Source organism: Sulfuricurvum kujiense DSM 16994, from assembly GCF_000183725.1.
Taxonomy (GTDB): domain Bacteria; phylum Campylobacterota; class Campylobacteria; order Campylobacterales; family Sulfurimonadaceae; genus Sulfuricurvum; species Sulfuricurvum kujiense.
The window spans coordinates 2,243,907-2,574,824 of sequence record NC_014762.1 but is presented as its reverse complement, the minus strand read 5'-3'; the positions used below and the strand labels follow the sequence as shown (position 1 = coordinate 2,574,824).

General features: G+C 45.5%; 325 protein-coding genes, 11 tRNA genes and 3 rRNA genes (1 of these 339 cut by a window edge). 184 read left to right on the top strand and 155 right to left on the bottom strand.

The genetic code is table 11. The annotated features are described in order from the left end of the window. Positions 1-41 precede the first annotated feature (41 nt). Entirely contained in the window at positions 42-539 is a 498-nt protein-coding gene (gene ruvC / locus SULKU_RS12860; protein WP_013461403.1) for a crossover junction endodeoxyribonuclease RuvC, read from the top strand. 538 nt (positions 540-1,077) lie between these two features. Then, positions 1,078-2,802 (top strand): bifunctional ornithine lipid synthase OlsF, encoded by a 1,725-nt coding sequence (olsF, locus tag SULKU_RS12855; protein ID WP_041667199.1) that lies wholly within the window; start codon positions 1,078-1,080, stop codon positions 2,800-2,802. 67 nt (positions 2,803-2,869) lie between these two features. On the opposite strand, the gene SULKU_RS15045 is transcribed toward olsF, so the two are convergent. The 3 genes from SULKU_RS15045 to SULKU_RS12840 are packed head-to-tail and all read right to left on the bottom strand — an operon-like array spanning position 2,870 to position 4,904. Then, positions 2,870-3,010 carry a hypothetical protein gene (locus tag SULKU_RS15045; RefSeq protein WP_172633612.1) on the bottom strand — a complete coding sequence of 47 codons (141 nt, stop codon included), beginning with the start codon at positions 3,008-3,010 and terminating at the stop codon, positions 2,870-2,872. A gap of 52 nt (positions 3,011-3,062) precedes the next feature. Beyond that, positions 3,063-3,980 carry an RluA family pseudouridine synthase gene (locus SULKU_RS12845; RefSeq protein WP_013461401.1) on the bottom strand — a complete coding sequence of 306 codons (918 nt, stop codon included), beginning with the start codon at positions 3,978-3,980 and terminating at the stop codon, positions 3,063-3,065. A 6-nt stretch (positions 3,981-3,986) separates the two neighbouring features. After that, a complete protein-coding gene (locus SULKU_RS12840; RefSeq protein WP_013461400.1) occupies positions 3,987-4,904 on the bottom strand; it encodes an RluA family pseudouridine synthase in 918 nt (305 codons plus the stop codon). 116 nt (positions 4,905-5,020) lie between these two features. Between SULKU_RS12840 and purB the strand changes: the two genes are divergently transcribed. The 3 genes from purB (at position 5,021) to SULKU_RS12825 (ending at position 9,166) form a co-directional block, all read left to right on the top strand. Next, entirely contained in the window at positions 5,021-6,349 is a 1,329-nt protein-coding gene (purB, locus tag SULKU_RS12835) for an adenylosuccinate lyase (RefSeq protein WP_013461399.1), read from the top strand. A gap of 88 nt (positions 6,350-6,437) precedes the next feature. Next, positions 6,438-8,804 carry a ribonucleoside-diphosphate reductase subunit alpha gene (locus SULKU_RS12830; protein WP_013461398.1) on the top strand — a complete coding sequence of 789 codons (2,367 nt, stop codon included), beginning with the start codon at positions 6,438-6,440 and terminating at the stop codon, positions 8,802-8,804. Further along, positions 8,795-9,166, top strand: coding sequence for a hypothetical protein (locus SULKU_RS12825; RefSeq protein WP_013461397.1), 372 nt, complete (start codon positions 8,795-8,797; stop codon positions 9,164-9,166). The genes SULKU_RS12830 and SULKU_RS12825 overlap by 10 nt, the downstream gene beginning before the upstream one ends. Here the strand turns inward: SULKU_RS12825 and SULKU_RS12820 are convergent. The 6 genes from SULKU_RS12820 to SULKU_RS12795 all read right to left on the bottom strand — a co-directional run bounded on the left by SULKU_RS12820 (position 9,156) and on the right by SULKU_RS12795 (position 13,646). Next, complete coding sequence (locus SULKU_RS12820; RefSeq protein ID WP_013461396.1) at positions 9,156-9,590, bottom strand: low molecular weight protein-tyrosine-phosphatase; 435 nt, start codon at positions 9,588-9,590, stop codon at positions 9,156-9,158. The genes SULKU_RS12825 and SULKU_RS12820 overlap by 11 nt on opposite strands. A 6-nt stretch (positions 9,591-9,596) precedes the next feature. Then, the gene (locus tag SULKU_RS14615; RefSeq protein WP_013461395.1) at positions 9,597-10,247 is read right to left on the bottom strand and encodes a tetratricopeptide repeat protein; all 651 of its coding nucleotides are present in this window, start codon (positions 10,245-10,247) and stop codon (positions 9,597-9,599) included. Positions 10,248-10,320: 73 nt separating this feature from the next. Then, complete coding sequence (locus SULKU_RS12810) at positions 10,321-11,268, bottom strand: RsmB/NOP family class I SAM-dependent RNA methyltransferase (protein ID WP_013461394.1); 948 nt, start codon at positions 11,266-11,268, stop codon at positions 10,321-10,323. Continuing rightward, positions 11,265-11,909, bottom strand: a complete 645-nt coding sequence (locus tag SULKU_RS12805) for a protein-L-isoaspartate(D-aspartate) O-methyltransferase (protein ID WP_013461393.1) — start codon at positions 11,907-11,909, stop codon at positions 11,265-11,267. Before SULKU_RS12805 ends, SULKU_RS12810 begins: the two co-directional genes overlap by 4 nt. Continuing rightward, the gene (locus tag SULKU_RS12800; RefSeq protein ID WP_013461392.1) at positions 11,906-12,640 is read right to left on the bottom strand and encodes a carbon-nitrogen hydrolase family protein; all 735 of its coding nucleotides are present in this window, start codon (positions 12,638-12,640) and stop codon (positions 11,906-11,908) included. Before SULKU_RS12800 ends, SULKU_RS12805 begins: the two co-directional genes overlap by 4 nt. Further along, positions 12,627-13,646: a ribonucleotide-diphosphate reductase subunit beta gene (locus SULKU_RS12795; RefSeq protein ID WP_013461391.1), complete on the bottom strand. Its 1,020-nt coding sequence runs from the start codon at positions 13,644-13,646 to the stop codon at positions 12,627-12,629. The genes SULKU_RS12800 and SULKU_RS12795 overlap by 14 nt, the downstream gene beginning before the upstream one ends. A gap of 98 nt (positions 13,647-13,744) precedes the next feature. On the opposite strand from SULKU_RS12795, the gene SULKU_RS12790 reads away from it, so the two are divergent. After that, positions 13,745-16,987: a DUF748 domain-containing protein gene (locus SULKU_RS12790; RefSeq protein ID WP_013461390.1), complete on the top strand. Its 3,243-nt coding sequence runs from the start codon at positions 13,745-13,747 to the stop codon at positions 16,985-16,987. 18 nt (positions 16,988-17,005) lie between these two features. Here SULKU_RS12790 and SULKU_RS12785 read toward each other — a convergent pair whose 3' ends face one another. Beyond that, on the bottom strand, positions 17,006-18,643 hold the full coding sequence (locus SULKU_RS12785) for a methyl-accepting chemotaxis protein (protein ID WP_013461389.1): 1,638 nt from the start codon (positions 18,641-18,643) through the stop codon (positions 17,006-17,008). Positions 18,644-18,963: 320 nt separating this feature from the next. Between SULKU_RS12785 and SULKU_RS12780 the strand changes: the two genes are divergently transcribed. Next, on the top strand, positions 18,964-20,043 hold the full coding sequence (locus tag SULKU_RS12780; protein ID WP_013461388.1) for a YeiH family protein: 1,080 nt from the start codon (positions 18,964-18,966) through the stop codon (positions 20,041-20,043). A 56-nt stretch (positions 20,044-20,099) separates the two neighbouring features. Here SULKU_RS12780 and SULKU_RS12775 read toward each other — a convergent pair whose 3' ends face one another. The 7 genes from SULKU_RS12775 to tig all read right to left on the bottom strand — a co-directional run bounded on the left by SULKU_RS12775 (position 20,100) and on the right by tig (position 26,224). Beyond that, complete coding sequence (locus tag SULKU_RS12775) at positions 20,100-20,735, bottom strand: GDSL-type esterase/lipase family protein (protein WP_013461387.1); 636 nt, start codon at positions 20,733-20,735, stop codon at positions 20,100-20,102. Between the two features lie 2 nt (positions 20,736-20,737). Then, positions 20,738-22,246 carry a YifB family Mg chelatase-like AAA ATPase gene (locus SULKU_RS12770; RefSeq protein ID WP_013461386.1) on the bottom strand — a complete coding sequence of 503 codons (1,509 nt, stop codon included), beginning with the start codon at positions 22,244-22,246 and terminating at the stop codon, positions 20,738-20,740. Positions 22,247-22,301: 55 nt separating this feature from the next. Then, complete coding sequence (locus SULKU_RS12765; RefSeq protein ID WP_013461385.1) at positions 22,302-22,547, bottom strand: hypothetical protein; 246 nt, start codon at positions 22,545-22,547, stop codon at positions 22,302-22,304. Between the two features lie 190 nt (positions 22,548-22,737). After that, a complete protein-coding gene (gene def, locus SULKU_RS12760; RefSeq protein ID WP_013461384.1) occupies positions 22,738-23,253 on the bottom strand; it encodes a peptide deformylase in 516 nt (171 codons plus the stop codon). A gap of 7 nt (positions 23,254-23,260) precedes the next feature. Next, positions 23,261-24,316, bottom strand: a complete 1,056-nt coding sequence (locus SULKU_RS12755; RefSeq protein ID WP_013461383.1) for a diguanylate cyclase — start codon at positions 24,314-24,316, stop codon at positions 23,261-23,263. Between the two features lie 10 nt (positions 24,317-24,326). Beyond that, complete coding sequence (gene clpP, locus SULKU_RS12750) at positions 24,327-24,923, bottom strand: ATP-dependent Clp endopeptidase proteolytic subunit ClpP (RefSeq protein WP_013461382.1); 597 nt, start codon at positions 24,921-24,923, stop codon at positions 24,327-24,329. After that, the gene (tig, locus tag SULKU_RS12745) at positions 24,923-26,224 is read right to left on the bottom strand and encodes a trigger factor (RefSeq protein WP_013461381.1); all 1,302 of its coding nucleotides are present in this window, start codon (positions 26,222-26,224) and stop codon (positions 24,923-24,925) included. The genes clpP and tig overlap by 1 nt, the downstream gene beginning before the upstream one ends. A gap of 139 nt (positions 26,225-26,363) precedes the next feature. Between tig and folE the strand changes: the two genes are divergently transcribed. The 4 genes from folE to SULKU_RS12725 all read left to right on the top strand — a co-directional run bounded on the left by folE (position 26,364) and on the right by SULKU_RS12725 (position 30,584). Further along, a complete protein-coding gene (gene folE, locus SULKU_RS12740; RefSeq protein ID WP_013461380.1) occupies positions 26,364-26,942 on the top strand; it encodes a GTP cyclohydrolase I FolE in 579 nt (192 codons plus the stop codon). Between the two features lie 3 nt (positions 26,943-26,945). Beyond that, the gene (gene fliI / locus SULKU_RS12735) at positions 26,946-28,250 is read left to right on the top strand and encodes a flagellar protein export ATPase FliI (RefSeq protein ID WP_013461379.1); all 1,305 of its coding nucleotides are present in this window, start codon (positions 26,946-26,948) and stop codon (positions 28,248-28,250) included. Positions 28,251-28,381: 131 nt separating this feature from the next. Further along, positions 28,382-29,596 carry a NifS family cysteine desulfurase gene (locus SULKU_RS12730; RefSeq protein ID WP_013461378.1) on the top strand — a complete coding sequence of 405 codons (1,215 nt, stop codon included), beginning with the start codon at positions 28,382-28,384 and terminating at the stop codon, positions 29,594-29,596. A gap of 13 nt (positions 29,597-29,609) precedes the next feature. Continuing rightward, positions 29,610-30,584, top strand: coding sequence for an iron-sulfur cluster assembly scaffold protein NifU (locus SULKU_RS12725; protein WP_013461377.1), 975 nt, complete (start codon positions 29,610-29,612; stop codon positions 30,582-30,584). Between the two features lie 258 nt (positions 30,585-30,842). Here SULKU_RS12725 and SULKU_RS12720 read toward each other — a convergent pair whose 3' ends face one another. From SULKU_RS12720 to SULKU_RS12685, 8 genes are read right to left on the bottom strand one after another with little or no spacing between them, the layout of a single operon-like run. Further along, positions 30,843-32,309, bottom strand: a complete 1,467-nt coding sequence (locus tag SULKU_RS12720) for a PhoH family protein (protein ID WP_013461376.1) — start codon at positions 32,307-32,309, stop codon at positions 30,843-30,845. A 60-nt stretch (positions 32,310-32,369) separates the two neighbouring features. After that, on the bottom strand, positions 32,370-33,443 hold the full coding sequence (gene aroC, locus SULKU_RS12715) for a chorismate synthase (protein ID WP_013461375.1): 1,074 nt from the start codon (positions 33,441-33,443) through the stop codon (positions 32,370-32,372). Further along, positions 33,440-34,120: a ribonuclease III gene (gene rnc, locus SULKU_RS12710; protein ID WP_013461374.1), complete on the bottom strand. Its 681-nt coding sequence runs from the start codon at positions 34,118-34,120 to the stop codon at positions 33,440-33,442. The genes aroC and rnc overlap by 4 nt, the downstream gene beginning before the upstream one ends. Beyond that, positions 34,120-34,554: a ribonuclease HI gene (rnhA, locus tag SULKU_RS12705; RefSeq protein WP_013461373.1), complete on the bottom strand. Its 435-nt coding sequence runs from the start codon at positions 34,552-34,554 to the stop codon at positions 34,120-34,122. Before rnhA ends, rnc begins: the two co-directional genes overlap by 1 nt. Beyond that, a complete protein-coding gene (locus tag SULKU_RS12700) occupies positions 34,529-35,572 on the bottom strand; it encodes a tetratricopeptide repeat protein (protein WP_013461372.1) in 1,044 nt (347 codons plus the stop codon). The genes rnhA and SULKU_RS12700 overlap by 26 nt, the downstream gene beginning before the upstream one ends. Before the next feature lie 6 nt (positions 35,573-35,578). Then, a complete protein-coding gene (locus SULKU_RS12695; protein WP_013461371.1) occupies positions 35,579-36,043 on the bottom strand; it encodes a hypothetical protein in 465 nt (154 codons plus the stop codon). Beyond that, positions 36,043-37,644, bottom strand: coding sequence for a single-stranded-DNA-specific exonuclease RecJ (gene recJ / locus SULKU_RS12690; RefSeq protein ID WP_013461370.1), 1,602 nt, complete (start codon positions 37,642-37,644; stop codon positions 36,043-36,045). Before recJ ends, SULKU_RS12695 begins: the two co-directional genes overlap by 1 nt. Continuing rightward, a complete protein-coding gene (locus tag SULKU_RS12685) occupies positions 37,622-39,256 on the bottom strand; it encodes a CTP synthase (RefSeq protein ID WP_013461369.1) in 1,635 nt (544 codons plus the stop codon). Before SULKU_RS12685 ends, recJ begins: the two co-directional genes overlap by 23 nt. 143 nt (positions 39,257-39,399) lie before the next feature. Between SULKU_RS12685 and SULKU_RS12680 the strand changes: the two genes are divergently transcribed. After that, a complete protein-coding gene (locus SULKU_RS12680) occupies positions 39,400-41,010 on the top strand; it encodes a cation:proton antiporter domain-containing protein (RefSeq protein WP_013461368.1) in 1,611 nt (536 codons plus the stop codon). On the opposite strand, the gene SULKU_RS12675 is transcribed toward SULKU_RS12680, so the two are convergent. The 5 genes from SULKU_RS12675 to SULKU_RS12655 all read right to left on the bottom strand — a co-directional run bounded on the left by SULKU_RS12675 (position 41,005) and on the right by SULKU_RS12655 (position 43,535). Further along, positions 41,005-41,400, bottom strand: coding sequence for a hypothetical protein (locus tag SULKU_RS12675; RefSeq protein WP_013461367.1), 396 nt, complete (start codon positions 41,398-41,400; stop codon positions 41,005-41,007). The two genes, SULKU_RS12680 and SULKU_RS12675, sit on opposite strands and share 6 nt — an antisense overlap. Before the next feature lie 30 nt (positions 41,401-41,430). Further along, positions 41,431-42,039 carry an orotate phosphoribosyltransferase gene (gene pyrE / locus SULKU_RS12670; protein ID WP_013461366.1) on the bottom strand — a complete coding sequence of 203 codons (609 nt, stop codon included), beginning with the start codon at positions 42,037-42,039 and terminating at the stop codon, positions 41,431-41,433. A 2-nt stretch (positions 42,040-42,041) separates the two neighbouring features. Beyond that, the gene (gene frr / locus SULKU_RS12665; RefSeq protein WP_013461365.1) at positions 42,042-42,599 is read right to left on the bottom strand and encodes a ribosome recycling factor; all 558 of its coding nucleotides are present in this window, start codon (positions 42,597-42,599) and stop codon (positions 42,042-42,044) included. Positions 42,600-42,617: 18 nt separating this feature from the next. After that, positions 42,618-42,935 (bottom strand): preprotein translocase subunit SecG, encoded by a 318-nt coding sequence (gene secG / locus SULKU_RS12660; protein ID WP_013461364.1) that lies wholly within the window; start codon positions 42,933-42,935, stop codon positions 42,618-42,620. A gap of 228 nt (positions 42,936-43,163) precedes the next feature. Then, the gene (locus tag SULKU_RS12655; RefSeq protein WP_013461363.1) at positions 43,164-43,535 is read right to left on the bottom strand and encodes a Fur family transcriptional regulator; all 372 of its coding nucleotides are present in this window, start codon (positions 43,533-43,535) and stop codon (positions 43,164-43,166) included. A gap of 87 nt (positions 43,536-43,622) precedes the next feature. On the opposite strand from SULKU_RS12655, the gene SULKU_RS12650 reads away from it, so the two are divergent. From SULKU_RS12650 to SULKU_RS12635, 4 genes are read left to right on the top strand one after another with little or no spacing between them, the layout of a single operon-like run. After that, positions 43,623-44,579 (top strand): metal ABC transporter solute-binding protein, Zn/Mn family, encoded by a 957-nt coding sequence (locus SULKU_RS12650; protein WP_013461362.1) that lies wholly within the window; start codon positions 43,623-43,625, stop codon positions 44,577-44,579. Further along, positions 44,570-45,331: a metal ABC transporter ATP-binding protein gene (locus SULKU_RS12645; RefSeq protein ID WP_245535150.1), complete on the top strand. Its 762-nt coding sequence runs from the start codon at positions 44,570-44,572 to the stop codon at positions 45,329-45,331. The genes SULKU_RS12650 and SULKU_RS12645 overlap by 10 nt, the downstream gene beginning before the upstream one ends. Positions 45,332-45,343: 12 nt before the next feature. Next, positions 45,344-46,141: a metal ABC transporter permease gene (locus SULKU_RS12640; protein ID WP_013461360.1), complete on the top strand. Its 798-nt coding sequence runs from the start codon at positions 45,344-45,346 to the stop codon at positions 46,139-46,141. Then, positions 46,138-46,833, top strand: a complete 696-nt coding sequence (locus tag SULKU_RS12635; RefSeq protein ID WP_013461359.1) for a methyltransferase domain-containing protein — start codon at positions 46,138-46,140, stop codon at positions 46,831-46,833. Before SULKU_RS12640 ends, SULKU_RS12635 begins: the two co-directional genes overlap by 4 nt. On the opposite strand, the gene SULKU_RS12630 is transcribed toward SULKU_RS12635, so the two are convergent. Beyond that, the gene (locus tag SULKU_RS12630) at positions 46,814-48,067 is read right to left on the bottom strand and encodes a leucine-rich repeat-containing protein kinase family protein (RefSeq protein WP_013461358.1); all 1,254 of its coding nucleotides are present in this window, start codon (positions 48,065-48,067) and stop codon (positions 46,814-46,816) included. The genes SULKU_RS12635 and SULKU_RS12630 overlap by 20 nt on opposite strands. A 100-nt stretch (positions 48,068-48,167) precedes the next feature. On the opposite strand from SULKU_RS12630, the gene SULKU_RS12625 reads away from it, so the two are divergent. Next, positions 48,168-48,542 carry a hypothetical protein gene (locus SULKU_RS12625; protein WP_013461357.1) on the top strand — a complete coding sequence of 125 codons (375 nt, stop codon included), beginning with the start codon at positions 48,168-48,170 and terminating at the stop codon, positions 48,540-48,542. A 34-nt stretch (positions 48,543-48,576) separates the two neighbouring features. Here SULKU_RS12625 and SULKU_RS12620 read toward each other — a convergent pair whose 3' ends face one another. Together SULKU_RS12620 and SULKU_RS12615 are read right to left on the bottom strand one after the other, a co-directional pair. Beyond that, positions 48,577-48,990, bottom strand: a complete 414-nt coding sequence (locus SULKU_RS12620) for a hypothetical protein (protein WP_013461356.1) — start codon at positions 48,988-48,990, stop codon at positions 48,577-48,579. Next, the gene (locus tag SULKU_RS12615) at positions 48,983-49,690 is read right to left on the bottom strand and encodes a Bax inhibitor-1/YccA family protein (RefSeq protein WP_013461355.1); all 708 of its coding nucleotides are present in this window, start codon (positions 49,688-49,690) and stop codon (positions 48,983-48,985) included. The genes SULKU_RS12620 and SULKU_RS12615 overlap by 8 nt, the downstream gene beginning before the upstream one ends. A 455-nt stretch (positions 49,691-50,145) precedes the next feature. On the opposite strand from SULKU_RS12615, the gene SULKU_RS12610 reads away from it, so the two are divergent. From SULKU_RS12610 to SULKU_RS12575, 8 genes are all read left to right on the top strand, one after another. Continuing rightward, a 16S ribosomal RNA gene (locus SULKU_RS12610) occupies positions 50,146-51,657 on the top strand. Positions 51,658-51,773: 116 nt separating this feature from the next. Next, positions 51,774-51,850: transfer RNA gene (locus SULKU_RS12605), tRNA-Ile, on the top strand. Positions 51,851-51,866: 16 nt separating this feature from the next. Next, positions 51,867-51,942, top strand: a tRNA-Ala gene (locus tag SULKU_RS12600). A gap of 223 nt (positions 51,943-52,165) precedes the next feature. Beyond that, positions 52,166-55,085, top strand: a 23S ribosomal RNA gene (locus SULKU_RS12595). A gap of 131 nt (positions 55,086-55,216) precedes the next feature. After that, positions 55,217-55,332 (top strand): 5S ribosomal RNA (gene rrf / locus SULKU_RS12590). The 16S, 23S and 5S rRNA genes sit together here with 2 tRNA genes alongside, the layout of an rRNA operon. Positions 55,333-55,846: 514 nt before the next feature. Then, complete coding sequence (locus tag SULKU_RS12585) at positions 55,847-57,145, top strand: OmpP1/FadL family transporter (protein ID WP_013461354.1); 1,299 nt, start codon at positions 55,847-55,849, stop codon at positions 57,143-57,145. A gap of 225 nt (positions 57,146-57,370) precedes the next feature. Then, positions 57,371-58,321 carry a DUF302 domain-containing protein gene (locus tag SULKU_RS12580; RefSeq protein WP_013461353.1) on the top strand — a complete coding sequence of 317 codons (951 nt, stop codon included), beginning with the start codon at positions 57,371-57,373 and terminating at the stop codon, positions 58,319-58,321. Further along, complete coding sequence (locus SULKU_RS12575; RefSeq protein ID WP_013461352.1) at positions 58,318-59,151, top strand: hypothetical protein; 834 nt, start codon at positions 58,318-58,320, stop codon at positions 59,149-59,151. Before SULKU_RS12580 ends, SULKU_RS12575 begins: the two co-directional genes overlap by 4 nt. A gap of 40 nt (positions 59,152-59,191) precedes the next feature. Here SULKU_RS12575 and SULKU_RS12570 read toward each other — a convergent pair whose 3' ends face one another. Genes SULKU_RS12570 through SULKU_RS12560 form a run of 3 tightly spaced genes read right to left on the bottom strand, consistent with a single transcriptional unit; the run spans position 59,192 to position 61,198 of the window. Next, a complete protein-coding gene (locus SULKU_RS12570; protein ID WP_013461351.1) occupies positions 59,192-60,232 on the bottom strand; it encodes an Mrp/NBP35 family ATP-binding protein in 1,041 nt (346 codons plus the stop codon). Continuing rightward, positions 60,222-60,596, bottom strand: coding sequence for a hypothetical protein (locus tag SULKU_RS12565; RefSeq protein WP_013461350.1), 375 nt, complete (start codon positions 60,594-60,596; stop codon positions 60,222-60,224). The genes SULKU_RS12570 and SULKU_RS12565 overlap by 11 nt, the downstream gene beginning before the upstream one ends. Further along, on the bottom strand, positions 60,593-61,198 hold the full coding sequence (locus SULKU_RS12560; RefSeq protein WP_013461349.1) for a hypothetical protein: 606 nt from the start codon (positions 61,196-61,198) through the stop codon (positions 60,593-60,595). Before SULKU_RS12560 ends, SULKU_RS12565 begins: the two co-directional genes overlap by 4 nt. Positions 61,199-61,504: 306 nt before the next feature. Between SULKU_RS12560 and SULKU_RS12555 the strand changes: the two genes are divergently transcribed. The 7 genes from SULKU_RS12555 to SULKU_RS12525 all read left to right on the top strand — a co-directional run bounded on the left by SULKU_RS12555 (position 61,505) and on the right by SULKU_RS12525 (position 70,011). Further along, positions 61,505-62,626: a sulfurtransferase gene (locus SULKU_RS12555; protein ID WP_013461348.1), complete on the top strand. Its 1,122-nt coding sequence runs from the start codon at positions 61,505-61,507 to the stop codon at positions 62,624-62,626. Positions 62,627-62,636: 10 nt separating this feature from the next. After that, positions 62,637-65,549 carry a molybdopterin-dependent oxidoreductase gene (locus SULKU_RS12550; RefSeq protein ID WP_013461347.1) on the top strand — a complete coding sequence of 971 codons (2,913 nt, stop codon included), beginning with the start codon at positions 62,637-62,639 and terminating at the stop codon, positions 65,547-65,549. A 9-nt stretch (positions 65,550-65,558) separates the two neighbouring features. Further along, positions 65,559-66,656 (top strand): 4Fe-4S dicluster domain-containing protein, encoded by a 1,098-nt coding sequence (locus SULKU_RS12545; protein WP_013461346.1) that lies wholly within the window; start codon positions 65,559-65,561, stop codon positions 66,654-66,656. Further along, a complete protein-coding gene (locus tag SULKU_RS12540) occupies positions 66,656-67,858 on the top strand; it encodes an ethylbenzene dehydrogenase-related protein (RefSeq protein WP_013461345.1) in 1,203 nt (400 codons plus the stop codon). Before SULKU_RS12545 ends, SULKU_RS12540 begins: the two co-directional genes overlap by 1 nt. Next, the gene (locus SULKU_RS12535) at positions 67,858-68,262 is read left to right on the top strand and encodes a hypothetical protein (RefSeq protein WP_013461344.1); all 405 of its coding nucleotides are present in this window, start codon (positions 67,858-67,860) and stop codon (positions 68,260-68,262) included. Before SULKU_RS12540 ends, SULKU_RS12535 begins: the two co-directional genes overlap by 1 nt. 101 nt (positions 68,263-68,363) lie before the next feature. Then, positions 68,364-68,933, top strand: coding sequence for a TorD/DmsD family molecular chaperone (locus SULKU_RS12530; RefSeq protein ID WP_013461343.1), 570 nt, complete (start codon positions 68,364-68,366; stop codon positions 68,931-68,933). Further along, the gene (locus tag SULKU_RS12525) at positions 68,926-70,011 is read left to right on the top strand and encodes a 4Fe-4S binding protein (RefSeq protein WP_013461342.1); all 1,086 of its coding nucleotides are present in this window, start codon (positions 68,926-68,928) and stop codon (positions 70,009-70,011) included. Before SULKU_RS12530 ends, SULKU_RS12525 begins: the two co-directional genes overlap by 8 nt. Before the next feature lie 9 nt (positions 70,012-70,020). Here SULKU_RS12525 and SULKU_RS12520 read toward each other — a convergent pair whose 3' ends face one another. From SULKU_RS12520 to moaC, 3 genes are read right to left on the bottom strand one after another with little or no spacing between them, the layout of a single operon-like run. Continuing rightward, positions 70,021-71,070 (bottom strand): DUF6781 family protein, encoded by a 1,050-nt coding sequence (locus tag SULKU_RS12520; protein ID WP_013461341.1) that lies wholly within the window; start codon positions 71,068-71,070, stop codon positions 70,021-70,023. 9 nt (positions 71,071-71,079) lie between these two features. Then, the gene (locus SULKU_RS12515) at positions 71,080-71,346 is read right to left on the bottom strand and encodes an HP0495 family protein (RefSeq protein ID WP_245535149.1); all 267 of its coding nucleotides are present in this window, start codon (positions 71,344-71,346) and stop codon (positions 71,080-71,082) included. After that, positions 71,315-71,800 carry a cyclic pyranopterin monophosphate synthase MoaC gene (gene moaC / locus SULKU_RS12510; RefSeq protein WP_013461339.1) on the bottom strand — a complete coding sequence of 162 codons (486 nt, stop codon included), beginning with the start codon at positions 71,798-71,800 and terminating at the stop codon, positions 71,315-71,317. The genes SULKU_RS12515 and moaC overlap by 32 nt, the downstream gene beginning before the upstream one ends. Positions 71,801-71,986: 186 nt before the next feature. Here moaC and SULKU_RS12505 point away from each other — a divergent pair, with 186 nt between their 5' ends. Beyond that, positions 71,987-72,868, top strand: a complete 882-nt coding sequence (locus SULKU_RS12505; RefSeq protein ID WP_013461338.1) for a hypothetical protein — start codon at positions 71,987-71,989, stop codon at positions 72,866-72,868. Here SULKU_RS12505 and mobA read toward each other — a convergent pair. From mobA to SULKU_RS12485, 4 genes are all read right to left on the bottom strand, one after another. After that, positions 72,810-73,385, bottom strand: coding sequence for a molybdenum cofactor guanylyltransferase MobA (gene mobA, locus SULKU_RS12500; RefSeq protein WP_041667188.1), 576 nt, complete (start codon positions 73,383-73,385; stop codon positions 72,810-72,812). The genes SULKU_RS12505 and mobA overlap by 59 nt on opposite strands. A gap of 39 nt (positions 73,386-73,424) precedes the next feature. Beyond that, positions 73,425-74,540, bottom strand: a complete 1,116-nt coding sequence (locus tag SULKU_RS12495) for a metallophosphoesterase (RefSeq protein ID WP_041667187.1) — start codon at positions 74,538-74,540, stop codon at positions 73,425-73,427. Positions 74,541-74,635: 95 nt separating this feature from the next. After that, positions 74,636-75,097, bottom strand: coding sequence for a DUF2780 domain-containing protein (locus tag SULKU_RS12490; protein ID WP_013461335.1), 462 nt, complete (start codon positions 75,095-75,097; stop codon positions 74,636-74,638). A gap of 71 nt (positions 75,098-75,168) precedes the next feature. Next, a complete protein-coding gene (locus tag SULKU_RS12485) occupies positions 75,169-76,437 on the bottom strand; it encodes a 3-isopropylmalate dehydratase large subunit (protein WP_013461334.1) in 1,269 nt (422 codons plus the stop codon). A gap of 157 nt (positions 76,438-76,594) precedes the next feature. Between SULKU_RS12485 and SULKU_RS12480 the strand changes: the two genes are divergently transcribed. Further along, entirely contained in the window at positions 76,595-77,140 is a 546-nt protein-coding gene (locus SULKU_RS12480) for a cytochrome b/b6 domain-containing protein (protein ID WP_013461333.1), read from the top strand. 4 nt (positions 77,141-77,144) lie between these two features. On the opposite strand, the gene SULKU_RS14910 is transcribed toward SULKU_RS12480, so the two are convergent. The 8 genes from SULKU_RS14910 to SULKU_RS12440 all read right to left on the bottom strand — a co-directional run bounded on the left by SULKU_RS14910 (position 77,145) and on the right by SULKU_RS12440 (position 85,548). Beyond that, entirely contained in the window at positions 77,145-78,659 is a 1,515-nt protein-coding gene (locus tag SULKU_RS14910; protein ID WP_013461332.1) for an HD domain-containing phosphohydrolase, read from the bottom strand. Beyond that, complete coding sequence (locus SULKU_RS12470; protein WP_013461331.1) at positions 78,649-79,050, bottom strand: type 2 periplasmic-binding domain-containing protein; 402 nt, start codon at positions 79,048-79,050, stop codon at positions 78,649-78,651. The genes SULKU_RS14910 and SULKU_RS12470 overlap by 11 nt, the downstream gene beginning before the upstream one ends. Then, a complete protein-coding gene (locus tag SULKU_RS12465; RefSeq protein WP_013461330.1) occupies positions 79,050-80,039 on the bottom strand; it encodes an outer membrane beta-barrel protein in 990 nt (329 codons plus the stop codon). The genes SULKU_RS12470 and SULKU_RS12465 overlap by 1 nt, the downstream gene beginning before the upstream one ends. A gap of 76 nt (positions 80,040-80,115) precedes the next feature. Beyond that, positions 80,116-80,817: a TonB family protein gene (locus SULKU_RS12460; RefSeq protein ID WP_013461329.1), complete on the bottom strand. Its 702-nt coding sequence runs from the start codon at positions 80,815-80,817 to the stop codon at positions 80,116-80,118. Next, entirely contained in the window at positions 80,814-81,455 is a 642-nt protein-coding gene (locus SULKU_RS12455) for a sulfite exporter TauE/SafE family protein (RefSeq protein ID WP_245535181.1), read from the bottom strand. The genes SULKU_RS12460 and SULKU_RS12455 overlap by 4 nt, the downstream gene beginning before the upstream one ends. Before the next feature lie 12 nt (positions 81,456-81,467). Next, positions 81,468-82,469 (bottom strand): 4Fe-4S binding protein, encoded by a 1,002-nt coding sequence (locus SULKU_RS12450; protein ID WP_013461327.1) that lies wholly within the window; start codon positions 82,467-82,469, stop codon positions 81,468-81,470. Continuing rightward, positions 82,462-83,280: a hypothetical protein gene (locus SULKU_RS12445; RefSeq protein WP_013461326.1), complete on the bottom strand. Its 819-nt coding sequence runs from the start codon at positions 83,278-83,280 to the stop codon at positions 82,462-82,464. The genes SULKU_RS12450 and SULKU_RS12445 overlap by 8 nt, the downstream gene beginning before the upstream one ends. Before the next feature lie 9 nt (positions 83,281-83,289). Then, positions 83,290-85,548, bottom strand: a complete 2,259-nt coding sequence (locus SULKU_RS12440; protein ID WP_013461325.1) for a TonB-dependent receptor — start codon at positions 85,546-85,548, stop codon at positions 83,290-83,292. Between the two features lie 139 nt (positions 85,549-85,687). On the opposite strand from SULKU_RS12440, the gene SULKU_RS12435 reads away from it, so the two are divergent. From SULKU_RS12435 to SULKU_RS12410, 6 genes are read left to right on the top strand one after another with little or no spacing between them, the layout of a single operon-like run. Next, positions 85,688-87,892, top strand: a complete 2,205-nt coding sequence (locus tag SULKU_RS12435) for a TonB-dependent receptor (protein ID WP_013461324.1) — start codon at positions 85,688-85,690, stop codon at positions 87,890-87,892. Positions 87,893-87,903: 11 nt separating this feature from the next. Next, a complete protein-coding gene (locus SULKU_RS12430; RefSeq protein ID WP_013461323.1) occupies positions 87,904-88,842 on the top strand; it encodes a hypothetical protein in 939 nt (312 codons plus the stop codon). Beyond that, positions 88,832-89,842 carry a 4Fe-4S binding protein gene (locus tag SULKU_RS12425; RefSeq protein WP_013461322.1) on the top strand — a complete coding sequence of 337 codons (1,011 nt, stop codon included), beginning with the start codon at positions 88,832-88,834 and terminating at the stop codon, positions 89,840-89,842. The genes SULKU_RS12430 and SULKU_RS12425 overlap by 11 nt, the downstream gene beginning before the upstream one ends. After that, the gene (locus tag SULKU_RS12420; RefSeq protein WP_013461321.1) at positions 89,832-91,103 is read left to right on the top strand and encodes a 2-hydroxyacyl-CoA dehydratase family protein; all 1,272 of its coding nucleotides are present in this window, start codon (positions 89,832-89,834) and stop codon (positions 91,101-91,103) included. The genes SULKU_RS12425 and SULKU_RS12420 overlap by 11 nt, the downstream gene beginning before the upstream one ends. Next, positions 91,100-91,909, top strand: coding sequence for an acyl-CoA dehydratase activase (locus tag SULKU_RS12415; protein WP_013461320.1), 810 nt, complete (start codon positions 91,100-91,102; stop codon positions 91,907-91,909). Before SULKU_RS12420 ends, SULKU_RS12415 begins: the two co-directional genes overlap by 4 nt. 10 nt (positions 91,910-91,919) lie before the next feature. Beyond that, complete coding sequence (locus SULKU_RS12410; RefSeq protein ID WP_013461319.1) at positions 91,920-93,995, top strand: TonB-dependent receptor plug domain-containing protein; 2,076 nt, start codon at positions 91,920-91,922, stop codon at positions 93,993-93,995. Positions 93,996-94,134: 139 nt separating this feature from the next. On the opposite strand, the gene SULKU_RS12405 is transcribed toward SULKU_RS12410, so the two are convergent. The 5 genes from SULKU_RS12405 to SULKU_RS12385 form a co-directional block, all read right to left on the bottom strand. Then, on the bottom strand, positions 94,135-96,477 hold the full coding sequence (locus tag SULKU_RS12405; RefSeq protein WP_013461318.1) for a TonB-dependent receptor: 2,343 nt from the start codon (positions 96,475-96,477) through the stop codon (positions 94,135-94,137). A gap of 183 nt (positions 96,478-96,660) precedes the next feature. Further along, on the bottom strand, positions 96,661-97,575 hold the full coding sequence (locus SULKU_RS12400) for a 4Fe-4S binding protein (RefSeq protein WP_013461317.1): 915 nt from the start codon (positions 97,573-97,575) through the stop codon (positions 96,661-96,663). Beyond that, complete coding sequence (locus SULKU_RS12395) at positions 97,575-98,060, bottom strand: TlpA family protein disulfide reductase (protein ID WP_013461316.1); 486 nt, start codon at positions 98,058-98,060, stop codon at positions 97,575-97,577. Before SULKU_RS12395 ends, SULKU_RS12400 begins: the two co-directional genes overlap by 1 nt. A 179-nt stretch (positions 98,061-98,239) precedes the next feature. After that, positions 98,240-99,562, bottom strand: a complete 1,323-nt coding sequence (locus SULKU_RS12390) for a c-type cytochrome (RefSeq protein WP_013461315.1) — start codon at positions 99,560-99,562, stop codon at positions 98,240-98,242. Beyond that, positions 99,562-100,956, bottom strand: coding sequence for a cytochrome c (locus tag SULKU_RS12385; protein WP_013461314.1), 1,395 nt, complete (start codon positions 100,954-100,956; stop codon positions 99,562-99,564). Before SULKU_RS12385 ends, SULKU_RS12390 begins: the two co-directional genes overlap by 1 nt. 307 nt (positions 100,957-101,263) lie before the next feature. Here SULKU_RS12385 and arsC point away from each other — a divergent pair, with 307 nt between their 5' ends. Then, positions 101,264-101,608, top strand: coding sequence for an arsenate reductase (glutaredoxin) (gene arsC / locus SULKU_RS12380; protein WP_013461313.1), 345 nt, complete (start codon positions 101,264-101,266; stop codon positions 101,606-101,608). On the opposite strand, the gene SULKU_RS12375 is transcribed toward arsC, so the two are convergent. From SULKU_RS12375 to SULKU_RS12365, 3 genes are all read right to left on the bottom strand, one after another. Beyond that, positions 101,605-103,239, bottom strand: coding sequence for a methyl-accepting chemotaxis protein (locus tag SULKU_RS12375; RefSeq protein WP_013461312.1), 1,635 nt, complete (start codon positions 103,237-103,239; stop codon positions 101,605-101,607). The two genes, arsC and SULKU_RS12375, sit on opposite strands and share 4 nt — an antisense overlap. 64 nt (positions 103,240-103,303) lie before the next feature. Then, the gene (locus SULKU_RS12370; RefSeq protein WP_013461311.1) at positions 103,304-103,762 is read right to left on the bottom strand and encodes a nucleoside deaminase; all 459 of its coding nucleotides are present in this window, start codon (positions 103,760-103,762) and stop codon (positions 103,304-103,306) included. Positions 103,763-103,765: 3 nt separating this feature from the next. Beyond that, positions 103,766-104,533 (bottom strand): M15 family metallopeptidase, encoded by a 768-nt coding sequence (locus SULKU_RS12365; protein ID WP_013461310.1) that lies wholly within the window; start codon positions 104,531-104,533, stop codon positions 103,766-103,768. 104 nt (positions 104,534-104,637) lie between these two features. Between SULKU_RS12365 and SULKU_RS14905 the strand changes: the two genes are divergently transcribed. After that, on the top strand, positions 104,638-104,967 hold the full coding sequence (locus tag SULKU_RS14905; protein WP_013461309.1) for a hypothetical protein: 330 nt from the start codon (positions 104,638-104,640) through the stop codon (positions 104,965-104,967). Here the strand turns inward: SULKU_RS14905 and SULKU_RS12360 are convergent. Next, positions 104,921-106,252: a sensor domain-containing protein gene (locus SULKU_RS12360; RefSeq protein ID WP_013461308.1), complete on the bottom strand. Its 1,332-nt coding sequence runs from the start codon at positions 106,250-106,252 to the stop codon at positions 104,921-104,923. The genes SULKU_RS14905 and SULKU_RS12360 overlap by 47 nt on opposite strands. A gap of 231 nt (positions 106,253-106,483) precedes the next feature. On the opposite strand from SULKU_RS12360, the gene SULKU_RS14610 reads away from it, so the two are divergent. Beyond that, entirely contained in the window at positions 106,484-107,821 is a 1,338-nt protein-coding gene (locus SULKU_RS14610) for a diguanylate cyclase (RefSeq protein ID WP_013461307.1), read from the top strand. Continuing rightward, on the top strand, positions 107,818-110,742 hold the full coding sequence (locus SULKU_RS12350) for an EAL domain-containing protein (RefSeq protein ID WP_013461306.1): 2,925 nt from the start codon (positions 107,818-107,820) through the stop codon (positions 110,740-110,742). The genes SULKU_RS14610 and SULKU_RS12350 overlap by 4 nt, the downstream gene beginning before the upstream one ends. Here the strand turns inward: SULKU_RS12350 and SULKU_RS12345 are convergent, their stop codons facing one another. Further along, positions 110,743-111,033: a c-type cytochrome gene (locus tag SULKU_RS12345; protein ID WP_013461305.1), complete on the bottom strand. Its 291-nt coding sequence runs from the start codon at positions 111,031-111,033 to the stop codon at positions 110,743-110,745. Between the two features lie 55 nt (positions 111,034-111,088). Further along, positions 111,089-111,856, bottom strand: a complete 768-nt coding sequence (locus tag SULKU_RS12340) for an RMD1 family protein (protein ID WP_013461304.1) — start codon at positions 111,854-111,856, stop codon at positions 111,089-111,091. Between the two features lie 66 nt (positions 111,857-111,922). Between SULKU_RS12340 and SULKU_RS12335 the strand changes: the two genes are divergently transcribed. After that, a complete protein-coding gene (locus tag SULKU_RS12335; protein WP_013461303.1) occupies positions 111,923-113,161 on the top strand; it encodes an OmpA family protein in 1,239 nt (412 codons plus the stop codon). Between the two features lie 105 nt (positions 113,162-113,266). Here the strand turns inward: SULKU_RS12335 and SULKU_RS15065 are convergent, their stop codons facing one another. Both SULKU_RS15065 and SULKU_RS12325 read right to left on the bottom strand, forming a co-directional pair. Next, entirely contained in the window at positions 113,267-114,148 is an 882-nt protein-coding gene (locus SULKU_RS15065) for a hypothetical protein (RefSeq protein ID WP_013461302.1), read from the bottom strand. After that, entirely contained in the window at positions 114,145-114,750 is a 606-nt protein-coding gene (locus SULKU_RS12325; protein WP_013461301.1) for a hypothetical protein, read from the bottom strand. Before SULKU_RS12325 ends, SULKU_RS15065 begins: the two co-directional genes overlap by 4 nt. A gap of 223 nt (positions 114,751-114,973) precedes the next feature. On the opposite strand from SULKU_RS12325, the gene SULKU_RS12320 reads away from it, so the two are divergent. The 7 genes from SULKU_RS12320 to SULKU_RS12290 all read left to right on the top strand — a co-directional run bounded on the left by SULKU_RS12320 (position 114,974) and on the right by SULKU_RS12290 (position 121,272). Continuing rightward, positions 114,974-115,969 carry a hypothetical protein gene (locus SULKU_RS12320; protein ID WP_049766987.1) on the top strand — a complete coding sequence of 332 codons (996 nt, stop codon included), beginning with the start codon at positions 114,974-114,976 and terminating at the stop codon, positions 115,967-115,969. A gap of 140 nt (positions 115,970-116,109) precedes the next feature. After that, positions 116,110-116,568, top strand: coding sequence for a hypothetical protein (locus tag SULKU_RS14605; RefSeq protein WP_013461299.1), 459 nt, complete (start codon positions 116,110-116,112; stop codon positions 116,566-116,568). After that, a complete protein-coding gene (locus SULKU_RS12310) occupies positions 116,565-117,644 on the top strand; it encodes an ABC transporter permease (protein ID WP_013461298.1) in 1,080 nt (359 codons plus the stop codon). The genes SULKU_RS14605 and SULKU_RS12310 overlap by 4 nt, the downstream gene beginning before the upstream one ends. Beyond that, positions 117,641-118,273 carry an ABC transporter ATP-binding protein gene (locus tag SULKU_RS12305; RefSeq protein WP_013461297.1) on the top strand — a complete coding sequence of 211 codons (633 nt, stop codon included), beginning with the start codon at positions 117,641-117,643 and terminating at the stop codon, positions 118,271-118,273. Before SULKU_RS12310 ends, SULKU_RS12305 begins: the two co-directional genes overlap by 4 nt. After that, complete coding sequence (locus SULKU_RS12300; protein WP_013461296.1) at positions 118,251-119,795, top strand: cbb3-type cytochrome c oxidase subunit I; 1,545 nt, start codon at positions 118,251-118,253, stop codon at positions 119,793-119,795. The genes SULKU_RS12305 and SULKU_RS12300 overlap by 23 nt, the downstream gene beginning before the upstream one ends. Further along, on the top strand, positions 119,792-120,745 hold the full coding sequence (locus SULKU_RS12295) for a hypothetical protein (protein WP_013461295.1): 954 nt from the start codon (positions 119,792-119,794) through the stop codon (positions 120,743-120,745). Before SULKU_RS12300 ends, SULKU_RS12295 begins: the two co-directional genes overlap by 4 nt. Then, a complete protein-coding gene (locus tag SULKU_RS12290) occupies positions 120,742-121,272 on the top strand; it encodes a YceI family protein (RefSeq protein ID WP_013461294.1) in 531 nt (176 codons plus the stop codon). Before SULKU_RS12295 ends, SULKU_RS12290 begins: the two co-directional genes overlap by 4 nt. Here SULKU_RS12290 and SULKU_RS12285 read toward each other — a convergent pair. Together SULKU_RS12285 and SULKU_RS12280 are read right to left on the bottom strand one after the other, a co-directional pair. Further along, positions 121,233-122,144 carry an MBL fold metallo-hydrolase gene (locus tag SULKU_RS12285; RefSeq protein WP_013461293.1) on the bottom strand — a complete coding sequence of 304 codons (912 nt, stop codon included), beginning with the start codon at positions 122,142-122,144 and terminating at the stop codon, positions 121,233-121,235. The genes SULKU_RS12290 and SULKU_RS12285 overlap by 40 nt on opposite strands. Before the next feature lie 26 nt (positions 122,145-122,170). After that, on the bottom strand, positions 122,171-123,211 hold the full coding sequence (locus SULKU_RS12280; RefSeq protein ID WP_013461292.1) for an AraC family transcriptional regulator: 1,041 nt from the start codon (positions 123,209-123,211) through the stop codon (positions 122,171-122,173). A gap of 84 nt (positions 123,212-123,295) precedes the next feature. Between SULKU_RS12280 and cowN the strand changes: the two genes are divergently transcribed. The 4 genes from cowN (at position 123,296) to SULKU_RS12260 (ending at position 127,688) form a co-directional block, all read left to right on the top strand. Next, positions 123,296-123,598 carry a N(2)-fixation sustaining protein CowN gene (gene cowN, locus SULKU_RS12275; protein WP_013461291.1) on the top strand — a complete coding sequence of 101 codons (303 nt, stop codon included), beginning with the start codon at positions 123,296-123,298 and terminating at the stop codon, positions 123,596-123,598. Positions 123,599-123,663: 65 nt separating this feature from the next. After that, entirely contained in the window at positions 123,664-124,551 is an 888-nt protein-coding gene (locus SULKU_RS12270; protein WP_013461290.1) for an AEC family transporter, read from the top strand. 72 nt (positions 124,552-124,623) lie between these two features. Beyond that, positions 124,624-125,610 carry a substrate-binding domain-containing protein gene (locus SULKU_RS12265; protein ID WP_013461289.1) on the top strand — a complete coding sequence of 329 codons (987 nt, stop codon included), beginning with the start codon at positions 124,624-124,626 and terminating at the stop codon, positions 125,608-125,610. Beyond that, positions 125,607-127,688: an EAL domain-containing protein gene (locus tag SULKU_RS12260; protein ID WP_013461288.1), complete on the top strand. Its 2,082-nt coding sequence runs from the start codon at positions 125,607-125,609 to the stop codon at positions 127,686-127,688. Before SULKU_RS12265 ends, SULKU_RS12260 begins: the two co-directional genes overlap by 4 nt. A 7-nt stretch (positions 127,689-127,695) precedes the next feature. Here the strand turns inward: SULKU_RS12260 and SULKU_RS12255 are convergent, their stop codons facing one another. After that, the gene (locus SULKU_RS12255; RefSeq protein WP_013461287.1) at positions 127,696-127,932 is read right to left on the bottom strand and encodes a CDGSH iron-sulfur domain-containing protein; all 237 of its coding nucleotides are present in this window, start codon (positions 127,930-127,932) and stop codon (positions 127,696-127,698) included. Between the two features lie 80 nt (positions 127,933-128,012). Continuing rightward, positions 128,013-128,444, bottom strand: a complete 432-nt coding sequence (locus tag SULKU_RS12250; protein WP_013461286.1) for a MarR family winged helix-turn-helix transcriptional regulator — start codon at positions 128,442-128,444, stop codon at positions 128,013-128,015. Positions 128,445-128,799: 355 nt separating this feature from the next. On the opposite strand from SULKU_RS12250, the gene SULKU_RS14600 reads away from it, so the two are divergent. The 5 genes from SULKU_RS14600 to SULKU_RS12225 all read left to right on the top strand — a co-directional run bounded on the left by SULKU_RS14600 (position 128,800) and on the right by SULKU_RS12225 (position 136,789). Continuing rightward, positions 128,800-131,364: a diguanylate cyclase gene (locus SULKU_RS14600; protein WP_013461285.1), complete on the top strand. Its 2,565-nt coding sequence runs from the start codon at positions 128,800-128,802 to the stop codon at positions 131,362-131,364. Between the two features lie 486 nt (positions 131,365-131,850). Next, on the top strand, positions 131,851-132,204 hold the full coding sequence (locus tag SULKU_RS12240) for a hypothetical protein (protein WP_013461284.1): 354 nt from the start codon (positions 131,851-131,853) through the stop codon (positions 132,202-132,204). Between the two features lie 351 nt (positions 132,205-132,555). After that, positions 132,556-133,746, top strand: coding sequence for a tyrosine-type recombinase/integrase (locus SULKU_RS12235; protein ID WP_172633611.1), 1,191 nt, complete (start codon positions 132,556-132,558; stop codon positions 133,744-133,746). 297 nt (positions 133,747-134,043) lie between these two features. Beyond that, entirely contained in the window at positions 134,044-135,435 is a 1,392-nt protein-coding gene (locus SULKU_RS12230; protein ID WP_013461282.1) for a DNA primase family protein, read from the top strand. Between the two features lie 355 nt (positions 135,436-135,790). Continuing rightward, complete coding sequence (locus tag SULKU_RS12225) at positions 135,791-136,789, top strand: DNA cytosine methyltransferase (protein ID WP_013461281.1); 999 nt, start codon at positions 135,791-135,793, stop codon at positions 136,787-136,789. Here SULKU_RS12225 and SULKU_RS12220 read toward each other — a convergent pair whose 3' ends face one another. Next, the gene (locus SULKU_RS12220; RefSeq protein ID WP_013461280.1) at positions 136,790-137,455 is read right to left on the bottom strand and encodes an HNH endonuclease; all 666 of its coding nucleotides are present in this window, start codon (positions 137,453-137,455) and stop codon (positions 136,790-136,792) included. Between the two features lie 463 nt (positions 137,456-137,918). Between SULKU_RS12220 and SULKU_RS12215 the strand changes: the two genes are divergently transcribed. Next, positions 137,919-138,410, top strand: coding sequence for a M50 family metallopeptidase (locus SULKU_RS12215; protein ID WP_041666815.1), 492 nt, complete (start codon positions 137,919-137,921; stop codon positions 138,408-138,410). A gap of 75 nt (positions 138,411-138,485) precedes the next feature. Continuing rightward, positions 138,486-139,271 (top strand): hypothetical protein, encoded by a 786-nt coding sequence (locus tag SULKU_RS12210; protein WP_013461279.1) that lies wholly within the window; start codon positions 138,486-138,488, stop codon positions 139,269-139,271. 40 nt (positions 139,272-139,311) lie between these two features. Here the strand turns inward: SULKU_RS12210 and SULKU_RS12205 are convergent, their stop codons facing one another. Beyond that, the gene (locus SULKU_RS12205) at positions 139,312-140,028 is read right to left on the bottom strand and encodes a DUF4116 domain-containing protein (RefSeq protein WP_013461278.1); all 717 of its coding nucleotides are present in this window, start codon (positions 140,026-140,028) and stop codon (positions 139,312-139,314) included. Between the two features lie 236 nt (positions 140,029-140,264). Between SULKU_RS12205 and SULKU_RS12200 the strand changes: the two genes are divergently transcribed. The 3 genes from SULKU_RS12200 (at position 140,265) to SULKU_RS12185 (ending at position 142,354) form a co-directional block, all read left to right on the top strand. Further along, a complete protein-coding gene (locus SULKU_RS12200; RefSeq protein ID WP_013461277.1) occupies positions 140,265-141,143 on the top strand; it encodes a helix-turn-helix transcriptional regulator in 879 nt (292 codons plus the stop codon). 1 nt (position 141,144) lies between these two features. Further along, positions 141,145-142,029 carry a lecithin retinol acyltransferase family protein gene (locus SULKU_RS14595; RefSeq protein WP_013461276.1) on the top strand — a complete coding sequence of 295 codons (885 nt, stop codon included), beginning with the start codon at positions 141,145-141,147 and terminating at the stop codon, positions 142,027-142,029. A 115-nt stretch (positions 142,030-142,144) separates the two neighbouring features. Beyond that, entirely contained in the window at positions 142,145-142,354 is a 210-nt protein-coding gene (locus tag SULKU_RS12185; protein ID WP_013461275.1) for a hypothetical protein, read from the top strand. A 189-nt stretch (positions 142,355-142,543) separates the two neighbouring features. Here the strand turns inward: SULKU_RS12185 and SULKU_RS12180 are convergent. From SULKU_RS12180 to SULKU_RS12165, 4 genes are all read right to left on the bottom strand, one after another. Next, positions 142,544-142,631: transfer RNA gene (locus tag SULKU_RS12180), tRNA-Ser, on the bottom strand. A 31-nt stretch (positions 142,632-142,662) separates the two neighbouring features. Then, positions 142,663-142,736 (bottom strand) — tRNA-Cys (locus SULKU_RS12175). Between the two features lie 9 nt (positions 142,737-142,745). Next, positions 142,746-142,832: transfer RNA gene (locus SULKU_RS12170), tRNA-Leu, on the bottom strand. Positions 142,833-142,894: 62 nt separating this feature from the next. Further along, positions 142,895-142,969: transfer RNA gene (locus SULKU_RS12165), tRNA-Gly, on the bottom strand. A gap of 152 nt (positions 142,970-143,121) precedes the next feature. Here SULKU_RS12165 and ilvD point away from each other — a divergent pair. Genes ilvD through SULKU_RS12150 form a run of 3 tightly spaced genes read left to right on the top strand, consistent with a single transcriptional unit; the run spans position 143,122 to position 146,104 of the window. Then, positions 143,122-144,810: a dihydroxy-acid dehydratase gene (gene ilvD, locus SULKU_RS12160; RefSeq protein ID WP_013461274.1), complete on the top strand. Its 1,689-nt coding sequence runs from the start codon at positions 143,122-143,124 to the stop codon at positions 144,808-144,810. A 45-nt stretch (positions 144,811-144,855) separates the two neighbouring features. Further along, positions 144,856-145,611 carry a UDP-2,3-diacylglucosamine diphosphatase gene (locus SULKU_RS12155; protein WP_013461273.1) on the top strand — a complete coding sequence of 252 codons (756 nt, stop codon included), beginning with the start codon at positions 144,856-144,858 and terminating at the stop codon, positions 145,609-145,611. Beyond that, the gene (locus SULKU_RS12150; RefSeq protein WP_013461272.1) at positions 145,589-146,104 is read left to right on the top strand and encodes a hypothetical protein; all 516 of its coding nucleotides are present in this window, start codon (positions 145,589-145,591) and stop codon (positions 146,102-146,104) included. The genes SULKU_RS12155 and SULKU_RS12150 overlap by 23 nt, the downstream gene beginning before the upstream one ends. Here SULKU_RS12150 and SULKU_RS12145 read toward each other — a convergent pair. The 37 genes from SULKU_RS12145 to metK are packed head-to-tail and all read right to left on the bottom strand — an operon-like array spanning position 146,101 to position 183,575. Further along, complete coding sequence (locus tag SULKU_RS12145) at positions 146,101-147,906, bottom strand: UDP-N-acetylglucosamine 4,6-dehydratase family protein (protein WP_013461271.1); 1,806 nt, start codon at positions 147,904-147,906, stop codon at positions 146,101-146,103. The two genes, SULKU_RS12150 and SULKU_RS12145, sit on opposite strands and share 4 nt — an antisense overlap. Positions 147,907-147,909: 3 nt before the next feature. Further along, the gene (locus SULKU_RS12140; RefSeq protein WP_013461270.1) at positions 147,910-150,021 is read right to left on the bottom strand and encodes an STT3 domain-containing protein; all 2,112 of its coding nucleotides are present in this window, start codon (positions 150,019-150,021) and stop codon (positions 147,910-147,912) included. A 60-nt stretch (positions 150,022-150,081) separates the two neighbouring features. Next, a complete protein-coding gene (gene pglE / locus SULKU_RS12135; protein WP_013461269.1) occupies positions 150,082-151,209 on the bottom strand; it encodes a UDP-N-acetylbacillosamine transaminase in 1,128 nt (375 codons plus the stop codon). After that, entirely contained in the window at positions 151,209-151,802 is a 594-nt protein-coding gene (gene pglD, locus SULKU_RS12130; protein ID WP_013461268.1) for a UDP-N-acetylbacillosamine N-acetyltransferase, read from the bottom strand. The genes pglE and pglD overlap by 1 nt, the downstream gene beginning before the upstream one ends. Continuing rightward, the gene (pglC, locus tag SULKU_RS12125; RefSeq protein WP_013461267.1) at positions 151,799-152,404 is read right to left on the bottom strand and encodes an undecaprenyl phosphate N,N'-diacetylbacillosamine 1-phosphate transferase; all 606 of its coding nucleotides are present in this window, start codon (positions 152,402-152,404) and stop codon (positions 151,799-151,801) included. The genes pglD and pglC overlap by 4 nt, the downstream gene beginning before the upstream one ends. Next, the gene (locus tag SULKU_RS12120) at positions 152,397-153,569 is read right to left on the bottom strand and encodes a glycosyltransferase family 4 protein (RefSeq protein ID WP_013461266.1); all 1,173 of its coding nucleotides are present in this window, start codon (positions 153,567-153,569) and stop codon (positions 152,397-152,399) included. Before SULKU_RS12120 ends, pglC begins: the two co-directional genes overlap by 8 nt. Beyond that, positions 153,566-154,384, bottom strand: a complete 819-nt coding sequence (locus SULKU_RS12115; protein WP_013461265.1) for an NAD-dependent epimerase/dehydratase family protein — start codon at positions 154,382-154,384, stop codon at positions 153,566-153,568. Before SULKU_RS12115 ends, SULKU_RS12120 begins: the two co-directional genes overlap by 4 nt. After that, positions 154,381-155,202 (bottom strand): glycosyltransferase family 2 protein, encoded by an 822-nt coding sequence (locus tag SULKU_RS12110; protein ID WP_013461264.1) that lies wholly within the window; start codon positions 155,200-155,202, stop codon positions 154,381-154,383. Before SULKU_RS12110 ends, SULKU_RS12115 begins: the two co-directional genes overlap by 4 nt. Next, positions 155,189-156,109: an NAD-dependent epimerase/dehydratase family protein gene (locus SULKU_RS12105; RefSeq protein WP_013461263.1), complete on the bottom strand. Its 921-nt coding sequence runs from the start codon at positions 156,107-156,109 to the stop codon at positions 155,189-155,191. The genes SULKU_RS12110 and SULKU_RS12105 overlap by 14 nt, the downstream gene beginning before the upstream one ends. Continuing rightward, positions 156,099-156,521, bottom strand: coding sequence for a dTDP-4-dehydrorhamnose 3,5-epimerase family protein (locus tag SULKU_RS12100; RefSeq protein WP_013461262.1), 423 nt, complete (start codon positions 156,519-156,521; stop codon positions 156,099-156,101). Before SULKU_RS12100 ends, SULKU_RS12105 begins: the two co-directional genes overlap by 11 nt. Beyond that, positions 156,509-157,609 carry a CDP-glucose 4,6-dehydratase gene (gene rfbG, locus SULKU_RS12095; protein WP_013461261.1) on the bottom strand — a complete coding sequence of 367 codons (1,101 nt, stop codon included), beginning with the start codon at positions 157,607-157,609 and terminating at the stop codon, positions 156,509-156,511. The genes SULKU_RS12100 and rfbG overlap by 13 nt, the downstream gene beginning before the upstream one ends. A gap of 2 nt (positions 157,610-157,611) precedes the next feature. Next, entirely contained in the window at positions 157,612-158,388 is a 777-nt protein-coding gene (rfbF, locus tag SULKU_RS12090; RefSeq protein WP_013461260.1) for a glucose-1-phosphate cytidylyltransferase, read from the bottom strand. Continuing rightward, the gene (locus SULKU_RS12085; RefSeq protein WP_013461259.1) at positions 158,385-159,902 is read right to left on the bottom strand and encodes a hypothetical protein; all 1,518 of its coding nucleotides are present in this window, start codon (positions 159,900-159,902) and stop codon (positions 158,385-158,387) included. Before SULKU_RS12085 ends, rfbF begins: the two co-directional genes overlap by 4 nt. Beyond that, the gene (locus tag SULKU_RS12080; RefSeq protein WP_013461258.1) at positions 159,899-160,516 is read right to left on the bottom strand and encodes an HAD family hydrolase; all 618 of its coding nucleotides are present in this window, start codon (positions 160,514-160,516) and stop codon (positions 159,899-159,901) included. The genes SULKU_RS12085 and SULKU_RS12080 overlap by 4 nt, the downstream gene beginning before the upstream one ends. Beyond that, positions 160,513-161,172 (bottom strand): cyclase family protein, encoded by a 660-nt coding sequence (locus tag SULKU_RS12075; RefSeq protein WP_013461257.1) that lies wholly within the window; start codon positions 161,170-161,172, stop codon positions 160,513-160,515. Before SULKU_RS12075 ends, SULKU_RS12080 begins: the two co-directional genes overlap by 4 nt. After that, the gene (locus SULKU_RS12070) at positions 161,169-162,053 is read right to left on the bottom strand and encodes an NAD-dependent epimerase/dehydratase family protein (RefSeq protein ID WP_013461256.1); all 885 of its coding nucleotides are present in this window, start codon (positions 162,051-162,053) and stop codon (positions 161,169-161,171) included. The genes SULKU_RS12075 and SULKU_RS12070 overlap by 4 nt, the downstream gene beginning before the upstream one ends. Next, positions 162,050-162,970: a phosphoglycerate dehydrogenase gene (locus SULKU_RS12065; RefSeq protein ID WP_013461255.1), complete on the bottom strand. Its 921-nt coding sequence runs from the start codon at positions 162,968-162,970 to the stop codon at positions 162,050-162,052. Before SULKU_RS12065 ends, SULKU_RS12070 begins: the two co-directional genes overlap by 4 nt. Continuing rightward, the gene (locus SULKU_RS12060) at positions 162,967-163,875 is read right to left on the bottom strand and encodes a class I SAM-dependent methyltransferase (RefSeq protein ID WP_013461254.1); all 909 of its coding nucleotides are present in this window, start codon (positions 163,873-163,875) and stop codon (positions 162,967-162,969) included. The genes SULKU_RS12065 and SULKU_RS12060 overlap by 4 nt, the downstream gene beginning before the upstream one ends. Continuing rightward, the gene (locus SULKU_RS12055; protein WP_013461253.1) at positions 163,862-164,800 is read right to left on the bottom strand and encodes an NAD-dependent epimerase/dehydratase family protein; all 939 of its coding nucleotides are present in this window, start codon (positions 164,798-164,800) and stop codon (positions 163,862-163,864) included. The genes SULKU_RS12060 and SULKU_RS12055 overlap by 14 nt, the downstream gene beginning before the upstream one ends. After that, positions 164,801-165,373, bottom strand: coding sequence for an acyltransferase (locus SULKU_RS12050; RefSeq protein ID WP_013461252.1), 573 nt, complete (start codon positions 165,371-165,373; stop codon positions 164,801-164,803). Between the two features lie 3 nt (positions 165,374-165,376). After that, positions 165,377-166,102 carry a TylF/MycF/NovP-related O-methyltransferase gene (locus tag SULKU_RS12045; protein ID WP_013461251.1) on the bottom strand — a complete coding sequence of 242 codons (726 nt, stop codon included), beginning with the start codon at positions 166,100-166,102 and terminating at the stop codon, positions 165,377-165,379. Then, positions 166,095-166,871: a 3-deoxy-manno-octulosonate cytidylyltransferase gene (kdsB, locus tag SULKU_RS12040; protein WP_013461250.1), complete on the bottom strand. Its 777-nt coding sequence runs from the start codon at positions 166,869-166,871 to the stop codon at positions 166,095-166,097. Before kdsB ends, SULKU_RS12045 begins: the two co-directional genes overlap by 8 nt. After that, positions 166,868-167,635 carry an HpcH/HpaI aldolase family protein gene (locus SULKU_RS12035; protein ID WP_013461249.1) on the bottom strand — a complete coding sequence of 256 codons (768 nt, stop codon included), beginning with the start codon at positions 167,633-167,635 and terminating at the stop codon, positions 166,868-166,870. Before SULKU_RS12035 ends, kdsB begins: the two co-directional genes overlap by 4 nt. Beyond that, positions 167,619-169,115, bottom strand: a complete 1,497-nt coding sequence (locus tag SULKU_RS12030) for a lipopolysaccharide biosynthesis protein (protein ID WP_013461248.1) — start codon at positions 169,113-169,115, stop codon at positions 167,619-167,621. Before SULKU_RS12030 ends, SULKU_RS12035 begins: the two co-directional genes overlap by 17 nt. A 24-nt stretch (positions 169,116-169,139) precedes the next feature. Further along, complete coding sequence (locus tag SULKU_RS12025; protein ID WP_013461247.1) at positions 169,140-169,925, bottom strand: GNAT family N-acetyltransferase; 786 nt, start codon at positions 169,923-169,925, stop codon at positions 169,140-169,142. Then, positions 169,922-170,908 (bottom strand): hypothetical protein, encoded by a 987-nt coding sequence (locus SULKU_RS12020; RefSeq protein ID WP_013461246.1) that lies wholly within the window; start codon positions 170,906-170,908, stop codon positions 169,922-169,924. The genes SULKU_RS12025 and SULKU_RS12020 overlap by 4 nt, the downstream gene beginning before the upstream one ends. Continuing rightward, complete coding sequence (locus SULKU_RS12015) at positions 170,905-171,969, bottom strand: N-acetylneuraminate synthase family protein (protein ID WP_013461245.1); 1,065 nt, start codon at positions 171,967-171,969, stop codon at positions 170,905-170,907. Before SULKU_RS12015 ends, SULKU_RS12020 begins: the two co-directional genes overlap by 4 nt. Beyond that, positions 171,966-173,738, bottom strand: coding sequence for a Clp protease/crotonase-like domain-containing protein (locus SULKU_RS12010; protein WP_013461244.1), 1,773 nt, complete (start codon positions 173,736-173,738; stop codon positions 171,966-171,968). Before SULKU_RS12010 ends, SULKU_RS12015 begins: the two co-directional genes overlap by 4 nt. Then, complete coding sequence (locus tag SULKU_RS12005) at positions 173,735-174,832, bottom strand: hypothetical protein (RefSeq protein WP_013461243.1); 1,098 nt, start codon at positions 174,830-174,832, stop codon at positions 173,735-173,737. Before SULKU_RS12005 ends, SULKU_RS12010 begins: the two co-directional genes overlap by 4 nt. After that, positions 174,829-175,455 carry an acyltransferase gene (locus tag SULKU_RS12000; protein ID WP_013461242.1) on the bottom strand — a complete coding sequence of 209 codons (627 nt, stop codon included), beginning with the start codon at positions 175,453-175,455 and terminating at the stop codon, positions 174,829-174,831. Before SULKU_RS12000 ends, SULKU_RS12005 begins: the two co-directional genes overlap by 4 nt. After that, entirely contained in the window at positions 175,455-177,113 is a 1,659-nt protein-coding gene (asnB, locus tag SULKU_RS11995; RefSeq protein ID WP_013461241.1) for an asparagine synthase (glutamine-hydrolyzing), read from the bottom strand. The genes SULKU_RS12000 and asnB (SULKU_RS11995) overlap by 1 nt, the downstream gene beginning before the upstream one ends. Beyond that, positions 177,113-178,429, bottom strand: coding sequence for a UDP binding domain-containing protein (locus SULKU_RS11990; RefSeq protein ID WP_013461240.1), 1,317 nt, complete (start codon positions 178,427-178,429; stop codon positions 177,113-177,115). The genes asnB (SULKU_RS11995) and SULKU_RS11990 overlap by 1 nt, the downstream gene beginning before the upstream one ends. 2 nt (positions 178,430-178,431) lie before the next feature. Next, on the bottom strand, positions 178,432-179,574 hold the full coding sequence (locus SULKU_RS11985) for a DegT/DnrJ/EryC1/StrS family aminotransferase (RefSeq protein WP_013461239.1): 1,143 nt from the start codon (positions 179,572-179,574) through the stop codon (positions 178,432-178,434). Beyond that, a complete protein-coding gene (locus tag SULKU_RS11980; protein WP_013461238.1) occupies positions 179,561-180,439 on the bottom strand; it encodes a radical SAM/SPASM domain-containing protein in 879 nt (292 codons plus the stop codon). The genes SULKU_RS11985 and SULKU_RS11980 overlap by 14 nt, the downstream gene beginning before the upstream one ends. Before the next feature lie 4 nt (positions 180,440-180,443). Further along, on the bottom strand, positions 180,444-181,127 hold the full coding sequence (locus tag SULKU_RS11975; protein WP_172633610.1) for a cytidylyltransferase domain-containing protein: 684 nt from the start codon (positions 181,125-181,127) through the stop codon (positions 180,444-180,446). A gap of 1 nt (position 181,128) precedes the next feature. Then, on the bottom strand, positions 181,129-182,376 hold the full coding sequence (locus SULKU_RS11970) for a nucleotide sugar dehydrogenase (RefSeq protein ID WP_013461236.1): 1,248 nt from the start codon (positions 182,374-182,376) through the stop codon (positions 181,129-181,131). Next, positions 182,373-183,575, bottom strand: a complete 1,203-nt coding sequence (gene metK, locus SULKU_RS11965; RefSeq protein WP_013461235.1) for a methionine adenosyltransferase — start codon at positions 183,573-183,575, stop codon at positions 182,373-182,375. Before metK ends, SULKU_RS11970 begins: the two co-directional genes overlap by 4 nt. A gap of 131 nt (positions 183,576-183,706) precedes the next feature. Between metK and asnB (SULKU_RS11960) the strand changes: the two genes are divergently transcribed. Then, positions 183,707-185,512 (top strand): asparagine synthase (glutamine-hydrolyzing), encoded by a 1,806-nt coding sequence (gene asnB, locus SULKU_RS11960; RefSeq protein WP_013461234.1) that lies wholly within the window; start codon positions 183,707-183,709, stop codon positions 185,510-185,512. A gap of 2 nt (positions 185,513-185,514) precedes the next feature. On the opposite strand, the gene SULKU_RS11955 is transcribed toward asnB (SULKU_RS11960), so the two are convergent. The 4 genes from SULKU_RS11955 to dcd all read right to left on the bottom strand — a co-directional run bounded on the left by SULKU_RS11955 (position 185,515) and on the right by dcd (position 187,519). Next, on the bottom strand, positions 185,515-186,009 hold the full coding sequence (locus SULKU_RS11955) for a GAF domain-containing protein (protein ID WP_013461233.1): 495 nt from the start codon (positions 186,007-186,009) through the stop codon (positions 185,515-185,517). Beyond that, entirely contained in the window at positions 186,006-186,521 is a 516-nt protein-coding gene (locus SULKU_RS11950; RefSeq protein ID WP_013461232.1) for a GAF domain-containing protein, read from the bottom strand. Before SULKU_RS11950 ends, SULKU_RS11955 begins: the two co-directional genes overlap by 4 nt. A gap of 157 nt (positions 186,522-186,678) precedes the next feature. Then, positions 186,679-186,915, bottom strand: coding sequence for an HP1242/YdcH family protein (locus SULKU_RS11945; protein WP_013461231.1), 237 nt, complete (start codon positions 186,913-186,915; stop codon positions 186,679-186,681). Between the two features lie 43 nt (positions 186,916-186,958). Then, positions 186,959-187,519 carry a dCTP deaminase gene (dcd, locus tag SULKU_RS11940; protein WP_013461230.1) on the bottom strand — a complete coding sequence of 187 codons (561 nt, stop codon included), beginning with the start codon at positions 187,517-187,519 and terminating at the stop codon, positions 186,959-186,961. Between the two features lie 73 nt (positions 187,520-187,592). Here dcd and accB point away from each other — a divergent pair, with 73 nt between their 5' ends. The 3 genes from accB to SULKU_RS11925 all read left to right on the top strand — a co-directional run bounded on the left by accB (position 187,593) and on the right by SULKU_RS11925 (position 191,676). Beyond that, a complete protein-coding gene (gene accB / locus SULKU_RS11935) occupies positions 187,593-188,039 on the top strand; it encodes an acetyl-CoA carboxylase biotin carboxyl carrier protein (RefSeq protein WP_013461229.1) in 447 nt (148 codons plus the stop codon). A 2-nt stretch (positions 188,040-188,041) separates the two neighbouring features. Then, positions 188,042-189,382 (top strand): acetyl-CoA carboxylase biotin carboxylase subunit, encoded by a 1,341-nt coding sequence (locus SULKU_RS11930; RefSeq protein WP_013461228.1) that lies wholly within the window; start codon positions 188,042-188,044, stop codon positions 189,380-189,382. Positions 189,383-189,546: 164 nt separating this feature from the next. Next, complete coding sequence (locus SULKU_RS11925; protein WP_013461227.1) at positions 189,547-191,676, top strand: methyl-accepting chemotaxis protein; 2,130 nt, start codon at positions 189,547-189,549, stop codon at positions 191,674-191,676. Positions 191,677-191,782: 106 nt separating this feature from the next. Here SULKU_RS11925 and SULKU_RS11920 read toward each other — a convergent pair whose 3' ends face one another. After that, entirely contained in the window at positions 191,783-192,616 is an 834-nt protein-coding gene (locus SULKU_RS11920; protein ID WP_013461226.1) for a peptidylprolyl isomerase, read from the bottom strand. A 91-nt stretch (positions 192,617-192,707) separates the two neighbouring features. Here SULKU_RS11920 and gltX point away from each other — a divergent pair, with 91 nt between their 5' ends. Next, complete coding sequence (gene gltX, locus SULKU_RS11915) at positions 192,708-194,093, top strand: glutamate--tRNA ligase (protein WP_013461225.1); 1,386 nt, start codon at positions 192,708-192,710, stop codon at positions 194,091-194,093. On the opposite strand, the gene SULKU_RS11910 is transcribed toward gltX, so the two are convergent. Next, complete coding sequence (locus SULKU_RS11910; RefSeq protein ID WP_013461224.1) at positions 194,087-194,767, bottom strand: MqnA/MqnD/SBP family protein; 681 nt, start codon at positions 194,765-194,767, stop codon at positions 194,087-194,089. The genes gltX and SULKU_RS11910 overlap by 7 nt on opposite strands. Before the next feature lie 186 nt (positions 194,768-194,953). Here SULKU_RS11910 and SULKU_RS11905 point away from each other — a divergent pair, with 186 nt between their 5' ends. Genes SULKU_RS11905 through SULKU_RS11895 form a run of 3 tightly spaced genes read left to right on the top strand, consistent with a single transcriptional unit; the run spans position 194,954 to position 196,820 of the window. Next, positions 194,954-195,175, top strand: coding sequence for a MoaD/ThiS family protein (locus tag SULKU_RS11905; RefSeq protein ID WP_013461223.1), 222 nt, complete (start codon positions 194,954-194,956; stop codon positions 195,173-195,175). 2 nt (positions 195,176-195,177) lie between these two features. Beyond that, complete coding sequence (locus tag SULKU_RS11900; RefSeq protein WP_041666813.1) at positions 195,178-195,624, top strand: molybdopterin synthase catalytic subunit; 447 nt, start codon at positions 195,178-195,180, stop codon at positions 195,622-195,624. Further along, positions 195,621-196,820 carry a molybdopterin molybdotransferase MoeA gene (locus tag SULKU_RS11895; RefSeq protein WP_013461221.1) on the top strand — a complete coding sequence of 400 codons (1,200 nt, stop codon included), beginning with the start codon at positions 195,621-195,623 and terminating at the stop codon, positions 196,818-196,820. Before SULKU_RS11900 ends, SULKU_RS11895 begins: the two co-directional genes overlap by 4 nt. Before the next feature lie 34 nt (positions 196,821-196,854). On the opposite strand, the gene SULKU_RS11890 is transcribed toward SULKU_RS11895, so the two are convergent. The 4 genes from SULKU_RS11890 to SULKU_RS11875 form a co-directional block, all read right to left on the bottom strand. Continuing rightward, a complete protein-coding gene (locus SULKU_RS11890; protein ID WP_013461220.1) occupies positions 196,855-197,373 on the bottom strand; it encodes a hypothetical protein in 519 nt (172 codons plus the stop codon). Beyond that, positions 197,373-198,089: an OmpA/MotB family protein gene (locus tag SULKU_RS11885; protein WP_013461219.1), complete on the bottom strand. Its 717-nt coding sequence runs from the start codon at positions 198,087-198,089 to the stop codon at positions 197,373-197,375. The genes SULKU_RS11890 and SULKU_RS11885 overlap by 1 nt, the downstream gene beginning before the upstream one ends. A 13-nt stretch (positions 198,090-198,102) precedes the next feature. Then, entirely contained in the window at positions 198,103-199,239 is a 1,137-nt protein-coding gene (locus SULKU_RS11880) for a hypothetical protein (RefSeq protein ID WP_013461218.1), read from the bottom strand. Positions 199,240-199,333: 94 nt separating this feature from the next. Continuing rightward, positions 199,334-200,656: an MFS transporter gene (locus tag SULKU_RS11875; RefSeq protein ID WP_013461217.1), complete on the bottom strand. Its 1,323-nt coding sequence runs from the start codon at positions 200,654-200,656 to the stop codon at positions 199,334-199,336. Positions 200,657-200,756: 100 nt separating this feature from the next. Here SULKU_RS11875 and rdgB point away from each other — a divergent pair, with 100 nt between their 5' ends. Beyond that, positions 200,757-201,383 carry an RdgB/HAM1 family non-canonical purine NTP pyrophosphatase gene (rdgB, locus tag SULKU_RS11870; RefSeq protein ID WP_013461216.1) on the top strand — a complete coding sequence of 209 codons (627 nt, stop codon included), beginning with the start codon at positions 200,757-200,759 and terminating at the stop codon, positions 201,381-201,383. Here the strand turns inward: rdgB and SULKU_RS11865 are convergent. Next, complete coding sequence (locus SULKU_RS11865) at positions 201,356-202,135, bottom strand: undecaprenyl-diphosphate phosphatase (RefSeq protein ID WP_013461215.1); 780 nt, start codon at positions 202,133-202,135, stop codon at positions 201,356-201,358. The genes rdgB and SULKU_RS11865 overlap by 28 nt on opposite strands. Before the next feature lie 120 nt (positions 202,136-202,255). Between SULKU_RS11865 and SULKU_RS11860 the strand changes: the two genes are divergently transcribed. The 18 genes from SULKU_RS11860 to rpsI all read left to right on the top strand — a co-directional run bounded on the left by SULKU_RS11860 (position 202,256) and on the right by rpsI (position 219,478). Then, positions 202,256-203,359, top strand: a complete 1,104-nt coding sequence (locus SULKU_RS11860) for a pyridoxal-phosphate-dependent aminotransferase family protein (protein WP_013461214.1) — start codon at positions 202,256-202,258, stop codon at positions 203,357-203,359. A 4-nt stretch (positions 203,360-203,363) separates the two neighbouring features. Further along, entirely contained in the window at positions 203,364-204,209 is an 846-nt protein-coding gene (locus SULKU_RS11855) for an ATP phosphoribosyltransferase regulatory subunit (protein ID WP_013461213.1), read from the top strand. 18 nt (positions 204,210-204,227) lie between these two features. Next, positions 204,228-205,475, top strand: a complete 1,248-nt coding sequence (locus tag SULKU_RS11850) for an adenylosuccinate synthase (protein ID WP_013461212.1) — start codon at positions 204,228-204,230, stop codon at positions 205,473-205,475. Between the two features lie 88 nt (positions 205,476-205,563). Continuing rightward, the gene (locus tag SULKU_RS11845; protein WP_013461211.1) at positions 205,564-205,986 is read left to right on the top strand and encodes a flagellar export protein FliJ; all 423 of its coding nucleotides are present in this window, start codon (positions 205,564-205,566) and stop codon (positions 205,984-205,986) included. Next, a complete protein-coding gene (locus SULKU_RS11840; RefSeq protein WP_013461210.1) occupies positions 205,983-206,510 on the top strand; it encodes a MotE family protein in 528 nt (175 codons plus the stop codon). Before SULKU_RS11845 ends, SULKU_RS11840 begins: the two co-directional genes overlap by 4 nt. Before the next feature lie 72 nt (positions 206,511-206,582). Continuing rightward, positions 206,583-207,134, top strand: coding sequence for a DUF507 family protein (locus SULKU_RS11835; RefSeq protein WP_013461209.1), 552 nt, complete (start codon positions 206,583-206,585; stop codon positions 207,132-207,134). Continuing rightward, positions 207,134-208,261 carry a glutamine-hydrolyzing carbamoyl-phosphate synthase small subunit gene (gene carA, locus SULKU_RS11830; protein ID WP_013461208.1) on the top strand — a complete coding sequence of 376 codons (1,128 nt, stop codon included), beginning with the start codon at positions 207,134-207,136 and terminating at the stop codon, positions 208,259-208,261. The genes SULKU_RS11835 and carA overlap by 1 nt, the downstream gene beginning before the upstream one ends. A gap of 289 nt (positions 208,262-208,550) precedes the next feature. Continuing rightward, positions 208,551-210,032, top strand: a complete 1,482-nt coding sequence (gene ccoN / locus SULKU_RS11825) for a cytochrome-c oxidase, cbb3-type subunit I (protein WP_013461207.1) — start codon at positions 208,551-208,553, stop codon at positions 210,030-210,032. Between the two features lie 14 nt (positions 210,033-210,046). Then, entirely contained in the window at positions 210,047-210,739 is a 693-nt protein-coding gene (gene ccoO / locus SULKU_RS11820) for a cytochrome-c oxidase, cbb3-type subunit II (protein WP_013461206.1), read from the top strand. A 10-nt stretch (positions 210,740-210,749) separates the two neighbouring features. Continuing rightward, the gene (locus tag SULKU_RS11815; protein ID WP_013461205.1) at positions 210,750-210,953 is read left to right on the top strand and encodes a cytochrome c oxidase, cbb3-type, CcoQ subunit; all 204 of its coding nucleotides are present in this window, start codon (positions 210,750-210,752) and stop codon (positions 210,951-210,953) included. A 9-nt stretch (positions 210,954-210,962) separates the two neighbouring features. Then, complete coding sequence (locus SULKU_RS11810) at positions 210,963-211,892, top strand: c-type cytochrome (protein ID WP_013461204.1); 930 nt, start codon at positions 210,963-210,965, stop codon at positions 211,890-211,892. 11 nt (positions 211,893-211,903) lie between these two features. Further along, on the top strand, positions 211,904-212,110 hold the full coding sequence (locus tag SULKU_RS11805) for a DUF4006 family protein (protein ID WP_013461203.1): 207 nt from the start codon (positions 211,904-211,906) through the stop codon (positions 212,108-212,110). A gap of 121 nt (positions 212,111-212,231) precedes the next feature. Continuing rightward, a complete protein-coding gene (locus SULKU_RS11800) occupies positions 212,232-212,936 on the top strand; it encodes a hypothetical protein (RefSeq protein ID WP_013461201.1) in 705 nt (234 codons plus the stop codon). After that, the gene (locus tag SULKU_RS11795) at positions 212,929-213,435 is read left to right on the top strand and encodes a FixH family protein (RefSeq protein WP_013461200.1); all 507 of its coding nucleotides are present in this window, start codon (positions 212,929-212,931) and stop codon (positions 213,433-213,435) included. The genes SULKU_RS11800 and SULKU_RS11795 overlap by 8 nt, the downstream gene beginning before the upstream one ends. A gap of 105 nt (positions 213,436-213,540) precedes the next feature. Then, positions 213,541-215,883, top strand: a complete 2,343-nt coding sequence (locus SULKU_RS11790; protein ID WP_013461199.1) for a PD-(D/E)XK nuclease family protein — start codon at positions 213,541-213,543, stop codon at positions 215,881-215,883. After that, a complete protein-coding gene (locus SULKU_RS11785) occupies positions 215,873-218,575 on the top strand; it encodes a RecB-like helicase (RefSeq protein WP_013461198.1) in 2,703 nt (900 codons plus the stop codon). The genes SULKU_RS11790 and SULKU_RS11785 overlap by 11 nt, the downstream gene beginning before the upstream one ends. Before the next feature lie 81 nt (positions 218,576-218,656). Further along, complete coding sequence (rplM, locus tag SULKU_RS11780) at positions 218,657-219,079, top strand: 50S ribosomal protein L13 (protein ID WP_013461197.1); 423 nt, start codon at positions 218,657-218,659, stop codon at positions 219,077-219,079. A gap of 9 nt (positions 219,080-219,088) precedes the next feature. Next, a complete protein-coding gene (rpsI, locus tag SULKU_RS11775; RefSeq protein ID WP_013461196.1) occupies positions 219,089-219,478 on the top strand; it encodes a 30S ribosomal protein S9 in 390 nt (129 codons plus the stop codon). A 55-nt stretch (positions 219,479-219,533) separates the two neighbouring features. Here rpsI and SULKU_RS11770 read toward each other — a convergent pair whose 3' ends face one another. Further along, complete coding sequence (locus tag SULKU_RS11770) at positions 219,534-219,965, bottom strand: heme-binding domain-containing protein (RefSeq protein WP_013461195.1); 432 nt, start codon at positions 219,963-219,965, stop codon at positions 219,534-219,536. A gap of 15 nt (positions 219,966-219,980) precedes the next feature. After that, positions 219,981-221,882 (bottom strand): LTA synthase family protein, encoded by a 1,902-nt coding sequence (locus tag SULKU_RS11765; RefSeq protein ID WP_013461194.1) that lies wholly within the window; start codon positions 221,880-221,882, stop codon positions 219,981-219,983. Positions 221,883-222,002: 120 nt separating this feature from the next. Here SULKU_RS11765 and SULKU_RS11760 point away from each other — a divergent pair, with 120 nt between their 5' ends. From SULKU_RS11760 to lsrK, 10 genes are all read left to right on the top strand, one after another. Beyond that, complete coding sequence (locus SULKU_RS11760; RefSeq protein WP_013461193.1) at positions 222,003-223,601, top strand: phosphoethanolamine transferase; 1,599 nt, start codon at positions 222,003-222,005, stop codon at positions 223,599-223,601. Then, complete coding sequence (locus SULKU_RS11755; protein ID WP_013461192.1) at positions 223,588-224,280, top strand: phosphatase PAP2 family protein; 693 nt, start codon at positions 223,588-223,590, stop codon at positions 224,278-224,280. The genes SULKU_RS11760 and SULKU_RS11755 overlap by 14 nt, the downstream gene beginning before the upstream one ends. Positions 224,281-224,330: 50 nt before the next feature. Then, positions 224,331-225,830 carry a peptide-binding protein gene (locus tag SULKU_RS11750; RefSeq protein ID WP_013461191.1) on the top strand — a complete coding sequence of 500 codons (1,500 nt, stop codon included), beginning with the start codon at positions 224,331-224,333 and terminating at the stop codon, positions 225,828-225,830. After that, positions 225,830-226,474 (top strand): HAD family hydrolase, encoded by a 645-nt coding sequence (locus SULKU_RS11745; RefSeq protein WP_013461190.1) that lies wholly within the window; start codon positions 225,830-225,832, stop codon positions 226,472-226,474. The genes SULKU_RS11750 and SULKU_RS11745 overlap by 1 nt, the downstream gene beginning before the upstream one ends. A 122-nt stretch (positions 226,475-226,596) precedes the next feature. Next, on the top strand, positions 226,597-227,154 hold the full coding sequence (locus SULKU_RS11740) for a pyruvate flavodoxin oxidoreductase subunit gamma (protein ID WP_013461189.1): 558 nt from the start codon (positions 226,597-226,599) through the stop codon (positions 227,152-227,154). Between the two features lie 10 nt (positions 227,155-227,164). After that, positions 227,165-227,584 (top strand): 4Fe-4S dicluster-binding protein, encoded by a 420-nt coding sequence (locus SULKU_RS11735; RefSeq protein ID WP_013461188.1) that lies wholly within the window; start codon positions 227,165-227,167, stop codon positions 227,582-227,584. Further along, entirely contained in the window at positions 227,584-228,804 is a 1,221-nt protein-coding gene (locus tag SULKU_RS11730; protein WP_013461187.1) for a 2-oxoacid:ferredoxin oxidoreductase subunit alpha, read from the top strand. Before SULKU_RS11735 ends, SULKU_RS11730 begins: the two co-directional genes overlap by 1 nt. A 9-nt stretch (positions 228,805-228,813) precedes the next feature. After that, positions 228,814-229,770 carry a thiamine pyrophosphate-dependent enzyme gene (locus SULKU_RS11725; protein WP_013461186.1) on the top strand — a complete coding sequence of 319 codons (957 nt, stop codon included), beginning with the start codon at positions 228,814-228,816 and terminating at the stop codon, positions 229,768-229,770. Between the two features lie 103 nt (positions 229,771-229,873). Further along, on the top strand, positions 229,874-230,089 hold the full coding sequence (locus SULKU_RS11720; protein ID WP_151174310.1) for a hypothetical protein: 216 nt from the start codon (positions 229,874-229,876) through the stop codon (positions 230,087-230,089). Beyond that, positions 230,086-231,618, top strand: coding sequence for an autoinducer-2 kinase (lsrK, locus tag SULKU_RS11715; protein WP_013461184.1), 1,533 nt, complete (start codon positions 230,086-230,088; stop codon positions 231,616-231,618). The genes SULKU_RS11720 and lsrK overlap by 4 nt, the downstream gene beginning before the upstream one ends. On the opposite strand, the gene SULKU_RS11710 is transcribed toward lsrK, so the two are convergent. Both SULKU_RS11710 and SULKU_RS11705 read right to left on the bottom strand, forming a co-directional pair. Then, entirely contained in the window at positions 231,615-231,920 is a 306-nt protein-coding gene (locus tag SULKU_RS11710; RefSeq protein WP_013461183.1) for a putative quinol monooxygenase, read from the bottom strand. The genes lsrK and SULKU_RS11710 overlap by 4 nt on opposite strands. Positions 231,921-231,943: 23 nt before the next feature. Further along, complete coding sequence (locus SULKU_RS11705) at positions 231,944-233,116, bottom strand: class II aldolase/adducin family protein (RefSeq protein ID WP_013461182.1); 1,173 nt, start codon at positions 233,114-233,116, stop codon at positions 231,944-231,946. 96 nt (positions 233,117-233,212) lie between these two features. Between SULKU_RS11705 and luxS the strand changes: the two genes are divergently transcribed. The 4 genes from luxS to SULKU_RS11685 all read left to right on the top strand — a co-directional run bounded on the left by luxS (position 233,213) and on the right by SULKU_RS11685 (position 235,355). Then, the gene (luxS, locus tag SULKU_RS11700; protein ID WP_013461181.1) at positions 233,213-233,719 is read left to right on the top strand and encodes an S-ribosylhomocysteine lyase; all 507 of its coding nucleotides are present in this window, start codon (positions 233,213-233,215) and stop codon (positions 233,717-233,719) included. Beyond that, positions 233,719-234,021 carry a hypothetical protein gene (locus SULKU_RS11695; RefSeq protein WP_013461180.1) on the top strand — a complete coding sequence of 101 codons (303 nt, stop codon included), beginning with the start codon at positions 233,719-233,721 and terminating at the stop codon, positions 234,019-234,021. Before luxS ends, SULKU_RS11695 begins: the two co-directional genes overlap by 1 nt. 105 nt (positions 234,022-234,126) lie before the next feature. After that, entirely contained in the window at positions 234,127-234,612 is a 486-nt protein-coding gene (locus tag SULKU_RS14590) for a hypothetical protein (protein WP_049766983.1), read from the top strand. Further along, positions 234,609-235,355 carry a tRNA (5-methylaminomethyl-2-thiouridine)(34)-methyltransferase MnmD gene (locus SULKU_RS11685; RefSeq protein WP_013461178.1) on the top strand — a complete coding sequence of 249 codons (747 nt, stop codon included), beginning with the start codon at positions 234,609-234,611 and terminating at the stop codon, positions 235,353-235,355. The genes SULKU_RS14590 and SULKU_RS11685 overlap by 4 nt, the downstream gene beginning before the upstream one ends. Here SULKU_RS11685 and SULKU_RS11680 read toward each other — a convergent pair. From SULKU_RS11680 to SULKU_RS11665, 4 genes are all read right to left on the bottom strand, one after another. Continuing rightward, positions 235,330-235,641: a hypothetical protein gene (locus tag SULKU_RS11680; RefSeq protein ID WP_013461177.1), complete on the bottom strand. Its 312-nt coding sequence runs from the start codon at positions 235,639-235,641 to the stop codon at positions 235,330-235,332. The genes SULKU_RS11685 and SULKU_RS11680 overlap by 26 nt on opposite strands. Before the next feature lie 2 nt (positions 235,642-235,643). After that, on the bottom strand, positions 235,644-236,258 hold the full coding sequence (locus SULKU_RS11675; RefSeq protein WP_013461176.1) for a riboflavin synthase: 615 nt from the start codon (positions 236,256-236,258) through the stop codon (positions 235,644-235,646). 112 nt (positions 236,259-236,370) lie between these two features. Beyond that, on the bottom strand, positions 236,371-237,054 hold the full coding sequence (locus tag SULKU_RS11670; RefSeq protein ID WP_013461175.1) for a tetratricopeptide repeat protein: 684 nt from the start codon (positions 237,052-237,054) through the stop codon (positions 236,371-236,373). Positions 237,055-237,100: 46 nt separating this feature from the next. Next, on the bottom strand, positions 237,101-237,298 hold the full coding sequence (locus SULKU_RS11665; protein WP_013461174.1) for a hypothetical protein: 198 nt from the start codon (positions 237,296-237,298) through the stop codon (positions 237,101-237,103). A gap of 117 nt (positions 237,299-237,415) precedes the next feature. Here SULKU_RS11665 and mnmG point away from each other — a divergent pair, with 117 nt between their 5' ends. From mnmG to SULKU_RS11620, 9 genes are all read left to right on the top strand, one after another. After that, complete coding sequence (gene mnmG / locus SULKU_RS11660; protein WP_013461173.1) at positions 237,416-239,290, top strand: tRNA uridine-5-carboxymethylaminomethyl(34) synthesis enzyme MnmG; 1,875 nt, start codon at positions 237,416-237,418, stop codon at positions 239,288-239,290. After that, on the top strand, positions 239,290-240,159 hold the full coding sequence (locus SULKU_RS11655) for a hypothetical protein (protein ID WP_013461172.1): 870 nt from the start codon (positions 239,290-239,292) through the stop codon (positions 240,157-240,159). Before mnmG ends, SULKU_RS11655 begins: the two co-directional genes overlap by 1 nt. A 57-nt stretch (positions 240,160-240,216) precedes the next feature. Further along, positions 240,217-240,720: a ubiquinol-cytochrome c reductase iron-sulfur subunit gene (gene petA / locus SULKU_RS11650; RefSeq protein WP_041667162.1), complete on the top strand. Its 504-nt coding sequence runs from the start codon at positions 240,217-240,219 to the stop codon at positions 240,718-240,720. 10 nt (positions 240,721-240,730) lie between these two features. Then, positions 240,731-241,984, top strand: a complete 1,254-nt coding sequence (locus SULKU_RS11645) for a cytochrome b (RefSeq protein ID WP_013461170.1) — start codon at positions 240,731-240,733, stop codon at positions 241,982-241,984. Beyond that, a complete protein-coding gene (locus tag SULKU_RS11640; RefSeq protein WP_013461169.1) occupies positions 241,981-242,859 on the top strand; it encodes a c-type cytochrome in 879 nt (292 codons plus the stop codon). The genes SULKU_RS11645 and SULKU_RS11640 overlap by 4 nt, the downstream gene beginning before the upstream one ends. Before the next feature lie 10 nt (positions 242,860-242,869). Beyond that, positions 242,870-243,265, top strand: a complete 396-nt coding sequence (locus SULKU_RS11635) for a hypothetical protein (RefSeq protein ID WP_013461168.1) — start codon at positions 242,870-242,872, stop codon at positions 243,263-243,265. 117 nt (positions 243,266-243,382) lie between these two features. Beyond that, positions 243,383-244,348, top strand: coding sequence for a GTP 3',8-cyclase MoaA (gene moaA, locus SULKU_RS11630; RefSeq protein ID WP_013461167.1), 966 nt, complete (start codon positions 243,383-243,385; stop codon positions 244,346-244,348). A 2-nt stretch (positions 244,349-244,350) separates the two neighbouring features. Next, positions 244,351-245,109 carry a 7-carboxy-7-deazaguanine synthase QueE gene (locus SULKU_RS11625; protein ID WP_013461166.1) on the top strand — a complete coding sequence of 253 codons (759 nt, stop codon included), beginning with the start codon at positions 244,351-244,353 and terminating at the stop codon, positions 245,107-245,109. A gap of 54 nt (positions 245,110-245,163) precedes the next feature. Next, positions 245,164-245,745 carry a 6-pyruvoyl trahydropterin synthase family protein gene (locus SULKU_RS11620; protein WP_013461165.1) on the top strand — a complete coding sequence of 194 codons (582 nt, stop codon included), beginning with the start codon at positions 245,164-245,166 and terminating at the stop codon, positions 245,743-245,745. Here SULKU_RS11620 and SULKU_RS11615 read toward each other — a convergent pair. Further along, complete coding sequence (locus SULKU_RS11615) at positions 245,742-246,959, bottom strand: molybdopterin molybdotransferase MoeA (RefSeq protein WP_013461164.1); 1,218 nt, start codon at positions 246,957-246,959, stop codon at positions 245,742-245,744. The two genes, SULKU_RS11620 and SULKU_RS11615, sit on opposite strands and share 4 nt — an antisense overlap. Before the next feature lie 99 nt (positions 246,960-247,058). Here SULKU_RS11615 and SULKU_RS11610 point away from each other — a divergent pair, with 99 nt between their 5' ends. The 23 genes from SULKU_RS11610 to SULKU_RS11505 all read left to right on the top strand — a co-directional run bounded on the left by SULKU_RS11610 (position 247,059) and on the right by SULKU_RS11505 (position 263,943). Next, positions 247,059-247,472, top strand: a complete 414-nt coding sequence (locus tag SULKU_RS11610) for a hypothetical protein (protein WP_013461163.1) — start codon at positions 247,059-247,061, stop codon at positions 247,470-247,472. After that, positions 247,469-248,137: a 16S rRNA (uracil(1498)-N(3))-methyltransferase gene (locus tag SULKU_RS11605; protein ID WP_013461162.1), complete on the top strand. Its 669-nt coding sequence runs from the start codon at positions 247,469-247,471 to the stop codon at positions 248,135-248,137. Before SULKU_RS11610 ends, SULKU_RS11605 begins: the two co-directional genes overlap by 4 nt. A gap of 103 nt (positions 248,138-248,240) precedes the next feature. Then, entirely contained in the window at positions 248,241-248,444 is a 204-nt protein-coding gene (gene rpmE, locus SULKU_RS11600; RefSeq protein ID WP_013461161.1) for a 50S ribosomal protein L31, read from the top strand. Between the two features lie 87 nt (positions 248,445-248,531). After that, positions 248,532-249,341: a 16S rRNA (cytidine(1402)-2'-O)-methyltransferase gene (gene rsmI / locus SULKU_RS11595; RefSeq protein WP_013461160.1), complete on the top strand. Its 810-nt coding sequence runs from the start codon at positions 248,532-248,534 to the stop codon at positions 249,339-249,341. A 13-nt stretch (positions 249,342-249,354) separates the two neighbouring features. After that, positions 249,355-250,032 carry a 23S rRNA (guanosine(2251)-2'-O)-methyltransferase RlmB gene (gene rlmB, locus SULKU_RS11590; protein WP_013461159.1) on the top strand — a complete coding sequence of 226 codons (678 nt, stop codon included), beginning with the start codon at positions 249,355-249,357 and terminating at the stop codon, positions 250,030-250,032. Further along, positions 250,029-250,868: a hypothetical protein gene (locus SULKU_RS11585; protein ID WP_013461158.1), complete on the top strand. Its 840-nt coding sequence runs from the start codon at positions 250,029-250,031 to the stop codon at positions 250,866-250,868. Before rlmB ends, SULKU_RS11585 begins: the two co-directional genes overlap by 4 nt. Positions 250,869-250,878: 10 nt before the next feature. Continuing rightward, positions 250,879-251,505 (top strand): hypothetical protein, encoded by a 627-nt coding sequence (locus SULKU_RS11580; RefSeq protein WP_013461157.1) that lies wholly within the window; start codon positions 250,879-250,881, stop codon positions 251,503-251,505. Positions 251,506-251,576: 71 nt separating this feature from the next. Continuing rightward, positions 251,577-252,803 carry an LL-diaminopimelate aminotransferase gene (locus SULKU_RS11575; protein ID WP_013461156.1) on the top strand — a complete coding sequence of 409 codons (1,227 nt, stop codon included), beginning with the start codon at positions 251,577-251,579 and terminating at the stop codon, positions 252,801-252,803. Continuing rightward, the gene (locus SULKU_RS11570; RefSeq protein ID WP_013461155.1) at positions 252,800-254,059 is read left to right on the top strand and encodes a homoserine dehydrogenase; all 1,260 of its coding nucleotides are present in this window, start codon (positions 252,800-252,802) and stop codon (positions 254,057-254,059) included. The genes SULKU_RS11575 and SULKU_RS11570 overlap by 4 nt, the downstream gene beginning before the upstream one ends. 197 nt (positions 254,060-254,256) lie before the next feature. Continuing rightward, a complete protein-coding gene (gene rpmJ, locus SULKU_RS14825) occupies positions 254,257-254,370 on the top strand; it encodes a 50S ribosomal protein L36 (RefSeq protein WP_013461154.1) in 114 nt (37 codons plus the stop codon). Between the two features lie 2 nt (positions 254,371-254,372). Then, a complete protein-coding gene (rpsM, locus tag SULKU_RS11565; RefSeq protein WP_013461153.1) occupies positions 254,373-254,744 on the top strand; it encodes a 30S ribosomal protein S13 in 372 nt (123 codons plus the stop codon). Between the two features lie 11 nt (positions 254,745-254,755). Then, on the top strand, positions 254,756-255,148 hold the full coding sequence (gene rpsK, locus SULKU_RS11560; RefSeq protein WP_013461152.1) for a 30S ribosomal protein S11: 393 nt from the start codon (positions 254,756-254,758) through the stop codon (positions 255,146-255,148). Between the two features lie 11 nt (positions 255,149-255,159). Further along, the gene (gene rpsD, locus SULKU_RS11555) at positions 255,160-255,786 is read left to right on the top strand and encodes a 30S ribosomal protein S4 (RefSeq protein WP_013461151.1); all 627 of its coding nucleotides are present in this window, start codon (positions 255,160-255,162) and stop codon (positions 255,784-255,786) included. A 23-nt stretch (positions 255,787-255,809) separates the two neighbouring features. Then, entirely contained in the window at positions 255,810-256,802 is a 993-nt protein-coding gene (locus SULKU_RS11550) for a DNA-directed RNA polymerase subunit alpha (RefSeq protein ID WP_013461150.1), read from the top strand. Between the two features lie 27 nt (positions 256,803-256,829). Then, entirely contained in the window at positions 256,830-257,180 is a 351-nt protein-coding gene (rplQ, locus tag SULKU_RS11545; protein ID WP_013461149.1) for a 50S ribosomal protein L17, read from the top strand. A gap of 124 nt (positions 257,181-257,304) precedes the next feature. After that, positions 257,305-257,580: a NifU family protein gene (locus tag SULKU_RS11540; protein WP_013461148.1), complete on the top strand. Its 276-nt coding sequence runs from the start codon at positions 257,305-257,307 to the stop codon at positions 257,578-257,580. 50 nt (positions 257,581-257,630) lie between these two features. Next, positions 257,631-258,224 carry a hypothetical protein gene (locus SULKU_RS11535; RefSeq protein ID WP_013461147.1) on the top strand — a complete coding sequence of 198 codons (594 nt, stop codon included), beginning with the start codon at positions 257,631-257,633 and terminating at the stop codon, positions 258,222-258,224. Beyond that, positions 258,214-259,509 carry a UDP-N-acetylmuramoyl-L-alanyl-D-glutamate--2,6-diaminopimelate ligase gene (locus tag SULKU_RS11530; RefSeq protein ID WP_013461146.1) on the top strand — a complete coding sequence of 432 codons (1,296 nt, stop codon included), beginning with the start codon at positions 258,214-258,216 and terminating at the stop codon, positions 259,507-259,509. The genes SULKU_RS11535 and SULKU_RS11530 overlap by 11 nt, the downstream gene beginning before the upstream one ends. A 126-nt stretch (positions 259,510-259,635) precedes the next feature. Then, positions 259,636-260,010, top strand: a complete 375-nt coding sequence (locus tag SULKU_RS11525; protein WP_013461145.1) for a (2Fe-2S) ferredoxin domain-containing protein — start codon at positions 259,636-259,638, stop codon at positions 260,008-260,010. A gap of 3 nt (positions 260,011-260,013) precedes the next feature. Then, positions 260,014-260,379, top strand: a complete 366-nt coding sequence (gene panD / locus SULKU_RS11520; protein ID WP_013461144.1) for an aspartate 1-decarboxylase — start codon at positions 260,014-260,016, stop codon at positions 260,377-260,379. A 43-nt stretch (positions 260,380-260,422) separates the two neighbouring features. Continuing rightward, positions 260,423-261,271, top strand: coding sequence for a polyprenyl synthetase family protein (locus SULKU_RS11515; protein WP_013461143.1), 849 nt, complete (start codon positions 260,423-260,425; stop codon positions 261,269-261,271). Between the two features lie 3 nt (positions 261,272-261,274). Then, positions 261,275-263,191: a transketolase gene (tkt, locus tag SULKU_RS11510; protein WP_013461142.1), complete on the top strand. Its 1,917-nt coding sequence runs from the start codon at positions 261,275-261,277 to the stop codon at positions 263,189-263,191. Next, a complete protein-coding gene (locus tag SULKU_RS11505; protein ID WP_013461141.1) occupies positions 263,191-263,943 on the top strand; it encodes a TrmH family RNA methyltransferase in 753 nt (250 codons plus the stop codon). The genes tkt and SULKU_RS11505 overlap by 1 nt, the downstream gene beginning before the upstream one ends. Before the next feature lie 5 nt (positions 263,944-263,948). Here the strand turns inward: SULKU_RS11505 and SULKU_RS11500 are convergent, their stop codons facing one another. Next, the gene (locus tag SULKU_RS11500; RefSeq protein WP_013461140.1) at positions 263,949-264,269 is read right to left on the bottom strand and encodes a thioredoxin family protein; all 321 of its coding nucleotides are present in this window, start codon (positions 264,267-264,269) and stop codon (positions 263,949-263,951) included. Between the two features lie 12 nt (positions 264,270-264,281). Between SULKU_RS11500 and SULKU_RS11495 the strand changes: the two genes are divergently transcribed. The 23 genes from SULKU_RS11495 (at position 264,282) to SULKU_RS14585 (ending at position 288,072) form a co-directional block, all read left to right on the top strand. Continuing rightward, positions 264,282-265,169, top strand: a complete 888-nt coding sequence (locus tag SULKU_RS11495; RefSeq protein WP_013461139.1) for a radical SAM/SPASM domain-containing protein — start codon at positions 264,282-264,284, stop codon at positions 265,167-265,169. Then, the gene (corA, locus tag SULKU_RS11490; RefSeq protein ID WP_013461138.1) at positions 265,162-266,115 is read left to right on the top strand and encodes a magnesium/cobalt transporter CorA; all 954 of its coding nucleotides are present in this window, start codon (positions 265,162-265,164) and stop codon (positions 266,113-266,115) included. The genes SULKU_RS11495 and corA overlap by 8 nt, the downstream gene beginning before the upstream one ends. A 57-nt stretch (positions 266,116-266,172) precedes the next feature. Beyond that, positions 266,173-267,324 carry a calcium:cation antiporter gene (locus SULKU_RS11485; protein ID WP_013461137.1) on the top strand — a complete coding sequence of 384 codons (1,152 nt, stop codon included), beginning with the start codon at positions 266,173-266,175 and terminating at the stop codon, positions 267,322-267,324. Next, positions 267,324-268,061, top strand: coding sequence for a YaaA family protein (locus tag SULKU_RS11480; RefSeq protein WP_013461136.1), 738 nt, complete (start codon positions 267,324-267,326; stop codon positions 268,059-268,061). The genes SULKU_RS11485 and SULKU_RS11480 overlap by 1 nt, the downstream gene beginning before the upstream one ends. A gap of 66 nt (positions 268,062-268,127) precedes the next feature. Continuing rightward, positions 268,128-268,204: transfer RNA gene (locus tag SULKU_RS11475), tRNA-Thr, on the top strand. A 55-nt stretch (positions 268,205-268,259) separates the two neighbouring features. Further along, positions 268,260-268,345: transfer RNA gene (locus SULKU_RS11470), tRNA-Tyr, on the top strand. Positions 268,346-268,348: 3 nt separating this feature from the next. After that, a tRNA-Gly gene (locus tag SULKU_RS11465) sits at positions 268,349-268,425 on the top strand. Between the two features lie 101 nt (positions 268,426-268,526). Beyond that, a tRNA-Thr gene (locus SULKU_RS11460) sits at positions 268,527-268,601 on the top strand. Positions 268,602-268,699: 98 nt separating this feature from the next. Beyond that, positions 268,700-269,899, top strand: a complete 1,200-nt coding sequence (gene tuf / locus SULKU_RS11455; RefSeq protein ID WP_013461135.1) for an elongation factor Tu — start codon at positions 268,700-268,702, stop codon at positions 269,897-269,899. A 38-nt stretch (positions 269,900-269,937) separates the two neighbouring features. Beyond that, complete coding sequence (gene rpmG / locus SULKU_RS14820; protein ID WP_013461134.1) at positions 269,938-270,090, top strand: 50S ribosomal protein L33; 153 nt, start codon at positions 269,938-269,940, stop codon at positions 270,088-270,090. A gap of 29 nt (positions 270,091-270,119) precedes the next feature. Continuing rightward, a tRNA-Trp gene (locus tag SULKU_RS11450) sits at positions 270,120-270,195 on the top strand. 63 nt (positions 270,196-270,258) lie between these two features. Then, positions 270,259-270,444 carry a preprotein translocase subunit SecE gene (gene secE / locus SULKU_RS11445; protein ID WP_013461133.1) on the top strand — a complete coding sequence of 62 codons (186 nt, stop codon included), beginning with the start codon at positions 270,259-270,261 and terminating at the stop codon, positions 270,442-270,444. 9 nt (positions 270,445-270,453) lie between these two features. Next, positions 270,454-270,984 (top strand): transcription termination/antitermination protein NusG, encoded by a 531-nt coding sequence (gene nusG, locus SULKU_RS11440; protein ID WP_013461132.1) that lies wholly within the window; start codon positions 270,454-270,456, stop codon positions 270,982-270,984. 21 nt (positions 270,985-271,005) lie between these two features. Continuing rightward, a complete protein-coding gene (gene rplK / locus SULKU_RS11435) occupies positions 271,006-271,431 on the top strand; it encodes a 50S ribosomal protein L11 (RefSeq protein ID WP_013461131.1) in 426 nt (141 codons plus the stop codon). 67 nt (positions 271,432-271,498) lie between these two features. Beyond that, positions 271,499-272,194 carry a 50S ribosomal protein L1 gene (gene rplA / locus SULKU_RS11430; RefSeq protein WP_013461130.1) on the top strand — a complete coding sequence of 232 codons (696 nt, stop codon included), beginning with the start codon at positions 271,499-271,501 and terminating at the stop codon, positions 272,192-272,194. Between the two features lie 106 nt (positions 272,195-272,300). Continuing rightward, the gene (rplJ, locus tag SULKU_RS11425; RefSeq protein ID WP_013461129.1) at positions 272,301-272,786 is read left to right on the top strand and encodes a 50S ribosomal protein L10; all 486 of its coding nucleotides are present in this window, start codon (positions 272,301-272,303) and stop codon (positions 272,784-272,786) included. A gap of 68 nt (positions 272,787-272,854) precedes the next feature. Then, positions 272,855-273,229, top strand: a complete 375-nt coding sequence (rplL, locus tag SULKU_RS11420) for a 50S ribosomal protein L7/L12 (RefSeq protein WP_013461128.1) — start codon at positions 272,855-272,857, stop codon at positions 273,227-273,229. Positions 273,230-273,396: 167 nt separating this feature from the next. Further along, a complete protein-coding gene (gene rpoB / locus SULKU_RS11415; protein ID WP_013461127.1) occupies positions 273,397-277,542 on the top strand; it encodes a DNA-directed RNA polymerase subunit beta in 4,146 nt (1,381 codons plus the stop codon). Beyond that, complete coding sequence (rpoC, locus tag SULKU_RS11410; protein ID WP_013461126.1) at positions 277,535-282,043, top strand: DNA-directed RNA polymerase subunit beta'; 4,509 nt, start codon at positions 277,535-277,537, stop codon at positions 282,041-282,043. The genes rpoB and rpoC overlap by 8 nt, the downstream gene beginning before the upstream one ends. 173 nt (positions 282,044-282,216) lie before the next feature. Next, positions 282,217-282,597, top strand: coding sequence for a 30S ribosomal protein S12 (gene rpsL / locus SULKU_RS11405; protein WP_013461125.1), 381 nt, complete (start codon positions 282,217-282,219; stop codon positions 282,595-282,597). Between the two features lie 73 nt (positions 282,598-282,670). Further along, positions 282,671-283,138 (top strand): 30S ribosomal protein S7, encoded by a 468-nt coding sequence (gene rpsG, locus SULKU_RS11400; protein WP_013461124.1) that lies wholly within the window; start codon positions 282,671-282,673, stop codon positions 283,136-283,138. 75 nt (positions 283,139-283,213) lie between these two features. Then, a complete protein-coding gene (gene fusA, locus SULKU_RS11395; RefSeq protein ID WP_013461123.1) occupies positions 283,214-285,298 on the top strand; it encodes an elongation factor G in 2,085 nt (694 codons plus the stop codon). Positions 285,299-285,435: 137 nt separating this feature from the next. Beyond that, the gene (locus SULKU_RS14585) at positions 285,436-288,072 is read left to right on the top strand and encodes a PhnD/SsuA/transferrin family substrate-binding protein (protein WP_013461122.1); all 2,637 of its coding nucleotides are present in this window, start codon (positions 285,436-285,438) and stop codon (positions 288,070-288,072) included. An 18-nt stretch (positions 288,073-288,090) separates the two neighbouring features. Here the strand turns inward: SULKU_RS14585 and SULKU_RS11385 are convergent, their stop codons facing one another. Further along, complete coding sequence (locus tag SULKU_RS11385; RefSeq protein WP_013461121.1) at positions 288,091-288,846, bottom strand: transporter; 756 nt, start codon at positions 288,844-288,846, stop codon at positions 288,091-288,093. A 147-nt stretch (positions 288,847-288,993) separates the two neighbouring features. Here SULKU_RS11385 and SULKU_RS11380 point away from each other — a divergent pair, with 147 nt between their 5' ends. Genes SULKU_RS11380 through SULKU_RS11350 form a run of 7 tightly spaced genes read left to right on the top strand, consistent with a single transcriptional unit; the run spans position 288,994 to position 296,775 of the window. After that, complete coding sequence (locus SULKU_RS11380; RefSeq protein ID WP_013461120.1) at positions 288,994-289,353, top strand: PepSY domain-containing protein; 360 nt, start codon at positions 288,994-288,996, stop codon at positions 289,351-289,353. After that, positions 289,350-290,534, top strand: a complete 1,185-nt coding sequence (locus SULKU_RS11375) for a TolC family protein (protein ID WP_013461119.1) — start codon at positions 289,350-289,352, stop codon at positions 290,532-290,534. The genes SULKU_RS11380 and SULKU_RS11375 overlap by 4 nt, the downstream gene beginning before the upstream one ends. Then, complete coding sequence (locus tag SULKU_RS11370) at positions 290,534-291,583, top strand: efflux RND transporter periplasmic adaptor subunit (protein ID WP_013461118.1); 1,050 nt, start codon at positions 290,534-290,536, stop codon at positions 291,581-291,583. The genes SULKU_RS11375 and SULKU_RS11370 overlap by 1 nt, the downstream gene beginning before the upstream one ends. After that, entirely contained in the window at positions 291,583-294,639 is a 3,057-nt protein-coding gene (locus SULKU_RS11365) for an efflux RND transporter permease subunit (protein ID WP_013461117.1), read from the top strand. The genes SULKU_RS11370 and SULKU_RS11365 overlap by 1 nt, the downstream gene beginning before the upstream one ends. Then, a complete protein-coding gene (locus SULKU_RS11360; protein WP_151174309.1) occupies positions 294,636-294,926 on the top strand; it encodes a DUF3240 family protein in 291 nt (96 codons plus the stop codon). The genes SULKU_RS11365 and SULKU_RS11360 overlap by 4 nt, the downstream gene beginning before the upstream one ends. Next, positions 294,927-295,574 (top strand): response regulator transcription factor, encoded by a 648-nt coding sequence (locus tag SULKU_RS11355; RefSeq protein ID WP_013461115.1) that lies wholly within the window; start codon positions 294,927-294,929, stop codon positions 295,572-295,574. Then, a complete protein-coding gene (locus tag SULKU_RS11350; protein ID WP_013461114.1) occupies positions 295,564-296,775 on the top strand; it encodes a sensor histidine kinase in 1,212 nt (403 codons plus the stop codon). Before SULKU_RS11355 ends, SULKU_RS11350 begins: the two co-directional genes overlap by 11 nt. 1 nt (position 296,776) lies before the next feature. On the opposite strand, the gene SULKU_RS11345 is transcribed toward SULKU_RS11350, so the two are convergent. From SULKU_RS11345 to prfB, 3 genes are read right to left on the bottom strand one after another with little or no spacing between them, the layout of a single operon-like run. Further along, complete coding sequence (locus SULKU_RS11345) at positions 296,777-297,388, bottom strand: fumarylacetoacetate hydrolase family protein (RefSeq protein ID WP_013461113.1); 612 nt, start codon at positions 297,386-297,388, stop codon at positions 296,777-296,779. Further along, positions 297,369-298,127 carry an arginyltransferase gene (locus SULKU_RS11340; protein ID WP_013461112.1) on the bottom strand — a complete coding sequence of 253 codons (759 nt, stop codon included), beginning with the start codon at positions 298,125-298,127 and terminating at the stop codon, positions 297,369-297,371. The genes SULKU_RS11345 and SULKU_RS11340 overlap by 20 nt, the downstream gene beginning before the upstream one ends. Beyond that, positions 298,114-299,223 carry a peptide chain release factor 2 gene (prfB, locus tag SULKU_RS11335; RefSeq protein WP_013461111.1) on the bottom strand — a complete coding sequence of 370 codons (1,110 nt, stop codon included), beginning with the start codon at positions 299,221-299,223 and terminating at the stop codon, positions 298,114-298,116. Before prfB ends, SULKU_RS11340 begins: the two co-directional genes overlap by 14 nt. A 60-nt stretch (positions 299,224-299,283) precedes the next feature. On the opposite strand from prfB, the gene panC reads away from it, so the two are divergent. Further along, positions 299,284-300,105 carry a pantoate--beta-alanine ligase gene (panC, locus tag SULKU_RS11330; RefSeq protein WP_013461110.1) on the top strand — a complete coding sequence of 274 codons (822 nt, stop codon included), beginning with the start codon at positions 299,284-299,286 and terminating at the stop codon, positions 300,103-300,105. 1 nt (position 300,106) lies between these two features. Beyond that, a complete protein-coding gene (locus tag SULKU_RS11325) occupies positions 300,107-300,631 on the top strand; it encodes a putative periplasmic lipoprotein (RefSeq protein WP_013461109.1) in 525 nt (174 codons plus the stop codon). Here the strand turns inward: SULKU_RS11325 and SULKU_RS11320 are convergent. From SULKU_RS11320 to flgB, 4 genes are read right to left on the bottom strand one after another with little or no spacing between them, the layout of a single operon-like run. Next, positions 300,618-302,420, bottom strand: coding sequence for a peptidoglycan D,D-transpeptidase FtsI family protein (locus SULKU_RS11320; protein ID WP_013461108.1), 1,803 nt, complete (start codon positions 302,418-302,420; stop codon positions 300,618-300,620). The genes SULKU_RS11325 and SULKU_RS11320 overlap by 14 nt on opposite strands. A gap of 14 nt (positions 302,421-302,434) precedes the next feature. Beyond that, positions 302,435-302,737, bottom strand: coding sequence for a flagellar hook-basal body complex protein FliE (gene fliE / locus SULKU_RS11315; RefSeq protein ID WP_013461107.1), 303 nt, complete (start codon positions 302,735-302,737; stop codon positions 302,435-302,437). Between the two features lie 16 nt (positions 302,738-302,753). Next, complete coding sequence (gene flgC, locus SULKU_RS11310) at positions 302,754-303,248, bottom strand: flagellar basal body rod protein FlgC (protein WP_013461106.1); 495 nt, start codon at positions 303,246-303,248, stop codon at positions 302,754-302,756. Between the two features lie 10 nt (positions 303,249-303,258). Next, a complete protein-coding gene (gene flgB / locus SULKU_RS11305) occupies positions 303,259-303,687 on the bottom strand; it encodes a flagellar basal body rod protein FlgB (RefSeq protein ID WP_013461105.1) in 429 nt (142 codons plus the stop codon). Between the two features lie 256 nt (positions 303,688-303,943). Here flgB and SULKU_RS11300 point away from each other — a divergent pair, with 256 nt between their 5' ends. Both SULKU_RS11300 and murG read left to right on the top strand, forming a co-directional pair. Then, positions 303,944-305,233, top strand: a complete 1,290-nt coding sequence (locus SULKU_RS11300; protein WP_013461104.1) for an FtsW/RodA/SpoVE family cell cycle protein — start codon at positions 303,944-303,946, stop codon at positions 305,231-305,233. After that, the gene (gene murG, locus SULKU_RS11295) at positions 305,230-306,246 is read left to right on the top strand and encodes an undecaprenyldiphospho-muramoylpentapeptide beta-N-acetylglucosaminyltransferase (RefSeq protein ID WP_013461103.1); all 1,017 of its coding nucleotides are present in this window, start codon (positions 305,230-305,232) and stop codon (positions 306,244-306,246) included. The genes SULKU_RS11300 and murG overlap by 4 nt, the downstream gene beginning before the upstream one ends. A 108-nt stretch (positions 306,247-306,354) precedes the next feature. Here murG and SULKU_RS11290 read toward each other — a convergent pair whose 3' ends face one another. The 15 genes from SULKU_RS11290 to SULKU_RS14580 are packed head-to-tail and all read right to left on the bottom strand — an operon-like array spanning position 306,355 to position 321,261. Beyond that, positions 306,355-307,593, bottom strand: coding sequence for a type II secretion system F family protein (locus tag SULKU_RS11290; protein WP_013461101.1), 1,239 nt, complete (start codon positions 307,591-307,593; stop codon positions 306,355-306,357). After that, the gene (locus SULKU_RS11285; protein WP_013461100.1) at positions 307,594-309,270 is read right to left on the bottom strand and encodes a GspE/PulE family protein; all 1,677 of its coding nucleotides are present in this window, start codon (positions 309,268-309,270) and stop codon (positions 307,594-307,596) included. It abuts the gene before it with no gap. A 1-nt stretch (position 309,271) separates the two neighbouring features. Next, the gene (locus SULKU_RS11280) at positions 309,272-310,216 is read right to left on the bottom strand and encodes a hypothetical protein (protein WP_013461099.1); all 945 of its coding nucleotides are present in this window, start codon (positions 310,214-310,216) and stop codon (positions 309,272-309,274) included. Continuing rightward, entirely contained in the window at positions 310,209-311,003 is a 795-nt protein-coding gene (locus SULKU_RS11275) for an ATP-binding protein (protein ID WP_013461098.1), read from the bottom strand. Before SULKU_RS11275 ends, SULKU_RS11280 begins: the two co-directional genes overlap by 8 nt. Before the next feature lies 1 nt (position 311,004). Beyond that, positions 311,005-312,489, bottom strand: coding sequence for a secretin N-terminal domain-containing protein (locus SULKU_RS11270; protein ID WP_013461097.1), 1,485 nt, complete (start codon positions 312,487-312,489; stop codon positions 311,005-311,007). Then, positions 312,486-312,845 (bottom strand): hypothetical protein, encoded by a 360-nt coding sequence (locus tag SULKU_RS11265; RefSeq protein WP_013461096.1) that lies wholly within the window; start codon positions 312,843-312,845, stop codon positions 312,486-312,488. Before SULKU_RS11265 ends, SULKU_RS11270 begins: the two co-directional genes overlap by 4 nt. Continuing rightward, positions 312,842-313,471: a hypothetical protein gene (locus tag SULKU_RS11260; RefSeq protein ID WP_013461095.1), complete on the bottom strand. Its 630-nt coding sequence runs from the start codon at positions 313,469-313,471 to the stop codon at positions 312,842-312,844. Before SULKU_RS11260 ends, SULKU_RS11265 begins: the two co-directional genes overlap by 4 nt. After that, positions 313,468-314,934 (bottom strand): hypothetical protein, encoded by a 1,467-nt coding sequence (locus SULKU_RS11255; protein WP_013461094.1) that lies wholly within the window; start codon positions 314,932-314,934, stop codon positions 313,468-313,470. Before SULKU_RS11255 ends, SULKU_RS11260 begins: the two co-directional genes overlap by 4 nt. A 29-nt stretch (positions 314,935-314,963) precedes the next feature. Next, positions 314,964-315,416: a type II secretion system protein gene (locus SULKU_RS11250; RefSeq protein WP_013461093.1), complete on the bottom strand. Its 453-nt coding sequence runs from the start codon at positions 315,414-315,416 to the stop codon at positions 314,964-314,966. Beyond that, positions 315,413-315,850, bottom strand: coding sequence for a hypothetical protein (locus tag SULKU_RS11245; protein WP_013461092.1), 438 nt, complete (start codon positions 315,848-315,850; stop codon positions 315,413-315,415). Before SULKU_RS11245 ends, SULKU_RS11250 begins: the two co-directional genes overlap by 4 nt. Next, on the bottom strand, positions 315,850-316,686 hold the full coding sequence (locus SULKU_RS11240) for a type II secretion system protein (protein ID WP_013461091.1): 837 nt from the start codon (positions 316,684-316,686) through the stop codon (positions 315,850-315,852). The genes SULKU_RS11245 and SULKU_RS11240 overlap by 1 nt, the downstream gene beginning before the upstream one ends. A 2-nt stretch (positions 316,687-316,688) precedes the next feature. Further along, positions 316,689-317,339: a type II secretion system protein gene (locus SULKU_RS11235; protein WP_013461090.1), complete on the bottom strand. Its 651-nt coding sequence runs from the start codon at positions 317,337-317,339 to the stop codon at positions 316,689-316,691. Continuing rightward, positions 317,336-320,329: an L-type lectin family protein gene (locus SULKU_RS11230; RefSeq protein ID WP_013461089.1), complete on the bottom strand. Its 2,994-nt coding sequence runs from the start codon at positions 320,327-320,329 to the stop codon at positions 317,336-317,338. Before SULKU_RS11230 ends, SULKU_RS11235 begins: the two co-directional genes overlap by 4 nt. Before the next feature lies 1 nt (position 320,330). Then, positions 320,331-320,804, bottom strand: coding sequence for a prepilin-type N-terminal cleavage/methylation domain-containing protein (locus SULKU_RS11225; protein ID WP_013461088.1), 474 nt, complete (start codon positions 320,802-320,804; stop codon positions 320,331-320,333). Between the two features lies 1 nt (position 320,805). After that, positions 320,806-321,261, bottom strand: a complete 456-nt coding sequence (locus tag SULKU_RS14580; RefSeq protein ID WP_013461087.1) for a type II secretion system protein — start codon at positions 321,259-321,261, stop codon at positions 320,806-320,808. A gap of 173 nt (positions 321,262-321,434) precedes the next feature. On the opposite strand from SULKU_RS14580, the gene leuA reads away from it, so the two are divergent. From leuA to SULKU_RS11180, 8 genes are all read left to right on the top strand, one after another. Continuing rightward, on the top strand, positions 321,435-323,102 hold the full coding sequence (leuA, locus tag SULKU_RS11215) for a 2-isopropylmalate synthase (protein ID WP_013461086.1): 1,668 nt from the start codon (positions 321,435-321,437) through the stop codon (positions 323,100-323,102). Between the two features lie 347 nt (positions 323,103-323,449). Beyond that, positions 323,450-326,002: an alanine--tRNA ligase gene (gene alaS / locus SULKU_RS11210; protein WP_041666811.1), complete on the top strand. Its 2,553-nt coding sequence runs from the start codon at positions 323,450-323,452 to the stop codon at positions 326,000-326,002. After that, positions 325,999-326,535 carry a hypothetical protein gene (locus tag SULKU_RS11205; protein WP_013461084.1) on the top strand — a complete coding sequence of 179 codons (537 nt, stop codon included), beginning with the start codon at positions 325,999-326,001 and terminating at the stop codon, positions 326,533-326,535. The genes alaS and SULKU_RS11205 overlap by 4 nt, the downstream gene beginning before the upstream one ends. A gap of 3 nt (positions 326,536-326,538) precedes the next feature. After that, positions 326,539-327,084, top strand: coding sequence for a septum formation inhibitor Maf (gene maf, locus SULKU_RS11200; protein ID WP_013461083.1), 546 nt, complete (start codon positions 326,539-326,541; stop codon positions 327,082-327,084). An 11-nt stretch (positions 327,085-327,095) separates the two neighbouring features. Beyond that, entirely contained in the window at positions 327,096-327,848 is a 753-nt protein-coding gene (locus tag SULKU_RS11195; RefSeq protein ID WP_013461082.1) for a M48 family metallopeptidase, read from the top strand. Continuing rightward, on the top strand, positions 327,845-328,951 hold the full coding sequence (locus SULKU_RS11190) for an aminotransferase class I/II-fold pyridoxal phosphate-dependent enzyme (RefSeq protein ID WP_013461081.1): 1,107 nt from the start codon (positions 327,845-327,847) through the stop codon (positions 328,949-328,951). Before SULKU_RS11195 ends, SULKU_RS11190 begins: the two co-directional genes overlap by 4 nt. A 4-nt stretch (positions 328,952-328,955) precedes the next feature. Beyond that, the gene (locus tag SULKU_RS11185) at positions 328,956-329,654 is read left to right on the top strand and encodes an ATP-binding cassette domain-containing protein (RefSeq protein ID WP_013461080.1); all 699 of its coding nucleotides are present in this window, start codon (positions 328,956-328,958) and stop codon (positions 329,652-329,654) included. Between the two features lie 35 nt (positions 329,655-329,689). Then, positions 329,690-330,918 carry the 5' portion of a penicillin-binding protein 1A gene (locus SULKU_RS11180; RefSeq protein ID WP_013461079.1) on the top strand. Its footprint extends 736 nt past the window's final position, so 1,229 of the gene's 1,965 nt are visible here — the first part of the coding sequence; the start codon lies at positions 329,690-329,692; the stop codon falls past the right edge of the window.

Sequence of the window (330,918 nt, the reverse complement as noted above, 5' to 3'; positions counted from 1 at the left end):
AAGGTGAATAGCAGATATTCACCTATGTGAATAGGAAAAAAATGAATATTTTAGGGATCGATCCGGGAACACGAAACTGTGGGTACGCGATCGTAACGATCGACGGTCAAAAAATACGTCTTATTGAGGCCGGATTAATCAAAATAAAAGCAGAATCTCTTCAATATCAAATTCCCCAGGTTGCAGAAGCAATCGAACAGTTGTTCCGTATTCATACGATCGATGAAGTGGCAATGGAAGATATTTTTTATGCCCATAACCCTAAAACGGTTTTAAAATTGGCACAGTTCCGCGGAGCGATTACGTTAAAGCTTTTGCAAGAACACGGTATGTTTGCCGAATATACACCGTTACAAGTTAAAAAAGCGTTGACCGGAAAAGCGAAAGCGGCAAAAGAACAGGTAGCTTTTATGGTAAAGCAGATACTGGGAATAACAAAAGAGATAAAACCTATGGATATTACCGATGCGATGGCGGTAGCAATTACGCATGCCCAAAGGGTAAAGCTGGAAAAAAATCAAAAAAGTAGAGAAAAGTAGAGAAAAGGAATATATTCGGATTTAAAAGCGACCGACACACCAGGAAGGTCGCTAAGAGAGAAGTGTATCAAAAGAGTCTTAGATATCCTTAATAATTTTTTCTTGACACAAGAGTTAAGTGTTACTCTTTGTTATCCCCCTAAAAGATTTCTGAATTACAAAAAATCTGCTAAATTTTTTTCTATGTGTGTAATATTCACACTGTGAGTGCATTGTGAATAAGTCTACCCCCTATTTATGGGAAATAGAGAAGAAATCTTTTCAAATTCAGAAAAAATTAATATAAATGTACCCTGAAAACATCATGCTTTAATGAGACTTAACCCCCTATTTTAGGGAGTTTCAAGGAATTTTGTCTATTTAATAATTGATTAAGCCGATGTTATAAAAAGTTATTCACATTATATGCTCCATATTTATTTCTGCAGTGGGTAATCATCCGGTAATCAAAACGTAATCACTCTGAAATTAACATGATTTACCGTATAGAAAATAAAGTACATTATTAATGAATGTGCTCAATAAAAAAGGGTTCCTCATGGTTAGTGCAGAATATATATTGCGCAAAGAACATCCGAAAGTATTTCAGTATCCGACATTGATCAATAAGACAATCGTAGGGTTGACCCGTTTGCTCCTTCATGAAAAATCGATAAATCGATTTATGGAAAATCATCAAGAAAAAAACGGATTGGAATTTATTGATGCGGCATTGGAACATTTGAATGTTTCGTATAAAACCGTTCATAAACAAATTGAAAATATTCCTACTATGGGAAAAGTGATTATCGTTGCAAATCATCCGTTAGGGGCTTTAGATGCACTTTGTTTGATCCAGATGGTTTGCTCTGTCCGACAAGATAAAAAGGTGAAAATCATTGCAAATCGTATGCTCGGTGAAATCACTCAGCTTAAAGAGTTTATGATCGGTGTGGATAATTTTAACGATCGGGTTTCCAAACATGCGCTCCAACAGATCGATAAGGCGTTACAGGCTGAAGAAGCCGTCATCTTTTTCCCATCCGGCGAAGTATCGCGGGCAGGATTGTTCGGAGTAAAAGAAGGATTGTGGAAAGGTGGATTTATTAAATTTGCCAAACGAAATTCGGCTCCGATTCTCCCTATCTATATAAAAGGGAAAAACAGCCCTCTTTTTTACGCTCTCTCATGGGTCTACAAACCATTAGGGGCCTTGTTGCTAAGCCATGAAATATTTGCGGCCCGAAACCGTGTATTCGACTTTACAATCGGTCAAATGGTAAGTGAAAAAGCGTTAAGCGATTTTAATCTTACCGAAAAACGGCATGCAAAATTATTCCGTAAGCACCTTCTTCGCATTGCACACGGCAAAAAAGGGATATACCCGACAGAGTGTTCGATTGCTCATCCCGTATCACGTCAGGAATTGCGTCTAGAGCTTCGTAAAGGGGAATTGCTGGGGTTAACGAGCGATAATAAGCAAATTTACCTTATTGAGCATGAAAATGCCCCTAATATCATCAATGAAATAGGACGGCTTCGAGAATACTCATTTCGCAAAGTGGGTGAAGGGAGCGGAAACGCACGCGATATTGATGCATACGACCGTTATTACCATCATCTTGTCTTATGGGATGATGAGGCTTTGGAAATCGCTGGAGCGTACCGTATCGGCGAATGTGAATGGATTCTTTCATGGCTGGGCAAAGACGGTCTCTATATGTCCGACTTATGTATGATGAATGAACAGTTTGATCCTGTATTGGAAGATGCCATTGAATTGGGACGCAGTTTTGTACAGCCGAAATATTGGGGAAGTCGCGCACTTGATTATTTGTGGCAAGGTATCGGAGCTTATCTGAGCCATAATCCTCATATAAAATACATGCTAGGTCCGGTAAGTATTTCGGGAAGTTTTCCCAAACACGCTCAAGAGGTTCTGGTCTATTTTTATACCCTCTATTTCGGTTCGGATCATACGATGGTGAGAGCAAAATCCCCCTATCGATTGTCTGAATACGTTCAAAACGACTTTAAAACATTGTTCAGCGGTGATAACTATACCGAAGATTTCAGGATACTAAAGGACTATCTAAAAGCACTGGACGTATCGGTTCCTACCCTTTATAAGCAATACAGCGAACTGTGTGAAGAGGGTGGTGTGCAGTTTATGGATTTTGGGATCGATACCGATTTTAATAACTGTATTGACGGCTATATATTGGTTGATATTCGGAAAATCAAAGAGGCGAAACGGCAGCGGTACATAAACAACGCTGCGTAATATTCTATGTCCTTTTCTTTTTAGAAAAGAAAAGGACGCAAAAGAAAAGCGCCGCTCAAACAGAACGCTACCAGCCGTTTTGGCACTGCTGCCAACGGCTGGGCTCTAGGTGTGTTTTCGCGGCATTATTTATAAAATTCCCGTGATCCAATACATAGAGCTGCTCCGAAGGCAGTAGTGCCGAGAGGAGCGAGCGTTCTTGGATCACGGTATGCTCTTTTGTTTCTTTTCTTGCTAAAAAGAAAAGAAAGAGAAAAATATTATTGCGAAATTCCCATCGCTTCAAAACATTCTTTGACAAAATCTTTTTCTGATTCTACTTTATAGACTTCATTTTCATATTCAAATTCAAGTGAATGAGCGTGAAGCAACAGCCGTGTCGACCCCCCTATTTCCATTCTCTCAATTGGCGATAACTCTTTTTTAATAAACCGAATGACATTCTCTTCTGTGGGACCGTACACCGGATCACCGATGATCGGATGTTTCACGTGGAACAAATGAACCCGTATCTGATGGGTACGACCCGTTAACGGAGATGCTTCTACGAGGGTCATATCATGCTCGGGAAAGTAGCGCAAAGGATTAATGACCGTATGGGCAGGTTTCCCTTTGGGATCAACTTTAACCACCATACTGATTAAAAGATTGGGATGATCTTTTCGATAGAGAGGTTCTTGAATGTCGATAGGATGTTCAACACATCCTTTTACCATGGCAAGATAACGTTTGGTAATTGCACGCTCAGAGAATAACCGTTTTAAAACAGACTCGCTCTTTTTATGACGGGAAACCAAAACAAGTCCGCTCGTTTCTTGATCGATACGGTGGGTCGCGTTAGCCTCGTCCCCAAACTGATGTTTGATCTCATCATTGAGGGTATAGGGCGACTGTCGGCTGTGAGGGTGAACACTCAAACCGCTCGGTTTGTCATATATTACAAAGTCGTTAGCGACAAACATCGGTTTGAATCCGCGGGTGTCCGGTTCAAAACAGATAAACTCACAATCTCCTTCAATAAAACCGAATTGATCGTCCATAACCGAACCGTTTTGCGATAAACGGCCTCTGGCAATCAGACGCTGACCTTCGCTTCGTGAGAGGCCCAGTTCATTCATTAAAAAGCTAAGAGCCATTTGACGAACAGGTGAGAAGAGCTTTTTCGTAATAAACGGCATAGGAGATTATTTCACTTTCATCGCATCGAAACACTGTGCAATAAAATCTTCTTTGGAAACGACATGGTAGACTATATCATTATAAATGAATTCAAGTGAATGGGCATGCAGCAATAATCGAGATGCACCGGTATTATTGAGACGTTCCTCGACACTCATCTCGCGATCTAAAAAACGGACGGCATTCTCTTCGTCTTGTCCGTAAATAGGATCCCCGATGATCGGATGTTCCACGTGGAACAAATGAACCCGTATCTGATGCTGGCGTCCGGTATAAGGAGAAGCTTCGACGAGAGTGGTGTCGGTATCGGGGAAATACTCCAGAGGCTTGATAAATGTGCGGGAAGGTTTTCCCTCAGGATGAACTCGAACGATCATACGGACGATAGAGCTGGCATCCTCTCTGCGCAATAGAGGCTCTTGGATATCGAGCGGTTCTTTCAGATGCCCTTTTACCATCGCTATATATTTCTTAGTGATTTGACGTTCTTCGAACATCATTTTTAAAGTACGTTCAGATAGTTTATTGCGCGCCGCTAAAACCAGGCCACTCGTCTCCTGATCGATACGATGGGTAATATTGGCTTCATGACCGAAACGGTGTTTAATTTCATCATTGAGTGAATAAGGGGTATGACGGTTTTGAGGATGAACAAGAAGACCGCTGGGCTTATCATATACGGCGAACTCCTCTTCGACAAATGTCGGAACCAATCCGAGGGTTACCGGCTCAAAGCAAATAAAATCGAAATCCCCCTCCTCTATATATCCGGCGTTGTTTGACATGACGATTCCGTTTTGGGAAAGTCTCCCTTTTGCGATTAAACGCTGCGCCTCGCTCTGAGTAATTCCCAACTCTTGCATTAAAAAGCGGAATGCTTTTTGACGCTCAGGAGCATGAAGCTTTTTGGTGATGAAGGGCAATTTAATTCCTTTTTAGGGAGGGTTGGATAGACTATAACTTATAGTAAGAGTCAATATACAATAAATATTTCGGCTCATTTCATTAAGCGCATTTTAGCATACTAAGGAGTTAAGAGATGGTAGATCGTTACGCCAGAGAAGAGATGAAATCCAAATGGAGTATCCAAGCAAAATATCAAGCATGGCTCGATGTTGAAAAAGCGGTTGTCGTTGCGTGGAATAAATTGGGTCTTATTCCTGATGAGGATGCAGAGAAGATTGTTAAGAATGCAGGATTCAGTGTTGAGCGTATTGATGAGATCGAAGCAATCACTCGTCATGATTTGATCGCGTTTACAACATCGGTTTCTGAAACGCTCGGAGAAGAGAGCCGCTGGTTCCATTATGGAATGACCAGTTCGGATACGGTTGATACGGCTGTCGCTCTTCAGATGCGTGATTCACTGGCATTGATCATTGAAGATGTAAAAATGGTTATGGAGTCGATCAAAACGCGTGCGATGGAACACAAGATGACATTGCTCGTCGGACGCTCACATGGTATTCACGGTGAGCCGATTACGTTTGGATTGGTGTTAGCGGTTTGGTATGATGAGATGGCTCGCCATTTGGAAAACCTGCAGCAAACGATGGAAGTTATTTCTGTCGGTCAAGTATCAGGGGCAATGGGTAATTTTGCTCACGCACCGTTAGAGCTTGAAGAGTATGCGTGTGAAGCGTTAGGACTCAAACCGGCTCCGGCTTCTAACCAGGTTATTCAACGTGACCGTTACGCACGTCTTGCTTCGGCGTTGGCATTGATGGCAAGTTCAATCGAAAAATTTGCGGTACAGGTTCGTCATTGGCAGCGTACCGAAGTGTATGAGTGTGAAGAGTTTTTTGCCAAAGGGCAAAAAGGCTCATCGGCAATGCCTCACAAACGCAATCCGATTTTGACGGAGAACATCACAGGGTTAGCCCGTATGGTTCGTGCCTATGTTATCCCTGCGATGGAAAACGTCGCGTTATGGCATGAGCGTGATATCTCTCACAGTTCTACCGAGCGCTTCTGGTTGCCGGACAGTTTTGTAACGGCTGATTTTATGCTTCACCGTTTTAACAGTGTTATTGCCAACCTCGTTGTCTATCCGGAAAACATGATGCGTAATCTGAACCTCACCGGAGGACTGGTTTTTTCTCAACGTGTTTTATTGGAGCTTCCACTTAAAGGGGTAAGCCGTGAAGATGCGTACCGTATCGTTCAGCGCAATGCGATGAAAGTATGGGAAGGGTTGCAGCAAGGTAGAAGTGCTATCAATGAAAAAGGGGAGAGTCTTTATCTGCAATATCTATTGGATGATGAAGAGCTGCGTCAGAGCTTGAGCGAAGAAGCTATTCGTGAATGTTTCAATTATGATTATTACACTAAAAATGTCGATAAAATTTTCGCGCGGGTGTTCAAATAATTATCATAAAAATAGTTTCTTTCGGTATAAGAAACAATACAATATTCAGTGATTATAATACAGCTTCTATAGAGTTTGAGGGAGAGAGATGCTAACCATAGTTAAACGTAACGGGCGCCGTGAACCGTTAGATATTACAAAAATTCAAAAATATACGTCAGCCGCTGTAAAAGGGCTAAGTAATGTATCGCAAAGTGAATTGGAAGTCGATGCTCAGATCCAGTTTCGTGACGGTATCCACAGCAATGAGATACAGCAGACTCTTATCAAAACAGCCGTTGATAAAATCGATATTGATTCGCCGAATTGGACATTTGTAGCATCTCGTCTTTTCTTGTATGATCTTTATCACCGCGTAAACGGTTTTACCGGGTACGGTTCATTGCAGAGCTATTTTGAACGTGGAGAGGGTGAAGGGCGTATTCTTCTCGGATTGAAAGAGAAATATAATTTAGCAGATTTAGATGCCTATATCGTCCCTGAACGTGACTTGGAATTTAACTATCTCGGCGTAAAAACATTATATGACCGATATCTGATCAAAGATCGCAAAGGCGATCCGATCGAACTGCCTCAGCATATGTTTATGGCGGTAGCAATGTTCTTGGCGCAAAACGAAAGCGATCGTCAGGGATGGGCGAAAAAGTTCTATGACATGATGTCAAAATTTGAAGTGATGATGGCAACCCCTACCCTCTCTAATGCCCGTACTACCCGTCATCAGCTCAGCTCATGCTACATCGGTTCAAGCCCGGATAATATCGAGGGGATTTTTGATGCCTACAAAGAGATGGCACTCCTCTCTAAATTCGGCGGCGGTATCGGCTGGGACTGGACGCAGGTTCGCGCGATGGGTTCATTTATCGACGGGCATAAAAATGCGGCCGGCGGAACCGTGCCGTTTTTGAAAATTACCAACGATATCGCGATTGCGGTCGATCAGCTCGGAACGCGTAAAGGGGCTATCGCCGTTTATCTCGAGCCGTGGCACATGGATGTCAAAGACTTCCTCGATGTGAAGAAAAATTCCGGAGAAGAGCGCCGACGTGCCCATGACCTGTTCCCTGCCCTTTGGATCAACGATATGTTTATGAAACGTGTCGTCGAAGACGGAATCTGGACGATGTTCGATCCGTTTGATGTGAAAGAGCTCAGCGAACTGTACGGCGATGCGTTTGAAAAACGTTATCTCGAGCTTGAACAAGACCCGAGCATTCCTAAAGAGCACTCGAAAGCAAAAGATCTGTGGAAGAAGATTTTGACCTCGTATTTTGAGACGGGAAGCCCGTTCCTGTGCTTTAAAGACAGCGCAAACCGTTCAAATCCGAACGACCATTTCGGCATCATCCGCAGTTCGAACTTGTGTACGGAGATTTTTCAGAATACTCAGCCGAACCATTATCTGATCAAAATCAAATTTGAGGACGGATCGTTCGTCACATACGAAGAAGATGAGATCGTTAAAGTCGACAGCGGAATCGAAAAGCCGGCAAACAAAATCACGGCGCTTGATTCACTGGGCGGACGTCCGATCTATATCGTCGAAAAAGAGAAAGTCGACGGTGCGACGGCGGTATGTAACCTTGCCTCGGTGAATCTTTCACGTGTGCATACGAAAGAGGATATCGACCGTATCGTTCCTGTGGCGATCCGTGCGCTCGATAATGTTATCGACCTAAATTTCTATCCGTTGGAAAAAGTCAAACGGACTAACATGCGCAGCCGTGCTATCGGACTGGGCGTTATGGGTGAAGCTCAAATGTTGGCTGAAAACCGTATCGTTTGGGGAAGCCAAGAACATTTCGACAAAGTGGACGAAGTGATGGAAGCGGTGAGCTATAACGCGATCAAAGCCTCTTCGGACTTAGCAGTCGAAAAAGGGTCATACGCCGAGTATCAAGGGTCAAAATGGAGCCGCGGTATCCTTCCGATGGATCATGCGACGGCAGAGGTGCAAAATCTCGTCGATCGCGGCGGATTGTTCGCTCCGAACTACGAGTGGGATGAACTTCGTGAAACGATCAAACGTCAGGGGATGCGTAACGGCTATTTGATGGCGATTGCACCGACCAGCTCGATTTCGATCCTCACCGGTACGACGCAGACGATTGAGCCGATCTATAAACGTAAATGGTTTGAAGAGAACCTCTCAGGGCTTATTCCGGTCGTCGCTCCGAAACTCAGCCCCGATACGTGGAGCTATTATACCCCTGCGTACGATCTCGATCAAACGATCCTTGTCAAAGCGGCGGCAATCCGTCAAAAATGGATTGATCAGGGGCAAAGTCTCAATATCTTTATTACCCTCGACAAAGCGAGCGGAAAATATCTCAACGACATCTATATGCTCGCGTGGAAACTGGGTCTCAAATCGACCTACTATCTCCGCTCACAATCACCGGAGCAAAAACAAGATACCGCAGATCGCTCGATGGAGTGTGAAGGGTGCCAGTAAAGCCCCTGAGTGCTTCGACACTCAAAAACCTGCTAGAGCGTATTGATTACGCCCGTCAGGGCGAAATCCGCTCTCTTGCCCCTCTATCCCCTACTTCCATCTGTGTCCGTTTCAGTGTTCAGGACATCGCACGCGGTTATGATTGGATCGATGTGCTGTTTCGCATAGAGGGTGTGAATGACGCCAAACTCATGAGTGACAATGTTTTACGTTCTTTGGATATGAGAGAGGGGATAACGGTCGAAATAAACGATAAAAACTGTGCGTTAGCTATCGGAAGCTACAGCGGACGGGCAAATGAAGCACCCTTTTACATCCTCGGTACATCGATCGGATACGAAGAACTCCCATTCAGCGCTTAAGAAGCTCTTTTACACACGATTCGATCATCGTATAGACATGCTCAAACCCCTCAAAACCGTCAAAAAAGTACGGATCAGGGACATCGGCGCCGTTATAGCCGTAATCGCCGAGTTTGACCAGATTTTGGCATCCCAGCGCTTTTAAATCGCGGTAATTGTTCTGATCAAGCGCAACGATCAGGTCAAATGATTTAAAGTCCTCTTTTTTAACCTGACGGGCGCGCAGAGGAGCGATATCGATATCGTGATTGCGGGCTACGGCTACGGAGTGTTTGCATGGAGGTTCTCCGACATGCCAGCTCCCCGTTCCCGCAGAATCTACCGTAATTGTATGCCCACCCTCCTTTATCAGCTTTTTGGCGACGCCTTCTGCTATCGGAGAGCGGCAGATGTTACCCAGACAAACGAACAGGATCGATTTCATATCTGCTTAGCGCCGTTTTTTTCGGAGAATTTTGGAAATCTTTTTATGTTCGAGGGAAATGGCATTCCATAATTTGGGAAGGTTGGCGGAGAGTTCCTGTCCCCGATAGAGTTCGGTTTCATCCAGCTCATAGAACATGGCATCTCTATTGTATCTGGCCCAATCGTTTCCCTGTGCGGCAACATAATTCCAAAGGGCGTAAGCAATCGTGTTATTGGCTTTTACGCCGATTCCGTTTTTGAAAATCCACCCGAGGATCAATTGCGCATCGGGATTTCCGCTCTTAGCCGCTTTGATAAATAAAGCAGAGGCTTCAATAAAGTCTTGCGGAATTCCTATCCCCTCGATCATCAAGACGCCGAGGGCAACTTGAGACTCCGGATGACCTTTTTGGGCCCCTGCTTTAAATATACGGATGGCCTCTTTATAATTTGCGGGAGTCCCGAGTCCACGCAGCGACATAATCCCAAGATAGTACGACGATTGCAAACTCCCCTGCTCCGATGCGGGCTGGAGTGCTTTGCGTGCTTCAAGGTAGTTTTGGTGGTAGAAAGCGACCTCTCCGTCGTATGCCAATTGCTCTGTGGTTGAGGCGTGAAGTGAAGCGAGGGTAAAGAAAAGGGACAAAACAGCCATAACCATGCGTTGTCGTAACATTTTGGACATACCACTCTATTCGAGATTATTAGCTTATTTTATCATAAAAGTATTTAGGGGAAAATTCATTATTTTAGGTAATATTTGTTTTTTTCTCCAGCATGCACAGAAAAAATCCGTCGATGGTATCGGTCGGCAGAATCCGGACACCGTTTTGTATCCGTTTGTCGAAAACCTCTTTTCCCCAGCGTTCCAGAGGCTTTTGAATGTTATCGAAGGGCAGAGTCAGGGGTAGGGTATTTAAATGCTCTCCATGGCGCTCTAAAAGATGCTGAAGGGGGCTTTCGTTCTCTTCGGGCGAAAACGAACAGGTGCAGTAGAGCAGTTTTCCGCCCGGCTTGAGGGCATCATAGGCCGAGAGGAGGAGACGGCGCTGCAGTTTGGAGGTCTCTTTCACTTTATGGATCGACCAAAACGACATTGATTTGGGATCATGGGTTTTAAACCGCGCTTCGGAGGAACAGGGAGCGTCGAGGAGGATACGGTCGAACATTTCGGGGCATTTTTTTCCAACACTGCGACCGTCCGTCATATAGGTATGGGCGTTGGTCACCCCTTGGGATTTGAGGTTATCGCAGAGACGGAAAAAACGCTCCCGCGAAGGTTCAACGGCAGAGAGCCAGCCGGTGTTTTGCATCATCCCCGCCAGCATCAGCGTTTTTCCGCCCGGGGCGGCGGCAAGATCGAGTACCGTCTCTTCAGGCTGTGGAGAGAGCAAAAGAGGTGCAATCATCGATGCGAGGTTTTGGATGTAAAGGCGGCCGCCGTAGAAAGCGTCCGTCTGCGTCAAGGCCAGTTTATGTTCGGGGGCAATGCGGTAAACCCCTTCCAGCCATCCTATGCTCTCATACGGTATGTGGGCGGCTTTTAGTTCGGCTTCGAGCTCTTGCGTCGTCGATTTGAGGGTGTTGACCCGAAACGTAACATTTTTGGGTGAATCAAACGTGCGCACGATCGCCTCATAGCGCTCATGCGGAACAATTTTCTCCAAACGTTCCGTAAATGCCTCGGGAAGACTCATCGCACTACACCATCAAGTACAGGGACGAAATCGCACACTTCCAATGGGTCTTCATGTATTTTGCCGCCTTGCTTCGTAAAACGGGTGATGATCTGTTCGCGTCCTTTTTCGACGGGAGCTAATAATATTCCCCCCTCTCGGAGCTGATCGAAAAGCTTTTGGGGAATAGAACGTGCCGATGCCGAAAACAAAATACGATCATACGGGGCATATTGTTCCCATCCGTTTTGACCGTCATCGGTACGGGTATGGATATTCATCAAGTGAAGATGGCGAAAGCGCTCTTTAGCCTCTAAAAGGAGCGATTCGATCCGCTCAATGGTAAAGACGCGGCGGAAAACTTTGGAGAGAACCGCGGCTTGATAACCACTTCCGCAGCCAATTTCCAATACGTTATCACACCCCTCCGGGCTGAGGTACTGCGTCATTTTGGCTACCGTCAGGGGTGAGGAGATGTATTGCTGGGCACCGATCGGGAGAGCATCGAGGCGATAGGCGTTATGCCGCATAGCAAGGGGGACAAAGGCTTCGCGATTGGTATGGATGATCGCGTTTTTGACGATAGGACGGAGAGGAAATTTTTTGGCGATTTCATCGGCCATCCGTGTGGTTTTAATAATGGTAATTCTATCGATGCTCATTTTATTCCTACGTTGAGGTATCGGCGCATGGAATCAACGGTGCGCGCTTCATAATGGGAGGTTAACGCTTCCGCGCCGCTGTTGCGGATTTCTCCGCCGAAAGGGGTGATGATGCCGCTCATTGCCGTTGTATCGTCATTGGCGGCATCGGAAGCGATAACGTAGCATTGGTTCATTACCGCTAATGCGGTGGTAAGGGTGATATAGTGATCGGTACGTAATTTTCCCCATTGCGCCGGGACGGCGATAATATCGCACCCCTCCAGCTGCTGCCACAGCGTCTTGAAGCGAAGTTCAAAACAGATCAGAATACCGATTTTTATCCCCTCAAAGATAAAAGGGGCAATAGTGCCCTCTTCGCCCGGAGTAAAATATTCATGTTCGCTGCCGAGGGCGAAAAGCTTGGCCTTGGCCTGACGGTGGAGAATCTTGCCCTGATGAAGCGCGTAGGCGATATTGTAAAAATCCTCCCCCTCTTTGGCAATTGCTGTAAAGATTAGGAGGCGATTTTGTACATGCTGAGCGAGTTTTTCAAGTGCATGCGGGGTAAATGCCGCCGCTTCATCAAAGTGTTCGTACGAAAAACCGCTTAAAGCTACTTCAGGGGCGACGATAATAGCATCTTCGCTTGATTGGCCGATAAGGGTGATGAGACGGTCTAGATTTGTGTTGAAATCCGCATTGGTCTCAAAACAGAGCGATACGATGGAACGGGTTTTAGAAGTCGTCAAAGCTGAGGCTTCCTTTGGAATAGTTGGTAACGGTTCCTTCAAAGAAATTCGTTTTTTGATCGTTGAATTTGGAGAAATCGTCGACCCATTTGATCGGATGAGAAACGTTATAGAGCGGTTTAAGCCCGACGGCAGTGAGACGCTGGTCGGCGAGATACTGAATGTATTGTTCCACGATTTCGTTGGTGAGACCCAGAATCTGCCCCTGAGTGATGTATTTCCCCCATGCCGTCTCAAGTTCGACCGCTTTTCGGAACATATCGTAGACCTCTTCGATCAGCTCTTCGGTGAAGAGATCGCTTCGTTCGCGGCGAAGGGTATTGATTATGTTTTGGAAGAGTACGAGGTGGGTTACCTCGTCACGCTGGATAAAGCGGATCATCTGCGCACTTCCCAGCATTTTTCCCGAACGGGCGAGGGTATAGATATAGGTAAATCCGCTGTAAAAGTAGATCCCCTCCAAAATCTGGTTCGCAAAACACGCTTTGACGAATGCGCTCTCGCTAGGGTCGTTTGCCAACTCGTCGTAGCGTGCGGCAATGGAGTCATTTTTGGTTTTAAGCATCATGTCTTTGCGCCAAAGATCGTAAATCTCTTCGCTGTTTTGGCTGATGGAGTCGACCATGACGGCATAACTTTGGGAGTGAAGTGCCTCTTCGAAGCTTTGGCGCACCAAGATGAGGTTGATTTCAGGAGCGGTGACGTACGGATTGACATTGTCCATCAGATTGTTCGTTTGGAGAGAATCCATAAAAATAAGCTGGGAGAGGGCTTTGTCGTACGCTGTTTTTTCCATCTCGGTGAGGTATTTATAGTCGACAGCATCGCGGGTCATGTCGACCTCTTTAGGGAACCATGTGTTGTTAAGCATCATTTCCCAGAGGTTGTATGCCCATTGGTATTTGATATTGTTGAGTTCGAAAATCCCGGTCGGATTGCCGCCGAAAATCTGGCGGTCGTTTACATGTTCAGTAGAGGTTGGATTGTAAATTTGTTTACGCTTCATTTCGGCTATCCCTGTGTGCAGATAAAGTAAATGATTATGTCGAAAACTAGATTTAACTATGATAAAATGAAAATAGTTTTTGTCGCGGGGGTATGATAATGAATAAAAGGGCAATCCTCAAGTCTTTAGCGGCGGCTGCAGCACTCTATTCAGTAGCGGGGTTTTTCGGCGTTCCCTACCTTTTGAAAAATAGTGTTCCCGAAAAAGTGAATGAAGCGACAAAAGGGGGGAGGCTTTCAATAGAATCGGCCTCGTTCAACCCTTTTACATTCCATATGAAACTCAAAAACGTATCGTTTAAGACTCCCCAAAACAGCGATCTTTTTGCACTCAAAGCCTTTTCGATCAATGTCGATCCGCTAGATTATTTATGGCGCGGAGGTCTGGTCGTCCGCGATCTTTCTCTGCGGGAACCCACAGTAACCGTACGACGCGATGAGAAGGGAGATTTTAATTTTAAATGGCTGACGGAATTGGGAGGCGATTCGGAAGAAGACAAATCGTTAGAGCCTCCGAAACTTATTATCCGTCATTTGGCCATTAAAAACGGAACAATCAATTACAGCGATTACTCTGAGGGGAAAGCGTATACGCTTGATATCGGGCCTGTCGGATTTAATCTTGATCATGTCGATTTGCGAAACCTCTCAAACAAGAATGGGAAAATGCGTCTGTACGCGACGATCAACGAGGGGGGATTTATCGATTTCAGCGGAAAACTTGATGCCCTTTCTCCTCTGAACATAAGAGGAAACGTGGCATTTAATTCGGGGAAACTGTATACGCCGTGGCGCTATTTCAAAGACAAATTTCCGATTGAGGTGGCAGACGGGACGGCCGCGTTCGGATTTGACTACCGTTTTAACAGTAACGATCTCAATGCGACCGAACTCTCGAATCTGTATTTCGGAATCGACAAACTCCGCATTATCCCAAAAGGGGAAAATCGAAATCTTTTTACCCTCTCAGCGCTTCGGCTGAAAAAAGGGGACGTTTTCCCGATGAAGAAGGTATTTAATGCCGAAACACTCAGTGTGAACGGAGTTGATGTTTCGGTATACCGCTCGCAGGAGGGGAAAATTGATTGGCTGACGTATATCGACGAGATCCAAAAAGCATTTCCGAGCGATGAAAACAAGACGTCCGAACCGTGGAATTTTTCGTTGGGAAGTACGGCGGTCGAGAACATCGGCATTGCGTGGCGGGATGACGCTCCGCGAGAACCGTATAGCGTAAACGTGAAAAATATCTCTTTGCATAGCGGGGTGATCAGCAGCGATAGTCGGTCGCTTTTAAATTTCAATCTCACATCCGGTGCTTTAAGCGTTATACGTAAACGCGATCAAAGTCTGAGTGCAGGATTGGACGGGATCGCCGTTGATGGGATCACAATCGATCGTGCACGAAAATTTGCACAGGTTCAAAAAATCTCCGTTTTACAGCCTAGTATTGCTTTCAAGCGGCTATCGGACGGTTCTATTGATCTATCGTACCACGCGTACGCGGCCCCTTCCCGATCCTCTTCGTCATCCGAGACTCCGTGGGGATACCGCATCGATGAGCTGAATGTGAGCAACGGATCGGTCGGATTTGTAGATGAGGTTCCGCACAAAAAAGTGACGGCGAATTTGGATCGGCTTAATATGAGCGTAAGAGGATTTGAAAGCGATCCGGGGGTGAAATCGTCCCTTTCTTTCTCTTCGCGCCTTAATGAAAAAAGCACGATTGATCTTAAAAGCGATATTGTCCGCTCTTCTCAACGTGCCAAAGGGACGGTTGAACTAAAAGGGATGGACGTTTCGCTCGCCGACCCGTATATCGAACCGAGTACCTATGCGTCATTGCGTCGGGGGAGTCTGTCGCTCTTGGGCACGTATGATTATAGACCTTCGCGCACCTCTATAAACGGGAAAATTTCTTTGAGCGACTGGGTAGTCAATGATACACGCGATAACTCTGTGCTCTTGGGATGGGATAAAATCGGTGCGACACCGTTTGTATATGCTTATCCCGATAATCGGCTGAAAATTAATCAGCTCTCCATTGACGGGTTTTACACCAACGCGCTTATCGATTCGAAAAAAGTATTGAACTATTCGACATTGAGCAAAAACCCCAAAGGGGATGCGAATACGACCAAAAAATCAGGCGGCAATCCGTTTGGCCTTGAGATCGTCAAACTCCTTTTGCATAACAGTAGCGCAAACTTCAGCGATCTCTCTCTTCCTTTGCCGTTTAAAAGTTATATCCACGATATGGAAGGCTCCGTTCTGGGGATTTCGACGACCAAAAATGTGACCACATTCGTGAATCTTCGAGGGGGGGTCGATCAGTACGGATTGGCAAAAATCAACGGGCAGCTCAATACCAAAGATCCTAAACAATTCACCGATATGAAAGTAGCGTTCGACAATCTCGAACTTAAAAACTATACCCCGTACTCTCTTCAGTTTTTGGGCTACAAGATCGAGGGGGGGAAACTCTTTTTGAATCTGGGGTACAAGATTGACGGGGGGAAATTGGACGCTTCCAATCAAGTCGTTATCAAGAAAATTGAACTGGGTGCCGAAAAAGAGGGGGGATCGCCGTGGCCGATGCGTTTCATCGTGGCACTGCTCGAAGACAGCGACGGGATTATCGATATCGATCTTCCGATCGAAGGGGATGTGAATAATCCCGATTTCAAATACGGCAAAGTGGTATGGCAGGTAATCGGGAATCTCTTTACCAAAGCGGTTACCTCCCCGTTTAGATTGCTTGGATCGCTGATGGGGATTGAGAGTGATAAACTCTCCTCAATCGACTTTGATGCCGGTTCCGCAACGCTTCTTCCGCCGGAGATCGAAAAACTTGATCACATTACGACGATGCTTTCCAAGCGGCCAAAACTTGCTTTGAACATTTACGGCGGATACGATGAGGTCGGCGATGTTCGTGCATTGAAAGGGCGTAAACTTGTTCAAGAAGCATTAAAAAGAAACAAAAATCTAAAAATCGATTCGCCTCAGGCGATCAGCGTTGAATTATTGGAAGATATGGCGGAAGATGCTTTGGAGCGACAAGATCGAAAAGAGTTAAAAAACAAACTTTTGAAACAGTATCCCGAAGAGGCGGCATTCGTCCGGTACTATTCCGCGGCTCTCATCGACAAACTGATACCTCTTCAGCCGCTGGCTCCGCAGGAGCTTCAGGCATTGGCGCAACAACGCGCCGAGACGATTCGAAAGTATCTAATGAAAACACCGGATTTTGAAAAACGGGTTACGATACGCGCAAATGAATCGGCAAAAGCCCTCAAAGAAGGGGAGATTCCGGTTCGTTTAGAAATAGTAATCCCTTAAAGGGTTACTGTTTTTTGACTAAACTTTGAACCCTCTCATTTCATTCAGGATATTCGCGTTTATACTGTTCAAATGATTGATCGCCGTTACCACTTCTTCTACGCTTCGGGCATTTAAGAGAGAGACCTCTTCGACTCTATGTATCTTTTGGGATACTTCGCCGATTTGAGATGAGATAAACTGGGCTTTTTCCGCGGCAATTTTGGACGTTTGGACGCTAAGCGCAATGGCTGTTCCGACATCATTGATCGCTTTTTCGGTAATAGGCGATTGTTTGAGTACCTCTTGTTCGGCTTCAGAATTGTTTTGCATCTCTTCACACAATTCGTTGATGGATTGGGTGATGATATTGATCGTCGTATTTGTTTCGGTAAGGCTTGTTTGTGTTCTTTCCGCAAGCTTTCGTACTTCATCGGCGACGACGGCAAAGCCGCGCCCGTGTTCTCCTGCCCGTGCCGCTTCGATAGCCGCATTAAGGGCAAGAAGATTGGTTTGATTGGCAATATCGTTGATTGTCCCTAAAATGTTTTTCACTTGAGATGCCTCTTCGTTGAGTCTGATGAGTTTGGAGGTAAATTCCAATTCGGCCTGTGAATTCTGCTGCACCTTTTCAAGTGTTTTGGATATGGAGACTTGCGCCGTATTTAACGTATCTGCCGCTTTTTGAATTTCGTTGCAGGCATGTTTTAATTCGGCTGCACTCTCATCCGCAGTCTGTTTTATAGGGGCGATATCGCCGGAAGTTTTGATGATTGCCTGAGATGTTTCTTCAACCCTGATCCCTATTGCATGGCTTGTCGCAAGCAATTTTTCCGAGGTAGATGCCCCGTCGATGGCTAAAGATTGAGCTTTAGAGATGATGGTTCTCGTTTTATCGATAAATTTATCGATCAAGTCGCCAACGCTTTTGATTTCATCTTTGCCGTCGATATTGAGCCGTTTTGTCAGATCGCCCTCACCGCTTTCGAGTTCATATACCGAGGTTTCAATACGTTTTAATTTCCCGACTATTCCTTGTGATACCATCAATAAAAGGATGATGGTCAAACTCAATCCGCCCATTCCGACGATCGTCATCGTAGCGGTACCGCTTTGCAACATTGAGTTGGCCTCGTTTTCATCCGCTACAACATAGTCACTGGCTAGCGCTACAAGTTCATCTATGGCTTTTCGATGCGCTTCATACAGAGGTTTTAATTTATTAATGGAAATTTCCGTCGCCTTTTCCTTATCGCCGGCATTTATCGCATCCAAAAACTCGCCGTTCGCGACTTCAAAGAACTCTTTAGCCGGTTTCATGGATTTTTGTAGTATTAACTGTTTGGCTTCTTCTTTCAAAGTGCTTTTTTGCCAATAATCCTGTCTGTCGTCATACTCTTTTTGCAATGCAGTCAATTTCTCTTTCAGTGCCGGAAGTTCAGCGGGGGTTGCTTCGATCATCAAATGCGTTACGAGCTTCGTTTCAATGATATATTCGGGAGGGGGCAAAATATCGGCAATCAAATCTTTTGAGAGGATGATTTCATCGTAATGGTTCCCTTTTATTTTGATGCTGTTGGTTACAAAATAGGAGGTGGCAAGAATAGCGGACATAATAATGGCAACAAACAAAGAGCTAAATAGTAATTTAGTCTTTATAGACGTATCGTTCAACATGTAAAATTCTCCTGTACGGCATCATTCAAACTGTGATATCTATAATTATATCTTGCCGTATAATATTGGTGCATTAAATTGTTTAGTTTATAGCGTATATGATTGTTCTATTATTGTACAGCTCTAAAAAATTGGGATGGACTTTTTATTTAAACTACCCCATTTTTATCTTCTAATGCTTGCCGGTTGACGCCATTTTCTTGCTATTTTCATATGTTGTTTCCGCGGTAAATTAGTATTAAATGCGCTTCGTAGGAAGTCTGTTGTCCAAAACAACCTATAATTACACTTTTATTTTTCATTGAATAGGGGATGAGCATATGCCATTTTCACCCGCAAAACGTAAAGATACCCTCAGCGGTATCCTTTTTGTAGCCATATTTGCCGCTGCCGCAACGATGATCGCCGATCTTTCCGCGGTAAAAAATCTTGGAATCTCCCCGCTTGTCGTGGGGATTGTACTGGGGATATTTTTTGCTAATACGATGCATAACCGTATCCCTTCTGTTTGGGAGGGGGGGATTACCTTTTCGGGTAAGAAAATCCTCCGTTTTGCCATTGTTTTTTACGGTTTTCGGATTACCTTTCAACAAATTGCCGAAGTAGGGATGGAGGGATTTATGGTCTCTTTGATCATGCTCTCTACCACATTTATTTTGGGAACCTATCTAGGGCAAAAGTTTTTTAAATTGGACCGTGATACCTCAATGTTGACCGCAGCGGGGGCTTCAGTATGCGGAGCGGCGGCTGTTTTGGCAACCGAGCCGGTACTTAAAAGCGAAGAACACAAAGCGGCGATTGCCGTTTCCATGGTCGTATTGTTCGGAACGATTGCAATGTTTTTATATCCTGCGCTTTACAGTGCGGGAGTTTTTGCGGGAATGGACGACAAAACATTCGGTATTTTTGTGGGTGGGACGATTCATGAAGTCGCCCAAGTCGTTGCGGTCGGGGGTGCATACGGCAAAGATGCCGCAGATGCGGCCGTTATTGTTAAAATGACCCGTGTAATCATGATCGCGCCGATGTTGATTGTACTGGGTATCTATCTCTCGTATGCCGCTAAAAAGAGCGGAAGCGCAGCGGGCGGTGTCAAACTGGTTATCCCGTGGTTTGCGGTGTATTTCATCGGCATGGCGGGTATTAACTCATTGCTGCAACAGTATAGTTTACAGCATGCAGGGGAGAGTATCGCAACGCTAATCTCTACATCGGTAGCCAATATTAATATCATCGATACCTTCTTGCTTACAATGGCTATGACGGCTTTGGGTATGGGGACACGCTTTGCGAAGTTCAAAGGACTCGGGCTGGCGCCGCTTTACACGGCAGGCGCGATGTTTGCATGGCTTATAATCGGCGGATATTTTATCACTACGTGGGTAGTGGCCGCATTTTAATCTTCGGGGCTTGTGCCCCGTTTCTTCTCTTTGTCTTCTATAAATAGCGAGCTCTGCTAATTTTCCAATATGTAATTATCTTTAATGATTTCGCCCACAGCCTCGGCCATCTTTTGATACCCAAGCGCATTTGGGTGGATGTAGTCACTTTTGTAGCGGTTGTCGTGCAGGAGATTTGAGAGGATATCGGATTCAATCGCCAGATGGTATTGCTCCGCCAATTCTCCGTAAAGGGGTAGTGGAGAGAGATACAAGAGCCCGAATTCCGGAACGGCGATCAGTATTACCTCTGATCCTTCCTCCCGTGCAAGTCGAATCATTTGTGCAAGATTATTCCGCAATAAATCGGTACTTTTTTTCTGAAGAATATCATTTCCCCCGTGGCAGAGGATCAGGAGCTTAGGATGATACTTTTTCAAAAGAGAGGGAAGGCGTTTGAGCCCCTCATCAGACACCTCTCCGGGAATCCCTGCATTGATTACGTTACGTCCTAACATTTTTTCCAAGCGGGTGGGATAGCTCTCCTGGGGTGCAGCTCCGTATCCATAGGTCAGACTGTCGCCGAATGCGAGAATAACCCCTTCTTTATCGATAGGTTTTTTCGCCTGGTTTGAAGAAAGATAATAGCGGTTGATTAGAAAGCTCCCAACGAGTAATACAGCTAAAATCCCGTAGGTTCTGTTTAATGTCATGCTTACCGTTTCCTGTAACTCAATGCTTCGAGCAGATGAGCTTTACCTATATCGACATCCCCTTCTATATCGGCAATTGTTCGAGCAACTTTGAGGACTCGGCTTACCGCCCGAAACGAAAGACCGAATCTCCCGATCGCTTGATCGATAATGCTTTGAACATCTTCGTTCAGAGGGCAATAACGGGCGATTTCAGCATCGCTGAGTGCACCGTTCAAAGCACTTTGCCCGCGCTTTTTTTGACGTAAAAATGCTTGTCGAACTTTGGAATGGAGTTCACGTGAACTGACACTCGGTTTGTCTTCCGAATTTACGGCGTGCATTTGCACATAAAGATCGATCCGATCCAAAAAAGGATCCGACAGACGTGATTTGTAGCGATTGATCTCCAAATCGCTGCACCGGCAGGCTCTCACCGTACTAAACAGGTTGCCGCAAGGGCAGGGATTCATGGCCCCGACAAAAAGAAAATTGGCATCATAGGTTACCTTCGTGTTAACACGTGAAATACGGATATGGCGATCTTCAAGAGGTTCCCTGAGTGCTTCGAGCACCGTTTTAGAAAAATGGGGAAGCTCATCAAAAAATAATATTCCTCCGTGCGCCAATCCCACTTCCCCGATTTGTGCTTTATGCGCCCCTCCGCCGAAAATGCTGGCTCCGGTACTGGAGTGGTGCGGAGAACGAAACGGCCGTGATGGGGTAAAAGTCGGTTCCTTTCCTTCCAATATCTCCAGCTTTGCGCATTCGAGAATCTCATTATTATGAAGTGGAGGCATAATGTGTACCATTCTCTTGGCAATCATCGATTTTCCGCTCCCCGGAGAGCCTTCGAGCAGCAGATTATGCATTCCTGCCGCGGCAATCAGTGCAGAACGCTTTGCGTGTTCCTGTCCTTTGATGTCGAGAAAGTCGAGCGGATACTCCTCGTGAAAATAGTAGCTTTTTTCATTATGGACGATATGCTCGAAATTAAAGGTACTGGTGTGCGTTTTTGTTTCGGGAAGCGTGTCAGATTTTAAGAGGTTCAGAGTATCGGAGAGGGTATCAACGCCATAGAACGTTATGCTCGGAATCTTCGAGAGTTTAGAAAGGCTTACATTGGGGACGATGGCGCGTGTAATGATGCCCTGATTCGCTAAAGACAAGATAATAGGGTAGAGGAGGGTATTTTCGGTCACGCTTCCGTCCAGCCCCAATTCGCCGAAAAGGTACCAGTTTCCTATGTCCCCTTCATAATTTCCCAAAGCGATCAATGCGGCTATACTGAGATCGAAGTGAGAACCTTCTTTGCGAAGATCACTTGGGGCGAGATTAATAGTAAGGCGCTTTGGAGGAAAGGTGAAGCCGTTGCTAAGCAAAGCCGATTTTACCCGTTCCTTTGACTCGGTAATGGCGGTATTGGCCATCCCGACAATCGTAAAAGCCGGAAGGCCTTTGGTTGCGGTAAACTGCACCTCGACGCCTTTGGCATCGATTCCCTCAAACGTTGCGCATAACAGCTGTTTCATACTCCTCGCCCCTTCTTTCGCTTGAACTATGATGACGACTGCAGAAGAAATAGGTTTATTTTCCTGTTTCACCGACAACGCATTTAGTATCAAGCGGGTTATTTTTATTTATTTGAACCAATTCACCTTTATTCGTCGTACAAGCTTTTTGAGCTTTTTCCAGTGCCAGATCGGCACTTGTTTTTCCGCTTCCGACGGATTCAAAAACTGCAAACGTACTTACTCCCATAAATATGAAACATCCGGCTATAATTGCCGATACTAAATAGATACTGTAGTATCGTTTATCCAACCATTGCATAGTACACCTCCGTGCTTACTCTTGACTCTATTGTAGTTCCGAAATAATAAAGAGCCATGAAAATATTTATGACGGTATAATTTTTAAAGTTGTATTAATACAAACGGTATTAAACACTCTGGGTTGTAAAAACGTAATAGATTTTAGTGTAGAGGTGTAGAGGAAGGCAATAATATTGCAATTTGCAATATTATTTTTTTTCTTTTTGAGCTTTTTTGTACTCTTTTTCGAATTTTTTACGACGGTTGTAAGTGAGTTTTTCGATGAAGAGTTTCCCCTCCAAATGATCGATTTCGTGTTGAATTGCAATCGCGAGAAGATCGCTGGCATGAAGTTCGCATGCTTCTCCATGGCGGTTTTGATACTTAAGGCTTAATGTTTCGTAGCGTTCGACGTCTTCATAAAAACCGGGGACGCTGAGACATCCTTCCTGATACAGGACGTTGCCCTTCGGATTGTGAATGACGGGGTTGATGATCTCCAAAAGATTCTCTTTGTGTTGGTTCCCTTCTTCATCGGGTATGCAGAGGATCAATACTCGAATAGGATTGGCGACTTGGATGGCCGCTAGCCCTATGCCGTTTGAAGCTATCATCGTCTCATACATATCGTCTAAAAAGCGATGAAGTAGTTCATCGAAGTTTACAACGGTTTGAGAACGTGCCTTGAGCTGTTTGTTCGGATAAGTGATAATGGGTAGAAGCATAAGGACCTTATTCGGTATCGTTACAGACCATATACCGAAGTTTTGAGTTATTATCAGCCGCATCCATAGCTGTAAGGGTGCAATCAAGAGTTTGATCTACCCCTTTTGTAGAGGTTAATTCGGCAATACCGATTGCAATGCGAAGCTGAATTTCCTGCTCTGCTAGGAAAAAATTGCTTGAGGAAACGAGATCAAAGAGACGTTCAGAAGCCCGTTTTGCACTTTCAATATCGGTATGTTTAAGAACCATAGCGAAAATACCTTCGCCGTAGTGAGCGACGATATCGCTGCGGCGGGATGTTTTTAGAAGAAGTCTCGCAACCGTACGGGTCATAAGTTGCTGCGCTTTTTCACTCTGAATGGTCTCTCCTGTCGATTTAGAAAGGCGCACGGTAATCAGAGAGCTTTTATGTTTGAACTCATCGATAAGATGGCGTTCCTGCTCCAGTTTGGTAATGAGGAATCGTTTGTTGTACACGCCGTATTGGTTATCGAAAATGGTTTCATTTTCGACTTGTTTGACGATGCTGGCTGTTTCATCGTAAATGGTTTTCATATGAGTGACTTGTTTTTTCAGGATCGAACTGAGTTTTCCTACATCACTCCCCAGAGATGAAATTAAATCATTTGCGCCGTTTAAAGAGGGGACGTTTTTCATCTCCTCTTTTTTATTTTCTAAAATTTTCTCCATTAAAGAGATATTTTTATACAGAGTCGCACTGAGTTGCAGGATGCTTTTAACGGATGAGAACCCTTGTTTCAATGTTTTTTCAAGCTCGATACTTTTTTCTTCGTGATTGTCTTCTTCAAGCTCCAGAATTGAACCGATTTGGCGGCGTAGACTCTCGCTTTTGTCTTCCAATATACGATCGAAATAGAGTCCGAAATTATTCGGGGTAGGGGGGAGGTTGTCAGATATGAGGGCATTAAGCACCTCTTTGGCAAAGATTTCAAGATCACTGGTAGGATTGTTCAGCGATCCGGCACTGATATAAGCATTCTCATCGCTGCCCTTTTGGGTAGCCTGCCGTTGGGAACGTTTGAGATCGCTGAGTGCTGCCATGGTCTACCTCTTACTTCTCTTCTTTTTCTTTTTGAACCAATACTTCGTCAATGATACCATAAGTTACCGCTTCTGCGGCTGACATAAAGTTATCTCTGTCTGTATCTTTTTCGAGTTTTTTGACGCTCTGGCCGCAATTTTTAGCCAAAATTTCATTCAATTCGGCTTTCATGCGTAAAATCTCTTTGGCTTGGATCTCGATATCGGTTGCCTGACCCTGCGCTCCGCCGAGAGGTTGATGGATCATAATGCGTGCATGCGGGAGGGCATAACGTTTGCCCTTAGTCCCCGAACTGAGCAAAAATGCCCCCATCGATGCCGCTTGGCCGATACAGATAGTACATACATCGGGACGGATGTAGTTCATGGTATCAAAAATCGCCATCCCCGAAGTGATGACACCGCCGGGAGAGTTGATGTAAAAATAGATATCTTTCGCAGGATCTTCCGCTTCCAAAAAAAGAAGCTGGGCTACGATAGATGAGGCTACCGGGTCATTAACTTCGCCGCTGAGCATAATGATACGGTCTTTGAGAAGACGTGAATAGATATCATATGAGCGCTCACCGCGCCCCGTTTTTTCAATGACGTAAGGGATATAGCTCATTATGCCTCTTTAATTTTATCGTTAAGCAATTTGCTCAACACGCGATCTTCGATCATCGCCATTTGAATCGCCGGAAGGTATCCTGATTCTTGGTAGTGTTTGTAAACGGCTGCAGGATCTTGACCCATTTGCATCGCTTCGAAGTAAATGGTTTGCATCAACTCTTGCTCATTAACGACAACGTTTTCCGCTTTTGCCAATGCATCGACGATAAACGTTGCTTTTACCGCGCGGCATGCGTCGTCACGGAATGTTTCGCGCATCGCTTTTACTTTTTCGGCATCGTTACGGAGCTCTTCAAGTTCCGCTTCGCTCATTTCGCGAGCTTTTTTGTTCAACGCCATATCCATCTCTTGTTCCACGATGAATTCAGGAAGATCGATGGCAAATGCACTTACGAATGTTTCCATCAAGGCCGGTTTGAGCTCGTCGTTATATTTAACGCTCATTGCTTCGGATTCTAGTTGTTCTTTTACTTTCTCTTTGAGCATTGCAACATTCGCATCGTCGTATCCAGGAAGCATTTTTTTCGCCAATTCGTCATTGATAACAACCGCTTCTTTCATTTGGATAGCGTTTACTTTAACTTTGAATTGTGCCGGTTTTCCCGCAAGTTTGGCTCCGCCGTAGTTTTCAGGGAAAGTAACGTCGATCGTTTTTTCGTCCCCTTTTTTCATTCCGATCACTTGATCTTCAAATCCCGGGATGAACTGGCCGCTTCCGAGGCGAAGAGAGAACCCTTCCGCTTTTCCCCCTTCGAACGCTTCGCCGTCCACAAACCCTTCGAAGTCGATCAACGCGGTATCTCCGCTTACCAGTGCACGATCTTCGTCAACATTGACTAACGGTGCCTGAGCCGATGCAAGCTCTTCGATACGTGCCGTAACTGCAGCATCGTCGATTGCCGGTTTGCTTACTTCAGGAACCATTGCCGCATAATCACCGAGTGTGATAGCCGGACGTGTCGCGATAACGACTTCTACGTTGATTCCGTTATCGTCTTTTTCAAACTTAGTGATATTCGGCTCACCAATCAATGAATCGGCTGCGATTGCCATCTCTTTAAGACCTGCGGTTAAAAGATCGCGTAATGCTTGTGCTTCGGCATCCTGAACCAGACGCTCACCGTATTGTTTTTTCACGGCACTGATCGGTGTTTTTCCTTTACGGAAACCGGCTACTTTAGCTTCTCTCGCGATTTGTTTCGCGATGCTTTCGATGTTGGCATCGATGGTTCCGCGTGTAATGGCCGCATTGATTTTAGCGTTAGCTGAGTCGATTTTATTGGTTGTAATTTGCATTGAATCCCTTTTGTTGACGTCTCTTATTTAGACTAAATGGTGGCAATATTATCCAAAAAGGATTAATAATACGCTGAATTAAAATAAAAGCAAAGAGATGATAAAGTAATAGTATTATTTAAAATGAGCGGGTACGGGATTGGATAACAACGAATTATTTATAAAAGCGGTTAAAACGATGATTGCCCATGTCGGTGAAGATGTCGAACGGGAGGGGCTTTTGAAAACTCCTGAGAGGGTTTTAAAAGCGTATGAATTCATGTTCGGCGGCTACAAAGAAGACCCGCAGTCGATTTTGAATTCGGCAATGTTCGAGTCGTCAAATGATGAGATGGTTCTGATCAAAGATATCGAGTTTTATTCGACGTGCGAACATCATTTGCTCCCGATTATCGGTCGTGCCCATGTCGCTTATATTCCCGATGGCAAAGTGGTGGGGCTTTCCAAAATCCCCCGTGTTGTGGATGTTTTTGCCCGTCGAATGCAGATTCAAGAACAGCTCACCGAACAGATCGCCGATGCGCTGATGCATGCGATCGCCCCTAAAGGGGTAGCGGTAGTCGTTCAGGCCCGCCATATGTGCATGGAGATGCGCGGAGTGGAGAAAATCAGTTCGACAACGACGTCGAGTGCCCTTCGCGGGTTGTTTAAACGTGATGAGAAAACACGGATGGAATTTTTCAGCCTCATCAACTCTTCCAGCGGGAACCGATACTAAACGATGCCGCTTAAAGCATTACGCAGTCGCCTGGGCTCTGAAAAACTCACCACCGTATTCGGTACTGTCAGTAAAATCAGCCCTACCGTCATTGTCGCCGAAGGGCTCCATGTCAGTATCGGCGATACAGTACTGATGGTTTCGGAGACAAGCGGTGCGGAAGCGCTCGGGATGGTGAGTGAAGTAGAACGCAACCGTTTTTTTATCACCCCGTTTCGGTTTGTCGAGGGGTTTCGTGCCGGAGACAAAGTTTATCCGAATCAAAGCGGCATGATGATCGAAGTGGGTGAAGCGCTTCTCGGTCGTGTCGTCGATCCCTTTATGAATCCGATTGACGGAAAAGGGCCCATCGCGGGATCCCATTTTGAATCGATCATTAAAGCTCCTATCGCGGCGATGAAGAGGGGGATGATCGATGAGCCGTTCAGTGTCGGGGTAAAAACGATAGATGGATTGCTCACATGCGGAAAGGGGCAGAAACTGGGTATTTTTGCCGGGAGCGGCGTGGGGAAATCGACGCTGATGGGGATGATCGTTCGAGGTGCGGATGCCCCCATCAAAGTCGTTGCCCTGATCGGTGAGCGGGGGCGTGAGGTTCCCGAGTTTATCGAAAAAAGCCTCGGCGGCAATCTGGAAAATACGGTTCTGGTCGTAGCGACGAGCGATGACTCCCCTTTGATGCGTAAATACGGAGCCTTCAGTGCGATGAGTGTTGCGGAGTATTTCAAAGGAAAAGGGCAAGATGTTCTGTTTATGATGGATTCGGTGACCCGTTTTGCGATGGCACAGCGGGAGATCGGATTGGCGCTGGGCGAACCGCCGACCTCAAAAGGGTATCCCCCTTCGTCTTTGACGCTATTGCCGCAGCTTATGGAGCGTGCGGGAAAAGAGGAGGGGAGCGGCTCTATCACCGCTTTTTTTACCGTATTGGTCGAGGGGGACGATATGTCCGATCCGATCGCCGATCAGTCGCGCTCGATTTTGGACGGGCACATCGTCCTCTCTCGCGAACTGACCGATTTCGGGATCTATCCCCCTATCCATATTCTCAATTCAGCCTCACGGGTTATGAACGATATTATTACACCGGAACATCTCGCGGCGGTGAGACGGTTTCGCCGACTCTATACACTGTTAAAAGAGAATGAGATGCTGATACGTATCGGTGCGTACGTGCGTGGGACGGATAGGGAGTTAGACGAAGCAATCAGTAAAAAAGAGAAGATGGAAGCGTTTCTTTCCCAAGAGGCGATGAGTATTTCGGGATATCAAGAATCGATTGATCAATTGATTGCGTTGATGGGATAGTTGATCTAATCCTTAAACCGTGCTAAACATAAAAAACCCTTAAGGTTGCTATAACGTCGTTTGCACTATCATCCCAAAAGTTAAACAAGACTAAATTAGTCTTTTATTAGAAACCCGATGAGGAGCATGAGATGCACGTCTACCTAGACAACAATGCGACAACGATGGTCGATCCTGCCGTCACTGAAGCGATGATCCCGTTTTTTAGCGAGATTTACGGAAACCCAAATTCGCTTCACCGATACGGAACTGCGTCACATCCCGCAATTACCAAAGCGATTAATCAGATGTATAAAGCGATTAACGCAAGCGATAACGACGATATTATTTTTACATCCTGCGCGACCGAGTCGAATAACTGGGTACTTAAATCGGTATGGGTGGACAAAATCCTTAACGGAGACAAAAACCATATCGTAACGACCGAAGTGGAACATCCTTCGGTTCTTTCTACCTGTAGATTCCTCGAAGAGCAGGGGGTGAAAGTAACCTATCTTCCTGTCAACGATCAGGGGATTGTCGAAGCACATACGCTTCGCAGTTTTATCACCGACAAAACGGCGCTGGTCTCGGTCATGTGGGCCAACAACGAGACGGGAATGATTTTCCCGATCAAAGAGATGGGTCAAATTTGTAAAGAGCGCGGCGTATTGTTTCACACCGATGCGGTACAGGCCGTCGGTAAAATCCCTGTCGATTTGCAGAATGTCCATGTCGATTTTATGTCGATGTCGGCTCATAAATTTCACGGTCCTAAAGGGATCGGAGCGCTGTATATCCGCAACTCTGAAGCACTTACCCCTCTCTTGCACGGCGGAGAACACATGGGGGGACGCCGCTCAGGCACCCTGAATGTTCCCTACATTGTCGGAATGGGGAAAGCGATTGAACTTGCGACACAGAATATCGAAGAGAAAATGGCGCTCATCCGTGCCAAGCGCGATCGCCTTGAAGATGCCCTTTTGGCGCAGTTGGAGGATGTATTTACCGTAGGAAGCCGCGAAAACCGTACTCCGAATACGATTTTGATCTCGATTCGCGGTGTAGAGGGCGAGGGGATGCTGTGGGATCTTAACAATGCCCTCATCGGTGCGTCGACAGGATCAGCCTGTGCAAGTGAAGATTTGGAAGCCAATACCGTTATGCTCGCAATCGGTGCAGACCACGAACTGGCCCATACGGGGATACGTCTCAGTCTTAGTCGATTTACGACGGATGCCGAGGTCGATTATGTTATCGAGAGCTTTACGAAAGCGGTTGCACGTCTGCGAGCGATTTCCAGTTCATATGCAAAAGTTCAACCTACCCCCGGCGGCAAAGCTGCTGAGTGCAATATTCACCATTAATAAGGAATAAATTATGGCTAAAAATGATCTATTGGGCGGATCTCTTTGGGATCAGTACTCAAATAAAGTAACGACATTGATGAACAACCCGCATAATCAAGGGGAGATTACCCAAGAAGAGTGCGATGCGGATGGTTATAAGCTGATCGTCGCCGATTTCGGAGCGGAGAGCTGCGGTGATGCGGTGCGTCTGTATTGGGCGGTTGATCCAAAAACGGATACGATCGTCAAATCAAAGTTTAAAAGTTTCGGATGCGGTACGGCGATTGCCAGCTCGGATATGATGGCGGAGCTTTGTATCGGTAAAACGGTACAAGATGCCGTAAAAATCACCAATATCGATGTCGAAAAAGCACTTCGCGACGATCCCGAAACTCCGGCCGTTCCGCCGCAGAAGATGCACTGTTCGGTTATGGCGTATGACGTTATCAAAAAAGCGGCCGGGCTTTATCTCGGTGTTGATGAGTCAAGTTTTGAAGATGAGATCATTGTGTGCGAATGTGCCCGCGTCAGTTTGGGGACGCTTCGCGAAGTGATTAAACTGAATGACCTTAAAACCATCGAGCAGGTAACCGACTATACCAAAGCGGGCGGGTTCTGTAAATCGTGTATCAAACCGGGCGGTCATGAAGCACGTGAATACTATCTTGTCGATATTTTGGCTGATGTACGTGCCGAAATGGATCAGGAGAAAATGCGTGCGGCAGCCGATGCAGGATCGCACGGTGATTTCGAAGCGATGACGCTGGTGCAAAAAATCAAAGCGATTGACAGTGTTATCGATGAGTCGATTCGTCAGTTCTTGATCATGGACGGCGGAAATATGGAAGTTATCGATATTAAAGATTCGCCGGATTATATCGATGTGTATATCCGCTATTTGGGTGCTTGTAACGGGTGTGCGAGTTCAAGTACAGGAACATTGTATGCGATCGAAGCGACACTCAAAGAAAAACTCTCTCAGAAAATCCGCGTTCTTCCAATCTAATATTTCTCTCTGTACTTTTCTTTTTCATAAGAAAAGTACCAAAAGAAAATCGCCCCCTCAATAGAACGCTTTCAACCGCTTTGGCACTGCTGCCAGCGGTTGGGCTCTAGGTAAATTTCGGGGGCATTATCAATTAGATATTCATCTCTCCGGCATCCTTAAAAGCCACGCGCGATGGCAGAAGTGCCAAGAGTCGCGTGAGCGATTTGCCGGAGAGATGCGCTTCTTTTGTTTCTTTTCTTGGCGACAAGAAAAGAATTAAAAGTTTTTATCAAACCAGTCGGCAACCGTACTACGGATCGTATGGCGCAACTGAATCCCTGCGATAAAATTGTTATGCTGCGCTTTGTTGAGCAAACTGACAAGGGCATTGCGGCGTTTGGAGAGAAACGGATGGTCGATTTGTCCGGGGTCCCCCATCACGACGAGACGTGTTTCATCCCCCATACGGGTTCCGATAAGCTTTAACGTGGCATTAGTCATATTTTGAGCCTCGTCGATAATGACGAATTTGCGCGAAATCGTCGTACCGCGCAAGTGGGCAATATCCATCACTTCAATGTTGTATTTTTTCATAAACACTTCGGTCGCATTTTCCCGTTTGACCGAATTGGTGTTGCCGGTATATTCGACACGTGCGTCGATCGAACGCTTGCTTTGGTGCTCAATGGTGAAATTGACCGCTGCATAAAGAGGGTACATAAAGTATCCGAGTTTTTGTTCCTCATCCCCTTTACGAAATCCAAGTTCCGCCGCCTGATCGTTAGAGGTGACGGTGTTACGGGCATAGACGATCCCCTCGACGATCCCCTCTTCAACCAACTCCAATCCCGCTTGCAGGGCAACGAGCGTTTTCCCCGATCCGGTAGAGCCGGAAACGACGGTGACGTAGTTTTGCGGATGGGTCATCATCGCATAATAGAACTTTTGTTCCAAGTTGAGCGGACGGACAAGCTCTTCATTGAAATATTCCCCGAAACGTCGATCGAAATCGCACCATTCTATCTGGTTGTTGAATGCAAAAGCGTGACGTTGAATTCCCGTTTCGTACATCTCTGACGTGGTACTTTGCGCTTTTTGGATAAACGTGATTTGATCAAAATTGTGGTGTTCTGCATCGGTCGGGAGAGCGGGGACATCTTCATACTCATAAGTATAGGTAAAATCGATTTGTTCGGGAGCCTCGACGCTGCTGTTTCGGATACTTTGGGTACGGATACCGCGAATCTCGGCTGCAATCCGAAACGACATGTCGTTAGAGAGAAGGATAAGGTCATAATCATCGGCAATTTCACCGATTTTGGCGTCGTTGATCCCTTTGGGCTCGGAAAAATTATGGGCTACGCGGTATTGTTCACGGTGGACGATAAAGAGGTCAATAAGGTTTGCCTCCCCTCCATGCAATGATCGGTCAAAATTGAGCGATAAACGGTAGTATCTGTCGTTTTTACACTCTTCGACATCGACATGGCTGCGGACGCATTCGGGAAGCTCAATAAAACTGATCGGCTCTCCCCATGCCGCATCGGCGAGACGGAAAAATTCTCTAGCCTGAAAACCGGCTTCGGAACGCATATCGTCTTTTTTACTGTTAAGTTCGGCCAAAACGATATTAGTGATAACGATGCCGTTTTGGTTTTCGTCACTGATTCGTAAAATGTTGGTTGGATCATCTAAGATAACAGAGGTATCGAGAAGGTAGCAGTTTTGAGTTGGACTCGTCACAAAGAACCCTTTTTATAGGAATCCTTTATGGTAGTGAAACAAAGCTTAAATATATTGAAATTAGAGGTAATACCCTTTGATTCCGTTCATGGTAGAACCCATATTGAGCAAAACCATATCGGCACATACCAGTGCCGCCATCGATTCGGCGACGACCGAACCGCGTACGGCGACACACGGATCATGCCGCCCTTTTAAAGAGACATTAACACTCTCATTCTCGGTATTAACGCTTTCCTGATCGATAAAGATCGACGGGGTCGGCTTAAAATGGACACGGACGAGAACGTCATCACCGTTGCTCATTCCACCCAAAATTCCTCCCGCATGATTAGTTTTAAAACCCTTTGGGGTGATAGCATCGTTGTTTTGCGATGCCAGAAGCTCGCCGCTTCGGATACCTTCTCCTATTTCAACCGCTTTGACGGCATTGATCCCCATCATTGCCTCTGCCAGTACGGCATCGAGTTTGTAATAAAGCCCTTCACCCAGACCGATCGGAAGGCCGCTGATTTTGACCGTGCACACGCCGCCGACGGAGTCATGGGAATTTTTAGCCTCTAGAATGGCCGCTTTTTGTGCCTCTTCTACGCTTGCATCGAGCGCATAGATCGGGCTATTTTGGGGGTAGGTAAAATCGAGAGACTGTGCTTCGATACCGTGTATAGCGCTGATACCGCTTTGAAATGTAATGCCGAGTTGTGAAAGCATCAGTTTTGCCACCGCACCGCCTGCAACGCGAGCGGCGGTTTCACGTGCGCTAGAGCGTCCGCCGCCTCGGTAATCGCGCAGACCGTATTTGTGAAAATAGGTAAAGTCGGCATGACCGGGGCGGAAAATATCTTTGACGTTTGAGTAGTCTCCGCTTTTTTGATCGGTGTTATAGATCACCATCATAATCGGTGTACCCGTGCTGAGCCCTTCGAATACGCCGCTGAGAATTTCGACACAATCTGCCTCTTTACGGGCGGTGGCAAATTCGTTTTGACCCGGTTTGCGGCGATCCAACTCACTTTGGATGTAATCTTCGTCAATCAAAAGCCCTGCCGGGACACCGTCGAGAACACAGCCGATCGCTTTGCCGTGCGATTCACCGAAGGTGGTGATCGTAAAACGTTCTCCGAACCGATTCATTTGAGCTCCTTGGACAGCATTTCAAGAGCGATCTGTGCCGCTTCCTGCTGAGCTTGTTTTTTGCTTTTCCCCTGAGCGGAGGCGTAGCGTTTGCCATCGATAATGACAGCAACTTCAAACTCTTTTTTATGATCCGGCCCGTGTGCGGCGATAAGCTGATATTCGGGAGTCGTTCCGTAGTGTGCCTGCGTCAGCTCTTGTAAAGAGGTTTTGTAGTCTTTAAAGAGCGAATCGAGTGAAATATCGGGATGGACGTGTTCGAGAAGAGAAACGGTGATCTCCTGCACTTTTCCCAATCCGGTTTCAAGGTACATCGCCCCCATGACGGCCTCAAAAGCATTTGATAACAAAGAGCTTTTGGTCCGGCCGCTGTTGTTTTCTTCGGCATTGGAGAGAAAAATATGCTCTCCGAGGTTAAGATGATTGGCCAGTGAGGTAAATCCCCCCTCGTTGACGAGAGATGCACGCATTTTGGAGAGTTTCCCCTCATCATAGCCGCGGAATTTTTTGTAAAGATATTCTCCGACGATCAAATCGAGTACCGCGTCTCCCAAAAACTCCAGCCGCTCATTATTGTAGGGCTGTTTGTAGCTTTTATGCGTCAGCGCTTCAATAAGGAGCTCTTTGTTTTGAAATGTGTACCCTAAGCGTTCTTGCAGGGCTTGTAAATTGTCCATTAGTTGTTCAATCCTTTTTTGAATTTTTCCGCCTCTTCTTTGGCGATTACGTCGCATTGTTCGTTTTCGATATGGCCGTTATGGCCGCGAACCCAGACACCCTCAATGCGGTGGGGAGCAGAAACCCGGATATACTCCTGCCAGAGGTCGGGGTTTTTGACTTTGGCGAAGTTGCGTTTGATCCACCCTTCCAGCCACTCGTTGATCCCTTTGATGACATAGCTCGAATCGGAGATGATAGTGACGTCGCACGGCTCTTTAAGCGCCCGCAATCCCTCTATCACTCCGAGCAGCTCCATGCGGTTATTGGTCGTATGGGCTTCTCCGCCTCGGATGATGCGCTCTTTGTCTCCGTAGCGCAAGATGGCCCCATAGCCTCCCGGCCCCGGATTCCCGAGTGCCGATCCGTCACTGAAGAGAGTTATTTTCTTCAAATCGTTCCTTTGAGAGATTCATAATGCTTTGCAGAGAATCAATCGCATGACAGTGCGGACAGCGGTGAAACGGCAAAAATGATATCGTATTACATTCGTCACACGAATATTCAAACTGCAATGCCGCTTTGGCAACGCCGCAGCGGCGAAGGGCGATTAGGACGTCGAGTTCGAAAACCGAGCTTCCCAAGCAAAGATCGACTGATCCTTTTGCCGTGAACAGTTCGCGCAAGAAAGTATTGCTTGCAATTATATCCAAATCGAGATTTTCATCTCTGAGCCGCCATAAAACATCACTCAGCCGCTGGCTCAGCGATTGGTCGTAGTGCCGCCATGCCAATGCCGGGCGGTAGGTAAAGAGCCACTCAAAAATCATGTACCCCAGTTGGCGGTGCGTGCTGTAGAGTTCGAGCAGTTTTTGGGCTTTTTCATCGATGTCGATTCGGTGGTCATTGAGCAGAATCCGGCATTCAATATAGAGTTTCTCATTCGAGGTTCCGGGAGAGAGCTCCTGCAGCGATTCCATTACCTCCAGGGCTTTGTCGTATTGCTGTAGCTGCTCATAAATGAGAATCAGATAATGCAATGCCTGCGGTGTACGGGGAGAATTGTGAAGAATCTGCATAAACGTTTGACGCGCACGCTCTAAAAACCCTGCCTTGAAAAAGCTTTTTCCCAGTAGTAAAAGGGCGTCTTTTTGGAAAATGGGATCACGGTTTTTGGAGAGGAGCGCATGATAGATCTCGACGCTTTTCTCGTAATTCCCCTGATGTTCAAAACTTTGTGCCAGCAGAAGCCACGATTCGCTCGTTAGAGAGTTGGTTTGCACCTGCTCGGCCAGTTTGTCCCCTTCGCCGAGAGACTCGAATTTTCCTAGAAAAGATTTAAGATCGGTATGCTCTTTAGCCGCTTTATAGCGCCCCCACCAATAGCTCAAAAAGGAGAGGATAAAAAGGAGGATAAAAAAGACGACGATACCGAAAAGAGGGTCGCGAAATTCAATAAAAAATGTGTCCATGTCGTATTATAGCCGTGAAAAGGTTATTTCTTTAATGATTCGTGTTTTTTGATCGATTCGATAATGTACGGAAGGCTCATTCTCATTTTGGCAGATGTCACCTTTGCAGTGCAGTGTTTTACCGGTGGGAAGCGGATCCCCAAGTCCCTGATTGTATCTGTTTTTGATCAGTTCGGAGGTGATCTGAATTTCGGCAATTTTTTTGCCGGAGGGATCGGAAACAATTTGGGCGAGTATTTTCTCCCCCCGTTTCATCAGGAAAATCATTTCGTTTTGGCCCGGGGTGATTTGGCTCAATTTTTCGAATTCAAAGCCGCTCAGGGAGGTGTTTACCTGGCTAAACGGGGTATCGGGGTGCAAAGAACCAAGCCCCTCTTCGGTAATGCTCAGGGCGTAGGGCAAAGATCTATTCGGCGTATCGCAGCCGTTTATCAAGAGGGCAAAAAGCACTAAAGAGGATAACCGGAACATTAAAATACCCTCTCTACCATAAGCTGAATCGAGACCCGCCCGTTCCACTCGTTCTTATTGACGGTATAGCTGCACGACATTTTTTTATTTTCGGGACACTCCAGTGTCCGCCGAAACGCGATCAGCTCCAGTGTTTTCGGACTGAGCCGGGAAGGGCGCAGCTCCAAACGGCTGTGGGACTGGTCGCTTCCGAAGAGTTTGACCGTTACGACGTCGGCCTCCCGGATTAAAAATCTCGGACGGGGATTCCCCTCACCGTAAGGTTCAAATCGCTCCAGAAGCTCCAACAGCTGAAAATTGATCATTTCGTGTTCGAGTTCGCCGATGATATCGCTATGGGGGATGAAGTCGGCCGGATTGATCTGTTTTGCGGCTTCGTTGATTCCCAGACGAAACGCTTCGATCGCATCACTGCTCATAGACAGCCCCGCCGCCATTTTGTGACCGCCGAATTTTTGCAGATGTTTCTCTTGCGATTTGATCAGGGAGTAGAGATCGACATTTCCGATGCTTCGCCCGCTTCCTTTGGCAATGCCGTTATGGACGCTGAGGACGATGGCCGGTTTTTGAAAATGGTTTACCAGCCGTGAAGCGACGATTCCTACGACTCCTTCGTTCCAATGCTCCCCCGCAACGACGATGATCTGTTCTTTCGGGTTGACGTGCAGCATGGCTTCGGCAGTTGTCTGAGCTTCGGTCTCTTTACGCAGCGTATTGAGCGCGGTGAGGAGTTCAAACTGGTGATAGGCTTTTTCTGTCGTATCGGCCATGAGAAACTCAAGGGCGATGGATGCATCTTCGAGCCGTCCAGCCGAATTGATGCGCGGAGCGATCTGAAAAGCGATATCCTCCGAAGAGACGGCGGATCGGTTGAGGAAATCACGGATCATGACAAACGGTGAGAGAGACGAGGTTTGCATCATATCAAGCCCCGTTTTGACGATAGCGCGGTTAATTCCCACAAGGGGCATAACGTCAGCGATGATCGCAAGGGCCAAGAACGGAAAAAACTGACGCATGTCGATGGAGAGATTCAGTTCTTGTTTGAGAAGCCCCATAAAAAGCCATCCCACCTGTGCACCGCATATCTCTTTAAACGGATAGGGGCAGTCGCTTTGTTTCGGATTGATGATTGCATAGGCATTGGGGAGAGTGTCTCCGGGAGTGTGGTGGTCGGTGATGATCAGATCGATCCCCCGTGTTTTGCATACTTCTGCGGCTTCGATGGCATTGATCCCGTTGTCAACGGTAAAGATCACATCGGCATCGAGCCGTTCCAAAACGTTTTTAGAGACGCCGTATCCGTCGCTGAATCGGTTCGGTATCGTCGTGATAAGGGGATAAGAGATGAGGTCGAAAAAACGCTTGACGATAGCGGTAGAGGTGACGCCGTCAACATCATAATCACCGACGAGAGCGATACGTTCATGGTTGCGGATGGCGCGAGCGAGCCGATCGGCCCCCTTTTGCGCATCTTTTAGATTGGAAGGATGGGGAATATCGGAGAGTTTTTCACTTTGCGATTCAAATCGGCTCGCTAAAAAACTCCCGAGTGCTGTGTGATCGAGAAGGGGAACCTCAGGCAGGATTCGGGTTGGCATGATCGAATGTCGCTTTTACGAACCCTAGGATAGAGGCATTCGGGCTTTGGAGGCGAGAGGTGAACTCCGGATGGAACTGTACCCCTAAAAACCACGGATGCTTTGGAATTTCGACGGCTTCGATAAGTCCGTGAGATTCGCCCGTTACGATCATTCCCGCATTTTCAAGTGCTTCACGGTAGGTCGGATTGGCTTCGTAGCGGTGACGGTGGCGCTCGTAAATGAGCGGTTCGTTGTTATACGCGGCGCGAAGTTTTGATCCCGCTTTGGTTTCGCACGGATATTCGCCCAAACGGAGTGTTCCGCCCATCGGCGAGTGGTGGGTTCTCAGCTGCGTTTCGCCCGATTGGTCGATAAAGTTATCGATGAGGTAGATCATCGGATGGGTCGTTGTCGGGTTAAACTCGATCGAGTTGGCATCTTCGTAGCCTAAAACGTTACGGGCATACTCGACGATCGAGAGCTGCATTCCCAGACAGATTCCCAAATACGGCATATTGTTTTCGCGGGCATATCGAATCGCTTCGATTTTCCCCTCAACCCCGCGATTTCCGAATCCGCCGGCTACGAGAACCGAATCGCAGTCGCGAAGAAGCGCTTCCGCCCCTTGGGTTTCGATTTTTTCACTGTCAACCCAGTGGATCGCAACGCGGGTATCGAGATGGGCACCCGAGTGGATCAGCGCTTCGATAAGTGATTTATACGACTCTTTGAGCTCCAGATATTTTCCGACGAAGCCGATGGTAACGTGGTATTTCGGAGAGACGATTTTTTTGACCAAAGAGTCCCATTGTTCCATATCGGGTTTGAGTTCGCCTAGCTCCAGCTCTTTGCTGATCGGAGCGAGGATGTTTTGTTGCAGGAAGCTGAGCGGAACGGCATAGATGGTCTGTTCGTCCATCGCTTCGATGATACTGTCGTTGCTGACATCACACGCAAGGGCCAGTTTTTTCTTAAACGTTTTCGGCAGGCGCTCTTCGCTGCGGGCGATAATCATTTGCGGGGTAATACCGATACGGCGAAGCTCCTGAACCGAGTGCTGGGTTGGTTTGCTTTTGTGCTCGCCTGCCGCTTTGATAAACGGGATCAGGGTGACGTGGATAAAAAACGTCCCCTCAACCTCGTCGTCATGTTTCATCATTCGGATCGCTTCCATATACGGCAACCCTTCGATATCACCGACGGTACCGCCGAGCTCGACAACGAGAATTTCATGCCCCTCGCCCGCTTTTTTGATCCGATCGACGATTTCACCGACGATGTGGGGGACGACTTGGATCGTTTGACCCAAGTATCCGCCGCTGCGTTCGCGTTCGATGACCGAGCTGTAGACCTGACCCGTTGTGAAGTTGCTGGTACGTAAAAAAGAGGCATCGAGAAAGCGCTCGTAGTTTCCGATATCCAAATCGGTCTCTGCCCCGTCTTTGGTAACAAATACTTCACCGTGCTCCAACGGACTCATGGTTCCTGGATCGACGTTGATGTACGGATCGATTTTGAGCATGCCGACCTGTTTGCCGGAGTGTTTGAGGAGTGCGCCGATACTGGCTGCCGTAATCCCTTTTCCAAGTGAACTCAGAACTCCGCCGGTGACAAAAATATATTTGGTCATTGAATCATTCCTTAGCTGTTTGCGTATTTTACGATGGGGTTAAATGGGTCGTGATGATCCAAAACGTCGACTATTGCCGCTCTTCTTAAGGAACGTATTATATACTTTTAACACTTATAAAAACGTTTGAAAAATGGAAATTTATGGAATCGGCTCTTTATTACGTCACGATAGCATTGGGATTTTCTATCGTCGTGAATCTTATTTTAAAACGATTCGGCATTTCCCAGATTATCGGTTACATTTTAACCGGGGTGACGGTTGCGTATGGATTTGATCTGCGGCATATGGCGGATTCGCATACCTTGGAGATAATTGCCGAGTTCGGCGTCGTCTTTTTGATGTTTACGATCGGGCTTGAGGTTTCATTGCAGCGTCTTTCCACGATGAAAACCGATGTGTTTTTTAACGGATCGTTTCAGGTTATCCTCTCCGCCGTCATCTTTTTTGCAATTGCGTACGGAATCCTCTCTGTTTCGTTGGCGACGGCAATCATCATCTCTATGGCACTTTCGCTCTCTTCGACCGCCGTGGTATTGAGCTATCTTAAATCGACGAAAGAGATTGCCCGTCCTTACGGTCAAAAAGCGACCGGGATTTTAATTTTTCAAGATCTTGCCGTCATCCCGATTTTGATTTTGATCGGTTTTTTGAGTTCTGACGGTAAAGATATCGGCGATGTTTTGATCCAAACGGCGATTAGTGCGGTCGTGATTGTCGGATCACTGTTTATAGTCGGCAAACGTGTGATGACATGGCTTCTTCATTTTTCTTCCACCAGTGAAGTCGATGAGCTCTTCATGGGATCGGTCTTGGTCATCGTCGTCGCCTCGTCGCTGCTTGCATCCTATGCCGGATTTACCTATTCGCTGGGGGCGTTTGTCGCGGGGATGATCATAGCCGAAACCCGCTACCACCATAAAGTCGAATCGGATATTGCTCCGTTTAAAGATTTGCTGCTGGGGACCTTTTTCGTTACGGTCGGGATGAAGATTGACTTGGGATTGTTTGTGCAACATATGGACGATGTTATTGCAATCTTGTTCGCGGTATTGGCAGTTAAAGCGATCGTCATTTTTGGTGTTGTGCGGATGAAATCACAATCCAAAGTCGCCTTTAAAACGGCGATAGCCCTCTCTCAGGTCGGGGAATTCTCATTTGCAATTTTTGCTTTAGCGGGGAATCAGGAACTCATCCCTTCCGAGCTCTCTCAGATTTTGGTTCTGGTTGTCGTCCTTTCTATCATCGCAACCCCTTTTATTCTGGCGAATCTATCACGTATCAGCGGCTATTTTTTCAAAGACGTCAGCGTTACGGAGACGTTTGCGATGCTCCCGGGGCGGAATCACCACATTATTGTCTGCGGGTACGGCGTCGTCGGGAAATTCGTCGCTAAAGAGCTCCGTGCTTCGGGAGTCGATTACGTTGTAGCCGATAACAGCTATAAACATGTTCAAGAGGCGCTGCGGGATGGACAAGAGGTCTATTTCGGAGATATGTCCAAAACGGCTATTTTGGATAAGCTGTGTACCAAGGATTCAGTCAGCGTCATCATTACCTTGGACAATCTTGAGAAGAAAAGACTGATCTGCGAAGCGATTATCCGCTATGCGCCTGAAGTGAAGTTGGTAGTAAAAGTAGTGAGTCTGGAAGAGAAACGGGCGTTAAGAGGACTCCCCATCTCGATAACGATTGACGGGAAGAAAGAGGTAGCTTCACGTCTGGTGAGCGAAGCCGTTACGTGTGAGTTATGACTCTTTTGGCTGTTCGGAAACCAGCCACTGAAGATAGCGGATAGACCAGCTGAGATCTTCAAGCGCAATATCAATCTCTTCCACCGGTTTCGGGAGATTCGTTTTGAGTTCGCGAACACGCTGCTTGAGATATTGTGCCATAGAGTAATAGGTATTGAGTGCCGTATCGTCCTGTGCTTTGATGATTAAATCTTCGAGCGTATTGACCAGTTCGGTTTCATTTGGGAAGATATTCCCCGCTTTGCGAATCGTCCGCTGCACCTTTTGCAGATGCGCCATATCGACTTTAAAGTTTTCTGGATTGTTCATTTTACAGCTTTGATTGGATTGATAAGCACGCAGGCGTGCGTGGGCTTCGCGCCGAGCGAAACTCAGCGTTAGCGTAGCCAATCGGGGCTTTGCTCCGATGGCGTATTAAAACTAGTTTCCTCGTGACCCCGGCTTAATTGCTTCGCTTCCATCGGCACACAACGGACAGTTATCCGGTGCGTACATTTCAAAATCGAAATCGGCGAGGGCAAAAAGCGGTTTGTCGGATGGCAATGCACAGTTGGCTTTACGCTCCAGCGCACTTCCGTCGCGTTTGCAAAAACCGCGGTTGGCAAGAGCGGCAAATCCGACGACGACGCCGCCGAGCGCTTCGATCGCTTTGGCCGCTTCCATCGCCGAGCCGCCTGTGGTGATGATGTCTTCACAGATGAGGACTTTTTCGCCCGGAGTGATCTCGAATCCGCGGCGGATCTGCATCTCACCGTTGACACGCTCCGCAAAGATAGAACGTTTGTCCAGTGCGGTCGCGAGGGCGAATCCTGCGATCAAACCGCCCAAAGCGGGTGCACATACGGTATCGATGACAATGCCGTTTGCTTTGATTTTATCGCTCAATGCATCGGCAAGAAGCTTTGCCGTTTTAGGGTCTTCGAGTACTTTCGCCGATTGGAGATAATACTGCGAATGATTGCCTGAGCTGAGTTTGAAATGCCCCTCAAGCATGGCATTGGCGTTCATGTAAATAGCTTTGATATCCATGATTATACCGTCAAGATGTCTTGCTCTTTAGCTTTGAGCAGGTCTTCGATTTTAGAGATGTATTTATCGGTGATCTTTTGGACTTTGTCCTGAGCCCCTTTAGATTCATCCGCAGTGATCAGTTTGTCTTTTTCGAGCACTTTGATTTTGTCATTTGCTTTTTTGCGGTCGTTACGGACGCCGACTTTGGCATCTTCCGCCATCCCTTTGGCTTTTTTCGCCGTCTCTTGGCGCTGTTCTACCGTCATCGGAGGGAAGAAGAGTTTGATGTCGGTTCCGTTGTTGTTCGGATTGACCCCGATATCGGCTTTTTGGATCGCTTTTTCGATGACGGAAAGCATCGATTTATCCCACGGAGAGATGGTGATGGTCGTCGCATCGGTTGCCAATACGCTGGCTGCCTGATCAAGCGGCACCATTGACCCGTAGTTTTCTACACGGACGTTGTCCAAAATTTTGGTCGTTACTCTACCGGTACGGAGAGTTCGGAAGTTGTGGATCATATGATCACAGCTTCCTTGCATTTTTTCTTCGCAAAATTGATACACTTCGTCTAACATAGGTTTTTTCTCCGGCAATTATTTTGTAGTGTTGGCATCGTTGACGATATTAATCGTCGGAGCGGCAACATCAGTTTTTTCAACCATTGCATCTACAACGGATTCATTTTTCTGCTGAGCATAGAAATAGCCCAAAGCAACCGTATTAACGATAAATACAAACCCTAGAAAAAAGGTTACTTTAGCTAAAAAGCTTCCCGGTCCTTTAGCTCCGAAGACCGATTCGTTAGAGCCGCTGTAAGCTCCTAAACCGATGCTTGAGCTTTTTTGGAGCAGTACCGCGATGGTGATCATAACGACCAAAACGATCTGCACGATGAGCAGTATACCTGTCATGTTAATCCTTGATATTAGTAAAAAAGTTCGCGATTATAGCATAGTGTTTATAAGAGGCCGATGAAGCTTTAGTTTAATGAGAGAGTGATTAAGATGCTTCTTTTAGATAGGAGACAACGTTGTGTGTTCAAAATGTACATTGAAGAAAAAACTCGGGTTGGCTGTCGGTATTGCCATAACCTCTTTTGCTTATTGGGTTTATTATACGCAGTAAAAGAGACGCTGAATTTACGAAGCGGAGCATAGAGGGCATTGCCCTTTGTAGATGACTGAATCGATGGTATATCCGCTGGGGGAAATGATCGGCTGGGGATGCAGGCAGGTGATAGCATGACAGTTTTGGCATATAAAATGGGGATGGATAGTATCGGAGAGTTCAAAATACCGTTTTCCGGCATCTGATTCGATCCCGCTAATGATTTGGGCTGATTCAAAGGCTTGCATGGTTCTATAAAAGGTACTTTTGTCGATCATCGGATCCAGGGCGCTGTACTCCTCGAAACTGATCGGCTGTTTTTGATCGGAGAGGATTGTGAGGATTTTTTTGCGCGGAGCGGTGAGTCGAAATCCGTTGGCGCTGATTTTTTCATCGAGTGTCATTTTGATAAGACTTCTTAAAATTTAAGGTTTATTGCAACTGAGTTGCATTAGAATGGTATCCGAATTTTATTATAAGGAAACTGAAGTATGGATACCAAACGACTGATAATTTTTGGCGGTATTATCGCCGTAATCGTGATCGGGGTCAGTTTCTTTTCGCCAAAGCCTCAAAGTAAAGAGGTATCGTCTCAAACGAAGCCGATTATTTCCGTCAGTACGTTTGCATTGTATGAAATTGCCAAGACGGTTGCGGGAGATTCGGTAGAAGTACACCCGATCATTCCGCTGGGTACGGATGCCCACATGTTCACGCCGAACCCTTCCCAAGTTGCCGATATTTCTAAATCTTCACTGTTCGTCTACAACGGTGCGGGATTTGAAAGCTGGGCGGAAAATCTTAAAAATACCCTCCCTAAAACGACCCAGGTGATCGATATGAGCGGGCATGTTGTTTTGTTGAAAGGCGAAGCCGACCATCATGGCGAAGAGACGGACGGAGAACATCATCATGAAGGTGCGTTTGACCCCCATTACTGGCTCGATATCGACAATATGATCAAAATGACCCAAATTTTTGATGCGGAGTTTTCTAAACTTCTCCCCGCCGAAGCGGAGGTGTTTCACGGTAACGCCGCCACCTATATCGGAGAGCTTCAACGACTGAAAGCCGAATACGCATCAGGTCTAACCGAGTGTAAAAACCGCACTCTCGTCTCCAACCATGACGCGTTCGGCTATCTTGCTTCGGCAAACAAGCTCGAAAACGTATCGGTCATCGGACTCTCTTCGGATGAACAGCCGAGCGCCAAAAATATCGCCGATATTATTGCAACGATCAATAAGCACGGCGTGAAAACGATCTTTTTCGAGGAATTTATAAACGACAACGTCTCCCAAACGATTGCCAAAGAGACGGGAGCCAAAGCGGTAGCATTGCAGCCGCTGGAAAATATTAGCCAAGATGAGTTAAAATCCCATCAAACCTATCTCACGATCATGCGTGAGAATCTGAAAAAATTGCGTGAAGCGATGGAGTGCCGTTGAAATTCTCCCCCAGCCTTTTTGACGTAAACAACCTTAACTTTGAGCGGCACGGAAATCTTGTCCTCAAGGGGGCGACGTTTCAAATCTTGCCGGGGGAATATTGCGCTATTATCGGACCTAACGGCGGAGGAAAAACGACTCTTATCCGTCTTTTGCTGGGGCTGGAAAAACCGACTTCAGGCGAGATAAAACTTTTCGGAACATCCCAAAAGCGGTTTCGCGATTGGAACCGTATCGGGTACGTTCCCCAACGTTCTGCCCTTGTTGACGGTTCGTTTCCGGCAACCGTTCGTGAAGTGGTCGGAATGGGGCGCTACGCCAGACGGGGTATTTTTGGATTTGAATCTTCCGAAGATAAATCGGCTATCGTTGAAGCGATGGAGCTGATGGGGGTAGCCGATTTATCCGACCGCCTCATCGGAAACCTCTCAGGGGGACAGCGTCAGCGGGTGATGATCGCCCGTGCATTAGCCTCCAATCCCGATGTCTTGATTGTTGATGAACCCAACACGGGGATTGATGTCGAATCGCAGCACCGTTTTTATGAGCTTCTGCGTACCCTCAACCGTACCAAAAAGCTTTCCATCCTCTTTATCACCCACGATATCGGGGTGATTGCCGAGGATATTACCCGCGTATTGTTTGTCAACCAAACGCTATTGGTTTCCCAGAACCCGGCGGAAGTCGTCCGATGCGACGAGATGAGCCGACTCTACGGCACACCGGCGCACGTCGTGTGCCATAATCATTGAAGGAGGTAAGAGATGTTAGAAATGCTTGATTACCCCTTTATGCAGCGGGCTTTTATCGCCGGGCTTATGATCGCGGTTCTCGCCTCGCTGGGGGGATCGTTTATCGTCCTTCGGCGCTATTCACTGCTGAGCGAAACATTGGCACATGTCTCACTCGTCGGGGTATCGGTTGGGCTATTGTTCGGTCTCAGCCCGCTATGGATGGCTGTTGCTGCGTCACTCGTCGCCTCATGGCTTATCGAGTATCTGCGGAGCGTCCACGGGATGTATTCGGATTCGGTACTTGCTATTTTTCTCTCGGGTTCACTCGCCCTTGCCATTGTCATCGTCTCACTGGCGGGATCGTTTAACGCTTCGCTCTTTAGCTATCTTTTCGGTTCGATCCTCTCGGTCAGTGTTGAAGATTTGTGGGTGATGGGGATATTCGGCTCTTTGGCGATGGCGCTCCTTTTGGCTTTTTTCAAAGAGCTTTACTTTATCGCTTTTGATGAGGATGTCGCCCGGGCGGGAGGTATCCGCGTCACGATGCTCAACTTCATGCTTGTCAGCGTGATTGCGATTATTATTGCCCTCTCTATTCGGGTGGTCGGGACGCTTTTGATCGGTGCGCTGATGGTGATCCCTCCCGTTGCGGCGATCCGATTCGGGATGGGGTTTTATCCTACCGCGCTTCTCTCGGTTGTAATCGCTCTTATCTCGGTGGTTATCGGACTAATCGCCTCGTATTTCTTTGCACTCCCCAGCGGCGCGGCGATCGTCCTTGTACTTTTGGGATTGTTTATTGTGGCATTGGCGGTTAATCGCCGATGAGCAGCGCCTGCCATGAATTCTCACGCTACGCCGCCGAATACGGCAGCCGCAATGTTATCCAGCGCCATGTTGCCGAAAAGCTGATCGCCTCTACCTCAGATAAACCAAAGTCTATTGTGGATTTGGGATGCGGGAACGGCACTCTCTATTCTCTGATCGATTGGGAGATTGAGCGGTTTGTCGGCGTTGATTTCTCCGCGTCAATGCTGGAACATCACCCTTCGTCATCGAATGTCGAATTAGTGTTGGGTGACTTTAACGATCCGCTATTGTTTGAGAGATTGAAAGAGGAACAGTATGATCGGATCTATTCCGCCTCGGCATTGCAGTGGGCGGATGATTTAGATAGCGTTATATGTTCTCTCGCTTCACTCAACACCCCGATGTCATTGGCAATCTTCACCGCAGGAACTTTTAAAACCCTTCACGAATCTGCGGGGGTCACCCCTCTATTGCGTTCGAGCGACGAGGTGATGGCTATTGCCGAGAAATATCTGGACGCACGGTTCGAAGTGCTCCACACGACGTTAGAATTTGATTCGGTCAGAGAGATGTTTCGCTATATCAAGCGCAGCGGGGTGAGCGGAGGACGCAGAGTTCTTGATTTTACGCAGACGAAAAAACTGATGGAAACGTATCCGCTGAACTATCTCGAATTTGAGGTTGTGTTTATTACAACCCCATCTCACTAAATAGCGGTCTCTCTTCTACTGCTTCATTCATACATTTCTCTCTTAGCTCTTCTAACATAGTATAGATAGCTCCCTCTTTGGCAGGGCAGAGCGAGAGCATATCTTCGATAAGGCATCCGAATGCCCGCACTTCGATTTTCTCAAATGCTTTTTCGCACGGTTCGTAAAAGCTCGCCGCGCCGAAATCCCCAAGATAGCAGTGGTCATCGTCGTTGATGAGGATGTTGTGGGCGTAGAGATCGCCGTGCATCAGCCCTCGTGCGTGCAGGTGTGCCGCTGCAGAGGCAATAGCTTTTGCGACGGCGTAGACGGTTTCGATAGAAAATGAGGTCTCTTCGGTGAACGTATCGCGGGTGCAGGTCTCAAAATCGGGGGGAAGTCCGAGATTGCGGTATACATCGGGGATGTATTCGAGTACCAGCCCCAGACGCTCATCCCCCGCTACTTTCGAGAGGACTTTGATGAGGTTCGGATGCTCCCCGGTACTCATGGTGGCGTTCATCTCATCGTGGGCATAGCCGTCGCTCGTGATGGCACCTTTGAAGAGTTTCAGGGCAACGGACTGTTCATCCGCGTTTGAGTAGGCTTTGTAAATATCCCCCGAAGCCCCCGAACCCAATTTTTCTTTCACCTCTAACGATTCGTAGGCAATCTCTTGAAGTTCAAACTGAGCCTTCGGACTGCACGGATTCCCCGAAAAGGCGAGCCATGAGAGTTTCGGCAGATTCCATAGCCATGAGGGGATCTCATGGAGGTTATTCGCCGAGAGGCGGAGAAGCTCTAAGTTCCGGCATGAGGCCATCTCGTCGGGGAGTGATTCGAGTTGGTTCCCTGCCAGTGCACATTTTTGCAGTTTGCACAAGTTTCCGATAGAGCGGGGAAGGTTTACGAGGCGGTTGTCGGTCAGAATGAGCCAGCTGATAGACTCAGGAAGAACTTCTTCGTCAAAGGTTTCGATCTGATTGCTTTTAAATCCTACCATATAAAGGTGTTCGCACCCTTTGAACGAGGGGAGGGAGGTAAAGCGGTTATTGGAGAAGAAGGCTATTTTCAGTTTTTTCAGTCTGTTTATATCATTTGGAAGCGAAGAGAGGCGGTTGTTGCTCAGATCCAGAATCTCTAAAGTATCGGCCAGATCGAATATCTCTTCGGGGAAAGAGGTGAGGTTCTCACGGAGAGTTAGCCGTGTTGCCCCTTTGAGTTCACCGGAGCGCAATTGTGCCAATGTGTGCATAAAGCCCTTTTCCAAATCAGTTAGTGTCGGAATTTTACCGTTATTTGAACTAAAGCGATATACTATCCCTATTATATAGAATACCAATGAGGAGTGTATTATGAAGGGGATCGAAAAATACGATAACCTAAAAGATGTCATCCCTAATCTCATGCCGGTTCTTCGGGACGCAATTCAATCCGAATTTCTGGAAATCAAAAAGATTAACAGGGAATGTGAAAAATACATCGCTTCGTGCAGCCACTTTCCCGAACTCGTAAAAGCTGAATATGTTATTTTTTCTCACCATATTAAAAAGAATGAGCATAAGTACGAGACGTTTGTCTTTATTGACGGAGAGGGAAATATTGTCCGTCATGTCAGCGGAGCGGAGATGGAGCTTTACGGGCTTCTTGATTCCTGCACCAATCTTCATATTTCTGATGAGTATGTCGAGAAGCAAATGCATTGCCACGACGGCGAGTGCCGCCACTAAAAGTTCTGCCTCTCAAGAGGCAAGCTTTTATCTCTTAGGCATTCAAATCAGATAATAGGTTTTTCTTCTCTAATGTATAGAGTTCATAGCGGATGTTTTTAAACCGTTCGCTCAAAGCAGGTTCCACTATCTTATAGAGCTCTTCCAAAACACGTGAAGATTCTTGTCCCCGTTTATAGTTTGCTATTAATATAGAACGCAGATCGGTACGGTTCATTTCGCTTTTCATCGTAGGGCGAAGTACGTCATTAACACTGTCACGCGAAGCGAGGAGCTCTTCGAGGGGTTCGATACGGCATTGGTGGCGGAGATTTTTAAGAGAAGTGGAGAGTTCCTTGTCATTGTGAACATAGCGCGCTATATCCTCAATCACACGGATACCCTCTTTGAGGCGGTTGAGATTGGCATCGACCACCCGGAGAAGCTCCGGGGGAAGAGGGTTACTCATCACTGCTTCCGAAGATTCCGAAGAGTTGGAGCAACGTAACGAATAGGTTAAAGAAATCAAGATAGAGCGCAACTGCACCGTCCATCGGCGTTTCATACGCACCGCGGATAACGTTTTGAGTGTCGATCAATACCATGATGCTGATAACAAGCAAGAAAATTGCCTGAATCGCAACGTAGATCATCGGGCTTTTCAAGAAAAAGACGTTGATCAACGATACCGCTAATATAATAAAGAAAGCAATCATGATCGGTTTGGTCCATGTTGTGAAATCCTTTGCGCTTTTAATGGCAAAGAAACTAAGACCTCCGAACAAGGCCGCCGTCATAAAAAACGCATTACCGACGATTGTCGCTCCTCCGGCCATTCCGAGGATATGGCTGAGAAGCGGAGTGATGATAACACCGCTCGCAAAAGTAAAGGTAAACAATCCGATCATGTTGACACCCGGTTTGTTTTTGATCATTTGAAGACCGAACATACCGAATAACATCCATGGGATAGCGATCCACCAGTAATTTGCCGCAACGATACCCGCGAACGGCATTCCGACATAAGCACCTACACCGCCTGCCAGCATTGAAGCAGCAAACAATTTATAGGTTTCCTTGACAAACGATACGATCTGCGCTTCATCTCGATTTGCGCTCTCGTAACCAAAAGCACCTTGACGTGCGTATTCTCGATCATATAAAGCCATAGCTTTTTCCTTAATAGGGATTTTACAAAAAGGATTATACATGAGTTTCATTAATCGTTTATTTGTTCGTCGGAGTAAAAAAAGAGTTTTAGAGGAGCAAAATGAGTATATTCGTTACATAATGTAAGGCTCAAAATAAAAAATGAAATTTTTTTGCCATATTTTCGATTTTCTTTCGAAAACCTCTTGACATCTATTCTATTTTCCCCTATAATTCCCGTCCACAAACGCTGATAGGCCTTGAGTTAAGGTTTAGAGTTTGAGTTTGCGATCATTGAAAACTAAGTAGGTTTAGCGGTTTCGAGACAATCTCGAAGACGTTGACCTTTAATGTCAACACAATACAACAACCGTCTATTTACTTTGGTTGGGTTAACCAATCACCAAAAAGTAAAATAGATAACAATTTATGAAGCCAATGATTTTAACATCTTGGGTCATAGGATTGAACACCAATTATGGAGAGTTTGATCCTGGCTCAGAGTGAACGCTGGCGGCGTGCCTAACACATGCAAGTCGAACGATGATTGGAGAGCTTGCTCTTCATGATTAGTGGCGCACGGGTGAGTATACCATAGATAATGTACCCCTTAGTTTGGGATAGCCACTGGAAACGGTGATTAATACCAGATACTCCTTCTTGTCCTAAGGCAAGTCGGGAAAGTTTTTTCGCTAAGGGATCAGTCTATGTCCTATCAGCTAGTTGGTGAGGTAATGGCTCACCAAGGCTATGACGGGTATCTGGTTTGAGAGGATGATCAGACACACTGGAACTGAGACACGGTCCAGACTCCTACGGGAGGCAGCAGTGAGGAATATTGCACAATGGAGGAAACTCTGATGCAGCAACGCCGCGTGGAGGATGACGCATTTCGGTGTGTAAACTCCTTTTAAGAGGGAAGATAATGACGGTACCTCTTGAATAAGCACCGGCTAACTCCGTGCCAGCAGCCGCGGTAATACGGAGGGTGCAAGCGTTACTCGGAATCACTGGGCGTAAAGGGTGCGTAGGCTGACTTTTAAGTCAGGCGTGAAATCCAATGGCTTAACCATTGAACTGCGCTTGAAACTGGGAGTCTAGAGTTCAGAAGGGGCAGATGGAATTAGTGGTGTAGGGGTAAAATCCGTAGATATCACTAGGAATATCAAAAGCGAAGGCGATCTGCTGGGATGATACTGACGCTGAGGCACGAAAGCGTGGGGAGCAAACAGGATTAGATACCCTGGTAGTCCACGCCCTAAACGATGAATGCTAGTCGTCGGGGAGCTCGTCTCTTCGGTGATGCACTTAACAGATTAAGCATTCCGCCTGGGGAGTACGGTCGCAAGATTAAAACTCAAAGGAATAGACGGGGACCCGCACAAGTGGTGGAGCATGTGGTTTAATTCGAAGATACACGAAGAACCTTACCTGGCCTTGACATGGTAGGAACCCTTAAGAGATTAGGGGGTGCTAGCTTGCTAGAACCTACACACAGGTGCTGCACGGCCGTCGTCAGCTCGTGTCGTGAGATGTTGGGTTAAGTCCCGCAACGAGCGCAACCCTCGTCCTTAGTTGCTAACAGTTCGGCTGAGCACTCTAAGGAGACTGCCTTCGCAAGGAGGAGGAAGGTGAGGACGACGTCAAGTCATCATGGCCCTTACGGCCAGGGCTACACACGTGCTACAATGGGGCGTACAAAGAGCTGCAATACCGCGAGGTGGAGCCAATCTCTTAAAGCGTCTCTCAGTTCGGATTGTTCTCTGCAACTCGAGAACATGAAGCTGGAATCACTAGTAATCGTAGATCAGCTATGCTACGGTGAATACGTTCCCGGGTCTTGTACTCACCGCCCGTCACACCATGGGAGTTGATTTCACCCGAAATCGGGATGCCAAACTGGCTACCGCTTACGGTGGAATTAGCGACTGGGGTGAAGTCGTAACAAGGTAACCGTAGGAGAACCTGCGGTTGGATCACCTCCTTTCTAAGAGTAACGACGAGTCATTCATTTGACTGCGTCATCTTAAAATCTCACAGAGTATTGTCTTGACCGTTAACCTACTTAGTTTTCAGTGATCCATGTTATTTGATTTAACAATTGGGTTTGTAGCTCAGCTGGTTAGAGCACACCCCTGATAAGGGTGAGGTCGATGGTTCGAGTCCATTCAAACCCACCATATGTATCACTTATCTGGGGAATTAGCTCAGCTGGGAGAGCGCCTGCTTTGCACGCAGGAGGTCAGCGGTTCGATCCCGCTATTCTCCACCAGAGATCAGAATAAAAAGTCTGATTCAAGTACAAGTTTGTTGTATTTGAATTAGACTTTTAAAGTCTAACGTTATTTGAATTATTATTGTTAAGTCGTCAACTAAATATGTTTGACATAGAGAAATCTATGACGAATACATTTACAGTATAGTGAATAACTATACAACGTAACTACAAACACATTTCACCGCTTTATTCTTAATAAGGCGGTGAGCGCAAATTAGAAAAAGATATTAAGGGCCATAGGTGGATGCCTTGGCTGGTAGAGGCGATGAAAGACGTACTAGGCTGCGATAAGCCTCGGGGAGCTGCCAAGAAGCTTTGATCCGGGGATTTCTGAATGGGGCAACCCACTGTATCGAGAGGTACAGTACCCTTCGGGGGGCGAACCTAGGGAAGTGAAACATCTCAGTACCTAGAGGAAAATAAATCAAACGAGATTCCCAAAGTAGCGGCGAGCGAAATGGGATATAGGACAAACCGATGGCTTGCCATCGGGGTTGCGGACTGCATACGGCATTGCGAGTCGATAGAAGAATGAGTTGGAAAGCTCGACCATAGAGGGTGATAGTCCCGTACTTGAAATTGACAGACAGCTAGCAGGATCCAGAGTAGGTCGGGACACGTGTTATCTTGACTGAAGCCGGGGGGACCACCCTCCAATCCTAAATACTACTACCAGACCGATAGCGAACCAGTACCGTAAGGGAAAGGTGAAAAGAACTGCGGTGAGCAGAGTGAAATAGAACCTGAAACCTATGGCTTACAATCATTCAGAGCCCCATTCTTTATGAGGGGTGATGGACTGCCTTTTGCATAATGAGCCTGCGAGTTGTGGTGTCTGGCAAGGTTAACCTAACGGGAAGCCGTAGCGAAAGCGAGTCTTAATAGGGCGAATTAGTCAGATGCTGCAGACCCGAAACTAAGTGATCTATCCATGAGCAGGTTGAAGCTGGTGTAAGAGCCAGTGGAGGACCGAACCGGTGGGTGTTGAAAAACCCTCGGATGACTTGTGGATAGGGGTGAAAGGCCAATCAAACTTAGTGATAGCTGGTTCTCTCCGAAATATATTTAGGTATAGCCTCGAGTCGTAACATGAAGGGGTAGAGCACTGACAGGGCTAGGGCTGCTTACCGCGGTACCAAACCCTTTCAAACTCCGAATACTTCATGCGTAATCTCGGGAGTCAGGCGGTGGGTGATAAAATCAATCGTCAAGAGGGGAACAACCCAGACTAACAGCTAAGGTCCCAAAGTCGTATCTGAGTGGAAAAAGATGTGGAGTTGCTGAGACAATCAGGAAGTTGGCTTAGAAGCAGCCATCCTTTAAAGAAAGCGTAACAGCTCACTGATCTAGCGATTCTGCGCTGAAAATATAACGGGGCTAAGATACGCACCGAAGCTTTAGATTCGTATTTATACGAGTGGTAGGAGAGCGTTCCAAACAGCGTTGAAGGTATACCGGTGAGGAGTGCTGGAGCGTTTGGAAGTGAGCATGCAGGCATGAGTAGCGATAAAAGCAGTGAGAATCTGCTTCGCCGTAAACCCAAGGTTTCCTACGCGATGCTCGTCATCGTAGGGTTAGTCGGGACCTAAGTCGAGTCCGAAAGGGGTAGACGATGGCAAGTTGGTTAATATTCCAACACCGACAATTGTTCGTTTGAGTGATGGGGGGACGCATAGAGTTAATCGAGCTCACTGATGGAATAGTGGGTCGAAGGACGTAGGAGGTAACACAGGCAAATCCGTGTTGCAATACTCCGAGATCTTACAGGCTCTTCAAGGACTTCGGTCTGCGAGGAGAATCGATGATACTGTCGTGCCAAGAAAAGCCTCTAAGCGAGAACAATTGTCGCCCGTACCGTAAACCGACACAGGTGGGTGAGATGAGTATTCTAAGGCGCGTGGAAGAACCCTGGTTAAGGAACTCTGCAAACTAGCACCGTATCTTCGGTATAAGGTGTGCCCTAAGTATGTGAAGGAGCTTGCCTCTGGAGCAGAACTGGGTCGCAGCAAAGTGTCCCTCCCGACTGTTTACCAAAAACACAGCACTCTGCTAACTCGTAAGAGGATGTATAGGGTGTGACGCCTGCCCGGTGCTCGAATGTTAAAAGGATGTGTCAGCGCAAGCGAAGCATTGAATTGAAGCACGAGTAAACGGCGGCCGTAACTATAACGGTCCTAAGGTAGCGAAATTCCTTGTCGGTTAAATACCGACCTGCATGAATGGCGTAACGAGATGGGAGCTGTCTCAACCAGGGATCCAGTGAAATTGTAGTGGAGGTGAAAATTCCTCCTACCCGCGGAAAGACGGAAAGACCCCGTGCACCTTTACTATAGCTTGACATTGCTATTGGGATACTCATGTGCAGGATAGGTGGGAGCTGTTGATATTGTCACGCCAGTGGCAATGGAGGCATCCTTGAGATACCACCCTTGAGTATTCTGATAGCTAACTCGCATCAGTTATCCTGATGGAGGACACTGTCTGGTGGGTAGTTTGACTGGGGCGGTCGCCTCCTAAAAAGTAACGGAGGCTTACAAAGTTCGGCTCAGAAGGGTTGGAAATCCTTCGTAGAGTATAATGGCATAAGCCGGACTGACTGTAAGACAGACAAGTCGAGCAGAGTCGAAAGACGGTCATAGTGATCCGGTGGTTCTGTGTGGAAGGGCCATCGCTCAAAGGATAAAAGGTACGCCGGGGATAACAGGCTGATCTCCCCCAAGAGCTCACATCGACGGGGAGGTTTGGCACCTCGATGTCGGCTCATCGCATCCTGGGGCTGGAGCAGGTCCCAAGGGTATGGCTGTTCGCCATTTAAAGCGGTACGCGAGCTGGGTTCAGAACGTCGTGAGACAGTTCGGTCCCTATCTTCCGTGGGCGCAGGAGAGTTGAGGAGAGCTGACCCTAGTACGAGAGGACCGGGTTGGACGTGCCACTGGTGTACCAGTTGTTCTGCCAAGAGCATCGCTGGGTAGCTACGCACGGATGTGATAACCGCTGAAAGCATCTAAGCGGGAAGCCAACTCCAAGATGAACTCTCCCTGAAGTTCCCTTGAAGACTACAAGGTTAATAGGCCAGGTGTGTAAGAGCAGTAATGCTTTCAGCTGACTGGTACTAATAGAACGTTCGTCTTTATCTATGCTCACCGCCTTATTAAGCATAAGTGTGGAATGTGCATGAAGTTACGAAAAGTTGACGACTTAACAATGAAAATACATCTAACAAAACTCTCAGAATAGAGTCTATCTCGATAGATCCTCTTCTGAGTGTTCAGGTGGCTATAGAGAGGGGGAAACGCCCGGTCCCATTCCGAACCCGGAAGCTAAGACCCTCATCGCTCATAATACTGCATCTTTCAGGTGTGGAAACGTAGGTCGCCGCCTGGCTCTCAGATTTTTCTTCTTTTACTTTTAATCCCCTTTTTTACCAATCACAGCAAAACTTTTACTTTACAACCCTTATTGACTTTTTTACGAATGCACTTTTTTGTACGGCAGGATCCAACGGCTTGCAGGTGAGCACATTTGCCGCCAGTATCTCTTTACCCTTCCACATAAACTACAATTTTACACCCTCTTATGGGCAACCTATCACAAAATTGTCACGCATAGTGTTACTATTTGATACAATGTGACAATTTCGTTATTCATTCATTAACTTAGGTAAAAGATTGTTTTTAAGACTAATAGCGGATAAAACGTCTTTTATTGCTCCTTTTGACGCTTTATTGACCATAACTAAATGAAATAAATCGTCATATTACAGATGTGATCTCTATTATAAGAAAATGCAATAGTTTGATCGTTTTGTGTTAAGTTTCGATTAATTTTAACAGACCTATAATGATGTTGTAAGCGAGCCACTCAGTGGTTCAATCTATAAACTTATCGAGGAGAATTAATGAAACGTTCAATCAAAATCGCGGTCGCTGCTGCTATCGCTCTTAGTGCTACATCAGCATTCGCAACAAACGGGGATCATATGATAGGGCTGAGTGCTGAGTCTAGAGCTTTGGGTGGAACTGGTATCGCTCACAATATGGGTTCTGCAAATGCATTAACGAATCCCGCGCTTTTAGCTAAGTTGAAAGGTAAAGATGAATTTATTTTTGCTGGAACTATATTTGATTCAGATGTACAAGTTAGTACAAATGCTGGGAGTGTCAATGACCCAACTAAGGGTGTAGATATGACTAGTGCTGAAGATGCAAGTGTAATTCCGGCTATTTCTTTAGCACATAGAATCAACGATGATCTTGTATTTGGACTTGGTATGTATGGTACTGCTGGTATGGGCACTGATTGGAGAGGTACAGATAAATCATTAATCCAGAATTATAACGGTAAAGTTGATTTATATAATATGAGATCCTCATTAATGTTGATGCAATTTACTCCATCTTTAGCATATGGGAATGATATTTATGGTTTAGGTCTTACAGGAATTGTTCAATATGGTGCTCTAAGTGTAGATTATGATACAAATGATGCAGCAACAAATGCTAAACATATTGGTAGTGGTGTCTCAAATGATATTGGATTTGGTTTTCAACTTGGAGGTTACTATAATCCGACGAAATCTTTAACAATTGGTGCTGTATATAAATCAGCAATTGATATGGAATATAAAAATCAAATATCTGATGCGGCTGAAGCATACGGCTATGGTTCGAATCCTCTTGCATTGCCGGCAAAATCTGACCATTTAGAGCAACCTGAAGAATATGGAATAGGTGTATCATATGAGTTGGATAAGTTTACGGCTACAATGGATGTTAAAGAGATTAAATGGTCTGATGCAAAAGGGTATAAAGATTTTGGTTGGGATGATCAAACAGTTTATGCTCTTGGTTTAAAATATTCAGCAGATTCTTATTGGCTAGGTCTCGGTTATAACTATGGGAAAAATCCTGTTCCTAATAATAAAAGCAATGTACCTGTAAATGGTAACCCAGCTTATAATACAGATGGTGATACCATGAACTTATTTAATTATGCAATGTTCCCTGCAACTGTTGAAGAAGCTTATACTATTGGTGGAGGATATTCTATAAATGAAACTTTAGCATTAGATATGGCATACACATATAGTCCTGAAGTGAGTGATACTGTTGAAACCACTACTGTTGCAACTGGTAGTGCCACTAATACAAAACATTCACAACAAGCACTTACACTAGCTGTAAAATTTAACTTCTAGTATGTTTTACGTTATCCTGAAAGGGTAGATTCAGTATCTTAAAATTGCGGATCTAGTCCGCAATGACGGTATATATAATTCACAATCCGTCCACTTTTTTCAACAATAATAAGAGTTCAAAAATCTTATGCTGTTATTATCGTTTATTTGATGTCTTTGTGATAGAATATCCCCTGAACAAAAAAGGGCACACAGCTCATAAGCGATTACTTAGAGGAGAATCAAATGTTTAATAGACTATTAATGGGTGCAGCTGCACTTTCACTAGCCGCTTCAATGGCTTTTGGTGCCCAAGGGGCAAAATTCTATATCGGTGAAGGCGATAAAGAAAAAGAATTTATGGGCCTCGTGAATGAAAAGATCCAGACGATCGGTTTTGTCCTCTCCGATCCGCATGAGCGTATTAACGATGGGTATAAAACAAAATACGGCGGGACAAATCTCGATAATCTCGGGTTTTTCTCAGTTACCAAAGATGCAGCAGTCGGGCCATTGCTTTTGAAAGAGCCGTCATTGGGTGGATTCAGTCCGTTTAACCTCCATGTATGGAAAAAGCAATCTGAAGATAAAACCTACGTAGGGCACATCACTCCTGAAACCATGCTTGATATTACAGGGGTAAAAGATGCAGACGTACGTGCTAAATTTATCGCGACATTTCCTGAACTCGATGCAATGATCGAAAAAGAGATCGGGAACAAAGTTCAAATCGTAGAGTACAGTGCATTACCGGCAAAACCGATGATGACGTTTGAACTTCCGTTTGAGCGAGGGGCTAGTTTGGATGCTTTTATCAGTGATTTCCAAGGGAAATTCGAAGAAGCGTTTGAAGCAAACCAATATATCATTGCAGGATATAAAGATATTAAAGGGTCTATGACTGATAATAATATCGAGTTTGGCCGTTTTGATGCGTATTGGGTTTATTCTCTCTGTCATTTTAAATTCTCAGAAGGGATTTTCAATCAAGGTCGTCCGGATGCAGGAGCATTCGCACCGTGTTCAATGTACATGTATGTTGAAAAAGGATCAAACAAGCTTATGATCGGTATGCCTCGTCTTGCAACATGGACAGCGGTTATGGGAATCAACGATCAGAAAATGAACGATTCAATCGTTGCTTTGGATAAAGAAATTATTGAAATCATGACCGGATTGGGAGCAAAAGAGCTATGAAAAAATTCTATACACTGATCATGAGTGCACTCGTTATCGGATTTTGCGGGTGTGCCGGTACGACTCCGTCAGCTGAAGCAGGCGTTAAAGTAGAAAAAGTTGTTTCTGCCTATAAAATCGGAGCATACAATGATGTAGAGAGTACAAAATCTAAACTCTCTGCTGCGGGATTCGAAGTAGTCGGTACGTATAAAGGCGATGCAGGAACAACAGTGCTTTATACAAACGCTAAAATGAAAGATACGGCGAATAAACCTACACGTGGGCTTGCTGCTGTAGGACGTATTTTGGTTGATGATGAGAACAAGCAAATCAGTATTGCAAACCCGGTTTATTTCGGAAAAGCGTTCATGCAAAAAGAGTATAACCATGCTACAGCTGCAGCAACGCTTGCATCACTAGAAAAAGCATTCGGTCCATTAAAAGATTCAGCCGATAAATGGGAATTTGACGGTTTGGCAGGATATCATTTTATGGTCGGTATGCCGTATTATGAAGACATGAGCGTTGTCGGTGAAGGCACGACCGCAGATTTGGTTGCGAAAGCGCAAAAAGCCAAAGGGACAACGGCTGTTGTTAAACTCGGAGATGACCGCTATGTAGCGTTTGTAAGTCTAGATCGCCGTACAAACGGATTTGTTAAAAAGATCGGAACTCAAAACAGTGAATTATTGCCATGGGCCGTATTGATTGAAAACGGCCAAGCGAAAGCGCTGAGTGCGAAGTATTTTATTGCGATCAGTTATCCGCTGCTCACGATGAGTGAATTTATGACGATTGCAACCGTACCGGGTGCAGTTGAAGTAGATTTGAAGAAAATTTTCAAATAAATAAGTAAAGTTTCCACATTATGTGGAAACTTACCATCTTCTAAACTTTAAACTTCACCGCTTTTAGCATATTTTCTACGATCTCTTTATAATAGCTTTTTAACGTATTATTGCCCAAAACAACCGGAGGCTCACCGTTATCGCTCCCTTCGCGAATATCCATATTTAAAGGGATTTGACCCAGTAACGGGATGTTATAACGCTCCGCCAATCGCTCTCCGCCGCCGCTGCCGAAAATATTATAACGGGTTCCGGTGTCGGGGGCGACGAAATAGCTCATATTCTCTACCAATCCTGCCATCGGGACATGAATATCCTGAAACATCCGAATGGCTCGGCTGACGTCATCACTGGCGACCAGTTGAGGTGTTGTCACGATGACGCCCGCACTGATCGGGAGCTCTTGCGCCATAGTGAGCTGGATGTCGCCGGTTCCCGGAGGCATATCGATGACGAGGAAATCAAGTTCTCCCCATGCCACGTCTTCCAAAAATTGGATCAATGCCGACACGGCAACCGACGAGCGCCACACGAGTGGGGTATCGGAAGTAGGTGTAGTGAGTGCGACGCTCATGATTTTAATACCGTAATTCTCACTCGGTACGATTTGGTTGTCATCATTCCATTTGATTTTTTCCAAGTCGGTATTGGTCAGACGCGGTACATTGGGGCCGTAAACATCGGCATCCAAAATTCCTACACGATACCCTTTCTGTGCGAGAGCGATGGCCAGATTGACGCTGACTGTACTTTTACCGACTCCCCCTTTACCGCTGGTAACGGCGATAACGTTTGCGGCATAGGGTGCACGGTTATTCGGTGCGGCACTGTTGCCGTAGTTGGTATCTTTTTGGACGAGCGCTTTTTTGGTGATATTAAGTGCAGTAAACTCTTTTTCAAAAGCGGTTTCAATGGCAGATTTTACCGTCAAATAGGAATCGTCACTGACAGTAAGAAGTTCGATAGATGCACTATTATCTACGACTTTTACGGTTGAAATGAGTTTAAGTTCTCCCAATGTACGACTGAGGCCGGGGTAGGGGAGTGCATTTAGAGCTTCAAGCAATTTTTTAGTGTTCATACGGATTTCCTCTGGCTTCACGGGCTAAAAGAGCTTTGCTCCCGGTTGCTTTTTGCGCCAGTTTTGCAAGAGGCGTTCGAGCATGAGGATATTCGAGACTGAGACGATGACAGGTGCTGATGCGTTCATCGATAAGCGTATTCAATGATGCGATAACGCCGCTGAGGCTTCCGGCTTTGTTGGATTCGTTTAATAAATCTTTGATCAGCATTTCTCGAGAATGCATTTGCAAATCAACTCCATTCGCACGTCCGACCGCTATAAAATCACCGGCACTGAGATAAAGGCCTGAAAAAAAAGTATTCAGAAAGTGATTTTCGAGGCTCATAAACTGGCTTCGTTCCTCAAAATGACGCTGTTTCATTGACGTTCTCCAAGGTTTGCTTCCGCAGCTTTACTGACATCGACATCACTGTCATTCACAAGAATTTGTATAATGTCTGTCGGGGCGGAACGGTTTTCGGCAAGACGCATTCGCACCATTTTATCGTTGTCGTCACATAAAATTTTTAGCAACTTGGCGGGGGTATTCGGATTGCCCGAAAGTCCGTCTCGGACAATTTTCTCATCACTGAAGAATTTTTCCAAGATATCGCTCGGAGTAGAGGGATTTGCGGCAACCAAAGCACGAACGAGGTTGATCGGATCAGCAGAGAGATGGCGGAGCACTTCAACCGGGGTGTGGGGATTTTTGGCAACGGCCCAGCGTGCCCCCATGTCGACAGGGTTGCTTGCAATATCGATTAAAAGTGAAACCATGATAGGGCTGTATTCTTTCTCACGCTCATATACGGATGTTCGCAAAGATAGGTTCATGGCGACTTGGCCTACAATCAGTTTGTCATTTTTGTATGCTTGATAGATTTTTTCTACCTCCTCGATCGGAAGGGTTTTGTCTTCTAAGAGCTCGATAAGTACGGCTGTATCGGACTGAGTAATGGCATTTTGAATTTTTTCGGCGCTCATATAGCTCCTTTTGCATTAAATATGTGATAAAAATAATCGTCATACTATCAAAAAGTGATTAAATTGCAAGTATTAATCATACTATATAAGGGTAATAACAGAGTTTGGACGTATAAGAAAACGTAAAATAACGACGAATAATGTATTGTCTCTAAATTGTGATAAGAATGTAACATTTTGTAATCAATGTTACAATTATATTACATTGTTTACTGCTTATTAAGAGTCTCACCTTTATAATGTATGCGGTAATTCCGTAAATTAACGCACCATGGGTGCATATTCAAAATAGAAGAAGGAGCACGGATGAACAGATTGCTAAAAACACTATGTGTTGCGGCATCACTGTCGGCATCGACCATCTTAATGGCTGCTGATGGGTATAAGAATAATTCAATTCTTATTTCTGCCGAAGAAGCGGTCAAGCTGGTTGGCAATCCAAAAGTGATGTTCGTATCAGGTGATAACGAAGATATTTATAAACTCGGTCATATTAAAGGGTCGGTAGAGATGTATGCTCACCACCTTCACCATTCAGATATCGATGGTGAAATGCATTGTGCACCATTGTACCGCTGTATTGACGATGCCGAACAAACAATCGGTAAAAAAGGGATCAGCAACGATATGATGGTTATCGCATACGATGACTTTAAAGGTCCGAATGCGACGGGTGTTTACTCGTTTTTTGACAGTTACGGCCACAAGAACGTCAAAGTTCTAAACGGCGGACGTGCAGCTATGATGGCAATCGACCCGGCTCAAAAAGAGTACGATGCGTTGAATAAAGATCTTAAAGCCGCTAAAAAAGTAGCAAAAGAATCGAAAGAGGCACTTAAAAAAGAGGGCGCTGATAAAGCGGCGTTGGAAGCGGCCATTAAAAAAGCAGATGAAGATGCAAAAGCGCTTCAAGAAAAAATGGCAATCGTTGAAAAACGTCTCCTTGTTGTCAAAGGGGATGAGGTTGTAGCACCTAAAAAGTATAAAATTGACCCTAAAAAAATCAAATACAGCGTAATTGCGGATAAAAATGAAGTGAAGCACGCTATGGAAGATATTCTCAAAAACGGGAAAAATTCTAAATACGTTATCATTGATTCACGGGGTATCGCTGAGATCATCGGTGAACGTAAAATGGATAACGTCGCGCGCGGCGGTCACGTACCGGGAGCTACCTTTATCGAGTGGAGTCAAATCTCTGATGCCGATAAAAAACTCTCTTTCCGTTCAGCGGAAGAACTTCAAAAAGTGTACGACAACTACGGAATCACAAAAGACAAAACAATTTATGCGTACTGCCACGTAGGTGCGGGACGAAGCTCGGAACACATCACTGCGCTTCAATTGTTGGGTTACAAAAACGTCAAAGTCTTCACAGGAAGCTGGGATGTTTGGGGTAACGATATGAACCTTCCGATTAAACGATAAGGCTATAGCTATGACAAAAGTAATGAACAATCAACGCCGCGACTTCTTGAAAGTTTCGGGGATGACGGCAGCGCTAGTAGCTTCACAAGGCTCACTATTCGCTAAGACTAATGTGATCTCGGTAGAAAACGGTAAAGAGAATTATCCTAATACCAACTATACTGAAGATATGTACCGCAACGAATTCGGCTTTACGTACGGTAAAAAAGAGGAACACGGTTTCGCATACCACTGTGTAAACTGTCAAGGTAACTGTGCGTGGGAAGTTTGGTCAAACAACGGTGTAGTTACTCGTGAAAACCAATCGGCACGCTATCCGGTAATCAATGCTAAAATTCCTGACTTCAATCCGCGCGGATGTAACAAAGGGGTTCAGCACTCACAAGTGATGTACCAAAAAGACCGTATCCTTTACCCGATGGTTCGTGTCGGTGAACGCGGTGAAGGTAAATGGAAACGTGTTAGCTGGGACGAAGCGGCAGAGCGTGTATGTCAAGAGATTTTCGATTGTATGACCGATCCTGAACGCGGTCCGGATAAATTGATGGTTCACGCGGGAACAGGTCTTTTGACTGAAGGTCGCCGTGGAGCGCCGTTACGTTTCTCGACTCAACTCGGTGCAATTCGTATTTATCCGTCTTCTTACCTCGGGGATATGTTCTCAGGTGCGGCGATCGCATACGGTGAAGGTAACGTCGGTTGTACATGGGATTTCATGTATAACGTCGATACTGCGGTTATGTGGGGTGGAAATCCGTCGGTTTCACGTATTCCGGATGCTCACTTCGTATGGGAAGGGAAATATAACGGAGCAAAAATTATCGTTATTACCCCTGAATTCAATGCGACGGCTAAATCTGCCGACCTTTGGATACCAATCAAAGCAGGCTCGGACAATATCCTTGCAATGGGTGTTATCAACGTCATCTTGAACGAAAAACTCTACAAACCTGAGTTTATGAAAACATTTACCGACCTTCCGTTCTTGGTCGATGTAAAAACACAAAAAATGATCCGCCGCTCTGAAATGGAACACGCGGCAAATGATGAAGATCATTATAAATTTGAAGAAGAGTTCTATTGTATGAATAAAGCGACCGGAAAAGTCGCTTTGATGCCGGGTACAGAGGGATCTAAAATCAAATCGTTGCGTCTTGACGAGCAAGGGATTGAACCTGAACTCGAAGGAACGTGGACGATTACCGATATGCACGGTGACAAACGTACCGTAACGACCGTATTTGAAATGCTTAAAAAATCAGCGGCAAAATTTGCCCCTGAAGCGATTAAAGACGTAACGGGCGTTCATCCGGATACAACACGTCAATTGGCACGCGATATCGCATTGCCGAAAGTTGTTGAGATCACAACCGGATTCTCATTGAATAAATACTTCAATGGTGTTATGTCAATTTGGAACATCTCATCTATCTGCGGATTGACAGGGCGTATGGGACCATACGGCGGATTGAACACGGAAAATGAATTTACCCTCTCAGGTCTCGGTGTTCTTGCCGGATTCAGCGGTAAATACAATGCTCGTTTCGGATCAGGTTTTGTCGGTGAGTTCGTATTCGGCGACGGAATGAAAACATTCGACCAATATTTCGGTGACGAAGATGTTAAACGTGCTCAAAACGGTATGTCCAAAAAAGAGTATATGGCCGTTCTCGAAGAGATGCTAGGTCAAGGCAAAAACAATACGAAAAACTTGGAAGCACATCACGGTAATGTCAATAAACCGTGGTGGCAACCGGATTGTGCTCTTATCGTAGCGGACTCTAAATTCCGCCGTAATAAGGGATCTGAATACCGTAAAGCGTTCTTGAATAAAACGAAATTCTACGGATATGTGGATTATCGTATGTCTGAAGCGGCACAATTTGCCGACGTATTGCTACCGGCAAAATCACACTATGAAGTTTATGACTTACGTACAAGTCCTGGTTACCACCGTTTTACCAACTTGGCTCAGCCGGTTGCAAACATTAAAAATGTCGGTGAAGCGATGGATGAGTGGTCAATGTTTACATTCCTTGCTAAAAAAATGGAAGAGTTGGCAAACCGACCGGAAAATATTGGAAAAGCAAAAGTAAAAGATCATCCGAAATATGCGAAACCGGGTTTCCATGACTTGACGATTTTCCACAAAGAGTACACCAATACTGACCCAGAATCTGAGGGTGCGGGTGAAAACTATCTTGGCACCGATAAAATGGCGGTACAAGCTGCATTGGAGAAATGTGAGCAGTATGAGCCGTGGACAATGGAAAAAATGTACAAAGTGGGCGGATTCTTGCTGATCAATGAAAAAGCGGCGAAATCTTCTCCGTTGTATTCAGACCGTCCGTACAGTTCAATGGAGTTCCACCTCTATAAATTCGAGCGCCTTGAAACACTCTCGGGTCGTCAAACATTCTATGTTGACCACGATATGTACATCAAAATGGGCGCGGCAACGAATACAGGTATGGAAGGGATCCGTCCTCAGTCTAAAGACTATCCGTACGTATTTATGACACCGCATGCTCGTTGGTCTATCCACTCGAACTACAAAACGTCACGTACATTGCTCCGCTTGCAGCGTGGTGTACCTGCGATTCAGGTAAACCGTGTGGTTGCCGAAGCAAAAGGGATCAAAGACGGTGATACTATCCGTATTTATAACGCTTTGGGTGAATTTTATGCAATGGCGAAACTCTCATCTTCCGCACCGGCTGACGGTTTGGTATTGGAACACGGATGGGAACCGTACATGTATTTGAAAAACAAAGGGCACAATGAAGTTGTACCGACATCATTGAATCTTCTTGAAATGGCAGACGGTTGGGGTCACCTTAAATTTGGTGGTCTGTGGGACGGTAATCAGTACGCTTATGATGGCGCCGTGAATTACGAAAAAGCAAAAGACGTACAGTATTAAGGGGTTTAGATGTCTAAAAGACAATTAGCAATGGTAATGGACCTGAACAAATGTATCGGGTGCCAAACATGTACCGTAGCATGTAAAACGCAATGGACGAACCGTAACGGTCGTGAATATATGTATTGGAATAATGTCGAGACCTATCCGGGTACCGGCTATCCAAAAAACTGGATGGAGCTTGGCGGCGGATTTGACGCGGCAGGCGACCTTCAGCCGGGTGTCATCCCTAACCTCGAAGCCGATTACGGGGTACCTTGGGATTACAACTATGAATCGTTGATGGGCGGTATGGCTGATAGCAATACTTTTCATCCGCATGTTTCTCCGACATGGGGACCGAACTGGGATGAAGACCAAGGTGCCGGAGCATTCCCACAAGACAACTATTTCTTCTACTTGCCGCGTATTTGTAACCACTGTACAAATCCGGGATGTTTGAGTGCGTGTCCGCGGGATGCGATCTTCAAACGTGAAGAAGACGGGGTTGTATTGGTCGATTTGGATCGCTGTCAAGGTTACCGCTATTGTATCGCGGGATGTCCTTACAAAAAAATCTATTTCAATCCGAAAATCTCTAAATCAGAGAAATGTATCCTTTGTTTCCCACGTATCGAGCAGGGCTTACCGCCGGCATGTGCTCAACAATGTGTCGGACGTATCCGCTTTGTAGGTTTCTTGGATGATGAAGAATCACAAGTATACAAATTGGTACACAAATATAAAGTAGCCATCGGTCTTCGTTCAGATTACGGAACACAGCCGAATGTATACTATATCCCTCCGACCGAATCTCCTGCAAAATTTGACGCAGAAGGGAAAATTATCGAAGGTTCAACCCGTCTTCCGATTGAAGAGCTTGAAAAATTGTTCGGTCCGGCCGTACATGATTCTATCAAAACGCTTAAAGCGGAGATGAAAAAACGTAAAGAAACCGGGGTGAGTGAATTAATGGATCTATTGATCGCGTATCAGCACTCCGATATGTTCCGTTTGGACAACAACTACTATCAGCAAGTAGCGAAAGAGAATAAACGAAACCCATTGGCTCCGGTCGATACACGTTATATCGCAGGTAAGTTTACTAAAGCTGGAGGACACCACTAATGAAAAAGCTTCTAACAACTATTCTTTCATTGGGTGTTGCCGCTTCTGCGGCACTGGCGGGTGATTTGAGCCTTACAGCGGTAAAAGTGAGTGATAAACTCGATACCGTGAGTGCAGATTCTGCCCTTTGGAGCAAAGCAAAGTTTTCAACGGTTGATTTGTATCCGCAAACCGCTATCGAATTTAATGACAAAGAGGCGATTGAAGCCAATAAAGCGAACAAAGGGAAAAAAGTCCAAGTTGCGGCTCTTCACAACGGAAGCGAAATCGCTGTTCTTGTCAAATGGGCTGACGGCAGCAAAAATGTTCAAGGGATCAAATGTACCGATACCTACAGTGACGGATTTGCACTTCAGTTCGCCGGTTCGACTAAAAAAGCTCAGCCTCTTCCGTATATCGGTATGGGGTCTGAGGGGCGTCCGGTAGTCGTTCATCTTCAAAAAGCGACTGAAAAAGTGTATGAACCAAACGGAAACAAAGATGTTTCTACCCAAATCAACCGTCAACAAACGGGTGTTTTCGGTAAAGAATTGGCTGAGTATGATGCAAAAGTCGCTTCTTTGGCAAATACCGATTTTGAGCGTGTATTCGTGGGTGAAGGGTTCCGTTCATTGACGGAAATCAAAGACAAATCGGTTAAATCGAACGCATCGATGAAGTATGAAAACAAAGGCTGGACCGGTACGCTTGTCCGTCCTTTAAAAGATGATTATATCTCTGCATCAGGAACACTACCGGTTGCAATCGCAGTTTGGGACGGTGCTAAGCACGGACGTAACGGATTGAAACTTCTCTCTTCATGGGTTGCGATCAACCTTGAAGGCTCAAAAGCAAACAATGCCGTTGTTGCTGAAGCGACAGAAGTATCTAAGGGAGATGCGGTAAAAGGTAAGCTGGCAGCTGAGACAAACGGATGTGCCGGATGTCACCAAATAGATAAATCAGCTCCTGCCGGGACTATGGCTCCATCGCTTGTAAATATCGGCGGCTATTCAACCGCTGCATATTTGCGGGAGTCAATCTTAAAACCGTCTGCGGTTGTTGTGCCAGGTTACAATCGTAATGCGCATGCCAATACACCGTGGTATACTATTGAAAAAGGGAAACGTGTTTCTACGATGACCGATTACAGTTTCTTGGATAAAGGGACGGTTGATGATATCGTAGCGTACCTCAAAACCCTAAAAGTGGAGGTAGAATAATGAAAAAGATTATCTTGATTGCTGCTGCACTCGTTTTCAGTGCTTTTGCAGCTGAACCGGAAGGGCAAGAGTTCGAAGGGCTCTTAACAACACCAGGATGTGCCGCGCAAGGTGCATTCTCTGATTGTTATTTGGAGAACTATACATGTGGATCAGACGGTTGTTTTAAAAAGATTCAGCCTGGTGAAACTACCCACCCGAAATTGGCTCTTTTCCAGCACAACAGCGGGAAAGTGTACAATATCGATACTTCGAAACTTAAAGTTTCTGAGTTAGGTGAGGGGATGAATAAAAACGGCGTTGTCATCGTCGGTATTCTTGATGAGAAGACCAATACGATTGCGGCAACAGAATTTAAAGCGCCTCCTCCGCCGAAAAAATCATTTTTCAAAGGGTGTTTATAACACCACCGTCTAACCCCATGGGTTAGACTCTTAATTGTCTAAACTTTGCTGTCTCAAAGCCCTCATATGACACAATCCCTTACTTTTTTTAGGAACTTTTGATGAACAACGAATACCGTCTTTATATCTATGCTTTTTTGTCACGTGTTATGAGCAATATACCTGACCGTCGCTTTATCCATGACCTCAAAAACAATGAGTCGCTTTTGGAGATTATCGGTGAAGAGACATATCAATGGGTCAAAGAGAGCGATGAAGATGCGCTTTATGAGGCACTGAATATCGACTATTCATCCATGTATATCCTCAATACGCAACCGGTCGAATCGTTTGTCCTCGATGCTAAAAACGAGACGCTGGTCGGGCTGCAAAACCCGGTAATGGCTTTTTATTTTACCCACGGTTTTGAAGTCAATATGGATCAAACGGACATTATGGCGCCGGATCATTTGGGAATTGAGTTTGCGTTTATGCAAACACTGATTTATCGTAATGAACTCAAGCCGCAGTTGGAGTTTTTGGATCAGCATCTATTTCCATGGGTCGTGCCGTATATGATGGGTATGAAAAGTATGGCGGAGACACCGTTTTACAGAGATATGTGCGATTTTATTATCGAATTTTTAAGTGCCGATTACGAGTATCTCTCAGCAGGAAATGCCAATGGGTAATATGAACTTTATTCAAAAGAGCAATCTTTTCTCTTTTACGGGAACACGCTGTCTAAGAAACGAGTATTTTCACAATGATTGCCGTATTTGTATCGATTTATGTCCAAAAGGTGCCTTTCACATTATCCGGAATAAACTCACATTGTTTGAGAACGAGTGTGTTGAGTGCGCGGGATGTATCGGAAGTTGTCCGACTGAAGCTTTGGAGATAGAGAGCTTTGATCCCAACGGATTTGCCGCGTCGTATCAATATCAAAAAGAGTTGACCCTTTCATGTAAAGTATCCACGCCGTGTTTGGGTGTATTTGACGTAGAACATTATACGGTTATGGCACTTCGAGGCGATAAGAGCGTAACGTGTGATATGAGCCATTGTGCGGGGTGCATTCTGAATGAAAACGGCAAATTAGAACAATCGATCCGTTCGAAAATCGATACGGCGAATGATCTTTTGGAAAAAATCCAAAGCGCTCATCGCATCGAGACCATAGAAGAAAAAGAGGAACAAGCCGATCGGCGCGCCCTCTTTCGAAAAGGGTTTGAAAAAATTAAAGAGTCGGTTGCCAACGAATCGCAAGCACACGTTGCTATGACGACGGCACACCATCAGCTCCCGGATATGAGAATGCCGCTAAAGCGGGTAATGCTCAAAAATTCCCTCAAAGAGATTGTCGGGAATCTGGAGACGACAGCGTTTAGCGAAAACAGTCCCCTTTTTTTTAACAAACAAATCGATTTTCAAACCTGTACAAACTGCGGTGAGTGTACACAGTTTTGTCCGACCGATGCGCTCTTTCCAACGTCGGATAAACAAGGAATATATTTTAGTCAAGGAAAATGTATCGGATGCGGTATCTGTGAAGATATATGCAAACCAAAAGCGATTAAAGCCAAAGAGGGATTCGATTTGGTGAGTATCGCATTTGATAGAGCAGAGCAGCTAGTCCATTATGAAATGGTGATGTGTCATGAATGCCGCTGCCCATTCCCGTATAAGGGGGGAGAGCCGATCTGCGACCGGTGTGAGAGCTATACAAAACAGTTTAGCACTATGTTCACTTTGGCCAAAGATTTATAGGAGAGAAAGTTATTTTTTCTCCATAGCGTCTTTTGCCCCTTTTATCGCCCCTTCCATAGCCGATTTGGCGACACTCCAAGCGCGTACACCCATCGCTTTGGCTTCTTGAGCCGATTTTGAGTTCAATAGCTTTGTTCCTTGCATTGTAACACCGCGTTTGATTTTAGAGAGGCGGTTTCGAAGCAGTTCAACGGTCTCTTTTGAGAGATTGGTGAGTTCATCGGATTGGGCGTAGATCTCATTGCTGATCCGCTCAAGATTCTCGACAATGGAGTGTGAGTTGTGGCTCTTTAGCGAATTGAGAACCTGCGTAAAGAGGGTATCGATACGGTCTAGTTCGGTTTCGATCGTTTTGTACTCGTCACGATAAAGTGCTTTTACCTCTTCGGGAACGTAGAGAAGATACTGATGGAATTTTTCGATCGATTTGATCAGTGCGCTGCGGATTCCCAGCAATGTTCCGCGGAAAATTGTATTTGACTGATTGGGCGTCGCTTCGGCGACATTGATGGCACTTTGCAGGATACTGGCCAAGATGCGACGGATACGGACGGCGTTGAGAACATTGGCATTGAGTGTTTCGAAGGTAATATCTTTGATAATCTCATGCAGGGTATCCTCGATATCGGACCCTTTTTCAAGGGTTGTAATAATGGCACTTTCCGTAATTTCTTCAAGGATGTCGAGAAGATCAACCGATTGAAGTTTGACTTGATGGAGTTTTTCAAGCATCTCATCCGAGTTCCCGATATGCTTTTCAAGAGAGTCAAAAAGAGAATATTTAAGATGCTGCAGCTCTTCGCCTTTGCGTATGATTTGGCGCTCTAAACGCTCTTTTTGGGCGATTAAATCTTCAAGCTCGTCATGAAGAGTCTGTCCTTCCTCTTCGAGCATAGCGCTGGCAAGGGTTTTAAGCTCTTGGAGTGAGAGCCCTTGAGTGCTCATCGACCACTCAGAGTTAAGGGCATCAGCGACCGATGCGACTTTGGAATCGATATCCTGTCCTGCATAACTTCGATATCGCGTTTTAATATCGCGTTTTAGAGTTTCTAAATTCATAAATATCCTTTATAACACCATTTTGATATGAGGATGAGCCTTTAGCGTTTCATAGAAATAGGTTCGTTCGTCTTCATTATGAACCAATAGTTCTAAGTTCATGCTGATATATTTTCCGCTTTTGCTGCTATTGGACGGGGTGAGCGTGTATCGGCGTTCGGTAAATATTTCCAATGCCGCAATCTCTATGCCCGCCCGTTCATGGGCAACTACTTTATAGCACCAGTTGCAAGGGTATTCCAACTCAAGCTTTTGAGTCGTTTCGTTGATAATCACCACTTTTGCCTCCTGATTTGGTTTCGAGTTGAATCGGACCGATGACCATCCCTTTATCGATCGCTTTGAGCATGTCATAAATGGTGAGCAGGCCGATGCTCGTACCGGTAAGCGCTTCCATCTCTACTCCCGTCTGACCGCTGAGTTTAGCCGTGACGATGAGCTTAAAGCCCGGCAGTTCTGGGTACTCTTCGATATCGCAATGGACACCGCTGAGGTTGAGAGGGTGGCACATCGGGATGAGGTCCGATGTTTTTTTTGTCCCCATAATCGCGGCAATAACGGCGGTCTGGAGTACCGGCCCTTTTTTGGCGGTTTGATTGACGACGGCATTAAATGCCGAACGGCTCATCGTTATCAAGCCGCTGGCAACGGCAACGCGCGAGGTAGTATTTTTATCGGAAACATCGACCATTTTCGGACGATCGCGCTCATCTAGGTGGGTTAAATTCATTAGTGACTCTTCATAATTCTTTTTATTATTATAGCTCATAGTAGTTAATCGAGCATTGATCAAAAAATAACCATATCAAGACTAAAAATTGGGCTATAGTTTTGCCATGAGTCTTTGGGGCCGCTATAGAGCGGGTAAGTCCAAGGGGCTCGTAACAAAATTATAAAAAAAGGGGAGGAAAACATCATGCAAAATTTAGTACGAAGCTACAATGCCAATGCCCCGCTAATACAAAAATTTATTTTAACAACGTTGGCAAAAGCAAGCCCTAAAGCGTTTAATATGCACCTTTCAGCCAACCTGTATAAAACGTTTCCGAGTTTGGAACTTATTTATAAGACGGATGAAGGATTTGTCCAAACTTCCCCGAATGTTTATCTGAATAAAGAAGAACATTATCATGTCGGGGCCGATCGATCCTATCTCGTCGATGAAATTGCGCTACAGCAAGGGTATTACATCAGCGAGCCTTATATTTCGACGGCAACGGGACATTTGTGTATAACGGTCGTGTATGCAGTGGAAGAGGGATATCTGTTTTTTGATTTCAGAGTCCGTAAATTGCTGGAACGGTTCGATTTGATCGAAAAAAACAATCTGTTTAAATACATGAACCGCTCATCCTATGCGATTATCGGCGGGGGACTGCTCTTTTTCGGCGTGTTTGTTGTCGTTTACGGCTTCTATACGTTCGGGGGGTATCTGTTTGCCAGCGAACCGCTTTCGATCGATGCGGTGTTTAAACCGATCATTGCATTGACGTTGGGATTAGCGGTCTATGATTTGGGAAAAACGATTTTCGAGCAGGAGGTATTGCCTCGGACTCAGCATATCAGTGATACGTTCAATGCGAAAACGCTGATGAATTTTTCGGTTTCAATCATTATCGCTTTATTGATCGAGGCGTTGCTGGTTGTCTTTAAAATTTCGATTCACAATTATAAAGACCTTCCGTATGCTTCGACGTTGATCGCTTCACTCGCTTTTTTGCTTTTGGTTTTCGGCGTATTTATCTATTTGGTACGCAAAAGCGAGAAAGTGCCTCTTGATACTCATGAGGATGATTGAGATTAGCGAATAACTCCTCTTCTTCAAAATTCACATAAGCGGTTGAAGAGGAGGCTAACAGCTTACCGAGACGATGATCGTTTTCGTCCAACATCCTTTCAAATTCTTTTGCCAGGCTTCGGTGATAAAGACCGCACAACGGATGGCTTCCCCCTTTTGTTTTCGCTATCACCGCATCTAAATTTTCATTGTCGGCATCAAGCAATGCTTGAAAAATCGTTTCATCGATAAATGGGGTATCAACGCTCAAAATCATAAGCCGTTCATTTTTCAATGTTTTAAACGCAGTTACGAATCCTACGGTAGGTGCATAATCTATCCCTTCGGGATCAAGGATGAAATCAGCTTGGAAATCAAATTTATCTGCGTTTTTGGTAGAGATGGAAACGTATTTAAAAAGTTTGGAAAGGCGGGTATATTGAAACTCGGCGAGAGTAGAAAAACCGCCAAACGGAAGAAGCGATTTATCTTCTCCCATCCGTGAGCTTTTGCCTCCGGCAAAGATAACACAGTGCATATCAAACAAAATCAACTCCTAAAATAAAATAGCATTGTATCACGACCATGTGATGCAAGTGATTTCAGCGTGCGAGCCGAGCCGCATCGGCGGCCCCCAAAAACCGATACCGCTGTTGACATAAATATGGCGGTTTTCACCTAATGAATGAAGTCCTTTGACATAGGGCTGTGCCAGGGAGACCAAATAGCCAAAAGGCCAAATCTGACCGCCGTGGGTATGTCCGCTAAGGATGAGCGAGGGGGTGTAATCTTGAAGGTATTGAATATACTTGGGCTGATGGGCCAGCAGAAGGGTCGGTGCATCGGGGGGAATGCCGCGCATCGCCTGATCAATATCGGGAATATGGGTTTTGGCACGGTACCCGAATAGGTCATAGACTCCGGCAATATAAAAATCGTTGATTTTAACCGAGCTGTTTTCCAGTACATGGATGCCGATTTGTTTCACATAGGCGATGGTATCTTCGAGAGAGTGAAAATATTCATGGTTCCCCACGATATAGTAGGTTCCGTAACGGCTTTTAAGATGCTGCAGCTCATCGATCGCCTCTTTGAGCGTATCAACATGCGCATCGGACAAATCGCCTGTGATGACTATCAAATCGGGATCGAGTCGGTTGATCGCCGCCACACTCTTGGTGACAAATTCTTTATCGATTAATCCGCCGATGTGGAAATCGCTGATTTGGGCAATCGTGTAATGATTTCCGTTGAATCGGTTTTGCAGGATATCAACATAAGTGACAATCGGTTCTTTTGCCCCCTCAACGATTCCGGCACCCACAAAAGCGCTGCCCAGGGCTAAAAACCCCAAATCGGTAGAGCGTTTGAAAAAGAGCCGCTTCTCCTCTTTAAACGGAGCGATCCGCTGCAGGAGATGAAGCAGCTCATACAGAATAATTCCCATAAACAGGACAAAGCCGATTCCGATGCTGAGCGAAAGGAAGAAATAGAGAAACTTCGGGATACTGAGAAAATAGCGGCTTGCGAGATACCCTAAGACGGCGATCATATTGGCGATCAAGAGGTATTTTAAAAATCGGCGGGTTGAGGATTTGATATGCAAATGTTTGACAATACGGGTATAGGTCAGGGAGTGAATCAAACCAAACAGGATGGTCAGGATTAACGGAAATAAAATCATCGTACTCATGAAACCATTGTAACGAAATATGGCCAATAGTGTAGGCTTGAAGGGCTAAGGAAATCTCCTTCTTCGAGCGAAGAGGAGATTAAAAATTGAGAAAATTACTGGGCAAATGCGGCTGAGAGGATTTTATCCATACCCGGTGTTGCACCGCTTTGGAGGTATTCGAGCACTAGCGGCGAAAATTTGGTCACCATCGACGGATCCATCCCTAAAAATGAGAACTGCGATCCGACACCGCCTAGTTTGAGCATCCCTGCAGGAGCTGCGGCAAGAAGTGTTCCCGCTTGGGGGACTTGTTTGGTCAGAGCCATGAAATCGGCAGGGCTCATTTTTGCTTTTGTATCATTGAGGATAGCGGCCGTACCGCCAATCGCTTGGGTCGGAGTGACGCCCAGTGTAGTTGTAAGATTTTTGATTAACGGATTGGAAAGCAGTTTCTCATCCGCAACCGGAGCTACGGCATTCGCGACCGGAGCGACATTTTGCATCATCGACCCGAAATCAAAAGCGCCGGCATTGCTTGAGAGTAGCAAGAGTGCTGCAAGAGTAAGTGAACGCATGTGTACCTCTGATAAATATGTATAAAAATTATAGCAATAAGAGAGGGTGTTTCTCCCTGAGGGAGAAAAGGTTAGTGGATAGTGGAAGGATCGGTGATATATCCGGTAATAGCCGAAGCGGCGGCTACGGCAGAGTTGGCAAGGTAGACTTTTGAACTGCGTGATCCCATACGTCCTACAAAGTTACGGTTGGTTGTCGCAACAGCCACTTCGTTATCTCCTAGAATTCCCATGTATCCGCCCAAGCAGGCTCCGCAGGTCGGATTCGAGACGACGCCGCCCGCATCGATAATGATATCGATGTAGCCGAGTTTCGTCGCTTCGCGGACGATCCGTTGCGTACCCGGAGTGACGATAAGACGGACATCCTGATGGACACGCTTGCCTTTGAGGATTTCAGCGGCGATTTTAAGGTCGCTCAAGCGGCCGTTGGTACAGCTGCCGATGAAGGCCTGGTCGACTTTGATTTTATCGCTTACCGCTTGGCTTAGGCTGTGGCCGTTGGACGGCAAGAACGGATAGGCAATAACCGGCTCAAGGCGGCCCACATCGATTTCGAGCACCTGAACGTAGGTCGCATCGTCGTCTGAATAGTGGATTTTCGGTTCGCGGGCAAGCGGCTTGTCAGCGAGGAACTCGGCCGTGATATCATCATAGGCTACGATACCGCTTTTTGCCCCCGCTTCGATCGCCATGTTACACATACTGAAACGGTCGTCCATGCTGAGGTACTGGATTGTGCTGCCGACAAATTCAAGGGTGCGGTACAATGCTCCGTCAACCCCGATCATGCGGATCACTTCGAGGATGATATCTTTTCCCGTCGTATAGGTTCCGGGTTTGCCGCTGAGGACGACTTTGATCGACTCGGGAACTTTGAACCAGTTCCCCCCGGTGATCATTGCGAATGCGAGGTCAGTCGAACCCATCCCCGTCGAGAATGCACCTAATGCACCGTGTGTACAGGTATGCGAATCGGCACCGATGATGACGTCGCCCGGGACGACAAGCCCTTTTTCGGGGAGCAATGCGTGTTCGATCCCCATGTCTTTTTCGTCAAAAAAGTGTTTCATTGCATGTTTTTTAGCGAAATCACGGCTGATGCGGGCCTGGTTCGCCGATGCGATATCTTTGGCAGGGATAAAGTGATCTAGAACGATCGAGAACCCTTCCGGATTGGCAAGTTTGGTTGCACCCGAATCTTCGAACGCTTTGATGGAAATCGGAGTAGTGATGTCGTTCCCGATAACCATGTCGATCGGCGAACGGACGATTTCACCCGCATAAACGGGATGTCCGACATGCTCGGAGAATATTTTTTCTGTGATGGTCTGACCCATAATAATACCTTCAAAAGGGGCTAAATAATGGCGCGATTATACCATATCGAGCCTTAGCATTTTTGGATATATCGAATCGATTGTGATGTTGACATCCGGTTAATGAACCTTTTTTAATTTTCGTGTAAAATCAGTATAATCAAAAAAAAGGAGTTTCATGCGACATTTTTCACCATCCTTTAGAGTATGGCATTGGTTGAACGCAATTGCGATGTTTGGATTATTTATTACCGTTGTACTGCGCGAAAGTGTGATGCATAAGGCTAATATCGGCTCAATCGTTCAAACCAAAATGGCGGAGTTGGGGACAATAATCACGGATGAACAGGCGGTAATGATCGGTAAAGCCGTACGCTCTCCGATGTGGGATTGGCATATCTATTTAGGGATTGCGGTCGCAGTTTTATTGGTAGCTCGGTTGGCAATGGTTTTCAAAAACGGATTCGGATTTGATGATAATGCGGCAATGCAAAAAGTATACCGTCTCTATAAAGCGGTTTATGTGCTTTTGGCCGTAATGTCGATCAGCGGTTTGGCTTTGTATCTTAAACTGGCAGGAGATGCGAAGGAGAGTATCGAAACGGTGCATCAATATGTGGGATGGGCTCTTTTTGCTTTTATTGCTGTGCACATTGTCGGTGTCGTACTGGCGGAAAAAAGCGACCAAAGCGGTTTGGTATCGCGGATGATCAATGGTAAATAGTTTTTTAGGATTCGTGCATATCTTTAAATGTCTCCCGAATGGAAAGAAACTCATCCAGATGGTCAAAAAAGATATCGACGAGTCGGGGATCGAAATGTTCTCCCCTCTCCTCTTTAAAGAGGGTAAAAATCCGTTCGTCGTCCCAGGCTTTCTTATACACACGGTCGCTTCCAAGCGCATCAAAAACATCGGCCAAAGCGGTAATACGTCCGTAAATGTGAATCTCATCACCTTTTAATCCTCGAGGGTATCCGGTACCGTTGTATTTTTCATGGTGTTCATACGCCACGATAGCGGCCATTTGCAAAAGCGGGCGATTGGAGTGTTTGAGCATGTCGTAGCCCAGAGCGGCATGGGTATCCATGATAAGCCGTTCTTCTTCATCAAATCGCCCGGGTTTATTGAGTACGGCATCGGGGATAGCCACTTTTCCGATATCATGCATCGGCGACGCCTGTTTGAGCATTTCGGCTTCTTCTTTATCTAGGCCGTAATAGAGGGCAAGGAGTTTGGAATATTCCGCTACCCGTTTGACGTGGTTGCCCGTCTCTTTGGAACGGCTTTCCCCGATTGCACCCATCGTAAAAACGACTTCGCGCTGGGTGTCTTCGATCTCATGATTAAGGGTGGTGATCTCATCCAGTGCTTTGTCCATTCCTCCGATCATCGTATTGAACGCGTCGGAGAGCTGCCCGATTTCGTCTTCCCGGTCTACCGATACTTGCTGCGTGTAATCTTGGGTTCGGGTAATTTTCTTGGCGGTATCGGAGAGGGCGATGATCGGACGGATAAGCGCTGTGGCGACATAATACGCCGCTACGGCGATAAAAAGAGCTCCCGCAATCAGCAGAGCGATAAACCACTGCTCATATTTGTAGAGCAGGCGGTAGGCATACCCTTTTTCCTCTTCTAGGACAACGGTCAGTTTCGGCTGGTTCTTAAGAGCACGGGAAACTTTGAGAGATTCATCGAAAATATCGGGACGTAGAGAAATAGTACCGTCATGATGGCGGATGTAATAATGGCGTTCGGTAGAATTGGAGAAAAAAGGGAGGAAATTTTCGAGCGGATAGGTAACGATAAGCTGTGCAATCTGCGTTTGGGTAAAATTTGAGAGGATAGGGATCGCTAAAAACGGATGCAGTTTTTTGGTTTGGGAAATGGAAGAAAAATCGCTTGAGGCGATAATCTTTCCGTTGGGATCAATGACATAAAAATCGCCGCTCATTTTCATATCATTTTTTTTGGAAAGCAGCAGGTTGCTGATTCGGCGATCCAAATCCTGCGTGTAAATATCGTTCATAACCTCCGATTTGGCAATAAATGCCATATCGTTTTGGAGGGTTTGCAGCGATTGGTCAATCCGCTCTACCGTAAGGCTTAGCTGTGTATTCATCTCTTGGGTTATGGCGTCATATTGTTCTTGGCGGAAGGAATTTCCCATCAGAATCATCGTCAGGGCATAGGGAATAATACTGATCCCTAAAAAAAGGAGAATCGTTTTGAGTTTAAAACTCATAAATCACCTTTACGCTGCTGTCAATCATAGACGAGGGGATATAGCCGATCGAACCCTCAACATTTTGTACAAATGCCTTGATCGACTCATGGGAAGGCTGGGTGATCGGAGGACTGTTTCCTTGGAAATGCTGTTTCACCCAGTAGGCATTCAACCGATCCCTTCCCATTCCGATAACCGCATTTTCAAAAGCGATTCGAGAGGGGTCTTGGCCGACTAAATTGAGCGGGATGATTTTTTGATCTCCGACACTGTGGCGCTTTTGTAGATAGATATCCCGGATTTGTTCGGCAGTGATCCCGGAGAGAGGAATTTTTTTGGAAATGATGATGCTGTACTGTGCGCCGAAAACTGTCGACATGATCGCGAAAAATAAAATTACCGTTTTCATCAGAAGAGCACCGAAAAAGAGAATAGGGCACGGTTTTCATCATTTTGAGAGTGCCATTGATATTCCCCTTTGAGTGAGACGGGATAGAGCGGCCGATAGCTGTATCCGAGGGTTAGAATATGGTCTTTATAATCGGTATGGTGATCGTTGTAATACTCATAACGTCCTATAAGCGCATGTTCGGGGCTATAACGGTACATCGCCTGCGTATAGCCAGAATAGGTGTAATCGTCTTGACGATCGCCGTATTCGCTTTTGGCGGCTAAAGCCTCTGTCAATACCTGCCACCGGGTGTCGTCGTATTTGAAATTTCCCTGAATAAAACGGGTCCGCTGACCGGTTTTGGCAATGTACTCCCCAATGCTTCCTCCGGTATTCCAATCCATAGAGATCTCTTGGTCGAGGGCAAATCCGAAAAAATGGGTATTGGGGATATTGATATACTCTTCATCCATATCGTGATTATTTTGAGCAAAAAGATGGTACTTCAGCCCTTGCGTTTGCGGAACATAACCGTTGATATCGATACCGGTAAGAAATTTCGGAAAAAGGAATTTGCTATAGAGGGGACTGGACGTGGTGTCGCGTAAAACATTAATCGGCTCCATATTCCAATACCCGATCGGTGTGATCTGTTTTCCGAAACGGATGTTAAAATCATCGGACATCCATAGATCGCCGTAGAGGCGTTCGATATGAAATTTATGGCTTTGAGTCTCTGTTCCGTCGGTGAAGTTTTTATGGTAAAAGCCGACCGATTCTAATTCCACTAAATACGAAACCATAGGGTTGATATCGCCGTATGCCAAGACGGCCACATCATCCAGAGTAAAGGTGTCGCTTTGCTGATTGGATTCAAGCTCGGTTGAAAAATAGCCTCCGACGTTGATGGCATCATTGACACGGATACCGTGTCCCAATTCATACTCAGCTGCGTGTATCAGTGAGAGGAGTGTGAGAGAAAAGAGTGATAAAAATCGTAGATACACGTAGAATCCTCTAACGAATGGATCAGTTAAACAGTGGCTAATAGTATCATAAAATTAAATAATGTTGGCTTTTGAATCAGCTGTTGAGTCTGAACTCCAAGGTTAGTTCTATCTCCATCGGCAACGAGTCTACGAGGTTTTTCGGCACGTTGATTCCGGAAGCCGAAGCAACGGCTGTTTTTGCCGAATTATGAAAAATCTCTGCTCCGTGTCGGATCGATATGGCATTGATGGTTCCATTGTTCGAAAGGCTGAAACGGACTCCGACTTCTCCTTCCATTCCTCTGCGGCGTGCGGCGCTCGGATAGCGCAAATGGTTTTGAATCGTTGAACGCAAAGAGGCAAAAAAAGCCCTCTTTTCCGCCGCAATATCGATTTTAGGTTTTGCGGGAGATTGGACCGCTTCGGCAGCCGGTGCATTTTGAACACTCGGTTGAGATGATGGCGGTGCCGATACGGTTTGAACCGGGGAGAGTGTTTGACTCGGCGCGGTTTGAATGGGAGTTGGTTTTGAGTTTTGCGCTTTGGCGGAAGGGGTCGGCTGAGACGTTAGCGGTTTAATCGGCATGGGCGGTGTAATATCAGGCTTCGGTGAGACAATTTTCTCAGTTTTAGGAATGGGAGCACTATCGCTCAAAGAGACTAATGTTATGTGTTGGAGTGGAATTTTCACCATAGGGGGCGGAGTGCGCATTTGGATCAAAACAAAAAAAGCCAATGAACCCATCAGGGTATGAAACACTAAAGAGAGGAGAAATGATTTTCGTGCGGCGGTCATAGGTATATCCATCCTTTTATAATTGCGATTCCGATCCCTGCGAGAAGAATCGGTGCCGCGTGTTGAAGAAATCCTCGATAGCGTGAGAGATGGACGAGGCTCTCTTTGAGAATAGCGGTGAGAACGACGGAAAAAAAGAGAAACCATAGCAATGTCGCACCCAGGCCGAATACAGCTCCGTAGGATATCGCCCATCCTATGGAATGGGTAGCGGCACTCAGTGTCATCATGGTTATGACGGGGGCACACAATGACATAGAAAGAAGAAGTCCGGTAAAGAATAGGGCGAAATTTCCTTGAGGCGTTTGTTGGGGCGTTGAGCTGCAGCACGATGAACCGGCTTTTAGTGAAAACCATAAGCGCCCAGCGAGAAAAATGGTAAGTGCCCCCAGCAAATATCCTATCAGTGTTTTGTCGGCTATGATATTTTTTAGGAGAGAGGAACCTGCAAAGGCGATAAGCGATAGTACGATATAGCCGCTGATACGACCCAGACTGATAGGGAGGAGCACTTTAAGGCTTTGCTGCCGCGTTGCGCTGTTCGCCAAAAGAATCGGTGAGAGCAGCGGCATGCAGGTAAGCATGCATGCGGTGGCGCCGTAAGAAAGAGCAACAAGGAATAAAGAGAGTAGGGTCATCGCTTCCACGACTTAGCCTCTCCACCATTTATCAATTTTTGTCCGTTTTTTAAATCCTTCTTTGGACGAAGAGAGAATCGTAACAGGGCCGTATTTGAAATTCATAACACCGTCATGCGGGCAGAACTCGATGCATCGGCCGCAGAGTGTACAGTCGGCATGGGTAATATTTTTATTTTCCGCCGATTCTTGTATCTCGTAAATATCCATAGGACACGCTTTGACGCAGTTACCGCACGATTCGCAGCTGGACGAGCCGTTTTTCACAAGGCGGAGCAGCCCGATCTTTTTAAACAATGTCTGCATCGGCAGGATCGGACAGATACGACAGAAAGGTGCTCTTACGAACAGTGCCAGAGCGATCATCAGTCCGAACAGCAAATCGGCAATCAGTGAGAGGGCAAAATAGCCCCAATTCGCCTGAGAAATATAGACTTGCGACATATCTCCCGTCATGGCGGTCGTCATGATACGGCTGGGGCAGATCGAGCAATACGGATTTCCCCATTCATGCCCGAGAAAGCCGATACCGGTCAAAAGGGGGAGAATGAGTACCAAAAAGAGAAATATAAACCATTTGATCGGGCGGATTTTCGTAATCGTTTCACGTGAAAGAGTTCCCATCTGAGTGAGGCCCAGTTTGGTTCCGATCATCCCTATAGTCTCTTGGAAAAATCCGAGCGGACAGAGCCATCCGCAAAAGGCTTTATTGAGTATAAGGATGAGTACGGCAACGGTTCCGAGTGTGATGAGGGTTCCCATCAATGCAGGCAGAACTTTTTCACCTTGGGTGAAGATACTCGACACTCGGTGATCCATCTGATGCTGTAATGGGATCAGCGCACAAAAATCTCCCCCGCTCTGATCATAGGCGCATGAGAGGGCGGGGAGACTTTGGGTGAGTTTGTCCCCGGTGTAAAAGGTAGCGAAAATCATTGCCCCATAGACAAAAAAGACAAAAGCGGTGAGCTGGATGACCCGTCTAAGTGCCGTCAACGTTAACAATTTATCCACGTTTTGCTCCTTTGGTCTTGCTTCGTCGATAGAGGAAAATCCCCCCTAAGAAGCCGATAAAAATAGCTCCGGCTCCGTAGCTTTGAGATTGCCAGTAATCGTTCGGATTAAGCGAATAGGGCATACTCAGAGAACTTTGATAAAGTGTTTCACCCTCACGGTATTGGGCGGTAAGGAGGAATTCAGAGGGTTTGTTTTCGCTTCTGCCGATCCGTACATTTTTAAAATCGTCGGGAAGGGTGATCGTGAATTTTCCCGCACCATCCGTCGTAACGGTTTGTGCGGGAGTGTTATGCGTCTGCAAGGATACGGCGGTGTTCGCCAGCACCTGATCGTGAAAACGGAGAACAAAGCGGTACGATTTGGAAGCGGTATATCGGTCATGCTCACGGTGCAGAGGATCGGGGACGATTTCCAATACGGATTTGCTCAGAGCAGTGAGTTTTGTCGGAGAGATTTTGGAAGGGCGCCCTTGAAGGCTAAGATAGCGTACGGCGCTAAATACGGTGTTGGTGCCGTTACCTTCTGCCACTACCGCGTAATACCCTCCCATCGGAGGTTTTGGAAGCATTACGGTATTGCGTTTAAAGCTCAAAGGCTTAGCAGATAGATCCGGAAGGATCAGCTGCGCCGAAGCGTTTCCATCTCTGTTCATGAGGGCGAACATGGCGCTTTCCCCTTTACCGTGGCCGCCGTGTTTGGATGCGGCCGCTTTTCCTTCATCGCATCCGTGAGGAGCCCAATAAACGGCACCGTCGCCGTATCCCCAAAGGGTCGCGGCGGCAATGAGAGTCAAAACTGCTTTTTTCATCTTGTCTCCTTAAAATTTGATTGACAAGCCTGCGGTATAGACACGTCCCGGATTGACGGTGATGGATAAGTCTTCGGAATTAAACACACCGTCATTGTTGGCATCACCGCTTGATCGTGCCGTGTTGTAATAGAACTTATCGAATACGTTATCAACACGGGCGAAAAACTCCCATTTGCTTTTATCCGTTTTGTAAACATAGTTTGCAAGAAGGTTTAACGTCGCTTGGCCCGCAATTTCGATTTTGTTCATCTCATCGGCGTAGTAGCTCGATTTCGCATTGATTTCCGAGCTTAAAAGCAGGTTGTCGTTGTAGTTGTAATTGAGACTGATGTTCAGGGTATGTTTCGGAACGCGAGGGACGGTATTTCCTGTAAGATCGTAGTGCTCGATGGTATATTGTTTGCTCGGGTTTGTAAATGCTGCTCCCGATTTGTATTGCCCGTACGAATTTCCGAGGGTCAGATTGAAATTTTCATATTCGGTAAATTTTGCATCGATATACGAATAGGCTATATCGAGATAAACACTTTTTTTTCTGTCGGTGTTTAAGGCGAGTTCGATCCCTTTGTTTCGCATTCCGCCGATGTTATCGTACTGCGTTACGCTGTAAGAAGGATTTGACGGATCGACTGATGAGTATTGTCCGACATTCGCCATAATGTAATTATTTCTGTTGATCAAGAATGCCGCGACATCGTAATCGAAGAAGGCGGTATTCCCTCGAAGCCCTATCTCATAGTTATAAGATACTTCCGGTTTTAAGTCGTGATTGCTTTCGACTTTGGTATTGGTCGGGTCGATATCGCCGGAGAATAGCTGAGAGACGGTAGGTGTTCTAAAGCCGGTCGAAACGTTGGCATACAGTGATGTGGCATCGTTCAACACATACGTGGACCCTAATCGATACGAACCGACATCAAATTTTTTGTCGAGTCTGATGTCGTGCAAGCCATCATCATAATCCATTTCGATACGGTCATATCGGGCATTCGTTGTTACGACAAAATCATCATTGAGGGCATATTTGACTTCACCGTAGAGAGCATAGACGTTTTCATCGGTTTTATCATCTCCGGTAATAGTCCCCGCATATACTTTATAGGCATCGGAATAACAGGCGGTTCCGGCAAAGTTCAAACGTGTGCAATAGCTCTGCTGGATATTGGTTTTATTCTCATAATAATTATCCCGCAGGTCGATCCCGAAAAGGGTTGCAAAACTATTCCCCGAAGTTCTCAACTCACTTTTGATCCCTCTTTGGATTTGAAAATAGTCGTTGTTGGTGGCGTACGCATCGTCATCGGTTACGGAGGCTCCGGTTAGATCGTATTTGATCGGGGCACTGATGAAATTGGTATCGTCATTGTATTGGTAGACGTTTACAAGGAGGTTGGAGTTTGAGTTCAGCTCTTTGGCGTAGGTTACAAAATATTTGGCCAACGATACGTCAAATTTACGGGAATAATCCCGATCTCCGGTGCCGTTATAAGCGCTTTCAGGGTTGCTTTCCGCTTCGCTTGCCCCTTTGACGGTACCGTGGCTGTCTTTCATACGGTCAGAGAGTTCGATACCGGCGGTTATGTCACTCGTTTCATCGATATAGTATTGAAATTTTGAGTTAAGATATTTGTTGTCATATCCCCCGTTTTCCCAATAGCCGTCGGTTGTCCGTTTTGACCCTTGAACGTAAAAGTTCAATTTGTCATTGGCGTAGCCGGCACGTGCAAGATATTTTCGGAATCCGAAACTTCCCGTTTCAGCCCCTACGGCGCTGTAACTGTTTTTTGCCCCTTTTTTCGTCGTGATAATGACGGCACCGCTTAGCGCATCTTCGCCGAACAGGTAGGAAGCTCCCCCTTTTACCACTTTAATCGATTCGATATTGTCCAAATCGATATTGACGCTTCCGGTCCGTTCAAAAACAGGAACACCGTCGATAACGACGGCAACACCCGGTTTTTCCCCCATATATCTTTGGTTTTCGACTCCGCGAATGTGAAGCTTAAATTTGTCTCCCCCCGTTACCTCGGTTGTGAGTCCGGGAATTTTATTGAGCACTTGCTGAATATTTTCAATATGGGCTTGATCAACACTCTCGCCGCTGATCGTCGATGTATTTGAAACTTCCGTTTGTTTCGAGTCGAACCGGTCATCAATCGTTGTCGAATCGACATTGATAATACCGAGATTTTCTGATCCGAAGCATGATCCTGCAATCAAAGAGGAGAGTAAGATGCTGTGGGTGATACGGCGGGGATTTACCATCGCAATTCCTTAAGTTTATGTTAATAAATAGAATTATGATAAAAGAGTGTTACATTTGTGTTAATTCATCGGTTTAAGTTAACACTAATGTAACACTTCTTTGAAATAATCCTTTCAATTTTTTAATGCAAGGATATTAATGTCTTATATTAAGATATCTCTGGCCGCTGTACTGTTTTGCAGCAGCGCTTATGCTAATGAAGTAGCTGATTTAGGGAATGTATCGATAACGGCAACTAAAACGGAACAAGCCTTGTCCGATTCGCCTGCTTCGGTGACGGTCATTTCAAATGATGAATTAAAGCAAAGAAATGTCTCGCGTGTTAGCGATGCATTATTGATGGTTCCGGGTCTTAGCATGGGGACACCGATGAACGGTCAAATGAGTCAGGGGACTGGAGCAGGGAGTTTTACACTACGGGGTATGAATGCCTCAAGAACGGCAGTTTTGGTGGATGGGGTGCCATTGGTGGACGGGTTTGCCAGCAAAGTCGACTTTAGAACCGTATTGACGGATGATGTCGAGCGCATCGAAGTAGTACCGGGCGCATTTTCATCATTATATGGGAGTAATGCTATCGGAGGGGTTATCAATATCATAACAAAGAAATCGAATAAACCAGAAACAACCGTGCGATATAAAAGAGGGTTTGGAGATGCGGCAGGGAACGATTTCGCACTGTATCACCGCAATCATTATGAAAATGGAATAGGTGTAACACTTGGACTCAGCCGAGAAGATCGTGACGGATATGTGAATGAGTTCGCTGTAAAAACTCCTGGTACAACTGCGGGAATAACACCTGTTACGGGTGGTATACCGACAACAACTCCAGCCGGAGCGTCCGCCTATACTGTTGGGGATAAAGGTGAAATGGCATGGACACAAAACAATGCCACATTAAAACTGACCTATGATTTAGATTCTAAATCGAAACTCTACGGAGGAATCAATTACAACGTTTATAAAACCGATCAAGGCGATTTTCATTCTTATTTACGTGATTCAAGCGGTAATGTCGTTAGCAGCAATACAAGTATGAGCATTGATGGTAGCAATAAGATTAGTCTGGCTGAGAGCGATTTTGCCAATACCTCCCCTTTGGAGCAAGGGAGTACCCGTGTTTTTATAGGTTATGAGGGAGAAATAGCTAATCAATATAAGACTAAAATGGAGATAGCAAAAGCAAAAATCGACAATCAGTATACCGAAAAAGGGACGGGCGCTACATTTTATTCCGGTGTGGGGACCAGAAAGGAAAATCCGAGCGAAGCAATCGATATTTTGCTACAAACCGCATTTGCATTGAGCGATATGAATTACATCACTGTCGGATTGAATCAGCGTAATACCGAGTTGGATCGTAAAGTTTATAATCTTACAAATTGGAGAGATGAAGATTCAGTAACGGGCTCCGCTACGGAAGGAGCTTACGGAAAATCAGCAACAAGTTCAATATTCATCCAAGATGAGATTGCTTTAAGTGATACATTTACCGTTTATGCAGGTGGACGGTACGATCGATGGGAGACGGAAGGAGACAACTTTAAAATCGGTACGGGAGCCTATGATAATACCTTCGATAAACGAAGCGACAACGCATTTAGCCCAAAATTATCGGTGGTCTATTTGCCGATAGAGGATATTACATTGCGTGCATCTGCCGGAAAATCATTTCGCGCACCGGATAATTATGAATTATATGGGACACTCTACTGTTGTAGTACATATTACCAAAGTAATCCGAATCTGAAACCTGAAGTTGCAACGACGTATGAAATAGGGGGTGAATGGAGAGCTACTACGGATCTTAAAACGGGAGTTTCACTCTACCAAACCACGCTGAAAGATATGATTTACGGTAAAAGAATCGATGCCACCCATCAGGAGAAATCGAATGCGGGTGAAGCACGTGTTCAAGGTATTGAACTTACTGCCAATGTGAATTTAACGTCATGGCTAAATCTTGATTTATCATACTCTTATATCGATTCTGAAGTGTTAAAAAATGAAGCTGATCCTACAACGGTAGGGAATAAACTAGCACAAACTCCGACACGAATGTGGAGTGGGGCACTTTCGGCGAAATACGGAAATTGGTCGGGATTGGTAGAAACAAAATATTCTGATGAAGTATTCTCGACAGAGTCAAACGCTGCGGATGTCGGAGGGGTATTCGGAAGTTATGATGCATATTGGATGACGAACGCGAAAGTTGATTATGTGATTAACAAAGGGCTTAAAGCTTCCCTTTCCGTGAACAATCTGACCGATGAAACAGTCTATCAGTATTCATTATTGCCGGGAAGAAATGTCACCGCTGAACTGATTATGACCTTCTGATGGATCATAATATGTTAAAAAAGAGTATTTATTTACTGTTAATTGTATGTGTTTCAGTGCTTTCTGCTGAAACACTCTGGCTCGATGAAGCCAAAAAGAAAAAATGCTGTGAAGCGAAGCTAGGATCAACCCCTCAAAAAGAATTGTCTGTAAAATCGGGCTCACTTCAGGAAAATGAAAAACTGAAAGATTTGAGCGGTTCGGTGTTGTATATCCGCGATATGGACGGCAAGATCGAAGAGCACAATCTTTCAGGCTCAAAAATCACCTTTTCTCCTCAATATAAAGGGAATTATCATCTCTTCTTAAAGCGTCAAGAGGTAGTGGACGGTGTATTCAATGTTCAGCTTTCTTCGCACCGCATCTACAATAAAGAGGGGAATCTCTCATGCTCATGGACAAAAGAAGTGCGTGGGAAGACTTCTGATTCACGGTATCTTAGCGAACCGCTTTCGCAATTGCCGTTTCAGTTGATGATGGAGAAAACAATCCATAAACATCATGTCAATTGTTGTTTATATGTCGGCGATATTATTCCCCTGAAAGTCTATTACAAAGGGGAATTATTAAAAAATGTTCCTGTCGTTGCGGAGTTAGAGAGCGGTTGGGTAAACACCCTCAAACCTAACGATGAGGGTGTCGTGATGGTGGAGATTCCCAAAAGCACCTATGAGCAAGAGAAAGGTGACAAAAAGCGCTCCGAAAAGCTCCTCTTAAGCGTCAAATATGATGTTAACGAATCGGGTCTCTATCATGGAGCGTCTTATCAATCGGTGCGCTATACGATGAGTATCCCTCTCTCGTTTGGCGATACGCCGCTCGAATACGAATCCAAAACGCTTGCGTTTGCTACCGTGATCGGAGTGATGCTGGTATTTTCATTGGGGCTTTATTATAACCGTCGCCGCAAGCGCAAAACGCCTAAGGAGATTTGGTTCGATGAAGAATAAATTTTCCTTGCGCCGTGCCGTCAATAATATGAATCTGGTGCGGTTTCGGTTTTGGTTTCAAATTGCCGCATTTGCTTTTATTGTATACGGAGGCTATATCGGGTTGGATTTGGGAAATAAGCTTCCGACGTTTGCCTGTGTTTACAACGCAGAGGGAACCGGCGGAAAATGCTATGTCGGAATGCTCCAGCACGATCTTAAACACCCGATCGATGTGTTTATGGGATATGCCGGGTATGCGTTCCTGATCTCACTGGTGATGTTTATGGTGTGGTTTTGGGTACTGAACAAAGGGTGGTGCGGTTTCGTCTGCCCGCTTGGGACGATGCAAGACTGGCTTACAATGCTTAGAGAAAAAACGAAAATTCGCTTTAGCGAATACTCGTGGGCAAATCGTGGGAAGATCAAAAGTATCAAATACATTTTGCTCTTTTTGCTGTTGCTTTTACCGGTAATGATTGCCAATTCGGTATTTGGCATTCCAAAACTTCCGAACGGTTTATCGATGCCGTTTTGTGATATTTGTCCCGGACGGATGATGATTCCCGCTTTTACGGGGGACTTTAACCAGTTCTATATCGACTTTTCATCGAAAACCGATATCGTCATGACCACTATTGGGATGATTATGACTGGGCTGTTTTTAGCCGGATCGTTTATTAAAAAGCGGTTCTTTTGTTATTTTTGTCCGATGGCGGCATTGCAGTATATTTTTTCGAAACCAGCATTGCTCAAACTCTATAAAGACGGTTCCAAATGTACCCGATGCGGGGACTGCTATCGTGCCTGCGACATGGACATCCTCGAAATCGCCGACGACGTGACGACGAAAAATATGGTCACGGAGGATTGCACGTTGTGTCTCAAATGCGTCGCTGCCTGTCCCGAAGAGGGGTGTCTGGAAGCCAATTTTATGGGGGCTACTATTTTCGAATCGACCAAAGAGGGATTTGTTCTTCGTATGGCGATGGATCAGAGAGGGGAGAAACATGCACACTGAACTCACGATAGAAACGCCGCATCAGAGGCAGAATCGTCACAAGGCGATGGAGGCAATCAGTGTCCTCAATGCTCTTAAAGAAGATTTTAAATCCCCTATTCGCAGTATGGGCTATTTTTACGATTTGTTTGAAAAGGTCTATTGCCGCCATGAACCGTTGCATGAGGGGAAAGCGAAAATCGGGACGATGTGTATCCAAATCCCCTCTGAAATCATTTATGCGCTGGAGGGGATACCGATCCGGCTGTGCAACGGGTTTTACACAGATGACGAGATCGGCAGTGATCTGTTGCCTCAAAAGTCGTGTCCTCTCGTCAAAGCGACCGTGGGGTGGTTCGCCTCGGACAATTTCTCTGATAAACCCGACATCACATTTTCTCCGACGACGTGCGACCAAAAAACCAAAGCGGGGGCGATCATCGGAAGTTTCGGTCACACCGTGATCGATGTCGGATTCCCCCGCACCAAAGAGAGCGAAGAGAGCCGCCATTACTGGCGTGAAAGTGTTAAAAGTTTCGCCGTGAAGCTCTCTAAATTTCAGGGGAAAAAGCTGACCAAGTCTAATCTGGAGAGTGCGATCAAAAAGGTGGGATATGCCCAGTCGCTTTATCACAAGCTCACCGAATTTCGAAAAGCCAAAGCGGTTCCGATTTTAGGTGTCGATATGTTCTTGGTAACCAATGCTTTTTTCTTTGACAAAATAGATGAGTGGATCGGTGCAGTGGAAAAATTGCTCGCAGAGTTGGAGCAGCGGGTAAATGACGGTGTCAATGTGGCGGGCAAAGCGAGCCCGCGTATTGTTTATACAGGGTCACCGCCGATTTTCCCCAATTATAAAATCCCCCTCATCATCGAAGAGAGCGATGCGATCATCGTCGCCGATGAGACGTGCAGTTCGAACCGGATGTTCAACGACATGGTTGCGGTGGATGAGTGGAACCTCTACGACATGATCGATTCGGTTTCGGACAAATATCTCAAAGCGTGTACCTGCCCGATATTCACCCAAAATGACGACCGTATACGACGGATCATCCAGCTGGTTCACACTTATAAAGGTGATGGGGTGATCTATCAGGCATTTGCTGGGTGTCAGGTGTATGAGATGGAACAGCGCAGCGTGCTTGCGGCAATGGAGCGTGAGGGTATCCCGATACTTTATATAGAAAGCGATTACAGCCCCTCACAGCACGGACAGCTTACGACGCGGGTCGAAGCATTTGTAGAATCATTGAAAAATCGAAAGAGAATGAAAAAATGAGATATTTTGCAGGGATTGATATCGGTTCTACCGCGATCAAAATTAGTATTGTGGATGAGAATAAAAATCTAATCGGGCATAAGATCAGCGCGAGCGGGAGTATGTTTTACAAATACGCCCAAGAAACACTCAGCGAATTGTTGCGTGAATTGAAGATCGATGAGAGCGAGGTTGTCTATACGGTTGCCACTGGATACGGACGGAAACTTTTTAAAGAGGCGGATGAAAACGTCAGTGAGATTACCGCCAACGCTATCGGGGCGCAACAATCCGCGAAAAGTTACGGCGAGATCAAAACGATCATCAACATCGGCGGACAGGACAGCAAGGCAATTTCTCTCGATACCGAGGGGAATGTCGTCAATTTCGCCATGAACGACCGATGTGCGGCGGGAACGGGAAAATTTCTCGATGTTGTCGCGATGAATCTGGAAATCGGAGTGGATGAACTGAGTGAATATCATTTCAAATCGACGGGGACACCTCTTTCGATCAGCAGTACGTGCGCCGTATTCGCCGAATCGGAGATCATCGGACTGCTGGGGAATAATCACAGCGTCGAAGATATCGTATCGGGGGTTCATTATTCGATAGCGAAACGGATTGTAAAACTGGTGAAACGGGTCGGGGTGAAAGAGAACGTCTATTTCGACGGAGGCCCCGCATTAAACCGCGGATTGGTTAGTGCGATTGAAAACGAACTGGGGCATAAAATCTTTGTCCCATCGTATCCGCAAATCACGACATCGTACGGAGCTGCGGTATTGGCATGTGATGCGTATGTGTGCAATATAGAAAGCGAATAAGGAAAATAGTATGAATCAACGTCTTTTAATAGCCGCCCTTTTAGCCTCAAGTGTTTATGCCGAAGAAACGGTTGTGTTGGAGAAGATACAAATAGCGGAGGATTATACCGCTATCGATGAGCGACGGGATAACTCTATCGCAAAACGGATCATCAAGGCAGAGGAGTTGACTCAGTACGGGGATGCGAATGCGTTAGAGATTCTCCGGCGCACCCCGGGGGTAACGATCCCCAACGGCAAAGGACCCGCCAGCGCACCGGGCAAGGGGTATACGGTGGTAATGATCGATGGCGAAGCGACCTCGACGGGAACGAGTAAGCGTGTCAGTCCACTGGAACAGATCTCTCCCGATATGATCGAGCGGATCGAGGTGATGAGCAACGGTTCGGCGGAGTACACTGCCGAATCGATGGGGGGAATCGTCAACGTCGTTCTCAAAAAACCAAAGGCAGAGGGGCGAACTTCTGCAAAAGTGACACTCGGTGCCTATGGTGAGGATCTGAGCGAAACCGCGTATGTTCAACGAGAAGGGAAGCTCGATAAAGTTTCGTATATGGTGAACCTTACCGCATCTGAGAATCGAAAAGAGGATCGGACCGACATCGCAACCGATAAAGCAGCATTGGAGACCGATGAAGAGCGTGATGACCGGAGCAAAAATCGCTCCGTAGGGCTGCGTGCTAAACTCAACTACACCGCATCTCCACGCCTTAAAATACTCTATGACGGATCGGTGACGTTTAATCACAATACTGATAGGATTGATTCAACGACGTTAACCGAAGGCTCAGCTACACCGACGAGCCGTTATCAAAGCCATGACGATGCTACCAACACGATGCTTTGGTCGGCATTGGGGGCGGAACACCGATTCGGAGATGATATTTTTGAGTGGAAAGCAAAAATCCACTCGTTCGAAGAGAGAGGCGATTTGGAGTCATTATCGACCCCTTCTGCTACCAATCGTAAAGAGCACGATTATGTATTGAGTCGGTTTTACGGTTTTCAGGGGGATTATACCGCGCTTCGAGATGAGCATTTTATGAAAGCAGGATTTGAACTCAAAAGAAGCGATCAGATTGATGAAACTACAAGGATTTTAAACGGGGTAGATGTCACTTCGGTGAACGATAAAATCCAGATGAAAGAGGACAAACTCTCCCTCTATATCCAAGACGAATATACATTGAATGAGGGGATCGTTATTACCCCCGGACTCCGTTATGAGACATTAAATAGAGACTATGGTGCAACGTCGAATCTGGGTTACTTCGCGCCATCTCTGCATGCACTGTTTCAGGTGACACCAACAGATAATATTCGTGCAAGTGTCGCTAAAACCGTCCGTCTCCCAAGACTCAGCCAGCTATCGGCGAGTACCAACAGCACCCTCGATGAAAACAGCATCCATCGCCCCGATGTGATCGGAAATCCGAATTTAACCGAAGAAAAAGCGTTGAGTTATGAGCTTCGGTATGAACACTTTTTTGAGGATAAAGGGTTAGCGAGCATCGGCGGGTTTTACCGAACCATCGATGATAAAATCGAAAATGCCATCCGGTTTAACTCCGTATCGGGACGTTATGAGCAAACCCCTGAAAATGCAGGAGAGGGGTCGTTATGGGGTCTTGAATTAGAGTTTAAAAAATCCCTCAAAGAGTACATCTCAGGGCTCGGACTTTTTGCAAATGCAACGCTGCAAGATTCATCGCTCACCAACACCCTCACCGGAGTCAAACGGGAGCTTTTACAAACACCGAATTTTACCTGTAACCTCGGTTTCGATCACACTCTAAAAGCTTCTGAAATCACCTATGGAGCGGCTTATCGCTATGTCGGCGGATACGATGATCCGCAGGAATATTTCATATCCCAATCACAAAAAGGGTACGGTACACTCGATCTCTATGCCAATAAACGGCTCAATAAAACGTTTAAAGTGCAGCTTAACGTGAAAAATATCACGGCTTCAACCGTAGAGACAACGTCACGTTTGTACGATGCAGGGGGAGCAATCACCCAAACTCAAGTGGATAAAGAGCACACAAAACCACAGCTATTTTTATCTATAGAGGGAAAATGGTAATTTCCCTTTTAATGTAATTTTTTATTATATTTAACAGGGTAGTAAGTTAAATGGTGTGGCAAAAGAGTGACTAGATATTTCAAAATGACAAAAAACGTCGGAGTAAGCCCCGACGTTAAGAGGATACAAAAGAAGAAAATCAGAATTTATAATTAATACTGGTATAAAGCGTGCGACCCATGCCCGGAACAGCTGTTCCCCACATAGTGGTGTTTCCTGAAGCGCCATAAGAGCCATTATTGACGTTAGCATAGCTAACTGTACCGGCTTCTTTATTGAGTGACATAGTAGCGCCTTCTCCGGTATAAGCACCGCCGAGCGGCAGGTAGTAAAGGGTATCAAACAAATTTTCTACACCAAAATCAATGCGTACTTTCTGCCATGAATAGCTACCGCGCATATTGACGAGGCTGTATCCTGAAGTTTTGATTTCATTACGTACATCGGATGTACTATCTTTTGCTTTGACACCGATAACCTCAATGGCATTATTCCAGTTATCGAATGTATGGGTTAGAGCGACTTTTGCGTTGAGAGGCATAATATTGTAAAGCTCGTCTCCTGTCTCAGTATTTTTACCGTTGGTATAGTTTACTATACCTTTTAGACCGAAAGCACTATTAAGTGACATTTTACCGGCAAGATCGATACCATAAAGTCGTGCTTCTTGATTGACGTATTGCAATCGAACAAAACTATTCGTAGCCGTTGCATTGGCAGCAGAAGCACCGGGGTATGTACGGCGGGCATCGATGTAATCATGCACGTGGGTATAAAACGGTGTCATCATAAACTGGTAGTCACCTCCAGTGCTGTGCCAGTTGGCGGTGAGGCTGACGGTATGTGCAATTTCCGGTTTGAGATCAGGATTCCCGACATAACCGTTACCGTCTCCGACAAAGTTATTCATTTCCATTGCCATTGCGTTGGTTGACCACGGGTAGCGTTCATAGAGATTTGGAGAGCGGGTTTTTTGAGCAAGACCAAATTCTATAGAGCTTTGTTCATTGATAGTATTTTGTGTCAATAGCGTTATGTCTAGATTATTGTCAGTACGTTTGCGATCTAAATCGTTCCAAGCTTGGCGTGTCCCTACCGAACTGTTGGCATACATCATGCCGGTATTGTAGCCTTGAATATCTCCACTATCGGTTTTTACCTGTTCAAAACGTAAGCCTATTAGTGATTTCAATTGAGGATTCCATTGGGCTTCCCACTCGCCGAATGCTGCTAAACGATCACGTTTGCCGTCACGAATATTCCAAAACGTATCGGGTGCCATTCCTCCGGTGCAGTTCGCGGTTAAGCCAGTATAACCGCAGTCAGGTGCCGGTGGCCACCAGTCGTTTAATCGATAGGTTTGCCCTTCCATGCCGATACGTAATAAATCTCTTGAATTGAGTCCAATTTCCGTCTTGACAGAGACGCCGTTCGTTTTTCCTTCGGTGTACATCGGCATTCCGTTGACGGGATAGGTGTTGTTTACGAGAGCACCGTAATTGTAGAGTTTATCTTCTCCAAAATCCATGAAATGTTCAACCGTTTCATGATAAGCGCGTGCTTCTACATTACCCCAGTCGTATGTAGCTAAATAGCGTAGGTTGATCCGTTTTTCTTCATTATCGAGCATATCCATCCGTTGATTTGGATAGAGCTGATAAGGCAAGTCTTGGTAACCGAATTTTGCTTCAAACAGCTGATTGCTGTTTTGGTATGCGAGACCTAGTGTGTGATTTTGTGTTTTGTAAGCGGTTGAGCCGACTTCGTTTGTGCCGAGGTTTTGTAGTTTAGGCGCACCATCGGCAGGATGATTGGCATTAACTGCGGATGTAACAGAGAAATTACGATAGTCTCCGCCTGCATCGTAGTTGTCAGACTGGGCGGTGGCACCGGCATAGGTAACGCTCAGCGAATCGGTAGCGTAAGTGGCTGAGAGGTTACCACCATGAGCATTGCCGTTGCTACGGTAGAAAGCGCCTACCTCGCCCTCAAATAGGTTGCCTTGTCCGGGCAGAGCAAATTTCGGTGCATGTGTTTCGGCAATAATACTGCCACCGATGCTGTCGCCGCCGACACTCACCGGTGATACGCCGGTATACACTTTCATATTGTCTACATTGGTAGGGTCTACATAAGATAATGCGGGATTCATATGATTTGGACATGAGGCGATCAGATCCATACCGTCTACTTTGATGCGTAGGCGATCATCTGCAAGCCCGTGGATGACCGGCAGGCTGGATACGCCGCCGGCACCGTAGAGACTTACGCCCGGCACGTCGCGCAAGAGCGATGCGGTATCACTCGTCGCTGCGCGCAGTCCTGATAGATCAGGCACGGTTGCGGATCCATTATCGGTTTGAGTAGCGGTGACGGAAATTTTATCCAACTGGACTTCATTTGAGTTTTCAGTCCCAAAACATGCGCTTATCAAAAGAGATGAGAGCAAGAGGCTGTGGGTAATTCGGCGGCTATTTACCATCGCACTTCCTTAAAATTTAGAGTTAAAGGGTGCGATTATGAATTAGAAGTGTTACATTCGTGTTAAGCGTTTACTATTTTGTTCTTGATGCGTTTGATTGCTAGCCGGTTAACGGATTGTCTAGAGAAAAATTGCATGGATAGCCATCAAGAAAATGAGGATCGAGGTAGTATTGAGCATAGTTTATGGGCTCTTTGGTGAGATAGAAAGGTGTAACGGACGATTTTCAAATCGGCAACTCTCCAGCCGATCGTCTTGGGTCAGATACAAAGTTCCCAAGGCGGTAAACACACTAATGAGCACGATAGCAAGCAGGTAGCCGATCCCTTTGCCGCCGCTTTGGAATATCGGGTGTTTCGTGCGGGTGATGAGTGTCGTGATCGAGGGGTTTTTGGCAAATGTTTTGTGACATGCCTCCTCACATAAACCGCACTGGATACAGCGCAGATCAAATCCCTCGCGTATATCGAGATTCGGGATAGGACAGATTTTGACACACCCGCCGCACTCGGTGCAATCGTTGGCAGGATCGCTAAATTCATAGCTCAGCCGATCCTCTATCGGCAGTATCGCGCAGGTAGCACCATAGGGGCACAGATAGGCACAGTACCACCCTTGTATCATATAGACCTCGGCGATCATGAGAGCGGAGAGGGTGATAACCAACCACCCTGCAAAGGTGAGATTCATTACCGCGTCGATCAGCTCATCGGTACTTATCCCGTACGCTACCACTGAAAACGCCAGTATCGACGCCAAAGCGGTGAGGATGCTCAAGCCGATGATTTTAGAGAGAATCGATTTTTTCTTTTGAGCGAAAAGGGTGAGGAGATGGGCAAAAAAAGTGTTGGGGCACAGCGTTCCGCAATAAAACCGCGAGAGGCTAAGAGCGCTGATCAACGTCAAAGCCACCCCGAGAATGACCAATAAGGCGATCATCGCATAGGTATTCATTTCAATCGCATTGCCGAGGACTTCGAATCGATCATGGGAAAAATTAAACAGCAACAGATGAAAATCGCCGAGCGTTATCCATGGAATCACTAAAAAAGGGATAAGGAAGGCTAAAAATGTTTTGTTGTCGCGTAAAAACTGCATTACATCCCCTTCCGATTCATTTTCCACGTATCGAGACGTTGATCCGCTGGAAGAGTTCCGTTTTCGAGTCGTCCCTCTTCGAGTCTTTGGATGAGGGCATTTAAAATCGAGTGATCGGGCAATGCGCTAAAGCGTTTGACGACATTGCCGCTATGATCGGCGATCAATATGATGGGGATGCTTTGTCCAAGACCGTAGGGGACCGCTTTTTTTTGATTTTGGGCATCGTCCACACAGATCCGATGAAGGGCGATTTCCGGATGAGCTTTTTGGACGGTGCCGAGCAATGCGAGACTCCGTTGGCACGGGGGACACCATGTAGTGTAGAAAATAACGATGTTCACCGAGGCATTAGGATGAAAATAGGGGGTGTTTTTGAGTGATAGCGGCGCACCGAAGAGGGAGAAACTAAAAAAGAGTGAAATCACTATTCTCAAAGGAGAACCGAATATGGTTTGAATCTTTAAGGAGGTCGATTTTGGCATATTGGGTTCTCTTGTGAAAATAGATATAGGTGTCCTCTGAGCATCCGCAAAAGCCGCGCATGACCAAAGGAAATCCCTTTAGGGGCGATGCAGTAGTGCAAGAAGTTGCGCGTGCGATTTGCTCGGAGGACGATTTTCTTTTGCGCACTTTTCTTGTTAAAAAGAAAAGTACGAAAGTGTTATTTTTGCTTCAACACCCATTCAATGAGGGTTTTAGCCTCTTCATCGGTGAGCGTTTGTGGAGGCATCGGCGTTTCACCCCATTTACCTGTTGAGCCGTTTTTGAGTGAAGCGGTGAGAACATCGGCACTTTCACCTTTGGCAGCAACCTCTTTATACGATGGACCTACGAGTTTAGTATCGACACTGTGGCATGCCAAGCACCCTTTGGAATCCGCCAATGAAACCGCCGGATCGAGAACGACTGCCGGAGCGTTTTTCATCTCCTCTTTGTACGCTTTGTACTCGGTGATAACGTCGGTCATGTATTTTTCGGTCGCTTCGGCCTGCAGTTTAAGCGGTTCCTCGAAACTCACCACGCGGATACCGTGACGGGCGGTTGCCATCAATACGACGGCAACGATCACCAATACCATCGCTTTGGTCGCATCCCCAAGGTTCATCTCTTCATTGCCGAAACGTTTTAGCAAGAAGAAGAACAAGATCGTGAGAACTGCCGATGCGGCGAACGGCAAGAATACAAACGGCGTATGGATATACGCTTCGCTGATGCGCGGACTGAATGCGAAAAACACGAGCGGCAATACGGCGATGTTGACCGGAGAGGCCCACATAAACCATTTTTTACCCTGATCGATTGCCAAACGTCCCGCTTCGGCATCTTCACCGCCTGCTTTGACCCATTTGACTCCCAAATAGATCATCACAATCCCCGTAAAGCTAAACGCCGTGAGGAAGAAGTTGAGCAAACGGAAACTCGTGAGCGGGGTGAGCATAATGTCCCAAATATTTTGCACCGTTGCAAAGGTTTCGGGCTGCAAATAGAGGTTAGACATCGACATAAACACCGGAGGCAACGTATAGAACGTTAATACCGCAACCAAACCGATAGCGATATGGAACCCTTTGTGGTTATGCAATGAATGCCAACTGAATTTGTACGCATACGAGAGCAAGAACGCGAAGATGTTCCCGTAAATGATATGCAAGATATGCGGAGAGACTTTGAGAATCGCCGTATAGAAAAATCCGGTATAAAGTACCGAAATAACGAGTAGCGGAGCGACCCCCCACAATGCCCCCATATTTTCACTGATGGTGGTAGGATTGGTCATTTTGTACGCCAACAAATCGTCGGTTTTAGATTTTTTGAATACCCCTGTGATGTTGTAGAGAACCGACGCGGTCGATGCTCCGATGAGGGTATAGATAAATGCGATATGCACGACAAATACGATAATTCCCAGCGTATCAAAAAACCAGCCGGGGAGTCCCATCGTCGGTACGACGAGGGGGATGTCAAAAGGGAGTTTCCAGTTCATTATTTGATCTCTCCTCTTTTATTAAGTGATGCGATATACGCCGCAAGAGCGTCTTTTTCCGCTTCGGTTCCGACAAACGGAGCCATATACGGGGTTCCCCCGCCCGGAAGGTTGTTGATACGGTTACGAATCGCCTCTTGGCTCCACCCTTTGGTTAGGAATTTGAGACCGTTGATACCGTTTTCGGTATGACAGGCACGGCACTCGATACGAGCGATGGTGTGACCCACTTCGACGAGATTGGATTTATCCTCTTTGATTACTTTATCTTTTTCATCGACGAAGATGGCGTGTTTGAGGATACCCACTTTGTTTAGATACGGCACATCGGTAACACGGATACCGTTGGCATACATATAGTTATAGATGAGGTAGGGTTTGCGGATAAACTCGCGGGTACGTTCTTCAAAGCCCCAGAAGAGCATAAATGCTGCAACCATGAGTGTTGCCGCAATGTAGGGCATCCGTTTCGGAGAGAAGTAGGCGATAATCGTTGTTATCACTACTGCACCGCCGATGCCGCTGATAATCATGTACATCAAATCCATTTTATCGGCAAATGCTCTCGTCATCATCGCCGTCGGGATCATGGCGCGCGCCGCTTCTGGGATTTGGAGTAGATAGTAGTATCCAAATGCCGCAGCAACAGGAACCGTAACCATCATAATCGTGGCGAAAAATTTGATGAGACGTTCTTTAGTAGCACGGATCTCTTCGTTTTTGCTAAACGCGGTGATAAGCCATGTCCACATAATTGCCAATGCAGCAGCAAACGCGATCGAACTAAAGGTTCTCATTAAGAGTCCCGGGAACCATGTCGGGTTAAAGAGTGCATTGTTGTAGTTGACGGTACCCGGATACACTTCAGGATCGATCCACGGCTGACCGTCGAAATTCGGTGTCAACATAAAGCCTAAAATCGCTGTGATGATCAGCATGGTGATCCATGAGGATACCGCATAATAAGTTCCGAAGCGAACGGAAGAAGCGCGACCTTCAGCTGTAGTAGCTTTTGTTTTCCATGTCATAAACCAGAAGAGGAGTAAAATAACTTCGAAGTTAAATACGATCCACTCGATAAACCATTTCCAGAAGAAGACGCGAATAAGTCCACCGATAGCGTTGGGGCTGATAATGTTGGCGTGAATCCACATCCCGATTCCGGTGAGTGCACCGACAGACGTAGAGATGATAAAAAAGACCATGAGGAGGCGATAGACGGTTTCATATCCCGCCAAATCCCCTTTTTTATTGGTCCACCATGCGGCGAGTGCAAGCACCACGGAACCTCCGACGGCACCGCCGTGAGAGACAAATACGTGGATGATCGCATTGATCGCCATGAGCATTCTTAGCCCGATTGTGGGCATTTCGAATATGGGAAAATCGAACATACATTTCCTTTAGATAAATATAGGTGTATGCACGACAACGTCGGAGAAACAGCGCAAAAAAACGCTATAATTTAGACGTTGCTATGCAATACGTTTTTCCGCTCGCCTGAGAGGTCCAATTCATAGGGCGGGCGGATCGTTGGTTGGTTTCTCCTCCGTTTTTTTCTCCTTTAAACTCCTAATGGTAATTTCTGAGACTAGGATTATGGACTATCTGTGTTAATTTTGTGTTAAGTAGTTAGTAAAAATATTTAAGATTAATTTGATTTATACGCTAGGCTATAATTACACTAAAAAGAGAAATGATATGATGACCATCTGGCATAACCCGAAATGTTCAAAATCACGCGAAGCACTGAAGCTGTTGGAAGATAAAAACAGCGCGTTCGAAATATTTAAATATCTCGATACTCCTCCATCACGTGAAGAGATTGCCGCATTGCTTAAAAAACTCGGGATTTCGGCACGCGAGCTGATGCGTACCAAAGAGGATCTGTATAAAGAACTGCAAATTGCAAAAATCACGGATGAATCCGAACTTATCGATGTGTTGGCGGAACATCCGAAACTGATCGAACGTCCGATCCTTATCGAAGAGAACCGTGCCGTTATCGGCCGCCCGGTTGAAAAAGTGATCGAATTTTTAGGTTAGGTGCGGAATTTTTCCAGTTTTTGATTGATATTGGCGGTACTTTCATCAAGGCGTGAAGCGACATCGGTGATCTCTTGAATACTGTTCGTATTGGAAGAAGCGATAGTATTGAGCGAGTCGATTTTAGCGGATATCAATTGCATTCCCCCCGTCAAATCGGAGAGATGAGCATTCGATTGGTGGACGCTTGCCGCAGCAACGGAGATAAGCGATGAGGAGCTGTTGATAATACGCTGAACGGTATCGGAATCGGTAGAAACTTTTAAGACTGAACCCGTCGATTTCTCCATTTTATCGCTGGTATCCATAATCGCATTGACGATGGTGCTGATAGTGCTGTTGATTTGTGCCAGACTCTCTTGCGTACGTTCGGCCAATTTGCGCACTTCATCGGCGACCACGGCGAATCCTCGCCCGTGTTCTCCCGCCCGTGCGGCTTCGATAGCTGCATTGAGTGCGAGGAGATTGGTCTGATCGGCAATGTCCCCGATAATATTCAAGATCCCTTTGACCTGTTGTGCCTGTGAAGAGAGGGTTTGCAGTTCATTTGAGAGATTCTGCTGAATCTGTGCGACCGATTGAATATCGTTGTTCATTTTCGAAATTTGGGTATTGGCTTCGATCAGGTTGGAATTGGCTTCATCGATTTTATCGGTTGTCTCCCGTGCGGAAGAGGTCGAAGTATGAACGATGGATTGGAGTTCGACGAGCTGCGTGTGGGTGAGTGCTATGTCGGTTGTACTTGTCTCTAATCGTTGGCGAATGGTGTCGGCTACATTGTTAAGCTCTTGAGCCGTCGCAATACTCTCAGAAGAGACCGATTTGATATCGGTAAGGATTTTTTGGAGTTCATCCATCGAACCGTTCATATCGTTTGCGGCGGAAGAGAGTTCATCTCTCCCCTCGGTTTTGATCCGTTCTTGGAGATTTCCTTCGCGCAGATGGTGGATGATCTGTGAGAGGAGGGTGATTTTTTCGATCAGTTCGCGGGTGATGATTCGAAGGGTAAAAAAGATGATGACCATGCCGATCGGGAAAATAACGGCGATTAGAATGAGCGTTTGATTAAATTGTGTCTGTGCCGCCGTATAGAGCGATTGCGTATTTCCCAATTGAATCGTTATCAATGTATCGAAACGTTCCGCTAACGGAGCAAAGCTGAACGGAAAATCGCTCGAAACCAAATCATGGATTTCCATAATATCACGGCTTGCAATAGCCGTCTCAAGCGCGCTCATAGAGCGGTCCGCCCGTTCAACCTGCTGTTTCGCCTCTTCTAGGAGTTCCGATTCTTTCGCAATTTTGGGTGATTTGATATAGGCTGCCCATTGAAGATTGAACTGCTTATGCGCTTCTTTGATCGCTTTTAGATCGAGATCGTAATCACCGGCACCTTCGGAAATAAGCTGCGCTTTGGCTTGAATGACGTTGATCATCGAGTGTTTGCATTGGCGGAGCTGATCGAGCGGATGGAGACTTTGGTCATTGATCCTTTGAAGCGAACCGTTTGAGAGAAACATCCCGATAATACCGATAGCGATAGCGGTCACGGCGAAGAGCTGTGTCAATACGACAATAAGGGTGATTTTTTGTCGAATAGAGAGACGGGAGATAACGGGAGCGGAAATCATGATAGACCTTAAAAAAAAGTCCAGAAGTGTAAAATCTTATGGTTACGATAAGGTCACAAAATTTCTAATAAACGGTTCTGTCCATTTTTTCGTTCCATCTGAAAAACAGCCGGTTCCCTTCTTCACTGTCGAGAGGATGCAGATCAAGAACCGACTTTGGATCGGTGATCATTGTATAAAATGCTTTGTCGTCAAACCCGCCGCGAGCTGCATCGTCCATTGTCGAAGCATAATAAACGGTTGGAATCCGTGCCCAAAGAATTGCCCCCAAACACATCGGACACGGATAGCATGTCGTATAGAGGACGCAGTCAGACAGGTCATAGGTTGCTAATTTTTCGGAAGCTTTGCGAATGACATTAATCTCGGCATGAGCGGTGGGGTCATTGCTCTTCAGCACCTCATTATGAGCCGCCGCGATGAGGCTGCCGTTACGTACGATTGCGGCGCCGAAAGGTCCCCCCTCGTTGCTGTCCATCCCCTTTAACGCTTCATCCCGGGCTATCGCCATCCAGGTATTCATGACTTATTTCCCTTTTAGCGTGCAGGAGGGTGCGAAGAGCTCCGGACGGTATTCAAAATGCATCGTATCATAGTGGTACCACCGTCCTCCCCAGATAAAGCCGTGTTTTTCGAAAATACGGACGATGGAGAGCGGCATCGTATTTTTATACCCGATATGTGCCGTTTCGGAAGGATTCTCATCTTTCCAATACTGGGTTTTGGCCGGTGCCAGATCGATGGCAATCCCGAAACTGTGCATCGAGAGCCGGTCGGTATCTTTAATCACACGGTAGGCGTAGGTCGTCGCCCCCTCCGCCCATATCCGGTCCGATTTAGGCAATTTGGCAATCTCCTGGCCGATCGCATAGAGCTTTTTATCCACACCGTCGATTTTGGAGACGGGAAGTTTGATAGAACCTTTCATCGTCGGCCAGTTAATGCGGACAAGATTCTTTTCAACGGATTGTTTGTCTTTGCCGTAGAGGGATTGAAAAAACGGCTGATAGCGCAGACGTCCCGGATCAAAAAGGTACGGCGGCGGGGTATCGTATCCTCCCGCATCGTAGCGTTGAGAGAGCTGAACGGCAAGATCGGCGTTGTTTATTTTTTCGTCCCATGAAGCTTTGGAACTGTCGGTATGATAGGCAAATCGTGTTCCGTCTTTGAGAACGAGTGAATTTTCGTCAGCCGAGACGATAAGGTCGCCGTACCCTTCGACATAGCATTGGGGATTGCCCCAGCTAAGTGAAAAAAGTAAAGCCGAAACGGTAAAAAGGGTAAATGGACGCATGGGTTTCCTCCGATATCGGGTGCTATTTTACCGAATATTTTTGATTCACGATCACTTCACAAACCTTGGAGATCATAACGGTATCTAAACGATAGGAGTCTCCTATGAAAAAAGTTCAGCCGTGGGGGGCAGTTATCACTGCCGCCGTTCTTTTGGTTTCGAGTGCATATGCCGGAGGGCATGAACGGGGAGGGCGATATGAGCCCGTCCGTCATGTAAAAATGTCGAATCACCATCACACCGACTGGGTTGTTCCTATGGTAATCGGCGGAGTATTGGGATATGCCCTCTCAGAACCGCGGCGCGGATCAGTGACCTATGTGCAGAGTACTCAGGTGCCTGTTGTGTATTCACCGCAGCCGATTTATCAAGAACAGTGGGTCTATTTCAGCGACTGTGACTGTCAACGCAAAGTATTGGTACGGGTTCGCTGAGGTGTTTTTTCTTTTTAACGGCATACATCGCGTGATCGGCCGCTTTTATAAGCTCCTCGCCGTCTGCCGCATGATCGGGATAAAGTGCCATCCCGATACTCGCTTTGCCGTGCAGAACAGTTTTATCGTCCAGATAAATCGGTTCGTTGATAGCGGCCATTATCGCATCTTGAACGCTATGAAGATGCTCTTCGCTTTTCACATCTTCGATCATTACGATAAATTCATCTCCGCCGTAGCGGCAAACCGTATCGCTGTTTCGCAGGCATGCCCTGATATTTTTAGCGACGTTTTGCAACAATCGGTCTCCCGCTTCATGTCCGTAACGGTCGTTGACCAGTTTAAAATCATTCAAATCGATAAAATAGAGGGCAACTTTCTCTTTATTCCGTTTCGAGCGGGTGATGGCATGCCCCAGCCGGTCGTTTAATGTAGCACGGTTGGTGGCGCCGGTGAGGGTGTCATGCTGAACCCGATAGGTCAAAGCGTCGACATGAGTGGTGATATGGGTAATATCGTGCAGGTTGGCAACGTAACTGACAAGACGATTGCGATGGTAGATCGCCGTGATGGTAGCACTGAGGACTTTGTCCCCTGTTTGCGATGCTTTGGTAATGGTTCCTCTCCAGGTATGGTTGACGCTGAATTGGGAGAATATGGTATTGAATGTGAGCCGTTCTTTAAAAAGATATTTGCCGATATGGGTTCCGTACAGATGGTCTTGGTCTTTGAGTCCGAGCGCAAAAAAGCTGGGGTTGGCAAACTCGATTAGCCCTTTGCTATCGGTATAAAAAATGGCATCGCCCGCACTTTCCAATGCGGTAGAGCGCTTGTTGAGGTCATCGAGTGTTTTTTTGGTAAGGGTGATATCTTGAGCTATACAAAGTATTTCCCCCTTTTTCCCCGCCAGTTTATGATTGCGCCATTCGCAAAAAATTTCGGTTTCGTTTTTGGTGATATTATAGTTCTTGGAAAAACTTCTCCCCTCGGTTGAGGCTTTTTGAAGTACGGAAATAACTTGGTCTTGATCAAAATCCGGGACGATCAGCTCGATGATATTTTGCCCTGAGGCTTCATCGGCACTCCATCCGAAAATGGTTTCAGCACTCTGATTCCATTCTGTAATACAGTAATCGTGGTCGACAACGATGAGGGCTACGGGAGAATCGCTGAAAAACTCCCAGTATCGTTTTTTGCTTTCGATAAGACGGCGATTGAGAAAAATCGAGTGGGCTACCCAAAGGGATAAAACAATGACGAGAGAGGGAATCGCCAGTATTTCCATTAAAAATCAGTCAGGGGATAAAAAACAATCCCAAGCGGGGAAAGCGGGACAATGCAGCCGATATATAGGGCAAAGAACATGCGGGAACTCATAGGAACAGGCGATATCCTTGTGTAATTTTATGCATTCTATTATGTTATATATTATGACAACATTAAATTATAGTAAAATATGGATACTTTTTGAGGTTCTAGCGGGTATAATAAAAATATGTAGAGAGGAGTGTTGTCTATGTTTTTCCCTTCCCTAGGACTGATAGCGACGACTGACGTGATTACGGTCGATATGCATCATACGGTGCAAGATGCACTGGACAAAATGCATCAATATAACCATCGCAGCGTCATTGTTATCAACAATACGCTTCATTATATTATTACGACAAAAGATGTTATCCGTCTGAAACTCGAAGGGGTAAGTTTTTCTACCCCCCTGTCTCAAATCCCTCTTCGTCCTCTCCCGCTAATTGACAAAGAGAGCAATATCGTCAATGCCCTCAACCTAACGAATGATATCGATGAACACATCTGTGTTTGCAATAAAGACGGAAGTCTGTACGGATTGGTGACCAACAGTGATATTGTCGCCAGCGTCGATCCGCAGATTATTTTAGAGTCGTTACAGATTTCGACGATTTTTGAAAAAAAATTCGGATATAAAACTTTTTCCCCTGATACTCCGATGTCCGACATATTGGAATATATGAAAGATTCATTAAGTGATTGCGTCATTATCCAAGAGGATAAACATGCAATAGGGATACTGACCTCTAAAGATGTTATCAAATTTATCGGAGAAGGTAATTGTCCTACAATGGCTGTAAGCGAAGTGATGTCTTCCCCTGTCGAAATGTTGAGTGAAAAAGCATCGATAAGCGAGGGACTTGAGTACTTGCGCAACGGTCATTTCAAACGGATAGTCGTGACCAATGATGATGGACAGGTTGTGGGGATTGTCACTCAGCAGGATTTGATTTCACGTACCTATCTGAAATGGTCACAGCTTATGCAGGACCATTTTAAACAATTTGAAGAGATTACCCAAATCCTGCAGCAGAAAAATCGACATTTGACGCAGTTAGCGACGAAAGACTCCCTGACTGAGATTCATAACCGCCATATGTTTGCCGAACTCTTTTCACAAGAGCTTTCGATTATAAAACGCCAGGGGGGGAACTTGGCACTAATGATGATCGATTTGGATTATTTTAAACGGGTTAATGACACGTACGGACATAATATCGGAGATTATGTCCTTAAACGGTTTGTTTCTTTGGTAGCGTCTTCGGTTCGGGAAGCCGATTTATTTGCACGGTGGGGCGGAGAAGAGTTTGTATTGCTTCTTCGAAATACGGGATGCGAAGAAGCGTATTGTGTCGGGGAAAAGATCCGAAGTATGATTGAAATACAGCCGTTTGAAGATGTGGGGCGGATAACCTGCAGTATCGGGATTACGGAAGTTAGAAGCGAAGACACCCTCATCAGTGCGATTGAACGTGCCGATAATGCCCTATATTCGGCAAAAGATATGGGACGTAATCGAACGATGACATGTTCGGGTAACGGATGAAACAGGTTACGCTTAAATCGATTATTTCGAATGACGGCTTGGCTTTAGATGCTGATCAATCCATTGCAGATGCATTGGAAACGATGACAAAAGCGGGGATAAGTTCCGTTATCGTCGTTGATTCCGATAACCGTCCGATCGGAATTTTTACCGAACATGACGCATTGGGCGTTGTTGCCGATTTTATTAATATTGAACAATCTTTACGTGAGGTGATGACACCGGAACCGTTTTGTGTCGAGGAGACATTTTACCTTCATGATGCGTATGCGATGATGGAAGAAAAAGGGTATCGCCACTTGGTTGTTGTGGACGAAGAGGAACGATTTGTCGGGGTTGTTAGCGAGGGAGATTTTCTTCGTCATATCGGATTTGAGCAGTTGGGAAAATTCAAAGTAGTCGCTGAAGCGATGAGCGGTTCACTGTTGATTGTTTCGCCTGATACCCCTCTTTTTGAAGCAGCTGCGCTTATGCATGAACGTAAATCCGAATATGCGGTTGTTTTAAACGGAAGTCATCCTTCCGGATTGATCACGGAACGCGATATTGCCCGCGTACATGCACAGAAAAAAGGGGATAAGGATGTGACGGTGGAGGCATTGCTTCATCGCAATTTTCATCTTATCGAAAAAAGTATCCCGCTGCAGGAAGCTGCATCTTTAATGGAAGAACACGGCGTTCATCAGCTCATTGTTGTTGATGAGACCGGAAATCTCGTCGGGCTTTTGAGCCGCCATGATGTTCTGCATGCGGTTCATGGTGCCTATTTTGACTATTTAATCCGTGTAATCGAACAAAAAAATGAAGCGATTATCAAGATCGGGGAACGAAAAAATGCCCTAAAAAGTGAAAAAATATCGAGCGAACAAAATGCCTTAAAGCTTCGTACTCTTTTTGAAGCGCTTCCTGACGGGGTCGTTTTGATTGATTCGATTACGATGAAAGCAGTAGAGTTTAATCGTTCCGCATATGAGCGTTTGGGATATAAGGCAGATGAATTTTCAGAACTTTCGGTTTCAGATTATGAAGCGATAGAGTCCCCTCACGAAACACGTCGCCGTATCGATGCGATTATACAAAACGGCCAAGATTGCTTTGAAACGGTTCATAAAACTAAAAATGGAAAGTTGCTCGATATATTGGTGAATGTTGTTTCCATTACATTTTTAGACCATCCGTATATGATGGCGGTTTATCGCGATATCACTGAACAAAAAAAAGCAGATCAAACGTTGCGTGAACGCCAACAAGAGCTGGCAAAGCAGACTGCTTTTCTCCGTACCCTTGTAAGTACGATTCCTGATCTTATTTGGTTAAAAGATACGGAAGGAACGTATTTGGCGTGTAATCCAATGTTTGAACGGCTTTACAATGCTAAAGAATCAGAGATTATTGGCAAAAATGATTTTGATTTTGTTGACCCGGAATTGGCACAGTTTTTTCGGGAAAACGATAATGCTGCAATGCGCTTAGGCGCTTCTCATCATAATGAAGAATTTTTACAGTTTGCGGATGGAAGTTATGCGGGGACATTTGACACAATCAAAACCCCTATGAAAGATCCAAGCGGTAAAGTGATCGGTATTCTTGGGGTAGCACGTGATATTAGTGAACGAAAAAAACATGAAGAGCAGCTTGAAATTTTAGCCAACTTTGACCCTTTGACCGGCTTGGCAAATCGGGGATTGCTTCATGCGCATTTGCAAAATTCGATTGATAAAGCCAATCGGGATAAAACTCAGCTAGCACTGCTGATGTTTGATTTGGACCGTTTCAAAGATATTAATGACAGTTACGGGCACAGTGCGGGAGATGAACTGTTGCAAATGGTATCGGAACGATTTACGTCACGTTTGCGTGAAGGAGATTTGATCGCCAGGCTAGGGGGAGACGAGTTCGCCGTGGTTCTCGAAAATATTACCCGTCCGGAGGATGCGGGGCGTTTAGCCCAAGAGATGCTGGGTACCTTGGCAGAGGCGTACCGACTTTCAGCCGGTGCACTCATCCATGTTGGGGCAAGTGCCGGAATTGTATTGTTTCCTGATCATGGGAGTGATGCGGCGATACTCCTCCAACACGCTGATGCGGCGCTTTATAAAGCGAAAGCAGAGGGGCGGGGAGTCTATCACTATTACACCGATGAACTTACCGATTCGGCACGGCAGCGTATCGAATGCGAGACACGCTTGAGACGTGCGATCCTAAATCAAGAGTTTGAAGTTTATTATCAGCCGCAGGTCCATATACAGACGGGACGTATTGTCGGGGCAGAAGCGCTGATACGGTGGAATTCTCCGGTAAAGGGGTTGGTATCCCCGGCTGAATTTATTCCCATAGCCGAGGAGATCGGACTGATAGGAGAGATCGGAGAGTGGGTTTTAAATGAAACGTGCCGGCAGGGGAAGATTTGGCTGGATATGGGGCACAGGCTGACATTGGCCGTGAATGTATCGGCACATCAGGTACGTCATCAAAATGTACCGCATATGGTTGAAGAGGCTCTTAAAAAAAGCGGTTATCCGGCCGATCGGCTGGAGTTAGAACTCACCGAAAGCGCATTAATGCAGCGTGAAGAGGAGACGGTAGAGATGCTTCATTCCCTTCGCGCACACGGTATCCGTTTAGCCATCGATGATTTCGGTACGGGGTACTCATCCCTTTCGTATCTCAAGCGGTTCCCGATCGATGTACTGAAGATCGATAAAAGTTTTGTCGATGACATTCCCTACGAACGTGACGATATGGCGATTGTTTCGGCGATCATAGCCATGGGACAAGCCCTTGGATTTCAGGTACTTGCCGAAGGGACAGAGCGTATTGAACAGATAGATTTTTTACGTGAAAAAGGGTGCACGATGTATCAGGGATATTTTAAAAGTCAGCCGCTAAGGGCGACGGAGTTTGAGAAACTCCTCCACTGATTACTTCAGGGTTCCGACGTGTGCGGCAATCGCTTTTAGATCATCGTCGCTTAGACCGGCTATAGAGCCTTGCATTGTTGCTTTTTGTTCGCCGCCGAAAGAGCCGTTTTTGTAGCCCACCAGTTTTGTTAAGGTCGCAGCGTCACCCGCAATCGCTTTTCCGGAGATAGAAACATCCTTGCCGTCTCCCCCGTGACATTCGGCACATTTGGCACCAAAAAGTTTGGCTCCGTCGGCAGCACATAAAGCCGATACACCTAATACACTCAAAACAAGTAGCTTTTTCATCATCACAATCCCCTCCAAAGTATAGGTGATTTTATTGTAGCATAAAACGTATTTTATACTAACGGATGAACTCGATTATCCCCATAACAATTTCGACGGCGATAAGGATGATAATGATCCACTCTAAAAATTCGCTCTTTTTATGATTGATAATATCCATAACGAGCAGTACGTCCTCTTTTATCTGAGAGAGTTTAGAGAGCGCCGTTTCATGCCGATCGTTCAGTTCGAGGATAAAAGCAAGGCGGGTATAGAGATTTTCGGCATCTTCGTTATCCCATAAAATATTCGGTTTATCCAACAGCAGCAGGTTACTCACCATATCGTGACGGGTAAGGGCGAGGCGTTTGGCAAACTGCATCAGATGAGCGCGGCGGCTGATCGAGAAGGTATGGATGGATTCGACGATACGGCGGCTTTGCAAAAAGAGGGTATCGAGCCGTTTTTCGTAATGTTCTAACCCGACACTCTGACTGATTGCGAGTGCAATGATATTCAGATTCAAGGTTGAGGCTTCACGCAAAATGATTTCATTATTCGTGACTTTAAAAAGGGTGGGCAGTTCAGAATCGATAAGGATCGGATAATCTTGGGTAATAAGACCGGGGGCATCGAGTGATACGCGCAAAAGTGAAAGCGCATCCAGTATCTCTTTTTTCCCTTCGGCGATGAGGGTAAGAACCCCAAACGGTGCCAGGACGACATGAAGCGTATCGCTTTTTCCGTAATAGCCGTTTTCAACCCCTCGGCTTAGGGTGATATCGAGGGCATATTCGACGGTTGCGGTTGTAAGCGGATGGCTGAGATAAAGGGATAATAGATTCATCGGAACACCTTTAACCGAAAATTGGTTTGTTTTATTGTATCATCCCTTTATTACAATGAGGTGATAATGCAAAGTAAAATAGCAGTCGGATTGGTAGGGTTGTTGTTGGGTTGGAACAGCGTTTCAGCCGATGTTTCGGAGATGATTTTTTATCCTCAGGCCGATTTTTCGGAAGGTATTTTCCATTTCAATTATCAAGGCGAAAAAAATAAAAATTACGGATTCATGTTTGAGAAAGGGTTTGACGCCGATCGGATCGTGTATGTCCGACCTGCAAGCCATTCGATAGAAAAAACAAAAGAAGGGATGATCAAACTCTCCTTTGCCAATACCGATCGCTATTCATACCTTGAGCGTGCCGATAAAGACGATTTTTTGGTTTCTGAGGAGAACGGCGTGATCAAAATTCTCCTTAGCGGAGGAGATTGCAAAGGCTCAGCCGATTGTGTAACGGCAGAGAATATTCTTACGATCAATATCCCGAAAGGATACGGCGTCCGAAAATATCAAGGATTGGATCAGGATCTCAAGCCGCTTAAAAATCCGCAGTGGCAGCGAAAAGGCAATACCTATACCCTCACCGCACGCGATGTTAAAGGTGCCTGCATCATGATGGAACTGGAAAAACTAAAACCGGGGCAAAGTGCTTCGAGTATCGCAATGGCTGATCCGATGCAACCTGTCATTGACGTAAAACCTGTTAAACCGACTAAACCGCGCAAAGAAGAACCTGCCGTACCGAAAGAAAAAGAGACTCCCGTCCCGGATGTGACTAAAACGGTTATGCCGGAACCGGAAGTAAAATCGCAAACGACGCCGCCGATTGCAAACGTTGAACCGAAAATCGAACCTGCGGCTCCTGTTGTTGCAGCGAAACCGGCAGTCGAAAAACCTGTTGTCGTCGTAGCAAAACCGGCAACTGAAAAGCCTGTTGTTGAGGCAGCGGCTCCGGCACCGTACTTCCGAAATTTTCAGATCTTCGAAAGCAGGGTTGTCGCCCTTAGCGAAGTCGGAAAAGAGCGTTTGCGCGAATGGGCGCAGCTTTTTAAAGCGGGCGGATACAAATCGGTAACGATCAACGGTTATACCGATAATATCCCGCCTCAGCGTCTAAAAGCGCTGTATGCGACAAATGCTATCCTCTCGGAAGCGCGGGCGCAAATGGTAGCCGATTATCTTGTCTCGATCGGAGTTGACTCAAGCGCTATTAAAGTAAACGGTAGGGGAGATGTCGATCCTGTTGCCCCTAACGAGACCGAAGAGGGAAGATCGAAAAATCGACGGATTGAATTTATCCTAAACTAAAATCTCAAAAACGTAGTTTTTGTAGCTTCAGGGGATTGCAAAGGACTTTGGTCTTTGCCACTAAAACGAATATATCCGTTTTAGTGCATAACATAAGAATAGAATCTATTCTCTCCCGATAATATCAAAGATATTAACCCCGTCGGGCAGACGGGGTTTACCGTCGCGGAAAGAGCGGGTATGGGCTATGAGCCGTTTGAAATGTTTGCGCAAATGGTAGGCGTCAGGGACATTCGGACGGAACCAGTCTCCTTTGGCACTAAAGAGCCAATCTATGACCGATTTGATATCAAGGAGGGAGTATCCTCCCGTATCGATGAGAAGACGGATCTGTTTCGCCCAGCTCAGTACGTCAAACGGTTCTTCAAACTGCGGATCGATGGAGGCGAGATGGCGGATGAAATACTGCGCCATTTCGAACTCTTCCGTCGTCGGTTTTGCATCAGAGAGTGCCTGTTCGGATGCCAGAACCGGAGCATTCGATGTTATCTCGCGGCGCACCCAGCGCTCAAATTCCGCACACCAGTCGAACGAACGGTTGTTTTTAGAGCGTTGATAGAGGTTGAACTCATCAAAAAGCTCCCGTCGTAAACCCTCTCGATCACAAAGCTCCAATGCAAAAATATGCAGCTCTTCATACGCGTCGTTTGAGAGATTCAGAAAATAGTTGCTGTCGCTGTATTCGGTTGCACTCAACGCCAAGCTTGCAGACGGGAGGGCGGCGATCGGAGCAAACGTGTAATAGATCATTACCCCCTGAGCGGTTTTGCGGCGGAGGGTTTTGAGAATGTTCTTTTTGACCATCGAATCCAGCGCTTCGATCACTTCACGGGGGCTATGGCGGAGCGTTTGCGCCAGTGTGGAGGCGTCGACATCTCCCGGTTTGTCTCCCCATTGCTGGGTATGGCGTGCGATAAGGGGGATAAGGGATCGTTCCATAAGGCTGAGATCGTCCCGATCGATCAGCGAGGTCGGAAGGGTAATCATGAGCGTTTGGCCGAAGAGATGAGTTTGGCTTTGAGCGGCGCGGCAAGGGTCTCGTTTTTCTCCCGTTCGCGGCGGAGAATTTCATTGCGGTATTCGTGCAGGACGCGTGCATCAAAAAGGGATCGGTCCAACGAGACATAATCGTAAATCCACCGTTTGGTAAGCGTTTTAACGACATTGATATCGGTTTCATCCAGCAAGGGTTTCTCTTCGCCTGAGCGTTTGATCGAGGTGAATCGGATGGCCTCAAAACGCTCCAGCGCACTTTTGTCTCCATCGCGTATCAGACTTATATCCCGGTGTAAATCGTACATCAGCGTATACAGTTTTTGCGTCCGCTCCTGCGCTTCCTGATCGATAGGAGAGAGGGCTTCGTCTTCAAATTCCGAAGCGATGAGGGCTATTTTTTCGAACGCTGTTTTGTAGGGCATATCGCGTGAGGAGAGACGGTTTAGAAAACTGCTGTATCGACTGGGGCTGATAGGGCGGATCAGTTCATCGATATGGCTGCGTAAAAAAACGTCTTCCTCGATTTTAAAATAATTCATCAACGAAGTGACGAATTGGGTACGGATTTGATCTTCAGTCGGTCTGTTTTGCATAAATAAAGTATATCATGATGATCTTTAGAGTAGTGTTAGGGCAAAAATAAGGTAAAATGTTAGCGGGTATTTATGAGAGTACCCTAAACCCCTAAAAGAGGCTCCCATCCTAACTATCGATCATACCGTTATCCCTGAAGGCGATGCAGAACTCGGCGATAACCTTTTATATTACGACTACAACATCGACCACCTTTTGTCGCTGGAGGCAAAAGGGTTGAGCATGGAAGATGAGGGGTACATCAGCGCATTCCGCTCATTCGAGGGGGAAGTGTATGAAAACTACATCTATGAAAAACTGCTCCGATATGCCGCTAATGAACCACAGATCAAAAGTTTTATTATCAAAGGGCCGCATAAACACCGCACCCGTGCCCAAAGCGATGCGCTATCCGTGAGTTGGAAAGGGCAGATTATTTACCGTGCCCGCCACAAAGAGATCGGAGAGTTTGACGGCCTTTTGTTTACGGACAAAGAGCTCTATTTTGTCGAAATGACGCTGGTTAAATCGGTGAGCAACCTCAAAAAACGGCTTCGAAAAAAACGGGCGCTGCTCGAAGTGTTGTTTCCCCGCTATCAAGTGAAAGCGTTATTGGTTCTCAATGAAGGGGCGACAGGAACGTCCGAATTGCCTTCCTATGCTTCGGTGTGGCTCACCAAGCCCTACAGCGCACGTCATATTTTAGAGCGTCTCAGTAGTGATTCTCCCCGCGCTCCGATGATCCGTGTCGAGAGTACGAAGATCGCCCATGCCGAAGAGCTGAAAATAGCGGCATTTAAATATTACGCAACGTTATCGTGGATGCTCCGCTCATTACGGGGAAAAAATCCGCTCGATGTCGATTTTTTCCGACGTCCGGCGACACAGCGCTATCACGATATTTATACGAAAGTCTACGTCGGTTATCTCTCAATCGATGATTTTAAAATCCTGGCTCCCGATCTTAACTGGAGCGGCTCTAACGCGTCGCGTGTCGTGGTGGCTATCGAAAAAGATCACTCCGGCGGTTATTTTCTCACCTACTTTATCCGTCACAGCTCTAAAAAACTCGATAATGTCATCATCGGTTCAGGGGGGAGCAAAGTGGCAAAAAAAGATCCGTTCGGTATTACCCTCACTGAGATGAATCACCTCGATAAAGTCATGGATGGAAGTTTTGTCCTTAGCCTTGAACAGCACGAAGAGATAGAAAAGCTTTTAAGCAAACTCTCCCATTAACGAGGGGCCTCTTTCCCCTTTTGTTCTCCGTACGCTCTTTCATTAAAAATTCATAATACAGTGTTAACATCATTCGAAAAAAGATAATCCGTTTACGCTTATTAGGCTACACTTTTATAAGATACGCTAGAAGGATTTTAATGAAAAAAAGTATTGTTTTATTATTGGTAGCACTGAGTGTTTGGGCGGCACCGTACACAATAGGGCAGTCGGTTATGCCGTTGGATTTGAACGATCAGTTCGGAAAGAAAATTGCCCTTAAAACGATGCCGAAAACCCTTGTTATGGCGTTTGAAAAAGAGACGTCCGCAACGGTTAATGATTGTCTGGGTAAACAAAACGGCACCTATCTTTCTGAACATCATGCGGCGTATATTGCCGATATCTCGCCGATGCCGACGTTTATTGCCGAGGCGTTCGCATTGCCGAAAATGCGAAAATATCCGTATACCGTTTTGTTGATACGCGATGAGGAAACCGGATTGAAGTTCCCTGCACAAGAGGGGAAAATCACCGTACTTCGATTTGAGAAAAACACCCTTAAAGCTATCGAATACGTTGCTACCGCTGATGAGCTTAAAGCAGCGATCGAACAGTGATTACCCCCCTTAAAGCGCTGCGTAAAAACCGTTTCAAAACGGCGCTTATTTTTATCAGTATGACGGTCTCGATCGCCGCTATTTTTCTGATCAGTGCAATAGCGGGCGGGGTGGTGAGTATGTACAGCTCGATGCTCAAAACGGACGGAGATATTATCGTTACCCAAAAAGGGATCGCCGATACGTTTTTTAGCGATATCAACCGTTCGGTTATCGGTAAAATCGAAAAAATGGAGGGGGTAAAAGAGGTAAGCGCCCTTATATTAGGGGCAGCGCCCGTCGATCCGCTCCCCATCGTCGGAATATACGGCGCGAGCGAGAACCGCTTTAAAAGCTATGCGCTCAAACAAGGTGCGTACCCTGCATCGGGCGAGGTGATGCTCGGTTCCAAAATTTATGAAACGCTCAAACGCCCCGAGACGATTTCCCTCTCCAAAAAAACGTTTCGCGTCAGCGGGGTGTTTAAAAGCCGTATCGGATTTGAAGACGGAGGGGTGGTTATGGGACTCTCGGATGCGGGAGAACTCTTTCATAAAAGTGCCTCCATTTTTTTGATCGCATTAAACGATTTAGGCAAAAGCGACGCGCTTATCGATCAGATTAACGCAACGTATAGCGAAACGGAAGCGAAAACCACGGACGGATTTATCGAGCAGTACAATCAGTTCAAAATCATCAAAACGAGCTCCGATGTGATCGGGGCGATGGCCTTTTTGATGGGGATTTTGGGGATTGTCAGTATGATGAGCATGGTCGTAAACGACCGCAAAGCGGAATTTGGGATAATGCGTTCCGTTGGGCTCTCTTCTCGGGTGATTATTTTCAAACTCCTGAGTGAAACGCTGATTATCGCCCTGGTGGCATTTGCGGTGGCGTATGGCGTTTCGGAAGCGGTATTGGAGATGATCAAACATGCCGATAAATTTCAGGGATACATTAACGGAGAGATTACAGCGGTATTGGCGATAAAGGTATTTATCGTCTCGGTGAGCATGGCACTCTTCGGTACCCTTTTGCCCGCGATATATGCCTCCCGCATCGATCCTATGAGCCTAATACAGCGAGGCGGCGCATGAAGATCGAAGGTCACGCATTAGAACATTTCTATGGACATGAACAGGTATTGCGCGGCGTGGATGTCGTGATCGAGCCGGGAAGCTTTACCGCCATTATCGGTGAGAGCGGAAGCGGAAAAACAACGCTGCTATCGCTTTTGTCCACCCTATTGCAGCCTACAAAAGGGGCTGTGACGTATGACGGGAAAAGCCTTGGCGAACTTGGCAATATAGACCGTTTCAGGCGGGAACATATCGGATTCGTATTCCAATTTCACTATTTGATTTCGTATCTGACATTGCGGGAGAATATTGCGTTGGCGGCGCTAGACCCGTCATTGGTCGATCCCCTTTTAGGGGAACTCGGAATCGAGAAATTAGCAAGACGCTACAGTGACGAGGTCTCCGGCGGAGAGCGTCAGCGCGCCGCGATTGCCCGGGCACTGATTAACCACCCCTCCGTCGTATTTGCCGATGAACCGACGGGGAATCTGGATACGAAAAATGCCCTCGGAGTGTATGAGCTTTTTAAACGGTTTTCGCATGAGGGTACGGGGTTTGTGGTGGCATCGCATGATAAAAAAATAGCCGATTATGCGGACATAATCATCGAGATGGAGGACGGCATTGTTAAACAAATTCATAAATGATGAACTTCCTCTCGCTCTTATATGGCTGATTCTCGGACTTTTTGCCGGATTGGTGTATGCGGTAGAGATGCTGGGATTGGACGGCTCACAGACGCTGTTTTCTCCCGAGCGAGCTCGATCACTCCATATTTCGCAGATGCTGTACGGATTTTTCCCTCTAATGCTCTCCTTATTACCGTTTGCCCTCTTTCAAAAAGAGGGGGTGTTGTCCGACGTTGCGATAGGGCATTTGCGCCGCTATTTCGTCGTCTGGAATCTCTTTTTGCTCTTTATGAGCATGGCACTGCTGTTTGGAAATATTCGCGGGTTGCCGTTTTACGATTTCCCCTATCAGCTCAATTTTCTCCTCGCCTTTAGCGGTCTGTTTTATCTTCTCGCACTCGTCGATGCATTGCGCCGCTATGAAAAGCGTCCGTTGTGGGTCAATGTATCGCTTTTGGCCGTGATCGCCGCGCCGATAGCATTGGTGGTATTGATGAATCCGCAATACGGGCAGGTCGAACAGACGCTGGTCGGACCGCACGGTGATAATACGCTGGGGATGAGTTTCGTCCTTATTCCGATCTATTATCTGCTGATTAAGCTTGTCGCCACGCAGAAATTTGAACCCAGAAGACATTGGTTATGGTTGCTCCCTTTGGTCGGGTACATCGTATCGCTCATCATCCGTAATTTTTTTCATAGCCTCAGTTACGGGGAAGAGTGGTTCTTTCAGTATCTGACATTGCTCTATCTCCCCCTTTTATGGGGATGGCTCCGCGATGCGGGGGTCACATTCAAAACCAACCCTTATTTGATTTTATCGATCGCCGCGTTTGTCTTTGTCGATGTAGAGGGAAACTTTCTCTTTATCCCTGAAATACGTGCACTGATCCATCGCAACGATTTGGTAGTGGGGCATGCCCATATCGCAATGGGCTTAGGAGTCGCATTTATGGCACTTGCCATCTTGCATCATCTCCTCCCTCATTTGTTCCGTCGAATATATGCGGTCGCATGGACGGTATTGATGGCTTTGATGGCGATTGTTCTAACCGTTTCCGGGCTGATAGAGGCCAAAATTATTGCCGGTAATGTTGATTTTTTCTTGGCACTGCGTGCTCTAATAGGGTTACTCTTGGTCGCCATGGTGCTTCGCATTGCCTATATACGGCTTCGATTACCTCTGGATACTCCGCTAAAACTGTATCATGCGGCCGGTTTTTTGAGTGATGCGGGTGGAGGGGTGATCCTTCTGATCGGCGGCGCGCTCCTTTTTCCTCTGTTCGGATTTCATTTTGGCGGAACGTATGAGTATGTCGTATTTGCCTTTATGATCGGGACGGGGATGGTGCATTGGATGGGACTGCATTACGCGGCGGAGAGGATGGCTTCGCTCAGCGCGGCGATACGCACTGTATGCGCTTCGGTATTTGCTGCCCTTTATTTGGCCGGAAGCATGGACGGTATCGCTTTGCTGGTTGCGGTGTATGACACTTCATTTGCTTTAGTTTATTGGCTAGTGCTGCGGGGTAGAGATTGAACTTCCTTGTTATAGTCCTAAGCTCTCAGCTTCTGTATTATCTGTTGATCGCGCAAACCGGGGTCGTCGGAGCATTTGATTCTCATATCCATGATCTCTATACCCTTCCGATCGGTGGGGTGATCGGGAGTTTGTTCGGTGCATTCTGGCGCCATTACGGTATCAAGACAGAACTTTGTTTTTTATTCGGGATACAGATCATCATTTCGTGGTTTTATCCCGACTATTCACTGGGGATGCTTCTGGTTCTGGGGTTTGTAATCGGATATACGACGCCGCTGCTTTTGTATATGTTCAGGTCGCAAAGCAGAGGGCAGCTGGCCCTCGGTCTGGCGATATCGTATGCGGTGGGAACGTCATTGTATACGTATCCGTTTTTACAGCGCGGAGATATCGCGATACTTTTACCTATGATATCGGTCATCGCGTTGCGCTATACCCGTTTGCAATCGACACTTTACAGTGAAAAACAACCGTTTCGTTGGTCTACTCTTGGGATAATGATGCTTTGGATTTTTGCCGATTCGGCACTTTTTGAGACCCTTAGCAGATCGGGGAGTATGGATATTTGGAGCCATTACACGCTTCTGATTATTTCTTCCCATTTGGCAGGAGTCTTTTTGGCGTATCGTTACGGCGGCGAACTGATGAGTCAAACGCGGACAATTTGGTTTTTATTTGTCCTCAGTTATGTATTGTATTGGCTGAAAGAACCGATTGCGTTAGCGGTTATCTATCCGATTGTCATTTCGTATTATAATGTGCTGTTATTTCAGGCTCTGATCCGTCTGGCGGATATACGTCTAATCGGATTATCGATGGTAGGTGTCGGCTGGATTGCTACCTCTGCCGCGAACGCTGTCGCATTGGAACATCAGATATGGATAGCTGCAGGGGTTTTAGGAATGGCCGCATTGATGTATCCATTTTATTTTAGGAGACTTGCATGATTGGAAAATTAAGTATTACGGCAGTATTGTTGGCTGCTTCGGTATATGCGGGAAATTTGAGTTTTGAATCGGGAACGATTAAAGCGCATACAGAGGTATTCGGAGATTCTACGATTGATCCGATGGCTAAGAAAGCAACCTCGCATCTGAGTATGGATGCTTCTCCTTCTACGTTAAAAGGTGCAATAGAAGTCTCCATGAGCGATCTTTTCAGCGATAACAAAAAGCGGGATGAACATATGCAGGAAGCATTAGAATCCGCGTCGTTTCCCAAAGCGACCTTTGATATCAAAGAGGTTGTTGCCAAAGGGGGAGATTCGTATACCCTAAAAGGGACGATGACCTTGCACGGTGTGAGCAAACCGATGAGTTTTGAGGGGACGATCAGTGAAGAGGGGAATAAAGTCCGCATCAAAGCCGCGAGCGGTTTGAAGATGACCGATTACGGTATCAAACCGATTAAGATGATGTTTTTGACCGTACGGGATCAAGTCGATTTGAGTGTTGACGTTTCATTGAAACGGTAAATTTCGCCGATCTTCAGCGCACGTGTATCGAAAGGATATTCGTGCGAATGGGTGAGTTTTTCGAACCATTCGATCGGTTCATGAATCGGCTCGTCCGAGAGGATGAATGTTCCGTAATGGATCGGAACCACCGTTTTGGCCCCAAGATCTTCCGCCGCTTGGAGCGCTTCGGGGGGATTTAAATGATTATGCCGCATGATTTCTTCGGGGCGGTAGGCTCCGATCGGCAAAAAAGCCTCGTCGATATCGAATCTCTCGCCGATCTCTTTGAAATGTTCTCCATACGCGCTGTCTCCCGCATGGTAGAGGGTGTGTTCGCTGTTTTGGATGACATACCCTCCCCATAACGCTTTGTTGGTATCAAACGGTGTTCTTTTGCTCCAGTGTTTGCTCGGCGTCAGCGTGATGAAAAGCCCTTTGACCATCAGTGATTCCCACAATTCAAGCTCGAAACACCGTTCCCGATCGATTTTTCCTTTCAGATAACGCCAAAACCCGTTGGGGGCGACAACGATTATTTCGGGGTTGTGTTTGAGAAGATAGTCGACGGACGCTTTGTCGAAATGGTCATAATGGGCATGGGTAATGAGGATCACATCGGCATAGAGTTTCTCTCTCGGGAGGGGAAGGGGGGTATGGCGGCGATAGAGAGGGATATCTCCCAAGACCGGATCGATAGCCACCGTTGTGCCTCCTATGTTAAGCCAGAGCGTTGCGTGCCCGAGCCATAGGGCATAATCGCCCTTGGGGAGTTCATCTTGGGAGATGATCGGCAGCGTTGAAACGACAGGATCTTTTTTTCGTAAAGATTTTGAGAACTGCCATTTGGCTATGGTCAAAAACGAGAGTCTCGGCGACGTATATCGATGCATTACGGTAGTACCCCTTTTCGGTACTATTATTTTACCGACTTTTCGGAAGCAAGCCATTCTCCGGGGCTGAGTCCGTACCATTTTTTAAAGGCACGCAAAAAGGCGGTAACGTCAGAATACCCCAGATAAACCGAAATAGTACCGACATCTATTTTCTCCAGCAGATAGCGTTTGGAAAGTTTTTTACGCACTTCACTCAAAAGCTGCGAATAACTGCTCCCTTCCTCTTTGAGCTTTTTTTGCAGCGTACGGGGATGCAACCCCGCTTTGTGTGCAACCCCTTCGAGTGTAAAATCGAGTTCTCCGGCACAGATAAGGATCAGCCCCGATATCTCCTCTTTGAGTCCTCCGTGAATCTCCATTCCCAGAGATTTTTCCGCCTCGTCTTCAAACAGTCGCAGAAGGGATGGATTTTCATAGAGGGTTTTGACCGCCAACGATTCTTTCGAAAAAATGAGGGCGTTTTCATCTTCTCCGAAATAAAGCTTTTCTCCGAATATCCGTTTGTATTCGCTCAGATCCGAGGGCTGATCATGTCTGAATGTCGCATACTCGGGGATGATTTTTTCCGAAGCGATTTTATTGATGAGGCTCAATGCCGCAGAGAGATGGATTTCCGATTGATATTTGCCCAAAGGGGTAAATTCACCGTCAAAGTAGAACATAAAACCGAGCTTGTAACGGTTTTTGGTTTCCGCGAGGAGAGGTTTGAGGGTCCGTCCGATAAGGGGATAATAGCGGCACAGTTTCTGCAACGCTTCATTAATATCCCGAGAATGCAATAAAAGATAGCCGAATACTCCTAGAGAGTGGGGATTCGCCCATTCTCCCAGCTTAAAAGAGAGATTGGCATCACCGGTAAAGTGGGTTGCCTCATCAAACAGTTCCGAGAGGTACGCGGCATTGACCTGCGTATCTTTGGCCTGCAGAGTCTGCATATCCAAGCCTCGTGCCGCTAAAAAAGCACGGGGATCAAAACCGTACCCTTTTTGTAAAAACATCAAGATCGGCCATAATACTTCGGCACGTACCATCCGTTTGCGCTGATCCGTTTTTGCGGTTCGCAATATGTCAACCCTTCGTCATATATAGTCATCATGAAATCTTTAAACCCATTATACAATAACGAAAATTCCTCATTAGGCAATAAAATGGATAAAAATCAATCAGAAACAGTCGACAGATATGTATCTTTTATGAACATCGATTGTTATCAGCACGCTACGGATGTCATCGACGCAATTATCGAAGTAACGGCAAATGAAAAATACAGCAACCGTTTTTGGGAGGTATTTAAAGAAAAAATACCGCAGAGCTATTATGAAAAAAAGTCGGACGAAAAAGTGCTCTATCACGTATGTGCTTCCGTGTTTTATATCGAAGAGCTTTTTGAACTCAGCAATCATGAAGCGGGTCTGGCGCTGATGAAAAACTGCGAATATCAGTGTTGTTGAATGTTTTAGAGAATTAAAAGGGTGATACGATTACTATTCCTCTAATTTTTAGGGGGAGGACTATTGTGGAGCAATTTGCGTTTATTATTGCATTGCTGCTGATCGGAATAGCGCTTCAGAAAGCTTCCGCACCCGTCGATTTTGCCAAAAGCCTCAATTTTTTTGTCATTTATGTTTCTCTTCCCGCTACGGTATTGATCCAGGTTCCGAAGATCCATTTTGATTTGTCGGCCTTTGGGGTTATTTTGATCCCTTGGCTGCTGCTTCCGATAGTCATAGCGCTGGTTATTCTCATGACCCGCAACCATCCTCCCCATGTCCGTGCTGCTTTGCTGCTTATAATGCCGCTGGGGAATACCTCGTTTGTCGGGATACCTATCGTTCATACCCTTTTGGGCGAAGAGGCGATAGGGTATGTTTTGATGTACGATCAGTTCGGAACGTTTTTGATGCTGTCGCTTTACGGTGCGGCGGTGATCGCACGCTATGAGACGGGGATGTTTCATAAACGGCTGATACTGAAAAAACTTCTCTTTTTCCCGCCGTTTATTTTTCTCGTATTTGCTCTGGTGTACGGAGAGATGCCCTCGCTCACGCAGCCGTATCTCAAACTCCTCTCATCGACGCTCGTGCCGCTGGCCCTCGTTTCGGTCGGGTATTCGATGAAATTCGGCGGAGAGATTGATTACGGATTGTTTTCCCGCGCTTTGATATTGAAGCTCGTCATTATGCCGTTTATCGCATTTTGGATCTTGTTTGCGGTGGGGACCGATCCGCTTGCCCTGAAAACAGCCGTTTTGGAATCGGGGATGCCCTCCATGATTACGGCGGGGGCTTTGGCGATTGCTGCGGGGTTCGCCCCTGCACTGAGTGCGGCGCTGGTCGGATACGGTATCGTCGTATCACTGGTAACCCTGCCTCTTATCGCCTATGTGATGGAGCGGATTTGTTAACATATTTTTTTCAGAAATCTTAAGAGCACTTCAGATAAAATCAAAAACGTGTGTTTAATGAAGAGGTGTAAGGTGAAAAGATTTTCTTTTATCGTGGCCCTTGTCGCCATGTTACTCGTCGATGCGGCTGTATGCTCTGCCGCAGATATCCCGCAAAAGCAAACCAAAAAAAAACTTATTTATATCGTTTCGGATTTGAGAATCCCTTTTTGGACGATAATGGAGCGGGGAATTCGAAACCGCGCATCTTCACTGGGGTATGATGTAGAGACGTACAGTGCCCAAAACAGCCGGAAAAGCGAGTTGGAATTTACGGCAAAAGCGATTCAGAAGAACCCCTCGGGGATCATTGTTTCTCCCACAACATCATCGGCATGCAAAACCATTTTGAAATTAGCAAAAGAGGCTGATATACCCGTTGTTATCTCCGATATCGGAACGGACGGAGGGGAGTATGTCTCATATATTTCCTCCGATAATAAAGAAGGGGCGTACGGAATCGGAAAAGTTCTTGCCAAAGAGCTTTATAAGCGTGGTTGGGAAAACGGAAGGGTAGGTATCATATCGATTCCCCAAAAAAGATTGAACGGACAACTGCGAACAGCCGGATTTATGCAGGCGATGAGAGAAGCCGGAATCAAAGGGGCCGATCTCAAACAGCAGGTTACGTTTTCTTACGATGAAACGTATACGTATTCAAAAGAGCTGATTCAAAAATATCCCGACCTGCGTGCTTTGTGGCTTCAGGGATCGGATTGTTATCAAGGGGCGTTGGATGCGATTGCGGATACGGGAAAGAAAGGTCGGATTCTTTTGGCAACGTTTGATGCGGAACCGGAGTTTTTAGAACTGATCCCCAAAGGGGTTTTGGTCGGTTCGGCAATGCAGCAGCCCTATCTGATGGGTCAAGAGGCGGTGAGCGCTATGGATAAGTATCTGCATGGAAAAAAAGTAGAGAAGAACCCGCAACTTCCGATCCTCGCTATTTCAACTGACAATATCAAAGAGAAACTTCCCGTGATCAAACGAAATGTTCTGGGAATTGAGAGACAAAAATGAAGTTGCCATTCTCTTCCAGACAATCTATTTACGTTACGTTGGGGATTATTATTGTCTCAACGGTATTCATCAGTATGTCCATTCATTCGATTCACGATTACCAAAAGAGAAAGAATCAGATGATTGAGGAGATGAAAAGAACTTCAAAACTTACTATATCTTCGCTTCAAAAAAATGTGACGAATCTGATAGAGTCATACGCCGTCAATGAATATGACACCCTTGTATTGAATGCAATGGAACCAAACGATATGTTTGCGATCGTTGTAGAAGACTTTAAAACGGGGGAGATTTTAGGGAGCGGTACCTATATCAGCGGAAAAATTCGCGATTCCAAAGGTAAGATTGTCGACTTTGTCCCAAACAATACGGCACAGCGTGAACAATTAAAACAGTGCTATTACTCGGATACATATACTTTGTTCTCCCCTGAGAAAGAAAAAATCGGAACGGTGAGTATCTACATCTCAGATAAGGTTATGCAAGTAGAGCTTAATAAGATCATTGTAGAATCGTTAGTCAATATGCTGATAACTTCTTTGTTAATGATTGTATTTCTTTTTATCGCCATACGTCTGTTTATTTTGAAACCGTTATCAAGCATGGTACGTGTGATCAGTAACAGCGATGACGACGGAATACCCCTTTCATTTGTCCCGGAATTTAAAGCGAGGGAAATTTTTACTCTTGCATCGACGATGAATACGATGATCAAATCAATAAGAGCCTTTAAAATAGCGCTGCTGGAGCAGCATAACCAGCTGCGCGCACAAAAAAATGCTTTGCAGTATCAAGCGACCCATGATGCATTGACGGGATTGGCCAATAGAGTCTTGTTTAGTGAAAGACTGGAATATGCGATAGAAAAATCGAAAATTCGCAATACGCGAATGGCCCTTCTTTTTGTCGATTTGGATCATTTTAAAGAGATTAATGATTCTCTCGGGCATGAGGCGGGGGATAAAGTTTTGACTATCGTAACCCAAAGATTAAAGCATACGATAGACAAAGAAGAGTCTCTGGCCCGTTTCGGCGGGGACGAATTCACGGTGATTATTGAAGAGCTTCAAAATCTGGAAGAGGTATCATTGCTGGCCGATAAGATTTTAAATGTTCTTTTAGCACCGATTGCGGTTGATCATCATGAACTCTATGTGGGATGCAGCATAGGGATCAGCCTTTATCCCGATAACGGCGATACTACGCAAGATCTCCTCAAATATGCCGATGCGGCTATGTATGCGGCTAAAAATGAGGGGAGAAACAATGTCCGCTATTACAGTTCGGAAATGACGACGCGCGCTTTAGAACGTGTTGTGATGGAGACAAGCCTGCGTGCCGGGCTTAAAAACGGAGAATTTATCGTCTACTTTCAACCTCAAGTCAACGGAAAAGAGAACCGCTTATTCGGGATGGAAGCTTTGGTGCGGTGGAACAGCCCTACCGTCGGACTTGTTTCTCCTGCCGTGTTCATCCCGATAGCCGAGTCGACAGGACTTATTGTCGAGCTTGACCGATATGTTATGAAGCATGCCATGACCCAAATTGCTCAGTGGTACAAAGAGGGGTTAAACCCCGGGATTCTGTCGATGAATCTTACGATGAAACAACTGCAGCAAAAAGATTTTATAGAATATTTAAAAACCCTTTTGGCAGAAACCGGATGCAGCATCGAGTGGGTAGAACTCGAGGTAACGGAGGATCAGATTATGATTCATCCGGATGAGGCGATAGATATTTTAAGAGAGATCAGCCGTATCGGGGTAAAAATAGCGGTAGATGATTTCGGAACCGGGTACTCTTCCCTCTCCTATCTTAAAAAACTTCCGATTAACAAACTCAAAATTGACCAGTCATTTGTCCGTGAATTGCCGGACGATGAAGAAGATGTAGCCATTACCAAAGCCATCATAGCGATGGCACAGAGCCTAAATCTCGATGTTATCGCAGAAGGTGTTGAAACCGCTGAACAAAAAGACTTTTTAGTTCAAAACGGCTGTATCAATATCCAAGGCTATTTTTATTCCAAGCCGAAACCGGCGGATGAGATACGAACGATCCTGATAGAAGGGCTGTAACGAGAAGTTATCCCCCTTGTTGGTGAGAACCGTCACAGTAGGGTTTGCGACCTGATCGGCCGCATCGGCAGAGCCACTTATCCGTCTCGACCTCTTCAGAAAATTTTATCGGCAATTTGCCGGTTCCTTCATGGTTTCCGTCGCAAAACGGAAAGGTATCCGATTGTCCGCAGGTACAGTACCAATACTCTTTATTGGCATCGAGCGAAGCTTTAAAGGGATCATTTTGAAAATGGGTGTCCATACGCTACTCCTCATGCGAAAGTAGAAAATCATAACACGGCTTCGATAGAAATAGATAAAAAAATAAGATTAGGTCGGATTTTATTTCTTTTGTAAATTAAGATGGATTTGTTCTAAAAATTTAGAAAACTCTTTTTTCTGTTCGGAAGAGATGCCGGCAAGTGCTTTTTCCATGATGGTTTCGCCCATTTCGACCAACGGTGCGATTAGCTCTTGTCCCTCAGGGGTAATCGATATGAGATAAGCCCGTCGGTCGTTTTCTTTCGGCAAACGTTTTACAAGCCCTTTTTGTTCCAATTTATCGAGCATCAATGTTAGATTGGACTGCTCAAAATAGGTGTCTTTTGCCAGCTCTTTTTGGGTTACCGAATCTTTTTCGCTGAGACGGATAAGAATAACGCGGTGGGCATAGGAGATATCGTAAGGTTTGAGTTCTTTTTCAAACTCTTTTTTGAGGATGTTTCGTGCTTTTGCGATCAAAAATAGAATAGACTTATCGGATTCAAAACTCATACGATTCCTTTTTACACGGCTCAAAGCAACGCTTTGCAATAGAGTCGGTAAATATACCATAACAATAGCAATATGATAGGACTGATTTTGCTAAAAGTCTCAATTTTTTTGTCATCTGTGTCTCCCTACCCGCCACGGTTTTGATCCTCGCACTCTACGGTGTGGCGATTTTCCCCGCGTCTGAGTGCGGCATAGCCATTTATCGCTTTCGACATTCACAGAAAATTTGATCGGCTAAAAATCATAACATGGGCTAGATAGAGGGAGATAAAATCTTAACAACAAGATGATATTATAGGATTGGTATTGAATACGATACAATTTATTATCAATTAAATAAGAGAAAGGTTCAAAGATGAGAATTGTCCATTTTTTGGCTTTGATTTTATTTATAGAAGTTTTCTTTGGGACGGTAGTCTACGGTAGGGACGATGTTAAAGATATTTTGACACCGCAAGAGCGTTTTTGGCTGACACAGAACCAATCACGTCTTGTCTATGCGGTTGAAACCAATTATTCCCCTTTTGTGTTTATTGGCGCCAATGGTGAACCTACAGGCCTTGCTTATGACTATATGCTTTTGGTTGCATCAAAACTAGGGGTGCATTTCAAGGAAAAACGGTTTTCGTCGCTAGACGACATTTTCAGTAATGTACGCAATCATGAAATACAGATTGTTAATGCCGTTACAGCAACTCCAAAACGTTCCGAATTTCTTTCTTTTACTAACTTTTTTATTTCCGTTCCCAATGTTATTATTGTCAATAAAAACAGAAACGGAGCAATGGGTGAAAAAGATTTGACAGGGCTAAGGGTCTCTTTAGTAAAAAGCTACGCGGTTACCGAATATCTTATGAGAAAAGGCATTGTTGTCACCCCGAACTTAGCTGCAAACGATATGGAAGCGCTTCTGGATGTCTCGTTTGGAAGAGCCGATGCAGCTGTCATAGATTTGGCTACCGCATCGTATCTGATCTCCAGCAATGGGATAACCAATCTCCGTGTAGCGGGCGAAACGGATTTCAATATTCAGCTGGCAATGGCAGTTTCGAAAGATGAGCCTATCTTGCGTACAATTCTTCAAAAAGGAATTAACGCAATCACCGATAAAGAACGCGAAGAGATTCATGAGCACTGGATTAATACATCGGGAGAGAGTATTTTCAACGATTGGCGGTTTTGGGCAGTTATCGGCGGGGTATTTGTGATTTCTCTAGTAATAATCATTTGGAACCGGATACTTCACAATCAGATCAATCTTCGTATAAAAGCTGAACAAGAACTTCAAGTTTTAAATATTGAATTAAGAAGACAAGCGAATGAACTGGTTTCCATTTCAGAACGCTTAAATAAAGCTCAAGAACTTGCTTTTTTGGGGAACTGGATATGGGATATAAAAAGTAACTCACTCTGGTGTTCAGATGAAATGTACCGGATTTTCGGACTTACACCACAGGATTTTAAAGCTACGTATGAAGCTTTTTTAGAGAGAGTTCATCCTGATGATCGGAGTATTGTAGAAGAGAAAGTAAAATATACGCTGACGTATAAAACTGAGTATAAATTGACACATCGAATCATCAAAATGGATGGGGCTGAGCGTTATGTCCTTGCAGTGGGGTATGTCGAATATGAGGATAATAAGCCTAATAAAATGGTTGGGATGATACAGGATATAACGGCTGAAAGAGTAGCACAAAATGAGCTTGAAAAATCGGAACAAAAATATAAAGATTTAGTGGAATATGCTATGGTCGGCATATACCGCAGTAATCTTTCCGGAACAATACTGTATGTCAATCAAACCATGGCAAAAATGCTGGGCTATAGCACTCCCGATGAATTGATTGGTGAAAAAAGCATGTTAGTGTATAAATATCCGGAACAAAGGGGAATATTTATTCAAAAACTATCTCAAGAGCTGGTGGTTACTAATTATGAGTTAGAGCTGGTAGATAGGTATTCAAATACACTGCCAATTATGATTAGTGCATCGTTGGACGGGGAAGTTCTTTCCGGGATGATTATTGATATGAGTGAAATCAAAAAATCCGAGAATGAGATTAATAAACTCTCCAAAGTTATCGAACAAATTGACGATACGGTTGCCATTACTGACAAACAGGGGATCATTACCTATGTCAATCAGGCATTTTGTAAGCATACAGGGTTTACGGAAAATGAAGTGCTTGGAGAAAGTTTTAGGATATTAAAATCAGATCGGTACGATAACAATTTTTATAAAAAATTATGGATAACGATCTCGAACGGAGATATTTTTCGAGACACTGTTATCAATCGTAAGAAAAATGGCGACCTCTATTATGAAGATAAAACAATTACACCGCTCAAAGATGAAAAAGACAATATTATTGGGTATGTTTCGACCGGGAAAGATGTTACTCTTGAAACTTTGATGAATCAAGAGATACAGCGCATTGCTACGATTGATCAACTTACGGGTATTTATAACCGTCATAAATTTGAAGAGCTGTTTATTCTTGAAACCGAGCGTTCACGTAGATTTTTACAACCTCTTTCGTTGATACTCATTGATATTGACCATTTCAAAGTGGTTAACGATACCTACGGTCATGATGTCGGAGACGAAGTACTTAAAACACTGGCTGATGTCATAGGAGAAAATATTCGCAAAATTGATATTTTTGCTCGCTGGGGTGGGGAAGAGTTTCTTGTATTGAGCCCGAATACCGATCTGAAAAATGTTCAAAAACTAGCAGAGAAGCTGCGTTCAGCGGTTGAAAATGCCTTTTTTCCAACAGTACATCATGTAACTATCAGCCTTGGAATAAGTACATTTAGAGAAGAGGATACATTTACAACCCTTTTTAAGCGTATTGATCAAGGACTATATTATGCAAAAGAACATGGAAGGAATCAGATTGGTGTTATAAATTGATGGGTATACAACTGATACAAAGATAACGCTGCTGCACATGATTGTTGAATGGGTGTAATTAAAGATTTCTTGAGGGCAGTTTAAGTGAAATAAGATGGCGGGCCACCAAGGATTTGAACCTTGGGAGGTATTACCCTCGCCGGTTTTCAAGAACGTATACCTTAATATAGCTAAGGTATAGGAAACCCTATGATCCTGCTAAATCATCAAATCTATTTGTGCCCATATTGGGACTTATAACTGTCTCAAAGGAAGAAAATCCTTTGAGATATAACGTGCAGAAGTATGAGGCATTTTAGCTGAAAGTTTTCTTGAGACACTTCATTGTTAACGTATCTGGTCCTAAATGAGGTACATATTAATACTATGAACCTTATATGGAAAGGAGGTTATATGAATCCAATTGTCGTGTTGTTGATTGTAAAATGCGTAGTCGATGCACTTATACACAAAAAATGAAGGAGCAGATGAATTGAAAGATTGACAATGATTATTGAGATATTAAAACTCAAGGATGTGGATAGGGTTGATGACATGCTATTGAGAGAATATCTTGAATATTCACTTCGTCGATTGCCGGATGGATTTGATTATTTTGATCATGTGTGTGAATATGGATATTTTTGTATTGTCACAGAGTTAGACGATTTGATGGCGAGTTATGATCGAATACCTTCTATTGACGATGAGTCATTTTGGGAGAGGGTGGAACTGATTGAGGAGGATGATAATGGAGTTTTGGAGATACTTGTGAGATTTGATACTGATTTTATGGTTAGTTTGATATTTCGAAAGGAAATTTTGAGGGATGACTTACACGCAAAAGTTTTGAAAAAATGAGATATTGAAAATTGTATCAACCTTAAACGCCTACACAGCACTTCATTCAGAAAAAGAGCTCAAAAAAATGTTTTCTTAAATGGATAAAAGTTTACTGCCTAGAATTACCCCTAATTCCCAATTATTTCATACTTAAAAGGCGGCTATAGCCTTATTATCTGAAATTTTTACGAAATTGATTTTAGCAACGTAAAAACCACTGTTTAAACTGGATCTAAAAATAAATATTTATATTAGCATATTAATACAAAATTAATATATTGCCATAAATCACCTTGAGATACTATTCCTGTGCTTGTTATTAATGATATTTTTTGAAGAAAAAAGATTGATTTCATGCAAAGTAAATTTATGAAAGGAGTCGCCCGTATGGAGAATTTAGATGTAATTAAATCTGTCAGAGTTTTTGTCGAAAACGGCATTATAAAGTTGGATTTTCGCGTACACAAAGGGGTAAAGTTACCCAAAGGTAGAACAGATAATCGGTTCCGTTGTTCGACAGGTAGAGATGGCAGTAAGATGTCATTGAAGTACGTAGAGCAGAAGAAGTATGAATTGGCGCGTAAACACTATGATTCACTATTTGATAACTATGAAAACAAGGTAGAACTGCTGTTTATAGATATCGCCTACATAGCATTAGAAGAAACAGCAGTATATCGACGAAAGCAAGACGGAAGCAAAGATTATTTGAATATTTTAGAGAAGGACGTTTTACCAAAATTTGGAAACATGGCTCTAAAAGAGATCAAAGTCAGCGATATCAAAGCATGGCAAGTGGAAATGGGCAAAGGGAAAATTTCCCAGAGCCGTTTCAACAAGAAGTATTACGTAGTGAAAAGAGTTCTGGATTATGCCATTGAAAATGGCTACATCGGTTCAAATCCTATTTCATTGGTAAAGCGATCTTCTAAGCTTTTCATCAAGGCTAAGTCCAATAATTCAAAGTATTTTACCGCTGAGGAAGTGGAAAAAATATTGAGTGATCGATTTGAGGGTGCAAATGATAAAGAGAAATTGTCTCATGCATTTTTAGTGGCGTTCTTACACGTTGCTTTTCTAACAGGGGCACGGACGGGTGAAATAATGGCCCTAAAGTGGGAGGATATTGATTTTTCAACTAAGACAATCACTATCAGGAGAAGTATTCGAAAGGGAATTATATCTGTCACGAAAACTGATACTGAAAGGGTTGTTCCTATGGTGCATCGACTGATCGATGCTCTTTTAAAATGGAAAGACAATACTCACAGGGAATACGTATTCCCTGTTCCGAATAAAGGGACGCCATATAGCGAGCCTCGAAGCATTGTGGACTCGAAATTTAAGCCGATGCTGGAGCGGCTCGGGATACCGTATAAGATTCTTTACTGTACCCGCGCTACATTTGCTTCAATTGCAGTTGAAAAGGGTATTAGTATACCTATTGTTTCTACTTGCTTGGGGCACGGTAATATTGCAACAACGCAACGTTACTACATTCGGATGGGAAATATAGATACCGAAAATACACGTATTGAATTGGAAAAAATGGCAATGTAGATTGTGTGTCGTCGGCAAAACTGCCGATGACTTTTTTTGATCAACAATAAGAAAAAAATATGGAAATCCCAATTACTTTATTTACCTTACAATGGGGGCGACAGCTTGATAATGATGAACCTTTAAGTATTCGCTGTCCCAATCGTGAGCATGACAATAAACATCTATCAGTTTTTATTAGAAAAGTGATAGATAGTGATAATCAAGTTTTTATATTTTGTCACTCATGCGGTAGCATGGGGACATTCCTGAAGATAACAAGAAGTTCTATTTTTAAAAGCAGTAAAGGAATGCGACATGTCAAAAAATCTCTTAAAATTTATTACAAAAATAATCGATTCCATTGAACCATTGGCTAAGACAGATGATTTAGACCGCTTTGATATAATCAAACACATACACAAATATTTCGTCATTGCTATTATGTCAGGTAGATTGTACTTTTGGACTGGTAATCATTTTCAAGCACTCAGCGATGTGCATCAGGAACAATCGTTCTTCTTGAAAAAAATAATAGAAAAATTGACTGGTGGAAAGATTCCTGTTTCAATGAAATTTATTTCATCAGTTTATATTGAACTACTAAACGAGTATTTTATTCCCGAAGAAACCGAGGGCTATCTTGCTCTGATAAATGTTCAAAATGGGCTACTAGGCATCTCAAAAGATGATATAGAGCTTTATGAAGCTGATCCCTCTTTGGGATACAGATATGTTCTTTCATATGAGTATATTCCCGAAGCTAAAGCACCAATATTTGAAAAGTTTTTAGCGGAAACGGTTCAAGATGAAAATAGTATCAAAGTGATCTATGAATACATGGGCTATATTCTGCTTGGAAAGCATTTGTCTTTAGAGGCGGCTCTTTTATTGCTTGGAGATGGAAGAAACGGTAAAAGTGTGCTTATTAAGACGTTAATGAAGTTTGTTGGCGAAGACAACACGAGTAATGTTGAGCTGCAAGAGCTGAGCAATCCCAATCGAACTGTAACTATGGATGGGAAACTGCTTAATGTGGGTTCTGATAGTTCAGACAAAAATTTCGATAGTTCACAATTCAAAAGGGCTATTAGCAATGAGCCAATTACAGGACGACGTCTGTATCATGATGCATACGTTATCAAAGATCTACCCAAGTTCGTTTTTGCAATGAATAACCTACCACTTAGTCAAGGAGATACGTCATTTGGACTATTAAGAAGGCTGAAAATCATAAAGTTTGACAAAATTATAGCTGAACACGAGATAGACAGATATCTGGATAAAAAGATTGAAAAAGAGCTTTCTGGTATTTTGAATCTAGCTATTGAGGGGTTAAGACGTTTAATAAAGCAGGGTGGATTTACTGAATCAGATGCAATCAATAAGGCGGTAAAAAGCTACGAAGATGAGATTAACATGGTTAAGCGATTTATCGAAGATGTATCTATAGCGCACTCTGAAAAAGGATATATGAGCAATCAGCAGCTATATGAGACCTTTGTGGAGTGGTGTAAAGATGAAGGGATTAAGGTTCCAAGTAAAAGTTTTTTACTGAAAAAATTGAGAAGTAGCGGTTTTGCACCATATAAAAATAATGCAGTTAAAGGGTTTCGGGTTACTGTCACAAAGATGACACTTTCTCCAAAAGACGAAAGCAGGTATGCAGGGAAACGCTTAAGGTCAAAGCGAGTTTTTAACCGCTCATAGAATCCCATGGGGCCTGTGAAAATGTACATATATGATAAAAGTAATTTATGAAATCACAAGCCCGTCAGGCCCGTATATTATCACGGGATTCTCGGGCCTGAGAATTTGAGAAAAAGATTTTTCTGCAAGAAAATTTAAATCTCATTGAGTGAAAGAATAGAGGTTACACCATAAAAAGACATTTTTTAGACTTTGCTCTTTTTAACAATCTCACTAAGTATCGCTAGATAGGGCATTTGTCACTATTTCCTCGCCGGTTTAGATAACCGACTTATATTGCAGTATGTAAGATAATTGGAGGGCGATTTGTTAAAGTGGTTATAATTCGAAATAATTGTGTTTGATAAGGGTAATCTTGAAAAGTGAATTGACTTCCATTGAATTGTGTGCTGGTGCAGGTGGTCAGGCATTAGGATTACATTTGGCTGGTTTTAAACATAGACTGCTTATTGAAATCGAAAATTATGCGTGTAATACATTGAGAATGAATAATAAACTGCATGCTTTGGGATGGGAAGAAATTATAGAAGGTGATCTTTTAGAGTTTGCCAAATCTGATTTAAGTAATTATAGTAATATAGATCTTGTTGCTGGAGGGGTACCTTGCCCTCCTTTTTCAAAAGCGGGTAAACAATTGGGTCAGGATGATGAGAGAGACCTTTTCCCAACGGCTCTTAAGATTATAAAAAAAACTAGCCCTAAAGCTATAATGCTTGAAAATGTCCCTGGTTTGTTAGAATCCAAATTTGATGATTATCGAAAAAAGATTGATGATGAATTACGAAGTATGGGTTACTTGACTACTTGGCAGCTAATTAACGCGAAAGATTTCGGTGTTCCACAATTACGTCCCCGCGTTATCTTGGTCGGGCTTCGAAAAAATATTTTTCCTTATTTTTCTTGGCCTGATTCATACCTAGAGGCACCTACTGTTGGTGAAGCTTTATATGATTTAATTGCGTCAGATGGTTGGGTGCATGCTGAACAATGGAGAGAGAAAGCAAATAGAATTGCCCCAACTCTTGTGGGAGGGTCTAAAAAACATGGTGGACCCGATTTGGGTCCAACTCGTGCCAAAAAACAGTGGCAAGAGTTACATATTAATGGGCATCGGCTAGGAGACAATCCACCAGATAAATTTTTTGCAGGAGTTAAAGAAGGCTTTGACAATATGCCTTTGCTAACTGTTCGGATGGCTGCAAGAATACAAGGCTTTCCTGATTGGTGGGAATTTTATGGTAGAAAAACACCTGCTTATAGACAAGTTGGGAATGCACTCCCTCCACCTGTTGCAAAAGCTGTAGGTGAACAAATTAAAAATGCAATTATAAGTGCTTCTGCTAATTCTGAATAATTATTTTAAGTACGCTGCTTTAATTGCCTCTTCAATCAGATGATTAATTTGTTTTCCATCTTCAGCACTTTTGCGTTTTAATAAATCTAATAATTGATGGTCAATATTAACAATAGTTGCAATGCCGACAATTTCAGGGAAAGCCCATGAACATTCATTGCAGTCTAATACACATTTTTCACATGCTCGTCGTTTTCCGACATTACATACATTACAAATTGATTGCCAATTATTTAATTCATTTGTCCCTCCGCGAGAGAGTGGAGTTTTATGATCTGCTTGCAATCCACGAACACCTGGTTTCATGGGAGTGCCGCAAATGGCACATATGAAGTTGTGTTTTTCAAACAATGCTTTTTTTTGTGTTTTTGTTAAGTATTCGCGATTTATAGGAATTGTCAATTTTTTGGAATTTAGTCTCCATGCATGATCCTTTAAGTCTTCTACGTAAGACGTTTCAAGATCACATCCCAATTTGTCTTTTATTTCTCGGGCGCGACGGTCAAAATATTTTTGTCCAGTAAGCTGTAGTAGCTCTTTTGAGGCAACCCATTCTTTTGGGAATGGTGAATCATCTGATTGCCATAAACGTTCCAATATTTGATGTTTGACGTCACTTAAAGATTTTTTTATTGGAAGGGATTGCAGATAGTCTTGAAAAGTCATAAAATAGTTTACCTTTAAAGTTAGAGAGCACTATTTTATAGTTCATTCAATAATATAATCATAAATATCGATTTATATTTTTTTTGTATTAATTCCTGATTATCAAAATATTATTCTTACAATCTTAGATAAATCATAATTCATTTTTTTCTTTGCTGAAGTGACTCTATAACCTATTGTACTAATATTGTTACCTCTTCCTCTATGTCAACCAAGGCCTGTATACGCACTTAGATTATCATATATTGGTTCCATAAGTCCTTTTCCAGTACATGGTAAACTTGGCTACTGTGAAAAATTTATTCTCAAAAAAACCGAATAATGACAATAATATGGCACTAGGTAATAAAATTAATATATTTACACATACTATAATGTATTTGGATATTTTTTTGTTTTCAGCCTTAGTTGTATAAAATGTGTACTAATAAAGAGTTATGTTTTAAAGGAATATATCTAACAAATGCAGATCATTATAAATAGTAGAGAATATGAATGTTGGCATGAGGCTGGACATGCAGTAGTTTGTTTGCTTCATGGTGGCAAAGTGGAATTAATGGAAATCATCCAAGATAAAGATCACGTTGGAAGAGCTAGAGCACGCTGTGAAACAACAAATAGTACTCGACCAAAAATCGCTTGTGGCGGTTTTGCAGCAGAATATTATTTATACGAAACTGGTGCAATTGATGTAACTGAAAAAGAATTTGTGCAATCTGCTTTAGTAAATGCTTTTCCTGATAAAAAACAGTTCTTTGGAGCTGACTACGAACAATCAAATGGCTGTTGGCCTACTGAGATGGATATTCGTTTTAGAGATTATGCAATTTATCAGATTGCACCGCTGCTGAAGAATAACCATGGGTTGCTCAAAGAGCTCGCTAATACCTTGTTTGAAAAAGAAATCATCTATGAAGATGAAATACAAACAATTAAAGAAAATTATATCAAGTGATTTGAGACCTATCAAAGACCTGCGAGCGGCTTTTTGATTGCTCAATTTAAACGTTGTATTTAAAAGGGAAAAAGTATGGAACCAAAATATGCATCATTAAAAAAAGAACTAAAAGCTTTAATGCGACAAGGTGATTTGCTCTATTATGCAATGGCTGATGAACAAGGTCAACTATCTGAGGAAGCCAAAAGTGTTCTCAAAGAGAAAGGGATAGAACTTCCTAGATTCAATATGGCGTATGATCCATGGTATTCCGAAGCTTTGTTGGTCGTTAAACAAATCATCCCTGATAGATATGATGACTTCGTGAAACAATATAAGAACGACAAAAGAAAAGAAATTGATTTTTTAACTTATGGGATTTCAGACTATTTAGTGGGACTAAAGACTACAAGAGGTGGAGGTATGGTAGTTGCTGACCAAAGTGCAGCAATTCCAAAAATGCAGAATCAAAACTCCATCTTAGCATCTGCTGAGAAACGCTTTGAAAGCACTCTCTTTGATATTCAAGAGGTTCTACAGGCTGATATTTATGATTCAGAATTAGAAGCAGCTAGAGAGCTTGCCAAAAAAGGTTTTGTAAGAGGAGGAGGGGCCATTGCGGGTGTCGTTCTTGAAAAGCATCTTGGGCATGTATGTGCCCATCATGCATTAAATTCACGCAAAAAGCATCCATCAATCGCAGACTTCTATGAATTGTTAAAAGAAAATAATATTATCGATACAGCTAAATGGCGTTTTATTCAGCATCTAGGTGATCTCCGGAATCTATGTGACCATAATAAAGAGCGCGAACCAACTAAAGATGATGTGTTTGAGCTTGTTGAAGGTGTAGAAAAAGTAATAAAAACAGTGTTTTAAAAATGGCATATAAAGCATAATTGAATCATCACCTACTCTATCAGAGGGTATTGATTTCTATCAATTCCTCAATATCTATGAATGAATAGTTATACTGTTTAGAAAGATCAGTCACTAAGGTAGGGTATAAAGCTTTAAAATTATTGATTAGGCGCTCGGCTGTATTATTTGTATCAATTATGATTTTTTGCTTATCTATGTAGATACGGCCGATTGACGTATCATGATGATTTTTTAATACTGCTAAAACTTTTACTAGAAAGTCATTTTTTATTGTTGCATCTATCTTTTCCAACTCCAATTCCTCGAAAACATGTTCTCTTTCATATATGCTAGGGTAAATTTCAAGTTCATGTTGATACTGAATAATTTCAGGGTCACATTTTAATTCATCGGGTATATGATAAACGACATCTTTATTCTGCTCCATAGCTAACATTAAAAATTCTTTATCATTTTGTAATTCACTTGAAGCCCATTTTAATGCACTTCCATCTTGTACAAGCGCAGTGAGCACAATCTCCCTATCATTACAGAACTCATTGGAAATATCGCACAGGATTTCTCCCTGTCGTGCAACTGCGGCTAAAACAATTTCTCTGTCATTTTGAAGTTGATTTGAGGCACCCAATAGTGCCCCTCCATACTTGGAGACGGCAGCTAAAACAATTTCACGATCATTTCTAAATTTTTCATGACGGTAATAAAGATCCATATCACCATTTTGTATTGCAAGAAGGACTGAGTCACGATCCATATTGTATTCTCCTGATATCAAAATGCCATTCTCTGTAATCTCTAAAATCTTGATAGATTAAATGACGCAAATTTGTACTATACGCATGAATTTTAACCAAAAAAAGACTTAGATTTTCAATTAGTTCATAATGAGTTCACTAGACTAAAAACTTCTGCTGTGCTACTGGTTTAGATGAGAAATATGACACACCTTGTCATCAAAAATAGCTATAATGTTAGAAAACAAGGAAAAGCATGAAAGAACACGATAAAACAGCATTTCGATTGTCATCCATCCTCATAAAACTCAATGAGGGTGATCATCCGTCAATCGATGAGCTAGCGAAGGAGTACAATGTTCACAAACGTACTATTCAGCGTGACATCAATGAACGTTTATCTTATCTACCAATTCAAAAAGATAATGGAAGGATATCTCTTGACCCTGCCTATCTCGGTAAGTTATCAACCGATGAAATCAGAAACTTCGCTGCACTTTCTGGGGTAAAATCGCTTTTCCCTACCTTAGACAATACGTTTTTACGTCGAATATTTGATGATGCCGTTCGAAGTGCCTACCTAGTCAAGGGGCATCATTACGAAAACCTTAGTGGAAAAGATGAAATCTTCAAACGGATTGAAGAGGCAATCATACATCATAAAAAACTGACCTTTTGGTACAAATCGACACAACGCACAGTAGAACCTTACCGCCTCATTAACCAAAAAGGTATTTGGTATCTCGCAGCTGTCGAAGATAAACTCAAAAGCTTTTCAATTGCAAAAATATTTGAGCCTCTTATTACAGGAGAAGTGTTTGTCCCTGATGCCAGTATCTCCGAATTGATAGAAAAAAGCGAGACGCAATGGATTGGCATCGAAACTAAAGAGGCCGTATTTCAAATAGACAGCGAAGCCTCCCCCTATTTTCGTCGACGCAATCTAATTCCCGATCAAACAATTGAAAAAGAACTTGAAGATGGTGGACTTATTGTTTCCGGACGTTTTACAGATGAAACACAAGCACTTAATATAGTAGGATATTGGCTCCCACATATCAAGATACTATCTCCAATCGATTTACATGATACTTTCCGTATGCAATTGAAAAAATACATTGAACAGGAGTACTGACATGGGTGAAAAAATCAAAACGATCAGAATAAAAATAGGCGATCATTTGGTAAGTAGTAGAGGGGTTTACACGCATCATGGAATTTATGTAGGACAGAACACTGTTATTCACTATTCGGGATTAGCTGATGGACTTCAAACTGGACCAATAGAAAAAGTATCTATTGAGAAATTCCAGGGTAATGGTGATCTTAAAATAAAACCACATCCACATGCAATGCATAATGGTCAAAAAGCTAAAGCAAGAGCATTATCTCGATTAGGAGAGGATGCGTATAGTTTAACCGGAAATAATTGTGAGCATTTTGTTAATTGGTGCATTGATGATGAGCATAAAAGCAATCAGGTTGATACAGTAGTAAAAACCAGTAGTAGTATAGGTGCATCAGCAACTGGATTAGCAGCTCGTAGTGTAATTGGATCCGCAGGTACTGTTGTTGGATTATCAGGGTCTGGTGTTATGAGTGGATTGGCTTCTGTTGGTGGAGTGGTAGGTGGTGGTGCTGTAGCAGGTGCAGGAATACTTGCTGGTAGTGGTGGGTTGGCAGCTGCTACCTTGATTAATAATACCATCCTGGCTGATGATAAATCCCTTGATAAGAAAGAAAGAAAAGCAAGGAACGCCGGTAGAAAAGCTTCATATGCAGGAGCCGCTGCAGGTACAGCTGGTGGTATTGCAGCTGTAAGCGCAGCTGGCACAGCTGGATTAAGTAGTGCAGGCATTACTTCAGGCTTAGCTGCCATTGGTAGCACTGTTGGCGGTGGAATGGCAGCTGGCACAGCAATAGTTGTAGCTGCACCGGTAGCTGCAGCTGCAGCTATTGGTTATGGTATATACAAATTTTTTCAATCAAATAAGCAAAAAAGTAAAAAAAAGAAAAAATGAATTATTTGGATATCACCCCTAAATAATTTATATGACATACCCTGTCAGTTGACCCTGTTAAACTACTTATAGCCCTTCATAGAATCGATGAAGGATATTGAAAAAAGGAGTGCACATGTTACCATGGATTTTAGGAGGTCTTATAGGTGCAACTGTTACTGCAGTTGTATTTTATAATGCTGAGGATGAAAGTTGTGATGAAGATGCCCACATTGATGAACTGGATGCATTGATCAATAAAATCAAGACATTAAATATAGACTTGAATGAACAAGTCTTAGAGAACTTGAGAGATAAAACACCTGTAAATAGGTATTTGGAATAAAGTTAAGCAACTTCAGCTAGGTGGTTCATTTTAAGTACGACAAATTTGTGTCATATTTCTCAAGAATATCAATACAGGTATAGAAAAGTAACCGGAGAATAATTTGGTCAATAGTATGAATTTTATTGATTCGTGAATCTTTGAAAGTATCATAAATAAGGGAATAATGAAGGATTTTAAAAGTTGTGATGGCGGGCCACCAAGGATTTGAACCTTGGGAGGTATTACCCTCGCCGGTTTTCAAGACCGGTGCAATCGACCACTCTGCCAGTGACCCGTAGTAAAATTGAAGCTATCTTTTTCTATGCTGGAGGCGGCACCCGGATTCGAACCGGGGATCAAAGCTTTGCAGGCTCATGCCTTACCGCTTGGCTATGCCGCCACCATTAAATGGTGCCCGGAGCCGGACTTGAACCGGCACAGTGTTGCCACCGAGGGATTTTAAGTCCCTTGCGTCTACCGATTTCGCCATCCGGGCATTTCGTTAGAAAAAAATATCTCAGCTCAAACATCAGACTCAATGTTTCAACTGGGATGTTATGGAGCGGGAAACGAGGTTCGAACTCGCGACCCCAACCTTGGCAAGGTTGTGCTCTACCACTGAGCTATTCCCGCATTGTGTTTGTGGACTGGAAGTATAGCAAAAAAAATATTGCGTGTAAAGAGTTTTTGAGAATTTTTTGTCGTTTTTGTGGATACATACTTTTTTTAGAGTTCCACTTCGGTATAATCGCACTAATTAAATAATCAATTTGAAAAGGGATCCTATGCGTAGTGATACTATTAAACGAGGATTTGACAAAACCCCTCACCGCAGCTTGCTTCGTGCGACCGGTCTAAAAGACGAAGATTTCAACAAACCGTTTATCGGAGTGGCAAACTCCCACATCGATATTATTCCGGGGCATTTTTTTCTCCAAGAGTACGGCCGTATCGTCAAAGAAGCGATTCGCGAAGCGGGCGGAGTCCCGTTTGAGTTTAATACGATCGGTGTAGACGATGGGATCGCAATGGGGCATGATGGAATGCTTTATTCATTGCCGAGCCGTGAGTTGATCGCCGATTCGATCGAGACGGTTATGAATGCGCATAAACTTGACGGTCTTATCTGTATCCCCAACTGTGACAAGATTGTTCCGGGGATGCTAATGGGTGCGCTTCGTGTCAATGTTCCGACGATCTTTGTTTCCGGTGGACCGATGAAGGCAGGTCACAAAAAAGACGGTACGCCGATCGATTTGGCGACGGCATTCGAAGCGGTCGGGAAACACGCCGACGGAAAAATGTCCGATGAAGAGCTGTACGAGATCGAGTGTGAAGCGTGTCCGAGCGGCGGAAGCTGTTCGGGGATGTTTACCGCCAACTCGATGAATACCCTTTGTGAAGCGATGGGAGTGGCATTGCCGGGTAACGGTACGGTTCTTGCGATGACGCCTGAGCGTATCGAGATGGTTAAAACGGCGGCGCGCCGTATCGTCGAGATGGTCAAAGACGAAAACTCCCAACAATGGAATATGCAAAATATTCTGAACGACAAAGCAATCCACAATGCGTTTGTCGTCGATATGGCGATGGGGGGATCTTCGAATACGGTATTGCATATGCTCAGTATCGCCAAAGAGGCGGGGGTTGATTTCGATATTACCCAAATCAACAAAATCAGCGAGAATGTCGCCCATATTGCAAAGATTTCACCGTCGCTATCAACCGTACACATGGACGATATCAACCGCGCCGGCGGTGTTAACGCCGTTATGAAAGAGGTAAGCCGCCGCGGCGGAATCCTCTATACCGATGCGATGACGGTGACGGGTGAGACGCTCGGAGAGCGGATCAAGGATGCGGTGATCAAAGATCCGAATATCATCCATACGAATGAAAATGCGTACTCTCCGGTCGGCGGGTTATCCATCCTTTTCGGAAACCTCGCCGAAGAGGGGGCCGTCGTCAAAACCGCGGGAATCACCCCGAATATGCGCAAATTCAAAGGTTCCGCCGTCTGTTTTAACAGCCAGCAAGAAGCAATCGCTGGAATCGTAGGGCATAAGGTCAAAGCGGGCGATGTCGTCGTTATCCGCTACGAAGGGCCTAAGGGTGGACCGGGTATGCAGGAGATGCTTGCCCCTACATCCCTCATTATGGGGATGGGGCTGGGTGAGAGTGTTGCCCTCATCACTGATGGACGTTTCAGCGGTGCGACACGCGGAGCCTCTATCGGACACGTCAGCCCTGAAGCGGCTGAGGGGGGATTGATCGCATTGATCGAAGACGGTGATGAGATCGAACTCGATGTCGATACCCATCTGTTGCAGCTAAATGTGAGCTATGAGGTGTTAGAACAGCGTCGTCTTCACTGGAAACCGATCAAAAAAGAGATTCCGTCCAAATGGCTCAAACGCTACAGCCTCCTCGTCTCCAATGCCTCTAACGGTGCCGCTCTTAAAACTGAACTGTAATCTTTTTGTCACCGCTTTGTAATCTTTCGAGATTACACTGACGGTATGAATGAGAGTGTACTTAATTTCCGCACCGTCTTTATATCCGACCTTCATCTCGGGACTCGCGACGCTCAATCTGAACATTTATTGGAATTTATCCGAAACGTAGAGTGCGAGAGCCTCTATCTTGTCGGTGATATTATCGACGGGTGGGAACTTCGCCGTAATTGGCGGTGGAGTCAGGCACAATCGGATGTGCTTCAAAAAATTCTTCGAAAAGCCAGAAAAGGGACAAAGGTCTATTACATTATCGGTAATCACGACGAGTTCTTGCGCCCTTTTTTACCGATGGTGATGGGTGACAATATTACCATAGCGCATGAAAAAGTCCACCATGCCCTTAACGGCAGATCCTACCTCGTAGTTCACGGAGATATGTTCGATGCGGTTACGATGACGAAAAAATGGGTTGCCCATCTGGGTGACCGATGTTACCTTCTATTGCTTCGCCTCAACCGTCCGATCAATACCATACGCCGGTGGTTCGGAAAATACCATTACTGGTCGCTTTCCAAAATGGTCAAACAAAGTGTAAAGCAGGCGGTGAGTTTTATCACCGATTATGAAGATGTCCTCGCCTCACATGCAGACGAAAAAGGGTATGACGGTGTGATTTGCGGTCATATCCATCATGCCGAAATAAAAGTGATTAACGATATCGAGTACCTAAATTGCGGAGATTGGGTTGAATCCTGCACGGCGATTATAGAACACTATGACGGACGGTTTGAAATCTATGAGCACCACAAAAACCGTTAGTATCGTTTTTTACAAAGGACGCGGGACATTGGCGGAGAAGCTGATACGGCTTTGGACAAACAGCCCGTTTTCCCATAGCGAATTTCGTCGAAGCGACGGATATTATCATTCAAATGACCGGTTCCGTTTTATTTCCCGAACCGAGTTTATGGAGATCAATCCGGAAGATTGGGAAGTGTGCGAAATCGTTTTGCCCAGCGAGATCGTCGAACGTGTTGAACGGAGGCAGCTTCGAAAAAACGGTACATCGTATGACTGGATGGGGATCGTTTTTTCGCAGGTATTTCGCTTGGGCTTGCATGATAAAAAAAGATGGTTCTGTTCTAAAAGCAATGCGGATGATTTGGCCTATGCCTACCGTTTGATGCTAAGAAGCAAAGACGGACGGTACCGGTTTTACATCAAACAGCTCAGAATTTTCGGTCGAATCTCTCCCCAGTACTTTTCTCCCCAGCAGCTTTATTCGGCAGTGCTGAGAATGAGCCGTTATTAAAGAGGAGCCGGATCTTTATATTCCGGGACGATTCGCTGCAGGGCAGAGCGCGGATCGGATGAAGTGGTTAACATTTCAATATCATCATTCAAACGATTGATATCGTAGAAGGTCGAACGGGCGATCATAATCGATTCAAAGGCTGTTTTCTGTTCGCTCTCGTCGATCAATAGCTCTTCATACAGTTTTTCGCCGGGGCGCAAACCGGTATAGACGATCTCAATAGGCATCGAAGCGTAAAGCCGAATCATCGTTTGAGCAAGATCGGCGATTTTGACACTCTCTCCCATATCGAGGATAAAAAGTTCCCCACCGCGTGCGATTGCGGCGGCCTGCAAAACGAGCTGGCATGCTTCCGAGATCAGCATAAAATAGCGGGTAATATCGGGATGGGTGAGGGTGAGAGGTCCTCCCGCTTCGATCTGGGATTTAAATTTCGGGATAACGCTGCCGCTGGAACCGAGAACGTTTCCGAAACGGACGGCTACGATTTCACTATTTTTCGGATCGACATTTTGGGCATAGAGTTCCACTATCCGCTTGGTCGTTCCCATAACGTTGGTCGGTCGGACGGCCTTATCGGTTGAGATAATGACGATTTTCGGAACTTCATGCTTGATGGCACTGTCAATGACATTTCGGCTTCCGATGACGTTGTTCATAATAGCCGTTTGGATATTTGCTTCGCATAAGGGGACGTGTTTGTAGGCAGCCGCATGGATTACGATGTCGGGACGGGTATTATCGATGATTTTGTCCAATGTTTCATGATCGATGATATTGCATAAATGCAGTTTGGCAGAGGAGAGCTTTTCGCCGATTTGATAAAGGTTGTATTCGCTGTGATCGATCAGGATAAGATTTTTTGCACCGAAACGGTGGCATTGCAGTGCTATTTCACTTCCGATACTCCCTCCGGCACCGGTGATAAGGACACATTTGTTTTGAATAAACGTTTCAATGGTTTGGGTATCGAGATCTTTAGGATGTCGGGCAAGGAGTTCTTCAACCGATAGTGAGGTGATTGCCTCTTTTCCATCGGATAGGAGCGCCGAGCGTTTGATATCCTGTACTCCGGCATCGGTTAGAAGTTGATAGGAATGACGTAAAATTTCGCTCGGCAATGAGCCGTCAATAACGGCTGCTTCTATTTGTTTCGACTCGACCAAAGAGACGATCTCATCAGAACCTGAGATTTTAAGATGTTGAATCGTTGAGCCGATCATATTATGATTTTTCTCTTGTACGGTTATGATCCCCACCGGATAATATTCATTGGAACTTTCCATCATGCTTTTAATGAGGTTGGCGGTATTAGGAGATATCCCGATGATTAATGCAGGTTTATGGGCGTCTCCTTTTGCCGACTCTATTGAAAGGCGTTTGGATAAGCGTAAGGCCCCTATCAAAAGAAAGGATAAAATCATATCTATTCCGATAACGCTGCGCGGCATCGGTAAAAACAGTGCCGTATTAAGCATATACAGGACAAAAAAGGCAATAAACGCAAGAATATGGGCATACACAAGCTGTTTGGCGTCGTGCAGGCCGAAAAAACGCCATGTCATACGATAGATACCAAAGATATAGAAACTCCCCCATTTCAATAAAACAAGGGTAAAAAAGACAATGTAGAACTTTGACATATGTTCAGGGGGGATAGCAAAATCAAATCGAAGCGAATAGGCAAAATGGAGCGATACAAAAAACAGAATAAAATCGGCACTTAAAAAAAAGATGAATCTTTTGGCAAAACTCGGAGTGAGCAGGCCTGATTGAACTTTTTTTTGAGCCGACTGCATAAGTTATATCTTTAGCTTATAAATTTTTGTCAAAGGACTAAGGATAACGGGCTGAAAAAGGTTTTTGTCATAGTTTTCCAATACAAACATTTGGATATACGTAGAGTTGAAATAATAATCATCCAACACTAAAAATTGATTGTAACTTGCCATAAATATGACATTAAGTCCTTCTGACGCAAAGGTTTGCCGATTGATTTTAATTCTTTGGTTTTGATCGTATCCCACTTGGTAAAATACTTTGACAGGGACATTTTGTGAACCTATTTTAAGGGTGCTTGTCGCTTTATCGATCGATACTCCCTGTCCTAATTCCAGCGTCTTTCCGGTATCTTGGATATTTTGGCTTGCATAAAAGAAAGGCTGGGGTGCACTTTTACCTGTTTTAAGATCAAGATTGCTAAAGAGAGCTACCGTTGGGAAAATTTCCATCATCCGCAGCGGTAAATACAGGTATACATCCCGCGTTTTCGGAGGTGTTTTGTACTCAGGAAGAGCTATTGCGTTTAAAAAGTCGTTCGGATCTTTAAACCCTTCTTCATTCATCATATATTCGAAAACACTGGAAAAAGAAGAGTTTTGATCACGAAAGTTTTTTTCCATGTATTCGGTGTTGAGACGCAGCATATGGGCAACGGATAAAGGATCAGAACTCGTCAATACGAAAGAGATAGGGTAGTTTTGCCCGCCGGAGTGTTGCGCACCGTCGGCCCACGTTTTTACATTAGCGTAATATCGGATAGGAAACCCGAAATCCCACCAGCCTACCACATAATCTTTGCCCGAAGCCATTTTATTGAGTTCGTTTAGGGCGACTACTTCATGATTGCTGAGTACAGGCGGGGTGATATACGCTCTGACATGGGCATAGTTCGGGGAAAGAACGGCGAACATAAATGTTGCGATACTCAAATATTTCAGAAAAGGTTTTTGAATAAACTGGGTTGTGTAGAGGATAAGAAAAGCAATACCGATAGCCATAGGCGGTACTGCATAAATGGTAAAGCGCAATCCGGCAGACATAGCAATAAACCCAAGCCCTACAAGAGGCAACGTGATCAGAAGCGGTCGATAGGCAATAAGCGCCAAAATGTATCCCACTACTGCAAGAACAAACGTAATCGTATGTCCGCTGATCCGTTCGGCAAAAACATTAAACGGTATTTGCCCCGCTTCGCGCACGGTTGACATAACGTTGTAAAAGTTTAGGGTAGAAACGGTATTTTTCCCCTCGCCGTTAAAGAAATAGCCTTGGATGAAGTGGAGAATCGGCTCAACGCCGCCGGTCGAGAAATACAGAGCGACGACCGCAGCGAAAAGAACCCAAAACAGTTTTTGCGAAAGTTCGCGCTGAAAGTGAAAGAGTGCGAACAGTATTAAGGCTAAGCCGATTTTAGCGATAAACGCAATTGCTAAAATTCCGATAAGGATAAAGAGGGAAATTTTGTACAGATAAAGATTTTTGCGGTCAAAAAGAAGTGTATACCCGACAATCATTCCAAATAAAGCGGTATCCAGCGCATAGGCTTGAGGGTACCACCATTGATAGAGGGCGATTGAGATTGAGATAGGGATAAGATATCGGTTGCGCTGATGGGTGAGTGCTAGAATGAGGGAGTACATCTCCAGTACGGGGAAAACGATATTGAGCATATCGGTGTCGTAATACCCGACCATTGTCCGGTTATAGTAGCTGTTGGCGATAGAGGCGAGAAGCGCCGCTAAAAATCCCATCGTCGTTTGATTCAGAGCACGGCCGATAAGAATTATGGGGATGACGATAAGTGATCCGAGAAATGCCGGCATGTACAAAATAAGGGTTTCAAAGCTTACGGGAATGATTTTGGAGAGCGCGGCCGTAAGTTTTGCGGGTGCCCCCTCAACCGGAGAATTGTCGTTTTTATCATGACTGCCCGCAAGAATATCCCGAGCCCCTTCCGCAAAATAGTATCCATCGTTATTGTTGATCATCAGTTCATTGTTCCAGCGAAATTGCGGAGCGGTCCCAAGCGTTTCAACAAAGGTAAAACGGACGGAAATAGAGAAAATGTAGGCGATAGCGATAAAAATAAATAATGTGCGTAAAGAGTTACGCTCTTCGTGTAGTTTTAACATTTCGTATTATTTCTCCGTATTTATATAGGGTATTTTAGCCAAATGAAGTAGCTTTATCAATTAGTTACGTTCGATTGCCTGTTTTACCAGAGAAACGATTCTTTCAACGTCGTTATCGGTTAGAGAAGAGCCGCTCGGAAGACAGATTCCCCGTTTGAACAGCGTATCGCTGAGACCGTTTAAACGCCCTTGTGCCCCTTGAAAGAGAGGCTGTGCGTGCATCGGTTTCCACAGAGGGCGCGATTCGATATTTTCCGCTTCCAGTGTGAGACGGAGCGATTCGGGTGAGATATGCTGCGGCAAGAGCAGAGTCGTAAGCCATCGGTTCCCGATACTCCCCTCCAGCTCGGGCATGAAGGATATCCCCTCAATCTCGCAAAGGGCCTTGTGATAGAGGTCGAATATCTCCCGCCTGCGTTCGATTCGCTCTGACAAAACTTCCATTTGTCCTCGACCGATACCCGCAATAATATTGGACATCCGATAGTTGTATCCGTATTCGGTATGTTCGTAATGGGGAGCATTGTCCCGGGCCTGTGTGCTGAGATGGCGGGCATGCGCGATGAGCGTTTCGTCGTCGCTGACGAGCATTCCGCCGCCGCTGGTTGTGATGATTTTGTTTCCGTTGAAACTGTAAATCCCCATTTTTCCAAACGTTCCCGTCTGTTTGCCCTCAAAGCCCGCCCCTAGGCTTTCAGCTGCATCTTCTATGAGGTAAACCCCATAGTGCTCGCAGATAGCCGAGAGACGTTTGATATCGGCGCATTGGCCGTAAAGGTGGGTTACAATAAGCGCTTTAGGCTGTTTTTTGCCTTGTGAGGCTCTTTGGGAGAGCTCTTCTTCGAGCAGATTCGGATCGAGATTCCAGCTTGCCGTATCGGAGTCGATAAAAAACGGGGTGCACCGTTCGTACAGGATAGGGACGACGGAACCGATAAAGGTAAAGGTGCTTGCCATCACTTCATCGCCCTCTTTTATCCCTAAAACCCGTAATGCCAGATGAATCGCCGCTGTTCCGCTGGTCACGGCGAGAGCATATTTTGCCCCTGTATAGGCTTTGATTTGTGCTTCAAAAGCATCCACATTGTGTCCTAGCGGGGCAATATAGTTGCTCTCGAATGCTTCGTGTATATAGGTGAGTTCGTTACCTCCCATATGAGGCGGTGAGAGAAAAATACGTTGGTTCATTAAGACTCCTTGATCTCTTTGCAGGGGACTCCGTACGCTTTGGCATGATCGGAGATATGGTGTAGCACCACCGAACCGGCACCGATAATAGAATGGGCGCCTATGGCGATGTTTTGAATGATAGTGGAGCCGATCCCGATATGGGTGAACGCTCCTATCTTGACGTTTCCGGCCAGTGCCGCATGGGGAGAAATATGGACGAAATTTTCAATGCTACATTCATGTTCGATGACCGACCCGCTGTTAAGGATAACTCCCTCACCGATAGATGCATTGGCGTTGACGGTCACGTTCGGCATGACAACGCTCCCCCTGCCGATCGAGACTGAGTCGGAAACAACGGCGCTGGGATGGATCAACGTAATGACGCTTAATCCGTTTTGAACGATTTTTTCAAAAAGACGAGCCCGAACGTGATTGTTTCCCACCCCGAATGCAATGGGAATGTGCGTGTCATTTTTGATCTCTTCAAAGGTCGGATGCACGTTTTCTCCGTCATCGATAAAGCGGATATCGTCATAGCCGTTAGCTTTGGCAATATCGGCAACGACGAGTCCGTGACCGCTGGCACCGTAAATGTAGATACTCTTCATCCATTTCCTTTAAATTTTTCCATCGTTGCGGCACCCTCTTGAGAGATTCCCTCTTTGATGAGCACTTTTTTAACGGTGAGAAAAAGGATTTTAAAATCCATCCAAAACGAGATATTTCGGACGTATTCGGTATCAAAACGGAATTTATCTTCCCATCCGATCGCGTTGCGTCCGTTGACCTGAGCCCATCCTGTGATACCTGGGAGGACGTCGTGGCGCTTTTGTTGTTCGGCATTATACAGCGGAAGATATTCGACAAGCAACGGACGGGGGCCGATAAAGCTCATCTCCCCTTTGAGGACGTTAAAAAGCTGAGGGAGCTCATCAATGCTAAGTGAGCGGATGATTTTGCCGACCCCTTTGAGTCGCTGTTCATCGCTGAGCAGTTCACCGTTTTCATCCCGTTCGTCCGACATGGTGCGGAATTTGTAGATCGTAAAGATCTTTCCTTTGTATCCGGGTCGTTTTTGGGTGAAAAAGAGGGGGCGTCCCAGTTTTAGATAGACCGTCGCCGCAACGATCAAAATGAGCGGAGAAACGAGTATTAGGAGGAACAATGCGCCCACTCTGTCCGATAGGGGTTTGAGAATTTGTTTATACATGGCGGACAGTGTCGCTTTTGGAGTTGAAAAGGTGCTCAAACTCACCATGGAGCGCTTCCCAAAAAACGTTCTGATCGTACCGCTTCAGGATACTTTTTCTGGCGTTTTTTTTGAGTGCGGCATAAAGGTCCGGAGAGTCTACAAGCTTTTCGATACCGTCGATAAGATGAGAAATACTTTTGGGTTCGACGAGAAGGCCGTTGTCCCCTTCTATGATCACCTCGTTGCAGCCGTTGATATCGGTGGCAATGAGGGGAAGTCCGCAGCTTCCCGCTTCGATTAAGACATTGGGAAGCCCCTCGCGATAGGAAGGGAGGACCAATACGTCCGCTATGCAGAAGTAGGGGCGTATATCGCTTTGGAAAGGGATAACGCTGATACGGGAATGAACGGTGATCAGCTCGAACGTATCGGGATGAATAGGATCGAGTTCATGTTCGTAATCGCCTACAAGGAGCAGTCTGATTTTCGGATGGATTAGGGCAAGATGCTCAAATGCGGCTATGAGTTCGTTGATCCCTTTGTCGGCGACGATCCGTCCGGTAAAGAGGAGGAGAAAGTCGTCTCTGTCGATTCTCAAATTATGACGCAAAGAAAACTTTTCTTCGGAAGTGAACGTATCATTGAAATGGGCGGTATCGACCCCGTTAACCGAGCCGTAGCCGATTACATTGACTTTTTTGGAGGTGAGCTCTTTACGGATTATTTCTATTAGGTTGAGGCTGTTGGAGTAGAGGTTTGTAGCAAAGAAATAGGTGATTTTTTCTATGGCTTTGAGCAGCATGCGACGCTTATTGCTTGAACCCATATACGCGAGACCGACGATGAGGTGAACACGCAGCGGGACTCTCGCCAACCACGCGGCCATCATTCCGAGCAACCCCGCTTTGGGGGTAATCGTGTAAACCATATCGGGTTTTCGAAGCCGGAAATGGCGCCATAGGGAAAAAAGGACGGCAAGGTCTTTGAGAGGGTTGATCTGACGGGTGAAATCGACGATGGTGATTGAGACGTTTTCATAGGCTTTGATCTTTTCGATACTCTCGCTGTACGATGTGATCAGTTCAATATCGTAAAAATCGCTCAGATAGCGGGGCTGACCTTTGAACCAGGTTTCAATCGAGAGGGGAACGGTGAGAACGATCGATATTTTCTTTTTGCTCATGAGCATGACAGCCGAGAGAGGAGGTAGGACTCGACATCCGAATATTCCGTCTTGCCGAGCAGATCGGCCATAATCGTATTGTCGGCGGTCGAAATTTTCAGCTCATCGCGGGTGAGGTTTCGGGTCTGCAAATGGAACCCGTGATTTTTTAAAAAATCGAGGAGATTGCGAACGGAAGTGCCTCTGGCACTTCCGATATTGATGATCGGGAGATTTTTGGCATCAAGAAGCCTTTGATACACTTCGACGACGGTATCGATGTGGACGAAGTCGCGTATGGCGTTTCCGTTATTGATAATCGTCAATTCTTGGTTATGAAGGTGCGACGTGATGATTTTGCCCACGATGGAAAATGTATCGTTCCCGCCGTACATGTTGAAAATACGGGCGATTGTATAATCGATTCCCCGATCTTGAGCGTATTTTTCAATCAGCTTTTCATTGCTTACTTTAAGCGCCGCGTGAAGGCTGATGGGTTTGAGTTCGTCACGTTCGCTGCACAGAACATTGTTCCCATAGACCGAGCTGCTGCTGGTGTAGATGATTTTTCGGATCGGGGTGCCGCGCAAATAATCGAGGATTTTGGCGGTAATGTGGATCGAATTTTCGATGTATTCGGAAAGGTGTGCGCCGTCGTTGAGCGACACCGCCGTTTGGAAATTGTTAAAAATCAGATTGAGGGGCTGGGTCGTATACGCATCAAGGAGAGCAATGTTGTTGGTGAGCTCACGGGATGAAAGGGCGTGGGTAGCAACCCGGGAGGTGAGGAGTGCGCCGGAAAGGTTGCTGTTTTGGCCGATGATAAGGGTGGTCAATGAGAACTCCAAGCGATCGATAGTTTTCTCCGTAACAGTTTAACGCTATTTAGAATATTTGCCAAGAAAAAATGGATAAACGGGATACGAGATTCCAAAAAGAGGAGGGCAAGCATGTAATAGATTTTCCGATAGCTGGTATCGGAGGTACGGTTGGACATGGCCGTAGAATGAATTCGGTAATAGATGAGAGGAACGGAGATCTTGGCTGCAGCCATTCCTACTTGAAAATTGATGATGTGAAACATCCAATCTTCGACGGCGACTAGATTCTTCTCTTCGGGAAAGAGGGTATCGAGGGTTGAACGACGTATCAGGACGGTATTAATATTGACGAAATTACCGTAAAAAATAGCATTTTTCGGTGAGAGAAAGTAGGAAAGACCGGAGAGAAAACGTTGCTTCCGTGTGGGAAAAACATTGCCGGATTCGTCCATAATATCAGCGGATGAGTAGACCATATCGGTTTGGGGGTGTTGATCTAAAAAATCGAGTTGGGTTTGGAGTTTGTGCGGTTTCCATACATCGTCCGCATCCACAAAGGCGATATATTCCCCTCGGGCCGCTTTTATCCCTTCGTTTCTCGGATATGCGGGGCCTCCTTTATTGACCGATAGCTCGATGATTGTGATTCGATCGTCTAAGGCTTGAAATTTTTGGAGGATTTGCCCCGATGCATCGGTAGAAGCGTGATTGACGAGGAGGTATTCAAAGTCGGTAAAGGTTTGGTTTAAAACGGAACGAATCGTCTCTTCTAAAAACTTTTCGCCGTTATAGACGGGTGTTATGACCGAAACTTTAACATTACGATTTTGCATTGTCTCTTCCGTAAACACGCATGTATTTTTGAAGACCCGATATCAACGGAACGGAAGGTTTCCACCCCAGCTCTTTTTCCACTCCGCCGGTATCGGCGATGGCTTTGAGCGTATCTCTTGAACGTGCCTGACGCCCATTCCACAGCACATTTGGTTGCACGCCGCCGATGCGGGAGACGATATCGGCAAGTTCGTGGATGCTCGTCCCTTTGCCGGTCCCGATATGGTACATATGATAGGGTGTCGAAAGAGAGTTGTAGTTTTGAATCAGCAAAAGATAAAAACCGACGACATCGTCAATATGGATGAAATCCAAAACCTGATGCCCTTCGCTCATCGGTACGGGCTGATCGGATCGGGTCGCATCGATCATATAGTCGACGATTTTTTTCTGTTTTGCCTCTCGGCCGTAGACGGAGTATAAAACGGCATTTACAAATATAAAGCCGTGCAGTTTGCTGAAATAGTCGATGATAGAACATGACGCGCTCTTGGTTGCAGAATAAAAGTAGGTGGGTTCGAGAACTCCGTCGTTGCGATGAAATTCGGAAAATGACCCCGCATTGACGAAGAGTTTGAGATGGGAATGTTCCAGTTCTTTCAGGAGCAAAGAGACAAATACGATATTGGAATCGATCAGCCGGATAATCTCTTTTTTCTCGTCTTGGCTGGTGGAGTAGGATGCCAAATGGATGACGATATCGGTGCGCAGAGTATCGAGGCCGGGAGAAAAGGCTTCTCCGTCAAATACCACATGGTTCACGGCATCGTCAAAGAGCGCTTTGGACGTTTTAAGATTTCGGACAACCACGGTCACCGTGTAGCCCAAAAGAATGAGCTGTTCGGTTATGGCCTGACCGATCGTTCCGGTGGCGCCGGTAATCAGGATGGAGGGTTTACCATTCATAGGCTATCGCATCCAGCTCAAGAGTAAGGGCTTCGGCCGGATCATGTTCCAAATCGGCAACATTCAAAAGCAGGTTAAATTCTTCCAATCCCAGGAACGCCATCCACACATTCGGAGGAACGCTCAGGCGCTGGTAGGCGCTTGGACCCAAAACGGTGGCAAAAAATTTCCCTTTTGTGGAAGAATCTGCTCTGTCGTCAAAAAGGACGAATTCGATAGATCCGACCGGGACGATCAGGTTAAGGGTCATTTTCGTATGTTTTTTCCACCCTTTGATGCAGTTTTGACGGACGGTTGAAAAATAAGCTTCGCCGAAAGCATGAAAACCGTTATCGCTTTGTTTGAGTGCATGATACACATCCCCTTTGGGATGAGGGATACGTTTGAGGGGGGTGAGGATCACTCCGTCCATTGCAGTGAATCCTTTGTTGCCAAGTGTTCGTACTCTTCGATTTGTTGAAGGGTTTTGAGATACATATCGCCTTTGGTGCGATAAAAATCGTAATACCATTCGCTTGTGAAGCGGATGGTTTGCTCATAACGGAGCGTCGAGTGCCATTTCAGAGAAAAAAGGGCCTTGTCGCAGTTGAGTTTTAAAAGGCCTGCTTCGTGAAAAGGGATATGGTCGGTTACGGTAAACGCGTCCATGGCAGTATCGAAGTGCCAATATCGGCTCAGATCTTCGAGCAGCTGTTTGACCGTATGGTTTTGTTCCGCCCGGGGACCGAAATTAAAGGCTTCCCCATGCAAAGAGACATTGAGATGCAGTTCCGCCCCCAACTGAAGGTATCCGCTGAGAGGCTCTAAAACGTGTTGCCACGGACGGGTGGCGTCGGGGCTTCGAATTTCAACTTTTTCATTTTGGCTCCATGAGCGCATACAGTCGACAACGATCCGATCTTGCGCCCAATCTCCCCCACCGATCACATTGCCGGCTCTGCCGATTGCGATTTTGACCTGAGACTCGCGCGAACGGAAAAAGGAGTGAAAGTACGATTTGATGACAAGCTCGGCGGCACCTTTGCTTCCGCTGTAGATATCTTTTCCCCCCATTTTATCGTCTTCGCGGTATCCCCAAACCTGCTCAACGTTGTCGTAGGCTTTGTCGCTCGTGATGATAATGGCTGTACAGGGGTGATTGGATAGTCTCAGCGCTTCTAAAACATTGGCCGTCCCCATGATGTTGGAGGAGAGTGTTTCGATAGGGTCGGTATACGAGAGTGAAACGATCGGCTGAGCCGCAAGATGAAAGACGAAATCAGGATGTTCGGCGGAGATGATGCTTTGCACCGCCGGAAGGTCCCGGATATCGGTTTGATAATGGGTGATTTGCCGCTCAATCTCTAACTCCTCAAACATCGAAGGCTTTGTCGGTATGTCTTTGGAGATGCCTACCACTTTGGCACCGAGTTTGAGCAGCCAGATACTCAGCCAACTCCCCTTAAAGCCCGTATGCCCGGTGATTAGAACTTTTTTTCCGTTATAAATATTCTTGAACATGCTTAGTTCCAAATTTTCCACGGAGCCATACCGTGATCCCATAAGTGGTTGAGGTCGTTTTTGTCTTTCAGGCTGTCCATCGGTTTCCAAAAGCCTTGATGCTGATAGGTAAAGATCTCCCCCTCTTCGGCGAGTTTTTGCAGCGGTTCTTGTTCGAAGACGACCGTCTCATCGTCGTCAATGTAATCAAAAACGTTGGGTTCGCAAACAAAAAACCCTGCATTGACCCAGTTCCCGTCCCCTTTTGGTTTCTCCAAAAATTTTGAAACACGGCCGTCACTGTCAATATTCAATGCGCCGAAACGGCCTGCCGGCTGAGAAGACATCATGGTGAGCGTTTTCCCGTGTGTTCGGTGAAACCGGAGAAGTTCCTCGATATTGATATCCGACACGCCGTCTCCGTAGGTGAGCATGAACGGTTCGTCGCCCACGAATTTTTGCGCTTTTTTGATCCGTGATCCCGTCATGGCATTGAGCCCGGTATCCAATAGCGTCACTTTCCACGGTTCGCTTGAATTGTTCAGAATTTCCATTTTATTGTTTTTCAGATCTATGGTCACATCGCTTTGGTGGAGAAAATAGTTCGCAAAATATTCTTTGATGTAATACCCTTTGTATCCGAGCAAAACTACAAATTCGTTAAATCCGTAAGTGGAATAAATCTTCATAATGTGCCAAAGGATCGGTTTTCCTCCGATTTCGACCATCGGTTTGGGACGGATATCGGTCTCTTCGCTGAGTCTGGTCCCAAACCCGCCGGCTAGTAACAATACCTTCATTCCTTGGCTGCCTCCTGCTTTAATTCAAATACTTTGCATATAGTTGCTTCGGTCGGTTCAATAAAAAAATTATTTTTATACCACTTCGCGATTTCTTGGATTCTTGATCTGTTTTCTTGTCTAAAATTGAGCAGTTTATTATATAGCATCGGGATATCATCTTTACTGAATGCGATCTCCCATATCTCCCCTTTGCCATGTTCGACAAGGGGATTGGCCGTCAAATTGCTTTGGCTGGCGACGATGATCACGGATACGCCCGATGCAACCGCTTCGACCAAAGTCCCCGATGCGGTGCCGATGACCATTTTGGCATGGGCGAACAGCGTATAGATCGATTCGTTGGAGAGGATGACATTTGAGGGCAATGGATAGAGCCGTTGGATGGCAACGGCAGGGTGGTTTTTGAATATAACGTCGGAAAAACGAGGGACACTTTCCAACATATAGCGGGTGTCGGATTCGATATAAGAGCCGAGGATGATGATATTTTTTTCTTCTTTGATGCCGTCGAAATGAAAAAGCTCTTTATAGCGCAACGACCCCCCCGTCTCATATCGGAGATGTTTGCGATGGAGAATATAGTGGCTGCCGTTGACCAAAACTTTATGCGGCGATGAGAGCATCTCAAAATCGAGATCGTCGACATAGGCGTTAAAATAGGTTTCATAATTGAGAAAAAACTGGCAGCCGACGAGTTCAATGTTCGGGTTGTTTTTGCGGATTCCGAAATTGAAACCTCTTTCGACGGCCTGAAATTCACTCCACGAGAATATTTTTTCTACCGTCGGAATGTTGGCCACATTTTTGCCTAAAACGTATCGGCTGAAGGATTCGAAACTGACGTTTTTGATGTCACTTACCAAGGCGTGGTTGAAGATTCGGTCATCCAGATTGTGAGGTTTTTGCCAAAGGCGGAGTGTTTTAAACGGATACGCCAAAAAGAGCATCGCCAGTTCTAAAAAATCGCGTAGGGTAAGCAACTCGAATTCCAAAAGAAAATCCCGACGGTCCTGATTGATAATTTTGAAAAAAGGGATCAGTTTGAACGGATTTTTTCCCGCACCGTAAAATCGGAGGAGGAGGGTGTAGGGCCGGGAATATTTTTCAAAAACATCATAAAGATCCGTAAAATAAGAATCTTTGAATGTTCCGTTACGATTGACGGTATCGACAAGGGCGAAAACATCGATGAGGGTGGTCGGCTTAGAGCGGCGTTCTTTGGTGAAATAGATTTTGTATACGAGATAGCTGATGAGGTAGGTGAACAACACATAGAAGTTTTTGCCGTAAAACAGGATAGTATTTTTAATGAATACCCAGAAAATATTCGAAGCGGGAGTCTGTTTTGAGAAAAAATGTTTTGGAAACACTGTAGCATAAGGGTTTTTCGTCAGCGTCGCATTGAGGATGGTAAAGATGTCACGGGGGGCTCTTTTTTTGATGGAATCGAGATAGTGATGAAAAAGGGGCTTTTCTCGCTGATAGCTATGTTCGAGCTCTTGCGGTGTCACGGCCGAAATCCGTTAAACGATTCAAGATAACACCCAAACGGTTTGAGCTCCCCATTATTATAGCCATAAAAACGGATCCCATTCGCTTGTGCCGCATGGTAGTCGTTGATGCTGTCGCCGATCAGGATCGTGTCGTCTTGGTGATAATGATTATGTTCCAAGACCGCACGGACCAGTTCGGGTTTTGGGGTCGGTGAACCATGTATCGATTTAAAATAATGATCGATTTTAAAATGGTTACACAAATTTTTCAACTCCCGCTCTTCAGCACCGGAGACGATGTGGCAGTTATAATGGGCACAATGGTGTTCGATGAATGCAACGGTTTCGGGAATCAGATTGGCCGGATCGAAAAGCTTTTGGGCAATAATCTCTCCAAATCGGTTCGCGAGACATTCGACCTCGGTTTCGGATATCTCCTGATGAATGAGGTGAGTAAAAAAATAGCGTATTTTTGCAAAGCGCGACACTCCGCCGTTTGCGTAATGGTATTTTTCGAGCTCGTTGCGCTCTCTTTCGGGATACGCTTTAAACAGTTCGACGAATCCGTCCCCTTTGATTTTCATACTGTCGAGGATGACGCCGTCGAAGTCAAAAAGGATATTTCGTATCATACGACGGTTGCCATGACGGTACAGGGGATGCCGTCGCAGTGTTCGATTCGCAGGGGGGCGATAATGAACGAAGTGAATATACTTGATGCATCGACACAGCGTAAATCCATATCTTCGAGCAGCAATACGGGATGATCGGGATTTAAAAACCGTCTGTGCGCTTCCCTGCCGATGGTTCTGTCTTGAAAACTGGAAACGGAGATGGTATCAAAGCCGAAAACACGGATTGAGGGGAAACGCTCGGTCAAAACCGTGTACACGTCGGGATGAAATCCGTAATTTTGGCTCCAATAGGTCTCTTCGGCCCGATGAGCGCATGCACCGGTTTTGACGAGGAGGAGGTCGTATCCCAGGTCGTCGATGAGGGAAAGCTGACGGATAAGTTCATCTTTGATCACCAGAGCCTCGGGGCGTATCTCTAAAAACAAGATATTCGAAAAAGAAAAAAAATCGGCATTATACGCACTGATCGTTTGACCGTTTTCGTAAAAATGGTACGGCATATCTAAATGGGTTCCAATGTGCACTGTTGTTGTAATCGTGCTATCGTTGGCGACATCCCCTTGTGTAATGGCGCTTTTTTTGTCGATTCCAAACCGATTGCGGTTTCCGTAGGACGGTGTCGAAGAGTTGAGGGTATAAGAGAGAAAAATCATTCGCTATGGAGCTCTTTATGAATGAACTGAATGCATTCGAGAAGCCCCTGCCCTAAATCGATATAGGGGTTGGCAACCAGCTTTTTAGCCGCACTGGGGTGGAATGCATACGGGGTGATTTTATAATGTCCCATATTCTCGGTGTTATGCTGGGTGATTGTCAAGCTGTTTTGCATGATCTCGTTGATCATCGTCAACAGCTCGATCCGTTTGAGTTTTTCGATTCCCGTCAGGATGATGTGTTCGTTTTCGTATTGGGCATCTTCGATGATATCGACGGAAAGTTTGGCCGCATCGGCGGCATGGATATATTCGCGGATATCTTCTCCGTCTCCGCTATAGTGCAAGGTTCCGTTTTGCAGAGCGTCCGAGAGAAGATTGTAGATGTAATTGTTATGACTCGCCCGTTCGCCGTAGAGCGAGCCGTAGCGGATAACGGTATATTTTAGACCATAGCGTTTGTAATATTCATCGGTCAGTTTTTCGGAGGAGTGTTTGCTGATTCCATAAAACGAACCCTCACTGCTGAGAGCGTACGCACTGCTGGCATAAACAAAACGTTCGATTTTGCCGTTTTGACGGCATGCTTCGAGAATATTGAGATTACCCATCACATTAATTGACATGGTATGAACCGGCTTATGGATCGCTTCATCGAGATTGGCGATAGCGACAAAATTATAAACCAAAGCGGCCCCTGCTATTGCCTGTTCGACCTCACCCATCTCCATGATATTGACCCGTACAAACGTCTGTTTGGGTTTGAGATAGGGGGATGGGGCGATATCGGCGATAACAACATCATACTTGCGGCGCGTAAACTCGTCTGCGACGTAGCTTCCTAAAAAACCGCTTCCTCCGAAGATAACCACTTTTTTCATAAATTAAAATACTCTCTTACATGGTGAATAGCGCTGAACCCCATCGCTTCTACCGCTTCGATAGCATTACCCCCGATATGCGGCGTACAGATGAGGTTCGGCAATGTTAAAAGTTCCGTATCACTCGGAGGCTCTTCAATATAGGCATCGATTGCAGCTCCGGCAATTAAACGATTTTGCAACGCAAATTTTAAATCATTTTCGTCAATTATACCACCACGTGCACTGTTGAGGATGAATGCGCTGGATTTCATCTGTTCGAAGACGGCTCGGTTGATCATTTTGTTCGTCGTATCGTCCAGCGGGGTATGGATGGTGACGATATCGGATTGCGCATAGAGCGCTTCTTTGGTGGCTTCGATGAGGTTATGCTTTTTGTAATAACCGGATTGATCGATGATGTCGTTGACTAAAATCGTGCACCCGAACGGTTGTAAAAGGCGGATGAGCTCTTTACCGATATGGCCGACACCGATAATACCGACTGTTTTTCCACTAAGTTGAAAACCGCCGGATTTGTTCCAGATACCGTTTTTGAGCTCATTGGAGGTGATGTAGAGATTCCGGCAGAGCATCAGCATATAGCCTAGCGCCATTTCGGCGACCGAGAGGCGGTTTACCCCTCCGGTCCATCCGATTTGCACTCCCCGTTTTCGGCAAGCATCCAAATCGATATTGTTGAGCCCGACACCGTATTTCGAAATGATTTTAAGATTCGGGCAGGCGCTGAGGATTTGATCGTTGATCTCTTCAAGCCCGACGATGATCGCATCGGCATCGTGGATATGTGCAATGAGTTCCGGTTCTGAAAACCGCTTCCCCTCCGTATTAAGGATACCGTCCGGGAAAAAGGTCAAAAATTCTTTTTGAAGCGTTTCATTTTTTGAAAAAGAAGGGGAGAGAGCGATGATTTTCATACGCTCTCCTTGTAGATTTTCAAGATGACCGTATCGCACCGCCAATGGCGTTTTAAGTCCTCCCGATACGATTGCAACGTTTCGGGGCTGAAAATATCGTTATAACGGTTTTGACCTCCCGGTTTTCCGTCCATCATCCACGTCATATGATTGGAGAGATCATAACGTTGTTCGGGGAGCAGCTCGTAGTTGTACCCTAGCGTGTCCAAAATGTAACGCAGCGAATCGGGGGTGTAATAATAGTGGTGTGCGATCGACCAATAAAATTTTTCAAATGAGGGAATCGTATACAAAGAGGTCAGCGGATCGGTGGCGGAGGGGATTTCGGCGATGATCACCCCTCCCTCTTTGAGAAGCCCGTAGGTTTCTTGCAAAAAAGCGAAAGGATCGGCAATATGTTCAAAGACGAAAAAATGGCTAATCAGGTCGTATTGTTTCGGATCGTTTTTTGTCAGTTCTTCGAGGGACTCATAGGCGCGATACCCTTTTTTTTGGAGAAATTCCAAAAACTCTCCGGAGGGTTCGACTCCGGTACACTGCAACCCGGCCGTGTGGAAAGCATCGAGCATGAATCCGCTTGAGCAGCCGATTTCAAGCAGTTCCAAACCCGGTTTGAGATGCGGCGATAAAAACTTCCATCTCCGTTCCACCTGGTCTTGATTGGTTTTGATGTGGTTTTCGGCATTGCTCCAGTCTCTGTGATCGCCGACACGCTGCGCCATAAATTTTTCAAACTCTTTTTTATAAAAATGTTTCTCTTCTTCGGGGGTGAGTTTCGGGTCCATATAGATCGCTTTACACGAACGGCATTCCCAGAATTTATAGTGTTCGCTTCCGCCGAACACATAATCGGCCCGAACCGATTGCAGGTTCTCTTCCGCCTTACAAATTCTACATATCGGCATGCATTTCCCCTTTTACCCAATTGACGAAATGGTGAATCCCCTCGCTCAGCGAGACTTTTGGCTCCCACCCCAAATCGTTTTGCAGCTGCGTAATATCGGCGTAGATTCCGAATTGGTCTCCCGGAGTCCCCTCCGTAAAGTAAATCGGATATTCAGGCGATCCCCACGCTGTTTTGAGTTCGTTTAACAGCGCTTCTACCGTCGTCTTTTTCCCTGTCGCGAGATTGTAGGTTTTTCCATACGTTAGAGGGTTGTCGATGGATGCCGTCCAGACATCCACGACGTCATCGATGTAGGTTAGATCCCGGTAACGCTCTTTGAACCCTTTGACGATTACCGGCTCGTTGCGCATAAAGTAAGCCAGATAGATACTCACCATCCCTTGTTTCAGATTGGCCATATTTTGACCCGGTCCATATACGTTGAACAGGCGAAAAGATGTCGTATTAAGACGATCGGAAAAAACACGTACATACTGTTCCGCCGCCAATTTTGTGATCCCGTAATACGATTTTGGATTTTTCGCCTGATTTTCGCGGATGGGTTTGTCGTCCACATCCCCGTATATGCTCATCGTCGAAGCGTAGATAAATCGGCCGATCCCCTCTTCAACAGCGAAATTGAGGAGATTGAGGGTTCCCAGTGTATTGGTCAAAACATCGTATTGGGGCTTTTCGAAACTGATTTCTCCTGAACTTTGGGCGGCCAGATGCAAGATGGCGTCGATTTTTTTCCCGCGCAGCGACTCATATACCGATTGATCCGCAATATCGCCGTGGATAAAAGTACAGGTGGATGGAAGATTGGTGCGGTTTCCGGTGAGGAGGTTATCGATCCCAATGAGCTTATGCCCCTGTTTTTCCAATGCTTTTGCAATCGAAGATCCGATGAAACCGGCGATTCCGGTAATAAGATAGGTTGCCATTTATCCTCTTTTTTTGATCAGTTTTGCCGGGACGCCGCCCATGACGGAAAAAGACTCTACGTCTTTTGTTACGACGCTTCCGGCTGCGATAACAGATCCTGTCCCGATGGCAGTATTGGCGGTTATCACGCAGTTTGATGCGATCCAGACATCGTTTTCGATGATGATTTCACCGTATTTGTGCCCTTGTTGGTTGAAAGGGATATCGGGATTCGAAAATTCATGATCGGCAGCTCTTAAAACACAATTCGGACCGATGGAACAATCGTCGCCGATAACGATTTTCCCTCCGCTGGCCCCGAGTTGGGTATTAGTGTTCATTGAAAAATTGTTGCCGATCACCAATACGCCATCGTCATGAGCATAAAGATAACTGTTTTTCATGATATTTATGTTTTTACCTAACTCGATATTTTTAAAATCGGTGATGGTGACACCTCGATCGATGCGAAAAAAACCGTCCGTCTTTTTAAAAAGTGTTTTATAGCCGTAATAGCGTATTCGAACACCCAACGAGGTCGGAATTGATCCGAGAAAACCGATATAGAGTTCGAACAGGATTTTTAGGATCATCTTTTACGATTTGATAATAAAAGCTTGACCGGACGCTAAAGCAAGGAAGAAATCATTTTTATCTTTCATGAATTCATCCGTTGCTTTTTTAGCTCCGGGAAAATAGGTAAAACCGTAGTCATCCAATACGATTATTCCACCTTTGAGCATTCGGGGATAGAAAAATCCCAATGCATCCAAAATCGGTTGATACATATCGACGTCAATATGGACAAAACCGAAACTTCGATCGCTTGTTTCGGGGAAACGTTCGGGAATCCACCCTTTTTTGTAGTCGATAAAATTAAAGTCTTTGAGATTATTTCTAACGATATCTTCGCCGCAGGCGAATTCCTTTTTTCGGGCTTCTTGATCTTTGATTCCGCCCAAAGGGATATCGGCTTCTTCAAAATCGGAAAGTCCTTCGAAAGAGTCAAAAATGATAAAACGGTTTTGGAAACCTCTTTTAGCCATTTTGTAAGCGATTTGATAAGCAGAGAGCCCGCGCCAGCAGCCGCATTCGGCAACCTCCCCGTTCATCGGGGCTTTCTCTATGAGCTGGTTAAGGACGTAATGACGCTCACGGCGTGAGAGGTTGTCGCTTGTTTCCATTTGGGTTTTGCGTTGTGCCAGAGAGTAGAGAGCTGTAAAGTTTTCATCACTCTCAAACTGCTTGATCGGTATTTTCGGTTTTCTCTGAATCTCTAAATCGATGAGAAGAAAAAGCTTTTTGACCCATCGTTTAAACATCGGCATACCCTTTTGCAAATAAAGGATCTTGGCTCATCATTGCATTGACGGTATTGAGATCCTCTTGCGTATCGACCGCTTTGGTAACGTACTGCGTTGGGATCATCTTCACTTTTTGAGCGTTTTCGAGGATGCGCATCATATCGACCGATTCGATGATCTCCAGCGGTGTCGGTTCCATCGCGTTGTACTCAAGTAAAAAATCGCGTGTGAAAGGGATGACGCAGACCTGTTTTTTCATCGGGACGTCAAGTACCCCTTTTTTACGGCTGGGGATCGGTTCGCGAGAAAAGTAGAGTGCGAATCCTTGCTTATCCATGACGACTTTCACTTCATTGGGATTCTCAAACGCCTCAATGCTCTCCAAATCGGCGACCAAATTGGTGATGACCAAAGAGTTGTCCTGAATCATCGGTTCGATGGCTTCGTCGATCATCTGAGGAAACGTCAGCGGCTCGTCCCCTTGCACCATGACCATGATATCGCATTTCTCGCCGCTCGTTGCTTCGATTTTGAGCATCGCTTCGGCGCACCGGTCGCTGCACCGTTCGTGGCAGTCGCTCGTCATGACCGCTTTGCCGCCGATGGAAGTGATGTAATCAAAAATCACCTGATCACAGGTGGCAACGTAGACTTCATCGAGCCGCTTGGACATTTTCACCCGTTTATAGACATGTCCGATCATCGGCATTCCGCAGATATCGGCCATCGGTTTTCCCGGAAAACGGCTTGAGCCCATTCGGGCAGGGATTATGGAAATAATATTCATGTGTTTATCTCTTGTTTTAATCTATTCATGCCGCTTATTGCCGCATCTCTCATAAAGAAGTAATCGATCCCATACGCTAAAAAAGTACATCCTTGGTCTATTTTATCCTGCAATTTTTTAGGATCGGTATCGACGACATGAAACCCTGATGGGATGCCGTATGCTTTGCATCTATCGAGTACACGGCTGACGGCGCTTTTGACATCTGTTCTTTCGAATTCTCCGGGATATCCCATAGAACCGGATAAATCATACGGCCCTATGATCGTTCCGTCGATCCCATCGACTTGCACGATTTCATCGATATTGTTGACCGCTTCGATATGCTCAATCTGGGCTATGATTACAAGCTCTTCATTGACCCATTTTTTATAGTCTTCAAATTTCGTACCGTATTTTGAGGCGCGGTAAAGTCCTACACCTCTTTTACCTACGGGAGGGTATTTTGCATAATCCACCGCTTGGATAGCATCTTCTTTTGAGCATACCATGGGGACGATGATCCCATCGGCACCCATATCCAGCACGCGTTTGATGATGACCTCTTCGTTTTTGCTGACCCGTACCAGTGCTTTCATACCGTTTGCTTGAATGGTTCGAATCAGATTTTCGGTTGTTTCTAAATCAACAGACGTATGTTCGATATCTATTACGAGCCATTCAAATCCGGCCAGTGCCATAACTTCTACACTCATAGGATTACCGATCATGATCCAGCTGCCTATTGTAAGGGTGTTATTTTTGAGTTTATTTTTTAGCGACATTCAAAACCTTTGCCAACGTCGTTTTTATCTCATCGTGTGTGGTTGCGAAAACGGATGGAAATAGATATCCAAAAATGATAACCAAAACCGTGTATATAAACCCTGAAACGAGAAAAGAGGCGAGCGGCGTTGCGATCGGGGTGAGACGGGTCGCAGCATATGCGATCAGGACGAAAAAAAGGAGAGCCGTGATTTGATGCCGAAGGAAATAGCGCAGATCGAGAGCCAAAAATTTGGAATTGTAATAGAGTTGAACCGTTACGCCGACGAGTTGTGTCAATACCATTTTATAGGCTAGCCCCATCGCCCCCAGATCAAAAAAATAGATGAACAGAAGGGAGAAACACAGTCCGATAAGAGCGCTTGAAATGCCGATATTGCGATATCGGCTCGTTTGCCCCGTCGCATGGAAGACCGAGCCGCTTAACTGGCCGTAGGTTTGGTGGATGGGGTATAGTGCCATAACGACGAGTACCCAGTGCGCCTCTTTGAATTTTTCGTCGGCGAAGATTAACAGGACATTTTCGTTTTGAAACGAGATAAAAACGGCGAAAAAAGCTGCCAGCGAATAGAGCATCGGTATGTAGCGGTAAAAAAGCTTTTGCATCTGTTCTATATTTTTATGTTCGTAGGATTTGCTGAATTCCCGGGTAATAATGGGGGTCATGGCACTCGTAAATAAAAAGCACATCGCCGCGAGAGAATAGCTTAGCCCGTAAAATCCCATTTGTTCGCTTCCGCCCATCGTTTGCAGCAGCCAAATATCGAAAATGCCGATAGACATTCCGATAACCCCCGATACGACCAACGGATGGCAATAGTCGATAAACTCTTTTGCAATTTTTTTGACACTGAAATCGAAAGAGAGTATCTGTCGGTCGAAAATCTTTTTTTGCACAAAAAGCCAACCGATGACGATCAGAAACAGGGCGAGCACCGCGTAGTTATAGTAAAAATAGGTCTGCAGGTCGAAGAGGGTGAAATAGACGCAGTAAAAAAGAAAAAAAAGCGAAACGATTCTGTGTCCGATTTTGATCAGTTCGACCGAAACGGTCAGGGCGTAGGCATCCGATATTTTGATAAAAATCTGGGTGACCCATGTCAGAAATCCGTATATCAGCCCAAGGTAGATGTAGACGGCAGGAATATCCGGCAAAAGGGCAGCATTCAAATTCGATCGGTGAATCAAAACGATAGCCGATGAGAGGAAGAAGAATACGCCAAGCGAATAGAGGAAATAAAAGGTGATCAGTTCTTTGCGGGTATGTTTTGCCGAAAGTTTCGTAAAAAAAGCAGTGGAACTCCCCATATCCAGAAAGCCGATGATTTTGGCGAAAAAATCTTGCACAAAAACAAACTGTCCGTAGGGTACAGGGCCTAACGCTTTGGGGACGATAGCGATTAAAACGGCATTGATGAGCGCATTGACGACGTTGGCGATCAGTTTGATGCTGTAGCGTTTTTTAAGGCTGTCTTCCACCTGAAAATCCTTCGTAGTTTAGAATCAACTCCAATAGTGCATGACCGTATTGGTTTGGACGATTTTCGAAAATCCGTTCCGTATGTAAAAATTCAGCGCCGTAATATTTTTGGCTTGCGTTCCGGTACAGACGGGCTTTTTGTTTTGCAGCGACTGAAGGGCGTGATCCATTAAAACGGAGCCGATCTTTTGACTGCGGTACGGTTCGAGAACCGCCACGAAAAACAAAAAATTTTCCGTTTCGTTGAGATTTGCCAAGATCACTCCCGCAATCTCTCCGCCAACTTTTGCAAGGTACATTTTTTTCGTATCGGAAGGGGTAAAATTCTGTAAATACGAACCCCATAGTCTGTCCGCCTGCTCGGCAGATATGTGCGGGTCGCAGTGAAACCGTGTCAGGCTAAAGGCTTCCCCTAATTCACGGATCGGCAGATTTTCATTGGATGAGACATCTTCGATACTCACTCCGTTTATGGGAGCGGCAGGGAGAAGGCCTTTGTGTTGCAATTTGATTTCGGTATCGACATAATAAAAATGGCATTGTTGTAAAAAATAGGTGTATTTATAGTCGAGCCGGGTATCGATTTTGGCCGTAATAAAGCTGTCGCTAAAATGGTCTACGATTTTTTTCTGAGCCTTTTCGCTGGGCTCAAAATTCGATTTGGACATATCCAGCGCATACGAGGGCTTCTTGAAAAATTCGGTATCCCATTCAAGAAATTTAAAATAGGCAAATTCTTCGCCGCTTTGCAAATGGGTGTTGTATAACGTTTCCGACTCGCGGCTATCGGTTTCTATTACGATGTTCATCCTATCCTCCCCAGCGCCCGCAGCTCATCCGCAATCGCCATGGTATTAAAGAGGGTGTCTCCGAAACGGGGAGTAAATGTTTCAATCGCGTCTCGAAGCTTCTGCGGGTCAAACGTCCGGTAGCCTAAATACGTAGCCCATCCTTCATGAGCGAAATAGCGGCATCGGGCGATTTGATGTTCATAGGTCGCGATGAGGGCGCAGGGGGTTCGTGACGCAACTAGTTCGCTGGCGGTCAGACCTCCCGCTCCGATGGCGAAATCGCAGGAGAGATATTCTTTGAGCATATCTTGCACGTTTAGTTTGAGTGAGTAGCGGCATTGTTTCCCATCGAGCATCTTTTTGAGTTTCTTGTGGTTGGCATAGCCCGCACCGACGATGATGTTCAGGCGATAGTTTCCCTCCGATAGCGCTTCGGACACTAGTGCGGTAAAATCGAGTTCATCGGCTCCGCCCATTGCGATGAGGATCTCGGAACGGACGGAGGGATTCCTTCTTTCCCGTAGAGTTTTATCATAAAACGGCTGGGGCAAAATGACGTAACGCGGTCCGAGAAGGAATTTTGTCTGCGGGAAACGTTCTGGGACGTAATAGTCGTGCGCGGCTGCATCCCAGTTGATCAGAAGCGCGATATCATCGGGAATATATCCGTCGAAATTGACGCAAACTTTGATAGCGGAGGGATCGATCCCTGTGTAGTCGGTGAGCTTTCGTTCGGTGATTTCAAAAAAAACAATAGCGATATTTTCGTTTTCGATTAAAGCGTTGATGGCCGTAATATCGTCTTCCAGGCTTGCATTTTCATCAAGCCAATAGAGATTTTTGGGATTGAAGCGCTCCATAATCCCTAAGGCCGCTTGTGTTTTCTGGGTCAAAAAATAGAGCTCGAATCCCTCCAGATATCTTGATAGGTGCAGCAAAGATATCAGGTCTCCGGTTCCGATGGAGGGTTTGGCGTCGGCACGAAAGAGTATTTTTGTCATCCCAGAATCGCATCCCATGTAATCGGATCTTCACACGCGATCTCTTTTTTGGCGGTAATCGTGTGGTCGCTAAAAAGTTTCAGGTATTTGGGTGGCAGACCGGGCTGTTTTTTCCCGGGTCTCAAAATGCTGATCGCTTCAGGGGGGATAGGATCGCCTTTTCGGATCGTACGTTTAGCGAAAAGGGTCATATAGGCAAAGTCACGAAGATATTTTTCGTGTTCATAGCAAATTTTTGCCGTGGAGCCGTAGATTGCGGGTTGAACCGTTCCCGATCCGTTCAAAAACCGCTTGCGGGCTTCGTTGATGTCGATGACCATCCGGGCTAGCTCGTCCGGTTCAAGGGCGAAAAAATGGTCCGGCCCCTCCATTTGTTTGCTCAGGGTAATGTGTTTCTCAATGACGGTTGCCCCCAGATAAACGGCTTGTACGGGCGCATCCGAGACTTCAAACGTGTGATCGGAATATCCGATGTTTACTTCAGGAAAAGCCAATTTCAGCGTATCGAGAACCCCCATATTGACCTCCTCGAGCGGAGTCGGATATTTGATGGAGCAGTGCAGTAGAGCGATATTGTTATGTACTTTTTGGATGCACCGTACCGCCTCTTCGGTTTCGGCGAGAGTTGCGCCTCCGGTGCTCATGATGATCGGCAGACCCGTTTGGGCGGCGGCTTCGATCAGCGGGAGATTGGTGATGGTGTAGGAGGAGAGTTTGATTTTATTCATCCCTTTTTGAACCAAATACTCCAGCCCCTCCCGATCAAAGACGGATGCCATAAAATCGATGTTGCGGGCGATACACCGTGCCATGATTTCATCGAGCCACTCAGGGAGGAGTTCGAACCGCTTTACCGCTTCGTGGATATCGTAGCTATACGCTTTTTCCCCATCTTTCCAGTCGATTTTTCCGGCACTTTTCGGATACATGCCGCTTGCGGTGAAAAATTGAAATTTTGCCGCATGGCATCCGGCCTGTGCCGAAAGATCGATCATTTTGAGACAATTTTCTAATGACCCGTTAAAGTTTATGCCGATTTCGGCAATGATGTAAACACTCATATCGTTCCTTTTACAATCGCATCAATGGAGTCGAGAATTTTGGTTTCCGAATCGGCTTGGGCGAGATAATGGCGAAGATACTCTTCATTGCGTTTCGGTTCGATCCGGCCCTCTAAAAATGCCTGGACGCCTTCGATCAGGTGATCGATATCGTCGTAATAGTGTACCCTTTTTCGGAGTTTTTTCAAGGCTACCGTTTCGTAACCGTTAACCGGATCGGCCAATAAAAAGATTTCGGTATCCAGTCCGATGACATCGATCAGCGGAGAAGAGGGGAGATCGATAATCACGATTTTCGGAAGATAGTGGTTGAGAAATTCGCCCAAGGAGAGATGATCGACGAAACGGAGATGCTCAAAGGTATGTTTGACGATGAGAAAAGGGCTGTTGCGCTTGTTGGCTCCTCGTATCGGCTTGACGTAGCAAGAATGACGGCTTTGCAAAGAGTCGAGATAGCGGAGTATTTTATGCTGTGCGCTCCACAAAGCAGCGGCAGGGGTGCGATTGACTCCCCCCATGAGGATTGGCTTGATGATTGTAATCGGAAAAAGAACATCGATGGGGGTTTTGGTTCGGGGCGCAATTTTATGCCGTGTGGTTCCTGTAGGGATAATACGGCATCGGTGCTCGCGGCGGTCGTATCCTCTCTCCAGATCGTCATGGGTGAAACCGTAGGTGAAATAATAGTCGCATCGGTTGAAATCGGAATCAAAATGGCCGTATCGGATTTGATCGCCATAGCAATTCCCGTGCTGCATCCCTGCAACCGGTATGTTTTGTTGCAGTAAAAAGTCGAATACAAACGCTTTTTCACCGAATACCGGCGGATTCCCCCATGCGATCAGAGAAATTTTTTGGCGTGAGAGCAATGTTTTGACCTGGCGTAGCGCTTCAAGCGCACGCCCTATGTTCTGGTGGAAAAATTTTTCCATATCCGAAGCGGCGATAGCATCGAGAGGATGATCGAACGCAAGGGGAGAAAAATCGATTTTAGGGCGGCTTAGGGGGCGTTTTTTTGCAAAGAAAAGGCGGTACATCTCCCAATCAATCATGGTGTAGTGCAAACGGTGCTGTTTTAAAAACGTCAAATCGTACAATTCAGGAAAAAGGAGCAGAACAGGTCTGCTCTTAAACGCCAACGCCAGCAAAGTCTCTTTGAACGCGGCGATTTTTAATTTGAGTTTCGGCCACAGCCAAAACGGATTTTTAGTGAAAATTTTTTTCATGAGTGCCGTTTTGCTGTTTTGGTGCATAAGCGGTTTTTCGTCCGTCTGATGCTGGACGTCTATCGGCTCTATCTGATATTCGGGGAAGAGAACTTTGAGTAACTCCGTCATCTCTCTGTCCGTATAGAAAAAATGGTTCATTTTTTTCGGATAGATCATAATTTTAGGGGAAGAGGAGGTTTGTAGAAGATGCGAAAAAGCCTGAAAAAAACAATAATACTCTAAGTAATGGAGTTTAAAAACATACAGATAAGCACTGAAAAACGGATAGGATTCTTCGCCGTTTTGTTTCAACGCCGCCGATAGCTGTTCATCCATTCTGGCGATAATCGAGGAGACGGATCGGTCTGTAATTTGTTGGGCTTCGAGGATATCGTTTGCATTGATAAATGACGAGAGATGCCGGTTTTCGATCTGTAAAATTTCCTGCATGTGAATGTGGGATGCGATATCGGTGGTGACGATGCGGTATTCATCGGGAGAAAAATGCTGAATAAAATGGTCGATATCCGTTAAATCATTGATTAAAACAATAGGTTTCATGAAAGCTCTCGGGGCTGGATATAGTCAAAGATTTTTTGGGCATAAACGGAAGACTGGCAGCGCAATCGTACTGTTTTTACGGGATACTGCGAATCGATTGCGAGGCTATAAACGGGGTTCTCAAACAGATTGTCCGTCACGATTTGTTCGAAAATATCGGTTTCGCCGGCCGCATGGAGAGGATAAGAACGGCCGTTAACGAGAAGAACGATTTCAGAAGACGAAGCCGATTCAAACGTCATATCGCAGCCAATGATCAGCAGCGGAAAATCGTTGATTTCGATTGTATGGGTCGGGTTGTGCTTGGAGATGGTAAAGAGCAGGTTCTGGACGGGCAACGCATCGGTTGTGGCTGTCAGTACGGCATCCACTACACCTTTTGAGGGTTGAACGGTTGTGACAAAGATATGGCGGGCATAAAACTTTTTTTCCAGATACTGATACCATTTGACCGTCCCGCGATTGGACATCAGCTCTTGTTTGTAGGGGAACCTGTGATCGTGGAGGGTGAAGGGTTCCGAATGGAGAAACATATCGAAATACTGTTGACGAAAGAGGTCGGTATCGGAAAGATAGCGTAACGAAGGGTTTGCGTTGATCCATTTTTCTGCCGAAAAAGAGCCTACCCACTGCAGTATATTTTGATGCCGTATATCCTCGATCGATGCGATCGTATTTTGCGTGTTGATAAAATAGAGCCCCAGATTCGGATCAAAATAATGGGCATGGCCGTTCAGATAGACTTCAATCGCGAAATGGTCAAAGTTTTGCCGGTTTTTCGGAGGGGAACCGAGATAGATGACACGATTGTCGATTTCACAAAGATCGAGCAAGAACTCCATCATAAGCGAAAATTGCTTGCATACACCGTATCCGTAAACGTTCATCAGTTTAAATACGTCGTGCACTTCGGTATTTCGGCAGAGTGAGTGTCGATAATCGTACGCACACGTATAATGGGTCATCAGGGAAGAGATTTCAAAAATCTTAATGACTTTTTCCATCTCTTCATACTCATCTAAAAAACGGACGATTTTGTCTACGGTGAGTAAAACCGGATAGCCGTTTACGGTGAGCTGGTCGAGTGAAATCATGTTCGCATGCCAATCATTCGGGAGGGGACCCCGGCATTGATACTGTATTCTTCGGTGTTTTTGGTTACAACGGCATTGGCACCGATGATAGACCCTTTTTGAATCTTAACCCCTTTGTTTATGCAGACATTGGCACCGAGCCACACGTCGTCTTCTATGACAATGTCCCCATAGGTAAACCCTTGATCACGGATACAGCTGCTTTTTTCAAACTGATGGTCATTGGCGTTGATCGAGATGCTTTTGGCAAAAAGGCATTTTTGGCCGATGAGAATGCTCCCTCCCCCGTTCATAATCGTGTACGGGCCGATGGCAGAACCTGAACCGATTCGGATCGTCCCCTCACGTGCGGATACCAGCCGTACGTCGTGATCGAACGAGACGTTGTCTTCAATGATGATTTTCCCATTTTCCCGGTTGCGGAGGTCAATGTTTCCGAAAATCGAAACATTATCGCCGATTTGGATAAATTCGGCTTTTCCCCCTATCTTCAGATGGGGGATCCCTTCGCAGTAAAACCCTTTGCCGGTTTTGATCCCGTAAAATCTTAGAATGATTTTAATCATGAAACTGTGGAGTTTCCAGTACCGTTTTTTGGTAATGAGGGATAGAAATTCAAACATCAGTGAACTCCATATACCTTTTTCCAATTGTCGAAAGAGATGTTTTTGTAGGCGCTTCGATTGTATTTTCCGTTTTTATCCCATTCGAACCATTTGTTGACCGGAGCTGAAAATCCCCTTTTGTCCACACGGTCGCATATCTCTTTGGGGATAAATTTTCGGGCTACCTCTTTGAGTGCCCATTTCGTAATGCCGTTTTTGATTTTGTATTTGGACGGCATCGAGAAAGCGAATTGAATCAGCCGATAATCCAGAAACGGCGAACGGTTTTCGATACTGAACGCCATGGAAACCCGATCGGACATCTGCAGCAGCACCTGCATCGTACTGTAAAAATCGTTGAGCCCCATGGCGTGGACAACGTCTTTTTGCATCTTTTCAAAATAGAATCCGATGCTTTCGTTTAAAAATTTCAGCACCTTCGTGTCATACGGGTTCTCCGAGCGGTTGACGAGCTTGGTATAACGTTCAACCGGCGAGCCGTAATAACGGTTAATTAAATAGCTGTACTCTTTCATCGCTTCGAGAGTATGAATCTGTTCATCGTGATGGAGTAGGTGATATCGATGATACCCTCCAAATACTTCATCCGCCCCATCTCCGGTCAACATCACTTTGAGACCGTCTTGGCTGATCCGCTCCATCAGCGCCCATAGAGTAAAGCTCGTCCAGGTGCAGGGAGTGTCCAAATGGTAAGCGATCTGTTCTTGGGTCCGGAGGAAATCGTCTTTGGTCGGTTCGACAATGATAAGCTTTTTCTTGAGCTGCTTGGCGACGAGTTTGGCGTAATCGAGTTCATTAAAGTCGCTGTAATCGTAATGTGCCGTATAAAGATGATCCGGTTTGGCGATGCACGCTACCAAAGAACTGTCTATCCCACCGCTGACGAACGCTCCGAACGCATGGGCGCTGTTTTGTGTTCGGAGCAGGATGGAATCTTCGACCAATTCGGCAAGAGAACTCAGAATTTTTGCCTCGTTATCCGGAACATCGATAGGGTGATCCCATATTTTCCAATAGCTCTTGATGGTGGCTTTATTGTTTTTGACATGGATATACTCACCCGGCTCAAGGAGATAGATATCCTTGAAAAGGGTCTCCTTGCCTGTTGTGAATTCATAGGCTCTGTAGGAGACCGCTTTATCGTTCAATTTCGGTTCAACTAGCCCCATAAGAGATTTGATTTCGCTGGCAAATGCGAAAAAATCTTTAGTCTTGACGTAGTAGAGCGGTTTTTCTCCCACCTTGTCCCGTACGATATAGGTTTCGTTTTTCTTTTTATCATGCAGTGCGAATGCATACATGCCGTTGTATTCTTTAAAAGCGTTGATCCCTTTGTCGATGAAGCTTACCATTGCTGTTTCGGTGTCAGAATTGGTCAAAAAAGTATAGTATTTAAGATTTTTTCGGATCTCTTGGTGGTTGTAAATTTCACCGTTGTAGACGATTGCAAAATTGCCGCTGCTGTCTTCATAGGGGATAGTGTGTTCGACGGTATCGATGATGGAGAGCCTGACCATACCGATAGTGGTGTCTTGATACGTTGCCAATCCGGATTGGTCAGGCCCCCTATGTACGCCCCGATCCAACATCTCTTGGACGATCTTTTGTGCATTGTAATCTTTATTTTTGCTGATAAAACCGGCTATTCCACACATTATTTGATCAATGCCTTTAGTCCGCCGTCCCCGACTTGATGATAGATGGTTTGAGAAGAAAAAGAGAAATGTTTAAAGATACCAATACTGTCGATGATGATTTTGGCATGGAAGATCGCATTTTTTTCTATATCGCGCTGTGTCAGACGGTTATACGCTGGATTGGAACTCATGAGGATGTACGCTTCAGCCCCTTTTTCCTTTTTGGCATCCAGCCGGTACGGTTTGGCAAACGGGAGAAGCTCTTGGATTTCCTGCTCTGTAAAATAGGGATCATGGATGAAAATTTCTACATCCAGGTTATGGAGATATTCGGCGAGCAAGATAGAGACGGAAGCTCTGATATCTTTTCTGGCTCCTTCGACGGAAAGCCCCAGAATGGTTATGGAAGCGACCTGATAATTTTTCAAAATATCGGCGTAAAAGAGAGCGGCATTCATATTGACCGCTTGCGTTTCCTGGATGATGGAGAGGTATTCTCCCCTCTGTCCGGCAAGCATATGGTTGATATGCAGTATATTTTTATGATTTAAAAGGTTCAACCCGCTTTTTTTAGGCGATACGGCAAAATTCTTGGCGATCTTTGCGGATACGTCATTGATATCGATATGGGGATAACCCAAGGAGAGCTGCGTGAAAAAAGCCTGCGTCGTATAATGCAAACAGTTTTTGCCGTTTTCATACACTTCGGCTTCTTCAATCCCTCCAAGAGTGTCAAAATCAATCTCCATCATCGTAAAAACTTGTGAAGCGATCTCTAACGATTTTTTGTCGTTGGCTCCGAGCATTCGAGTTTCATTTCCGAGCAAAAACTCTTCTATGCTCCAATCGCTTCTGAAAGCGGATGCGAAATAGCATTCTGCCCCTGCTTTTTTGAGCGGATCGATGAAATGTTTTTTGATCGTTCCCGCTTTTTCAGCGGATTGAAAAAGGATGAGGGAATGGTGCAGTTTATCGATATGTTGGCTAAAAATCTCGATTAGGCGTGCATATGTTTCAGGTTTTCCGGAGTTTTTAAAGCCCGGTAAAGCGATGATATGAAGGTTGGAATCAAACATCGTATCATAATTTTCAGGAAAAGCGATTTGCTGGATATCTATTTTCGGGATGTCGTTGTTAAGCGACCAGGTCTGCTTCATATATTCGTAAGGATATCGGCCGTTTTGAATATCGTGCCGGACATCTTTTTCCAACGTTGCGCAGTTTACAAAAAAACCTTTTGACTGGAGCCTTAAAACAGAGGTATAGCCCAGATAACCTATCCCCCATACCGAAACGGTTTTTGTCGCATAGAGCTTTTCTGTAAACTTATTCATATTCATTCTCCCAAAAATGCGTTGACTTTGGCTATGACATAATGGGCATCTTCATCACTCATAGACGGAAACATCGGGATAGAGACGATCCGGGCAAAAATCGCATCGGCTGTTTCGAATGTAGCATGCGGATTTTTTGCCGCATAATAGCTGTGCAGATGGAGAGGAATGAAATGGACGCTGGTTCCGATGTTTTCTTCTTTCATTGCCTGAATAAAAACATCTCTTTCAACCCCTTCCGGAAGCAGAATCGGGAAAAGGTGGTAGGTGTGGTAATGTTCGGACGAATCGAGCGTAAAGCCGATTTTTTGGCTCAGATGCTTTTTATAGAGCGCCGCAAGCTCTCTTCTTCTGGCGTTGAGGGTATCGAGCTTTTTAAGCTGCTCTATGCCGATTGCGGCATGGACGCTGTCAAGATTGCATTTGTATCCCATCTCCTCGATATCGTATCGCCAGTTTCCGGCTTTTTCATACCGTTTGAAAGCCTCTTTGTTAATGCCGAAATAGCCAAGTTTCCGTATCTTTTCGATGATCTCTTTATCTTTGGAGACGGCGGCTCCTCCTTCTCCCATCGCAAGGTTTTTGGTTGCATAAAAGCTAAAGCAGGTAACATCTGAAAAATTACCGATTTTTTCTCCCTTATATTCGGTTCCGATAGCGTGCGCGGCATCTTCGATCACTTTTAAATCGTATTTTTTGGCCAGAGATGCTATCCCTTCCATATCGCAGGGGAACCCGGCAATGTGCACCGGCATAATCGCTTTCGTTTTGTCGGTGATCAGTTGTTCGGCTTTTTTGAGGTCGATATTGAGACTGTTCCCTTCGATATCGCACAATACCGCTTTCGCGCCGACCCACTCGACCACATGCGCCGTCGCAGCGAATGTCCATGTCGGAACGATGACTTCGTCGTCTTTTCCGATTCCGCAGGCTAAAAGGGCAAGATGGAGCGCTGCGGTACAGGAATTGAGTCCCACCGCATACACAGGATCGCCTTCGCACAGATAATCGGATAAAGCCGCTTCAAATTCAGTGACTTTCGGCCCTGTCGTCCACCAGCCACTCCGGAGCACTTCATTGGCCGCCGCCAGTTCATCTTCGGAGATGTAGGGTTTTGCCAAAGGCAAAAAATCATTTCTTTTCATTTTCCACCACGCTTCCGGTATCTTGATTGCCGATTTCGGGATACCAGCTATCACATTTGCTGCAGACTGCATCCGATATAGGACATTGTCCGACATTGGCATGTTGCCGCCGAAGTTCGGTGTATTTTTCGTTATGCCAAATTTCGTGAATAGTGTGGGTATTGACATTCCCCATCCCGTCGCTGTCCCAGTCGTGGTTGCATCGGGCCGTTCTGCCGTCATCGTAAATGAGCATGTCGTAAATGGGCATTACGCACGGCTTTCTGGGTGTTCGAGGATTTTTTAATGACCCAAAGTTCCCGTCTTCCGAATGCGCTTCGTAGATACGTACTCGATCGACCCTGTCTTTCCAGATATTCAAAAAAAGGTCACAGTCTTCAGGTGGCGTCGACTCTGTTTTGACCATAGAAGCCTGAGTGTTCACCCGTCCTTGATTGTATTCCAAAAATGCAAGAATTTTTTTCTCTACTTTGTCATAATCTGCAGGCAGCCTGGTTTTATTAAAATTGTGGGGAGTATCGAGGCTGAAAGATAAAAAATCCAAACCGTTGACGATGGCATCGAATTTATCCGGATGCAGCACCGTTGCATTTGTGGCCATTTGGACCTCTTTAAATTTTCCCGCAACGAGATTCAGCATGTCGCTGAAACGAGGGTGAAGCATACTCTCTCCCCGTCGATGAAGAACCAAAACAGTCTCAGGTTTCGGAGTCAATTCGGTAATGATTTTTTCAAACAGTTCGAATTTCATGTAGCCGGTCAACTCGTTGACAAAGTGTCTCGGACAATAGGTGCACTTTAAATTGCAATCACTTACTAATTCAATTTCAACCCGATGCGGAAAATTGGGTGCATAATAATTCAATCCATCATCCTTCTATTTTATTTAATATCTCAATTATATCACTTGATTTAAAAGAAACACACTTTAAATGATTTATTATAAAATTCGCGATTTTTAGATCGTTTTCGTAATCAATTGTCAACGTATAATTTTTTAAGTGGATCGGACATAAGTCAAGGTTTAATAAAAAGGTAGAAAATTTTTCTTTGTTGTCTCGAATATACTTTGTTACATGCTCTTTGTCACTATCATTTAATTGAAAAGAATGGATACGCTGTAATACGTCGACACGGATAATTTCTGACATGAATCCATTTAAACTATTTTCAGTTGATACATATTCCAACGTTTTATCAGAATCAAAAAGTTTAAAACCTTGATCTATTGCATCCATATCTACGAAGGGTGAATCACCACAGACTCTGCAGACAATAGTTGCTTGAGCATGAACGGCACAATCGATGTATCGTTTTAATACATCGTTTAAACTGCCTCTGCAGACAGGAATGTTTTTTTCATTGCATAAATTATAAAGTTCATCATCGGATGTGTCGGTTGATGTAATTACTATAACTTGATCCGCGATTTCAGATTGTAAGCATCTTTGATAAACATATTCGACTAACGTACGATCCCCAAGCTTCTGTACCATTTTTTTGGGAAATCTGGAAGATGAAAGTCGAGACTGAATTAATATCGCTTTTCTCAATTTACAATCTTCCATCTGCTTTGTCCAAAACTCCTTTAATATCAAAAATGACTTGATTGGTGTTTTGAAGGGGGATCGTTTTGTATTCGTTATGTGCAACAGCTAGGATAATGGCATCATAAGCATCTAATTCTAATTTTTGATGATCAAGTAAATTAAAATTGTATTCCTCTTTAACTTCTTTTGCATTTGCCCATGGATCGCTGATATCTACAATACAACCAAATTCACGTAATTCTTCTACAACGTCTACAACCCTGCTATTACGGATATCCGGACAATTCTCTTTAAAGGTTATCCCCAAGACTAATACTTTTGAGCCTTCAATTTTGAGCCCTTTTTTGATCATTAGTTTTATAACTTTATTGGCTACAAAAATACCCATGTTTTCATTAATTCGTCGCCCAGATAAGATGACCTGTGGGAAATAGCCGATACTTTCCGCTTTATGAACGAGATAATATGGATCCACTCCAATGCAGTGGCCGCCGACAAGACCTGGTTTGAATTTTAAAAAATTCCATTTTGTTCCAGCTGCGGCCAACACATCTTGTGTATCAATCCCCATTTTATCAAACATGACTGCAAGCTCATTGACAAATGAGATATTGACGTCCCGTTGAGCATTTTCAATAACCTTTGCGGCTTCGGCAACTTTTATGGTCGGCGCTAAATGCGTCCCGGCAGTGATCACACTTGCATACAAGTTGTTGATTCTTTCTCCGATTTCTGGTGTACTTCCGCTTGTAACTTTAAGAATTTTGGTAACGGTATGCTCTTTATCCCCCGGATTAATTCGTTCAGGCGAGTAGCCGCAAAAAAAATCGTGATTGAATTTTAATCCGGAAGTTTTTTCAAGAATTGGTACGCAATCTTCCTCGGTACATCCGGGGTAAACCGTACTCTCATAAATAACGATATCATTTCTTTTTAGTAACTTTCCGACAGTTTCCGTGGCTTTTAACAAGGGAGTCAAGTTGGGTTTTTTATAATGATCGATTGGAGTTGGAACGGTTATGATAAAAATTGTGCAATCTTTAATATCATCAATGGATGTGGTTAAATATAGATCTCTTTCAAAAGCTTCTTGCAACTGAGAGGAATTAAGTTCCAATGTTCGATCATATCCACTTTTAAGTTCATCGATACGTGTTTGATTAATATCAAAACCTACAACAGAATATTTTTCTGAAAAAGCGTGTGCTAACGGCAATCCAACATATCCCAATCCGATAATTGCAATTTTCATGTTTTTATTGCCTTAAATTTATCTATTTCGTCCAGTTTTTCCCACGGGTAATCGCTTTGTCCTACCTGACCGCGGCTGGCGACATCGGCATAGAGAAATGTCTCTTCGCTCGGATGGTCAAGATCAAATTTTCGGGTGATCCAGTTAGGTGTAAGGGCAAAATTGTCATGTACGAACGATGAGAGGATATCATCGTTCAATCCTTCAATGCAGGTGCCGCAGGTATCAACGGCAACAGAAGTCGGTTTTGCAACTCCGATAGCATAGCTGATCTGTACGATTGCTTTTTTGGCAAGTCCCGCCGCCACGATATGTTTGGCAATCCAGCGTCCGGCATACAAGCCTGAGCGGTCAACTTTCGTATAGTCTTTGGAACTTTGAGCACCGCCGCCGATCGGAGCATATCCGCCGAAACTGTCAACGATCAGTTTGCGTCCGGTCAAGCCACTGTCATGCAGACTTGAGTGGGAGACGTATTTGCCTGTCGGATTGATATGGATGATGCACTCTTTGGGATCAAACAGATTGGTCGGCAATCCCGTATCTAGGATCAATTCCATGATCAGTTCGCGTACCTGCTCGATATTCATCGTATTGACGCACGGGGCGGAAACGACGATAGTGTGGATTGCTTGGGGATTGCAGGTTTCAAAATTATCTTTGCAACCGTAATCCATCGTTACTTGGGTTTTGATATCGACACCGAGCTTATGAGGGTGGGCTAGGGCGTAATGATATACTTTCTCCATCAACATCCGCGCGTACGTAATCGCACTTGGCATATAGTTGGCCGTTTCGCAATCGGCATACCCGAACATAATCCCCTGGTCCCCCGCACCGGTTTCGCCATCACTTTGATCAACCCCCTGATTGATATCGGGTGATTGCCGGTTAAGAAGTACCTGTACCTCTACATCATCGGGATGAAGGCACTCTTCACGGGTAAAATGGGGATGACCGTTGTATCCGATTTTTTTAAGAGCATCAAGAGCGATATGCTTATACTCTTTTGTGCTGAGTTGAACGGCAGAAGTGACTTCACCGCCGATGATGACATGTTTGCCGGCTACAAATACTTCGCTGGCAACACGGCTTTTAGGATCTCCGATAATAAGACGATCAACAATGCTGTCGGCAATGATATCGGCACATTTGTCAGGGTGCCCCGGGCTAACGACTTCAGAGGTGAATAGATACATAATAGAGTTGTTTTCCTTGACTAATTTTACGAAAATACTGAAGATAGATTATAAGATATTTAAACTGAGTAAAATATTTTCGTTTCTTTTGTTAGGCTTTAAAATCGTATAATTGCGAAAAAAGGTTTTTCGTGTGCGGCGTATTCGGAATTATCGGTCATTATTCTCCTCACAAAGCACGCGAAGCTCTAAAAACCTTGCAGCATCGCGGCAGGGATTATTGCGGAGTTGTTGAACAAAATACCCTTTTTTTAGCCCATCAGCGCCTCTCCATAACGGATGTTCATCCCCGTTCCCATCAACCGATGCGCCGAGACAAACTGCTTATCAGCTTTAACGGGGAAATTTACAATCATGCCAGGCTGAGAGAGCAGCTAACCGGTTTAAAATGGGAAACGTCCAGTGATACGGAAGTCGTATTGGCGGCGTATGAGCGATGGGGAATACGGTGCGTCGAGTATCTTGAAGGGATGTTTGCATTTGCGTTGATAGACGGTGATAAGTGCTATCTGGTTCGGGATCGCTTCGGCAAAAAACCGCTTTTCTATCATCAAAGCAATGAAGCGTTTGTGTTCGGTTCGGAGATCAAAGCGATTAAACCGTTTTTATCTTCCGTTTACATGAATGATGAAGCACTCCATTCGTATCTCTCTTTTTTGGCTCCGACTCCTCCCCACACGTTTTATAAAGGGATAGAAAAATTGGAGAGCGGGGAGTGGCTCTGCGCAGAGCAGGGGAAAATTACCAAACACCGTTATTATAATCTGCTCGATACTCCGGATTCATCTATTACCGGAAATTCTGATGCATTGTACAGGATCGAAGAGGAGCTTCATCGAGCTATTGCCGTACGTCTGGATACCGAAGTCCCGATAGCGGCTTTGCTTTCCGGCGGACTGGACAGCGCGATGATTTGCGCAATAGCGGCACGTCAGGGGAAAAAGCTTCCCGTCTTTACGCTGGGCTACAATGAGTACGATGCGTATGACGAACGTAAAAATGCCGCAATGACGGCAAAGTATTTGGGACTTGATCACACCGAAGTGATTATTTCGCAAAACGATTTCGATGAGCATCTAGATGAACTTTTAACCCATATGGACGAACCGTTGAATGATCCCGCAGCGCTGCCGCTTTATCTGCTCATGAAAAAAATCGGCGCGGAGGGGTACAAAGTCGTTCTCAGCGGAGAGGGGAGTGACGAACTGTTTTTGGGATATCGTCAGTACTTCGAATATCTTGATATTGAAAAAGCGGCTTCTTTGCATCATAAAAACTGGCTCAAAAAATATTTTCACAGCCATTTTTCGATGAACCGGGAGTGGGAGTGGTACAAGCGTATCTTTGACGATACGCTGCTGTTTCGTACCTCTGGGGACAAATTTACCGATTTGCAGCAAAACAAACTTTTCCGCCGTAATGTCCGCGATAATGAATCATTGCGTTTTTTGGAGAGCTATCGCCGAATGTTCGAGCAAAGCGCTCATGAACACCCGAGTGTTTGGTACAGTATGATTGATTTGAAGCTTTTTGTCGGAGAACATTTTCTAACCAAGCTGGATCGGGTCTCTATGGCCCATACGATTGAGGCGCGTACACCGTTTTTGGATCACATTCTGGCAGAGACGGTGCTATCGGTTGACCCGTCTTTAAGAATCGGCAACGGGGGGACAAAACCGCTCCTCAAACAAATCGCCCGAAATTATCTCAGCGATGAGATCATCACTCGGAAGAAAAAAGGGTTTGCCAATCCGTACATGGAGTGGCTGATTGCGTCGGGAAGAATAGAACTGATTCGTGAAGTCAATGATAAAACGGGGCTTTTTTATCCGGAAGAGATAGATAATTATATTGATATGGCACGCCGAGGAAAATTTAAACAGCACGTATGGGGCTTGTATGTACTGAGCCATTGGATTAAACGAGAGTTATTGTAGTCTTATTTTTTTTCCATCAATAAGGCCAATTCCAGTGTTCCACTGATATAGTTGGCAAAAAAATTCATAATTCCTTCGTCTTGTTCATCAAACTCTCCGTGATATTTGTTGAGCAATTGAATGACCCCTATGACCTCTTGCTGTGAGTTAAAGATGGGGGTAGCGAGGATATTTCGGGTCATAAAGCCGCTTTTTTCATCGATTTTAGTTAAGAAACGGCTGTCTTCATAGGGGTTATTGACCAGTTGGGCAGTTTTTTTCCGAACCGTATCTCCCACAATGCCTGAATGAATACTGATCGCAATCCGCCCTACGCCGTCACTGAGTTTCGTCCAAAGCATTTCTCCCGGATAATCGACCATAAAAATGGAACATCGCTCCGCATTTACGATAGCTTTTGCCTCTTCCGAGATTGCCGGCAGCGTTTTTTCAAGTTCATCAAGCTCAGTAAGTTTTTTGCCGAAATCGGCAATCCGTTTGTAAATTTCCAGACTCATTCTATCCCTTTTGCCAGTAAAGCCGTTTGATCATCGAAAAGCATGGCCAGTTCAAGATATCCGCTGATATAGTGGGCAAAAAAAATCATAAATTTAATGTCTTCCGGTGAAAATCCTCCCGGTTTGTTGAGGAGTTGAAAAACACCGATGATGCGCCGATTGGAATCAAAGATAGGGATAGAAGCGATATTTTCGGTCACAAAACCGGTTTTATTATCTATGGTATGCAGAAACCGCTCATCTTCATAGGGATTATTGACTAAAATGGGTTTCCCCTCTTTGACGGTATGTCCGACGATGCCGTCATTAACATGGACCATAATTTTTTCTATCCCGTCGGCCAAAGTCGTCCAAAGCATTTGGATTTTCGGATTATAGATAAAAATTGAGCATCTTTCCGCTTTGCTTACTTGTTTGGCATACTCGGATATCATCGGAAGACCTTCTGATAATGCCGGACGCTTAAGCAGCGCCCGCCCAAAATCAGCTAAGGCGGTATACGAAGTGGTCATGCGTACCTCATTGGACAAAAATTCTGAAAAAAATAAATCGTATCGAGTTAAAGCTAAAAAGTAAATTTAGAAGAAATTTAAGAAGGGAAAATCTGTCTTGAAGCGGCAAGCATAGCCAAAGGGAACTATATCCTTTGGCGTTAGAATATCGTAAGAATTAAAGGCTGTGCTCTTTTTTGTAGGCGATGATCATTGCGTACGCTTCGTCTTTCAACAACAATTTTTCTTTTTTGAGTTTTTCAAGCTCAAGATCGGTCATTGGAACGTCACCGTTTTCAGCTTTGGTGATTTGGTTGTCTAGATCATTGTGACGATCAAAAATTTTCAAAAAGTGGGCATTAGCCGCATCATTTTGTTTCATATGGGTAATTACATCGCGGTATTCGTGCAACATTCGGGAGTCCTTGCATGGAAATTTATCGGAATTATACCACTACTTAATTTAAAATCCGCGGAAGAGTGATTCCCTCTTGCCCCTGATACTTGCCGCTTTTATCTTTATAAGAAGTTTCGCACATATCGTCGCCTTGTAAAAAGAGCACCTGTGCTATCCCTTCATTGGCATATATTTTTGCCGGAAGAGGGGTGGTGTTGGAAATTTCGATGGTAATATGCCCCTCGAATTCCGGTTCAAACGGAGTAACATTGACAATAATACCGCACCTAGCATAAGTCGATTTACCCAAACAGATCGCCAACACGTCACGGGGAATTTTAAAATATTCTACGGTTCGCGCCAATGCGAACGAGTTCGGCGGGACAATGCATACATCGCCCGTAAAATCGACGACATTCATATCATCAAAATGTTTCGGGTCGACGACAGTAGAATTTAGGTTGGTAAAAATTTTAAATTCATTCGTCACACGGATGTCGTAGCCGTATGAGCTAAGGCCGTAACTGACGACGCCCAAGCCTACCTGATCCTCGCAAAACGGGGAAATCATTCCCTCTTTTAATGCCTTTTCACGTATCCATCTATCGCTTTTTAAACCCATATTCAATCCGTTGTTAATTTTATTTGTGGTAGTATAACACATCTATTACCCTACTTTTAGGAGCATTCTTCCGATGGATATGAAACAAATTAAAGCTCTTGTGCAAGAGTTTGATGCCAGTACTCTTTCAAAATTAAAAATTACTCAAGACGCTTTTTCTATTGAACTTGAAAAAAATATCGGTGCGGTTGCCGCACCAATGATGGCAGCTCCGGTTGCAGTGGCGGCAGCTCCGGTTGCAGTGGCGGTTACCGCAGAATCTGCAGCAGCAGTTCACACTGGGGATATGATCCTTTCTCCGATGGTAGGGACGTTTTATTCTGCCCCTTCTCCGGATTCGGCTCCGTTTGTAAAAGTGGGCGACCGCGTTAAAAAAGGACAAGTTATCGGTATTCTCGAAGCGATGAAAATTATGAATGAACTTGAGGCCGAATTCGACTGTAAAATTGTTAGTGTTTTGGTTTCCGATTCTCAGGCAGTTGAATACGATATGCCACTTTTTGCGGTTGAGAAGCTTTAACCATGGCGGAACTCAAACGTATTTTAGTCGCGAATCGGGGTGAAATTGCCCTTCGTGCGATCCGAACAATTAAAGAGATGGGGAAAGAAGCGGTGGCGGTTTATTCGACCGCCGACAAAGACGCATCGTATTTAAAACTGGCCGACGCCGCAATTTGTATCGGTGCCGCACCAAGTTCCCAGAGTTATCTCAATATACCCGCGATCATTGCAGCCTGTGAAATCAGCGGATGTGATGCGGTATTCCCGGGATACGGATTTTTGTCCGAAAATCAACATTTTGTTGAAATTTGTACCCACCACGGGATTAAATTTATCGGACCGACACCTGAAGTTATGGTGATGATGTCGGACAAATCAAAAGCCAAAGATGTCATGATCGCGGCAGGTGTCCCTGTCGTCCCCGGGTCTGACGGTGCTATCAAGGATATCGCGGAAGCAAAAGTACGCGCAAAAGAAGTCGGGTATCCGGTTATTCTCAAAGCGGCAGCAGGCGGCGGCGGACGCGGTATGCGCGTCGTCGAAGACGAGAGCTATATCGAAAATGCTTTTTTGGCGGCGGAAGCGGAAGCGATCGGTGCATTCGGCGACGGTACGATTTATATGGAGAAATTCATTAAAAATCCGCGCCATATCGAAGTACAGGTGATTGCGGACAGCCATGGCAACGTGCTTCATATCGGTGAGCGTGACTGTTCGATGCAGCGCCGTCACCAAAAATTGATCGAAGAATCTCCCGCAGTAGCATTGACTCCTGAAATTCGTGCCGAACTGCACGCTTCTGCCGTCCGTGCAACGAAGTACATCAAGTACGAAGGGGCAGGGACGTTTGAATACCTTCTCGATGCGGACAAAAAGTTTTATTTTATGGAGATGAATACCCGGCTCCAGGTAGAACACTGTGTCTCCGAAATGGTCAGCGGACTCGATCTAATCGAAATGATGATCCGCGTTGCCGAAGGTGAAGCGCTTCCGAGCCAAGAGAGCGTCGTCCTCAAAGGTCACTCGATTGAGTGCCGTATAACAGCCGAAGATCCGATCAAGTTTTTGCCGTCACCGGGAAAAATCACCCAGTGGATTGCTCCGGGCGGGCGGAATGTCCGAATTGATACCCATGCGCATGCCGGTTATATCGTTCCTCCGACCTATGATTCTATGATCGGAAAATTGATCGTGTACGGAACGGACCGTAACGATGCGATTGCTCGTATGCATCGTGCGCTGAGTGAATTTACCATCACCGGGATCAAAACAACGATTCCGTTTCATATGAAGATGATGAAAAATCCTGACTTCATTAATAATAACTTCGATACCAAATACCTCGAAAACTACAGCGGCTGATCGCTGCTGTAGTCTATAATATATTCAAATATCACAAAATTGCCACTTAGTTTTCTAAATTACGCTTTGAGCGCTAATATTTTCCTATTTTACGCTAATTTTACAGTTTTACAATACTATAATATATTAACACCTCAATGAGCGTTACAAACAAAAGGAGAAACATGAATAATCTTAGCATCGCACAAAAAGTACATGTTCCATTGATTGCATCAATTATTGTCGGATTTATTGTAGTATTAATTAATTACATAATCTCCGTCCAGGATATCCGAGACGATATTTATGCGAGTCAGTCAAAAGAGATGACGACAATTTTCAATGAGGCGATCGAAGCTAAAAACAGTGTCGGTATTACCAATGCGATCGGGATTTCTAAAAACAGTGCCGTTGTAAACGGCCTGATAAGCGGAGATCGCGAAGCGACGCTAAAGAGTCTTAAGTCTCTTTCGAAAGAGTACAAAGAAAATACAAAATTCGGCAATATAAAAATTCATGTGCATGACAAAGATGTACACAGTTTCTTGCGTGTATGGAAACCTGAAAAATACGGTGACGATCTGACAAGTTTTCGTAAAACTATTTTAGCGGTTAAAGAGACCAAAAAACCGTTGGTTGCGATTGAAATCGGTGTTGCGGGATTGGAATTACGCGGAATCGCTCCGATTATTTCGGGGGGAGAGTATGTCGGATCGGTCGAATTTATGCAGGGGCTTAATTCAATCGTCAAAGATATGCGCAAAAATTTTGATGCAGAGCTTATTATTGCTTTGGATAACCAATATTTGAAGAATGCGAAAGAGCTGAAAGACGCTCCTAAAATCGGTAAAAATTATACGTTGGCGGTAAAAGCGGATACGGTTGATAAAGGGCTTTTATCGGAACTCGGAAAAGCCGATTTCGATCCGAAAAAAGGGGCATTTACAACAGACAATTTTTATGTTGAACCGATAGCGATCAAAGATTTTTCAGGAGAAGAGGTAGCCTACGCATTTACGGCAAAGAAACTCTCAACGGTCGAAAATCTAATTAATCAGTCTGAAGATTCTCTATTACGTCAAGTCGTCATTATGACGGTAATGGATGCTATTATTTTGGTATTGTTGATTATCATCGTCCGTCGTGCGGTAACACAGCCGATTCAAAACCTTGATGCTATCGCCCAAGAGTTGGCGAGCGGTGATGCCGATTTGAGCAAACGTTTGAAGGTGACTTCCACGGATGAAATCGGAAAAGCGGCGATGAGCTTTAACGAATTCATTGAAAAAGTAGAAAAAATTTCTATTGAAGCGCAGGAAAAAGCAGCGGAAGCGTGTTTGGCAAAAGAAAAAATAGAAGAACAGGTGGCACAAAATGAGATGTCATTGAAATTGGCACGTCAAATGATCCAAGGTTCTATCCACAATGCCGGAAGTCTCCGAAGTTCGCTTCAAAATAATATGACCAATTTGAAAGATGTCAATACGCTCAATCATGAAACGGGTCAGGTTGTAGATGAAGTGAGCGTTCAAACGGACGAGATTATGGCCAGCATGACCAAAATCACGGAGATGATCAACGATTCACGAAGCAATTCAGAACAGCTTAATCATAACGTGAGCGAAATCTCCAACGTAATTACATTGATTAAAGATATTTCCGATCAAACAAATCTTTTGGCTCTGAATGCGGCTATTGAAGCGGCGCGGGCAGGGGAACACGGACGCGGATTCGCCGTTGTTGCCGATGAAGTGCGAAAACTGGCGGAACGAACCCAGAAAGCGACCAGCGAAGTCGAAGCGAACATCAGCGTTCTCAAACAAAATTCGGTAGGGATGCTGGAAAACAGCGAGCGGGTTGAGGAATACGCGGTGGATTCATCACAAAAACTGGATCAATTTAAAAATGTATTGTCTAAATTAATCGAAAACGTTGAACATATCAAAATTGACAATCAATCAATCAGTTACGAAATATTCACGAATATGGCGAAGATTGATCATATGATTTTCAAAAACAATGCGTATGCAGCCGGATTTGAAGGGAAAGTAAGTACAGAATTCAGCGACCACCATGCGTGTGAACTTGGTAAATGGTATGAAAACGGCGAAGGTAAATCGGTATTCGGCTCAACTTCGGGATATGCAAAAATGATGGAACCGCATAAAAAAGTTCATGACTCGGTCAAAAAAGCGATGCAGCTGCTGAATGAGGATCCGATTCGTCATGCAAAAGCGATTGCAGGGTGTTTTGAAGACGCAGAGAAAGCGAGTATCGAGCTTTTCGATCTTCTCAATGAGATGGTGGCATCGTAACGATATTTTGAATGCTAAAGGGATAAAATCCCTTTAGCTATACAGCTTAGGCACTTATCTTTTTTTGAAAAGTTTGCCTCATTACGAGGCAGAAAATTCTCTATTCTTATGGAAGTCGCAGTACTTTGATATCCGCACTGAGTCGCAAGCGGGTAAAATAATCGTTTAAAACCTGATTTCGTTTCTCTCCTAAAATCGCATTGGCAATTTGCGGACGCACTGTATCAAGATTCTCGGTGACTACATTTAATTTATCCCGCATATAAAAACTCATAAACCCGTTTTTGCCGTTTGGAAGAACAGGACTGAATGAGCCGTTGGGAATTTTATTAAGAAGCTGTGCCAACTGCGGATTGATTTTAGCATAGGGAATTGTTTCGTCTTTGCTCGAAATAGATTCGATGTGGCGCATCGGATCGGCAATTTTAGCTGTCAATGCTTCTTGGGAAGAAGAGACGTAAGTGGTTACCTCAAAACTCTCCGGACGGGAGAATTCGTCCATATGGAGCTGATAGTATTCATTCTCCTCTTCGGCAGTCGGCTGACCCATTTTAGAGAATGCTATAGAGCTGTAAAGCTTTTGCCCTTTAATACTCTCTTCTACTCTTGCTCTCAAATCTTTTTCGCTCAAACCGCGAACCGTTTGCATCGCGTTTAAAAATTGCTCCATGGAAAGTTTATTTTGCACCGCCATACGATTTAGTTCTTCATTGATTTCGGCTGAGCTGACCGTAATTTTTTTCTCTTGAGCTTCAAGCTGTTCAAGCTTTTTGCGGATTAACGTATCGGCACTTTGATTAGCGCTGGTGCCGCTTTGTTTCATCTCCTCCTGGATTTCAAAAAGGGTGATCGGAGTGTTTTTGACCAATACGGCTACCCCGCCGATCGGGGCACTCCATAAATAGGCGGCTAATAAAGTCGAAAGGGTGATCAAACGCATTGATGCTCCTGAGTCAAAGTTTTCTATTTTACCCGCTTTTAACATAGCCTTAACTAAAATTGCGCAATTGCATCCAAAAAGGATTTTTACCATGGTCGTAACCAGATTTGCCCCAAGCCCGACGGGATATTTACATATCGGCGGATTGCGTACAGCACTCCTCAGTTATCTGTGGGCACGCCGCAACGGCGGAAAATTTTTGCTCCGTATCGAAGATACCGATTTTAGCCGCAACGATGAGGCTGCGGCACGCGCAATCGTCGAAGCGTTTAAATGGGTCGGTTTGGAGCATGACGGGACAATCGAGTACCAATCGAGCCGTTTGGCGATCTATCAAGAGTACGCCCAAAAGCTGCTCGATAGCGGTAAAGCATACAAATGCTATATGTCCAAAGAGGAACTCGAAGCGCTTCGCGAAGAGCAGACGGCTCGCAAAGAGCGCCCGAAATACGATAACCGCTACCGCGATTTTAGCGGTATTGCACCGGAAGGACGCGAAGCGGTTATCCGTATCAAAGCACCCTTGGAAGGCTCCATCACGGTACATGACGGGGTCAAAGGGGACGTTGTTTTCAACGTCGCTGATATCTTGGATGATTTTATCATCGCCCGCGCCGACGGGACGCCGACGTACAACTTTGTAGTTGCCGTCGATGACGCATTGATGGGGGTCACCGATGTTATCCGCGGAGACGATCACCTTTCCAATACCCCAAAACAGATCGTCGTGTATGAAGCGCTCGGGTTTAGGGTTCCCCGTTTTTTCCACGTTCCGATGATCCACAACCATGAGGGGAAAAAGCTCTCAAAACGTGACGGTGCGACTGACGTTATGGCGTACAAAACGCTCGGGTATACCCCTGAAGCGCTTCTCAATTTCCTTGTCCGTTTGGGATGGAGCCACGGCGATCAGGAGATATTCTCAATGAAAGAGATGCTGGAGCTTTTCGATCCGAGCGATATCAACCGCTCCGCTTCGGTGTACAACGTCGAGAAACTTGATTGGCTCAACAGCCACTACATTAAAAATATGTCCAACGACAAACTGTGCGAACTGTTGGAGTTCCACGGTGTTATCCTCGTGAGCCACGATAAACGCGAAATCCTGCTCGATGCGCTGAAAGAGCGTTCTAAAACGTTGGTCGAAATGGCCAATCAGATCAATGAGATTCTGGTACGTCCTACCGGGTTCGATGAAGCGGCACTCAAAAAAGGGTACAAAGAGGAGTCCAAAGGAATCCTCCAAACGTTTGCTAGAGCTCTTAAAAACGGAGGGGAACTTCACTTGCCGAGCGACTATCATCATGTGATGGAGCAGGTTGTCGCACAGTTGGAAATCGGTTTCGGGAAAATCGGCCAGCCGCTTCGTATCGCGCTGATGGGGAAACTCTCAGGGCCTGGGTTGGATACCGTTATGGCGATCATCGGGGTCGATGAGACGTTGGCGCGGATTGACGCTCTTTTAGCACATCAATAACGAATTTTTCGAAGGGAGGGATTTATTCCCTTCTTTTTTGCCTCTTTTACAAACTTTTTATACCCTCGCTCCTCTTTAACGCCCACTTTGTAACTGATAAATTTTAGATAATAGGTGATTTGTTCAGGGCTAAGTCCGCTACGGCGGGATGCTTCCATTAGAATATAGTGAGGGATTTTCACCTTTTTGGAGACAAACGCACGGCTGAGGCGGCGAAGTTCGTCACTGTGGTGATGGGTGCACAGCAGGGCAAAAACAAACGGTAATCCCGTACGCTCGTGCCAGAGTTCTCCCAGATCGGTATACTCGCCTCCGCCGTAATAGTATCGCAGTGCCTTGTCGCCGATCAATACTTCTCCATTAATATCGAGGATTTTGGAGAGCAGGTTGGAAGTCGCCGAATCGGCATCCGCTTTATCGGGGGCAGGGAGTGAAATGACACTGAGCACTTCGCGATGTGCGACGATACCGACACCGAAATGGCGGCAGTTTTTGGCGGTGATGCTGGAGATAAACGCCGCATCGATCCGGCGCATGGCAAATTCTCTGTTCAGAGCCGAGGGGACACCCTTGTGATAATGGAGGCTTTGGTGAAACCGTGTAGTGCGGGCATAGCGTTTGATAAAAACATGAAAGGGGAGGAGATTTAAAAAATCTATTTTTCCGAAAATCAAAATAATCCCTCTATACAATAAACTTCTGCCTCGAATGAGACAAGCTTTAGCGCCATAGCGGCGAGCGTAGCCAAACGGGGCTTTGCTCTGATTGGCGTATAAAAAATAGTATTATACTCAAAGGGACTGTTAGTTCTCTTTCGCTATAATTTATCCCAATATAACTACCCAAAAAGGGGAATTGTCATGGTGACAATCGAATTTTTAGGACCTATTCAAAAGGCTCCGTTAACGTTGGAAGCTTCATCGCTGCGCGATGTCGCCAGAGTATTAAAAGAAGACCCGGAAATGGGGCAGTGGATCGAAAACTGTGCGGTCGCGGTCAATGACACTCTTGTATCTTCTCTCGATACAACACTTCAAGCAGGGGACAAAGTTTCACTTCTCCCTCCGGTATGCGGCGGATGAGTATGCTGGAACTCTATGAGGGCGCACTCAATGTCCCTGAAATCATAACCCGCTGGTATGCACAGGAGAGCGATTACAATTACGGCGCGTATATCCCCTTTATCGGTACCGTGCGGGAAGAAGACGGGATTGAGGGACTGAGTTTCGATGTGTATGAGCCGATTTTAAACGCATGGTTTGAAGCGTGGCAAGTCAAGGCAGAAGCGCTTGGGGCAAAACTCAAAATGGCACACAGCCGAGGGGACGTATTGGTACATGAAAGCTCCTATATTGCGGCGGTATTTTCACCGAAACGGCGTGTGGCATTAGAGACTATTGAGAAGTTCGTGGAAGATTTCAAAGCCTCCGCTCCGATATGGAAGTACGATCTTAAAGACGGTCAGCGCCTTTATGCTGCGGATCGTTCAACGGCAATACAAGGTGCGGGATTATTGGGGAGCGATAAATGATTTCGTATGAAACCTCTCAAAACATGATCAGTCTTCTCGGTCTCGGGGATGTCCGAAGCGAACGGATTTTTTTGACCCATGCATTGGGGCGGATTTTAGCGGAAGATATCGTTGCTGACAGTGATTATCCGAGTCATCCGACGTCGGCGATGGACGGTTATGCGATCCTTCACAGCGATCAGGAAGCGTATGAATCGTTAGAGATTTTGGGTGATAACCCAGCCGGTGCCGATGAAGTCGGCGGGGTTATGAGCGGAGCGTGCATCAAGACGTTTACCGGCTCACTCATGCCTAAGGGAGCTGATACCCTTATCCCGATCGAGAATGTCCGTGTAGAGGGATCTGTGATCATTATCGAAAAACCTGTCCCTAACGGTTTCGCCGTCCGTCCGGTCGGTGAGAGCTACCGCGAGGGGGAAGTGCTCATTGCCAAAGGGACAAAACTTGGCTTTGCCCAGATCGGTGTTTTGGCGGGGATCAACCGTGTTATGGTTCACGTCGCTCAGCGCCCCCGCGTTGCAATTATCGCAACGGGGAGCGAAATTCTCGATATCGGCGAAGTCGCACGCCACGCCGGACAGATCCGAAGTTCCAACAGCTATACCCTGCAGGCATTAGCCAATCAGCTCGGGGCCCAGAGTGTGCAGATGGGGATCGTTGGGGATGACAAAGCGGCCATAATGGAGCGGTTCGAAGAGGCGATCCATTCATGCGACATCGTGGTGAGTACGGGAGGGGTGAGTGTCGGCGATTACGATTTCGTCAAACATATTGTCCCCAAACTCGGTGCCGAAGTGATCTTTAAAGGGGTCAATATCAAACCGGGTCAGCACGTGATGGTGGCGCAGCGGGGATCAAAGTTTATCGTCTCTCTGCCGGGGTTTGCCTACTCCTCAACCGTTACCTTTATCCTTTACGCCGCACCGCTGATTGCCCGTATGCTAGGAGTCGAAAATCCCTACGATGTGATCGAAGCGACGCTCAAAGTACCGTTTGCGAAGCGCTCCAACAAGAGCGAATTTACTGCGTGTAATTTGACGTTTGAAGAGGGACGTTACTGGGTCGATTTTGAGGGGAAAAAGACGGGAAGTTCCGCGATTTTGACCAATCTGCTCGGGGATGCGGGATTGATGATCTGCGGCGAAGAGGACGGAGATTTGGAAGCGGGGACACTCGTTAGAGTTATCAAGCTGTAATTCCCGTTCTGCTCTGAATGCAGGGCCGCGATGGTTACAGATGCCTCGGATATTTTTCAAAAAAAGACGAGACGGTAAATGTCGCGACTATCTCTTTTTTCCTTTTTTGATCGACATCAGCGAATTGCGACCAATTGAGAAATAATAAGCAATCTTTGCAGACCGTTAACCTTTTAACCTCATTGGTATCATCTACTACAAATTGCTCGTCATCGGCAGCGGTGACAAAATAGCGCAGGCGGCGACCTCTGGTAACAAGCTCTTGTATCGTAGGACAGGAACTGATATGAAATTCCGAGATAATCGGGGCCTCATTGAGATACTGTAAAGTATTATCTGCAATGTAGAGAATGATGCGGGTATTGTCGAAGATGAGTGTTCCATCGGGATGAATCGTCAATGTGTCAAGAGATTCAATCTCTATTCGATCACTTTTAACCGGTTTGCTGTGACTGTGAAAAGGGTGGATAAAAATCGGTTTGACTAACGGAGCTTTCATTTCGGTTCGGAGATTTTCGAGCGGTTTAAAATCCAAAAAATTGATGAGCTTCATTATTTTTCTACTATATCGGCGACTTTACGTTCAATGTTGGTCCGAACTCTGAATTCTACCCTTTGGGATAACTGAGAATCTTCGCTTTCTCCATCAACAAGGTATGTCCCTTTGTTGGTTAAAGGGTGACCCGAAGAAAATCCGATAGCGCTGAAATGTCTCATCAGCCACTCTTTTTGCTCTCCCGTTAGATTGATTTTATCGGACGTCATGATGTATTCCAAAGTAGCCCGCGTCCGTTCTTGAGAAAGGGTCATATTTTTAAAATAGGCTTTTCCCCGGTCGGATTCACCTTCCCACATAGAGGAGGTATGCCCCTCAATCCTGATCTCTTCAATATTGTTGATAAATGGCTTTGACATCATTATTTTCAAATATCGGATAAAAAAATCATCCAAAATTTCTTTGAATCTTGGGGTGAGGGCGGATGATCCGGTTGCAAAGAGTATATCGGGCTGTTGAAAACGTACCGTTAAATCTTTGTCGATGACGGCTCCCCATTTCATCAGATCTTTATCGAACTCTTTTTTGAGGGCATGATTAAGTCCTTGGGTCGTCTCTTTGTAGATTTGGGGAACTTTAACGCTATCTTGGACTTTGATCATATAGATGACGGAGATCAGTAAAAAGAGCATCATCAGCGAAGTCATCATATCGCTCAGACTGATCCAGTAATCTTCTTTGTGATGGTGTTTTTTTTGCGGTAGGCTGCTCATCCATTTAATCCGTTCATCGCTGTTTAGCCGCTAATGCAACCACTTCTCGCAATTTCTCGGTCAACGGTGTATAGTCCTGCACAAATTTATTTGAAAGAGACGCCAATTGCTGTCCTAAACCTTCCAATGACCGCTTGAGGGCAATTTCAAGCTCATGATCGAGGATCGTCACCTGTTTTTGGACCTCTTCTGTAGCCTCATTCATCCCTTTGACCAAACGCTCCGTCATATCGTCAACTTTTTGACCGATAAGCGGGAGTGAATCGGACGCGGATTCCAGAAAATTGACGAGGGAATGGATCATACTCTGGAGCTGTTCGCGCTGGAAAGTTATCTCTTCCAATGAACGTCCCATAGCCGAGACATGCGACTCGAATTCGGCACTGTTCGAGACGATTATACTGTAATCGTGAGCTTGAGATTCCAACATAGAGGCGATTAAAGTCATCGTTTCGATCGATTGTGCCATTTGATTTCTATAATTTTCCTGCCAAATCACCGTTTTTTCAACGGCTTGATTCAACTGCTTAAAATTATCTCCGAACTGTTCGCTTATTTTGTCGTTGAAATTTTTTATAACGTCTTTGAGCGCTTCGATAAATATTTTTGAATTGTTTTCTGCCATGGTAGCAGCGAAATCGCGAAACTCTTGACGCAAAGCGTCGCTTTTTTTATTTGAGTCATCCCGTAACAAAGCGATTTGGCTCACGAGGGAAGAGTCGTCCTGTGCGGCAATCGAAGAGTGCATATTCTTGATGCTTCTGAGGATTTCGACTAATACATCGGTTTGTTTGGCTTGATAGGTGACGATATCATCAATGCTCATTCCCTCGACAGCGGAAGATTCATTGGTACGGGTTAAATCGAAAATATCCAAAATTTTGATGATTAAAGCAAAAAATACACCGGTTGCCGATGCCCAAAATGCTGTTTTTATCCCGTTGAGCAGTGTAGGCAAGCTGTCGTCGACATTATCGGCATTAAAGTGCACTAAACCGATAGCAATCCCTACAAACGTAAAAAAAATTCCGGTAGTGATTAAAATACCCGGGGCTAATTCTTGAATGGATTTGTTTCTTCGGTTCATTACAAAAATGAGAAACATCAGTGTAATTAAACCGACTCCGAAATAGGCCATATTATGAATCACAATTTTGCTCCGTTTTTAAAAGAGTATTATAGCTTCGATAGATGAATATGGGGGAAGAATAGAAGCGTCATCCGCTCTAGGATGACGATAAGAATTATTTTGCAATTTGTGCTTTAATCGCCTCTTCTTCAATCAGCGATTTACGGTACTTGACCGCAACGATGTTCTCGGTTTCATTGATAAACCATTCCGCGATATGTTCATGTTCCAGTGCGTTTAATTTCTCCATGTCCACGTGATCCATCGAGATATACAGATGGGAATAGCGGTGAGGGTTGGACATTTTAAAGGTCCATAGCAACCACAACGCACTTACAATAATCAGTCCGATAGCCAACGTTTCACGGGTTGAATACTGCAATGCGATACCGGCGACGGCTCCGCCGACAAACGTCATAAAATAGGCAAACCCGTTGGCGATACCGAGTGCCGCACCTTTTTGGTGTACTTTGGCAAATTTGGAGATCATCGATTGTACCAGCGGCTCCATCATGTTAAATGCCATGAAGAAGCTCACCACACCGACGACGAATTCCCACCCTTTGGTTGCGAATCCCATAAGGGTAAAAGCTACGATAAAAAGGACGATCGAAATCAAAAATATTTCGCGCGGTTTATTGTACTTTTCTCCGAAAACAGCGGCAGGCCCCATGGCTAAAAGCCCCATAACCATCGCCGGGATAAACGCCTGCCAGAGATCTTTTTTGTCCCACAAAAAGCCGTATTCGGGCTTGATAAGAAGAATAGGGATAAGGACGAAAGAGACGGTCATCAACCCTTTTTGCATCCCGTTCGTGATAATCATACTCAGGAGATTCGGATCTTTTAAGATGTCTTTGGTGGTGGTGGATGAATGGTAGATGTGACGGATGCGCGGAGGGGTCGGAACGTTGGTAAAGAGGACGATCATCGATACAATCGACAAAACGGCTGCGATCCAAAACAAAGACGAGAATCCGAATCCTGCGGCAATAACGGGACCTAATGCCATGGCGGCGGCAAAGCTCATTGCGATGGTTCCTCCCATGAGTGCCATCGCTTTGCCTCGTGACTCTTCATTGACCAGATCGCTGATCATGGCGGGGATGACGGCACCGATTGCTCCGGCACCCTGCAAAAAGCGACCCGCCATAAGCGTGTAGATATCGGTGCTCACCGCACAGATGATCGATCCGACCAAGAAAATAACGAGTCCGAGCAAGAGTGTCGGTTTACGGCCGATTTTATCGCTCATGACTCCGAACGGCACCTGGAAAATAGCCTGCGTCAGAGCATATCCGCCGACAATTATTCCGATAAGAAACGGGGTAGCGCCTTCGAGACCCAGGGCATAAGCAGAGAGAACCGGAAGAACGAGAAATAGACCGAAGAATCGAAGCGATAGAATCGCGGAGAGGGGGAGAACCGTTTTAAACACCGTGCAACCTTAGATACGTTAAAATTTTCAGTATTATATTACACCCTTAGATGAAACATCGGGTAAACACCGAACGTTAAAGTCTATTGTAAGGAATGAGATGAAAATCGTTTTGGCAACGTCAAACAAAGGGAAAGTCCGAGAAATAATCGAGCTTCTTCATGATCGGGAAGTGTTCCCTTATACCGATCTGATCGAGGGATTTGAGATTGTCGAAGACGGCGAGTCGTTTAAAGCCAATGCATTGATCAAAGCCCGCGCCGTATATTCGGCGCTGGGGGATGAAAATGCGATTGTCGTCGCCGATGACAGCGGGATCAGCGTCGATGCATTGGACGGTGCTCCGGGGATTTACAGTGCCCGTTACGGCGGCGAGGGGGCAAGCGATCGGGATAACCTCCTCAAACTTGTCGAAGCGTTAAAAGAAAAAGGGTTGAGTACTTCACCCGCCCATTATACGGCGGCGATAGCAATCGTATCGCGTGAAGGGGAGAGCTGTGTTCACGGATGGATGCACGGGGATGTTATCACGGAATTACGAGGTGAGAACGGGTTCGGATACGATCCGATTTTTATACCGAGCGGATACGATCAAACCTTGGGCGAATTGCCGAACGATATTAAAAAAGGGCTTTCGCACCGTTCCAAAGCGTTGGAGTTAGCGAAAATTTTGATCGATCAGATTAAGTTTTTACGCTCTCATGCCGGAAGTGCTGCCACAAAATAGAAAAAGATTATCCCTACGATAATGCGGTAAATCGCAAACGGGGTAAAGGTGTGACGGCTGACAAATGCGACGAAAAGTTTGACCGTCGCGAGGGCAAAGACGAATGCCGTAATAAACGCTACCGAGAGCATGAAATAGTCATCCACCACCATTTCGCTGCGATGTTTGAGCAGATCGTACGCGGTAGCGATGATCATCGTGGGGATAGCGAGGAGAAACGAAAACTCCGCCGCACTTTTACGGCTAAGCCCCATAATCAATCCGCCGATGAGGGTAGCGCCTGAGCGGCTGGTACCGGGGATCATAGAGAGGCTTTGAAACACTCCGATGGTAAAGGCCTCTTTGAAACTGAGTTCGGAGATATCTTTTCCCGAATCGATGGGCTTATTGCGGCGAAGAAACTCAAACAGCAAAAATACGATCCCTCCGGCAATCAGCATAATGCTGACCGTTTCGACTCCGAAGAGCGCTTTAATCTGCTTGTAAAACAAAAATCCCAAAGCACCTGCCGGTAAAAAAGCGACACCGATTTTAAGCCACAGCATTTTGTCTTGAAGGAGCCGCTTTGCATACAAAAATAAAACGGCAAGAATGCTTCCCAATTGAATCGAGACCTCGAACGCTTTGTGGGCGTTGGTCTGCTCCAGCCCCAATAGCTGCGAAGCCAAAATAAGATGACCCGTAGAAGAGATAGGGAGAAATTCGGTGACCCCTTCGAGTGCGCCGAGGATCAATGCGTCAAATAGTGTCATATAATAAAGCTGCTCTTTTTTTGGTGCAATTGTACCATAGCCTCGCCCCTTAAACCTCCCCTAACCTCACATAGGATAAAATGCGCGGATTTATGACACTTTCCCTCAAGGAATTTTTGAATGTTACTTTTTACCCCCGGACCGACCCCGGTACCTGAGTCTGTACGTATCGCTATGGCTGGTGAGACGCTTCACCACCGTACTCCTGAGTTTGAAGCGATTTTTGAACGCACACGTGCACTGTTATTTGAATTGCTTGGAATGGATGAGGTGTTGATGCTTGCCTCTTCGGGAACCGGTGCGATGGAGGGGGCGGTGATCAATTTGGCTCACTCCAAACTCCTCTCGATCAACTCGGGAAAATTCGGCGAGCGTTTCGGGAAAATCGCCGTAGCTCACGGGATTGCCAACGTTGAGATTAAGCACGAATGGGACACCCCCGCTACTGTGGAAGAAGTCCAAGCAGCTCTAAACGCTAATCCGGATATTGACGCGATCGCGATTCAAATCTGCGAAAGTGCGGGGGGATTGCGCCACAGTGTCGAAGCGATTGCCAGCGCGGTAAAAGCACATAATCCGGCTATTATGGTCATTGCAGACGGTATTACGGCGGTCGGTGTCGAGAAAATCGACGTAACCAATATCGACTGTCTGATCTCAGGGAGCCAAAAAGCGCTGATGCTTCCTCCGGGGCTTGCTATTATGGGATTATCCAATGCGGCAATTGAGAAAATCGGAAGCGGCAAAGGGTATTATTTCAACCTCGCTACCGAGATCAAAAATCAGCGCAAAAATACAACGGCGTGGACGGCGGCAACGACATTGACTATCGGTTTGGAGGCGGTATTAAACCGTATCAAAGCTGAAGGGGGACTCGATAAACTCTACGCTGATACGGCACGCCGCGCGAAAGCGACCCGTGAGGCGATGAAGGCGATCGGCCTTTCCATCTATCCAACCAATCCGGCCGATTCGATGACGACGGTAGGGGACGTCGAAGCGAAAAAAATCCGCTCAACTCTCAAGGAATTCGATGTGAACGTTGCGGGTGGACAAGATCATATCAAAGATTCAATTTTCCGTATCAACCACATGGGGCTGATTGCACCGTACGAAGCGTGTTGGGCAGCGAATGCGGTGGAACTGGCATTGGCTAAGATGGGACGCCGCGCTTATGACGGAACCGCGAACCGCGTGTTTAACACCGTCTATTTCGGGCTTTGATATTATGGTTTTTGAACACGAAATCCCGGAAGGCTCAAAACTCTATTTTGCCGGCGCGGCAAAAACAAAACGGTTGATCGAAACCAAAGCGAGCACCCTCTTAAGTGATGCCGGGTTTGAAGAGATTTTAACCCCTCTTTTTTCGTATCATCAGCACATGAGCGTTTGTGATCAGCGTGAGCTTATCCGTGTAAACGACAGCGAAAACCATCCGATCAGCCTCCGCGCCGACTCGACGATCGACGTGGTACGTATTGTCAACAAACGCCTCGGCGGCAATACCGAACATAAAAAATGGTTCTATATCCAACCGGTCTACCGTTATCCGGCCGACGAGCAGTACCAAATCGGTGTCGAGATCATTGATGAGCCGAATCTCTCTGTTGCCCTTACTCAGGCAACCCGTATATTAAAAGAGTTGAAAATTTCGCCGTTATTGCAAATTTCAAACATTAATATCCCCCGCATCCTCTCAGAGATGCTGGGATTACATTTGGATGACTTTCGCCATGTGAACATCGAGAAATTTCTCTCTTTGAAAATTGAATGGGTGACGCGGTTGGTGTACATGCAGCATGCCAGCGAGATCGATGCGGTAGTCGAGATCGTCCCTGATGCGATCAAACCGGAATTGATCAAGATGAAAGAGCTGTGCGAAGGGCTGGAATACCCTAATGTGGTCGTCGCACCGCTTTATTACGCTAAAATGCTCTATTATGATGAGCTTTTTTTCCGCGTAATCGAAGGAAACGAAATGTACGCAATGGGCGGACGTTACAAAAGCGAAGAGACCGTATCGGTCGGTTTTGCCATTTACACCGATGCGTTGATTGACGCATTACACCAATAACTAAAAGTAGGATTGTTTATGAAAGCAGATTTGATTGTCGGTATTCAGTGGGGAGACGAAGGGAAAGGGAAAATTGTTGATTTGCTTGCGCAAAAATACGACGTTGTTGCCCGTTATCAGGGGGGACATAATGCCGGACATACCATCGTCGTTGACGGCAAAACCCATGCCCTCCACCTGATCCCATCAGGGATTTTGAACCCGAAAGCGATCAATATCATCGGAAACGGTGTCGTTGTCTCTCCCGAAGCGCTCATCAAAGAGATGAAGCAGTTTGATAATTTGCTCGGACGATTGTTTGTGAGCGAATCTGCCCATATGATTTTGACGTTTCACACCTTGATCGACCAAGCCAAAGAGAAACTCCGCGGCGAGAAAGCGATCGGTACGACTGGTCGCGGTATCGGGCCTGCCTACAGCGAAAAAATCGCCCGTGCGGGATTTCGTCTCGGAGAGCTTCGCGATGTTGAAACACTGACCAATCGTGTAATGGAATATTTTGTCCAAAACAAAGCCATTTTCGAAGCGTTGGTGATTGCGTTGCCGTCACGCGAAGAGCTATTAGCGGAGTTGAACGTGTATGCGGAAAAATTGGTTCCGTTTTTGGCAAATACGACCCAAATGGCATGGAAAATGATGGACGAAGGGAAGAAAATCCTCCTCGAAGGGGCGCAAGGGACGATGCTCGACATCGATCACGGAACCTATCCATACGTTACCAGTTCATCGACTATTTCGGCGGGTGCGTGTACGGGTCTCGGAGTCAATCCTAAGGACATCGGCAAAGTGACCGGGATCGTTAAAGCCTATTGTACGCGTGTCGGTAACGGCCCTTTCCCGACGGAAGATCACGGCGAGATCGGTGAGCGTCTGCGCAAAGCGGGACATGAATTCGGAACGACGACAGGACGTCCGCGCCGCTGCGGATGGTTTGACGCCGTAGCGTGCCGTTATGCAAGCCGCCTAAACGGGTGTGACGATCTCTCCATTATGAAACTCGATGTCTTGGACGGCTTCGATGAAATCCAAGTGTGTATCGGATATGAAGTGAACGGCGAAGTGATCGATTATCTTCCGCTTGATCTAGAGAACGTCAAACCGGTGTATAAAACGTTCCCTGGATGGGATAAAACCGAGGGTGTCCGCCGCTTTGAAGATCTTCCGGTAACGGCACAAGAATATCTTCGCGCCATCGAAGAGCTGACACAGACTAAAATCGGTATGATCTCAACATCACCGGATCGAAACGACACGATCACATTATAATCCTGCTTTAGGGGGATGCAAGGGACATTTGTCCCTGCCACTTTGCGGGCTTTGCTCGAAAAGTGTATAACATCAGATAGGAGCGCTTATGAGCAAGTCGCGTTACGAGCCTTTGGTCAAACTCAAAAAAAAGAGTTTAGACAGTGCCGAACGCGCACTCATCGGTGCCAATAACGAACTTGCCTCCGCCACCGACAAGCTCAAATTTTCGTATGAAGAACTCTCACGTATGACACTGCCGACACAAGGTTCAGTCGGCGAATTTACCCAAGCAACCGCAATGATCCATGCACAGCATCAGACAATCGAGCAGTGCCAAAACAAGGTACAAGTCGCGAAGTTCAATCAGCATCAGATGCGGGAACGTTATAAGGCGGCAATGATCGATTTTGAAAAGTTTAAATATTTGGAAATCCAGGAGATGAAAGCCCGTCTCAAACATCTCAAAGCACAAGAGGCTAAAATGCTGGATGAAATCGGTACTATGATCTATAAAAAAGAGGAAGAATGAAACTAATTTGGAGCTTAGCAGTAGTGATGATCGGGGGGCTTTACGGTGCACCCGCAACAAAGTCGTATGAATGTACCAAGATTTTTGAAGACCGCAAAAATGAGCTGCTGGTCGAATTGGAGCGGATTGACGAGCAGAAACAGTCTCTCGATTCTCTAAAACGGGCAACGGAAGACCTTTTGCGCAAAAAAGAGGCGATGGTTCAGGGAAAAGACATGAAAGTCGATCAAAAACTCTCAGAGATCAGAGCCAAAGAAGAGTCGATTAAAAAAATGCTGGATGAAAATAAAAAAGTTTTGGAACAAATCAAACAGCTTAAATCCGATAAAGTCTCTCAAACATTCGCAAAAATGAAACCCGCTGCATCGGCACAAATCCTTTCTCAGATGCCCGCCTCCGATGCTGCAGATATTATGAGTACACTCAATAGCAAGGTCGTCGGGCAGATATTGGCGAAGATGGATCCGAAAAAAGGGTCGGAAATTACCGATAAATTGCGAAAACTGCCGGAGCCTCCTAAGTAAGACTCCGTTTCTCCTAAGCGATTTTAGAGGTATTTTAGAGTAAAATGCAGAAAATTTCACTCAGGGCTGGCAATGAAGGTTTCACTGACACACGTACCCCATATCGCGACGCGTATTGCTGTCGATCTCAGCCGAAGCGGCTTGGTTACTATGACCAAAGGTCTCGAGAGCACCGCAAAAGAGGCTGAAAAGGTTTTGGCCGCCAATATCAAAAAAGAGATCGCTTTGGAAGAGAAGGTCAAAGAGATCGTTAATGCCAATGAAGAGCAGATCGATTTTTATCTAGCCGATGAACGGCAACTCTTTTTTATGATCAAAAAGAAATTGGCACCGCAGTACGGCGTCGTCCTCTCGTACGAAGACCGTTATTCGGATATTGCGCATCAAATTCTTGATGAGTTGTACGAAGAAGATTTGATTAATTACGACGTGAGTGAAAACCGTATCAAAAATATTATTTACGATGCGATTACCGGCTCTATCGCCGATTCCAGCGAAATCGAAGCGGCGGTATTCCAAAAAATTAAAAGCTATAAACGAAACCTTATTCCGGGAACCGACGAATATGAAATCGTTTATGAAAAACTCTATAAAGATGAACTGCTCAGACGGGGGATGGCATAATGCGTGATGTTTGGATTTATCTCGAAAACGGTACTTACCTGAGTGCCAAAAGTTTCGGTGCCGATACAACGGCTGTCGGCGAAATTGTTTTCAATACCTCTATGAGCGGTTATCAAGAGATTATTACCGATCCTTCGTATGCGGGGCAATTCGTCACCTTCACGATGCCTGAAATCGGTAATGTCGGCGTTAATGAAGAGGACATGGAAAGCACATCAGCTCACTGTAAAGGGATCATCGTCCGACAGTATCAAAAAGAGTATTCGAATTTTCGTGCCGAAGAAGCGCTGCATACCTTTTTAGAAAAACACGGCATCATCGGTATTTGCGATATCGATACCCGTTTTATCACCAAAATGCTCCGAACTGAGGGGGCGATGATGATGATAGCTTCGACACAGGTAAGCGACAAAGAGGAGTTAAAGCAGCTTCTTGAAAAATCTCCGCGCATCGAAGAGATCAACTATATCGAAGAGGTAAGTACCAAAACGTCATATGTCCACCGCAACGGGATTTACGATCCGTTTAACTTCCGTTACAACGACGCGCCTGCTCCGAAAGCGCGTATCGCGGCAATCGATTTCGGGGTCAAACGCAATATTCTCAACGAGCTTACCGAAGCGGGATTGGAAGTGGAAGTATTGCCGAACACGTTCAATGCCGATGAGCTGATCGCACGATATGATGCCAAAGAGATTGACGGCGTATTCCTCTCCAACGGTCCGGGAGATCCGCTTGTATTGAAAAAAGAGCAAGAAGAGATTAAAAAACTGATAGAGCGCAAAATCCCGCTGTTCGGTATCTGTCTGGGGCACCAGCTCCTCAGCATCGCTCACGGCTATGATACCCACAAACTGAAATTCGGACATCACGGCGGAAATCATCCGGTTAAAAACGTAAAAACGGGAATGGTTGAAATTACCGCACAAAATCATAATTATAATGTTCCCGAATCGGTACGCGAAATCGCCGAAGTGACCCATATTAACCTTTTTGACAATACGATCGAAGGACTTCGATATAACAGCGGACACGTTTTCTCGGTTCAACACCATCCTGAATCTAGTCCGGGTCCAAAAGAGAGCCGTTACATATTTAGCGAGTTCCTTCAGCTTTTACAGCGCTAAATCCTCTACGGAGGATTAGCGATCCCCTTTTTTGACGAATAATCTATCGTAAAGTGTTACTTTTTTACCCCTCATTCTGTAAATAAACTTAAATTTATCGTTAAGTTTTCATATAGTGAAAAACATTTAATAATTTAAGATTCCCTAAATACTCGTATTGCTATCATTAGAGTGTCTAATAGCCTACTTTTGTTACAAAAGTGTTAAGGGCATCTTTGATTTCACAGGTTTGCGAAGTCAGAGGTGCCCTAATCGGCTCTTATGCTTTGAATCTTTAAGGAGGTCGTAAATGGATAATCGTCCATTGGAGTATGATTACACGGTTGCAAAGATGTTTATGCTTACAACGGTGTTACTCGGAATCGTCGGGATGCTTGTCGGCGTTATTTTAGCGTGGGAAATGGCATTTCCTGCCGTTAATACAATTGCGGGTTCAGGATTGGCAGAATATACAAACTTCAGCCGTCTACGTCCGCTGCACACCGATGCAGTAATTTTTGGATTTACCTTTAGCGGTATTTGGGCTACATGGTACTATGTTGGACAACGTGTTCTAAAAGTATCAATGGCGGAATCAAAATTCTTGATGTTCCTCGGTAAATTGCATTTTGCACTTTATCTACTAGTCGTTGTTGCAGTTGTAGGCTCATTGTTAATGGGGATTACAACATCAAAAGAGTATGCGGAATTTGAATGGCCGATCGATATCGCAGTTGTTGTGGTATGGGTTATTTGGGGTATGTCAATTTTCGGTTTGATCGGTATTCGCCGTGAAAAATCATTGTACATCTCTATCTGGTATTACATTGCTACATTCCTCGGTATCGCAATGTTGTATCTTTTCAACAACATGGAAATCCCAACCTATTTTGCGTCTGGCGGAATCGGTGCATGGTACCACTCTGTTTCAATGTACTCAGGAACCAATGATGCTCTTGTTCAATGGTGGTATGGACACAACGCGGTTGCGTTCGGATTTACTGTACCTATCGTTGCAATGATCTACTACTTCCTTCCGAAAGAATCGGGCCAAGCGGTTTATTCATATAAATTGTCTCTTCTTGCGTTCTGGGGGTTGATGTTTGTTTACCTTTGGGCTGGCGGACACCACTTGATCTATTCAACTGTACCGGATTGGATGCAAACAATGGGTTCTGTATTCTCGGTTGTATTGATCCTCCCATCATGGGGTTCTGCGATCAATATGCTTCTTACGATGAAGGGTGAATGGCAACAAGTTGCGAGCAGTCCGTTGATCAAATTCATGATCTTGGCTTCTACGTTCTACATGTTCTCAACTCTTGAAGGTCCGATCCAAGCGATTAAATCGGTTAATGCGTTGGCTCACTTTACAGACTGGATCGTCGGTCACGTACATGACGGTGTTCTCGGTTGGGTTGCGTTCATGATTATGGCAGCACTTTTCCACATGGCTCCTCGTGTATTCAAACGTGAGATTTATTCTAAATCGTTGATGAACACACAATTCTGGATCCAAACTCTTGGTGTTGTATTATATTTCACCTCTATGTGGATCGCCGGTATTACACAAGGTATGATGTGGCGTGCACACGATGAGTTCGGTAACCTTGCTTACTCATTCATCGATACGGTTGCCGTATTGCACCCTTACTTCACAATCCGTGCGGTTGGTGGTACATTGTATCTCGTAGGTATGTTCTTGTTCGCGTACAATATGTACAAAACAATGACAAGCTCTCGCCGTGTTGAAGAGAGTGAACTTCAAAACGCATCGCCTATGGGCGCATAATAAGGAGGGGAAAAATGTTTCACTGGTTAGAAAAACACCCGTTCTTTTTCGCGGTAGCGGTGTTCGTAACAATCGCGTTTGCAGGTCTTATCGAGATTTTGCCAAACTTCGCGCAAGCGTCTCAACCGGTTGTAGGGACTAAGCCTTACACGACGTTGGAACTTGCAGGTCGCCATGTTTACATCAAAAACAGCTGTAATGCATGTCACTCACAATTGATTCGTCCGTTTAAATCTGAAACTGACCGCTACGGTCACTACAGCTTGAGCGGCGAATATGCGTATGACCGTCCATTCCTTTGGGGCTCAAAACGTACCGGTCCGGATTTGATGCGTGTAGGTAACTACCGTACGACTGACTGGCATGAAAACCACATGAAAGATCCTGCAGCGGTTGTTCCAGGCTCAATTATGCCGGCTTACCCATGGATGTTCAAAAATACTGCTGATATCGATACGGCGTATGCAGAACAAGTAACGGTTAATAAAGTATTTGCAGTTCCATACAATGCAGAAATTCCAATGGCTGACGGTTCAAAAACGACCGTTGCTTTGGCAGCAACATTGGATGAAGCAAAAACTTCGGCTCTTGAAGAGGCAAAAGTTGTTGCGGCAGACATGAAGGACCAAGAAGTTAAAGATGCGGTTGCAGCGGGTCAAATCCCTGAAATCGTAGCGTTGATCGCGTATCTTAACAGCTTGAAATAAGGAAATTAGCGTGGATATTGGTACTCTTCAAGCGTATGCTTACTTCGGGTTTACGGCATTTTTGGTGGTGGTATTGTACTCGTACATTTATCACCTCTACAGTGCACAGAAAAAGGGGACACGCGATTATGAAAAGTACGGCAATATCGCGCTGAATGACGAGATCACCGATCAACCGGTCGAAGAGATCTCGAAAAACGATGAGATAAAGTAGGAGGCATAAATGAATAAGACAGTACTTGCTGCTATCATAGTTGTAATTGCAATGCTTGGCTTCACTTACGTTGCTGTCGGTGGTGCCGGCGGTATGGGTGGTGAAGGTGACTGGGTTAATAAACTCGCCGTTCTCGGTGCGGTTGTTCTAGTCATCGTTACGGCATTTGTAGTTACCAAATATGTTCGACAAATGCAATTTGACAAAGCAAGCGGTAAACTTGCGGATGAAAACTGGGATGGAATCGGGGAATATAAAAACGAGCTTCCTTTCGGATGGGCGGTTATTTTCCTCGGTTTGAATATTTGGGCAATCTGGTATTTCCTTGCGGGATATCCTGTAAACGCGTATTCACAAATCGGTGAATATAATGAAGAAGTTGCTGCGCACGATGCTAAATTTGAAGCGCAATACGCTAATATGGATGACACTGCTCTTAATGAGATGGGGCAATCCGTATTTATCGTTCAATGTGCTCCGTGTCACGGGCTTCAAGCGGACGGTATTGACGGTAAAGCAGCTAACTTGAATCACCGTTTGGATGAGAAATCAATCAAACATGTAATTCAAAACGGCTCAAATAACCAGCTTCTCGGTATGGAAATGCCGATGCCGGATCGTAACGGTCTCATGAACGCTAACACCGGTGCATTGATCACTGATGCTGAAATTGATGCGGTATCTAAGTATGTTGCCGGCGGAATGAAGGGGACAGAAGGTGCTGACGTATTTGCCGGAACATGTGCTGCTTGTCATGCTGCTGACGGTAAAGGTACCGATATGGTTGCTCCGAGTATCGTTGAGTTCAATCCTACGCTTATTGCGAATGTAATGAAACACGGTAAAAAAGGTGCGATCGGTCAAATGCCGGCATTCAATAACTTGACTGAAGTTCAGGTAAAAGCGCTTGGTGCTTATGTCACCGGCCTTAGCAAATAAGGAGAGTCATAATGGAAAATCGTAGTATTTTTGCATTGGACGGTATCACCGGTATGTTGATCGCAACCGTGTTGCTTCTCTCTATCCTCGCGGGTTTAACCGTGTGGGGATTGGGTGTTCAACAAGGTAGTGCGACTAATTTCTACCAAGTCGAAAATGAAAAAGACATCAAAATGATCAGCACCGAAAATGCTGCGCATCGTGTTGATGTTAAATAAGGGGTTTAATATGGCAAGTATCATGGATAAACTCATTACAATCACATTGGTGATTGGTGCGGCTATCACTTTGTGGGCAGTTGTAACACCGAACCACCTTTTCATCGGTTAAGGGTAGCTTTTGTTACTCTCGCGAGGGCTAGCGGCCCTCACCTTCTTATTCTCTTTGACATTCTCTCTCCATGCGGAATATTTATATAAAGATGATGTTGTTAACAACCCGAACTTTGCGGAACAGATAAATTCAATCGGTGCTGAACTAAAAGCCAAAACAGGTGTTTCACTCTATTTGGTAATGGTGCGTGATTTGGATGAAAACCAAAGTGTTGCCGATTTTGAAAAACAGTTGGTATCGGAAGTAGGCGAACCATCGGTTATTATGACGTTTGTAGAACTAAAACAGCAGATTGACATATTGGCCCGTCCCGTCTCTTTATATGAGCATTTTAACAAATCGCAGATTTTAAGTCCGAACGCAACGTTTATCGGATCGGTTGTCAGTGCAATAATGTTTGCCCGAAACTACGATGAAGCGAAAGAACTTATCACTAATCGCGGCGGAACGATTCTCCCCATTTTGGCAGAAAAGACAAAAGGGGGGGAAACGGTTCAAAAGTATTCGGTAGCGATGTTCAACGGGTACAGCGATACGGCGGATCAGATTGCGGCAGCTCACGGGGTTACCCTTAGCTCGTCTGCAGGAAACGGCAGCAAAAATTTTATCGATATCCTTCGGTTAGTTTTTTACGGTATTATTCTTTACGGTATTTCACGATACGTATACGGGCGATTTTTCCGTCGTCGCAACAAGGATGATAATGTTTAAAAATCCAGGTACAAAATGGCCGATTATAATTGCCGTATCAACTGTAATTGTCATTATGTTTGGCGTTGTTACCATTAAGATGGCTATGAATAATCCTGTAGAGATGTCCGATTACGGTATGCAGGGATATCATTCATATGATAATGACGCCAATGAGATTATCAACGCTAAAATAGCCTTTGATAAAAAGTATTCTGTTGCTTTTGTAACTCCTCAAATCAGTGAAAAAGGGACGGTAATCGTCTATAAAGTAACCGATAAAGAGGGCAACGCGATTAATGATGCTAAAATCGAAGCGGTTTTAACACGGCCGGATACGACCAAACTTGATATTAATTTGTCAAACCCTATCATCAATGAAGGGCAATACACCTTTAATGCGGTGGATCTTCCGAAACAGGGACGCTGGGATATTTTGGCAAAAGTGGCTGTAGGAGCGGATCAACGCTACTATAACATCAAAGCCGATACCCGCAATACCATTACGTCTGAGTTTTAATCACTCGTCCTCTTTCCCCTTTAGGGGAAATCTACTACAATATGTCCACATTATTTATTATCTGTTATCCATCTATGCAATAGCCAGAATATAGGAATTCCCTGAATGAATCGACAATGTATTGTTTATCCTACCGCTCGGTGCGTTCGTGAAGCGGTTGCAGAGTCTACAGAGAGCTTTCTCCCCGCAATGATGACGATGGGGGAGTTTCTCTCCCGTGCCTATGTGGCGGAGGGAAAAATCGTTCCGGACGAGGATCTGCGCCTTTTAGCGATGCACGAGGCATCCGATTTTTCAGGGTTTGCCGCGCTCAATATCGAACGTAATTTTTTCAGTTTTATCCAGAATTCTGAGTATCTGTTCCGATTTTTTGAAGAGCTCTCCTCCGAACAGGTATCGCTTACAACGCTTCAGTCGGTCGATGTCTACGGAGAGTATGAAGAGCACATTGCGATCCTTAAGCGGCTGCGTGAACGCTATGGCGAAATATGTAAGCGCGAGGGATGGGCTGATCGGATCTATACCTCGGAGCATACAACGATTCAACGTGATTTTTTACGAAATTATGAGTCGATTATGATTGTCGTTGAAGGGTATTTAAGCCGATATGAAATCGTATTGCTTCAAGAGTGTGCAAAGCATCTGGAGTTGATCCTCCACTACAACACAACCGCATACAACCGAAAAATGACGACTCGTTTGGAAGAGATGGGTTTTGAACTGGCTGAGGGGATGGAGTACCGCCTGTCGCTAAGCACTATAACTATTATTGAAAAAAAACCGCTTTGTATCAATCGCTCGGTTGAATGCGAAGTATTTCATACGCGTTTATCGCAGATCGGATTTATCAAAGCGAGTGTAGAGGGGTTTGTGGAAGAGGGGATTGCACCCGAGAAAATTGCGGTGGTACTCCCCGATGAAGATGCGGCGGCAATGCTCAGGGAGTTCGATACCGAGGGGAATTTCAACTTTGCGATGGGAGAGCCCTTTAGCAAGAGTAACATCTACAGGGAATGGGAAAGCATTACTTTATTTTTGGATGAAATGAATGTCGTGAACCGTGAACGGGTCCGCAATATCAAAAGTGAGACGATTGAGTGGTTCAAAGCCCATTATTCGAAAAAATTTCAGTTTTCGCAACTCGAAGAGATGATGATGCTATGGGAAGGGGGAGATGAATCCTCACTTGAGGTCATACGTGATGAACTTCACCGGTTCGGTCACCTTTCCCATGCGCTGGAGGTGATGGATTTTCGTGCCGTTTTTAAAATCTTTATGAACCGTCTTCGACAAAAGAGCATTGATGATGTCCGGGGCGGGAAAATCACCGTTATGGGGCTGTTGGAGACACGCGGTGTTGCATTTGAGGGGGTAGTGATCGTCGATTTTAATGAGGGGTATGTCCCGCATAAGAGTGAAAAAGATCTCTTTTTGAATACAAAAACCCGTGAGTATGCCGGGCTACCGAGCGCGCATGATCGTGAATCGCTCCAAAAACATTACTACTCCATCCTTTTTAACCGGGCGAAAAGGGTCGCTATCGGATGTGTCCAAAATGCTGAATCGGTCCCTTCGCGTTTTTTACTGCAGCTGGGGATCAAAAGTATCCCGGCTGCATACCGTTATGAAGAGGTATTGTTTCCTCCCCCTGCTTTTAATGTCCGTCAGGTCAAGAGTTTTGAGTGCGAATACGATTTTACCGCCCACCCCCTCTCAGCAAGCGGTATCAAATCGTTCCTGAGCTGTAAACGGCAGTTCTATTACCGCTATATAGAGCATATCCGCGACCACGAACTGCCGCGGGATCTGTCACAGGAGAGGGATATCGGAAACGCGCTTCACAGTGCATTGGAAAAACTCTTTATAGATGCTGCGGAGTATTCCTCAGCCGTTAAAATAAAAGAAGCGCTTCGGAACCAATGGGAAAATACCGCTGCAGACGATCCGCTGGAACGCCATATGAAGCGGCTGTGGCTTGATAAACTGGACCCTTTTTATGAGCAGGAAGCGGCTCGGTTTGCCTCGGGTGCAAAGGTTTTGTATACCGAAAAAGAGGCTAGAGCGGTCGTGGAGGGGATTACGTTAAGCGGGCGGATAGACCGGATCGATGAAGTGGTGGGGCGGTTCGAAGTGATCGACTATAAAAGCGGTAAATTTCCCGACACCGATAAAGAACCCAAAGAGAGCGATGTCGATTATCAGCTCAGTGTTTATGCCCTGCTTGCAGGAGAATTTGGTGATGTGGCGCGATGCGGCTATTACGATTTGAATAAGGGAGAGCTGAAGGTAGAGCAGTTTTTGGAAGCGAAGACAGAAAAGTTGCGGGAGATTCTCTCCGAGATGGCTTCGAAAAAAACATGGGAGTGGGAAATGTGCGAGGATTTGAGCCGATGCCGTCTTTGTCCCTACGTCTATCTCTGTCACCGGGAGGTGATGCGTGGAGTTTGAACCGTTTTTAGCGTATGAAGCGAGTGCGGGAAGCGGCAAAACCTTCAACCTGGTCGTCCGTTATTTGAGTCTGCTGTTTATGGGGGAAAATCCCTCATCCATCATTGCGTTGACCTTTACGAATAAAGCGGCGAATGAGATGCTGGAGCGGATAATTTTGACACTCGAAGAACTGCCGAAGCGGAGCGAACTTTCTCAGATCGCACGTTTGAGCGGGATCGATGAAGCGAAGATTCTAGAAGAGCGCCCCAAAGTGTTGGCCAGATTTTTACGTTCCGATATCCAGATATCGACTATTGATAAGTTTTTCGGGCGAATTTTACGCAAATTTGCCCTCAATGCCGGATTGATGCCGACGTTTAAAACGATACAGAATCAGCATGAAACGGCGCTTTTGGAGCGGTTTTTAAATGAGGTGGAAGTGTCGCATTCCGAGAAGGCGTTGGTTCACCTCTCACTGCTCAGCGATAAGCGCCTGAGCGACTTGTTCTCTCTTCTCTCTTCTCTTTATTCTAAATATAAAGAGTTGAACCTTGATGCATACAGCACGCTCAGTGTCCCAGACGATACCACAGAACAGAGTATGGGGATTGCGCAAGAACTTTCAACTCTTGTCCTCTCGAAGCCGCTCAGTGACCGTGCCCGAAAAACGATGCAAATCGAGAGTTACGAGGACCTTTTAGGAAAATCTTGGCTGCAAAAACCGACTCTGGAGTATTGGGATTTTAAAAAGAGTTATGAACCTCGGATGGATGAATTGCTTCACGAAATGCAAAGCGCCATCGCACAGCAGATGCGCCGTCGCGAAGTACTCTATTTTAAAGAGCTGTTTTCGATTTTAAAGCTTTACATCAAAAGCCGCCAAAATATGGCGGTTCAGAGCAATGAACTGAGTTTCGACGACATTACCCTCAATGTGCATACCCTGCTTCGGGAGAAACTGGAGAGCGAATTTCTCTATTTTCGTCTTGATTCGCGTCTGAAACATCTACTTCTTGATGAGTTTCAAGACACCAGCGTTATCCAGTTTGATATTCTACGACCGCTCATCGAAGAGATCCGTTCCGGCATCGGTGTAAACGAAGGGGGGAGCTTCTTTTTCGTCGGGGACGTAAAACAATCGATTTACCGCTTTCGCGGCGGGGTAAGTGCCCTTTTTCATCAGGTTGCCGAGCTGTTCGATGTCCGTGTGGAGCCGCTTAGAGTCAACTACCGCTCCCGCAGTGAGATCGTCGATTTTGTGAACGGGGCGTTTGAGGGGAAAATCAAAGGGTACATTCCACAGCAGAGTCCCCAAACCCTTTCGGGTGGATTTGTCGAAGTTCTAAGCAGTGACGAGCTTCTCGAAACGCTGAGCGAAAGGGTCGCCTTGTTGATCGGCGTAGGGGCCGCACCCGAAGAGATCGCTATATTGACGGCAACCAACAAAGACGGAAGTGCGGTAGAAGAAGTCTTGAGCGAACGGGGATATGACGTCGTAACCGAGACGACGGCGCTTCTTATCTCGCAGCGAAGCGTCCGCGCACTTATCGAGTATCTTCGTTACTGTTATTTCGGAGAATCGATTTACCGTTCTAATTGTGCCGCTTTGCTGGGAATTGAGAGTGTTGAGATTGAACGTCCAAACGTACATGAGACGGTCACGACCGCGATTGATTTCATCAGACGATATCGGATTGCCGATAAAAGTGCCTTGCTGTTTATCGAAGCACTGAGAAGCTATCGCGATATCGAAGAGGTGGTTTTTGAGATAGACCGCTTGGAAGCCTCTTCTCCCCAAAGCGATCTTAAAGGGATACGGATCATGACGGTACATAAATCCAAAGGGCTGGAGTTTGAACATGTTATCGTCCTTGATCGGCTCGGAACGCCTCGCAGCCGCAGCGATGCGATCGTCTACGAATACGAAGGGGCGCAGCTTCAGGGGATGCATTACCGGATCAAAGGGCGCGAAGCACTCGATCCGATGTATGCCAAAGCGTTAGAAGCGGAGAAGAGGGCATCCGATGAAGATCAGCTCAATGCGCTGTATGTCGCGCTGACCCGAGCCGCTTTGTCGCTGAGCGTTATTGCAAAAACCAAAAGCTCATGGTTTGATCCGCTCGAACTCACTCCGTCCGCTCGAGGGGTATTGGAGATTAAATCCTGTCATACGGAATCGACTATAGTGCCTAAAGCCCCCAATTTCAAAGCGCTCGAATTCGGTCGGCAGGAAGAGAGTGTCCGGTCGCACAAAGAAGCCACACATGATTATGCGGCAGTGCAGTTCGGCTTAGCCTTGCATTATACGCTGGAGATGATGGGCGATTTTGATTCTTCGTCGATGAAAAGTGCGCTCGAATCGTCCCGAAACCGCTACGGGGCTACGCTTCATGCGGGAGCGATGGAAGAGATTGAAAAAAGAGTCAGCCGTCTAATAGAGGATGAGGTCTTTAAACACCTGACGCAAGGGGTCCGGTACAAAGAACAGATGATTCGCCATAAAGGGAATCTCGGTGTAATCGATTTGCTCGTCGAGCAGGAAAACGGATGGGTGATCATCGATTATAAAAGCGGCCGCGAAGAGGACGAAAAACACCAAGATCAGATTGCGCGCTACCGTGAGGCGATACGCTCTTCAACCGGCCGGGATGCGCAAGGGTATCTGTGCTATCTCCTGGAGGATAGGGTTGAATGGATAAAGTGCTTATAAAAAACTTAATTTCAGCAGATTATAAGTTTATAAGGGTACAATTTCGCCACTATTTATAGAGACTTTAAAAGGAGACTCAAGATGAAATTTACTAAAATTGCTTCACCTGAGCAAATCGAGCGTAAATGGGTTTTGATCGATGCGGAAGGGAAAACATTCGGTCGTATCATGACTGATGTTGCTACTCGTCTTCGCGGTAAAGATAAACCTTATTTTACACCAAATATCGACTGTGGTGACTTCGTTGTTATCATTAACGCTGAAAAAGCGATTATCAACGGTAACGGTAAAACTGCTACTAAAACATATCACCGCCACACAGGTTACTTCGGTAACGTAAAAAGCGAAAAATTTACAGAACTTTTGGCTACTAACCCAGAAAAAGTTTTCAAACTTGCAGCTCGCGGTATGCTTCCTAAAACAAAATTGGGTCGTGCGATGTTGAAAAAACTAAAAGTCTATGCAGGTGCTGAACACCCACACTCTGCGCAGATCGCTAAGTAAGGATAAATAATGGCAAAAACGTATGCAACCGGAAGAAGAAAATCTTCGATCGCTAAAGTATGGCTTGCTCCGGGTACAGGTAAAATCACTGTAAACGGTCTTTCACTCGATGCATGGCTCGGTGGTCTTGAAGCAAAAAAATTGCGTGTTACTCAACCGCTTTCTTTGACTAAACAAGATACATCGGTTGATATCACTGCGTCAACTATGGGCGGTGGTTTCTCAGGACAATCTGATGCACTTCGCCACGGTATTTCACGTGCTCTTTGTACGTTTGATCCGTCATTCCGCGCTATCTTGAAACCGTTCGGTATGCTTACACGTGACTCACGTGTTGTTGAGCGTAAGAAACCGGGTAAACGCAAAGCGCGCCGTTCTCCACAATTCTCAAAACGTTAATCGTTCTCTTTTCCCTTTTCGGGAAAAGATTTTTCTTCTTTCTTTAATCCGCCGCTTACAGCCTTTTTATTTGCGAATCAAAAAAAATTTCAAGTACTTTCTTTTGTTCATCCGATAAAACAGCATTTTTATGCATTAAAAGGTATTCGCTTTTGGGCATCAATTCGTTATTCAGAAGCTGTTTTGCACGCTCTAATCGCTCCAATTTTACTTTAGAGTCTATGTTTTCCCAATTTGAAAAGTCGAGTGCTTTGCGTCCTTGGTTGATATTGTTGGCCATAACCCACGACATCGGAGCGACATGATGATACCAAGGATACGCTGTTTCATTTGAATGGCAATCGTAACATGAAGTTTTAAGGATGCTCATAACTTTTGGATCGGTTTTAAGCGCAATGGTCTCATCCACTTTCGGATTTGTAAAATCGGGCCTGAATAACTGTATCACAACGGCGGTACCCAGTATCCAATACGCAACTTTTTTCATTAATTTCTTTTCCTTTTATTGTTTGATTTGATAAAGCTTTTTATTGTACATGTCATCCAAAACGGTAACGAAAGCCAAAGTATCCCGTTCCAGTTCCTTATCGTGAGGAGCGTTACGGAGACGGTCGTTTTCATACGTGAAGGTAAGAGGCTCTTTATTCGGCTGGACAACGGCAACTTTGTTTTTCTCACGCAGGGCGAAGGTGTCATTAAACATCATAAGCGAGACTTCGCGTTTGGAATCACTGTAAATAGAGTGCCCCAAAACGGGATACGTGAGATCAATACCGATTAGATCGAGTGCGGTCGCTAGCACATCGGGCTGTGTGGCAAGTGCATTATACTTTTGAGGCTTCACACCATCGCTTATAATCAAAGCGGGAATATGGAACATAGTGACCGGTACCAGATCGTCACCGTAGACACGGATATTATGATCGGCAACAACGACGAAAACGGTGTCTTTGTAATAGGATTCCTTTTTGGCCAGTTCAAAGAGACGCCCGATAGCGAAATCGGCATATTTCACCGCATTTTCAACCCCATATTTGGGTTTCCCGGGGATAAAGTCTATTTTTCTCTCCGGCAATTCAAACGGGGAGTGATTCGAGGATGAAAACATGATGCTGACGAATTTTTCCCCTTTGGCCGCGTGGGCTTTAAACTTTTCATTCGCTTTGATCACAAGGTCTTCGTCGCTGACGCCCCACGTGCTGACAAAAGTAGGATGGACATAATCTTTTTGTTCGATTACTTCATCAAACCCGTTGCCCATATACCAGCCGCGCATATTGTCAAACCGTCCTTCGCCTCCGTAAATAAAGCTTGATTTATAGCCGAGCGGTTTTAATAAAGAAGCGACGGTGAAAAAATCGCTTTGGGATTTATTTCGTTTGACAACCCCCTCGCCGGCAACGGGGAGCCATCCCGAGGTCATGGCCGCAAGTCCCCGGATCGAGCGGGTTCCGTTGCTGAAGAGATTGGTAAACGCGATCCCCTCAAGGGAGAGTTTTTCCATATTCGGGGTAATCGTCGCATCGCCTCCGCTGAATCCGACAAACTGGCTTCCCATCGACTCCTGGATAAAGATGACGAGATTTTTAGGTTTTTGGGTAGGAAAATGGGTCGGCTCCAATCGGTTAAACGGAAATTCGCCCCCGGTTTTGATATTGAGCCGTTCTCCGACACGCGTATAGGCTTCGCTCAGATTCATTTTTCCGTAAGGCTTGATGATATTAGCCTCTTTCGTATAGCTGTAATAGGCATTCCCGATGCTGTAGAGGGAGTTTTTGGCGATCTCGTTAGCGAGGCGGTTGGTACTGTAGAGAGCATCCGAGATATTGGCGGGGCGATGGCCGAACGAAGATCGGATACCGAGAAACAGCACCGTGGCGACGATAGGAAAGAGCAGGAGCCGTTTCCATAGCGGAGTACGGATCGCTTCGGCAAGACGCAGCGGAGAGAAACGAAGATAGGCCCATGCCGTAAGCAGCAGCATCCCTAATGCAGCGGTAAGTTGCAGAGGGTACTCTTTGAGGATCATGGAAGTGACCTCTTTGGGATATTTGAGATATTCTATAAACAGATAGTTTGGACGAACGTCGTATTGGGCAACAAAAGGGAAAGTGGCATTTTCGACGTACAGAGCGATAAGGAGAAAAAAGAGGACGTAAGCGTTGATAAAGCGCCCGCTCAACTTTGCGAGTCCTCGGGGAGTGATCGCGAGCAGAAGAGTCGGAATAATCAGTATGATCGATGTGCTCATCGTATCGAACTTCAGTCCGTAAAGAAACGATAAAAGTGAGTGGGCAAACGTGATATCGTGTAAACGGTCAAAATAAAGAGTATAAAGGCCGAGACGTCCGAGAAAAAAAAGGGCAATGAAGAGGAGATAGATTTTGAGAAGTTCTCGAAACATTGATTGGTTATCCTGATAATGGTCCCGAATTATAGAATACGAACGGATAATAAAAAACGTTAACGTCTCATTAGGTGTTTAAAGATTATAATTCCGCATCTAATTTTATACGGGGACAGGGTGCTATTTTCTTTATTAAAACCTATTAAGGCTCGTACGGCAGTTATTGCCGTCGCATTATTGTGGGTCATCTTTGCAAACGGAGCTTTTTTTAAACACGTGAGCGACGTGTATCCGTTGGCCGGCGGAAATATTTTCTTCGTTTTATCGCTCGGAATTGTCCTCTTAAGTGTGACAGTGATCGTCTTGACCCTGTTAACCTGGCGGCATACTCTTAAACCTTTATTGATAATGCTTTTGCTGATCACGTCGCAGGTCGCCTATTTCATGGATCTGTACGATGTGGTGATCGATTCGCATATGATCCAGAACCTTTTGGAAACGAACATCAAAGAATCGGCGGATTTGCTGAGTTTCAAACAGGTGATCTATTTTGTCTTGCTGGGGTTTATCCCCTCTGTAATTGTTTACCGGATCAAAATTGCCCGTATGATGTTCAAAGAGACGTTGATCGATAAGGCAAAAGTGATTGCGATTGCATTGAGTATTGCGCTTATCATCATTTTTTCATTCAGTAAGTATTACACCTCTTTTTTCCGAGAGCATAAACCGCTGCGCTATTATGCCAATCCGGCTTATTATCTTTATTCGCTCGGACATTATGCCCAAGAGACGTTTTCGCACCCTTACAGCGGGATTGCACCGATTGCCGAGGATGCGAAAATCCTTCCTGGCGATCAGCCGAGAAAACTGATCGTGCTGGTTGTCGGCGAAGCGGTACGGTGGGATCATTTCGGTTTAAACAACTATGAGCGCGATACGACGCCGATGCTGCGCAAAGAGGATATTATAAACTTTACCCAGTTTACTTCCTGCGGTACGGAAACGGCGGTATCGGTGCCGTGTATGTTTTCCTCGTTCGGACGCGATGGATACGATAAAGAGAAGGCAAAACATACGGAGAATATCTTGGATGTTCTCAAGCGTGCCGGTGTCAATATTCTCTGGCGGGACAATAACTCCGATTCCAAAGGGGTGGCTGACCGGATAACGTATGAAGATTACCAAAGTCCGAAAACGAACACGATCTGCGATGAGGAGTGCCGTGACGAGGGGATGCTTGTCGGTTTGCAGGAGTATATCAACACCCATCCGAAAGGGGATATCCTGATCGTATTGCATCAGATGGGTAATCACGGTCCTGCGTATTATAAACGTTATACCAAAGCATTCGAAAAATACACGCCGGTGTGTAAAACCAATCAGTTGGAGCAGTGTTCAAAAGAGGAGATCACCAACGCGTATGACAATACGATCCTCAATACCGATACGTTTTTAACACAGGTTATCAGTTTCCTTAAAGGGAATGATGAACATTTCGCAACGGGGATGTTTTATCTGAGCGATCACGGCGAATCGTTGGGGGAAAACGGACTTTATCTGCACGGTTTCCCATACGCTATTGCCCCTGAAGCGCAAAAACATGTCCCTGCGGTAATGTGGTTCGGCAAACAGTTTAAAATCGACAAAGCCAAAATGGCCTCTTCCGCCAAAGAGCCTCATTCGCAGGACGAACTCTTTCATACCCTGCTCGGGTATTTAGACGTCAATACGACCGTATACCGACCGGAACTTGATTTACTCCATGCCGGTCACTAAACAGATGTGGATGAGTGCCGCGGCACTCGTCGTTGCCGTCATTTTTTTCGGTGTGAGCGGAACCGATATATGGGTCCAAAACCATTTTTACAATCCTGTAAATCACCAATGGATTCTTGATCGCGAAGATCCAGTCTTGAACTTTATTTTTTATGACGGCATTAAACGGCTGATTATTATCGTCAATGTTTTGGTTCTGATCGCTCTTGTCGTATGGTGGAAAAAACCGTTTTTAGCCCGATATCGCAAGGGACTCATTATCGTTCTCTTATCTTCGATCTTCGTTCCGATTATTGTAGGGAGCTTTAAAGCGACGACCAATATACCGTGCCCGAAGAATCTGGAGATTTACGGCGGTATTTATCCCCATACCTGTGTATGGGAAAAATACCCGAGTACGTTTTGCAACCAAAAGAAAATCAAATGCTGGCCGGCAGGACATGCCAGCGGAGGGTTCGCACTGTTATCGCTTTTTTATCTGTTCCGCAAACGCAGAGCAAAAATTATCGCCCTCAGCGGTGTGATGGTAGTAGGATGGAGTATGGGGACGTATAAAATGCTGATCGGGGATCACTTTTTAAGTCATACCGTCATTACAATGATCATGGCATGGCTGATAATCTCCATTATCGTCGCGCTGCTTAGTCGTTTGGAACGCAGGGGCGTTATCGCTTTTTAAAATCGGCGAGAGTGTAAAATGGTATAATCTCGCAAAAAACGGGCCGAGATTTGAAATTACTATTCCTCCTTTTGCACAGTGTCTGGCTGATTGCCTCGACGCTTCATCTCAGCGCCTCTTCCAACCCCGCACGGCTTAATCCGCTGATCGCAACCGATTCGGCGAGCTCTTCGATTGCCGGATTTATGTTTAATTCTCTGGTGAAATATGACGAGAGCGGCCAGAAAATTATCGGCGATTTGGCAGAGTCGTATCGCTTCATCACTCCGACCCTCATCGAATTCAAACTTCGCCGCGGAGTGAAATGGCATGACGGAAGAGCGTTTAGCGCCGATGACGTTTTGTTCACCTATGAGCTTATCAAATCCCCTAAAACGGTCACACCCTACGCTTCCGATTTCCGGGTCATTAAAAATGTCCGGGTCATAGATGCCTACACCGTACACGTTACGTACGAAAAGCCCTATTTTAAAGCCTTGGAAGTGTGGATGATGGGGATTGTTCCGCGTCATGTATTGGCACATGAGAAAGATATTATGAGCTCGGCGTTTAATACCCGTCCGATCGGAACAGGGCCGTATATTCTCAAGCAGCTGGAATTTTCTAAACAGATCGTGCTGGTGGCGAATCCCAATTATTTCGAGCACAAGCCGAAGATCGAGCGAATAGTATTTCACGTTATCAGCGACCCTATGACGCGGTTTTTGATGCTCAAATCGGGTCAAATTGATGTGGACGCTCTGGAGCCGATGCAGTATGAGCGGCAGTTGGACAAAGGGTTTAAACAAAATTTTGCCACCTTGGAACTTCCTTCGCACAGCTATACCTATCTGGGGTTCAATCTCCGTCTTAAAAAATTTCAAGACCCGCGCGTAAGAGAGGCTCTGTCACTGGCGATAGACCGTCAAAAACTGATCGATATTTTGTTCATGAAACACGGTCATGTTTGTACCGGCCCTTTTTTACCGGGAAGCAAAGGGTTCAATGATACAGTTAAAGCGCCGAAACAAAACCTTGCCCGGGCAAAAGAGTTGCTGAGGGCTGCGGGATATGACGCTGCTCATCCGCTGCAGTTTGAGATTGCCACCTCTAATTCCAATGCGATTCGTCCGTATGCCGCAGAGATTTTGCAGCGGCAATTTCTGGATGTCGGAGTGAAAGTGACGCTTCGGGTGATGGAGTGGCAGGCGTTTTTAAATACGGTCGTCGCACCCAGAAAATTCGATACGGTATTGCTCGGATGGTCGTTGTCGCTGACTCCCGATCCGTATGCCCTATGGCATTCGGACAGTGACGTTCCGGGGGGATTTAATCTGGTCGGATATCATTCAAAAACGACGGACAGATTGATCGAAAAAATGGAAGGGTCAACGGACCCTGAGAAAACTGCTGCTTTTCAGCGTCAAATTTTTGAGCGTATCGTCGGGGACAATCCGTACCTGTTTTTAGTGATTCCGAATGAAATTAACGTCTACAGCCGACGCATTACGGGGATAAAACCGACGATCAACGGAATATGGGAAGATTATATCGATTGGGAGAAAAAATAGTGAAACCGATAATTTTATTTGATCTGGATGGAACGCTGATCGATTCGACTGAAGCGATTTTAGAGAGTTTTCACCACTCTTTGCATACGCACGGAAATAGAACCGATGTCAGCGATACGATGGTTACGTCACAGATCGGACACCCGTTGGAAGTGATGTTTTCGGCGGTCGGGATTGATCCTTCGATGATCGATGCCCATGTCTCGACCTATAAGCTTTTTTATCGCGAAATAGCGCGGCAAAAGACCGTTTTGCTTCCTGATGCGTCGACTGCGATTCGTGAAGCTTCGGCATTTGCCAGATTAGGGATCGTGACAACCAAAACGGGGCTTTATTCGCGGGAGCTGATGGAACATTTTGAGCTGATGGAGTATTTCGAGGTGCTGATCGGACGCGAACATGTTGAAAATCCGAAGCCGCACCCCGAACCGATATGGACGGCTTTAGAGCAAATGAGCGGAAAAAGAGAGACGGCCTGGATGATCGGGGATACCCGTCTTGACATCGAAGCGGCAAAAAGAGCGGGGATCGAATCGGTAGCGGTGAGCTGCGGATACGATAATGAAAAACAATTACTAACATTAACAAATATTATAAAGCCCAATGCCCTTGAAGCGGTGCGTTACATCGCTAAACGGGGATGATTGTAACACATTTCCTATCTATTTCTTTCTGCAAAAAAATGAAAAGCTACATTTAAGAGCAACTTTCATAGAATACACGTATTGATAAAATTCAACTTAAACTTAAGTCAGAGGGAGAATTCATGCTAGAGATTCGATGGCATAGTCGAGCTGGACAAGGTGCCGTAACAGGCGCAAAAGGTCTAGCCGATGTTGTATCCACCACCGGTAAGCATGTACAGGCATTTGCGTTTTACGGTTCAGCTAAACGTGGAGCTGCAATGACGGCGTATAACCGCGTTGATGACAAAGTCATCTTAAACCACGAAAAATATATGAAACCGGATTACGTCTTGGTAATTGACCCTGCCCTTGTTTACGTTGCAGATATTACTGCGAACGAAAAACCGGATACGGTTTATATTATTACGACCCATATGAGTACGGAGGAACTTATCGCTTCACAGCCGAAATTGGCAGGGAAAAAAGTTTACACGGTAGACTGTATCAAAATTTCTCAGGAAACGATCGGAAAAGCGATCCCGAATACTCCGATGTTGGGCGCATTGATGAAAATATCCGGAATGTATGACATGGAGTTTTTTAAAGAAAATATGATTCGTGTACTTAAAAAATTACCTCAAAAAATTATTGATGCCAACATGATCGCGATCCAACGCGCTTATGATGAAGTAAAGTAAGGAGCGCATGATGGAAAAAAAAGGATGGGATGGGTTCGAAATCGGTGCTATGCTTCGGTCATTTGACGGAGAAATACGCGATATCGCAACAACGCTTCCGGAAAATCGCCCTTATTCTGTATCGAACTCGTTTACGGCAAGTGTCGCTGACTGGCGAATCGAGAAGCCTTTGTTCAACAAAGACTACTGCATCGACTGCCAGTTTTGCTGGGTATATTGTCCGGATATGTCGATTATTTCACGCGATAAAAAGATGGTCGGAATCGATTTTGACCATTGTAAAGGGTGTGGGATCTGTGTGCAGGTTTGCCCGACCAACCCAAAATCGTTATTAATGTTCCCTGAACAAAAAGACGAAGAAGCAGCACTTGCCGAATGGCCAAAAAAAGATACCAATAAAGCTCATGCAGAAGAAGCGAAGGAAGACTAATGGCTGATACAATGGAACTACGCGATATCGAGGTTTGGGACGGTAATATGGCGGCAAGCCATGCACTTCGCCAAGTGCAAGTGGATGTTGTTGCCGCTTACCCGATTACTCCCTCAACCCCTATCGTAGAAAATTATGCAGGATTTACGGCAAACGGCTATGTTGATGGCGAGTTTGTTATGACCGAATCTGAACACGGTGCTATGTCATGCTGTATCGGTGCGGCGGCTGCAGGCGGTCGTGTAGCTACAGCTACAAGTTCACAAGGTTTCGCATTGATGGTAGAGACCTTGTACTCTGCATCAGGTATGCGCCTTCCGATCGTTCTAAACGTCGTAAACCGCGCTATCGGTGCACCGTTGAACGTTAACGGCGACCACTCTGATATGTACATGGGACGCGACAGCGGTTGGATTCAGCTTGACTCATACTGCCCGCAAGAGGCGTATGACTTGAATTTCATCGCTTTCAAAGTCTCTGAAGACCATGATGTCCGTTTACCGGCAATGGTTCACCAAGACGGATTTATGACCTCTCACACGGCTCAAGGGGTTCATACCCTTACCGATGAAGCGGCATACAACTTCGTCGGCGAATACAAACCGATGAATGATATGCTCGATCTTGACCATCCGGTAACGCACGGGGTTCAAACGGAAGAAGATTGGCATTTCGAACACAAAGCGCGTCAACAACACGCTTTGATGACGGCAGTATTTCCAAAAATCGAAGCGGCGTTCGCTGAATTTGAAAAATTGACGGGCCGCAAATACAACCTTGTAGAAAAATACAGTATGGACGATGCGGAAGTAGCGGTTGTCTGTATGGGAACTTCGGTTGAAACGGCACGTGAAGTAGCTCTTGAAATGCGCCAAAACGGTATTAAAGCGGGTGTCGTCGGTATCCGCGTTTTCCGTCCGTGGCCATTAGAACAAATCGCGGCTGCATTAAAAGATGTGAAAGCGATTGCCGCATTGGATCGTTCAAGCCCGCACGGTACTGTCGGAGCACTTTTCAATGAGATCTCCGGATCATTGTTCAATACAGACACGAAAGCGGTATTGACAAACTACATCTACGGATTGGGCGGACGTGACTTAACCAAAGCACACTTAGTGAGTATCTTTACAGATCTTAAAGCAAATGCGGATGCGGGCAAACCGACAACCCCAATGCAACAATATATCGGTCTTCGCGGGCCGAAACTCTCTTTTTTCTAAGGAGCCCTTATGTCAGAAATGAAAAAAATTAAAAACCTCAAAGAGTTTTCCACTTCGGCGGATCGCTTTGAAGGGGCTAACCTTCTTTGCCCGGGCTGTGCCCACTCGATTATCGTACGCGAAGTTTTGAACGCTACGAATGACGATTTGATCCTTGCGGCTTCAACCGGATGTTTGGAAGTGTGTACGGCAGTTTATCCGTATACTTCATGGGATGCTTCATGGATCCACATCGGATTTGAAAACGGTTCATCTGCGGTAGCGGGAGCTGAGGCAATGTACAAAGCGCTTAAAACGAAAGGGCGCCTAAAACAGCCGGATCGTACTCCGAAATTCGTTGCATTCGGCGGAGACGGGGCAACTTACGATATCGGATTCCAATGGATTTCTGGATGTTTCGAGCGCGGACATAACATGATGTACGTTTGTTTGGACAACGAAGTCTATGCGAACACGGGCGGACAACGCTCTTCATCGACTCCGATCGGTGCATCGGCTACGACAACTCCTGCGGGACGCGTCAGCTACGGTGAGAAGAAAAACAAAAAAGACATGATGGCTATTATGGCGGCACACGGTGCTCCATACGTTGCGCAAGTCGCTCCGAACAAATGGAAAGACATGGTCGCAAAAATTCAAAAAGGGTTTGCAGCAGAAGGCCCGGTTTATATCAACGCGATGTCAGCGTGTACAACCGAGTGGAAATTTGCTCCTGAAGATACGATTGCCATCTCTGATTTGGCAACCGATTCATTGGTTTTCCCGTTGTATGAAATTATCGACGGAACCAAACTTAATATTACATACCGTCCTAAAAATATTATTCCGGTACGTGATTACCTCGGTGCACAAGGGCGCTTTAAACACCTTTTCACAAAACAATACGAATATTTGATCGACGAGTGGCAAGCTCGTGTCGACGCGAAATGGGATTATCTCCAACGTCGCGAAGAGGCAAGTGTCTAAAGACACGCCTCTTTCACCCCTTTAACTTCTGTTCTTATCTTCTGCATTCCCTTTCATCAATCATTTTGGAACTCTCTTTGCTTCCTAAACCAAAATAACAATTTTGGATAAACCTATGTACCGTATGACCTATAACCATTTAAACACTACCGGCTGTTCTGCGCGCGGGATCGCAAAACGTGAAAGCAAAGAAGAGCTTCTTAAACTTGCGGAGGAGCTGAAAGGGTCGATCTGCAACGTCGAAATACGTCCGATCGAGGGGAGCGTAGAAAAACGGCTTCCGATGGAACTCTTTGTCAATATGAAAGAACTCCGTTGAACCGTTATTTTCTCGTACTGGATGCGGGAACGGGGAGTATCCGTGCCATCATTTTTGACACTATGGGAAACCAAATTTCCATCGCACAATACGAATGGGATCATATCGCCGAAGAGGGTGTTGCGGGATCAATGGGATTTGATTTTATACGCGGCTGGGAACTCGCAAAGAGGTGTATTAAAGAATCGGTCGCAAAAGCGCAAATCAGCCCTTCAGAGATAGTCGCCCTCTCCGCTTCCAGTATGCGGGAGGGAATTGTTGTTTATGATGGCAATAAAAATGAGCTTTGGGGCGTAGCGAATGTCGATGGCCGTGCCGGTGAAGAAGTATCTTACCTGAAAAAAACATTCCCCTCTTTGGAAAAAGAGAGTTATGCCAGTAGTGGGCAAACATTTGCCCTTTCAGCCGCACCGAGGTTGTTGTGGCTGAAGAAAAATCGGCCGTCTCTTTACGAAAAAGCCCATTCCTTTACGATGATCAGTGATTGGTTATTGTTCAAATTGAGCGGGGAATTGGCGTCTGAACCTTCCAATGCAGGTACGGCAGGGGCATTTAGTCTGAAAGATCGACAGTGGGACAAAAGCGAGTTTGAAAAATGCGGGCTCAAGGATATGTTCGTCCCAATCAAAGAGAGCGGAGAAGTTTTAGGGAACGTGAGTACGCAGGCTTCGGATGAGACGGGACTGAGCACAAAAACCCTCGTGGTGATGGGGGGAGGCGACGTTCAGATCGGTACGGCGGGATTGGGTGCTTCAAAGCTCGGCGATGCAGTCGTCCTGGGAGGGAGCTTTTGGCAGCAGGTGGTCAATATCCCATCCGATGCGACACTCTCCGATGCAATGTTGTTGCGGGTCAATCCCCACGTGGTACGCGGGATGTCTCAGGCAGAGGGGATCACCTTTTTTACGGGACTGGTGATGCGCTGGTTTAAAAACACTCTCGGATGCGGAAAAAGCTACAGTGAGCTTGAAGCAATGGCTTCATCCGTACCGCTCGGGTCGTACGGAATTACCCCTGTGTTTAGCGACCGGATGAACTACGGAGAGTGGATACACGCATCCCCATCCTTTATCGGCCTTGGTTTGGATGAGAGCAAATACAACGTTGCCTCCATGTTTCGTGCGTTGGAAGAGAATGCGTGTATTGTCAGCTCGATTAATCTGGAGAACATCAAAGCCTTCAGCGGCGTCTCTCCGACGTCGATTACATTTGCCAGCGGTGCCTCCAACGGAGCGTTGTGGTCTCAGATACTGGCCGATGTTACGGGATTGGAAGTAAAAATACCGGTGGTCAAAGAGGCGACCGCACTGGGTGTGGCTATGGCATGTGGTATCGGTGCCGGAGTGTATAACGGTTTTGACGAAGCGGGAAAAAATATTGTCAAAATGGAACGCTCGTATGAGCCGAATAGGTCGAATCACGCACAATATGGTGAGATCAAAGAGAAATGGTTAAAAGTGTACGCTAAACAAATGGAGTTAGTCCGCGAGGGGATAGTGGAGCCGATGTGGAAGGCTCCGGGAATTTAGAACCCATACGCCTTTTCATCGAGAAGGTCTAACTCTTCGGTATATTTATCGTCGACGAAGGGTTCATAGTGGGACTTGTAGTACGCGTAGTGCTCGGTGTGTTTGTGCTCCTCTAGCGACGCCTCATCAGCCCATGATTCGACGGCGAAAAATTTGCGCGGATTGGTTTGTGATTGGAAGATGTAGTAAAACAGGCATCCCGGCTCTTTGAGTGAGGGTGCTACCATATCCTCCAATAGTTTCTTGACCGTTGCGATATGCTCTTCTTTAGCGATAAAGGTCACTTTTTTCGTAATTTTCATGTCTGATATCCTTGTTTTTGAGTTTATTTTTTTAATTTTGCCTGCTCTAATTCCCAGTATTCCATCTCGAACATCTGAGATAACGAAAGCGATCCCCACCCTCCGAGCTGCTCAGCGCAGAGGATTGCGGTGATCGTGTGTTTGACGATATCGGCGATGATACGGGACTCTTTTTCATCTTTGCCCAGTACGACGATCCCAACTCCTTTGATCACTGCATAGCGGGGGGCGAGATCGAGACAGATATGCACCGAGGAGGCATTGGCATCAAAATAGGCTTTGTAATCCTGTGCAAACTTTGCGATCCCCTCAGCGATATCGTTGTCGATGATGGCGGGAAAAGGTTTGATGCGGATAACGTGTTCAGGGGTGAGTCCCCCTTTTTTGACGAGCACTTCGAGATTAGGAAGGATACTGAAAAGCTGTGCGCGCGGCGAATCAATGAGGAGAGGATAGAGATCGCATCCGCGCAGTTTCGCTGCTTCCATACCTACCGCAATGGCAATAGCCGGGTCTCCTTTCCCCTCACAGTCGCCGCAGGCGAGGGTAACATGTTCTGAAAGGTATGTTTCGGCAACGGTGACGATGTCGATCATCTTCTCGTAGGCGCGCGCAGCATCGTTGTCAAACGTAAAGACGCCGTGATGCATCAGAATCATCCCTGATAGGGTGTTCCAGTCGATGTTGCGGGTGATTGCATAGATATGTTTCGCCAACTCAAAACCGGGCATTACGTAATCGATAATGAGCATATTTTCGCCATAAAGCTTTTGAACCAACATTTTACCCTCAGGGGTATTGGTAAGGGTGACGACCGCGTCGGCATGGGTGTGATCGACAAAATCAAAAGGGATAATGGCGTGGAGGATCGCTTCGATGGAGGGATTGGGAAAGCTTTGGTCCTGCATGGCGGCACGCTGTTCGGCGACCATCTGCGTATCGCTGAGGCTTTCTCTCGTTGCCATCTCCAGAAGTACATCCAGATTTACAGGAGAAAATCCCGGTTTTTCGATCGTATCGAGGTTCCAGCCGGACCCTTTGACGTAGAGGATGTTATCGATTTTCACCGAAGTATTGCCCCCGCCGTGGAGCACCAGCTCTTTGCTTTGACCCAAAAGCTGAGAGGTGTAAACACGCATCGCAAGAGGGTCGTTTTGAAATCGGGCGGCGGTGCAAGAGTCAAAGAGGCTTGTCATAATGTTAGTTCCTTCTATTAATGGCCAAATTATAGCGATGAGAGGATGAAATATGCTAATATTGCTTCAATTAAAGACAAATTATTAAGGATAACCATGCCGTTACTTGACAGTTTTTGCGTTGACCACACTATTATGCCGGCTCCGGCTGTTCGCAAAGCGAAGGGGATGAAAACCCCAAAGGGAGATGATATTACCGTTTTCGATTTACGCTTTGTCAAACCGAATGAAAAAACGCTCTCTCCAGAGGGGATCCATACGCTGGAGCATCTGTTCGCAGGGTTTATGCGCGATCATCTCAACTCAGATTCTACCGAAATTATCGATATCTCTCCGATGGGATGCCGTACGGGATTTTACATGAGTGTTATTGGAACGCCGAGTGAAGAGGTCGTTGCCGATGCATGGGAAGCGTCGATGAAAGACATTCTCGAAGTGAAGTCTCAAAACGATATCCCTGAGCTCAACATCTACCAATGCGGTACCTATAAAATGCACTCACTCGAAGATGCAAAAGCGATTGCGACCGAAGTGCTCCGCAAAGATATCGATATCATGGATAATGAAGCGTTAGCGCTTGATTTGACGAAGGTAGAGAAATAATGCTGCTTCTGTTGCCGATGAACGGAGATGATACCCAGGAGTCAGAGCTCACGGGAATACTGACCGCAACACATTGGGCAACCGTCGAAGTCGAAGAGGGGAAGGTCGTCGAGATCAATTTCTACACCGACCGAACCCAAATCGATGGTTGGCTCGATGTGGTTATCGTCACGAACAACTATGAGCCGGTGATGGAGTTTATCGATAACCAGATGATGGTGCTGGTAGCTCATACACAGCGTAACATTGACGATATCGTCGAAGCCTATTTATTTAGGGAACTCCACGACCTCTCATTGTGATTTTAACGCCATCGGAATACATCCCTTGGCTACGTAAACACTGGGTTTCCCTCAGCGGGAAGCTCGCGCACATAAGTGCTTGAAAATCCACTAAAAGTGAATTTTATGACTTCTTTTTGCGATCTTTTTCAAACCTCGCCTCAGATGAAAATTCTGGTGGCGACTTCTCATTCTGATACCCTTACCGAAGAAATATGTACCTATTTAGAGCCTTTTAATGCGACGGTTGATCTTTCCCTCTATCCGGGTGAACATACCGAATACTCCTCCGCCGTGATCGGCAAGTGCGATTTCATAAAAGATTTTAACTCCCCCATCCGTTCGGCTACCCGCGATTATGAGACGATCATCCTGCAAGACGTTTTGCACCTTCATTCTTTCCCTCTGAAACTGTTACAGCTTGTCTACCGATCACTCGAAAACTCCGCAGAGGTAATCATTGTTCAACAATGCGGAGCGATGGAGACATCGGAGATTGAGGCTTTGTTGGAAAAAGCGGAGTTTCGTGCGGCGAATACGATCAGCGATTTGATAGAGGGGTACGATGTGATCGTGGCAAAAAAGATGCATATGTGGGGTAATGGACTATGAAAGAGTGGGTACAAAGCGAAGACGGCAGTTATACGGCATATTCTAGCGAGTATGACGAACATTACCACTCAACCAAAGACGGCGCCCTCAACGAATCGCTGAAAAAACATATCGAACCCGCTTTTGCACTCCATTGTAAAAAAGATCATTTGAAGATGATCGATATCTGTTTCGGTTTGGGGTTCAATACCCTCCTGAGCCTCTATTGGCGCGATACCTATTACCCCGATATAACCTTAGAGATATACTCCCCCGAACTCGACGGTGCACTCGTCGCCTCTCTCGTCAATTTTCCCTATCCCGACATCTTTGAGCCGTACCGAAACGCTATCACCGATATAGCGACACTGGGCGGATATGAGGATGAGCGGACGCAGATCACGGTCGATATCATGGATGCACGCGTCGCGATGCGGGAACTGGAGGGGGAGTGGGACATCTGCTATCAGGATGCGTTCAGCCCCTCGGTCAACCCTACCCTCTGGACACGGGAATATTTTGCCGATATCGCGCGGCTGATGGGAGAGGATGGAATAGTGACGACCTATTCGACGGCGCTCGCTACGCGGCTGGCTCTGTATGAAAACGGATTGAACGTCTATCTGAATACGGGCGAGGGGTATCGCAATGCGACGATCGCTTCAAAACGGGAATTGGTAGCGTACGAGAAGGTCGATATGGCGCATAAGATCGCTTGCAATCCCGATGCCAAAAGCCTCAGCGACGAAAGTCTGGATATTTGAGCCGATAGTGTTCGATGAGGTGGCGCAGGCGGTTTTCATTGAAGCGCCAAAAGTGTTTGTGATCGAACTCGTGGTGTTCGCACATCAGTTGATAGAGTGATTCCTCATCCAGATGTTCATGCGCATTGTTGCACTCGACCATAATCCGCTCCAGCTGTTCGACCGATTCGGGGGTGGTATCATCATCGCTAAGCCGTTTCATCGGCATAAAGGCGTAGAGTTTCCATACCGATAGTCCAAGACCTGCGACAAAAGAGCCGAACATAATCCATTCAAGGGGCTTCATGGCTAGTAGAGTGAACTGATATGGTCGATATCATTCCAAGTGAGATCTTTTTTAGCCGATGAGGTGAGAATATGGCGCATATAGCGGGCGAATACGTCGGTTTCGATATTGACCCGCGTCCCTTTTTTGTAGGTGCCGAACAGCGTTTCGCGCATCGTGATGGGGATGATAGTGAGGCGGAACGCTTCCCCCATAACCTCATTGACGGTGAGACTGATCCCGTCAATCGTGATGGAACCTTTTGGGGGGATGAGGGGGATAAACTCCGAATCGACATCGACGATGACATCATAGCTGTTGCCGTTATCGGTGATGGAACGGATGGTACCGATCGTGTCGATGTGCCCTTGAACGATGTGCCCTTCAAACCGATCCCCCATCATCATGGCAGGTTCGATATGGACTTTTCCGCTCAGCTTTTCGGTTGCGATATGCGTCAGGGTTTCAGGGGAGAGTTCGACGGAAAAGCCGTCACTCTCGATGCTGACGACCGAGAGGCAGGTTCCGTTGATGGCGATGGAGTCACCGAGTTTCGGTTTATGAGCGGCTTTGAGGGATAGGCGGTTTCCGCCGAAACTTTTGACACTTGCCATTTCACGAATCAAACCTGTAAACATGGTGTTCCTTTTTTTCTCCCATATCCGGAAGATATGGGTAGCTTTAGGGGGTTGTAGGGACAATATGTCCCTGCCACTTTATGGGCTTTGCCCAGAAAGTGTGTAACATCAATCAAAAGACTATTTTACCCTCTTCTTGCAAAGAACGGATAATGCTTTTCGCTTTTTCGTGGCCGTTGTACGCCGCTTTTCGGCACCACTCCAGCGCGGTGTCATGGTCGGCTTCGCATCCGAGCCCCTGATCGTACATCAATCCCAGATTGTATTGAGCCTCGGCGAGGTTGGCATTGGCGGCGCGGGAAAAACAGATAAACGCTTTGGCGTGGTCTTGCACAACACCGTGCCCCTCTTTAAAAAGGACGCCGAGATTGTTGAATGCGTTGGCATTTCCCCGTTTGGCCGCTTCTTCGTACCAGAATGCCGCTTCGGAGAAATTTTGGACACATCCCAGACCCCGTTCCAATGCCAGAGCCACCTCGAACTGTGCTTGGGGAAATTCGAGTACGGCAGCACGTAGAAGAAGCTCGTAGGATTTGAATTGATCGTGCGGTACGACAACACCGTCGGCGTACATCAGCGCGAGATTATAAAGTGCGGCCGGTTCATTCAACTCGGCGGCTTGGGTATAGAGATGAAAAGAGCGCTCCAATGAACTCTCAATCCCCAGCCCTTTTTGGTGCATATATCCCAAAGAGGAGAGGGCGATCGGGTTGTTTTGAAGGGCGAGCGTCTCAAAAAGCTCTATCGCTTCTTCATAGCGTCCGGCATTAAAAGCATCAAATGCATTTTGCAACATAATCGGTAACCTCGGGTTTTTTTCGGCTGATTATAGCGAGGCGCTCTTAACGGCGCACTTTTCTACTTTCGCGCTGTTTTTCTTTAAGCTTGCTCACAACGTCTTTGAGTTCCTCTTTCTTTTTGAGGAGCTCTTCACGGATAAGGTACTCATCTCCGCCGTCGACTTCAGGGTCGTATTCGAGAGGTTCGGGGCTGTAATTTTTCAGCATCTCTTCCAATGTTAGGGCTTTGTCGTTATTCATGGCAATCACTCGTCATTAAAAGTTTTGCTTAATTGTAAAGCATTTTTCCTTTGTATTTTTATAGGTTTCAACATCAGAAGCTATAATTGCATTAATAATCTATGTAAAGAAGTAATAATGACATATGACGTAATCGTTGTCGGCGGTGGTCACGCCGGAATCGAAGCCGCACTCGCCTCTGCACGTATGGGACAAAATACCCTGCTGATCTCAATTTTGGCAGAGCAGGTAGGAGCGACGAGCTGTAACCCTGCCGTCGGAGGACTTGCAAAGGGGCATCTGGTACGGGAACTCGATGCTCTGGGCGGAGAGATGGGACTGCTGACCGATGAAGCGGGTATCCAGTTTCGCATCCTCAATATCACGAAAGGGCCCGCTGTCCGCGGAAGCCGCGCGCAGATCGACATGGACCGCTACCGTGTGATCGCCCGCAACAAAATCCTTACCACCCCGAACATGTCTCTGATCCAAGAGACAGTCAATGCCCTCATTATCGAAGAGGGGGTAGTCGTCGGAGTCCGTACCCATCTGCTGAACGAATACCGCGCCAAGAAGGTGATTTTGACGACGGGGACATTTCTCAACGGGGTCGTTCATATCGGAGAGATCACTCAGGAGGCGGGACGTTTCGGCGAATTCCCGGCCAAAGGGCTCACCGATTCGCTCCGCGAGGCGGGGCTGAACGTTGGACGGCTGAAGACCGGAACCTGCCCGCGCGTCGACAGCTCTTCGATCGATTTTAGTGTTATGGAGATCCAAGACGGCGATGAGTTGCCTAACCCGTTCAGTTTCCGCACCGACCGTGCCGAATTTGCCCGTACGAAAAAACAGCTTCCCTGCTATATCGCCTATACCAATGAAGAGACCCACAGCCTGATCGAGGGGAACTTTCACCGTGCACCTCTTTTTACCGGACAGATCGAGGGGGTAGGGCCGCGCTATTGCCCGAGTATCGAGGACAAGATCAACCGATTCCGCGACAAAGAGCGTCACCATCTCTTTATCGAACCGCAGACAGCGGAGAATACCGAGTGCTATATTAACGGGATGTCCACCTCCCTTCCGCCCGACGTTCAGCGTGCCATGATCCACTCGGTGCACGGTATGGAGAACGCTAAAATCGTCCGTTACGGCTATGCGATCGAGTACGACTATGTCGATCCGACCGAGCTGAAACACACGCTGGAGACGAAAAAGGTCAAAAACCTCTATTGCGCCGGTCAGCTTAACGGAACGACGGGATACGAAGAAGCGGCAGCGCAGGGGATGATGGCGGGGATCAATGCCGCACTCTCACTGCAGGGGAAAGAACCCCTCATCTTGCGCCGTGACGAAGCTTACATCGGGGTATTGATCGACGATTTGGTGACCAAAGGGACGAAAGAGCCGTACCGTATGTTCACCTCACGCGCTGAGTACCGTCTTCTTCTCCGCGAAGAGACGGCCGATCTGCGATTAGGAAAATACGGTCATGCGCTGGGTCTTATCGATGATGCACAGATGGAGCGGATCGAGACCAAACGGAGCCAAATTACGGAAGGACTGAAGCTTCTCGAAGAGACCGTCTATACCCCGAATAAAGAGTTTTTGGCATTTTTGGCCTCCATCGACGAGGAGCACATCACGGACAAACTCACGGGGATTCAGCTTGTTTCGCGCAAAAGTTTTGAGTTGGATAAGTTGGTGAAGCTGATCCCGAGTTTCGCAGAGCTTGACCCCTATATCCAAGAGCAGATTTTGATCGAAGCCAAATACGCCCGTTATGTCGAGAAACAAAGCGATGACATCGAGCGGATGAACAAAATGCTCCATATCGCAATTCCAGAAGGATTCGATTTCCGTTCTGTTTCGGGCTTATCGAACGAGATCGTCGATAAGCTCTACAAGTTCAATCCACCGACATTGCAGGCGGCATCTCAGATCAGCGGGATAACCCCTGCCGCTCTCGATATTCTTCATATCTACATCAAAATGGCTGGAAAAGGTAAATAATGCGCTATTTTTATTACGTCCATACGGGGCATCGTATCGGACTCGATCGGTTTCACCGTGCTGTCGCCATTGTCAACGAACTCCAAAAAGAGATCGATATCACATTGTTGTGTTCTGATTTTCGGATCGCTGCGGAAGCCAAAGAGTACGGCATAAAACGCTCCGTCGGAGTCGATCTGGTCCGAAATATCCCCCAAATCGCACATCACGGCGATAAAATGATTTTTGATTCAGCCGAGATCAATCCGACCCTTTTGACCGATATGACGCAGTTTTTTTCATCCTTTATCCGTATCACCGACGACCCATCCGATACCCGGCACGAAAAAGAGTTTTTGATATCGCCGTATTTGGAAGGGGAAAATATCTGCAACGCAGTCGTTATCGATGCGCGTTATTTTGAGCCGCTTCCTAAAACCATACCTCTGGCCCTTTTTTTCGGTGATGACGATTATGAAAAAGATTTGGAAAAACATCAGGAGATGTTTAAACCTCTCAACATGGAACTGTTGATGGGCTTCTACCATTTTCTCGGGTATGAAAACTCTCTTAAAGAGAGTTTCAGCACAATATATGAATGTGAATTATATGATAAAGTTATACAAAGAAGCGAAATCTTGGTCAGCGCGTCTCCTCAAGCGGTCTTAGAAAATCTCGCCGGAGGAGGGAAACCCGTGTTTCTTCAACGCCCCGATTACACCAAAGATTTTGCCCCTTTGTTTGAATTGCTGAATGTCCCTATTATCGATGGATACGCTCAAGAACAGCTTATGCAAGGGATAAAAGAGGCTTCATCACAAACCTATCACGAAATTAAAAACAGTAACACTAAAGTAATCGAATTCATAAGAAAAACTTTCGATTTATAGAAACTTAAACCTTTTTAACTTATGATGGGGAGTTAAATTTCCAAATTAAGTGAGATGATAATGATGGATGAAAGCAGAAGAGGGTTTATCGGAAAAGCCTTTGGTGCCGTCGCCGCTGTCGGAGGTATTGCCTCTCTCATCGCGATGAAGAAGACGTGGGACCCGCTTCCTAGCGTCATGTCAGCCGGTTTTACGACGGTTGACGTGTCAGGCTTGGAAGCCAATAAATTAGAAATCGTCGTATGGCGCGGTAAGCCGATATTTATTCTTAAATACAGCGCAGATATGAAACCGACGGACGGCCGCAGCGTCAAAATCGGTGATAGCTACTTTTCGGTGATGATCGGGCTCTGTACCCATCTTGGCTGTATCCCTGGTTACGAAGGGGAGAAAAAATTGTTCAAATGCGCCTGTCACGGGGGCGAATATAGCGCCGATGGCGTACAAACATTTGGACCTCCTCCTCGTCCGCTTGATATTCCTCCGTTCAAACTTGACGGTGTAACCCTTGTTTTGGGTGAAGAAGGGCCGGAATACAAAAAAATGACGGCAAAAGCGTAAGGGGGGCTAGATGGCAGAATTTAAAAAAGCAGACTCGATGCTCGAGTGGTTTGATCAGCGTTTAGGTGTCGTCAATTTTGCAAAAGTGATGATGACAGAATATTGGATTCCAAAAAATATCAACTTTTTGTGGGCAATGGGTGTCTTATTGACCGTATTGTTTACGTTCTTGGTCGTTTCGGGAATTTTCCTTTTGATGTACTATAAACCGGATGCCAATATGGCGTTTGACAGTGTTAACTACACAATTATGCAGGAAGTTGCATACGGTTGGCTGTTCCGTCACATTCACGCAGTGGGTGCTTCGGTCGTTTTCTTGATTATCTATATCCATATGTTTACCGGTATCTATTACGGCTCTTATAAAAAAGGGCGTGAGATGATCTGGATTTCAGGGATGATCTTGTTCATGCTTTTCTCTGCAGAAGGGTTCAGCGGATATATGCTTCCATGGGGACAAATGTCATATTGGGCTGCATACGTTATTACTGAAATTTTCGGCGGTATCCCGGTAATCGGTGATGAGCTGGTTGTATGGATCCGCGGTAACTTCTATGTAGCCGATTCGACGTTGACCCGTTTCTTCATGCTTCATGTTTTGTTGATTCCGTTGGCGATTATCGGTGGAATAGTATTCCACTTTTACGCACTTCGCTTCCCGCATGTTAACAATGAACAAGGTGAATTTTTCGATTTTGATGAAGAAGCTGAAAAATATAAAGCCGGCGACAAAAAACACTCTAAAGTTATTCCGTTCTGGCCGGTATTCCTGTCAAAAGACGTTTTTGTATTGGGTGTCTTTTTAATTTTCTTTTTCTATTTGGTTTTCTTCCATTACAGCTTTGCAATGGATCCGATCAACTTTGATAAAGCTGACGGCCTTAAAACTCCGGCACATATCTATCCTGAGTGGTATTTCTTGTGGTCATACGAAGTATTGCGCGGTTGGTTCTTTGAAATTGCGGGTATTTCAGGTAAAGATTTAGGTTTGATGGCATTCGGATTTGCAAATGCTATTTTCTTGGTAATGCCGTGGTTGGATCGTTCACCGGTCGTTAAACCTGCTAATCAACGTCCGTATTTCAAATACTGGTTCTGGTTGATGATTGCCGACTTGATGGTATTGACCGAGTTTGGTAAATTGCCTCCGACCGGACCGAATGCATGGGTAGGTTTCGGTGCGTCATTGACGTTCCTTGTACTTTTTATCGCATTGCCGTTTATTACAAAAGCCGAAGCTGGGAAAGTGAAGGGTAAAAAATGAAAGAATTTAAAATTTTAGCCGTCCTTGTTGCACTTGTCGGCATTACATATTATGGAATCGAGCCGTATGCACACAGTGTTATGCATCCGGCAGTTGCTCCGGCTGACTTTACGTTTCAGGATGTTAAAAATGTGGATACGTCTTTAGCGGGTAACGTTGAAAACGGTAAAGTATTGGTAGAAGCAAACTGTATCGCATGTCATGCGATTGAAAACGCGGGTCACCCAGCTATGATGCCGAATGCTGATGCAGCGGCTTCGTACGGTGTCGTACCGCCGGATTTGAGTCAAGCGGGTCGTATTTACGATAAAAACTATCTGGCGAATTTCATTTTTGATCCTGTAACGGCGATGCACGTTCAGCACAAATACAATCCTGAAAGCGGGAAAGCATTCCCGATGCCGTCTTACAATTGGATGTCTCCTCAGGATATTATGGACGTTGTTTCTTACTTGCAGTCGATTGCTCCAAAAGTTGCCGACAATGTAGAAGGTCATAAATCAACTTTCGAAGCGGCATGCGGACGTTGCCATAGCATGAAATATGCGGGTATCGAAGCATCAACTCCGGCTAATATGATTAAAGAGCACATGGGGGCAACTCCTCCTGACTTGTCTCAATACATCAAAAGCCGTGGTGAGCACTATCTCCACAGTTTCATCAATGATCCTCAAATCCTTCTTAAAGGGACTTCAATGCCACGTGTCGGTTTGACCGAAAAAGCACAGGAAGAAGTTTTCGCTTATATGGAAGAGGTCGGCGATTCTAAAAAAGCTGAGCGTGAAAGTCTTGGTGTATGGGTAATTCTTTACTCAATTATTTTTGCAATTTTGGCTTATTTGTGGAAACGCAAAATTTGGTCAGAAGTTCACTAAGGAGTAATGGATGAAAATAATTAAAATTCTAGCATTATCGGCACTCCTCAGTGCCGGCGTCATGGCTGATGAAACATTGGTCAACAATATGAGCCAAATGGAGAGCGGTCTTAGCAACGTCCAAAAAGGATTTTTGTATAACACCCCTGCCTTGATTAAAAGCGGTGTGGCTGAGATTAAAAAAGCGGATGCACTGTTTCATGATATGGAAGGTACCAAAAAGTATCTTCCAAAAGAAAAGCAGCATATGAGCAATATCGCTTTCAATGCGGCTAAACGGATTGATACTGCTTCTAATGACTTATTAAAAGCATTGGACAAAAAACAGTATTCAAAAGCACATCAATCGTATTCTGATATCGTGAATGCATGTACTGCATGTCACGCTGTCGTACGCGGCTGGTAAAAACAATCCCCTCCGGGGGATTTTCCTTCTTCTAATTCTTTCGATAAATAAAACTCAAAACAACTTTTGGATACTATCGCGCATCGCTCCTAATCATAGGATTTCTCAAGGATAGTCGTGTTAATAGATAGTTACGGCAGAACAGTCGATTACTTACGTGTTTCGGTTACGGAACGGTGTAATTTTCGATGTCAATACTGCATGCCCGAAAAACCCTTTTCGTGGGTACCCAAAGAGAATTTGCTCAGCTTTGAAGAGCTGTTTGAATTTATCAAGGTTTCCATAGACGAAGGGATTAAAAAAATCCGTATCACCGGAGGGGAACCGCTTCTTCGGGAAGACCTCGATACGTTTATAAAAATGATATACGACTATAAAAATGATATAGACCTCGCCATGACGACGAATGCTTTTTTGCTCAAAGGCTCAGCCAAAAAGCTTTACGATGCGGGGCTTCGCCGTCTCAATGTCTCAATCGATTCACTTAAACCGGAAATCGCTGAAGCGATCGCTAAAAAAGACGTGTTGCCGAATGTCCTGGCCGGGATAGAAGAGGCTTTGAGAGTCGGTTTCAAGGTTAAAGTGAATATGGTTCCGATGAAAGGGATGAACGAGGGCGAAGTGCTCGACGTCTTAGAATACTGCAAAGATCGCGGCATGGTCGTCCGTTTTATCGAGTACATGGAAAATGTGCACGCCGAGGTCGATATCAAAGGGATGCAGAGCCCTGAACTTCTTAGTATCATCGGAAGCCGTTACCGTTATGAAGATGAAGGGTTTGACGGACACTCCCCCTCACACTATTATAAACTCGAAGACGGATATGAATTCGGGATTATCGAACCGCATAAAGACGATTTTTGCACCAAGTGCAACCGCATCCGACTTACTGCGGAGGGAAATTTGATCCCTTGCCTTTATTTTGACGAAGCAATGAGTATCCGCGATGCCGTACGCCGCGGCGATATCAAAGAGGCGGCATTGGTGCTCAAAGAGGTGATCCGTACCAAACCTGAAAAAAACCGCTGGAGCGAGGGAGATACCGAGCAGTCCAACCGTGCCTTTTACGAAACGGGAGGGTGAGGATGCTCTATTTAGTCGAACATTTTTACTCCGTTCAGGGTGAGGGGAAATACACGGGTGTGCCCTCACTCTTTTTCCGCTTCGGCGGGTGTAACCTCAAATGCGAAGGGTTCGGGTGCCGTGAGAGTGCGCCGGACGGATCGGAAGTCCTCGGATGCGATACGGTGTACGCGGTTGACCGCAAGGGCTTCGGTGAGCTGTGGATGGAGATCGAAGAGCTGCAAAGCCTGATCTGGATCATGAACGGGTACCGTTTGCCTCCCCATGTCGATGTCGTACTCACCGGAGGAGAACCGCTGATCTATGCGAATGAGCCGATTTTTGTCGAGTTTATCGAGTATTTGATTGCTCACGGACATCGGGTGACGTTTGAGACCAATGCGACGATAGCCCCCGACTTCAAGCGCTACCCTTTTTACGCTCAGGCGACCTATGCCCTTTCCGTCAAACTCTCCAACAGCGGCGAGCCGTTGGAGAAGAGGGTGAAGCCGGAAGCCTACGGGACGATTATCGCCCATGCGAAAGAGAGTTTTTTCAAATTCACGGTCGATGAGCCGTCACTCGTGAGTCATATCGAATCGGAAATCGATGAGATTATCGCCCCTCACCCCTATACACCGGTCTATTGTATGCCGCTTGGCGGCGATAAAGCTCATATCGAAGCCAACTGCGAAGCGGTCATCGAGTTTTGTAAACGACGGGGATTTATCTATTCCGACCGTCTTCATATACGTATCTGGGATCAGAATCACGGGGTATAATACGGTTAATACTTGAAATCACGCTATTGTGATTTCAAAATCAGAAGGTTTATCATGCTAATCCGTAAACTTTTTAAATTTGAAAACGCCCACGTCGTCCGCGGATGCTCGACACAGCGGTGCCGTGCTTCGATCCACGGCCATTCGTACAAAGTCGAAGTGCTCTTTGAGTCCAAATATCTCGATGAGGGGCAGATGGTCTATGACTTCGGTCTGATGAAGCGGGGGATGAAAGAGCTGATCGACAGTTTCGATCACGGCGTCGCGATTTGGGACGGAGACGATGCGGAGTATATTGCTTCGATGAAAGCGCATTCCAACCGATGGGTGCTCCTTCCCGTTTCCCCTTCATGTGAGCAGTTCAGCCGCGTTTTGTTTTTGATGATCGACAGACTTCTCGCATCGACGCAGATGGTCAACGGCGAGCGGGGTGTTAAGCTTCACAGTATCATCGTCCATGAAACGGAGACGGGATACGCTCAGGCGTTTGAGGAAGATGCGTATTCGGAACTGATGGGGACGATCCCGCTTGAGATGATAGCGTTCAGCGACGAAGTGCGCGAGGGGTGGAACGATCCGCAGTTATGGGAGAAAATCTTAACGGGGCAGCCATTCGTGAACCCGAAAACCGTTTAGAGCGTTATTAGCGAGTTCTGAGTCTCCGAACTCATACACCAGCGCGTCGGGATGATTTTGACCGATGCTCCCGCTTCGAATCCTTCTACTTTTTCATCCACCATCATAAATGCGTTCGCCCGTGAGAGGGGTAACACCATCCCCGGGCCGAATTTCGGGCTGGGAGTAAAATTTTCCCCGTTAAACCATCCCGGGATCAGTGAACGTCTCCCTTTTTTCATTTTGAACGCTTCGCCGATACGGGTCGTAATGGTAGAGAGATATTTGTCGCTTCGGCCGCTGAGGGCAAGAATCGTACTTTGTCCGAAAAGTTCAAAACACAGCGCCGCGGCGAGAGGATTGCCGGGGAGATTGAGGATGACGGTATCTCCGATACGGCCGAAGGTCGTCGGTTTACCCGGCTTGATATCCACCGATTCAAAAGCATTCTCAAAGCCCAAAGAGGTAAATGCCTCTTTGGTGAAGTCGGCATCACCGACACTGACGCCGCCGGAGGTGATAATCAAATCGGCGTTCAGAGAACGGCGTATGTGCTCTTGGATCGATTCCAGGGTGTCTTCCGCCGTTCCGGTAAAGATAACGTCGCATCCGAGTTCCTCGGTACGTGCCGTAAATGTCGGGGTATTGGTATTATAAAGCTGATTGGCTCCGAGCGTTTCATAATGCATTTTCAGCTCATTGCCCGACGAGAAGAGGGCGACACGGGGGCGTCTATAGAGTTTGACATGGGTAATCCCCTGAGAAGCGAGCAGTGAGATATGGTGGGCATGGAGCATCACACCGCGCTCAAGCAGTACCATCCCGGCTTGGATGTCTTCGCCTTTGAGACGGATATGTTGAGAGGGCTTAATAACGGCGGGGAAGGTGACTTGATCTTTGTTAACGCTCACCTCTTCAATCGGGACGATTGCTTCGCACCCCTGCGGTATTTTGGCTCCCGTCATGATCCGGATGCACTGATCCTCCACCATTCTGATTTCAGCGCCGTCCCCCGCAAAAATAGTGCACGACTGCAACAGTGTTTTGCCGGCATCTTCCGATCTTACGGCGTAGCCGTCCATGGCGGAGTTGTCAAACGAAGGGAGAGAGTAAGTTGCGGTGATAGTTTCGCAGAGGACGCGATGGATAGCGTTTTCGATCGGAACGATTTCTGTCTGCGTCGGTAACGCTAATGTATAAATCAGATTTAGTGCCTCTTCTACGCTGATCGCCATTCTCTCTCCTTGGGTATTCCTCTGTCTTGTGCATTAATTATTCATGCCTGCGGGAACATTAGGTAGTCATTATAGGCAATTTAAGGTAAAATCCCCTTTATGGAAGCTATGTACACAGCCGGATTGAACATCCACTATTTCGGAGTTATTGTTTTGATGGGAGTCGTCCTCTTCAACATCGTTATGTTGTCCCTTTCCCATCATATTGTCCGTTATTCGAAGCGGATGCGTATCGTGATGCCGATTTCCAGCTCACTTATCGCTTTGATCCTTTTTACGGGCGCGGTGATGATGGCGGCTAAACATCTTCACTTTACGTTTGCTAATAGTGCGATGATCGTCATAGGAATACTGATGATTATTCTCGAAGCCAAGCGGTATAAAACACTTAAGCGTAAAACCGATATAACCCAAGAGGGGGCATTTGCCCTTTACAAGAAAAAAGCATTCCGCTTTTTGGGTATAGAGATGAGTTTATTAATCGCGATTACCTTGTGGATGATGGCGCAATGAAATTTCTCCTTCACGACGGCGTCGGTGCGGATGAATTGAGTGTTTCGGGTGATGATTACAAATATCTCATCAAGGTGAGACGCCATAAAGCGGGAGATTTGATCGCTTTTCGTTCACGCGAGCGGTTAAGCGAAGAATACCGCTACCGTTTGGAGCGGACGGACGGACGGTGTGCCTATTTCTCATTGCAGAGTCATCACCATGCTCCGAGCGAAAGCAATCATCGGCTCCATATCGGATGGTGTTTGGTTGACCCGAAAACGATTGAAAAAACATTACCGATGCTCACGGAGCTTGGCGTGTCGAAAATCACTTTTATCCATTGCCGAAGGTCTCAGCAAAACTTTCGTCTTGATTTTGAGCGGTACAAACGCATTATGGAGAGTTCCATTATGCAGTGCGGACGGACGTCGCTGATCGAACTCTCCGAATCGCCGAATATGAGTACCTTTTTAAAAGAGCATAACGATGCCGTGGTATTGGATTTCGGCGGTGAAGTACTCGGTTCGGACGAATCAATAGAGACGGTCGTCATCGGATGCGAGGGGGGATTTGACGAGAGTGAGCGGAAAGTGTTTTCGAATCATCGAATCCGTCTTTTTCCCTCCCCGATGATTTTGCGTTCAGAGACGGCTGCAGTGGCGATTGCGTCACGCTTATTGTAAAAAAAGAATTCTTTCGTTATAATTCGCGTTCAATTATCCGCCCCCGTACGGATATAAAACTATACAGACCGACGTACAACGCCGTCGATCACAAGGTAAACTGATGAAAAAAGATCTTCACCCGAACATCGTAGAATGTTCAGTAAGCTGCGCATGCGGCAACACATTCACTACAACCAGCACAAAAGATTCAATCCGTGTTGATATCTGCAACGCATGTCACCCGTTCTTTACCGGTTCTGAGCGTCAAGTAGATACGGCAGGTCGTATCGATAAATTCAAAAAACGTTACGCACTTAACTCATAATTTGAGTGCCAAAGGAGAAAATCCTTTGGCTTCGTTTGCCGAAAAGGCACTGAACTAGCCTCTTTGAGGCAGAAATTGAGAATAACAATGCTGTCTCTTGTTCCAACTCCTATCGGTAATATCGCCGACATCTCTTTACGTTCCATTGAAACTCTTTCTCAGGCACAGATACTGTTATGCGAAGATACCCGTGTAACCAAAAAGCTGATTCATCTTCTTAAAGAACGCTACGAATTAACAACATGTGATCCAAAGTTTATCAGTCTCCATTCCCATAACGAAACCGAATTTGTCGCTTCGCTGACCCCCGATTTTTTTGACCAAAACGTTGTCTATGTCAGTGATGCCGGGATGCCCGGAATCAGCGACCCCGGACAGATGCTTGTACGCTATTGTCTCGATCACGGAATTGCGTATGATGTAATACCCGGAGCAAATGCAGCATTGACCGCTTTCGTCGCCAGTGGATTTGTGGAGACAAAAATGCTTTTTTTCGGCTTTTTGCCTCACAAAGGGAACGACAGATCATCCGCTCTGCAAGAAGCACTTTTTAACGGCTATACGACGATACTCTATGAATCGCCGAAACGGTTGGATAAACTCTTATCGGAACTTGTCGTTGCGGCACCGGATCGGCAGATCTTTTTGGCCAAAGAGCTTACCAAACGGTATCAGAAATTTTATCGGGGCACCGCATCGGAATTGATTCCGCAAATGGAAAAAGAGATTCGGGGGGAATGGGTCGTTGTGATAGAAGCGTCGGAAGGGAAAAGTTCATCCTTGAGTGAGCAGGATATTCTAGCCCTTGATATCCCCAAAAAAGCCGCATCGAAACTGATTGCCAAAATTACGGGTGAAAATCCCAAAGAGTGCTATACACGCCTCATGAAATCTTAGGATATAATACCTCATGATTATTTATGGAAAACAACCGGTTTATTACGCAATAGAGCGTCACAGGGAGCGTATTAAGGTTCTCTATTTGGCAAAAGAGCTCGATAAAAAAGAGTATTCGTCGCTCATGAAAATGGGTTTTGAGATTAAGCGGATCCCCGAAAAAGCGGCGCAGTCAATGGTAAAGGGGGGGAACCATCAGGGGTTTATCGCCGAGATTTCTCAGGTAGTGCCGTACGCCTCCCCGTTTCTAAAAAAATGCGATTTTATCGTGGTATTGAGTTCGATTACCGATATGGGAAATATCGGTTCGCTTATACGAAGCGCGTATGCGTTAGGGGTTCAGGCGTTGGTTATCAGCGGTATCAAAGATCCGAACCTCGAAGCGATGATCCGTACCAGCAGCGGGGCCGCCCTTGATCTTCCGTTGGTAATTATTCACAATATTCATGATGTATTGCATGAACTGAAGCAATCAGGATTTCAGATTTACGGAGCGGTAATGGACGGGGTTGACGTTCGTGAAGCTTCATTTGCCGCAAAGCGGGTCTTGGTTTTGGGTAATGAGGGGGAAGGCTTAAGCGGCAGAGTCCAGAAAAGCCTTGATGTCGGTATTTCGATTCCGATGGCGCATGATTTTGATTCTTTGAATGTCGGTGTTGCCGGCGCAATTTTGATGGAGAGAATGAGATGAAACAATACAACACGTTCGAAGATTTACAGGCTCTTGGGACAGAAAAGATTCATGAACGGACCCATATTTCCCGCGATAAGATTGAGTTGGTTTTGACAAAATCCTATGCTCAGATCGGGCGGGTCCAGTTTATGGGATATATTTCTATCTTAGAACGTGAGTATGATATTGATCTTAGTGGCATTAAAGAAGAATATTTGCTGTTTTGCCAAAACAATCCGACCGTCCTTGCTCCGAAACAATCGGTGATTTTGCAGGCAGCATCCAACTCAAAACCGAAATGGATTGTCGCCGGAACCGTATTAATTATTATTTTGATGATCGGCGGATATTTCTTACAGGGTAAAATGTCGGCTGCCCCGAGTGAAGACGTGATGAACCTTACCACATCGTCTGTTCAGGTTGTTGAACAAAATGATACGGCTAATGCCGAAACGAATGAAACGAATATTACGGGTTCGATTGCAAACGTTGAAAGCAATCAAAGTGCAGCCACTAGTGTACAGTCTGCGATTCCTGCGCAGCAGAACGAGACTTTGATCACTGGAACATCGGATCAGCAGACGGCAATTATTCCGCAATACAAAGTATGGTATGGAGTAATCGATCTTGAAAGCGGTAAAAAAATTCAAGGGATAACCATAGATCCCATCATTATAGATCCGACTAAAACATTATTGATTGTTTTAGGCCACGGCAGGGTAGAACTCATCTCCAGTGAGGGAAAAAAAGTGCTTAATGATAAAAATACGGTCCACTTTATAGGTGAAAAAGGGGCTTTGAAACAAATTTCGCAACAAGAGTTTATGGAACGCAACGGCGGGAAAAACTGGTAAATACAGCGTAATGAACCGCTTCCTCTCACTTTTCTTTCTTCCTCTCCTTCTTTTCGGAGAGTCCTTCAATACTCATATCACTTTTAAGGGCGAAGCTATTTTAAGCCTGCGTACCGTTACCCAAGCATTTAACGCTGTCGGATATAAATTGGATATTGACTCATTCGATTTTGAAAATAATTCCGGTGAACTGAGTGCAATTGCTATCGGCAATAAACCTTTAAGTATCTCCGGTTTAGACGAAAATCTCAAAAATGAGGGAATTCAAGTCGAAAAAATTTTTCTGCATAATAATGATCTTTCTTTGGCATTGGACGCGCAAGGATCTGTCTGGAACACTTTGCTGCTCCAAGAAGAGGGTGTTGAGTTGAAACATGTTAAGACGGCGCAGTGGTTTCGTCTAGGGAAAGCGCAACATATTTATATTCAGCCCCCTTATACAGGCAAATGGTATCCTGATATTGCAATATTAGACCGATCTATGCATTTGATATCTTCTTTTAGGGCGGCAGATTCTAAGGAGGAACTTCAGCTCGAAGTTCCGGAGGGAGCATATTACCTCAAAGTTTCCAATGTACAGGGGATGAAAATGCTCAAAGAGGGGATGTGGATCGAGCCGACGAATCCGGTGCAATAAGTATCGATATTATATTAAAACTAAGCCTCTTATGCTAAAATGGCGCAATTTTTTAATCACAGGTTGTAGCCATGTTTGATGAAATCCAATTTGACCGGATTAAACGCCTTCCAAAATATGTATTTGCTGAAGTAAATGAACTTAAAATGGCGCGTAGACGTGCCGGTGCCGATGTTATCGATTTCAGTATGGGAAATCCTGATGGGGATACCCCTGAACATATTCGTAAAAAATTGGTTGAGTCGGCAGAAAAAACCAAAACACACGGTTATTCAGTCTCTAAAGGGATTCCGAAACTTCGTCAGGCCATTTGCGATTGGTACAAACGTCGCTATGACGTCGATCTTGATCCGGACACCGAAGCGGTTGCGACTATGGGTTCTAAAGAAGGGTATGCCCACCTGGCGTATGCTATTACGAATCCCGGCGATGTTGTCGTCGTTCCCGATCCGACTTATCCGATCCACTCATACGGTTTTATTTTGGCGGGTGGAAACGTTCAAAAAATGGAATTGCCGTTTGATGAAGATTACAAAGTGGATGAAGACCTCTTTTTCGAGCGTCTTGAACACGCGTTTCATGTCTCGTTTCCGAAACCGAAATATCTCGTCGTCAACTTTCCGCACAATCCGACAACGGCGACGGTAACACCGGAGTTTTATGTTCGTGTCGTCGAGATGGCGAAGCGTGAACGCTTTTACGTTATCAGCGACATTGCATACGGAGATCTGACGTTTGACGGGTATAAAACACCATCTATCCTCTCTGTCCCGGGTGCAAAAGATGTTGCGGTTGAAGCATTTACCCTCTCTAAGAGCTATAATATGGCGGGATGGCGCGTCGGTTTCTTCGTAGGTAATGCCAAACTGATCGGCGCATTGCAAAAGATCAAGAGCTGGCTCGATTATGGGATGTTCACTCCGATTCAGGTTGCCGCGACGGTTGCCCTTACCGGGGATCAAACCTGTGTTCAGGAGATCACGGATAAATATGATCATCGTCAAAATGTCCTATTGGATGCTTTTAACCGTGCCGGGTGGCCGATTCGCCGAAATCAGGCATCGATGTTTGTGTGGGCTAAAATTCCCGAATGCGCGATTCATATGGGAAGTCTTGAATTTTCCAAACGCCTCTTGGTGGAAGCGAACGTCGCCGTAGCTCCGGGGATCGGATTCGGCGATTACGGCGATGAGTATGTCCGTATCGCATTGATCGAAAACGATCAGCGTATCCGTCAGGCGGCAAAAAATATCAAGCAGTTTTTAAGTACATTGAGTTGCGACAAGGGTGGCGAGTGACACGTGTCGGCGTTATCGGTGTCGGCACGGTAGGGCGTGCCGTCGTGCAGATATTAGAAGAGAATAAATCGATTATCACGGCGCGTTCGGGTGACGAGATCAGTGTAAAAAGCGGAGTCGTACGTGATCTTTCCAAGGTTTCAGACCTCTCCATCGCTGTATCGCAAGATCCGTACGACATTGTCGATGATCCGGAAATTGACATTGTTGTTGAACTGATGGGAGGGGTAGAACTTCCCCTCGCTGTCGTCAAAAAAGCGCTCCAAAATGGAAAAGCGGTAGTAACCGCCAATAAAGCCCTTTTGGCCTACCACCGTTATGAGCTTCAAGAGATTGCCGGAGATATTCCGTTTGAATTCGAAGCGAGTGTCGCGGGGGGGATTCCGATCATTAATGCCTTGCGCGACGGTTTATCGGCGAATCATATCCTCTCTATCATGGGGATTATGAACGGAACGTGTAATTTCATGCTGACCAAAATGATGAACGAGGGGACACCGTTTGCCGAGGTGTTAGCCGAAGCACAGGCACTGGGATATGCCGAAGCCGATCCGACCTTTGATATCGGTGGATTCGATGCGGCACATAAACTTCTCATCCTCGCTTCCATCGCATACGGAATCGATGCGAAACCCGAAGAGATTTTGATTGAGGGGATCGAGGGGATTACCCCTGCGGATATCGCATTCGCCAAAGAGTTCGGCTACACGATCAAACTTTTGGGTATTGCCAAACGCGATGATGCCGAAGTTGAGCTACGTGTTCATGCAGCATTGGTTAAAGAAGATGCGATGATCGCAAAAATCGACGGCGTCATGAACGGTATCAGTGTCGTCGGCGACCGTGTGGGCGAAACCCTCTATTACGGTCCGGGTGCCGGCGGAAATGCGACGGCGAGCGCCGTCGTTGCTAATATCATCGATATCGTCCGTTCGGGAAAACGTTCTCCGATGCTCGGATTTAACCATCCGCTTGAAGAGGGTTTACGGCTTAAAAACAGCGAGGATATCCGATCCAAATATTATCTTCGTCTTCGTGTTTCGGATAAACCGGGAATTTTGGCAAAAATCACCAGCCTTTTTGCCGATGAATCGATCTCTATCGAAGCGGTCATTCAGCGCCCGTCCGAAACGGAATGCGCACATTTGCTCTTTGCTACCCACGAAGCGACCGAACGTGCTTTGCACGGTTTAATGGCAAAACTAGAAACATTAGACGCGGTTTTAGAATCCCCATTTATGATACGGATTGTCTAGAGACACTCCGTATTAAAACCCTCTTTTTATAACCTTAATAAAAATTTAACCTTATTTACTGTATCATACGCGTCCACTTTGCCCTTTCGGACAAATAGAATTGAATGTTTATAACTGCGTTCAATCGTAGTTACAAGTATTGGTGAGATCAATCTCACCTACGAAAAGCAAGTGATTTAAATCAACGGAGCCTACCGATGAAAGTACGTTCTTCAGTGAAGAAAATGTGCGATGATTGTAAAGTCATCAAGCGCAAAGGGATTGTTCGCGTAATCTGCAAAACCCCAAAACATAAACAAAGACAAGGATAAGCATGGCACGTATTGCTGGTGTGGACTTACCTAAGAAAAAACGTTTGGAATATGCATTAACCTATATCTACGGTATCGGTTTACATACTTCACGCAAAATTTTGGATGCAACAGGACTCGATTACAACAAGCGTGTATTCGAACTAAGCGAAGATGAAGCGGCTACAATCGCTAAAGAAATCCGAAGCAGCGGAATCGCTGTAGAAGGTGACCTTCGCAAACAAGTCGCTATGGATATTAAAGCGTTGATGGATCTTGGTTCTTACCGTGGTCTTCGTCACCGTAAAGGTCTCCCATGCCGTGGTCAAAAAACCAAAACCAATGCTCGTACGCGCAAAGGTAAAAAGAAAACCGTCGGCTCAGCCACAAAGTAAGGGATTAGAGTATGGCAAAAAGAAAAGCAACCCGTAAAAAAATCGTAAAGAAGAATATTGCACGAGGTATCGTACATATCTTGGCTTCATTCAACAATACCCTTGTAACGGTAACAGATGAAATGGGTAACATGATCGCATGGAGCTCAGCCGGTGCCCTTGGTTTCAAAGGTTCTAAAAAATCGACTCCTTTTGCTGCTCAACAAGCGGTAGAATCAGCGATGGAAAAAGCAATGGTCCACGGTATCAAAGAAGTGGGAATTAAAGTTCAAGGACCAGGTTCTGGTCGTGAAACAGCAGTTAAAAGTGTAGGTGCGATCGAAGGTTTACGTGTTTCTTTCATGAAAGACGTTACTCCGCTACCACACAATGGATGTCGTGCGCCTAAGCGCCGACGCGTGTAAGGAGGTTTGTAATGGCAAGATATAGAGGACCCGTAGAAAAAATCGAAAGAAGATTCGGTGTAAGCCTTGGATTAAAAGGTGAGCGTCGTCTTGCAGGTAAAAGTGCCCTTGACAAACGTCCGTACGGACCTGGCCAACACGGTCAACGCCGTACAAAAATCTCTGAGTACGGTACGCAGCTTCGCGAAAAACAAAAAGCGAAATTTATGTACGGTTTGAGCGAAAAACAAATGCGTTCATTGTTCGGTGAAGCAAAACGTCGCACTGGTAACACCGGTACGAACTTGGTTATGCTTCTTGAGCAGCGTCTTGACAACGTTGTTTACCGTATGGGATTTGCAACGACTCGTCGTTTTGCACGCCAATTGGTAAACCACGGTCACGTATTGGTTGACGGCAAACGTGTTGACATTCCGTCATACCGTGTTAAACCGGGCCAAAAAGTGGAAATCCATGAGAAAAGTAAAAAGAACAACCAAATCGTTCGCGCGATTGAGTTGACCAACCAAACCGGTCTTGCGGCATGGGTTGACATCGATCAAGATAAAGCGTTCGGTATTTTCACACGTCTTCCAGAGCGTGAAGAGGTTGTTATCCCTGTAGAAGAACGTCTAATCGTCGAGCTTTACTCGAAATAATCATTAAAGAAAGGGCGTTCAGCATGAAAAAAATTAAGACATCACCGCTTCTTCCGAAAGAGTTTGTCGTCGAGCAAATCAGCGCGAATGAAGCAAACATCATTGCTTATCCGTTTGAAACCGGATTTGCGGTTTCACTCGCCCATCCGATCCGCCGCTTTTTGCTAAGCAGTTCGGTCGGATTCGCACCGATCGGTATTAAAATTGAGGGTGCTAAGCATGAGTTTGACTCTGTGCGCGGTATGCTCGAGGATATTTCGGATTTTATCATTAACCTCAAGGGGATCCGTTTCAAATTAAAAAACGGCCTTAAAGAGAAAGAGATCACTTACAGTTTCGCAGGCCCTTGTGAAATTCATGGAAGTGATTTGGATAATGATGATGTCGAAGTGGTAACCCCGAATGCGTTTTTGGCGACTTTGAATGAAGATGCGACGCTTAATTTCAGCGTTAAAATTCATCAAGGTATCGGATATGCTCCGAGCGAAGATGTACGGGATATTTTGGGTGATGGATACATTGCATTGGATGCGTATTTTACGCCGGTACGCCGTGCAACATACGCGATCGAAAATGTTTTGGTTGAAGACAACCCGAATTTCGAAAAAGTGGTAATCAATATTGCTACTGACGGACAAATTTCTCCGGTCGATGCGTTTAAAAACGCGTTGGAAGTAATGTATGCTCAAATGGCTGTATTCAACAGCGAAGTGAGCATCAAAGCTCCTGCCGCAGCTGAGCGCGGGGATGAGCATCCGGAACTTAAACGTTTGGGTGCCCGCATTGAAGATCTTGGTTTGAGCGCGCGCAGTTTCAACTGTTTGGACCGCTCGAACATCAAATACATCGGCGAGATCGTTATGATGAGCCAAAATGATTTGAAAGAGGTCAAGAACCTCGGTAAAAAGTCGTTTGAAGAGATTTTAGAAAAAATCACTGAGTACGGTTATACTGTAGGGCAAGATTTGGCTGATGATCTTATCAGCGCTATCAAAAAGAAAATCGAAGCTGAATAAGCTTTAAACCATTATAGGAAGTATCTCATGAGACATCGTCACGGATACCGCAAGCTAGGCCGAACAAGCGCACATCGTGAAGCTTTGTTGACTAACCTTAGCATTGCGTTGATTGAACACGGTAAAATTGAAACTACGTTGATCAAAGCAAAAGAACTTCGTTCATTTGCTGAAAAATTGATTACAACTGCACGTGCCGGTGATGCAAACGCACATCGTTCTGTGTTTGCTGTATTGCAAAACAAAGAAGCTACAAAACAACTTCTTAACGAAGTTGCACCAAAATATAACGATCGCAACGGTGGTTACACCCGTATCGTTAAAACTCGTATCCGTCGCGGTGATGCTACACCGATGGCGTACATTGAACTCGTTTAACGAGTTCAATACCAAACCCCTTAAATCGAGCTTCACTCGAAAACTATCCTTTTCGCATTAGTACATGTTTAGTACACTTCTTATACTATAACGCAATATTTGAGCTTTAAAAGGTATGATAGCCATGATCCCATTCAGTGATGAAGAATTAATGCAGCCGGTGCGGAATGTAATTGATAAAATACGGCCTACATTGGCATTAGACGGCGGCGATATAGCGTTTTTGGGTGTAAAAAATGGAACAATTTATGTACAGTTACAAGGTGCATGCATTGGATGTTCAAGCAGCGGCAATACGCTAAAATACGGAGTAGAACGTCAGCTTCGGATGGATATTCATCCGGAATTGACGGTGATTAACGTACCGCATGGGATGGAACATCAAATCGATGCATTATAATTAATGTGAATTGAGCCGATATTAGAAAATACAGAGGAGGGATTAACAACATGAAAACTATCAATATGACCAAAGCCCTCAAACAAGCAAATGATCTTTTTTTGGCGGGACAATACAGTGAGGCGTTACGTGATTATTCATTGGTGCTGAAAGATTATCCTGATTCAAAAGAGGCTTATAACGGAGCTATTCTCTCGGATATGGCAATGAGCGGTGAGAGTGCCGGAGAGGCGTTGTTTGATTATTATACTATTTTACGAAGCGAAGACACTGAAACGGCTGATACGGTAATTTCTGAGATTTTGCAGACAATGGACGGTACCCTCGATCAATTAGCTGGGCTTTTTCAGGAAACGATTAAATCGCGCTTGGATTACGAAGACGGTATTATGTATACTGAGTTTAAAGAGCTGGTCGAGAATGACAGCGATTTTAATCGTATTTTTGAAAATATCATGTTTTCGACACGCGTCATTATCACCGAAAAAGAAGATTTTGTCGATTTCCTGGACAATCTAATCGATCACGGGTATCAAGAGATGGCACTGAGTTATCTTGAAAGTGCACTCGGAGTTTACCCGAACGACCGACAGCTTCGTAATTTATTGCGTCGCTTAGCCAAAGGAAAGAACATTGAAAATTGAGGTTCAAGGCCAGCCGTACCGCTATATAAGCGAAAATTCGAATGACTGCGGCAATGAATGTGCATTCCTTTTGACCAAACAAAACGAGAAATACAAAGAGGATGCAGTTTCCCGAGGAGCCCATTCGATTATATCTCCGGATGAATGCTGGAAGGTTTTTGGACTTGACCGCATTCGTGTTATCGGGATTACGGGAACCAACGGAAAAACGACGACCGCAAGTGCCATTTATTCCCTTTTACTCGATTTGGGCCACAAAGCGGCTATGCAGGGGACACGCGGATTTTTTATGAATGATGCGCCCGTCGAGGGGAAAACGCTTACGACGCCGACGGTGCTTAATACCTACCGCCATATGGCACAGGCAATCGCATCGGGATGCGAATATTTTGTCATGGAAGTGAGCTCGCATGCGATCGAGCAGGAGCGCATTGCGGGAATTACATTTGCGCTAAAGATTTTGACCAATATCACCCAAGATCATCTCGATTACCATGAGAGTATCGAAGAGTATACCCGTATCAAAAATCTTTTTTTCCAAGACGAATCGAAAAAACTGATCAATAAAGATGAAGGAAAGGCAGAGTTTAATTTCAAAAACGCTTTTACCTACGGAGTCGAAAACCCTGCTACCTATAAAATCATTGCCTATTCGCTGAACAACGGCGTAAGCGGTGTGCTGAAATACTTTGAGGATCATGTTCCGTTTGTATCTTCATTGCACGGATTTTTCAACCTCTACAATATCACCGCGGCGATGGCTGCGGTCCATTTGGTAACCGATGAGAGCCTAGAAAAAATTGCCGATGTCGTCGAAAACTTCGGCGGAGTCAGCGGGCGGATGGAAGTGGTCAGCGAATCGCCGCTGGTGATTGTCGATTTCGCTCATACTCCTGATGGGATGGAACAGGTACTGAATGCTCTTAAAGAGAAGGAAGTATTAGTCGTATTCGGTGCAGGGGGCGATCGCGACCGGAAAAAGCGACCTTTGATGGGGAAAGTTGCCGTTGCGTATGCAAAAAAAGTATACGTTACCAGCGATAATCCGCGTTTTGAAGATCCCGATGCGATTATAGAAGATATCCTCGCAGGTATTGAAGATAAAAGCAATGTTGTCGTGGATGTCAATCGCCGCAGTGCAATCGCGCAGGCACTCAAAGAGCGCAGCGGCGATGAAGTGGTTCTGATTTTGGGCAAAGGGGATGAAACGTCGCAGATTATTTACGATCAGCATCTGCCGTTTGATGACCGTGTTGTCGCAAAAGAACTTTTAGCAACACTCTAATCTTCCCTAAATTGCCCCTTAAAGAGGACAGCTGTATAAGGAAGCTTAAACTTGAGGATTTTATTTTGGCTATAATGCCGTTATTATTTTAGGTGCATCATGCCACCGAATTCAAAGGAGTAGCCGATGGGTCTTCCTCAACCGGCGTTTTATATTTTTAAATGCGAACAAAGTTCCCCTCCGGGAATGCCGAAACCGAGCTGTGTTAATCCGCATACGCAGGACATTTTTCAGCACTTAGCGCAGACATTGATGCAAAAAGGGCTTATTGCAACGGTACAGCCGATCCGTACGTCATGTATGAATCGTTGTAATGTCGGACCGATTATGCTGGTAGAACCGGGTCATGTTATGTACGCTGGACTTACTAAAGAGAAAATCAATGAGATCATTGATCGTCATATTATCGGCGGTGAAGTGGTACAAGAGTATGTGATTCCTGCAGAGCTTTGGGATGCTCCGATCACCCCTGCAGACATGATGAAGCAAATGGGACGCTAAACAATGCTCATCGAAATGCTCTACAGTAAAATTCACCGTGCTACGGTCACCGATGCCAACCTTAATTACGTCGGCTCGATCACTGTTGATGAAGAGCTATTGGAAGCTTCGAAAATGCGTGTAGGTCAAAAAGTGGAAATTCTCAACATTAATAACGGTGAGCGGTTTTCAACCTACATCATTCTTGGTGAACGAGGCAAGCGTGATATCTGTCTAAACGGTGCGGCGGCACGTAAAGTGCACAAAGGGGACAAGATTATCATCGTCGCCTATGCAACGTATAATGATGCCGAACTAGAAAATTACAAACCGACCGTGGTATTAGTCGATGATGAGAATGCCATCACCGATGTAATCGAGAAGATATAAGCTCCCTCATGTTACTATTTCGCTAAAAAATAGTGGGATAACGATGGAGCAGTTTGAAACATTCTTAGGGTCACATCTTCCGAGTGCACCAAGCTTTCACCCCCATTATGAAAACTCATTACGACAAATGCTTATCGGAGGGGGAAAACGGTTTCGACCGGCGCTCCTTTTAGGAGTCGTACGAGCCTATAATCCCCTGTTGATTCAAAGTGCTTATCATGCGGCATTGGCCATTGAACTCCTTCACACCTACTCTTTGATTCACGATGATTTACCGGCAATGGACAATGCCGATCTGCGCCGCGGCATTCCGACGCTGCACAAAACGTATGACGAAGTGAGCGCAATTTTGGCGGGAGATGCACTCAATACGTATGCTTTTGAAGTCCTCTCCAATGCTCCGTTTGCTGATCGGGTTATCGTAAAATTGATCCGTTCACTTGCCCATAACGGCGGAGCAGAGGGGATGGTTTTAGGCCAAGCGATTGATTGTCATTTTGAAAACTTTCGTTTAGAACTCGATCAGGTGAAGATGCTTCATATCCACAAAACGGGCAAACTGATTGCCGCGGCGCTTCAAATGGGTGCATTCATCGTCGGTCGTGATGATATGGCTCAAGAGCTTTACGATTTCGGGATCGATTTGGGACTGCTGTTTCAAATCCAAGACGATATTTTAGACGTTACCCAAAATGAGATCCAAGCGGGTAAAACAACCAACAACGATCAGGCAAAGAACAGTTTTGTAACGCTTCTCGGATTTGAGCGTGCCATGGAAGAGGCAAATATTTTAGCGGATAAAATCAACCGCCAAATGACGAGTTTTGATGAGAATTTGCAGCGTGAATTGTCACCAACACTTAACCACTACATTAACCGACACAAGGATTAAACGATGAGTAATACAATGCGCCAAAAAATGGCAGACACGATCCGCTTTTTAGCGGCAGATATGGTTCAACAGGCTAATTCAGGGCATCCGGGCGCACCGATGGGGTTGGCGGATATTGCAGTCGTTCTCTCTGAACACATGAACCATAATCCGAAAAATTCGAAATGGCTCAATCGTGACCGTTTGGTGTTCTCAGGAGGGCACGGAACCGGTTTGATCTATTCACTCTACTATCTGTGGGGATACGGGCTGGAGATCGATGATCTTAAAAACTTCCGTCAACTCGATTCTAAAACTCCGGGGCATCCGGAATACGGACACACGGCCGGGGTTGAGATCACAACAGGTCCTTTGGGTCAGGGGATCGCCAATGCGGTCGGTTTCGCGATGGCTTCGGCGTATGTCGGTAACAAAGTGAACTCTGAAACAGCCGAATTGATCGATCACAATGTTTACTGTCTGTGCGGAGACGGCGACTTGGAAGAGGGGATCAGCTACGAAGCGTGTTCGATTGCCGGACATATGGGGCTTGACAATCTGGTATTGATCTACGATTCAAACCGTATTACGATCGAGGGCTCTACCGAACTCAGCCTCAGCGAAAATATGAGAGACCGTTTCGAATCTCAAAACTGGGCAGTTTTGGAAATCGACGGTCATAATTTCGCTGAGATCGACGGTGCGTTGACTCAAGCGAAAACGATCAAACGTCCGGTTCTTATTATCGCCAATACCGTTATCGCCAAAGGGGGCGGTAAAATGGAGGGCTCCCATCATGCTCACGGTGCGCCGTTGGGTCACGATGTCATCAAAACGGCTAAAGCAGCCGCAGGGTTTGATCCTGAAAAAACATTCCATGTCGATGCGGATGTATTGGAGCGTTTCCGATGTGCGATCGAAAAAGGGGATTTGGCGGAGCGTGAGTGGAATCACCGCATTAAAGAGCTTCCGTTGGTTGAGCAAAATGAGGCGTATGAACAGCTCCTTAATCCGGACTTCTCTCGTATCCAATGGCCGACGTTCGAAAAAGCGGATGCGACCCGTAATACCAACGGGATCATTTTGAATGCGATTGCCAAAGCGATTCCGGGATTTATCGGCGGATCTGCCGACTTAGGACCCTCTAATAAAACCGAACTTGCTAATATGGGCGATTTTCCGAAGGGTAAAAATATCCATTTCGGTATCCGTGAACATGCAATGGCATCGATTACAAATGCGATGGCATTGTACGGGCCGCTGATGCCGTTTAGCGCTACCTTTTTCGTATTCAGCGATTACCTCAAACCATCGGCCCGTATTGCGGCGCTAAGCGGAATTCAGCATTTCTTTATCTGGACACACGACAGTATCGGTGTCGGTGAAGACGGACCTACCCATCAGCCGATCGAACATTTGAGCCAGTTTAGAGCACTGCCGAACTTTTACGTCTATCGTCCTGCGGATGGGGCGGAAAACGTCAAATGCTGGCAAAAAGCACTCAGCATGAAACACTCTCCGTCCGCGTTCGTCTGTTCACGCCAAAATCTTCCGTTGCTCCCTTCTGCCGTTCACGGTGATGTGGAAAACGGCGGTTATCTGATTGTCGATAAAGCGGGTGCGACGGTGACATTGATGGCATCGGGTTCTGAGGTTGGTTTGGCAATCGAGACGGCAGAGCTTCTGGCATCACGCGGAGTTGCGGCCAATGTTGTGAGTGTGCCGTGTTTTGATCTGTTGTTAGAGCAGCCTCAGAGCTATCTTGATTCTATCATTAAACCGGGAACGAAACGTGTTGCGATTGAAGCGGCACGCGGACTTGAGTGGTACCGATTCGCTGACACCGTCGTGGCGATGGATGGATTCGGGGCGAGTGCGCCTGCAGATAAACTGTTTGAGAAATTCGGATTTAGCGCGGAAGCCGTTGCGGCAAAGATCTAATGAACGATTCTCCTGAATATTTAGAGAAGAAACGTTTTTTTGATTCAGTGATTACTCTGTATGGGCGCAACGTGGCCGTCGAAGTGCTGCGAGACGATGCTGTACAGATTCACAAACTGCACCTCTCCAAAAGCAACCGGATTGATGAGACGATCGAAGAGATTTTGGCTCTCGCCGAAATGCGCGGTATCGAGATAAAATACCACACCAAAGAATCCCTCTCCCGCATCTCCAAAAACAGCGCTCAAGATCAAGGAGTTGCGATTGACGTCGTTAGCCAAAACTACCGCAGTGCCTCTAACATTGCAACCGATCTACCGAGCTCTTTTCGCCTTTTAGCTCTAGATGGGATTAACAACCCTCAAAATTTGGGGATGATTGTCCGATCCGCTGCGGCGAGTAAAATCGACGGGATCGTATTGCCTCGTCGCAACAGCACGAAACTCTCTCCTTTGGTGATGAAAGCGAGCGCGGGTACTCTCTTTAAAATCCCGATCTATTATTGTGAAGATTTATCTGAAATTTTAGGGATTAAAGATACGGCGATTATTACCCTCTCGTCTCACGCTAAAGACGACATCCATACCTTGAAAATCCCTTCTCGGGCTATTTTTGTATTGGGGAATGAGACCGAAGGGGTGAGCGATGCGGTAATGCGAGCTTCGACTCATAGCGTTTCTATACCGATGTATCGGGGAGTCGAGTCACTTAATGTCGCCGTTACGGCAGGGATCGTCAGCTTTCTACCGTAGTTTACTTACGCAAGCATAAGATTATAGGGACGTTCTATAGAATCGATGACTTCGCCGACACTCATGTGTCGGCTTTTGCGTAAAAATTCTCTCCCTTGAAAAAAGACAAGCACCGTCGGAATCGCGAAAACGCTAAAATGTGAAGCGATTTCGGGCGTTTGCGAAATATCGATACTCTCTATGACAAACGTAGGGAATTGGTCAGTAATCGCTTCAACGAGTTTGGGTTTAAGAGCATGGCAAACGTTGCAGGTAGGTGCGCTAAAATAGAGCATCACCGCATCGTTAGAGTTGAGTGTTTGGTTAATGGTGTCTAAGGTTTGCATAAAGGGATTATAATGAAATTCAGCCGTGCCTATGTTGAAATCACCAATATCTGCGGCTTATCCTGCAGTTTTTGTCCTCCGAAAAATCAACCTACGTTGACAATGCCGCTGGCTTTTTTCCAAACGGCGGTTGAACAGCTTAAAAAATTCACCGATGAGATAGCCCTTCATGTAATGGGCGATCCGATGGTATTGAGCAATGTGAGAGAGTATCTCGATGTTGCTTATGATGCCGGTTTGAAAGTGATGATCACCACCAGCGGATTTTATCTCGACGCCGTTCGGCGCAAGACACTTTTTCATCCCGCTTTGCGTCAAGTGAATATTTCCCTCAACAGTTTTAATAAAAACAGCGTCTCCAGAAGCTTTGAAACGTATATGGAACCCATATTGGCACTGTGTGATGAAAAGCTTTCGCATTCCGAAGATTTTTTTATCAATCTTCGCCTTTGGAATTTGGATGATGTTCACAGTGAGAAGCTTTTTAATGAAAAATTGTTCAAGCTTCTCGAAAATCACTTCTCTCTTGAAGAGGGGATGATTGCTTCAAGCATCAGCGGCGAGCGTCAGTCAACCCGGCTGGCATCCAAAATCCTTCTCCATTTTGACCGTTATTTTGAATGGCCTCATCTTGAGAATCCAACTTCTTCGCATGGCTATTGCCAAGGGTTGAGCAAGCAAATCGCTATTCTTACCGACGGCAGAGTCGTACCGTGCTGTTTGGATAGTGAGGGGATTATGGAACTCGGTAACCTGAACGAGACAAATTTGGGTAAAATTCTGACATCAAAACGCTCCCAAGCAATAACCGATGGGTTTTCCAAAGGGATGTGCAGCGAAGAACTATGCCAAAAATGCTCCTACAAAGAGCGATTTGCGAAAGGAGGAATAAATGATTAAATGTTATGTCCGTAATGAAAATGCGATTGCATTTATCGATACGATGTCGGAGCTCGATGGAGAGGTCATTGAAAAAGTGATCTGGATCGATATGCTCATGCCGACCTATGATGAGATTCTTTTTATCGAAAATACATTTAATATCAAATTTCCGACTAAACAAGAGACCGAAGAGATTGAAATCAGTTCCCGTTACTGGGAAGAGAATGATCGTATTGAAATCAACAGCTATTTTTTAGTGAGCAGTAGAGAAAGTTCGCATAATGAAACGGTATCATTTATCCTCTTTAAAGAAATTCTGATTTCAATTCGTTACACTAATTTATATACGTTCGATGAATTTAACCGAAAATTTTTCGCAACACCGAAGCAATTTGAAACGGGATATGATATTTTTTGTCAGATTTTGGATATTCGAATTGATGCCGATGCGGATATTATTGAAAAGCTGGCAAAAGATATTACGCGCGTCCGCAAACACGTTTTGACCGATTATACCAATGAAGATGAAGAGATATTGGGACGCATCTCGTCATTGGAAGATTTGAACATGCAGATTCGTGAGAATCTCAATGATAAACAGCGTATTCTGAGCGCTTTTTTAAAGTCGACCAAGTACAAACATTCACTTAAGCATGATGTTACGGTCATGTTAAAAGATATTAAATCCTTGATCGATTACACCGACTTTAATTTTGAACGGCTCGATTATCTTCAAAATATTTTCGTCGGTGTTTTGAGCATTGAGCAGAATAAAGTTATTAAAATGTTTACGATCGTTAATGTCGTGTTTCTCCCACCTACCTTGATAGCGAGCATTTATGGGATGAACTTTGATTTTCTCCCTGAACTGCATTGGAAATACGGTTATGTACTCTCCATTTGTATGATGGTAATTTCATCGATCTTGCCGGTATACATTTTCAAACGAAAAGGCTGGATTTGATCATTCCTGTAATTATGGTATGATTCTCTAACACTATTACCTACAAAGGATAAAGAATTGGATAGGCGGATACGCTATTTTATTGAAGATTATTGGGACATTTTTATCGGTATAGCCTCGATTGCGCTAGCAGTCATGTTTAATGCACAGCAAGAATCTTTACTCTCGACATTATTCGCCGCGATTGGGATTGCGGCACTCTCCTTAACGGTTGCCGAAGTAGCCGACATCCTCTCAGAACGGCTTCATGAACCTTACGGCAGTTTTGTCCTTACCTTCAGTGCCGTTGCGGTAGAAATCATCTTATTGTACGTTATTTTGCTTGAAGTACGTCATTCGCCGGAAGTTTTGGAAACGGTCAAGGGGGGGATAATCTCTGCGGTTATCGTCGATTTGAACGTTTTACTCGGTCTAGCCGTTTTTTTAGGGGGGCTGGCCTATACGCAGCAGCAGCATAACAAAGAGACCTCCAGTGCGTACAGTACCGTTTTGTTTGTCGCTTCCAGCGCTCTGTTGGTTCCGGGACTGTTAAGCCATACGGAAAACGGGAGTGCTTCATTGACTCATGTCAGCCATTTGATCGCGGGTGTATTGCTCCTTTTCTATATCATCATTTTTATCTTTCAAACCCGAACCCATACCCACTTTTTCAAAGCAACGGCTCGCAGCCGTTTTTTTCGTCTAAAGCGCAAACTCCAGGAAGAGGAAGATGCCGAGATCGATGAAAACGAATCGAGCGACTATATTTTCGAACATCTGAGTACTGCGGTTAACTTTATGGTTATTTTCGGCTTTATCGCCATTATCGCATTCGGTGCCGAGATATTTGCCGGAAATGGTGTCGTCATCGCCAGAGAACACGGGATATCGGCGGGTCTTGCCGGATTGGTTATTGCGATTATCAGTGTATCCCCGGAGATATTTACCGCCGTACGCGCAGCCCGCAACGATCAGATTCAGAGGGTTGTCAACATCGCGATGGGGGCATCGACGGTATCGATTATCCTGACGGTTCCGATATTGATGATGCTGGCGTACTTTTCGGGGATCAATCTCACCCTCGATTTTAACCCGCTTCAAATCGGTGCGTTGCTGTTGACGATCTTGTTGGTCTGGAAAACGACCGACGAGGGGGAGACCAATTACTTTGAGGGGGCGTCGCACATGATGTTCTTTTTGAGCTATGCCATTATCGCTGCGTATTACTGATGATTATCCTTTTTTCACCGAGTGAAGGAAAACAAGAGGGGGGGAATCTTCCTCCTCTGAATCCCGAGAGTCTCCTTTTTCCCCATCTTTATCCCAAACGACTCGAAGTGATCGAGCAGTACGAGAAGCTGACTCAAAACGGAAGCGATGAGCAGCTCTATGAACTTTTCGGCATCAAAGACACCAAAGAGTATGAGCGCTTTAGAAACCCTTTTGTGAGCATGCCGACCATGAAAGCGATTGAGCGTTATGACGGGGTGGCATATGATTATCTGGCTTATTCATCGCTAGGAAAGGATGCGCAAAACTATATCGATACGACGGCTATACTCTTTTCCAATCTGTTCGGTCCGATCCGCGCGGGTGATTCGATACCGGATTACAAACTCAAACAAGGCTCGGCGATAGGATCATTTGTTCCCGAGAAACATTACAAAGAGTATTTCAGCTCCGCTTTGGATGAGTTGATTGCTGATCAGGAGATACTGGATCTGCGTGCAGGGTTCTACGATAAATTCTATACACCGTCACAGCCGTACGTGACATTGAAGTTTTTGAAAGAGGGAAAAGTGGTGAGCCACTGGGCAAAAGCGTATCGCGGGATTGTATTGCGTGAAGCGGCAAAGCATCAAATTTCGTCCCTGCAGGAGCTTTTAGCGATGAATATAGACGGGTTGAATGTACGTGAAATACTCGAGATAAAAAAGAAAAAAGAGATTGTTTACACAATTGTTTAATTTTCTTTCAAATAAGCTTGACATTTTAGAAAAGAGTGTATATAATTTCGGCTCCATTTCACCAATGCCGGCATAGCTCAGTTGGCTAGAGCAATTGATTTGTAATCAATAGGCCCGGGGTTCAAATCCTCGTGCCGGCACCATTGAATGAAATCGGAACGCATTACATTTATCAGTGTTAGACCAGATTATGGCCGTGGTGAGATACTCAAGTGGCCAACGAGGGCAGACTGTAAATCTGCTGATTTTTATCTTCGAAGGTTCGAATCCTTCTCTCACCACCATCTGCGGGAATAGCTCAGTTGGCTAGAGCGTCAGCCTTCCAAGCTGAATGTCGCGAGTTCGAGTCTCGTTTCCCGCTCCACTGGGAGCTGAAGTACAATTCGTAATATTTACTTCATCATTACCTTAAAACCGTAAAATAGTTTTTAAGCTTCCAAAATACATATTTATCATTGTTTTTTTGCTCACGTGGCTCAGGGGTAGAGCACTTCCTTGGTAAGGAAGAGGTCGGCGGTTCAAATCCGCTCGTGAGCTCCAGTAATAATTTTGTAATAATTTTTGAAAGCTTGAAAGCTATTTCAGCTGTTTTTTGGTATAATTCCAAATTCATTTTACACATTCAGTCGGAGGACACTATGGCAAAAGAAAAGTTTACGCGTAATAAACCACACGTTAACATCGGTACAATCGGTCACGTTGACCACGGTAAAACTACATTGACTGCAGCTATCACAGCGGTACTTGCAGTAACAAACGGTGCAGCGATGATGGATTACGATCAAATCGACAACGCTCCAGAAGAGCGTGAACGCGGTATTACGATCGCTACTTCACACGTTGAGTACGAAACAGATAAACGTCACTATGCGCACGTAGACTGTCCTGGGCATGCCGACTATGTTAAAAACATGATTACCGGTGCTGCTCAAATGGACGGAGCTATTCTTGTTGTTTCTGCAGCAGACGGCCCGATGCCACAAACTCGTGAGCACATCCTTCTTTCAAAACAAGTAGGTGTTCCGTACATCGTTGTTTTCATGAACAAAGAAGATATGGTTGATGACGAAGAACTTCTTGAACTTGTTGAGATGGAAATTCGTGAACTTCTTGACACTTATGATTTCCCGGGTGACGATACTCCAATCGTAGCTGGTTCAGCTCTTCGTGCACTTGAAGAAGCAAAAACTGGTACTCTTGGTGAGTGGTCAGCAAAAATCCAAAAGCTTATGGCTGCGGTAGACGAATATATCCCTGAGCCGGTTCGTGAAACTGATAAAGATTTCTTGATGCCTGTAGAGGACGTTTTCTCTATCTCTGGTCGTGGTACCGTTGTTACTGGTCGTATCGAGCGTGGTACAATCAAAATCGGTGAAACAATCGAGATCGTTGGTATCCGTGATACACAAACAACTACCGTAACCGGTGTTGAAATGTTCCGTAAAGAAATGGAAATGGGTGAAGCGGGTGACAACTGTGGTCTTCTTCTCCGTGGTACTAAGAAAGAAGATGTTGAGCGTGGACAAGTTCTTTGTAAACCTAAATCAATCACTCCTCACACAAAATTTGAGGCTGAGATTTACGTATTGAGCAAAGAAGAGGGTGGACGTCATACTCCATTCTTCAACGGTTACCGCCCACAATTCTACGTTCGTACAACAGACGTAACAGGTGCGATCAGCCTTCAAGAAGGTACTGAGATGGTTATGCCAGGCGACAACGTTAAAATTGTTGCTGAATTGATCCACCCGATCGCTATGGAAGAGGGTACTCGCTTCGCTATCCGTGAAGGTGGACGTACTGTCGGTGCTGGGGTTGTTTCTAAAATCCTTGCATAATTTTCCCCAACCTTCGGGTTGGATTAATAAGGTAAAACATGCGTGAAAATATCCATTTAGCGTGTGAAAAGTGTACTCGTCGTAACTATCACACTACTAAAAACAAAAAAACTCACACTGAGAAATTCTCAGTACGTAAGTTTTGTAAATTTTGCCGTGAGCACACGGTTCATAAAGAAGCAAAACTTTAATTTCAGTTCCCTCCTCGAGAGGGTTTTATAGGTCAGTAGTTCCAATGGTAGAGCGCCGGATTCCAAATCCGATTGTTGGGGGTTCGAATCCCTCCTGGCCTGCCACCCATTTTTGACGAATGATGCTCTAGAGCGTTAGTCGTTGGAAATGTCCTGAGGATACAATAAATGAAAAATACATTAAGTCAAACCATTCACAATGCGAAAATGGAACTTGCAAAAGTTATTTTCCCGACAAAGCCGCAAGTAAAACAAGCATTTATTGCTGTTATCGCTGTTGTTACGTTCGTCGTATTGTTCTTGGCATTGGTAGATTTTATCATGTCTTCAACTGTTTCGGCAATTTTGAGTTAAGGAAAATACATGGCACATCGTTGGTACTCGATTCAAACATATGCCGGTAGTGAGCGCAGCGTTAAAGCCGCTATCGAAAACATCATCGCTGAAAACAATCTTCAAGATGTCATTACCGAAGTCATCGTACCGACGGAAGATGTAATCGAAGTTAAAAACGGCAAGAAAAAGATCACTGAGCGCTCATTGTATTCAGGTTATGTGTTCGCAAATATGGATCTATCAATCGAATTGCAGCACCGTATCCAATCGTTGCCGCGCGTAGCTGGATTTATCGGTGAGTCTAACAAGCCGACTCCTCTAAGCGACAATGATATCGCGGTTATTTTGGACCGCGTAACGAACCGTTCGGCTCCGAAACCGAAAGTCTTCTTCGATAACGGAGAGATGGTTCGTATCGTAGACGGTCCGTTTGCGAATTTCACCGGTACGGTAGATGAATACGATCTTGAGCATGGAACACTGAAACTCAATGTCTCTATCTTCGGACGCAGCACTCCGGTGGATATTTCGTATACCCAAGTCGAAAAAATTATTTAATCTCAAAAAAAGGAAGCACAAATGGCAAAGAAAATTACGGGCTACATCAAGTTGCAAGTTCAAGCCGGCGCTGCTAATCCAGCCCCTCCGGTTGGACCAGCACTCGGTCAACGCGGTGTTAACATCATGGAATTTTGTAAGGCGTTCAACGAGCGTACAAAAGATAAGGCAGGTTTTAAACTCCCTGTTGTTATTACAGTATATGCGGATAAAACGTTCTCTTTCATCACAAAACAGCCTCCGGCTTCTGCTCTCATCATGAAAGCAGCCGGTCTAAAAAAAGGGACTGATAATCCGATGAAAAACAAAGTGGGTAAAATCACTAAAGCTCAATTGATGGAAATCGTTAAGCAAAAAATTCAAGATATGAACACAGACGACGTCGATGCTGCAGCTGCAACAATTGCTGGATCATGCCGTTCAATGGGTGTTGATATCGTAGATTAATTCTACATAACTCTTCGACCGCAAAGAGGCTAAACCTTGCGGCAGATTCTAATATTGGAGAATTCAAATGGCTGGAAAACGCTATAAACAACTAAGTGAAAAAATTGATATGACAAAAAGCTACTCTGTAGCAGACGCTGCTGCGTTTGTTAAAGAGCTTAAGTCTGCAAAGTTTGACGAAACAGTCGAAATTGCTTTGAATCTTGGTGTTGATCCTCGTCACGCTGACCAAATGATCCGTGGTGCCGTTGTGCTTCCTCACGGTACAGGAAAAGTGGTTCGTGTTGCGGTTTTCGCAAAAGGTGCAAAAGTAGACGAAGCTAAAAATGCAGGTGCTGACATCGTCGGTGCTGAAGATTTGGTTGAACAAATCAAAGCAGGTAACATTAACTTCGATATCGTTGTCGCTGCACCCGATTGTATGGGACTTGTCGGTCAAGTAGGACGTATCCTCGGGCCAAAAGGGATGATGCCGAATCCTAAAACAGGAACGGTTACAGCAGATATCGCAAAAGCGGTTAGCAACGTTAAAGGCGGACAAGTAAACTTCCGTGTTGACAAAAAAGGGAACATCCATGCCGGTATCGGTAAAGTGAGTTTCGACACTGATAAAATCGCTGAAAACATCAAAGCGTTTGTCGGTGCTATCAACCGTGCGAAACCGTCGACTGCAAAAGGTCGCTATATCAAAAATGCCGCTCTTTCATTGACTATGAGCCCGGCGATCAAATTCGAAACGCAAGAACTTTTGGATATCCGTTAATCAACGGATACCCGACTTTATCTTATGGACTTAAGACAGTAGGGGGCTTAGGCCTTAATCGGAGTCACTCCGCCCCGCTTGAAGTTATGTCTGGAAAGGAGAAACTATGAATAAATCACAGAAATCTGAGATTGTTAGCGCTTTGACTACAGAGTTTAAATCTTCTGCAGCGGTAATTATGTGTGACTATCGCGGTTTAGCAGTGTCTGAACTCGAAGCACTCCGTAAAATTGCTCGTGAAAAAGACGCAAAAGTACAAGTTGTAAAAAATACACTTGCGACTATCGCTCTTAACAATGCAGAGATGACAGGTATCGAAATTAAAGATACTAACATTTTCATCTGGGGAAGCGATGCTATCGCTGCTTCTAAAGCTGCGGTTGATTTTGCTAAAGCGAATGATAAATTTGTTATCCGCACGGCATACATCGACGGTCAAGCTGCGGATGAGAAAAAAGTACGTGCATTCGCTACCCTTCCGGGACGCGAAGAGTTGCTTGGAATGCTCGCATCTGTATGGATGGGGCCGGTTCGCAACTTTACAATCGGACTCGATGCGCTTAAACGCAAAAAAGAAGAAGAAGCAGCATAATTGCTGCTTTGAAAAACAACCGATAAAATTATCGGCATAAAATAAAAAATTCTAATAGGAGAATTACAATGGCTGTTACAAAACAAGACGTTCTTGAGTTTATCTCAAACCTTTCTGTCCTCGAGCTTTCTGAGCTTGTAAAAGAATTCGAAGAAAAATTCGGAGTATCTGCTCAACCGGTAGCGGTTGCTGGTGGAGCAGTAGCTGCTGCTGGCGCTGCTGAAGAAGAAAAAACTGAATTCGACGTTATCTTGAAAGACGGTGGTGATAAAAAAATCAACGTTATTAAAGTAGTACGTGCGATGACAGGTCTTGGTCTTAAAGAGGCTAAAGATGCAGTTGAAGGCGCTCCTACAACTCTTAAAGAAGGTATCTCTAAACAAGATGCTGAAGCAGCGAAAAAAGAGCTTGAAGAAGCTGGCGCTGTCGTCGAAATCAAATAATCATCATGATTGGAGGCATCTTCGCCTCCACCTCCCACAGGGCACTTTACGAAGCGGATTTTAGCTTCTTCGTAAAGTGCCCATACGTCGTTATAGGGTCGGGGACGCTCGACTTATAGACTTTGCACTTATCCCTATGGGATCAAAAACTTCGACTGAGGTAGCCTATGTTAAACACTCTTCACTCCGGAAACCGCTTACGCGTAGATTTCGCGAAAACTCCCCAGCAAATTGAAGTACCGAATTTGTTACAACTTCAACAAAGTTCTTACGAATCATTTTTGATGTTGGATCAAAAAGATCGTACTAAAAGCGGTATCGAGCGCGTTTTCCAATCGGTATTCCCGATTCATGATTCTCAAAACCGTCTTTCTCTTGAATATCTAGGCTCAGAAGTAGGCCGTCCAAAGTACACCGTACGCGAATGTATGGAACGCGGATTGACCTATTCGGTATCACTGCGTATGAAAACACGCCTTATGATTTGGGACCGTGATGAAAACACCAAAGAAAAAACCGGTGTAAAAGATATCAAAGAACAAACAATCTTTATCCGTGACATCCCTTTGATGACCGATCGTACGTCGTTCGTTATCAACGGTGTCGAGCGTGTCGTTGTTAATCAGCTTCACCGTTCACCGGGGGTTATCTTCAAAGAAGAAGAATCAACCACTGCCGGAAGCAAAATGATTTTTACCGGTCAGATTATCCCTGACCGCGGTTCATGGCTCTATTTTGAGTACGATCCGAAAGACATCCTTTACATGCGTATCAATAAACGCCGTAAAGTTCCTGTTACGATCATGTTCCGTGCACTCGGATACAGCAAACAAGACATTCTAAAAATGTTCTATCCGTTGCAAAAGATCCGTGTCGAAGAGAATAAATATTTGATGGATTTCGATCCGGAACAATTTGCGGGACGACTCGGTTATGATCTTATCGACTCTGAGGGCAAACTGCTTGTTGCAGCCGGAAAACGCCTTTCGACTAAAAAAGCGGAGAAATTGATTTCTGAAGGTGTTAAAGCGATCCAGTACCCGATTGAAACATTGATTGAGCGCCATTTGGCTGAACCGATTATTGACGCAGAGACCGGCGAAGTCATGTTTGACACGATGACACAATTGGATGAGACTAAGCTCAAAAAAATGGTTGAAGCGGGTGTCAAAGAGTTCGTTATCGCGAATGACCTTGCAGAAGGGTATGACAGCGCTATTATCAATGCATTCATTGCTGATGCCGATTCTTTGAAATTGCTTCGTCAAACCGAAATCATCGAAGATGAAAATGATCTTGCGGCAATCCGTATCTACAAAGTAATGCGCCCGGGTGAACCTGTAACGAAAGAAGCGGCGAAAGTGTTCGTCAATCAATTGTTCTTCGATCCTGAGCGTTATGATTTGACACGCGTCGGCCGTATGAAAATGAATCACAAACTTGGACTTAACATTCCTGAGTATGTAACCGTTTTGACAAATGAAGATATTATTAACACGGTTAAATACGTCGTTAAAGTCAAAAATGGCCAAGGGCATATCGATGACCGTGATCACCTCGGTAACCGACGTATCCGTTCTATCGGTGAACTACTCGGTAACGAGCTTCACAACGGTCTTGTCAAAATGCAAAAAGCGATCAAAGACAAACTGAGCACGATGAGCGGGCCGACCACCGAATTGATGCCGCATGACTTGATTAACTCGAAAATGATTACGTCAACGATCATGGAGTTCTTCAGCGGCGGACAATTGTCACAATTTATGGACCAAACGAACCCGTTGTCGGAAGTTACCCATAAACGACGTCTGTCGGCACTCGGGGAAGGCGGTCTTGTTAAAGAGCGTGCCGGATTTGAAGTGCGTGACGTTCACCCGACTCACTACGGACGTATCTGTCCGATTGAGACTCCTGAGGGACAAAACATTGGTTTGATCAATACGTTGGCGACCTATTCAAAAGTTAACGAACACGGATTTATCGAAGCTCCGTATAACGTTGTTAAAGATGGTGTTGTTACGGATGAAGTTGTTTATTTGACGGCTACTCAAGAAGAGGGAAAAGTTATCGCTGCGGCATCAAGCCGTATCGATGACAAAGGTAATTTCCTTGATGACTTGGTTGAAACACGTCAAGACGGTGAATATCCGCTTGTTTCACCAAAAGATTGTGAGCTTCGTGATTTGACTCCGCATATGGTTGTCGGTGTTGCGGCAAGCTTGATTCCGTTCTTGGAACACGATGACGCGAACCGTGCATTGATGGGATCGAACATGCAACGTCAAGCGGTACCGTTATTGCGTCCTGAAGCGCCTATGGTCGGAACAGGGGTTGAAAAACTCGTAGCCCGTGACTCATGGGAATGTGTTAAAGCTGAACGAAGCGGTATAGTCGAAAAAGTCGACTCCAAGCATATTTATATCATGGGCGAAGACGAAGACGGAACGTTTATCGATTATTATCCGTTGCAAAAAAATCTTCGTACCAACCAAAATACGACGTTCTTGCAAAAACCGATTGTCAAACAAGGGCAAATGGTAACCAAAGGGCAAATCATCGCGGATGGTCCGAACATGGATAAAGGTGAATTGGCACTTGGTATCAATGCACTCGTCGCGTTCATGCCGTGGAACGGATACAACTTCGAAGATGCGATCGTTATGTCTGAACGCATGATCCGCGAAGATGCATTTACATCCGTTCATATTTATGAGAAAGAGGCGGAAGCGCGCGAGCTTAAGCACGGTGTTGAAGAGATTACCCGTGATATTCCGAACGTTCGTGACGATGAACTTGCTCACCTCGATGACAGCGGTATCGTAAAAATCGGTACCTATGTTAAAGGCGGAATGATCCTTGTCGGTAAAGTTTCTCCGAAGGGTGAAGTAAAACCGACTCCGGAAGAGCGCTTGCTGCGCGCTATCTTCGGTGAAAAAGCGGGTCACGTTGTGAACAAATCGCTTTACTGTACACCGAGTATGGAAGGGGTTGTTGTTGACGTTAAAGTCTTCACCAAAAAAGGGTATGACAAAGATCCTCGTACGTTAGAGCTTGAAAAACAAGAGCGTGACGAACTCGAGCGCGAGCATTACGACCGTCTTTTGATGATTGACAAAGAGGAGATGCTCCGAATCATTTCATTGCTTACAAAACATCCGTTGCTCAGCGATGTCAGCATCAACGGCAACGAATATAAAGCGGGTGAAAACGTGAAAGGTGACGATCTTAAAGAGGTCAACCGTTTTGCGATGAATAACGTCGTTAAAGCGTTCAGCGACGATATTCAAGAGAAATATAACCAAACGAAAAACCATTTCCAAAAAGAGAAGAAAAAATTCCGTGACGAACACGAAGAAAAACTCTCTATCTTGGAAAAAGACGACATCCTTCCAAACGGTGTCGTTAAATTTGTAAAAGTTTATATCGCAACGAAACGTAAACTCAAAGTCGGGGATAAAATGGCGGGACGTCACGGGAACAAGGGTATCGTTTCTACGATCGTTCCTCAAGTTGACATGCCGTACATGGCAAACGGGCGTTCTGTCGACGTTTGTTTGAATCCGCTCGGGGTTCCGTCTCGTATGAATATCGGGCAAATCCTTGAGATGCACCTTGGTATGGTCGGTAAAGAACTCGGGTTCCAAATCCAAGACATTTTCGAAGCGAAACAAAAAGAGTTCATCTCTGAATTGCGTGAAAAAATGATCACTTTTGCTGATGTAGCTGGATTGATGAACGCCGCTAAATTGCTGGGTGAAATGGATGATCAAACGCTTCTTGGCTATGCTCAAGACTGGTCAAAAGGGGTTAAATTCGCGACACCTATTTTCGAAGGGGTTACCGAAGCTGAGTTTGCAAAACTTTTCGAATTGGCCAAATTGGACACAGATGGAAAAATGGAGCTTTACGACGGTAAAACCGGCGATAAAATGAAAGAGCGCGTTAACGTCGGTTATATGTACATGCTTAAACTCCATCACTTGGTTGATGAGAAAGTGCATGCCCGTTCAACCGGACCATACTCACTTGTTACCCAACAACCGGTCGGTGGTAAAGCGCTGTTCGGTGGACAACGTTTCGGGGAAATGGAAGTATGGGCTCTTGAAGCCTATGGTGCTTCTGCCGTCCTTAAAGAGATGTTGACGATCAAATCGGATGATGTCGACGGACGTGTTCGTGCATACAAAGCGATTACTAAAGGGGAGAGTGTACCAGCATCAGGTATCCCTGAAACACTCTTCGTATTAACCAAAGAGCTCCAATCATTGGCGCTTGATATTGAGATTTTTGACGAGGTGGATGACAATGAGTAAATTAGTACCGGTTGCCGTAACGGAAGAAAATCGCCCAGTCGATATTAAACAAATCCAATTTCGACTCGCGTCTCCTGAGAGAGTTCTCTCATGGAGCCACGGTGAAGTTAAAAAACCAGAAACCATCAACTACCGTACCCTTAAACCGGAACGTGACGGATTGTTTTGTGCCAAAATTTTCGGTCCCGTACGTGACTACGAATGTTTGTGCGGAAAATACAAAAAAATGCGCTATAAAGGCGTTATTTGCGAAAAATGTGGGGTTGAAGTAACCTCGGCGAAAGTTCGCCGTACCCGTATGGGACACATTGACCTCGTTACTCCTGTAGCCCATATCTGGTATGTCAGCTCACTTCCGAGCCGTATCGGTACGTTGCTCGGCGTGAAAATGAAAGACCTTGAGCGCGTATTGTATTACGAAGCGTATATTGTTAAAAACGGCGGAGAAGCATACTATGACGGTGAGCAAACTTCTGCGGTACTTAAATACGATGTATTGAACGAAGAGCAATACCGTACGTTGGTACAACGCTACGGGGACAGCGGTTTCTCAGCTGAAATGGGGGGATCTGCGGTTCGCGAATTGCTCGATGAACTCGACTTGGTTGATCTTTTCTCAGCTTTGAAAGAAGAAGTCGCGGGGACAAACTCTGAAGCAAAACGTAAAACGATCGTTAAACGTTTGAAAGTTATCGAGTCGTTCTTGAACTCAGGGAACAATCCTGCGTGGATGATGCTAACCGCACTGCCGGTTCTTCCTCCTGAACTTCGCCCGTTGGTAAGCCTTGACGGCGGAAAATTCGCAGTATCGGATGTCAATGACCTCTATCGCCGTGTTATCAACCGTAACCAACGTCTGAAACGCCTTATTGAACTTGAAGCACCGGAAATTATCGTACGTAATGAAAAACGTATGCTTCAAGAAGCGGTGGATGCGTTGTTCGACAACGGCCGTCGTGCAAACGCGGTTAAAGGGGCGAACAAACGTCCGTTGAAATCACTTTCCGAGATCATCAAAGGTAAACAAGGACGTTTCCGTCAAAACCTTCTCGGTAAACGTGTTGACTTCTCGGGACGTTCGGTTATTGTTGTCGGACCTAACCTTCAAATGGATCAGTGCGGATTGCCGAAACAAATGGCATTGGAACTATTCAAACCGCATTTGATCGCAAAACTCGAAGACAAAGGGTACGCGACGACCGTTAAAGCGGCGAAAAAAATGATCGAAGAGAAAACCAACGAAGTTTGGGAATGTCTTGCTGAAATCGTTGAGGGGTATCCGGTTATGCTTAACCGTGCACCTACGCTACACAAACTTTCGATCCAAGCGTTTCACCCGAAACTGATCGACGGTAAAGCGATCCAATTGCATCCACTCGTATGTGCCGCGTTCAATGCGGACTTCGACGGTGACCAAATGGCGGTTCACGTACCGTTATCGGCTGAAGCGATTGCAGAGTGTAAAGTATTGATGCTCTCATCTATGAATATTTTGCTTCCTGCATCGGGTAAAGCGATTGCAACCCCTTCACAAGACATGGTCTTGGGTCTTTATTATTTGACACTCGGCAAAAACGATGTAAAAGGGTCAAACAAGCTTTTCAGCAATGTTGACGAGATCATGATCGCATTGGAACACAATGCACTTGATTTGCATGCGAAAGTACGTACCCGTGTTGACGGGCGTGTGATCCACACGACTGCTGGACGTATGATTCTTCAATCGATCCTTCCATCATTTGTTCCTGCAGAACTGTGGAACGTTGTAATGAAAAAGAAAAACATCTCCGCGTTGGTTGACTATGTCAATAAACACGGCGGTATTGCGGTAACAGCAGGATTCTTGGATGATTTGAAAAATCTCGGTTTCAAATACGCGACTAAATCAGGGGTATCGATCTCTATCGCAGATATCATTATTCCTGAAATGAAAGCAGGGCTGATTATAAGCTCTAAAAACCGTGTTAAAGAGATTCAAAAACAGTTCGAAGCGGGTCTTTTGACTGAACAGGAACGTTACAACAAAATCATTGACGTCTGGACCGATACGAATAATACCGTTGCGGGCGGAATGATGGACTTGATCAAAAACGATAAAGAGGGATTCAACTCTATCTTTATGATGGCTGACTCTGGGGCGCGTGGATCTGCGGCTCAGATCCGTCAGCTTGCCGGTATGCGTGGTTTAATGGCGAAACCGGACGGTTCGATTATCGAAACGCCGATTATTTCAAACTTTAAAGAGGGTCTAAACGTCCTTGAGTACTTTATTTCAACCCACGGTGCCCGTAAAGGTCTTGCGGATACCGCTCTTAAAACAGCGAATGCGGGTTATTTGACCCGTAAACTCGTCGACGTTGCTCAAAACGTTAAAATCGTTGAGCACGACTGCGGTACCCATGAGGGGATCGAATTGACCGATATCTCTGTCGGTAATGAATTGATCGAGCCGCTCGAAGACCGTATTTACGGTCGTGTATTGGCGGAAGACGCGATTGATCCGATCACAAATGAAATCCTCTATTCTGAGGGGACATTGATTGATGAGATCAAAGCGTCTAAAATTATCGAAGCCGGTATCCGTGCGGTACAAATCCGTACTCCGACAACGTGTAAATCGGAGAACGGCGTATGTGCCCTTTGTTACGGTCTGAATCTCGGAAGCGGCGGAATCGTCAAACCGGGTGAAGCGGTCGGTATTATCGCCGCTCAGTCTATCGGTGAGCCGGGAACACAGTTGACGCTCCGTACGTTCCACGTCGGGGGAACCGCGTCAAGTACGCGTGAAGAGCGCCAAGTCGTGGCAACCAAAGAAGGTTTCATCCGTTACTACAATATGAAAACCTACCTTTCAAAAGAGGGTAAACAAATCGTTGCGAACCGTCGTAATGCTGCGATCCTTTTGGTTGAACCGAAGATCAAAGCTCCGTTTAACGGAAGCGTAGAGATTCAAACGATCCATGACGAAGTTATCGTAAGCGTTAAAGGCGAGAGCCAAACCGTTCGCTATACACTCCGTAAAAATGAAGTGGCAAAACCGAATGAACTTGCCGGTGTCAGCGGTAAAATCGAAGGTAAATTCTATCTTCCGTACGAGAGCGGCACTGCCGTGAAAGCGGATGAGTCGATCGTTGAAACGATCAAAGACGGATGGAATGTTCCTAACCGTATCCCGTACGCGTCTGAGATCCAAGTTAAAGACGGCGCACCGGTAACGCAAAAGATTTTGGCAAAAGAGAAAGGGACGGTTAAATACTATCTCCTCAAAGGCGATTATCTTGAGCGTCACCACGAGATTACCAAAGGATACAGCGTTGAAGAGAAAGGTCTCTTCGCGGTTGTCGCCGACAGTGAAGATCGTGAAGCGATCCGTCACTATATCGCTCGCGGTTCAGTGATCGAAATCAACGATAATGAAGTGGTTAAAGCCGATAGCATCATTGCAAAACCGGCAAAAGAAGAATCAATCGTTATCGCTGAGTGGGATCCGTATTCGAATCCTATTATCTCTGAGACAGACGGTATTATCACGTTTGAAGATATTATCCCGGGAGTTACCGCGTCTGAGCAGTTTGATGAATTGACCGGAAAAACCCGTTTGATGATCAACGAATACGTTGCACCGGAATTCAAACCGGCGATCGTCCTTGCGGCGAACGACGGCTCAATCATCCGTTATGCGGTTGAACCGAAAACAGCGATTTTTGCACAAGACCGTGCCGAAGTGAAAGTTGCCGATATCTTGGCAAGAACACCGAAAGCGCTACAAAAATCACGCGATATCACCGGGGGTCTTCCGCGGGTTTCCGAGCTTTTCGAAGCGCGTAAACCTAAAGAGATCGCTCTTATCGCTGAGCTTGACGGGGTTGTCAGCTTCGGTAAACCGCTTCGCGGAAAAGAGCGTATCTTGATCACTTCGGACAACGGAATGGTCAAAGAGTACTTTGTCGATAAAAACCTTGTTGCACTGGTTCATCCGGGTGAGTTCGTTCACGCCGGCGAGCGTTTGACGGACGGTATCATCAGCTCTCACGAGATTTTGAGAATCTTGGGTGTTAAAGCGTTGTACAACTATCTCGTCAGCGAAGTACAGCAAGTTTACCGCCGTCAAGGGGTTAATATCGCCGACAAACACATCGAAGTTATCTTTACTCAGATGTTGCGTCAAATCAAAATTCTTCGCTCAGGCGATACGAAATTTATCGAGGGCGATGTTGTTTCTAAAGCTCAGTTCAAAGTGGAGAATGAAAAAATTCTTCGCCTTGGCGGAGAGCCTGCGATCGCTGAACCGTACCTTGTCGGTATTACCCGTGCTGCGGTTAGTGCTGACTCGATCATTTCAGCGGCATCGTTCCAAGACACCACAAAAGTCTTGACGGAAGCGGCAGTTTCAGCGAAAATCGATGACTTGACCGATCTTAAAGAGAACGTCATTATCGGTCGCACGATTCCGGTCGGTACCGGTATCTATAAAGACCGCAAAATGGTTTTCGGAGACTAAAAACTCCTTTTTTCTTTCCTGCTTCGGCGGGAAACCCTCTTTTCCACCTCTCTTACAAATTCCTTAAAATAAGCTATATTTAATCAAAAAATGGATACCATTGCGCGTTTATTAGTCCCCTCGTCATGAGCGGATTATATATTCTACTGGAACAATTCAACAAAGGAGATTGTGTGCCAACAATCAACCAACTTATTCGTAAAGAGCGACAAGCGGTAGTGAAAAAATCAAAATCACCCGCTTTGGTGTCATGCCCACAACGTCGTGGTGTATGTACTCGTGTATATACTACAACCCCTAAAAAACCGAACTCGGCGCTTCGTAAAGTTGCTAAAGTTCGTTTGACTTCAGGGTTTGAAGTTATTAGTTATATCGGTGGTGAGGGTCACAACTTGCAAGAGCACTCTATCGTTCTTGTTCGCGGCGGCCGTGTAAAAGACTTACCAGGGGTTAAATACCATATCGTACGTGGTGCTCTCGATACAGCGGGTGTTAAAGACCGTAAAGTATCTCGTTCTAAATACGGAACGAAAAAAGCTAAGGCTAAAAAATAATCAACTAGTCTGACAAGATTCGGTTTCTGATGACCGTATTTTGAGTAAATGAAACAACATTGAAGGAAACATTATGAGAAGAAGAAAAGCGCCCGTTCGCGAAATTATGCCTGACCCGGTTCATGGTTCAAAAGTATTGACGAAATTCATCAATAAAATCATGTGGGACGGTAAAAAAAGTACCGCTGAGAAAATCATGTACGGTGCATTGGATATCATGGGTTCACGTGGTGAAAAAACAGGTATCGAAGTATTCAACGCTGCGATTGAGAACATCAAACCAGTTATCGAAGTAAAAAGCCGCCGTGTGGGTGGAGCGACCTACCAAGTTCCAGTAGAAGTTCGTCCTGTACGCCAACTTTCTCTTGCTATCCGCTGGTTAACCGATGCGGCACGCAAACGTAACGAGCGCACTATGGCAGAGCGTTTGGCAAATGAATTATCAGATGCTGCAAACGACAAAGGTACAGCGTTCAAAAAGAAAGAAGATACTTACAAAATGGCAGAAGCGAACAAAGCGTTTGCTCACTATCGCTGGTAAGATTTTTCGTAATCATTTGATAGCCTTTTTAGGCTATCTTTCCCCACATTCAAAAACTCTTTAAGGGCTATTATCATGGCAAGATCCCATAAACTAGAAGACGTAAGAAACATCGGTATCGCCGCTCACATCGACGCGGGTAAAACGACAACAACTGAGCGTATCTTGTTCTACACCGGTGTATCACACAAAATCGGTGAGGTTCACGAAGGTGCTGCAACTATGGACTGGATGGAGCAAGAGCAAGAGCGTGGTATTACCATTACTTCTGCTGCGACAACTTGTGAATGGTTGGGCAAACAAATCAACATCATCGACACTCCGGGCCACGTTGACTTCACCATTGAAGTTGAGCGTTCTATGCGTGTACTTGACGGTGCAGTAGCGGTATTCTGTGCAGTTGGTGGGGTTCAGCCACAATCTGAAACAGTATGGCGTCAAGCAAACCGTTACGGTGTACCTCGTATGGTTTTCGTCAACAAAATGGACCGTATCGGTGCCGATTTCTACAACGTAGAAGATCAAATCCGTAACCGCTTAAAAGCAAACCCGGTACCTATCCAACTTCCAATCGGTGCGGAAGATCAATTTAAAGGGATCATCGATCTCGTTAAAATGAAAGCGATCCTTTGGGATGACGACGCTGCAATGGGTTCAAACTACCGTGAAGAAGAGATCCCTGCTGATTTGGTTGAAAAAGCAAACGACTATCGTGCACGCATGATGGAAGCGGCAGCTGAAGGTGACGATACTTTGATGGAGAAATTCTTCGAAGAGGGTGAACTTTCAAACGAAGAGATTATGCGCGGGATCAAAGCCGGATGTCTTAAAATGGAAATCATCCCTATGACATGCGGAACTGCGTTCAAAAACAAAGGGGTACAAACTCTTCTTGACGCGGTTGTTGATTACCTTCCGTCTCCATTGGAAGTTGCGGCGATCAAAGGTACTAAAGAGGACGACGAAGAGGTAGAAGTAGAAGTTGAATCACGTGATGATGCTCCGTTCGCCGGCCTTGCGTTCAAAATTATGACCGACCCGTTCGTAGGACAATTGACATTCGTACGTATGTACCGCGGTGTTCTTGAATCCGGTTCATATGCGATCAATACCATCAAAGGTAAAAAAGAGCGTATCGGACGTATCGTTAAAATGCATGCGAACAAACGTGAAGAGATCAAAGCGCTTTACGCAGGTGAAATCGGTGCGGTTGTAGGTCTCAAAGACACAACTACCGGAGATACTTTGTGTGATGAGAGCGATCGCATCGTTCTAGAGCGTATGCACTTCCCTGAACCGGTTATCTCGGTTGCGGTTGAGCCTAAAACAAAAGCGGACCAAGAAAAAATGGGTATCGCTCTTGCAAAACTCGCTGCGGAAGATCCATCGTTCCGTGTTCACACTGACGAAGAGACAGGACAAACAATCATCAGCGGTATGGGTGAGCTTCACCTAGAGATCCTTGTTGACCGTATGTTCCGTGAGTTCAAAGTTGAAGCGGAAGTCGGTGCACCTCAGGTTGCATACCGTGAATCTATCCGTAACGAAGTCAGCCAAGAGTACAAATATGCGAAACAATCGGGTGGACGCGGACAATTCGGTCACGTTTATATCCGCGTTAAGCCGGGCGTACCTGGAACAGGTTTCATTTTCCACAACGAAATCAAAGGTGGGGTTATTCCGAAAGAGTATATCCCTGCAGTTGAAAAAGGGTGTAAAGAAGCTATGCAAAAAGGTGTTCTTGCCGGTTATCCGATCGAGGACGTTGAAGTTGCATTGTATGACGGGTCTTACCATGAGGTTGACTCGAATGAGATGGCGTTTAAACTTGCTGCATCTATGGGATTCAAAGAGGCTGCGCGTAAAGCGAACCCGGCTATCCTTGAGCCTATGATGAAAGTTGAAGTTGAAGTTCCTGAAAACTTTATGGGTGACGTAATCGGTGACCTTAACCGCCGCCGCGGACAAGTTAACAACATGGGTGACCGTTCTGGTAACAAAATTGTTGACGCGTTCGTACCGTTGTCTGAAATGTTCGGTTACTCAACTGACCTTCGTTCAGCGACACAAGGACGTGCAAGTTACTCTATGGAATTCGATCACTACGAAGAAGTTCCACGTAACGTTGCCGACGAGATTATCAAAAAGCGTAACAGCTAAGATAGCTCTTCTCTCTTGCCCCTTCGGGGCATTTCCCTCCTATTTTATTTTTATCCCGTAAATTCTTTTTTCAAATTCGATCGATTCTGATCAAATGTGTTGTAGTCCGGAAAGTAAATATAAGCTATAATGAACGGATGAAAACACTCACATATTTTTTATCGCTTTTGATCTATTTGTCGTTTTTTACCAGTACGATAAGTGCGAAAGAGAGTGTGCGTATCGGAGTACTGGCTCATAAAAACTATGCATCTACCCACAGCATGTGGGATCTGACCGCTGAATATCTGAATGAAAAAATTCCGGAATACGATTTTCAAATCGTCCCGCTTCGTTTTGAAGAATTCCCCCCCTATTTACGAGATAAAAAGATCGATTTTGTCATCACCAATTCAGCTTATTACGTCGATTTGGAGAGCCGTTACGGAATTTCGAGAGTCGCAACACTTAAAAATAGAGGCTTTAACGGCAAAGTCCAAATGGAGTTCGGCGGCGTCATTTTTAAGCGTACGGTGAATAGGACGATTGATCAGGTCGAAGATATAAAAAATAAAAAATTTGCGGCGGTCAATGAGGAATCATTCGGCGGCTGGATAATGGCGCTGAGAGAGCTTAAAGAGAAAAATATCAATCAAAAGGACTTAAAAACAACCTTTTACGGTACCCATGAAGCGGTTGTCTACGCTGTCCGCGACGGGAAAGCCGAAGCCGGTACGGTGCGTACCGATACGTTAGAGAGGATGGCAAGTGAAGGGAAAATCAATATAAATGATTTTACTGTTTTAAATCAAAAGAACTATCCCGATTTTTATTATCAAGTAAGTACACGGCTCTATCCCGAATGGCCGATAGCAACGACGAAGCATACCTCAAGCGCTCTGGCAGAAAGGGTAGCCGTCGCCTTAATCTCAATGGGGGAAGAGTCCGAAGCCGCACGGGCGTCAAAGTCATTGGGATGGACGATACCGCTCGATTATCAAAGTATCCATGAATGCCTTAAAGAACTTGGAATGGGGCCGTATAAACATCTTAGAGAAGATGTGTTTTTGTATATTTTCGAAGAATACGGTACGTATATCATCATTGCGGGAATCTTTCTATTGCTCTCTTTTACGGTTACGCTGTACATAGCGAGAATCAATTCAAAATTAAATGATACGCAACAGGAACTGGAAACACTCAATAGCTCTTTGGAAGATAAAATCCGCGAAAAAACGCAGCATTTGTATGATAAAAGCATAAAACTCGAAGAAGCGTATCTCAACGAAAAATATTTACGAAGCATTTTGCGAACGGTAGCGGATGTCAATCAGATGCTGATTACGACACGCTCGGTGGATGAGCTGATTGACAAAGCGGCACTATGTTTGAGTACAAACGAATCGCTAAAAAATGCAAAGATTTCTGTCGTAAAAGAGGGAGAATTGATCCTGGGTGCAGCGTACGGTGCGGGAGATATCAAACATATTACTCCAATCGATCGAAAAGCATACGAACACGGCAAAAATCTGATGATTACCGATATGTGCGATCCCTCATTGGATGACGAGTGTCAAAATTATGTGGACTTGTATGCGATTAAAGGGATTTACGCCCTGCCGTTGAAAAGCAGCTCTTTTACTGAAGAGGTAATCGGCGTTCTGACGATCTGTACGGGCCGTGAGGGCGGATTTAGTGTTGAAGAGCAGAAGATGATTGAAGAACTGGCGGGGGATATCGGGTTTGCCCTTAACTCGTTTACCCAGCAAGAACAGATCAATGCACTGCACGAAGATAGGGTGAAAAGCTACCAAAACTTTATCGATGCCATGGTCAATATGATTGAACAGCGTGATACCTATACGGCGGGACATACGGTGAGAGTCGCCCATTATGCCGAGTTGATTGCCCGAGAGATGGAACTGCCGGAGAAAGAGATTCAAAAACTGGTGGAATCGGCCAAACTGCATGACATCGGAAAAGTCGTAACCCCCGATTCAATCTTACTTAAACCGGGAAAACTGAGCAAACTGGAGTATGAGCTGATCAAAGAACATGCGAGGGCAGGGTATGAAGTTCTTTCAAACGTTCATTTGTATCAAGAGCTGGCGGACATAATGATCGATCATCACGAGCGTTATGACGGAAGCGGGTATCCTGAGGGTAAAAAAGGGGGAGAGATATCCCTGCTGGGTCATATCATGGCGGTTGCCGATTCGTTTGACGCGATGACGACGAACCGAATTTATAAACCTCGAAAAGAGATTGATGAATCGCTGATTGAGCTCAATGAACTGAGCGGTATCTGGTATCATCCTGCGGTGGTGAATGCGGCTTTGAGAGTATTGCCCGGTGTAAATATCGATACGTCGATTAACCAAATAGCTTCCAGCGCGCTGGAGGAAGAGCGGATGAGCTATTTTTTCAAAGACCGGTTGACGAAACTCTACAATGAAGACTATTTTACGATGACGCTGAACGGACGGGCCCGTCATCCGAAGCCCGCTAAACTCTGGATCGTATCTTTGGTTAACTTTCATCGTTATAACAAGGCATACGGCTGGGAGAGAGGAAATGCGCTTATTTCAGAATTTGCGGAGTATTTATCCCAGACATTCTCGGGATATCAAATCTTCAGAATATGGGGCGACCGATTTGTGATCGCCGACTTTGAAGGAGATATAGAGACCTTGCTGGCAGAATCGCCGTTAGCAAAAGAGGGTGTCGAAGCAAAAACAAAAGAAGTTGCTCAAATTCCGGATAACTTGGAAGAACTGATGCACGAAAAAATATAACGCTAGAGGCAGGAAATATTAAAAACGTGTCGCAAATCCAAAGCCGATAAAATGGGAGGAATATCGGTTTAGTCCTAAACCGACATTAACGTCAAGCTGAATGTCGTTAGTCAATAAATAGGTCATCCCGCCGTCTATAGTCTTTGTCGTATGCAAACCGGATTCGGAAGGGATGATCGTATAAAACTCAATAAAGCTGCCGATCGTTTCAGTATGAGCAAAAGAGGTACCGATCGAGAATTGCTGATCGTATTCTCTGTTATGATCAATTTTCGTTGAACTGGTCTGAACGGTTCCGAATAACGTATTGGTATCGGACAGTGAATAATCCCACAGCAATCCGACTAACGGATTGACACTGTCAGAGGTCGATGGAGCCGTTCCGGTCGGGAGCGACACTACCCCCAGCAGAGTAAGATTGTATTGTTCGTTTTCTAAAAGCTTGTATTTTCCTCCAATGGATAAATCGGCTTTTGAGTGTACGGTCGACGCCCCTTCTTCTTTATCCAAATTGATACCGTCCCACAATATGTCTAACTCCGATTTTTCCGAGATCCCTGTACGCAAAACCATTAAAGGGAGGGTATGGGATGATGGTTTTGTATCATAGTTGTTAAATGCGTACTGATACCCGACTTCGATATTGACGACATTGGGTTTTACGGTTTGAGTACCGGTTGAAAATCCGGGACGATCCGGGACAATGGGATCGTCATTTCCAAATACATTGATACCGCACAATGCTGCTAATAGAAGTGTGATTGGTTTTTTCATACTGCTCTTTTGTGATTTTGAAAAGTGATTTATAAGGGTAGCATGAGGCTGATTAAAAAATTATTTCTTGTGAACGGACAGGGTTCTCATGATTTTCTCACGTTGAATCCATAAAATCTCATCATATTTTTACATAAAGGCTATATCATGAAATTTATTCCCTTTGTTTCTTTGTCATTGGTCTCTTTGTCTTTATACGGTGCTATGGGTTCATCAATCACTATTCCTGTACAAGAACATCTTAAATATTCTTTTGGAAATCATAGAAACCACACTGTACAAAAAATGGAAGAAAAGCAATATTATAAATCGATGGCACCGATGAGTGATGAGGATATACGCAATCATCTTTCAGGTGAAGGTTATAGCGTTCGAAGCATCAAACTGCGCGATATCGCTTACGAATTGGTATATCAGGTATATGTAACGGATAACACGTCAAAAAGTTTAAAGCTTTATGTCGATCCTGCTAACGGGTCAATTTTAAAAGAGGAAATCATTGAATGAAACGTATATGGGCATATAGTCTTATCTTAATCCCTTTTTTAGGAAACGCCGTAAGTTTTAACGACTTTACAAAACGTGCATATGACGTCTCAGAACAAGTGATTGAATCAAACGGGCGGATGAATGCGATCGGTTTTGAAAAAGCTTCAGCGTTAGCGGGTGACCCGTTAAGTATTGAAACCTCTACACGGAGAATCAAAGCGGATGACACTATGGATAGCGGCAAAGAATATGGAATCATGCTCGATTACGCTTTTAAAATGCCATCGTTTAAAGCCGCTCAAGCAAATGAATTTGAACTGAAGAAAAAAGAAACAGAACACGAGATAGCCACACATAAAGGATCTATCCAAGTCGCTTTGAAAAGAGGCTGGCTTATGTATCAGCTTGAACATGAAAGAAGTGTCATACTGAGCGAAAAACGTGATTTTTCGTATAAAGCGTATCAGGTCGGAGAAAAAAAATTTAAAGCCGGCCGGTTGTCGCAAATGGAGTTTTTGCGATTGGAGAGCGAATATCAAAGTACAGTTCAAGATCTCGCATCTGTTATGATGGAAGCGGAACATGCTCAACATTATCTGAAAGAAGCGGTAATGTCGGATGAAGAAGTGATGATCGATGATTTGAAATTTGAATTTATAGAAGCTGATTCAATCCATAATCGCATTATGAACACACCGATATTAAAATCACTGGATATTCGTATCGATACGTTGAATGCTCAAATAGCAACATTACGTCATTCTACCATTGAGGCGGTTTCGGTAGGGATAGGAATGACACAGGAACCGACGCAAAACAGTGTCGATTTTCGGCTTACCATCCCTTTGGCAATCAGCAGTAAAAATGAAAATAAAATCGCGGCATTGATGAATGAGCGCAGTGCGCTGGTCAATATGCGGGAAGTGAGCAGACAAAAACTGGAGTTAAGTGTTCAAGGATTATTTGACCATTTAAAAGAGCGAAAAGAGAATATAAACGTATTGAGAGAGAATGAAAAAAAATACGAAACTCTTTTTGCGATGGCGCATAAAGGATATGAAGGGGGTGTAATAGGGCAATTTGAATATCTGGCTTCTAAAAATGCCTATTATGATGCGCGTTTGCGAACCCTTCAAGTCAAACAAGAATACATTGAAGAGATGTCTGCTATCGAAGAGAAACTAGGGGGGATCTGGTAATGAAAAAAAGTTTATTGATTCTGTTAAGCGCAACGGCGCTAATGGCACAAATCACAATGAGTGAAGCTCAGATGAAAAAAATGGGCATCACGGTAGAACAAGTACGAATGATCAAGTCTGAAGCCATGGGGCCGTTTATCGGAACATTTGATTACAGCGACAAAGGATCAAGAAGTTATACGCTAAGCGGTGAAGCTACGGTGGCGGAGCTAATGAAACAAACCGGGGATACCGTAAAAAAAGGGGAAGTAATCTGCACCATTGCCTCTTCAGAATTGCTTTCAAGCAGCTATGAACTCAGCGATCTTCGAAATCGCCTTAAATTGGCTCAGGAATATGCTCAAAAAGATCAGGCTTTGTACAAAGACGGCGTGATATCTTTACGTGAATCGCAAAAAAGCGGCATCGAAGTTCTGAGTCTGAAATCCAAAGTATCCGAGATAGAAAATCGATTTATTTTCTCGGGTGCGGATATCCAACCGAAAAACGGGATGATGTTCACGATCAGAGCTCGTCAAAACGGCATATTGGCTCATGCCCCTCTCAAAGCCGGTGAAAAGATTGATCCGTTTGTCCCTTATCTGAAAATTGCCAGTGCAAATGCGCTCAGTGCGTTTATCAAAATTCCTCCTAAAATGATTGGAAGTATCCGTAAAGGTGCGCTGGTGATGGATAAAACAGGTGCGGAAGCCGGAAAAATCACGGCGGTCTCTTCATCAGTCGATGTCATGAACAATTCCGCGACCGCCATTGCTGTCTTGAATGTCAATAGTAATAACCGTGCAGGGACTTCGGATGAGTTTTATATTGCTTCAACGCAAACCGATAAATGGATTTTGATTCCACGTTCCGCTGTTACAAAATACAAGAAAAATGACATCTGCTTTGTACAAACGCCGACAGGATTTAAACCGCAAACCATTCAAATCCAAAAAATTTATAAAAACTATATAGCGGTTAAACCTGAAGGACTAGACACTACAACAAAAGTTGCGAGTGACGGGATCATTACCTTAAAAGGTGCATTGAGCGGATTGGGATTTGAATAATGCTGAACTCTATTATTGAATTTTCTCTCAAACAACGGCTCATCGTCATTCTCCTCTCCATGGCCCTATTCGGGTATGGCATCTATTCATTTTATAAAATCCCGATTGATGCTTTTCCGGATATTTCATCGACTCAGGTGAAAATCATTTTGAAAGCACCCGGAATGACCCCTGAAGAGGTTGAAAACCGTGTTGTGAAGCCCTTGGAAGCAGAATTGCTGGGATTGGAAAATGAGAAGCTTCTCAAGAGTACGTCAAAATATGCGATTGCCGACATAACGATTGATTTTAATGACGGTACGGATATTTACCGGGCACGCAATCAAGTTTCTGAAAAACTTGCATCGCTCCTTCCGACACTCCCAAAAGGGGTGGAAGGGGGCATGGCCCCTATTACCACACCGTTGGGCGAAGCTTTTATGTTTACGATCGAAGGAAATATAAGCCCAAAAGAGAAACGCGAACTGCTCGATTTCGTCATTCGTCCGGTATTGCGTGGTGCCAAAGGGGTAGCGGATGTCAATTCGCTCGGCGGTGAAGCACGGGCTATCGTGGTGCAGCCTGATTATACGGCAATGCGCCACTTGGGGATACCTTTGAGCACCCTGCAGGACACATTGGAAAAAAATCTGAAAAATGATGGTGCTGGACGGGTCGACGCAAACGAAGAGAGCTATTTGGTGAAAGTTCAAAGCGGTGTCAAAGATGCGAGCGAAATCGCCAATATCACGATCCATTCTCATAACGGACCGATCCGTGTGGGGGATTTTTGTGAAGTCCGAGACGATTCGAGAACGCGACTGGGATTTGTTACCAAAGACGGTGTCGGAGAAGCGACAGAAGGCCTTGTTTTGACACTTAAAGGGGCCAATGCCCAAGAGACCATTTCGCAAATTAAAGAAAGACTCGATCAACTGAAACCGATGCTTCCTGCGGGCGTAACTATTGTCCCTTTTTATGATCGAAGCAATTTGATCGAGAAAGCGGTCGGGACTGTTTCTAAAGCTTTGATGGAAGCCATTGTATTGGTCATTATTCTTCTCATGGTCTTTTTGGGAGATGTACGTGCGGCAATCGCCGTGAGTGTCATTTTGCCGTTTTCAATCGCGATTGCTTTTTTGCTGATGAAATATTTTGGGTTAAGCGCCAATCTGATGAGTTTGGGAGGCTTGGCGATAGCCATCGGGATGTTAGTCGATTCAGCGGTTGTCGTTGTTGAAAACGCTTTTGCCAAACTGAGTGAAAATGATACCTCTCTGCCTAAATTGCATCAGGTTTATCGCGCTACAAAAGAGGTAAGCACAGCGGTTTTTAGCGGTATTTTGATTATTGCGGTTGTATTTTTACCGTTATTGACATTGGAAGGGCTGGAGGGGAAACTTTTTGCACCGGTCGCAATGACTATTGTTTTTGCGCTTTTCGGTTCACTTTTCCTTTCGTTAACACTTATTCCGGTCGTCAGCTCGCTTATCTTAAAAAGTGCCCCGCATAAAGAGACGTTTATCGGGAGCTTTTTTACCCGTCTCTATGAACCGATGCTGCATTTTGCGATGACACGTACGAAAACTCTTTTTACCGGAGCCATTGTATTTTTGATCATCAGTTTCACATTATTTGCATTTGTCGGGAAAAGCTTTATGCCGACGTTGGATGAGGGGGATATAATTTTAGGAATCGAGACTCCGCCTTCTATTTCACTGGAAAAATCCAAAGAGCTTAATCTCGCGGTACAACGGACTCTCATTGAGCATGTTCCGGAAATTAAAACGATTGTTGCACGAACCGGTTCGGATGAACTCGGACTTGACCCTATGGGATTAAATCAAACGGATACGTTTATTACGCTAAAACCGCAAACAGAATGGAAAGCGAAGAATAAAGACGAAATTAAAAGAAAAATTGAAGCATCCCTCAAAAACTTTCCGGGTATCAGTTTTAGTTTTACTCAGCCGATTGAAATGAGGATATCAGAGATGCTGACAGGTTCTCGGGGTGATTTGGCTGTTAAAATTTACGGAAATGATATTGATATGTTGAATGAACTTAGCCAAAACATCGCCGATACACTAGGCGGGATAAAAGGGTCCTCGGAAGTGTTTACAACACTGAACGAAGGGGTCAACTACCTAAGCGTTAAGCCGAACCGAACGGAATCGGCAAAGACCGGTGTCGATACGGCCGAACTCGAGCTTTTCTTAAAAACAGCCTTGGAAGGGGTTACGATTGACGAACTTTCGATTGAGAATGCAAGAATACCGGTCCTAATGCGATTTGACGGTGAAGTTTCTCAGGATATGGAACTGTTCAAATCATTGGAACTACCGTTAAGTGACGGATTCTCCGTACCGATTTCGAGTGTTGCTCAAATCGAAACGAGTGAAGGTGCTTTAAAAGTAGATCGTGAAAACGGACAAAGATACAGTACGGTCCGGGCTAACGTCGAGGGGCGTGATTTGGTCGGATTTGTTGAAGAAGCCAAACAAAAGATCGATGCCAATGTCAAACTTCCGAAAGGATATACTATCGTCTATGGCGGACAGTTTGAAAACCAGCAGCGCGCGGCCGCAAAATTGATGACTGTTATTCCGATAAGCATCGGAGTGATTTTTCTTATTTTATTCTTTACGTTCCGTTCGGTGAGTTCGACGGCGCTTATTTTGCTCAATATTCCGTTTGCGGTGACGGGAGGGATCATTTCGTTGTATTTCAGCGGAGAGTATCTCTCGGTTCCGGCCTCTGTCGGATTTATCGCCCTTTTTGGGATCGCCGTACTCAATGGTGTCGTAATGGTGAGTTACTTCAATACGCTCTTGGGGAACGGTTATTCTATTGACGATGCTGTCCAGGAAGGTGCACGCAGACGGCTCAGACCAGTTTTGATGACCGCCTTTATTGCGGCTTTAGGCCTGTTGCCGCTGTTATTCGCTTCCGGTGTCGGGAGTGAGATCCAAAAACCGCTGGCCATTGTTGTATTGGGAGGATTGGTTACATCTACTATTTTAACCCTCTTGATTCTTCCGCCTGCATTTAAAATGATTTACAAAAAGGGGAAATGATGCGTTTAAGCGGAATGGATATTTACTTTGAAATCGCGAATAAAGATACGTTGGTTGATTTGTTATTGGAAGAAGGATATGATGATTTTTATTTTTTCCCATGCAAACGATACAGTGCCGGAGCCTTTTTAATCAGTGCGGAGGAACAAGTAAGTGCAAGACGGGATTTCGGACTGTTTCGTCTTTTCTTGCATGAGACCGAAGCCATAGTCCTCTCTGCCGCTATCAAAAGGGAATTAAAAGATAAAACCATTAAAATATTCGTGAATGAGCTAAAAGAGTTATAAATGCGGATATTGATTGCTGATGACGAGCCTGAACTTCTAGAATTACTAAAGCTTTCTTTGCAAAATGAAGATTGGATCATCGATACCGTAGGCAATGTACAAGATGCCAAAGTTTATCTCGATGCGTATACGTATCAGATTTTTCTTGTGGATCGGACTTTCCACGGAAAAGACTGTGTGCAAGAACTGATTACCTACGGGAAACATAAAAATCCGTCGATGGGGATTTTAGTTCTCAGTGCATTGGGAAGCATAGATGAAAAAGTTCAAGGCTTGGAGTTCGGTGCGGATGATTACTTAGAAAAGCCGTTTGATATCAAAGAACTGCGTGCGCGTTTGATCGCGCTGTCGCGCCGTTATGTTCCAAAAGTCAAAATCTTTGAAGAACTTGAAATCGATCTAAACGCTAAAAAAATCAAAAAATCCGGTAATGAGGTTCTTTTGAGTGGCAATGAACAAAAGTTGTTTTTTTATCTTTTGGAACGCGAAAGTATCGTTTCCCGTAATGAGATCATGGATGCTATTTATGACAATCCTGAAAATATTACCTCTAATGCGATTGACGAACTTGTCGGGCGCATACGCCGTAAGCTTCATCCGGGTATCATTAAGACCATCAAGACACGAGGATATTTAATTGCGATTTAAATGGGCGGCATCGTTAAAATTTAAAATTTCCCTTATTTTTGCCATAGGTCTTGCCATTGCGTTTAGCATTAACTTGTTGATTGCAGTAAAGGCGATCCATACACAAAAAGAAGAAGATGTAGAAAAAGTACTTGCCCATCTTTTGGTGGAAAGCCGTGATGAATACATCAGCGGTACGCAGTTGACTCCCTCAAGCGATATAAACTTCCTTTATAAGATTCCGCACAATGTAATGATAATAAGCGATTCAGAAGTGAATGCGCTCCGTTTTGTTGTTTCACCCAATCCCTATAGAACAAATAACAAGATAATTGTTTCGTCAATAAAACTCACCAACAACTATTATTTGAATGCCATTAGCGATCACCGAAAAATTGATAAAGCTACTAACAAATATACGCAGCGCCTGCTTCTTCAATATGTTCTTTCTCTGATCGTCATTTTAATCATCGCTATTTTTACACTTGATTTTTATATGAAGCCCTTAGAAGTATTAGCCGGTAAGACAAGAAAATGGAAAAATGACAGTGCATTTGATTTGTCGCTGGATGATGCTTCGTCTGAAATAAAAGAGGTATCGACTGCGTTTACCGGTTTAATTAAACGTTTGGAAGGATATCGGCTGAAAGAAGCGGAATTGTTTAGAGAAGCCGCACATGAGCTTAAAACCCCTTTGGCTCTCATGAGATCACGCTTAGACGTCTATGATTCCAGCAATACTTATACGAAACGCCAATTCATTATCGATCTTGGGAATGATATTGAGCGATTGACACGAGAACTTAAAAATGTCCTTTTTCTTGAAAGTTCAGATTTTGAGGAAGCAAGCGATATTGAAATTATGCACATGTTTAAAACACTGGAAACAAAGATGGGGATTTTGATTCAACGCAAAAGACTTACATTACAGCTTCCGAAAGAAACCTTCAGCGTCGTAGCCTCAGAAAAATTACTTTTTAAAGTGTTAGGTGCCTTGCTTGAAAATGCGATTACGTACGCAAAAGAGGGCAGTACGGTAGAAATCGGGTGTAACCCGTTGGAAAGAAAATTTTGGATCGGCAATCAAATAGGGAATGAAAAATACTTGTTTAGCTCCAAGATAGGAGAAAAAATATTGAAACGATTAAGTCACGAAATCGGCTTTGATTACTCTATAATGCATGATGAATCCTCTTTCAGCATCGAGTTGGCATTTAGGTGAATTAGGATTTGACACTCCATTGACTTTCTACTAATAACCGGTCTTTGCTGTAAACCCGTCCGACAAACGTATCGCCGATTTTATAGGTTGCAACCCCTTTTGGGGTGCCGCTCATAATAATATCACCGTCTTCAAAACTCATGAACGTTTTAATCTCTTCGATCATTTCAATCGGCTTATAGATCATAAGACCGTAGGCTGCTTCTTGTACTAATATGTCATTGATATGAAGTGTCATACGCAATGCTTCGACATTGCCGCTAAAAGGGACGAATTCACCTAAAACGGCAGAACCGTCAAATCCTTTGGCCCTTTCCCACGGAAGCCCTTTGGATTTGAGGTGATTTTGGAGTTCCGCTTTGGTCAGGTCCAGTCCGAACCCGATTCCCGCAATGGTCCCCCCCATCATTAAAAAACAGATTTCTCCCTCGAAGCGGGTATCGGGGGTAATAAAACGAAGTACATCCGTAACGGCGGAATTTGGCTTATTGAACACGACCATGGAAGAGGGGATTTCGTTGTTCAATTCACGGATGTGTTCGACGTAGTTGCGTCCGATACAGACAATTTTGGAGGGGGCGATATTAGAGGTGTTAAAGCGGATTATTTTCATGGCCTATCTCTTTCCAAATCGGAATCTCATCCTCTTCGGGCCTTCCGACAAGCTCAAGAGAAGGGGAATAAGAGCCTTTGTAGGCTAAACTTTGGCACTCTTCGACATAATAGCCCAGATAAATCCATTTGAGCCCTAAACGGCGGGCAAATTCAATCTGCTGCAGCAAAGTATAGCGCCCGAGGGATTGGCTTCCGTACTCAGGATCGTAATAGCAATACAGAGCGCTGATCCCCTCTTCGAGTATATCGACCAGATCGACGGCGATGAGCTTCTCCCCCTCAAAGTATAGTATTTCAAAACCGAAATCGCCGTGTCCCTGAACGAACGAGGCATAGTAGTTTTTCGGATCGCTTTTCGGGGCATCCCAGCTTCGGGTATGGTGTTTGTACCGGTGATAGCGGTCAAAGAGATTCAGATGTTCGCGGGTAAGGGTAGGTTGGCGTATAACCGTGGTGAGATGGGCGTTTTTTCGTAGAATGCGGCGGTCGGATTTTTTGAAATTATAGCGATTGACATCAATTTTCAGACTTTCACACGCCCGGCAATCTTGACAGATGGGGCGAAAATACATCGATCCGAACCGCCGCCAGCCTCGGAGGATGAGTGCTTCACATTGCTCTTTCGTGCATTCATGAATGATTTTATAGTGAATGCTTTGGGATTTTCCCGCTATATAAGAGCACGGCTCATGGAGCGCACACTCTTTTATAATGGCATTGGTATTATTCGTCGTCATCTTTGCGGCTGAGGGCGATGAGAACACCTTCGATCATTTCATCAATGTCGCCATCGAGGATGTTGCTGATGTTGGAATAAGGGATCCCCGAACGGGTATCTTTGACTTGTTGATACGGAGCCAAAACATAAGATCGGATCTGGTGTCCCCAGCCGTTTTCGCTTTTTTCGATACCGTCGACGGCTGCCTGTTTTTTCTCCATTTCGAGTTCATAAAGACGGGATTTGAGCATTTTAAACGCGGTCGCTTTGTTTTTGTGCTGACTTCGGTCATTTTGACACTGAACAACAATTCCCGTAGGGATATGGGTGATACGGATCGCCGATTCGGTTTTGTTGACGTGCTGCCCTCCCGCGCCTGATGCGCGGTAGGTATCGATACGGATATCGCGGTCTTCGATATCGATATCGATATCATCGTCGAGTTCAGGAGAGACCATGACCGAGGTGAAACTGGTATGGCGTTTGGCCGCAGAGTCGTACGGGCTGATACGGACAAGGCGATGGATGCCGTTTTCGTTTTTCAGATAACCGTAGACATTGACCCCTTTAATGAGGAGCGCTGCATCTTTGATCCCCGCCTCTTCCCCGGCTTGATAGTCGAGCATCTCGACGGTAAAATCATGCCGCTCCGCCCATCGGGTGTACATTCGAAGCAGCATCGAAGCCCAGTCCTGAGACTCGGTTCCACCCGCACCCGGATGGATAGTGACGATGGCGTTATGGCTGTCGTGCTCGCCGGAAAGGAGGACTTCAACTTCCATTGATTTTACGTTGTTTTCCAACGATCCTGCGTCGGCGAAAAGAGACTCGATGGTTTCCTCATCCCCTTCTTCCTTCGCCATTTCATACAAATCGACGGCATCGCCTAGGGTATTGAATGTTTTGGAGTATTTTGCCAAACGGCGCTCCAGCTGGGTTTTCTCTTTTTGGATAACCCCTGCGGCAGCCGCATCGTTCCAAAATCCGTCTGAATTTTCCAGTGCTTCGATTTCGCTCAAACGTGCGCTAATCTCTTGCGGGCGGACAACACCGGTGACGTTTTGCATTTTCGTTGTAAGTGTTTTTAGTAATTCAGTATATTCGTAATGATCCATAAGTTGGAATACCTTCTAATATATTATAATGCCAATTATATTCTATAGAGGCTTAAAACGATGATTATCGCACGTTCCGCGCAAGAACTTAAAGATGCACTTGAGACTAAAACCGGATCGGTCGGATTTGTTCCGACGATGGGGGCGCTTCATATCGGTCATCGCACCCTTATCGATGCGGCACGAAAGGGCAACGATACGGTGGTTGTCTCGATCTTCGTGAATCCGACCCAATTTTTGCCGGGTGAGGATTTGAGCAAATATCCCCGCCGCGAAGAGGCCGATTTTAAAATCTGCTCACTCAGCGGCATCGATATCCTTTTTTATCCCGATGTGAATGCTATGTACGGTGATGATGAGGTGCGGATCACGGCTCCCGATGTGAGAGGATTTATTCTTGAGGGTGCTTCACGCCCGGGGCATTTTGACGGGGTACTGACGGTGGTTATGAAACTGTTTAATATCGTCCGTCCGACACGGGCTTATTTCGGGAAGAAAGATGCGCAGCAGCTTGCCATGATCATCCAGATGGTCAATAATTTTTTTATGGATGTTGAGATCGTTCCGATGGAGACGGTACGAGAATCAGACGGACTGGCACTCTCATCCCGTAATGTTTATTTGAGCCCAAGCGAACGGCAAGAGGCGTTGAAACTCTCTGCCGCACTTAAAAGTGCGACGAAGATGGTAATGCAGGGCAATCTGAGCAGTAGCGATATCAAAACGAATATGGAAAGCATTCTCAGCCCGCTGGACGTCGAGTACGTTGCGATCGTCAACAGGGCGTTTGAATCGATTGAGAAAGTCGTGCTCGGAAATACGATCATACTGGTTGCGGCAAGGGTGGGAACGACACGCTTAATCGATAACGTATGGATGTAAAATGAAACATTTTTTTCCGTTGGCGTTAGCCGCACTGTTAATCGGCGGGTGTGCACCGAAGATCGGGAAAGATATTTTGATCGAGCCTCAGGGAAATATACGCTGGGAAAATTCCCAAACGGAAATGATACTCGGGGTTCTTTCACTCTTGGGAATTCCGACAAAACAGGGTGAAATTCGGCTCGGAAGCGATTTAAAACTCCTCAACAAATGGCACAGTGATATCAAGATCGTAAGTCTGACCTATACTCTGGAAGATGAAAAAGAGGTTATTGCGAAAGGGGAGGCGAATACGGGAGTTTCCAAATCGATTTTGGTCCCCTCAGGAGCTCAAAAAACGCTCCCTTTGGAATTTCGCATTGATCCCAAACGGCTAACCGATAACCGTATTTTGGCCATTTTACAGTCGAAACGAAAATTATTTGTCAAAGGGGAAGCGGTTATCGAAGTATGGGGGATCGAAAAACACCACTCATTTGAAAAAGAGGTCACCTCAATCGTTCAAAAAGCCCTTAAAGGTGTGTAGACTCCGCATTTGAGGGTTCTGACGCCGCCGCTGCAGCCGCCGGGTCGGGAGTAAGATATTTCTCCTCTACCATCAAATCAACGATCGCTTTAAAAACGGGTACGGCGGTAATGGACGCAAAATAGACGGTACGCGGCTCAATAACGGTGATGCCGATCGTATAGTTATGTTTTGAATCATTGGCAAATCCGATAAACGAGGTGTGGTAGCTGTTGACGTAAGCTCCGTTTTTGGCGATATGCGCCGTTCCCGTTTTTCCTCCCACTTCCAAGCCCGGCGTTTTAGCGATCGTTCCCGTTCCGACATTGACCGTTTTGATGAGAATCTGCTTCATCCTCTCGGCAGTGGCAGGCGCGATAACCTGAGTAGGAGCCTGTATCTGCATCGGAATAATTCGGCCGTTATCGTCATAAAGGGCTTCGACAACCATCGGGTTGATGAGTTTTCCTCCGTTATTAAACACATTGAATGCTTTTACCAACTGCATGGGATTGGCACGCATCCCGTAGCCGTACGCGGTAATCGCTTTGTACAGATAATTATTGAGTTGTGCGGAAGAGGGGACGGATCCCCGCTTTTCATACGGCAGGTCAATGCCGCTGAAATGGGTAAATCCGAACCGTTTCAGACCTTCGGTAAATTCAACACCGTTAAGCTTTTGCGCCAATTGGGCAATCCCGATATTCGACGAATAAACCAGAACGTCTTCGGCACTGAGCATACTAAACGCATGTTCGTCAACAATCGTTTTCGTACCCATCGTAAAACGTCCGTTATGCCCGTTGACCATATCGTAAGGGTTGATTAGACCGCGATCGAGCATTAGGGAGAAAATAATCGGTTTGATAACGGATCCCGGCTCATAGCTGTATTCGATAACATTGGCATTGAGTGATGGGTAGTCTTGGACCCGAATGTGGTTTGGATCAAAACGGTTCGAACTTGCCAACGCGATAATTTTCCCTGTTTTGGACTCCATGACGGTAGCGATGATCTCATCGGCCTGAAGCTTTTGTTTGATCTGGTCGGTAATGATTTCCACTCTGGATTGAAGCAAAATCGGAATATTAAGTTTCACGGTCAAGCCGTTAATCTGGCGCTTGACGTCACTTTGTTTATTCAAAATCAGATAGCCGTTGACATCGCGGAGTGCTTTTTGGGTTTTATTTTGCTGAGGATTAAGTTCCTCGTCAAAAAACTTCTCCAGCCCTTTGATCCCGTAGACCCGGGTATATCCGTCCTCTTCGATTTTGCGCGGATAGCCTAAAAGGGGAGTAAGGAGATTGCCGTAGGGGTATTGCCGTGCTTCACCGCTCTCTAAAATGTTCAGCCCCTGCAAAATACGGTCTCCGTTTGGGGTTTCATACTCGATAAAGACGCCGAGACGGCGAAGTTCGAATGCAAGGGTTTTTAGGTACATCGCCTCTTTGGGGCTGATATGGTAGCTTAGGGTAACGGATCCTTTTCGGGTATGGAGGCGCTCTTTGATCTCTTTGGGATCCATGCCGCTGTAGATGCTGAAAAGCTGAACGAACAGCTCCTCTTTACCCGGATCGATATTGCGGGTATTGACGACCGCTTTATACAATTTTTGGGTCGTGGCGATATGAAATCCGTCAGCGCTAATGATGGAGCCCCGCTGTGCTTTGGCGGTATCTTCGGAATAGATAGAGGGGATGTCCCGTTTGTGCAAGGCGGTGTAGAGCATGACCGCCAAAAAGATGACGAAACCGAACATCAGGAGGAGAAAAAGGGCAAGTATCTTTTTAGATTTATTGGAATGGCGCATCTGAGAAGATTAAATCACATTTGCGTTCGGGTAATTTCTTTATAGGCGTTAAGCGCCTTGTTTCGTACTTCGAGCATTAATTTCATACTGATTTCGGCTTTATCGATCGCAATAGCCGCTTGGTGAAGGTCTTTGACGCTTCCGGTTGCGATATCGCTCATCGCTTTCTCGCCGTCAACTTGCATTTGGTTGACATTGCCGAGGGCGTTTTTGAGCTCTTGCGCAAAATCGGTGCTGCTGCCTTCGACCGCATTACCGCTTTTGTTAGCCAGTAAATCGGCGGTTGAAAGCGATTTAAGCGAGTGAATGTTAGTCATAATTCTTTGTCCTTACTTAGTTCTGCAAAATGCTGATTGCACTACCGGCCATATTTTTGGCACTTTCGAATGCGGCAACGTTTGCTTGATACGAACGTGTTGCTTCGACTAAATCGGCCATTTCGACGACAGGATTAATATTCGGATAGGCAACGTATCCGTTTGCATCCGCATCGGGGTGCGAAGGGTCAAATTTCATCTTCGGCGCCTTGTCATCACGGCTGATTTTGTCAACGACAACGCTCATGATGGCCGGATTCGGTTTGAGCCCAGCCAATCCCTCTTTTAAGGGGTCACTGTACTCCAGGGCGGACGTTTCGTTTTCCAATGCTTTATTATACACTTTATTAAAATCAATCGCTTTAAAAATGACTTCTTGACGACGGTAAGGGCCGCCCTCATTGGTTCGGGTCGTCTGGGCATTGGCAATGTTGGCACTGATGGTGTTGACACGGACACGTTGTGCGGAGAGCCCGTAACCGCTGATATCAAAGCTGTTTAAGAATGCCATTGTTTAATCCTTACGACGTTTTGCTCGAAGCGTCTATGACGCTTTTGAACAAAGCGGAATCTTTTTTAAGTGCTGCGGTGAGGGCATTAAACATCGTAGAGTTTTTTGCCATTTCGGTCGATTCTACATCCAAATCGACACTGTTTCCGTCATTGCGTGCCATATGCCCGTCTCTAAAAAACATGGTCGGGGCTGAAGAAGCCGCATCGATTCCGTCGAGGTGGGCACCGTTGGTGTGGGCCATTTTAAGCGTTTGCGATTTATCGCCGAAGATTTGGGCACTCTTTTGCGCCAGTGTATCTTCGAAACTGATGTCACGGGGACGATAGAAAGGGGTATCGGCATTGGCGATGTTTCCGGATATCATATCCTGGCGCGCCGCACGGTAATCCATAGCGTTTTGCATCAAATCATGTGCGCGTGAAACCTTTATTCCCATGCCTATTCCCCTTTCATTCAAGTGTATTGGAAACACTAAAGCAAAAAATATACCAATTTGCTTTTATCGAACTCTTTTGGAAAGAACGATATACTTCTAAGAATTATACAGTAAGAATTTAAATTTTCTGTCTCGCAAGAGACAACGGTTTGTCTGTCGTTCGCCGGCTTTCAGGTATGGTGCCTGTATCATTGCGGCCGGTTTTAGCTGTTGCGGAAAAAGTTTTGCAATAGCGTTTTAACATTAAGTAAGTAGTATGCCGGATAAAAAATTATTTCTTTTGACAACCGCACTGATTACGATAGGGGTCATTTGTTCATACACACTGACGGCCTATACCGTCGTGTTATTTGAATACAACAGCTTCCATTTCGTCATGCGTGAACTGATCGTTGCGATGATTTCTATTCTCATCATGTGGATGCTTGCCCAGCTCGATCCCGACGTTTGGCTCCACCGATTAGGGCTCTCTTTATTTTTCGGAGGGGTTGTTTTGATGCTGGTCATGCCGTTTCTTCCCGCATCTTTGGTGAGCGAAGTAGGAGGGGCCAAACGGTGGATCAGACTCTTCGGTTTCTCGCTGGCTCCGGTAGAGTTTTTTAAAGTCGGATTTGTTTACTTTTTGGCGTGGAGTTTTTCGCGTAAACTCGGTCACCATGCGAACATGGGAATTATGGAAGAGTTTAAACGGGTAGCCCCATATGCGGCTATCTTTCTACTGGTCATGTTTTTGATTGCATTTTTGCAAAACGATTTGGGGCAGGTTATCGTTTTGGCTCTGACGTTGGCTTTTATGCTCTTTTTTGCCGGGAGCAGTTTTCGCTTTTTTATGACACTTATTTTGGGTGCTTTGGCATCGTTTATTTTTCTGATCGTCACCTCTGAACACCGGATTAACCGTATTTTATCGTGGTGGGCATCGGCTCAAAATACTATTCTTGCTTTTTTCCCCGAATCGATTGCCAGACATTTGCGGATTGATAATGCCGAAGAGGCGTATCAGATCGGCCATTCGCTTAATGCGATCCATAACGGCGGTCTTTTCGGTACGGGATTGGGGGGCGGAACCTTTAAACTGGGGTTTTTGAGTGAAGTGCATACCGACTTTGTCCTAGCGGGGATTGCCGAAGAGTTCGGTTTTCTCGGTGTTTTTATCGTGACGGTGATTTTTATACTGCTGCTTCAGCGCCTTTTTAAAATAGCCAACCGTTCCCATAACGATACGGCCTATCTTTTTAGCTTGGGAGTAGGTTTGCTGATCACCTTTGCCTTTATCATCAATGCATACGGAATCAGCGGATTGACGCCGATTAAAGGGATATCCGTTCCGTTTTTGAGTTACGGAGGTTCGGCGATGATGGCGTCATCCGTCGGGATCGGTATGGTTTTGATGGTCTCCAAAAAAATTCATCATAAAATCGATCCTAAAAAACATGTCCCTAAACAGGGACATTACACTGCGCAAGGCTCTGTTCCTTATCATGAAAGCGCAGAGATGACAAGATCAAATCACAGCCATACGTCATTGGAGGAGAGTCAAAGATGAATCTTATATTTACCGGCGGCGGTACCGGAGGACATTTGGTTATTGCCCTCTCCTTGGCGGAGACGGCACGCTCACGCGGTCATACTGTGATGTTTATCGGTTCAACGTCGGGGCAGGACCGTCAATGGTTTGCCAATAGTACTCTATTTGACGAAGTTCATTTTTTGGAGACGACGGGTGTCGTTAATAAATCGGGGTTCGGAAAGCTCGCAGCGCTTTGGAAAGTGTTTAAAGCCCTTCTAAAATCACGTTCGCTGATCCGCTCTTTTCATGCCGATGCTGTGGTAAGCGTCGGAGGGTTTTCAGCCGCACCGGCGTCAATGGCGGCGGTGGTCTCGGGGACCCCTTTGTATATCCATGAACAAAACGCGGTGACGGGAAAGTTGAATCGGCTCCTCCGCCCGTACGCAAGAGCGTTTTTCAGCTCTTACGAAGAGGGGGACAATCATTGCGATTACCCCGTCAATCCTCGTTATTTCGAGAATGCCCGCATCCGAAGCGAGGTTAAAACCGTCATTTTCTTAGGGGGATCGCAGGGGGCTAAATTTATCAACGATTTGGCGCTTGAAATCGCCCCTTGGCTTCATGATAAAGGGATACACATTATCCATCAGTGCGGATTAAAAGAGGAAGATCGGGTACGCGCGGCGTATCATGAGTTCGGGATTGAGGCTGAAGTGTACGGCTTTACGACGCAGATCGCCGAGCTGTGTGAACGGAGTGATTTTGCGGTGAGCCGTTCGGGTGCAAGTACGTTGTGGGAACTGTGTGCGGCAAAAATCCCCGCATTTTTTATCCCGTTTCCGTATGCGGCAGCCGATCATCAATACCACAATGCCCGTTACATTATCGATCATAATGCCGGATGGTGCGAACGCCAAAGCGAGGGAATAATCCTCAAACTTCAAGAAGCGATTCAAAGCGATATCAGGGCGAAAAGCGAAGCGTTAGGAAAATTGATCGCATCCAACGGTGCGGCGCATATCATCGAAAAGATTGAAAAAGATATCTGATCCGAGTAATTACAGGTGGGTTATTTTATGAATAACCCAAAAGCTCAATGCAATGAGAAGGGTACTTATCAGTGCGATAACAACGGTTCCGCTTTCAATTTCCATCTTCTATCCCGCCAATTCTACCATAGACCACATCGGCAAAAAAATTCCTAAGGCTAAAATCAACACGAATCCCGCAATAGCCGTGATCAGTACAGGTTCAATCATGACGGAAATATTATCGACGATATACGAATATCGGTTGGCATATACCTGATTGATTTTCTCCAACATTTTCCCTAATGATCCGCTGCTCTCGCCGGCTTTGACCATTTGGATTACCATCCCCTCAAATAGTCCGGTTTCGCTGAAACCTTGTGCGAGAGAGCGTCCGTCTTCGATCGCCGCGGCTATTTTTTCAAGTTCTTGCTTCATATAGCTGTTTTCGACTACACCCAGGGCAATCTCTAGGGAGATATTCATAGGGATTCCGGCTTCACTCAAAACATCAAAAAGATAGATGAAACGTCCGATCATGGCATAATGGGTCACTTTTCCTATTATATAGACTTTCAGCAGGTATCGGTCGGTTTTGAGCCGAAGAGAAGGGATTTTGGAATAGGCATAATTAAATAGACCGGACAAAATGACTGCTAAACCTAGAATATAGGGGCCGTAGATACGGATTGCATGTTCGGTCCACAAAAGAATTTTCGTCGGAAAAGGGAGTTCGAGTCCTGATTGTTCAAAAAAAGTTTGAAATTGGGGGACAATGAACGTAATGACGATGATAAACGCTATCGACATCGCAATGATAATAAAAAGGGGGTAGCGTGTTGCTTTTTTGAGCATTTGACGATTATTGTGTATTTGTTGAAAAATAGTGGAGAGTTTTGCGATGGCGATATTCAGGGTTCCCGTCTGTTCGCCTAACTCAAACATCGAAAGGGTAAGTTTTCCCAGCTGTGTTTGGTATTTTGAGAGTGCGAAACTTAGGCTTTGACCGCTTTCTATATTACTCAAAACTTCGGAAAATATGGCATGCAGCATAGGGTCTTCGGTATTGTCCACCGTGTCGGCCAAGCAGATGTTAATCGGCATGCCGGCATCGAGCATGACAGAGAGCTGATCGAGAAAAGCGATATAAGGCTCATCTTTTACCCGGTTGTTTTTAATCGGATCGGTGAAGTAATTTTTATACCGCTCATATTTAAAAGTAAGCGGTTCGGATATTTCGTGAATACTTTGGGGGACACCCAGCTTTTGATCCCGGAATTTTTTCAGGGCTTCAATTTTATTGATCGCTTCGATAGCCGTAGAAAACTTTTTTTTCCCGATTTTGTAGCGAATTCTAAAAAATTTCACTCATCTTTCCTTGGTAATCCGCAGCACTTCATCGAGGGATGTGATACCCTGCAGTACTTTATTGAGCCCGTCAATGATCATCGGTTCATATCCGGTATGTTCCTGGGCATAGTGTGCCAGGTCGTATTTGGATGCTCCGTTGGATACCATGATGGAAATTTCTTCGTTCAGAACCAAAATTTCAGAGATGAGGGTACGTCCGCTGTATCCCGTGAAGGAACATTTCGGGCACCCTTTTCCCGTATAAAACGTTGCGTCGCCGCTGATCAGATTTTCCACCCTTTTTAAGAGATTTTTATGGGGTTTTATTTCCGTTTTACACTCGGGACATATTTTTCTGACAAGTCTTTGGGCAACGATACCGACCAGTGAATCGGCTATAAGATAGGGTTGCAGTCCCATTTGAACCATCCGTCCGACAGCACTCGGGGCATCATTGGTATGCAGCGTCGAAAAGACAAGGTGCCCCGTAAGTGATGCCTGAGCCGCAGAATTAAGCGTTTCGAAATCCCGGATTTCTCCGATGAGAATAATGTCAGGATCTTGACGGAGAAAAGATTTGAGCGCTTCATTGAAGCCGAATCCGATCCGGTCGTTGACCTGAACCTGCTGTACGAGAGGGAGCTGATATTCAATCGGATCTTCAATGGTCAACACTTTATTTTCAATACTTTTGATTTCGTTTAGGGCCGCATAAAGCGTTGTCGTTTTTCCGCTTCCGGTAGGTCCCGTAATCAGGACAATACCGAACGGGGAATGGATGATTTCATTAAAAAGTTCCAAATTCTTGTTTTCAAACCCGAGTTCATGCAGATTCATGAGAATTTTTTGCTGGTCAAGAATACGCATAACGATCGATTCGCCAAACAGCGTCGGGGTGCTGGAGAGACGAAAATCGTATCGGCTGTTTCCGATTTGGAGGCTGAACCTTCCGTCCTGCGCTTTGCGGCGTTCGGATATATCGAGATTCCCCAGCAGTTTTATCCGCGAAATGAGCGCCGTATAGATATCCAGATCAAAGACGAAGGTTTCCTGAAGTATCCCGTCTACACGTGTTCGTACCGACATGTTTTGGGCATCGGGTTCGATGTGAAGGTCGCTGGCGCGTCGCAGAATACCGTCTTTGATAATGAGAAAGATCAGCTGCATGACCGCGCTGGATTCGGAATCGTTCCCTTTTGTCGACTCGTTATGGATTTCATGTTTGATTTCCAGAGCGATGGTATCGGTTTTTTTGATAATCTCGAGGCGCTGAAAAATATGTTTGATATCGGAACTGAATGCCAGAAATATTTTGATCGGTTTGGTCGCGACATTGCGTTCGAGAAGTTCCAGATCATCGTAGTTTAGAGGGTCGGATGTTGCGATATAGATATAATCGTCGTCTTCTTTGAACGGGATAGCGTTGGCGCGAAGCAGCAGCGGAAACGAAAAGCGTTCCAACGATCGAAAATCGATTTTTTGGCCGTATAAATCGATAAATTCGATATTAAGCTGCTTTGAGAGAACGATGGCCATCTCTTTTTGGGAAATATACCCTTCCTCGACAAGAATTTCCCCCAATTTCTTTGAAAATCCGGATTCTTTTTGTTTATCGAGGGCATGAAAGAGCTGTTTTTCGCTGATTAACCCTTTTTGTATCAACAAATCTCCGAGATGTATTTGTTGTCGTATCATGTTATCTCCATGTTTTGATCAATTCTGTCGCCGCTTTGGAATCTTTGTAATTAAGATAGAGTTCCAAAATCGCTATCGCATCAGCGGTATGCCCTTGTGCATACGTCGATTTGGCATACAAAAGCCATGCTTCTTCCCCTTCTCGGTTGATTTGATTGGCTTTTTTGGCCCAAAATGCCGCATTGACAAAATTCTCTTTGGTGTAAAAACTGCGGGCTACGGCAAGGGCGGTTTCGTATTTTGGATTCGTGTTGTATTGGTTGATAAAATCCTGAGTTGTATTTTTAATCGAAGATTGGACGTTTAGGAGCCTGTTCGCGGGTATGGTTTTAGCAACCGCCGATTGGGCTGGCAATGGAGGAAGTGTAATCGTCACGGGGACATCCTGTACGTGGGCCGATACAGGTTTGGTTTTGGCTGAAGCACTAGAGGGCTTGAGCGCCGATGAGATTGCGATACGATCGGGGTTGTATTCGTATACGGTGGCTGAGGGGAACCCTGCCGCGTGGAAATAGGCGACAATCTGCGGGATCGATTCACGGTCGTAGATATCGATGTAGCGGAGCGTATAAAATCCGTTGATATAGTAAATAGCCAGGCTTGAACGGTATCTTTCGGGAAGACGATAGCGTGTCGCATTGACGTCATTAAACGACTTACTGGAGGTGAGCTGCACGACGAAAGCTCTGTTTTTAGAGAAATCCTGAGGCGGCAAGGATAAAGTTTGTCGTGCATTTGAGTCTTCTGATTTCGTTTTTTCGGTACAAATCATAGGAGACGGTTCGGATGCCTTCGAAAGATTCGGCTCGGATTGCCACTGCATCAGCATTGCCGTTATGGCGACTGCTATGAGGACGGCCCCTGAAATCCATAATGAAATACGGATCATATATTTCCGCCGTTTGGCATTGCACCGTTCTACCAACTGATCAAAATTATCAATCATTGATAAGCTCCGCACTCATGCCTGCCATCGTGACGGTACACGATGACGGGCGGAGATATTTGGTTTTTTTGTGGATGTGCGTGTAATGGAGCAAATGAAAAAAATGATATAAAAGCTTTTTGAAATTTCGAAAATTTCCGCCGCTGATGCGGTGTGCTTCGGCGATCAGTTTCGGGGTGAATTCATCCATGATTTCCGAATAATCGATTTTCATCAGTTCCCGATGAAGATAATTCTTGCATTCAACGGGGGTAAGCTCAAAAAGCTCGATGATGCGGTGCGGACGGCTTTTAAAGTGGGGGGAACGCAAGATGGCCTCCCCCTCGCTCCGATGCATCGCCAGAAGAAACCAAAACACTTTCGTATCGCTCAGCATACGGATGAACTCTCTCATTTCGGTACTGAGCAATTGTGCTTCGTCGATGAGTATCAGATGGTCCGTCCCTTTGTAGAGTTCGGTTGCCTGAAGACGAAGCTGTTCGATCTCCTGCGTTTCCGGGACCGATCCTTTTTGTCGAATAAGCTGATGGAGCAGATTGGCAGGGGTCATAAACGGCGTTTCCAGAAAGATGATATGACGCTGATTGGACCATCGGGTACAAAGAAGTTTCAGAAGAAATGTTTTGCCGCTGCCGGGTTCTCCGGTCAGAAAGAGTAGCTGACGAAAACTGCTCTGCAGCAGATTCTCAATTTTTGCGATCGCTTCAAGGGCACTTTGCATTTCAAAATAGTCATTGCTCTCTTGCCGCTCTTCAAACCGATCTGCTGCTTCAAGCCATTTAGACATATTAATTTGTCCGTTTTACAAGTGCGTCGTCAATAGACGGAAAAATATCCTGTTTGACAAGAATAGGGGTAATGAGAATGAAAAGTTCGCTTTTGCGAATCGTATCGGTGCTATTGTGAAACAATTTTCCAAAAAGGGGGATATCCCCCAATAGTGGAACTTTGGTTTGATTTTTATAGTTTTTCTTTTCAATCAATCCGCCGATAAGCACTTTTTGAGAGTCTTTGACTTTGACGATGGAGCTCATTTGTTTGACGCGGGTATCGGGGGGCATAACACGGTCTGTCTGCGTCTGGGACGTTTGCGAAGAAGAGCTGCTGAGCTCGGAATCACTCAGCAATTCGCTGGATACTGGATTGATCCGCATGATGATATAGCCGTCTTCACTCACTTCGGGAATGATATTCAAGGTAAGTCCGACAAAAACCGATCCGAGCGTATTGGTGACGGTCGTAGGCGTCGACGTGGTACCGATGATACTGCCGTTTTGATACAAATAGCTGAGCTGTTTGCCGACGTTGATAATGGCGGGCTGATTGCTGAGCGTTAATACTTTCGGATTGGAGAGGACTTCGACATCGCCGTATTGTTTAAGAAAATCGATCAGCCCTGTAGGGTTGAAATCGATGCCGAAAGAGTAAACGGGGTGTGCCGTTCCGATGTTATTGTAACTGTTGGTGTAGCTCCCGTTGAGTGCCAGAGAAAAATTGCTCCAGTTGACGCCGATTGAACTGTAGTCGTTATAGGTGAGCTCGATGAGGTGCGCTTCGATCATCACCTGCTGGTGCATCCGTTTTTTAAGTGCCGCAAGATATTGTTCGACGTTCGTAATCTGTCGTTTTGTCCCTGAAACAGTGACGATGGTGGCGTCACGATTAATTAATGTTTTATTGTACGTTTCACTGTACTCTTCATCAATTTTCAGAATTTGCTGAATATGCTCTTGCAACTGATTCCAGAACGTGAAAGAGGATGTTGCCGTAACCGTAGTGGAGTCGTTATTGGAACCGGAACTATTCGTACCGGAGTTTGTACCGACGGTAGTAGTCCCGGAATTTGTCGAGTTATTGACGCTTGAGCTGACCCCTACGTTGATCGATTTGACCGATTGGGTTGTCAGCTCGTCCATATTGATGTAGTCGACGTTAAGATTGACGGTATTGTAATAGGAGACTTTTAGGACCGATGTTTTGGGATTGTAATCGTAAAAGAGGTTGTGTTCGTCGAAAATAAAGGAAAAAAGTTCAGGGAGGGAATAATCGTTTAGGTTAACCATGTCTAAGGGCTGTGCCAGCCGCTCACGGGTGCGGCTGTCTTCAAAAACGACGCTGATATTACATGTTTGGGCGACATCGCTTAAAAGATCCATCAAGGTGAGCGACGATCCGTGATTTTGATACGCGTTCAGACTAAAACGTTTTGCGGTGCAGTTGTCGGCTTGAAGAATCCCTGCCAAGAGTAAAAAAATTAAGAGGATATATTTCATTGCGTTTCCTTTATGCCCAGTATGCGACGTTGGTTACCTACACCGAGAATGATGAGGCGGTTTCCTTCTTTGAGCGAGACAAAGCGGGGTTGAATAGAGACGATGACCTGGCCGTTGAGTGAATCGTTTACGTGATACCATCGGTTATTAATGAATGCTTTATCGTTCATAACCGCCGTAACTACGGTAGGAACCGCTATTTTGGCCGGTAAAACAAGGGGAGGAGGCATGAGCAGGGGTGAAGAGGAGTGCTTTTTTTTCATGCTTTCCGTTTGGGCAAAGGGGTCATACATTTCGCCTCCGATACCTTTCACCGCGATCAATGCAACCGTAAAAAGAGGCAAAAAATAGTTCACAGTGCCGCTCCCAAATACAAAACCGTCGCTTCGAACGAGGGATTTTTTTCATCGGAGCGGATTTGTATTTTCTCAATTTTGACCAGTGTTTTCTGCTCCTCTATGAACGAGAGAAAAGCGGCAATAGATCGAAATTTCCCGCTTCCGGTGATAATGAGTGTTTTGAATTTCTTTATTCTCCCGTAAAAGACCTCATCGGTATTTTCGGAGTGCATGGATTCGATGTTTAACCCAAGCTCAACCGAACGCTTTAGAAGAAGATCGAGGGTGTCGGCGTATTGACGATTGTCAAATACCAATCCTTTCGATTGGGACATTTGAAGCAAAAGAAGTTCTTTCTTATTTTTTAAATCGATAAGGGAGAGCTCTTTGTCGTTCAGCAACCGGTTCAGGCCGGAAATTTTGTTCTGATACGCTTCGGGCGAATTTTGTTTGATTTTACTCTCCAGCGCCCGTGTCTCTTCCTGAACCGTTTTGAGTTCATGGAGCATATCCGAGGCAAACGATACCCAGCTGATAACGATGATACCGATGCTTATTCCAAGGTAGATAGCCCACCGTTTGAACGGTTCATAGGCCTCTAATTGCTCATCCAGCGCACTCAGACGATTGTCAAAACTGCTCATCGCGTCACCTTTACAACGGCATTGTACATATTATTATCCAGAGCAATTTCGCGTGTTTCCACGTTTTGATAGCCTCGTGCGTATAACGCGCTCATCAATTTGGCGATATCGTTGCGCTTTTGGTACTCCGCAATGACCTGAACGGACATCTCTTTGGAGCCGTTTTGTTCTATTTGCAACGTCCCTAAGCGGTAGCGCCCGAGTTCATAAGTGACGTCACTCAGCATTTGTCGGCGTTTGAGATGCATTTGGGTAATAAGATCGGATGTCTCTTGGGTACCTTGGATTAATACTATCTCTTCGTTGAGGGTATGTATCTCGTTTTGATACTGGGTAAAGTGCTTGTTTTGTTCGTTCAGGGTACGGGCAAGCTGTGCGGTCTCTTGTTCCGTTTGTACAAGTTTGCCGGCCAGTTTTTCTTTGTCTGCAACTTTGTCGGCCAACGCCCATGAGAGGGCAAGCGGTATACACAGTGCGATAAACAGTGATGCCGCCGTGAGAGCTAAAAATTTTCCGCTTTCGCGTTTGTACCATACATCTTTTCGACCGAAAGGAGAGAGATTCAGCTTTTTTTTGCCGGTATGTCGTGAAAGATATTCTGCGCAAAGGAGGTTATGGAGTTCTTTCGGCGGATTATTGGGCCGTGAAAGGGGGATGACCTCTACGTTGTGAATATCGTATGCGTCAAAAATAGTCTCGAGTCCCGGAATGGTATTTCCCTGAAAATCGAGATAGATGTGAGTGATATCGGTGAGTCCGAACAGCCCCCGCTTATGGTTGATAGTATGAACTAAACGCTCTACATTGTGGGAAAAACGATCTTGTATAAGGGAGCATTTCCCGTACTCATCCGGGGGATAACGCTCTTCAATGACTCCGAGTTCTGCAAGGTTGCATATGAATGTGCCGAGATCCATCCCTGTTTCGACCGCCAGAGTCGTCAAACTCTCACTGCTCCGATGTGCGATATACGTTCCGTCTTGGTAGATTGCGGCGTACGATTCATCTTCTCCGAGATAGATAAAAAGATCGTTTTGTTTCGGAAGAGAATCGGTATCATAGAGCGATTCATAGACCATAAATCCCGGGGTAATGAGATCGATGACCTTTGATTGTGACAGAGCTGCCGAAAAATAATCGGCGGCTTTTGCATGGGAGAGGGCAAAAACTTCAAACAAATAGCTGTTTTCGCTAAAGAGATCGTGGCGGATATAATCGATCACATACTCTTCGTTGTTATTGAGCTTTCCCTCTTCGAACATCTGGATTTCAACGTGAATCTTTTGTTCTTCCTCGCTTAAGTGGTTCGGAAGCTTGAGGGTATAAATAGTTAACAGCGCAAGCGGGACAACAGCACCTGCAAAGAGCTCTTTGACGTCAGACACACTGCTTTGAACGAATGTACCGTTATTATAGGTCAGAGTACGATCGTGCTCTATGTAAAGAATTTTTTCTTGAGGCATTAGTCCGCTTTGCTTGTACAAATTAGTGATTAATTCTTATCAACTATTATAGCATATCCGCTCTGCGGAAAGAGGCGGATAGTGGAGCTTTTCTGATTGTCCGAAAATTCGGTGAATACGATATCGATCGGCGAATGCGCGAGTGTGCTCAAATCGATTGAAAACCCCATATCATGAGGACGTCCGAGAGCATCGAAACAAATCGTATCGTTATGTGCGGTATGGGTTATGGCCGATTTTAAATCATGTCTTATTGTCGTTGTATCTTCTTCCAAAGAGGCTTTGGTAAGGGTAACGCATCCGGATGGATCAAGAGCGCTATACCCGATGGCACGGTAGCGGGCCTCTTTGAGTTTGAGAAGGGCATATTGGGCATCCAGTAAAGCGGTATTGGGCCGATACATGTAAAACCCGATACTGCTGAGCACCCCCATGAGAACAATGACAAAAATAAGTTCCAGCATAGAAAAAGCTTTTTTCATGGGTGCTGCAGGCTCCTTCGTTCTAAGCGGATGGGATGAAGAATTTTAGTGTTGCTATTATTGGAGGTGACTATGACTTTCATACTGACCATTCCGTTGGATGGTTCATATTGGATCGCCGTTGTGGGAACATTGTTGCAGGTTGTTCCGTCGGCAAGATAATAGCGTTCGATAATGACGTCGGCATGAAACCTGTTGTCCGATGAGGTGATATTAAGTTCCCCCATGCATCCCCCTGTATGCCGATCATACGCACTGATGCGAAACAGTGCCGCTTCTGTCGCACTCTGCATAAACAGCTCCGCCGATTCACGGGAATAACTGTCGGCATAATGCGCTACATTGATGCCGGCATATTTCATCGTCACCGTGACGATCCCCCCGAGAAAAAGGAGGACCATCAGTACCTGAGGCAGGCCGAACGCAAGCCGCATTAGAACACCACCTTTTGTTTGGAAAGATGAACGGGTGTAGAGCTGCCGCGGATGGAGCGGTTCATGTCGATAGCCAGACGGATCGTACCGTTGAGCATTTGAGCACGGAAAGAGTTGACGCCGGTTGCAAGAACCGTTACGTTTCCATCGCAAAAACCTTCCCCTTTCCATGGGCGATAATTGTAAAACAGCAAGAGGGTATTGCCGTCAAATGCAGGATTAGGAAAGCATGAGGACACATGCTCTTTTCGGGTGAGCGCATAGGCCGAATCGGCAAGGCTGTATTTTTCATAAATGGTGTCGGGGGGTGTTCCGGTAAGGGTGATAGCGTTGGCGGGGCTGTCGGTTATCCCATATCCGTTCAGGGTATTCCCCGGGAAAACCAATACCATTTTTGAGAGGTCGAATGTCGGATCGTTCCATTTTATCCGCTCAGTCCTCAGTACGGAGGAGAGATTGGTTTCAGGGGTATAGAGTGTTTTTGTAGCAAAATCAGAACGGTTCATATCGATAAAGCTACTGTATTCGCCCGCTTCATAGCTTTCGCTTGCCGCTCCGTACCACTGAAGAACCGTTTTTCCCGATACATTTTCCAGTAGCTGATAGGGGGGCGTTTCATTGGCATCAAAGCCGACAACCGACATCGGTATACGGTTATAAAGCAGGACGCTGATTTGGTCCAATGCGCTTTGAGAATCGATGGAAAGAGTACTGAGCGCTTTTGCTTTTTCGGAACGCAGGGTGAGTGCCTGCATCGCTTTAAACATACCGATGGAAAGTATCCCCATAATGGTGACGGTAATGATAATTTCGATGAGGGTATATCCGCGGCGCATTCTCAGTTCCAGGGACGTGAATTGATGTGGATTTGACCGATATTAAAAGCGTGATATTCAAGTACGCTGATGCATCCGCTGTGCTTGTTGTCGATATGATAGCCGACTTTGACCGTTACATGTTTGGTATTACTGGATGCCTGATTGCTGGTGTTGAGATCATAAAGCACCATTGTTCCGCTCGGTGAAGGGTCGACTACATAAGTAACCGACGGAGTGAGCGTATAGAGCATTTTTCCGGCATTTCGGGAACAATTGCTGTCTGCGTCGATAGGAAGCGTGTAGTCGTCGATATCGTTCATATCGCTCCCCTCCGGTCCCAAAGAGGAGGCGTTGTAGTCAATTCCGATCGGTTGAATGCAGTTTCGTCCGCCGATAAAACCGCCGATACGGTATCCGCTGGAGGTATTGCATTCATAGGCAAGATTGCCTTGTGCGACGTTCAAAATTTGATTGTGTTCAGTATTGTTTTCATCCCACGGAAGGTTGATGATTGCCCCCATCAGAGTCATGGCGTTATACATGGCTTCTTCTTCGATCGCCGTTTTGGATGTTTGGTTCATGGCACTGACCAGCCGCGGAATAACGGTGAAAACGATACCGATAATGACAATAGAGAGAATCAGTTCGATCAACGTTAAGGCGCGTTTCATCGGAATACTTTGACCCCTTTTTGGATGATTTTTTGTGCAGGGGGTATCTGAAAATCAGACCCTTGAAACGTTCCGCTCGACACACCCGGAATGTGCGCAGTACCGAAAAACTGATAATCAAAACAGGGGTGCTGGCTGCATTTCGTATTGAGACCGAAATCATAATCGGCGGTAGTAGAGTACCATAACCATGAGGGAACTTCCAAATGGATGATTGCATGGGTTAGGGCGTCTGGATTGGATATTGTGATCGGATGCAGACCGTTTTGAGGAGAAGCGCTGCGGTTGATGCTAATAGTGGACGAGGCCCCCGTCTTGGTAGTCGTTGCAAAGTCGTCTCCACCGAGGATAGAACCTTCTGTCGCCGAACTATGGTTGAGATTGCGATACCATTTGAGAACGTTTTGAGGCATCCCCTCTACATAGCCGGAGGGGACGGTGCTGTAGACTTCAAGCTCAATCGGATTTGGGACTAAAGTCTGGTCGGTTCGGATATCATAAGCGCGCGCACGGCCGTAGAGATAGCTGGCCGATCCTAAAGGGGCTGTTGTCCCGCTGACACCGTCGCTGTCACTCAGTGCGGCATTGCTTATATTGAAATCAAAAGGGTTGAGTGCGCGCGCGCGGTTTCGGTCAAAATTGATTAAAACATTCAAAGGGGTTGCGCCATGAGTGAAAACGGTTTTGTCAAACGAAAGGGCGATCGGATCGGTTTTAGTGGTATTGCCGTCCGTGCCGCTGAGATTCTCATGATACAAAATTTTACTCAAAGGATCAGGAACTGTCGAGTGGAGTAACGTCAGTGTCGTATGTTTAGCATAACACCCTTTATCGTAATTGCGGGTTGTGTTCCCTTCTGCATTTTTTGCGGTGACAACAAGATTGAGTTGTGAGGACATGTTTAAATCACGGGAAAGATAGGTGAAAGCCCCCCCTCCCGAATTGAGGAGTGTCGCATTGAGGTCAAAATGATGCGGGATAACGGTAATTTGTGCATGTGCCGATCCGATGGGCAAAAGATTCGCCGTAAACGTAGTGCCGTCATACACATTGGTATCGCTGCAATCAACACGGGTATAACGTGAGGTACAGGCTTTAGCCGCATCGGAAATATTGATATCCACAATTCCCGCCTCACTGTAGCGGGTAGTGCGGATTTTGGTTCCGTCGGAAAATGTCCATCCGCTGTTTAAAACAGGGCTGAATGCCCCGATTGGACAGCTGATATTATGTTCGGCATAGGTGATATCGAAACTGTTTCCGACACTTTCATTGTAATCGAATGAGGAGTGTGCGGAAAAATTCGGGGCGGTAAAGGTGATATTAAAATCACTCCCTGCAACGGCATTGGGCGAAGTGAGTGCGAAAGAAGCGGGTCGTACGGAAAAACGGTCGCTGGAACGGGAAGTATCGGTTTCAAGCGTGATGGGACAGGCCGTATTCACATTGTTTTTCCAGTGGATGTCGACTACGGCGCTGTCATCGGCACCAACGGCACGATTGAGGGTAAACGTTGTCAATTCGCTTGTCGTATTGTTAAAAAGAAGTTTATTCCACCCGGTTAGATTTTGATCGGCAAGATTGACGATCCGTGTGCAAACGGTACCGTTATAATCTTGGAAAATACTACGGCTGGCATCCAAAGAGGCGATAGTTACGTTAAAGGGTTTTCCGACGATTTTGGTAGAGATGTAACGATCACTGATGGAGCGGAACGGGTCCCAAGCATCAAAATTTCCCCGTATTGATGGGGGGATGATTTGTACGGTTCCGCAGGACAATGCTTTGAGGGTAAAATTGTCAGCTACATGATAATTGCTGTTTGCCCCTGTAGATGCCGTGAGACTGAGAAGGTAGTTTTCAGGTGCTGCGGCAACTTGTGTCGCATTGATCCAGGGGATGATCGAAACATAGCCGCTTCCCGTATCGCGTTCAACGCTTACGAGGGTAGCATTGTTTCGGGTATCGATTAAGAGACGATAGTAATATCCGGGTCGCGGATTAGCCGGAGTACCGCTTATGTCATCGATTCCCGGAGTCAATGTTGCGGTTCCGCTGATGTAAGGGTATCCGGCACTGCTGTTTCCGCGAATACTGATCGAATCGGGCCTGAATCCGGGTCCGCCTATTCTCCCCTCGGTAGGATTGGAGAAATTCCCGTATTCATCCAGCCCGAATCCGAGCCATCCCCCCGCAAACCCGGGGCATCCTCCCGGAATTGTGCAGTCGCTTCCGGGGTTGCTTTTTTGCGCGTACCCCAAAGAACCTCCAAAAGCTCCGGAAGCAGGGGTAACGGTGGAATCAGAGAGGGTGATTGTCATCCCATCGGCACCATCGCCGCCGTATGCATAGGGCTGAAAGGTAATTTCGAGGTAATTATTATTGGCGGGTAATGCCCCTCTGAGGGTAATAGCGCTTGAGATCGCCAGTGTCGTATCGCTGAGGATCAGTCTTCCGTTTTGGACATTGGGGGTATAGTTGGTGGAGGAAATGATATTCCAGTTTGCACTGAGGGGAACGGTGGCATTGTATTCGGTAAAGTCCTCGGTACCGCAGGTGCTTAACGGAGGGGATACGGATACGCCGTTTCGTAAAGTATAAACACTGCTGGCCCCTTGGCTGCAGTTATCATTGCGGTAGGCGATAAAATCGGCATTGTAGGTCCCGTAGACTGAGGGGGCGGTAATCGTAAACGTTTCGGCATAGCTGCCTGAGCTGGTATGATTGGGGTGATTGACACAGGTATAGCTTCCGTTGCCGATACGCCATTGCGTCGATCCCCAGTCGTTGTTGGTACCGGTACCGTTGGTAGTCACATATACCCTTGCCGTAATAGAAGAGGAAGGGGTTACCGTGACATCGGAAGTTCCGTTGAGCGTAGCCGCCGTAATGGTTCTGTCGGCATAGGCTGAGGGGGTTGAAAAAATGAAAGAAACGGCCAGAACGATAAAAGAAAAGAATCGGTTGTAACGAGAGATAGTCGCGTCCATGTTACGGCTCGATCAGCTTAAACGTCCCTACGGTTGCGTTGTATTCCCAATAATCGTTTCCCTCCGGTTTATGCGCTAAATTACGATCTTTGGTTCCGCCGTTAGTGGCGGGACCATAGTAGCGGGGAGGGTTAAAGCTGTCGTTTCTCGACCAATCTCCATTGTCACTGTTTTTGAGAAGATTTTTAAATGGGTTGGCGGTATCGCCCATGTCGGCCGCATCAGGGTATCCTTCAGCATTCAGCAGAGTAGAATTTTGTTCATTTCCCCAAATAAAGGGGCAGTTGTTGGTGATCCATTCTCCGTGTGTCGCATCGACGGCACTTTGTACGGAAGCGGCGGTTGAGAGTTCGGAAGCGATTTTGGAGTTATCGATGAGGTTGGAAAATTTTGGAATCGCCACGGTCGAGAGAATTCCGATAATAACGATCACGAGAATAAGCTCTATGAGGGTAAAGCCTTCTCGCAATTTCATTTTAATACGTAGTTGTCTCGTTAAAATCTGCACCTGCTTTTGATGTAACATTCAAATCGCTCAAACATTTTTCTTGGCTGACAGCATCGACGAAATTGCTACACTCAATCATATAGGTTATGCTTCTGGTATCTGAATTAAGTCTGATGGTTGAAACGATTCCTTTTGTTGTTACATAAGTATAGGTACCGTTTGCATCCGCAGCATTGTAGGTCCACCCTTTTCCGGAGACTTTAACAAGGTCTTCCAATGTATAAGTCGTGTTGTTTTCCAATCCGACTTGATTGACAGCCGCATTAGCCGCACTTGATACGGTATCCATTGTGGTTTTAATGAGGGCCTTGACTTCAGCATTTTGCTGTAAATTCTTGTATTTCGGAATAGCAACAGCCGCTAATACTCCGATAATGACGATGACCATGATAAGTTCGATAAGTGTAAATGCACGACGTTTCATATGAATGATAACTCCTGAGCTAAAATACATCCTGTTTTTTAGGATGCTAATGAAACATTATCGTCAAATTATGCTTAATATTTGATGACCTCACCGTGCTTTGCGCTATAATCACGCTATTCATTTACACCCAGCAAGGGTAAATGAGAAGAGAATTTTCAAAGGAAGCTCAAATGAAACACGCATCCGCGGGCAAATACCGCCCTTATCCTCAAGTTGATTTGCCGAATCGTATTTGGCCTACCAAAACCATCACACACGCCCCTATCTGGTGCAGTGTCGATCTTCGCGACGGAAACCAGGCGTTGATCACCCCGATGAATTTGGATCAAAAACTTTCTCTCTTCTCACTCTTGCTGAAACTCGGATTCAAAAACATCGAAGTGGGCTTCCCTTCCGCGTCAAAGGTAGAGTTTGACTTTTTGCGCACCTTGGTCGAGCAAAAGTTAATCCCCGATGATGTGACGGTACAGGTGCTTGTCCAAGCGCGCGAACACTTGATCGACAAAACGTTCGAAGCTTTGGCAGGGGTCAAAAAAGCGATTGTCCATTTGTACAACTCCACGTCGGTGGCGCAGCGCAAGATCGTTTTCGGAAAAGAGCAGGACGAGATCATCGCATTGGCGTTAGAGGGGGTCGATATGGTGAAAGAGCGCGCGGCCAAGCACGACGGCGAGATCATGCTCGAATACTCCCCCGAGAGTTTTACGGGGACGGAGCTTGAATTTGCGGCCCGTATCTGTAACGCCGTGACCGATCGATGGGGAATCAGCGCGGAGCGCAAAGTGGTGATTAATCTTCCCGCAACGGTCGAGATGGCGACGCCGAACGTCTATGCCGATCAGATCGAGTGGATGAGCCGCCATCTCACCAACCGCGAGCACGTATTGATCTCGACCCATACCCATAACGACCGCGGAACCTCCGTTGCCGCGACGGAGTTGGCGTTGTTGGCGGGTGCTGATCGTGTCGAGGGGACGTTGCTCAGCAACGGCGAGCGTACCGGAAACGTCGATATCATCACGTTGGCGCTGAACATGTATACCCAAGGAGTCGATCCGGAGTTGGACTTCAGTGATTTGGAGACGGTCGTTCGCGTCGTCGAAGAGTGTACCGACATGAAAACCCATGAGCGTCATCCGTACGTCGGAGAGCTTGTTTATACGGCGTTTTCGGGATCGCACCAAGACGCGATCAACAAAGGGTTGGCGTATCAGCGTTCCAAAGAGGACCCGTTTTGGGAAGTTCCGTATTTGCCGATCGATCCGCAGGACGTGGGGCGCAACTACGAGGGGATCATCCGTATCAACTCCCAGTCAGGCAAAGGGGGCGTTGCCTATGTCCTCGAAGATAAATTCGGCTATTCATTGCCGAAGAAAATGCATCCTGAAATCGGGCGCATTGTTCAGCAGGTGACCGACGAAGCAGGTCGAGAACTCACCAGTGAAGAGATTTTGGATATTTTCGAGAAGACCTATTTCGGTGAGCCGCATGACATCGAGTTCGTCGATTACTCGGTAATTTCGGAGAGTGCGAAAGAGCACTCGGCCAAATGTGTGTTGGAATACACCCACAACGGCAAAGCGATCCGAAGCGAAGGGGTGGGGAACGGTCCGATCGATGCGTGTAAAAATGCATTGATGGTGGAGTATTCGCATAACTTTAAAATCCTTTCGTACAGCGAGCACTCACGCGGAGAGCTTTCTAGTGCCGAAGCGGTCGCCTACATCGAGATTCAAACGGAGAGTTTGGAAAAATTCTTCGGTGTCGGATGCGATAACGATATCACCGTCGCATCGATCAAAGCGATGTTCAGCGCTCTTAATAGAGCGTTTTCGTAATAACGATACTAATGTACTTTTCTGTTTAGCCAGAAAAGTACCAAAAGATCATACCGCGATCCAAAAGCGCTCGCGTGACTCCTTGCACTTCTGCATCGCACGCGGCTCTAGGAATTGGATCGCGGAGATTGTCTATCTGTAGATTTCGCATTTTGCGAAAATCATTTCATCAAATAATTTTCTGCCTTGCAACACTACCTAGAGCAAGGTCGCTCGCAGTAGTGTGAAGCGACCGCCAGCGATTTGTCGCAAGGCGATTTTCTTTTGTTTCTTTTCTTGTGAAAAAGAAAAGAAAGCCATCTTTCGCTATAATCGCGCAATTTTATCAATACTGTGAGTAACCAATGATGGATGTCCGCGAAGCCTTTTTGGCCTTTTTTGAATCAAAACAACACGAACGGGTTCCAAGTTCCCCACTTGTTCCCGATGATGCTACCCTCCTTTTTACCAATGCCGGTATGGTTCCGTTCAAGTCGATTTTTACGGGCGATATCCCTATCCCTGCCAACCCGCGCGCTACGAGTGCGCAAACATGTATCCGCGCCGGCGGTAAACATAATGACTTAGAGAACGTCGGTCATACGGCGCGTCACCATACGTTTTTCGAGATGCTCGGAAACTTCAGTTTCGGTGATTACTTCAAAGAAGAAGCAATCGCCCATGCATGGGAATTCGTTACCGAAGTGATGAAACTTCCGAAAGAGAAGTTGTGGGTTACCGTCCATGAGAGCGATGACGAAGCCGAAGAAATTTGGAAAAAGCATATCGCGGCGGATCGCATCATGCGTCTTGGGGATAAAGACAACTTCTGGCAGATGGGAGATACCGGACCGTGCGGACCGTGTTCGGAAATCTTCATCGATCAGGGTGCGGAACATTTTAACGGACCGGAAGACTACATGGGAGGAGACGGGGATCGATTCTTGGAAATCTGGAACCTCGTTTTCATGCAGTACGAGCGTAATGCCAAAGGTGAACTCAAACCTCTTCCGAAACCTTCCATCGATACGGGGATGGGTTTAGAGCGTGCTACCGCGGTGCTCGAAGGGGTCACCAGCAACTATGACAGCACCCTGTTTATGCCGATCATTAAAAAAGTAGAAGCCCTTATCGGAAAGCCGTACGTCTACGCTACGGGCGCCTCGTACCGTGTTATCGCCGATCATATCCGTACCGTTACGTTTTTACTTGCGCAGGGGACAAACTTCTCGAATGAAGGGCGCGGATACGTCTTGCGCCGTATCCTACGCCGTGCGGTTCGTCATGGGTATTTGCTCGGATTTACGAAACCGTTTATGTTTGAAGTGGCGGATACCGTAGCAGAGCTTATGGGGAAACAATACCCGTATATTGTCGAAAAACTTGCCGTCCTGAAAGAACAAATCATGCTCGAAGAGGAACGTTTCTTTAAAACGATCGCATCGGGAATCGAACTCTTTAACGAAGAGCTCAAAAATACCAAAGGGACGTTCAGCGGCGAAGTAGCATTCAAACTCTACGATACGTTCGGATTCCCGCTTGATCTGACCGAAGATATGCTGAGAGAGAAAAATCTTTCCCTCGATGTAGAGACGTTTGAGACGTTGATGTCTGAACAGCGCAAACGGGCAAAAGCGGCATGGAAAGGATCAGGTGACGCGCACGTCGAGGGGGATTTTAAAACCCTCCTCGAAACCTTCGGCGTCAACACGTTTATCGGTTATGCCTATACCAAAGCACCGGTTAAAATCCAAGCCCTTTTAGGGGAGAATTTCGAACGGGTCGATCAGCTTCATGCGCATCAAAAAGGTTGGGTCCTTCTCGAAGAGACCCCGTTCTATGCCGAAAGCGGCGGACAATGCGGTGATACCGGAACGTTGGATGATAAAGCAACCGTACTGGACACGAAAAAATTTCACGGATTGAACCTCTCCCATATTGAAACTAAAGCAACTCTCAGTGTCGGTGATACGGTAAACGCGCTCGTCGATCCGGAACGCAATGAAATCGCAAAACACCACTCGGCAACCCATTTGCTTCATGCCGCGTTGTATGAGGTGTTGGGAGAACATATCTCTCAAGCGGGATCATTGGTCGAACATAACCGCCTCCGCTTCGACTTCTCGCATCCTAAGGCGATGAGCCATGAAGAGATCGCTCTCGTCGAAGAGCGTGTCAATTATCATGTTTTCCATGCATTAGAGGGTATGACGCGCGAGATGAGCATCGACGATGCGAAAAAAAGCGGTGCGAAAGCACAGTTTGGAGAAAAATACGGCGATACGGTACGCGTCGTCAATTTCGGAACTGCATCAATCGAGTTTTGCGGCGGTGTCCACGTCGATAATACCGCAACCATCGGAACATTCGTCATCGTCAAAGAGAGCGGTGTGAGTGCAGGTGTGCGCCGTATCGAAGCGGTATGCGGAAATGCGGCCTACAACCTCTTTAAACAACAGCGTCATCTTCTCGAAGAGGTCGAAGCATCGGTCAAAAACCGCGATGTTTTGGCGGGTATCGAGCGTCTAAAAGAGCAGGTTAAAACGTTAAAACACGAGATGAGCGCATTGGCATCTTCGGCGAAAGAAGAGCTTGCCGTTACGATGATCGGCTCAACGGCGGTAGTGGTTGCCGAGCTCGGTGCGGGGGATATCAAAGAGCGTATCGATGAGCTTAAAAATCAGCACGATTCGGTCGCGGTACTCCTTTTCCAAATCAAAGATGACAAAGTGCTTCTCGCGGCAGGTGCTAAAAACACGCCTCTCAAAGCGGGTGACTGGATCAAAACAATCGCTCCGATCCTCGGCGGCGGCGGCGGGGGACGCCCGGATTTTGCCCAAGCGGGCGGGAAAGACGCTTCCAAACTCGGTGAAGCCAAAGATGCGGCATTGGCGTATGTGACAAAGGAACTTTCAAAATGAAAGAATTTTTGATCGAGACGTTTACTCACCATAGAACATTAATCGTTTTTTTGCACGTATTGAGTGCCGTTGTCTGGGTCGGTGGTATGATATCAATCCGTTTTGCGGCTCACCAATCGATGCAGCTTATCACTGATCCGAAGCTCCGTTTGGAGCGTGCTTCGCACACCCTCAAACGTCTTTTTGCCATCGTAACGCCGTTTGTTATTATCCTTATTGTTACAGCGGTATTGATGGCGGTAGGTCTCGGATTCCGTGCCGCCGCGATGGATGCATCGGGCAACGTCATCGATGAATATGCGATGAGCATCTATAATACCGTCCATATCAAAGAGGCGATTTGGCTCGTGATGACGATCAATCTCGGTGCGATGATGTTCCGACGTAAACGGGCGGAAAGAGCTTTGGAGATGGGGAATCTGGACGAAGCAAAAAATATGCTGGCTATCATCGCCAAATATATGGTTCCCGTGAACATTGTATTGGGTGTGACTGCCATCTTTATCGGTGTGGTACTCCGAAACGCGTATTAAACCATGATACGCTTAGCGTCTTCTTCGATCACCCGCGCTGAACTTCTCAAATCGGCGGGTATCCCTTTTCTTCAAGAGTCCGTCGATTTCGACGAAGACTCCATTATCGCAACTTCTCCCAAAAATTTCGTTTATCAAGCAACACTCGGAAAATACAGAGTCAACTTGGAAAAGTTCGGATGTGCAGATTATCCGCTTCTTGTCGCCGATACCGTCGTCACGGCACAGGGGAAGATTCTGCGCAAAGCGAAAGACGAAGCGGACGCAAGGGCTATTTTAGAGATGCAAAGCGGCTCCGAAGTCGCTATTATTACCTGTATGATCTATAAAACTCCGAGGTTGGAGCTGATCGATATCTCATCCACCCACTATTTTTTCGATGTTTTTGACCCTGAGTCCGTCGAAAGTTATCTCCGAAGCGGTGAGTGGCGGGGCAAAGCGGGTGCGTGCATGGTGGAGGGATTCTGCAAACCCTATATCCGTGAAGTACGCGGATTCGAGAGTACGGCTATGGGGCTTTGTACCGAAATACTGAAGCCGTTTCTATAAAGGAGATGCCGATGAAATTAGCCAGATTTGTTTTGATCGGATTGTTGCTTGGCGGATGTGCGACGGCACCGTTGACGAATCGGACGCAGTTTATCATGATCTCCTCCGAGCAGGAGATGGCATTGGGGGCGACCGAAGCGCAAAAAGTAGTACAGTCCTCCAAACTGAGCGGCGATAAGGCTTTGCAGGCTCGAATCAAGAGAATCGGCGAACGGATTGCCGCGGTGAGCGGCAGAAGCGATTATGTATGGGAATTTAACGTTATCCAAGACGATACCCCAAACGCGTTTTGTCTGCCGGGGGGAAAAGTCTTTTTTTACACGGGTATTTTAAAAATTACCGAAAATGATGATCAGATAGCGACGGTGATGGGGCATGAGATTGCCCATGCCCTCGCACGCCACGGTGCCGAGCGGATGTCGATGCAAAGTGCGAGCAATATCGGGGCGCAAGTGTTGGCGGCGGCTTTAAACGTCCCTCCCGAGTACCGAGATCTCTATGCGCAGGCGTACGGCGTTACGTCTCAAGTGGGGCTTATCCTCCCCTACAGCCGAAAATTCGAAAATGAGGCGGATCAAATCGGTGTCTATCTGATGTGGAAAGCGGGATACAATCCTGCACAGGCGCTTAAATTTTGGGAAAATATGGAAAAACTCTCCTCCAAAGGGCAAAAAGCGCCCGCATTTTTATCAACCCACCCTGCGGATAGCGAACGGATCAAGGCGATACGCGACTATATTCCTCTATTGCCTGCACAGCGATGATGAACCCCTACGAAAACGAACTTAAAGCGCTGAAACGCTCCGGCCGCTACCGTGAACGCCACATCCGTGATGACGCATTGATTGATGCCGCATCGAACGATTATCTGGGGCTTGCCCATAACAAAGAACTTCACCTAAAAGCGTGTGAAACCCTCTCGCTTTACCGTGATCACTCCCCGAAAGCCTCGATGCTGGTGAACGGCTACCATCCGATCCATGCGGCGTTTGAAAAGGCACTGTGCGAGGCAAACGGCTTTGAAGCGGGAATCGTCATGGGGAGCGGCTTTAACGCGAATATCGGTCTTATCGAAGCCCTTGTGCGCAAGGGGGATGTGCTTCTGATGGATGAGGAGTATCATGCCAGCGGCGTTGCGGGAGCACGGATGTGTGAGGGGGAGGTAATATTCTTCCCGCACAATGACGTGTCGGCATTGAATACAGAGTTGGAACGTGCTCGGGGGAAACGGGTGATCGTTGCGGTAGAGGGGATATACTCGATGGGGGGCGATTTGGTTCCCCGTGAGATCATCGATTTGGCGATAGAATACGAAGCTATTTTGATATTGGATGAAGCCCACAGCAGCGGCGTCATCGGAGAGCACCTGATGGGGATACTCGATTACTACGAGATCGTACCGACTCCGCTGATGATTAAAATGGGGACGTTGGGGAAAGCGTACGGAAGTTTCGGAGCTTATATCCTCTCATCGCGTCATATCAGCGAGTATCTTCTAAACCGAGCCAAAAACGTTATATACGCGACAGCCCCTTCACTGTATGATACGGCTCTGGCACACCGTGCATTGGAGTATATCCAAGCACATTCAGATGTGCTGCGCGGACAAATCGCCGCACGCCAAAACATCGTCTATGAGATACTGGGGTTAAGGTATAAGGGGTTGATCGTTCCGATTGAAATCGGAGATAACCGCGAAGTGATGCGGCTGCAGGAACAGCTTAAAAAAGAGATGGGATTTCACGTCGGAGCCATTCGGCAGCCGACGGTGAAAAAAGCGATAATAAGGCTGATCGCCAGACTCGATATCGATGAGATAGTTTTGGCGAAAGCGTGTGAGCGATTAACGCAGATTTGGGTAAAATAGCGCGATGAATACCATCCACATCGATCGGCTCAAAATCACTCATAAAGAGGAAGTGCTGGTTGATATTTCGTTTGATATTCGGCGTTCATTGGCTCTGGTCGGACAAAGCGGAAGCGGAAAATCGCTGACGCTTAAAGCTCTGTTGGGGCTTTTAGATCCGTCATTGGGAGTCCATATCGAGAAGCGGTGCGGTTTTGAATGGAAGAGAGGGGTAACACTCTCACTTGTTCCCCAAAACCCGTTTACCGCCTTGTCTCCGCTGACACGGATCAAAGATCAGATGTTCATACCAAAGGAAGAGAGCCTTGAGCTGTTTTCCCTTTTGGGACTGGATGAGGAGTTACTTGAGCGGTTTCCGCCCGAACTTTCAGGAGGGCAGCTGCAGCGGGTCGTAGTTGCTATCGCTTTGGGGTCGCGACCGAAGCTTTTGTTGTTGGATGAGCCGACGACGGCACTTGACCCTGCGTCAAAAGAGAGCATGATAGAATTGTTAAAAACATTACAGGGAAAAATGAATTTTTCAATGCTGTTTGTGACGCACGATATGAGTTCGGCATCGGCTTTATGTGAAGATATTTGCGTCATTTATAAAGGGCGAATGATTGAACGGGGGATTATCGAAGAGGTAATCCGCGCTCCGAAAGAGCCATATACTCAAGCGTTAATTGACGCCGAATTTAAAACCAGAGGATTTAGAAATTGATCAACCCTTATGAAGAAGTACCGCTACGGAAGAAAATGAGAAAATATCTGCTCATAACAGTGGGGATCGCTATTTTGATTCCGGTTGCATTTTTGGGGTATCTCATCTATTCATTTGAATATGAAACACAAAAATTGATCAAATATCAGCCCCGTTTGACGACAGAAGTCTATGATCGCAACGGGAACAAGATTGCCAATCTGTTCAGTGACGAACACCGCTACTACGTTTCGTATGAGAATATCCCTCCGAGATTGATTGAAGCATTGTTGGCGATTGAAGATACGACTTTTTTTGAACACAGCGGAGTCAATCCCGATGCGGTAATGCGGGCGATCATCAAAGACGTCAGTGCCGGTAAGCTCAAAGAGGGGGCGAGTACGATTACCCAGCAGCTGGTAAAAAACACCCTGTTGACCCGTGAGAAAAAATTCTCCCGTAAATTTAAAGAGGTTTTGTATTCGATCCGGATTGAGCAGGAGTTGACGAAAGAACAGATTTTAGAACGCTATTTCAACGAGATTTATCTGGGGCACGGCTATTACGGGATTAAAACGGCGGCTGACGGCTATTTTCGCAAACCACTAAAAGAGTTGAGCCTTAAAGAGATGGCGATGCTGGTCGGATTGCCGAAAGCGCCGAATTTTTACTCTCCGACAAAGAACTATGAACTCTCCTTAGGGCGTGCGAACCGCGTTATCGGACGTATGTTTGACCTGGGATGGATTGATCAGGCAACGTATGAAAAAGCGACGCAGGAACGCCCGAAAGTCTATAACGATACGCTCAGTAAAAATTCCGGCCCCTACATTATCGATGAGGTTATGCGTCAGCTCGGTGATGCGTTTCCCGATATCCGCAGCGGCGGCTACAAAATCTATACCACAATCGATATGCGGCTTCAGGAAGCGGGATATAAAGCGCTTCAATCAGGGCGTGATGAGATCTTAAAAAGGGCGCAGGAAGCGGGTGATCTGGATGAAAATATGCAGCGCCAGCTCAACGGTGCCCTTATCAGTCTAAATCCCCATACCGGAGAGGTTTTGGCGATGGTCGGGGGATATGATTACTCCCTTAGCCCGTACAACCGCGTAACTCAGGCAAAGCGCCAGCCGGGATCGGCATTTAAGCCGTTTTTGTATCAAGTAGCACTGGACAGCGGTATGTCCCCCTCATCCCTCGTTCCCGATATCGCCCGTACCTATACCTATGCGGGTAACGATGGCGAAGAGAAAACATGGCAGCCGAAAAACTACAAAAATGA

Excerpts from the sequence above, each read along its gene's own strand:
- rdgB (WP_013461216.1), top strand. The coding sequence starts at position 200,757 with ATGAAAATCGTTTTGGCAACGTCAAACAAAGGGAAAGTCCGAGAAATA.
- SULKU_RS12810 (WP_013461394.1), bottom strand. The coding sequence starts at position 11,268 with ATGAGTCTTCCCGAGGCATTTACGGAACGTTTGGAGAAAATTGTTCCG.
- rfbG (WP_013461261.1), bottom strand. The coding sequence starts at position 157,609 with ATGTTCAAGAATATTTATAACGGAAAAAAAGTTCTAATCACCGGGCAT.
- SULKU_RS12655 (WP_013461363.1), bottom strand. The coding sequence starts at position 43,535 with ATGACACTCGATGAAAAAATCAGCGCCAACGGATTTCGACTCACCGCT.
- SULKU_RS11790 (WP_013461199.1), top strand. The coding sequence starts at position 213,541 with ATGAATCGACAATGTATTGTTTATCCTACCGCTCGGTGCGTTCGTGAA.
- SULKU_RS12830 (WP_013461398.1), top strand. The coding sequence starts at position 6,438 with ATGCTAACCATAGTTAAACGTAACGGGCGCCGTGAACCGTTAGATATT.
- SULKU_RS12410 (WP_013461319.1), top strand. The coding sequence starts at position 91,920 with ATGAATCAACGTCTTTTAATAGCCGCCCTTTTAGCCTCAAGTGTTTAT.
- SULKU_RS11605 (WP_013461162.1), top strand. The coding sequence starts at position 247,469 with ATGAAATTTCTCCTTCACGACGGCGTCGGTGCGGATGAATTGAGTGTT.
- SULKU_RS11890 (WP_013461220.1), bottom strand. The coding sequence starts at position 197,373 with ATGAAGCTCATCAATTTTTTGGATTTTAAACCGCTCGAAAATCTCCGA.
- rplQ (WP_013461149.1), top strand. The coding sequence starts at position 256,830 with ATGAGACATCGTCACGGATACCGCAAGCTAGGCCGAACAAGCGCACAT.
- fliE (WP_013461107.1), bottom strand. The coding sequence starts at position 302,737 with ATGACTAACATTCACTCGCTTAAATCGCTTTCAACCGCCGATTTACTG.
- SULKU_RS12155 (WP_013461273.1), top strand. The coding sequence starts at position 144,856 with ATGAATGAGAGTGTACTTAATTTCCGCACCGTCTTTATATCCGACCTT.
- SULKU_RS12420 (WP_013461321.1), top strand. The coding sequence starts at position 89,832 with ATGCACACTGAACTCACGATAGAAACGCCGCATCAGAGGCAGAATCGT.
- SULKU_RS12385 (WP_013461314.1), bottom strand. The coding sequence starts at position 100,956 with ATGTTCGATTTTCCCATATTCGAAATGCCCACAATCGGGCTAAGAATG.
- SULKU_RS11495 (WP_013461139.1), top strand. The coding sequence starts at position 264,282 with ATGAAATTCAGCCGTGCCTATGTTGAAATCACCAATATCTGCGGCTTA.
- SULKU_RS12725 (WP_013461377.1), top strand. The coding sequence starts at position 29,610 with ATGGCTAAAAATGATCTATTGGGCGGATCTCTTTGGGATCAGTACTCA.
- SULKU_RS12430 (WP_013461323.1), top strand. The coding sequence starts at position 87,904 with ATGTTAAAAAAGAGTATTTATTTACTGTTAATTGTATGTGTTTCAGTG.
- SULKU_RS12540 (WP_013461345.1), top strand. The coding sequence starts at position 66,656 with ATGAAAAAGCTTCTAACAACTATTCTTTCATTGGGTGTTGCCGCTTCT.
- SULKU_RS11900 (WP_041666813.1), top strand. The coding sequence starts at position 195,178 with ATGCTGGAACTCTATGAGGGCGCACTCAATGTCCCTGAAATCATAACC.
- SULKU_RS11740 (WP_013461189.1), top strand. The coding sequence starts at position 226,597 with ATGCTAGAGATTCGATGGCATAGTCGAGCTGGACAAGGTGCCGTAACA.
- ruvC (WP_013461403.1), top strand. The coding sequence starts at position 42 with ATGAATATTTTAGGGATCGATCCGGGAACACGAAACTGTGGGTACGCG.
- SULKU_RS12055 (WP_013461253.1), bottom strand. The coding sequence starts at position 164,800 with ATGGCAACCTATCTTATTACCGGAATCGCCGGTTTCATCGGATCTTCG.
- SULKU_RS12460 (WP_013461329.1), bottom strand. The coding sequence starts at position 80,817 with ATGACCGCCGCACGAAAATCATTTCTCCTCTCTTTAGTGTTTCATACC.
- SULKU_RS12020 (WP_013461246.1), bottom strand. The coding sequence starts at position 170,908 with ATGACAAAAATACTCTTTCGTGCCGACGCCAAACCCTCCATCGGAACC.
- SULKU_RS11615 (WP_013461164.1), bottom strand. The coding sequence starts at position 246,959 with ATGGCGATCAGCGTAGAAGAGGCACTAAATCTGATTTATACATTAGCG.
- SULKU_RS12480 (WP_013461333.1), top strand. The coding sequence starts at position 76,595 with ATGCGACATTTTTCACCATCCTTTAGAGTATGGCATTGGTTGAACGCA.
- SULKU_RS11860 (WP_013461214.1), top strand. The coding sequence starts at position 202,256 with ATGTTACTTTTTACCCCCGGACCGACCCCGGTACCTGAGTCTGTACGT.
- dcd (WP_013461230.1), bottom strand. The coding sequence starts at position 187,519 with ATGGGTTTAAAAAGCGATAGATGGATACGTGAAAAGGCATTAAAAGAG.
- SULKU_RS11375 (WP_013461119.1), top strand. The coding sequence starts at position 289,350 with ATGAAACGTATATGGGCATATAGTCTTATCTTAATCCCTTTTTTAGGA.
- SULKU_RS11930 (WP_013461228.1), top strand. The coding sequence starts at position 188,042 with ATGGCGGAACTCAAACGTATTTTAGTCGCGAATCGGGGTGAAATTGCC.
- SULKU_RS12235 (WP_172633611.1), top strand. The coding sequence starts at position 132,556 with ATGAAAGGAGTCGCCCGTATGGAGAATTTAGATGTAATTAAATCTGTC.
- recJ (WP_013461370.1), bottom strand. The coding sequence starts at position 37,644 with ATGCCAACCCGAATCCTGCCTGAGGTTCCCCTTCTCGATCACACAGCA.
- carA (WP_013461208.1), top strand. The coding sequence starts at position 207,134 with ATGCGTGATGTTTGGATTTATCTCGAAAACGGTACTTACCTGAGTGCC.
- SULKU_RS11925 (WP_013461227.1), top strand. The coding sequence starts at position 189,547 with ATGAATAATCTTAGCATCGCACAAAAAGTACATGTTCCATTGATTGCA.
- rplA (WP_013461130.1), top strand. The coding sequence starts at position 271,499 with ATGGCTGGAAAACGCTATAAACAACTAAGTGAAAAAATTGATATGACA.
- SULKU_RS11730 (WP_013461187.1), top strand. The coding sequence starts at position 227,584 with ATGGCTGATACAATGGAACTACGCGATATCGAGGTTTGGGACGGTAAT.
- ilvD (WP_013461274.1), top strand. The coding sequence starts at position 143,122 with ATGCGTAGTGATACTATTAAACGAGGATTTGACAAAACCCCTCACCGC.
- SULKU_RS11675 (WP_013461176.1), bottom strand. The coding sequence starts at position 236,258 with ATGTTTACAGGTTTGATTCGTGAAATGGCAAGTGTCAAAAGTTTCGGC.
- SULKU_RS14615 (WP_013461395.1), bottom strand. The coding sequence starts at position 10,247 with ATGTTACGACAACGCATGGTTATGGCTGTTTTGTCCCTTTTCTTTACC.
- SULKU_RS12320 (WP_049766987.1), top strand. The coding sequence starts at position 114,974 with ATGGAAGATGAGGGGTACATCAGCGCATTCCGCTCATTCGAGGGGGAA.
- SULKU_RS12780 (WP_013461388.1), top strand. The coding sequence starts at position 18,964 with ATGCCATTTTCACCCGCAAAACGTAAAGATACCCTCAGCGGTATCCTT.
- SULKU_RS12145 (WP_013461271.1), bottom strand. The coding sequence starts at position 147,906 with ATGCAGTCGGCTCAAAAAAAAGTTCAATCAGGCCTGCTCACTCCGAGT.
- SULKU_RS11580 (WP_013461157.1), top strand. The coding sequence starts at position 250,879 with ATGAACCGCTTCCTCTCACTTTTCTTTCTTCCTCTCCTTCTTTTCGGA.
- SULKU_RS12565 (WP_013461350.1), bottom strand. The coding sequence starts at position 60,596 with ATGAAACAGCGTCATTTTGAGGAACGAAGCCAGTTTATGAGCCTCGAA.
- olsF (WP_041667199.1), top strand. The coding sequence starts at position 1,078 with ATGGTTAGTGCAGAATATATATTGCGCAAAGAACATCCGAAAGTATTT.
- SULKU_RS11685 (WP_013461178.1), top strand. The coding sequence starts at position 234,609 with ATGAAAGAGTGGGTACAAAGCGAAGACGGCAGTTATACGGCATATTCT.
- SULKU_RS11300 (WP_013461104.1), top strand. The coding sequence starts at position 303,944 with ATGCCGGATAAAAAATTATTTCTTTTGACAACCGCACTGATTACGATA.
- SULKU_RS11755 (WP_013461192.1), top strand. The coding sequence starts at position 223,588 with ATGCCGGTCACTAAACAGATGTGGATGAGTGCCGCGGCACTCGTCGTT.
- rpmG (WP_013461134.1), top strand. The coding sequence starts at position 269,938 with ATGCGTGAAAATATCCATTTAGCGTGTGAAAAGTGTACTCGTCGTAAC.
- SULKU_RS11705 (WP_013461182.1), bottom strand. The coding sequence starts at position 233,116 with ATGACAAGCCTCTTTGACTCTTGCACCGCCGCCCGATTTCAAAACGAC.
- SULKU_RS14580 (WP_013461087.1), bottom strand. The coding sequence starts at position 321,261 with ATGAAACGTCGTGCATTTACACTTATCGAACTTATCATGGTCATCGTC.
- SULKU_RS11275 (WP_013461098.1), bottom strand. The coding sequence starts at position 311,003 with ATGTCTAAATGGCTTGAAGCAGCAGATCGGTTTGAAGAGCGGCAAGAG.
- kdsB (WP_013461250.1), bottom strand. The coding sequence starts at position 166,871 with ATGAATATTATTTCCATAATCCCTGCCCGAATGGGCTCAAGCCGTTTT.
- SULKU_RS12415 (WP_013461320.1), top strand. The coding sequence starts at position 91,100 with ATGAGATATTTTGCAGGGATTGATATCGGTTCTACCGCGATCAAAATT.
- SULKU_RS11505 (WP_013461141.1), top strand. The coding sequence starts at position 263,191 with ATGAACGATTCTCCTGAATATTTAGAGAAGAAACGTTTTTTTGATTCA.
- SULKU_RS12325 (WP_013461301.1), bottom strand. The coding sequence starts at position 114,750 with ATGCAAAACAGACCGACTGAAGATCAAATCCGTACCCAATTCGTCACT.
- SULKU_RS12635 (WP_013461359.1), top strand. The coding sequence starts at position 46,138 with ATGAGCAGCGCCTGCCATGAATTCTCACGCTACGCCGCCGAATACGGC.
- SULKU_RS14600 (WP_013461285.1), top strand. The coding sequence starts at position 128,800 with ATGAGAATTGTCCATTTTTTGGCTTTGATTTTATTTATAGAAGTTTTC.
- rlmB (WP_013461159.1), top strand. The coding sequence starts at position 249,355 with ATGATTATTTATGGAAAACAACCGGTTTATTACGCAATAGAGCGTCAC.
- SULKU_RS11325 (WP_013461109.1), top strand. The coding sequence starts at position 300,107 with ATGAAACATTTTTTTCCGTTGGCGTTAGCCGCACTGTTAATCGGCGGG.
- SULKU_RS12220 (WP_013461280.1), bottom strand. The coding sequence starts at position 137,455 with ATGACTTTTCAAGACTATCTGCAATCCCTTCCAATAAAAAAATCTTTA.
- SULKU_RS12375 (WP_013461312.1), bottom strand. The coding sequence starts at position 103,239 with ATGATTTCCGCTCCCGTTATCTCCCGTCTCTCTATTCGACAAAAAATC.
- SULKU_RS12140 (WP_013461270.1), bottom strand. The coding sequence starts at position 150,021 with ATGTTAAAACTACACGAAGAGCGTAACTCTTTACGCACATTATTTATT.
- SULKU_RS11955 (WP_013461233.1), bottom strand. The coding sequence starts at position 186,009 with ATGAGTCTGGAAATTTACAAACGGATTGCCGATTTCGGCAAAAAACTT.
- SULKU_RS11515 (WP_013461143.1), top strand. The coding sequence starts at position 260,423 with ATGGAGCAGTTTGAAACATTCTTAGGGTCACATCTTCCGAGTGCACCA.
- SULKU_RS12805 (WP_013461393.1), bottom strand. The coding sequence starts at position 11,909 with ATGAGCATCGATAGAATTACCATTATTAAAACCACACGGATGGCCGAT.
- SULKU_RS12305 (WP_013461297.1), top strand. The coding sequence starts at position 117,641 with ATGAAGATCGAAGGTCACGCATTAGAACATTTCTATGGACATGAACAG.
- SULKU_RS12790 (WP_013461390.1), top strand. The coding sequence starts at position 13,745 with ATGAATAAAAGGGCAATCCTCAAGTCTTTAGCGGCGGCTGCAGCACTC.
- aroC (WP_013461375.1), bottom strand. The coding sequence starts at position 33,443 with ATGAATCGGTTCGGAGAACGTTTTACGATCACCACCTTCGGTGAATCG.
- SULKU_RS12625 (WP_013461357.1), top strand. The coding sequence starts at position 48,168 with ATGAAGGGGATCGAAAAATACGATAACCTAAAAGATGTCATCCCTAAT.
- SULKU_RS12240 (WP_013461284.1), top strand. The coding sequence starts at position 131,851 with ATGATTATTGAGATATTAAAACTCAAGGATGTGGATAGGGTTGATGAC.
- SULKU_RS11525 (WP_013461145.1), top strand. The coding sequence starts at position 259,636 with ATGGGTCTTCCTCAACCGGCGTTTTATATTTTTAAATGCGAACAAAGT.
- SULKU_RS12185 (WP_013461275.1), top strand. The coding sequence starts at position 142,145 with ATGTTACCATGGATTTTAGGAGGTCTTATAGGTGCAACTGTTACTGCA.
- secE (WP_013461133.1), top strand. The coding sequence starts at position 270,259 with ATGAAAAATACATTAAGTCAAACCATTCACAATGCGAAAATGGAACTT.
- nusG (WP_013461132.1), top strand. The coding sequence starts at position 270,454 with ATGGCACATCGTTGGTACTCGATTCAAACATATGCCGGTAGTGAGCGC.
- SULKU_RS11205 (WP_013461084.1), top strand. The coding sequence starts at position 325,999 with ATGAAAGAATTTTTGATCGAGACGTTTACTCACCATAGAACATTAATC.
- SULKU_RS12695 (WP_013461371.1), bottom strand. The coding sequence starts at position 36,043 with ATGTTCCGGTTATCCTCTTTAGTGCTTTTTGCCCTCTTGATAAACGGC.
- rpsK (WP_013461152.1), top strand. The coding sequence starts at position 254,756 with ATGGCAAAAAGAAAAGCAACCCGTAAAAAAATCGTAAAGAAGAATATT.
- SULKU_RS11920 (WP_013461226.1), bottom strand. The coding sequence starts at position 192,616 with ATGCGTTTGATCACCCTTTCGACTTTATTAGCCGCCTATTTATGGAGT.
- def (WP_013461384.1), bottom strand. The coding sequence starts at position 23,253 with ATGCTTCTACCCATTATCACTTATCCGAACAAACAGCTCAAGGCACGT.
- panC (WP_013461110.1), top strand. The coding sequence starts at position 299,284 with ATGATTATCGCACGTTCCGCGCAAGAACTTAAAGATGCACTTGAGACT.
- rnc (WP_013461374.1), bottom strand. The coding sequence starts at position 34,120 with ATGGACAATTTACAAGCCCTGCAAGAACGCTTAGGGTACACATTTCAA.
- SULKU_RS11665 (WP_013461174.1), bottom strand. The coding sequence starts at position 237,298 with ATGAATAACGACAAAGCCCTAACATTGGAAGAGATGCTGAAAAATTAC.
- SULKU_RS12775 (WP_013461387.1), bottom strand. The coding sequence starts at position 20,735 with ATGACATTAAACAGAACCTACGGGATTTTAGCTGTATTACTCGTTGGG.
- SULKU_RS12685 (WP_013461369.1), bottom strand. The coding sequence starts at position 39,256 with ATGACCAAATATATTTTTGTCACCGGCGGAGTTCTGAGTTCACTTGGA.
- SULKU_RS14905 (WP_013461309.1), top strand. The coding sequence starts at position 104,638 with ATGAAAAAAGTTCAGCCGTGGGGGGCAGTTATCACTGCCGCCGTTCTT.
- SULKU_RS12045 (WP_013461251.1), bottom strand. The coding sequence starts at position 166,102 with ATGTTTAAACGATGGGTCAAAAAGCTTTTTCTTCTCATCGATTTAGAG.
- SULKU_RS11670 (WP_013461175.1), bottom strand. The coding sequence starts at position 237,054 with ATGTTGCAAAATGCATTTGATGCTTTTAATGCCGGACGCTATGAAGAA.
- SULKU_RS12770 (WP_013461386.1), bottom strand. The coding sequence starts at position 22,246 with ATGAAACAGCTGTTATGCGCAACGTTTGAGGGAATCGATGCCAAAGGC.
- alaS (WP_041666811.1), top strand. The coding sequence starts at position 323,450 with ATGGATGTCCGCGAAGCCTTTTTGGCCTTTTTTGAATCAAAACAACAC.
- SULKU_RS11905 (WP_013461223.1), top strand. The coding sequence starts at position 194,954 with ATGGTGACAATCGAATTTTTAGGACCTATTCAAAAGGCTCCGTTAACG.
- SULKU_RS11225 (WP_013461088.1), bottom strand. The coding sequence starts at position 320,804 with ATGAAATTGCGAGAAGGCTTTACCCTCATAGAGCTTATTCTCGTGATC.
- leuA (WP_013461086.1), top strand. The coding sequence starts at position 321,435 with ATGAAACACGCATCCGCGGGCAAATACCGCCCTTATCCTCAAGTTGAT.
- SULKU_RS12350 (WP_013461306.1), top strand. The coding sequence starts at position 107,818 with ATGAAACAGGTTACGCTTAAATCGATTATTTCGAATGACGGCTTGGCT.
- tuf (WP_013461135.1), top strand. The coding sequence starts at position 268,700 with ATGGCAAAAGAAAAGTTTACGCGTAATAAACCACACGTTAACATCGGT.
- gltX (WP_013461225.1), top strand. The coding sequence starts at position 192,708 with ATGGTCGTAACCAGATTTGCCCCAAGCCCGACGGGATATTTACATATC.
- SULKU_RS12290 (WP_013461294.1), top strand. The coding sequence starts at position 120,742 with ATGATTGGAAAATTAAGTATTACGGCAGTATTGTTGGCTGCTTCGGTA.
- SULKU_RS12530 (WP_013461343.1), top strand. The coding sequence starts at position 68,364 with ATGAACAACGAATACCGTCTTTATATCTATGCTTTTTTGTCACGTGTT.
- SULKU_RS11480 (WP_013461136.1), top strand. The coding sequence starts at position 267,324 with ATGATTATCCTTTTTTCACCGAGTGAAGGAAAACAAGAGGGGGGGAAT.
- SULKU_RS11845 (WP_013461211.1), top strand. The coding sequence starts at position 205,564 with ATGAGCAAGTCGCGTTACGAGCCTTTGGTCAAACTCAAAAAAAAGAGT.
- SULKU_RS11255 (WP_013461094.1), bottom strand. The coding sequence starts at position 314,934 with ATGCCTCAAGAAAAAATTCTTTACATAGAGCACGATCGTACTCTGACC.
- SULKU_RS14610 (WP_013461307.1), top strand. The coding sequence starts at position 106,484 with ATGTTTTTCCCTTCCCTAGGACTGATAGCGACGACTGACGTGATTACG.
- SULKU_RS12015 (WP_013461245.1), bottom strand. The coding sequence starts at position 171,969 with ATGAGTGTTTACATCATTGCCGAAATCGGCATAAACTTTAACGGGTCA.
- SULKU_RS12205 (WP_013461278.1), bottom strand. The coding sequence starts at position 140,028 with ATGGATCGTGACTCAGTCCTTCTTGCAATACAAAATGGTGATATGGAT.
- SULKU_RS11285 (WP_013461100.1), bottom strand. The coding sequence starts at position 309,270 with ATGATACGACAACAAATACATCTCGGAGATTTGTTGATACAAAAAGGG.
- cowN (WP_013461291.1), top strand. The coding sequence starts at position 123,296 with ATGGATAAAAATCAATCAGAAACAGTCGACAGATATGTATCTTTTATG.
- rpmE (WP_013461161.1), top strand. The coding sequence starts at position 248,241 with ATGAAAAAAGATCTTCACCCGAACATCGTAGAATGTTCAGTAAGCTGC.
- SULKU_RS11680 (WP_013461177.1), bottom strand. The coding sequence starts at position 235,641 with ATGAAGCCCCTTGAATGGATTATGTTCGGCTCTTTTGTCGCAGGTCTT.
- SULKU_RS12345 (WP_013461305.1), bottom strand. The coding sequence starts at position 111,033 with ATGATGAAAAAGCTACTTGTTTTGAGTGTATTAGGTGTATCGGCTTTA.
- rplJ (WP_013461129.1), top strand. The coding sequence starts at position 272,301 with ATGAATAAATCACAGAAATCTGAGATTGTTAGCGCTTTGACTACAGAG.
- SULKU_RS12065 (WP_013461255.1), bottom strand. The coding sequence starts at position 162,970 with ATGAAAATCATCGCTCTCTCCCCTTCTTTTTCAAAAAATGAAACGCTT.
- SULKU_RS12120 (WP_013461266.1), bottom strand. The coding sequence starts at position 153,569 with ATGAGCAAAAAGAAAATATCGATCGTTCTCACCGTTCCCCTCTCGATT.
- SULKU_RS12580 (WP_013461353.1), top strand. The coding sequence starts at position 57,371 with ATGTTTAATAGACTATTAATGGGTGCAGCTGCACTTTCACTAGCCGCT.
- SULKU_RS11795 (WP_013461200.1), top strand. The coding sequence starts at position 212,929 with ATGTTTAAAAATCCAGGTACAAAATGGCCGATTATAATTGCCGTATCA.
- rpsD (WP_013461151.1), top strand. The coding sequence starts at position 255,160 with ATGGCAAGATATAGAGGACCCGTAGAAAAAATCGAAAGAAGATTCGGT.
- SULKU_RS12680 (WP_013461368.1), top strand. The coding sequence starts at position 39,400 with ATGGAATCGGCTCTTTATTACGTCACGATAGCATTGGGATTTTCTATC.
- SULKU_RS11320 (WP_013461108.1), bottom strand. The coding sequence starts at position 302,420 with ATGCGCCATTCCAATAAATCTAAAAAGATACTTGCCCTTTTTCTCCTC.
- SULKU_RS14590 (WP_049766983.1), top strand. The coding sequence starts at position 234,127 with ATGACTTCTTTTTGCGATCTTTTTCAAACCTCGCCTCAGATGAAAATT.
- SULKU_RS11235 (WP_013461090.1), bottom strand. The coding sequence starts at position 317,339 with ATGAAACGCGCCTTAACGTTGATCGAACTGATTCTCTCTATTGTCATT.
- SULKU_RS11500 (WP_013461140.1), bottom strand. The coding sequence starts at position 264,269 with ATGCAAACCTTAGACACCATTAACCAAACACTCAACTCTAACGATGCG.
- SULKU_RS11810 (WP_013461204.1), top strand. The coding sequence starts at position 210,963 with ATGAATAAGACAGTACTTGCTGCTATCATAGTTGTAATTGCAATGCTT.
- SULKU_RS11380 (WP_013461120.1), top strand. The coding sequence starts at position 288,994 with ATGAAATTTATTCCCTTTGTTTCTTTGTCATTGGTCTCTTTGTCTTTA.
- SULKU_RS11970 (WP_013461236.1), bottom strand. The coding sequence starts at position 182,376 with ATGAAAATTGCAATTATCGGATTGGGATATGTTGGATTGCCGTTAGCA.
- SULKU_RS11865 (WP_013461215.1), bottom strand. The coding sequence starts at position 202,135 with ATGACACTATTTGACGCATTGATCCTCGGCGCACTCGAAGGGGTCACC.
- SULKU_RS12025 (WP_013461247.1), bottom strand. The coding sequence starts at position 169,925 with ATGAACATCGTAATAGAAACCGATAGCCGCGAGTCGGAAACGTTATAC.
- SULKU_RS11245 (WP_013461092.1), bottom strand. The coding sequence starts at position 315,850 with ATGCGGCTTGCGTTCGGCCTGCCTCAGGTACTGATGGTCCTCCTTTTT.
- rplM (WP_013461197.1), top strand. The coding sequence starts at position 218,657 with ATGAAATTTACTAAAATTGCTTCACCTGAGCAAATCGAGCGTAAATGG.
- SULKU_RS11635 (WP_013461168.1), top strand. The coding sequence starts at position 242,870 with ATGAAAATAATTAAAATTCTAGCATTATCGGCACTCCTCAGTGCCGGC.
- SULKU_RS11370 (WP_013461118.1), top strand. The coding sequence starts at position 290,534 with ATGAAAAAAAGTTTATTGATTCTGTTAAGCGCAACGGCGCTAATGGCA.
- fusA (WP_013461123.1), top strand. The coding sequence starts at position 283,214 with ATGGCAAGATCCCATAAACTAGAAGACGTAAGAAACATCGGTATCGCC.
- SULKU_RS12560 (WP_013461349.1), bottom strand. The coding sequence starts at position 61,198 with ATGAGCGCCGAAAAAATTCAAAATGCCATTACTCAGTCCGATACAGCC.
- SULKU_RS11385 (WP_013461121.1), bottom strand. The coding sequence starts at position 288,846 with ATGAAAAAACCAATCACACTTCTATTAGCAGCATTGTGCGGTATCAAT.
- SULKU_RS12255 (WP_013461287.1), bottom strand. The coding sequence starts at position 127,932 with ATGGACACCCATTTTCAAAATGATCCCTTTAAAGCTTCGCTCGATGCC.
- pyrE (WP_013461366.1), bottom strand. The coding sequence starts at position 42,039 with ATGGATATCAAAGCTATTTACATGAACGCCAATGCCATGCTTGAGGGG.
- SULKU_RS11270 (WP_013461097.1), bottom strand. The coding sequence starts at position 312,489 with ATGAAATATATCCTCTTAATTTTTTTACTCTTGGCAGGGATTCTTCAA.
- murG (WP_013461103.1), top strand. The coding sequence starts at position 305,230 with ATGAATCTTATATTTACCGGCGGCGGTACCGGAGGACATTTGGTTATT.
- SULKU_RS11640 (WP_013461169.1), top strand. The coding sequence starts at position 241,981 with ATGAAAGAATTTAAAATTTTAGCCGTCCTTGTTGCACTTGTCGGCATT.
- SULKU_RS12395 (WP_013461316.1), bottom strand. The coding sequence starts at position 98,060 with ATGCCAAAATCGACCTCCTTAAAGATTCAAACCATATTCGGTTCTCCT.
- SULKU_RS12000 (WP_013461242.1), bottom strand. The coding sequence starts at position 175,455 with ATGTTTGAATTTCTATCCCTCATTACCAAAAAACGGTACTGGAAACTC.
- SULKU_RS12075 (WP_013461257.1), bottom strand. The coding sequence starts at position 161,172 with ATGATTTTTCTCTCTTATACCCTCAACTCTTCGACACCGTCCTACGGA.
- rplK (WP_013461131.1), top strand. The coding sequence starts at position 271,006 with ATGGCAAAGAAAATTACGGGCTACATCAAGTTGCAAGTTCAAGCCGGC.
- SULKU_RS12360 (WP_013461308.1), bottom strand. The coding sequence starts at position 106,252 with ATGGAAATACTGGCGATTCCCTCTCTCGTCATTGTTTTATCCCTTTGG.
- SULKU_RS11190 (WP_013461081.1), top strand. The coding sequence starts at position 327,845 with ATGATGAACCCCTACGAAAACGAACTTAAAGCGCTGAAACGCTCCGGC.
- SULKU_RS12050 (WP_013461252.1), bottom strand. The coding sequence starts at position 165,373 with ATGATCCTAAAAATCCTGTTCGAACTCTATATCGGTTTTCTCGGATCA.
- maf (WP_013461083.1), top strand. The coding sequence starts at position 326,539 with ATGATACGCTTAGCGTCTTCTTCGATCACCCGCGCTGAACTTCTCAAA.
- rpmJ (WP_013461154.1), top strand. The coding sequence starts at position 254,257 with ATGAAAGTACGTTCTTCAGTGAAGAAAATGTGCGATGATTGTAAAGTC.
- SULKU_RS12765 (WP_013461385.1), bottom strand. The coding sequence starts at position 22,547 with ATGCAATGGTTGGATAAACGATACTACAGTATCTATTTAGTATCGGCA.
- SULKU_RS12505 (WP_013461338.1), top strand. The coding sequence starts at position 71,987 with ATGCAAAATTTAGTACGAAGCTACAATGCCAATGCCCCGCTAATACAA.
- SULKU_RS11725 (WP_013461186.1), top strand. The coding sequence starts at position 228,814 with ATGTCAGAAATGAAAAAAATTAAAAACCTCAAAGAGTTTTCCACTTCG.
- SULKU_RS12425 (WP_013461322.1), top strand. The coding sequence starts at position 88,832 with ATGAAGAATAAATTTTCCTTGCGCCGTGCCGTCAATAATATGAATCTG.
- SULKU_RS12455 (WP_245535181.1), bottom strand. The coding sequence starts at position 81,455 with ATGACCCTACTCTCTTTATTCCTTGTTGCTCTTTCTTACGGCGCCACC.
- SULKU_RS11770 (WP_013461195.1), bottom strand. The coding sequence starts at position 219,965 with ATGAAAAAAGTTGCGTATTGGATACTGGGTACCGCCGTTGTGATACAG.
- SULKU_RS12335 (WP_013461303.1), top strand. The coding sequence starts at position 111,923 with ATGCAAAGTAAAATAGCAGTCGGATTGGTAGGGTTGTTGTTGGGTTGG.
- SULKU_RS12785 (WP_013461389.1), bottom strand. The coding sequence starts at position 18,643 with ATGTTGAACGATACGTCTATAAAGACTAAATTACTATTTAGCTCTTTG.
- SULKU_RS11765 (WP_013461194.1), bottom strand. The coding sequence starts at position 221,882 with ATGTTTCGAGAACTTCTCAAAATCTATCTCCTCTTCATTGCCCTTTTT.
- SULKU_RS12820 (WP_013461396.1), bottom strand. The coding sequence starts at position 9,590 with ATGAAATCGATCCTGTTCGTTTGTCTGGGTAACATCTGCCGCTCTCCG.
- SULKU_RS11990 (WP_013461240.1), bottom strand. The coding sequence starts at position 178,429 with ATGAATAAGTTTACAGAAAAGCTCTATGCGACAAAAACCGTTTCGGTA.
- SULKU_RS11585 (WP_013461158.1), top strand. The coding sequence starts at position 250,029 with ATGAAACAATACAACACGTTCGAAGATTTACAGGCTCTTGGGACAGAA.
- SULKU_RS12365 (WP_013461310.1), bottom strand. The coding sequence starts at position 104,533 with ATGCGTCCATTTACCCTTTTTACCGTTTCGGCTTTACTTTTTTCACTT.
- SULKU_RS12060 (WP_013461254.1), bottom strand. The coding sequence starts at position 163,875 with ATGCCGATATGTAGAATTTGTAAGGCGGAAGAGAACCTGCAATCGGTT.
- SULKU_RS11230 (WP_013461089.1), bottom strand. The coding sequence starts at position 320,329 with ATGGACGCGACTATCTCTCGTTACAACCGATTCTTTTCTTTTATCGTT.
- rpoB (WP_013461127.1), top strand. The coding sequence starts at position 273,397 with ATGTTAAACACTCTTCACTCCGGAAACCGCTTACGCGTAGATTTCGCG.
- moaC (WP_013461339.1), bottom strand. The coding sequence starts at position 71,800 with ATGAATTTAACCCACCTAGATGAGCGCGATCGTCCGAAAATGGTCGAT.
- SULKU_RS11360 (WP_151174309.1), top strand. The coding sequence starts at position 294,636 with ATGATGCGTTTAAGCGGAATGGATATTTACTTTGAAATCGCGAATAAA.
- SULKU_RS12440 (WP_013461325.1), bottom strand. The coding sequence starts at position 85,548 with ATGGTAAATCCCCGCCGTATCACCCACAGCATCTTACTCTCCTCTTTG.
- rpsG (WP_013461124.1), top strand. The coding sequence starts at position 282,671 with ATGAGAAGAAGAAAAGCGCCCGTTCGCGAAATTATGCCTGACCCGGTT.
- SULKU_RS12370 (WP_013461311.1), bottom strand. The coding sequence starts at position 103,762 with ATGAATACCTGGATGGCGATAGCCCGGGATGAAGCGTTAAAGGGGATG.
- panD (WP_013461144.1), top strand. The coding sequence starts at position 260,014 with ATGCTCATCGAAATGCTCTACAGTAAAATTCACCGTGCTACGGTCACC.
- purB (WP_013461399.1), top strand. The coding sequence starts at position 5,021 with ATGGTAGATCGTTACGCCAGAGAAGAGATGAAATCCAAATGGAGTATC.
- SULKU_RS11850 (WP_013461212.1), top strand. The coding sequence starts at position 204,228 with ATGAAAGCAGATTTGATTGTCGGTATTCAGTGGGGAGACGAAGGGAAA.
- clpP (WP_013461382.1), bottom strand. The coding sequence starts at position 24,923 with ATGAGCTATATCCCTTACGTCATTGAAAAAACGGGGCGCGGTGAGCGC.
- SULKU_RS12700 (WP_013461372.1), bottom strand. The coding sequence starts at position 35,572 with ATGGACACATTTTTTATTGAATTTCGCGACCCTCTTTTCGGTATCGTC.
- SULKU_RS11840 (WP_013461210.1), top strand. The coding sequence starts at position 205,983 with ATGAAACTAATTTGGAGCTTAGCAGTAGTGATGATCGGGGGGCTTTAC.
- SULKU_RS12010 (WP_013461244.1), bottom strand. The coding sequence starts at position 173,738 with ATGAAACCTATTGTTTTAATCAATGATTTAACGGATATCGACCATTTT.
- SULKU_RS11535 (WP_013461147.1), top strand. The coding sequence starts at position 257,631 with ATGAAAACTATCAATATGACCAAAGCCCTCAAACAAGCAAATGATCTT.
- SULKU_RS12390 (WP_013461315.1), bottom strand. The coding sequence starts at position 99,562 with ATGAACTGGAAACTCCCTTTTGACATCCCCCTCGTCGTACCGACGATG.
- rpoC (WP_013461126.1), top strand. The coding sequence starts at position 277,535 with ATGAGTAAATTAGTACCGGTTGCCGTAACGGAAGAAAATCGCCCAGTC.
- corA (WP_013461138.1), top strand. The coding sequence starts at position 265,162 with ATGATTAAATGTTATGTCCGTAATGAAAATGCGATTGCATTTATCGAT.
- SULKU_RS12620 (WP_013461356.1), bottom strand. The coding sequence starts at position 48,990 with ATGAGTAACCCTCTTCCCCCGGAGCTTCTCCGGGTGGTCGATGCCAAT.
- SULKU_RS12035 (WP_013461249.1), bottom strand. The coding sequence starts at position 167,635 with ATGTCGCTAAAAAATAAACTCAAAAATAACACCCTTACAATAGGCAGC.
- SULKU_RS12640 (WP_013461360.1), top strand. The coding sequence starts at position 45,344 with ATGTTAGAAATGCTTGATTACCCCTTTATGCAGCGGGCTTTTATCGCC.
- SULKU_RS12340 (WP_013461304.1), bottom strand. The coding sequence starts at position 111,856 with ATGAATCTATTATCCCTTTATCTCAGCCATCCGCTTACAACCGCAACC.
- SULKU_RS12285 (WP_013461293.1), bottom strand. The coding sequence starts at position 122,144 with ATGCATCGATATACGTCGCCGAGACTCTCGTTTTTGACCATAGCCAAA.
- SULKU_RS11885 (WP_013461219.1), bottom strand. The coding sequence starts at position 198,089 with ATGAGCAGCCTACCGCAAAAAAAACACCATCACAAAGAAGATTACTGG.
- SULKU_RS12845 (WP_013461401.1), bottom strand. The coding sequence starts at position 3,980 with ATGCCGTTTATTACGAAAAAGCTCTTCTCACCTGTTCGTCAAATGGCT.
- rplL (WP_013461128.1), top strand. The coding sequence starts at position 272,855 with ATGGCTGTTACAAAACAAGACGTTCTTGAGTTTATCTCAAACCTTTCT.
- pglD (WP_013461268.1), bottom strand. The coding sequence starts at position 151,802 with ATGAAGAGTATCTACATTTACGGTGCCAGCGGTCACGGACTCGTCGTT.
- SULKU_RS11345 (WP_013461113.1), bottom strand. The coding sequence starts at position 297,388 with ATGAAAATAATCCGCTTTAACACCTCTAATATCGCCCCCTCCAAAATT.
- SULKU_RS12525 (WP_013461342.1), top strand. The coding sequence starts at position 68,926 with ATGGGTAATATGAACTTTATTCAAAAGAGCAATCTTTTCTCTTTTACG.
- SULKU_RS14595 (WP_013461276.1), top strand. The coding sequence starts at position 141,145 with ATGGGTGAAAAAATCAAAACGATCAGAATAAAAATAGGCGATCATTTG.
- rpsI (WP_013461196.1), top strand. The coding sequence starts at position 219,089 with ATGGCAAAAACGTATGCAACCGGAAGAAGAAAATCTTCGATCGCTAAA.
- SULKU_RS12485 (WP_013461334.1), bottom strand. The coding sequence starts at position 76,437 with ATGGGTCAGACCATCACAGAAAAAATATTCTCCGAGCATGTCGGACAT.
- SULKU_RS11855 (WP_013461213.1), top strand. The coding sequence starts at position 203,364 with ATGGTTTTTGAACACGAAATCCCGGAAGGCTCAAAACTCTATTTTGCC.
- SULKU_RS11355 (WP_013461115.1), top strand. The coding sequence starts at position 294,927 with ATGCGGATATTGATTGCTGATGACGAGCCTGAACTTCTAGAATTACTA.
- flgC (WP_013461106.1), bottom strand. The coding sequence starts at position 303,248 with ATGGCATTCTTAAACAGCTTTGATATCAGCGGTTACGGGCTCTCCGCA.
- SULKU_RS11260 (WP_013461095.1), bottom strand. The coding sequence starts at position 313,471 with ATGAGCAGTTTTGACAATCGTCTGAGTGCGCTGGATGAGCAATTAGAG.
- luxS (WP_013461181.1), top strand. The coding sequence starts at position 233,213 with ATGCCGTTACTTGACAGTTTTTGCGTTGACCACACTATTATGCCGGCT.
- frr (WP_013461365.1), bottom strand. The coding sequence starts at position 42,599 with ATGTTAGACGAAGTGTATCAATTTTGCGAAGAAAAAATGCAAGGAAGC.
- accB (WP_013461229.1), top strand. The coding sequence starts at position 187,593 with ATGGATATGAAACAAATTAAAGCTCTTGTGCAAGAGTTTGATGCCAGT.
- SULKU_RS11645 (WP_013461170.1), top strand. The coding sequence starts at position 240,731 with ATGGCAGAATTTAAAAAAGCAGACTCGATGCTCGAGTGGTTTGATCAG.
- SULKU_RS12200 (WP_013461277.1), top strand. The coding sequence starts at position 140,265 with ATGAAAGAACACGATAAAACAGCATTTCGATTGTCATCCATCCTCATA.
- SULKU_RS12445 (WP_013461326.1), bottom strand. The coding sequence starts at position 83,280 with ATGAAAAAAGCAGTTTTGACTCTCATTGCCGCCGCGACCCTTTGGGGA.
- SULKU_RS11365 (WP_013461117.1), top strand. The coding sequence starts at position 291,583 with ATGCTGAACTCTATTATTGAATTTTCTCTCAAACAACGGCTCATCGTC.
- SULKU_RS12470 (WP_013461331.1), bottom strand. The coding sequence starts at position 79,050 with ATGAAAACGGTAATTTTATTTTTCGCGATCATGTCGACAGTTTTCGGC.
- SULKU_RS12520 (WP_013461341.1), bottom strand. The coding sequence starts at position 71,070 with ATGAATTTAGAAACTCTAAAACGCGATATTAAAACGCGATATCGAAGT.
- SULKU_RS12405 (WP_013461318.1), bottom strand. The coding sequence starts at position 96,477 with ATGGTAAATAGCCGCCGAATTACCCACAGCCTCTTGCTCTCATCTCTT.
- SULKU_RS12795 (WP_013461391.1), bottom strand. The coding sequence starts at position 13,646 with ATGAAGCGTAAACAAATTTACAATCCAACCTCTACTGAACATGTAAAC.
- SULKU_RS11280 (WP_013461099.1), bottom strand. The coding sequence starts at position 310,216 with ATGATTGATAATTTTGATCAGTTGGTAGAACGGTGCAATGCCAAACGG.
- pglE (WP_013461269.1), bottom strand. The coding sequence starts at position 151,209 with ATGAACCAACGTATTTTTCTCTCACCGCCTCATATGGGAGGTAACGAA.
- SULKU_RS11835 (WP_013461209.1), top strand. The coding sequence starts at position 206,583 with ATGAAGGTTTCACTGACACACGTACCCCATATCGCGACGCGTATTGCT.
- SULKU_RS11250 (WP_013461093.1), bottom strand. The coding sequence starts at position 315,416 with ATGAAAAAAGCTTTTTCTATGCTGGAACTTATTTTTGTCATTGTTCTC.
- SULKU_RS11575 (WP_013461156.1), top strand. The coding sequence starts at position 251,577 with ATGTTTGATGAAATCCAATTTGACCGGATTAAACGCCTTCCAAAATAT.
- SULKU_RS11655 (WP_013461172.1), top strand. The coding sequence starts at position 239,290 with ATGCGCTATTTTTATTACGTCCATACGGGGCATCGTATCGGACTCGAT.
- SULKU_RS12755 (WP_013461383.1), bottom strand. The coding sequence starts at position 24,316 with ATGGCAGCACTCAGCGATCTCAAACGTTCCCAACGGCAGGCTACCCAA.
- tig (WP_013461381.1), bottom strand. The coding sequence starts at position 26,224 with ATGCAAATTACAACCAATAAAATCGACTCAGCTAACGCTAAAATCAAT.
- SULKU_RS11985 (WP_013461239.1), bottom strand. The coding sequence starts at position 179,574 with ATGAAAAGAAATGATTTTTTGCCTTTGGCAAAACCCTACATCTCCGAA.
- SULKU_RS12100 (WP_013461262.1), bottom strand. The coding sequence starts at position 156,521 with ATGGACGGAGTGATCCTCACCCCCCTCAAACGTATCCCTCATCCCAAA.
- rpsM (WP_013461153.1), top strand. The coding sequence starts at position 254,373 with ATGGCACGTATTGCTGGTGTGGACTTACCTAAGAAAAAACGTTTGGAA.
- SULKU_RS11620 (WP_013461165.1), top strand. The coding sequence starts at position 245,164 with ATGCTAATCCGTAAACTTTTTAAATTTGAAAACGCCCACGTCGTCCGC.
- SULKU_RS14605 (WP_013461299.1), top strand. The coding sequence starts at position 116,110 with ATGAAAAAAAGTATTGTTTTATTATTGGTAGCACTGAGTGTTTGGGCG.
- SULKU_RS11895 (WP_013461221.1), top strand. The coding sequence starts at position 195,621 with ATGATTTCGTATGAAACCTCTCAAAACATGATCAGTCTTCTCGGTCTC.
- arsC (WP_013461313.1), top strand. The coding sequence starts at position 101,264 with ATGATGACCATCTGGCATAACCCGAAATGTTCAAAATCACGCGAAGCA.
- SULKU_RS12490 (WP_013461335.1), bottom strand. The coding sequence starts at position 75,097 with ATGCGTTCACTTACTCTTGCAGCACTCTTGCTACTCTCAAGCAATGCC.
- SULKU_RS12250 (WP_013461286.1), bottom strand. The coding sequence starts at position 128,444 with ATGAGTTTTGAATCCGATAAGTCTATTCTATTTTTGATCGCAAAAGCA.
- SULKU_RS12110 (WP_013461264.1), bottom strand. The coding sequence starts at position 155,202 with ATGCAAAATCGTAATGTTAAAGTTTCGGTCATAACACCCGTCTATAAC.
- SULKU_RS12105 (WP_013461263.1), bottom strand. The coding sequence starts at position 156,109 with ATGAATGGTAAACCCTCCATCCTGATTACCGGCGCCACCGGAACGATC.
- metK (WP_013461235.1), bottom strand. The coding sequence starts at position 183,575 with ATGTATCTATTCACCTCTGAAGTCGTTAGCCCGGGGCACCCTGACAAA.
- SULKU_RS12550 (WP_013461347.1), top strand. The coding sequence starts at position 62,637 with ATGACAAAAGTAATGAACAATCAACGCCGCGACTTCTTGAAAGTTTCG.
- SULKU_RS12575 (WP_013461352.1), top strand. The coding sequence starts at position 58,318 with ATGAAAAAATTCTATACACTGATCATGAGTGCACTCGTTATCGGATTT.
- SULKU_RS11625 (WP_013461166.1), top strand. The coding sequence starts at position 244,351 with ATGCTCTATTTAGTCGAACATTTTTACTCCGTTCAGGGTGAGGGGAAA.
- SULKU_RS12435 (WP_013461324.1), top strand. The coding sequence starts at position 85,688 with ATGTCTTATATTAAGATATCTCTGGCCGCTGTACTGTTTTGCAGCAGC.
- SULKU_RS12260 (WP_013461288.1), top strand. The coding sequence starts at position 125,607 with ATGAAGTTGCCATTCTCTTCCAGACAATCTATTTACGTTACGTTGGGG.
- rsmI (WP_013461160.1), top strand. The coding sequence starts at position 248,532 with ATGCTGTCTCTTGTTCCAACTCCTATCGGTAATATCGCCGACATCTCT.
- pglC (WP_013461267.1), bottom strand. The coding sequence starts at position 152,404 with ATGTATAAACAAATTCTCAAACCCCTATCGGACAGAGTGGGCGCATTG.
- SULKU_RS12230 (WP_013461282.1), top strand. The coding sequence starts at position 134,044 with ATGTCAAAAAATCTCTTAAAATTTATTACAAAAATAATCGATTCCATT.
- SULKU_RS12545 (WP_013461346.1), top strand. The coding sequence starts at position 65,559 with ATGTCTAAAAGACAATTAGCAATGGTAATGGACCTGAACAAATGTATC.
- SULKU_RS12400 (WP_013461317.1), bottom strand. The coding sequence starts at position 97,575 with ATGCAGTTTTTACGCGACAACAAAACATTTTTAGCCTTCCTTATCCCT.
- SULKU_RS12730 (WP_013461378.1), top strand. The coding sequence starts at position 28,382 with ATGCACGTCTACCTAGACAACAATGCGACAACGATGGTCGATCCTGCC.
- SULKU_RS12535 (WP_013461344.1), top strand. The coding sequence starts at position 67,858 with ATGAAAAAGATTATCTTGATTGCTGCTGCACTCGTTTTCAGTGCTTTT.
- secG (WP_013461364.1), bottom strand. The coding sequence starts at position 42,935 with ATGACAGGTATACTGCTCATCGTGCAGATCGTTTTGGTCGTTATGATC.
- ccoN (WP_013461207.1), top strand. The coding sequence starts at position 208,551 with ATGGATAATCGTCCATTGGAGTATGATTACACGGTTGCAAAGATGTTT.
- asnB (WP_013461241.1), bottom strand. The coding sequence starts at position 177,113 with ATGTGTGGAATAGCCGGTTTTATCAGCAAAAATAAAGATTACAATGCA.
- ccoO (WP_013461206.1), top strand. The coding sequence starts at position 210,047 with ATGTTTCACTGGTTAGAAAAACACCCGTTCTTTTTCGCGGTAGCGGTG.
- SULKU_RS12495 (WP_041667187.1), bottom strand. The coding sequence starts at position 74,540 with ATGAGTACGATGATTTTATTTCCGTTAATCCTGACCATCCTGTTTGGT.
- SULKU_RS11710 (WP_013461183.1), bottom strand. The coding sequence starts at position 231,920 with ATGAAAATTACGAAAAAAGTGACCTTTATCGCTAAAGAAGAGCATATC.
- rfbF (WP_013461260.1), bottom strand. The coding sequence starts at position 158,388 with ATGAAGGTATTGTTACTAGCCGGCGGGTTTGGGACCAGACTCAGCGAA.
- SULKU_RS12570 (WP_013461351.1), bottom strand. The coding sequence starts at position 60,232 with ATGAACACTAAAAAATTGCTTGAAGCTCTAAATGCACTCCCCTACCCC.
- SULKU_RS12150 (WP_013461272.1), top strand. The coding sequence starts at position 145,589 with ATGAGCACCACAAAAACCGTTAGTATCGTTTTTTACAAAGGACGCGGG.
- mobA (WP_041667188.1), bottom strand. The coding sequence starts at position 73,385 with ATGCACTGTGTTATCTTTGCCGGAGGCAAAAGCTCACGGATGGGAGAA.
- mnmG (WP_013461173.1), top strand. The coding sequence starts at position 237,416 with ATGACATATGACGTAATCGTTGTCGGCGGTGGTCACGCCGGAATCGAA.
- prfB (WP_013461111.1), bottom strand. The coding sequence starts at position 299,223 with ATGGATCATTACGAATATACTGAATTACTAAAAACACTTACAACGAAA.
- SULKU_RS11950 (WP_013461232.1), bottom strand. The coding sequence starts at position 186,521 with ATGACCACTTCGTATACCGCCTTAGCTGATTTTGGGCGGGCGCTGCTT.
- SULKU_RS12005 (WP_013461243.1), bottom strand. The coding sequence starts at position 174,832 with ATGATTTCACTCGACCAGCTCACCGTAAACGGCTATCCGGTTTTACTC.
- tkt (WP_013461142.1), top strand. The coding sequence starts at position 261,275 with ATGAGTAATACAATGCGCCAAAAAATGGCAGACACGATCCGCTTTTTA.
- SULKU_RS12215 (WP_041666815.1), top strand. The coding sequence starts at position 137,919 with ATGCAGATCATTATAAATAGTAGAGAATATGAATGTTGGCATGAGGCT.
- SULKU_RS11195 (WP_013461082.1), top strand. The coding sequence starts at position 327,096 with ATGAAATTAGCCAGATTTGTTTTGATCGGATTGTTGCTTGGCGGATGT.
- SULKU_RS11735 (WP_013461188.1), top strand. The coding sequence starts at position 227,165 with ATGGAAAAAAAAGGATGGGATGGGTTCGAAATCGGTGCTATGCTTCGG.
- SULKU_RS11805 (WP_013461203.1), top strand. The coding sequence starts at position 211,904 with ATGGAAAATCGTAGTATTTTTGCATTGGACGGTATCACCGGTATGTTG.
- SULKU_RS12615 (WP_013461355.1), bottom strand. The coding sequence starts at position 49,690 with ATGGCTTTATATGATCGAGAATACGCACGTCAAGGTGCTTTTGGTTAC.
- fliI (WP_013461379.1), top strand. The coding sequence starts at position 26,946 with ATGCCGCTTAAAGCATTACGCAGTCGCCTGGGCTCTGAAAAACTCACC.
- SULKU_RS12585 (WP_013461354.1), top strand. The coding sequence starts at position 55,847 with ATGAAACGTTCAATCAAAATCGCGGTCGCTGCTGCTATCGCTCTTAGT.
- SULKU_RS11240 (WP_013461091.1), bottom strand. The coding sequence starts at position 316,686 with ATGCGCCGCGGATATACCCTCATCGAAATTATCATTACCGTCACCATT.
- SULKU_RS12080 (WP_013461258.1), bottom strand. The coding sequence starts at position 160,516 with ATGATACGAAATATCCTTTTTGACTTCGACGGCGTCATCCTCGACAGT.
- SULKU_RS11540 (WP_013461148.1), top strand. The coding sequence starts at position 257,305 with ATGATCCCATTCAGTGATGAAGAATTAATGCAGCCGGTGCGGAATGTA.
- SULKU_RS11945 (WP_013461231.1), bottom strand. The coding sequence starts at position 186,915 with ATGTTGCACGAATACCGCGATGTAATTACCCATATGAAACAAAATGAT.
- SULKU_RS12650 (WP_013461362.1), top strand. The coding sequence starts at position 43,623 with ATGGATACCAAACGACTGATAATTTTTGGCGGTATTATCGCCGTAATC.
- SULKU_RS11185 (WP_013461080.1), top strand. The coding sequence starts at position 328,956 with ATGAATACCATCCACATCGATCGGCTCAAAATCACTCATAAAGAGGAA.
- flgB (WP_013461105.1), bottom strand. The coding sequence starts at position 303,687 with ATGGGAATAAAGGTTTCACGCGCACATGATTTGATGCAAAACGCTATG.
- SULKU_RS14585 (WP_013461122.1), top strand. The coding sequence starts at position 285,436 with ATGAAAACACTCACATATTTTTTATCGCTTTTGATCTATTTGTCGTTT.
- SULKU_RS12630 (WP_013461358.1), bottom strand. The coding sequence starts at position 48,067 with ATGCACACATTGGCACAATTGCGCTCCGGTGAACTCAAAGGGGCAACA.
- SULKU_RS15065 (WP_013461302.1), bottom strand. The coding sequence starts at position 114,148 with ATGATTACCCTTCCGACCTCGCTGATCGATCGGGACGATCTCAGCCTT.
- SULKU_RS12210 (WP_013461279.1), top strand. The coding sequence starts at position 138,486 with ATGGAACCAAAATATGCATCATTAAAAAAAGAACTAAAAGCTTTAATG.
- SULKU_RS11550 (WP_013461150.1), top strand. The coding sequence starts at position 255,810 with ATGAAAAAAATTAAGACATCACCGCTTCTTCCGAAAGAGTTTGTCGTC.
- SULKU_RS11695 (WP_013461180.1), top strand. The coding sequence starts at position 233,719 with ATGCTGCTTCTGTTGCCGATGAACGGAGATGATACCCAGGAGTCAGAG.
- SULKU_RS11610 (WP_013461163.1), top strand. The coding sequence starts at position 247,059 with ATGGAAGCTATGTACACAGCCGGATTGAACATCCACTATTTCGGAGTT.
- SULKU_RS12555 (WP_013461348.1), top strand. The coding sequence starts at position 61,505 with ATGAACAGATTGCTAAAAACACTATGTGTTGCGGCATCACTGTCGGCA.
- SULKU_RS11340 (WP_013461112.1), bottom strand. The coding sequence starts at position 298,127 with ATGACGACGAATAATACCAATGCCATTATAAAAGAGTGTGCGCTCCAT.
- SULKU_RS14910 (WP_013461332.1), bottom strand. The coding sequence starts at position 78,659 with ATGAGTTTTAAACTCAAAACGATTCTCCTTTTTTTAGGGATCAGTATT.
- SULKU_RS12070 (WP_013461256.1), bottom strand. The coding sequence starts at position 162,053 with ATGAAAAAAGTGGTTATCTTCGGAGGAAGCGGTTTTTTAGGAAGCTAC.